386 protein-coding genes, 2 tRNA genes, 1 other RNA gene, 3 pseudogenes and 1 other annotated feature (2 of these 393 only partly in view) are annotated in these 461,373 nt (G+C 53.9%); of the genes and pseudogenes, 119 read left to right on the top strand and 273 right to left on the bottom strand.

The window, feature by feature from the left end; all coding sequences use genetic code 11:
• The 11 genes from BMW84_RS02950 to BMW84_RS02900 all read right to left on the bottom strand — a co-directional run.
• Positions 1 to 284 carry the 5' portion of a VOC family protein gene (locus BMW84_RS02950; RefSeq protein ID WP_091064296.1) on the bottom strand. It extends 97 nt beyond the left edge of the window, so the window shows 284 of its 381 coding nt (coding positions 1–284); the start codon lies at positions 282 to 284; the stop codon falls past the left edge of the window.
• On the bottom strand, positions 281 to 1,240 hold the full coding sequence (locus tag BMW84_RS02945; protein ID WP_091064294.1) for an MBL fold metallo-hydrolase: 960 nt from the start codon (positions 1,238 to 1,240) through the stop codon (positions 281 to 283). The genes BMW84_RS02950 and BMW84_RS02945 overlap by 4 nt, the downstream gene beginning before the upstream one ends.
• Positions 1,241 to 1,423: 183 nt before the next feature.
• Positions 1,424 to 3,814, bottom strand: a complete 2,391-nt coding sequence (locus tag BMW84_RS02940; protein ID WP_091064292.1) for a histidine kinase — start codon at positions 3,812 to 3,814, stop codon at positions 1,424 to 1,426.
• A gap of 20 nt (positions 3,815 to 3,834) precedes the next feature.
• Positions 3,835 to 4,440: a potassium-transporting ATPase subunit KdpC gene (gene kdpC, locus BMW84_RS02935; RefSeq protein ID WP_091064290.1), complete on the bottom strand. Its 606-nt coding sequence runs from the start codon at positions 4,438 to 4,440 to the stop codon at positions 3,835 to 3,837.
• Between the two features lie 33 nt (positions 4,441 to 4,473).
• Positions 4,474 to 6,504: a potassium-transporting ATPase subunit KdpB gene (gene kdpB / locus BMW84_RS02930; RefSeq protein ID WP_091064288.1), complete on the bottom strand. Its 2,031-nt coding sequence runs from the start codon at positions 6,502 to 6,504 to the stop codon at positions 4,474 to 4,476.
• A 13-nt stretch (positions 6,505 to 6,517) separates the two neighbouring features.
• A complete protein-coding gene (kdpA, locus tag BMW84_RS02925; RefSeq protein WP_091064285.1) occupies positions 6,518 to 8,200 on the bottom strand; it encodes a potassium-transporting ATPase subunit KdpA in 1,683 nt (560 codons plus the stop codon).
• 36 nt (positions 8,201 to 8,236) lie between these two features.
• Positions 8,237 to 8,314: a K(+)-transporting ATPase subunit F gene (gene kdpF / locus BMW84_RS25195; protein ID WP_368086712.1), complete on the bottom strand. Its 78-nt coding sequence runs from the start codon at positions 8,312 to 8,314 to the stop codon at positions 8,237 to 8,239.
• Positions 8,315 to 8,516: 202 nt separating this feature from the next.
• On the bottom strand, positions 8,517 to 8,879 hold the full coding sequence (locus BMW84_RS02915; RefSeq protein WP_091064281.1) for a hypothetical protein: 363 nt from the start codon (positions 8,877 to 8,879) through the stop codon (positions 8,517 to 8,519).
• Between the two features lie 188 nt (positions 8,880 to 9,067).
• On the bottom strand, positions 9,068 to 9,736 hold the full coding sequence (locus BMW84_RS02910; protein ID WP_091064280.1) for a Type 1 glutamine amidotransferase-like domain-containing protein: 669 nt from the start codon (positions 9,734 to 9,736) through the stop codon (positions 9,068 to 9,070).
• 29 nt (positions 9,737 to 9,765) lie between these two features.
• Complete coding sequence (locus BMW84_RS02905; protein ID WP_091064277.1) at positions 9,766 to 10,461, bottom strand: response regulator; 696 nt, start codon at positions 10,459 to 10,461, stop codon at positions 9,766 to 9,768.
• On the bottom strand, positions 10,454 to 13,162 hold the full coding sequence (locus tag BMW84_RS02900; RefSeq protein WP_254772845.1) for a sensor histidine kinase: 2,709 nt from the start codon (positions 13,160 to 13,162) through the stop codon (positions 10,454 to 10,456). The genes BMW84_RS02905 and BMW84_RS02900 overlap by 8 nt, the downstream gene beginning before the upstream one ends.
• 95 nt (positions 13,163 to 13,257) lie before the next feature.
• Here BMW84_RS02900 and BMW84_RS25190 point away from each other — a divergent pair, with 95 nt between their 5' ends.
• Positions 13,258 to 13,569 carry a cysteine-rich CWC family protein gene (locus tag BMW84_RS25190; protein ID WP_139209614.1) on the top strand — a complete coding sequence of 104 codons (312 nt, stop codon included), beginning with the start codon at positions 13,258 to 13,260 and terminating at the stop codon, positions 13,567 to 13,569.
• 157 nt (positions 13,570 to 13,726) lie between these two features.
• On the opposite strand, the gene BMW84_RS02890 is transcribed toward BMW84_RS25190, so the two are convergent.
• Positions 13,727 to 14,275 carry an NAD(P)H-dependent oxidoreductase gene (locus tag BMW84_RS02890; RefSeq protein ID WP_091064269.1) on the bottom strand — a complete coding sequence of 183 codons (549 nt, stop codon included), beginning with the start codon at positions 14,273 to 14,275 and terminating at the stop codon, positions 13,727 to 13,729.
• A 127-nt stretch (positions 14,276 to 14,402) separates the two neighbouring features.
• Between BMW84_RS02890 and BMW84_RS02885 the strand changes: the two genes are divergently transcribed.
• Positions 14,403 to 15,311, top strand: coding sequence for a LysR family transcriptional regulator (locus BMW84_RS02885; RefSeq protein WP_091064267.1), 909 nt, complete (start codon positions 14,403 to 14,405; stop codon positions 15,309 to 15,311).
• A 24-nt stretch (positions 15,312 to 15,335) separates the two neighbouring features.
• Here the strand turns inward: BMW84_RS02885 and bshB2 are convergent, their stop codons facing one another.
• The 5 genes from bshB2 to BMW84_RS02860 all read right to left on the bottom strand — a co-directional run bounded on the left by bshB2 (position 15,336) and on the right by BMW84_RS02860 (position 19,721).
• Positions 15,336 to 16,013, bottom strand: coding sequence for a bacillithiol biosynthesis deacetylase BshB2 (gene bshB2, locus BMW84_RS02880; RefSeq protein WP_091064265.1), 678 nt, complete (start codon positions 16,011 to 16,013; stop codon positions 15,336 to 15,338).
• Positions 16,014 to 16,039: 26 nt separating this feature from the next.
• Complete coding sequence (locus tag BMW84_RS02875) at positions 16,040 to 16,384, bottom strand: YojF family protein (protein ID WP_091064262.1); 345 nt, start codon at positions 16,382 to 16,384, stop codon at positions 16,040 to 16,042.
• Between the two features lie 208 nt (positions 16,385 to 16,592).
• The gene (locus BMW84_RS02870; protein WP_091064260.1) at positions 16,593 to 17,981 is read right to left on the bottom strand and encodes a hypothetical protein; all 1,389 of its coding nucleotides are present in this window, start codon (positions 17,979 to 17,981) and stop codon (positions 16,593 to 16,595) included.
• A 230-nt stretch (positions 17,982 to 18,211) separates the two neighbouring features.
• Positions 18,212 to 19,093: a hypothetical protein gene (locus BMW84_RS24650; RefSeq protein WP_091064258.1), complete on the bottom strand. Its 882-nt coding sequence runs from the start codon at positions 19,091 to 19,093 to the stop codon at positions 18,212 to 18,214.
• 187 nt (positions 19,094 to 19,280) lie between these two features.
• Entirely contained in the window at positions 19,281 to 19,721 is a 441-nt protein-coding gene (locus BMW84_RS02860; RefSeq protein WP_091064256.1) for a MarR family winged helix-turn-helix transcriptional regulator, read from the bottom strand.
• Between the two features lie 163 nt (positions 19,722 to 19,884).
• Here BMW84_RS02860 and BMW84_RS02855 point away from each other — a divergent pair, with 163 nt between their 5' ends.
• A complete protein-coding gene (locus BMW84_RS02855) occupies positions 19,885 to 21,120 on the top strand; it encodes a multidrug effflux MFS transporter (RefSeq protein WP_217646114.1) in 1,236 nt (411 codons plus the stop codon).
• A 55-nt stretch (positions 21,121 to 21,175) separates the two neighbouring features.
• On the opposite strand, the gene BMW84_RS02850 is transcribed toward BMW84_RS02855, so the two are convergent.
• A complete protein-coding gene (locus tag BMW84_RS02850; RefSeq protein WP_091064248.1) occupies positions 21,176 to 21,793 on the bottom strand; it encodes an HAD family hydrolase in 618 nt (205 codons plus the stop codon).
• Between the two features lie 18 nt (positions 21,794 to 21,811).
• Entirely contained in the window at positions 21,812 to 22,672 is an 861-nt protein-coding gene (locus BMW84_RS02845) for a helix-turn-helix transcriptional regulator (protein ID WP_091064246.1), read from the bottom strand.
• Positions 22,673 to 22,784: 112 nt separating this feature from the next.
• On the opposite strand from BMW84_RS02845, the gene BMW84_RS02840 reads away from it, so the two are divergent.
• Positions 22,785 to 23,627, top strand: a complete 843-nt coding sequence (locus BMW84_RS02840) for an NAD-dependent epimerase/dehydratase family protein (RefSeq protein ID WP_091064244.1) — start codon at positions 22,785 to 22,787, stop codon at positions 23,625 to 23,627.
• A 133-nt stretch (positions 23,628 to 23,760) separates the two neighbouring features.
• Here BMW84_RS02840 and BMW84_RS24645 read toward each other — a convergent pair whose 3' ends face one another.
• On the bottom strand, positions 23,761 to 23,913 hold the full coding sequence (locus tag BMW84_RS24645) for a hypothetical protein (protein ID WP_175498653.1): 153 nt from the start codon (positions 23,911 to 23,913) through the stop codon (positions 23,761 to 23,763).
• A gap of 101 nt (positions 23,914 to 24,014) precedes the next feature.
• Between BMW84_RS24645 and BMW84_RS02835 the strand changes: the two genes are divergently transcribed.
• Entirely contained in the window at positions 24,015 to 24,764 is a 750-nt protein-coding gene (locus BMW84_RS02835) for a WecB/TagA/CpsF family glycosyltransferase (protein WP_091064241.1), read from the top strand.
• A gap of 55 nt (positions 24,765 to 24,819) precedes the next feature.
• On the opposite strand, the gene BMW84_RS02830 is transcribed toward BMW84_RS02835, so the two are convergent.
• From BMW84_RS02830 to BMW84_RS02755, 16 genes are all read right to left on the bottom strand, one after another.
• Positions 24,820 to 25,692, bottom strand: a complete 873-nt coding sequence (locus BMW84_RS02830) for an amidohydrolase family protein (RefSeq protein ID WP_091064239.1) — start codon at positions 25,690 to 25,692, stop codon at positions 24,820 to 24,822.
• 21 nt (positions 25,693 to 25,713) lie between these two features.
• Complete coding sequence (locus tag BMW84_RS02825) at positions 25,714 to 28,836, bottom strand: GNAT family N-acetyltransferase (RefSeq protein WP_254772844.1); 3,123 nt, start codon at positions 28,834 to 28,836, stop codon at positions 25,714 to 25,716.
• A gap of 175 nt (positions 28,837 to 29,011) precedes the next feature.
• Positions 29,012 to 30,187 carry an ATP-binding response regulator gene (locus BMW84_RS02820; RefSeq protein ID WP_091064236.1) on the bottom strand — a complete coding sequence of 392 codons (1,176 nt, stop codon included), beginning with the start codon at positions 30,185 to 30,187 and terminating at the stop codon, positions 29,012 to 29,014.
• Positions 30,188 to 30,240: 53 nt separating this feature from the next.
• Positions 30,241 to 33,780, bottom strand: a complete 3,540-nt coding sequence (locus BMW84_RS02815) for a response regulator (RefSeq protein ID WP_091064233.1) — start codon at positions 33,778 to 33,780, stop codon at positions 30,241 to 30,243.
• Positions 33,781 to 34,033: 253 nt separating this feature from the next.
• Positions 34,034 to 34,681 carry a response regulator gene (locus BMW84_RS02810; protein ID WP_091064226.1) on the bottom strand — a complete coding sequence of 216 codons (648 nt, stop codon included), beginning with the start codon at positions 34,679 to 34,681 and terminating at the stop codon, positions 34,034 to 34,036.
• Positions 34,682 to 34,857: 176 nt separating this feature from the next.
• On the bottom strand, positions 34,858 to 37,611 hold the full coding sequence (locus tag BMW84_RS02805; protein ID WP_091064225.1) for an alpha-mannosidase: 2,754 nt from the start codon (positions 37,609 to 37,611) through the stop codon (positions 34,858 to 34,860).
• A 5-nt stretch (positions 37,612 to 37,616) separates the two neighbouring features.
• Positions 37,617 to 38,615 (bottom strand): glycoside hydrolase family 130 protein, encoded by a 999-nt coding sequence (locus BMW84_RS02800; protein WP_091064222.1) that lies wholly within the window; start codon positions 38,613 to 38,615, stop codon positions 37,617 to 37,619.
• A 27-nt stretch (positions 38,616 to 38,642) separates the two neighbouring features.
• Positions 38,643 to 39,962, bottom strand: coding sequence for a glycoside hydrolase family 125 protein (locus tag BMW84_RS02795; RefSeq protein ID WP_091064220.1), 1,320 nt, complete (start codon positions 39,960 to 39,962; stop codon positions 38,643 to 38,645).
• 29 nt (positions 39,963 to 39,991) lie between these two features.
• On the bottom strand, positions 39,992 to 43,243 hold the full coding sequence (locus BMW84_RS02790) for an alpha-mannosidase (protein WP_091064218.1): 3,252 nt from the start codon (positions 43,241 to 43,243) through the stop codon (positions 39,992 to 39,994).
• Positions 43,244 to 43,245: 2 nt separating this feature from the next.
• The gene (locus BMW84_RS02785; RefSeq protein WP_091064217.1) at positions 43,246 to 45,540 is read right to left on the bottom strand and encodes a glycoside hydrolase family 3 N-terminal domain-containing protein; all 2,295 of its coding nucleotides are present in this window, start codon (positions 45,538 to 45,540) and stop codon (positions 43,246 to 43,248) included.
• 39 nt (positions 45,541 to 45,579) lie between these two features.
• Complete coding sequence (locus BMW84_RS02780) at positions 45,580 to 46,497, bottom strand: carbohydrate ABC transporter permease (RefSeq protein ID WP_091064215.1); 918 nt, start codon at positions 46,495 to 46,497, stop codon at positions 45,580 to 45,582.
• Positions 46,498 to 46,524: 27 nt separating this feature from the next.
• A complete protein-coding gene (locus BMW84_RS02775; RefSeq protein ID WP_091064214.1) occupies positions 46,525 to 47,445 on the bottom strand; it encodes an ABC transporter permease in 921 nt (306 codons plus the stop codon).
• Positions 47,446 to 47,538: 93 nt separating this feature from the next.
• Entirely contained in the window at positions 47,539 to 49,071 is a 1,533-nt protein-coding gene (locus BMW84_RS02770) for an ABC transporter substrate-binding protein (protein ID WP_091064212.1), read from the bottom strand.
• Positions 49,072 to 49,323: 252 nt separating this feature from the next.
• On the bottom strand, positions 49,324 to 50,841 hold the full coding sequence (locus tag BMW84_RS02765; protein WP_091064210.1) for a response regulator transcription factor: 1,518 nt from the start codon (positions 50,839 to 50,841) through the stop codon (positions 49,324 to 49,326).
• Entirely contained in the window at positions 50,834 to 52,642 is a 1,809-nt protein-coding gene (locus tag BMW84_RS02760) for a cache domain-containing sensor histidine kinase (protein ID WP_368086711.1), read from the bottom strand. Before BMW84_RS02760 ends, BMW84_RS02765 begins: the two co-directional genes overlap by 8 nt.
• Positions 52,643 to 52,862: 220 nt before the next feature.
• A complete protein-coding gene (locus BMW84_RS02755) occupies positions 52,863 to 53,975 on the bottom strand; it encodes a PTS transporter subunit EIIC (protein ID WP_091064209.1) in 1,113 nt (370 codons plus the stop codon).
• 203 nt (positions 53,976 to 54,178) lie between these two features.
• On the opposite strand from BMW84_RS02755, the gene BMW84_RS02750 reads away from it, so the two are divergent.
• Positions 54,179 to 55,138: an alpha/beta fold hydrolase gene (locus tag BMW84_RS02750; protein ID WP_091064200.1), complete on the top strand. Its 960-nt coding sequence runs from the start codon at positions 54,179 to 54,181 to the stop codon at positions 55,136 to 55,138.
• A gap of 73 nt (positions 55,139 to 55,211) precedes the next feature.
• Here BMW84_RS02750 and BMW84_RS02745 read toward each other — a convergent pair whose 3' ends face one another.
• From BMW84_RS02745 to BMW84_RS02690, 12 genes are all read right to left on the bottom strand, one after another.
• The gene (locus BMW84_RS02745) at positions 55,212 to 56,816 is read right to left on the bottom strand and encodes a glycoside hydrolase family 43 protein (RefSeq protein WP_091064198.1); all 1,605 of its coding nucleotides are present in this window, start codon (positions 56,814 to 56,816) and stop codon (positions 55,212 to 55,214) included.
• 210 nt (positions 56,817 to 57,026) lie between these two features.
• Positions 57,027 to 59,276, bottom strand: coding sequence for an FAD-dependent oxidoreductase (locus BMW84_RS02740; protein ID WP_091064197.1), 2,250 nt, complete (start codon positions 59,274 to 59,276; stop codon positions 57,027 to 57,029).
• A 17-nt stretch (positions 59,277 to 59,293) separates the two neighbouring features.
• Complete coding sequence (locus BMW84_RS02735; protein ID WP_091064195.1) at positions 59,294 to 60,121, bottom strand: carbohydrate ABC transporter permease; 828 nt, start codon at positions 60,119 to 60,121, stop codon at positions 59,294 to 59,296.
• Positions 60,122 to 60,136: 15 nt separating this feature from the next.
• Positions 60,137 to 61,021 (bottom strand): carbohydrate ABC transporter permease, encoded by an 885-nt coding sequence (locus BMW84_RS02730; protein WP_091064190.1) that lies wholly within the window; start codon positions 61,019 to 61,021, stop codon positions 60,137 to 60,139.
• Between the two features lie 117 nt (positions 61,022 to 61,138).
• A complete protein-coding gene (locus BMW84_RS02725) occupies positions 61,139 to 62,476 on the bottom strand; it encodes an ABC transporter substrate-binding protein (RefSeq protein WP_091064186.1) in 1,338 nt (445 codons plus the stop codon).
• A 94-nt stretch (positions 62,477 to 62,570) separates the two neighbouring features.
• Positions 62,571 to 63,338, bottom strand: coding sequence for a response regulator transcription factor (locus BMW84_RS02720; protein ID WP_091064184.1), 768 nt, complete (start codon positions 63,336 to 63,338; stop codon positions 62,571 to 62,573).
• Positions 63,316 to 65,133 carry a sensor histidine kinase gene (locus tag BMW84_RS02715; RefSeq protein WP_091064183.1) on the bottom strand — a complete coding sequence of 606 codons (1,818 nt, stop codon included), beginning with the start codon at positions 65,131 to 65,133 and terminating at the stop codon, positions 63,316 to 63,318. Before BMW84_RS02715 ends, BMW84_RS02720 begins: the two co-directional genes overlap by 23 nt.
• Before the next feature lie 219 nt (positions 65,134 to 65,352).
• On the bottom strand, positions 65,353 to 67,152 hold the full coding sequence (locus BMW84_RS02710; protein WP_175498652.1) for an ABC transporter ATP-binding protein: 1,800 nt from the start codon (positions 67,150 to 67,152) through the stop codon (positions 65,353 to 65,355).
• Positions 67,153 to 67,183: 31 nt separating this feature from the next.
• The gene (locus tag BMW84_RS02705) at positions 67,184 to 69,010 is read right to left on the bottom strand and encodes an ABC transporter ATP-binding protein (protein WP_091064181.1); all 1,827 of its coding nucleotides are present in this window, start codon (positions 69,008 to 69,010) and stop codon (positions 67,184 to 67,186) included.
• A gap of 102 nt (positions 69,011 to 69,112) precedes the next feature.
• On the bottom strand, positions 69,113 to 69,784 hold the full coding sequence (locus BMW84_RS02700; RefSeq protein WP_091064179.1) for a sensor histidine kinase: 672 nt from the start codon (positions 69,782 to 69,784) through the stop codon (positions 69,113 to 69,115).
• Positions 69,785 to 69,793: 9 nt separating this feature from the next.
• Positions 69,794 to 70,495 carry a LytR/AlgR family response regulator transcription factor gene (locus BMW84_RS02695; RefSeq protein ID WP_091064171.1) on the bottom strand — a complete coding sequence of 234 codons (702 nt, stop codon included), beginning with the start codon at positions 70,493 to 70,495 and terminating at the stop codon, positions 69,794 to 69,796.
• A gap of 149 nt (positions 70,496 to 70,644) precedes the next feature.
• Positions 70,645 to 71,610, bottom strand: a complete 966-nt coding sequence (locus BMW84_RS02690) for a phosphotransferase family protein (RefSeq protein WP_091064170.1) — start codon at positions 71,608 to 71,610, stop codon at positions 70,645 to 70,647.
• Positions 71,611 to 71,891: 281 nt separating this feature from the next.
• Here BMW84_RS02690 and BMW84_RS02685 point away from each other — a divergent pair, with 281 nt between their 5' ends.
• Together BMW84_RS02685 and BMW84_RS02680 are read left to right on the top strand one after the other, a co-directional pair.
• Complete coding sequence (locus BMW84_RS02685; RefSeq protein WP_091064169.1) at positions 71,892 to 72,509, top strand: TetR/AcrR family transcriptional regulator; 618 nt, start codon at positions 71,892 to 71,894, stop codon at positions 72,507 to 72,509.
• A 25-nt stretch (positions 72,510 to 72,534) separates the two neighbouring features.
• Positions 72,535 to 74,940 (top strand): MMPL family transporter, encoded by a 2,406-nt coding sequence (locus BMW84_RS02680; protein WP_091064166.1) that lies wholly within the window; start codon positions 72,535 to 72,537, stop codon positions 74,938 to 74,940.
• Positions 74,941 to 75,141: 201 nt separating this feature from the next.
• Here the strand turns inward: BMW84_RS02680 and BMW84_RS02675 are convergent, their stop codons facing one another.
• From BMW84_RS02675 to BMW84_RS02655, 5 genes are all read right to left on the bottom strand, one after another.
• Positions 75,142 to 76,194 carry a glycoside hydrolase family 88/105 protein gene (locus BMW84_RS02675; RefSeq protein WP_091064164.1) on the bottom strand — a complete coding sequence of 351 codons (1,053 nt, stop codon included), beginning with the start codon at positions 76,192 to 76,194 and terminating at the stop codon, positions 75,142 to 75,144.
• Positions 76,195 to 76,274: 80 nt separating this feature from the next.
• Positions 76,275 to 77,936, bottom strand: a complete 1,662-nt coding sequence (locus BMW84_RS02670; RefSeq protein ID WP_091064163.1) for a type 2 periplasmic-binding domain-containing protein — start codon at positions 77,934 to 77,936, stop codon at positions 76,275 to 76,277.
• Positions 77,937 to 77,965: 29 nt separating this feature from the next.
• Positions 77,966 to 78,865, bottom strand: a complete 900-nt coding sequence (locus BMW84_RS02665) for a carbohydrate ABC transporter permease (RefSeq protein WP_091064160.1) — start codon at positions 78,863 to 78,865, stop codon at positions 77,966 to 77,968.
• A gap of 14 nt (positions 78,866 to 78,879) precedes the next feature.
• Positions 78,880 to 79,797 carry an ABC transporter permease gene (locus BMW84_RS02660; RefSeq protein WP_254772929.1) on the bottom strand — a complete coding sequence of 306 codons (918 nt, stop codon included), beginning with the start codon at positions 79,795 to 79,797 and terminating at the stop codon, positions 78,880 to 78,882.
• A gap of 277 nt (positions 79,798 to 80,074) precedes the next feature.
• The gene (locus BMW84_RS02655; protein ID WP_091064157.1) at positions 80,075 to 82,354 is read right to left on the bottom strand and encodes an AraC family transcriptional regulator; all 2,280 of its coding nucleotides are present in this window, start codon (positions 82,352 to 82,354) and stop codon (positions 80,075 to 80,077) included.
• A gap of 289 nt (positions 82,355 to 82,643) precedes the next feature.
• On the opposite strand from BMW84_RS02655, the gene BMW84_RS02650 reads away from it, so the two are divergent.
• On the top strand, positions 82,644 to 83,519 hold the full coding sequence (locus BMW84_RS02650) for a cation diffusion facilitator family transporter (protein ID WP_091064154.1): 876 nt from the start codon (positions 82,644 to 82,646) through the stop codon (positions 83,517 to 83,519).
• Between the two features lie 18 nt (positions 83,520 to 83,537).
• Positions 83,538 to 84,452: a cation diffusion facilitator family transporter gene (locus BMW84_RS02645; RefSeq protein WP_091067984.1), complete on the top strand. Its 915-nt coding sequence runs from the start codon at positions 83,538 to 83,540 to the stop codon at positions 84,450 to 84,452.
• A 206-nt stretch (positions 84,453 to 84,658) separates the two neighbouring features.
• On the opposite strand, the gene BMW84_RS02640 is transcribed toward BMW84_RS02645, so the two are convergent.
• From BMW84_RS02640 to BMW84_RS02630, 3 genes are read right to left on the bottom strand one after another with little or no spacing between them, the layout of a single operon-like run.
• Positions 84,659 to 85,144, bottom strand: a complete 486-nt coding sequence (locus BMW84_RS02640) for a DinB family protein (protein ID WP_091064145.1) — start codon at positions 85,142 to 85,144, stop codon at positions 84,659 to 84,661.
• Between the two features lie 49 nt (positions 85,145 to 85,193).
• Positions 85,194 to 85,799: a pentapeptide repeat-containing protein gene (locus BMW84_RS02635; protein WP_091064140.1), complete on the bottom strand. Its 606-nt coding sequence runs from the start codon at positions 85,797 to 85,799 to the stop codon at positions 85,194 to 85,196.
• Between the two features lie 31 nt (positions 85,800 to 85,830).
• Positions 85,831 to 86,412 (bottom strand): TetR/AcrR family transcriptional regulator, encoded by a 582-nt coding sequence (locus BMW84_RS02630; RefSeq protein ID WP_091064139.1) that lies wholly within the window; start codon positions 86,410 to 86,412, stop codon positions 85,831 to 85,833.
• Between the two features lie 227 nt (positions 86,413 to 86,639).
• Here BMW84_RS02630 and BMW84_RS02625 point away from each other — a divergent pair, with 227 nt between their 5' ends.
• From BMW84_RS02625 to BMW84_RS02615, 3 genes are all read left to right on the top strand, one after another.
• Positions 86,640 to 88,145 (top strand): DHA2 family efflux MFS transporter permease subunit, encoded by a 1,506-nt coding sequence (locus BMW84_RS02625; protein ID WP_091064138.1) that lies wholly within the window; start codon positions 86,640 to 86,642, stop codon positions 88,143 to 88,145.
• 116 nt (positions 88,146 to 88,261) lie between these two features.
• Positions 88,262 to 88,606, top strand: a complete 345-nt coding sequence (locus BMW84_RS02620; RefSeq protein ID WP_091064137.1) for a helix-turn-helix domain-containing protein — start codon at positions 88,262 to 88,264, stop codon at positions 88,604 to 88,606.
• Positions 88,528 to 89,415, top strand: coding sequence for an IS3 family transposase (locus tag BMW84_RS02615; RefSeq protein ID WP_091064135.1), 888 nt, complete (start codon positions 88,528 to 88,530; stop codon positions 89,413 to 89,415). Before BMW84_RS02620 ends, BMW84_RS02615 begins: the two co-directional genes overlap by 79 nt.
• Positions 89,416 to 89,531: 116 nt before the next feature.
• Here BMW84_RS02615 and BMW84_RS02610 read toward each other — a convergent pair whose 3' ends face one another.
• Positions 89,532 to 91,640 carry a glycoside hydrolase family 52 protein gene (locus tag BMW84_RS02610; RefSeq protein WP_091064125.1) on the bottom strand — a complete coding sequence of 703 codons (2,109 nt, stop codon included), beginning with the start codon at positions 91,638 to 91,640 and terminating at the stop codon, positions 89,532 to 89,534.
• 172 nt (positions 91,641 to 91,812) lie between these two features.
• On the opposite strand from BMW84_RS02610, the gene BMW84_RS02605 reads away from it, so the two are divergent.
• Positions 91,813 to 92,745 carry a helix-turn-helix domain-containing protein gene (locus tag BMW84_RS02605; RefSeq protein WP_175498651.1) on the top strand — a complete coding sequence of 311 codons (933 nt, stop codon included), beginning with the start codon at positions 91,813 to 91,815 and terminating at the stop codon, positions 92,743 to 92,745.
• A gap of 133 nt (positions 92,746 to 92,878) precedes the next feature.
• On the opposite strand, the gene BMW84_RS02600 is transcribed toward BMW84_RS02605, so the two are convergent.
• Both BMW84_RS02600 and BMW84_RS02595 read right to left on the bottom strand, forming a co-directional pair.
• Positions 92,879 to 93,406: a GNAT family N-acetyltransferase gene (locus BMW84_RS02600; RefSeq protein ID WP_091064123.1), complete on the bottom strand. Its 528-nt coding sequence runs from the start codon at positions 93,404 to 93,406 to the stop codon at positions 92,879 to 92,881.
• Between the two features lie 89 nt (positions 93,407 to 93,495).
• Entirely contained in the window at positions 93,496 to 94,422 is a 927-nt protein-coding gene (locus BMW84_RS02595) for a ketopantoate reductase family protein (protein ID WP_091064120.1), read from the bottom strand.
• A gap of 157 nt (positions 94,423 to 94,579) precedes the next feature.
• Here BMW84_RS02595 and BMW84_RS02590 point away from each other — a divergent pair, with 157 nt between their 5' ends.
• Positions 94,580 to 95,200, top strand: coding sequence for a TetR/AcrR family transcriptional regulator (locus BMW84_RS02590; protein ID WP_091064119.1), 621 nt, complete (start codon positions 94,580 to 94,582; stop codon positions 95,198 to 95,200).
• Here BMW84_RS02590 and BMW84_RS02585 read toward each other — a convergent pair.
• On the bottom strand, positions 95,157 to 95,915 hold the full coding sequence (locus BMW84_RS02585; protein ID WP_175498650.1) for a glycoside hydrolase family 43 protein: 759 nt from the start codon (positions 95,913 to 95,915) through the stop codon (positions 95,157 to 95,159). The two genes, BMW84_RS02590 and BMW84_RS02585, sit on opposite strands and share 44 nt — an antisense overlap.
• Entirely contained in the window at positions 95,885 to 97,396 is a 1,512-nt protein-coding gene (locus tag BMW84_RS02580) for an arabinosylfuranosidase ArfA (RefSeq protein WP_091064118.1), read from the bottom strand. The genes BMW84_RS02585 and BMW84_RS02580 overlap by 31 nt, the downstream gene beginning before the upstream one ends.
• 151 nt (positions 97,397 to 97,547) lie before the next feature.
• Here BMW84_RS02580 and BMW84_RS02575 point away from each other — a divergent pair, with 151 nt between their 5' ends.
• Positions 97,548 to 98,450 carry an ArsR/SmtB family transcription factor gene (locus BMW84_RS02575; protein WP_091064117.1) on the top strand — a complete coding sequence of 301 codons (903 nt, stop codon included), beginning with the start codon at positions 97,548 to 97,550 and terminating at the stop codon, positions 98,448 to 98,450.
• Between the two features lie 92 nt (positions 98,451 to 98,542).
• Here BMW84_RS02575 and BMW84_RS02570 read toward each other — a convergent pair whose 3' ends face one another.
• From BMW84_RS02570 to BMW84_RS02535, 8 genes are all read right to left on the bottom strand, one after another.
• Positions 98,543 to 99,022, bottom strand: a complete 480-nt coding sequence (locus tag BMW84_RS02570; RefSeq protein WP_254772843.1) for a nucleoside deaminase — start codon at positions 99,020 to 99,022, stop codon at positions 98,543 to 98,545.
• Between the two features lie 56 nt (positions 99,023 to 99,078).
• Positions 99,079 to 100,677: a response regulator gene (locus tag BMW84_RS02565; protein WP_175498649.1), complete on the bottom strand. Its 1,599-nt coding sequence runs from the start codon at positions 100,675 to 100,677 to the stop codon at positions 99,079 to 99,081.
• Between the two features lie 2 nt (positions 100,678 to 100,679).
• Positions 100,680 to 102,470: a cache domain-containing sensor histidine kinase gene (locus tag BMW84_RS02560; protein WP_254772842.1), complete on the bottom strand. Its 1,791-nt coding sequence runs from the start codon at positions 102,468 to 102,470 to the stop codon at positions 100,680 to 100,682.
• 137 nt (positions 102,471 to 102,607) lie between these two features.
• The gene (locus tag BMW84_RS02555; RefSeq protein ID WP_254772841.1) at positions 102,608 to 104,311 is read right to left on the bottom strand and encodes a type 2 periplasmic-binding domain-containing protein; all 1,704 of its coding nucleotides are present in this window, start codon (positions 104,309 to 104,311) and stop codon (positions 102,608 to 102,610) included.
• Positions 104,312 to 104,378: 67 nt separating this feature from the next.
• Positions 104,379 to 105,272 carry a carbohydrate ABC transporter permease gene (locus BMW84_RS02550; protein ID WP_091064112.1) on the bottom strand — a complete coding sequence of 298 codons (894 nt, stop codon included), beginning with the start codon at positions 105,270 to 105,272 and terminating at the stop codon, positions 104,379 to 104,381.
• Between the two features lie 3 nt (positions 105,273 to 105,275).
• The gene (locus BMW84_RS02545) at positions 105,276 to 106,169 is read right to left on the bottom strand and encodes an ABC transporter permease (protein WP_091064109.1); all 894 of its coding nucleotides are present in this window, start codon (positions 106,167 to 106,169) and stop codon (positions 105,276 to 105,278) included.
• A gap of 175 nt (positions 106,170 to 106,344) precedes the next feature.
• A complete protein-coding gene (locus BMW84_RS02540) occupies positions 106,345 to 107,568 on the bottom strand; it encodes a glycosyltransferase family 4 protein (RefSeq protein ID WP_091064108.1) in 1,224 nt (407 codons plus the stop codon).
• A gap of 152 nt (positions 107,569 to 107,720) precedes the next feature.
• Positions 107,721 to 108,611 (bottom strand): LysR family transcriptional regulator, encoded by an 891-nt coding sequence (locus BMW84_RS02535; RefSeq protein WP_091064107.1) that lies wholly within the window; start codon positions 108,609 to 108,611, stop codon positions 107,721 to 107,723.
• A gap of 118 nt (positions 108,612 to 108,729) precedes the next feature.
• Between BMW84_RS02535 and BMW84_RS02530 the strand changes: the two genes are divergently transcribed.
• Entirely contained in the window at positions 108,730 to 110,901 is a 2,172-nt protein-coding gene (locus BMW84_RS02530; protein WP_091064106.1) for a YhgE/Pip domain-containing protein, read from the top strand.
• Between the two features lie 70 nt (positions 110,902 to 110,971).
• Here the strand turns inward: BMW84_RS02530 and BMW84_RS02525 are convergent, their stop codons facing one another.
• The 8 genes from BMW84_RS02525 to BMW84_RS02490 all read right to left on the bottom strand — a co-directional run bounded on the left by BMW84_RS02525 (position 110,972) and on the right by BMW84_RS02490 (position 123,357).
• A complete protein-coding gene (locus BMW84_RS02525) occupies positions 110,972 to 111,265 on the bottom strand; it encodes a putative quinol monooxygenase (RefSeq protein WP_091064100.1) in 294 nt (97 codons plus the stop codon).
• Between the two features lie 117 nt (positions 111,266 to 111,382).
• On the bottom strand, positions 111,383 to 112,690 hold the full coding sequence (locus BMW84_RS02520; RefSeq protein WP_091064097.1) for an alkaline phosphatase family protein: 1,308 nt from the start codon (positions 112,688 to 112,690) through the stop codon (positions 111,383 to 111,385).
• Entirely contained in the window at positions 112,662 to 113,915 is a 1,254-nt protein-coding gene (locus BMW84_RS02515) for an MFS transporter (protein ID WP_091064096.1), read from the bottom strand. The genes BMW84_RS02520 and BMW84_RS02515 overlap by 29 nt, the downstream gene beginning before the upstream one ends.
• Positions 113,916 to 114,116: 201 nt before the next feature.
• The gene (locus BMW84_RS02510) at positions 114,117 to 117,617 is read right to left on the bottom strand and encodes a DUF5695 domain-containing protein (protein ID WP_091067974.1); all 3,501 of its coding nucleotides are present in this window, start codon (positions 117,615 to 117,617) and stop codon (positions 114,117 to 114,119) included.
• A 263-nt stretch (positions 117,618 to 117,880) separates the two neighbouring features.
• Positions 117,881 to 118,750, bottom strand: a complete 870-nt coding sequence (locus BMW84_RS02505; protein ID WP_091064089.1) for a carbohydrate ABC transporter permease — start codon at positions 118,748 to 118,750, stop codon at positions 117,881 to 117,883.
• Positions 118,747 to 119,670 carry a carbohydrate ABC transporter permease gene (locus BMW84_RS02500; RefSeq protein WP_091067972.1) on the bottom strand — a complete coding sequence of 308 codons (924 nt, stop codon included), beginning with the start codon at positions 119,668 to 119,670 and terminating at the stop codon, positions 118,747 to 118,749. The genes BMW84_RS02505 and BMW84_RS02500 overlap by 4 nt, the downstream gene beginning before the upstream one ends.
• Positions 119,671 to 119,748: 78 nt before the next feature.
• A complete protein-coding gene (locus BMW84_RS02495; protein WP_091064086.1) occupies positions 119,749 to 121,158 on the bottom strand; it encodes an ABC transporter substrate-binding protein in 1,410 nt (469 codons plus the stop codon).
• Positions 121,159 to 121,437: 279 nt separating this feature from the next.
• Positions 121,438 to 123,357: a glycoside hydrolase family 127 protein gene (locus BMW84_RS02490; RefSeq protein ID WP_091064083.1), complete on the bottom strand. Its 1,920-nt coding sequence runs from the start codon at positions 123,355 to 123,357 to the stop codon at positions 121,438 to 121,440.
• A 217-nt stretch (positions 123,358 to 123,574) separates the two neighbouring features.
• Here BMW84_RS02490 and BMW84_RS02485 point away from each other — a divergent pair, with 217 nt between their 5' ends.
• Positions 123,575 to 124,465, top strand: a complete 891-nt coding sequence (locus BMW84_RS02485; protein ID WP_091064082.1) for an AraC family transcriptional regulator — start codon at positions 123,575 to 123,577, stop codon at positions 124,463 to 124,465.
• Between the two features lie 843 nt (positions 124,466 to 125,308).
• Here BMW84_RS02485 and BMW84_RS02480 read toward each other — a convergent pair.
• The 5 genes from BMW84_RS02480 to BMW84_RS02460 all read right to left on the bottom strand — a co-directional run bounded on the left by BMW84_RS02480 (position 125,309) and on the right by BMW84_RS02460 (position 130,722).
• A complete protein-coding gene (locus BMW84_RS02480; protein ID WP_091067970.1) occupies positions 125,309 to 126,997 on the bottom strand; it encodes a glycosyl hydrolase family 18 protein in 1,689 nt (562 codons plus the stop codon).
• Positions 126,998 to 127,413: 416 nt separating this feature from the next.
• Positions 127,414 to 127,923: a GNAT family N-acetyltransferase gene (locus BMW84_RS02475; protein ID WP_091064080.1), complete on the bottom strand. Its 510-nt coding sequence runs from the start codon at positions 127,921 to 127,923 to the stop codon at positions 127,414 to 127,416.
• Between the two features lie 20 nt (positions 127,924 to 127,943).
• On the bottom strand, positions 127,944 to 128,477 hold the full coding sequence (locus BMW84_RS02470; protein ID WP_254772840.1) for a DUF1572 family protein: 534 nt from the start codon (positions 128,475 to 128,477) through the stop codon (positions 127,944 to 127,946).
• 92 nt (positions 128,478 to 128,569) lie between these two features.
• Entirely contained in the window at positions 128,570 to 129,259 is a 690-nt protein-coding gene (locus BMW84_RS02465; RefSeq protein ID WP_091064078.1) for a response regulator transcription factor, read from the bottom strand.
• Entirely contained in the window at positions 129,256 to 130,722 is a 1,467-nt protein-coding gene (locus tag BMW84_RS02460) for a sensor histidine kinase (RefSeq protein WP_091064077.1), read from the bottom strand. Before BMW84_RS02460 ends, BMW84_RS02465 begins: the two co-directional genes overlap by 4 nt.
• 224 nt (positions 130,723 to 130,946) lie before the next feature.
• On the opposite strand from BMW84_RS02460, the gene BMW84_RS02455 reads away from it, so the two are divergent.
• Positions 130,947 to 132,527, top strand: a complete 1,581-nt coding sequence (locus BMW84_RS02455; RefSeq protein WP_091064075.1) for a hypothetical protein — start codon at positions 130,947 to 130,949, stop codon at positions 132,525 to 132,527.
• Here BMW84_RS02455 and BMW84_RS02450 read toward each other — a convergent pair.
• Positions 132,445 to 133,047: an undecaprenyl phosphate transporter UptA gene (locus tag BMW84_RS02450; protein ID WP_091064073.1), complete on the bottom strand. Its 603-nt coding sequence runs from the start codon at positions 133,045 to 133,047 to the stop codon at positions 132,445 to 132,447. The genes BMW84_RS02455 and BMW84_RS02450 overlap by 83 nt on opposite strands.
• Before the next feature lie 257 nt (positions 133,048 to 133,304).
• On the opposite strand from BMW84_RS02450, the gene BMW84_RS02445 reads away from it, so the two are divergent.
• Positions 133,305 to 133,967, top strand: coding sequence for a CPBP family glutamic-type intramembrane protease (locus BMW84_RS02445; protein WP_091064071.1), 663 nt, complete (start codon positions 133,305 to 133,307; stop codon positions 133,965 to 133,967).
• 276 nt (positions 133,968 to 134,243) lie between these two features.
• On the opposite strand, the gene BMW84_RS02440 is transcribed toward BMW84_RS02445, so the two are convergent.
• The 8 genes from BMW84_RS02440 to BMW84_RS02405 all read right to left on the bottom strand — a co-directional run bounded on the left by BMW84_RS02440 (position 134,244) and on the right by BMW84_RS02405 (position 145,458).
• Entirely contained in the window at positions 134,244 to 135,317 is a 1,074-nt protein-coding gene (locus BMW84_RS02440) for a GGDEF domain-containing protein (RefSeq protein ID WP_091064069.1), read from the bottom strand.
• Positions 135,318 to 135,752: 435 nt separating this feature from the next.
• Complete coding sequence (nrdF, locus tag BMW84_RS02435) at positions 135,753 to 136,712, bottom strand: class 1b ribonucleoside-diphosphate reductase subunit beta (protein ID WP_091064067.1); 960 nt, start codon at positions 136,710 to 136,712, stop codon at positions 135,753 to 135,755.
• Positions 136,713 to 136,737: 25 nt separating this feature from the next.
• On the bottom strand, positions 136,738 to 138,822 hold the full coding sequence (gene nrdE, locus BMW84_RS02430) for a class 1b ribonucleoside-diphosphate reductase subunit alpha (RefSeq protein ID WP_091064065.1): 2,085 nt from the start codon (positions 138,820 to 138,822) through the stop codon (positions 136,738 to 136,740).
• Positions 138,809 to 139,168 carry a class Ib ribonucleoside-diphosphate reductase assembly flavoprotein NrdI gene (nrdI, locus tag BMW84_RS02425; RefSeq protein WP_091064063.1) on the bottom strand — a complete coding sequence of 120 codons (360 nt, stop codon included), beginning with the start codon at positions 139,166 to 139,168 and terminating at the stop codon, positions 138,809 to 138,811. The genes nrdE and nrdI overlap by 14 nt, the downstream gene beginning before the upstream one ends.
• A 209-nt stretch (positions 139,169 to 139,377) precedes the next feature.
• A complete protein-coding gene (locus tag BMW84_RS02420; RefSeq protein WP_091064061.1) occupies positions 139,378 to 141,456 on the bottom strand; it encodes an RCC1 domain-containing protein in 2,079 nt (692 codons plus the stop codon).
• 91 nt (positions 141,457 to 141,547) lie between these two features.
• Positions 141,548 to 142,648 (bottom strand): GerAB/ArcD/ProY family transporter, encoded by a 1,101-nt coding sequence (locus tag BMW84_RS02415; RefSeq protein WP_091064057.1) that lies wholly within the window; start codon positions 142,646 to 142,648, stop codon positions 141,548 to 141,550.
• Positions 142,649 to 143,908: a Ger(x)C family spore germination protein gene (locus tag BMW84_RS02410; protein ID WP_091064055.1), complete on the bottom strand. Its 1,260-nt coding sequence runs from the start codon at positions 143,906 to 143,908 to the stop codon at positions 142,649 to 142,651.
• A 23-nt stretch (positions 143,909 to 143,931) separates the two neighbouring features.
• On the bottom strand, positions 143,932 to 145,458 hold the full coding sequence (locus BMW84_RS02405) for a spore germination protein (protein WP_091064054.1): 1,527 nt from the start codon (positions 145,456 to 145,458) through the stop codon (positions 143,932 to 143,934).
• Between the two features lie 185 nt (positions 145,459 to 145,643).
• On the opposite strand from BMW84_RS02405, the gene BMW84_RS02400 reads away from it, so the two are divergent.
• The 3 genes from BMW84_RS02400 to BMW84_RS02390 all read left to right on the top strand — a co-directional run bounded on the left by BMW84_RS02400 (position 145,644) and on the right by BMW84_RS02390 (position 149,951).
• Positions 145,644 to 146,102 carry a MarR family transcriptional regulator gene (locus BMW84_RS02400; RefSeq protein ID WP_091064052.1) on the top strand — a complete coding sequence of 153 codons (459 nt, stop codon included), beginning with the start codon at positions 145,644 to 145,646 and terminating at the stop codon, positions 146,100 to 146,102.
• A gap of 150 nt (positions 146,103 to 146,252) precedes the next feature.
• A complete protein-coding gene (locus BMW84_RS02395) occupies positions 146,253 to 147,665 on the top strand; it encodes an MDR family MFS transporter (RefSeq protein WP_091064049.1) in 1,413 nt (470 codons plus the stop codon).
• 405 nt (positions 147,666 to 148,070) lie between these two features.
• Entirely contained in the window at positions 148,071 to 149,951 is a 1,881-nt protein-coding gene (locus tag BMW84_RS02390) for an ATP-dependent DNA helicase (RefSeq protein ID WP_254772839.1), read from the top strand.
• 59 nt (positions 149,952 to 150,010) lie between these two features.
• Here the strand turns inward: BMW84_RS02390 and BMW84_RS02385 are convergent, their stop codons facing one another.
• From BMW84_RS02385 to BMW84_RS02370, 4 genes are all read right to left on the bottom strand, one after another.
• Positions 150,011 to 151,003, bottom strand: a complete 993-nt coding sequence (locus tag BMW84_RS02385; protein WP_091067965.1) for an alpha/beta hydrolase — start codon at positions 151,001 to 151,003, stop codon at positions 150,011 to 150,013.
• A 114-nt stretch (positions 151,004 to 151,117) separates the two neighbouring features.
• On the bottom strand, positions 151,118 to 152,248 hold the full coding sequence (locus BMW84_RS02380) for a Ger(x)C family spore germination C-terminal domain-containing protein (protein ID WP_091064044.1): 1,131 nt from the start codon (positions 152,246 to 152,248) through the stop codon (positions 151,118 to 151,120).
• A complete protein-coding gene (locus tag BMW84_RS02375; protein WP_091064041.1) occupies positions 152,245 to 153,342 on the bottom strand; it encodes a GerAB/ArcD/ProY family transporter in 1,098 nt (365 codons plus the stop codon). Before BMW84_RS02375 ends, BMW84_RS02380 begins: the two co-directional genes overlap by 4 nt.
• A gap of 30 nt (positions 153,343 to 153,372) precedes the next feature.
• Positions 153,373 to 154,740, bottom strand: coding sequence for a spore germination protein (locus BMW84_RS02370; RefSeq protein ID WP_091064040.1), 1,368 nt, complete (start codon positions 154,738 to 154,740; stop codon positions 153,373 to 153,375).
• Positions 154,741 to 154,916: 176 nt separating this feature from the next.
• Here BMW84_RS02370 and BMW84_RS24910 point away from each other — a divergent pair, with 176 nt between their 5' ends.
• The gene (locus tag BMW84_RS24910) at positions 154,917 to 155,018 is read left to right on the top strand and encodes a YjcZ family sporulation protein (RefSeq protein ID WP_217646113.1); all 102 of its coding nucleotides are present in this window, start codon (positions 154,917 to 154,919) and stop codon (positions 155,016 to 155,018) included.
• Between the two features lie 69 nt (positions 155,019 to 155,087).
• On the opposite strand, the gene BMW84_RS02365 is transcribed toward BMW84_RS24910, so the two are convergent.
• Positions 155,088 to 155,858, bottom strand: coding sequence for a DODA-type extradiol aromatic ring-opening family dioxygenase (locus BMW84_RS02365; protein WP_091064038.1), 771 nt, complete (start codon positions 155,856 to 155,858; stop codon positions 155,088 to 155,090).
• A 152-nt stretch (positions 155,859 to 156,010) separates the two neighbouring features.
• Between BMW84_RS02365 and BMW84_RS02360 the strand changes: the two genes are divergently transcribed.
• Positions 156,011 to 156,562: a helix-turn-helix domain-containing protein gene (locus tag BMW84_RS02360; protein ID WP_091064037.1), complete on the top strand. Its 552-nt coding sequence runs from the start codon at positions 156,011 to 156,013 to the stop codon at positions 156,560 to 156,562.
• Between the two features lie 62 nt (positions 156,563 to 156,624).
• On the opposite strand, the gene BMW84_RS02355 is transcribed toward BMW84_RS02360, so the two are convergent.
• From BMW84_RS02355 to BMW84_RS02325, 8 genes are all read right to left on the bottom strand, one after another.
• Complete coding sequence (locus BMW84_RS02355) at positions 156,625 to 156,924, bottom strand: heme biosynthesis protein HemY (protein WP_091064035.1); 300 nt, start codon at positions 156,922 to 156,924, stop codon at positions 156,625 to 156,627.
• 95 nt (positions 156,925 to 157,019) lie between these two features.
• Positions 157,020 to 157,196 (bottom strand): hypothetical protein, encoded by a 177-nt coding sequence (locus BMW84_RS24640; RefSeq protein ID WP_175498647.1) that lies wholly within the window; start codon positions 157,194 to 157,196, stop codon positions 157,020 to 157,022.
• Between the two features lie 233 nt (positions 157,197 to 157,429).
• Complete coding sequence (locus BMW84_RS02350; RefSeq protein ID WP_091064034.1) at positions 157,430 to 158,887, bottom strand: sulfatase-like hydrolase/transferase; 1,458 nt, start codon at positions 158,885 to 158,887, stop codon at positions 157,430 to 157,432.
• Positions 158,884 to 160,134: an alkyl sulfatase dimerization domain-containing protein gene (locus BMW84_RS02345; RefSeq protein WP_091064029.1), complete on the bottom strand. Its 1,251-nt coding sequence runs from the start codon at positions 160,132 to 160,134 to the stop codon at positions 158,884 to 158,886. The genes BMW84_RS02350 and BMW84_RS02345 overlap by 4 nt, the downstream gene beginning before the upstream one ends.
• Before the next feature lie 27 nt (positions 160,135 to 160,161).
• Positions 160,162 to 161,004, bottom strand: coding sequence for an ABC transporter permease (locus BMW84_RS02340; RefSeq protein WP_091064026.1), 843 nt, complete (start codon positions 161,002 to 161,004; stop codon positions 160,162 to 160,164).
• Between the two features lie 31 nt (positions 161,005 to 161,035).
• Positions 161,036 to 161,809, bottom strand: a complete 774-nt coding sequence (locus BMW84_RS02335) for an ABC transporter ATP-binding protein (RefSeq protein WP_091064023.1) — start codon at positions 161,807 to 161,809, stop codon at positions 161,036 to 161,038.
• Positions 161,806 to 162,807 carry an aliphatic sulfonate ABC transporter substrate-binding protein gene (locus tag BMW84_RS02330; RefSeq protein ID WP_091064021.1) on the bottom strand — a complete coding sequence of 334 codons (1,002 nt, stop codon included), beginning with the start codon at positions 162,805 to 162,807 and terminating at the stop codon, positions 161,806 to 161,808. Before BMW84_RS02330 ends, BMW84_RS02335 begins: the two co-directional genes overlap by 4 nt.
• A gap of 226 nt (positions 162,808 to 163,033) precedes the next feature.
• Positions 163,034 to 163,630, bottom strand: a complete 597-nt coding sequence (locus BMW84_RS02325) for a TetR/AcrR family transcriptional regulator (protein WP_175498646.1) — start codon at positions 163,628 to 163,630, stop codon at positions 163,034 to 163,036.
• A 172-nt stretch (positions 163,631 to 163,802) separates the two neighbouring features.
• On the opposite strand from BMW84_RS02325, the gene BMW84_RS02320 reads away from it, so the two are divergent.
• Both BMW84_RS02320 and BMW84_RS02315 read left to right on the top strand, forming a co-directional pair.
• Complete coding sequence (locus BMW84_RS02320; RefSeq protein ID WP_091064016.1) at positions 163,803 to 164,948, top strand: anaerobic sulfatase maturase; 1,146 nt, start codon at positions 163,803 to 163,805, stop codon at positions 164,946 to 164,948.
• A 121-nt stretch (positions 164,949 to 165,069) separates the two neighbouring features.
• A complete protein-coding gene (locus BMW84_RS02315) occupies positions 165,070 to 167,916 on the top strand; it encodes a glycosyl hydrolase (RefSeq protein WP_091064013.1) in 2,847 nt (948 codons plus the stop codon).
• A 105-nt stretch (positions 167,917 to 168,021) separates the two neighbouring features.
• On the opposite strand, the gene BMW84_RS02310 is transcribed toward BMW84_RS02315, so the two are convergent.
• The 3 genes from BMW84_RS02310 to BMW84_RS02300 form a co-directional block, all read right to left on the bottom strand.
• The gene (locus tag BMW84_RS02310) at positions 168,022 to 169,140 is read right to left on the bottom strand and encodes a response regulator (RefSeq protein WP_175498645.1); all 1,119 of its coding nucleotides are present in this window, start codon (positions 169,138 to 169,140) and stop codon (positions 168,022 to 168,024) included.
• A gap of 35 nt (positions 169,141 to 169,175) precedes the next feature.
• Positions 169,176 to 172,229: an ATP-binding protein gene (locus BMW84_RS02305; protein ID WP_091064009.1), complete on the bottom strand. Its 3,054-nt coding sequence runs from the start codon at positions 172,227 to 172,229 to the stop codon at positions 169,176 to 169,178.
• A gap of 181 nt (positions 172,230 to 172,410) precedes the next feature.
• Positions 172,411 to 176,517 carry an S-layer homology domain-containing protein gene (locus BMW84_RS02300; RefSeq protein ID WP_175498644.1) on the bottom strand — a complete coding sequence of 1,369 codons (4,107 nt, stop codon included), beginning with the start codon at positions 176,515 to 176,517 and terminating at the stop codon, positions 172,411 to 172,413.
• Between the two features lie 461 nt (positions 176,518 to 176,978).
• On the opposite strand from BMW84_RS02300, the gene BMW84_RS02295 reads away from it, so the two are divergent.
• The 10 genes from BMW84_RS02295 to BMW84_RS02250 all read left to right on the top strand — a co-directional run bounded on the left by BMW84_RS02295 (position 176,979) and on the right by BMW84_RS02250 (position 188,306).
• The gene (locus tag BMW84_RS02295; RefSeq protein ID WP_091064004.1) at positions 176,979 to 178,058 is read left to right on the top strand and encodes a hypothetical protein; all 1,080 of its coding nucleotides are present in this window, start codon (positions 176,979 to 176,981) and stop codon (positions 178,056 to 178,058) included.
• Positions 178,059 to 178,226: 168 nt separating this feature from the next.
• Complete coding sequence (locus tag BMW84_RS02290; RefSeq protein WP_091064002.1) at positions 178,227 to 178,901, top strand: response regulator transcription factor; 675 nt, start codon at positions 178,227 to 178,229, stop codon at positions 178,899 to 178,901.
• Positions 178,898 to 179,965, top strand: coding sequence for a sensor histidine kinase (locus BMW84_RS02285; RefSeq protein WP_217646112.1), 1,068 nt, complete (start codon positions 178,898 to 178,900; stop codon positions 179,963 to 179,965). Before BMW84_RS02290 ends, BMW84_RS02285 begins: the two co-directional genes overlap by 4 nt.
• Before the next feature lie 129 nt (positions 179,966 to 180,094).
• Positions 180,095 to 181,846 (top strand): ABC transporter ATP-binding protein, encoded by a 1,752-nt coding sequence (locus tag BMW84_RS02280; RefSeq protein WP_091063999.1) that lies wholly within the window; start codon positions 180,095 to 180,097, stop codon positions 181,844 to 181,846.
• Positions 181,846 to 183,609 (top strand): ABC transporter ATP-binding protein, encoded by a 1,764-nt coding sequence (locus tag BMW84_RS02275; RefSeq protein WP_091063997.1) that lies wholly within the window; start codon positions 181,846 to 181,848, stop codon positions 183,607 to 183,609. The genes BMW84_RS02280 and BMW84_RS02275 overlap by 1 nt, the downstream gene beginning before the upstream one ends.
• A 148-nt stretch (positions 183,610 to 183,757) precedes the next feature.
• Positions 183,758 to 184,792 (top strand): ArsR/SmtB family transcription factor, encoded by a 1,035-nt coding sequence (locus tag BMW84_RS02270; protein ID WP_139209578.1) that lies wholly within the window; start codon positions 183,758 to 183,760, stop codon positions 184,790 to 184,792.
• 133 nt (positions 184,793 to 184,925) lie between these two features.
• Positions 184,926 to 185,906, top strand: a complete 981-nt coding sequence (locus tag BMW84_RS02265) for an ABC transporter ATP-binding protein (protein ID WP_091063992.1) — start codon at positions 184,926 to 184,928, stop codon at positions 185,904 to 185,906.
• Entirely contained in the window at positions 185,903 to 186,700 is a 798-nt protein-coding gene (locus BMW84_RS02260; protein ID WP_139209577.1) for an ABC transporter permease, read from the top strand. The genes BMW84_RS02265 and BMW84_RS02260 overlap by 4 nt, the downstream gene beginning before the upstream one ends.
• Positions 186,701 to 187,495, top strand: coding sequence for an ABC transporter permease (locus BMW84_RS02255; RefSeq protein WP_091063987.1), 795 nt, complete (start codon positions 186,701 to 186,703; stop codon positions 187,493 to 187,495).
• Positions 187,496 to 187,628: 133 nt separating this feature from the next.
• Complete coding sequence (locus tag BMW84_RS02250) at positions 187,629 to 188,306, top strand: NAD(P)H-dependent oxidoreductase (protein WP_091067961.1); 678 nt, start codon at positions 187,629 to 187,631, stop codon at positions 188,304 to 188,306.
• 59 nt (positions 188,307 to 188,365) lie between these two features.
• Here BMW84_RS02250 and BMW84_RS02245 read toward each other — a convergent pair whose 3' ends face one another.
• The 6 genes from BMW84_RS02245 to mobB form a co-directional block, all read right to left on the bottom strand.
• A complete protein-coding gene (locus BMW84_RS02245) occupies positions 188,366 to 189,358 on the bottom strand; it encodes a phosphotransferase (protein WP_091063984.1) in 993 nt (330 codons plus the stop codon).
• Between the two features lie 187 nt (positions 189,359 to 189,545).
• Positions 189,546 to 190,811 carry a DEAD/DEAH box helicase gene (locus BMW84_RS02240; RefSeq protein ID WP_091063983.1) on the bottom strand — a complete coding sequence of 422 codons (1,266 nt, stop codon included), beginning with the start codon at positions 190,809 to 190,811 and terminating at the stop codon, positions 189,546 to 189,548.
• 69 nt (positions 190,812 to 190,880) lie between these two features.
• Positions 190,881 to 192,323, bottom strand: coding sequence for a cardiolipin synthase (gene cls / locus BMW84_RS02235; protein WP_254772838.1), 1,443 nt, complete (start codon positions 192,321 to 192,323; stop codon positions 190,881 to 190,883).
• Between the two features lie 135 nt (positions 192,324 to 192,458).
• Positions 192,459 to 192,944: a molybdenum cofactor biosynthesis protein MoaE gene (locus BMW84_RS02230; RefSeq protein ID WP_091063977.1), complete on the bottom strand. Its 486-nt coding sequence runs from the start codon at positions 192,942 to 192,944 to the stop codon at positions 192,459 to 192,461.
• Between the two features lie 5 nt (positions 192,945 to 192,949).
• On the bottom strand, positions 192,950 to 193,573 hold the full coding sequence (locus tag BMW84_RS02225; protein WP_091063975.1) for a molybdenum cofactor guanylyltransferase: 624 nt from the start codon (positions 193,571 to 193,573) through the stop codon (positions 192,950 to 192,952).
• 17 nt (positions 193,574 to 193,590) lie between these two features.
• On the bottom strand, positions 193,591 to 194,175 hold the full coding sequence (gene mobB / locus BMW84_RS02220; protein ID WP_175498643.1) for a molybdopterin-guanine dinucleotide biosynthesis protein B: 585 nt from the start codon (positions 194,173 to 194,175) through the stop codon (positions 193,591 to 193,593).
• Positions 194,176 to 194,308: 133 nt separating this feature from the next.
• Here mobB and BMW84_RS02215 point away from each other — a divergent pair, with 133 nt between their 5' ends.
• A complete protein-coding gene (locus BMW84_RS02215) occupies positions 194,309 to 195,022 on the top strand; it encodes a YwiC-like family protein (protein WP_091063969.1) in 714 nt (237 codons plus the stop codon).
• A 103-nt stretch (positions 195,023 to 195,125) separates the two neighbouring features.
• Here the strand turns inward: BMW84_RS02215 and ilvB are convergent, their stop codons facing one another.
• Entirely contained in the window at positions 195,126 to 196,808 is a 1,683-nt protein-coding gene (ilvB, locus tag BMW84_RS02210) for a biosynthetic-type acetolactate synthase large subunit (protein ID WP_175498642.1), read from the bottom strand.
• 115 nt (positions 196,809 to 196,923) lie between these two features.
• Here ilvB and BMW84_RS02205 point away from each other — a divergent pair, with 115 nt between their 5' ends.
• The gene (locus BMW84_RS02205; RefSeq protein ID WP_091063964.1) at positions 196,924 to 197,160 is read left to right on the top strand and encodes a hypothetical protein; all 237 of its coding nucleotides are present in this window, start codon (positions 196,924 to 196,926) and stop codon (positions 197,158 to 197,160) included.
• A gap of 15 nt (positions 197,161 to 197,175) precedes the next feature.
• Here the strand turns inward: BMW84_RS02205 and moaA are convergent, their stop codons facing one another.
• The 11 genes from moaA to BMW84_RS02145 form a co-directional block, all read right to left on the bottom strand.
• Entirely contained in the window at positions 197,176 to 198,192 is a 1,017-nt protein-coding gene (gene moaA, locus BMW84_RS02200) for a GTP 3',8-cyclase MoaA (RefSeq protein ID WP_091063962.1), read from the bottom strand.
• A gap of 24 nt (positions 198,193 to 198,216) precedes the next feature.
• On the bottom strand, positions 198,217 to 199,461 hold the full coding sequence (glp, locus tag BMW84_RS02195; protein WP_302848076.1) for a molybdopterin molybdotransferase MoeA: 1,245 nt from the start codon (positions 199,459 to 199,461) through the stop codon (positions 198,217 to 198,219).
• Positions 199,462 to 199,496: 35 nt separating this feature from the next.
• Positions 199,497 to 200,987, bottom strand: a complete 1,491-nt coding sequence (locus tag BMW84_RS02190) for an MFS transporter (protein ID WP_091063958.1) — start codon at positions 200,985 to 200,987, stop codon at positions 199,497 to 199,499.
• Positions 200,988 to 201,315: 328 nt separating this feature from the next.
• Positions 201,316 to 201,843 (bottom strand): hemerythrin domain-containing protein, encoded by a 528-nt coding sequence (locus tag BMW84_RS02180; RefSeq protein ID WP_091063954.1) that lies wholly within the window; start codon positions 201,841 to 201,843, stop codon positions 201,316 to 201,318.
• A gap of 23 nt (positions 201,844 to 201,866) precedes the next feature.
• Positions 201,867 to 202,514, bottom strand: coding sequence for a response regulator transcription factor (locus BMW84_RS02175; RefSeq protein ID WP_091063951.1), 648 nt, complete (start codon positions 202,512 to 202,514; stop codon positions 201,867 to 201,869).
• A 28-nt stretch (positions 202,515 to 202,542) separates the two neighbouring features.
• A complete protein-coding gene (locus BMW84_RS02170) occupies positions 202,543 to 203,583 on the bottom strand; it encodes a sensor histidine kinase (protein WP_254772928.1) in 1,041 nt (346 codons plus the stop codon).
• A 2-nt stretch (positions 203,584 to 203,585) separates the two neighbouring features.
• Positions 203,586 to 204,044 carry a GAF domain-containing protein gene (locus BMW84_RS02165; RefSeq protein ID WP_091063949.1) on the bottom strand — a complete coding sequence of 153 codons (459 nt, stop codon included), beginning with the start codon at positions 204,042 to 204,044 and terminating at the stop codon, positions 203,586 to 203,588.
• 49 nt (positions 204,045 to 204,093) lie between these two features.
• Positions 204,094 to 204,780, bottom strand: coding sequence for a respiratory nitrate reductase subunit gamma (narI, locus tag BMW84_RS02160; protein ID WP_091063947.1), 687 nt, complete (start codon positions 204,778 to 204,780; stop codon positions 204,094 to 204,096).
• Complete coding sequence (gene narJ, locus BMW84_RS02155) at positions 204,777 to 205,343, bottom strand: nitrate reductase molybdenum cofactor assembly chaperone (RefSeq protein WP_091063945.1); 567 nt, start codon at positions 205,341 to 205,343, stop codon at positions 204,777 to 204,779. Before narJ ends, narI begins: the two co-directional genes overlap by 4 nt.
• Complete coding sequence (gene narH, locus BMW84_RS02150) at positions 205,336 to 206,907, bottom strand: nitrate reductase subunit beta (protein ID WP_091063942.1); 1,572 nt, start codon at positions 206,905 to 206,907, stop codon at positions 205,336 to 205,338. The genes narJ and narH overlap by 8 nt, the downstream gene beginning before the upstream one ends.
• Positions 206,897 to 210,571 carry a nitrate reductase subunit alpha gene (locus BMW84_RS02145; RefSeq protein ID WP_091063939.1) on the bottom strand — a complete coding sequence of 1,225 codons (3,675 nt, stop codon included), beginning with the start codon at positions 210,569 to 210,571 and terminating at the stop codon, positions 206,897 to 206,899. The genes narH and BMW84_RS02145 overlap by 11 nt, the downstream gene beginning before the upstream one ends.
• A gap of 293 nt (positions 210,572 to 210,864) precedes the next feature.
• On the opposite strand from BMW84_RS02145, the gene BMW84_RS02140 reads away from it, so the two are divergent.
• On the top strand, positions 210,865 to 211,284 hold the full coding sequence (locus BMW84_RS02140) for a hemerythrin domain-containing protein (RefSeq protein ID WP_091063937.1): 420 nt from the start codon (positions 210,865 to 210,867) through the stop codon (positions 211,282 to 211,284).
• Between the two features lie 3 nt (positions 211,285 to 211,287).
• On the opposite strand, the gene BMW84_RS02135 is transcribed toward BMW84_RS02140, so the two are convergent.
• A complete protein-coding gene (locus BMW84_RS02135) occupies positions 211,288 to 211,977 on the bottom strand; it encodes a GDSL-type esterase/lipase family protein (RefSeq protein WP_217646111.1) in 690 nt (229 codons plus the stop codon).
• A 274-nt stretch (positions 211,978 to 212,251) separates the two neighbouring features.
• On the opposite strand from BMW84_RS02135, the gene BMW84_RS02130 reads away from it, so the two are divergent.
• Genes BMW84_RS02130 through BMW84_RS02115 form a run of 4 tightly spaced genes read left to right on the top strand, consistent with a single transcriptional unit; the run spans position 212,252 to position 215,279 of the window.
• A complete protein-coding gene (locus BMW84_RS02130) occupies positions 212,252 to 212,914 on the top strand; it encodes an amino acid ABC transporter permease (protein ID WP_091063935.1) in 663 nt (220 codons plus the stop codon).
• Positions 212,895 to 213,584, top strand: coding sequence for an amino acid ABC transporter permease (locus BMW84_RS02125; protein ID WP_091063932.1), 690 nt, complete (start codon positions 212,895 to 212,897; stop codon positions 213,582 to 213,584). Before BMW84_RS02130 ends, BMW84_RS02125 begins: the two co-directional genes overlap by 20 nt.
• 13 nt (positions 213,585 to 213,597) lie before the next feature.
• Positions 213,598 to 214,365, top strand: a complete 768-nt coding sequence (locus BMW84_RS02120; RefSeq protein WP_091063930.1) for an amino acid ABC transporter ATP-binding protein — start codon at positions 213,598 to 213,600, stop codon at positions 214,363 to 214,365.
• 59 nt (positions 214,366 to 214,424) lie between these two features.
• Positions 214,425 to 215,279: a transporter substrate-binding domain-containing protein gene (locus tag BMW84_RS02115; protein WP_091063927.1), complete on the top strand. Its 855-nt coding sequence runs from the start codon at positions 214,425 to 214,427 to the stop codon at positions 215,277 to 215,279.
• A gap of 74 nt (positions 215,280 to 215,353) precedes the next feature.
• On the opposite strand, the gene BMW84_RS02110 is transcribed toward BMW84_RS02115, so the two are convergent.
• The 11 genes from BMW84_RS02110 to aldA form a co-directional block, all read right to left on the bottom strand.
• Positions 215,354 to 216,496 carry an amidohydrolase family protein gene (locus tag BMW84_RS02110; protein ID WP_091063925.1) on the bottom strand — a complete coding sequence of 381 codons (1,143 nt, stop codon included), beginning with the start codon at positions 216,494 to 216,496 and terminating at the stop codon, positions 215,354 to 215,356.
• Entirely contained in the window at positions 216,493 to 217,566 is a 1,074-nt protein-coding gene (locus tag BMW84_RS02105) for a pyridoxal-phosphate-dependent aminotransferase family protein (protein WP_091063921.1), read from the bottom strand. Before BMW84_RS02105 ends, BMW84_RS02110 begins: the two co-directional genes overlap by 4 nt.
• A complete protein-coding gene (locus BMW84_RS02100) occupies positions 217,541 to 218,332 on the bottom strand; it encodes an ABC transporter ATP-binding protein (RefSeq protein WP_091063919.1) in 792 nt (263 codons plus the stop codon). The genes BMW84_RS02105 and BMW84_RS02100 overlap by 26 nt, the downstream gene beginning before the upstream one ends.
• Positions 218,329 to 219,087: an ABC transporter ATP-binding protein gene (locus BMW84_RS02095; protein WP_091063916.1), complete on the bottom strand. Its 759-nt coding sequence runs from the start codon at positions 219,085 to 219,087 to the stop codon at positions 218,329 to 218,331. Before BMW84_RS02095 ends, BMW84_RS02100 begins: the two co-directional genes overlap by 4 nt.
• A complete protein-coding gene (locus BMW84_RS02090) occupies positions 219,087 to 219,917 on the bottom strand; it encodes an ABC transporter permease (RefSeq protein ID WP_254772837.1) in 831 nt (276 codons plus the stop codon). The genes BMW84_RS02095 and BMW84_RS02090 overlap by 1 nt, the downstream gene beginning before the upstream one ends.
• A complete protein-coding gene (locus BMW84_RS02085) occupies positions 219,914 to 220,900 on the bottom strand; it encodes an ABC transporter permease (protein ID WP_254772836.1) in 987 nt (328 codons plus the stop codon). Before BMW84_RS02085 ends, BMW84_RS02090 begins: the two co-directional genes overlap by 4 nt.
• The gene (locus BMW84_RS02080) at positions 220,900 to 222,519 is read right to left on the bottom strand and encodes an ABC transporter substrate-binding protein (protein WP_091063911.1); all 1,620 of its coding nucleotides are present in this window, start codon (positions 222,517 to 222,519) and stop codon (positions 220,900 to 220,902) included. Before BMW84_RS02080 ends, BMW84_RS02085 begins: the two co-directional genes overlap by 1 nt.
• 295 nt (positions 222,520 to 222,814) lie before the next feature.
• Positions 222,815 to 225,088 carry a beta-glucosidase family protein gene (locus BMW84_RS02075; protein WP_091067949.1) on the bottom strand — a complete coding sequence of 758 codons (2,274 nt, stop codon included), beginning with the start codon at positions 225,086 to 225,088 and terminating at the stop codon, positions 222,815 to 222,817.
• A gap of 25 nt (positions 225,089 to 225,113) precedes the next feature.
• Positions 225,114 to 226,343, bottom strand: a complete 1,230-nt coding sequence (locus BMW84_RS02070; protein WP_091063908.1) for a PTS sugar transporter subunit IIC — start codon at positions 226,341 to 226,343, stop codon at positions 225,114 to 225,116.
• Between the two features lie 204 nt (positions 226,344 to 226,547).
• The gene (locus tag BMW84_RS02065; RefSeq protein WP_254772835.1) at positions 226,548 to 229,007 is read right to left on the bottom strand and encodes a GH39 family glycosyl hydrolase; all 2,460 of its coding nucleotides are present in this window, start codon (positions 229,005 to 229,007) and stop codon (positions 226,548 to 226,550) included.
• Between the two features lie 219 nt (positions 229,008 to 229,226).
• Positions 229,227 to 230,657 (bottom strand): aldehyde dehydrogenase, encoded by a 1,431-nt coding sequence (gene aldA, locus BMW84_RS02060; RefSeq protein ID WP_091067944.1) that lies wholly within the window; start codon positions 230,655 to 230,657, stop codon positions 229,227 to 229,229.
• Positions 230,658 to 230,838: 181 nt separating this feature from the next.
• Here aldA and BMW84_RS02055 point away from each other — a divergent pair, with 181 nt between their 5' ends.
• From BMW84_RS02055 to BMW84_RS02045, 3 genes are read left to right on the top strand one after another with little or no spacing between them, the layout of a single operon-like run.
• Positions 230,839 to 231,606 (top strand): (Fe-S)-binding protein, encoded by a 768-nt coding sequence (locus BMW84_RS02055; RefSeq protein ID WP_091063907.1) that lies wholly within the window; start codon positions 230,839 to 230,841, stop codon positions 231,604 to 231,606.
• The gene (locus BMW84_RS02050; protein WP_091063904.1) at positions 231,587 to 233,014 is read left to right on the top strand and encodes a LutB/LldF family L-lactate oxidation iron-sulfur protein; all 1,428 of its coding nucleotides are present in this window, start codon (positions 231,587 to 231,589) and stop codon (positions 233,012 to 233,014) included. The genes BMW84_RS02055 and BMW84_RS02050 overlap by 20 nt, the downstream gene beginning before the upstream one ends.
• The gene (locus BMW84_RS02045; protein WP_091063903.1) at positions 233,011 to 233,688 is read left to right on the top strand and encodes a LutC/YkgG family protein; all 678 of its coding nucleotides are present in this window, start codon (positions 233,011 to 233,013) and stop codon (positions 233,686 to 233,688) included. The genes BMW84_RS02050 and BMW84_RS02045 overlap by 4 nt, the downstream gene beginning before the upstream one ends.
• Before the next feature lie 7 nt (positions 233,689 to 233,695).
• On the opposite strand, the gene BMW84_RS02040 is transcribed toward BMW84_RS02045, so the two are convergent.
• From BMW84_RS02040 to BMW84_RS02025, 4 genes are all read right to left on the bottom strand, one after another.
• Positions 233,696 to 234,412, bottom strand: coding sequence for a glycosyltransferase family 2 protein (locus BMW84_RS02040; protein WP_254772834.1), 717 nt, complete (start codon positions 234,410 to 234,412; stop codon positions 233,696 to 233,698).
• Between the two features lie 74 nt (positions 234,413 to 234,486).
• A complete protein-coding gene (locus BMW84_RS02035) occupies positions 234,487 to 236,706 on the bottom strand; it encodes an MMPL family transporter (RefSeq protein ID WP_091063900.1) in 2,220 nt (739 codons plus the stop codon).
• 192 nt (positions 236,707 to 236,898) lie between these two features.
• Positions 236,899 to 238,092 (bottom strand): sensor histidine kinase, encoded by a 1,194-nt coding sequence (locus BMW84_RS02030; protein ID WP_091063899.1) that lies wholly within the window; start codon positions 238,090 to 238,092, stop codon positions 236,899 to 236,901.
• A 173-nt stretch (positions 238,093 to 238,265) separates the two neighbouring features.
• Positions 238,266 to 241,592 carry a tetratricopeptide repeat protein gene (locus tag BMW84_RS02025; protein WP_254772833.1) on the bottom strand — a complete coding sequence of 1,109 codons (3,327 nt, stop codon included), beginning with the start codon at positions 241,590 to 241,592 and terminating at the stop codon, positions 238,266 to 238,268.
• A gap of 85 nt (positions 241,593 to 241,677) precedes the next feature.
• On the opposite strand from BMW84_RS02025, the gene BMW84_RS02020 reads away from it, so the two are divergent.
• On the top strand, positions 241,678 to 242,619 hold the full coding sequence (locus tag BMW84_RS02020; RefSeq protein ID WP_254772832.1) for an AraC family transcriptional regulator: 942 nt from the start codon (positions 241,678 to 241,680) through the stop codon (positions 242,617 to 242,619).
• A gap of 50 nt (positions 242,620 to 242,669) precedes the next feature.
• Here BMW84_RS02020 and BMW84_RS02015 read toward each other — a convergent pair whose 3' ends face one another.
• The 6 genes from BMW84_RS02015 to BMW84_RS01990 form a co-directional block, all read right to left on the bottom strand.
• Positions 242,670 to 244,634, bottom strand: a complete 1,965-nt coding sequence (locus BMW84_RS02015; RefSeq protein ID WP_175498641.1) for a glycoside hydrolase family 2 protein — start codon at positions 244,632 to 244,634, stop codon at positions 242,670 to 242,672.
• A gap of 315 nt (positions 244,635 to 244,949) precedes the next feature.
• Entirely contained in the window at positions 244,950 to 247,496 is a 2,547-nt protein-coding gene (locus tag BMW84_RS02010) for an alpha-L-rhamnosidase (RefSeq protein ID WP_091063890.1), read from the bottom strand.
• Positions 247,489 to 248,964 (bottom strand): MFS transporter, encoded by a 1,476-nt coding sequence (locus BMW84_RS02005; RefSeq protein ID WP_091063888.1) that lies wholly within the window; start codon positions 248,962 to 248,964, stop codon positions 247,489 to 247,491. Before BMW84_RS02005 ends, BMW84_RS02010 begins: the two co-directional genes overlap by 8 nt.
• Positions 248,965 to 248,981: 17 nt before the next feature.
• A complete protein-coding gene (locus BMW84_RS02000; RefSeq protein ID WP_091063885.1) occupies positions 248,982 to 251,417 on the bottom strand; it encodes a glycoside hydrolase family 3 C-terminal domain-containing protein in 2,436 nt (811 codons plus the stop codon).
• Positions 251,418 to 251,636: 219 nt separating this feature from the next.
• Positions 251,637 to 252,842 (bottom strand): helix-turn-helix domain-containing protein, encoded by a 1,206-nt coding sequence (locus tag BMW84_RS01995; RefSeq protein ID WP_091063883.1) that lies wholly within the window; start codon positions 252,840 to 252,842, stop codon positions 251,637 to 251,639.
• Between the two features lie 105 nt (positions 252,843 to 252,947).
• Positions 252,948 to 254,477, bottom strand: coding sequence for an NAD-dependent epimerase/dehydratase family protein (locus tag BMW84_RS01990; RefSeq protein ID WP_091067936.1), 1,530 nt, complete (start codon positions 254,475 to 254,477; stop codon positions 252,948 to 252,950).
• Positions 254,478 to 254,650: 173 nt separating this feature from the next.
• Between BMW84_RS01990 and BMW84_RS01985 the strand changes: the two genes are divergently transcribed.
• Positions 254,651 to 255,211, top strand: a complete 561-nt coding sequence (locus tag BMW84_RS01985) for a TetR/AcrR family transcriptional regulator (protein WP_091063880.1) — start codon at positions 254,651 to 254,653, stop codon at positions 255,209 to 255,211.
• 266 nt (positions 255,212 to 255,477) lie between these two features.
• On the opposite strand, the gene BMW84_RS01980 is transcribed toward BMW84_RS01985, so the two are convergent.
• The 5 genes from BMW84_RS01980 to BMW84_RS01960 form a co-directional block, all read right to left on the bottom strand.
• Positions 255,478 to 256,257 (bottom strand): SDR family NAD(P)-dependent oxidoreductase, encoded by a 780-nt coding sequence (locus BMW84_RS01980; RefSeq protein WP_091063878.1) that lies wholly within the window; start codon positions 256,255 to 256,257, stop codon positions 255,478 to 255,480.
• Between the two features lie 109 nt (positions 256,258 to 256,366).
• Positions 256,367 to 257,092, bottom strand: a complete 726-nt coding sequence (locus BMW84_RS01975; RefSeq protein ID WP_091063876.1) for a helix-turn-helix transcriptional regulator — start codon at positions 257,090 to 257,092, stop codon at positions 256,367 to 256,369.
• Positions 257,093 to 257,286: 194 nt separating this feature from the next.
• Positions 257,287 to 259,224 carry a bile acid Fe-S flavoenzyme BaiCD gene (locus tag BMW84_RS01970; RefSeq protein WP_091063874.1) on the bottom strand — a complete coding sequence of 646 codons (1,938 nt, stop codon included), beginning with the start codon at positions 259,222 to 259,224 and terminating at the stop codon, positions 257,287 to 257,289.
• A gap of 156 nt (positions 259,225 to 259,380) precedes the next feature.
• A complete protein-coding gene (locus BMW84_RS01965; protein ID WP_091063872.1) occupies positions 259,381 to 259,965 on the bottom strand; it encodes a TetR/AcrR family transcriptional regulator in 585 nt (194 codons plus the stop codon).
• A 217-nt stretch (positions 259,966 to 260,182) separates the two neighbouring features.
• Positions 260,183 to 262,834: an adenosylcobalamin-dependent ribonucleoside-diphosphate reductase gene (locus BMW84_RS01960; protein ID WP_091063869.1), complete on the bottom strand. Its 2,652-nt coding sequence runs from the start codon at positions 262,832 to 262,834 to the stop codon at positions 260,183 to 260,185.
• A 363-nt stretch (positions 262,835 to 263,197) separates the two neighbouring features.
• Between BMW84_RS01960 and BMW84_RS01955 the strand changes: the two genes are divergently transcribed.
• From BMW84_RS01955 to BMW84_RS24415, 4 genes are all read left to right on the top strand, one after another.
• Positions 263,198 to 264,946, top strand: coding sequence for a DEAD/DEAH box helicase (locus BMW84_RS01955; RefSeq protein ID WP_091063866.1), 1,749 nt, complete (start codon positions 263,198 to 263,200; stop codon positions 264,944 to 264,946).
• On the top strand, positions 264,943 to 266,031 hold the full coding sequence (locus tag BMW84_RS01950) for a YqhG family protein (RefSeq protein ID WP_091063863.1): 1,089 nt from the start codon (positions 264,943 to 264,945) through the stop codon (positions 266,029 to 266,031). Before BMW84_RS01955 ends, BMW84_RS01950 begins: the two co-directional genes overlap by 4 nt.
• Before the next feature lie 148 nt (positions 266,032 to 266,179).
• A complete protein-coding gene (locus tag BMW84_RS01945) occupies positions 266,180 to 267,223 on the top strand; it encodes a hypothetical protein (protein ID WP_091063861.1) in 1,044 nt (347 codons plus the stop codon).
• A 260-nt stretch (positions 267,224 to 267,483) separates the two neighbouring features.
• On the top strand, positions 267,484 to 268,164 hold the full coding sequence (locus BMW84_RS24415) for a hypothetical protein (protein ID WP_139209576.1): 681 nt from the start codon (positions 267,484 to 267,486) through the stop codon (positions 268,162 to 268,164).
• 184 nt (positions 268,165 to 268,348) lie between these two features.
• Here the strand turns inward: BMW84_RS24415 and BMW84_RS01940 are convergent, their stop codons facing one another.
• The gene (locus BMW84_RS01940; protein WP_091063858.1) at positions 268,349 to 268,525 is read right to left on the bottom strand and encodes a YqzE family protein; all 177 of its coding nucleotides are present in this window, start codon (positions 268,523 to 268,525) and stop codon (positions 268,349 to 268,351) included.
• 162 nt (positions 268,526 to 268,687) lie between these two features.
• On the opposite strand from BMW84_RS01940, the gene BMW84_RS01935 reads away from it, so the two are divergent.
• Positions 268,688 to 269,443, top strand: a complete 756-nt coding sequence (locus BMW84_RS01935) for an N-acetylmuramoyl-L-alanine amidase (protein ID WP_254772831.1) — start codon at positions 268,688 to 268,690, stop codon at positions 269,441 to 269,443.
• Here BMW84_RS01935 and BMW84_RS01930 read toward each other — a convergent pair.
• The 4 genes from BMW84_RS01930 to BMW84_RS01915 form a co-directional block, all read right to left on the bottom strand.
• Entirely contained in the window at positions 269,430 to 270,248 is an 819-nt protein-coding gene (locus BMW84_RS01930) for a divergent polysaccharide deacetylase family protein (RefSeq protein ID WP_091063855.1), read from the bottom strand. The two genes, BMW84_RS01935 and BMW84_RS01930, sit on opposite strands and share 14 nt — an antisense overlap.
• A gap of 88 nt (positions 270,249 to 270,336) precedes the next feature.
• On the bottom strand, positions 270,337 to 271,443 hold the full coding sequence (locus BMW84_RS01925; RefSeq protein WP_091063852.1) for a glycerol dehydrogenase: 1,107 nt from the start codon (positions 271,441 to 271,443) through the stop codon (positions 270,337 to 270,339).
• Positions 271,444 to 271,457: 14 nt separating this feature from the next.
• Positions 271,458 to 272,399: a hypothetical protein gene (locus BMW84_RS01920; RefSeq protein ID WP_091063850.1), complete on the bottom strand. Its 942-nt coding sequence runs from the start codon at positions 272,397 to 272,399 to the stop codon at positions 271,458 to 271,460.
• Between the two features lie 388 nt (positions 272,400 to 272,787).
• Entirely contained in the window at positions 272,788 to 273,489 is a 702-nt protein-coding gene (locus tag BMW84_RS01915; protein ID WP_091067931.1) for a TetR/AcrR family transcriptional regulator, read from the bottom strand.
• A 135-nt stretch (positions 273,490 to 273,624) separates the two neighbouring features.
• Here BMW84_RS01915 and BMW84_RS01910 point away from each other — a divergent pair, with 135 nt between their 5' ends.
• From BMW84_RS01910 to BMW84_RS01900, 3 genes are all read left to right on the top strand, one after another.
• Positions 273,625 to 274,977 (top strand): MATE family efflux transporter, encoded by a 1,353-nt coding sequence (locus BMW84_RS01910; protein WP_091063847.1) that lies wholly within the window; start codon positions 273,625 to 273,627, stop codon positions 274,975 to 274,977.
• 289 nt (positions 274,978 to 275,266) lie between these two features.
• On the top strand, positions 275,267 to 276,607 hold the full coding sequence (locus tag BMW84_RS01905) for a hemolysin family protein (RefSeq protein WP_091063845.1): 1,341 nt from the start codon (positions 275,267 to 275,269) through the stop codon (positions 276,605 to 276,607).
• Positions 276,592 to 277,668, top strand: coding sequence for a hemolysin family protein (locus BMW84_RS01900; RefSeq protein ID WP_091063843.1), 1,077 nt, complete (start codon positions 276,592 to 276,594; stop codon positions 277,666 to 277,668). Before BMW84_RS01905 ends, BMW84_RS01900 begins: the two co-directional genes overlap by 16 nt.
• 273 nt (positions 277,669 to 277,941) lie before the next feature.
• On the opposite strand, the gene BMW84_RS01895 is transcribed toward BMW84_RS01900, so the two are convergent.
• The 3 genes from BMW84_RS01895 to BMW84_RS01885 form a co-directional block, all read right to left on the bottom strand.
• Positions 277,942 to 278,463 (bottom strand): spermidine/spermine N(1)-acetyltransferase, encoded by a 522-nt coding sequence (locus tag BMW84_RS01895; protein ID WP_091063840.1) that lies wholly within the window; start codon positions 278,461 to 278,463, stop codon positions 277,942 to 277,944.
• A 335-nt stretch (positions 278,464 to 278,798) separates the two neighbouring features.
• Positions 278,799 to 279,707: a GNAT family N-acetyltransferase gene (locus BMW84_RS01890; RefSeq protein ID WP_091063839.1), complete on the bottom strand. Its 909-nt coding sequence runs from the start codon at positions 279,705 to 279,707 to the stop codon at positions 278,799 to 278,801.
• A gap of 32 nt (positions 279,708 to 279,739) precedes the next feature.
• A complete protein-coding gene (locus BMW84_RS01885) occupies positions 279,740 to 280,375 on the bottom strand; it encodes a TetR/AcrR family transcriptional regulator (protein WP_091063836.1) in 636 nt (211 codons plus the stop codon).
• A 115-nt stretch (positions 280,376 to 280,490) separates the two neighbouring features.
• On the opposite strand from BMW84_RS01885, the gene BMW84_RS01880 reads away from it, so the two are divergent.
• On the top strand, positions 280,491 to 281,951 hold the full coding sequence (locus BMW84_RS01880; protein ID WP_091063835.1) for an MDR family MFS transporter: 1,461 nt from the start codon (positions 280,491 to 280,493) through the stop codon (positions 281,949 to 281,951).
• Between the two features lie 228 nt (positions 281,952 to 282,179).
• On the opposite strand, the gene BMW84_RS01875 is transcribed toward BMW84_RS01880, so the two are convergent.
• The 4 genes from BMW84_RS01875 to BMW84_RS01860 all read right to left on the bottom strand — a co-directional run bounded on the left by BMW84_RS01875 (position 282,180) and on the right by BMW84_RS01860 (position 285,255).
• Positions 282,180 to 282,590, bottom strand: a complete 411-nt coding sequence (locus BMW84_RS01875) for a cupin domain-containing protein (RefSeq protein ID WP_254772927.1) — start codon at positions 282,588 to 282,590, stop codon at positions 282,180 to 282,182.
• A gap of 10 nt (positions 282,591 to 282,600) precedes the next feature.
• Positions 282,601 to 282,933 carry a carboxymuconolactone decarboxylase family protein gene (locus BMW84_RS01870; protein WP_091063832.1) on the bottom strand — a complete coding sequence of 111 codons (333 nt, stop codon included), beginning with the start codon at positions 282,931 to 282,933 and terminating at the stop codon, positions 282,601 to 282,603.
• 73 nt (positions 282,934 to 283,006) lie between these two features.
• The gene (locus tag BMW84_RS01865; RefSeq protein ID WP_091063830.1) at positions 283,007 to 284,056 is read right to left on the bottom strand and encodes an NAD(P)-dependent alcohol dehydrogenase; all 1,050 of its coding nucleotides are present in this window, start codon (positions 284,054 to 284,056) and stop codon (positions 283,007 to 283,009) included.
• Between the two features lie 35 nt (positions 284,057 to 284,091).
• Positions 284,092 to 285,255, bottom strand: coding sequence for an MFS transporter (locus BMW84_RS01860; protein WP_091067926.1), 1,164 nt, complete (start codon positions 285,253 to 285,255; stop codon positions 284,092 to 284,094).
• A gap of 244 nt (positions 285,256 to 285,499) precedes the next feature.
• Between BMW84_RS01860 and BMW84_RS01855 the strand changes: the two genes are divergently transcribed.
• The 3 genes from BMW84_RS01855 to BMW84_RS01845 all read left to right on the top strand — a co-directional run bounded on the left by BMW84_RS01855 (position 285,500) and on the right by BMW84_RS01845 (position 287,556).
• Entirely contained in the window at positions 285,500 to 286,051 is a 552-nt protein-coding gene (locus BMW84_RS01855) for a TetR/AcrR family transcriptional regulator (protein ID WP_091063827.1), read from the top strand.
• Positions 286,052 to 286,554: 503 nt separating this feature from the next.
• Positions 286,555 to 287,052, top strand: coding sequence for a stalk domain-containing protein (locus tag BMW84_RS01850; protein ID WP_091063825.1), 498 nt, complete (start codon positions 286,555 to 286,557; stop codon positions 287,050 to 287,052).
• 261 nt (positions 287,053 to 287,313) lie between these two features.
• Positions 287,314 to 287,556 (top strand): DUF7662 domain-containing protein, encoded by a 243-nt coding sequence (locus BMW84_RS01845; protein WP_091063823.1) that lies wholly within the window; start codon positions 287,314 to 287,316, stop codon positions 287,554 to 287,556.
• Between the two features lie 53 nt (positions 287,557 to 287,609).
• On the opposite strand, the gene BMW84_RS01840 is transcribed toward BMW84_RS01845, so the two are convergent.
• The 3 genes from BMW84_RS01840 to BMW84_RS01830 all read right to left on the bottom strand — a co-directional run bounded on the left by BMW84_RS01840 (position 287,610) and on the right by BMW84_RS01830 (position 291,887).
• Positions 287,610 to 289,163, bottom strand: coding sequence for an arabinosylfuranosidase ArfA (locus BMW84_RS01840; RefSeq protein WP_091063821.1), 1,554 nt, complete (start codon positions 289,161 to 289,163; stop codon positions 287,610 to 287,612).
• A gap of 186 nt (positions 289,164 to 289,349) precedes the next feature.
• The gene (locus BMW84_RS01835; protein WP_091063819.1) at positions 289,350 to 290,558 is read right to left on the bottom strand and encodes a GTP-binding protein; all 1,209 of its coding nucleotides are present in this window, start codon (positions 290,556 to 290,558) and stop codon (positions 289,350 to 289,352) included.
• 150 nt (positions 290,559 to 290,708) lie between these two features.
• Positions 290,709 to 291,887, bottom strand: coding sequence for a serine hydrolase domain-containing protein (locus BMW84_RS01830; protein WP_091063816.1), 1,179 nt, complete (start codon positions 291,885 to 291,887; stop codon positions 290,709 to 290,711).
• Positions 291,888 to 292,080: 193 nt separating this feature from the next.
• On the opposite strand from BMW84_RS01830, the gene BMW84_RS01825 reads away from it, so the two are divergent.
• Positions 292,081 to 292,449, top strand: coding sequence for a VOC family protein (locus BMW84_RS01825; RefSeq protein WP_091063813.1), 369 nt, complete (start codon positions 292,081 to 292,083; stop codon positions 292,447 to 292,449).
• A 120-nt stretch (positions 292,450 to 292,569) separates the two neighbouring features.
• On the opposite strand, the gene BMW84_RS01820 is transcribed toward BMW84_RS01825, so the two are convergent.
• Positions 292,570 to 293,133 (bottom strand): PadR family transcriptional regulator, encoded by a 564-nt coding sequence (locus tag BMW84_RS01820; protein WP_091063811.1) that lies wholly within the window; start codon positions 293,131 to 293,133, stop codon positions 292,570 to 292,572.
• Positions 293,134 to 293,269: 136 nt separating this feature from the next.
• Here BMW84_RS01820 and BMW84_RS01815 point away from each other — a divergent pair, with 136 nt between their 5' ends.
• On the top strand, positions 293,270 to 294,028 hold the full coding sequence (locus tag BMW84_RS01815; protein WP_091063809.1) for a 4Fe-4S binding protein: 759 nt from the start codon (positions 293,270 to 293,272) through the stop codon (positions 294,026 to 294,028).
• A 30-nt stretch (positions 294,029 to 294,058) separates the two neighbouring features.
• On the opposite strand, the gene BMW84_RS01810 is transcribed toward BMW84_RS01815, so the two are convergent.
• The gene (locus BMW84_RS01810) at positions 294,059 to 294,475 is read right to left on the bottom strand and encodes a MerR family transcriptional regulator (RefSeq protein WP_091063806.1); all 417 of its coding nucleotides are present in this window, start codon (positions 294,473 to 294,475) and stop codon (positions 294,059 to 294,061) included.
• A gap of 95 nt (positions 294,476 to 294,570) precedes the next feature.
• On the opposite strand from BMW84_RS01810, the gene BMW84_RS01805 reads away from it, so the two are divergent.
• Entirely contained in the window at positions 294,571 to 295,416 is an 846-nt protein-coding gene (locus BMW84_RS01805; protein WP_091063804.1) for an SDR family oxidoreductase, read from the top strand.
• A gap of 59 nt (positions 295,417 to 295,475) precedes the next feature.
• On the opposite strand, the pseudogene BMW84_RS01800 reads toward BMW84_RS01805, so the two are convergent.
• Together BMW84_RS01800 and BMW84_RS01795 are read right to left on the bottom strand one after the other, a co-directional pair.
• Positions 295,476 to 296,301 (bottom strand): annotated as a pseudogene (locus tag BMW84_RS01800) (MBL fold metallo-hydrolase).
• A 128-nt stretch (positions 296,302 to 296,429) separates the two neighbouring features.
• Positions 296,430 to 296,514: transfer RNA gene (locus BMW84_RS01795), tRNA-Leu, on the bottom strand.
• A 189-nt stretch (positions 296,515 to 296,703) separates the two neighbouring features.
• Here BMW84_RS01795 and BMW84_RS01790 point away from each other — a divergent pair.
• A complete protein-coding gene (locus tag BMW84_RS01790) occupies positions 296,704 to 297,159 on the top strand; it encodes a YhjD family protein (RefSeq protein WP_091063802.1) in 456 nt (151 codons plus the stop codon).
• Between the two features lie 52 nt (positions 297,160 to 297,211).
• Here the strand turns inward: BMW84_RS01790 and BMW84_RS01785 are convergent, their stop codons facing one another.
• From BMW84_RS01785 to BMW84_RS01775, 3 genes are all read right to left on the bottom strand, one after another.
• Complete coding sequence (locus BMW84_RS01785) at positions 297,212 to 297,430, bottom strand: hypothetical protein (RefSeq protein WP_091063800.1); 219 nt, start codon at positions 297,428 to 297,430, stop codon at positions 297,212 to 297,214.
• 105 nt (positions 297,431 to 297,535) lie between these two features.
• Complete coding sequence (locus BMW84_RS01780; protein WP_091063798.1) at positions 297,536 to 297,853, bottom strand: hypothetical protein; 318 nt, start codon at positions 297,851 to 297,853, stop codon at positions 297,536 to 297,538.
• A 107-nt stretch (positions 297,854 to 297,960) separates the two neighbouring features.
• Positions 297,961 to 298,533 (bottom strand): xanthine phosphoribosyltransferase, encoded by a 573-nt coding sequence (locus tag BMW84_RS01775; protein WP_091063796.1) that lies wholly within the window; start codon positions 298,531 to 298,533, stop codon positions 297,961 to 297,963.
• A 211-nt stretch (positions 298,534 to 298,744) separates the two neighbouring features.
• Between BMW84_RS01775 and BMW84_RS01770 the strand changes: the two are divergent.
• Positions 298,745 to 299,743, top strand: a pseudogene (locus BMW84_RS01770) (hypothetical protein); the annotation flags it as partial.
• A gap of 502 nt (positions 299,744 to 300,245) precedes the next feature.
• On the opposite strand, the gene BMW84_RS01765 reads toward BMW84_RS01770, so the two are convergent.
• The 3 genes from BMW84_RS01765 to BMW84_RS01755 all read right to left on the bottom strand — a co-directional run bounded on the left by BMW84_RS01765 (position 300,246) and on the right by BMW84_RS01755 (position 306,074).
• Positions 300,246 to 303,434: an AAA family ATPase gene (locus BMW84_RS01765; protein ID WP_091063794.1), complete on the bottom strand. Its 3,189-nt coding sequence runs from the start codon at positions 303,432 to 303,434 to the stop codon at positions 300,246 to 300,248.
• A 98-nt stretch (positions 303,435 to 303,532) separates the two neighbouring features.
• Positions 303,533 to 304,933, bottom strand: coding sequence for a metallophosphoesterase family protein (locus BMW84_RS01760; RefSeq protein WP_091063791.1), 1,401 nt, complete (start codon positions 304,931 to 304,933; stop codon positions 303,533 to 303,535).
• A gap of 4 nt (positions 304,934 to 304,937) precedes the next feature.
• On the bottom strand, positions 304,938 to 306,074 hold the full coding sequence (locus tag BMW84_RS01755) for a glycosyltransferase family 4 protein (RefSeq protein WP_091063788.1): 1,137 nt from the start codon (positions 306,072 to 306,074) through the stop codon (positions 304,938 to 304,940).
• Between the two features lie 180 nt (positions 306,075 to 306,254).
• Here BMW84_RS01755 and BMW84_RS01750 point away from each other — a divergent pair, with 180 nt between their 5' ends.
• On the top strand, positions 306,255 to 307,637 hold the full coding sequence (locus tag BMW84_RS01750) for an RsmF rRNA methyltransferase first C-terminal domain-containing protein (protein ID WP_091063785.1): 1,383 nt from the start codon (positions 306,255 to 306,257) through the stop codon (positions 307,635 to 307,637).
• Positions 307,638 to 307,876: 239 nt separating this feature from the next.
• On the opposite strand, the gene BMW84_RS01745 is transcribed toward BMW84_RS01750, so the two are convergent.
• The 6 genes from BMW84_RS01745 to BMW84_RS01720 form a co-directional block, all read right to left on the bottom strand.
• Positions 307,877 to 308,677 (bottom strand): Cof-type HAD-IIB family hydrolase, encoded by an 801-nt coding sequence (locus tag BMW84_RS01745; RefSeq protein WP_091063783.1) that lies wholly within the window; start codon positions 308,675 to 308,677, stop codon positions 307,877 to 307,879.
• 132 nt (positions 308,678 to 308,809) lie between these two features.
• A complete protein-coding gene (locus BMW84_RS01740; RefSeq protein WP_254772830.1) occupies positions 308,810 to 309,580 on the bottom strand; it encodes a pseudouridine synthase in 771 nt (256 codons plus the stop codon).
• Position 309,581: 1 nt separating this feature from the next.
• Entirely contained in the window at positions 309,582 to 311,225 is a 1,644-nt protein-coding gene (locus tag BMW84_RS01735) for an RsmB/NOP family class I SAM-dependent RNA methyltransferase (protein WP_091063781.1), read from the bottom strand.
• Positions 311,226 to 311,397: 172 nt separating this feature from the next.
• A complete protein-coding gene (locus BMW84_RS01730) occupies positions 311,398 to 311,862 on the bottom strand; it encodes a DUF309 domain-containing protein (RefSeq protein ID WP_091063779.1) in 465 nt (154 codons plus the stop codon).
• Positions 311,852 to 312,664 carry a GTP diphosphokinase gene (locus BMW84_RS01725; RefSeq protein ID WP_091063776.1) on the bottom strand — a complete coding sequence of 271 codons (813 nt, stop codon included), beginning with the start codon at positions 312,662 to 312,664 and terminating at the stop codon, positions 311,852 to 311,854. Before BMW84_RS01725 ends, BMW84_RS01730 begins: the two co-directional genes overlap by 11 nt.
• 29 nt (positions 312,665 to 312,693) lie before the next feature.
• A complete protein-coding gene (locus tag BMW84_RS01720; RefSeq protein WP_091063774.1) occupies positions 312,694 to 313,788 on the bottom strand; it encodes a quinone-dependent dihydroorotate dehydrogenase in 1,095 nt (364 codons plus the stop codon).
• A gap of 219 nt (positions 313,789 to 314,007) precedes the next feature.
• On the opposite strand from BMW84_RS01720, the gene BMW84_RS24635 reads away from it, so the two are divergent.
• Complete coding sequence (locus BMW84_RS24635; RefSeq protein ID WP_175498639.1) at positions 314,008 to 314,145, top strand: hypothetical protein; 138 nt, start codon at positions 314,008 to 314,010, stop codon at positions 314,143 to 314,145.
• Here BMW84_RS24635 and BMW84_RS01715 read toward each other — a convergent pair.
• The 3 genes from BMW84_RS01715 to BMW84_RS01705 all read right to left on the bottom strand — a co-directional run bounded on the left by BMW84_RS01715 (position 314,142) and on the right by BMW84_RS01705 (position 317,396).
• Positions 314,142 to 315,587 carry a L,D-transpeptidase gene (locus tag BMW84_RS01715; RefSeq protein ID WP_091063771.1) on the bottom strand — a complete coding sequence of 482 codons (1,446 nt, stop codon included), beginning with the start codon at positions 315,585 to 315,587 and terminating at the stop codon, positions 314,142 to 314,144. The genes BMW84_RS24635 and BMW84_RS01715 overlap by 4 nt on opposite strands.
• A gap of 114 nt (positions 315,588 to 315,701) precedes the next feature.
• A complete protein-coding gene (locus BMW84_RS01710) occupies positions 315,702 to 315,944 on the bottom strand; it encodes a ferredoxin (RefSeq protein WP_091063768.1) in 243 nt (80 codons plus the stop codon).
• Between the two features lie 117 nt (positions 315,945 to 316,061).
• On the bottom strand, positions 316,062 to 317,396 hold the full coding sequence (locus BMW84_RS01705) for a DNA polymerase IV (RefSeq protein ID WP_091067921.1): 1,335 nt from the start codon (positions 317,394 to 317,396) through the stop codon (positions 316,062 to 316,064).
• Positions 317,397 to 317,561: 165 nt separating this feature from the next.
• On the opposite strand from BMW84_RS01705, the gene cimA reads away from it, so the two are divergent.
• Positions 317,562 to 319,181: a citramalate synthase gene (gene cimA / locus BMW84_RS01700; RefSeq protein WP_091063765.1), complete on the top strand. Its 1,620-nt coding sequence runs from the start codon at positions 317,562 to 317,564 to the stop codon at positions 319,179 to 319,181.
• A 95-nt stretch (positions 319,182 to 319,276) separates the two neighbouring features.
• Here the strand turns inward: cimA and BMW84_RS01695 are convergent, their stop codons facing one another.
• Positions 319,277 to 319,885 (bottom strand): TlpA family protein disulfide reductase, encoded by a 609-nt coding sequence (locus BMW84_RS01695; RefSeq protein WP_091063762.1) that lies wholly within the window; start codon positions 319,883 to 319,885, stop codon positions 319,277 to 319,279.
• 109 nt (positions 319,886 to 319,994) lie between these two features.
• Between BMW84_RS01695 and BMW84_RS01690 the strand changes: the two genes are divergently transcribed.
• Positions 319,995 to 320,480 carry a M67 family metallopeptidase gene (locus BMW84_RS01690; protein ID WP_091063760.1) on the top strand — a complete coding sequence of 162 codons (486 nt, stop codon included), beginning with the start codon at positions 319,995 to 319,997 and terminating at the stop codon, positions 320,478 to 320,480.
• 219 nt (positions 320,481 to 320,699) lie between these two features.
• On the opposite strand, the pseudogene BMW84_RS24995 reads toward BMW84_RS01690, so the two are convergent.
• Together BMW84_RS24995 and BMW84_RS01680 are read right to left on the bottom strand one after the other, a co-directional pair.
• A pseudogene (locus BMW84_RS24995) lies at positions 320,700 to 320,963 on the bottom strand (DUF6262 family protein); the annotation flags it as partial.
• A 135-nt stretch (positions 320,964 to 321,098) separates the two neighbouring features.
• The gene (locus BMW84_RS01680; protein WP_217646110.1) at positions 321,099 to 322,025 is read right to left on the bottom strand and encodes an alpha/beta hydrolase; all 927 of its coding nucleotides are present in this window, start codon (positions 322,023 to 322,025) and stop codon (positions 321,099 to 321,101) included.
• Between the two features lie 311 nt (positions 322,026 to 322,336).
• Between BMW84_RS01680 and BMW84_RS01675 the strand changes: the two genes are divergently transcribed.
• The gene (locus tag BMW84_RS01675; RefSeq protein WP_091063755.1) at positions 322,337 to 322,879 is read left to right on the top strand and encodes a TetR/AcrR family transcriptional regulator; all 543 of its coding nucleotides are present in this window, start codon (positions 322,337 to 322,339) and stop codon (positions 322,877 to 322,879) included.
• Between the two features lie 640 nt (positions 322,880 to 323,519).
• Here BMW84_RS01675 and BMW84_RS01670 read toward each other — a convergent pair.
• From BMW84_RS01670 to BMW84_RS01660, 3 genes are read right to left on the bottom strand one after another with little or no spacing between them, the layout of a single operon-like run.
• On the bottom strand, positions 323,520 to 324,269 hold the full coding sequence (locus BMW84_RS01670) for an exonuclease domain-containing protein (RefSeq protein WP_091063752.1): 750 nt from the start codon (positions 324,267 to 324,269) through the stop codon (positions 323,520 to 323,522).
• The gene (locus BMW84_RS01665; protein ID WP_091063750.1) at positions 324,266 to 325,333 is read right to left on the bottom strand and encodes a DUF294 nucleotidyltransferase-like domain-containing protein; all 1,068 of its coding nucleotides are present in this window, start codon (positions 325,331 to 325,333) and stop codon (positions 324,266 to 324,268) included. The genes BMW84_RS01670 and BMW84_RS01665 overlap by 4 nt, the downstream gene beginning before the upstream one ends.
• 34 nt (positions 325,334 to 325,367) lie before the next feature.
• A complete protein-coding gene (locus BMW84_RS01660) occupies positions 325,368 to 326,762 on the bottom strand; it encodes an ammonium transporter (RefSeq protein WP_091063747.1) in 1,395 nt (464 codons plus the stop codon).
• A gap of 598 nt (positions 326,763 to 327,360) precedes the next feature.
• Between BMW84_RS01660 and BMW84_RS01655 the strand changes: the two genes are divergently transcribed.
• Entirely contained in the window at positions 327,361 to 327,786 is a 426-nt protein-coding gene (locus BMW84_RS01655) for a helix-turn-helix domain-containing protein (RefSeq protein ID WP_091063745.1), read from the top strand.
• A gap of 27 nt (positions 327,787 to 327,813) precedes the next feature.
• Entirely contained in the window at positions 327,814 to 328,488 is a 675-nt protein-coding gene (locus tag BMW84_RS01650) for a zinc metallopeptidase (protein ID WP_091067915.1), read from the top strand.
• Between the two features lie 50 nt (positions 328,489 to 328,538).
• Here the strand turns inward: BMW84_RS01650 and BMW84_RS01645 are convergent, their stop codons facing one another.
• Complete coding sequence (locus BMW84_RS01645) at positions 328,539 to 329,453, bottom strand: glutamate biosynthesis transcriptional regulator GltC (protein WP_091063743.1); 915 nt, start codon at positions 329,451 to 329,453, stop codon at positions 328,539 to 328,541.
• Positions 329,454 to 329,456: 3 nt separating this feature from the next.
• Positions 329,457 to 330,095, bottom strand: a complete 639-nt coding sequence (locus BMW84_RS01640; protein ID WP_091063740.1) for a rhomboid family intramembrane serine protease — start codon at positions 330,093 to 330,095, stop codon at positions 329,457 to 329,459.
• Between the two features lie 109 nt (positions 330,096 to 330,204).
• Here BMW84_RS01640 and tpx point away from each other — a divergent pair, with 109 nt between their 5' ends.
• The gene (tpx, locus tag BMW84_RS01635) at positions 330,205 to 330,723 is read left to right on the top strand and encodes a thiol peroxidase (protein ID WP_091063737.1); all 519 of its coding nucleotides are present in this window, start codon (positions 330,205 to 330,207) and stop codon (positions 330,721 to 330,723) included.
• Positions 330,724 to 330,802: 79 nt separating this feature from the next.
• Here tpx and BMW84_RS01630 read toward each other — a convergent pair whose 3' ends face one another.
• The 3 genes from BMW84_RS01630 to BMW84_RS01620 form a co-directional block, all read right to left on the bottom strand.
• The gene (locus tag BMW84_RS01630; RefSeq protein ID WP_091063735.1) at positions 330,803 to 331,192 is read right to left on the bottom strand and encodes a DUF1499 domain-containing protein; all 390 of its coding nucleotides are present in this window, start codon (positions 331,190 to 331,192) and stop codon (positions 330,803 to 330,805) included.
• 162 nt (positions 331,193 to 331,354) lie between these two features.
• A non-coding RNA gene (gene ssrS / locus BMW84_RS01625) (6S RNA) lies at positions 331,355 to 331,547 on the bottom strand.
• A gap of 90 nt (positions 331,548 to 331,637) precedes the next feature.
• Complete coding sequence (locus BMW84_RS01620) at positions 331,638 to 332,489, bottom strand: YesL family protein (protein WP_091063732.1); 852 nt, start codon at positions 332,487 to 332,489, stop codon at positions 331,638 to 331,640.
• A 177-nt stretch (positions 332,490 to 332,666) separates the two neighbouring features.
• Between BMW84_RS01620 and BMW84_RS01615 the strand changes: the two genes are divergently transcribed.
• The gene (locus tag BMW84_RS01615) at positions 332,667 to 332,759 is read left to right on the top strand and encodes a dihydroorotate dehydrogenase (RefSeq protein ID WP_091063730.1); all 93 of its coding nucleotides are present in this window, start codon (positions 332,667 to 332,669) and stop codon (positions 332,757 to 332,759) included.
• A 95-nt stretch (positions 332,760 to 332,854) separates the two neighbouring features.
• Here the strand turns inward: BMW84_RS01615 and BMW84_RS01610 are convergent, their stop codons facing one another.
• A complete protein-coding gene (locus tag BMW84_RS01610) occupies positions 332,855 to 334,498 on the bottom strand; it encodes a degradosome RNA helicase CshA (protein WP_091063727.1) in 1,644 nt (547 codons plus the stop codon).
• 260 nt (positions 334,499 to 334,758) lie between these two features.
• On the opposite strand from BMW84_RS01610, the gene BMW84_RS01605 reads away from it, so the two are divergent.
• The 5 genes from BMW84_RS01605 to BMW84_RS01585 all read left to right on the top strand — a co-directional run bounded on the left by BMW84_RS01605 (position 334,759) and on the right by BMW84_RS01585 (position 339,432).
• A complete protein-coding gene (locus tag BMW84_RS01605; protein WP_091063726.1) occupies positions 334,759 to 335,586 on the top strand; it encodes a YitT family protein in 828 nt (275 codons plus the stop codon).
• A 164-nt stretch (positions 335,587 to 335,750) separates the two neighbouring features.
• Entirely contained in the window at positions 335,751 to 335,945 is a 195-nt protein-coding gene (locus BMW84_RS01600; protein WP_091067912.1) for a hypothetical protein, read from the top strand.
• Positions 335,946 to 336,185: 240 nt separating this feature from the next.
• Positions 336,186 to 337,457 (top strand): putative glycoside hydrolase, encoded by a 1,272-nt coding sequence (locus tag BMW84_RS01595; RefSeq protein ID WP_254772829.1) that lies wholly within the window; start codon positions 336,186 to 336,188, stop codon positions 337,455 to 337,457.
• 124 nt (positions 337,458 to 337,581) lie between these two features.
• Positions 337,582 to 338,949 carry an MATE family efflux transporter gene (locus BMW84_RS01590; protein WP_091063723.1) on the top strand — a complete coding sequence of 456 codons (1,368 nt, stop codon included), beginning with the start codon at positions 337,582 to 337,584 and terminating at the stop codon, positions 338,947 to 338,949.
• Between the two features lie 171 nt (positions 338,950 to 339,120).
• Positions 339,121 to 339,432: a hypothetical protein gene (locus BMW84_RS01585; RefSeq protein ID WP_254772828.1), complete on the top strand. Its 312-nt coding sequence runs from the start codon at positions 339,121 to 339,123 to the stop codon at positions 339,430 to 339,432.
• A 53-nt stretch (positions 339,433 to 339,485) separates the two neighbouring features.
• Here the strand turns inward: BMW84_RS01585 and BMW84_RS01580 are convergent, their stop codons facing one another.
• From BMW84_RS01580 to BMW84_RS01565, 4 genes are all read right to left on the bottom strand, one after another.
• On the bottom strand, positions 339,486 to 339,746 hold the full coding sequence (locus BMW84_RS01580; RefSeq protein WP_091063719.1) for a metal-sensitive transcriptional regulator: 261 nt from the start codon (positions 339,744 to 339,746) through the stop codon (positions 339,486 to 339,488).
• Positions 339,747 to 339,761: 15 nt separating this feature from the next.
• Positions 339,762 to 342,320, bottom strand: coding sequence for a DsrE/DsrF/DrsH-like family protein (locus BMW84_RS01575; RefSeq protein WP_091063716.1), 2,559 nt, complete (start codon positions 342,318 to 342,320; stop codon positions 339,762 to 339,764).
• Between the two features lie 172 nt (positions 342,321 to 342,492).
• Positions 342,493 to 343,464 (bottom strand): 6-phosphofructokinase, encoded by a 972-nt coding sequence (pfkA, locus tag BMW84_RS01570; protein ID WP_091063715.1) that lies wholly within the window; start codon positions 343,462 to 343,464, stop codon positions 342,493 to 342,495.
• Positions 343,465 to 343,519: 55 nt separating this feature from the next.
• Positions 343,520 to 344,602, bottom strand: a complete 1,083-nt coding sequence (locus BMW84_RS01565; RefSeq protein WP_175498638.1) for a tetraprenyl-beta-curcumene synthase family protein — start codon at positions 344,600 to 344,602, stop codon at positions 343,520 to 343,522.
• A 190-nt stretch (positions 344,603 to 344,792) separates the two neighbouring features.
• Between BMW84_RS01565 and BMW84_RS01560 the strand changes: the two genes are divergently transcribed.
• Complete coding sequence (locus BMW84_RS01560) at positions 344,793 to 346,106, top strand: MFS transporter (protein WP_254772827.1); 1,314 nt, start codon at positions 344,793 to 344,795, stop codon at positions 346,104 to 346,106.
• A gap of 168 nt (positions 346,107 to 346,274) precedes the next feature.
• Here BMW84_RS01560 and BMW84_RS01555 read toward each other — a convergent pair whose 3' ends face one another.
• Entirely contained in the window at positions 346,275 to 346,472 is a 198-nt protein-coding gene (locus BMW84_RS01555; protein ID WP_019911834.1) for a cold shock domain-containing protein, read from the bottom strand.
• Between the two features lie 172 nt (positions 346,473 to 346,644).
• On the opposite strand from BMW84_RS01555, the gene BMW84_RS01550 reads away from it, so the two are divergent.
• The 6 genes from BMW84_RS01550 to BMW84_RS01530 all read left to right on the top strand — a co-directional run bounded on the left by BMW84_RS01550 (position 346,645) and on the right by BMW84_RS01530 (position 351,374).
• Positions 346,645 to 346,878 carry a hypothetical protein gene (locus tag BMW84_RS01550; RefSeq protein WP_091063713.1) on the top strand — a complete coding sequence of 78 codons (234 nt, stop codon included), beginning with the start codon at positions 346,645 to 346,647 and terminating at the stop codon, positions 346,876 to 346,878.
• Between the two features lie 3 nt (positions 346,879 to 346,881).
• Positions 346,882 to 347,052, top strand: coding sequence for a hypothetical protein (locus BMW84_RS24630; protein ID WP_175498637.1), 171 nt, complete (start codon positions 346,882 to 346,884; stop codon positions 347,050 to 347,052).
• Between the two features lie 194 nt (positions 347,053 to 347,246).
• Complete coding sequence (gene pepF, locus BMW84_RS01545) at positions 347,247 to 349,037, top strand: oligoendopeptidase F (protein ID WP_091063712.1); 1,791 nt, start codon at positions 347,247 to 347,249, stop codon at positions 349,035 to 349,037.
• 111 nt (positions 349,038 to 349,148) lie between these two features.
• Positions 349,149 to 349,472: a LapA family protein gene (locus tag BMW84_RS01540; protein ID WP_091063711.1), complete on the top strand. Its 324-nt coding sequence runs from the start codon at positions 349,149 to 349,151 to the stop codon at positions 349,470 to 349,472.
• A gap of 47 nt (positions 349,473 to 349,519) precedes the next feature.
• On the top strand, positions 349,520 to 350,566 hold the full coding sequence (locus tag BMW84_RS01535) for a M42 family metallopeptidase (protein WP_091063709.1): 1,047 nt from the start codon (positions 349,520 to 349,522) through the stop codon (positions 350,564 to 350,566).
• Positions 350,550 to 351,374 carry a phosphodiester glycosidase family protein gene (locus tag BMW84_RS01530; protein WP_091063706.1) on the top strand — a complete coding sequence of 275 codons (825 nt, stop codon included), beginning with the start codon at positions 350,550 to 350,552 and terminating at the stop codon, positions 351,372 to 351,374. The genes BMW84_RS01535 and BMW84_RS01530 overlap by 17 nt, the downstream gene beginning before the upstream one ends.
• A 7-nt stretch (positions 351,375 to 351,381) precedes the next feature.
• On the opposite strand, the gene BMW84_RS01525 is transcribed toward BMW84_RS01530, so the two are convergent.
• The 3 genes from BMW84_RS01525 to BMW84_RS01515 form a co-directional block, all read right to left on the bottom strand.
• Positions 351,382 to 351,873: a DL-endopeptidase inhibitor IseA family protein gene (locus tag BMW84_RS01525; RefSeq protein WP_091063705.1), complete on the bottom strand. Its 492-nt coding sequence runs from the start codon at positions 351,871 to 351,873 to the stop codon at positions 351,382 to 351,384.
• A 33-nt stretch (positions 351,874 to 351,906) separates the two neighbouring features.
• Positions 351,907 to 352,386 carry a DL-endopeptidase inhibitor IseA family protein gene (locus BMW84_RS01520; protein ID WP_091063702.1) on the bottom strand — a complete coding sequence of 160 codons (480 nt, stop codon included), beginning with the start codon at positions 352,384 to 352,386 and terminating at the stop codon, positions 351,907 to 351,909.
• Positions 352,387 to 352,546: 160 nt separating this feature from the next.
• Entirely contained in the window at positions 352,547 to 353,488 is a 942-nt protein-coding gene (locus BMW84_RS01515) for a stalk domain-containing protein (RefSeq protein WP_175498636.1), read from the bottom strand.
• 121 nt (positions 353,489 to 353,609) lie between these two features.
• On the opposite strand from BMW84_RS01515, the gene BMW84_RS01510 reads away from it, so the two are divergent.
• Entirely contained in the window at positions 353,610 to 353,906 is a 297-nt protein-coding gene (locus BMW84_RS01510) for a hypothetical protein (protein ID WP_091063698.1), read from the top strand.
• Between the two features lie 472 nt (positions 353,907 to 354,378).
• Here the strand turns inward: BMW84_RS01510 and BMW84_RS01500 are convergent, their stop codons facing one another.
• The 8 genes from BMW84_RS01500 to hemE all read right to left on the bottom strand — a co-directional run bounded on the left by BMW84_RS01500 (position 354,379) and on the right by hemE (position 363,614).
• On the bottom strand, positions 354,379 to 356,304 hold the full coding sequence (locus BMW84_RS01500) for an ABC-F family ATP-binding cassette domain-containing protein (protein ID WP_091063694.1): 1,926 nt from the start codon (positions 356,302 to 356,304) through the stop codon (positions 354,379 to 354,381).
• 53 nt (positions 356,305 to 356,357) lie between these two features.
• Positions 356,358 to 357,158 carry a DUF92 domain-containing protein gene (locus tag BMW84_RS01495; RefSeq protein WP_091067901.1) on the bottom strand — a complete coding sequence of 267 codons (801 nt, stop codon included), beginning with the start codon at positions 357,156 to 357,158 and terminating at the stop codon, positions 356,358 to 356,360.
• A 14-nt stretch (positions 357,159 to 357,172) separates the two neighbouring features.
• Positions 357,173 to 357,796, bottom strand: a complete 624-nt coding sequence (locus tag BMW84_RS01490) for a fumarylacetoacetate hydrolase family protein (protein WP_091063692.1) — start codon at positions 357,794 to 357,796, stop codon at positions 357,173 to 357,175.
• Positions 357,797 to 357,822: 26 nt separating this feature from the next.
• Positions 357,823 to 358,554: a glycerophosphodiester phosphodiesterase gene (locus BMW84_RS01485; protein ID WP_091063691.1), complete on the bottom strand. Its 732-nt coding sequence runs from the start codon at positions 358,552 to 358,554 to the stop codon at positions 357,823 to 357,825.
• A 55-nt stretch (positions 358,555 to 358,609) separates the two neighbouring features.
• Positions 358,610 to 359,875, bottom strand: coding sequence for a CapA family protein (locus BMW84_RS01480; RefSeq protein ID WP_368086695.1), 1,266 nt, complete (start codon positions 359,873 to 359,875; stop codon positions 358,610 to 358,612).
• A gap of 221 nt (positions 359,876 to 360,096) precedes the next feature.
• The gene (gene hemG / locus BMW84_RS01475; RefSeq protein WP_091063686.1) at positions 360,097 to 361,530 is read right to left on the bottom strand and encodes a protoporphyrinogen oxidase; all 1,434 of its coding nucleotides are present in this window, start codon (positions 361,528 to 361,530) and stop codon (positions 360,097 to 360,099) included.
• Positions 361,527 to 362,486 carry a ferrochelatase gene (gene hemH, locus BMW84_RS01470; protein WP_091063684.1) on the bottom strand — a complete coding sequence of 320 codons (960 nt, stop codon included), beginning with the start codon at positions 362,484 to 362,486 and terminating at the stop codon, positions 361,527 to 361,529. Before hemH ends, hemG begins: the two co-directional genes overlap by 4 nt.
• A gap of 63 nt (positions 362,487 to 362,549) precedes the next feature.
• Positions 362,550 to 363,614, bottom strand: coding sequence for a uroporphyrinogen decarboxylase (hemE, locus tag BMW84_RS01465; protein ID WP_091063681.1), 1,065 nt, complete (start codon positions 363,612 to 363,614; stop codon positions 362,550 to 362,552).
• A 225-nt stretch (positions 363,615 to 363,839) separates the two neighbouring features.
• On the opposite strand from hemE, the gene BMW84_RS01460 reads away from it, so the two are divergent.
• Together BMW84_RS01460 and BMW84_RS01455 are read left to right on the top strand one after the other, a co-directional pair.
• Positions 363,840 to 365,057: an MFS transporter gene (locus BMW84_RS01460; protein WP_091063679.1), complete on the top strand. Its 1,218-nt coding sequence runs from the start codon at positions 363,840 to 363,842 to the stop codon at positions 365,055 to 365,057.
• 39 nt (positions 365,058 to 365,096) lie between these two features.
• Entirely contained in the window at positions 365,097 to 365,675 is a 579-nt protein-coding gene (locus tag BMW84_RS01455) for a Crp/Fnr family transcriptional regulator (protein ID WP_091067898.1), read from the top strand.
• Here BMW84_RS01455 and BMW84_RS01450 read toward each other — a convergent pair.
• Together BMW84_RS01450 and BMW84_RS01445 are read right to left on the bottom strand one after the other, a co-directional pair.
• The gene (locus tag BMW84_RS01450; protein ID WP_091063676.1) at positions 365,650 to 366,360 is read right to left on the bottom strand and encodes a DUF4386 domain-containing protein; all 711 of its coding nucleotides are present in this window, start codon (positions 366,358 to 366,360) and stop codon (positions 365,650 to 365,652) included. The genes BMW84_RS01455 and BMW84_RS01450 overlap by 26 nt on opposite strands.
• 154 nt (positions 366,361 to 366,514) lie before the next feature.
• Entirely contained in the window at positions 366,515 to 367,384 is an 870-nt protein-coding gene (locus BMW84_RS01445) for a helix-turn-helix transcriptional regulator (RefSeq protein ID WP_091063673.1), read from the bottom strand.
• Positions 367,385 to 367,482: 98 nt separating this feature from the next.
• Between BMW84_RS01445 and BMW84_RS01440 the strand changes: the two genes are divergently transcribed.
• The 3 genes from BMW84_RS01440 to BMW84_RS01430 all read left to right on the top strand — a co-directional run bounded on the left by BMW84_RS01440 (position 367,483) and on the right by BMW84_RS01430 (position 371,455).
• Positions 367,483 to 368,163 carry a DUF4386 domain-containing protein gene (locus BMW84_RS01440; protein WP_091063671.1) on the top strand — a complete coding sequence of 227 codons (681 nt, stop codon included), beginning with the start codon at positions 367,483 to 367,485 and terminating at the stop codon, positions 368,161 to 368,163.
• Between the two features lie 140 nt (positions 368,164 to 368,303).
• Entirely contained in the window at positions 368,304 to 370,946 is a 2,643-nt protein-coding gene (gene mprF / locus BMW84_RS01435) for a bifunctional lysylphosphatidylglycerol flippase/synthetase MprF (protein WP_091067895.1), read from the top strand.
• Positions 370,947 to 371,077: 131 nt separating this feature from the next.
• Positions 371,078 to 371,455 (top strand): hypothetical protein, encoded by a 378-nt coding sequence (locus BMW84_RS01430; RefSeq protein WP_091063669.1) that lies wholly within the window; start codon positions 371,078 to 371,080, stop codon positions 371,453 to 371,455.
• Positions 371,456 to 371,605: 150 nt separating this feature from the next.
• On the opposite strand, the gene BMW84_RS01425 is transcribed toward BMW84_RS01430, so the two are convergent.
• Entirely contained in the window at positions 371,606 to 372,241 is a 636-nt protein-coding gene (locus BMW84_RS01425; protein ID WP_091063667.1) for an O-methyltransferase, read from the bottom strand.
• 143 nt (positions 372,242 to 372,384) lie between these two features.
• Between BMW84_RS01425 and BMW84_RS01420 the strand changes: the two genes are divergently transcribed.
• Complete coding sequence (locus BMW84_RS01420) at positions 372,385 to 373,524, top strand: THUMP domain-containing class I SAM-dependent RNA methyltransferase (RefSeq protein WP_091063664.1); 1,140 nt, start codon at positions 372,385 to 372,387, stop codon at positions 373,522 to 373,524.
• A gap of 92 nt (positions 373,525 to 373,616) precedes the next feature.
• Here the strand turns inward: BMW84_RS01420 and BMW84_RS01415 are convergent, their stop codons facing one another.
• The 9 genes from BMW84_RS01415 to BMW84_RS01370 form a co-directional block, all read right to left on the bottom strand.
• On the bottom strand, positions 373,617 to 373,856 hold the full coding sequence (locus tag BMW84_RS01415; protein WP_091063662.1) for a YuzB family protein: 240 nt from the start codon (positions 373,854 to 373,856) through the stop codon (positions 373,617 to 373,619).
• Between the two features lie 41 nt (positions 373,857 to 373,897).
• A complete protein-coding gene (locus BMW84_RS01410; RefSeq protein ID WP_091063659.1) occupies positions 373,898 to 374,200 on the bottom strand; it encodes a HesB/IscA family protein in 303 nt (100 codons plus the stop codon).
• A 76-nt stretch (positions 374,201 to 374,276) separates the two neighbouring features.
• Complete coding sequence (locus BMW84_RS01405) at positions 374,277 to 374,543, bottom strand: hypothetical protein (RefSeq protein ID WP_091063657.1); 267 nt, start codon at positions 374,541 to 374,543, stop codon at positions 374,277 to 374,279.
• 150 nt (positions 374,544 to 374,693) lie between these two features.
• On the bottom strand, positions 374,694 to 375,902 hold the full coding sequence (locus BMW84_RS01400; RefSeq protein WP_091063655.1) for a M14 family metallopeptidase: 1,209 nt from the start codon (positions 375,900 to 375,902) through the stop codon (positions 374,694 to 374,696).
• 478 nt (positions 375,903 to 376,380) lie between these two features.
• Positions 376,381 to 377,187 carry a glutamate racemase gene (racE, locus tag BMW84_RS01395; RefSeq protein ID WP_091067894.1) on the bottom strand — a complete coding sequence of 269 codons (807 nt, stop codon included), beginning with the start codon at positions 377,185 to 377,187 and terminating at the stop codon, positions 376,381 to 376,383.
• Positions 377,188 to 377,474: 287 nt separating this feature from the next.
• A complete protein-coding gene (locus BMW84_RS01385) occupies positions 377,475 to 377,864 on the bottom strand; it encodes a YtxH domain-containing protein (protein WP_091063650.1) in 390 nt (129 codons plus the stop codon).
• 103 nt (positions 377,865 to 377,967) lie between these two features.
• The gene (locus tag BMW84_RS01380; protein WP_091063648.1) at positions 377,968 to 378,630 is read right to left on the bottom strand and encodes a helix-turn-helix transcriptional regulator; all 663 of its coding nucleotides are present in this window, start codon (positions 378,628 to 378,630) and stop codon (positions 377,968 to 377,970) included.
• Positions 378,631 to 378,651: 21 nt separating this feature from the next.
• Positions 378,652 to 379,092 (bottom strand): DUF86 domain-containing protein, encoded by a 441-nt coding sequence (locus tag BMW84_RS01375; protein ID WP_091063645.1) that lies wholly within the window; start codon positions 379,090 to 379,092, stop codon positions 378,652 to 378,654.
• Between the two features lie 238 nt (positions 379,093 to 379,330).
• A complete protein-coding gene (locus tag BMW84_RS01370; protein WP_091063644.1) occupies positions 379,331 to 379,618 on the bottom strand; it encodes a Dabb family protein in 288 nt (95 codons plus the stop codon).
• 169 nt (positions 379,619 to 379,787) lie between these two features.
• On the opposite strand from BMW84_RS01370, the gene BMW84_RS01365 reads away from it, so the two are divergent.
• The gene (locus BMW84_RS01365) at positions 379,788 to 380,372 is read left to right on the top strand and encodes a helix-turn-helix domain-containing protein (protein WP_091063641.1); all 585 of its coding nucleotides are present in this window, start codon (positions 379,788 to 379,790) and stop codon (positions 380,370 to 380,372) included.
• A gap of 67 nt (positions 380,373 to 380,439) precedes the next feature.
• Here BMW84_RS01365 and BMW84_RS01360 read toward each other — a convergent pair whose 3' ends face one another.
• Together BMW84_RS01360 and BMW84_RS01355 are read right to left on the bottom strand one after the other, a co-directional pair.
• Positions 380,440 to 381,063 carry a class I SAM-dependent methyltransferase gene (locus BMW84_RS01360; protein ID WP_091063639.1) on the bottom strand — a complete coding sequence of 208 codons (624 nt, stop codon included), beginning with the start codon at positions 381,061 to 381,063 and terminating at the stop codon, positions 380,440 to 380,442.
• On the bottom strand, positions 381,060 to 381,479 hold the full coding sequence (locus tag BMW84_RS01355; protein ID WP_091063636.1) for a DUF6157 family protein: 420 nt from the start codon (positions 381,477 to 381,479) through the stop codon (positions 381,060 to 381,062). Before BMW84_RS01355 ends, BMW84_RS01360 begins: the two co-directional genes overlap by 4 nt.
• Before the next feature lie 213 nt (positions 381,480 to 381,692).
• On the opposite strand from BMW84_RS01355, the gene BMW84_RS01350 reads away from it, so the two are divergent.
• The 3 genes from BMW84_RS01350 to BMW84_RS01340 are packed head-to-tail and all read left to right on the top strand — an operon-like array spanning position 381,693 to position 384,661.
• A complete protein-coding gene (locus tag BMW84_RS01350) occupies positions 381,693 to 382,739 on the top strand; it encodes a CobW family GTP-binding protein (RefSeq protein WP_175498634.1) in 1,047 nt (348 codons plus the stop codon).
• 37 nt (positions 382,740 to 382,776) lie between these two features.
• Positions 382,777 to 383,766: a permease gene (locus BMW84_RS01345; RefSeq protein ID WP_254772826.1), complete on the top strand. Its 990-nt coding sequence runs from the start codon at positions 382,777 to 382,779 to the stop codon at positions 383,764 to 383,766.
• Positions 383,767 to 383,794: 28 nt separating this feature from the next.
• The gene (locus tag BMW84_RS01340) at positions 383,795 to 384,661 is read left to right on the top strand and encodes a TIGR03943 family putative permease subunit (protein WP_091063632.1); all 867 of its coding nucleotides are present in this window, start codon (positions 383,795 to 383,797) and stop codon (positions 384,659 to 384,661) included.
• A 107-nt stretch (positions 384,662 to 384,768) separates the two neighbouring features.
• Here the strand turns inward: BMW84_RS01340 and BMW84_RS01335 are convergent, their stop codons facing one another.
• The 9 genes from BMW84_RS01335 to BMW84_RS01295 all read right to left on the bottom strand — a co-directional run bounded on the left by BMW84_RS01335 (position 384,769) and on the right by BMW84_RS01295 (position 396,189).
• Positions 384,769 to 384,951 carry a DUF6954 family protein gene (locus BMW84_RS01335; RefSeq protein WP_091063631.1) on the bottom strand — a complete coding sequence of 61 codons (183 nt, stop codon included), beginning with the start codon at positions 384,949 to 384,951 and terminating at the stop codon, positions 384,769 to 384,771.
• Between the two features lie 16 nt (positions 384,952 to 384,967).
• Entirely contained in the window at positions 384,968 to 387,688 is a 2,721-nt protein-coding gene (locus BMW84_RS01330) for a PAS domain-containing hybrid sensor histidine kinase/response regulator (RefSeq protein ID WP_091063628.1), read from the bottom strand.
• 303 nt (positions 387,689 to 387,991) lie between these two features.
• Positions 387,992 to 389,272: a sensor histidine kinase gene (locus tag BMW84_RS01325; protein ID WP_091063626.1), complete on the bottom strand. Its 1,281-nt coding sequence runs from the start codon at positions 389,270 to 389,272 to the stop codon at positions 387,992 to 387,994.
• Entirely contained in the window at positions 389,259 to 389,939 is a 681-nt protein-coding gene (locus tag BMW84_RS01320) for a response regulator transcription factor (protein ID WP_091063623.1), read from the bottom strand. Before BMW84_RS01320 ends, BMW84_RS01325 begins: the two co-directional genes overlap by 14 nt.
• A 38-nt stretch (positions 389,940 to 389,977) precedes the next feature.
• Entirely contained in the window at positions 389,978 to 390,754 is a 777-nt protein-coding gene (locus BMW84_RS01315) for an ABC transporter ATP-binding protein (RefSeq protein ID WP_091063621.1), read from the bottom strand.
• A 32-nt stretch (positions 390,755 to 390,786) separates the two neighbouring features.
• Positions 390,787 to 393,141, bottom strand: coding sequence for an ABC transporter permease (locus BMW84_RS01310; protein WP_091063619.1), 2,355 nt, complete (start codon positions 393,139 to 393,141; stop codon positions 390,787 to 390,789).
• Between the two features lie 299 nt (positions 393,142 to 393,440).
• Complete coding sequence (locus BMW84_RS01305) at positions 393,441 to 394,253, bottom strand: ABC transporter permease (RefSeq protein WP_091063617.1); 813 nt, start codon at positions 394,251 to 394,253, stop codon at positions 393,441 to 393,443.
• Positions 394,250 to 395,281 (bottom strand): ATP-binding cassette domain-containing protein, encoded by a 1,032-nt coding sequence (locus BMW84_RS01300; RefSeq protein ID WP_091063614.1) that lies wholly within the window; start codon positions 395,279 to 395,281, stop codon positions 394,250 to 394,252. Before BMW84_RS01300 ends, BMW84_RS01305 begins: the two co-directional genes overlap by 4 nt.
• Before the next feature lie 167 nt (positions 395,282 to 395,448).
• Positions 395,449 to 396,189, bottom strand: coding sequence for an SDR family oxidoreductase (locus BMW84_RS01295; RefSeq protein ID WP_091063612.1), 741 nt, complete (start codon positions 396,187 to 396,189; stop codon positions 395,449 to 395,451).
• 185 nt (positions 396,190 to 396,374) lie between these two features.
• Here BMW84_RS01295 and BMW84_RS01290 point away from each other — a divergent pair, with 185 nt between their 5' ends.
• Entirely contained in the window at positions 396,375 to 396,956 is a 582-nt protein-coding gene (locus BMW84_RS01290; RefSeq protein ID WP_175498633.1) for a TetR/AcrR family transcriptional regulator, read from the top strand.
• Positions 396,957 to 397,080: 124 nt separating this feature from the next.
• On the opposite strand, the gene BMW84_RS01285 is transcribed toward BMW84_RS01290, so the two are convergent.
• The gene (locus BMW84_RS01285) at positions 397,081 to 398,637 is read right to left on the bottom strand and encodes an amino acid permease (protein ID WP_091063607.1); all 1,557 of its coding nucleotides are present in this window, start codon (positions 398,635 to 398,637) and stop codon (positions 397,081 to 397,083) included.
• A gap of 250 nt (positions 398,638 to 398,887) precedes the next feature.
• Here BMW84_RS01285 and BMW84_RS01280 point away from each other — a divergent pair, with 250 nt between their 5' ends.
• Complete coding sequence (locus BMW84_RS01280) at positions 398,888 to 399,307, top strand: bacteriohemerythrin (RefSeq protein ID WP_091063605.1); 420 nt, start codon at positions 398,888 to 398,890, stop codon at positions 399,305 to 399,307.
• A complete protein-coding gene (locus BMW84_RS01275) occupies positions 399,304 to 399,759 on the top strand; it encodes a chemotaxis protein CheX (protein WP_091063603.1) in 456 nt (151 codons plus the stop codon). Before BMW84_RS01280 ends, BMW84_RS01275 begins: the two co-directional genes overlap by 4 nt.
• A 126-nt stretch (positions 399,760 to 399,885) precedes the next feature.
• Here BMW84_RS01275 and BMW84_RS01270 read toward each other — a convergent pair.
• A tRNA-Leu gene (locus BMW84_RS01270) sits at positions 399,886 to 399,970 on the bottom strand.
• Positions 399,971 to 400,158: 188 nt separating this feature from the next.
• On the opposite strand from BMW84_RS01270, the gene BMW84_RS01265 reads away from it, so the two are divergent.
• From BMW84_RS01265 to BMW84_RS01255, 3 genes are all read left to right on the top strand, one after another.
• Positions 400,159 to 400,623: an Lrp/AsnC family transcriptional regulator gene (locus tag BMW84_RS01265; protein WP_175498632.1), complete on the top strand. Its 465-nt coding sequence runs from the start codon at positions 400,159 to 400,161 to the stop codon at positions 400,621 to 400,623.
• Positions 400,620 to 401,231, top strand: coding sequence for a LysE family translocator (locus BMW84_RS01260; RefSeq protein WP_091063600.1), 612 nt, complete (start codon positions 400,620 to 400,622; stop codon positions 401,229 to 401,231). The genes BMW84_RS01265 and BMW84_RS01260 overlap by 4 nt, the downstream gene beginning before the upstream one ends.
• A 102-nt stretch (positions 401,232 to 401,333) precedes the next feature.
• Positions 401,334 to 402,095 (top strand): class I SAM-dependent methyltransferase, encoded by a 762-nt coding sequence (locus tag BMW84_RS01255; protein ID WP_091063597.1) that lies wholly within the window; start codon positions 401,334 to 401,336, stop codon positions 402,093 to 402,095.
• A 128-nt stretch (positions 402,096 to 402,223) separates the two neighbouring features.
• Here the strand turns inward: BMW84_RS01255 and BMW84_RS24905 are convergent, their stop codons facing one another.
• A complete protein-coding gene (locus BMW84_RS24905; protein WP_217646109.1) occupies positions 402,224 to 402,328 on the bottom strand; it encodes a YjcZ family sporulation protein in 105 nt (34 codons plus the stop codon).
• A 1,176-nt stretch (positions 402,329 to 403,504) separates the two neighbouring features.
• The gene (locus BMW84_RS01245) at positions 403,505 to 404,665 is read right to left on the bottom strand and encodes a M20 family metallopeptidase (protein WP_091063594.1); all 1,161 of its coding nucleotides are present in this window, start codon (positions 404,663 to 404,665) and stop codon (positions 403,505 to 403,507) included.
• A gap of 225 nt (positions 404,666 to 404,890) precedes the next feature.
• Between BMW84_RS01245 and BMW84_RS01240 the strand changes: the two genes are divergently transcribed.
• Together BMW84_RS01240 and BMW84_RS01235 are read left to right on the top strand one after the other, a co-directional pair.
• Positions 404,891 to 405,289 (top strand): hypothetical protein, encoded by a 399-nt coding sequence (locus tag BMW84_RS01240; RefSeq protein ID WP_091063592.1) that lies wholly within the window; start codon positions 404,891 to 404,893, stop codon positions 405,287 to 405,289.
• An 82-nt stretch (positions 405,290 to 405,371) separates the two neighbouring features.
• Positions 405,372 to 406,373 carry a ketoacyl-ACP synthase III gene (locus BMW84_RS01235; protein WP_091063589.1) on the top strand — a complete coding sequence of 334 codons (1,002 nt, stop codon included), beginning with the start codon at positions 405,372 to 405,374 and terminating at the stop codon, positions 406,371 to 406,373.
• Between the two features lie 108 nt (positions 406,374 to 406,481).
• Here the strand turns inward: BMW84_RS01235 and BMW84_RS01230 are convergent, their stop codons facing one another.
• The gene (locus tag BMW84_RS01230) at positions 406,482 to 407,150 is read right to left on the bottom strand and encodes an HD domain-containing protein (protein ID WP_254772825.1); all 669 of its coding nucleotides are present in this window, start codon (positions 407,148 to 407,150) and stop codon (positions 406,482 to 406,484) included.
• 297 nt (positions 407,151 to 407,447) lie between these two features.
• On the opposite strand from BMW84_RS01230, the gene BMW84_RS01225 reads away from it, so the two are divergent.
• Positions 407,448 to 408,719, top strand: a complete 1,272-nt coding sequence (locus BMW84_RS01225) for a histidine--tRNA ligase (protein ID WP_091063587.1) — start codon at positions 407,448 to 407,450, stop codon at positions 408,717 to 408,719.
• Between the two features lie 126 nt (positions 408,720 to 408,845).
• Here the strand turns inward: BMW84_RS01225 and BMW84_RS01220 are convergent, their stop codons facing one another.
• Positions 408,846 to 410,087 carry a helix-turn-helix transcriptional regulator gene (locus BMW84_RS01220; protein WP_091063585.1) on the bottom strand — a complete coding sequence of 414 codons (1,242 nt, stop codon included), beginning with the start codon at positions 410,085 to 410,087 and terminating at the stop codon, positions 408,846 to 408,848.
• Between the two features lie 159 nt (positions 410,088 to 410,246).
• Here BMW84_RS01220 and BMW84_RS24625 point away from each other — a divergent pair, with 159 nt between their 5' ends.
• Together BMW84_RS24625 and BMW84_RS01215 are read left to right on the top strand one after the other, a co-directional pair.
• Entirely contained in the window at positions 410,247 to 410,402 is a 156-nt protein-coding gene (locus tag BMW84_RS24625; RefSeq protein ID WP_175498631.1) for a hypothetical protein, read from the top strand.
• Between the two features lie 94 nt (positions 410,403 to 410,496).
• Positions 410,497 to 410,826 carry an HIT family protein gene (locus tag BMW84_RS01215; RefSeq protein ID WP_091063582.1) on the top strand — a complete coding sequence of 110 codons (330 nt, stop codon included), beginning with the start codon at positions 410,497 to 410,499 and terminating at the stop codon, positions 410,824 to 410,826.
• A 115-nt stretch (positions 410,827 to 410,941) separates the two neighbouring features.
• Here BMW84_RS01215 and BMW84_RS01210 read toward each other — a convergent pair whose 3' ends face one another.
• The 3 genes from BMW84_RS01210 to BMW84_RS01200 form a co-directional block, all read right to left on the bottom strand.
• Positions 410,942 to 412,969, bottom strand: coding sequence for a methyl-accepting chemotaxis protein (locus BMW84_RS01210; RefSeq protein WP_091063580.1), 2,028 nt, complete (start codon positions 412,967 to 412,969; stop codon positions 410,942 to 410,944).
• A gap of 438 nt (positions 412,970 to 413,407) precedes the next feature.
• Positions 413,408 to 414,403, bottom strand: coding sequence for an L-rhamnose/proton symporter RhaT (locus tag BMW84_RS01205; RefSeq protein ID WP_091063578.1), 996 nt, complete (start codon positions 414,401 to 414,403; stop codon positions 413,408 to 413,410).
• Between the two features lie 108 nt (positions 414,404 to 414,511).
• Entirely contained in the window at positions 414,512 to 415,474 is a 963-nt protein-coding gene (locus tag BMW84_RS01200) for a radical SAM protein (RefSeq protein ID WP_091063576.1), read from the bottom strand.
• 172 nt (positions 415,475 to 415,646) lie between these two features.
• Here BMW84_RS01200 and BMW84_RS01195 point away from each other — a divergent pair, with 172 nt between their 5' ends.
• The gene (locus tag BMW84_RS01195) at positions 415,647 to 416,456 is read left to right on the top strand and encodes a polysaccharide deacetylase family protein (RefSeq protein ID WP_091063574.1); all 810 of its coding nucleotides are present in this window, start codon (positions 415,647 to 415,649) and stop codon (positions 416,454 to 416,456) included.
• Positions 416,457 to 416,471: 15 nt separating this feature from the next.
• Here BMW84_RS01195 and BMW84_RS01190 read toward each other — a convergent pair whose 3' ends face one another.
• From BMW84_RS01190 to BMW84_RS01170, 5 genes are all read right to left on the bottom strand, one after another.
• Positions 416,472 to 417,719 carry a stalk domain-containing protein gene (locus tag BMW84_RS01190; RefSeq protein ID WP_091063572.1) on the bottom strand — a complete coding sequence of 416 codons (1,248 nt, stop codon included), beginning with the start codon at positions 417,717 to 417,719 and terminating at the stop codon, positions 416,472 to 416,474.
• A gap of 183 nt (positions 417,720 to 417,902) precedes the next feature.
• On the bottom strand, positions 417,903 to 419,084 hold the full coding sequence (locus BMW84_RS01185) for a MalY/PatB family protein (RefSeq protein WP_091063569.1): 1,182 nt from the start codon (positions 419,082 to 419,084) through the stop codon (positions 417,903 to 417,905).
• 91 nt (positions 419,085 to 419,175) lie between these two features.
• Entirely contained in the window at positions 419,176 to 420,153 is a 978-nt protein-coding gene (locus tag BMW84_RS01180; protein WP_091063566.1) for a zinc-binding dehydrogenase, read from the bottom strand.
• A gap of 159 nt (positions 420,154 to 420,312) precedes the next feature.
• Entirely contained in the window at positions 420,313 to 420,963 is a 651-nt protein-coding gene (locus BMW84_RS01175; RefSeq protein ID WP_091063564.1) for a deoxynucleoside kinase, read from the bottom strand.
• A complete protein-coding gene (locus BMW84_RS01170; RefSeq protein WP_091063562.1) occupies positions 420,960 to 421,583 on the bottom strand; it encodes a deoxynucleoside kinase in 624 nt (207 codons plus the stop codon). The genes BMW84_RS01175 and BMW84_RS01170 overlap by 4 nt, the downstream gene beginning before the upstream one ends.
• Positions 421,584 to 421,764: 181 nt before the next feature.
• Between BMW84_RS01170 and BMW84_RS01165 the strand changes: the two genes are divergently transcribed.
• Complete coding sequence (locus BMW84_RS01165) at positions 421,765 to 423,348, top strand: stalk domain-containing protein (protein ID WP_091063559.1); 1,584 nt, start codon at positions 421,765 to 421,767, stop codon at positions 423,346 to 423,348.
• 34 nt (positions 423,349 to 423,382) lie between these two features.
• Positions 423,383 to 424,216 (top strand): stalk domain-containing protein, encoded by an 834-nt coding sequence (locus BMW84_RS01160; RefSeq protein WP_091063557.1) that lies wholly within the window; start codon positions 423,383 to 423,385, stop codon positions 424,214 to 424,216.
• On the opposite strand, the gene ppsA is transcribed toward BMW84_RS01160, so the two are convergent.
• The 9 genes from ppsA to BMW84_RS01115 form a co-directional block, all read right to left on the bottom strand.
• Positions 424,211 to 426,823 carry a phosphoenolpyruvate synthase gene (gene ppsA / locus BMW84_RS01155; protein WP_091063555.1) on the bottom strand — a complete coding sequence of 871 codons (2,613 nt, stop codon included), beginning with the start codon at positions 426,821 to 426,823 and terminating at the stop codon, positions 424,211 to 424,213. The genes BMW84_RS01160 and ppsA overlap by 6 nt on opposite strands.
• Positions 426,824 to 427,082: 259 nt before the next feature.
• Entirely contained in the window at positions 427,083 to 428,219 is a 1,137-nt protein-coding gene (gene nspC, locus BMW84_RS01150) for a carboxynorspermidine decarboxylase (protein ID WP_175498746.1), read from the bottom strand.
• Between the two features lie 21 nt (positions 428,220 to 428,240).
• On the bottom strand, positions 428,241 to 429,440 hold the full coding sequence (locus BMW84_RS01145; RefSeq protein ID WP_091063551.1) for a saccharopine dehydrogenase family protein: 1,200 nt from the start codon (positions 429,438 to 429,440) through the stop codon (positions 428,241 to 428,243).
• Positions 429,441 to 430,084: 644 nt separating this feature from the next.
• The gene (locus BMW84_RS01140; protein WP_091063548.1) at positions 430,085 to 431,239 is read right to left on the bottom strand and encodes an ABC transporter permease; all 1,155 of its coding nucleotides are present in this window, start codon (positions 431,237 to 431,239) and stop codon (positions 430,085 to 430,087) included.
• A gap of 1 nt (position 431,240) precedes the next feature.
• A complete protein-coding gene (locus tag BMW84_RS01135) occupies positions 431,241 to 432,362 on the bottom strand; it encodes an ABC transporter permease (protein WP_091063546.1) in 1,122 nt (373 codons plus the stop codon).
• Between the two features lie 22 nt (positions 432,363 to 432,384).
• Positions 432,385 to 433,320: an ABC transporter ATP-binding protein gene (locus BMW84_RS01130; protein ID WP_091063543.1), complete on the bottom strand. Its 936-nt coding sequence runs from the start codon at positions 433,318 to 433,320 to the stop codon at positions 432,385 to 432,387.
• Positions 433,321 to 433,431: 111 nt separating this feature from the next.
• A complete protein-coding gene (locus BMW84_RS01125; protein WP_139209574.1) occupies positions 433,432 to 434,544 on the bottom strand; it encodes a sensor histidine kinase in 1,113 nt (370 codons plus the stop codon).
• Positions 434,545 to 434,562: 18 nt separating this feature from the next.
• Positions 434,563 to 435,219, bottom strand: coding sequence for a response regulator transcription factor (locus tag BMW84_RS01120; protein WP_091067884.1), 657 nt, complete (start codon positions 435,217 to 435,219; stop codon positions 434,563 to 434,565).
• Positions 435,220 to 435,388: 169 nt separating this feature from the next.
• Positions 435,389 to 435,976: an ATP-dependent Clp protease proteolytic subunit gene (locus BMW84_RS01115; protein WP_302848072.1), complete on the bottom strand. Its 588-nt coding sequence runs from the start codon at positions 435,974 to 435,976 to the stop codon at positions 435,389 to 435,391.
• Positions 435,977 to 436,216: 240 nt separating this feature from the next.
• Here BMW84_RS01115 and BMW84_RS01110 point away from each other — a divergent pair, with 240 nt between their 5' ends.
• Both BMW84_RS01110 and BMW84_RS01105 read left to right on the top strand, forming a co-directional pair.
• Complete coding sequence (locus tag BMW84_RS01110) at positions 436,217 to 436,993, top strand: RNA polymerase sigma factor (RefSeq protein WP_091063536.1); 777 nt, start codon at positions 436,217 to 436,219, stop codon at positions 436,991 to 436,993.
• A gap of 191 nt (positions 436,994 to 437,184) precedes the next feature.
• On the top strand, positions 437,185 to 438,078 hold the full coding sequence (locus tag BMW84_RS01105; protein ID WP_091063534.1) for an NAD-dependent epimerase/dehydratase family protein: 894 nt from the start codon (positions 437,185 to 437,187) through the stop codon (positions 438,076 to 438,078).
• Here BMW84_RS01105 and BMW84_RS01100 read toward each other — a convergent pair.
• Positions 438,058 to 440,082: a methyl-accepting chemotaxis protein gene (locus BMW84_RS01100; RefSeq protein WP_175498630.1), complete on the bottom strand. Its 2,025-nt coding sequence runs from the start codon at positions 440,080 to 440,082 to the stop codon at positions 438,058 to 438,060. The two genes, BMW84_RS01105 and BMW84_RS01100, sit on opposite strands and share 21 nt — an antisense overlap.
• 281 nt (positions 440,083 to 440,363) lie before the next feature.
• Between BMW84_RS01100 and BMW84_RS01095 the strand changes: the two genes are divergently transcribed.
• On the top strand, positions 440,364 to 441,521 hold the full coding sequence (locus tag BMW84_RS01095; protein WP_091063529.1) for a glycosyltransferase family 4 protein: 1,158 nt from the start codon (positions 440,364 to 440,366) through the stop codon (positions 441,519 to 441,521).
• A gap of 76 nt (positions 441,522 to 441,597) precedes the next feature.
• Here BMW84_RS01095 and BMW84_RS01090 read toward each other — a convergent pair whose 3' ends face one another.
• The 3 genes from BMW84_RS01090 to BMW84_RS01080 all read right to left on the bottom strand — a co-directional run bounded on the left by BMW84_RS01090 (position 441,598) and on the right by BMW84_RS01080 (position 447,056).
• Positions 441,598 to 442,707, bottom strand: a complete 1,110-nt coding sequence (locus BMW84_RS01090; protein ID WP_217646108.1) for a response regulator — start codon at positions 442,705 to 442,707, stop codon at positions 441,598 to 441,600.
• Between the two features lies 1 nt (position 442,708).
• A complete protein-coding gene (locus BMW84_RS01085; protein WP_091063527.1) occupies positions 442,709 to 446,278 on the bottom strand; it encodes an ATP-binding protein in 3,570 nt (1,189 codons plus the stop codon).
• A 199-nt stretch (positions 446,279 to 446,477) separates the two neighbouring features.
• A complete protein-coding gene (locus tag BMW84_RS01080; protein ID WP_091063525.1) occupies positions 446,478 to 447,056 on the bottom strand; it encodes a TetR/AcrR family transcriptional regulator in 579 nt (192 codons plus the stop codon).
• A gap of 176 nt (positions 447,057 to 447,232) precedes the next feature.
• Here BMW84_RS01080 and BMW84_RS01075 point away from each other — a divergent pair, with 176 nt between their 5' ends.
• The gene (locus BMW84_RS01075) at positions 447,233 to 448,429 is read left to right on the top strand and encodes an MFS transporter (protein WP_091063522.1); all 1,197 of its coding nucleotides are present in this window, start codon (positions 447,233 to 447,235) and stop codon (positions 448,427 to 448,429) included.
• A 158-nt stretch (positions 448,430 to 448,587) separates the two neighbouring features.
• On the opposite strand, the gene BMW84_RS01070 is transcribed toward BMW84_RS01075, so the two are convergent.
• From BMW84_RS01070 to BMW84_RS01060, 3 genes are all read right to left on the bottom strand, one after another.
• Positions 448,588 to 450,426 (bottom strand): UbiD family decarboxylase, encoded by a 1,839-nt coding sequence (locus tag BMW84_RS01070; protein WP_091063520.1) that lies wholly within the window; start codon positions 450,424 to 450,426, stop codon positions 448,588 to 448,590.
• 129 nt (positions 450,427 to 450,555) lie between these two features.
• A complete protein-coding gene (locus BMW84_RS01065; protein ID WP_091063518.1) occupies positions 450,556 to 450,990 on the bottom strand; it encodes a hypothetical protein in 435 nt (144 codons plus the stop codon).
• Between the two features lie 13 nt (positions 450,991 to 451,003).
• Positions 451,004 to 451,441, bottom strand: coding sequence for a LytTR family DNA-binding domain-containing protein (locus BMW84_RS01060; protein ID WP_091063515.1), 438 nt, complete (start codon positions 451,439 to 451,441; stop codon positions 451,004 to 451,006).
• Positions 451,442 to 451,627: 186 nt separating this feature from the next.
• Positions 451,628 to 451,845, top strand: a binding site (T-box leader).
• Positions 451,846 to 451,886: 41 nt separating this feature from the next.
• Here BMW84_RS01060 and BMW84_RS01055 point away from each other — a divergent pair.
• Entirely contained in the window at positions 451,887 to 453,749 is a 1,863-nt protein-coding gene (locus tag BMW84_RS01055; RefSeq protein ID WP_091063513.1) for an arginine--tRNA ligase, read from the top strand.
• 73 nt (positions 453,750 to 453,822) lie between these two features.
• On the opposite strand, the gene BMW84_RS01050 is transcribed toward BMW84_RS01055, so the two are convergent.
• From BMW84_RS01050 to BMW84_RS01030, 5 genes are all read right to left on the bottom strand, one after another.
• The gene (locus BMW84_RS01050) at positions 453,823 to 455,247 is read right to left on the bottom strand and encodes an NAD(P)-binding domain-containing protein (RefSeq protein WP_091063510.1); all 1,425 of its coding nucleotides are present in this window, start codon (positions 455,245 to 455,247) and stop codon (positions 453,823 to 453,825) included.
• A gap of 160 nt (positions 455,248 to 455,407) precedes the next feature.
• On the bottom strand, positions 455,408 to 455,980 hold the full coding sequence (locus tag BMW84_RS01045; protein ID WP_091063508.1) for a hypothetical protein: 573 nt from the start codon (positions 455,978 to 455,980) through the stop codon (positions 455,408 to 455,410).
• A gap of 19 nt (positions 455,981 to 455,999) precedes the next feature.
• Entirely contained in the window at positions 456,000 to 456,512 is a 513-nt protein-coding gene (locus tag BMW84_RS01040) for a hypothetical protein (RefSeq protein ID WP_091063505.1), read from the bottom strand.
• Between the two features lie 116 nt (positions 456,513 to 456,628).
• The gene (locus BMW84_RS01035) at positions 456,629 to 457,759 is read right to left on the bottom strand and encodes a Ger(x)C family spore germination protein (RefSeq protein WP_091063503.1); all 1,131 of its coding nucleotides are present in this window, start codon (positions 457,757 to 457,759) and stop codon (positions 456,629 to 456,631) included.
• Positions 457,756 to 459,159, bottom strand: a complete 1,404-nt coding sequence (locus BMW84_RS01030) for a spore germination protein (protein WP_091063500.1) — start codon at positions 459,157 to 459,159, stop codon at positions 457,756 to 457,758. The genes BMW84_RS01035 and BMW84_RS01030 overlap by 4 nt, the downstream gene beginning before the upstream one ends.
• Before the next feature lie 118 nt (positions 459,160 to 459,277).
• On the opposite strand from BMW84_RS01030, the gene BMW84_RS01025 reads away from it, so the two are divergent.
• Positions 459,278 to 460,402: a GerAB/ArcD/ProY family transporter gene (locus BMW84_RS01025; RefSeq protein WP_091063496.1), complete on the top strand. Its 1,125-nt coding sequence runs from the start codon at positions 459,278 to 459,280 to the stop codon at positions 460,400 to 460,402.
• A gap of 78 nt (positions 460,403 to 460,480) precedes the next feature.
• Here the strand turns inward: BMW84_RS01025 and BMW84_RS01020 are convergent, their stop codons facing one another.
• On the bottom strand, positions 460,481 to 460,846 hold the full coding sequence (locus tag BMW84_RS01020; RefSeq protein ID WP_139209573.1) for a hypothetical protein: 366 nt from the start codon (positions 460,844 to 460,846) through the stop codon (positions 460,481 to 460,483).
• Between the two features lie 169 nt (positions 460,847 to 461,015).
• On the opposite strand from BMW84_RS01020, the gene BMW84_RS01015 reads away from it, so the two are divergent.
• On the top strand, positions 461,016 to 461,373 hold the 5' end (the start) of the coding sequence (locus BMW84_RS01015; RefSeq protein ID WP_091063489.1) for a S8 family peptidase. The gene runs 956 nt beyond the window's last position; only the first 358 of its 1,314 coding nucleotides appear in the window; the start codon lies at positions 461,016 to 461,018; the stop codon falls past the right edge of the window.

The following is a 461,373-nucleotide window of genomic DNA, read 5'->3' as shown; positions in this document are numbered from 1 at the left end:
GTCCCGCCATGCTCCAGAATATACGCTATAGCCGCATCCGTATCGTCGGTCCATACCGCGATTTCGCAGCCGGCGTTCAGCCCGGGATTGAGCCCGTGCACTTCCCGGGCGGATTCCCGGGTGGCGACGCCCAGCGTAAATGTTCCCAGTTTCATCTCATGATGAACGGGCGCGCCGCCGAGCTCGGCGGTAAACGTCACCGTAAACCCGAGCTTTTCATAAAAACGCCGGGACCGTTCAAGATTCTCAACATACAAATTGATTTGCGGGTCGCGAAAGTTCATTCGTCGTTCCTCCTGTCGGTGTATGCGTTATATAACCAGCGGAAGTTCCAGCCATACACATGCGCGCATGTCCAGTCGGCAAAAGCCTGCGGGATTCCTAGCGCCAATCCCTCCTCAGCCGTTATGCCGGACGCAGCCGCTTGTTTGGCCGCTTCCTGAATGTTATTCAAGTAATCCAGCATTTCATCGATATTGTCTGGCCCGGCGATGGACCCGTGTCCCGGAATCACAGCGTTCAATTCAAAATCGCTTCGGATGCGCTCCAAAATAACCGGCCAGGCTGCAAGGTCGCCATGCAGCATCGCCGGGTGGGTTTTCTCCAGAATCAGGTCGCCGGCGATCAGCACTTTTTCTTCGGGAATGTAAATAAAAGCATCGCTGAGCGTGTGTCCCCCGCCATAGGTGATAATCCGGGCCGTGCGCTTGGAGCCGTGAAGGGTCAGCTTGTCCGTAAATGTTATAGAAGCCGTCACCCTCCGGATCGCAGGAGCCGCTTCATGCAGCCGCTCTTTGTCCGCAATTTCATCACGGAGGGCCGACACGACCCGCGGGTCGGTTTCATTGTCTTGAGCTTCTATCAGGCCCGCAATCTGCTGCCGCAGCGCAGCCTGCCAATCCTCCGCCAGAGGCGCCGCATGTCCGCTCAGGAATTGCTGCACTTTTTCCGTCGAGAGAATGATACTGTCCGAAAAAGCCTGATTGCCGTAATGATGATCCCCGTGATAATGTGTATTGACCACAAATTGGATAGGTCTTCCGGTCAGCTCGATCGCCATTTGGCGCAGCTGCTCCGCGGCTTGCGGAACCATAAAGGTATCCACAACGATCGTTACATCACCCAAATCCACAATGGCCGCATTGCCTTGGGCACCTGACCCCGGCACCGCGATTGCCGCCCACACCCCTTCCGCCGCCTGATGCAGCGTAAAGAATTCCGTTTCCTCTATAACGCTCATTGTCCATCCTCCGTTAGCCGTAAGTTCCGTTTTTATCTAAACCATACTCCAATTATACCTGTATGATCCGGAACGAGGATATGAAAAAAGCGGAACCGCCGGTTCCGCCTTACTGTATGGCGCGTAATGTAACGCTGGCACAGCTATATAATTCTATTAAATGCTTCTTTGGGCTCGGGCGGTTCACTCATGAACCAGCGGGTCGAAATCCGCGACGATCAGCATATCCAGATGCCGGGCGTTTCGGAGCAGGTAGTGGACAAACGTCTCTCTCAGTAAGGTCAGCCACCGGGGCTTGCGCGACTGGCCGATGATCAGCTGGGTCGTCCCCACTTCATTTATCCGGTCCAGCAAATGCCGGTGAATCTTACGGTTGCCCTCGGTTACTGTCACTTCTATTTTACCGCCCAGCCTTTCGGTTAACAGCCGCAAGGCATCGAGCTGCTTTTGCTTTTGCGGAACCAAACCTGACCCGCACTGGGCGTAATGCACATACCACTCCGCTTTCAAGCGGTGGGCGATCCGGAATCCGCGGCGAATCAGACGCTCGGCACGCGGATCCAAATCCACGCAGACGAAGATGACTTCCCGGCGGGCCCAGGCGCCGCGCAGTGCGGAGTCCCGGTCCCACGCTTCCAGCCGCTCGTCTACATCATCCGCAATCTCCCTTAGCGCCAATTCCCGGAGGGCGATCAGGTTGCCGATTCTAAAAAAAGAATCCAGCGCCTGGTTGATTTTCTCTCTGGCATAGATCTTTCCTTCCCTCATGCGGTCCTGAAGCATTTGCGGCGTGATGTCGATCAGTTCGATTTCATTGGCCATTTTGAGGATGGCATCGGGCACCGTCTCCCTGACACGGACGCCGGTCAGCTGCTCAACGGCATCATTCAGGCTCTCCAGATGCTGCACATTGACGGTGGTGATGACGGAGATTCCCGCCTCCAGCAGCCGGAGCACGTCCTCGTACCGTTTGCGCGTAGCGCTGCCGGGTACATTCGTATGGGCCAGCTCGTCGACCAGCACCACCTCGGGGTGACGGGCAATAATCGCCTCGACATCCATCTCCTCCAGGCGTACCGATTGGCGCGCGGATGAAACGGATGGGGCCGAGTCTACGGTTTGCGTGGATTGCCCTGTTTGAGCATATTGATACGTAATTTGTGCCCGCGGAATCATCGTCAACTCGCCGATCTGCTGGGTGGTTTCCTTCCGTCCGTGGGTCTCGAGCAGCCCGATCACGACGTCGATTCCTTTACGCTGCAGGAGATTGCCCTCCTGAAGCATTTTATACGTTTTGCCCACGCCCGGCGCTGCGCCGATATAGACCTTGAACGTCCCCCGCCGGATGGAATCCAGCTTCTTTTGCATTTCCGCGTCGCTTAAGCGGTGGAACGTCTCCTCTTGCCTTTTCGGTCCGGACTTTACGGGCAATATCCGTTCGCCCTCCTCCCGTGCCCGGTCCGCCATCAGAAAAATATCGATGTTGCGGGTTCCCCGCAGCACCCGGTTCGCAATCGAACCCTGCCAGAATTCCTGCCAATGATTCTTCTGGGAATGGCCCATCACAATCCGGGTGACATTGTTCTGAATGGCATACTGGACGAGCGAGGCGGGAAGACGGCGCAAATTCGGTAGCTTCAACTCCTCGAACCGCGCTTCAATCCGTTTGACCAGCTTCATGATCGATTGCCGGAAGGCCTGCTGTTCTTTCGTCAGCGGCTTCTTTGCCAGCACGAACGATACGACGATCATGTCGCCTCCCAGGCGTTTGGCAATCTGCTGCCCTCTGCGCACATAGAGCGAACCGTTCCAGTGATATTGGGCGGACACCAGTATCCGCTCGGCGGCGCCGGAAGGCCCGAGCAGCCCTTGTTCCTCGCGGTGCTTCTCCAGCGTATCATTTACGCCCTCCGCCACCAGCCGGAGCGCAAGCTCCCGGAGCACGCCCAGGTTGCCCCGTTTGGACAGCGCCGGATGCGCCTTGTCCCCCAGGATGCCCTCTTCCAGGCGCTTTAGGATCGTTTCCGGCGATACGTCGATCAGCCTGACTTCGTCCGCCATGTCCAACGTGTTCATCGGCACCGTTTCCTCGGCTTTGATTCCGGTCATCTTGAAGATTTGCTGTTCCACGCCCTCCAGCTCATACACATTGATCGTTGTAATGACGCTGATACCCTGGTCCATTAAATAGCGGATGTCCTCCAGCCGGGTGGCGAACCTGGCGCCGTCGCGGTTGCGGTGGGCCAAACCGTCCACCAGCACCACTTCCGGATTGCGTTCGATCAGGGCATCAAGCGGCAGATCCTTTTGCTCTACGCCATTCTTCTGCCAGTGAATGCTGGGGAGCCGCTGCATATCTTTGAGCTGTTCCACCGTTTCCGTCCGCTGCATCGTCGATACGCCGCAGCAGACGACATCAATTCCCTGCTGCTGCAATTGCTTGCCTTCCTGCAGCATATGATACGTTTTACCGGAGCCGCTGACCGAGCCGATAATGATTTTAAGCCTGCCGCGGTGGAGCTTGTAAATCGAATACAACAGTTCCTCCGGTGTTTTTCGTTTAAAATGTACCATAAGTCAGCCCCTGACCGGTTTTAGAGATGCCCGCGAAGGTCCAGATTCAATCGCAGTACGTTGACGCGCGGTTCGCCGAACAGTCCCAGGTCTTTGCCTTCGGTATGCTTCTCCACCAGCTGCTCCAATTCATCGGCACTAAGGCCGGTCAATTTACTGATCCGCGGGATTTGGACCCGCGCCGATTCCGGCGTGATATGCGGATCAAGGCCCGAGCCGGAATTGGTAATCAGGTCGACCGGCAGCTTGCTGACCGGAACATCCGGATTGGCCGCTTGCCAGGCCTTTATCGAATCTTCGGTCCGTTTCAGCATATCCGCATTGGAAGGCGCATAGTTGTTTGTACCCGAGGCTTCGGCATTATATTCGATGCTGGATACCCGGCCTTGAAAATATTTCGGGTCCGTAAAATTTTGCCCGATCAATTCGGAGCCGACGATTTGTCCGGATGCATCTTTGATTATGCTGCCCTTCGCTTGGCCGGGCATCAAAAGATTAGCCAGCCCGGTGCACACCAGCGGGTAAATCAAGCCGCATAACACGATAAACAGCACGCTTAGGCGAACCATGGACAACCAGTACGCTCCCCGCGAAGGTTCCACTTCATGTTCTTCCGTATAGTTCATGTCAATCCCATTCCTCTCTGTGAGACGTATCCGTTACACCCATAAATGAACGATCAGGTCGATCAGCTTGATTCCGACGAACGGGGCGATCAGGCCGCCCAGCCCGTAGACGAACAAGTTCCGGCTAAGCAGCTTCGCCGAGCTCGTCGGTTTATAGGCGACGCCCTTCATCGCAAGCGGAATCAGCAGCGGAATAATGACCGCATTGAAGACCAGTGCCGATAGTATCGCCGATACCGGAGAACCGAGCCCCATAATATTCAGCACGCTTAATTTCGGGATCGCCAGCATGAACATCGCCGGAATAATCGCAAAATATTTGGCGACATCGTTCGCAATGCTGAACGTGGTCAAGGCGCCGCGCGTCATCAGCAATTGCTTGCCGATCGCAACCACCTCGATGATCTTTGAGGGGTCGGAATCCAAGTCAACCATGTTGGCGGCCTCTTTCGCGGCGGTGGTACCGCTGTTCATTGCCAGGCCCACGTCGGCCTGCGCAAGCGCCGGAGCGTCATTCGTACCATCGCCGGTCATGGCGACCAGCTTACCTGCGGCTTGTTCGCGTTTGATGACGGCAATCTTGTCTTCCGGCTTGCTTTCCGCAATAAAATCGTCCACGCCCGCTTCCGAAGCGATCGTTGCGGCGGTCAGCGGATTGTCTCCGGTACACATGATCGTTTTGATTCCCATTTTGCGCAGCTGGTCGAAACGTTCGCGCATCCCGGGTTTTACGGTGTCCTTCAGGTAGATTAATCCGAAGATCCGGTTGTCGACGGCAACGGCCAGCGGCGTCCCGCCTTCGGAGGCGATCGCGTTGCCCTTTGCATCCAGGTCCTGCGGAATCAGGCCGCCCTGGGCCTGCACCCATTTTTTCACGGAATCCACCGCGCCCTTGCGCACCTTTCGTCCATCCGGCAGGTCAATGCCGCTCATGCGGGTTTCCGCTTTGAATTCAATGAATTCCGCGCCTTCCGCCAGATTTGCGGGATAGGCAAGCCCGTTTTTCTTCATTAATTCAAGGACCGAGCGCCCTTCCGGCGTTTCGTCCTTCAACGAGCTGACGGCGGCCCATCCGCCGACCGTCTCCGTTGAAGCTTCGCCGACCGGAATGAACTCGCTGGCCATCCGGTTCCCGAAAGTGATCGTGCCCGTTTTATCCAATATCATAGTATCAATGTCTCCGGCCGCTTCCACCGCTTTTCCCGACATGGCCAGCACATTGAAACGGGTCACGCGGTCCATTCCGGCAATGCCGATGGCGGATAGCAATCCCCCGATCGTTGTCGGGATCAGGCAAACCAGCAGCGAGATGAGTACCGGAATTTCAAGCTTGATCCCGAGATAGTCGGCCATCGGTCCCAGCGTAACCACAACAATCAGGAAGATCAGCGTAAGACTGACCAGCAGCGTATTCAGCGCGATTTCGTTTGGCGTCTTCTGCCGCTTGGCGCCTTCAACGAGCGCAATCATGCGGTCGATAAAGGTCTCGCCGGGGTCGCTCGTAATCCGTACGGTAATCCGGTCGCTGACGACGCGTGTTCCGCCGGTCACGGAGCTGAAATCGCCGCCGGCCTCTTTAATGACAGGTGCGGATTCGCCTGTTATCGCCGACTCATCGACCGAAGCCAGGCCTTCGATCACTTCGCCGTCGCCGGGTATCATTTCTCCCTGGGAAACGATGACGATGTCGTTCTTGAGCAGCTCTGTCGATGGCACGACTTTAATGCCGCCGCCGACCACTTTATTCGCGTTAATTTCTTTTTTCGTTTTCTTCAGCGTGGCGGCTTGTGCCTTCCCCCGGCCTTCCGCCAAGGCTTCCGCGAAGTTGGCGAACAACACCGTAAAGAGCAGGATCAGGAAGACCGACAGATTAAAGCCGATGTCGTCTTGCGTGTTAAAATAACCGGGAAACACCGTCATCAACAGAACGACGAAGGTTCCGATTTCAACGACGAACATGACCGGATTTTTCATCATGGTAAGAGGATTGCATTTGATCAGGCTGTCCAGGAGGGCTCTTTTGGCAATCTCCTTGGAAAGCATGCTTTTTCGATTCGGATTCATGATCTCACCTCTTCTATTTCAGGAGTGTCAAATGCTCGGCAATCGGTCCAAGGACAAGCGCCGGCAGAAAGGTCAGCGCACCGATGATCAGCACGACGCCGATCAGGATGCCCGTAAACAATTTCGTATCGGTACGCAGCGTACCGATCGTCTCAGGGACCCATTGCTTGGAGACCAGCGAACCGGCGACGCCAAGCAGGGCCACCATGGAAATGTACCGACCAAACAGCATGACCAGGCCGGTGGAAATATTCCAGAACGGCGTATTGTCTCCGAGTCCCTCAAACCCTGAACCGTTGTTCGCGGCGGCTGACGTATATTCATACAGGACTTGCGAAATGCCGTGGAAGCCCGGATTGCTGATGGCTCCTTTTCCAAGATCCGTCAAGAAAGCGATCGCTGTCGGCGCCAGAATAATGAACGGATGAATCAGAATTGCAATGGCAATCAGCTTCATTTCCTTTGCTTCGATTTTGCGGCCCATGAATTCCGGCGTCCGTCCCACCATTAATCCGCACAGGAAGACCGCGAGGACAGCATACATCAGCATGTTAATCAACCCGACGCCGTCGCCGCCAAACACGTTATTAAGCATCATCAGCGCCAGCGGAACCAACCCGCCGAGCGGCGTCAGGGTATCATGCATGTTATTGACCGAGCCCGTCGTAAAAGCGGTGGTAACGGTAGTGAACAATGCCGATTGGGCAATGCCGAAGCGGACCTCCTTGCCTTCCATGCTGCCCTGCGAAGCGTCGATACCCAGCGCATTCACCGCCGGATTGCCCCGAAGCTCAGCGGTATAGGCCGCGGACAGGAACCCGATAAACAGGATAAACATGGCTCCGAAGATGACCCAGCCCTGCTTCTGATTTTTGGCAAATTTCCCGAACGTGTAGGTGAGCGCCATCGGGATGCAGCACATCGACAAGATTTCGATGACGTTCGTCAGCGGGTTCGGATTCTCAAACGGATGCGCGGAGTTGACCCCGAAGAAGCCCCCGCCGTTCGTACCCAGATGTTTGATGGAGACCAGCGACGCCACCGGTCCGATCGCGATTTTTTGGTGCTGGCCCTCGATGGTTGTCGCTTCTACAGTCGGGCTTAACGTCTGTGGAACCTTGAGGGCCACCAGGAGCAGCGTCACAATGATCGCAAGCGGAATCAGCAGGCGGGTATGCACTTTGACAAAATCGGTGAAGAAGTTCCCCAGCGTTTTTCCTTTGCTCGTGATCCCGCGAATGATGGCGATCGCAACAACGATCCCGGAAGCGGCCGACGTAAACATCATCATCATGATGACGACCATTTGCGAGAGATACGACAAGCCCGTTTCGCCGCTGTAATGCTGAAGATCCGTATTGGACATGAAGGCGATAACGGTATTAAAGATGAGCGTAGGCTGCATGTCGCCGATTCCGTTTGGATTCAGCGGCAGCCCGCTTTGAATGCGCAAAATGATATAGCTTACTGCCAGCAGGACTACGTTCGTCAGCAGCAGGCTGATCGCATACCGCTTCCAGTTCATATGCGGCCGCTTCCGCAAACCGCTAAACGCATATATTCCTTTTTCCAGTGGACCGAATATCTTATCCGTACGGTTGGGCCTATCCGAGAACACGTGATAAATATAGCTTCCCACCGGCTTTACCAGCAAAATTGAAATTACAATGACCGCAACCATCTGTAAAATGGCCATGTTATGCCCTCCTCAACCTATTCGTAACCGTTCATTTTAGAATTTCTCCGGGTTCACCAGAACGTAAACCAGATACGCAAACAGCAGTACGGTCAATACGCCAACGATGCTCATGAACGTTCTCCCTCCGCTTCGCCTACGACTCGCCCGCACCAGATTATGAATGAATACACCAGTCCAAAGGCGGCGGCCAAGCTGAGTATCATCACCAGATCCATCATCGGATCTCCCTCCCTCTCTATCTGTCTCGTAAATCAGAGTAACATTTCCCGCATTAAGTCAGGATTAGGACTTCAGGTGCGAAATTAAGATCGCATTAAGATTCTCGAAAAAGCGTTCGCTGATAAACGTCCCCGCCAAGCACATCGTTTACGGCCTGCAAAAATGCGCCGTACCCGCCGTCCACATCGGCCCGGTTCGGCAGGGCTGCGGCTATAATCCGCTCCGCGTCACCGGGATTCAGCTGATAGCTGCCGGATAACCCTTGCTTCACCTCATCCGCGGGACGCCCCGACGCAAATGCCTGTGCGGCTTTATAGATTGCACTGTCTTCATACGGTAAGGCTCCGATCTCCTGCGAGCTTCTTATAAGCTCCAGGCGGAACGTGATTTTGCGCGCCGCATATAAAACGACCAGCACGGTACACATCAGCCCCACGATTCTTGGCACATCATTCATGTTGCTTCGCCTCGCCCTTCATTTGCTCTCTCCCACGTTCTAAAGCTTAGCATTCCGGCCATTAGCATAGGGTTAGGGTTTGCGCGGCGGAGTTAAGATGGCCTAAAGAAAAAAAGAGCTGCCCCAATGCCGTAAAACGGCTACTTGGACAGCTCTTCTTTATCTAATTTCTGTATGCTTTGTGCAGATCAGCGCGAAAAATAGTTCCAGTTTCCTTCGGAAACCACTTCGGCTGCTCCATCTATCACTTGAATTGCGGTCTGATCATCGATCGCATAAGCCGGGCCTTGCATGCCCGCCGCCCATTTCTCCGCAGCAGCCATGGTGTTATCAGGCAGCAGCTCATGGTCCAGATGCGGAAATATCGCAAAATCTACCACACCCAGCGTTTCATCGCCACCGGCGGGCGGCGTCCAGCCCACAAAATATTGCCCGATGTTAGGTGCCATCACCATGCTTCCGGCACTCATTCCCACATAAACGGCGCGCAGCGACGGTAAGAGGTCTGCCAGTCCGGACTCCCGCATCCAGTAGCACAGGTAAAGGGCGTCTCCCCCCGATACCAGCAGGACATCCGCCTCCCTGACCAGCGGCTCCCAGCGGTCTTTGCCGATGCTTGGCAGCGCAGTGAGCTCCAGTACGCCGACGGACTTCCAGCCCAGGTCGACCATCGGATTCTCGGAATTCCCGCTGATGAACTTCCAGGCTTCGACGCCGGGGCCGACCCAGGGATGCCCATACATCGCCGTGGGGATGCACAGGGCGCTCGAGTCGGCGATCGGCTTGCCCAGCATGTCAACCAACGCGTCGTGAATGCTTTTGTTGATAACGCCTCCAGAGGTGAGCAGCAACTTCATCGTATCACTCCTTGTCGCGGTAGGTTTTCTTATTGCTCCGCCAGCATCCGGTACCCGATGCCGATATGGGTTTGGATCAGCTTGGGATGGCCGGGCAGCTCGATTTTTTTGCGCAATGTCGCCATAAAGACGCGCAGTGCCGGAGTATCGTAAGGATGATTACCCCAAATCTCATGAAGGATGTAATTATGCGTAAGCACTTTGCCTACATGTTTGGCAAGCAGACACAGCAGCTTATATTCGCTTGGCGTTAAATGGACTTCTTCGTCCTGCAGCCAGACACAGCCCGCGGCATAATCGATCCGGAGCTGGCCGTTGACGAAGACGGAAGAATCCATATGCGGTCTGTCTCTGTCATATTGAAGCCTCCGCAGGCTTACCCGCAGCCTTGCCAGCAGCTCTTCGACACTAAAGGGTTTGGTCAAAAAATCATCCGCGCCGGCATCCAGCGCGTCGATTTTGTCCCGGTCCTCGCTGCGGGCGCTGACCACAATGATCGGCAAGGTGGACCAGGTGCGGATTTTTCGGATAATCTCCACCCCGTCCATGTCGGGCAGCCCCAAATCCAGAATCATCAGGTCAGGCTGCCGGGTCGACGCCTCCATTATTGCGCTTTCGCCGGTGGAGGCCGATTGATAGCGGTAGCCTTGCGTCTCCAGCGTCGTGGTAATCAATTTGCGGATCGGCGTGTCGTCTTCCACGACCAGAATGAACGGTTTATTCATGTATCGTCACCTCAGATACGGGTATGTTGAACCAAAATGTCGTTCCGCGGGGATAGTGGTCCTGCAAGCCAATGGTTCCGCCATGCGCCTCAACAATGGATTTGCACAGCGAAAGCCCCAGGCCCAGACCGCGGCGGCCATCCACCTTGCGGTTGAGCGTGAAGAACGTATCGAAGATCCGCGGTTTATCCTCGTCCGGGATGCCCGGACCTTCATCTGAAACTTCGATCAGAGCGTAATCCCCATCCTGTCTCGCCGTGATCGAGATTGCAGTGCCTGCCGGAGTATATTTGATCGCGTTATCGATCAGATTCACAATCACCTGAACGATCAGCCGGGAATCCATATCGGCCATCAGCAGCTCATCCTGCATAACCGAATGGAGGGAATGGCTGTTTTTGTTGCGTTTTACATGCTGAATTGCCTCCAGAATGACATCTTCGATCAATTCGACCTGAAAGTTCAGATGGAGCGCACCGTTTTCGATCCGGCTGATCGCCAGAACATTCTCGACCAAGTGAATCAGCCAGATGGAGTCGTCGAAAATATCGCTGTAAAGGCTTTTTCGCTGCTCATCGCTTAATACCGCCGTATTGTTGATCAACATGCCTGCATTGCCGGATATGCTGGTCAGCGGCGTGCGGAGATCATGGGATATTCCGCGCAGCAGGTTGGCCCGGAGCTGCTCCTGTTGAATTTGCATCGAAATGCTTTTTTGGCGTTCATACAGCGTTTCTTTCTCCAGGGCAAGGGCGCATTCGCCGAGCATCGCGATCATGAGGCTTTTCTCGAAGACTTCGAGCGGCGCTTCCTGCCCGACATCAACGGCGGCAACGGCATAGACCTCTTCCGCTCCGCCGCGGACCGCCAGGTACAGAAAGCGGACATTGGAAAACGTATCTGTCGTCGCCCCTGCACGTTTATTGTTGCGCACGACCCAATCGGCCACAATCCGTTCCTTCTCCCCGGCCAGCTCCTGCTGTTCCTCAAAAGAAAAACCGGACTTTGGAATCAATAACGGGCTTGCCGTCTTGCCGTTCACAACCGGGTACATCACGACGGTCCGTTCCAGAAGCTTCACCAGCTGCCGGCCGGTTTCCTCCAGAATCGCTGCGGCATCGCCAGCCTGCTGCAATTTCCGGTTGGTCTCCAGCAGCACTTCGGTGCGGTAGGCCTTCTGTGCGGAATGTTTGGCCTGCATTCGAACCCGCAGCGTGAGCGTACTCGTTAGGAAAGAAGCTACCAGCATCACCAGAAAGGTCACGGGATAGCTTGGATCATATGCCTGAAACGAAAAGCGCGGTTCCGTGAAAAAATAATTAAACACCAGCACGCTGATAAAGGAGGTAAATCCGCTGTACAATCTTCCCTGGGTAATCATGGCGTTCACCAGCGCTCCCAGGATATACAAAGTAATAACATTGGCTTCCCGGAGCCCCAGCGCATAAAACCATAAGCCCAGCAGCGTACATACCGTCAGAATCGCCAGCGTTTTGATTACGTCCGTTACCGAAAAAACCGGCGCCAGGCTGAACATCCGGAAGCGGTTTTTGAACGATGACTGGCTGTATGGAATGATATAGGTCTCGGTATTGGGAACCGCCGCGATCAGCTTATCCACGGTCGTCGCCATCGAGAAGCGGCTCCGCCGGTTCAACGACCGGCCCAGCACGATTTTCGAGACCCGGCTCGTCTTCACGTATTCCGAAATCTGCAATGGAATATCGTCCCCGTACACGGTGGCAATCTGCGCGCCCAGCTGTTCCGCCAACCGGAAGTTCTCCCGCAGGGCTGCGGACTCGTTTCGATCCTGGACACGGCTCTCCGAGGTCTCCACATAAAGCGCCGTAAAGCGGGCATGAAATACTTCCGCCATTCTTGCCGCGGTGCGTATCACCTTCTGGTTGGATTTGGCGGACGACAAGCAGACCAGAACATGATCCTTGATCGTTTCGTCGTTCCGTTTGCCCTGCACGAGCAGGCGGGCGGCAATCCGGCTCAGCTGCTGGGAGGCAACGCGGAGGGCGATTTCCCGGAGCGCGACGAGCCTGTCCTTCTGGTACAACGGCGCATATGCGTTTTTCTCCTCCTCATCCTGAAAGATCAGGTTGTTGTTGAACTTCAGGATCAGCTCATCCGGATCGCCGTCGATTAGTTCAATAAAATCCGCATGATCCAGGATCTGATCGGGAATCCGTTCCGGCTGGACAAAAGCGATCATCGGGGACACGATATCCGTCAGGCTCTCCAATTGCTGGATATTCAGCGTGGTATAGACGTCGATGCCCGCGCGGAGAAGCTCCTCCACATCCTGATACCGCTTTTTGTGCCGGGCGCTTTCATGGTTGCGGTGGGCCAGATTATCGACCACGATCAGCTGCGGTTTCCGTTTAAGCGCGGCATCCAGGTCGAATTCCTGCACCCCGGAGGCGGAGACCCGCGAGGTTAACAGAGGCAACGGCTCCAGTTCATCCAGAAGCGGCTGGAGACTGGAGCGCTTATAATTCTGGATATAGCCGACTACGACGTCCTTGCCCTCATTTTGTTCTTTCTGGGCGCTGCATAACATCGCATAGGTCTTGCCGACCCCGGGCGAAAACCCGATAAATACCTTCAATGATCCCCGCTTCTTTGAAAAATCAACAGCCTTGCGGCCGTCCGGGCTGCCCCCGCCGGGATGACTGGACATACGCGCGTTCACTCGCTTCCTGCTTCATAAATAAGTCCTTTAAATGTGAGTATATCATCGCCTGTATCAGGATCGTATAAACATTTTAGCCGAAACATTAAGATCGCATTAAGATTTGCGGAAAAACACGATTTCGCGTAAAGTTTTCATATCGAATTTTACGAAAGGGGGCAGCTGTCATAAACACTGATTCCCGCTTTACAAATCTGCTGCCGCCGGAAGCCGTCTGTCCCGGCTGCGGCGGAGACAACGGCTGCGCCGTGGCGCATGACCAACCAGCGGAAAGCTGCTGGTGCATGACCCTTTCCTTGCCTGCCGAAGCGCTTAACCGGGTGAAAAGGAAATACCCCGGCTCCGCTTGTCTGTGCCGCGATTGCCTGATGAAGCTGGCGGCAGATTTGCCGGCAACAACCGCATAGCTTATAATCTGGGCAAGCAAGCCGCGGCGGACCCCAAAAAACAGGGCAGCGATCCTCCAATAACGGGAGGATTGCTGCCCTGTTTTTTGATGAATTAAAGCTCTTGGCTGCCATAAGCGTAAAAAACGTTTGGAACAGCCTCTTTTTCATGTACCATTTATGCGTTTACGGAAGCGGCGGCCGGATGACCGGCAGCTAAATGCCGCAAATATGCCTCCGTGCTCTCGCGCAGTTCCGCATCCGTTACGTTACGGGAATCATGCAGCACATACAGCGGCAGATACGCCGCGTGGACATGGTTCGCCAAGGCTTCTACCGGCTTCGTAATGTCCCGGATCGGGAACAGGTTGTAGCCTTCCGGATGGTAAGAAGCCGCGGTGCCGGCCGTGGAGATGGCAATGCCGATCTCTTTGCCGCGTAGATGATCGCCGCCCGGGCCAAAAGCCCAACCCGGCTCCAGCACCTCGTCAAACCAGTGATGCAAAAGCGGCGGCGTGCTGTACCAATAAAGGGGATATTGGAAAATAATCCGGTCATGGCTGTCGAGCAGCGCCTGCTCGCGTTTAACGTCGATGTTGCCGTCCGGGTAAACATTGTACAGCGAATGTACCGTAAATTCCTCATGCTCCCGTAATTCCTCCGTCCAGGTCCGGTGAATCCGGGATGTTCGTAAATCGGGATGCGCAACAATAATCATGGTTTTCATCATCCATCGCTCCTCTGTAACTGTGATCTCTTCTTGATTCACAGTTTACAGCATCCTTTGCATCACGTAAAATGATTATAAATGATTCTAACTTTCATAAAAAGTGATATATAGAGGGGATGATTCGATGGAAAGCGGAGAACTGCGGATATTCAAAGCCGTTGCACTGGAAGGAAGCATTACCAAAGCTGCGCTTAGCCTCGGTTACGTACAGTCCAATGTCACGGCCAGAATCCGGCAGCTGGAGACGGAGCTGAAGACGCCGCTCTTTTACCGCCAGCGCGGCATGATCCTTACGCCTGCCGGTGAACGGCTGCTGAAATATGCCGAGCAAATTTTGCACCTTCTGGATGAAGCCGGCAAATCGCTCAATGAAACCGGCGTCCCTGCCGGCCCTTTGGCGATCGGCGCATACCACAGCATTTCCTCGCTGCATCTTCCCGAAGTGCTGGCTAAGTACCACAAAACCTATCCTGACGTGGATTTGTCTCTCTTCTCGGGACCCAGCGACGAGCTGCTGGACAAGGTGCTGAAATACGAGCTCGACGGGGCATTTGTCAAACATACGGTTGCCAGGGACGACAGTATTGTCCACGAGCTGGAAATCAGCGAAGAACTCGTCATTGTCGCCCGCCCTGAATACGCGGACATCGCCCAACTGGCCGGCAAACCGTTCCTGATGAACACCGCCGGGTGCCCGAACCGTCACCAGCTGGAGAGCTGGCTGCAGTTCAAAGGCTTCGGCAAGGTTCGTTATATGGAATTTAACCATACCGACTTCATCATCCAGGGCGTTTTATCCGACCTTGGCGCTTCCTTCATCCCCCACTCCGCGGTCCGCTTGTATGAGGAGAAAGGACTGCTGCGCACCTTCGCCGTGCCGTCGCGCTTCGGCTCTACGAAGACCTACTTCATCCGCCACAAGGATTCCATTAAGACCAGCGCGCTGGCGCAGTTCATCGAGAACATACAGCACGCCGCGCCTTACCTCGTCCCCTTGCCGCTGGAATCGCACTGGCGGGAAGCCGGGATGTAGCTGCCGTCACGTCGCGGCTTCATATTAAAACCGGTACGTCCAGAACTGTTCCGTACCGTACCGGTACCGGATTTCTTCCTCGGTCAGCTCACGGTTGCCGACCAGCTCGGGGGCTTGAAATTGCGTGCGGTGCGCGCGGATCGAGTCCATTTTCTGTTTAATGAACGGCGTCACGTCGATGGTCACATCCGCTTTTCCAATCTGCTCTTCGTGTCCGACTGAAAAAGCTTTGCAGAGCACGACCGGCCGTTCTGCTGCCGGCAGCCGGCGGATCGTCCGGATTACCGCTTCTCCGGTGGCATCATGGTCCGGATGGACGCTGAGCCCCGGATAAAAGGTGATGACCAGCGAGGGCTTCAATTCTTGAAGCAAAGCAAAAATCGTAGCATCCAGCGCCTGCTGGTCTTCGAACTCGACCATTTTATCGTGGAAACCGAGCATGCGGAGGTCCTGAATGCCGATGGCGTTGCAGGAGTTGATCAGCTCGTCTTTACGGATGTGCGGCAAGGTTACGCGGTTGGCGAACGGCGGGATCCCCATATTTCGGCCCATCTCGCCCAGCGTCAGGCAGGCATACGTCACTTGCGCGCCGCTGTGTATATATTTGGCCAACGTCCCCGCGGCAACGAAGGACTCGTCATCCGGATGGGGAAGTACAACTATAATGCGTTGATGATCAGCTTGCGATGTCGTTTTCTTCATGGTTTCTCCTCTGCTCTCTTTGTTCGTCAAAAGGGTTCCCGGCTAAGCTGCAGGGCCACCATCAGTTTGCCTTGCCCGTCGTGCCCGGCCAGAATCAGCCGCTGCGTATCCGAAGCGTCGATATGCGTGAGTCCTTCGGCATAAACCCAGCCCTGGGTGGTTTTGAGTCCGACCCGGTACGGTCCTGTGCCAGAAATGGAGCCGACTGTATAGCGGATCACCGCATTCGATACAAAGGCCGAACCTGGATGCTTCGAGCTGTCAAAATGGCTGGCGTACGCACCGGTGGTCACTTCCAAATGCATATACAGCTCCTGATCGACAAAGCGGTCGAGGCGCTCTTGAATCTCGGGGGGATAAATCGGTTGCATATATGCCTCCTATAGATGAGAAAAAGTAAGTGAATACGAGTAATGATTATTGTAGCATATAATAAATTAATTTTTACAATAGATCTAAAAAAGCGATACACTAACTCAAAATGAGTCGGAGTATCGCTTTAAAGAAAGGATAAACAATCTATATCATTGTTCACTACGATAAACCACTGTTTGTTTATACAAAACATCAACTAATGACCTAAACAGAGAAAAAATACTCCTTAAATTGAGAATAATTATTTTTGGGGGCTCTATGATCGCTATGAGACTTGGAAACTGTGAAAGTATATCGATCATCCCCTTGAAATTTTAATTTAAAATGTTTACCTTCTTCAGTAATTTCAAAACCCAACTTTTTCATTTCCTTCTTGTTTTGTTTTGTAAGTCCTTTATCTGAAGTTAAGATTCGTTTTACCGAATTCAAAAATATCTCTTTATTATCCGACTTATCATTAGAATCTAGAATTGAAATAATCATATTCCTCATTCTCTCTGAACAAGCGCCACTATTCAATTTTTCTTTTAGTACTTCAAGAATAAGTTCCAACTGTTCATTTTTAAATATCTCTCTCTCATTTCCCTTAAATATAAGCGTAGGCAAGTCGTTAAATTCATTATCAGCCCTTATTTCAAGCTGTTGATTTAAATATTCATTTTCAGCTTCTAAGTTATTTATTCGTTCTTTTAATACATTAATTTCGTTAAAGGTGTACTCCATAAATTCTGTTAACTCTAAATTATTCCTTTTGTATTCTTCCAATCTTAACTTATATTTAATATCTTGTATGTATGACCAACGACATTCTTTGATCAAGGTTCTACTACTTAAAGTCTTTTGTACAAATGATCTAAGCTTAAATATATGGTCGGAGTCCTCACTATTGTAGTAATTATTTCGTGCACCTCCGGGCCAGTATATACCAATTGTTCCGTTATAGGGGTTTATTCCATTGGTAAGTTCTTTTATTTTCTTTGATACCTCTTTATTATCCTCGAAGTATACATGTGCAAATCCAGATAACCATTTTGCGAGTTCAGTTGGATTAATTAAGTAATCACCCGTAAAATATTTGCTTATGTAAACAACTGGAAATCGATTATTGGTTTCATTCTTCATGATTGCAACAATTTCCTGATAGTTTGTCAAATCAACTTTTTTGGGTTCCTTTTGAATTATTATTTTATCATCGTACATCGAACCTGTTTGTTCCATCAAAAGCTTTATTATATAGGGTCTAGAAGGAAGCTTACTGTATGTTTTTACATTAAATTCAGCTTTAGAAGTTACAATTGATACTAGAAAATTTTGATTTGTTTTATATCCAAGAACATCGGTTCTCCATTCACAATCTATGTCTTTTTTTGTATGTCTTACTCCACAATGAATACCCTCTTCGCCTTTTACATTCACAAATTCCAAAGATTCATTATGACTTGTATATTTCAGACCATCTTCTATCTCATTCAATTCCCCATGAATATCTAAAGTTGTATGCGGGCTATCCTTCATCCAATTTCTACATATAAGGAAAAATTCTTCGATAGTAGTATTTATAGATAATGGTAAAATTGTACTGAATCCAATCAAGTAATATTCCTCGCCTTCATTTTAATATCATATAATAGGTCTTGATAACATCACTTCATAGTTGCCTTCGAACACGTATAGGATATTCACTCTCCTACAATACCATATATTAGGTTACTCGTACGGCAACAATTCTCATGAAACGACAAAAACCTCACCCGGAAGTAGAAATTTGCACGTCTTTTGGACATAAAAAAACCCCACCTTTAGGTAGGGTCCATGGAAATGCTTTAAATTTCGCCACCGGCGGCGATATAAGCATCCAACGTACGTTTGAGCGATGACTTCTGCTCAGCACTTAAAACAACATCTTTATTCCGCTGGTTGCCTTCAAGTCGCATAATAGTTTTCTGAGAAGCAATGATTTGCTGTAATTTTTCAATTTGTTTGCTATCCAGCAATTCATCATGATACTCCCAAACACCAGGATTATTGAGGTCGGTGCTCATATCGCTTTCCGCCCCCATCAGTCCAGGGTCGATTTCGAACTTCATCCCATCAATATTAAAAACATAGTTTTTGATAAAAAGCCAATCCTGTCCAGCATATTGGATTTTTAAGTAAAGTCCAGAAACACTATCATTTTGAATGCCGAAGTAGGCATAAATTCCATTCTCGTTAATATACTTTGGAGCCGATTTATCTTGATACCAAGTGATTCCTTCAACTTCATCTACAGTCTTCACCATAGATGCAAGAGCCGCCTCTCTGTCAGCCTTAGCCTTTGCATCAGCGTCAGCTTTGGCTTTTGCATCAGCATCGGCTTTGGCCTTTGCATCTGCATCGGCTTTGGCCTTTGCATCTGCGTCTGCTTTGGCCTTCGCGTCGGCATCAGCTTTAGAAGCATCTTCCACTTTAGCTGCTCCGCTATTTTCAACATTCGCCACAGTCCCTACGGATTCATCAGCCGATACGGTATTTTCGGGACCAGCCACAGTATTTTCATCGGATTTGCTACCTGACGCAAATGCAAAAACAAACATAAGTACGAAACAAACACCTGCCGATATGAATGTTAGACGTGTTTTAGGTTTCTTTCGAATAGCCGAAATAATCCCCAAAATAATAAGAACAATTGACGCTACGAAAAATAGTGCAACGAGCACCGCCAACAAAAACTCCCCCAGTCTTCATCTAGTTATTCTTTCATTGCTCCCGATAGTTCAAACTTCATACTTCTGTGTAATACGACCTAAACCTCCTTTCGATACCATAATTCGACATCTAGGAAGATTTTTCCTTCAAAAATTTGGTTTTGCCACAAAACCGCCAACTTCTTACGTTTTCTCCAAATCAGCCCTACATTTTATTAATAATCCGATATAACTCGTTCAGCGCATGCTGGAGTGACGCGATCTCCTGGGGGGCCAGTGGCTCCAGTTTGGATTTCACCGATTGAAAAAGCGTATCCTGCAACTCCCGAAGCTTGGCAGCTCCCTTTGGCGTAATGCGGATATTGATGATTCTGCGGTCTTTTGCGTCATGCTCCCGCTCCACATCTCCGTTCTCGCACAGCTTGTCGATGATCGGCGTGAGCTGAGATTTGGCAATCTGGATTTCCTGGGCGAGCTCGGTCATGATGGCCGATTCCCGTTCCGACAAAATCATCAGCACATGGATGACCAGCGGGCTTACGATATGCCGGGTCTTCTGCTCATGCGGACGGATCAGCCTGCGATCCATTACAGTTAAAAGCGACGACAATCCTTGCGCCGCCTCGTTCAGCTTTTCATTTTCCATCCCATAACCGCCCCCGTGTTCATTCATTGATCTATTGACAATCCGCTGCCTGTCTCTTATTCTAGAAAAGTTAATATTTATGAACTATTTATTTTTATTAAATATTATCGGTTCTGTTATTGTATCACAAACTTTATTCTATGAACCAGGGGGCACGAAAGCTTTGAAAGAAACCGACATCCATGAGGCGCAGCCGGCTGCCAGACAGAAATTTCTGGGCTCGACGGGAATCGTCGCCTTTATCGCACTGATGAATATGTTCATCCCGCTGTCCACGGACTTGTATCTGCCTGCGTTGCCGAAGATGAGCGAATATTTTCACAGCAATGCGACGATTACTAACCTTACGCTGAGTATCTTTTTCATCTTTTATGCTATAGGCATTTTGTTCTGGGGACCGCTCAGCGACAAATACGGCCGCAAGCCGATTCTGATGCTGGGCAACCTGGTGTATATCGCCAGCACCGTAGCTTGCGCGTTATCCGGTAATGTGTATTTTCTGATCATCGCGCGGGCCGTTCAAGGCATCGGAGCCGGAGCAATTACAACTGTATCGGTCGCCATGGTTAAAGACTGTTTCTCCGGTAAAAAAAGAGAGAGCATTCTCGCCGTCATTCAATCCATTTCCGGGATCGCGCCCATGATCGCTCCGATTATCGGGGCATTCATCCTCAGCTTCTCCTCCTGGAGAGGTTCCTTTTGGACGCTTGCGGGAATCGGCGTGATCAACCTCGTGTTGACGCTGTTATACCAGGAATCGCTGCACGAACAAGAACGGTACAAAGGTACGCTGATGGGCTCCATGGGACGGCTCGTGGTGGTCGCCCGGAACCGGAGTTTCTTCTACCCGACGATCATCTTCTCGCTGCTGGCCCTGCCGTTCATGGGCTACATCGCCGTCTCGTCCTATATTTACGTGGATTCCTTCGGGCTGAACGAGCAAGTATACAGTTACTTTTTTGCCGCCAACGCGCTTGTGTCCATTCTAGGCCCGTTCCTGTATGTCCGCTTCTTCAGCAAAATGAACAAAAAGGCTTTCGCCACGGCCTGCTTTATCATCGGCGCTGCCAGCGGCGTGCTAGTCATGACCGTCGGTACGCACTCGCCGGCGCTTTTCTTGCTGACGTTTGTCTGGATGTCGCTGGCCTTTACGGCCACCCGGCCATTCAGCATGAGCATCCTGTTCCGCCAGCAGCAGGGCGACACCGGATCCGTCTCTTCGATCATCAACACCGTTACGACCGTGTTCGGCAGCGTCGGGATGGCGATCGCTTCGGTGCCTTGGGGCAATATCGTCGTCGGTTTGGGCGCCTTGATCACCGCTATCGCAGTGATTTCCATCGCCGGCTGGCTGGCGTTTTTGCGGTCCAAGATTCCGTTTCACGGCGTGAAGGAATAATTGGTGCAATCAAAAAGGATACCCTCAGCATATGGCTGCCGGTATCCTTTATTTTTCAAAACAATTCCAACAACCCATCCAAACGATCAATGGCATCATCATACCCGCTGGCTTCCCCGAACCCGTAACGTGCATAGATAAACGGAATTCCGGCAAATAACGCCGCCTTATGATCCCCTTCCGTATCTCCCACATATACCGGACTTTTGAGCTGATTCCGCTCCATCACCAGCTTGATGTTCTCGCCTTTCGACAGGCCCGTCCGTCCCGGATTCTCGTAATCCGTGAAATAGCCCCCCACTTGATGGTACGCGAAGAAAGATTCGATATATCCCTCTTGGCAATTGCTGACGATGAACAATTTATATTTGCGCGACAAGGCGATGAGTACCGGTTCCAGATTCGGGTACAGCTTCCCGCCCCGTTTGACCAGCGATTCGTTCTCCGCGTCACAACATTCGATCAGAATCTTATGCTGCCTCTCCGCTTCTACGTTCGGCAGCAACCGGCGCCCGACCTCCTCAATTTGCAGGCCCATCACCCCTTGAAGATCCTCTGCTGTAATGGGGCTAATGTCTTCTTTATAGTTCTCCAGCACGCTGTTCCAAGCTACGACCACCGTATCCGTGGAATCCCACAACGTACCATCCAGATCAAAAATAATGCTGTCCATCCTTTCGTCCTCCGGTTCTTAGTGTGTAGGGTCTGGAACCGTTATTGTTTCCAGTGCCGCCAGCTTGCCTAACGACCTCTCCAATCGTTCCGCCGTCTCCGGCGTCGCTGTATATACCATAACTTGCAGTCCCGGATGAGAGGGCAGGCAAAGGATCAGATGATCAAATTCCATGTCCCCGATGCGGGAATCAAACCACTGTTTATGGCATTCAGCTACGGTCTGCACGTCATGCAGCGGCCACTGCTCCCGAAACACCGGGCTGATCCGGGTGAACTCCTCAATTAGCTCGATAAATCTAGGATCATTGGGAAAATGTGCGTAATCCGCGCGGAAACGGGAAATGATCCGCTTTGCCCAGGCAAGTTTGTCCTGTACATCCGGCCGTTGATTGGTCAAAAAGAGCCGCATCCAGTTGGGCCGCTCGGCACCAGGCTCCGCAACCGGCGGAAAACGGAATACCAGCTCGGCCGCTTTATTCCAGAGCAGCAAATCCCAGCCTCTGCCGAGCACGAAAGCCGGATTCGGTTCCAGGGCCGCCACCATTCGCTCCAGCCCCGCGTTCATATGCGTATCCTCCAGCTCTTGCTGCTGTGCGGGTCTGGCCAGAAGGAGCAGATGCCGGCGTTCATCCTCGCTGAGCCGGAGCGCTTTGGCTATATTGTTCAGCACATCCTCCGACGGGTGTACATCTCTGCCCTGCTCCAGTGACGTGTACCAGGATGTCCCGATGTGGGCAAGCTGTGCTACCTCTTCCCGCCGCAGTCCCGGTGTCCGCCGCCGTCCATAGACGGTTATTCCCGCCTCTTCCGGCGCCAGCCTTTCCCTTCTTAAACGCAAAAAATCACCTAACGACGCTCTGGAAGAGATCGTGTCCATGTGGGCCTCCTCTTATCCTGACACTGCCAGTCCTATGATAAACGCAGGCAGGCAGCGAATATCTTGATTCATTATACTTCGAGTATACCATCAATACATGGGAGGATAAAAAATGATCATATGGGTCACAGGCGCTACAGGTAAAGTAGGAAGCCGGTTTGCTCCACGTTTGCTTCAGCATGGCCATCAGGTAAAAGTACTGGTCCGCGACGCGTCCAAAGCAGAAGCCTTGCGCGTTCAGGGAGCTGAAATTGTCGAGGGGAATCTGCTGGTGCCGGAGAGTTACATGGAGTCGCTCCGCGGGGTCGATGCCATCGTGCACCTGGCGGCACAGTTTCGCGGCGTAGACGAGGCAACCACATGGACGGCTAACCTCGACGGGACACTGGCGCTCGCGCAAGCTGCGCTGGAGGCGGGCGTACCGCGCTTTGTTTTTGCCAGCACTGGACAGGTTTACGGACCTGGGATTCATCCCAGACCGCACCGGGAAGATGATGAACTGCTGCCGGTTTTTGCCTATCCGCAAAGCAAAGCAGAAGCCGAAAAAGCGTTGCAGCAACTGTACCGCGAACAGAGCTTAGGCTTGCGCATCGTCCGGCTGCCGTTTGTCTATGGCGACGGCGATCCGCACATCACGGAGTTTCTGCCGCTTCTGCGAGACTGGCATCCGGCCAAACGGGTGCATATGAGTCATCACGCCGACGTCGCACAAGCATTGCGGCTTGCCGCTGTTACGCCAGGCATTGACGGCCGAATTTATAATGTAGCCGACGATGCCCCGATGACGGTCCTGCAGCTGCTCGAACTACACCACAGCGAATACACGCCTGAAGCGTCCCGCCAGGAGTTCAACCCTTGGGAAGGGATTGTCGATACAAGACGCATTCGCGAGGAATTGAATTTCCGGCCGATTTATCCATCCCTCTTCACGGCCCGGGATGCCGGGGCGCTGTAGAACAAGCTTTGTGTCTCAAGATCTCTTCCCAAGACTCATGTGCCGGAACCGGGATTCCCCCGTGTTTCGGCGCTTGTGTTATATGTTTAGAAACTCTTCGATTTTTATCTTTATTTCTTCCAGACTTCGGGAACTATTCATTTCGAAGTTGCAGGATATCTTCTTTAAACTCCCAACGATGCTCATAATCGTCTGTTACAAACTCCTCTGGCGATGCTTCCGAAAAATCATTAAGCACGACATACCACCCGCCGGGAATTCGTAACGGGACCAGCTTTAAAATCATGGATTTGCTCCTTTTATAGAATCGTCCACCAAATATATTCCAATAAGCCCCATCCGGTATGGTAATATTTCTTTATCTTCCGTATCCGGAAAGGAGAGCAAATGTCAGAAACAGTCGAAATATTAGGAGTCCCTTTTTCCAAGCTGACGCTTCATGAAACGGTACAGCATTTGACGGCCCATATCCAATCGGAGCAGCCGAAGCTTTTTCATCTGATTACCGCAAACCCGGAGATCGCCATTGTCCATCAGACGGATGTGCTGCTGCAAACCATCGTGCAGGAAGCGGATTTAATTACGCCGGACGGGATCGGGATCGTGTTTGCCGCCAAAAGAAAAGGCCAGCCGATCCAGGAACGGGTCACGGGTTACGATCTGCTGCTGCGCATGCTGGAGGCGGGCAACGAGAACCGTTGGAGCTTTTATTTTCTGGGCACCGATGAAGAAACCAGCCTCAATGCCGTGAACGAGATTCAGCGCCGCTACCCGAACGTATCCGTTGCCGGCAGACATAACGGCTTCTTCACGGCGGAAGAGGAGACATACATACTCGAGGACATTCAGCGTACCCAACCAACGATCTTGATTATTGCCATGGGCGCGCCCTATACCGATAAGTGGATTCACAAGCACAAGCAGAAGCTCGGTGGCGTAAAGGTGGTATTTGGCGTTGGGGGCAGCTTGGATGTTGTCGCAGGAAAAATAAAACCGGCACCCCGGATCTGGAAAGCCTTGAATCTGGAATGGCTTCACCGGCTGTTTACGGCGCCTGTCGCAAAAGGGCAGAAATCGCGCTGGCGGCGGCAAACCGCGCTGCCCAAGTTCTTTTACCGGGCAATCCTCCGAAAATAATAATAAAAGGCGCCGTAAGCTGGCGCCTTTTGCTTTGTATTCTCCACGTTTGTGCCTATTTCCCGATCCGCTCCCGGATGCGCGGGAACAAACCGAAGGCATTTTCGTAAAATACCTTCTCATGATGCTGCTCGGGTACAAGCCTGCGGATAAACTCCGCATACAGGTCGATTGGCGCGAGCGGCCAGTCGGTTCCGAAGAGCATTTTCTCGTAATGGTCGGAGTACACCAATGCCCGTCGGAAGTGGTCCATAAACAACGGTTCGTTCATGAACCGCTCGAAATGCGGGCGGTCGCCGACAACCAGGCCGGACAAATCGGCATAGACATTCGGATTCTTGGCGACGACTTCCGCCGCATCCATGACCCAGGGGTCCCCGAGATGGCAGATCATAAAGTTAACCCCGCGCTGCTGCAAAGCCAGCTCATCCACCGTTAAGGGATGCGAATATTTCAGCAGGCCGTTCATCGAATACGTATCGCCGGTATGGATGACGACGGGCAAGCCGTATTTGGCGGCCAATTCATAGACGGGACCATAGATTTTGTCGTACACAAAATGATGGTAATAGCCGGCATACAGCTTGATGCCCGCGACCTCCGGCGCCCTCAGCCGGGCTTCGATCCGGTCGAGCTCCTCTTGGGCCTCTGCGCCGTCCAGCCGGTTCGGGTTGATGCCGACGCATTCCATCAGGAACGAAGGAACTTTGTCTTCAAGATCAAGGCGCATCGGGTTCGGAGAAGTGGAGTCGGGGAAGGCTCCCTTGGACTGCTCCGTGACGCCCATTCCGATTCCGAGAATCACGTCGTTTCTAGCGAATTCCGCTTTTAGGCCTTCAGCGGTGTAGTCCACTTTGGACAATTCAGCAGCGGTGTGATGGAAGCTGTCGATATCCGAAAGGTGGATATGAATATCAATGATCGGCATTGTCGTTCTCCTTGGAATCCGTTAATTTTGGACGAAGCTTACCTTTAACAGGCCGTGAATATCTTCCAGCTCCAGCGGGATGTCCCCCATGACCATAAACGTCGGCTGCGTCCAGACGGTTTCGCCGCTGCGCAAGGTGAGCGGATGGTCTATGCCGTAATTATACACTTTATTATTCAAATAAGCCGTCGCTTTCTGGTTCGGATAATGGTTCACGATCTGGAGCAGGTCCTTGCGGCCGTTTGCGCCAAGACGGAACAACCCCTTCGTGTCGAAATCCGCTTCCACTTTCCCTGCAGGAAAACGACCTTGGTTCGGCGCTTCCATCCAGCCCTCGGAGAACACCGGCGAAGGCTGGAAGTAGCCCACTTCCGAGAAAACGAAATACGGCCATACCGCTCCGGCTTCATTGGTGATGGAATTCAACCGGCATAGCACCGGAACACCCGGCAGCATCAGGTAATGCTGGTGAACGGTAATTCCGCGGTTCGCTTCATGCTGCTCAATGGACATGCTGAGCCGAATCCCCTTCCAGACATTGCCGTAAACATCCGTTTGTTCTGTCCATGATGCTGTTTTCAGCTCCTTATGCCGGCTGTACGGCGACATGCCATGGACCCCGATGCCAAGTCCCCCGTGCCACGGGTTCCACCATGAACGCGGACCTGCTTTCGGATACGAGGTGTCGAGCCATTCCTGTCCTTTATATTTCAGGGAATGGACACTGTCACCGAATCCCGGAGCGGCCGCAATGGATAACACTCCGTTACCGGCTCTATACTCGGTTCCGGCTGGACCCTCCGCAGTCTCGAAAGTGACCGGCGTCCCATTCTGCGGGAACCACAGTGCCGTCCGTTCCTGGATGCGTTCCTCGCCGAGATAAACCATCCGCAGCCTGCGGGCGCCTTCGCCGCCATCCGCATAGACCGGCAAGGAGGCTGCTTGCGCTTCCTGCTCCGCCAGTACTGTCAGTTCTCCGGCTTTTTGTTCCCCGCTGCCGGCAGCTTGCACGTACAACTCCAGCTTACCGGACAACGGCATCATTTTCCGCTCGCTCAGTACCGCCTGGACTCCATCCGCGGCAAAGAGATTGCCATCGCCGAGCGACAAGTCCAGATGCGGATCCAGTACCGGGATCACATCTACCTGCTGTTTCCGGGCAAAGGCCCGGAAATCCGACCATGTGCGGAAGGTATTCAAGGCAAAAACAATCCCCTTGGTAGACACGGATTCCCCCGGGGCCAACACGCCCAGTGACTGCTCCAGTCCAAGCGTATATTCCGGCCGCTGAAGTTTCAGCGCCGGGTCCCAGCTTACGCCGCAGTTGCCGGTCGACTCCAGGCAGTACAGCCAGTTCTCGGTAAGCTTAGAGCTGTCCCAATGTCCCGGATCGCTCGCGTATTTATCGCCCATGTCGATAAACCGTCCCTGGTAAGGCATAATCAGGCGGCTGCCGTAGAAGCCGAAGTTCACCATTAGAAAGAGTTCATCTAGCTTCGTTGTTCCTGTATTACGGATTTCGTTGTTGAACTCGGCCACGCCGTTCGCGGACAAACGGACTAGGCTCTTCAGCTCCACGCCCGGGAATTCGTCGAGGTCATGGGTCGCTTCAAGCACCTGGCACTCCTGATCGCTGTAAATCTTCATATCCTTCGGTTTCTTCTTCGACAATTCTTCCGAGAACGGTTTGCCCAGCTTCGGAAACGCCCACCAGAACGAATGGATGGAACCGGGATATTCCAGCCACATCGCATTGTCGTTTTTATTGTAGTGCAAAGAATACGCTCCGTTTACGGCAACCCATTGTTCCCCCGCGTCCCCGCCGTACCGGCCGGTTAAGCCTTTCATCAGAACAGCTAGATGGCTTTTGAATGTAAAAGCCTCCTGGCCTTCGGGATAAGCCGTCACTTCAATGTCGCGGGAATACAAGCCGTATGCACGAAGAGTAAATGGAACCGGAACGACGGTTCTGCCCTTGGCGGGTACCGTAAACCGAACGCTTCGGCCGCTCCATTCCAGAAAGTCTTCTTCCGGCAGTTCGAACGAAAATGTCGCCGCAACGTCGAAATTGTTCTCCACATTGAGAGCCATCTCAGCCGGAAGTCCCGGATGCAGCGCCCGGGAAGGGAGAGCCGTCTTCAGCTTTACCGGAAATTTCGGAGCTACGCCGATGCGGAATTCCGCCTTCTTGCCGCCGATCAGCCACTTGCTGAACACAACCGGGTGAGTCTTCTTATTGCTTTGCTCCTCCCGGATCGGATCGATGCTGAATTCGCCCTCAAGGATGGCTGCTTCGCCAGGGGCCAACGTAAGGGAAGCTTGCAGGTCAAACCGGATATTTTTGTCGTCCTGTCCGGCAACCTCAAGCGTCAACTCGGAGGCCGAACGGTTCTTCACGTGATACCGTACGGGATAGGAAGAGCCGAAAACCAGGCCATGATTCGCAATCTCCGTGGAAATTTCGTAATCCGGTGTCTCCAGTGCCGTCAACCCGCGGCCGGATTTCTCGAATTCGGCGCGCAGGGCGATATCGCCCTTTTGCCAGGAGTAATTTAGAAAATCAAACCCGCGCTCGGTATCGCCGTCCGGTTGAATGACGATTTCGCGGGTGCTGTCGGCGTACCAGTCCAGCGCTGCAAAATACGGGGCCAGCGCTTCGGTCTGCAATACGGTCGGGATGAAATTCATGAGATGAACGTAGTCATCATTTTTCTCCCAGAAAAATCCGCATTTCTTGTACATCGGGACGGCTTTCGTATTCCCCGCCCAGGTAAACAAATCGAGTCGCGGCCATCCGGCTTCGATGGTCTTGCGGACCGCGCTCAGAATGAGGTTGCGGCCGACTTTATGGCCGTGGTAATCGGGCCGAACATTCAAAAGCGGTACATAAAGTGCACCTTCATCGTTCCGGTAATGCGCAAAGCTGCAGTAGCCGACAACCTCGTCGCCGGCAACGGCGAGAAACACATGCATATCGGAGGAAGCTGCCATGTCGCGGCGGACGCTCTCCTCGGTACGCTGGTAAGAGCCGCCGCCCCAGCTTTCGTTGCTCCGGTTCCACATATCGGCAAGCGCGGCGGCATAAGACGGATCGTATCCGACGATACGGACCTGTTCGGTAGGGGCAGTGATATTAGCGGTCATGATTTCATCTCCTTTGGATGCCAGTTTATTTCCTATGAGTCCTAATATACTATTAATTGGAAAGGAATGGCGAGGACATAAATCGTTTTAAACAAAGTTGACCGGAACCGGAGCAACAAAAAACCGCAGGCTCCGATATCGGAGACCTGCGGTTGGTTTGAACCCGATTATGTTATCAGTCCGGCTGGCCTTCCGTCACCTGGATCGTAAAGACAAATGCTGCGCCCTGCTCGACATTCGGCCGGGCATAGATGGTGCCGCCCATCAGTTCGACCAGCATTTTGCAGATCGATAGGCCCAGCCCCGTGCCGCCATACTTGCGGCTGATCGTCGCGCCGATCTGGGTAAACGGCTGGAATAGATACTTCATTTTATCGGCCTCGATGCCGATGCCCGTATCCTCCACGATAAATTCCAGCTGCAGCACGCCGTCGATCGCTTGTCTGAGCCGGGCATGAACCTTTACGCTGCCCCGGGAGGTGAACTTGATCGCATTGCCGATCAAATTGTTCAGCACCTGCCGCAGCCGGTTGGAATCCCCGATCAGAAATGTGGGGATCGCCGGATCCACATTCAATTCCAACTGCAGATTGCGTTCCATCGCCAGCGCCCGGAATAAGTCGATCGTCTCTTTCAGGCAGGAATGCAGGTTGAAGAGATGGTAATCGAGCTCCATTTTACCGGACTCAATTTTGGTGAAATCGAGGATATGGTTAATGACCGATAACAGCGCATGACCGCTTGTATGAATGATTTCCGCCATCTCCTGGTCATCCGTGCCCAGCTCCGAGGTCCGCAGCATATCTGACATGGCAATGATTCCGTTCAACGGCGTGCGAATCTCATGGCTCATCATCGCCAGGAATCCGCTCTTGATTCTCAGGGCCACTTCGGCTGTCTCTTTCAGCTCTTTAAGCACAACGTTGGCGGCTTCCAGCTCCTGTGTCTTGAGCTGCAGATCTTTACGGGTCATATACATACGGACAAAACCGTCGATTTTGCTCTTGAGCACGAGCGGATGAAACGGCTTCGTCAGAAAATCGATAGCCCCCGCCGTATAAGCCATCATGTAAGTCTCCAGCTCCGAGGTCAGCGAAGTCAGAAAGATAATCGGGATATCCCGCGATTTTTTGCGCATTTTGATACGCTTGGCCGTTTCGAAGCCATCCATGTCGGGCATCAAGACGTCCATAATGATGAGCGCGAATTCCTGCTCCAGCAGGAATTTCAGCGCATCCATCCCCGAGGTGGCGTGGACCAGCTGGTACGGCTTGTCCGCCAGCAATGCCTGTATGGATGTGTATTCGTCGGGACGGTCGTCGACAAGCAAAATATTCACCTGATAATCCATAGTTCCTCCTGGAAGTGATTAGTATAAATTGGGCTGTGACTGAAGTTCAGAAGCTATTGGATTAACCACGCCTTTAGCACGGTGACCAGCTGCGTCGTATTGATCGGTTTGGAAATATAGTCCGACGCTCCGGCCTGCAGGCATTTGATCCGGTCTTCTTCCAGGGCCCTTGCCGTCAGGGCAATAATGACAATCCGGTCATACGACGGATTCGCCCGAATCCGTTTCATTGTCTCGTAACCGTCCATTTCCGGCATCATGATGTCCATAAAGACGAGCTGGGTTTCGGGATGCTGCTCCAGATGAGCCAGCGCCTCCAGGCCGTTCTGGGCAAAGCTGATCTCCATATTATACCCTTCCAGCACGCTCGACAACGCAAAAATATTGCGCATATCGTCGTCCACCAGCAGAATGTGCTTTCCGGCAAATGCCGCCTCCGGATTATGCAGCTTCTCGATCAGCTGCTGCTTATCCGGCGGAAGATCGGCATGTTTACGGTGAAGGTAGAGGGCCGTCTCATCGTACAGCCGCTCCATGGAGCGTACATTTTTGATGACGATGCTTTCGGCGTAATGCTTCAGGCGCTGTTCGTCGCCTTTGCTGAGATCCTTGCCAGTGTAAATGATGACCGGCAGCGTCTGCAGTTTGCGGTTCGTCTTGATCTGCTCCAGCAGCGCGAAGCCGCTGATATCCGAGAGGCCAAGGTCAAGCACCATACAGTCAAAATGATGCGAGACCAGCTTCTCCAGTGCCTCCCGCCCGGTGCCGACGGCGACGATCCGCACGTCCGGATGGGCGATAAACTCCACGAGACTTTTCCGCAGCGTCTGGTTGTCTTCGACGATAAGCATGCTTTTGACGGGCCGGCGGATATAGGTCTCGATCTGAAGGAAGGCGGCTTCCAGTTCGGCCTGGTCGCTCGGCTTCTTCCAGAACGAGAGCGCCCCCATCGCCAGGCTCTGCTGGTTCACTTCGGTTGTGGAGATGACATGGACCGGAATGTGGCGCAGCTCCGGCCGGCTCTTCAGCCGGCTGATGATCGCCCATCCGTCGAGCACCGGCAGATGCAGGTCAAGCAGAATCGCATCCGGCTTATAGGCATGGGCGAGGGCCAGGCCTTGGTCACCCTGGAAGGACACGATGGCCTTGAATCCTCTGCTGCGCGCCAGCTTAAGCAGAATCGCCGCAAATTCTGCGTCCTCCTCAATGATCAGGAGCAGCGTATCGCCGCTTAAGATATTATGGCGATCATCGTCCATCTCCGAATACTGCAGCAGCTTCGGATTGGAGATCGAAATATCCGGAACAAAGGATTCGCGGAAGGAAGGATGTTCGTGCACGGCCGATTCCGCCGTGTCCATACTCGGGCTTGCGGCAGCGGCCAATGTGGCGGCAGCCTGGGTGATCGCATGCTCATCCGGCAGCGCTTCAGGCAGGTAGAGGAAGAAGGTGCTTCCTTTGCCTTCTTCGGAATCGACTTCGATCCTTCCGCCGAGCATTTCGGCCAGCTCGCGGCAAATCGTGAGGCCCAGGCCCGTACCGCCGTATTTCCGGCTGGTCGTACCGTCGGCCTGCTGGAACGCTTCAAAAATGCTGTCCAGCTTGGAAGCGGCGATGCCGATCCCCGTATCGCTAACCGCAAATACGATCTCATTGCCGCTAGTGCGGATCGAGAGCGAGACCGAGCCATGCTCCGGCGTGAACTTCACCGCGTTGGACAGCAGGTTGTTGAGAATCTGCTGGAGACGGTGCCCGTCGGTCATCAGATGCTCCGGTACCCGGCTGTCGCAGTGAACGTCAAAGCGCAGATGTTTTTTCTTCGCCTGCTGGTCAAAGCGGCGGTAGATATGGCTGCTGATGTCGTGCATCGAGACCGGCTCGATGACTGCCGTCATTTTTCCGACCTCCAGCTTGGCCAAATCGAGGATTTCATCGATCAATTGAAGCAGGTCTTTGCCCGCGGAGAAGATCGTATGCACATATTCCAGCTGCTTGTTGTCCAAATTGCCTTCCTTGTTCTCGGCCAGAATCTGCGACAGGATCAGCAGGCTGTTCAGCGGCGTCCGCAGCTCATGGGAGACATTGGCAAGGAATTCCGATTTATACTGGGCGGCCATAAAGATTTCTTCCGCCTGCGCTTCGATTTCAGCCTTCTGCTGTGCCGTCAGCTCCATTTGTTCCTGCAAATTGCGGTTGGACACCGCCAGCTCTTCCGTCTGGGCAGCCAGCTCCTGCGTTTGCGCCGACAGCTCTTCGGTCTGGGCCTGAAGCTCTTCCGCTTGGGCTTCCAGCTCTTCCTTCTGTTCCCGAAGCTCCATCGTTTGCCCCAAGAGCTGATCGGCCTGCTCCTTAATCTCGTCTTTCTGTCTTGCCGTCAGTTCCATTTGTTCCTGCAAATTGCGGTTGGACACCGCCAGCTCTTCCGTCTGGGCAGCCAGCTCCTGCGTTTGCGCGGACAGCTCTTCCGTCTGGGCCTGAAGCTCTTCCGCCTGGGCTTCCAATTGCTCCTTCTGTTCCTGCAATTCCCGGGTTTGCGCCAAAAGCTCATCGGCCTGCTCTTCGATTTCCGACTTTTGCCGGGCAGTCAGCTCCATTTGCTCCTGCAGATTGCGGTTGGAATCGGCCAGTTCATCCGTCTGCGCCAGCAGCTCTTCTTTTTGCGCTTCCAATTCTTCCGTCTGTGCCTGCAGCTCTTCCGTCTGCGCCTCCAGCTCTTCCTTCTGCAACTGCGTCTCGTTCAACAATTCTTCGATGCGGGCCACATCGGCCAGCGTATTCAAAAGCACGCCCATGTTATGTCCGGTGCGTTCGATCAGCTGCAGTTCTTTATCCCCGATCCCGTTCATCGCCGCAAGCTCGACGACAGCGACCACTTCGCCCTCATAGAGCAGCGGCAGCACGATAAGCGTGGAGGGCGCGGTCTCGCCAAGACCGGAATGCACCCGTACATAGTTGTCGGGCAGATCGTCCAGGATCACCGTCTCCCGGTCCAGTGCGCATTGTCCCACCAATCCGCTGCCCAAAGCAATCGGCTCTTGGCGGATGGAAGCTTCGTCAAAGGCGTATCCGGCGGTAAACTGCAATCGGTCGCCCTGCTTCAGATACATCGCCCCGTAGATGCCGCCGACTGCGGAGGCCAGCCTGCCGACAAAAATGCGGGCCGCCGTCTGCAAATGCACGGAGCCTTGAAGCATCAGCGCCATCTCCGATACCTGCGTATTGATCCAGACTTGCTCCTCGGCTTTCAAACGCAGACCGCGCTCTTCTTCCGTTTTATTGTGCAGATCGACGCCGAGCCCGTAAAAGGATTGCGCCAGCTGGCCGAATTCATCGCTGCCGGTCACAAGGCCCGAGGCATCCAACGAGCCCCCGGCAATATCTGAAGAGATTTTCGTAATGACATTGAATCCCCGGTCGACCTTCCGGTACAGGCTGTTCATGAGGGTGATTCCGGCAAAAATGCCCGCGGTACCGATCCCGATAAACAGGGTCAGCGCTCCCCCCTGCAGATAGATACCCGCGAGCGTAATCATCCCGCCAAGCAGAATAATAAAAGCGATCGTTGCGATGCTGATCTGTTGTTTGATAGTCATATGTGTCCGCCTTTATCTCGCTAGATTATTTTCAAACCACACTTAATTATACTTTTTATAGAAAGCACGCGGTAGTGCAAACATTTCATAGTCTGGCCCCGTCTTTACCGGCAAAAATGTAAATCTCTGAATATAGCTAACTAAAAAGATAGCACGCCGCGGCAGCAAAAACAAAAGTGACATGCCGCCAATAACGGATAAGGCATGCAAGAGACACAAATAAAAAATCCGGCGGATGCCGGATCTTGTCCTTCTACATTTTAATGAGGCCCTTCTCCAGAGCCGCAGCGACGGCCTGCGGTCTCGAATCCACGCCAAGCTTGTTGTATATGCTGGTCAAATGGGCTTTCACCGTCCGTTCGGCGATCCCCATATCGCAGGCAATTTCCTTGCTTTTGAACCCCCGGGCCACATGCAGCAGGATCGTGCGCTCCTTATCCGTAAGCAAGTCTGCATCGGTGGGAACCGGTTGTTCCTGCTTCGGCATCTCCCTCGCCGCAATCACCCGCTGCATTACATCCGCCGAGAGCAGCGTCTCCCCGCGCACCGCAGATTCGATATTCCTGAATAGATTCTCCCGGTCCGTATCCTTGAGCAAGTATCCTTTCGCCCCAAGCGCCAGCCCGCTGATCATCAGGTCATCCTCGTTATAGGTCGTCAAAATAATGACCGGCACGTCCCAGCCCCTGTGCTTGATCCCCTTCATCGCTTCAAGTCCGCTGAGCACCGGCATATTGAGATCCATCAGCACCACATCCGGCTTCAACCTGCCGATCATGTCGAGCGCTTCTTCCCCGTTCGCCGCTTCGCCGACAACGTTATAGCGGTCGCTTGTCTCCAAAATCATTTTTAGCCCTTCGCGCACCACAAAATGATCATCCACTATCAATAGGTTTATCATCCGTAATCTCCTTCAACTTGCGCTTCATGCACCTTTCCTTACCTATGATTAAAGCATACCTTCCCAGGGCTGGCGGAAGCAACCTTTTAGCGGTTCCGGGTACGAAAACGAGAGCAGCCATTCTTCCATCGTTGGAAGATAGCTGCTCTCGTTGTTCATTCAATGAACTTAACGGCTTAACCGAGCGCTGGTTGGATGCCGATGGTCACGATTTCGTGCCCGCGCACGGGCACTCGGAAGGTTTCTCCCGCTCCCAGCTTCGCGCCGGCAGCCTCCCGTTCCAGCACATCGGACAAATAATACGCCGCACCGCCCGCGGTATCAACCGCAAGCGCACTGGCTTCGGCTTTCAGATTGAAGCAGCGCAGCATCAGGTCGCCGCGTTCTTCGTTCATTTTTAATGAAGAGAAGGCAAGCGCGTCGCCATTCCAGCGCAGCAAAGCATGGCCGTCGGTCAGCGGCCCGGCATGGATTCCGGTTTGCGCTGCGGCCCATGGAATCTGGAACTGGTACGCTTCTCTCCAGGCTTCCGACTCCACGATGCCGCCGTCATGCGGGAGAAGCAGCATTTCTGCGCGCTGCTCGCCCAGGCATTGCGCTTCCGGCGTAGGGAACCAGCCCCAATCGCCCAGTTCGCCCGTGCAGCGCAGCAGGGTCACCGCGATCGTATTGCGGCCGTCGCGTTGCACCTCGTATTCATGCAAGCCTTTGCCCGCAACGCACAGCCCGGCGTCAAGCGCCGACACGTCGACGAAGTTCTGCTGATGCTGCGTATTGCTCGGGTTCAGCCACTCCGCCGCCGGCTCGTTGTTCCGCTCGGCCAGTTCGAACATCGAATCCGCGTGATGTACCGCCGCGTCCAGGTCGGTCGGGAACAACATCCGTACACGGTGGTCCTTGGCGGTATTGATGATCGTGCTTTCGATGACCAGCCCTTTGCCGCCATGTTCCAGCCGCAGCACGGTCCGCAGCTCCAGCTTGACCGTCTCGGCGGAGCGTCCGGCTTTGCGCTCAGGGTAATAGACCAGCGCCCGCTGCTCTTCTTCCAGCAGATCGTCCGCCGACGCCGGGATCTCCCAGGCGTGACGGATCTCCACGGAAGCGCGGAACGGCGTGTCCTCAAGCACGGTAATCGAGGCCGTGAGCCCGCGAGTCGTGAGCGGGCTCGTTCCGTCCGGCTGACGATACATATACTCGTTGCCGATGTCGCCCGTGTTCTCGTACACGCCGAGATCACGGTACACGCGGCCGCTGGATTTATGAACCAGCGTGAAGGAGCCGTCGGCGGCAATCTCGACCCGCAGATTGCCGTTCTCCAGGACGCGCCCGCCTTGAACCAGCGGGACGTCCTGTGAGGCGCTGCCGGGCGCAGCGGCAGCGCGTTCTTTGCGGACCCAGGCATAGGTCCGCAACCCCAGCGCCGGCACAGCCTCCGCCGCAAAGGTCAATCTGACCTTGCGGCACATATACGCCTGGCGGAAGCGGTCCTCCGGCAAGTCGTAGCCAAACGACAAGCCCAGGTCCTCCACCGCGCAAGGCAGCTCCTGCCCCTGCGCGTCCACCAGCACCCGCCCGGCTAAGGAGACGTTCCGCATCCGCCGGGCGGTCTCCTCCAGCGGCAGCCCTTCGCGCAGGTACAGCCGGTCCGCGTCGAGCTCGACGCGGACCGTACCTGTGCGGCTCCAGCCGCTGGTGTTGACCACGACCAGCGGCAGCGCGTCCGCGCCGTGGTCGGCAAATCCGGCGGTGTCGGCCGCTCCGGCCACCGCCGCCAGGCTGTCCGCCACGATGCCTTCGGCGACGTGGCGGCTCTTGTCGAACCGGGTGACCATCTCCCGGTGCACCTCATCCACGCTGCAGCCGCAGATGGAGTCATGCGGATGGTTTTGCAGCAGCGTTTTCCAGGCATAGGTAAACAGATGATGCGGATAATCGCCGCCGCTCAGCTTCGCCATGGCCGCCAGCGGTTCGGCGACCTTCTCCAACAGCGCCTGGCCGGCCTGATTCATCTGCTTCAGATAAATCCGCGAGGAAGCGGTGTTGACCAGCGTGCCCCAGCCGTCGGTCCGCTGGCTGCGCAGCTCGCCTTTGACCGTGGACAGCCCGCGCTCCCGCGCCGCAGCCTCCACCGCCTGCACGTAATCCGCGAAGTTGGAATGGATAAAATCGACGTCCGGATACAGCCCGTTCGCCAGCCGGATCGCTTCCGGCAAATCGAGCTGCAGCGGCTGATGGTCGCAGCCGTTCATGAACAGCAGATGATCCGTCGCCGCGAATTTGCGCGCGTCGGCCAGCTTGCGTTCCCAGAACGCCTCGGCCGCTTTCTTGTCCGCCGGAATCTCGTTGCCGTTGGAATACCAGTTGGCGAACAGGATGCCAAGCACCTTCGAGCCATCCGGCCCCTCCCAGATCAGCTCGGAATACGAAGACTCATAGCCGTCGTCGGAGACGGTATTATTGAAGCCCGTCGGCTTGACGCCGCGGCCGAAGAAAGCATTGCCGATTCCCGCCTGCTGCATGAGCTGCGGAATCTGCCCTGTTAGGCCGAATGTATCGGGGAAATACCCGATGCGCGACACTTCGCCGTAAACGGCGGCGTCCTTATGCCCGATCTGCAGATTGCGTACATTCGCTTCGGAGCTGGTCAGGAAGGCGTCCTGCAAAATGTACCATGGCCCGATAAAGATCCGCCCCTCACGGATATGGCGCACCAGGCGCTCCCGCTGCTCCGGCCGGACCTGAAGATAATCCTCGATGATGATCGTCTGGCCGTCGAAGAAAAAGCTGCGGAATTCCGGCTCTGCGTCCAGCTTGTCGAGCAGGCTGTCAATCAGCCGCACCAGCCGGATGTGATGAAGCTCGTAAGGCAAATACCATTCCCGGTCCCAGTGGGTATGCGAAATAATATGCGCGGTTTGCCGATGTGCCATAAGCGTTAAACCTCTTCTTCAAGCGGATATTCCCGCATGTAGCCCAGCAGCTCATCCACCGTGGTGAAGGCAACGCCGGTGACGGTGTCGGCACAGCCGTAATAGATGGCGATCCGCCCGGTGGCGGCATCGGTCAGTGCGGCGCAAGGGAAGGTGACGTTCGGCACGTCGCCGACGCATTCGTACAGCTCTTCCGGCCCGAGAATGTAATTGCGCGAACGGCCGATCACTTTCCAAGGCTGATCCAGGTCGAGCAGCGCAACGCCGATCCGGTACACGAACCCGTTGCAGGTATTAATGACGCCGTGGTAGATCAGCAGCCAGCCTTCGTCGGTTTCGATCGGCACCGGTCCGGGACCGATTTTTTTCGACTGCCAGGCTGAAGCGTCTCCGTTTACCGTCCCCATCACATAACGGTGTTTGCCCCAGAAAGTCAGGTCGGGACTGACGCTGTAAAAGATGTCGCCGAACGGCGTATGCCCGGTATCGCTCGGGCGGCTCAGCATGGCATAATGGCCGTCGATCAGGCGCGGGAACAGCACGCCATTGCGGTTGTAAGGCAGGAAGGCATTTTCCAGCTGATGGAAGGTGACGAAATCGTACGTATACGCGATGCCGATGGTCGGGCCGTGATAGCCGTTGCACCAGGTAATGTAGTATTTATCGCCGATTTGGCAGACGCGCGGATCGTAGCGGTATTCCCGCTTGGTGACTTCCGGGTCGCCTTCGAAGGTAATCGGTTCGTGGTTAATGGTCCAGTCGATGCCATTGTCGCTGAAGCCGGCGAAAATATCCATGCTCACCGACCGCGAATCGCAGCGGAACACCCCGGCGTAGCCGTCCTTGAACGGAATCACCGCCGAATTAAATACGCTGTTGGCGTTCGGGATGGCATGGCGCTGAATGATCGGGTTGGCGGAATACCGCCATACCGGGGCGTTCAGTCCTGCGGGTTTGTCCTGCCACGGCATGCCGGGCAGCTCGGTTCCAATGATTTTGCTCATCGTCTCTTCTCTCCCATGTTCTGTAGTTTAGAGGATCTCTTCGTTCATCGCCTGCAGCACCAGCTGCGAGAACAGGCTGTTCGACCAGGCGAACCATTTGCGCGTAAAAATCGCCGGATCGTCGGCATGGAAGCCTTCATGCATGTAGCCGGTGTCGGCGTCGGTCGCTTCGAGCATCGCCAGCATGGCCAGCTTTTCCTCCTTGGAGGTTGCCGTAATGCCCTGCATGGACAGCGCCATATGCCAAATGTAGCCCTTCGGGGTATGCGGGCTGCCGATGCCACGGGCCGCTTGGCCTTCGAAATAAAACGGGTTCTCTTGGCTAAGCGCAAACCGCCGCGTATTCTGATAGATCGGATCATCGGCCGATACGTAACCGAGGTACGGAATGGACATGAGGCCCGGCGTGCCCGCATCGTCCATCAGGCAGTAATTGCCGTAACCGTCGGTTTCGTATGCATAGATCGGGCCGAATTCCGGATGGCGGTAAATCCCGTACAGCTTGATCCCGTGATCCACTTGCTGCTCCAATTGCTTCAGTTCGGCCAGGAAATCGAGGTCGCGGAACACCCATTCGGCGAATTCCTGCATTTGGCGCAGCGCCACGACGGCGAACATATTGCCAGGGATATTGTAATGAAAATCGCAGGCGTCGTCGCTGGAGCGGAAGCCCGACCAGATCATCCCGGTGTAATTGACCGGCATGCCGATGCCGCCGTTCTGGATGGAATCTTCCATAATTCCGTTGTTGCGGGTGAAACGGTACGGCGACTGCTCGAAATGATGCTGCTCGCGTTTAAACAAGTCGGTTATCGTACGCAGCGCTTTTTTAAAATTGGCGGTGAAAAAGTCGGTTTTGTTCGTTGCCTTCCAGTACGTATGGGCAAGCCGGATGACGAAGCACAGCGAGTCGATCTCGAATTTGCGTTCCCACACCCAAGGCGACATCTCCGTCTGGTCGCCGGTATTCCAGTGCCAGTCGTTGCAGGTTTCGTTGAACGCATTGGCGTACGGATCGATCAGGATGTATTCGACATGGCGTTTGATCAGCCCGCCGATGACGCGCTGCAGATCCGCGTCGCCCGCGGCAAACGGAACGTAATGGATCACCTGCTCGACGGAGTCCCGCAGCCAGCAGGCCGGAATGTCGCCGGTAATGACAAACGTGGTGCCGTCATCCAGCAGCTTGGTCGTTGTCTCCAGCGTGTTCGGAAAACAATTGCGGAACAACCGTGCAAGCTTCGGCCGGTGGGCCAGCCTGCGGTCCGCCTCGTCCAGCATTTCCGCAATGGAACGCGGCAGCGGCAGCTTCGGCATTTCGATTTGGGGCAGTCTGAATTGTTCCAAGGAATCAACACTCCTCTAAGTTGATGGGGCTATTTCGGTTCAACGATCCGGATCGTTTGAATCTGATAAGGCGTGAAGGAGAGTCTCAGCAGGCCGTCTTCCGCCGGCAGAAGCTCGAGCTCTTCTTCGAGCGCATTGGATGCGTAAAAGCGTGCGGACGGCTGCGGCCAGCGCAGGGTCACCGTCTCCCGCCCGCCGGCGGATTCGTACAGCCGCAGGATGCTGGCGGTTCCGTCCTCGGACGGTTTGACCGTGTCGAGCACGACATGCTTGCCGTCAAAGCCGATCATGCTGCCGGACGACGGGCGTTCGCCTTCTGCGGCAGGGCAAGCGACGGCAACCTCCGCATGGTTCAGTTCAGCCGCTGCGCGCAGCGTCAACGCTTCGCGCCAATCGCCAAGATGCGGGTACAGCGCATACGTAAATTCATGCTCGCCGAGATCGGCCGTGACATCCGGCCATTTCGGCGCGCGCAAGAGGGACAAGCGAATCGTGCTTCCCTGTACGTCGTATCCATATTTGCAGTCGTTCAGGAGGCTGACGCCGTAGCCGTATTCGCCGACATCGGCGAAGCGGTGGCCGCAGACCTCGTATTGCGCCTGCTCCCAACTAGTGTTGCGGTGGGTAACCCGCTCAATCGTTCCAAACGGAATCTCATAAGTCGCTTTGTTCGCGTTGACGGCAACCGGGAAGCCGACTTTGAGCAATTTATGGGCTTCGTTCCAGTCCACCTTCGTCTTGAAGTCGATCCGCCGGTCATGATGATATAGAATTAATTGCTGCTCGATGACTGACTGGCCGATCTGCCAGCGAAACGCGAGAATATCGCATAAGCTGCCCGTATGCTTGACTTGCTTGTCAATGAGCGCGGCTTCTCCCGCCCGCTGCTGCTCGTAACGGCTGTCGATGTCCCAGGCATCCCAGAGCGTCGGACGGTCATGGAAGAAATGGAAACGGTTCGCCGCTTCGCCCGGCTTGACGATCTCGCGCTCTGCTTCCTTGTCGTACAGGCCGACGATTTCGCCGCGTTCGTTGAACGTCAACCGGTAAAACCCGGTTTCCCAGGCGTCTCCGAGCGGCTGCGGCAGGGTTTGGCATTTGGCGAATCCTGCATAACTCTCTTCGCCCACTGCATGGTCTTCGTGCGCCTCGTAAGCTTCACGAGTCACACCTGCATCATCTGCTTTATTCGCTTGTAGAAGTCCATCCGTATTGGCAGCTTCGGCGAAATCCTCGGCTTCGTGTTCATGCGTGATTTCCGCTCTCACCCAAACCGTAGTGTAGCCGAGCGCCGGAACTTCCGGCACACGGACCCGCAAGGCGGAGCCGCTTTCGCGTTCCAGCAATTCCGTCTCCAGTACATGGCCTTGCTCGTCGCAAACGGCCGGCATTGTTCCCGGCGTCCGGCGGAACGCCAGCTCGACCCGAATATCGCGCTTCCAGCCCAAGCTGTTCAGCACGACATATGCTTGGCCTTCGCCCCGCGTGTCAATACCCGCGGTCACTCCATGCGTACCGGCATCCAATGCCGAATTCCCGAGCGCAAAGATCTTCCCGTATTCCTTCTCCGAAGTCTCATATACTTCGGTAATCGCCGAACCGGGAATGATGTCGTGGAACTGGTTCAGCAGGATCAGCTTCCAGCCCTCATGCAGATGGCCGGATGCCTCATCAAGCCCTTCCATGCTCCGCTGCCGGGCCAGCGCCTGCCACAGCTCCGCTTCCCGGTACAACCCTTCCGCCTTACGGTTATTGCGCTTGTTGCGCGCATGGGTCGTATAAGTACCGCGGTGCAGCTCCAGGTACAGGTCGCCCTGCCACACCGGCAGCTTGGGATCCGCTTGGCGGATGCCTTCAAAGAACTCGGCAGCGGTACTGTAAACCGCCTCCGGTTGTCCCACCATCAGCCCGGAGCGTTCAATCTGCTCCAGCATCTCGCGGGTGACGCCGCCTCCGCCGTCGCCATGCCCGTAGAGCAGCATCTGCTCCGGATGCGCCGCTTTCTCGCGGTAGGACTGCCAGTGGTCGTGTATATCCTTCGGTAGCGTATTTTCATTGACGCCGTGGTTCATGAACGACAACATTGGAGTTCCGTCGATCCCGACCCAATGGAACAAGTCGTAAGGGAACACATTGGTGTCGTTCCAGCCAAGTTTGGTTGTCATGAAATACTCGATGCCGCCGTGCTTCAGAATCTGCGGCAGCGAAGCGCAATAGCCGAAGGTATCGGGCAGCCATTCAATGTTGGAGCGGAGGCCGAACTCCTCCTGATAGAAGTTTTGTCCGTACAGCATTTGCCGCATCAAGGATTCGCCGCTCGGAATATTCAGATCCGGCTCGACCCACATGCCGCCGACAAGCTCCCAGCGGCCTTCGCGTATCCGCGCTTTGACCTTCCCGTACAGCTCAGGATCGTTGTCCTTGAGGTAAGCAAACAGTTGCGGCTGGCTCTGGGCATAACGGAAATGAGGAAATTCCTCCATTAAAGCATTTACCGTCGAGAACGTGCGGCTGGTCTTGCGCACCGTCTCACGCGCCGGCCACAGCCAGGCGATGTCGATATGCGACTGGCCGATCATATGGATCCGGCCTTCGCCGTTGCTGCCGATGGCCGACACGCGTCCGCGCAATGCCTCTTCGATGCCGGCAAGCTTTTCACCGTCCGCTAACGCCGCATCGCCTAGCCCGTCCCAGGCGTCCATCGCCTGAAGCAGCGCTTCGGTCAGCCGGGTACGGCGGAAATCCGAGTCCGGCAGCAGCCGGGCCGCGTCACGGATGACGATCACGGTATGCATCAAGGACTGGACCTGCGGATTCACTTGCACGAGCAGGGCTGAAACGGCGCGGACCGGGGGTTGGATCACCGCCTGCTTGTTCAGCGGGTCATCGGGCTCCGGAATCGCATCGTACAGCTCGATTTCCAGCTGCGGCTCCCAGCCTACTTCTTCAGGATTCAGGCTGACGAAGGTATGATTGCGGTCCAGCCCCTGGCAGGAAGCCCCGTTCACCCGCAGCAGTCCCTCGCCGCCGGACAGGAAACGAAGGCCAATCTCCGTGCCCTGCCAATGCTGCGGAATCGCCGCAGCGGTGCGGAAGAAATACGTATTGCCCTGAACGCTCGGAAATAAAGCAAAGCTCTCGCTGCCTGCAAACGGCTCGGGAGCCGTATAATCGCCGGGAAGACGGTACCGAGACAAAGTGACCTGCCAGTCTTTAAGTTCAATGGATTCCTGCCACTGCCGATCCGCCAGCTCGCGGATAAAGCGGTTGATCCGTTCCATGTTTATTCCTCCGTCACGGTAAGTTGAATATCCAGCGTATCGTTCACATGCCTGCCGATGCCGAGTTTGAACTGTCCGGGCTCCACAACGTAACGGTAATCCAACCCGATATATTGCAGCTGCTCCGGGCCGACGGTGAAGCGTACCCGCCGCTTCTCGCCCGGCTCCAGCCGGATTTTGGCAAAACCCTTCAGCTCCTTGGCCGGCCGCGTAACCTGGCTTACCTGATCGGTTACATAAAGCTGTACCACTTCCGCGCCGCTGCGGGAGCCGATATTTTCGACTTCGACTGAAACCTCGGCCGTGCCGCCCACAGGAAGGGTTGCCGGCTCCACCTGAAGCCCGCTGTAGGCAAACTCGGTATAACTAAGACCGAAGCCGAACGGATATTGCGGCTGCGAATCGCTCTCCAGGTACCGCTTGCCGCGCGAGCGTTTGCCGCGGTAGTGCACCGGCAGCTGACCAACGTCCTTCGGCACGGAAAGAGTCAGCCGTCCCGACGGATTGACGTCACCGAACAGGATGTCGGCAATGGCATGGCCGCCTTCCTGCCCCGGATACCAGGCTTCCAGAATCGCGTCGGCCTGCTCGACGATCCACGGCTCGGCAACCGGACGCCCGTTGATATACACGACGATGACCGGCTTGCCTAGCGCTTGGATCGCCTTCATGAGTTGAAGCTGAACGCCGGACAAGTGCAGCGACCAGCGGTCGATGCCTTCGCCGCAGTCCATGTCGCTGAGCCGGCTGTCCGTTACCTTGGACGCGCCTGTCCGCAGATCAATGCTGTCTTCTCCGAAGTCGCGGGCGCTGGAACCGCCGAGAACGAGCACGACCGTGTCCGCCTGCGCCGCGGTTTCCAGCGCGTATTCGAACCCTTCCTCGGAATCGTCTTTGATTCGGCAGCCCGGCGCGTACTTCACGCGTTCCGGCTCAGCGGCCAGCTTGCCGCAGATGCCCCGCAGCACGGTCGCCACTTTGGCCGGCGGCTGCGGCGACGTATAATCGCCGAGCTGGTTGTACCCGGCATCGGCGTTCGGTCCGATCACGGCGATCGTGCCCGCGTTTTTGTCCAGCGGCAGCACGCCGCTGTTCTTCAGCAGCACGATGCCCTCGGCGGCGACGGTCCGCGCCAGTTCGGCATGCTCCGAGCTGCCGATGACGCGTTCCGCCGCATCCGAATCGGCGTACGGGCGTTCGAACAGCCCGAGCCGGAACTTCAGCGCCAGCACGCGCGCTGCCGCCTTGTCGATGACGGCCTCATCCAATCGGCCGCCGCGCACGGCCGCCGCGAGATGGCGGCCGAACATCACGCCCGACATCTCCATGTCGATGCCGGCCGTCACCGCCTGGACGGCGGCTTCCTCACCGCCGTCCGCGGTGTCATGCCCTGCGGCAAGCATATCGATCGCGCCGCAGTCGGTAATGACCAACCCGTCAAAGCCCCATTCGCCGCGCAGCATGTCATGCAGCAGCTCTCGGTTGACGGTGCACGGAATGCCGTCGATCTCGTTGTACGCCGGCATGATCGAAGCCGCGCCGGCTTCCACCGCCTTGCGGAACGGATATAGGTCCGTCTCCAGCAGCTCGCGCCGGCCCATCGAGACCGGCCCGGCGTTGCGTCCGCCTTCCGAACTGCCGTACGCGACGAAGTGCTTTAAGGTCGCGCCAACCGCCGTTTCGGCATCCAGCGCTTCACCTTGCAGCCCTTCGACGGATGCGACGGCGAACTCGCCGACCAGGTACGGGTCTTCGCCGAAGCATTCCTCGGTCCGGCCCCAGCGGGGATCGCGCACGACATCGAGCACCGGCGAATAGGTCACCGCGCCGCCTTGCGCCCGCGTCTCCAGTGCGACCGCCCGGCACATTTCCCGGTACAGCTCCGTATTCCACGTGCTGCCAAGGAGCAGCGGCACGGGGAACACGGTGGCGCCGATGGCCATATGGCCGTGCGAGCATTCCTCGCCGATCAGCAGCGGAATGCCGAGCCGCGAATGTTCAAGCACATACGCTTGAATCTTGTTCACGGCTACTGCGCCCTCGCGCGGGCTGAGCCCGGTCGCCAGCGTCACGCCGGTCCACGGATCGGCGCGCAGCGTTCCGTACAGCGAGCCGATTCCGCCCTCGCGGACCTGCTCCTTGAATGTCTCGCTGAGCGTCAACGCTCCCTCTTTATATTCATAGGCCTGCCAGCCAAAGCCCTGCACAAGCTGGCCGACCTTCTCTTCCAGCGTCATTAATCCCAGCAGATGCGCAGTGCGCTCCTGCACGGACAATGTATGGTCTCTGTACTTCATAAGTCCTCCACATCCTCCTTCTCTCTTTAATGGATGGTGTTATTCCTTGACTGCGCCTACGGTCAGGCCCTGAATGAAGTAACGCTGAAAGAACGGATAGGCAAAAATAATCGGTCCCGTCGCCAGTACCACCATCGCCATCCGCGACGTGTCCTGCGGCATCGACTGCATCGCTTCCAGGCTGAGCGAGCTGTTCTGCGAGTTTTGCAGAATGAACTGCATGCTGGTCTCGATCCGCATCAGCATCGATTGCAGCGGCACCAGATCGGGTTTGTCGATATAAAGCAGCGCATTAAACCAGTCGTTCCAGTAGCCGAGCGTGCTGAACAGGGCGATTGTCGCCAGGCCGGGCAGCGACAGCGGCAATACGAGCGTCAGGAAGACGCGGAACTCGCCGGCGCCGTCGATTTTACCGGATTCGATAATCGCGTCGGGGACGCTGGTGCTGTAGAAGGTCCGCAGAATCATAATGTAAAAGGCATTGACGGCCAGCGGCAGAATCAGCGCCCAGATCGAATCCTTCAGCCCCAGCATTTGGGTCACAACGATATACGTCGGCACCAGGCCGCCGTTGAAGAGCATGGTGAAGAAGGCAAAAAACGAAAAGAAATTGCGGTACTTAAAGCTTTTCCGGGAAATGGCATACGCGTAAAAGGCAATGAACAGCAGGCTGACAATCGTGCCGATAACGGTCACGAAGATCGTAACGCCGTACGAGCGCAGCAGCGTATCTCCGGATTCGAATACATATCGGTAAGCCCCGAGACTCCATTTAGCCGGGAACAGCCGGTAGCCGTCCCGCGCCAGCACCCCTTCGTCCGTAAACGAGATAAGCACGACAAACAGGAACGGAAAAATACATAAAAAGGCGAATATGCCGGCAATACAGTTGAACACGATGTTCCATCCCGTCGGCAGACGATGGAAGTCGCGCGCTTTGACCACTTTTTCAGACATGGGGTTCCCTCGCTTCCTTCGCTAATCCTAGAATAGTGCGCTGTCCTTATCGAACCGGCGGACGATGTAATTGGAGGTAATGACCAGCACGAAGCCGACGGCGGATTGGTACAGGCCTGCAGCCGTGCTCATGCCGATTTCTCCGGTGGTTTTCAGACCGCGGAATACGTAGGTATCGATAACGTTGGTCACGCTGAACAGCGTGCCGGAATCGCGCGGCACCTGATAGAACAGCCCGAAGTCGGCGTAAAAGATTTTGCCGATCGCCAGCAGTGTCATGATCGTGATAATCGGGCTCAGGAGCGGAATCGTAATCCGGCGGATTTGCTGGAACACGCTTGCTCCGTCGATCATCGCCGCTTCGTACAGCGACTTGTCAATGCCCATGATGGCAGCCAGGTACACAACGCTGTTATAGCCCACGGCCTTCCACAGGTACACGAAAATCAGAATGAACGGCCAATATTTCGATTCCGAGTACCAGGAGATTTCCGTGCCGAACAGCCCGTTCAGCAAACCGCGTTCCGAGCTCAGGAAGCTGAAGGCAAAGTAGCCGACAACAACCCAGGACAGGAAGTAAGGCAGGAACATCCCGGTCTGATAAAACTTCGCCGTCCGCTTGTTTGCGATTTGCGACAGCACGATGGCCATCGCCACGGATAGAATCAGGCCGAGCACGATAAACGCCAGATTGTAGAGCAGCGTGTTGCGCGTGATCAGGTACGCATCATTGGTGGTGAACAAAAACTTGAAGTTGTCCCAGCCGACCCACTTGCTGTTTACGATGCTGGCCCAGAACCCGTCGCGGCTGAACCGGTACGCCTTAAAGGCAATGATCGTGCCGGCCATCGGCAGGTAGGAGAAAAAAATAAACCAGAGCGTACCGGGCAACACCATCAGCAGAAACACTTTATTCTTGAAAATATCCTTTGCGATCTTTCCTATCATTCATGCACCCTCCCGCTTCGCAAAGATTGTAGGCATCCATGCGGATATAAAAAGACCGGGCCAAGTCAACACCCGCCCGGTCTTAAGAACATGCTACTTGTTATTTGCAGCTTTCCAGGCATCCAGTTGGGACTGCGCTTCGGCGATGATTTTGTCCAGGCCGGCCGCTTTGAATTTCTCGATGGCCTTCGGCAAGTACTTGTCGGGATCAACCGAACCGGTCATCAGCGGCGCCCAGAACTCTTCTTTGACGTTCTGAACAGCGGCAATTTCATTGGCGACCTTGGTTGCATCGAAGTTGAAGCCGAGCAACGGCGCGTTAATGCCGGCGTCATTGAATTTCTTGAACTCTTCCCATTTGTTCTCAGGATCGCCTTCGTTCAGGTAGTTAATCATGATGTTGCCGAGCGAGAAGGTCGGCATGTCGTAGTTTTTCGATTCCGGCAGATTCTTGATCATGTTGTCGGAGATTTTTTCGTAATGCACGCCTTCGATCCCCGAGTCGATCATGTTGCGCAGCACCGGATCGGTGTTGAGCAGGTTCAGGAATTCCATCGCTTTTTCCGGATGTTCGGAGTTGGCGGAAATGGCTTGCATCGAGCCCATGACAGACCAGTTATAGATGTACGGTTCGCTGGCCGGCGTGGAGACGACCGGATAACCGTAGCTTGCGGACCAGAGGTTGTCGGCCAGCGGCTGGGTAGCGGCGCGGTCCGTAAACCATTTGCCCGATTTGTACAAATCGTCTACGGAAGTCGTTGTGGCTACTTCAGGCGAAATGTATCCGGCTTGATAGAATTTGCGCACGGTCTTGAGCGCATCCTTCAGTTCTTGGGTTTCGAGAATATCGACGACTTTGTAATCCTTGGTGTCCATGTAGACGGCCATCGGCATTTTCTCGATGATGTAGTCGAACGGCATTACCGGCATGTAGTCCTTGACCATCGCGTAAGGGGTAATATCCGGTTCGTTTTCCTTAATCGTCTTGAGCAGCGGCTCCAGGCTTTCCAGCGATTTCACGCCGCTGATGTCGAGCTTGTATTTATCCAGCAGCGCTTTGTTGAAGCGGTAGACTTCCTGGGCAGGAAGCTCTTTGTTGGCCGGGATCGCGTAGTTGTGTCCATCCACCTTGGAGCCTTCGAGGAAGGCCGGATCGATGGCTTGCTTGATGCCTTGGCCGTATTTGTCGAGCAGATCGTCCAGCTGCATGAATGCGCCTTTACGGGCATTTTGCACGTAGTCGAACGCCCAGGAGCAGGTGAACAGGATATCCATCGGCTCGCCGGAGGCCACCATGACCTGCATCTTTTGCGTGTAGTCGCCGAAGTCGATCATTTTCATATCGAGCTTGACGTTGATTTTCTCCATCGTATATTTATTGACTTCCTCCAGAACCTTGTCAAGGTCCTTCTGCGGAGCGCCGATGGTGTACCAGATCAGCTCGACCGGTTTTTCCGATTTGGCCGGTTCCGCCGTTGCATTGCCCGCGTTGGTTCCCGTGTTCGTGCTTGGCGCGTTGGTCGCTGCCGCATTATTGTTGTTGTTGCCGCCGCATCCACTAAGCGCCATCGTAAGCGCTATCACCGATGTCAGCAGTAAAGAAAAGTGTTTCTTTTTCTTGCTCATCTAGTAAACAACCTCCCTTATGATTCACCCTCTTGGTGCCGGCCCGGCTGCTTCTGCTCCGGTTCCGTTGCCCCGTGGGCTATATATCAAATTTAACGGATGAAAGCCGTTACAAATAGAAGATAAACTATATGATCCAGGGTATAAAATAAAGAAACATGAGGGAGATAACCCTATATACCCGAAGTTTTCTACCATGGATAGTTAGGTATATGGCAGATATTCAGAAAATCCCCCTCTTTTCAAAACAATTTACAGCAACGCTTTGAACTCTGTCGGAGAAATGCTCACATACTTGCGGAATTGTTTGTAAAAATAGCCCATCTCCCAGTAACCGACGCTTTTGGCAATCTCATGGACCTTGTTGTTGGTCGTACGCAGCTGCTCCTTCGCTTTCTCGATCCGGAAACGGTTCAAATATTCGGCGAACGATTCGCCCACCGCCTTATGAAAAATCTGCCCCAGATACACCGGATGCACATTAAACGCATGGCCGAGCTGCTTCAGCGACAAATCCTCGCCGTAGTTCGTCTGGATATATTTCAGCACCTGGTTGACGACCGGGCTTTTGACTTCGCGTTCCAGCAGTTCGATGAGCGAGGTTCCCGTCTGTTTGACAGCTGCCGCAAGTTCCGGAAGCGAACCGGCCAGCCGGATCGCCGTCAGCCCCGTGCCGATCGTATCGGCGCCTTCATCGCTGCGGATCTCCTTAAGCAACATGCGGAAAAAGAGAATCCATTCGAGTGCGAGCTCGGGCAGTGATTCAGGCGTCAGGCCAGCCGTTCGTTCCGGGGAAAAATAAAGATCGACGCAATCGGCCAGCCCCGGCCCGTTCTTCGACATAATCAGCTTTGAGCACTCGCTCCAGTCGCCCGGCAAGCTCTCTTTGAGCGCTTTTGTCCGGTCCTTCAGCTCTTCGTAACGAATTAGCTGCTTGCCGGGGTCAACGGCGAAAAACTCCAGTGCATACTTTGCCTGCCGGTAGCTGCGATGCGGCTCATGTCCGGCTTCGCATACGCTGCCGAGCGCGACGCGCAGGTGCATGTCTTCAGGGGCTTTGCTCCCCAGCTCCTCCAGCATCGCCGCCAGCTCCGCCGCGCCGCGCTCTTTATCCGCAAAGCTTGCGATCAGCACCAATTCGTTGTCCGCATCGCGAAACCAATAGCCTCCCCATGCGTTGCCGGATTGCCATTCGACCGCCGTCCGCAGCCACTCTACTCCGTTCTCATGAGAAATCACCGCGACCTGAATCCAAGGCTGTACTTCAGGCAGGCCCAGCAGCTTCAGCCGCTGCATCAGCTCGTCCGTATCGATCTGGTTGCGCATCCAGCGCAGCAGCACATTCTCCTTGAGCACCTCGGCGGTATAACGCGACCATTCCGACTTCGCGCGCGAGGTATGGATTTTCTCGACCACCGTCTCCAGCGTGCTTTCGAACTCCGCCAGGTTGATCGGCTTGAGCAGATAGTTTTCGATGCCGAGCGACAGTCCTTCCTTGACGTAGGTGAACTCGTCGTACCCGCTTAACACGATTACTTTCACATCCGGTTTGAAGCGCCGGACCTCACGGATCAGCTCCAGGCCGGACATGACCGGCATCGAAATGTCGGTAATCAGAATATCCGCCGGCACTTCCCTCAATTTCGCCAACGCTTCTTGCCCGTTCTCGGCTTGCCCGACGATGCCGAGCCCCAGCCGATCCCAATCCAGAATATCGTGCAGGCCGGACAGAATGAACGGCTCGTCATCAACCAGAAATACGTTATACATTGTGCGCTTCCCCCTCGTCTGTCATCGGAAATGTTATGGTGACCACCGTTCCCGCGCCTTCTTCGCTGCTCAGCTCAAGGCCGTACGGCTTGCCGTACATCAGCCGCAAGCGTTCGTGAATGCTGCGCAGTCCGAACGACTCCGAGCCGCTGGAGCCGGCTTCCTTCTCCAGATTGGCCTGCAGTTCGGCAAGCTTCCCTGCGGGAATCCCTTTCCCGTTGTCGGCCAGAACGGCGCGGATATGATGCTCCTCGCGGAAGACACGGATGGAGATTACATTATCGTTATTCCCTGTACGCATGCCATGCAAAATATAGTTTTCTATAACCGGCTGCAGCGACATCTTCAGCACTGGCAGCGTTTGCAATTGCGGTTCGCAATCGATCGTATAGGCAAGGCGGTCGGAGTAGCGGATGCGGAACAACTCGAGGTACATCCGGCAGGCTTCCAGCTCGTCCTTGAACGTATACCGCTCTTTTTGGCGGACATAGGATTTGAAAAGGACCGACAAGCTGTATATCATTTCGCCGACATCCTTGGCGCCGGTCGAGATTGCCCGCATGCGGATCACTTCCAGCGTGTTATAGAGAAAATGCGGATTCACCCGGGCTTCCAGCGTGGCGAATTCCGTATGCTTTTGTTTGATTTCGGCCTTGTAGACCTGGTCGATATACCGGTTCAGCTCATCGAGCATGTCGTTGAAGCTTTTGGCGATTTGGCCCAGCTCGTCATCCCGGTTGTCGGAGATGCGTGCATCGAAGTCGCCATTTTTCACCTTGCGGGTAAACCGGATAATCCGGTGCGTCCGTTTGGCGAAGCTGGAGATAAACATGGCGGGCAGCAGGACCGCAAACAAAATGCACACGGCGGCAACCGTCACGATCGTATTCCGTGAGCTGCTGTACGTTTGTCCCAGCTCCGCTTTGGAGATCAGGCTGACCACCGAATACCCGCCCTGCGTTTGCGACATACTGCTCACTACCATCCCGTTCAGCGTCGTGCCTTCGTCGGCGTGCACATCCTGCAGCGCCGTATATTTGGTACCGTAGCCTTTGCCCGAGGAATCAAAGATAACGTCATTTTGCGCAGACAACACGAGAATGGTCCCTTTGAAATCCTTGCGGTAGCTGTCGAGGCTTTTCCAGATCGATTCGGAATCGAAGTAGACCAGTACCTGGCCGATGTTGCGCAGCAGCGATTTATTGCTGACCGGGACCCGGATGCTGAACATAGGCTCGCGTGCCATGCCAATGGTTTTGAGAACCCAGATATTCGGAACGGAGACGTAGCTGTCCTCATCCAGCACCATCGTATCCGGTACGAACGACCGGGCGGCGTTGGTGGACACAATCTCAAACTGGGTGCGGTCCTTGTAATAATACATGACCTGCTGGTTGGCGCTGTACAGCATCAGGCTGCGGATATCGCTGTCGTCGTCGATTTTATTTTGAAAATACTGAACCACGTTCGCGGTCGGCTGATCCTCGCTGAAATAACGGTCCAGCCGGTGCTGGACATATTGGTTGTACGGATTTTCCAGCAGATAGGTCGTATTGGTCGCCAGGCTCCCGTCGCGGTACACATCCCGCATCATATCCTGCACGGACTGATATTTGTTCTCTACGAATTCGCTGACGCTCTGCATCGTTTTGCGCTGGATGTCCATCTGCCGCTGTACGGCGGACTGGGAGATCAGCATCAGCGTCAGCGACGAGAACACGATGATCGTGGCGACGAAAATACAGGACACGATCAGAATAAAACGGTTGAACATATTATTCTGCAAATATTTCTGATACACGCTCCGCAAGATTCACCCTCCTGACCGGTTGATCATTCACATTATATCATCTCTTTCTGGCCCGTACTCCCGTGCGGCATAGTGGAGAAATTAAAGATGCCCGTGTACAAATTAAAGAAAAACAGAAAACAAATTAAAGAAAACCGAAAAACCAATTGAAGAAAAGCAAAAAAACCGCGCGGCGCGCGGTTCTTCAGGGCTTCGGGGATTCCGGCCGGTGTCAGGCTTTGCCAATCCGCGAAAAATCCAGCTTTACCAGCAGGGTTATGATGAAGGATATCGCAAGCCCCGCTGCACAGGAGATCAAAAATCCGCCGAACCCGTCGCCAAGGTAAGCAGGCAGCGTAGCAAGTCCCGGAAAAGCGAACGAGATCGCAGCCGAATGGAACATGCCGGCCATGCCGCCGCCGACGGCACCGGCGCAGCATACGGCCACCATCGGCTTGCGCAGCGGCAGATTTACGCCGAACATCGCCGGTTCGGTGACGCCGAACAACGCCGAAATGGAAGCGGATAAGGACAACGTTTTGAAAGAATTGTCTTTCGCCCGCAAAAATACGGCCAATGCAGCCCCCGCCTGGGCAAACGCCGCCGGCCCCATCAGCGCCAATATCGTATCCGAGCCGTTCATCGCGATATTGTTAATGGCCAACGGCACAAGGCTCCAGTGCAGACCGAAAATGACCATCACTTGAATCGCCCCGCCAAGAGCCATCCCTGCACCGACCGGGCTGAGATCGTACACAAAGCTATACCCTTTCGCCAGCGCATCCCCAATGAACGTCCCCATCGGTCCGAACAGCAGCAGCGTCGCCGCAGATACGATTATGATCGAAAAGAAGGGCGTGAAAAAGCCTTTAATAATGCCGGGCAAATACTTGTCGCATAAACGTTCCACGTAAACGAGCAATCCGACCGCCATGATGATCGGAATCGCGCTGGAAGGATAGTTTACCGGCTCGACCGGCAGACCGAAGAAACGGATCTGCTGATGGTCCGCGAACAAAGCGGTTAAGCTCGGATGCAGGAGCACACCGGCAATGACAACGGCGGTATAGGGGTTCGCGCCGAATTTTTTGGCCGCGGTAAAGGCTAGCAGCACCGGAAGATAGTAAAAGAGGCTGTCGGCCATGGCATTCAGCACGAGATACGTGCCTTCGCTTTTACTGACCAGCTCCATCGCCGCTGCTGCGGCCAGCAGTCCTTTCATAATCCCTGCGGCACTCAGGATATTCACCAGCGGCAGAAAAATGCCGGATATGCCGTCGATGATCCGATTCAGCAAGCTTTGCGGCTGCTGCTTCGGTGTTGTCCCCTGGCTGTGTGTTTCCATATATTCCTCCTGGATTAAATAACGAGAATCGCTGGCTTCATCAGACAAGCCGAACATTCAACGATTACTATAACACAGATCGTCCGCGCGACAGCACCCTAATAATTAGTGGACCATGCGCATTGCCGTAGGCAAAACCGGCTTCCCGCTCTATAATGGACGATAGTAAATTCATCCATGCAGCGAAAGGAATGTATCCATCTATGCCACTTCTCGATATGCCCTTGGAACAACTAAAAGAATATACGGGCCGCAATCCGCGCCCGGCGGATTTCGACGCCTACTGGGACCGCGCGCTTCAGGAGCTGGATGCGACCGATCCGCAAATCGAGCTGATTCCGAGCACCTTCCAGACGCCGCAGGTCGACTGCTTCGATCTGTATTTCACCGGTGTCCGCGGCGCGCGGATTCACGCCAAATACGTCCGGCCGAAGCATGCAGCGGAGCGACATCCGGCAGTCGTGCAATTCCACGGCTATTCGGGCAATGCCGGCGATTGGCAGGACAAGCTGGCTTACGCTTCGCTTGGGTTCTCGGTACTGTCGATGGACTGCCGCGGCCAAGGCGGCTCCTCTGAAGATGTCGGCGGCATCAAAGGCAACACCTATCAAGGCCATATTATCCGCGGGCTGGACGACCATCCGGACAATCTGCTGTTCCGTCATATTTTTCTGGATACCGCGCAGCTGGCCCGCATCGCGCTGGGACTTCCCGAAGTAGATCCGGAACGCGTGTATGCCATTGGCGCTTCCCAGGGCGGCGCGCTGACGATCGCCTGCGCCTCGTTGGAGCCGCGGATCAAAAAGCTGGCGCCGGTTTATCCGTTCCTGAGCGATTACAAACGCGTCTGGGAAATGGACCTTGCCAAAGATGCGTACCAGGAGCTGCAAACCTATTTCCGTAATTTCGATCCGCTGCATGAGCGGGAAGACGAGATCTTCACCAAACTCGGCTACATCGACCTGCAGCATCTCGCCGGACGCATCCAGGGCGAAACGCTGATGTTCGTCGGCCTGATGGATTCGATCTGCCCGCCGTCTACGCAGTTTGCGGCGTACAATAAAATCACGGCACCGAAGAAATTGGTCGTTTATCCCGATTTCGGCCATGAGTTTCTCCCCGGCTGCGGCGACAAAACGATGCAGTTTTTGCTGGAGGCGTAACCCGGCAAACCGACCGCAGCATTAAAATGGCCCGGCGGCCTCGTCATTGACGAAGCTGCCGGGCCGTTGTTTTTCATAAATCCGAACCCTTATAATTGAAATAATCAAAATCCGCCGGCTTCCGCTCTCCGGTCAAATCCTGCACGCACAGCCCCACGAAAGCGCCGGTAAAGCCCCAATCCGTAAAAAAGCCGTTGATGTGCCGGGTCGCATATTCGTCGGACAAATGCCCGAACGGCAGCGAACCGCCGATTTCGTACCAAGTCTCTCCGTCGGGCGAGGCCATAAACTGCAAGTCCGGCCCTTTGATGACAACCTTCAGATAACACTCTGCCCAATCGTTCACCGGAAACTCCTCGCTTAGCAGTTCGTCGTACATGCCATTGTCGCTGACCAGCACATTAAGTGATAATCCGGCAAGCTCATCTTGGCTAAGCCGTAAATAGTAGTAGTTTTTGCTGTTGTAATAACAGACGAGTCCGGCCATTTGCTGAAAGCTCTCCGGGGTAAAATCCACTTTTGTTTCCGCTTCCAAGTCATAATGCTGAATGCGCCGGGCGACAAGGCTTTGGCTGTGCTGCGAGTTCAAAGACTCACGGCCGTACATCCGCAAATAACCGAGCCGATCGCTCAAGCTAAGCCATGTTCGGTCGGCGGGTTCGCGCAGCGTGGCATAATGAACATTCAGCGTATCTCCGTCAAAATGATCGCAGACTTCCGGTTTATTCACCGGTGAGGCTTGCAAGTTCGGTGCCTGTACCGTCACTTGCGGGCGCCGACCCTCGACCGGCCGGATCCAGCCGTCTTCCGTCCAGGCGCAGCGCTGGATGGCCGTCTCGCGGCCAAGTGGCGATTGCTGCAGGCCGGGCAGCGGCCGCGAGCAGAGATGCACCATGTACCATTCGCCTTGCGGCGTGTCGACCAGGCAGGCATGTCCCGCCTTTTGCAGTGGCGCATCCGGGTCCCCATAAGAGGTGAGGACCGGATTCTGCGGGTCCACCTCGTACGGTCCCAAGAGCGTGCGCGACCGTGCGACCGTCACTGCATGCTCATAGCCGGTTCCGCCTTCAGCTGTCACTAGATAATAGTAGCCGTCTTTCTTGTAGAGATGCGGCCCTTCCGTGCAGCCCAGCTCCGTGCCTCTAAAGATGATTTCCTTCGGCCCGACCAGTTTCCGCTCAGTCTCCGAATACTCCTGGATTACAATGCCGTGGAACGGGTTGCGGTTTTTGCGGTGATCCCAAATCATGTTGACCAGCCATTTACGGCCGTCGTCATCGTGGAACAACGAAGGATCGAACCCGCTGCTGTTCAAATAAACCGGATCGCTCCACGGTCCGCGGATGTCCTCTGCGGTCGTCACATAGTTTGGCGTATCCTTGAATGCACCAGCTAGGCTTTTGACATCGGTATAAACGAGATAGAACCGGCCTTTGTCAAAGCTGAGGCAGGGCGCCCAGACGCCGCCGGAATTGGGATTGCCGCGCATGTCCAGCAGGCGGCGTTCATCGAGCGGGTGCCCGATCAGCTCCCAGTGGATCAAATCACGGGAATGATGGATCTGCACGCCGGGGAACCACTCGAACGTCGATGTGGCAATGTAATAATCGTCTCCGACACGAAGAATGGACGGATCGGGGTTAAAGCCTTTCAGGATAGGATTGTGAATGGTAGACATGAAATGGCCTCCTGTAGTTTCCGAATCTCTTATCCTTTCACCGTTTGTATACGTTTTCCCTGCCGCAGGAGTTTTTTTCGATTATTCGCCGCAAGCAAAATTTTATTTTATCTATAGACAACACAAACAGCGATGCTCCTCAGAGCACCGCTGCTGTTCCCTTCCCTGTATGGCCTTCTCTTAATTCATCCCACAATGACCCTTTGCCGTTTACTCATAAACCCGTACCTCCACAACCTCCGCCCGCTCCGCACCATTCGTCTCCCGAACAACCAGACGGATTCGATCCGTCTGCATCGGCTGCTCCAGCACATGCACCCGTTTACGAACGCGGTTGGCTGATTCTTCTGCGAGCGTACTCCATGCTCCGTCGATCCATGCCTCTAACGTATATGCCTTCACAACTTCCGGAATAATCGGGAACGGCGTCTCGTGATGATGCAGATTAATCAAATCCTCATTGACATCATCGTTAAACGTAAGATGGATTTCCCGGACACCCGCGGGCCGCGGCAGTTGCAGTTCCACCCATTCGGGGCGACCGGCCTGAAGCGGCTCCGATAGCCAAAGATGCGGACCGCCGAAGGGACGGACATAACCGTCGATCAGCTTTTCCGGTCCAAAGGCCCCAGTCTCTACGGAAAAACAAAACGGCTGTCGCACCAGGCGTTTCATCGACCATTCGACGACCGGCTGATCGGCTTGGCGGTTCTCCAGGTCGGAGCTGACGGTCGGCTGCGCCCCGCGTTCAAAGGCAAGCACGCCCGTTAGCGGCGTGGCTGACGTATGCAGACTGACTGCGGCATTCGCCCGCATAATAAGGAACGCATTGCAAGCCTCGCTTCCATACAACGTAGAATCCGCCAAAACATCCACCCACTGCAACGCTCCGGCCTCAAGCGGAACCGCAATGGATTGTCTGCGATTAGCAGGCACGTAATTCTCCGCCCGCCCCGTGTCCCAGAGCTCGACGTGCAATTCGGTCGCTTCCTTTGCGGAGACCAGCAGCCGCAGCCCGGTCAAGCCCCCTTCGACCGGAAAAAGAATCCCGGCGTCGGCGTCCAGCGGATACTCGCCGGCCGGCTGATCTAGCACGATGGAACTCATCGTGCTAGATGCGCGGACCGCAGACGTCCGCGCCATATCCAGCGGATCATCGCTGCGCAGCCCGATGATCGAGGCGTCCTGCCGCAGCATCAACTGCTGCAGCTCGGCCAGATGCCGCGCGCGCAGCTCGCGCGGCGTGATGCCCTTCTTGGCGCACAGCGCGGCGCCGAAGCCGGCGGCTTCGCCCATGACCGCGCAGGTGGCCATGACGCGCGTCGTGCCGAAGGCGACGTGGCTGGCGCTGATGTTGCGCCCGGCGAACAGCAGATTCTTGACGTTCCGCGAGTACAGCGAGCCGAACGGAATATGGTAGATGCCATCCGGGTGCAGGTGTTTGGAGCCGCTTTGCTCTGCATACATGCCCTGCGGCGGATGCAGGTCGATCGACCAGCCGCCGAACGCAATGCGATCCTCGAACGGCCGCTGGGCGATAATGTCGTTCTGCGTCAGTACGGTATCGCCGAGGAACCGGCGATACTCCCGTTTGCCCGGAGTCGAGCCGACCCATTCCAGCGTCATCGTCTCTGCATCGAATTTGCCGGAATTTTTGATGTAATCCCAAATGCCGTAGATCACCGACCATAACTCGTCGCGGATGCGTTCATTATCATGCACCGTATCCAGTTCCCCGCCCCATTCGATCCACCAGTAATGGCAGCCGGAATCGCCGCTGCGGATGACGCGTTTAATCGGAATCGATGTAGCCGTAATGTCCTTCGCGAACGGCGGAGCAATGAAGCGGACCGGCCGGCCGGCATCTTTCGTGTAGAACAGCAGCGTGCTGCCGAGCGTGATGTCGTCCGCCACTTCCGGCGCCCATTCCTCGCCGTATTCATGCCGGGCTTCCCGGCCGAGACGGTATTCCGCTCCGGCCAGAAATCCGACCAGTCCGTCGCCGCTGCAATCCAGGAACACATCGCTGCTGAACGTAATCAGCCGCTCGGAGCCCATCATCCAGCCCTTAACAGCGTGGATGACCCGCTCCTCCCGCTCGCCGCTGGCCTCGACTTCCCGGACATCCGTGTTAAGAAACAGCGTGATCTTCGGCTCTGCCCGCACCGCCTCCAGCAGCGTCAAATCCCATAAATACGGATTGCCTTCGGGATTGCGGTACTGGTTCTGTATGAACAGCTCGCCCATGATTCCTGTCTCCCGGGCATACCGGTTGACGCCGTGGCTGGTGGCGCCGCATACCCAGACGCGCACCTCGGAGCTGGAATTCCCCCCGAGCACCGGGCGGTTCTGCACGAGCGCCACGGTCATTCCCTGTCTGGCTGCGGCAATCGCCGCGCAGATGCCTGCCAGCCCGCCGCCGATAACCGTCACATCCGATTGTATGAACTCTTGTTGCATTTAAGATTCCCTCCTTATCAGCCTTTGACCGCCGAGCTCGATATGCCTTGAATAATGTATTTCTGGCCGAGCAGAAAAATCAGCACCATCGGAATAATCGCCGCCGAAGCCGCCGCCATCATCCCGTTATAGTCCACGTTGTTCTCCAGCACGAAATTTTGCAGCCCGAGCGGAATCGTATACAGCTTCGGACTTTGCAGGAACACCAGCGCATTCTCGTAATCGTTCCACTGCCAGGAGAAGTCGATGATCGCAAATGTCGCGAGCGCCGGCTTGGCCAGCGGCAGCACCAGCTTGAAGAAAATCCGGAAGTGCCCCGCGCCGTCCAGAAACGCCGACTCCGTAATCTCCTTTGGAATGCCAAGGAAAAACTGACGGAGCATAAACACCCCGAAGATCGAGAACATCGCCGGCAAAATGAGCGCCCAATGCGTGTTGTAGATATGCAGCCAGTTGAACATGATGAACTTCGGCACGAAAATGACCTGCGGCGGAATCATCATCATCGACAGGTACACGAGAAACAGCGAATCCCGGCCTTTAAATTCCGTACGGGCAAAGCCGTATGCGGCCAGCGCCGACATAAACACCGCTCCGGTGGTGCCAATGACCGCGATTTTAAGCGAGTTCAAATAATACGGGACAAAGCTGTAGCTCCCGCTCCAGATCCGCTGATGGTTGCTCCAGTTCAGGTGCGACGGAAGCCACTGCCGGAAGACTTCGCTCGGCGTCTGAAACGACGTGCTCAGCATCCAGAGGAAAGGAACGATCATGAACAATCCGGCAATCAGCATCAGTATCGTAACCGGCAGCTTGACCCGGACGGATCCTCCCAGTTGGTTCATAGATAATGCTCCTTTCTAATAGTGGACCCAACGCTTCTGCCCGATCCACTGGACGATGGTAATGACCAGAATGACGGCGAACAGGAACCAGGAAATCGTAGATGCATATCCCATCTCGTAATAGCTGAATGCCGTCTTATACACGAACAGCGACAGGATGGTGGTGCTTCCGCTCGGGCCGCCCCCGGTAATCGCCTGAATCAGTGAAAAAGACTTCACCGTCATAATCAACCCTGTTATAAGAAGCAGGAAGGTCGTCGGACTGACCAGCGGCCAGATAATCTTCCAGGTAATCTTCCCTGGCCCCGCGCCGTCGATCTTGGCGGCTTCCAGCTGTTCGGTCGAAATTTCCTGAAGCGCGGCCAGGTAGATAATCATGTTGTAGCCGAGCATAAACCAGATCTGCACCACGTCGATGGCGTACATCGCCGAGTTTGTCGATGCGAACCAGCCTGGGGGCGAATGGATGCCGATCCAGCGCAGCGCTTCGTTGATCGGTCCCTGAGACGGCTGGAACAGCAGCATCCACACAAAAGCGACCGCTACGCCGCTCGAAATATAAGGCAGGAAAAACATCCCCCGGAGCAAACCCCGCAAATAGACGCTGCGGTTCAAGACGATCGCGACCAGAAAGGCCAGTGCCAGCGAGACCGGAACCGACAGCAGGAAGATGGCGGTATATTTGATCGCTGCATAAAACTGCTCGTCCCCGAACAGGCGGCTCAGGTTGTCGAGACCGGTAAACTTCCAATTCGGATTGGCGAATTGATAATTCGTGAACATCATCCCGAACGAGAACAGGGCAGGAATAATGAAAAAGGCGAGAATGCCCAGCATATTCGGCAAAATAAACGCATACCCGACCCATCCTTGCCTTTGAATCCAGCTGCTTTTTTTCAAGAAAAGGCCTCCTTTCCGTTAAGAACGAAATAAAATGAAGACAACAAAGAGAGAAGCCGGAAGATGATAACCCTTCTTCTCTCTTTTCGCAGGATGTCGTATGAGATTAACGCCAGACTATTGGTTCAAATACTGCTGATGGCGCTTTGCCATATTTTTCAGCGTCGTGTCCAGATCCTGCTCGTTCAGGAAATACTTCTCGTATTCCTCCTTGCGGGCATCCAGCGCCTGCTGCGGAACGTTGAGCTGGAAGGACGGGAACTGGCCGAAGACGACCTTGTTCATCGATTCCGTATCGTATTTATCCTCTACGCCTTTAAGCAGCAAATCCATTGCCTGCTGGTTGTCGACGCTCTTCGAGGACGGGATGCGTCCGCCGGACGCCATCGGCAGCATGCCGCCGTCCGCGTACCATTTGGCAAATTTCCAGGCTGCGTCCTGATGTTTCGATTTGGCGTTCACAGACAGCACATCGCCCAGACCGCCGGGATATTTGAAGTCCTGCTGATCCGCCGATACCTTTGGAATCGTGGCGAAAGCGATTTTGAAGTCATGAGGATACTCGGTCAGGTTGTTGGCGTTGCGGAAAATAAATTCACCTGCGCTCAGCATCGCCGCTTCGCCTTTCAGGAACATCGTGTCGACCGGCATTTTGCTCGTCACTTGTTCCCCGTACTCCGGCGTGCTCTTATCGGTAAACATCATGTCATGCAAAATTTGAAGCTGCTCTTTCCACAGGTCGTTGTTAAAATTGGACGTGCCGTCAGCCTTGGTCACGCCGAGTCCGGCAATCGTGCCGTCGATGGTCGCCGTAAATGCGGCATCATGCTGGAGCAGGCCGTAGACATTGTCTTTCTTCAGCTTGGCGGCGTATTCGCGGAGGTCCGACCAGGTCCAATCCACCGGCGGCACCGGCAGGCCCGCATCGTCGAGCATTTGTTTGTTCAGCCAGATAAAGAGCATGTTTTTCTTGGTCGGAATGCCGTAGTATTTATCGCCGATTTTCCATTGGGCGGCATCCGCACCCATTTGTCCGTCGATATCATAATCGGACTTCGTGCTCAGGTCCACGGCAACGCCGGCATCCACCCGCTTTTGCAGCCGGTTCACCGTGTAGTTGATGTACAGATCCGCGCCTTGGCCGGTCAGCAGCGCCGTATCCAGCTTCAGATTGCCCGGGTCGTCATTGACGTAGCGGACGTATTCGACTTGGATGTCCGGATTTTCTTTGTTCCAGTTGTCGATAACCGCCTGCGGGCCGGCTTCTGCCGGAACGGCGCCCCAGAGCGACAGCTTCACTTTGTCGGCCGGCTTATTGGAAGCGGATTCAGTTCCGCCCGTGTTAGGCGCCGCTGCGCCGTTGCCGTTACCGGCATTGTTGCCGCCGCAGCCTGCAAGGATTGTCGTAAGCAAAGTCAACGAAAGTGCTGCGCTGTACCACTTTTTCTTGTTCATGCGTCTTTCCCCCTATGATCTTGTGTTGTGGTAACCTTACGTCTCTAACTTTATCACCGAACCTGCGGACGGGGGATTAACGCTGTTTGGGTGTTCATAGAACAGATTTTTGATTTTTGCGGTATTCACTCGGCGTCACTTCGCACCAGCGCCTGAAGATTTTGATAAAATAATTGTCGTTCTCGAAACCGACCTGATGCCCGATATCGCTGACCGTCCGTTCCGTCTCCGACAGCAGCATCTTGGCCGCCTGAATGCGCCGCTGCTGGACGTAATGCGTCAGCGTCAAGCCCGTTTTACGTTTGAACAGATCGCTTACGTAACTGGCGTCCATGCAGATCAGGTCGGCCAGGCTCTTCAGCGTAATCTCCTCGGCATAATGATCTTCCAGGTATTCGATGATCCGGTTCATTTCCGGGTGATCGGTCGGCTGCGCTTCCGTTTTATCCGGAAACCACTTGTCCGCCTGGCGGAGCTTCTCCATCCGCTGAAGCTCGGCTGCGACCTTTTCCATCATCTGCTTCAATCCCTTGAGATCAAGAGAAAGTTTCAGCAAATACCCGGATGCCCCGTGTTCCAGCGCCTGGTGCGCATAAGCAAATTCGCTGAACGCCGTCAGCATCACGAACCGGCCGTTGAAGCCTTCCTCGCGTGCCGTCTGGAGCAGCTTCACCCCGTCCATTCCGGGCATAATAATGTCTGAAATCACGACATCGGGCCGCAGGCTGCGCAGCATCGCCAATCCTTCCTCCCCGTCCGTCGCTTCGCCGACGATCTCAAAGGGCAGCTCCGTTTTGGCCAGCAGCTTGCGAAGGCTTGCTCTTGCCGGCAATTCATCTTCAACGATCAGGGTACGCCACATCGGCTCCCGCCTCCTTCAGAAATGGTTTGGACAGCAGCAAAGGCAAATGCATGATCACCTTGGTCTGTTCATCGAGCGACTCCAGCGTAAGTCCGGTCGGCTGATTCTTGAACATCAGCTCCAGGCTCTCCCGGACATTGTGAAGGCCGATGCCCTTGCGCTTGCGGGTGCTCTTCTTCTCCTGCGCCCCGCTTAGGCCTATGCCGTTATCCAGCACCTCCAGGTACAACTGGCTGCCCTGGGCATATGCCCGGATGATAATCTCGCCCTCCGCCTCGGAATGGCCGAACCCATGCAGCAGCGCGTTCTCTACCAGCGGCTGAAGGCTGAACTTCGGCAGCAGCGCATATTCCAGATCTTCCTCCCATTCGCAGCGCAGCTGAATGCCGTGTCCGAACCGCTGCCGCTGAATCTCCATGTACGACTCCACCAGCGTCAGCTCGTCCTTCAGCAGAATAAGATCGACCTCGGTATTCAAGGTGGTCTCCAAAATTTTGCCGAGCCCTACGCAAATCTCGTATATTTCGTCTTCATCCTTTTCGAGCGCGATGCTCTTGATCGTATTGAGCGTATTGAGCAAGAAATGCGGATTCATCTGGCCGAGCAGCACCTGAAAGCGCACCAGCTGCTTTTGCCGCTCCTCCAGCTTCAGCCGGTTCAGCAGCTCATTGATGTCTTCGATCATGGCGTTAAAGCTGCGGGTGAGCGCCAAAATTTCGCCGCGTCCGCGTTCGGGTAGCTTCAGCTTCAGATTCGATTTGACCGTCGTTTCCATTTTTCGCTGGAACCGTTTCAGCGGCACCGTAATCGTCGCCGAGATCAGGTAGGACATCAATCCGAAGAGCAGCAAAATCACCCCGTACACGGCATAAAACCGCTGCTTTTGCTTTGTGACATCTTCATACAGCAGCGAGAGCGGAACCTTTTTCACAAGGTAGGCATGGATTTCCTGAATTTCGGTGAAGGTGTACAGCATATGCGAATGTTCATCCACGATCGTCTTCGCGCCGACATCCGGCTCCTGCACGGAACCGGCTTTAAGCATGCTCTGCGCGACGGCCCCCGGCATCTCGTCTTCGGCATCCGACCGCAGCATCGTTTGTCCGGCGGCGTCCAGCAAAAAGTAGGCGTCCCCTGCGCCTTGATCGCGGGTAACCTGCTCGAACCACTCCTGGTAGTCAATGCTGAAACGGCCATAGGCAAAAGGCTTCAGCCCATCGTCGCGCAGCACCTCGTACAGGCTCAGCATCTTGTTGCCCGCCCGTTCGCGCACCGCAACGGAAATGTCGTTTGGATTCCAGGCGGAGCGCTGCCCGCCATCCCGCTGCAGCTCGCGCACCCACGGCTCGGAAGTGAGCGCCTCGTAATCCAGGGATTCTTCCGGCGCATAAGAGGTGTAAGCGTTACCATGAAAATCGATCAGCGTATAAAAAACGGTCGCTCCCGTGAGGAAAAAACTGTTTTCGATGCTGGCAAACTTATTTTCCACTATCCGTTTGCGGTGGATCGGGTCATCCTTCGCCGGCTCCTGCAGCGCCTGCCGCAGCACCGTATCCTGCTCCAGCAGCATGCCGGTCTTCATCACCAGCCGCATCAGGCCGACCAGATCTCCTTTCATGCCTTCGAGCTGCGCAATATTGGCTTCGGAGGCGTTGCGCTCCAGCATCTGCTCCGTCTCCCGGAAATTGTACAGAAACAAGATGGCCAGCGGGGCCAGAAAAAACAGCAGAAACGACAGCAGAATCCGGTGCTTGAACGTTTCCGGGATCAGCTTGTTGAACCAACGCGCGATCATGTAACTTGCCTCCCATTCGTTCCTTATGTGGATACATGTCTGTTATGAATGCGATTTCATTGTAAACGCGGACCTCGGTTTTGGCAATGCGGGGGTGGCTGGGACGGGATTGCACAGCGGGGATGGACATGGTTCTCTCATTCGGTCAAGCTCCCGGCAAAAATAAGGGATGCCCGCGAAGCCGGTTCATGGCCTCCGGGCACCCCCGCGTTCCGCTGGTTATGCCGTATAATGCTGCGCCTGTGCGTTCCACAGTTCAGCATATTTGCCGTTTGTATCCGCAATCAGTGTCTCATGGCTGCCGCGCTGGACAAGCTCTCCTTCATGGAAGACAGTAATGTCATCGCAAAAGCGGCAGGAGGATAGCCGATGGGAAATGTAAATTGCCGTTTTCTCGCCAACGATGGTATTAAACGTGGAGTAAATCTCGAATTCCGCAAGGGGGTCGAGCGCCGCGGTCGGTTCATCGAGCACGATGAACGGAGCATCTTTATAGAGCGCCCGGGCCAGTGCGATTTTTTGCGCTTCGCCACCGGAGATTTCCACTCCGTCCTCCTCAAAATCTTTATAAAGCGGCGTTTCCAGCGACCGGGGCATGGAAGCCAGGCGATCGGCAAATCCGGCTTTGCCCAGACAAGCGATGGCCTTCTCTTGGTCGAACGCTACGCTCGTAGCCACGTTTTGCCCGAGAGAGAACGAGAAGAGTTTGAAATCCTGGAAAACGACCGAAAAGATGTCCATATATTCGGCATAATCGTATTTGCGGATATCAATGCCGTTGAGCGTAATTTCGCCTTCGGTGGGATCGTACAACCGGCAGAGCAGCTTAATCATAGTCGTTTTGCCGCTGCCGTTCATGCCCACAACAGCCATGCGGCGCCCGACGTTCAGCTTGAGGTTGAGGTTCTTAAGCGCGTAAGCTTCCGTCCCGGGATAGCGGAAGGATACATTGCGGAACTCGACTTCATAGTCGTTGTCGGCTCTTTTTTCCGTGGTGAGGCTGCCCTGATACTTCAAGTCCGGCATGTCGGTGAATTCGAAGATGAGCTGGAGCGCATCCGCATTGGCCATGATCATGGACAGATGAAACATGAATGAAGAGACACCGCCGCCAAGCTGGGACAAGCTGCCGGCGTACTGTACAATATTGCCGACGCTGAAGCTGCCGAATAGCGCTTTGATGGCCACAAAAGCATAGATGACGCTGCTGGTTACGGTGCTGGAGACCGCCGACAGACTATTGTATTTAGCCAAGGCCCCAAATACGCGGCCCGCCATTTGAACACTCATGTCCATGATGTCCTGGAACTCGCGCGCGATGGATTTATTTAAGGCATACAGCTTTATGTCCTTTCCGGCCTTGTAGTTGCTCAGGTATTCCCCATAATAATTGCCGATCCGGTTGACCTGCTCAAAACCGCCGATGACCGCCGTCGTTTTTTTCACGCTTGCGGAAGCCCTGTAAATATCCAGAATGACGTTGGCTACGAGCATCGCGGCAATGATTACAGCGAACCACCATTCAAAAATAAAGCTCCACGGGCCGGCATTCGCCGTCTTATGCGACGTAAAGGCTCCGGCTACCAGGGATACCGAAAAGACGACCTGAAAAAAGCTTTGCAGGATACCGCTAAAGCTCCAAAGCAGCCTCGGCAATCCTAATCCGTTTGTCGTTCTCATCATTTTTATTTTTTCATACCTCAAGTGGACGGCGGTATCTTCCACCCGCTCGTAATCCATTTGCCGGATCTTCTCATTGAGCGGCTCATCCAGAACCTGCCAGAATTTGGCCCAGTGATAATTGCCGATGCGGGTCATTGCGCTTAGAAGCAATCCGGTGACCAGGTTAAGCAGTACCGTTGTCCCGGCCAATATCAGCAAATGACGGAGGTCCTGTTGGCCGACCAATGCAGAGATGATCTTAGCGGACATGAAAATATTGATGAACGGCAGCAGCGCAGACATCAGGGATTGAATGAAAAGGGTCAGCAAAATCCCGGGGACCAACGTGTGCACCATTCGATATCCCCGTATGTTCATTCGGATCTTGTCACGCGTTGACAGCATGCTCGGCCACCCCTTCCCTGTAATAATGGCTTTGCACCTGATACATCTCATAATAACGGCCCCCATGCTGCATTAATTCTTCGTGGTTGCCGCATTCCATAATCCGTCCCTGCTCCAGAAGAAAGATCCGGTCGCAAAAACGCGTACTTGCCAGCCTGTGCGAAATAAACACGGCCGTATGACCTAAAGTCATGCGATTGTACTCCATATAGATTTCATTCTCGGCAATCGGATCCAAAGCGGCGGTCGGTTCGTCCAGAATTAACGCCCTGCCGTTTTTGTACAGCGCTCTTGCCAGCGCCAGCTTCTGCAATTCGCCGCCGGAAAGATCCACTGCATCGTCATAAACGCTTTTGATCAGCCTTGTATCCATACCCTCCGCCAGCTTGCCGATCTTTGGAGCGAGTCCTGCAAGCGTCAGCGCTTCACGCACACGCTCTCTGTCCGTCTCTTCTTCGGTCGTTGCCGATACATTCCGGGCGACGGATAAAGGCATAACGAAAATATCCTGAAAAACGACGGAGAACAGGCTGAAGTATTCCTTGCGGTTGTAGGCGTTAACCGGATGGCCGTTCAGCAGAATTTCGCCCCCGGTCGGATCATACAATCCGCACATCAATTTAACGAGCGTCGATTTGCCCGCGCCGTTCAGCCCCACAATCGCCAGCTTCTCTCCCCTGGCAAGCGTAAAGCTCAAGTCTTTAAGCGTATCCTCGCTGCTGCCGGGGTAACGGAAGCTCACCTTCCGGAACTCCACCCACAGCTCGCCTTCCGGCAAAGGCACTCCGGTACCCTGATTGGTTTTATCCGGATAATCCAGATACTCCCGCATCTCCGAGAAGCTTAGATGAAACCGGTTGATGCTGTCGAAATCGCTGACCAGGCCGTTCAACCAGGTGGTAAAACCCCCGATTACACCGAAATACAGCACAAAATCCGCTACGGGCAAATGCCGGTGAAACACGAGATAAACCAAAAACCCGTAAGCAATTCCCTCGCGCAGCAGCGAAAGGAGCGCTCTTAAGCCATCAGCGGCTAAACCCAGTTTCTGCTCCTTCTGCTGCCAGTTCATCCGCTGGCCAAGCGTGCCCGCGAAGACTTGCCGGAACCAGTCGGTCATGCCGTACAGCCGCAGGTCCTTCGCTCTTGTGAAATCCCCTGAATTATTGCGCAGATAGTCCAATTTCCGGTCATACGTTTTCCAGCGATCCTTATTCCGGTAACTCCAGGCGGCAGTGATTTTGAGGATCGGGAAACCGGACAACGTGGTCACTGTAATCGCCAGCAGAATCCACGGACTTAGTTGAAAGAGGATCGCTGCATAGGACAGAATGCCGAGGATATTGGCTGCAAGCGAGGAAAAAGCCTTTGCAATCAACCGCGCTCCCGATTGATCCGTTCCCGCATTCTCCAGCGCCTTGCTGATGCGCGTCTGCCCGGCGGCGCTTTCCATGTTCTCATAATCGCTTTCTGCGCATTTGTCCATGGTCAGCACCTGATAGCGGAAATCCTGGATTAACATAAGCTGCTCCAGCTTAGCATTTAAAAATTTTTCCGCTACGAGCGAAATAATCAGCCCCAGGGTGATCGCCGCAATGAGCAGCAGGACATCACCGGGAGACTTCCTTTGCGTCACGGCGTTAACGACCTCCCTGGACAGGTAAATGCCCAAAAAAGCAACGGCTACCGTAAACGGTGAACGCAAAAAAGCATAAACGGTCATGTCTTTTTGCCACTTCCACATGTTTCCGAGAACATATTTCAGGTTGCTGTACAATGAATAGGTTGGTTTTTTCTTTTCCGTTTTCATTCGGTTCCCTCCTTTCCTGCAGCATACCCCAGCGCCGGCCGGCTGTGGCCGTTTCTGCGCGAACTGCAGCTTTTTCGCCCTGAAATATGAAAAAAAGCCGCTTTACAGCGGCAGCAGGACCTCCGTGCTAAAAGCACCGTCTTCATCGCGGCGTTTGATATATCCGGCATATTTGTCCACGATCCGGTCCACCCGCTGCAGTCCGAAGCCGTGGTTGTCCCCTTTGCTGCTCGCATAACGGCCGCCATGCCGCTCCTGCTTCGCCCCGGACCCGTTGGTCACCGAGATATACAGATTATTGCGCTTCAGGTCTATGTACACCCGGATAAACCGTTTGGCGTCATCGCCGGTCCGCAGACAGGCTTCAATGGCGTTGTCCAGCAGGTTGCCGAGGATTACGCATAAGTCGATCTCCGCGACCGCAATGGTTTTGGGGACGACCGCCTTGGCATGAACTGTGATCATGCGAGCGTTGGCAAGGGACAGCTTGGAGTTAAGGATGGCGTCGACCATCACGTTGCCGGATTTAATCAGCGTGTCCACACTGCCAAGGTCGCTCTCCAGCGCATTCAAATAGTCGTCCATTTGTTCATGTTGACCCAGTGAACGGAAGGCTTTCATCATCTGAATATGGTTATGGTAATCATGCCGCCAGCCGCGCATCTGCTTGTAAATATTTTCGACCTCCACGATATGTTTCTCCATCAGATCGTTCTGGAAGGCGGCAATCCGGCGGTCAATGGCGCCGCGGAATAAAAAATCAATCAGCCCCATGGCTCACCTCTAGTTATATTGAATGAATGCCTGATTTACGGCATCGTACAAGTCGCGCGACAACGGAAGCTCCCGGCCATTCTCCAGCACGACGGCTGTCCGGGTTACTCTCCGTACATAGCGCATGGAGACGAGATAGGAGCGGTGGCAGCGGATAAATCCTTCGCCCAGCGCCCGCTCCATGTCCGAAAGGCGCATCTGAAAGTCCTCCGTTCCGGTTGTCAGATGCAGCGTGGTTGTATGCGACAACACTTCCGCGTAGACGATATCGTCCGCTTTGATCCGAATGCTGCCGCCCCCCCTGGGTAGCAAAAGCGTCCGCGGGACCGTCTGCAGACGAGCCTGCGCCCGGTCCAGCACTTCAAACAGCTTCTCCGCTTTGACCGGCTTCATCAGATAATGCAGCGCGGATACCTCGTAGCCTTCCCCCATAAAATCGGGATAGCCGGTGATGAAGACAATTTGCATGCTGTCGTTATCCCTGCGGATTTGCTTGGCCAACTCGATGCCGCTCAGATGCCCCATCTGGACATCCAATAAAACCAGCTCGGCGTTCGGCCGGTCCGCATAATGAAACAAGAAGCTTTCCGCGCTCTCATAAGTAGTAAACGCCGCGGCAATTCCCCGGGCATCCGCCCATTGTCCCGCCAGCTGCAGCAAGTAATCGATTTCTGCCCGTTCATCGTCGCAAATCGCAATATTCAGCTTCAATTAAACCAGCCCTTTATGTAAAAATAAATGCCCCCTGTCGCATCAGCATCTTTATTGTAATTGGGGAATCCAGGATTTGGCAATGAGTCTTCCGAAGGCGCAAATACGGCAAGTCGGTGGAAGCGCTCGAACCGGTCACTAAAATCCCGCTAAACTCCGGGCTGTGACTTACGCTCCATCCACTGCCGCAGCATGTCTGTACCCCAGTTATAGCTGTCCCGGGTCTCGTATTGGCGGTAATCGCACTCCATGCTGGCGATCAGGAACAAATAAATATCGTACCACTCCGCGCGTTTTAGCTGTTCAGGGGTCAGCTTCCCGGTGCCGTAGCCGCTTAGAAAATCATCGCTCAGGCCGTACGTCCGGAAGCCGACCTCCATCAGCACATCCCCCCACAGGCAGCGCTCGAAATCAATGATTCCGGTGATCCTGCCATCCTGAACGAAAATATTGCCGGCCCAGATGTCCCAATGCACCAGCCGGGGTTCGGTGACTTCCCGGAAAAACTCCGCCTCGCCGTCGAGTGCGCGCAAGATGTCGCTGTCCGCAATCTTCAGGTCGACATTCATTCTCCGCGCATCCTCCAGCGTATCGCAAATCATGCTCCGGAACACCTGGAACCAGTTGTCTCCTTGTTTATCCGCCTGCCCGAAATAGCCGAAGCGGTCATGGGTCAGTGAATGGATCTCCCGGTTATAGCTGCCGGCGCTCCGGTTGACCGCCTGGATCTCCTTCTCCGTCATTTGCTCCGTGATCGAGGCAAAGCTTTGTCCCGGAATCCGCGACATCACAAAATAATCCGAGTTGCATACCGTGCGGCTGTCATCGTAATAGAGTATCTCTGCGACGGGAACATCCAGATTTTGCCGGATAAGCTCCATCGATTGCACTTCGCTGAACATGATATTTTTCTCATGCGTCATGACGGGGGTAGCGGGATGCGGCGCGATTTTCAGAATATACTCCTTGCCCTCCATAGTTGTAATTCCATATGCCACGTTAAAAAAGCCCTCGGTCAATTCCGTAATCCGGGCAACCGCCCCGAGCTTAGCTTGGGCACACATAACTTTGATTTCTGCTTCGGTTTTATTGTTTTTGGTTGAACTGACGGGCATGCCGCACCTCCGAAAAAATATAGTGTTGATCTGCCGCAAGGCTTTGGCTGCATGCATCTTTGCCCACTGCTTCCACTTTACGGTATTCCACCGTTATCTTCGCTTTATCTCCCGTAATTCCTTCCGGGCCGCTCGTTTCTCTACAAAAAGGACATCTCGTTAAGCAAAATCTTAACCGGCTTAAATTGCCCATTGTGCAAATTTGCCCTTTGGGCAAAAATATACTATATTGATAAGAGTCAAAATGTTCAATCCTTTCTGGAAAGGAGGAAGATTGGAACTTGAATTCGAAGCCAACGCTGCGCGACAAGAAAAAGGAAGCCACGGCCGACGCCTTAGCCGAAGCCGCTTTCGAGCTTGCGCTTGTCCGGGGGATGGACGGTTTTATCGTCGATGACGTGGTCCAGAAGGCCGGCGTATCCCGGCGGACCTTCGCCAATTACTTTTCCTGCAAAGAGGAAGCCGTGGCGGCGTATTTTACGGATAACGTCTCCCGGGGGAATGAAGCGTCTCTGCTGGCCCTATTCCCCCCGGACGCGGCGCCGCTGGATGTGCTGTACAACATTCTCAAGCTGCAGTTTACCAAAGAGTTCCTGCACAAGCTGCGCCAGTTCGTTTCGCTCGCCAACCAATATCCGTCGCTGGAACCGTATATTCTTAGCGTGTTTCACCGTTTGCAGATTGCCGCGCAGGAAATGCTGGAGCTGTACGCGCACGACCGTTACTCGGATGGTTATACGCATCTTCTGGCCGGTGCGGTGTACGGAGCGTTTGTGCCGATTCTGGATGGAAGGCTGAATGTCATGCTGCCGGGGGAGACGGAGCTGGAAGGCTCGGATGCAATGCCTTTTGAGCAGTATTTGAACACCATGTTCGGTTATTTGCGGGGCGGTTTTTAAATTAGAGATAAAAGGAGAAACCTACATGTCAACATTTTTATACCGGTTGGGAAAATCGGCTTATTCCAAGCCATGGTATTTCATCGCCGCCTGGATCATCATCCTCGGCGTGGTCGGCTCCCTGCTCGGGGTTAACGGCATTCATTCGAGCTCGGAGATGAAGATCGAAGGCACCGAATCGCAAAAGGTGCTGGATATGCTCGCCGAGCAGCTGCCTGCCGCCGCCGGCGGGCAAGCCAGTGTCGCGTTCACCGCGCCGGAAGGCGAACGTCTGGACACGCCGGAACGTGCGGCGCTCATTGCCAAGGCCGTTAATGACGTATACAGCATGGATTACGTCATTAACCCGGCCGAGCTGGCGGCCGAAGCCGCCGGCCAGGCTGCCGCTGCGGGGCAGGACGCCGCAGCGGGGCAGGACGCCGCAGCGGGCCAAGGCGCGGCAGCCGATCCTTCGGCGGCTGCCGGTGCCGACACGGCTGCGGCAGATCAAGCCGCCGCAGCTGCTGCTGCCGCAGCGCAGCAGGCGGCAGCGGGCTTGCCCTACGGCCCGCTGATGGTGGACGGCGCGCCGCTGAACGGCGTAATGCTGTCCGCGGACGGCAGCATCGCCTTGTTCCAGTTCCAGTTCACGGTGCAGCAGACCTCGCTGCCTTCGGAAGTGCCGGATAACGTCATCGCTGCCGTTACCAAAGTGGAGCAAGGCGGCTCCGGCATCACCGCGATTCCGAGCGACTCGCTGAAGAGCACGCCTTCCATCGGTTCGACCGAAGCGGTTGGCGTTGTCGTTGCCGCAATCGTACTGTTCATTACGCTCGGCTCCGTTGTTGCGGCAGGCCTGCCGCTGATTACCGCCCTGCTGGGCGTCGCCATCAGCGTCGGCGGCGCGTTTGCCCTTTCCAATGTGATTCAAATGACGGATCTTACGCCGATTCTGGCCGTCATGATCGGCCTAGCCGTCGGCATCGACTATTCGCTGTTTATCGTTAACCGCCAGCGCAGGCTGATTCTCGACGAGAAGCTCAGCGCGCGCGAAGCGGCCAGCCGCGCGGTCGGCACCGCCGGCAGCGCCGTCTTTTTCGCCGGCTTGACCGTCATGATCGCCTTGTGCGGCTTGCTGGTTATTGGCATCCAGTTTTTGTCCACGATGGCGCTGGTCGCCGCGTTCAGCGTGCTGATTACCGTATTGCTGGCATTGACCATGCTGCCTGCACTGCTCGGCCTGGTCGGCGAGCGCATCTGCTCCGCCAAAGCCCGCTCTAAAAGCGCAGGCCACGGCGCCCATCAGGCACCGCAAGGCTTCTCGCACCGCTGGGCCAACATGGCCGTGAAGTTCCGCTGGCTGATCATCGTTTTGGTGGTAATCGTCCTTGGAACCGCAGCAATTCCTGTCACCAAGATGGAGCTCGGCATTCCGTCCGGCGCCTCCGCCAACCTGGATACGGCGGCGCGCCAAAGCTACGATATCACAACTAAGGGGTTCGGCGAAGGCTTTAACGGCCCGCTGCTGATCGTCGCTGAACCGAAAAATCCTTCCGACAAAATCACGATGCAAACGCTGGGCAAGCTGACCCAGGAGCTGCAGCAGCATGATAATGTCACGCTTGTCTCGCCGTTGGGCGTCAACGCTACCGGCGACATTGCCATCATCAGCCTGATTCCAAAAACCGGCCCGACCGATACGGCTACGCGGGACCTTGTCCATGATCTGCGCAACGAAGATTCCGGCATTGCCGCCGATAACAATGTATCGCTCGGCGTAACCGGCTTTACCGCGATCAACATCGACATGTCCTCCAAGCTGTCCGATGCGCTGCCGGTATACATCGGCATCATCGTTGTGCTGTCGCTGATTATCCTGCTGCTCGTCTTCCGTTCGATCATCGTTCCGGTCAAAGCGACCGTCGGCTTCATTCTCAGTATTCTCGCTACCTTCGGCGTAACGACCGCCGTGTATCAATGGGGCTGGCTGCATTCGCTATTCGGGTTTGACACCGGCGGCCCATTGCTGAGCTTTATGCCGATCCTCGTGACCGGTATCCTGTACGGCCTGGCCATGGACTATCAGGTCTTCCTCGTCAGCTCGATGCGCGAAGCGTATGTCCATGGCCGCCACGGCAACGACGCCGTCGTTCACGGGTACGACCTGGCCAGCCGCGTCGTGCTTGCCGCCGGCATTATCATGGTTTCCGTTTTCGCGGGCTTCATCTTCGCGCCGGACGCCATGATCAAGCAAATCGGCTTTGCGCTTGCTTTCGGCATCCTGATCGATGCCTTCATCATCCGCATGACGCTTGTTCCGGCGGTAATGGCCGTCTTCGGCGACAAAGCCTGGTGGCTGCCGAAATGGCTGGACCGCCTGCTGCCGAACCTCGATGTGGAAGGCGACAAGCTGATCGCCAAGCTGCATGCCGAGGAAGCAGGGCATAAGTAAGGACGCCACGTTTAGAGCGATCGTCCATCCGCTTAAAAGTGCAAAGGTACCGGCAGATTTAATCTGCCGGTACCTTTTTTATGCGGCTACTCATGGACATCATCGATCTCATTCTCCACTTTGTCTGCTCACAAGCATCTTTCACACTTGCGTATTCTGCTTCATTGCATTTCGTACAATGAAAGGGCGCCTTTCGGACATTCAGTGCACAGCCTTCTCCCGCTCCGCAATCTCCGCCTCCTCCAGCACCGCCGTCAGCAGCGCCAACGTGAGGCCCTGGCCCCAGCCCTGCGCCCACTTCCGGTCAATCTGTAGGTACCCGGCAATGTCGTTCATGACGGCGGTCCCGCCGGAGACGTTCAGCACGCGGCCGTTGTCCGAGATGTTCGCCAGAACGCCGTCCAGCGCCTTTTGCACGTATTTGCCGTGCAGCGGATTGCCCTGGACGACCATCGCCGCAGCGATTCCCGCCGAAGCCGACACTTCGCTGTAAGCTTCAGGGTAATCCAGTACGGTGCCCCACAGCCCGTCTTCCTTCTGCAGCTTTTTGATCGCCGCCAGCTGGTCGCGCAGCGAGCTCCAGATATGCATCATCGGCGGGTACAGATAGGCTTCCGGCAGCCCCTTGGCCGCGCGCGCCATCGTGTAGGCGGCCCAGGCATTGGCCCGCGCCCAGTACATGCCCGACATATGGTCTTTATTTACGTTGTTGTAGCCGTGGTACCATAGCCCAGTATTCTCGTCCTGCAAATAGTTGATATGCCAGTAGAACTGGTGCAGGGCGTCGTCGACCAGCTTTTTGTCCCCCAGCAGAACGCCCGTGCGCAGCAGGAAATACCCGGCCATAAACAGCGTGTCGGCCCAGGCCTGCTCGGGAAAATCATTGTTCGCCGATACAGTATGCTGAAGCACGCGGTCGCCGAAACGCAGCGCCTTGTTCTCCAGATAATCGACTTTGCTGAGGATCAGGTCCAAATACTTCTGATCTTTCGTTTGCTCATACAGCGTCAGCAGCATATGCCCCATGGCGCAGGTGTTGACGGTCCACACCGGAAGCCCGGCGGCCAGATATTCGTCGCAAAACTTAGCCATCCGTTCCAAATAGGCCGGTTCGCCGGTCACCTCGAATGCGCGGCTGACGCCGTAATACGCGACGCCGCAAGGCCAGTCCCAGGTTAGGTCCATATCCAGCGTGTAATTTACGACCCGGTCAATCGTCTGCTTCAGTTCCGTCGTTCCGGTTGTAATGATCAAGTGATGATGCCTCCTTAGCAAAAGCCCCGGCCGGATTGAGCTGGGGCTTTCGTCATTATCTGTTTCACAAAAACAACGGATTAATTGTATTTACCCGCATCGATTGCCGCTTGCTTCTCGTCGAGAATTTCCTGATAGCCGGCATCCAGATACGTTTTCTTGGCCGCTTCGTAAGTCGCGTCGAACTGGTCAACCGGAGCAAGGGCGCATTTGATGTACAGCTCCTGGAACAGCGAGTTCAGATCGGCTTTATATTCGTTCACCTTCTCCAGCACGACGCTGTACAGCGCGTCCGGCGTGCGGAATTCCGCAGTTTCATCATAATATTTCAGCAGGTCTTCCACCAGTGCCTCGCGTCCCGGAGGCGCCCACAGGCGGATGTTGGCTTTGCGGTTGACCGCCGGATCGGCGTATTGGATCGTTTCGGTGACCAGCGCCCAATAGTCTTTGTTGTTGTTCTGGGACAGTACGGATTCGCCGCTGAAATCGGCGGTTTTCACGGCAATGCCGTCGGCATCAAGCGTATAGTTTTGGCCTTCTACCCCGTTTTGCAGGAAAAACAGGTTATCCGGCTGGCTCATCCATTCCAGGTACATATACAGCGCAGCACGTTCTTCAGGGGAGGATTCATAGTTGACGCCCATGATGAAGCCAAACGGCCAGTAAGCCCGGCCCTGCGGCTTGTTGCCTTCCGGAACGCCCGCCCCCGGAGGAAGAATCGCGAATTCGGCCTTCGGATCATTTTTCAAAGTAGCGTCGATGGCATCCGTGTTGCTGGCAAGATACAGAGCGTAAGTGCCCGTTTTTCCGGCAACGAATTCGGCTTTGGTCTTGGCGTCATCGTCGCGCAGATAGAATTCCTTGTCGATCAGTCCGTTATTGTATTGATAGTTCAGGTTGCGCAGGTATTTCTCCGTCGCCGGCGTCGTCAGGTCCGCCACGCTGAGGTCGGAGTACAAAGCCCGTTCTTTCTCGTCGACCGGCCAATCCCGGAACGCATAGTTGAAGTTGAAGAAGTTCTTCTTCAGCGTTTCGGCGCCGGTGCCAAGGCCCGCAGCCTTCCATTTGGCCAGCAATTCGTTATATTTCTCCAGCGAGGTCAGGTCTTCCACCTTCATGCCGACCTTTTCCACCCAGTCCTTGCGGATCAGCGTCGTGAAGTTGTCCACGGCCGGACGCGCGGCGAACAGGAAGATGTTTTTGCCGTCCACCTTGCCGTACTGGTTGATCGTCTCGCTCATATTTTTCCAGTAAGTCGGCGCGTAGTATTCAACTTCGTTATAATCGAGCTCTTGCAGAACGTCTTCGCCGTAATAGGCGATGGCCTGCGGCATGTCATAATGGAAAATCAGATCCGGCGCCTTATGTGAAGCCAGCAATTGTTCGAAGTCGGTCACTTCGCTGCTCCGGGTGATCGGGACAAAATTCACTTTGACGTTGTACTTGTCGCCGAATTCCTTCTGAATCCAGCGTGTATAGTAGTTATCGGTTACATTCCAGCCCTCGAAAGCGCGTTCATAAACCGGGATATCCAAATTGACTTTCTCCGGAAACCCTTTGGAATAATCGGTGTAATCCCCTTTGGCATCGGCGGTTTCCGCAGGTGCATTCGTTGCGGTGTTCGTGCCGGTATTCGCGTCCGCAGCGTTCTTGGTATTGCTATTGTCCGATGAACAGCCGGCAAACACCGTGGTTGCGGTAAGAAGTGCGGCAAGCAGTGAAACGGTTGACCTTTTTTTCATTGCGCGTTCCCCCATCTGATTTGAAATGGTTACTCCTTGATTGCACCGAGCATGACGCCTTGAACGAAATATTTCTGAATGAAAGGATAAATGCAGAGAATCGGGACGGTCGCGAACACGACGCAGGACGCTTTCAGCACTTCCGGATTGCTCAGCTTTACGGATGTGGCCTCCAGCTGGAAGCTTTCGCTGGCCTGGATAATCAGGTAATAAAGCTTGAGCTGCAGCGGACGGAGATCGGTATTTTGTTTGATGTAGAACAGCGCATCCTGGTAAGCGTTCCAGCGGCCGACGGCGTAGAACAAAGATAAGGTGGCCAGAATGGGCTTGGACAGCGGAAGCACGATGCTCCACAGAATGCGGAAGTGGCTCGCGCCGTCGATCCACGCGGATTCTTCCAGACTGACCGGGATGCTGCTCGTGAGCGAGCTTTTCATGATCAGCAGGTTGAACGCGCTGAATGCCAGCGGCAGAATGAGCGACCACAGCGTATCCAGCAGGCCGAGATTGCTGATATTCATGAATTCCGGGATGATACCTCCGCTGAAAAACAGCGGGATGGTGAAGATCAGCGTCAGTACGGTACGGCCTTTAAGCTGTTTGCGGGACAGCGGATAAGCGGCGAAGATGGTGATCACCATCCCCAGAATCGTGAACAGCACCGTGACGAGCACCGAGACGCCGAAGGATCGCAGGATACTGTCGTCGGCGAAGATTTTTTTATAAGCCTCAATCGTAAAGCCTTCCGGCCACAAAATGACCTTGTTGGCAATCACGTAAGCATCTTCGCTGAACGATTTCGAGACGACATGGACAAAAGGCAGCAGGCAAGCCAGCGAGACGATGATCAGAGCAAGGCGGATCAATACATCCCAGATGTCAAAACGCTTTTTCGAACGCATGGCGATCACGCCATTGGATGTTTTCATGTTACGCCTCCTCTCTAGATCAATCCGTCTTCGCCAAGCTTTTTGGCGATCCGGTCGGACAGAAGTACGAGCGCCAGCCCGATGACGGACTGGAATAAACCAAGCGCCGTGGCGCGGCTGAAGTTGCCGCTTTCAATCCCCCAGCGGTACACCAGGACGGGTATCGTCGTCGTATATTCCGTCGTCGCTTTATTCGCCAGCGCAAATACCCGTTCGAACGAGCCCTCCATGACTTTGCCGAGGTTCATGATCAGTAGCGTGACGATGGTTGCCCGGATGGAAGGCAGCGTGATGTTCCACATTTTGCGCCACCGGCCGGCTCCGTCCACCGTTGCCGCTTCATACATCTCCGGATTGACGCCGCTGATCGCGGCCAGATAAATGATCGTGCCCCAGCCCATGCTCTGCCAGACGCCGATGGCCAGATAACTGATCAGCCAGTGCGTATCTTCCTGCAGGAACGGAACCCGGTTGCCGCCCTGATTCTCGATGACGTTATTGACCACCCCGCTGCTCTGCCCGAGCAGTTGGTAGGCGATCGCGCCGATGATGATCCAGGACAGAAAGTGCGGCAGGTACAGCAGCGTCTGATTGACGCGTTTGAATTTGATATTCTTCACTTCATTGAGCAGCAGCGCCAGCACGATCGGCATCGTGAAGCTGAACAGCAGGTCCAGCAGATTCAGCATGACCGTGTTTCGGAACGCCCGGGTGAAATCCGGCTTATCGAAGATCTGGCGGAAGATATCAAAGCCTACCCATTCGCTGCCCCAGAAGCCTCTGGAGATCTTGTAGTTTTTGAAGGCGATGATCAGCCCGGTCATCGGCGCGTATTTAAAAACGAGAACAAAAGCGAGCGGAATGACCAGAAGCGCATACAGCTGCCAATCCCGGCGAAAGATGTTCCGGAGTGCCCCCGAACGCGGCCGGATGCTTTTTAAAGCGGTTTCACGAGTGCTTGAAGCGCTTTCAACTTTCAAATGTTTCACCCCCGATCTGGATATGGTAGGAATGTAACGCCGCCGAGTTGCAAGGTGCCGGCCGGGTTATGTCTGCATCATAGCCTGCCGCCCCGCCGACGGTAAATCGTGAGTATTGATAACGGGCTTCACTTTTGATCGGCATAATCATTTCTGAACATCTATAGCAAAAATGGAACTTGTACACCGGTTCGCTGCCGAACGGAGCCCAGTTCCATCGCTGTTTTGATTACTGCGCACGATCCGCCTGCTCCGGCCTCAAGGTCCGGAAATTCCCCGGGGACATGCCTTCGTATTTGCGGAAAAAGCGGTTAAAGCTTTGAACGTTGTTATAGCCGACTTCTGCGGCAATCTGCGCCATGGTCAGGTTGGTCGTTTGCAGAATCTGCTTCGCTTTGTTGATCCGCAGCAGATTCGTATAGTCGATCAGGCTTTTTCCGGTCAGTTCGTAGACAATCCGGCGCATGTAGGAATAGCTGATGCCGATTTCCTTGGCCATCTGTTCAAAACTGATCTCCTGGCAGAAATGCTGCTCCAGATATCGGGTAATCCGTTCGCCGTGACCAGCTTCGCCGGAGCTGCGGGATAAATTGCGGATGATTTCACTGAAAAAGCTCTGGAGGTATTCCTCCAGTTCATCCAGCGTATCGATTGCAGCGATCGTCGAGTAAATGTCCTCCTGCCCGGCAAATATCCGCACCGCATGCGCGTTGTTCTCCCGCAGATATTTGATCGTCACGCCGATCAGCTGGTTATAAATGAACATGATATTATCATAAGTGATATACTCCGCCGACTGGATGTCCTTGCGGATCAGCGCAAGCTCCCGGGAAATGCTGTCCAGGTCGCCTTTTTCGAGGAAATTAACGATACGCCGTTCGCTGTGGTTCGGGTAAATGTACTTCCGGCGTTCATACACCTCCTGCTTCCAGAAGCAGATCGTGCCGCTGCCTTCGATCATCCGCTGCTTGATCCCTTCCATCGCTTCCAGCACCTTGTCCGGAATGACGGCGCTTTCCCCGGTTTGGCTGCTGACACCGATCGTAATCGTGTGCCCAAGAATCTCGGCCGCTTTTTCCCGGATTTTCGTCAGAATCCCGCGCAGCTCGCCCTCGCATCTTCCCGGTTCTTCATCGCTGTAATTCATCACAATCAGAAAACGGCCGTCAGCATGATACACGGTTCGGGCCAGGATCGTATCCGGAAACAGGCTGTCGCTTTGCGAAATCAGCAGGTAGCGGTGGTATTTGCGCGTTTCGGGACTCATATGCTTCACGTACTTCCGGTATTGGTCAATGGAGATGACGGCAACGCGGTAATAAGCGGCCGGGAACAGCTCGGCGATCTGATCGGTCATTTCCCCCCGCAGCAGATTGTGGACCGCCAGGCTCAGCGAATCCTTCTCCCGCTGCTTGAGCAGCGTATACAGCTCCTCTTCCTCCTCCTGCATCCGCTTGAAGGCCGATTCGATGAACAGCAGCTCGTTTTTGTTGGCCGCCTCCAGGTTGCCCCGCGAATGGATGTTCCGCACGAGCCGCTTCACCGGCTTGGACATGCGCGTTGCGATCAAGACGGTCGCTCCGGCGCCCACGAAGATGATGATGGCCATGAGCAAAATAATGCTCTGCTGCAAATGGCGCGACTTCGCCATCAGTTCGTCCATCGAATACACGTTGATATTCCACCAATGATACAGGTCCGATTTCGACCAGGTATAAATCAACCGTTCATCCTTCAGCTTGCGGAAAATATACCCCTGCTCTTGGCCGCTCTGCATAATCTCGCCGATAAACGGCTGTTTGTACCCATTCGTGAACAGCAGGCTTTTATCCGTCTGGGAGATGATCATCCCGTCCGCATTCAGCAGGAAATAGCCGTGCTTGCCATGCTCCGACGTCAGCAGATAATCCCCGATCTGGCTTTCCCGCATATTGACGACAAGCGTACCGCGGGTGGTGGTCGTCAGCCGGTTGAGCTGCAGCACATAAGAAACCACATTGATCCCCGAGGACAGCCTGCGCGGATACCAGACGCCGCTGATTCCCCGCTGCTCCTCAAGGGCACTGTCGATCCAATCGAGCGGCTCATACCGCTCCAGCGTAGTAATCCCCTTATCCGTCGAGACGACATAGTCCGAATCTTCGAGATAAAAATAAGAGGAGTACACGCCGTTCATTCGTTTGTTCAGATTTTGCAGTTCATGCATGATGATCAGCGCGCTGCTGATCGTGCTGTAGTTCATGTTCAGCTTGTCATAAGTTTTGTAGTTGCGGATCGGGTCGAATACCTTCGTGGCGGCAAACCGGACCGTATCCTGCGCCAAAGAATTGAGAGCGCTTTCATTTAATTGACGATTGGCATTCAAACCGGCAAGCGAGGATTCGGCAATCGTGTTCTCGGAATTGCGCAAGATCTGCCCGTCGCTGTACCAGGTCAGGATACTCAGCGGGACAGCCATGACAAAAAACAAAATCAGCGTCAACTGAAACATAATTGATCGTTGTTTCATTCGGCCTCTCCTTGTTCTTGGAATCATTTCTAGCACGGCATCAATGAATCGCTATTTCATTATACTCAAAGCCCGCCCATTTTTGAACCGTTGATGTACCACATTTTCACATCGCGTTTATCTGGTTTGTGCAGAAAATTGACCGGGGCAACCTTTTTGCCCGAGCGCAAGCTTCTTTGTCTGGGGACATTTTTAGTCCCCCGGGTAAAAACGTTTCTCTAGACCCACTCAAATTGCGGCTGGTAATATATAAAAATGCCGGGGACGACAAGGAGGTTGCTGAAGCGATATGGAGCAGCAGCAGCGTTTCGAAAACTTGAAATTGGGCGAACGCGGGGCAATCGTCAGCATCATTGCATACATTTGCCTCTCGGCACTCAAATTAATCATAGGCAATTTTTCCGGTTCGGAAGCGCTTAAGGCGGACGGATTAAACAACGCGACGGATATTATCGCTTCCATTGCCGTGTTGATCGGACTTAAGCTTGCCCAAAGACCTGCGGATCTGGACCACCCTTACGGTCACTGGAAGTCCGAAACGATCGCCTCGCTTACCGCTTCCTTCATTATGATGGCCGTAGGTCTAGAGGTATTGGTGGCCGCTGTTTCATCCGTTTTCAAGGGCCGGGCACAGTCGCCGGATTTGATCTCGGTATGGACCGGATTATTTTGTGCGGTTGTGATGTACTTTGTATACCGGTATAATAAAAATCTTGCCGCTAAAATCCGGAGCCAGGCCGTTATGGCGGCGGCCAAAGACAATATTTCGGACGCCATCGTGAGTATCGGCGCGGTTATCGGCATCGTCGGTTCGCAATTCGGCATTCCTTGGCTTGACCCTGTAACGGCTGTTGCCGTTGGTTTTATCATTTGCAGGACTGCCTGGGACATCTTCCGCGAAGCTTCCCATCAGTTATCCGACGGTTATGACGAAGCGGCGGTTCAGGCCTACAAAGAAACGGTTATGCAAGTAGCAGGGGTCGAAGACGTGATGGATCTGCGGGCGCGGAATTACGGCAGCAACGCCGTGGTGGACGTCGTCCTGTCGATCAAAGGCGATCTGGCGTTTCAGAAGGCCCATGACGTGGCCACTAATGTAGAGAATGAATTAAAAAAATCCTCGGAAATTATCGAAGTCCATGTGCACTACGAACCGACGAAATAATCTAAAATCATGCGCACCATGCATCGCATCGTAACGGAGGCTTTTTCATTGAGCAAAGAAAAAAACGAATCCATGCTTGCCGTAAGTATCAGCTTGATCAGCAACTTGATTTTGACCATCGGAAAAATCGTGGTGGGCGTATTCTTCAACAGTCCCGTTCTTTTGGCGGACGGGGTACATAACGCGGGGGATGTCATCGCTTCGGGCGCGGCACTGGGGTCCATGCGAATCTCGCAGCGTCCGGCCGACGAGGATCATCCTTACGGACACGGCAAAGCGGAGGTGCTGGCGGCAGGCATTGTCGGGATCATTCTTGGCATCGCCGCCTTCTACATGGCATACCATGCCGTTTTGGGGTTATTCGAGGAGCCGCATCCGGCCAGCTTTATCGCGCTAATTGCCGCGTTTATCTCCTTGATCTGGAAGTTTTGGCTCTACCGCTACACCTTCAAGGTGGGTCAAGCCGCCAAATCCAAAGGTCTGCTGGCCACGGCTTATGACCATCTGGCCGACGTTTATGCGTCGATCGCCGCTGTCGCCGGGATTGGCCTGTCGCTCGTCGGCGAGCATTATGACATACATTTCCTTGCGTATGGCGATCCGGTTGCGGGCATTGTCGTTTCTTATTTAGTATTGAAGCTGGCGATCCATATGGGAAAAGAAGCCGCCAACGTGCTGATGGAGAAATCCATCGACGCTGAGAAAATGATCGACTTCACCCGGCTGATTAAATCCGTGCCCGAAGTTAAACGCATCGACCGCGTGCGGGCCCGGGAACACGGTCATTACATCTTGGTCGATGTGCGCGTCAGCATCCCCGCCGATCTTACGATCCAGCAAGGCCATGACATTGCACGGGAGATCAAATCGACCATCAAGCACAACCATGCCGACGTGGACGAGGTGCTGGTACATTTGAATCCTTATTATTAAAGGGATATCTAAATTTCTAAAGAGGTTCACATCTGTGCATAAGTGGACGCTTAATACCAAAAGGCAAGGCAGCCACTCACCAATTAAGGGTGTATGGCTGCCTTGCCTTGTTTCTTATTGATCTCGCCATTTACTCATTCGTGCCTGCGTATAGCCGCACTTCCGTCGCTTGAGCCCAAATCGGGATACACTTTTCTCCATACATCCTACTCTGTCTTCGGCGTAATCAAGCCTTTGCCGATCACATTGGCCGATACCGGCTGAAGGCCGAGCTCCCGCGCCCACACCGACAGCTGCCCGATATGGTGGATCTCATGCGCCACGACATGGCGGACGACCTCGCCCCAGGCATCCAGCGCGATCGTGCCATTCGGCTGCGGAACATAAAGCGGACGCGTCTCCCACTCGTCCTGCCAGGCGTTCACGAACGCCTCCACCTCGGGATGGAAGCGGCGGTCCAGCTCCCGCACCTTCTCCAACGTACTGTACTGCTCGAACGGCTCTTGAAAATCCGGATGGCCCTGGAGCGTGCGAATCCAGCTCCATTCCACATCCACGATATGATACAGCGTCTCCAGAATGCTTCCTACCCCTCCGGTCCGCTTGCGTAGCAGTTCTTCCGTCGCTACTTCCCCGCACCAGTCATACCACTGCTCCCGGACAATCCAATTGTAGCGAAACATCGTCTGCATGGGTTTGCCTCCTATTCGATAAATAATGCCAAGCCCCGGAAAAATCAGTTTAGCCTACTTTGGCGCCATGCGAAACGGCCAGCAAAGCAGCCTGTTCCTGATCCATCCGCAGTCCGGTGACCGCAAAGGTCCGGAAATCGATCCCTTCCATGCTTGCGCCGCGGATATCCGCTCCCGCCAGTCTGGCGCCCGATAAGATCGCCATGGTCAGATCGGCTTTACGCAGATCGGCCTTCTCCAGAACGGCACCCGAAAAATCCGTCTCCACGAACCGGATTTCGCGCAAATCCTGCCGGGCCAGTTTGGCGTTCCGCAGGTTGGTATAGGACCAATCGCCATTGTCCATCGTGATGCCGTCCAGCGTCGCGTTCGTGAAGTCCGAGCCGGTCATTTTACAAGTATCGAACTTGGCGGAGAACAGGTTGGCGCTCGTAAAATTGCAGTTTTCGTAGGCCGATTCGTTATGCAGCGAGCCGTTCAGCGATGCTCCGCGGAAATTGCAGCCGATAAACCGGCAATGGCTTACGGTAATCTCATCGAGTTCGGCATTTGCAAACGAACAGTTCATAAACGTGCAGCCGATCAGCTCCCCGTATCTTAAATCCCGCCCTCCGAAATCAATCTCGTCATAGTCTTGTTTAGTATATTGAAACATGGTACCCTCCCAGGCGTTCTAGCGATTTCAATTATCTCTGCATCGACCGGAGCAGCGTAAACTGCCGGGCCAGAAACTGCGGCGTGTACGGCATATCATGGCGGAGCCAGGACACGACCGTTCCGATCAGGGCAGCCGAGCCGTACCAGACGACGATATCCTTTTGCAGGCCGGCTTTGGAGATGAACGATGCGCGCTCATTTTCCAGCTTGGATACGACCGATTCGGACACCATCCGCAGCAGCCGCTCCGTAAAAATCGGGGTCCGCCGCGAAGCCAGCACCACTTTATAGAACTTCGCGTTCTCCGCGATATGCTCCAGCAGATTGACCATCACATAATAATCGCGCTCTTCTTTGGTGCCATCCTGCGGGTTATTATTCAGCGCACGCTGAATATCTTCGTACATCTCTTCGGCGAGCTTGTCCATCATGTCGGGAATGTCTCGGTAATGCAGGTAAAAGGTGACTCGGTTGACGGTGGCGCGTTCGGCGATTTTGTTCACCGATATTTTTTCGATGTCCATCTCCTGCATCAGATCGATAAAGGCATCCTTCAGCAGCTGGCGCGTCCGCAGGATCCGCGGATCGGTGCGTGGTTTATCCGAATTCATGTGTTCTGCTTCCTCCTGATCCCTATTTTACAGTTTCGGCGTTTTTGTTCAACATGTTTGACTTGGGCGACAGATAACCCGGGCGATGATAATTACTTTACAGATCAAATGTAACTGTTGCTTGTTTTCAGAGATTTTCTGAATATAATCAATTCTATGACTAATTTATACTATGTTAATTATCTAACATTTTGTAAATTAAGTACAGCGCGAAAACACCAGAGGGGATGAGAAACTTGAGTACGACCCATGCCGCATCAGGCGGTTCGGTCCGCAAAGGACCCATTTTATTCATTATGATTCTCGGTGCCTTCCTGGCTACCTTGAATCAGACGATTATGAGCGTGGCAACGCCGAAGCTGATGGGCGATTTCGGCATTTCCGCGACGACCGCGCAATGGCTGACCACAGGATACATGCTGGTTAACGGCGTATTGATTCCAATTACGGCATATTTGATGCTTCGCTTCTCGACGAGACAGCTGTTTCAGGCTTCGATGATTATTTTTCTGATCGGGACCGTGGTTGCGGCGATTGCAACCGACTTTCCAGCGCTGCTGACCGGACGGATGATTCAGGCAGCCGGCGCCGGCATTATTATGCCGCTGCTTACGAATGTCATTCTGGCGTTGTTCCCTCCTGAGAAACGGGGCGGGGCGATGGGCATGATGGGTCTTGCCATCATCTTCGCACCGGCGATCGGCCCGACGCTGGCCGGCTATATTCTCGAGCATTACAAATGGGAAACGATGTTCTACGGCATGATTCCGATTGCGGTTATCGTCATTATATTCGGATTTGTCCTTTTGAAAAATGTATCGGAAACCACCAAAGCGAAGTTTGATCTGCTCAGCGTCGTGTTGTCTACGGTCGGCTTCGGCACCTTGCTGTACGGCTTTAGCCGGGCAGGCAGTCTCGGCTGGTCCAGCGCGGAGGTTATTGCCTCCATCGCCGTCGGCATCGTTGCCCTCGCTTTGTTCACTTGGCGCCAGCTTGGCTCGGGCGAGCCGCTGCTTGACCTGCGGGCTTTTAAATACAACATGTTCAGCCTGACGACGTTTATTAATATCGCGATCACCATGGTGATGTATGCCGATATGATGCTGCTGCCGCTGTATCTGCAAAATGCCCGCGGGTATACCGCGCTGGAATCCGGTCTCCTGATGCTTCCCGGCGCTTTGGTGATGGGCTTCCTGATGCCGGTGACCGGCAAGCTGTTCGACCGCTTCGGCGCGAAATGGCTGGCCGTCTCCGGGATGGTCGTCACCATCGTTGCGACGCTTGGCTTTATTAACCTGACCGACTCGACATCGTATACGTATCTCGTGCTGATGTCGACCATGCGCCGGATCGGCATGGCATTGCTCATGATGCCTGTACAAACGGCAGGTCTCAACCAGCTGCCTAAGCGCCTTAACGCGCACGGCACGGCGATTACCAATACCGTCCGTCAGGTCGCCGGAGCAATCGGCACCTCGCTGCTCGTCACCGTCATGACGAACCGGACTACGACGCATATGAAGGACATGATGGCATCCGGCGGCAAAGCCGGCTTGTCGCAGGCGCAGCTGGGCCAAGAAGCCATGATCCAGGGCATCAACGACGCCTACCTGGTGATCATCGGCATCGGCATCGTCGGCCTGCTGCTGACCTTCTTTATTAAAAAGGTAAGTCAAAAGAGCGAAACGCCTGCTCCGGAGCCGGTAAAGATTCCGGTGGCGAAAGAAGCTTAAGCCGACACAAGCCAGGATATGAAAAAGGACTACCGCCGATCTTGAAGTGCACCCCTTAGAATAGACATTGGAAAAACCCCCTGGTTAATCCGATGAAATCTAAGGGGTGCATTTTTATGGCGATTAAAGGACAGAAGTTTAAAACATATACTGAAGAAGATAAGAAAGAGGCAATCCGTCTACATGTGGAGGAGAAATGGACATACAGGCAGATTACTGAACATCTTGGGATCCAGGATAAGAATAGAGTTAAGAAATGGATGCGGAAATATCGGGAACAAGGTGAGTTTGGATTATTGGATCAGCGAGGACGACGGGAGAATTATATCGATCAAGACAAGTATATTCTTCATCTCAAACGGGAGAATGACATGTTAAAAAAGTGCTTGGAAATCTGGATGCAGGAGGCAAGGAAGAACGCTACAAACTCATCGAGCAAGCGGCAAACCCAAGGCAAGTAACTGATCTATGCCAACTCTTTGGCGTCTCTAGAAGTGGTTACTACGCCTATTTAAAGCGTAAAGGTAACGACCGGGATGCCGAGGCTAAACGACTACTCCGTACCGTGTACAAACGCTACGAAGGAAAGTATGGTTACCGGCAGCTCCAGCTGTTCTTGTGGCAGGATGACGGCGTGTGGATGAACCACAAGAAGGTACTGCGCCTTATGCAAAAGCTCGGTCTACAGGCCGGCATTCGCCGGAAACGCCGGTTTAACATGACATACCAGGCTGGAGAGCGTGTGGCGGAGAATCTACTTAAGCGAGACTTTACGGCAGAACAACCAAACCAGAAATGGGTAACGGATGTGACCCAATACCGGGTAGGCGAGCGCTGGCTGTATCTTTCTGCGGTAAAAGATTTGTTCAACAACGAGATCGTGGCTTACCAGCTCGGCGAACGTAACGACAACGAGTTGGTACTGCAGACGTTTGCCAAAGCCTTCGCCAAGCAAAAAGACGTGACCGGATTGGTCGTTCACAGCGACCAAGGTTTCCAGTACACGTCTCACGCTTACCACGACATGCTGCCCAAGGTTGGCGCCCAAATCAGCATGTCTCGCCGGGGCAATTGCCTAGACAACGCCTCCATGGAGAGCTTCTTCTCGCATCTCAAAACGGAAGGGCTCTATCCCTATGATATCCGAAATCTGGCAGAGGCACAAAGGCGAATTAAGAAATACATACGATTTTACAACCGAAGACGACCACAACGTAAATTAAACAACAAACTGACGCCGATAGAGTACCGACGCCAGTTTGCTGCCTAGGTGTTTTTTTCAATGTCCACTAAATGGGGTCTTGACCAATCTGGCGATAGTCCTTTTTTGTGCATGATTTCTGCCGTAAGCATGTATGCTGCCGTGCAGTGGAATGCCTCCACGCATTACTCTTCCAGCCACAGAATTGCGGTTACGCCGCGCGGATAATATTTGCTCCCGATAATCTCCCCGGAGATAATCTGATCGCTCCAGCTCCAGATCGACAGCTCGGGATGCGTCAGCCACTGCACATGCGCCCGGTCCGCTGCTCTGCCGCTTTCATCCCACGCCATTCCGAAAATTTTGCGGGCGATAAACTGGCACAGATAGATTTTGCTCAGCCAGCTGTTGTTGCTGGTCGAGGAGATTTTCCAGCCGCCGTCTTCGAACAGGCAGACGCCTTTGACCAGCACCGTTTGCAGGTGCCGCTCCAATGCGGCGATATAGCTGCCGAAACGGCCGTCCGGCTCCAGCGCCTCTTTGCTTCCGGTCATGTAAGGGAAGATCAGCCCTTCGATGGCCGGGATGATCCGGGAGTGGTTGCCTTCGCCGATCACCGCCGGAATCCAGCCCTCGTCCGTGACGTGGGCGACGAGCGTCGCTGCGCAGCGCTCCGCCTGCAGACCCGCGGTCAAGGCGAGTTCTTCTTTTCCGTACACGCGGAAAAGCTTCTCCATCGCCACATAAGCCGCCCAGCATTTGCCGGCGAGATAAATGTTGTTGCGGGCCTGCCCCAGCGATACATCCAGGCTGTCGTACGTGGTAATCTCCGCTCCGCCCATCGTGCGCGAGCTGTCGAGCCCCATAATGCCGTTCCGCAGCGCCGGATCCGGATGATCCCGGTTCAGCATGCTGTCCAGGCAATCCCCCAGCACCTTCAGGTTGCGCTCCAGCCACGTCCGGTCGCCGGTCTGCTCGACGTACGTCGCTGCGCACAGCACCCAGTTCACGAGCTGTTCATGGGTCATATGCGAGAAACAGCCGTCGATGCCGTACAGTTCATAAGAGGAATATCCCGGACGGGACACCGCATTGGCTACGCCCATATCGTGGGTAAAGCTGAGACCTCCCGGGTAGGTTTGCTCTTCTCCCGGAAAACGCACCGAATCCGTATAGCTGAACCGTTCTACGTACATATCCAGCTCGTTGCGCACCGTCCATGGATTCATCCGCAGTTCATAGAACAGCTGATCGACCGTGAGATCGAAAGTGTTCATCATCCGGTATTCGCCTTCGTTGACCACCCAGAACGGCTTCCCGTTATAGTCAAGCAGCTCGGTGGAACCGTAATAGCTGCGGATCGCATGATTCAGCATGAACGCCTGGTCTTCGCTGAGATTTTTTCCGTCAAAAAGCGTATTTGCCTCTTCCGCGCTTGCCTTCAGGGCATCGAACCGCGACAGCGCATATTCGGCGACCGCTTCCACATTGCTGAAGTAACGGGTGTAAAAGTAAGAGGCATCCATGCCGGATGTGACGTATCCGGAACGGTGGAACGCCGCGGTCAGGCGGAAAGTCTTCCGCTCTCCCGGCGGTACGTCCATGATCAGCGCAGCCGTCTGGCCGAGACCGAATGTCCAGTTCTCCTCCAGTTCGGCCTGCAATATTTGCTCCAGCGTAAAATGCTGCGCGGACTTCATTGTCCCCTTCTCGGCGGCGATGCCCAGAAAACGGCCTTGGCCAATGCCGGTCAGCTGCTCGCTGGTGTCATCCAGCCGGCGCATCGCGGTATACGGATCGCCCCCCTGAAATCCGAAGAATGCGCGCCGCGGCGAAGTCCCCAGCGTATTGTCCACTTCAAGCTCGAGCAGCAGAGCCGGCAGCAACACTTCCTTCAGTTCTTCGTCCGTTGCCGTCTCCGGATCGGGTACGGCTCGAACAGGTGAAAAAATGCGGAATGTCAAGTCGCCGGCCTGCCAGGTATCCGTGGATAATTCCATATGCCGACGGATGTCCTGATCCGCAAAAGGAAACAAAATCCGCGGTTTGACGTTGTCCGCACCGGTGTTTTCCACGTCGTAGCGTTTGCTTTCGTCATCGCCTTCAATGTCATGGAAGGGCAAGGTATCAAACCCTTTGCCGTCTCTCCGCTCGAGGCCGATATAGATGTTTTGTTTCGGAGGCCGGGCCAGTTCAAGATCGAACCCTCCGGAAGCCCCCTTAAAACCTAAGGTGAAGCTGGCAAACGCCCCGATTGGCGAATGATGGGCATTGTAAAATAGATTTTCCGGCATTACTCTCACGACTCCCTCTAGGCATTTCCCATAGTTTCGGGTTATGTTTTCATGTTAGCCGGGGAAGCTCTTTCCCGACAGGTTCAAACCTGCCGATTATTTGGGCAAATCCTGCAATTGCAGAGGATATGCTATAATGGGCCTATCTATTTCACAATTAAAGAGGACGCTCATGAGTATAAATGAACCCGGAACCCTTCATTCCCTCGACGGCCGGATGTCTCCCGACATTCAGACGGCCTTCCATGTCTACGCTGCCCACTGGAGAAAGGTCGATCCAAAGTGGTCATACCCCGAGCACACGCATCCCATGTTCGAGATCAATGTCGTGCTGGAAGGGCGGCAGCAGATGCTCGTTGGCAATAAGGCCTACACTCAGGCAGCCGGAGAGATTGTGTTCATCCGGCCCGGGGTGCCGCATTCCAGCCTTGTCGCTGATCCGGAGCACGAAATGACTTATTATTGCATGCATTTCGATATTAATGACCTGGCTTTGCGCCGCGCGCTGCTGAAGCTGGATGTCGTCAGCCTGAGGGGCGACACGCCGGAAAAGCAGGCCTTCCGCCGTGCGCTGGATCATGTCATCCGCGCAGCGATACTGACCGAATCCGGCAATGTGCAGCGGAACCGCCTAGTTACGTTGCAAGCCTCGCTGCAGCTTTTTGCCGCCCTAAGCGGCTGGGTACTGGCTGAAACTCCAGATGCCGGACCGTCAGTGCTGGCGGGCGTGACGGAGAATACCGTCGCCCTTGCCCATGCCGTTGAAGGCCTGCTGCAGGAGTCCGTCTTCACCGCAGCCGCAACCCAGAGCCGCGGCGGCTGGATCGAGGAGATCGCCGCCCGGCTCGGCTATACGCCGAATCACTGCAACCGCGCGTTCCGGCAAATCTACGGCATGTCGCCGCGGCAGTATCTGTCCGACCTCACGATCCGCCACGCCAAACTGCTGCTGCTCGACAATACCTTGTCGGTCGACACCATCGCCCACCGGCTCGGATACCGCGACGTCTCGCATTTCAGCAAGCAATTCAAACGCTGGACCGGACTGCCGCCGATGGGGTACCGGCGGAATGCGGAGGAACCATCCGGCTCATTCCTGGGCTAAGAGCTTCACCCTTGAAATCGGCGTTTTCGGCTAAATTAGAGGGGGGAAATCCCACGATTCGCTCTATAGACGTATCACGTTTGCTCAAAATTTGCTCCGGGGCGACTCTGACTCTTCCCCTCTTAATCCCCTTCTACAGCCGTTTCACCATATGAATGTCCAGCGGCTCTTTCGCAAACAGCTCCGCATCCACGCTATCGGTCATATCCGATCCGCAGCTCATATAGAACTTCACCGCAGACTCCGTTTCGGTCGCTGATATGTACAGAGACTTGGCGCCTTTGGCGACGGCTTCGCGGCTTAAAGCCTCCAGGATCCGGCGGCCGATGCCTTGCCTGCGGTAATTTCGCGACACGTACATCAGGTCCAGCTGAAGCTGGTCGTTGTCCGCCCCTCTGAACTTGTGGGCCAGCACGCCGAACCCGACCAACGTTTCCCCGTCGTAAGCACCGTAAGCCGCCCCTCCGTTCCGCAGTTCATCTTCGTACCGCGCGATCATTTCGGCGTAATCGCCGTCGCTCCAGTTAGGACACTCATGACCGGCTGCGATTTCTTTCAGGATGCCGTCTTGGCATTTGTAATATCTGCCGATAAATTCGGAGCGGTCGATCTGGCGGATCTGCTGAGCATCCCCGATTGTCATCGAACTGAATGTAATCATACGTCCTCCCGTGATCTGTAGAATAGTAAAATCATAACAAAAAGCGACCCTGTCATCCAGATGGACAAGGCCGCTGCGGTACTGCTTATTTATTTCGTTGCTTGCTTTACCAAAGCGTCGAAATTCGGCGTCGCGGTGTCCGGCCCGTTTTTTTTCAGCGCATAAAATCCTTGGACCAGCCCTTCGATTTCGAGTGCTGAACCTTCAATTTTCGCAGCCAATGGAGAATAATGATACAGTTTATAAAAGACCCGGTTTAACCGCTTATGTTTCTTGACCCAATCGGCCGGTTTGGCCGGAATCACTTCCACGCCAAGCGCCTTCAACACATCAAATCCCTCATCCATTGCATCCACCACCTGCTTCAGCAGTTCATTGTCTCTGGCTACCGATTTCAAATGATTGTTTTTGATCACTGCCGCCAAATTGAGCGGAATAATCGAAATCATATGGCTTTTCAGCCAGGCGTCGATGTTGCGTTCGTATTTGATTTTGTATTTGCTGTTTTTGAACATTTGCTCCAGGACCCGCTTGAAAGGAATTTCGCCGCCTCCCAAAACCCCAACCACCATCGCCCCGGCGTTAAACCGGATGGCCGTTATCCGATTGTCCCCGCGGCTGCCGCCGCTGATCTGAAAGGCGAAAGCGACATTTTTGTGCTTCACGCTATGCGCTTCCAGATAAGCTTGCATCTCCGATGCGGTGGCATTGTTCCCTACCAGAATGATATTTTCGCTGCAATTCTGAGCCAGCGCCGGCAGCACCTGCGGAAAGTCCGTATATTTCATCGTAACGAAAATGACGTCATAACGGTCCTCCCGCTCCAGATCGATAATCACCTTCACCGGGTCTACCGTTGTCTTGAACTGCAAATAATGGCGGATGACCAGACCGCTGTCCCGCAGTTCTTCCGCCCGCCGTCCCCGCGCCAGAACCGTAACGTCCTGGTTGGCTCTTACCAGCACATGTGCCAGCAAGCTGCCTTGAATGCCCGCTCCATAGACAAGTACCTTCATTAAAATAGCCTCCTGTGATATGAACAATTGTTGATTACTGAACATTTGTTTGCTACCATCAAGGTATCAGACGCCGGCAGGATGTTCAATCGTCAGATCCGCAGCGTTGTTCATTAATCAACAATCCGGCCAAATTGTCCAGGAAGGAGCGGAGTTTATGGATCGAAGAAAACAAAAATCACAGGATATTATTATGAAGGCCTTTCTAGAGCTGCTGAAGGAGAAGGATCTGGCCAAAATCTCCATGAATGAAATCGCCGAACGGGCCAACGTGAACCGGGGGACGATTTATCTGAACTTTGTCGACAAATATGATCTGCTGGAGAAATGCATCGCCGTGAATCTGGCGGATCTGATCCGCGATTGCAAAGGCACCACCGCTAGCGCCGGCGCATTTACCAAAGAATCGCTGGAGCAAACGTTCCGTTATCTGGAGGCGAACATCGCGTTCCTGCGCGACTTAATCGCCAATGTAGGATTTTTGTCCATTCGTAAATGTATACTGGATGAGATTCAGTCCTCGTTGCGTCCATATATTATAGAAGAAACGGCTAAAAACAATGTACGGGCAGAAGTTGCGGTTCAATTTTTCGCCTCGGCGCTTACCGGCGTCCTCGAATGGTGGCTGACCAGCGACACGCCCTGCACCGCTGAGGAAATAGCCGATGAACTCTGGATACTGCTGCAAAGCGACCGTTTGGGCAAACTGCTGCACCCGAAGGCTCTAACTTCAACTATGAGTAAAAGCTGCGAATCCGCTCGTATTCCTCGGCCGTAATCGCCATAATCGTGCCATGCTTGAACCCGTATGGAAAGCTGAAACTGGCATCCGACCGGATAAATCGCCCGCTGGCGAGCGAGTCGGCTACAAAAGGCACATATCCTTGACCAGCGCCTTCGACCTCGTAGAAATCAAGCATCAGGAACCACCGTCCGTCTTGCAGCCGGAACGCGGTCGGCGCTTCATAGACGCCCTGCTCCAGAACAATCGCCGCCGGATTCGCTTCGCTTTTCGTAAAACGATAATATCGCCCATCCTCTTCGTAAATCGCGGAATCGATAATTCCGCTGTCTGCCTTCCGGCACAGCAGTTCAGGCGCCGTAAAAGTTACAAAGTCCCGCGTTCTGGAATAATAGATTGCTTTATCTCCGTATTGATTCGAGCGGTGGGAGGAAGACCAATGCACGACATAGTCGTCATGTGCCGCATCGTAAATGATATCCGGAGCCCACACACAACCAAAATCCGCGTCGCCCAGCCGGATCAGCCGCTCCTCCGACCAGTGGACCAGATCCTCCGACTCCCAGCAGACCAGATAAGGACTGCCGCTTGTCGTGATCTCCCCCCAGCTTCCGTGATATTTGGCTTCAAAAGAATTCGCCAGGCTGAGGTCTGTCGCCAGAATGACAAACTTGCCGTTTTTCGTGCGGATAATCGTATGATCCCTGACCCCTTGCTCGCCTACCCAACCCTTACCCGAATTACATTCCACGACGCTTTCGCCAGCGATATTTCCAGCCGGCCGCCGCCCGTTGCCGTACCGGTGACCGCTTGTTGACGCGGCTCTACCCGATGCGGATGCTCTTTGGTGTTACAGGCTTTGAGATCCTCATGGGCGAGAACGATATGCTCCAGCACTTCAATGCTGCCAAAACTGCGCAAGTCGGCATGCAGCTCCAGGCTTTCCGACAGATGGCGGTTGACGGCAAACACGGTGACTTCTCCCGCTTCTTCATTGTGTACGGCAACCGCTTCCAGGTACGGCACGTCGGTAAAATCCTTGGAATCGTATTTCGGCGATTTCAGCATCGGGTGCAGCACGGTCCCCCGTCCGTACAGCGATGCATGAAGATACGGATAATAGGTCGTCTGCAGCCACATGGCCCCGCCGTTTTCCGTCGTAATCGGAGCAATGACATTGACCAGCTGCGCCAGACAAGCCACTTTCACCCGGTCCGCATGTTTGAGCAGCGTGATCAGGCAGCAGCCCACCACCAGCGCATCCTCCATAGTGTAGACATCCTCGAACTCCGGCGGCCCCACCTGCCAGCGTTTTTCGGCACGGCTCTCCCCCTGGGTTTTCCATACATTCCATTCGTCCAGGGAGAGGTACAGGCGTTTGCGGCTCTTTTGCTTGGCCTGGATGTAATCGCATATGGAAGCGACGCTGCCGATAAACTGATCCAGGTCGAGCGAGCGGGCGAGGAAATTCGGCGTGTCCTCTTCATGGTTGTTATAGTAGGTATGCAGCGACAGCAAATCGACATTCTCATAACACAAATCAAGAACCGTCGCTTCCCACTCCGCAAATGTAGGCATGCCTCTCGACGAACTGCCGCAAGCAACCAGCTCCAGGTCCGGATCCACCCAGCGCATCACTTTAGCCGTTTCATTGGCGAGTCTGCCGTATTCCACCGCCGTTTTCGCACCGATCTGCCACGGGCCGTCCATTTCATTGCCCAGGCACCATGTCCGGAACTTATGCGGCTCTTTGTAGCCATGCGCAATCCGCAGGTCGCTCCAGTAGGAGCCGCCCGGATGGTTGCAGTATTCCACCAGATTGCGCGCGGCGTCGATACCGCGGGTTCCGAGGTTGACGGCCATCATCACCTCGGCTCCCGCCAGCTTGGCCCAATCCGCGAACTCATTGGTCCCGATCTCGTTCGGCTCCGTCGTCCACCAGGCCAGCTCCAGCTTGCGCTTCCGTTCGCTCTTCGGGCCGACGCCGTCCTCCCAGTTGTAACCGGAAACGAAATTGCCGCCCGGATATCGGATCATCGGCACGTTCAGCTTGCGGATCGCTTCCAGGACATCACCGCGAAACCCGTTCTCATCGGCTGTCGCATGGCCCGGATCGTAAATTCCGCCGTATACCGCGCGACCCAGATGTTCGATAAAAGAGCCATAAATTCGCTTATCAACCTCAGCCAAACCAAAATCCTTGTCCACGATCATCGACGCTTTAACGGACATCATGTTCCCTCCAGTAGAATTAGCTATTGTATTAATCCTAATTGCATTATCTCTTAACTCGATCTTATAGATTCAGGTGTAAATTGACAATTTCAAATTTCAGGATTAATATAATCACTAATTCTAAGCATGGAAAATGGAGCGGAAATACATGTACTTAACGACGAATAAGGATTCTCTGCAGGTCTACGAGGCGCTGGCCAGCGAAGTCCGCCTGCAAATCGTAGAGCTGCTCGACGGCCGGGAAATGCACATCAAAGAGCTGGCTGCTGCGCTAGGGCTGAGCAGCGCCATTGTCAGTTCGCATGTGAGCAAGCTGCAAAAGGCCGGTCTAATCAGTTCGCGCATGCGCAGAATCGACGGCGCCACCTTTAAGTATTGCTCGCTGTCCGTGCATTTTCTGCAGATCAAGCTCTCCGGCGCGCAGGACATCGCCCGCAAAGTGGTCGAGCTGTCCCTTCCGGTCGGTTCGTATACCGACTTCTCCGCCTCGCCCACTTGCGGCATCGCGACGACCGAGCATCTGATCGGCTTCTATGATGATCCGCGTTTCTTCGCCGATCCGGAGCATGTACATGCCGGGATCTTCTGGTTCGGCAAAGGGTATGTGGAATATACCGTGCCGAATTATCTGTTCGAGGATCAAGTGATCAAGGAGATCGAAATCTCGATGGAATTGGGATCTGAGGCGCCGAATATCAATGAGAAGTGGCCCTCCGATCTTTCTTTTGCGCTCAACGGCAAGGATGTCGGCATCTGGACGAGCCCGGGGGATTTCGGCAAAACGCGGGGCCGGCTGACGCCTGCCTGGTGGCGTCCCGACGTGAATCAATACGGCATGCTGAAGGTGCTGCGGATCAACTCGCTGGGAACGTTCATGGACGGGCAGCAGATATCGCCGGTTACGCTGCAGGATATCGACTGGCACAGCAGCCAGTGGCGGCTGCGGATTACGGCGGAGCCGGCCGGGCGCAGACGGGGCGGCCTGACTGTGTTCGGACGGGGCTTTGGCAACTACGACCAGGATATTTTCGTGCGCGTATATTACGAGTAAACGCAAAAAGCAAAGTCCCGAGACAGGGTCTCAGGGACTTTGCTTTTTATTATGGGCCTATTGACCGGTTAGGCTGCAAGTTACGAGTTTCTTCAACCCTTCGCGTGGCCGGAAAAGTAACTTTTTAAAATGTCCACGCTCTCTTCCCGCAGCACGCCGGCGGTAACATCAGGCCGATGCCCCGAATGGTCGAACACAATCCGGCTGCAATTGCAGCCCTGCTCGCCAATGATCTCGCAGAGATCGATGTCGCTGGCCGCGTACACCAGTCGTCCCAGCTTCGTCCACACCATGGCGCCGCTGCACATAAAGCAGGGCTCGCAGCTGGAATACAGCGTGTACCCGCTCAGATCCGTGATTTGTGTCTCTGCGCAGAACCGCCGCAGCAATCCCGATTCCGCGTGGAACGTCGGATCGCTTAACGAATAGATTTGATTTTCGTTCGCGTATACGATCTCTCCGTCTTTCACCAATACGGCGCCAAAAGGCTCATTGCCCTTCTCTACGGCCTGCCGGGATAACCGGATGGCTTCCTTCATAAACTTCTCGTCCGGGTTCATTTCGTTGGTCATTTTAATGCTCCTTTGCTTGCATCATTTATTCTTCGCCCGAGTCAACAGCAACCTGTTCACCGGTAATACCGGTCGCGGTATTCCTGCGGCGTGCAGCCTTCGTTTTTCTTGAACTGGTAGGTGAAATAAGCGGGAGTCTGAAAACCGACGCGCTCGGATACCTCGTATACCTTGATTGTCGGGTCCTGGAGCAGCTCCTTCGCTTTTTTCATGCGCATGGCTTTGACGAAGTCGGAAATCGTCTGGCCGGTTTCTTTCTTGAACAACACGCTTAAGTGCCCCGCGCTTACATGAAACCGGTCGGCGAGCTGCTTGACCGTCAGGCTTTCCGGCATTTGCTCCTCTATGCAGGAGGCGATGCGGTTTATCAGGTGATGCTGCTGCAGGGTACGCTCCTTGCGCACCAGCATAAACGCCGACTGAATATATTCAAGCTCAACACTTTTCAGCTCCGCTACCGTTTTGCATTCCATCAGGCGGTGCAGTACGCGGCTGCTGAGATAGGTCACCGCCTCCACATCATTCCACAGCTTGCGGCTAAGCTCGCTGAGCAGGCTGATGCTGAAGGACTGAATATAGCTAAAAGAATGAGCTTTGGCTCCCATCTGTTCAAACGCCTGGCCTACCGCTTCGATCAGCCGCGCCGGTTCCTCGCTGTCTGCGAGCGCCAGCAGATTCGGCAGGAGAATCTCCCGCTCCCTCAAGTCCTCGTATGCTTTCCGTTCCATTTGGCCGACATGCACCCGTTGGCCCTGTTCGCTCCGGCGCGCCTCAGCGATCGTATATTTCAGCTCCCGGTAGAGCCTGCCGGCTTCATTCCACGCCTGACCTTCCCTCCCGATGCCGGATGTCACCGATACCTGATACGTTTGGTTCATGTACTCTTGCACAAAAGCCATCCGTTTATCAAGCTGCGCCCGTTCATCCGAGGATGGATTGATGAGCACAGCGGCAACGCCGTCCGGCTTCACTGCCGCGGTGAGGACGTACCCGAGATTCTGCAGGGATACCGCGCAGGATTGCAGTAGAGCGGCATTCAGCATCAGCTTGCTCCGGGCGTCTTTTCCCGGGATCGTTCCGTCGTCGAGGAACACCGCAGCCACCAATATGCCATGAGTGATTGCCGGAAGCTCCAGCAGATGCTCCCAGGAAGCAAGTATTTCCGCCCCCAGCGTTTCTTCTTCCAGCAAGTCGTGCACAAAAGACTCCTTCAGCAATTCCCGGCTGTCCGACACCATGGCTTGCAGCTGCCGGGTCTGTTCGTGAATCTGCCGGATGTTCTCCAGCGACTCCCGGAACGAAGCAAGCTTCCGTTCGATTTCGCTCAGCCTAAGCGGCTTCAGCACGTAGCCATGCGCCCCGACTTCGATGGCATCCTGGGCAAACTCAAATTCGTTGTAGCCGCTGATAATCAGAATTTGCAGCTCCGGCCTCGTGGCCTTGGCTGCGGCGGCGAGTTCAATGCCGCTCATGCCCGGCATCGTTATGTCCGTAATCAGGACATCGATCCGGTGACTGTGAAATATCGGCAGCGCTGCTTCGCCCGATTCCGCAGTGAGCGGAAAAGCGTAACCTAAATTCCCCCAAGGGATATGCCGGATCAGACCTTGGATATGCGAAGGCTCATCATCCACAATAAGCGCTTGCAGCATCATGTTCATCCCTCCCGGTAAAGCTCCGGCTTCTCTGTGCAGGCGGGCAGCTCGATCACGACAACGGTACCCTGCTCAAGTCCGCCGTCGATCCAAAGCTTGCCAGCCTCGCCGAAGTATAAAGCCAGTCGTTCCTTGATGTTCATCAGTCCGAAACCGTTGCCTTTGCCGGCTTTTTCGCCTCTGCGGATCAGTACCAGCGTGTCCGGATCAATGCCTGTGCCGTTGTCCTCCACCACAAAACGGATCACCGGGCCCTCCCGCCGGATCGAAATGGATATGCACGCTTCGGCAACGGTAAAGATACGCCCGTGAATATAGGCATTTTCTACGATCGGCTGCAAAATCATTTTAATCGAATACAGTTCCCATACCGACTCATCGATATCCCATGCAACCCGCACGCGGTCCGGATAACGCAGCTGCTGAATGTCCAGATACGCCCGCACATGTTCGATTTCGCTGCGGATCAGCGTGATATTGGACGTATTGTCAAGCGCCAGCCGGTAAAAGGTCGTCAGTGCTTCGATCGCCTCCACCTGAACCCGATCGCCCTGATCAAGAGCCCGCCACTGCAGCAAGCTGAGCGAATTATAAATAAAATGCGGATTGATTTGCGCCTGCAGCGCCTGAAAGGCAGATTCCTTTTCTTTTAATTTGGCGCTGCTCAGCAGTTCGATCAGGCTGCCCAGCCTGCCCGCCATCTGGTTGAACATAACCTCCAGGTCGCCGACCTCGTCCCGGCTGCGACTCTGCAGCAAGACATTGAAATCGCCTTCGGCGATATCGCTCATCCGGTTGCCCAGCTTGCGGATGCGCAGGACCACGTTCTTCAGCACGATCATGACTAGGAACATCGACATAAACAGAAAAAAGACTGTGATCGCCACAATGCTGTATACGGTGGTGGCCGACTGCTGCTCCATTTTGTGCATCTGTACCAGCGCGGCGATTTTCCAGGCGCCGTTCAGCTGCCGCACGGCGAAGTATTCGCCGTCGCCAGTAACCGTATCCGTATCACCGTTTCCGATTCCAAGCTTCGCCAGAACCGTTGCCGCGACCGGCCGGCCGATCATCGCCCGGTCGGAGGCGGCGACTACGCGGTTATGCTCATCCAGCAGAAATAAGCTGCCTTCGCCGCTGAAGGGATGATCCATCAATTCACCGAAGACGCTGTCATAATCCAGCAGCATATAAATGGCCCCGAATACATAACCGCCGGTATTCATGATTTTCCGCGAAACGATCAGCTTGGCATGCTCTCCGGTAACGTCGGACCACTGCAGTGCGAACGGCGATGCCATCACATTGTCATACCAGGTCTCCTCGTCGCCGCCAGGCAGCGGGCGGTCTCCCGGCTTCCACAACAAGCCGCCGTCTTCCAGCAGCGTCGCATTGCTGTGGTAAATCCGGAAGTTCTCGATCCCCGTCAAATAACGGCTCATGACCTGAAAAGACCGGTCAACATAGTTTACGGAAGCCAGTTGATCTTCCCAATTCTCGTACGTGCGGGACAAGCGCGAAATCAGCTCGCCGTCCGTACCCGTCCGGTTGACCAGCAGATCGTAGCTCTGTTTCCGGAAGTCGACGCTTTGCGCCGTTTGACGCACGGCTTCGTTAATGGTCAGCATGTAATTAGACCTGACATTCTGCAGCGCCAGATACCCTGCGCCAATCCCCAGAATGACCGTGGGAATAAAGACGACCAGGCCATAAAAAGCGACGATTTTCCGGCGAAGGTTCATCGTCCGGGTCATGCGCAGAATCATTCTCTCAAGCCAGCGCCGCATGTGCATTTCCCATCTTCCTCCTGAAATTCGCATGGGTTGAAACCGGAAAGGGAGCCGCCCCGCTGACGGGACTGCTCCGCTTCATGTGGTGACATCAGTTTACACGGTACCCGCCTAAACGGACAAGCCTCTGCTGGCGCGGGTTATTGGGCCGTTGCCTGATACAGTTCGGTCCACTCCTGCTTCAGTTCGCTCCAATGGCCGCGTTTTTCGAGTGCGGAAGTAAAGTCGTTCCACACCTTTTCGAATTTCGCATCGCCGTCGGCCATCAGCAGCTTGGCGCGATATTCCTTGTAAACTGCATCCAGCTCAGGAGCGTACTTCTCCCAGACGCCGCCGGATTTGGCTTTGACCATATCATAATCCTCCGCCACGCGTGTGGCGCCCATCTTGCCGATGGCCTGCGAGAATTCGCCGGTCTTCGCACCGCCGACGTGGACGTTCTCCGAGGTCCACCACGCGTACCATTTATTGCTGTAATTCGAAGTCATATACAGTTCAGGTGTGACTTGCGCTTTCTTGGCCGCATCGCCCGAGTTGCGCAGCTCCTTGTATTCCGGATCGATGAACGTCCATTTGCTGTACGGCTGATCGGTCCAATCCCAATACTTCCCGGCCGGTCCTTCATTTACGATCATGTTTTGCTCCGGCGCCGGCGTAAGCGTATAGTTGTAGAACTTCAGGATGGCGTCGAGATTTTTCGTGTTTTTGCTGATATAGGTATCATGGGCCGGATAAGGGTTGATCAACTGGGTCGTCCCCAGCTCGCTTACACCGTCCACTTTCGGGAACGGAATCGGTTCGTAGTACCAGCCGGCGCCGGTCGGGCCGTCGAGCACTTCCCAGAGGGACTGGTTAAAGTTCCAGAAGCTGCCGACGTTCATTGCAAAGCGGCCGCTTTTGTTTTTCTCGACATAACGTTCGCCCTTGTCGGTAAGCGCTTCCGGATCGATCAGCTTTTTGAGATAAAGGCTGTTCATCCATTTGTAAGCGGCTTTGAAGCCCGGATCGTCGTACATGAAGACGAAATTGTCGCCGACTTTCTTAACGGGAGTCACGCCGCCTGCGGACGCAACGGTGACGCCGAAGGTGGCCAGCACGGTGTTCTCGTCGTTTTTATCGGTCAAAATGCCGAGCGGGAGCAGCGGTTTGCCGGAGTCGTCCTTCAGAGCGGATGCTTTCTCCAGATACGTTTCGATACCGGACAGCGTTGTAAGATCGGCCTTCGTCATGCCCGTCTTTTCGAGAATGTCGGTGCGGATAAACCAGGCATTGGAAGACCAGCCCGGCCACGGATCGGTAGGGTCAAGGTCGAAGTAGGAAGGGATCGACCAGATATGGCCGTCTGCGTCCTTCATCTGATCGAGATATACCTTCGGGATCGCCGCGAGGCTCGGATATTGATCCGGCATATTGAAATACTGCTCCAGCGGCATGATCAGATTGGAGCGTTTCATCGCATCGTCGACGACCTGGCTTCTTTGGAAAATGGCCGCATCCTCGAAGCCGCCGGTATTCAGCTTAAGATTCAGCGCGGTGGCTGCATCGCCCTGCGTCGCTTCGAGCTTCACGTCGATGCCCGGCTCTTCGGAGCGCCAGTAATCTTGAACGAGGCTGTCGTTGTTGATCGTCGCCGTCCAGCCCAGCCACAGCTTGAAGCTGGACGATCCCTTCGGTTCGGCCGTTTTGGCGGTTCCGGCGGAGCCGGCCGGCGGGCTGTCCGGACCGTCGCCGCCCGTCGCAGCATTGCCGTTATTCCCGTTGCCGGAGCAGCCGGCCGTCAGGCCCAAGAGCGCCGCCAGTGTCAGCGCGACCGCGCTTTTTATCCCTTTTTGTCTAATACTCACTGAAATGTCATCCCCTTTTCATCGAGTCGATTGGTATATGAATGATTGCTTATACCCTGCGCCTGCGTCAACCCTTGACCGAACCGATCATGACGCCTTTAACAAAATACTTTTGCAGGAACGGATACACCGCCAGGATCGGCAGCGCGCTGATCATTACCGTTGCCATTTTCACAGACATCAAGGTAATGTTGTTCATCGAGCTGCGAGCCAGCGCTTCCTGGTTCTGGTTCGAGCTGAGTACCGCCGACAGATCCTGCGCGGTCAGCAGCTGCTGCAGGAACGTCTGGACCGGAATCAGGTTCTGGTCGTTGACATAGAAAGCACCGGAGAACCAGTCATTCCAATGCCCTACCGCTGTAAACAGGCCCAGCGCGGCCAGCATCGGTTTGGAGAGCGGGACAATAATCTGGAGCAAGATCCGGAACGGCCCAGCCCCATCCAGTTCGGCGCATTCGATCAATGCCTCCGGAATCCCCTGGATAAACTTCTGCATGACGAACATGTTCCAGACGGAGAACAAGCCGGGAATCACGTACACCCAGAACGTATTCGTCAAGCCAAGCTTAAACAGCTGGATATAGAAAGGGATGAGCCCGCCGTTAAATAGCATCGTAATCAAGATGTAGGTCAGGATGCCATTCCGAAGCGGCAGCTGCTTATAGGACAAGCCGTAAGCCGCCATCAGGGTCACCGCCAGACCGCCGAATGTGCCGATGACCGTACGGCCAACCGTAATCAGGTAGGCGTGGCGGATCACCTGATTGCCGAGCACGATTTCGTAGTTGATCCAGGTGAACTGGCGCGGCCAGAGGTACACTCCCCCTTTTGCGGCGTCCGCCCCGGTATTGAGCGAAATGGCCAGCATGTAGAGAAAGGGATAGAGAACGCTTATGCATAGCAGCGTCAGCAGGAGCACGATCACGCCCTGACCCGCCTTTTCCAGCGCAGTCGATTTCATGGTTTACCAAAGCCCCTCTCCGTTGATTTTTTTGGACATTGCGTTCGTGGACAGGACGAGAAAGAGACTGATGACCGAGGATACGAGGCCCACGGCGGTCGCCATGCCGAAATATCCCTGCTGCAGTCCGTTGCGCAGCACATACGTATCGAGGACGTCGGCGACTTCCTGATTCGCGGAGTTCATCAGTGGATAGATCTGATCCATCCCTACCTGAATCAGGCTCGGAATGCTCAGGATCAGCACAATGGAGATGGTCGGAAGAATACCTGGCAGCGTAATATGGCGGATCTGGGCAAGTTTTCCGGCGCCTTCGACCTTGGCCGCTTCATAGAGCTGCGGGTCGATCGTCGTGATGGCCGCCAGGTACAGAATGGTATTCCAGCCTACTTCCTTCCACAGCCCGCTCGAAACGATCATCGGACGGAACCATTCCGTCGAACCAAGGAAAAAGACCGGGTCTCCGCCCACCTTCCCGATCAGATCATTTACTAACCCGCCGTCCAGCGTCAGGAAGGATTGCAGAATGTACGCCACCACAATCCAGGAAAAGAAGTGCGGCAAATAGCTGACCGACTGGACGAAACGCTTGAACCCCGCATTTTTCAGCTCGTTGATCATCAGCGCCAGCATGATCGGCAGCGGGAAGCCGAACAAAAATTTCAATACGGAGATGTACAGCGTGTTCTTGACGACCTTCCAGAACTGCGCGTCATGGATGAAGGCAAAATTATCCCATCCGATCCAGCCGCTGCTCCAGATCGAGGAGCCAATCGCAAAATTTTTGAAGGCGATTTGAATTCCCGCCATCGGGATATAGTTGAACAGCAACAGCAGCACCGCCGCCGGGGCAATCATGACGTATTGCCAGCGGTATTTCAGCATCCTTGCGAGCATATGACCCCTCCTTGTCTATGCTCTCATTCTACTTTTGAACGGGAGAGTGGGGTAGGCAACAACGATTAGATTTTGATCGTTTTGATTCGATGTTCTATGTAAACGCTTTCCATCCAACTCATAAAAAAAGACGGTGCGGGACACACAATCCCCGAAAACCGTCTGCTATCAGCGCTTATAGTTTCTGCCGTTTGAAGAGCAATCTCCTCGTAAACACAGCCTTCGCCGCCGCCGGAATCTCACGCTCCCGATAAGCCATGACCAGGCTGACATAGCGCTCCATAACTTTTTTCGCAAAAACACGGCTTGAAAACAACTCCGCCTTATATAGCGCATTTCGGCTTAGCTGTCCCCTAAGCCCGGCATCGGCCAAAATTCCGGAGCAGAATGCCGTGAACTCCTCCCGATTGATGTAGGCGAAGCCGTTTATTCCTTGCTCTATGACCCCGTCGATACAGGGATCGTACCGGCAGACCACCGGACAGCCGCAAGCCAGCGCTTCTACATAGGTCAGTCCTTGCGTCTCGCTGGTGGATGCATTCACGAAGAGGTCGGCCATTTTGTAATATTGGTGCACTTCGTCCGGGCGGACCATTCCGGTAAAAACCACCCGGTCCGTGATACCGAGCTGGCCGACCTGTTCCTTGAGCGTATCCAGATAAGGCCCGCCGCCAACGATCAGCAGCTTCACGTCAGGCATTGCCCCGAGAAGTCTGGGCAGAAAAGCGACGATCTCGCCGATATTTTTCTCCAAGGCAATTCGCCCCACGTATGCGATAATCCGGTCTTGGTCCGTTAAGCCCAGTTTCTGTTTAAGCTGCCGCTTCTGATCGTCTGAAAAAGATTGCTGAAATTTATGCAGCTCGATGCCTGTCGGGACTTCGAAGATCGGCGTCTGAATTCCGTAGCTGAGCAGCTTGCTTCGGGTTTTATCCGTTGCGGCGATGACGCCTTCCACACGGTTCAGCATTCGTCTTGTAATCCTGGCCGACAGATTGACGGTAACGACCCTGCCGCCCAGAAAATAACCCAGGTAGTTCTCGTATAAGGTGTGATACGTATGTATGAGCGGGATTTTCAGCTTATGGGCCAGTTGTTTGGAGACAAGCATCATGGAGAATTCGGTCTGGGAGTGGATGATATCCGGCCGCCATTCCAGGATGGCATGGATCAGCTTGTTGAACAGGGGCAGCTTGCACCGGGCATCGGGATAGATGCCGACAGGTATGGATTTTACATAATAGACGTCGTCTTTCACGACATCGTATTTCGAGTGCGATAAGGTCAGGATGCGGACATCATGCCCTTCCGCCTTTAGTTCCTTGTACAGATTTTTGACCGAGGTGACCACTCCGTTAACCATTGGCGAATACGTATCCGTCGTGATTAAAACCTTCAATGAACTTACCTCCCGCCGCGTCTCAAGTCCGCTTGACTCTCCATTGATCGTAACATCCATTTATTAAAACATTATGAAGCGGGACAAGGGATTTGCGGCTGGCGAAAAATAAAACCGCCCGTATCCCGGCTTCAGGGATGGGGCGGCTTTAGTTATTGCGGTTCCCAGTCTTTTCTCAGGATAAAATCGTAAAAGGCTTGAGCGGTGGCCGGTAGATAACGGTCCTTCATTCGCGATATGCCGGTCGTAATGGTGCAGTCCGGATCGGTAATCCGCAGCACATGCAGCGCTTTCTGCAGCACTTCCGAAAATCGGGTCCACAGATATTTGGGGATAAACGAGATGCCCAGCCCGCGGCTGACCATCTCCGCAACGACCACGGAATCGCTTCCCTCGAAAAAGACATCCGGCGCGAATCCGGCGGCCCGGCAAAGTTCCTCCAGCCAATTCGAGGCCTCGTTGCTCGTCCCGCCGCCGATGAATTTCTCATGCGCCGTCTCGATCAGCGCAATTTCCTTCCGATGCATAAATCGTTCCTCCAGAGGCACTAATAACAAAAGCTCATCCTTGAAAAACGGCGTCCACTCGATCCCTTGCCCGACAATCGGGCTTGCGGAGATACATAAGTCGATCTCTCCCGCTTCCAGCAGCTGCCCCATCTCCTGGTCCGTCCGCAGAAACTGGCGTATTCTGGCATTCGGATACCGCTCAATGAACGAGGCGACCAGACTTGGAAAAATATTGACGTTGGTCGTCCCGATCAATACCGAACGGTTCTCGAGCCCCGCCAGATCGTTAATCCGCTTCTGTGCCTGCTCCAGTTCCTGAAACGACCGTTCCAGATGCCTCAGGAAAATTTGCCCGAAGGCATTCAGCTGAATCTGCCGGCCCTTGCGGTCAAACAAAGGTACGCCGACTTCCGCCTCCAGCCGGGCAATGGTTCGGCTAAGCGCCGGTTGCGTAATGTTCAGCGCTTCGGCCGCCTGGGTCATATGCTCCAATCGGGCCACGGTTTGAAAATAGTGCAACTGTTGAAGCTCCATGGGTCACCTCTCATATCTTATATGTAATAAGTGCATGCCAAACTATGCATTGGATATTATCAATCATAGCGTCTAGAATAAGCCTTGTAAAGTTTCTGAAACATCAGGAGGGGTTTGCATGAAGATGCTTTTACAGGAATGGAAGACGATTTTTTCCCAGCGGATGCTCGCGATAACCTTAATCGTCCTTATCTGTATTCCGATGCTGTACAACTTATTTTTTCTGAGTTCCTTTTGGGACCCGTACGGGAAGCTCAGCCAGCTGCCCGTTACGGTCGTTAACAACGATCAAGGTGCCGCCATCGGCGATGTCTCGCTGCAAATCGGGTCTAATTTCGTTCATCAGCTGAAGAACGAAGAGTCCTTTAATTGGCAGTTCGCGGACAATAAGGAGCAGGCGCTGCAAGACCTGGAGGATGGAAAAGTATTTATGGTCATCGATATTCCCGCCGACTTTTCGCACAACGCCGCCTCCCTGCTGAGCACCCAGCCGCAGAAAATGCAGCTGAACTACTACACGGACCCGGCCAACAACTTCGCCGCTTCCCAGATTACCACCTCGGCGGTAACGAAGCTGGAGGTGCAGATCGCCGACGCCGTCCGCAAAGAGTACTCCCGGACGATCTTTGACAATATGAAGTCACTGGCGGAAGGCTACCTAAAAGCCAGCGACGGCGCGGCGAAGCTGGATGAAGGCACCGGGAAATTGTCCGCCGGCATGAAGGTGCTGGGTGACAATCTGCAAAAGCTGGACAATGGTTTGCTTGCGTTTAGCAAAGGCGTTACGGCGACGAATGACGGAGCCGTCCAATTGGTTCAAGGCTTAAACACCGCCAGCGACAGCGCCGCGCAGTTAAGCGCCGGAACTCAGCAGCTGGCGTCGGGAGCCCAAAGCGCGCAGCAAGGCACAAAAGCGCTGGAGGAAGGCTTAGGCGAATTATCTGCAGCCGGTACTAAGCTGGCGGGCGGCGGAGGGAAGGTGCTAAGCGGCGCCACTCAGCTGCAAAGCGGATTGACGCAGTCGGCGAAAGGGCTGCAGGATTTAAGCAGCGGGCTGACCGCTTACAATGACGGCTACCGGAAGCTCAACACGCTGCTCAAATCGGTAGCGGCCAAAGCAGCCGGGAATGTTGAGCTCGCCGGTCAATTAGAAGCAGTAACGAAGCAGATAGATCAATTAGCCGCAAGCGGCACCAAACTGGAGACCAGCATGTCCACCCTTTCCGGATCGCAAAAGCAGTTGGCGCAAGGCGCAGATGCCTTGGTCTCCGGAAGCAAGGATTTGAGCGGCAGTCTGTCCGCCTACGCACAAAAGGTTGCTGAAGCCAGTGAAGGTGCAAAGCAGCTGTCCGCCGGAAGCGGCACGCTGCTGGCCGGCATCCAAAAAGTCGCCAGCGGCAACCAGCAGCTGAGCGCGGGCCTGCTGGAATTGAAATCCGGCGGCACCGAGCTCGGCAATGCCATCGGCCAATTAACCCAGGCCGGTACCGCCCTGCAGTCGGGCGCGGGCCAATTGGCCAACGGCGTGCAGCAGCTTCAAGCCGGCACCGGCACCTTGTCCACGGGAATCTCTGATCTTCACAAGGGGTTAAGCGCAGGTGCAGCCCAGTCCAAGGAGGTCTCGAAGGCAAACGAAACCACCTATGAAATGTTTGCCGCACCGACCGATCTGGTGGCACATGTCGAGCATAAGGTACCGAAATACGGTTTTGGCATGGCGCCGTATATCATCAGTATCGGGTTCTTCGCTTCATCCCTGATGTTCTCCACCGCTTTTTCGGTGCGAACCCCTTCAATGAAGCCGGTTTCGGCGTACAGCTGGTTCTTCAGCAAATACAGCGTCGCCATTGCGGTTGCTTCCCTTAGCGCTATGGTTTCGGCGATCGTGCTGCTGCGCGGCTTCGAGCTTGAGGTGCAAAGCATCTGGCGCTTTATCGTGTTCAGCATCATCGTCGCTTTGACCTTCACAACGCTGTTGTTCCTGCTCACCGCCGCGTTCGGGCAGCGCGGGCAGTTCCTCGGCTTCCTTGTTCTGCTGATGCAGGTAGCCAGCAGCGAAGGCACCTTCCCGCTGGTGCTGACGCCGAAAGTGTTCCATTATCTGAATCCGCTCCTGCCGATGACTTACTCCATCCGCGGTTTCCGGGAAGTCATCTCCATCGGTACCAACTATGGTCATCTGTGGGCGCAAGCCGGCATACTTGCCGGTTATCTGGCGGTGTTTATCGGCTTGCTGCTGCTTACGTTCAGACACCTCTACCGGAAAGAACGGCTGAATCCGGGACAGTGATATACCAGCAAGCGAATAGGCGCAATTAAATAAAAAGATCCCCCTTCCGGGGGATCTTTTTATAGCAATATTATTGCAACGCTTCTCCGTTAAACACCTTCAGGTCCATTGGGGCAGCCAGGAACTCTGCAGCCTTTTGTTTGAAGGCCGTAAAATGTTCGCTAGCGTTATGCAGCCCGGTAGCTTCAAGGTCTTTCCACAGTTCAACCATGGTATAGACCTGCTCCTGCTCGGTCGATTTCAGCAGTTCGTAGCTAATATTGCCCTCTTCCTTACGTGTGGATGCCACCAGAACGGTTGCTTCTTCCAGGAAGGCCGCCTCCTGTTCCGGTTTAATGCGCATTGTTGCATGAATAATAATCATGCTATAGCCTCCTCGAATATATTTGACCCATCAATATTTGACTAATCAAATATACTCTGCTTTCAAAAATAAAGCAACCTCTGCTCCGCAAAACGGATATCTCTCTCTATTTTTCGCCTATTCCTTAAAAATCTCTTCGATCACCCTGCCGTCCGCATGCCCGAAATCAATGCCCAGAATATGGGCCATTGTCGGCGCAATATCGACCATCTCCAGGTCGCCGAAAGCATAATCCGGTTTGATCGGCTTCCCGGCAATGACGATGTTGCAGCGGTAGCCGCTTTTCTCGGGGGAATAGCCATGTGTGGCATAACGGATGCCCTGTTCCTGAAGGTCGACAATCAGCCGTTCTCCCAAAGTTTCATCGAAGCAGTAGCCTTGTTTGGCTTCCAGCATGATCCGCGTGACCGGACTGGCATGAAGGCTATCCAGCACTTCCCGCGTATACACGCTTTCGATGCCCATGGACCCCTCATCCTGCAGCTCCTCTTCGATCACCGCCAAAGCCTGCCGCTCCGCTTCCTCATCGCCCGGCCGGATATGCAGATACGCCGAACCGCCGCCGCATTGGAAGTACGCCCGCCACTTCATCTTGCCGTTCTCTTCATAAATGAGTCCCTTTGCCTGCAGCAAATTGTTCAGATGTACCTTGTACCGGACGTTGAATTGGCCGTGATCGCCGAGCACCATAATGACCGTTTCGTCCTGAATCCCGGCCTCCTCCACCGCCTGCATGATTTCGCCGAGCCGATGGTCCATCCGCAGGATCACCTGCTGCACTTCATCGCTGTCGGTACCGTACATATGCTTGGCATCGTCGAGGTCAATCAGATGCATCATAAGCAGATTAGGTTTCTTGCGTTTGATTGTATCCACGGCGCATTTCGTCGAAAAATCATCCAGATACGGCTGAGCGATGCCTTTCCGGATACGTCCGTGCTTCAGCTCCATCCGGATGCAGTACAGCGGGCTCCCGCTGCGCAGCACCTTCAGTGCCTGATTCTCCCCCTTGAGCGCCCGGATCTCCGGAAGGTTATATCGAATCGAGGACTTGCCGGAGACCGGCCACAAGAGGCCGGCAGTGCTCAGGCCATGCGCCCGCGCAGCGTCGTAAATCGTCGGTGCTTTGATCGCTTTGCGGAACCAGAACCAGCGCTGGTCCTCCTCCTTTACAAACGGCTGCAGCGGGTTATTGTGATGGATGCCATGTTTTTCCGGATAGACGCCGGTCGCTGTTGTGGTATGTACGACATAGGTAAGCGTGGGATAAACGCTCTTAAGGCGGTTGCTGTAGGCACCGCGTTTCATCAGCTTCGCGAAATGGGGGAGCCGGCTGGCCGTCTCCCAGTTATCTTCCGAGAATGCATCGTAAGAAATAACGATCAAATGCTTGGCTTTAGGTGCGTGTACGGTTGCTTGCGCCATGTGAATTCCCCTCAGGTAATGTAATAAATACAAAGAAGCCGATTAGAAACAGCGGAATGATGGCCAGGATGCTGTAGCTTGCGTCCCCTGTCAGCGTCGTGGCCAGCGACATCAGAGCCGGACCGAGAATGGCCGCGAATTTGCCGAAAATATTGTAAAAGCCGAAAAATTCATTGGAATTATCCTTGGGGATGATCTTGGCGAAATAGGAACGGCTGAGCGCCTGAATGCCGCCCTGCGCCGAGCCGATCAGCGCGCCAAGAATAAAAATATGCCAAACGGACGTAATAAAGAATGCCGCCACGCAGGAAAAGATGTATGTAAAAATGCCGAAGATAATCATCTTGCGTGCCGAATATTTTTTGGCCAGGTTGCCGTAAAGGATGGCGCACGGAAACGCAATGATCTGGATTATGAGCAAAATGCCGAGCAGCGTGAAGGTGTCCAGATCCTCTCCGCCCAATACCGAGGTCGCGTAAGGTACAACCATTTTGATAATCGTATCGACGCCGTCAATATAGAAGAAATACGCCAGCAAAAAGATAAACACGACCCGGTGCTGCCGGATATTCGCGAAGGTCGCCCCGAGTCTGCGGAAGCTGTTCGCGACCGGCCGGGGGTCCGGCTCGACATAATGCCGCTGTTTGACGTCGCGGAGGAGCGGCACGGTAAGCAAGCCCCACCACAGCGCCGTAATGAGAAATCCGATCTGGTACCCGATCGCCTTGTCCATGCCCAGCACGTAAATGAGGGCAAGGCTGATGCCGAATGGAATGACGCTGAATATGTATCCGAACGCAAAACCTCTCGTCGATACCTTGTCCATCCGCTCGTCTTGCGTGACATCCACAATGAACGAGTCATAAAAGATGTTGGCCCCGGCAAAGCCGATGGCCGACAAGATGTAGAACAGCACCAGAAGCTGCCACTCCCCGCTTGCCGGTGATACAAACGCCAGCGAAGCGGTAGCCATAATTCCGAGAGCCGCGAAAAAAATAAAGAAGCGCTTTTTCTTATCCTTGTAATCCGCAATCGTCCCGAGAATCGGGCTCATCACCGCTACCAGGATGCTGGCAATCGAGTTGAAGTACCCTAAATCCATGCTGCTGACATTGTCGAACATGCCGAATATAATCGGCAGCAGCGCCGTCGTGACCGCCATCGAATACGCTGAATTGCCGCAGTCGTACAGAATCCACGATTTCTCCTCTTTACTAAGCTTCATCCCATCTTCTCCTCTATCGTCAGTTGATATTGTTATATCACGCGATCATATGAAGCATGTTAAAGAGGTGTAAAATCAGTGGTTATATTCACTGCTACATATTCGACGCCCCTTGTTATTTCCCTTCAATTTTTATATATCAGCCGGCTAGGCCGAAAAAAATCCCGGCGATCGCAAGGATCACCGGGACTGCAGTCAGCATTAAACCTTATCTGGCAGGGCAGGTGCAACATCTGCCGGAAGCCCGGGCTCAGCGGACGGCCCAGCTGCAGGCTCGGCTGCCGGTTCTTCCGTTGGCTTCACGGATGGCTCCCCGCTAGGCGTTGCAGACGGATCCTCGGATTGCAGCAAATCCGTCGCTTTCTCACCTGTGAGGCTTTGGATCGTCGCCCCTCCGAACAAGGAGGAGATTTCCGCTGCGCTGAGCGCGCGGCTGTAAATGATGAAGTCATCCACCGCTCCGTTCAGGTAAGGATCGTTGAACTGCGATTTTCCGATGTAATTCTGGGTGGTCGCGCCAAGACTGGAAGGCTTCAGCGTCATGTTCGTATTGACCGCAACCTGAACGCCGTCGACATACAGGCGGCCTGTCGTGCCGGACAGCGTTACCGCGACATGCTTCCATTGCCCGACGGTCAGCGGGCTGCTCGCCGTCAGCTGCTGCTCCGAGCCGTTGCCGCTGCCCGTAATCGCAAAGCGCATGCCGCCGCCCCCGCCGGACTGCGGCGCCAGAAACATATAGCTTCCGGTGCCGGAGCCGAAATCGAAAATTCGCGCCCAATCGCTGTTTGACGTAATGCGTACCCATGCCGAAATCGTGAAGTCGTTCAGTGAGCTGACGACTCCCGTAGGCAAGGTCGCATAACCATTGCTGCCGCTTAAAGTAAGCGCATTGCCGGCGCCTGTGCGGCCTGTGGTCCAGCTCGTTGTTCCGCTGAGCACCGCATGGTTAGCCGCGCCAGAGGAATCGGTGACCGTCGTACCGGAGGTTTGGTTCATGTTATAGTTCACGATGACGCTCGGTACCGGAACAGGGTTTCCCGGCTGGATCGACACGGTATAGCTGGCACTGGTGCCGATGTTCAGCGATGCGGTCGCCGTCTGGCCGCTCACTGCCGTAAAGCTGCCGGATGCGACATTATTGACAGTCACATTATAAGTTCCTGCAACCAGACCCGTGAAGGACACTTTGGTGGTGTGGGCGGTTCCCGGCGTCGCATTGCTAAGGGTAAAGCTCACGCCGTTCTTCGCCTTGGCAACCGTAGCTTGGGTATAGCGGTCGCGCTCCAGCGTCATGCCCCATTTTTCCGTGATGAGGTTCAGCCGCTGGAACACCCCGTCTTTCGGAACGACGACATAGTTGCCACCGCTGTCGGTGACCTCGCAGCCATAGCCGTAAAGGCCGAAGATCGGGTCAACGGCTACGTCGGAGCTCAGCAGCTTGATGGCGCCGAACAGTCCCAGATCGGCTTCCCCGGACATGCCCCGCCACCCGTTGAACAGCGGTCCTCCGTCCAGACCGAGTGCGCCGTTGTTGCCCTTCATCGCCTGATAGGTCCAGGAGACGGCTCCGATATTCGCCGCGTCGGAACTGATTTGCCCGGAGTTGATGGCGCTCAGGTTCGCCAATTTGGCCGCGTAGCTCAAGCGCTGTTCCACTTCCGGCGTCGCCGAATTGTTGCGTACCCAGTCATCCATGGCCGTTCCGGCCAGCGCAGCCGTGTACTGGAATTGCCACCATGGCTCGCCGTTGATGGTCACCGGATCGGAGTAGAAATACCAGACCGGCATTTTTCCGCGCACCGCACGGGTTTTGGTGTTGATTTTACTCTTGATCGTGTTGTTGTTGTTCATCTTGGCCAGCATATAAACGGCTTCCTCGCCGGTATTGTCGTAGTTGTATTCCGAGCCGTACGGATAGGTCGTGGCAGCGAAATTGTTATATTTGGTGTTCATTTTAGAGATCAGATCGTTGGCCTGCGCCGTGTAGCCTTCGGTTTGCAGAGCTTTGATGATATCCGGCGTGGTGACCTCTCCCATGAGGCCGGTATTCCAGTTATAGGCGACCGGTCCGTCATAGAGCGCTTTCATAATGTTGTAAGCCCTCATCAGATAGGTATTGCTCGTTTCGGTGTACGCGATCAGGCCCGGGTATAGCTTGGATATTTTGTACATGCTGAAGTACGTATTGTAAATATGCGGATACGCGTAGCCCCGGTAAGTCGGCGTCGTATTCGGCGCAGCCATCAGGAAATCCGGCACCAGATAATCGGTATGATGATCGGCCATCAGATTGCCCCAAATTGCGACTTTCAAATACTGGTCGAGTGCAGTGATTTCCGAAGCGACCGGATTCTGGACATTTTTCTCGGCCAGGAATTGCGCATGGGTGTAACCCCAGTCGTCGCCCCAGCCCCAGTACCCGGCAAAATTGTTCCGTTTCGCTTTGGTCTGCATCATCCAGTCGTCGAACACTTTATCCCGGATATCGCCCGGCACATTCCATTGCTGGTTGTTAACCATGAACGTGGCATGCCGCTGAAGCGCATTCGCCACCGGTTCAATGGCGTAGAACTGCAGGGTCGTCGTCTCGCCGGAACCGTAGTTCACGGTGATATTATTCGGGCCGAGATGGCTCATTTTCAGCGAGTACAGCTTATGGTCTCCGGAAGTCGTGCCCAGGGAAGTCACTGTCGTTTCGGATGGATATTGCGCCGTGACCGAAGTGATCGTCTTGGATGTCCGCAGGTCGAATTTCGCGGTCTGGTCGGTCGGAACAATCATGCCCGGCACAACGGTCGTGTCGATCATTCCTTCGGAATAAAGCCGGTCCTTCGTCGCTTGCTCGCTGGCGGATTTGAAGAACTTGAACGAATAGGTTTTGCTCGCGCCCGGCGCCAGCGTCAGGCTGGTGTTGTTCAAATACCCTCTGCCGGTGCTTTTAATGACATTGGAGTGGATATAGTAGACCGAGAGTCCTTCGACCCAGCCCCCTTGGTCTCCCGCCCATTTACTGCCGGCATGGTCCTGGATGCGCCAGTTGTCCATGTATTCGAATCCTGCACCGGTCGTGCTGTCGGGAACGAGCAGGAGCGACGGTCCGATTCCGCTTGGACGCTGTACGGTGACATATGAACTGTTATTGCCGATGAAGGATTGTGTAACGACCCGCGTCTCATAGATCTGCTCATTGCCGCCGCCGGTCCAGAATTCGTTGAACGGAAGCGGGAGGCCGAAATCGCCGATCTCCAGCGTCTGCGTGCTTGTATTGGTCACCTGAATTTGCCAGAGCAAGTAATCGCTTACAAGAGAATAGCTTTCATTGACCCGAAAATTGCGTATACCTTCGGTGTTAGCCGAATTTTGATAGACGACATTTACCGTATTTCCCGTCTGGCTCTGGGTCCGGGCATCCGCTGATTTGCTGGTCCACGCTTTGGTCCAGGCACCGTTATTCAGCCGGTACGTAAACATCAGCTCACCGAGCCACTGATGGTCGGCCGTATTCTGGTTGGGAGCGTTGGTTGCGTTCATCACGTAATTGGTCGGATAGTTGTCCCCGGCCAGCTTCAGGCTGGTAATGTCGCCGTTCGAGCCTGTGCTTACCTGAAAATTGCTGCTTGATAAGTCATAAGCGTAAGCAGGACGGGCAAACCAAAAAACGCCTAATGCCGCAGCAAGGACAACCGCACTTAACGACATCTTTTTCACGCGTTGACTCTGAAATTTCTTCAGCACACCATAACCTCCTTAGAGTTAGAATACCGATTGCCAAATGCTCCTCCTTCCTTAAAATTCTATTAAATAGGAATTCATCTATAATATTGCATAAACCTCACTCAATAGATATCATGGATTCCAACCTTATTTTTAAGGATTTTAACCTGCTGAACAAGCTTCCGGCAAAAAAAGGCACGTCCCCTTCAACATTAAGGAAATCGTGCCTTCTCCGAAAAATCCGCCTATTAATTTTTCATTCCGGTCAGCGTGATGCCTTCCACGAAATATTTTTGACCGATCAGATAGAAAATGACGCCCGGCGCAAAGGACATGCAGGTGGCGGCCATTGTCAGCGACCAGTCCTGCTTGAGCTGCCCCCTGAAGGCGGTCAGCCCCAGGGCGATCGTATATTTATCGCTGGAATTGATATAAATCATTTGCTGCAGCAGGTCGTTCCACAGTCCGATGAAGATGAATAAGGCGACTACGATCATCGCCGATTTGATTGCCGGCATGATGATGCTGAACAGGATGCGGATGTATCCGGCGCCGTCGATCGTTGCGGCCTGGTCAAGCTCCCGCGGGATCGAGACAATAAACTGCCGGATCAGAAAGATATTAAATGCGCCGCCGCCGCAGAAATACGGCAGGATGAGCGGCAGGTAACTGTCATGAATGCCGAGCCCGCGCGTCCAGCCGATGTACAGCGGAATGAGCGTAACCATGGCCGGCAGGAGCATCGAACCGACGCACAGCGTCCAGATGAATTTTTTGCCCCAGAACCGCAGTCTCGCAAAGGCATAACCGCATAGGGTAGCCGTAAAGGTACCCGCCAAACACGAGGGCACGATGATAATCAGCGTGTTCCACAGGTATCGCCAAAACTTGAAAACATCCAGCGTCTTCTCATAGTTGGAGAACAGCCAATGTCCCGGCAGCAGCGCCGGCGGATATTTGTAAATCTCGGCATTGGACATCAGGGAAGTGCGGAAGATCCACCAGATCGGAAAAAGGACAAGGATGGCGAAGAACACGATCACGACCAGTGAGATCAGGTTCATCATCCGGTTGGTGCGTTTTTTGCTTTTCAATTTGCCGTAGGCCAGATCGCTCACTTGTCGTCGCCCCCTTCATCGAAGATCCACCGGTTAGAGGTTTTGAACAACACGCCGGTAAAAGCGGCAAGAATAACAAAGATAATGGCTGTCGTTGCGCAGGCATAACCCAGCCTGTAGTTCACAAACGCCTGGTCATACATCAAATAAGTCAAAAACCGCGAGGAATTGCCCGGGCCGCCATTGGTCAGGGAAAGGGCCGGCGTAACGATCTGGAGATTGGCGATCAGGCTCATGAGCAGATTGTAAAAGATAATCGGCGACATGCAGGGCAACGTGATGTGCACAAACCGCTGCCAGCCGTTCGCGCCGTCGATTTCGGCGGCTTCATGATAGACGCCAGGAACATTTTGCAGCCCGGCGAGAAAAATAACGATCAGGTTCCCCGACAACCAGACTGAAATCAGGGACAGCGACGGAACAACATAACTGGAGTCGGCGATAAACGAAACTTTATGGAGTCCGGCCTCCGACAGAAGAAAGTTGAAAAAGCCGAAGTTCGCTTCGTACAGCCAGGACCAGCCTACATAAATGGCGGCCGCCGGCAGAACATACGGAACATAGAATACCGCTCTGAAAAAGCCTCTGGCCGGAATTTTACGGTTCAGCAGCATCGCGATGAAAAGCGAATAGAGCATGCTGCCGATGACGGATAAGACGGCGAAATAGATTGTCGCGATAATTGAATCCTTAATATAAGGGTCCTTTGTAAATAGATCGATGTAATTATCCAAGCCGATAAACTCGGGTTTTGCCAATCCCGTCCAGTTGGTCAAACTGATTCCCAGCACCCCGATCAGGGGCAGGTATGTCAGAAAGATCAGTCCGAGAAAGGCAGGAATCAATAATAGATAAGCGACGCGCGCCTCGCTTGCGTTAATGCGGGAACGCCGCCGTGGAGCTTTTTTAATCGTATCCATCTCTCTCTCCCACCTGCCGATTAAAATATGGCCGCCGCATGCCCGGTCAAGCTCCGCAGCGGCCATCTATGCTGCCTGTTAGTTGTTGCCTGAATGCGCGGCCTTCAGCGCATCCAGATTTTTGGTGATCGCGTCCTTGGCGGTTGTCTTGCCGGTCCAGACATCGCCCAGGATCGATCCGAGCAAGGTATTAAATTCCGTTGTGTGATTGGTGTAGAACCAGGATGCGGGCTTCACGGCCGAAGATTGCGCGTAATCGACTACTGCGGATTTGTATTCTTCATAAGGAGGGAAGTTCGGGTTCTCTACCCATTTGCGGGTAAGCGTCTCATCCGTATACCATTTCTGCAGTGTCGGCATCCAGATGCCTTCGCTGATCAGACCCCAGTTATTTTCTTCCGAATTATACCATTTCAGCCATTCCATCGCTTCTGCCGGATGTTTTGTTTGCGAGAATACGACATTGGCGCCACCGGTGTTGAGCGTAACCTTATCTTTCATGTAAGGCAAAACCGCCACGCCGTAATTCAGGCCTTCCTTCTTGGCCGTATTCAAGCTTGTTCCGACGTTCCACGCGCCGTTCGTGGCCATGGCGACTGTTCCCGCGATGATCGTACGCTGTATGCCGTCATCGGTCTGTCCAACGGACAGCGGAGCCACATGGTCCTTCAGGTACAGGTCCGCGACTTTTTGAATCGCTTCCATGCTAGCGTCTTCCCCGATTCTCACCTCGGTTCCATCGCCCGAATAGAATCCTCCGCCGTTGCCCAGTGCCCAGGTCTCCAGCTGCCATGGCAGATTCTCGACGGATGCGCCGAACTGCACGATGCTCTGCGAGTCGAAACCGTCGTCGCCCGGATGCTTGCCGTTTTTGTCGTTGGTCAACTTCTTGGCCGTGGTCACGAATTCGTCCCAGGTCCAGGCTTTATCCAGAGCGGATGGCGGGTAAGCGACGCCGGCCTTGTCAAACATGTCTTTGTTGTAATACAGGAGCAGGATTTCATTGGCGGCCGCATAGGCTACGGTTTTGCCTTGATATTTGTAGGCCAAGCTATCGAGCGGTTTACTGTCGGTACCGTCATACATCGAGCTGACATCATTCAGCATGCCTTGAGAGGACCATTGGACGACCCCATCTTCGCGCAGCATTCCGGTGTCGGGAAGCTGCTTCGCGGTTGCCAGCGTGTTCAGCTTGGTCATGTAATTTTCCCACGGAATGGCTTGCACTTCGACTTCGATTTTGTCCTGGGAGGCATTGAACTTATCCGCCACCTTCTGGGTGGTGTTCCCTTCTTCCGCGCTGCCCCACATCGAATAGACGATTTTGACCTTTTTCCCGGGTTTAGAGGTGTCCTCGGTTGCTTTGGCCGGTTCGTTTGTCTTGGATGCCGCGTTGTTCGTGTTATTGTCGTTGTTCCCGCAGCCGATCACGCTTAATGCCAATACCCCTGAAAGAATTCCTGCCCCCAATGCTTTTCCTGCTTTCATGTTTCGCTCTCCCTTCATCATTTACATGAATTGGTTTGCCTGTCTGCCCCCTGCACCTCAACAGCCTGATGGATCGTGTGTCTGATGGATCTGATTTATGTTATTTTAGAAAGCGCTTCATTTGTATTCTGTCATGATTTTCTTTGAAGCAAAATAGCATTTTACAACCTGATTTTTAGAAATTACAACCTTTACATGACGCCACTCGGTACAACCCGATGAGGCCGCTAGCCGTATTCCAGGATCATAAATTCCAACCGGATTTTGCAGATTTTCACCCTATAGGCCGACCCAGACGGACATCTCGCCTACCCCTCGGTTGGCCCATGCGAAATAAGGGATAAAGGACAGTTCGGCAGCCTCTGCCGATTGCGGCGAACCCGGACGGTACAAACTGTCTCCCCACTGCGTTTCCGGCTTCAGGCGGTAACCCGGAGCGGAGATCACTTTCACACCGCCTGGAATCCATTGCGTAGTTCCGATGATGTAACGGTGTTCCCCGGAAAGCCGCAGCTGATACAACCGCTTGCCGTTGTCGGCTTCTTCCAGGCAATAGACGAACGGCCCGCGCTGCAGGGCGGTTTTGCCGAAGGTCTGGCGGACGAGCGGATGGCTCTCCATTTCCTTGACCGGCATTGCAAACCAGGCCTCGACCGTATCCCCCGCCTGCCAGCTGCGTTCCAGCACGATATACCCTTCTACATCTCCTGTGTTATATTCCTGCATTTCGCCATTAACGGTAATTTTCGCCTCCTCGCACCAGTCCGGCATGCGCAGGGCAAGCGTAAATACTCCCGGCGATTCCGGATCAACGATGAACCGGCTCCGGCCTTCCGACGTATAGCTCGACTCTTGGCGGATCGTTACCGGAATGCCGCCCAGTTCCGCCTGGATGGTGCTTCCGATGTAGAGTTCAACCGACAGCCGGTTCTCCTCCTGCACGTAAATATACTCTCCGAGCGAAGCGAGCAGCCGGGCCACATTGGGCGGACAGCAGGCGCAGGTGAACCAGCCTTGCCGTTCCGGCTTCACATGATCGTAGTTTTTGTTTTTGCCGATGACGTCCGGATAGACCTCCAGCGGATTGACGTAAAAGAATTTGGTGCCGTCCAGCGACATCCCGCTGATCACCGTGTTGTACAGCGCACGTTCGATAATGTCTGCGTAAGCGCTGCTCCGGCGGAGCTTGCGCATGCGCCGGGCAAAAAAGATCAGGCCGACCGAAGCGCAGGTCTCGGCATACGCCAGATCGCCCGGCAGATCGTAATCGGCGGTAAACGATTCTCCATGCTCCATTGAACCGATTCCCCCGGTAATGTACATCCGCTTGTTGACAATGCTGTCCCACAGCCGGTCGCAGGCGGCGAGCATGCCGGCGTCGCCGGTTTCGGCCGCAATATCCGCCATTGCCGTACACATGTAGACCAGCCGGACCGCATGGCCTTCCGCATCGTCCTGCTCCCGCACCGGAAGATGCGACTGGCTGTACGCATGGTCGTGGACCATTGAAAGATTCGAAAAATGCAGCGTCCGTCCGCGTTTTTCCCATTCCTCCTCAAAGAAATACGGCTTCGTTCCACGCTGGTCCAGAAAATACCGGCTCAGCCGCAAATACTTCTCTTCGCCGGTGGCATGGAACAATTTGACCAACGCCAGCTCGATTTCCTGGTGTCCGTCATAGCCCTGCAGCTTACCCGGCTCGGTTCCAAACACCGTATCGATGTAATCGGCAAACCGGCAGACGGCGTCGAGCAGCTTGCGTTTGCCGGTAGCCCGGAAATACGCGGTCGCCGCCTCAATCATATGTCCCGCGCAGTAGAGCTCATGACACTCCGCCAAATCTGTCCACTCGCGGCCGGGCTCCTTGAGCGTAAAATACGTATTGAGATAGCCGTCGGCCCGCTGCGCCAGCACGACAATATCAATGACGTTGTCGGCTACTTCTTCCAGCTGCGGATCGGGTCGGGTCTCCAGCAAGTACGCCACAGCTTCCAGCCATTTGGCGACATCGCTGTCCTGGAATACCATGCCGTAAAATTCGCCGTCTTCTGTGCCGCCGGCAATCCGGAAATTGGCGATGGCGTGGCTCGGCTCTGCACCTTCCACGCGGTCGTTCAGCACCTCCCATTGGTAGGGAACCATGACTTCGCGCACAAGGCGCACATACTCGGACCAGAACGTATCTTGAATCTGAATCATTTCCCGGAACTCTCCTCTCTTTACCGGCTTTGCCTCTGACTCGGCCGGCAAGCAACGTCTCGCAGTATGGAATTAAGCCATTGCCATTGTGAACATTTATACGATTACACTATTTAAGAAAGCGCTTTACATATAATATGACATGAGCTACCATTTAAATAAACAAGGTTATTCAACCTGATTTTTAATATTTTCAACCTATGGAGGAGTCCTCTTTATGAATGTGCCCATCCTGCATTTCATCTCCCCGCCCATTCCCTATTTCGTCGATTGCGGGCATGCCTCGTACGAGATCGGAGATTATCATATCGACCGCAACTGCATTGGCGTGTTTGATCTGATCGTTGTTGTGAAGGGCAGTCTTCCGGTAGGGGAGAACGGCAGATTGTGGGAGCTTCAGGAAGGCGAGGGCCTCATCCTTCTACCGGACGGCCACCACTACGGCAGCGCGCCCTGCACCGCGGAAACAGAGATCATCTGGATTCATTTCCAGACGTTCGGCAGCTGGCAGGAATGCGCCGATATGAACGAATGTCTGGGCAATCAGCAGATGTTGTTTGAGGAGCACAAAAATAAAGCCTACCTCAACCACGTTGATGTCTGCTCGATTTTTATCCCGAAGCATATGAGAATTACCTCGAAAGCGATGGAACTGCTGGATCTGTTCTTTGAACAGGAATCGGAGCCGAAGTCGATGCGCAACTGGCGGCGCCAGGCCACCTTCCAGTCCTTCCTGCAGCATCTGGACCGGGACCTGTCTTCTCCGAGCGACGCTACGGCGATCCATCTGGCCGAGCAGGTCGAGCTGTACATCCGCAGCAATTATATGCACGATTTGACCAACCCTGTCCTGCAAAAAGAACTGAACTACCATCCTAATTACCTGGCCAAAAGCATGCTGAAGGTCTTTGGCATGACCCCAATGGCTTATCTGCAGTATTACCGGATCGAGCAGTCCAAGCGGCTGCTGCTCCAGACCTCCTGGCCCGTCGCGCGCATTGCCGAAGAAGTGGGCTTCCGCCATGTGTCGCATTACTCCTCCTGCTTCTCCAAAAAGGAAGGCCTCTCGCCCTCCGCATTCCGCAGCAAATTCGCCAAAGAGCGCTAAGCCGGATTGAAACTGGAGACCGCTCCGCAAGGTCTGTTTTATAGCATTTCAAACAAGGGAAGATCAAAAGAGAGAATAGAAATAGAGCGGATTGCTAAAGTGCGAATTGCATAAGCGAATTGTATAAGGGCGAATGGTCAAAGCAGTACTGTAGTGCGCTGAGCAGAGATGCGTCGCAATACTAGCGTAGCGGCAGCAGCGCAAGGGGTTAAGCAGGAGTACAATTGTGGGCTGAGCACATTACTAACAGAGCCTAAGCATAACTCTGGGCAGAGCCGGAGCACAATTCCGGAGTGATTAGCTGCTGAACTCAGGGCTGAGACGGCTGCATAACATCCACCAGAGCAGTGGCACAGTTCTGGTGAGAGCAGCAAAAGAATCCAAACCAGAAGCAGCAAATTCTGAGCAGAACAGTAGCGAACTCTATGTGGAGCAGCGGCAGCGCTCTGAGCAACAGCACGACTCTAAGCGAGCCAGCGACCTAACGGACACCAGAGCCGCTATTCGCCGCAATATCAGAAAATATGCAATCTAACGGACCTGAAAGCCGTTATTCACATGCGAATGCGCTTTCAAATGCGATTATCAGTGTAATAGCGTCGCTCAGGTCCGTTAGGAAGTTACGCGAAGCCTTAGCCCTCCGTACCTGCTGACATCTACTCCAATAACGGCGCCCAGGTCCGTCGGCGGGAAGCAAGGGCAAAGCGGTGTATTAGGGACTTCAGGACCACCCGGCGGTAGTTTCTTAATCGCACTCGGCATCCAACATAAAACGAGCAGCATTCTTCCGTAAAGAAGAACGCTGCTCTGCTATTTGTGCTGCACTTTATATCGCGTTATCGGTCAAAGCAGCTTCCAAAGCGCAGGCGTGTTTACCGGCTCCCAGCCCTGCAAGGAGGTATGGGCTTGCAGGCAGGAGTAGGTTTTACCGCCATAAGTCACGATATCGCCGACTTTATAGGCTTTTCCCGCCACCCAGGCATTAGCACCCGAAGTTGCGGTTGGCGTTGGGGTCGGCGTCACTGAAGGCGTCGGGGTCGGGGTTGGCGTCGCCGAAGGCTTAACCGTTGGCGTCGGTGTAGGCGTAACGGTTGGCGTAGCCGAAGGTTTTACAGTTGGCGTCGGCGTTGGCGTTGGCGTAGCCGTCGGGCTGGCAGTCGGTGTTGGCGTGGGCACGATGCCGCTGCCGAGATCCGTATATAGCTTATTGGTCAGCGTTTTGTTGCGGTCCCCGCTCGTTTCCCAGAACATGGCGCCGGCAAGGCCTTTGCTCTTGATATAAGCCGTTTTGTAGCCGAACGACTCCACGTCGTCGTAACTTATGAATGTTTGCGTGGACGGATTGTACAGGAACGGAACCTTGGAGGTATTGTTCCAGTAACGGGTATAGCCGTTCTTGTTGATATAGTTGGCCTCCAGGTCAGAGAAATCATAGTTGCCCTTCTCCCAGGTTCCCGTGTTTGAAATGCCGGACGATACCTGGTATTGCCCGTTGCCCGTGCTTGGAGCCCCGCCCCAGCCACGGCCGTAGAACGGCATGCCGAGCACAAGCTTGCTGGCAGGTACGCCATTTTGCAAATAGTTGGTGACTGCTTTGTCGATATTGTAATTGGCCGGATCAGTCAGGCCCGAGCTGGCCGCCGCAGGATCGTAATAAAGCGGGGCGTTATGCCCGGTCGTCGTATTCCAGCTTCCGTTAAAGTCATAGGTCATGATGTTGATCCAGTCGACGACGGAGGCAATGCCGGCCAGATTGTTATTCTGGACATACGCCGGGCTTGCACCGGAGGCGATGGTCAGCAGATAGGTTTTGCCGTCGGCGGTACCTGCCGCGTTCAGTTTCTCACGGATTTTTTGCAGCAGCAGAACATAGTTCTGCTTGTCTTCGGCGCGGTAGCTGTTTCCGGCCAGGCCGCCGCTCACCGGATATTCCCAGTCAAGATCGACGCCGTCCATCTTGTATTTGCGGATAAAATCAACGGCGGAGTTTGCAAAAACCTCGCGCGTCGTTGCGGTTGCGGCCACATCCGAGAACCGGTTCGACCACGTCCAGCCGCCGACCGAAATCACCGTTTTCAAGTTCGGATTACGGTCTTTCAGCTTCCACAGCTGCTTCAAATTGCCTTTGATTGGATCGTCCCATTTGTCGTCGCCGAAGCTTTTTCCGGCATCGATCCAGGGATCGCCAAGAACAATGGTGCCGTTCGGCACGTTAATCGTCTGGCTTTGCTCGTTCTGGCAGGTCCAGGTGACGGGATTCGGTCCCGTAGGATCCGGATTGCCGTGGATGCCGTTCCAACAAATGTCCGCAAACGCATAATTGATGACGTTCAGCTTGGTTGGATCGATATCCGACACATTATACGCTCTGCCATAGGCAGCCCAGGATGCATAGTAGCCGACCAGCTTGTAATTCGTTGCCGCCTGAACGGATTTTAGGTTTGTCCCAAAGACAGGAAAAAGCGAAAAAATTAGCGCTACGATCATTCCGACAGAGACCATTCTGCGTTTTTTGCCGTTGAAAAATCTCATTTCCTTTGCGCCTCCTTCAATGGTTTCTTGCATCGCAATCCAACCTCCGCAGAAACGGGATTTCCCGGTCACCTCCTTGCGCCATACGCTTGCCTTCACTATCGGCACAATCTATGGGCGGTTTTAACTCCAAATTCTAGCAGGTGATTTGGTAGGATATGAGAGCGGCAGAAGGCAGCAGAAAATAAGCGCAGCAAATGGAATAAGCATGGGTCAAATGTTAACTTTTGGATAATCGGAGACAATTCTATTGTCACGGAAATGGATGGGATTGGATAGGGGGAAAATTCCATGATCAGGGGGCAAAATCTTCTACAAGCACAGCCGGCGGGGTTATGCTCACGTTATGGTTCTTTTTCCTCAACAAAAAAGCTGCCCCAAGGACCATTTAAGGCCTTTGGGACAGCTTCCGGAATCTAGTCCGCTGGTATCCATTCTTTCTGCAAAATGCTCATTTCCCACAGATTCCAATATTCCTCGCCGACTTTACGCGACTCGCGGAGCATCCCTTCCTTGATGAAGCCTGCCTTCTCGTAACAAGCCATGGCGGCATGATTAAAATCGAATACGCCTAAACTGACTCTGTGCAGGTTCAATCGTTCAAATGCAATCGCCACGACTTTACGGATCATCATTTGGCCAATGCCTTGTCCATGCCGGTCCTTAGCCCCGATAATGACCTTGCCGATTCTTCCGGAATGATTCTCTTCATCCACCGACAAGCTGATATGGCCGATTACCTCATTGCTCTCCTCAAGAATGACCTTATAGTTGTGGTTATTGCTCTCGTTATAATGCTCCAGCTGTTCCTCGGTTAATGGAAAATGAAACGTCTTCCCGCTCCACTGCACCATGAATTCCGGTGAATCGATCCAGCCGATAAGGAGTTTGAAGTCCGCGCGTTCAAAAGGTTCAAGTCTGATCACAGCCGTCCGCCTTTCGTTCTTTAATGATACTGACCTGAAATATGCTCATCCGTATCCTGCAGCAGTTTAGCCAATACGACGATCTGCCCTGCATGATAGCCGTAATGCGTCGAGACCTGGATGAGCAGGCGGCTGACCACTCTTATATCCTGTGCCTCCTCTGCGGATACAGCGCTGCGGTGCATCCGGTTCCAGTCCTCATGGCCAAAACGGATGACGACTTCCCGGGTCAAATCCTCATTAGTTAAAGCTGTTAGAACCTCCGTAGACCGGGAACGGGTGTTGCGCAGCAGATCGATCAGCTCTTGCCGGGTAAGTCCCCCGTCCGCCGTAAATTCGCGGGTCCGCTCCCGGATGAACGGCTTGCCGCCGATGGCGCTTACGAGGTTCTGATACTCGTTGCCGGCCAAATGCAGGCAAAGATTGCCGACGCTGTTCATGGAATCCTTCGGCTTGCTCCAGATCTGTTCATCGCTCAGCAAATTCAGGCTCCGCTCGATGCGTTCCAATTGTTTGTTCATATCCTCCAGAACATAAGTAGCCCATTCGATCAAGAGAATCCCTCCCTGTACGAGATGGCTTTATCATACTAAATTAACTTGGAGAAATACACCAGCTAAAAGGCTCATAAGTTAATCGCTGCGGTTCAGGCCCGGAAACGATACCCTGACCCCCATACGGTTTCGATATATACCGGATTGGCCGAATTCTCTTCGATCTTCTCCCGGAGCTTGCGGATATGCACGGTGACCGTCTGGGCGTCGCCCAGCGAATCGATTCCCCACACCCGTTCGAATAGCAGATCCTTGCTGAATACATGATTCGGGTGCTGGGCCAGAAAGTAAAGCAGGTCGAATTCCTTGGTCGTCAATACCACTTCGGAATCCCGGACATACGCCCGGCGGGAATCCATATTCAGCCTTAAATCTCTGACTTCCAGCTCATTCGTGTTGTTGCCCCGGCCCTTCAGCCGGTCATACCGCGAGATATGGGCCTTTATGCGGGCCACCAGCTCCGCGGGTTTGAACGGCTTGGTTATATAATCGTCTGCCCCCAGTCCCAGTCCGCGTACCAGATCAATATCCTCTTTTCTTGCGGTGACCATCAGAATCGGAATGTCCAGCTCTTTGCGGACGATTTTACAAAGGTCGAACCCGCTCAATTTGGGCAGCATCACATCCAGCACGATTAAATCGAACCGGCCGCTGAGCGCCAGCTCCAGGCCAAGCTCCCCGTTCTCCGCGATTTCGGTCTGAAATCCGTCCATCTCCAGATAATCACGCTGTAGCTCCGCAATGGATAGTTCATCTTCGACAATCAGCACGGTCCGTTTCATTCTTCCATGCTCCCTTCTTCCATTGGCAAAACAATGCGGATCACGGTACCCATCCCCTGCCGGCTCTCCGCATGAATCTCGCCCTGATGTTCTATGATAATCTGTTTGGCAATCGCCAGCCCCAGCCCGCTACCGCCGGTATTCGTGTTTCTGGACTGCTCTGCACGGTAGAACCGCTCGAAGATATGGGGTGCCGCTTCCGGCGGAATGCCCGGCCCGTTATCGCCGATGGCCAGCGTAAAAAACCGGTTGTTCACCCAGGTCTGCACCGTGATTTGCTTCTCCGGCTTATCCATATATTTCAGGCTGTTCTGGATAATATTGCCGAGCACGCGTTTGAACGAATCCCGGTCCACGGCCACGCGAACCCCATCGCCTCCGTTCATTGCAACAGTCAGTTCCACGCCCTGCTTTTCCAGCTCCACCGATAATTCTTCCGCCCAGTCCTCAAGATACGGCAAGATCGCTACCGATTCAAAGGTAAACGGCAGCTTCTGCATATCCAGCTTGGAATACAAAAACAATTCATCGATCAGATGATCCATGTCGCCGGCCTTTGCAGCAATCGTCCGCATATATTTCTCATATTTCTCCGGGGAATCGGCAACGCCTTCCAGGATCCCGTCTACGTAGCCTTTAATGGCCGTAATCGGCGTTTTTAAATCATGCGAAATGTTGGTGATGAGTTCCTTGCGGTTGGTTTCATACTGCTGCTGGAGGGCGATGGAGTTCTGCAGCCGGAGGCGCATTTCTTCAAAAGCCATCCCCAGCTGCCCGAGTTCATCCTTGCCGGAAATGTTCAGTTGAAAATCCAGATTCCCTTGGGTTACCTGTTTGGCGGCCCTGCGCAATTCAAGCAAGGGACGGATGATTTTCCGGGACATGTACCGGGTCAGCAAAGTATGCGTCAGCAGCAGAACGACCAGCGTGGACAGCAGCAGAATCGGAAAAAAAGTCCGGATAAAGTGGACCAGCGGGTCCATTTTATTGATCAGGAACAGGCTTACAGGTTCTCCCGTATTGGATAACAAATCGTATTGGGCAATAAAATACTGGTCGTTATCGTATTTCAGACGGAACGGTTCGGAATACTTTCCTTGCTTATTGAAAGCCGGCAGCATTTCGGCCAAACTTTGCTTGGCGGTCAATCCGTCCGATACATACAGTTCTTTGCCTGCGGAGCGGATATAGAGGTACGTGTTCTTCTCCAGCAGTTCCTTGGACAAATCGTTCAGAAAATGGGTATCGGTAAGAAAGTCCGCGCTTTGACCAAAGGTATGCTTGATCAGGTTGCGGGTGTCCCGTTCTTCCAAACCCTCGAATTTATTTTCGTACACGCTTTTCAGGCTTTGTATGTCGCCATGATAAACCACGCTCAGCAGCAAAGCCGTAATCACCAGCAAAATCAGCGGGACGACCAGCATCGCCGCGTAGGTCAGCAAAAATTTCAGCCTTATCGACATCCTGTTGGATCACCAGCCTTATTCATTCATCCGAAGCGGTTCAGCATAAATTGAGATTAACGCGGGAAAAAGCAGGAAATTATAAATAGTATGCAATAGATTCAGGCCTTCTGTCACTGCGCTTGTATAGTAATTTCATTGTAAGAAAGAAGTATAAACTGGCCGTGAATCAATTCTTAAGCATTTATTAAATCCGGATATCTATAAAAGCGGGGAGCTCATCCATGACAACTTTCATCCGATCCAAGTGGCTGTACGGCCTGATCATCATTGCGATCCTGCTCCTGATGATTCCTAAATATTCATATAATGATCCGGATACCTTCTGGCATATCGAGGTCGGCCGGTACATGCTTGAGCATGGGCAGATCCTGCATTATGCGATTCACACCTTTTACGGCGATAAGCTGCCTTATGTCCCCCATGAATTCGGGTTCCAGCTTATCGTAGCGCCGCTGTATGCGGCGTTCGGCTGGCCGGGAATATACCTGCTTACCGCGGTTTGCCTTTTCTTCCTGATTCTCGGCTTGCTGCGTCTCGGCAAAGTATCACGGAAGGAGCTGGGATTTGAAGAAGAGCATTTGCTGCTGCTTCCGTTTGCCCTGCTCATTTCCGCCTGGATTTATTACAGCTACTTCAAAGGCCGTCCGCAGATGATTTCTTCCTGGATGATCGTCTGGTTCTTCGTCTGCCTTCGGGAGTATCAGCATTCCGCCCGACTGAAATATGCTGCCGGAATGATTGCGCTGTCCCTGGCCATCGCCAATTTCCATGCAGGCGTGTGGCTCGTCATCGCGGTATTTACGGGAATGGCGCTGCTCGAGTCCTGGATCGCCAAATTGCTGGACCTGCGAAAAGTAGCCGTCTTCGCATCGGTCTGGCTGATCGGCCTGCTGAACCCCGGCGGCTGGAAAGCGCTGCTGTATATTCTGACTGTCACGAAAAACGACTACAACCTGCTCATCAACGAATGGAAGCCGCTGCGCTTCAATTCGCTGGAGAACCTGCCGATGATGCTGCTGCTGCTCTTTTTTGCGTGTACGCTGCCTTATGCGCTGCAGCGTAAGCCCTTTCGCTTTTTCTTCATGCTCGGCATTTTATATCTCGGGGTGTCCAATTATAAGCAGAACCTGTTTATGTGGCTGTTCATCCCCTACTTCGCTGCGGCTTTATTTGAAGCGATTCCGCTAAAAACGGCCCGGCTGCACTTTCTGTCCCTGTCTCAATCTGCACTGCGCTGGCTGCTCGCAGCAGGTCTGCTTCTGAATACCGCCTATATCTTTGCCGTTCCGCCCGAGATCAGCACCCGAGACTATCCGGTCAAGGAGATGGACTACATCATGCAGCACACGCCGGCAGGGACTCGGCCCAAGGTGCTTGCCCGGTACGGCTCCTCGGGATATGTCATGTTCCGCGGCGCAGACATTTTGTGCGACGGCCGGCAGGACCCTTTTATCACCAAAGCATCCGTTGGAACGCTGGGCTGGAACGCGTTTGAACGCTCGATGTACGGTTTTTCCGAATATCTTCCCGAAATCGTGAACGACGACAAACCCGACTACGTGATCATCGGCAGTGAAGCTTCTGGCAAGCTGATCACGGAGTGGAATAAAACGTTCGGCACACCGGCATTCAAAGGCCCTTACGGCAGCGTGTATCCTTTTCGGATAAATAGCAAAAAAAGAGCAACCCGGGCAGCATCCCCCGATTGCTCTTTATCCTTTAGCCTTGGACTTTCTTCTTGCGGGTTAGCACCTTCACCAGGATATACGCGACCAGAAGTCCCAATGCGATCAGCAAAATAGGCTGGGTATACGGCGCTGCCTTCTCGTTAATGTTCTCCCAATTCTCGCCGAGGGTTTTGCCCAAGGACACGAACAGGATTGCCCAAGGGATCGAAGCCAGTCCCGAGAACAGCAAAAACTTGCCCATGTTCATCTTGGCGATGCCCGCCGGAATGGAAATGGCCTGCCGCACAACCGGAATGAATCTCGACGTAAAGACAACGCCGGCGCCGTATTTCTGAAACCAGCGTTCCGTCATATCCACATGTTTCGTTTTGATATGCAGATACTTCCCGTACCGGTCGACGAAAGCTCTTCCGCCGTACAATCCCACCGCGTACAAGATCACCTGTTGAATCAGGCAGCCGATCAATCCGAACACGATGGCTTCCACCAGATTAATGTCGCCCTGGTACACCAGATAACCGGCATAGGCCAGTACGATTTCGCTCGGGATGACTTCCACGGCCAGCCCCAGCAATATTCCCCAGTACCCCATCCCGGTGATGACGTCCAGTATGCGGTGTATGATATCTCCCATCTCCAACCCTTCCTTTGCTCTACTCTTTTTTTCGCCAAGCCAGTACAACCACTATAACAAAAAAAGATTAGAAGTTAATTAAAAAGTTATACAGGCATTAACGATCCCCTGATAATATTCATATCCATTGTCCTTATGGACGATCACCTCGGATGAAATAAATTTGTTATTCTCAAAAGTGACAAACGTCTTTGGTAAATGCTGGATGGATCGTTATAATTCTAACGAATCGATAGCGGCAATGGAGGAATACGGCTTTGACAAACGCCCGGGGGATCGCCAGAACAAGCATGTGGACGCTTATTTTACTGTTCATACTCTACGTCCTGCAGCATCTCGTTAATTTCTTGTCCTATGACTTCCGCGGACCTTCCGCAACACTCGTTAAGTTCATTTCGTCCGTGAGGCTGGAAGAAGATCTCGCACGGTTTATTTTATACGAATTATTGCAGCTGGCCGCAGCGTTGCTCGGCTGTAAAATATTGTTCCGCAAGTCTCTCCATGAGCTGGGTTTTAATCTCCGCAACCGGAATTCCGCCCGGAAGTATATCCTAGTCTTCTTCGTCGTTTATCCGCTACTGGTTGCGGTATGCTGGGTGATCATCGGAATGTGGTCCGGAACATCGGCGCTGACCGGCGGGGTTACGCAAGGGATCATAGGTTATGCGGTAAAAGATATACTGGCATACGGCTTGTTCCCCGGCATCGGGGAAGAGCCGCTGTTCCGGGTATTCGTGATCCAATTTTTGCTCCTGACGGTATTCAAGGGGACGGATATCGGGTGGAACAAGACGCAGGCAGCGGTCGTGCTGCTCTCGGCGCTGATATTCAGTTATGGCCATATCTTCATCCGCTCATGGGCGCCGTTTACCGTATACCGCCTGGGAAATTATATTGTGTTATATGGGTTTGTGAACTAAAGGAATCCTCTATACGCTTAAACAGCGGAACGGCCGGAACGATTGTGGAAAAGCAAAACAAAAGGGTATCCCAAACAGCCATTAAATGGCTTTTGGGATACCCTCTTCAATACCCATTGCTCAAGCGATGCTTAGCGGTTCGGGAAGACCATCTTCTCGGCATAGCGGCCTCTGCATGCGTTCCCATGAAATGATGCTGGATTCTCATGAACATGAATTCATCTGGCGGATACAGCCGTTATATAGAAAAACCGGAAAAGCATTAAGCTTTCCCGGTCATTTTGCATAAAAAACCCGATTTCTTCCGTTCTCCTTGGCTTCATATAAAGCATCGTCCGCCTTTTCCAGCATATCGGACGGCGCGTATTCCGGAAAAGAAGACACCCCAATGGATACCGTAATCTGCAACGTCGTTTGGTCGGGCAGATCAAAAACATAACCCTGCACGGAGGACCGCAGCTTCTCGGCCACCATCATCCCCTGCTCTGCCGTACACCGGATCAGAAGAATCGCGAATTCCTCTCCTCCCTTGCGGGCGCAATAATCGCGTATCCGGATGCCGGCCTGCAGGACATCGGCGAGCTTGGACAACACGGCATCGCCGGCCGCGTGACCGTAGGTATCATTAACATGTTTGAAATGGTCGATATCGACTAACAGCAGCGAGAACGGTTCATGATTCAAGGCGCTCAGCTCAGCCGTTTTGCTGAAAATGCGATTATAGGATCTGGGATTATGGAGACCGGTAAGAAAATCCCGCTCTGCCGCTTCCTTGAACATCTCCAACGCCTCATGCGATTTTTTCAAATGGCTGATCAACAGATAAGTAAATTGAGCCGCCATAAAGCAGATCAGATCGAAAAGCAGGATCGTACCTATGCTTTTCCACCCGATGAGCGGAATGAGGATGAACGTGGCGATCACGGCGATGCCGTAACCGGCAATCAGCCATTGCTGCACATCCGGCTTTTTCCGCGAGAACGCAAATACGGCGGCCAGGAGAGTAAGTGTGACGTTGACCACTCCATAAATCGTAGCTTGATGAATCGGGCCGAAGAAAAAAAGCCGGAATACCGCGATTAACGCTGCCGTTATAAGCCCGGTGACAGGTCCGCCCAAATAGGTCGAAGCCAGAATGGAAACTTGCCGGAAATCGATAATCGTGCCGTCGCCCAGCGGAAAAGCAAAATAAAGCTGGACAATCCCGAACAGCCCAAACCCGAATCCGTAAAATCCGCTTACCGGAAGTTTGGACAACGTAAATCTTTCGTTCAGGCGCGACAAAATCATATCCCCGAAAAAGATAAACGTAGTCAGCAGCGAGAAATTAATGAGCAAATGGATTACCATAAAACCTACCCCTTACCAACATGTGTCATCCCACTCGGGCGTGCTTGAAGCTTGCCTGTCCCGTTGATTTCATCATATCATCACAGCCCTGCAATCGTCTTGGCAGTTGATGGAAGGCGGAGAAGTCTAAGGAAGTTTCCGGAGGAAAGCTTTCCGCAAGAAGCTTCGGCAACGCCGGGTATTGCTCGCTGCGGGGATGAACAGAATCTGGATGGCACTTTGGCGGGGGATTCATGGGGGATTTGCGGTGACAACCCTCCGTTGGCGGAACATCATTCAGGGGGGCACAACGATTCTTGTAAAAAGAAGCTGCCCCAAGTAGCCTTTGTTCGGCGTTTGGGACAGCCACGGAGTGCATACACCTTGTTGGAGCGGGAAGGCCCCCTAGAGTCGGAAGGTTACCGGCTTATGAAGTAGACCTTCCGTTGCCAACCTTCAGAAATTAAAGTCTTCATCACGCAAAGGCTCTACATTGAGTGCCCGGACGTACCCGTTGCCTTTTTTCGAGAAAAAATCATGCTGTTTCGTGTGCGTGCTGATGCCGTTGAACACGATCGGATTAACTTCCTCGTCCTCGAACAGCGGTTCGAAGCCCAGGTTCATCATGGCTTTATTGGCGTTGTAGCGCAGGAAGATTTTGACTTCCTCCGTCAGATGGATGGAGCTGTAGATTTGTTCGGTGTATTGCTCTTCATTGGCATGCAGGGCGCGCAGCAGCTCCACCAGCGACTGGTACAGCTCTTCCCGCTCGTTTTCCTCCAGCTCGTTATAAATCTCCTGGGCCAATACCCCGACGTATACCCCGTGGATGCTCTCGTCGCGCAGGATCAGGTCGATGATCTCCCCGCTGCAGGTCAACTTGCCTTGGCCGGCCAGATAAAGCGGGTAAAAGAATCCGCTGTAGAACAGGTAGCTTTCCAGCAGAACGGAGGCGGCCATCGCCATAAAGAGGTCTTTTTTCGTATGGATGTTCTTGTAATATTGCTGGATGGTCTCCGCCTTGGTCTGAAGATACGGATTCTGCTCCACCCAGGCGAAGATGCCGTCGATCTCTTCCGTGGTAGCCAGCGTGGTGAAAATGCTGCTGTACGACTTGGCGTGAATCTGCTCCATCATTGCCATAAAGCCAAGCACCGCCTTGCGCTGCAGCCCGTCCACATGCTCCAGAATCTGCGGCATCCCTACACCGCCCTGAATGGTGTCCAGCAGCGTCAGGCCGCCGAGCACCTTCATGTAAGCATCCTTTTCCAGGTCGCTCAAAGTGACCCAGGTCATTTTATCGTCGGACAAAGGAATTTCATCGTCTGTCCAAAATTGCATGATATTCTGGTTCCAGAACATCATCGTGAAGTCATCGTCCGGGCGGTTCCAGTTCACCGCTTGAATTGCTGGCATAGGTTCCAATCTCCTTCTATATGCGTTAGATCGAGCAGGTGAGGCATTCTTCGACCGAGAGTTTTTTGGTCCGCGTGTAGTACAGCGACTTCAGGCCTTTATGGGCGGCGTACAGGTAGCAGCGGGCCAGTTCGCGGGTCGTGACATCGCTGTTCACATGCAGCACGGCCGAAATGCCCTGATCGATATGCGGCTGAATTTCGGCGATCAGGTCAATCACTTTAAATTGATCCATCTGATACGCAGACTTGTAATAGAACAGATTATCCTTGCGCAGATAAGGCATCGGATAATAGGTCGTGGAGTTGGCATAGGTCCGGGTCTCGATCTGCTCGACCACCGGCATCACGCTTGAAGTGGCGTTCTGGATGTAGGAGATGCTGGCCGTCGGGGCAATCGCCAAACGATAAGCATGATAAAGGCCGTGCTCCATAACCGATGCCTTCAGTGCCTCCCAATCCCTAGGTCCAGGAATCTCCACGCCTTCGAAGAGTTCCTGTACCCGTGCCGTTGCCGGCCGGTAATCCGTCTCCAGATAACGTTCGAAATACTGGCCGTTAGCATACTCCGAACCTTCAAAGCCATAAAAACGCTGGCCCGAGGCTTTGGCGATCTCCATGCTTTTCTCAAGGGAATGGAAGTTCATCACCATAAAGAAGGTACGGACGAAATCCTTGGCTTCGGGACTTTCATAAGCGATCTTATGTTTAGCGAAAAATCCGTGCAGGTTCATCACGCCAAGACCGACTGAATGCATCTCCTTGTTGGCTTTGGCCACGCCCGGCGCATTGTCGATGCGCGTCATGTCGCTGACGGCGGTCAGGGCGATCATGCCTTCATGGACGGATTCCTTGATTTTTCCGTGCTCCATCACGTTCACGATGTTCAGGGATGCCAGATTGCAGCTGATGTCTCTGCGGATTTTATCCGGCTGGCCGTAATCGGTGATTTCCGAGGTCTCCTGCAGCTGGAAAATCTCGGTGCACAGATTGGACATCTTGATCTGGCCGACATTCTTCAGCGCATGGCCCTTGTTAGCGTTGCTCTTGTTCATGATATACGGATAACCGGACTCCAGCTGGGTCATGGCGATTTTGGTCAGCATGTCGCGGGCGCTCATCACTGCCTTTTTCTTCACCCGTTCGTCGGCAAGCAGCGTATCGTACATGGCATCAAGATCCATATCGTCGAGATGGGTGCCATAAGCTTTGTAGACGCTGTAAGGCGCGAACACATGCAGCGGCTCGTTGTTTTGCGCCAATTGATAGAAGCGGTTCGGCACGATCAGCCCGATGGACAAGGTCTTCAGGCGGACCCGCTCGTCCGCGTTGATCTTTTTGCTGTCCAGGAATTCGACGACATCCCAGCCGAAAATATTGTAATAAGCCGCTCCCGAGCCTTTGCGTTGGCCCATTTGGTCCGCGTAGGAGAAGCCGTCCTCCATCAGCTTAAGCACCGGCATAATGCCTTTGGCCGCGCCTTCCACGCCTTTGATCGCTTCCCCGCGCGAGCGCAGCTTGGACAGGTTGACGGCTACGCCTCCGCCGACCTTGGACAGCTGCATGCAGGTGTTCAGCACATAGTTGATCGAATTCAGCGAATCGTCCATCTCCAGCAGGAAGCAGGAGACCATCTCGCCGCGGCGGCTTTTGCCAGCGTTCAGGAATGTCGGCGTTGCCGGCTGCAGGCGCTGCTCCATCATCGAAGTCGCGAGCAAACGTGCGGTTTCGATATTGCCGCGGCCCAGATGCAGCGCTACCGCTGCCACGCGGTCCGGGTAATGCTCAAGATAGGTTTTGCGGTCATTGCTTTTTACGGCATAGTCCGTGTAGAACTTGGATACCGCCATATAGGAAGGAAATTTAAAATCAAAGCTGCGGGTCAGCTCGAATACTCCGGTAACTTCGTCTTCAGAATAACTCTTATAGAAATCCTCGTAGTAATCATGATCAATCATATACCGGACTTGCTCCGCCGCCGTGTTAAACTTCAGGCTTCGGGCTTCCACTTCCTGCACAAACTCGGCAACAGCCTCCAGATCCTTATCCAGCTGAAAGAAACCGTCGGCATCGCGTTTCACCAGCATGTTGTTGAGTTCAATATGTCGCAACCAGACTCACTCCTCTTTGAAATCGCTCTACATCGGTCTTGGTGCCGGAGAGCTCAAATTTACTGATCACCGGAACTTTGTATTGTTCCGCGATTAAATCCGCGCTCAGCGCGAAACGCTCCCCCCAGTTGCGGTTGCCGCTGGCGGAGACGCCATGCAGATGTTTGGCATTATCCTGCAGGAACGTGGATACCCGCTTTGGAATTTCGCCAAAACCTGTCGTATATGTAACCAGCACATAAGGTTCATCGATCGTCATTCTATCCTCGATTTGAACCGCCGGAAGCTGAAGCTTGGCGATAAAACGCTTGACATTCCCTGTCTTGGAATCATAAACAATGAGCATCGGTGCCGCCTCCTTGAATCTATGGAAAAAGATGTAACATACTACATTTAGATGACTTAACCCATTTTACTACTATATATTGAAAAGTCAATGCTGCTAAAGGCGGATGGACAATGATGTTCATCACAGTTATCCGTTCCGTGCAGCATAGAAAAAAGCCAACTGCCCGCGGCGGTTGGCCTTTCATTTTTGTGCATTCTTCAAAATATTCAGTTTGCTAATTCATATCCGGCCACCGGCGCCAGCTCGGTTTGCGAGACGAACACCGGATGTTTAGACTCGCTGCCGTCATTTCCCCATTTCCAAAGGGAACCGTCTTTTTTCAGGCCGATCGTATAATAGTGGGAAGTAAACAGAGCATTCCATGCTCCTCCGCTTCCTTTTACACGGGTGGGCACGGCGACGCTTTGGGCGGTGCCGATTCCGAGCTGGCCGAATCCGTTGTCTCCCCATGCCCAGAGGCTGCCATCTTTTTTCATGGCATACGCTCCACGCGCGGCCGTCCAGAGGTTCACCCAATCCTTGGATTGCGAGATCATGGCTGCAGCCGTCTTAGGCGTATAGCGGATTCCCCCCGTGAAGCCTGCGCCCCATTGCCATAGGGTCCCGTTCTTCCGGATGCCGATGGCCGTGGTTTCTCCAATCTTGGCAGTAACCCAGTCGGAATAATTTCCGATTTTCGTGAAGCTGTTCACTTTTGGCGAAGCCGTTACGGAAAGTCCGAGCTGTCCCAGGCGGTTATCTCCCAGCCCCCAAAGCGTGCCATTGTTTTGAACGGCGATAATGGAACTGTAGGACAAGCTGAAGGACTGCCAGTTCGTATTTCCGCTAAGCTTGACCGGCGAATAGAACTGATCCGCCTGGGTATTTTTCATCACCATACCCCAGGAATCCCTGCCCCAGAACCACAGGGTGCCGTCGGTTCTTAACCCTACCGCATACCCGAGATCGCCGACCTGAACCGATCGCCAATAGGTTCCTTCCTGAAAAGGCTCCAGGTCCAGAGCGGTCGATTCCGCCATGCCGCTCGGCGCCCGACCACTGGAACGGTAGGTCCAAAGGCTCCCATCCCGCTTGATCGCATACAATTCCTCACGGTTTCCTTCAATTGAAATCCAGTCGTTGTCCATGCCGAGCCGCTGGTCCGTATCGCTGAGATACTCATTATATATGTATAGGCTTCCGTCTTTGCGGAGCGTGTAAATGTTGCTGTCGGTAAGGACAATATCGGCAACATCCGCGTCCAGAGTCACCGGCTCGTAAGCGGAGTTCGCCGAGCCGTCTCCCCGCTGTCCCCAGGTGTTCGAACCGTACGTCAAGAGCCTGCCATTATCATCAATCGCTGCCCCGAAGGTGCCTCCATCATCCACATAGCTGATGTTCTCCGGACAGATCATCATCTGATATTCGTCATACCCCGTGTCCCACTTCCAGACCGAACCCTCGGTATCCAGAATGACCGATACAAAAGCTCCAGTAATTTGAGCAGCCGAGGCGATCGCATCCACCGGCTTCAGAATGATTTTCCGGGTATCCTGATCCATCCGCAGCATCCATACGGAACCGTCTTTCTTGCGGACCACCGAATACACGCTGGCAGCAATCTGATCGAAGCTGCGCTCGTCGCTTAACCGTGTAAGTCGTTCAACGTTGTCACCGGAAGGCACGATTCCGCCCATTCCCCACAGGCTGCCGTCTTTCTTGAGCGCCAGCAGACCGTTCTCTCCGATTGAAACCTCCGTCCAATCCTTATCACTGTTGAGTTTGCCATTCGAGATAACGCCTGGCAGAACGTTCAGGCCAAACTGCCAGAGCGTGCCGTCCTTGCGAATCGCGGCCATTCCCCCTGCACCTAGGGAGAGCTTCACCCAATCTTTGTCTTTGCCATAGCGGAAAGGGATGTTTTTGTTGATGATGCCTTGTTGATACCCGATATAGGCGTTCTTCTGGTTGGTGCCCCATATCCACAGGCTGCCGTCTTTTTGAATGGCTGCAGAGAGCTTGTCTCCTGCCGCTGCAAACGCCCAGTTGCTATCTTTGCCCACCTGAACCGGTACGGTACGCGTGACATAGGTACCGTCGCCGAGCTCGCCCGTGCTGTTGTCGCCCCAGGCCCATAACGTTCCGTCGGCGCCGACGGCAAGCGCATGGCCTTCGCCCGCCGAGACTTGCACAAATCGGGGCATGGCCTGCTGCGCTTTGGCAGTGGCCATAGGAAAGGTGCCCGATCCAATGACCAGAATCGCCAGCAATATCAGTGCCGCCATCCTCCATCTGAAATGAATCATAAATAATCCCCCAGTAGTTTTGTCTTATGTACTGCCGCGTCTCGCTTCGGATACGCCACAATCCATAATAACCCATTTCCATTTGGAGGCGTTATGACTTTCTTACGACCTTGGCTTTTACATACGAGACGATCAGCAGAAATAATGGGATGGCGACCATATTGATCGGCAGCACATATCGGACCCACACCTTCTTCAGCAGCAGACCGGACGGAGGATTTAAAGCAATCACCACCATTGTAAGAATAAGGGTTGCCGGAGCCACGAACAGGAGCGTTTTTCTCCAGCTGCGGGGTTTGCCGACCCACTGGGCAATGCCGTAGCTGGCAATGAACATATAAATCGACAGCTTGACGAAGATGCTCACCAGCCAGATGGCCATCACAAAGATATCCATGTTCTGAATGAACTCAAGCAAATAGACCAGCTTCACCATTTCAAAAAATGGAAATTGCAGCCGCCCGCCTACCACTGGCCCGAAGGTCATGAGTACCCACAGAACGCCCAGGAGAAGGAGAAATGAGGAAAAGGCCACACCCAGCAAGACAGCCCTGCGCGTTCCTGGCCCGGAATTCTCCACAAAGGGAAACAACATCATGACCATAACGGCTTCGCCCAGCAGCGAGGCGGGTGATAGCGCTCCGTCCAGAATCTTCCCGATTCCGGAATCCGCATACACCGGAAGCATCAACGGAAAGCTGAGATTGTTATACGTCAGGATAAATGTGAGCACAAGAATGACCATCAGGATGGGCCCCCACAGCTCGCTCACTCTGCCGATTGCTTCAATCCCCCCATGGTACACCGTATAAAATACAACGCCAATCATTGTGCCAATGATAATCCAGTCCGGCGTCTTATAGAGCACGCTCAAACGGATGAACAGAAATTCATCGCGCAGGATCAGGCTCATGACCCAAAACCATTGGAGGATAAAAGGAAGAACAATTAGCTTGCCGGGCCATTTCCCCAGAATAGCGCCGCTGAATTCGATCAGGGTCTGGCGGGGATAACGCGAACTTAGCTTGGCGGCAATATAAGTAAGCAGCAGCCCCGCGAAGCCGGCCAGAATGTAGGATATCCATGCATCCTGCTTTGCCGTTCGAATGGTGGCGGTCATGGAAATGAGCAGGTTGATTCCGATCTCCAGCATCATGAACATCCAGAACAATTGGCGGTTGTTGATCTTCACCTATTGCTCACCGCCCTCTCTTGTCGGCAGCAAGGACTCTCCTGTAAGTCCCGTTCCGGTGAGATCCAGCTTTACCGTAATGTCGACATCCACTTCCTGGAATGTCTTTTCCCAATCGGAGGCAAGCTTTTTCCAGCGGTACGGGTGGTGGCGGTGGACCGAATCTCCAAGCTCCAGAATGTCGCATTTAAAATCCTTTTGCACTTTGACGACCACTTTTTCGACATGCTCTTTAAGGTATTGGTTCATTCGGACCTGCACCTTTTTAACATTTTCCGGCTTGGAGAGATCCAGTGGCGAGTTGTTCTCATCAACAAAGCCTTCCCCCTCCAATAGAATCCGGAACTTGATGTTGCCGTCTGTGAAAATAGGAGTAATATGACTCTTAAAATTATCCACCGTAACGCTCACGGTCTTCCCGCTGGTTGCGCCGGAGAGGGCGTCCTTCGGATCTCCGCCGGCTTGATCCGCGTCCACGTCATTGATGAGGGTCGTGAAGCTCCGGTGAGCCAGCTTGCCCGCAATCCAGAGCCTGACCCAGAATTCATCATAATTCAGGTATCCCGCCAGCTTCAGCTGGCTGGTAAAAACAGCGGCCCCGTAGATCCCGAGCGTCGGCTGAGGGGGGCTGTCATTTTTGGTTTTTTTGTCCGTTTTCACTTCCGGCTGCATAATCGTCAGCGCGGGCACGATTCCGCATCCGGTTCCGTTGGCCATGATGAAAAAATCCAGCAGGGATCTGCTAATCGGTGCCCCACTCTTCTCCTGGATCTTCTGCACGGCAATCGCCGGATTCGTCTCCAATTGGTACGCCAGGCTCATCGCTTCCTGGGCCGTCCCCCCCTTCACCACAAAAATATTCGTGCGCGGGCGGCCCATCGGGCTTCTGCCGTATTCGTCGAGCATCGAGAAGATGCCCTCCTCGGCAAGCTTTTCCCCGATAAAGATATTCCGCCGGTGACCCGGAAATAGCACGCGCGAAAGCTTTCTTTGCATATTCTGCTCCGCATCCCGGTTGTCTTTGCCATAAGCACTTTCCGTCATGAAGCCGGGACGGCCCCCTTGTTCCGCGCCTTGCTGCCCTCCCGATTTGGAGGCAAGGGGAAGCACAAGGTTGGCAGTGGCTAGGTATTTCCCCTTTTCCACAAAATCCATGCCCCAGCCCAGGACAACGGCCTGATCATTCAGCTCCTTGCGATCCCAGCATCCGGTAAGGATTAGCGAAAAAGCGGCGTATACGAAAAGTATTTTTCTGAACATGCGCTTGCGATCCTTTCCGGCCGTTATTTGGTCTGCTTGGATTTGACCCGTTTGGGGAACCGCTCAAGCTTGCCCTTATTGCCCAGCCAAGGGAGCAGCTTACGCATCATCGGCTTCGGCGCCCGGATCAGCACATCGTTCAGATTGCCGATCGACATCGGCGCATATGGCGCCATATATGGCACGCCAAAGGGCTTCAGAGTAACCATGTGAACCGTAAGCGCGATGAGGAACAGAACAATTCCATAAAAGCCGAGGACGCCGGCAACGACAAGCAGAGGAAAGCGGAGCATCCGGTAGGCGGCGCCCAGGTTGTAGATCGGGAAGGCGAAAGAGGCGATACCTGTCAGGGAGACGATAATGACCATCGGCGTGGAAATAATGCCCGCCGCAACGACGGCTTGGCCGATGACAAGTGCTCCGGCGATACTGACCGCAGGGCCCACCTGTTGGGGCAGCCGGATCCCCGCTTCGCGCAGGCCTTCAAAAATAAACTCCATGATCAGCGCTTCAATCACGGCCGGCAGGGGTACGCCTTCTCTGGCCGACGCAAAGCTGACGACAAGCGGCGTCGGAATGACCTGCAAATGGAACGTGGTCAATGCAACATACAGGGAAGGAAGCAGCAATGAAGTATGCACGAAGGTATAGCGGATCCAGCGGACAAAGGTAGCATACAAATACCGGTCCGTATAGTCATCGACGGCCTGCAAGCCGGACCAATAGGTCATTGGCACAATCAGCACAAACGGCGTGTTGTCCACGATAATGACGACTTTGCCTTCAAGCAGACTGGATACCGCTACATCGGGCCGCTCAGTATTCTGAATTTGCGGAAACGGGGAGTACGCATTATCCTCGATAAATTCTTCGATATTACTGGAATGGATGACACCGTCGAGTTTAATTTTTTGCAGGCGGCTGCGAACCTCTTGGACCAGGCTTTCTTTGACGACGCCTTCGATATAGCCCATCACAATTTCCGTGTCCGTCAAATCGCCCAGTCTCATGCTTTCCAGCTTTAGCCTGGAGGAACGAATCCGCCGCCGGATCAGCGACGTATTGGTCCGCAGCGACTCCATAAACGCATCCCGCGGGCCGCGGACGACTTTCTCCGATGTGGCTTCCTCAATGGCACGCTGCTCCATTTTGATCAGGTCAGCCAGCATCACATAAGCATTTCCTTCCGTAAAGATCGCCGTTTCCCCGCGCAGCACGCCACGGATAACTTCCTTCGTCTCATACGCAATGTGCAGTTTCAGCGTGGGAAGAAAAATGCCCTTCAGCTCGACATCCTTCTCTTTATCCACCTGCGTGCTGCTGCGGAAATGCGCGATCAGAGGCTCCAGCACGAAGGCATCCACCGCCTGGATATCGCACATTCCATCCACATAAATCAGCGTTGCCCGGTTCAATCCGTTGATAGAGCAATTCCGGTACATGATGTCGGAACAATTCAGGAACTCCAGTTTCATCCGCTCGATGTTATCGGCAAGATCCGGAAACAGCATTTCCGGTTCCTCTTGTGTATACGCTGTTACTTTTTCCATGCGGCATCCCCCTTATGTTGGTATTTGCCGCTGCTGGTGAATTTATGCATTACACCGAAGGTAAGAGATCACTTACATCATTCGCTCGAAGTTGCCCAACCGGCGTGAGCGGCGTCGTTTTGATGGCTCTGCTGCGGGTTTTGATGTAATATAAAAGGATGAATGCACTGGCGGGAGGACTGGCCGTGAACAAAGATGAACAAGTCATGCTGCGCTTCAGGGACCTATTCAACAAGATGGCTGCGCTCAATAAAACGAAAATGGAAGCCAGCCTGATCGAATATAAGCCATCCGAAGTCCACTGTATCGAATACATCGGGCAACATGCGGATTCCAATGTGACCAAGCTGGCGGAAGCCTTTTACATGACCCGGAGCGCCATCAGTAAAATCACCAAAAAGCTTATGGACAAAGATTTGATTGAAAGCTACCAGAAGCCGGAGAACAAGAAAGAGATCTATTTCCGGCTTACGAAGCAAGGCGAAGACATCTACAAGATTCACGAGGATCTTCATCAGGAGTTCCGCGAACGGGATAAAGCCGTGTTCGAGCAGGTCACTGAGGAACAATACGACCAAATGCTGCATTTTATTGACAAGTACAGCCGGCATTTGGACGCCGAGATCAAGAAAAACCTTTATTAGACAACTGAGCGGAAAAGCTGAAGCGGCCTAACTCCACCTGGAGGAGGCTGCTTTTTTTAAGTTCGTTTTTTGTTGACAAGGAAACAAAATGGGGGTACGATGTTCTTGTTTCCCAGGAAACAAAATTACAGCAAGAGAAAGGATCAATCGATGTCAAACACGAAAGCAAAAGAAAACGGACTCCCCAAAGACATTCTCATGGCCGCATGGGCAATAGCCCTTGGCGCCATTGCTCCCATGCTGGACTCCACAATGGTCAACATCGCCATCGACAAACTAACGAAAGACTTTAACACAACGCTGAATATGATCCAATGGGCCGTTACCGGCTATGTGCTGGCTATGGCTATTGCCGTTCCGGTCTCCGGATGGCTGATGAACAAATATAATGGAAAGAAAGTGTTCATCGGTGCGGTTGTCGCCTTCGGCGTCACCTCCGTGTTGGCCGGGGTCAGCTGGAACGTCACGAGTTTCATTTTATTTCGCCTGGTCCAAGGCTTCAGTGCCGGAATCATCACTCCGCTCATGTCCACGCTGCTGGTGAAGACAGCCGGTCAGGAGAATCTCGGAAAAGTAATGGCCATCGTCAGCACCCCGATGATCTTCGGCCCTATTCTGGGGCCTGTCCTTGGAGGCTTCATTATCCAGGGTGCTTCATGGCACTGGATCTTCTTCATCAACGTATTTATCGTTGCGATTGCCGTCCCCCTGATGCTGCGGAGCATTCCTGACTTTGCACCGTTCAACAAAGACAGCGACCTCGATGCTTTTGGAATTATTGTTTTATCCCTCATCAGCGCAGCGCTGATTTACGGAATTACAAAGGCAGCGGACCACGCTGCTTTTACGAACCGCGAATCCATGCTTTGGGTCGGCATCGGTCTTATTTTCGCCATCGTCTACTTCGTCTATAATGGCATCCGTAACAATCGGACGGTTCTGCCGCTGAATTTGTTCGCCCATAAAAGCTTCTCCGTAGCCAGTATCGGCCTGTTCCTGGCGAATATCGCCATCATGGGACCGATGCTGATCCTGCCCTTGTTCTTTCAGACCTTCCGTCACTTCACGGCAATCGAAGCGGCCCTTGCGCTTATTCCTCAAGGCGTCGGCATGCTCGTCACCCGCCCGCTCATCGGAAAAATGATCGACAAGGTCGGGGCCAAATCCGTCGTTCTGGTCAGCCTGGTTCTTTCACTGCTCGGATCCGTGCCGCTGGTCTTTGTCACCGGGCATACCGGAATGATCTGGATTTCACTCATCCTGTTCATCCGCGGTACCGGCGTTGGGGGCGTGATGCTTCCATTGACGAGCGACGCTTACTCGGGGCTGAACGACAACCAGCTTCCCGAAGCAGGCGTCGGGATCAACATGATCGAGAACCTCGGCTCAAGTTTCGGTTCGGCGGTTATGGCGACCGTTGTCGCCACGGTTGCGCAAGGCTTGCATCCAGCCTTGGCCGGAAGCCTGCGGGGTTATCACGCGGGATTTCTGGTCTCTGCGGTTGTCCTGGCCCTAGTGTTCATTCCCGGTTTGTTTCTTACGCATAAAAAAGCGCCCCGTTAAACGAGGCGCTTTAGCTACCGCAAATTTATTATTCCATACCCCTGTAACGTCCGCCGAATGCTTTCGGACTTACTGCATCGTTTTGGGCTGTTGTAAATGTTATATATCGCATTTAAGGAATATTTTGTTTTTATCGTATCGATAAACTCCCGTTTCTTCAAGAAATCAGATTATCGTACCATGAGAGACTCGCTTTCCCCTTGACTCCTTCCCCTTCCTGGCAGATAATTATGAGTTCATTGACTTGGAAAAGGGGCGATTGTCATTACTTGGTTAAACGGTCTTTATCAATCACAAGAACGGGAGCCTAAGAAGGACATTGAACCTGCGCTGGTCAATGCCATCTTTCGCATGTATGACCGGTTTCCCCGGATCGGTCTAAGGGAACGGCACGGCCAGCAGGATATGTCGCTGGATATCGCAGATGCTTATGTGCATGGCCGCAATGCCATGATCGAAGCCGGCGTCGGCATCGGCAAATCTTTCGCCTATCTCATTCCCGGGCTGGTGATCAACCAGCTTACGCGCCAGCCGGTCATCATCGCCACTTCCTCTATTCAGCTCTCCGAGCAAATCCATAAAGATTTGCGGGTCATCGGAAGCCGGCTCGGGTTCACCACGGTTCGTTCCGTCGTCGGCAAGGGAATGGGACAATATGCCTGCCGGTACCGGGCCGCAAGCCTGTACAAGCCTGAGGACGCCGACTCCCCTTTAAACCGGCTGGTTGAGCGCATTATGAACTATGAAATCGACGAGCGGGCCGATATCGAAGGCGGCGTCCGGGATGCGATATGGTCGGATGTCAACGTAACCGACTGCAAATTCGAGCACTGCCGCTATAAAACCACCTGCTCCTTCTACGACATGCGGGCGAAGATTAACGCCAGGCCCGGCGACATGGATTTTATCATCGTGAACCAGGACCTGCTGATCCGTGACCTGATCAAGAAAAAGGAAGGCGCCAAAGCCTTGATTGCCGAACGGCCCGCCTTAGTCGTCATTGATGAGGCCCATAATCTGGAGGCCAAGGTCCGCGACGCCCGAACGCTGGAATTCAGTTACCGGGGAACCCGCCGCGTGCTGGAGGATGCTTTACAGATTCTGTTTAAGCAATCCGCGGACAAGGAGCTCATCGCGCAAGTGAACTTCCTAAAAAAATGCACAGGCGAAATATTCAGGCAGGTCGAAGCGGATTTGCTCCGGGATGCCAAGCAGGACAATGACCGGATCAAAGTATCGGCGATGTTGAGCCTTCCGCTCCGCCGTGGCGCGCAGCTTATGAAAGACCTCATTCTAAGCCTCTCAGTGTTATCTTCCCGGAACGAACGGGAGATTGACGATACGTATGAGGCGATGAACGGAATCCTGGAGCTTTTTCAGGCGCTCTCCGGCATGCAGCAAAGCTATCTGATCTGGGCAAGTAAATCCCAGCAGGAGGCCACCCTCAGCATCTGTCCCAAAAATATAAGCCAGTTCCTAAAATCCACGCTATTCAATGGAAAAACCTCGGTGATTCTCACCTCGGCAACGATGTGCCAGGGCGGAGAAACGCTGGACGAGCAATATGCGTATCTGGCGCAATCCCTCGGTTACCGGGGCGATTATATGGAGCGCCAGCCGTCGCCGTTCGATTACGATCACCACACCATGATGTATATCGCCAAGGATATCCCTTACTACAATCACGAGAACCGGAAAGCTTATCTTGAAGCCGCCTACACGGAAATGGTGAAGCTCTGCAATTTGACCAACGGGCGGACCTTAGTGCTTTTTTCGGCAAAAGAAGATATGAAGGATGTGCATGAGCGGCTGATCGCCGAAGGAGATCATATCCCCTGGGCGGTTCATGTTCAAAAAGAAGGCTCGTCCCAAGACGGTGTCATTGCGGAATTCCGCGGCAGCAAAGGCGTGCTGCTCAGCACCGGCGTCTTCTGGGAGGGCATAAATATCGAAGGGCCTGACCTGTCGCAGGTTATCATTTTCCGGCTCCCGTTCCCGGTTCCGGCGGAACCGGTCTATGAATACAAAGCTTCTTTGGCGGAGCATCCCCTGAAAGAAGTGTTTGTGCCGGATATGCTGCTGCGCCTGAGACAAGGGACCGGACGGCTGATCCGCAGCGAGACCGACTTTGGCGTCCTCAGCATTCTGGATTCGCGACTGTCTGCCGCAGCGAAAAAGGATTACCGGGAGAAGGTACTGAAGACACTGCCCTTCAAAAAGGTGACGGAGGACTTCCGGGTCCTGGAGAAGTTTGTGAAGGCGAAGAGAATTCGCTATACGGTATAAAAATAGGGAGTATCCCAGGCAGCCGCACGCGGCTAACGGGACACTCCCTTTTGTTCGTTCTACAATACTTTCTTCAGCCACAAATGGGCAAGCTGCGGCCAGAGGGCGATTGCCTCATCCGGCTGCGTCTCCTGCTCGAAGTAGCGGAACTGCTCCAGAAGGACCTCCCGGACGTTCGCTCCTTTTGTCAAAGGGTAACTTTTGTACGGCTCCGGCAATTCAATCCCTTGGTCGAGCATCTCCTGCAGCCCGGCGTACATTTGCTGCAGCGTGTAATCCCCGCCATAGTGACCGGATACCCACACCTGATTGCACAAGGACAGCCCATGATGCCCGTTGCCGAAGACATGCAGCTCAAACGGGACACCTTGTGTTTTGCAGGCATCAGCAAAGAGATAGCTGTTCTCGACCGGCACCGCCTCGTCCGTTGCCGTGTGCCATAGAAAGACCGGAGGCGTCGATTTCGTCACCTGCTGCTCCAAAGACATGTACGCCAGCTTGTCCGGGTTTGCATCTGCTCCCAGCAGCGCATCAAACGAGCCGCGGTGGGCAAATTCGCCCGACGAGATGACCGGATAAGACAAGATTACGGCGTCCGGACGGTTGCTGAAGGCTTCGTATTCGCCGCTCAGCTTCAATTCTTCCGCCTGATGGTGGACAGCCAGGCTTCCGGTGAGATGCCCGCCGGCGGAGAAGCCGCAGACCGTGACCTGACCGGCGTTCACGCGGAACGTACCGGCTTCCTTACGCACGAACCGTACCGCTTTGGACAAATCCCGGAGCGGCTGAAAGCCGAGCGGCCCGCTGTTAAACATATTCGTGGTATACGTAACCACAAACGTGTTGTATCCCTTTTCATAAAACGCCTGGGCAACGATCTCCCCCTCTGTAGGGGATACCACCCCATAGCCCCCGCCGGGAACCACGATAATCGCTGGTCTGGCGAGTTCATCTTCATCATGCACGTACGCCGCGATATCGGGAATGAACGATCCCAGTACGGGATAGGCATACTCTTCCTTTGTCCATAACTCATACCTTTGATGAAACACAGCAATCCCACCCCTTAAGCAATAATGGTAATAGGCATATTCCGAAAAATGGAACGCTCTCTTGACCATTATAGCTCCTTCTGACAAAAAACAAAGAGGGCCGCAAGCCGGAATTTATTCAGCCTCCGTATTAAGAATCTCAACATTCATTTTCAAATCTACGGGTAAATGGGGATAGTCGGTTCTCCAGTCCAACGCCTCCCAGGTTGCCGGATGAAAGGCTCTGATCCGATCACCAATATCGAGAAGATCGCAATTCGCTTTTTGTAACTTCTCAATTGCCGTAATTGCAACGCTCTGCAGGTATTGGCCGAATTCCTTTTCAACCTGTTGTACGTACTTCTTTTTGAACGGATGGCCTTCCCCGTCGATTTGGTATACGTTTACGGCCAATTGCACATGAATGGATGCGGTAGGCAGGCTGCCGGATTTAGGGATAACAGCGGTCTTCGACTTTACTTTTTTAACGGAAAAAGCAAACTCATCGCCTTTTGATCCTCCGGCAGATGGTGCAGATCCCTTATCCTCTTGAAGCCTCCCGGTTATCTTTTGCATGCCTATGTTCCTGCCTAACATTAACATGACTAAACGGATTTCTTCATTGCTGAGCTTGATCCCGGTACTCATGCCGTGACGAAACAATAAAGCTCCACCCAGTTCCAGTCCTGAATCGGATGGTCTTACAACCGGGAGCGCAATATCTTCCAGTTCATCTTCTTTGGATAATATGAAATGCATCATCGATACGTTGGAGATAATCCCGTTCGTTTCCAGTGAAGCGATCAACCGGTTCACCTTTTTCGAAAAATCATCCTGCGAAACTTCCGTGTGCAAGAATTCCGAAACCGAACCTTCGTAAACGACAACAGGAGCATTTATGGATGTGTAAGGAGCATGAAGTAAATAACCAAGGCTTTTAATCGGATTGTTCGAGGCGAACGCTTCGCTCATCAAAAAAAGCCGCGTGTTGCTCGCGAGGAATGGCCCTTGTTCCTTATACTCTCCTTGCCCGATAGCTTCAATTAAGCTTGATGCTTTTAGTTCCGTTGTCTCGGTAACCGCTTCTCCGCCGCCTTGTCCCGCGTTTTTGATTTGGGTGACGGCAAAACTAAGCTTGAACTCTCCGTTTTTTTTATCAAAATCAAGACCGGCGATATCCACTAAATGGATGTCACGCAGCCGCATCTGATCCCAGCATCCCGTCAATACCAGCAGCAATATCAGACACGTCCCCACTTTTTTCATCGAAGGTCCGCCTTTCTCCGCAGGATCGAGACGAGCAGCAGGATCGTTGGAAAAAACAGGATAACAACAATACTTACATTTTTATGATAAGCCGAAAAATCCAGCAGCCATTGGCGGTTGGAGCCTAGTTGTCCGAGTCCAAAACAGAGCGCAGCGATCCCCCATACGATAAGAGAATGCTGCGGAATTTCTTTCGTACCCGCGAAAGCGAGATATCGGGCGGACAAAAATAAATAAACATAAACGGTAGCTAAAGTCACTAAGAGCCACAACGCCAAAAATAAAAGATCAAGGCTTTGCACGACGGGCCATGCGAATTGACGAAGAATAAATATCATGGGTTCAAACACGGAATTCAATTGATTTTCGCTGAAACTGTAGGTCACAATGACAGTTATCAGCACATAAAAAAAGGTCGTGAACCCATTAGCCGCAGATACCGTGAGTAAAATATGTTTTTTTTTGCGGCACTTTACATAAGGGAACACGTAAAGCAGCAGTTCATAGCCGGCGTAAGCCCAGAAGCTCGGAAGAGAATCTATTACGATTGAGCGGAGTTTGTGATTCAGAATCGGCATAAAATGGAGCATGTCGCCTTTTCCCGTTCCGCTGATAAAAACAATGAGAAAGCAGGCCAGAAAAACAAGCATCAGAGTCTCCGTTATCGTACTGATGGATTGCAGCGAAGAAGTGGCAATATAAGCGGTTACCGCGAACATGACTCCAGTGATGACCCACCAAGGCGTACTGTAAAGCATCCATCGGCTAAGGACATCGATATATCCAACCATCACCGCAAGGCAGGACTCTGCGCAGTATAAGCAAAACAATAGATTGATGAAGGCTCCCAGAGGTTTCCCGACAATGATAGATATGTATTGGGGCAATGTACGTTGCCCGAATCTTTTTCCGAGGAAATAAATAATTAGGATCCCCAGCTGGGCATACACGCCGCCGAGTAAAACGGCCATCCAGGCGTCATGGCCCGAATGCCGGGATTCATCATAGGGTATCGCCAGGATATGAACGCCAACTTGAGTCAGGATGACGAGACAAAACAGTTGTTTAAGACTTATTTTATCTGTACTGTTCATTCAACGGAGCCCCCTATCATCCTGCGAGTTTTATTTTTTCACGGGTCCTCGGAAGATCGTATCGTTTATTTTGGAACCCGAAAATCCCGAATAAAAATAAGGGATGCCCATCGTGTTCACGCGCGCAAGATGGGCAAGAACCAATAGAAAGGCAAGCACTAGACCGATCAACCCCAGTATCGAGGATAAAATAATAAAGGGATAGGTTAATAGCCGGGCCGCACTTCTCATTTCGTACGAGGGAATGATAAACGAAGCAATGGCCGTAAATGCAACAACGACAACCATCATCGTGGATATTAAATTCGCCTGAACAACAATCGTTCCAATCACGATCCCGCCTACGACCCCTATCGTCTGGCTGTTAAAACTTTCGAGACGAATCGTCGCTTCACGCAGAATTTCAAGCGTAACCAGCATAAATATGGCCTCAAGGACCGGAGGAATGGCGATATTCGCCATCGTACTTTGCATGGTCAACGCTACTTCATACGGTAAAATCCGGGGGTCGAAGGATACCAAGGCTACGTAGGCGCCAGGCAAACAGATGCCGAGAATAAAGCTCACAATACGAAGAATGCGAAAGGAACTCCCAATGATCCAATTCACCTGATAGTCATCCGGACTTTGAAAAAAAGCCCAAAAGGATACCGGAACTATCATGCAATCCGGAGAACCATCGATCAAGATGGCGATTTTCCCATCCAGCAAGTAGGATTTGATTCGATCCGGCCTTTCGGTTACAAGAATCCGCGGAAACCACGTGAATTTCCCGTCCTGAATTAAATCCTGGATGAAGCCGAGCGCTTCAATCTTATCGATATCCAAGCGGCTAAGCTTATGGTCAAATTCAGCCAGAACCTCTTTGTTGGCGAACGAATTCAAATACAACATGGAAATCCTGTTTTTCGACTTACGGCCGAGTTCGTATTGTTTTACCGCCAAATCAGGTGTGACCATTATTTTCCGGATCAGATTAATGTTTGTATCCAAATTTTCGTTCAGCGCTTCATTAGAGCCGCGCAAAACGCGTTCGTTCAGCGGGATACTGATGGAGCGTTCTTTGGAGAGTTCGGTTCCAAGCAAATAAAACTTCGGCTCAAGATCGTTTTGCAGGACGGTCTTCCCTTCAACCAAGGCCATCAGGGCAGCTGAAATCAGATCTGATTCGCTGTAATCCAGAATCGAAATGGCCTCACGGACCTTAGCTTCCTTGCTGCCAAGAAGAGGGCGGATGATATGTTCTTGCACCACAGCAGGATCAACCATCGTATTCAAATAAAAAAGGAACCAGGAGCGTTCACCTGCCACAAACGTAATCGATTTGAAATCCGAACTCTCGGACAAAAGCTCCAGCAACCGCTTCTTATTTTCTTCTGCGGACGGATCGGCAATCATTCTGGCCATTCCTCTCTATGTTGGATACACCCATAATTTCCCCTTGAAATTTCTTTTTTATCCCTTTCATTCATTTCCTGGCTTTCTATTCACTTGGTAAGCAGATAGGCATTCGCACTTCCCTTCCACAAATACACACATACATTAGTGTAGAAAGTTATGAAGGAGGGATTGGAATGAGCGAATGTGCAGGCGGTTATCCCCCGGTAGGCTTTACGTCCACAACAGTCATTCTTGTACTTTACATTCTCCTGGTCATTGTATTGGCAACATTCTAAGTGATCAAAAAAACGTACTAAGAGCCTGGCACTTTTGCCAGGCTCTTTTTCATTGACACAGTTATAAGCTTAATTAAACTGCCAGCCACTAAGGCTAAGGTTCCCGTATTGATACTCCCGGTGCAGCAGCTTCGCGCTGCGGCCCGCATCGCCTGCGCCCATTGCGAGCAGAAGCGGAATAAAGTGTTCGCTCGTAGGCACGGCTTCCTTGGCATATGGCGCAAGCTCACGGTACCGGAACAGGGCTTCCGTATCCCACGCCTCCACCTTCTCCTGAATCCAGCTGTCGAACTGTGCGGCCCAAGTGTCGATACCGCCGGAGCCCCAGTTCAGCGCCCGCAGATTATGAACGATGCCGCCGCTGCCGATAATCAGCACATCCTGTTCGCGCAGCTCGCCCAAAGCTTTGCCGATCTCATATTGCTGCTCGTTGCTCAGATGGCGGTTGACAGACAGCGCCACGACTGGAATGTCCGCCTCCGGATACAGCAGCTTCAGCACGGCCCATGCCCCGTGATCCAGCCCTCTGGTTTCATTCTGCACGCTCTTTATGCCCGCTTTGGCAAACAAAGCCTGAATCTGCTCCGCCAGCTGCCGGTCGCTATGGGCCGGGTACGTCATCTGGTACAGCTCATCCTGGAATCCGCCGAAATCATAAATCGTTTCGTAGGTTGCGGCAGCACCAACCGTCTGTACCGGCTCCTCCCAATGCGCGGAGAACACCACGATTGCTTTCGGTTTTGGCGTGTTCAATCGGAACTGCTTCATCAAATCGGTATATCCGTTCTCTTCAAGAACGATGGACGGCGCGCCGTGCGCGAAAAAGTAAGATGGAATCATATGAATCACTCCTTATGGATGGGTTATAATATTAGCAATAAAAATATATTTTCTATATTTGTAATTTACTCCTGCTGCATTGACCTGTCAATCTAAAAATTGATAATATAAAATTATATTTTGTATTACAAATATTATGGAGGTGTCCCCGGATGGATATAGGCTCCTCGATACGAGCAATTCGTAAACGGAAGAACATTACCATCGCGCAAATTTGCGAAACCACCGGCTTATCCCAGGGTTTCATGAGCCAGGTCGAAACCAACAAAACCTCGCCGTCCATTGCGACGCTGGAGAATATCGCCGGGGCCTTGAAGGTTCCGCTCGCATACTTGCTTCTGAAGAAAGAAGAACGCATGCAAATCGTCCGCAGGAATGAACGGACCGTCTCCACCAGCGGCGCAGACCAATTGAAAGTGGAGCATTTGAGCTCTACCAAGAACATGCGGATGCGGATCGTCGAAATGCCGCCCGGCTCTTCAACCGGAGATACCCCCCATGCGCATGAAGGCGAAGAGATCCATATGGTGATCCAAGGGAAGATTTACGCAGAGCAAGGAGAAGACGGCGCGGAATTTGGCGAAGGGGATTCCTTCAGCTGGAATGCGTGCACGCCCCATTTCGTGAAAAATATCGGGGATGAAACCGCCATCGTGCTGATCTCGATTTATACGGAGAGCGAAAACCGTGAGGAATGGATATAAACAAAGCCCGCAAGCAGCCGATCCGGCCAATTGCGGGCTTCTTTTTCAAATCAAAGGACTCCTTATTTCTCAAGGAACCCGGTAGAAGGATTGGTGATGAAAAAGCCTTCCTCAGGCACATAGAAAAATTGAATCCACACGCCGTCCAGCAGCGGCTCGCGCGTATCCAGCAACACTTCGATGTCCTTGTCCGTAGCGACAACCTCATCATGCTCGGTCGGCGTATCCAGCGTAATGGCATAATGGCCGTGATTGCCGTGGTTCTGTGTAATGACTACGCGGATCATTTTGCCTTCCGCTTCAGGGGTTTTAAGCATATCTTTCAGAACTTTCGCTGCATTGCGGTTTATTTTACACTTCATCTTCCGGCGCCTCTATTCTTCATAATATACAGTAAGGAGTTTATTATAACACAAATCAAGATACTATATATAATTCAGTGAATATAGAGGCTTCCTCAGCCTGCGTTCTTTATATAAACTTCCTCGCTGGAGACAGGCACCGCAAGAATATGGCAGAGAATATAACTCTTCTCTTCTTCCGATAATTGCGACTTTTGCAGCAGATCGTGAATTTTGCGCTCGATGGCCTGAACCTGTCTGAGAAATTGATCAATTTCATATTGTTCCGTCATCTTTGACTCCTCCTTGGGGCGTCGCTTGCGTTTAACAACCTTAGTGTAGCCGCCAAGGATTAAATTGCGGTAAAGAGAGGATTAAGAAAACATTAACTCGCAAAAAATCTGCCGGGTTTTTTTACATAAAACAAGACTGCACCCTATATGGAGTACAGTCTTCCGGTTAAAAAATCCTGATGACCAAGTAGCTCTTAATTCATCAGGATTTACTTTACGATTTGTGAGTGGCTCTATTTAACGTCCGGTACCGGCGTAAACGGCACCTTGAACCCTTGGGAGACAACATGCTCGCGTCCGCCATGAAGCCGGAGCCGGCGCGCCTGATCCTGCTTGGCAGCGGCATTGATCATGCCGGGATCGCCGATCTCGTCAATCAGCTGACGTTCGAAGCGCCGGATGACTTCCTTATACCGCGGATCGGCTGCTAGATCGGTCAGTTCATCCGGATCCTGCAGCAGATCGAACAACTGCGGCGGATAATCGACGTAATGGACGTACTTATACGTCTCATCGCGCAGCATGAAGACTCCGGTAATGCTACCGGCGGCGTGATATTCGGAGAATACGGTACGGTTAGGCGCCGGTGCTCCTTTCACGAGCTTCAGCAGCGATTCGCCCGGCAGGTCGCGGTCTTCCTCCTTCAGCGGGACTCCGACCGCATCCAGAATCGTGGGGAAACAGTCCACCAGAGATACATTTTCCGTGACCCGGATGCCCTTCGGCAGGTCCGGCCCGGAAAGAATCAGCGGGATAGCCGTTGCGCCTTCGTACATCGTCGACTTGAACCATAGGCCATGCTCACCCATGGAGTCCCCATGGTCCGAAGTGTAGATGATCCGCGTGGTCTGGTCCAAACCGCTATCCCGCAGAGCGGACAACACTTGGCCCACCTGGGCATCCATAAACGTGCATAGACCATAATAAGCAGCGATGGCTTTCCGTATCGTCGCTTCATCCAGTTCATCGGCCAGCCCGCTTAACCGGCGGTATTCCTCCAGCACAAAATGCTTCGGACGTTCGTGAAGTCCGTATTGCTTCGGAAATACCACACGCTCCGGAGGGTATAAATCGTAATACTCCTGCGGCGCGATCAGCGGAAAATGCGGGCAGGCGTAGGAAACAAACAGCGCCCACGGCTCCTTGCTGACCGGCGCTTCATTCCGCAAATAGTTAACGGCTTCTGCGGTAACGGCCCGGTCAAATTGGGTATAGGAGGACTCGCCGGGTCCTGCGTCCAGAATTTGCTTCCGGCCGACGCCTTCCTTGATCGGTATATGGGCTTCCCTGACCAAGGTATATAAATCGCCGACCCCGTTCAGCACATGCATCGGCAGCCGCTGATCTGCAAATCCCGTATCGTCCGTTTCATTGCGGTAATGAAGTTTGCCGATGGTAGTTACCGCAATCCCCTGCTCCTCCAGACGGTGACCCCAGCTCGGAACGTCGCCGGTATAAGGCGCCGCATTGTCCCAGGCGCCGATATCGTGAGGATATCGGCCGGTAGCAAGACTTGCGCGCGCCGGTACGCAGATCGGGCTGTTGGTGTAGGCATTCGCGAAGCTGATGCCCTGCCGGGCAAGCTCGTCGAGATTCGGCGTCTGCACGACCGGATGCCCGCCGCTGCCCAGCATCGCGCGGCTGTGCTGGTCGGACATGATAAACAGCAAATTTTGCGGATCCGAACTCATCCCTCAGCCCTCGCGCTCAACTGCCGAGCGCTGCCTTTATAGAAGTTATGGTAGAACAGATTGTTGGAGCGGCCGGCCAGCTCTTCCAGCAGTTTAATTTTGAGCTGAACGGCTTCTTTCGACGTTTGCCCGCTATCATCGATCAGTAAATCGACGATATGCAGAGCGAGCTGATGCTGCCCTTCGGCCTGCAAATGTTCCGCTTTCGCCAGCACCTTCGCCTCGTCGCCGATCAAATCTAAAACCGCCGTTCGAACCTGCGCCTCCGGCGACGGCGCCAAATGCGTCGGATTCCCGTCATACCAGCCGGTATACCGCCGGTAGATTCCGCGAATGACAAACTCCCGTGTTCCATAGACTTGCCGCAAATAAGGGCTCTGTTCCAGACGTTCCGGAAGCTTAATGTCCGCAACCGCCTTTTCTACGGGCGAGCCTTGATTAATATGCAGGATCGTTTGCTCCTCCAGGAACCGCAGCGCGTCCGAGGTATCGCGGAGCGCATCCCGGAGCGCTTCCGGCTCCGTCAGACTGGGCCCATGTCCCGGTGCGATAATCCGCGGCTGCCAAGCGAGAACGCGATCGAGCGTTTCATACCATTCACGGGCGTATCGCAGCACCTTGTTCGGATTGCCCACGTTCGGGAATGTCCAAATGATGAAGTCTCCGATGTACACGACACGGTCTTCCGGGATATAAACAATGGTTGCATCGTCTGTTTCGCCTTTCCCGTGCACGAGACGGAAGGTACGCCCGCCGAATTCCAGCGTATACTCCTGGTCATATGTGATATCCGGGTAAACGTAAGACGGCTGACCGCCGGCAAATCCGTCGGTCTGAAATTGCAGCGCGTTAATCGACAGATGGTGATCCCACAGCCTGGAATAACGTTCAAACCGCCGGGATACGTTCCGGTGAGCGATAACAGTCGCCCCTTCCCGCTTGAATACCGCCGCGCCGCCGACATGATCTTCATGCCCGTGGGTATAGATGAGGTACCGGATAGGCAGAGACGTTCGTTTGCGGATTTCAGCTAGTACAGCCTCGCCCCCTGCGGCGGATACGGTAGAATCTATGACGACGACGCCATCTTCGGTAATGACAAAACCGGCATTGCCCAGGCCGAATTGCACAGCGGAATAATACCCCTCCGCCAGTTCAATGATCCGTGAATCCTCTCCCGCCAGCCAGTTGACTCTCCCTTTTGCCGTTTCATCGGCATAACTCCGTTCAGCGGATATCTGCGACATGCGGCTCACTCCCCCTCTTGTTGTTTTTCAACCTTTATAGGTGTCCTGCCATTTCAGCAAACGATACTCGAGCAGACGGACGAGCGAATCCGAAAGCTTTCCCACCAATGCAAAAATCAAAATTCCGATAAAAACCACTTCCGTGCGCATAAAGGAACGGGCATCCTGGATCAGATAACCGATCCCTTGCTCTGCGCCCATGAGTTCGGCCACGACAAGGACCATCCAGGAGAAGCTGATCGAAAGCCGGAGTCCCAGCAGAAAGTTGGGCATCGCCGACGGCAGAACCAGCTTGAGCATCTGCTGCGTCCGACTGAATTCCAGAACCTTGGCGACATCGAACAGCTTGGCATCGACATTGCGCACACCAAGAAATGTATTGATATACAGCGGGAAGAATGCCCCCAGGGAGATCAGCAAAATTTTGGACAGCTCACCGTAACCGAACCACAAAATAAACAAAGGTGTAATGGCCAGCAGCGGAATCGCCCGGAGCATCTGTACCGTGGGGTCGATGTATTCCTCTGCTTTGTTGAACATGCCAACCAGCAATCCGGCGATAAGCCCGATACTGCCGCCTAGCAGAAATCCGAATAACGCCCGCAGTATGCTGACCCTTAAATGGGTGAGCAGCTCTCCGGAACGAATCATATTGTACAATTCCGATGCAATCGAGCTGGGTGCCGGAAAGAGCGCCGGGTCAGCGTATTGATGCATGCTGAGAAACTGCCATACGCCCAAAACCAGCAGCGGCAGCACACTGCCCCTTACCAAACGTCCCCCCCGCCTCCGCGGACTTTTTCGCGCCAGGGCTACAGGCTTCTCCGCCGGTCCTGCCAACGCTCCGTCGGGCAATGTCTGAACAGACATTCCAAATCATCCTTTCCAACCCATCATGAAGTTATATCGACCAGGCTTCTACTTCCGGCTCCGCATGTTCCAGCTGCTTCAGCACTTCGTTCCGTAATTCCTGGAAAGCCGCGCTAGTGCGGATACGGGGATACGGGAGATCGATCGGGATTACCGCTTTAATTCTGCCCGGCCGGGGAGCGAGAACGACCACCCGGTGGGACAGAAACACCGCTTCATCAATGTCATGCGTGACAAACAGCATGGTGCTGCGGTTCTCGCGCCAAATCTCCAGCAGTGAATCCTGCATATGCTTGCGGGTAAATGCATCCAACGCGCCGAAAGGTTCGTCGAGCAGCAGCACCTTAGGATTACGGAGCAGCGCCCGGGCAATGGCTACCCGCTGGGACATTCCACCTGACAGCTGTTTGGGATAGGCCTGTTCGAATCCCTGCAGCCCGACCAGCCGGATCAGTTCGCCTACCCGCTCGCGCACGTCATTGCTGCGCCAAGACAGCTCGGCGGCAATGTTTCGTTCGACGGTCAGCCACGGGAACAGCCGGTGCTCCTGAAAGATAAAGCCTTTATCCCTGGAAGGCTTGACGATCTTAGCCCCCTCCAAAAGCGCCTCGCCTGAGATTTCCGTGTCCAGCCCCGAAATAATCTTTAGCAGGGTGCTTTTGCCGCAGCCGCTCGGTCCGATGATGGAGACGATTTCGCCGGGCTGCACCTGCAGCTTAATCCGATCAAGCACTAGGTTTGATCCTTTATCGGTGGAGAACGTCTTGCTTACGTTGTGAATCTCCAGTAAAGGCGTCTGCGTCATGGCGCCAAGGCCTTTGTAACGAAGGCGTTATTGACGGAATCGGAATATTTGATTTTCTTCTTGAGGAATTTGGCGTCGTAAAGATAATCCGCCGATTTCTGCTGGGTCGAAATAATCGCCGGCGTTATCGGGGAGAGCTTGGCGACCTGGTTGGATAAAATCGCTTTAACGACCGCTTTGGGAATCTTCTTCTGGTCCGCGAACAGCTGGGCGGCTTCATCGGTATGCGTGTTCTGCCAGTTCACGGCTTGCTTATAGACTACCAGGATGTCTGTTACAATGTCGGGATGCGCTTTGGCAAAAGCGTTTCTGGCTATAAGCGTGATCGGGGCCGAGATGTTCTCGTTCCCTCCCGCAATGCTCACCGCTTTCTTTTGCAGCGTAAGCTGGGTCGTGTACGGATCGATCGTCGCCCAGACATCCACTTTGCCGCCCAAAAAGGCGGACTGGGCTTCAGGTTGAGCCAGGTTGACGATCTTGACGTCTTTTTCCTTAAGGCCGTATTTGGCCAGCACTTTGACGAGGAAAACATGCGAGGTGGTACCTTTTGCGACCGCTACGGTTTTACCTTTCAAATCCTTTACGGTGGCAATGCCGCTGTCCGGTGCGACCAGAATCGAATTCAGCCGCGTGCCGTCGCTTACCAGACCGATGCCGGAAAAAGGAAGTCCGGCCGACAATCCCTGCAGAGCCGCGCCGTCACCGAGTACGGAGATATCCACTCTTTTGGCAGCCAAAGCTTCCAGTATAGGAGGACCGCCGACAAATTCGCTCCAGGTAACGGTTGCGTTGTACTTCTTCAGCACATCGTCCAGGAGACCCTTCTCTTTGATGATGGACAAGATGTTGAGCGATCCGTTGATCGCAATGTTGACTTTAATTTCTTTGCTTTCGGCATGCGCCTTCTGCGCCGGTAGCGGGACGATAACGGCAGCGAGCAGGGCGACAATGGCAACGATGCGTACAAATGTGGCTGTAAATCTTTTTTTGGATTTCATGGGATCATCCTTCCATCATTTAAAGTTTTCTTATGAAATTACTCGGGTTTAAGACGAGAAAAGACCACGCTTGTGATCCCGCCTACTGATGAAGAGATCCATCTCCGGTCATCCGGTCAATGAAGGAATACATTTCGTTACAGAATGATTCATGAGTCATTTTGTTAGCCCTATTGTAATCGGGCAGACTTGGGCTGTCAATCCCTATTGTTCTGCCCGGATTTGATTAATTTGCAGACAGCAGCTTTAAGAGATGCTCGTGGGCGGAAGCCGAAGAATGCGTAAATCCGCGAATTTCCCACATTCCGATGCCTGTGAGCAAAGTAACCGTAATCAGTGCCAATTCCTCCGGATCGCCGGCGGTTATACATCCTTCCTGCTGGCCTTTTCGAATGATTCCGGCAAGCAGCTGCTGATTGTGCATCATCCGCTGATGGATATCCTGCTTTTTGGCATCGGACAGCAAGTCGGAAGCCTGGGCTTGCAGCAGAACCCAATAGGCTTTGCCGGTGCGGTAATCCGCCAAATAATATTCCGTCAACCAGCGAATCTGGTCCAGCGCATTCCCGGGCTGTTGGCCGGCATGGGTCAGCATATCCGTGTACAGCTGCTGCGAGCGCTGAATCAGCGTATCCAGAAGCTCTTCTTTGGATTGAAAATAATTATAAACATGGCCGTGGCTTAACCCGGCGCATTGGGCGATATCGCTCATTTTACAGGCTTCGATTCCACGTTTGGTGAACATGGTGAACGCAGCGTCGATTATCTGCTTTTTTCTGAGCGCGCGCTGCTGAAGATCTTTTTCAACGTTACGTGGCGACAAGGTAATCCCTCCGGACAGCAATTTGAAATCCTCTTGTATCATAAGCGGTAATATAAAGGATTTCAATGAAACCCGGCGGCGGCGAGACTTTTCTCACTGTGCCGCCCTGCTTACCCTGATTAGTATAAGGATCAACGTGATTTACGAGATAATGATGGAGGTGACGCACCCCATGTGCGCTGCAAATTCAACGAAGCCCGGGCTGGGCGTGTTATGGAAAACGGTATCGGAGAGCTGCAATCTGGCCTGCGACTACTGCTATTACAGCACTTGCGGGGGCAAACCGCAGCAAATCGACCGCATTCCTTCCGATGTCCTGGATCGCTTGATCAAAGCGTATATGGCCGGATCATCCGGAAGCGTCTCCTTTGCCTGGCAGGGAGGCGAACCACTGCTGGCGGGCCGCGATTTTTATCGGGAGGTTGTCTATCTGCAGGCCAAATACGCGCCGCCCCATACCGTAATCAGCAACGCGGTCCAGACGAACGGCACGTTAATCGATGAAGAGTGGGCGGAGTTTTTCGCTAAATATAGCTTCCTGGTCGGAGTGAGCCTGGACGGTCCCGCCTCCATCCATGATGCGCACAGGGTCAATGCGGCAGGCCACGGCAGTTATGACCGCGTGATGCGCGGAATTGCGATGCTCCGTCGGCACCGGGTCGACTTCAACATATTGACTGTCATCCATGAGGATCATGTGGGACAAGCTGCGGAGTTAATGGCTTTTTACCTGCGCGAAGGCTTTACTCATGTTCAGTTTATCCCCTGCATGGACTTTCGGGCTCAACAGACCAACCGTCCGCCCGAGTTTCGGATCACAGCGGAGCAATACGGGGATTTTTTATGCGAGAGCTTTGATCTCTGGTATAGCGGCGGTCAGCCGCTGATCTCGGTCCGTTTCTTCGACAACCTGCTGCTGCAGCACCTGGGGCGTGAGGCGGAGTTGTGCACCCACCAGGCTTCCTGCCCGAAGACGCTTATCCTGGAACAGAACGGCGACGCATATCCCTGCGATTTTTACATCAGCGAGGAGTACCGGCTCGGCAACGTCGGAAGAGATCGGCTGGAGGACATTTGGGCCAATCCCATATATGAAGCGTTTCTGAATAAAAAGGCCGATCTTCCGGATCGCTGCAGGCGCTGCGAATACCGCTCATTCTGCCACGGCGGCTGTCCGCGCAACCGGAGCCGGAGCCTTGCAGACCAGAGCGTTCTTCCGGATTATTTTTGCGAAAGTTACCGAAAGGTCTATGCATATTCTTGGGACCGGATGCGTTTGCTTGCCTCGCGAATCCGGTTCGGCGGGAGCTCAAATTAGGCTTGAAATGCGGGTTCGTTTCCGGCATAATGTATTCGAAAGCGGTTTCGAGAGGAAATGACTTCTTTTTCGAAATCGCTTTCGGCTGTTATGCACGCAAAACTAAATAAGGAGGATTCAAATGAAAAAAGCATTTCGTTTGGCCATGTCATTCCTTCTTCTTTTTGCCGTGCTGCCTGGAACGGGCTTCGCATTCAGCGGAGAAGTCACGCTCGGTTCCGGCAGTTATTCCACCGTTCTTCCTCCGGGAGCGACGGATGTGCAATCCCAGATTTACAAGACCTCCAATGTTACGGGCAAAATGCCGACCAACGACTGGTGGAGCAGCCTAGCCTGGACGCAGTATTCCAACGCCCAATTTCCGCATCCGCTGGCGGTCAAGAACCAGAGTGACGGCATGCGCGTCTATTATCCGGGCAACCGGATCACGGCGAACTCGGCGGCCATTGCCGGCTGGATGAACGATATTCACGACTTTACGGTTGGGCATTCCGCAGTTACCACCTTTCCGGTTGCCAAGGTTGATGGATTTAACGACTGGTTTGTGAAAGCGCTTTATCAAAATGGTTCGAACTCGATGACCGCCACTTACGGGCATGGCTCGCCTTACATTTACTACACCTATACGGGCGGCAATCCCGTGCTGAAATTCTATACGCCGCCGACCATATGGTCCGGCAACGCCAGCAGTTCCGTGCTCGGCATCACGATGGAGGGCGCGCATTACGCCCTGTTCGGTCCAACGGGCAGCACCTGGTCGGGCATCGGCACCACGACGCTGACAAACAATCTGAACGGAAAGAACTATTTTTCCATTGCGGTTCTCCCGGACAACACCGCGGCCACGCTGAACAAATTCAAACAATATGCGTATTCCCACGTGACGGACACGAAAATTAATTATTCCTATAATTCGTCTAACAGCCAGGTATCGACAACTTTCACCTACACGACGACCGCTAAGGAAGGCACCCAGAACGGTACGATATTTGCCCTTTATCCTCATCAATGGAAAAATACATCGACTCCGCTGCTCTCCTACACGTACAATTCCGTGCGCGGCACGATGAAGACAGCGGAAGGCAGCTCGTTTACAACAACGATGAAATTCACAGGTGTATTGCCGTCGCTGCCTGACAAGGGTACGTATAACAAAACGACGCTGGGCAGCTATATCAATGAGGAAGAAGCCCTCGCATATACCGGCGGCACCGATACGTATTACATCGGCAAACGAATGGGCAAGCTGGCGGTCCTTGCGCCGATTGCCGACCAGGTCGGAGACACCACTGCAGCGAACCAATTCCGCAACGAGATCAAAACCCGGCTGGAGGATTGGCTGAAAGCGAGCAATGCCAGCGGGGCGATCGACAGCTCCAATCTGTTCTACTATAACAACAACTGGGGTACCGTGATCGGCTATCCGGCGAGCTTCGGCAGCGCCGAAGAGCTAAACGACCACCATTTCCATTACGGCTATTTCATCAAAGCCGCGGCGGAAGTCGCGCGCACCGACAAAAACTGGGCCACCCAATGGGGGCCGATGGTCAATCTGCTGATCCGCGACATCGCGAACTGGGACCGCAATGACACCATGTTCCCGTTCCTGCGCAACTTTGACCCGTATGCCGGCCATTCCTGGGCTTCCGGCCATGCCAAATTCGACGACGGCAACAACAACGAATCGTCTTCCGAAGCGATGAATGCCTGGACCGGGCTGATCCTGTGGGGCGAAGCCACCGGTAACACAACCATCCGCGATCTCGGCATCTATCTCTATACCACCGAAATGAACGCCATCAACGAATATTGGTTTGACGTGAGCGACACGAACCACCCGGCTTCCTACACGCCTTCCGTCGTGACCATGATCTGGGGCGGCAAAGGCGCCAACGGCACCTGGTTTACCGCCAACCCGGAGCAGGTCCATGGCATCAACTGGCTGCCGATTACGGCGGGCTCGCTCTACCTCACCGCAAACCCTAGCTATGCCAACAAGAACTACCAGGCCATGTTATCGGAGAACGGCGGCACCAACTGGGATATGTGGCGCGATCTGATCTGGATGTACCGGGCGATCTCCGACCCGACGGATGCCAAAAACCAGTTCAGCGCAGGCATAGGCTCCATGTCGAGCAGCGCGGCGGAGAACGCCGGCGGGCCGGAAGGGGGCAATTCCAAAGCCAATACGTATCACTGGATCTATAACCTGGATGCGATGGGCAACGCCGATCCGTCTATCACGGCCAACTCGCCGATTGCGGCCGTCTTCAACAAAAACGGCGCAAAAACGTACATTGCCTACAACTACTCCAACTCGGCCAAAACCGTCACCTTCTCGGACGGCACATCCGTAAGCGTACCGGCGAACAGCTTCAATACCGGGAACGGCGGCGGTACCGGCGGGGACACTACCGCGCCGACAACGCCGGCCAATTTGACGTCGACGGGGAAAACCTCAAGCAGCGTCTCCCTGTCCTGGTCGGCTTCGACTGACAATGTAGGCGTGACGGGCTATACCGTATATTACAGCGGCGGCTCGGTCAATGTCACCGGAACGACGGCTACCGTCAGCGGCCTGTCCGCCAACACCGCCTATACCTTCACCGTCAAAGCCAATGACGCGGCCGGCAACCAGTCGGCGGCAAGCAATGCCGTTTCAGTAACAACCGACGCGAGCAGCGGAGGAGGCGTCATTACGACGCCAGATTACAGTGTACAGGTGACCAAGGCATCGTCTACGTCGGCCAAAATCACTTTTACTCCAACCACCACTGCCCTGTATGTCGACGTGCATTACACGATCAACAACGGCGCGCAGCTGAACCTGCGCATGAACAACAGCGCCGGCGTTTGGGATTACACCGTAACCGGAATCAACGCCGGCCAGACGCTGAAATACTGGTTCACTTACGAGAAATCCGGACCGCAATACGATTCTCCGCAATATACGTATGTGATGCCTTAATCCCAGCCTAAGACATAAACAACAAGCTCCCCATGCCGTGCACAGGCGAACAATCAAACCTGTTACGGGACGGGGAGCTTTTTTTGCGGAACCGCGGAGGCTCCGTCAGATTTCATTCATCATTTTTCGAAGCAGCGGTTCCATAAACCCCGGCTGATCCACACCCATCTCTTTCTGCAGCGTTTCTTGCATTTTGTGGTAATGCAGAAGAAAGGAGCTTCGGTCTTTCCGGTGCAGGTAGATACGTAAAATCATTTCATGCGCTTCTTCTTCAAAAGGGACGATGGTGAGCATAAATTGCAAAAAGTCGTAGGCTAATTGAAATTCTCCGGCCTTCATATATGAACGGGCCAGAGCCTTGGACATCTCTCTGAAGCTTTGATACGCCTGCTCCCTCGCGCCTTCCGACCACGCGTAATCCTTATAGCCGAATAGCGGTCCCTTGAATAACCGGAGGATCTTTTCCGTTTCGGCGGGCGAATCGGCGGCAAGCGCTGCCGTGTTACCCTTGCTCCGTTCCTCAAATTGGATATAATCGCAGTCGTCCAGTAATTGGAAATAATAATAGCCTTTTTTGGCGCTCAAATGAATACGGATTCCGTTCTCCAGCAAAGTCTTCTTCATGCGGAAGACAGTCGTATGCAGGTTTTGCTCCGCTTTGCCCGGCTCGTGCTCCGGCCACAGGCTTTCGCAGATCAGCCATTTGGAGATATTGGTTTCCCTGTGAATCAAGAAAAAGGCCAGCAATTCCTCCGCCTTCGCGGTCGGAAAATCGACAGGCTTCTGATCACTTGCCCGGGGGACGGAATAATGCCCGAAACACCGGATCAGCGGAGCGGCTTCTTTGGGTCTGGCGTCGGATTTTCCGATGCGTCTGCGTAACCGGTTCAGGGTATCCGAGAAGGAAATTTCATCGACCGGCTTGAGCAAATAATCGAGCGCATTTACGCGGAACGCTTCCAGCGCATAATGATCGTAAGCCGTAACAAAAACAATCTCCACCTTTTCATCCAGCTCCAATAAGGAAGCCGCCAGCTCGAGCCCGTTCATTCCAGGCATGTCGATATCGAGAAAAGCCACATCCGGCAGCAGCCGCGGGTATTCCTTGAGCAGCTCGGAGGGTTTGGTGAACACCCCGGCAATTTCGACATCCTCCCGGCCATCCAGGATTTGCTGCATACGTATTACGGCTAGTCTTTCATCATCCACGATGACAACTCTCATGAATATCCTTCCTTCTTCCGCTGCATGGAGCAAGGTCAAATTCGGTACTGGAACCGGACCCTTGTCCATTCTCCTTCTACGCTGGATACATGTAATTCCTCGCTATGGAAATGTCTCAACCTCCGGGTGATGTTGGCCAGGCCTACGCCGCGTCTCTTGGAAACGGCATCTTCCGCAAGCCATAATCGATCGATCCGCTCCCGGTTCAGGCCGACGCCGTTATCCCAAACCTCAACGGTAACCCGGCTGTTTTCCAGTGCAACGGACAGTCTGACCGTTCCACCGTCCTCTTTCTTCATTACCCCATGGCGGATGGCGTTCTCTACCAAAGGCTGAATGGTTAACGGCAGTATTTTTTTCATCAAAACATCCGGATCGATATCATATTCGATATGAAGCCGTTCCTCGAATCTCGCTTTTTCAATCTCCGCATAGGCTTCTACGAGCTGAAGCTCATCCTGCACCAGCACGAAGTGATCCGGCTTGTGATCAAAGCTTCTTCTCAAGTAATAGCTTAAATGCGTCATCAATTTCTCCGCTCTTAATCCATCCGTTCGGCATAAAGCAATGATGGAGTTCAGGGAATTGAACAAAAAATGCGGTTTGATCTGCGACTGGAGAAAATCGATCTCTGCCTTTAATGCCGCCTCGACTGAATGTTTGAGCTGGAGCAGGGTCTCCGTACGGGCCCGTACCTCCGATGCGGCAAAAGGTTTGACGATAAAATCGTTCGCCCCGGCTTTAAACCCGGCCGCGATATCGTTTGCGGAATTCATCACCGTCAGCAAGATCACCGGCATTTCAAACAGGGAATATTGCTTGCGGATCTCCCGGCAAACTTCCAGACCCGACACTTTGGGCATCATTACGTCCAGCAGAACCAAATCGATATCGGAGCGGCTGCGGAGCAGTTCCAGGGCTTCTGCGCCATGGGCTGCCCATAACAATTGATACGGTTCATCCGCGAATAACTGGGTCAGAACCTGCAGATTCGCCGGCTCGTCATCCACGGCCAATATCGTAAAGCCGCCTGCTTCCCGCTGCGGCGATTCCATCGGGCTTTGCCGTTCATTTTGCGAAAAAGCTTCCCGGGTCGCAGCAGTTTCCTGAAACGCATCCGGGCTTTCGGAATCCACCGGGATCGTAAACGCCATACAGGTGCCCCGTTCCGGTCCCGACCACTCCACCCGAATCTCCCCGTCCATCAGATGCAGCAATTTCCTGCTGATGAACAGTCCCAACCCCGTCCCTCCATATTCATAAGGGGAATGCGCTTGTTTGAAGGGTTGAAAAATATCGTCCCAATCCGCCTCGTCAATCCCTGCGCCGCTGTCCTCAACAAGGATCTTCACACGGTTCTCCAGAACCTGTGCAGAAACCGTAATGGTCCCCTCTTGCGTGAATTTCGCGGCATTGCCGATCAGATTGTGAAGAACCTGTTTCAGCCTGTTCTCATCCGCATAAATGAACGGTAACCCTTCCGGAATCGCATTCACCAGCCTGATTTTTTTACCGGCGATCACATGCTGGAACAAATCAAAAACAAGGGAAACCACCATCCGGACATCCACTTTGCCAAGCTGGACCGTCAGCTCGTTTCGTTTGATTTTTTCCATGTCGAGTATATCGTGAACCAGAACGGACAGCCTGCTGGAGGTGTCTCTGATAATGTTCAAATTCTGCATCTGGTTTGCCGTCCATTCTCCTGCCGCCGTCTCCAGCATCGCCTGGGACAAATTCATAATGCCATGAAGCGGCGTTTGGAACTCATGGGAGGTTTGAAGCAAAAATTCGTCCTTCTGCCGATCGGCTTCCTGTAGCTTATCGGCCATTTGTTCTATGGTCTTGTAAGCCTCGGAGTAACGGTAGGATAAAAGGAACGATACCAGAAAACAGAAGCTTAAAATGGCGAAATACCCCAGTTTGTACCCGGAAACCAGACTTGTCAGGTATAAAGCGTAATCGATCAGGCCGACGACGTAACAGGTTAAGCCCAGAATGAAAAGCCCTAGGCTTATTTTGCTGAAATCGCTGAGTTTTCCCCGCAGATAGGAATGGAGCAGTACGATGATAATCATGCTATACACTCCGACTTGCATAATGCTGACCGGCAGGTTCAAACTGGAGTACCACTGGAACGGAGTGAACAGGACAACCGCAACGTAAACCCCGGTCCCATAGGCAGCCATATTCAAAAACCTGCGGGAGATTAACCCTTTACACATGATCTTGATGAACAGGACCATAGGGATCAGCGAAGAATACAGCGACACGGCTTGAATTTTATAATAGAGCTCAGGCGTCCAATGAAAGTGTTCCACGATGACCCTGTCCCCGTTGCTGGCGAAGGACCAAGCGATAATGATACAGCTTAAGCCGAAATACAGGAGCCCTTTTTGTTCGCGTCTAATGATGTATACACCTAATTGGTAACAACCAAGCATGATAAGCGAGGCAATCAAGGTTAAATTGAGAATGGTAGAATTGATGTTAAAGATATTGATCCCCTGGGCGCTCCCGAAAAAAATCTCATAAGGAATTCCACCCTGAGGATTCTCATAATTCGCCGCATGGATGATAATTTCGGCCGTATCTCCCTGCACCGAAAAAAAGGCATTATACGGTTTATTCTCGTAGGTATACGTGCTTTGGGATAAAGCCGGCACACCGCTCTGCCCCACTTTATGCCCGTTCACGTAGATCTCGCTGGCCATACGAATATTTGAAACTCTTAACCCGTACACGGTTTCGGAAGGCTTCAGCTTGATAAGGAGCCGGTAGGTGGCGGCGCCCTTGGCAATCATCCCCCCGTCTTCTCCCTTATGCCACCAAAAGCCGGGCACCTCCATGAATCGTCTGGCCGCCTCCACCCCTGCACCGGGCTCCACCAGCTGATTCCAATAAAATTCCCATTGCCCGTCAAGCGGAACCACCTTGTTCGATTGCACGTTCCAGTCCGTCAAATCCAGTATGCCGTCACGGGCCAGCTTATGGGACTCTGCTTTGTTATCTGTAGCCTCGACCAGGCCAAAGATCAATAGAAAGGACAAGAAAGTCACAGATATCAGTGCCAAAAGCATTTTTCTCATTCACGATGTACTCCATTTCATGCCTTGCGGAAAGTCAGGAAAGTCCCGTTATGGTTCATTATATCAGCTTCTATCCGCAGAATTCGTAATCTTGCAAAAGAAAAACCGCCTTTGAAAAGCGTAGCTGCAAGCTTCCCTTTCAAAGGCGATTTCGTGTTCGTCCGGCTGAATCGAAGAAGGGTTAGATCAAGTCGGATTTTTTCAATAATCTCTGCATAATCGCCGCAACCTCAGCCCGCGTAATATTGGCTTTGGGAGCAAGGCGGCTTGCGCTTCTGCCGGTAAAGATGCCGGCCTGCAAACTGTTTGTAACGCCATTCCGCGCCCAGTTCGCAACAATTCCGGCGTCCGAGAACAGCGTCAGCCGTTCATCGGCATTCGCTGTAGCAAGCTTCCCTTGAAGTCCGGTGATTTTCATCGCTTTGGCAATGATGACCATTGCTTGCTCTCTGGTAATGTTTTCTTTTGGATGGAAAGCTCCGTCCCCGAAGCCCTCGATCAGCTTGTACTCATAAGCCGTTTGCACCGCAGAATGATACCAGTCCGATGCGGCCACATCCGTGAATGCCGATGTGCCGGTTACTGGCTTCAACCCAAGTCCCCGCACAATGATGGCAGCAAACTCTGCACGTGTAATATTCGTATCCGGATTAAACATGCCGTTGCCCACGCCTTCAATCACCAGGCGGGAGCCCATGTCGTTCACGGCCGCCTTTGCCCAATGCTTGTCCACGTCCTTGAACTCCAGCGGATGCCAGACTACGGAATACAAACTATTGCTTAAACTATTGATCTGAGCATAGTATTTGCCGTCAATCACCGTTACTTTGGTCGGAACGTGGCGGACAACGCCGTCAGGGTCGACAACGACGCCGGTTGTAATCTTATTTGGATCCGCTTGATCCGGCAAAGCAATTAAACGCTCGACATAGGCATTAAACTTCGAAACATCTACCGTAGATCCTTGATAGGTCGCCTTGATCGTAAAATCCAGAGGCGGCGCGACCATGGTTAAGTTGCTTTGACCCAGTGCGTCTACTGCCGCTTGCGCTACCGGAGCCATTGGAGTCGCGATCCGAATTTGTATCTTGATGTCCTGAAGGGCAACCGTGGAGCCGATCTGCTTCGATATGGAATCGATATCCATTTGCTCTGCAGGCAGCGTATACGTGGCCTTGTCGGTTTTGATCTCCAGAATCGCCTGCTTATTCTCCATATTTTTGACCATTTGGCCGTTCAGTTCGCTGACGATCACATCCGATACCGCATGGACAGGGAAGGTAACCACTGCTCCGATACCCTCGGCATCCAATTTCTTGTCGACCTGCTCTTGGCTCACGGACAACGTTGTTACCTTCTGCGTGCCCTCAACAGAGGAAGCGACCTTGCCGGCTTTTACTTCGATGCCATTCACCAGTACCGCAACACTGTCATCTCCCGCGTTCCCCGTATCACCGGTTGCCGGACTGGTCGGGTTGGTCGGATTGGTCGGGTTGGTTGTGGTTTGAACTGCCCATTTTGCAAATAATGTAACGTTACCGGTCACCGTATCCGTGCCAAAGTTCCACGCTTCCGTTCCTGCGGCGTCCTTATACCAGCCCTGGAATGAATACCCGCTCTTGGTCGGCGGGGTTGGCGCCGCTATCGAGGTACCGCTCGCAATATTGCCGATATCGTTAACCGAACTACCGCCCTGCGAGTCGAATGCCACCGTATATTTCGGCAGAGCAGGCGTAACGGTTACCGCGGCCGCGTTGCTGGTTACGGTCTTGATCTTCGTACCGCTGACATTGTTGTTCGTGTTCTTGACAATGACGTAATAATAAGCGGTACCTGTTTGTGTAGCCGCCGGCACGGTGTAAGAAGGGCCTGTTGCGCCGCTGATCGGCGTACCTTCTTCGGTGTTATTTTTCGAGTTGCTGTACCATTGGTAGCTCAGCTTTCCGTCATCGCTTACGCTCGCCGATACACTTAGGGTTGGGCCGGGTTCACCGACGGTTACCGTTGTGCTTGCCGGCAGTGATCCAATGGATGGAATAGCCGCTGCCGTATTAACCACCACTGCCGCAATATCGCTTGTCTTCTCTGCCGTCTTGTTCCCGTTGGCAGCATCGTTTGTGTTTTTTACGATGACATAATAATATGTGGTGCCTGCTTTTGATGTCGGTGCCTTATAGGAACTTTCTGTTGCGCCGCTGATTAGAGTTCCTGTGTCGGTGCTGTTCGACGAATTGCTGTACCACTGGTAGCTCAGCATTCCGTGATCGATTACAGATGCCGTTACGCTTAAGGTCGGGCCTGTCTCATTGAGGTTTACCGTTCCGCCTGTCGGTTGATCTAAAATACTCGGAGTCGCCGCATCGACAGGAGTATTCTCCGTTACTATCAGTTTTTTAATGGTATGGTTAGCCGAATCGGCCACGAATACAGTGCCGCTGCTATCTACAGCCACACCATAAGGTGCTGATAGTAATCCCGTACCCGTGACATCCGTCCAGCTATCTCCAGTCAGCTTCCAGATTTTGTTCTGCTGGGTATCTGAAATGTATACATTCCCATCCTTGTCAACAGCTATACCATAGAGCGTATTGTACCCCGGCTGAAAACCACCATTGAAGGTAATATCCGTCCATTTCCCTCCAGACAACTTCATCACCTTTTGATATTGGGAGTCCGTTGCGTATAAGTTACCGCTGCTGTCCATGGCGATGCCACGGGGCCTCTTAACGGCATCCCCACTGATATCCGTCCAATCTGAGCCTGACCACTTTTTAATTTTATCGCTGAAGGTATCCGCTACATATACATTGCCGCTGGAGTCTACAGCAATACCTGCGGGGGTGTGAAATCCGCCGTTGCCGGTGATATCTGTCCAAACTCCATTGGACCATTTTTTGATTAAACTATTATAAGAATCCACCGCATACACATTCCCGTTGCTGTCCGCAGCTACTCCTATAGGATTGAAGAAGTTTCCACCTGTTATGTCCGACCAACCCTCTTGGGAGAATTTCTTAATTGCCTTATTCCAAGAATCCGCTACATACATATCACCGTTGCTGGCTATTTTTACATCAGATGGGTAGTAAAGGGCACCTGCACTACCGACGTCGGACCATGAATAGGATGGCCCCGCTCCAGTAACTGTCACCTTTACGACTCTACTGGAAATGGAAGCTCTTGGCTCGCCTGTGACATTAGGGTTCTGATTAGTCACAACAGCATAATAGTAAAATGTCCCGAGCGCATTCGTCGGTGCTTCAAATAAGTTTACCGAAGCCATTGGGATAGGTACGCCACCGCTGTTGCTTTCAACATCATTGACATACCATTGGTATTGCACAAAGCCTCCGTCACTCACTGTTGCCATTATTTTTAATTTGGGATTTGTATCTCCTTTGCTCACCACAGTAACTTTTTCCGGATCTAGTGTAATAACCGGCGCCTCCGCATTGGTAATCGTCAGTTTTTTAATTTTTTTGTTGCCCGTATCCGCAACATAGACGTAATCGCCGCTGTTCACCGCGATTGCAGCGTCTGAAAAAGATTCCATACCCGTTATATCGTATATTGCTCCATTCATGATCTCTAGGATACGAGTGCCCGCTGATGAAACAGCGGATATATAAAGATTGCCCCCGCTGGTCACGGATACATCATGAGGTTCACCCATTCCACCTGGAGTTATATCTGCCCAACTGCTGCCAACCAACTTTTTCAGCTTTTTATTCCCTGCATCGGCCACATATATATTTCCGTCCTTGTCCACGGCGATGCCTTTCGGGCTGGACAAGCCACCACTCCCCGTAATATCTGTCCAGGATTCTACTGACCATTTCTTAATCTTGTTTAGGCCGCTATCGCTTACATACACGTTTCCGGCTTCATCCACAGCGATGCCGTAGGGTACTTCGAATCCCCCGATATTGAGGTCTTTCCAAGTTCCGCCTTTAGGCAGCATTTTTATTTTGCCGTTCCCGGTATCGGTAACATAAAGGTTGCCCGCTTGATCAACTGCGATATCGGAGGGCTTATTGAATGTCTCTTCTCCTGTGATGTCTGTCCAGACGCCTCCAGACAGTTCTTTTATTTTGTTGTTGCTGGTATCCGCCACATAGACGTTTCCGGTACTGTCCACTGCGATGCCAGACGGACTGTTCAACGATACTTCTCCCGTAATATCCAGCCAACTCGCGTTTGCCGAGAAGACTTCTTTCCCCGGCACAACCAATGAGACAAATAAGACGATGAGGCAAATCGCCAGCGATCCTACCTTTTTACCTTTCATTCTTCTGCCTTCCTCTCTCATCTGCAATTTTCCTTATAATTCACGCAATTCTTCCACCTTTCGACAGAAGCGCCCATATAGGATTGTACTCAAATTTCCTTACAAAACGCTTACAAGCCTATGGTTCAATTCAGTTAGTCCTAGCCAATGTGAAAAAATAAATGGTCATTGCTTCCAAGTTTATTAATAAAATAAGCTGCCGAGATATTCTCAGCAGCCCAAAATATTTCACTAAATTACAATTTAACCATTTTTAGCGGATAAAGTGATGTCTCTGATACATCGTCCTACTATCATTTTTTCATCGCATATCGCTTAGTAAAATCACTCTATCTAATCTTCTTTTTAGTATCCGTCAGCAACATATTGAATCTTACGATACTGTACAACTCCTATGTCTGAAGCGAAACCAAATAATTTTTTCTCTCGTAATAAACTTATTATTAAAAGGAGGAGTTATTTTGCATAGGAGAAATAGTAACTCAAACGTTCAAGATGAATTATCTTTTGCTGAACGGACAGGCCGATTAGTTCTTGTAACCACCGTCATTGGAGTATTAGCAATTGGATATTATAAACTTTTAAAAATAGCAATTGATCTACTTTTTTCAAAGATATATTTAAAATTCCCATTTTCAACAGAGCATTTAATTGTAACCTGTATGCTAACAACTGGTCTATTAATTCTTATTAGAACAATCTATTATTGTTTTTGTGAATTTTCCGCTCTTGATTACTCAAACAAGGGTACTAAAAGGAAAGAAAATATTAAGAGAGCTGATGACAGCTATTCTATGCTTTTTAAATTTTCTTACTTATATGTTGGCCTCTCTATCTTCATTTCAGCTCTTTTTACTATTGCAACGGCAATTTACTTTCAAAATATAATAATAATTTCATTTTTCATTGTTCTTCTATCACCTTTTCTTTTGGGGTTATTCTCAAGAAATTTTCGGCAACAAATACATAAAGGGCTATTAATAATAAAAAAAAATTTGAAAGAAATATGGGCTTGGGGAGGAATCTCTATTATCATTTTGATGTTATTAGTTGTCACAATGGGCGGTATGCAGAAACTAAGCTTTCAAGTTAATTTCATCAATGATAAAAAATTGCCCATAAAAATACATTTTGAAAACAAAATACCAGATAATGTAACCTTAAGTTTTATCTCAACGAATGATAACGAAGAAAATGATATTCTTACAAAAGAAATAAAATTAACAGAAAAAGACTTTAATCGATCATTCATAGAAGCTACAGAAAAATCTATTAAAGAAACTAAAACTCATTCGATAATAAACTATTTGAACAAAGAAATGAAGAAAGGCTTTCAAGAAGCTTACCTTTCAAAAATTAGTCACTATGATTATAACTATGCTCTCAATGCATCTTCCTATCTAAAGCCGGGAAAAAACTATGTGGTTATCCAATTCCAAATAGAGTCATTAAACAATCGTTTCTATAAAATTGTCAATGAAATTGATGTTAGTGAAGCTGGAGCATTCTTAATTAACAAGGAAGATTTTGTATACAAATAAAGAAAATTATTTCTTCGAAACACTGAGAGATATATATTGAGTATTCAAATCAGTTGGTTCAAGCAATATAGGATAGAAACCTTTCCTCACCTTGCCTAACGCTCCCTTTGCTGGTTATGATAAGCTTAAAATCACTTATTTCATCACTAGCCCACTGGAGTGATCCCGATGATTCATATCTTAGTCGTGGAAGACGACCGGCATGCGAGACGGCTGCTGGAAGCTGTGCTGAAGCGCGAAGGATACCAGGTGTCCACCGCCGAAGACGGCGTCAAAGCCATGGACGTGCTCGAAGAACAGCATATCGACCTGATCATTCTGGATATTATGATGCCGAATATGGACGGGTACGAGTTTGCGAAGGAGCTGCGGGATGCCGGCAGCCAGATTCCCATTCTGATGGCGACGGCCAAACATTTGCCCGAGGACAAGAAGAAAGGCTTCCGGCTTGGCACCGACGATTACATGACCAAGCCGATCGATACCGAAGAGATGCTGCTCCGGATTCAGGCCCTGTTGCGCCGTTCGCAGATTGCCAGCGCCCGCAAGCTGGTTGTAGGACAGGTCGTTCTGGATTACGACGCTTTGACGGTGACACGCGGCGAGGAGAAACAGACCCTTCCGCAAAAAGAATTTTACCTGCTCTACAAACTGCTCTCCTATCCGGACCGCATCTTTACCCGCATCCAGCTGATGGATGAAATCTGGGGGATGCAAAGCGAAACCACGGATACGACGGTCAATGTGCATATCAACCGCCTGCGCAAAAGGTTCGAAGACTATCCCGAGTTCGAGCTGGTATCCGTCCGCGGCCTTGGATATAAGGCGGTGCGTCACCCATGAACAATAACCGGATGATGCGATGGATGAAGGCAAAGCTTACCTTGTCATTCGTTTTTTCGCTGATGGTTTTTATTATTTTTCTGATCACCGTGGTGATTACGGGCGTCCTGTTCTTTCTGGCGAATTTTTTCGGCCTGCTGGACGAGAATCTTACCCAGGGCGGCATTGTGCTGCCGATCATCGTTCTGATCGCCTGCATCATTATCGGGACCTTCATCTCCGGTTTTGCCAGCCGGCGGATGGTAAAGTCCGTCCGCGAATTTATCGAAGCGATCCGGAGGCTGGCGGGCGGCGACTTCTCCACGCGCCTGTATTTGAAGAATCCCCCCGAATACCGGATTCTGTCCGAGAATTTCAACCGGATGGCCGAAGAACTGGGCGGCATCGAGATTTTGCGCACCGACTTCGTGAACAATTTCTCGCATGAATTCAAAACCCCGATCGTTTCGATCAAAGGGTTTGCCGAAATCCTGAAATACGACGATCTCTCGAAGGAGGAACGGGACGAATACCTCGATATCGTCATTGAGGAATCCGCCCGGCTCGCCGCGCTGGCCTCCAATGTGCTGGAGCTGTCGAAGATCGAGACCCAGACGATCCTTACCGATAAGCAAAAGGTCAACGTCGGCGAACAAATCCGCCAGTGCGTGCTGCTGCTGACCCATAAGATGGAGCAAAAACAGTTATCGCTCGATCCGGAACTTCATGATTACTTCGCCTCCGGCAATAAGGAGCTGCTCAATCAGGTTTGGCTCAATCTTCTGGATAATGCGATCAAGTTCACGCCCGAGAATGGTACCATCTCCATCGAGATGAAGCGTACCGCGGAAGCCCTGCAAATCCTGTTCCGTGACAATGGAAAAGGAATCGACCCGGAGGCCGTCCCGCGAATCTTCGATAAATTTTATCAGGCCGATACCTCCCACTCGACGAAGGGCAACGGGCTTGGCCTGACCATTGTCCAACGGATCGTGAACCTGCACGGCGGAACGATTGTCTGCGAGAGCGAGAGGGGGCCCGCCGCGGGAACGACATTCATCGTCACCTTGCCCAGCGAAACCTAAATAAAAGCTTTGAAAAACCCGCGAGGTTTCTCAAAGCTTTTTTCTTTTTCAGAAAAAAATGATTTGTTTATGTTCAGTTTACGTTCCGGCGGTACCCTACTTACATCATCACACAAAGGAGTAAGACATATGGTCAAAATACTCAAATACTTGAACCCGAAGGAATGGGCTTTCTTCGGTCTCAGCGTGCTATTTATCGTAGCCCAGGTATGGCTGGATCTGGAATTGCCCGATTATATGAGCGAAATTACCCGGCTCGTTCAGACCCCGGGAAGCGAAATGAGCGAAATTATGACGACCGGCGTCTGGATGCTGCTCTGTGCACTCGGCAGCTTGGCCACCTCGATTGTAGTAGCGGGCATCGCCGCCCGGATCGCCTCCAACTTCTCGGCTCGGCTGCGTTCGAAGCTGTTCGATAAGGTGCAATCCTTCTCGATGGAGGAAATCAACAACTTCTCGACAGCCAGCCTGATTACCCGTTCGACCAATGACATTACGCAGGTGCAAATGCTGATCGTGATCGGATTGCAGCTGCTGGTCAAAGCTCCGATCCTGGCAGTATGGGCGCTGCTCAAAATTACCGGCAAGAGCTGGGAGTGGTCGCTGACGACCGGCATCGCCGTCGCTGTTCTGATTGTGATCGTCGGGATCTGCGTCGTGCTCGTGCTGCCGAAGTTCCAGAAGCTGCAGCAGCTTACGGATAACTTGAACCGGGTGTCCCGGGAGAATCTGACCGGCCTGCGCGTCATCCGTGCCTACAATGCGGAAGGCTATCAGGAGGACAAATTCAGCGAAGCGAACAACACGCTGACACGGACGAATCTTTTTGCCAACAACGTATTGGCCGTGCTGATGCCAAGCATCACGATGATAATGAGCGGACTCAGTTTGGCGATTTACTGGGTAGGCGCGTCGCTGATTCAGGCTGCGGATGCGAGCGCCAAAATGGGCGTTTTCTCGGACATGATCGTCTTCTCTTCTTATGCCATTCAAGTGGTCATGGCCTTCATGATGCTGATTATGATCTTTATTCTGATGCCGCGTGCCCATGTCTCCGCCAAACGGATCAACGAAGTGCTGGATACGCAGCCAAGCCTGACGAACGGATCGCTGACCGTGACTTCTTCCAAGCGGACCGGCGAGGTGGAATTCCGCAATGTCAGCTTCAAATATCCCGATGCGGATGATTATGTGATCAAGGACGTCAGCTTCACGGCGAAAAAAGGCGAAACCGTCGCTTTCATCGGCTCAACCGGCTGCGGCAAGAGCACCGTCGTGAACCTGATTCCACGCTTCTACGACGCCACCGAAGGCGAAGTGCTTGTTGACGGCGTCAACGTCAATCAGTATGAACAAAGCGCGCTGCGCAATAAGATGGGGTATGTCTCCCAGAAAGCGATTTTGTTCGGCGGAACGGTCACTTCCAACATCGCCTTTGGCGACAACGGCAGCAATATGTCTGCGGAAGTAGTCGATGCGGTGTATACGTCCCAGGCTTCGGATTTCGTGGAAAAAATGGAAGGCAGCTACGACGCGCATATCGCGCAGGGCGGCTCCAATCTGTCGGGCGGCCAGAAACAGCGGTTGTCGATTGCCCGGGCCATTGCCCGCCGTCCGGAAATTCTGATCTTCGACGACTCCTTCTCCGCGCTGGATTACAAGACCGACCGCAAACTGCGCAGCGAGCTGAAAAAGGGTGCCCGCGGAACAACCATGCTCATCGTCGCCCAGCGGATCGGCACCATCAAGGATGCGGACAAAATCATCGTCCTGGAAGACGGGCGCATTGCCGGCATGGGTACGCATGAGGAATTGATGGATAACTGCAGCGTGTATCAGGAGATTGCTTATTCGCAGCTGTCCAAGGAGGAATTGGCCTAATGAGCGAAAAAAAGAACAAACAACCCGGCACCTGGAGCAAGCTGCTCCGCTATTGCCGTAATCATATCCCTGTCGTCCTAATTGCCGTGCTCAGTGCGGCTGCCGGAACGGTGTTAACCCTGCTCGGACCCGATCAGCTTTCGAAGATGACCGACGAGATCACCAAGGGACTTGCGAACGGCATCGATTTGGACGCGATTGCTTCCATCGGATTTTTTCTGGTCATTATCTATAGCATCAGCGCCGTATTGTCCCTATTGCAAGGTTTGATCATGTCGTCCGTCACGCAAAAGGTCTCCAAACGCTTACGGGGCGACCTGTCGCATAAAATGAACCGGCTGCCGATTTCTTATTACAACAACTCCACGACCGGAGACATCCTCTCCCGGGTAACCAACGATGTGGATACGATCGGGCAAGCCATGAACCAAAGCGTCGGCACGCTGGTTACCGCCGTCTCGCTGTTTGTCGGCTCCATCGTGATGATGCTGAAGACGAACTGGATCATGACCCTTACGGCGGTCGTCGCGACGTTTATCGGTTTTGGCCTGATGACGGTAATTATGAAGAAGTCGCAGAAATATTTTCAAAGCCAGCAAGAATATCTGGGCAAAATCAACGGTCATGTAGAAGAAGTCTATACCGGCCATACCGTGGTCAAAGCGTATAATGCCGAGGCGCAAATGCGCGGTGCTTTTGAAGACTTGAACCGTAATCTGAAAAACAGTGCCTTCAAAGCGCAGTTCCTCTCCGGCATGATGATGCCGCTCATGATGTTCATCGGTAATTTGGGCTTCGTGGCCGTCTGCGTGGTAGGTGCCATGCTGGCAACGAACGGGCATATCTCCTTCGGGGTCATCGTCGCCTTTATGATGTACGTCCGCTTCTTCACTCAGCCGCTCTCGCAGATCGCCCAGGCGGCACAAAGCCTGCAGTCCGCTTCGGCGGCCGGCAAACGGGTCTTTGAATTTCTGGAAGCCGAGGAAATGGACGATGAGAGTCAAAAGACCGTGCGGCTGGAAGCTGCAACCGGCAAAGTGAAGTTTGAGCATGTGCAGTTTGCTTACGAAGGCACGGAGAACCTGGTTATTAAAGATTTCTCCACCGAAGTTCAGCCGGGGCAAAAGATCGCCATCGTCGGCCCGACCGGCGCCGGCAAAACGACGCTCGTCAATCTGCTCATCCGCTTCAACGAACTGACCGGCGGGGAGATTTACATCGACGAAACGCCGATCAGCAGCCTGACCCGCGAGAACATCCACGACCAGTTCTGCATGGTGCTTCAGGACACCTGGCTGTTCGAAGGAACGATCCGCGAGAACCTGATCTACAACCAGAAAGGCATCACCGACCGCGAAATTCAGGAAGCCTGCAAATCGGTCGGCCTGCATCATTTCATTCAGACGCTGAGCGCCGGCTACGATACGGTGCTGAACGATAAGGTCAATCTGTCCGCCGGGCAAAAGCAGCAGCTGACCATCGCCCGCGCCATGCTCAAGAACGCGCCGATGCTCATTCTCGACGAAGCGACCAGCTCAGTCGATACCCGCACAGAGCTGCTGATCCAGCAGGCCATGGACCGGCTGATGGAAGGCCGGACCTCGTTCGTCATCGCCCACCGGCTTTCGACGATCAAAAATGCCGATGTCATCCTCGTGCTGAAGGACGGCGATATTCTGGAGAGCGGCAGCCACACCGAGCTACTGGCCCGGAACGGCTTCTACGCCGAGCTGTACAACAGCCAGTTCGAGCAGGCTTCGTAAGCCGAGTCGGACGAGTGTAAAAGAAATGGACCCGATTCTCCGCGCCGGTGTGGCGCGGGGATCGGGTCCTTTTTTCAATGAAGCTGGTGTCATTTGACAAACAACGCTTCTTCTCTTATGTTGAAATGAGAGTAAAGGAGGGTGCCCAGTGGCGCTAGAACAGAGTGAAAATACAACTGCTCCGGCAGCTATACATACAAGCTCTTCTGTGGCGGAAGCCATCGCATTGTTGTCCGGCTATGCTTCGTCAGATCGGCAGTCCTATACACAACATGAGCACGAGCTTCTGCAGCAATCGTTATCCGCCGAGGCTGTTGCTTTTCTTGAAGACTGGCGAATGCGCAGCCGGTGGGATTTTATCTACCTGTATGAGTTATTTATTCCTTTCCCCTATTTCAACGATATCACGTTATTTCTGAAAGGAATTTCCAGTCTATCCGATGAGTCGTATCTCTACTATCTCTTCGGCGGGGAATTGACGCGGGGACAGATTTCGCAAGCTTTGCTCCACCCTGGGGCCAGTGCCGATTTTGGGCAAAATGCAACCTCCATGTTTGGCGATAAGCCGGAGTTTATGCAGGCCATGTTCGCTGAAATCCAATCGATTCGCATTTCGATCGATCGTGTGCTGAGGGAGATTGCCTCCCTGGAGGTATTGCAGGAACAGCTGCAAACCAAACAAAGTTTTTCTGATGCGGCCATTCAAACCTCGCAGGCTTTTGGGCTTGAGCCGCTGCCGCTTGCGCAAAAGCTGATGGGAAAAACGTTCCGCAGGGTCAGCGATTATCAGGCCTTTTACTTTATTCCGTCCTATTATCTGACCGTCGCCCGTATCCGGGTATTCGATGACAACACTTGCATCGTTGTCTATAACTGCCATAACCCCCGGTTAAATGTGCTGGAGCAAAGCCAGGAGCTGGAGAAGCAGTTGAAAGCAATTTCGGACCGCAACCGCCTCCAGATTCTGCGAATGCTTCGGCAACGCAAGGAATACGGAGCCAGGCTGGCGAATGCGCTGGATTTAACTACAGCGACGATCTCGCACCATCTGGAAATTCTGAAACAGGCTGGCCTGATCCGCGAAGAAAAGGTCGGCAATATCAAATATTTCGAGCTTGACCAGGCCAAGTTCAGCAAGCTGCTGCAGGATATGGGCGAGTTTATCCAGTTGGAAGAGAATTAATCGTAAACGATCGCCGGTACATCCGGTGATCGTTTTTATATTCCCTGGAAAAAATATGCTTGCAAATATTAGAAATGGGATGCTATTTTAATATTAGATATTTATCTTATATTAATAAGGTGGTTGTCTTATTATGAACACTGAAATTATTCAGGTACGCGATTTGAAACGGACCTATCAGACCGACGAAGGGATGTTCCGGCGAAAGAAAAAGACGGTTGAAGCGCTGCAGGGCATCAGTTTTTCCGTACAAGAAGGGGAAATTTTCGGACTGCTGGGTCCAAACGGCGCCGGAAAAACGACAACGATCAAGATCCTCACCACAATGCTTACGCCTACATCCGGCGAAGTGCGGATCCTCGGACTTGATCCTGTGACGGAGTTCAAGAAGCTGCGCATGCAGATCAACCTGATTTTGGGCGGCGAACGCAATTTGTACTGGCGGTTATCGGCTCACGATAATCTGGCGTATTTTGCGGACTTATATAAAGTCCCCCGCCATGTGCAGAAGACCCGGATTCCGGAATTACTGGCATTGGTCGGCTTGACCGAAGTCGCCCACCGCAGAGTGGAGACCTTCTCCAAAGGCATGAAGCAAAAGCTGCAAATCGCCCGCGGTTTGATTAACGAGCCGAGAATTCTGTTCCTGGATGAGCCGACGATCGGGCTGGATCCAGTAAGCGCGAGGCAGCTGCGGGATATTTTGCATGAGCTAAAACGGCAAGGGACGACCATCCTGCTCACGACCCATTATATGCCGGAGGCGGATGAGCTCTGTGACCGGATCGCTTTTATCAATAAGGGGCTGATCACGATCCTGGACACGCCCGGGGCGCTGAAGAAGAGAATCGATCAGATCTCGGTAGTCGCCTGCAGCATCACGGGGATTACGGGGGAAGAACTAAAGCAAATAGCGGCGCATCCGTCAATCGTTCATCTGCAGGTTGAACAGCCAGATCCGCTGCAGCTCTTGCGCATTCAGACCCGCTCCCCGCAAGAGCTTGTCATGGAGTTGTATCGGATCGCCGGCACGTTACGGTTAACGAATCTGTCGATCGCAACGCCTACACTAGAGGATGTCTATATTCAAATGATCGGCGGGGATGCCTCTTGAGGTCCATATGTAAAGCGGATTTGATCTCATTAGTACATACCGTTATGGTACATATGAAGCTTTCGCTCGCCCGTCCGATGTTCCAGTTTATTATCTTCCTGATGCCTTTCCTTTTCTCAACGATCGCGATTTTCATCTATGGAAATTCCTCTCCGGAGCAAATGTTCCAGTATGTTGTGCTGGGCTCCGGGTTTGTAACCTTGTGGTCCTCCATCGTGTTCTCATCGGCCAGCGACGTCAACCGGGAGAAGTATTACGGAACCCTGGAGCTGCTGTTTGCGGCGCCCGTCCCTTTTGCGCTGACGCTCGCCGGCAAAATTGCGGCCAACACGATATGGGGATTTTTATCGATGCTCATCTCTTACCTCTATTTAATCGTCGTTTACCGCGTCCCGCTGATCATCGAGCACCCGGTGCATTTTATTTTTGCTTATCTGTTTGTCCTCTGCTCGCTGTCGGTGTTCTCCTTCTTTCTGGCCATGTCTTTTACGTTATCCCGCAAGGTTTTTGCACTTATGAACATGCTGGAATATCCGGTTTATTTGTTATGCGGGTTTATGTTCCCGGTATCGCTGCTGCCCATTTGGGTGAAGCCGTTATCCTGGGTGCTGCCGCCTACCTGGGCGATCGGGCTGCTTCGAATCATAAGCCGGAAGGAAGTGCATTCGCATGAGCTTGTTACGGCTTGGGGAGCGCTGCTGCTGTTAACGGTATTTTATCTCGTCATTTCTTTTGCATACTATCGTCTGGTAGAAAAAAGAGCCCGGGTTCTCGGGAATTTGGGAGTGTTCTAAATGGAATCGATGGCCCGCTTTTTCCGTCATGCGCACCTGTCGTTCAGTGCCTTGTTTGGCTGGCTCAACCCCAGTGTCTATTTGATGGTGATGGTGATTAACCCGTTCAGCCAACTGCTTTTCTTCGCCGTGTTGGCCAAATATGCTTATCATGGAAGCAATCTCGCAAGTTATGTCGCTTCAAACGCCCTGCTGCTGTGTGTGCTAAACTCCGTTTTCGGCATGATGACCGTAATCAACGACGACCGAAAAATGGGCACGCTGCAATTGGTAGTGGTCAGTCCGGCCAACAAAGTGGCCGTTTTCTTCGCCAGGTCCCTACTTCAAATTGCCAGCGGTTTGTTCACGGCTGTGCTTGGACTCCTGTTTGGAATGCTGGTATTTGGACTAAGCTTCACGGGAGAGCAGCTGGTCTGGCTGGGCTTCGTGTGGGCCGTATCCATTTTTGCGGCATGCGGGCTCGGGTTTGTGATCTCTAGTTTTGCGCTGTGGTCGCCCTCCATGCACATTTGGACCAATCTGCTGGCTACGCTGCTGCTCTTGTTCAGTGGAGCCAATTACTCGCGTACCCATATGCCGGGCTGGGTGCGCGGATTGTCTGAAGTGTTCCCGCTCACCCGTGGCGTCGAAGCGACGAAAGCGCTGATTCGGGCCGGTTCAAGCGATTTTGCTAGCATCTCCGTCCGAATGGCGGAAGAGTTTCTGCTTGGCCTCGGCTTCTATCTTCTGGGACTGCTGCTGTTCTATTATGCGGAGCACCTGGCAAGAGTGAAGGGCTCCATGGAGATGGAGTAGGCTTTTACCGATAGCGGATGTTCAGGTACGGTATAACTCATGTGACTAACGCACAAAAATGTGCGTACTTCCATTTTCCGGAATCCTCCCTATAATCAAAGATAAATCTACAGATAAGGATGGGATAGGAATGATGGAGACTACAGAGAAACAAACGGTGAGAGAACAAATTTTGAATGCTTTTGCGTTCCGGCATGCCACCAAGGAATTCGATCCGGCGAAAAAGATCAGCGAAGCCGATTTCAGCTTCATTCTGGAGACCGGGCGGCTGTCGCCAAGCTCCTTCGGTTTTGAACCTTGGAAGTTTGTCGTTGTACAGAGCCAGGACGTGCGCCAGAAGCTGCTTCCCGTGGCCTGGGGTGCCCAAAAACAGCTTCCGACGGCAAGCCATTTCGTTATCCTGCTGTCCCGTACCAAAGAAGGGCTGACCGCCGATTCGGCGCATATCCAGCATATGATGCGGGATATCCAGCAGCTGCCTGAAGAAAACGCAAAGGGCAAGGGAAACACGTACCACCATTTCCTCGCGGACGATTTCAAGCTGCTCGATAATGACCGGGCGGTATTTGAATGGGGCGCCCGTCAAACCTACATTGCGCTGGGCAATATGATGACGGCCGCCGCGCAGATCGGCGTCGATTCCTGCCCGATGGAAGGCTTCGACAAAGACGCGGTGGAGAAGATTCTGCGGGAAGAAGGCGTGCTGCAAGGCGGATTCGGAGTGGCTTGCATGGTCGCTTTCGGTTACCGCGTCAGAGAGCCTCGTGCCAAAACAAGACAGCCGATCGAAGCGGTGACGTCCTGGGTTTAAGCATATAGGTAAATTAAAGGGCCATCCCGGTTGGGATGGCCCTTTTGCTGATTCCATTTTTATTCATGAGCTGGTTCTACAAGCATCCGCAGAGCACGCCTCGAATTATATTCAAGGATGTCCTTAATGGCTTCCGCATCGGGATAACCCCTTTGCAGCAGGCGGTGCGCGCCTGCACTGTACGAGATATGATGGTACAGCTTATAAAAAGCCATCCGAACGGGATCGAGCCGGCCATTCTTGAAGTAGGGGCCGTAATTGTCGAAGCGGAATTCCATAAAGCTGTGCTCATATTCGGCATCGAAGAACAAGGCTCCCTCAATATCGATCAGCCACGGGCGCAGCCGTTCGTCCACCAGCACATGATTCGGTCCCAGCTCTGCATGAATGAAGCTGTAGGATGATCTAGGTACAATTTTTGAAGCGTAGTCTTTCAAAATATGCACAAAACCCTGCCGATGATTGCGAAATTCAGTTCGGTATGCGGACAAATACTCCAGCTGGCGGCAGGCATGGGTCAGCATGGGCCAATGGCATCCGGTAGCGGGACGTGACGGCGGTTCATCCAGAGGCCCCCATTCTGCGCATGTTTGCTCGTGCATCCGGGTCAGCATCTCCGCCAGCGGCCCGAATACTTGATCTTGAATGCCGGGATCGGCCTGAAAGAAGTCCGAAGCCTCCTTGCCGTCGATGTACTCCACGAAAGCAAAATCCGCTTCTTCAGGGCGGCTCCCCGCTTCAAAATGATACAGCTCCGGCGTGCCCACCTGAAGCTTCCTCAAATACGCATTAACCGTTTGAAACTTCTTCCCCCCATACCCGGATATCGGCCCCGGCGCCTCCTCTTGCTCCAGCTCTTCCCGAAAATAGTTCAGCCGCATATCCCATACGTACAGCATAAAACGAAAGCCGTTTGAACAACGAATCTGATACACGAGCTTCTGTGCTCCGCCGCTCACGGCTTTGGCTTCCTCCGGATGATACCCTTGCCCGAATACCCGTTCCGTCCAGTCTTCAAGTCTTCCCTCCAATAAATGACGCCAATCTTCCATATTCCGCTCCCCCTAAGTTCAATTTCTTGCATGAACAATATAGGGCATTTGGAAAATAAAGTATAGACTGTTTCTTGGCGATTTGGTATGATGTTGAATAAGGTGTTTGTAAAAATGATCATACAAAAGGAGCTGTCTCCAAGCCGTAAATGGCTATGGAGAAGCTCCTTTTTTTCGGGACCTTACATTATTGCTTGTTCGGATGCGAAGACCCGCGTCGCCAGCGGCGGCGTCCGCTTTTCTTGGCCGAACCGTCACGTGCGGCGCTGTTCTCTTTGGCTGCGGGTTGAACAGGCGCTGCCACCGCCGCCGGAACCGCCATCGGATACGGATGATCCTGGACGACCGGAATCTTTTGTTTGATCAGCTTTTCGATATCCTTCAGATACGGGATCTCTTCCTGCTCGCAAAAGGAAATGGCCACTCCGCTTAACCCCGCCCGGCCGGTGCGGCCGATCCGGTGCACATACGTCTCCGAAATATTCGGCAGGTTGTAGTTGATCACATGGGACAATTCATCGATGTCGATCCCGCGGGCGGCAATGTCCGTTGCGACCAGCAACCGGGTTGCCCCGCTCTTGAAGTTAGCCAGCGCTGCCTGGCGGGCATTCTGCGACTTGTCGCCGTGGATGGCCTGTGCGGTGATCTTTGCCTTCACCAAACCTCTGACCACCCGGTCCGCGCCGTGTTTGGTTCGGGTGAACACGAGGGCGCTCACGATGGACTTATCCTGCAGCAGGTCGATCAATAATGCGAGCTTATTCGGCTTGTCCACAAAATAAACGGTCTGTTTGATCCGCTCCGCCGTCGAGGATACCGGCGTCACTTCAATTTTGATCGGATTCGTCAACAAGGAATCCACCAGCGACGTGATCTCGGGCGGCATCGTTGCCGAGAAGAACAAGGTCTGCCGTTTAACCGGCAGCTTGGCGATGACCCGTCTCATATCATGGATAAAGCCCATGTCCAGCATCCGGTCGGCTTCGTCCAGCACAAAAATCTGCACATGCCGCAAATCGGCGAATCCCTGGTTGATCAGGTCGATCAGCCGGCCCGGCGTTGCGATCAGCACGTCAATGCCCCGCTGCAGCGCCTCCTCCTGCGGCTTCTGCGAAACGCCGCCTACGATGACCGCGCTGCGCAGATTGGAAAAACTGCCATATGCCTTAAAGTTATCGGATATCTGAATCGCGAGCTCGCGCGTCGGGGTCAGAATCAGGGAGCGAATCACACGTTTGCCGTTCGGCCGGCCCTGCTGGGCGCTCAGCCGCTGGATGATCGGCAGCAGGAAAGCGGCCGTCTTGCCCGTCCCCGTCTGGGCGCAGCCGAATAAGTCGCGGCCGGCCAATACCGGAGGAATAGCCTGTTCCTGGATGGGCGTAGGCTGCGTATAATTTTCCTTAGCCAGCGCCTTCAGGATGGGGGGAATCAATTGCAATTGTTCAAATGTCATAGTGTCTCCTTCGTCAAGCCTCTCTCGTATGCTGAAGCTTCTTCTAGCATTATAACAGATCGGAAATCCTTATAGAATCGGCGACAACAGCCGCGCGACCGCTTCCTTGAACTTCAGCAGCCCGCTGCGCGCTTCGTAGCGCTCCAATGTAAGCTCGAAACAGGAGGCGCTGTCCTCCAGGAACAGTTCATGCAGCTCGCCGGCAAGCTTGGGATCGCAGATGAGCGCGTTCACCTCGAAGTTCAGGCGGAAGCTGCGGGTATCAATATTCATCGTGCCGACGGACGCTACCTCCTGATCGACGACGATCGTTTTGGCGTGCAGGAAGCCTTTTTCGTATTGCAGAATTTTGACGCCGTACGGCAGCAGCTCCCCGGCATGCGACAGCGTCGCCGGGTACACAAACAGGTGATCCGGCTTGTTCGGGATCATGATCCGCACGTCGACGCCGGAGAGCAGCGCAATTTTGCAGGCATCCATAAAACTCGCGTCCGGGATAAAGTAAGGCGTTTGGATGAAAATGCTTTTTTTCGCGGAGGCAATTAACTTTAAATACATGTTCTTCAAATGTTCGGTCTGCGAATTCGGACCGCTGGAGATGATCTGCACCACGCTGCCGCCGGTATGCTTCTCGTGACGGGGAACCAGATGGTCGGGATGAACCGCGTGCCGGCTCGCCGCCTTATTCCAATCCATAAAGAACCGGCCTTGCATCTGATCGACCGCCCCGCCCTTCATCTTCAGATGGGTGTCGCGCCAGTACCCCATTTTCTTATCCAGGCCCAAATATTCGTCCCCGACATTGAACCCGCCGATATAAGCAATCTCGCCGTCAATAATGCACAGCTTCCGGTGATTGCGGTTGTTGATCCGAAGATTGATCAAGCGGAAGATCGACGGGAAGAATACTTCCACCATGCCGCCGTGATGAATCAGCTCCTTGAAGAACGAGCGGGAGGTGCGTCTGGAACCGATCTCGTCGTACAGGACTCGCACCGTTACGCCTGCTTTGGCTTTAAGCGTCAGCTCACCCAGCAGCCGCCGCCCGAGGTTGTCCGGCTGAAAGATGTAGTATTGCATATTGATCTCCCGTTTGGCCCCGCGGATATCTTCAATTAATGCCTCAAACTTCTCCCGCCCGTCCGCGAAAATCTGCACCTCGTTGTCGCTCGTGATCAGCGCATTGGAGGAACGCAGATTCATTTTGAGCAGATTCGCGTATTTGGCGGTCAGACCGCCATGATAATCGATATGCATGACCTGCTCGTCGACCGCAACCTGCAGATAACGCCGTTCGTCGAGCGTAAGCCCGTAGAAATTCCGCTTTTTCAGCTGTCTGCCGAAGAAGACATAAAAGATAAACCCGACCACCGGAATGAAAAACAATACCATTAACCAGGCCCAGGTCGAGCCGATGTCCCTGCGTTCAATGAATACCACGACGCCGGCCAGAAGAATATTGCTGATGGTAATGAAGGAGACGATGGCTGTGATAATGTGGCCAGGTTCCAAGGTGACATGCTCCCCTCTCTGCGCAAAAACCAATAGGTTCATCGGTAGTTCGTTCTTTCCATTATAGCGGTCTTTGGATGGAGCACAAACAAAAAGACAGCATGAACCTGATTTCATGCTGCCGCCTTTCGCTACTTATTTATGGTCCGATGCCGGAATGTCCGGCAATAAAGGCCTGCCTTCCGGATAGGCTTGCTGGTTGAGCTGGTCTCCGATCCACTCCGTTCCGTCTTCGCCCACTTCTTTTTTCCAGATGGGGACGATTTGTTTGATCCGGTCGATCACATATTCATTCGCTTCATAGGCAGCCTTGCGGTGCGGCGAGGATACGGCGATGACCACAGCAATGTCGGCAATCTCTAGTTTCCCGATCCGGTGTGTGACCGCAATGAGGGTATCCGGCCAGCGTTCCTGTACTTCCTGCCCAATCCGTTCCAATTGCGCGATGGCCATAGCAGGATAAGCAGCGTATTCAAGCCGGAGCGTCCGCTTGCCTTGCGTAAACTCCCGAACCGTGCCCAGGAATAAGGTCACCGCTCCCGCTTCTCTGCGCAATACCTTATTCGATACCTCCTCCGGCACGATCGGCTGCTCTGTAATTTCAAATAATGAATGGCTCATGTTGTCTATCTCTCCTCCCCGCATTTCTTTGCTCTTCCTTCCAGCAAATCCTGATATTGTTCGGGCGTATCGATATCCACCGTAAACGACGTTTCGATTTGCGCGGCGGCCAATTGATCCCTGCACACGCCAAGCCAATGAATGCGATCCAATAACCCCGATAACCGGTATTGCTGCATCTCCAGTCTTGCGGTAATTTCGGGCAGCAGCCGCTGCGGCCGGTAAATCCCATGGAGCATCTGATGAATCCCGTCGATGACCGGGAGCACGGCATCATAGTCGCCATCTTTAAACCAGCTCAACATCCATGAAGCGGCCTGCCCTGAAATATCGGGGTAGTCGCATCCGACGACCCAGGCATATTCCGTCTCCACCTTGGTGAAGGCTGCATGAAATCCGCTCAAAGGTCCATGCCCGGCGTAGACGTCCGAGACGAACAGGATATCGCTTGGAAGACATTTTTCATAGGCAGAAACCTCAGGGGTCACCACGATGATCCTGGAACAGACCGTGCGCATTTCCTTGACCTGCCGGACAATAAAAGGCTCGCCGCGATAGGTTAACATCGCTTTGTTCTGACCCTTCATCCGGGAATTCCGTCCCCCGGCCAATACGACTCCTGTAAGCATAGGCTGCACCTCCCGCTTCAATCCGGTTGAACTTGTTTGCAAAGAAGCGACATCGCAAGCGAGAGAATCGCCTGATCGACAAGCGCTTCATCCATTAGCGGCAGAATCACAAGGGGCGTATTCACACCAAGCGAAGCCGTCACAGGGTTCACGCTAATGTTCTTTTCCCAGCTAATCCATAAACGGATATTCGTCGCTTGATCCCGTAAGGCGTTCATTTCCTCCGCATCCCGGATCAAAGCGATTTTAGGGTAACCCGCGGACTTGAACCCTTCGGCGATCAGCAGATCGGCCCGGCCGGCCATGGATTTCGCAATTTCTTCCAGTGACGTTTCGGCCTTGCGCATCGCTCTAGTCGCATTTTGGGAAGTCAGTACGGTTTCGATTGCACCGTGATGCAAATGCTTGCTGCTGTCCGTGCCCGGATCATCGAGCTCAAAATGATGGGCGTCATGTTTGGCCGAGCCGACGCGGATGCCTTGCTGTGACAGCGCCTGAATTAACCGGCAGGCAAGCGTTGTTTTACCGCTGTTCTTATAGCCCACGATTTGCAATACCGGTACGGTACTCTGTGCTGGAGCGGGATTCCATTCAGCAGTCAATAGGCTCACCTCTCTTCTGGAAAATTAAACTTGTGCTTCAAATCACCCGGGTTTTCCTGCAAAAAAAGTATAGTAAAGGTATGTGGCATCCTTACATGCCATGACACTTTTCGGATAGGAGGTTATGCCGGTTATGAAAAATTATATCCCCAATCAGCACGGTGCCTGGGCCATGCTCATCTTGCCTTTTCTGTTCGGGGTTGCGGCATCCCAAGGGCAATTCATACATATTCCGCTGTTTATCTGTTGGCTTCTGATCTATTTGTTCAGCTTCCCTTTGCTGCAGGGGGTGAAAACCCGAAAATTCAAGCGTTACGAAAAACCCCTGAAGCTGTACGGAATTCTGCTGCTGCCATTCGTTGCTTATCTGGTGATCGCTGTACCGGCACTGTTACGGTTTGTTCTGCCGCTCATCCCTTTGTTCGCCGTAAATCTTTATTATGCCAAAACGAAAAATGAACGCGCCCTGATCAACGACATCTCGGCGATCCTGGCTTTTTGCCTGATCATTTATCCGGTCTTCTACGTCGGGCACGGGGAAAACTGGCGGACGGTGAACGAGTTGTTTCTGCTGGCCGTGTTGTACTTTGTCGGAACGGCACTCTACGTCAAAACCGTCATCCGTGAACGGAAAAATATCCGCTTTTATTACGGCTCCGTGCTGTATCATCTGCTGGTTGCGGGGATCGGGCTGTTTGTGTTTCCGTCCCTGCTCGTTCCGCTCCTCCTACTGCTTCTGCGGGCTGCCATCCTGCCCAGAACGGGGATTACCGCCAAACGTACCGGAATCCTCGAGATCGGTTTCTCGGCCATGTTGTACGTGTCCGTGCTCGTGTTTTACTTTTAGATTACCCAGTGCAGCTGTCTGAGCGCCATGAAAGGGCGGGTGGGGCAGCTTTTTTTATGATTTATGAACCTTTAACAAAAAAACCGGCGCACGCGCCGGCCCTTTATTCAACGATCATTTCCTGGTTGCTTGATCCCGGCGGCACGATGGGATACACATTACGTTCTTCGGTCATATCGAATTCCATGACGACCAGCCCCTCCGTCTGCAGCGCAAGCTCAATGATCCGTTCCGCTTCTTCATGCGTATGCGCCCGGAACCCGTGAGCGCCGAACGACTTGGCCAAAGCGACAAAATCCGGCGAGCTGATATGCACGGAGGAGTAGCGGCGGCCCAAAAACAGCTGCTGCCACTGTCTTACCATTCCCAGATAACCGTTCTTAAAAATAGCGACCTTGACATTGAGGCCATAATCGACAGCCGTCATGATCTCCTGCATGTTCATCTGAAAGCTTCCGTCTCCCGTAATGCAAACCACCTGACGTTCGGGAAAAGCAATGGCGGCGCCGATCGCCGCCGGCAGCCCGTAGCCCATGGTACCAAGCCCGCCGGAGGTCAGGAGGGACCGCGCTTCCGAGAATTGATAGTGGGTAGCCGTCCAAATCTGATGCTGGCCGACGTCGGTCGCGATAATGGCATCGCCGGCCGTCGCTTGTTGAATGCACCGGATCACTTCCTCGGGGGTCAGCTTTTGGTTTAAGTTTTCTTTCCGTTTTGTTTTCGCCGACCGTTTACGCCAATCCGCGATTTGCAGATCCCATGCAGAATGGTCCGTCCGGTGCACCTGCCCCCGCAAGCCGCTGAGGAATTCCGCGCAGGTGCCCGTTATCGCCAGATCCGCAGGGATGTTCTTGCTTAACTCCGAGGGATCTAAATCCACTTGGATTTTATAGGATTCCGGCGAAAAAGCCTTGCGGTTGCCCGTTACGCGGTCACTGAAGCGGACCCCGAGGTTTAACACCACATCGGCGCTTTGCAGCGCACGGTTGGCGGCCACCGTTCCATGCATGCCGACCATGCCCAGATACAGGGAATGACCGGACGGGAAAGCCCCTATTCCCATCAGCGTGCTGGCCACGGGAAGCCCAAGATGCCCGGCAAGCTCCTGGATGAGCGTTGGCGTCTCGCCCTGAATGCAGCCTCCGCCAAGGAGAATAAGCGGACGCTGCGCCCGGTTCAGCCGCTCGGCGGCCATTTCAATCTCCTTCGGATCGATGGATGACTCCGCGATGTACCCTCTGATCGATGGCGTTGAAGGCTCCGACGCCGGCCAGCTTCCGGCCCTGAATTCTGCATTCAGCACATTTTTCGGTAAATCGATCAAAACCGGACCTGGCCGCCCCGTTGTCGCGATGTGGAACGCCTCGTTGACAATTCTCGGAAGGTCGTCCACATGTCTGACCACATAATTGTGTTTGGTAATCGGCATCGTCATCCCGTAAATATCCACTTCCTGAAAGCTGTCCAGGCCAATCAGATCGGTGGATACCTGTCCCGTGAGGACAATCAGGGGCACGGAGTCCATGAACGCGGTAGCAATACCGGTGACCGCATTGGTCGCTCCGGGGCCGCTGGTCACGAGGGCCACGCCCGGGCGCCCGGTGGCTCTTGCATATCCGTCCGCGGCATGAACGGCCGCCTGCTCGTGCCTTACCAGCACATGCTGAATCCTGTCGCAATCGTATAAGGCATCGTATAAAGGCAGAACGGCGCCGCCGGGATATCCAAATAGAGTCTCAATTTTGTTCTCAATCAACATCTCGATCAGCAGTTGCGATCCGTTCATAAGCACAATTCGTCTCCCGCCGTATAAAAATGTGTTTTCAGGAAGCAAAATAGGGTTAAAAGATAGGGTTAGTGAATTGGATTGCGATTATTTCCTTGAGAGGAGCGTCAAATCTATGGCTAATGAATCCGATAAAGCAATGTTAAGCCGGGAAGAACGCGAACAGGCCGGACGCCGCACCAATGCCGGTTTCGCCCGCGTGGAACGGATGGAAGTGGCTGAAGGCTCGACCGCAATCCCTACAGGAACGATCGGCGGGGAGCTAACCGAAGAGGAAATCCGCCGCCGGGTAGGCTCAGGCAATTTCGAATCCGCGAAAAACGATCTGCAATCCGGCTCAATCAACAGCTGATTGCCGCTCCGCCGTTTACCCTCCGATATAAGACATGCCGATCTTCGTTCTGTTCCTCGACGTCTGTTCGGTCCGTTCGTCGGAATAGCGGTCCGCCCGCTGCTCCCATACGCTCCGGATCGCCGCCAGCAAGGTTTGGTCATCCGCCCCGCTGCGCATCAGCGCGCGGAGATCAAAACCGTCCGACGCAAACAGGCAGGTATACAGCTTCCCGTTGGAGGATAGCCGCGCCCGCGTGCAGGAGGAACAGAACGATTCGGATACCGAAGTGATAAACCCCACCTTGGCTTGGTTATCTTTATACCGGTAGCCCTGTGCCACTTCACCGAAATAATCGGGTTCGAGTGCTTCCAGCGCGAAGGCGCTTTGAAGCCGCTCCAGAATTTCCTTTTTGGTCACCACTTTTTCATAACTCCAGCCATTGTCGTTGCCGGCGTCCATGAACTCGATGAAGCGCAGCATAATGTTCCGGTCCTTGAAATACCGTGCCATCGGCACGATCTCCGATTCGTTCACGCCCTTCTGGACCACCATATTCACCTTAACCTCGAAGCCGGTTTGAACGGCATGATCAATATGCTTCAAAATCGCTTCCGGCCGATACCCCCGCCCGTTCATCCGCCCGAACCGCTCGGGCTCCAGCGCATCCAGGCTGACATTCAACCGGCGAAGCCCCGCCGCGTAAAGCGGCTCCGCCTGTTGTCCCAGCATCGCTCCGTTCGTCGTCAATCCCATGTCCTCCACGCCGCCGATGGATCGTATCCCGGCAACAAGCTCGGGGAGGTTCCGCCGCATCAGCGGCTCGCCGCCGGTCAGGCGGATTTTTCTCACGCCCAGGGAAACAAACAATTTGGTCAAGCGGCTGATTTCATCAAAAGTAAGCAGTTCGCTTTCCGGAAGAAATGCGTAATCGTCACCGAACATTTCCTTTGGCATGCAGTAGGTGCAGCGGAAATTGCACCGGTCCGTGACGGATATGCGCAAATCATGGATGGGCCGCCGCAGTGAATCCAGCAATGGATGAGCATTCATGTGTCGATCTCCTTTCCGGTAAGCTTACAGCACCCATTGATTTGTACCTTCTTCGACCCCCAGGAGCAGGATGTCCACGGAGTCGCCCGAGGAATATCCCCTGGTCCCGCCAGGCAGCACCAACAGGGAATTCCCTTTTGCAATCGAGGATACGGCGTTGGATTTGTTAAAACCCGCGGAACGCACCTTGCTCCCGTCATAAACCGCCCGGATAAACCGGGTAAACGGATTGGCCTTCGGGAAATCCTCGGCTAGTACGGCCGTAGTGTGAGGCAGAAACAAAGTTTCTGCTCCCATCATGCGGAGCAAAGCCGGTCTGACAAACAGCTCAAAACCCGTGAAGCAAGCGGAAGGATTGCCCGACAAACCGAATAAAAAAGAGTTCCCGGCAACCGCTACCGTGGTCACGCTGCCCGGGCGCATGGCCACCTTGTCAAACAGCACTTCCGCCCCCAGACGTTTATAGACTTCTGGAAGATAGTCGAAGTCGCCAACGGACACGCCGCCGGTGGTGATCAGGCAGTCGGTTTCGGCCAGCGCCTGTCCGACCGTCTGCATAAGGTCCTCCAGGCGATCATCGGCGGATTGGTACATCCTATAAGGGATTCCCATCCGGGCAAGCTGGGCCGCAATCATCGGCCCGTTACTGTTGCGGATTTTTCCCGGAGCGAGCGGAGCACTGACATCCAGCAACTCGGTTCCTGTAGACAAAATCCCTACAACCGGCCGTTTGGCAACCTGAACATAAGCATATCCAAAGGTAGCCAGGAGCGCGATTGTGCCAGGATGAATGAGGCTGCCGGCCGGAACGACTGCCTCCCCTGCCCGCATATCCTCGCCCTGCTGGGACAGATTCTCCTGCGGCTCGAACGCTTTGCGGATGGTAAATGCGCCATCTTCCGCCCTCGCTTGCTCGAACATCACGACCGCGTCCGCACCGTCCGGAATCGCTGCACCCGTCATCAGGCGGACCGCTTCGAAAGCGCCGATGGCGACCTGGGAGACTTCGCCTGCCCCGATATGGTCCACCACCTTGAAGCGGATCCGGTGATCACCGGAGGCGCCGGCCGAATCCGCTGCGCGAATTGCATATCCGTCATAAGGCGAACGCGTAAAATGCGGAACATCATGGGTTGCGGCAAGCGGCTCCCGCAGAAAACGTCCATAGCTTTCGGCAAGTGTTACGGCTTCTGTCCCTGTACGGGCTGTTCTCGCCAGGATGCGGGATATGGCTTCGGCTACGGGAATCGGGTTTCTGGTCTTTTCCACCTTGCATGCTCCTAACTTCGGTTCAAAGGAACCGGTCATTTCATCGTAATGTCGCTGAATGTACCGACATAGCGGATATCTTCGCCGGTTTCATCCTTCACGGCGGCGATGTTCAGCCACTGCAGATACTCTTCTCCGTTCTTGCGCTTATTCCAGATTTCGCCTTGCCACATGCCCTTCGCTTTGATCTCGCTCCACATTTGGCTGTAGAAGTCTTTGGATTGGCGGCCCGATTTCAGGATGTTTGGCAGCTTGCCCAGCACTTCCTCTTCCCTAAAGCCGGTAAGCTTGGTAAATGCGGGATTTACCGACTTGATCTGTCCGCCGACATCGGTAACCATAATCCCTTGTCCGGTGGAATTGAAGACCTCGGCGGTCAATGCGAGACGGTCCTGGAAATACAGCCAGACGACCAGCACCAGACTAGCCAGCGCTACTTGCGATAGCAGCATGAAGCCGATGGAATATTGGCCGGTGGCGGAAAAGATAACCGAGAGCATAATCGGAGGGAAAAACCCGCCCAGACCGCCCATCATGGATACGATTCCGTTGGCGATCCCCGCCTGCTTATTGAAATAGAGCGGTACCAATTTGAAAATGACGCCATTGCCGATCCCTGCGCTGAGCGCAATCGCCAGGCAGCCTACCGTATACAGGCCCATGGATGGCATAAAGGCCAGGATGATTGCGGCCACCGTATACATGCTAAAGGTACCGATCAGCAGGAACAATGGCTGCAATTTGTCGGCAAGCCAGCCGCCGACCGGCCGGAAAAACGTCGCCACCGCGATGAAGCCGGCGGTACGCATGCCTGCATCCACCTTTTCCAGTCCGAAATTGGAGACCAGGAAGTTCGGCAGATAGATGGTAAACGCGACGAACGATCCGAACGTGATGAAGTAAAACAGCGAAAACAGCCAAAGCTTTTCGTTCTTCACGACCCCTTTGATTTGTTCGATTATCGGCGTCTTCAGCTTGGGTTCGTGCCGGTCACCGAAGAAGAAGTTCAGCGCAATAAAGATTAACAGCAGGATCAGATAGAGCTTCACCGTTGGCGCCCAGCCGATCTGTTTGGCAATAATCGGAGCCGTGAACGTCGTGACGGCCGTCCCGAGGTTGCCGATCCCGTATATCCCGTTTACGAGCCCGTGTTTGTCCTTGGTATAATACTTCGGCAGCGAGGTTACCCCTACCGAAAATACGGCGCCGCCGATGCCAAGAAACAGGCCGCCGATGATCAGATGCGTCATCGTAGAAGCTTCGCTGATAAAGTAAACCGGGAACAGCAGCAGTACAAAACTGAACATAAAAATGATTCGTGCCCCGAAAATGTTGGCATAATAGCCCAGCGGGATCCGCAGAACCGAGCCGAGCACGACCGGAATCGCGGTCACCATGGCCAATTTGCCGGCCGGGATGCTGATGTCCTCCGAAATAAAGGGCATCAGGGATGAGATAATTACCCATACCATAAAACCGGTAATCAAGTTCAGGGTTTGTAGCGGCAACTGCATTTTTTTGATCATTCATTCTCACCTTTTCGCCAATTATTCTCCTGATTGTCTATGTGAATATTGCCTATCATTATTGTATCTGCCGTTCCCCCTGCGCAGATATAGGGGAGCTCCCTTTCCCTGACAGGGGAATCCCTGAAAAACATGCGGAGGTTGCGAAAGCCGGTAATCATCCAGGCAATTGCCGTTATTATGCTTGCCCGCTGACAAAAAGAGATGCCCCAATCAGCCATTTTATGGCTTTTCGAGACATCTCTGCTTGGCGGAATACACCGGAGATTACCCTAGTTCCGCTTCTAATATTTGTATTTCTTAGTTACGCTTCTGCGAGAAAGCAACCTTACGAAATAAGCGTGTTCAATTTACTGCTTAGCTTTTCTTTGTCCCGGGCATGCATCTGGCCTTCGGCCATCGGAAAGATGACGGTTTCTTCTTTTACAAAATGCACGGTGAGAACCTCGAAGGCTTCCCCCGCATCCCGTACGGCTTCGCGGATCTCCTCCAGCGACATCGCGGCGGCGCCGTCATTCGTGCGGTGCAGGAAATGCCCGATATACCCGTCGATTTCGCGGTGCTCCTCCTGAATGCCGACGAGCGGACCCTGTTCAAATCCGATATAGGATCCGAGCAGCGGGAAAAAATGTTCCTCTTCCTTCGCCGTATGCTTCTTTAGCGGTTCGATAAAGGCCAGAATGGCCTCACGCAGCTCCTGAAGCCGTGTTCTCCCGTCCTCCAGAGTGACATTCTCTTGCTCAAACCTTAATACAACGCCGTGCCACTGCCCCATCAGATAAGACAAATATCGGTGTTCATTCTCAAGGATTCGCATAGCAGGCGTCTTAAACTGCAGCTGTGCATGTTCCGGCATGCAAGGGTACCTCCGTTCGCCGGTTAGAAATCCAGCATTTTTTTCTTGAGTGCATATTCAACCAGCTCCGGCCGGCTTTTCAAATTCAGTTTCTCCATGATTTTGGCCTTGTGTGCTTCCACCGTTTTCACCGAAATAAACAGCTTCTCGGCGACTTCCTTGTTCCCGTAGCCTTTGGCGATGAGCGGCAGGATCTCCAGCTCCCTCTTGGACAACAGCTCGAACTGGTCTTCGGTACCGCTCGTTTTATCCTGCTTGATGAACTCGCGGACCAGCGAGGTCGCCATCTTGGGCTGGATATAGGTACCGCCTGCGTAGATGGTCCGGATCGCCAGCAGAAGCTCCTCGTCCGGCGCGCTTTTCAGTACATATCCGGAGGCGCCGTTCTTCAAAACGTGAAAAAGATATTCATCATCGTCATGCATCGTCAGGATCAGGATTTTGGTGTCGGGATAATCCTCCTTGATCTTGCCGGTGGCCACCAGCCCGCTTTCTCCGGGAGGCATGCTGAGATCCATAATCAGAATATCCGGCCGGTGTTTGGCTACCAGCATATACGCTTCCCTGCCGTCAGCCGCAGCTCCGATCACTTCAATGTCGTCCTGAAAATTCAAAATCATCGAGAACCCGCTGCGCACGATCGCATGGTCATCCGCAATGACGATCTTCATCCGTAGCCCATTCCTTTCCTTGAACGATTCATACTGGTATTTGTAATGTTATCCTAGTCCCTCTGCCGATTCCGGAATCCACGTTGAAGGTGCCGCCGACCAGCTCTGCCCTCTCCCGCATGCCGAAAAGTCCAAGACCGGTTCCGTCGGGCTCATCCCCCAGATTGAAGCCTGCTCCTTCATCCTCGATCCGCAAGTTCAGCACGCCGTCCTCTTCGGCAAGCGACACTTTCACGGTATCTACCTGCGCATACTTCAAAGCATTCAGAACCGCTTCCTGGCATACCCGGTACATCACGGTTTCGACCTCGCTTTTATAACGCTTCTCCGAAAGCCGGGATTCGTAATCGATGACAAGCCCATAACTCTGCTCCATCCGCTTGAAATGCGACCGGAAGGCCGCATCTAGCCCGAAATCGTCGAGCGCGGCCGGCCGAAGCTCCACCGAGAGATTGCGGATATCATTCATGAGCCGGGTCATAGAGGCTTCGGTCTGCTTCACTTTCTTCAGCAGCTGCTCATCCGCCGTCATATATTTCAACACGCGCAGATCAATGACGGCGCTCATCAGCTCTTGCGCTACGCTGTCATGCAGTTCGCGGGAGATTCGTTTGCGTTCATTCTCCTGCGCCTCAATGATGTGCTTCATCATTTTGTTCTGATAGAACTTCTCCTGCGTCTTAAACTGCCTGGTTAAATCCCTTAACATCAATACGCGGATCTCATTCTCGTAATCGATCGTATGATAAGTGGCAGCGAAAGGAACCATTCCCTTGTCCCTCGTGTCCAAATAGACTTGATAGGAGGTGAAATCCTCTGCTTCCGTTGAATGGATAAAACAATTCAAGCATGTGCGCAGATCTGTCTCGCTGGTATAGCCCCGGCAGGTTCGGCAAAGCGCATCGGGCTCCCCTTGATAGAACTGCTTCAGAATATCCTTGTCGACAATGTCCTCGGCAGCCGGGTTCATGGCGAGAACCTTTCCTTGTTTATCAAAAAAGAACATCGCCTCCGAGCTGTTTTCGAACAGCTTCTCCATGAGCAGGTTCGGCAAATTCGTTCCGGGCATAATCAATTGATCAACAATTCCTTCCCGTTTAAGTCTCCAATGCCTCGATGCGCCGTCGCTACCAATTCGCCGAGCATCGCCTCGGTTACCTGCCGTTCTCCCCTGTAGCCGCCCAGCAGCACGCCGGCCACGCGGGCATCGTTCCATATGGGTACGGCGCCAATGCTGTTCAGGTTCTCCATCTTGGTAATCGGATAAGTAAACAAGCTATCCGGCCTTACGTCATTCTGCATCGAAGAGACCAAAAACGGTTTGCCGGTCTTGAACACGATGCCCGCAATCCCTCTGCCGGATTGAAGGACGATCCGTTTGTAACGGTCGTTCGTATTCCCGGAGGCGTATTTCCACCGGATGACATAGTCATATTCTGCCGGTTCGGCAAGTGCCAGCGACATGAAATCATAACCCAGTGCCGCACGGATGTGATCCAGCTCCGACTGGTAATCCACCTTATTTGCCATCGTCATTTCTCCTCACCGAACCGGGAAAAAGCTCCCGCATCGCTTTCCGTTACTTCGCTTTATTTCTTCTGTATAGAATATAACTTCTGCCTATATAATTCAACGGAACGCTCCAAACATGGACGAGCCGGGTAAACGGCCAGAAGGCAAAAATCGCGAATCCCGTCAGGATATGCAGTTTAAAGGAGAACGGAACATCCGCCATAAACGAAGGATCCGGACGGAACATGAACAAGCCGCGGAACCAGACGGAGATCGTCTCCCGGTAATCGAATTCCGGCTGTACGGCGTTCGTAACGACGGTGGAGTACATGCCCATAAATACGATAAACAGGAGGAGCGAATTCACGATGAGATCAGACGCGCTGCTGAGGCGGCGCACGTTTTTGATCGAGAAGCGCCGGGAAGTAAGAATCAGCATCCCGAGCAGCGTTGCCGCTCCGAATACCCCCCCGATATACACGGCCCCGATATGGTACATGTGGTCATCGACGCCGACCGCCTCGAGCCATGACTTCGGAACGGCAAGCCCCCCGATATGGCCCAAAATGACCGGCATGATGCCGAGATGGAACAGGATGCTGCCGAATTTGAGCTGTTTTTTTTCAATAAACTCGCTGGATTTGGCCGTCCAGTTAAACTGGTCCTTGCGGTAGCGGACAATATGCCCGCCTACGAAGACCACCAGACACATATAGGGAAAAATCACCCATAAAAACTGATCGAACATATTCATTGACGGAGTGCCTCCTGTTCAGCACAAGCTTTAAGTGTTTCGCGCAATCCCTTGATTAGGTGATAGTAGGGACTCTCCAGCCGGTTCAGCGCTTGAAGGAGGTGGTAGGTTCCATCCTCGAAAATCGCGATCAGCATCCGGAAATTCTCCGCCGCATTCGGATCCCCCAGCCATTCTGCAGCGTATAGGAATTCGCACATGAGCGGAAGGAAATCGGGCAATTCGCCTTCCGGCATCTCCAGGCCGTACATTTCGTACAGCAGCTTCAGCTTCGCCAGCATTTGTCCCCGTTCCTTGGCGTCCTCAAACTTGAAATAGGTCATATATAACGCGCAGTCTTTATGAAAATCAAACGTGGCCGCATAGTTCTCCTGGATCTCTTCCAGACTGAAGACCTGCATTTGTTGCCAGTACGTATGCACATGGCCGTAACCCGGATGGCCGGCGTCAAACGCTTCTTCCAGAAAAGCGGGATGAAAATCCCGCTTCTCCGGATACATCAGCTGCAAAGCGTAATAGCCGAAGGAAGGCTTGAAATCGTTCAGCTTCGTCAGATCAATCACGCCAGATCCCTCCGTAGAAATTCTCTTCGTACATTTCCTTGCCGGTCTTCAGCGGCATCTCCGTAGAACCCGCCGCGCCGCAGCCGTCGCAGCCCGAACCGGAGCCCATATCGCCCATCGTGTTGCCGTAGCCGGCCGAGCCTTGCGCCCGGTAAGGGTTCATATGCTGCTCCTTGTGGGAGGTCGGGATTACGAATCGGTCTTCGTATTTGGCGATCGCAAGCAGCCGGTACATTTGTTCCATCTGCTGTGCGGTCATGCCGACGCGTTCCAGACGGGCAGAGTCGAATTCCTGCCCGGTGGACTGGGCACGCATGTAGGAGCGCATCATCGCCATCCGCTGCAGGGCTTCTTTAACGGTCTGCGTATCGCCCGCGGTCAGCATGTTCGCGAGATACTGGATCGGCGTGCGCATTTCTTCGATAGCCGGGAAGATCATGTCGGGATTCTTCAGCGAATCCTTGCCTTCAAAGTAATTCATGATCGGGCTGAGCGGCGGTACATACCAGACCATCGGCAATGTGCGGTATTCCGGATGGAGCGGGAACGCCAGCTTGTGCTCGATTGCCAGTTTGTATACCGGGGAGTTCTGGGCAGCTTCCAGCCAGTCTTCGGAAATGCCGTCCTTTCTCGCCTGGGCAATCACTTCGGGATCATGCGGATTCATGAACAAATCGCATTGGGCTTTATACAAATCCTTCTCATCCGGCGTAGATGCGGCATCCAGGACTTTGTCTGCATCATACAGCAGGACGCCGAGATAACGGATCCGGCCGGTGCAGGTCTCCGAACAGACGGTCGGCAGCCCGGCTTCCACGCGCGGGAAGCAGAAGGTGCATTTCTCCGCTTTGTTGGTCTGCCAGTTGAAGTACACCTTTTTATACGGACAGCCGGTCATGCAATATCTCCAGCCGCGGCAGGCTTCCTGGTCGACCAGGACGATGCCGTCTTCGTCCCGTTTGTACATGGCGCCCGAAGGGCAGGAAGCGACGCAGCTTGGATTCAGGCAGTGCTCGCAAAGACGCGGCAGATAGATCATGAACGACTTCTCGAAATTGAATTTGATTTCTTCCTCGATCTTCTGGATGTTCGGGTCGAGCGGGCCGGTGACATGCGCTCCCGCCAGATCATCCTCCCAGTTCGGTCCCCATTCGAGGTCCATCTTGTCGCCCGTAACCGCGGAGTGGGCGCGCGCTACCGGAGAGTGCTTCTGTTCCCCGGCATTGGTCAGGTTCTCGTAGTTGTAGGTCCATGGCTCATAATAATCCTTCATTTCCGGCATGTCGGGATTGTAGAAGATTTTGCCGAGCGCGACTTTGGACAGCTTGTTGCCGGATTTCAGTTCCAGCTTGCCTTTGCGCAGCTGCCAGCCGCCTTTGTACAGCTCCTGGTCTTCCCAGCGCTTCGGATACCCGATGCCCGGTTTCGTCTCCACGTTATTGAACCACATGTATTCCGCACCTTTGCGGTTTGTCCAGGTCGTCTTGCAGGTCACGCTGCAGGTATGGCAGCCGATGCATTTATCCAGATTCATCACCATTGCAACTTGCGCTTTAATTTTCAAGCCAGTTAACCTCCTTCATTTTGCGTACGGCTACGTAGACATCCCGCTGGTTGCCGATCGGACCATAGTAGTTAAAACCGTAGCTGAGCTGTGCGTATCCGCCGACCATCTGGGTAGGCTTCAGATGAATTCGGGTAGGCGCATTATGGCTTCCGCCGCGGGTATCCGTAATTTCGGAGCCCGGCACTTGAATGTGTTTGTCTTGCGCGTGGTACATGAACATGGTGCCGCGGGGCATCCGGTGGCTGACGACCGCCCGCGCCGTGACGACGCCGTTGCGGTTATAGACTTCAAGCCAGTCGTTGTCCGCGATATTGTGGGCTTCGGCATCTTCATTGTTGATCCACACGGTTGGACCGCCGCGGAACAACGTCAGCATGTGCTGGTTATCCTGGTAGGTCGAGTGGATATTCCACTTGCCGTGCGGCGTCAGATACCGCAGGACCAGCGAATCGACCCCGCCCTTCACTTCCTTGTCGCGCGGCCCGAAGACCATCGGAGGCAAGGTAGGTTTATACACCGGCAGCGCTTCGCCGAACTGCTGGAAGATTTCATGGTCGATATAGAAATGCTGTCTTCCCGTCAACGTACGGAACGGAACAAGGCGTTCGATATTCGTCGTGAACGGCGAGTAGCGGCGTCCCTGTTTGTTCGAGCCGCTGAATACCGGAGTCGGGATGACTTCCCGCGGCTGTGCCGTGATGCTCTGGAACGTGATCTTCTCTGCCGCCCGGTCCGCCGAAATATCCCGCAGCTCGACCCCGTGATCCTTTTCGGCGGATGCATAGGCCTTTTGGGAGACACGGCCGTTCGTCGCCGAGGACAGATGCAGAATCGTATCCGCCGCCTGACGGGCGGTCTGCAGCTTAGGCAGGCCGTTTTTGATGGATTCATCAAAATAAACGCCGCTCAGCTTCTTTAATTCCTCATATTCTTCGGCAACCGAGAAGCTGACGCCGTGCGCGCCCGCTTTGCCGATGGCCAGATTCGGTCCGAGCGAAGTGTATTTGTCATGAATTTTGGTGTAATCCCGCTCAACGATGGTGAAGTTCGGCATCGTTTTCCCCGGGATCGCCGGAACTTCGCCTTTCGCCCAGTCTTTGACGAGGCCCATGGGCTGCGAAATCTCGCTGATCGAATCATGCCCCAGCGGCGACATCACAAGATCTTTATAGACGCCGGGCAGATGCGATTTCGCCATTTCGGAGAACACCTCGGCCAGCTGGCGGTAAATATCCCAGTCCGAACGGGATTCCCAAAGCGGATTCACAGCCGGATTAAACGGGTGAACAAACGGATGCATATCGGTGGACGACAGGTCCGTCTTCTCGTACCAGGTTGCGGCCGGCAGCACGATGTCCGCATACAGCGGCGTAGTGGTCATCCGGAAATCCAGGGCGACCATCAGGTCGAGTTTGCCTTCCACATCCGCCCGCCAGACGATTTCCTCCGGCTTTTGCTCTTCGTTCGGCTCGGCCAGCGGGCCATCGGACGCGCCGAGCAGATGTTTCATGAAATACTCCTGCCCTTTGGCGGAGCTGGAGATCAGGTTGGAACGCCAGATAAACAGGGAACGCGGGAAATTCTCCGGCGCGCCGGGATCCTCCACGGCAAACCGCGTTTTCCGCGACGTAATCTCTTCCACGGCGTGACCGACGATCTCGGCATTGGTCTTCTTGCCTTGACGCGCGGCTTCCTCGGCGAACAGCAGGCTGTTCTTGTTGAACTGCGGGAAGGACGGCAGCCAGCCGAGCCGCGCAGCGAGTACGTTGTAATCGGCCGGATGCTGGTAAGCCACATCTCCGCCGGTCGGCGATTTCAGCGAATCGGTGCCGCCTTCCTCATACCGCCATTGCTCCGTAGCAAAATAGAAGAACGAAGTCGCATTCTGCTGCCGGGCCGGACCCTGCCAGTCCTTGGCAAAAGCAACCGTCGACCAGCCTTCGATTGGACGGCATTTCTCCTGGCCGACATAATGCGCCCAGCCGCCGCCGTTGACCCCTTGGGAAGCGGTCAGCACGACCAGATTCAGAATGGAGCGGTAGATGGTATCGCTGTTGAACCAGTGATTGATCCCTGCGCCCATGATGATCATGGAGCGTCCGCCCGTATCGATCGCATTCTGGGCAAATTCGCGCGCGATCTGCACGACGACGCTCGCTTTTACCGTCGTAATCTTCTCCTGCCATGCCGGTGTGTAATGTGAAGAAACATCATCATACCCCTTGGCATTCAGCGGGCTGTCCTTACGCGCAACGCCGTATTGGCTCATCATCAGATCGTAGACCGTGGCGATGTAACGTTCGGTGCCGTCGGCCAATTGCATTTTCCGGACCGGAATCATCCGTCTGAACGTGCCGTTGCCGGCATTGTCGAAATACGGGAATACGACCTCCGCCCACTCTTCCCCGTGGCCTTCGATGGTCAGGGCAGGCTCGATTTTGCTGCCGTCCTCCCGCTCGAGAATCAGGTTCCATTTCTTGCCTTCCTCCCAGCGCTGTCCCATCGTGCCGTTCGGAACAATCACCTCGCCGCTTGCCTCATCATAGATGACCGGCTTCCAGTCCGAATGCGGAGTGGCGTCTCCGAGATCGCTCGCCCGCAGGAAACGTCCGCCTTTCAGCGCATCCTCATGCGGATCAAGCAGAATCAGGAACGGCATATCCGTGTATTGTTTGGCATAATTCAGGAACATCGGCTCACGGCGTTCGTGGTAGAACTCATTCAGGATGACATGCGTCATCGCCTGGGCCAGCGCCGCGTCCGTACCCGGGTTTGGAGCCAGCCAGTTGTCGGCAAACTTCACGTTCTCCGCAAGATCCGGCGCGACCGATACCACTTTGGTTCCTTTATAGCGGACTTCCGTCATAAAGTGGGCGTCCGGCGTCCGGGTCAGCGGCACATTTGAGCCCCACATCATCAGGTAACCGGCGTTATACCAGTCCGACGATTCCGGAACATCCGTCTGCTCGCCCCAAATTTGCGGGGAAGCCGGCGGAAGATCGGCATACCAGTCATAGAAGCTCAGCATTTGACCGCCCAGGAGCGAGATGAACCGTGCGCCTGAAGCGTAGCTGACCATGGACATGGCCGGAATCGGCGTGAAACCGGCGATGCGGTCGGGACCGTATTTGCGGATCGTGTAGATCAGCTGTGCCGAAATGAGACGAAGCGCATCATCCCATGCCACGCGGATATGGCCGCCTTTGCCGCGCGCCTTCTTATACTGGTTGGCTTTCTCGGGATTCTCCACGATACTCGCCCAGGCGTCGACGTAATTGTCATGCTCCTGCAGCGCCGTCTGCCACAACCGCCACAGCTTGCCGCGGATATACGGGTATTTCACGCGCAAAGGACTGTATTCGTACCAGGAAAAGGTCGCTCCCCGCGGACAGCCGCGCGGTTCGAATTCCGGCATATCCGGCCCGCAGGACGGGTAGTCGATCTGCTGATTTTCCCAAGTGATGATTCCGTTCTTCACGAACACCTTCCAGCTGCAGGAACCTGTACAGTTGACCCCGTGGGTGGTGCGTACGACTTTGTCGTGCGACCAGCGCTGGCGGTACATATTCTCCCAATCTCTATTCTTCTCTTCTAGGACGGACCAGTTCTTGGAATAGCTTTCAATCGGTTTAAAGAAGTTAAGGCCGAATTTTTTCTTCATCGCTGACGAACTCTCCTTTGCGGAAAACATTCAATTAATACCATTATGAATCTACCGGCGCGCACTTCCCATTAGGGAAACACCTATTGCGCCCTGGGAAATCCCTTGATTCTAGCGCAAAAGCAAAAAGCCTTTCTCTCGTGGGAGAAAAGCTTTTTTGCTTTGATGTCTTTTTTATTCGCAGCGCATCCCATTAGGGACTTCCCTCTTTATGGCCCGGGGAACGCCTGATCAGAGATTTCTAGAACGCTTCGTATGCTATACTGATCAAAAAACCGGAAGGATGAAGCCATATGCCAGGACCATCACTTCGCCAAAAGCATGCCCATCATGCCATTCACGAGGGCGGACTCTCCGGGGCCGTCGCCAAAACGGAAGAAGTCGAAGAACTGCTGCACATGAAGGAATTTGAAGTGGCACGCCAGGCGGCCGACCACTTGATCGAATATTGGGAGACACGGATCATCAGCCACGCCGATGCGGAAGAAGACGGATTCTATCAGGAGATGGCGGAGCAGAACCCCCAATTGCAGGAAGCCGTTGTCCGGCTTGCCCGGGACCATGAATTGCTGCGGATGATCGTAAAAGACGTAAAAGCCCTGCTGGCGCAAGAAGGGCTTACGCCGGAGGTACTGCATCAGTTCCACGCGCTGCTGGTGGTGAACGCCATTCATAGCCGGGATGAAGAGCGGCTGTTGTTCGGGCAAGCATAACCTTTACAGGTATTGCTTCAGATTGTTAAGAACGACCGCGTACCCATTTGCAAGCATATGGATGCCGTCTGTCGAGAATTCTGCTTTTAAATTCCCCTCGGCATCCATTAATCCCTCATTCACATTAATGAATTCGTATCCATGTTTCCCCGCAAGCTGTTCCACCGCTGCATTCGCCTCCAGGATCGCCGCATTGGTTCTTGTGCTGAACATCCCTTCCCTCGTTGCCTGATCGATTCCGTTGAAGTCGGCTTTGGCATTAACCGGATAATAGGCCATGATATAGACCTTGCATTCCGGCAGCCGGGTTCCGATCCGCGTCAGGATTTCATCATAATTTCCGATCAATTTGTCCAAACGGTATTCGCCGTCGGCGGAGCTGATATCATTGGTGCCGATATTGATGAACAGTTTTGAAGGCTCAAGCTCAAAAATGCATTCTTCCATGGAATTCAGCAATTCGCTCGTAACGTAACCTGAGATGCCGCGATTATAAAGAATGTGCCGCTTGTCCAACGATTGCTGCAATTCATTCACTGGAAAATACTCCATTAATGACGACCCGACAAGTACCGTTTGTCCTTTTACAGCGTATTCATTGAGAATTTTATACTTAAGGACCTTCTCCGCTTTCTCTCTTTTCATATTTTCAAGCATAACGGCATTCATTTTTTCTGCGAAATCCTGGGTCAATGCAATCTCCTCCTCGTTATCTGCTGTTCCCACATTACTTTTTAAATTTAACCAGCGACCCCAACCGTTTACAATGACTTTTCCAATGTCCCCATTCCAATCGCCAGGCCCTTCCGCCCAAATTTAGCCACAAAATCACACCACCATTACACAAAATGTAAACAAGTAATTGACAATTAAACGACTCGGGATTAATCTTAATTAAACTTAATTCGCATAAGAATAGTATGAATTAAACGAAAACGAAAATAAATACCAAAGACAAGGTGACGCCATGGAAAATTACTCTCTCTTTGATTTGATTCCGATTTTTGCGAGAGGATCCGCGATAACGGTTATGGTTGCCTCGGCTTCCATAGTATTTGCCTTCATAATAGGGCTCTTGTCCAGCATCGCATTGTACTACAAGGTTCCCATCCTAAAATCTATCGTACATGCATACATCGAATTTTTCAGAAATACGCCATCCATCATTCAAGCTTACTTTATTTTTTATGGGCTTCCCAAAATCTCCGTACAGTTTGACAGCTACACCTGTTCCATTATCGTTTTATCGCTTTTGGGCGGCGCCTATATGTGCGAGGCGATCACTTCAGGCATCAAGACCATTCCCCCCAATCAACTAGACCTTGCGCAAGCGATGGGCCTGTCCAGAATCCACACCATCATCTATCTCATCATCCCGCAGGCGATCTCCACATCCATTGCAGCGGTAAACAACAATTCGATTTTTCTCACCAAAGAAGTGTCCGCCATGAAAATCATCCTGCTTCCGGAAATTGTCTATCAGGCATTTGCCATTATCAGCTTACGGGCGGATTTAATTCTGCCGGTTGCCGCCTTGACCGTTATCAGCTATTTAGTCATTTTACTGCCGATGTCTTATTTATTTTCGCTCCTGGAAAGGAAGATCCGGTTTGCAGAATTTGGGGGTTGATCTGATTATCAAAGCTTTTCCGAGACTCCTGGACGGATTTCTTCTCACGATCCAAATCGCCGGAATCTCCTTTATTCTGTCGGTGATCTTCGGCTTCATTCTCGGAGCCCTGATGACTTTGAAGAACAAGGCGTTAACCTTCGTCCTGAGAATTTTGCTCGACGCCTTCCGGTTGATCCACCCTTTGATCTGGCTGTTCATTCTCTTTTACGGCATTGCTTATCTTTTTCATACTTCAACCGACGGCTACCATATCTCGATTATCGTCTTTACGATGTGGGGTTCCTTTGAGATCGGCGATTTGGTCCGCAGCTTTATTACCAGCCTGCCCCGTCACCAATTTGAATCGAGCATGGCCATCGGCTTGACCCGCAGGCAAATGTACCTTCATGTGCTGCTGCCGCAGATCGTTATCCGCACTACCCCGTCGATCGTCAACCTGGCAACGCGTCTGATCAAGACAACCGCCCTCGTTTCGATGATCGGCGTTCAAGAAATGCTCAAGGTTTCGCAAAGCATCATTCAAGTCGCCTACTACAATAACCCGACCAGCCTGATCTCTTTTACGATGTACCTGCTATTGCTGGTCCTGTACTTTATCATCTGCTTTCCGTTATCCCTGCTCTCGAAGTTCATCGAGAAGAAAGTCTCAGCCCTGACGGGTGTATAAAAAGGAGTGGCCTATGCATTTATCCATCAGTCATCTCAAAAAGTCATTTCACGGAAACACGGTCCTGAACGATATCAGCCTGGACATCGGGCAAGGCGAGATCATTGCGATTCTGGGACGCTCCGGCTGCGGCAAATCTACCCTGCTAAGGTGTATTAACGGGCTGGAGCAAATCGACTCCGGCAAGCTCCATCTAAACGGAACACTGATCACGAAGCCGAATTCGAACTATGCGCATTGGGTAGAAGTCCGGAAGAAAATCGGGATGGTTTTTCAAAGCTATGATCTTTTTCCGCATATGAATGTCCTTAGCAACATTATTCTGGGCCCGATGAAGGTCGAGAAAAGAACCAAAAAAGAGGCCACGGAAGAAGCGCTCCGCCTGCTGGAAAGGGTCGGCTTGTCGGACAAAAAGCATGCTTATCCAAGAGAACTGTCCGGCGGCCAAAAGCAGCGGGTAGCCATTTGCCGGGCGCTCTGCATGAATCCCGAAATTATTCTTTTTGATGAAGTCACCGCCGCTCTCGATCCGGAGATGGTGCGCGAGGTGCTCGATGTGATCCGAACCTTGCGGAATCAGGGATTGACGTTAATCATCGTTACGCATGAAATGGAATTCGCGGAAAAGGTAGCCGACCGGATCGTCTTCATGGAAAATGGGCAAATCGCCGAAATCAACACGCCGGATCAATTTTTCCATTCGCCGCAGACGGCGGAGGCCAGACAATTCTTAAATCTGCCAGCCGGCGGGGTCCGAACTGCGGACCATGTCATCATTTAAGCTGAAATAAAATATGCAAATATTTTATTCATAACTAAAATTAAAGGGAGAGAAATGAGATGAAGAAAAAGATTGCCGCAGGCGTACTCAGCATTCTGTTATTGGGGGGAATCGTCGGTTGCTCTTCGGGTAACAACGATAAAAACGCAGAATCCGGATCGATTGCCGCGATCAAAAAAGCGGATACGATCAAAATCGGGATTTTTGCCGACGACGCGCCGTTCTGCTATCAGGATGCCGACGGCACCTTCAAAGGCTACGATGTGGAATTCGGCAAAAGAATCGCCAAGGAGCTGCTCGGCGACGAGAATAAAATTACCTGGGTCGTCGTCAATCCGGCCGACCGCATTCCTTACCTGCAAACCGATAAAGCCGACCTGATGCTCGCCGACTTCACGGTGACGGAGGAGCGGGCCAAGAGCGTGGACTTTACGCTGCCGTATGAAAAAGTATCCCTAGGCGTCGTATCCAAGGACAGCGCGCCGATTAATTCCCCAGAAGACTTGAAAGGCAAAACGCTGGCCGTAAACACGGGAACCACCGCCGACTCCTACTTCACCAGCAACTACCCGGACGTAAAGCTGATCAAAATCGATGCCATTACCGACGGGTACCAAGCCCTGATTACGGACCGCGCCGACGCTTTCGCGCAGGATAACACCTTGCTGCTGTCCTGGGCTAAGAAAAATGAAGGCTACACCGTGGGCATTAAAGAGCTCGGCAACAAAGACTATATTGCCGGAGCCGTAAAACAAGGCAATAAGGAATTGCTCGACTATGTGAACGACCTGATCAAAGGCAAGCTGAAAGACGAGAACTACTTCCATGGTCTCTATGAAACGACACTGAAGGACAGCTTCCCGGATGATTCCACCGCTGATCAAATCGTTGTTGAAGGCGGAGTAACGGAATAAACGAGACAGAAAGCGAAACGAAAAGGCTGCGACCACTATGGAGTGGTTGCAGCCTTTTTCATTAATCCTGAATACTACGCCAGTTCCTCCGCCCGTTCCCCGGTTATCACGGACACAATGCTCTTGCGCAGCGCGTCGGCATTCGGCGCCTGAAAAGGATCGGCGTCCCAGATTACCGCATCCGCCAGATACCCTTCGGCGATCCGGCCCAGATCATGGCCGCGGCCGAGAATTGCGGCTGCGCCCGCTGTGGCCGAATGCCAGGCTTCTGCCCGGGTCAAGCCGTAATCGAGCAGCGTATCCAGCTCCTGCAGGTTGAATCCGTGCAGCGCAGGCGTAGCATAATCGGTGCCGAAGCCGAGCCGCACGCCGGCGCTGCGGGCGTAGCCGATAGCCTGCGCATGGGCTTCAGCCGCGCGGGCCGCACGGTCGCAGATGACCGGGTTCAGTGCAAGAACGCCTTTAGGATCTGCGGCGATGCGATAGATCGAGGTGGTCGGCACAAATGCCACTTCCGCTTCGGCCAGCCGTCCAGCCTGGTCAGCGGTCAGGAACATGCCGTGCTCGATGGATTCCACGCCTGCGGAGGCAGCCCAGTCAATGGTCACGCCGCCCCAGGTATGCACGAGGACCTTTTTGCCGTTCGCATGCGTATGGTGGACGATGAAAGCGAACTCCTCTTCTGAAAATACCGGATCGGTCACCTGCTCCGTCGGCGCGCCAAGCCCGCCGGTAGCCATGACCTTCACCCACATTGCCCCTGACTCAAAAATCCCGGCCAGCCGGCGCTCCAAATGTTCGGTGCCGAGCGCGTCCGCCGCACCTAGCATCTCGCTGCTGGTCTCCACCCGCAGCGGATGCCTGTACTGCGACACAAGCTGCCGCACGGTGTTTGGCGGCAGGCCCCCCGCGTCACGCGTTGTCGTAACGCCGGTCCGCAGAGTCGCTGCGAAGGCCTCAGCCTGCATGGCTTCAATTTCCCCGCTGCTGCGCTTCAGCTGATCCGCATGATCGAAATCGGTCCAGGCCAAATGCGTATGCAGATCGATAATCCCCGGACTGATCCACAACTCCCGTTTTGGCCGGGCCTGTCCGGGCACCGATTCGGCAACTGTACTGAAACGTCCGTCCCTTATGGTAATGTCGAACCGCTTTCCCTCAACCCCCGCAATAAAGACCGATTTCAGGATCAGCGACTCCGGATGTGCGTTAATCATGCTTGCGCCTCCCATACCTGCCGGACGGCTTCAATCGCGGGTGCAGCATACCGTTCAAGCAGTCCGGCCAGTGTGGCAATTGCCGCCTCCACGCTATCCCGGCTGGCATTTGTCCCGAAATGGTTGATCCGCAGCAGTTGGCCGCGCAGTTCTCCGTCGCCCGGAGCAACGATGCCGATCGGCTGGGCGATCCCCAGCTTCGGGTTTCCGGCAATCCGGACCGTTGTAGTCAAGGTCGAGCGATGGGCGCTGTCCTTTTGCCAAGGCGCAAGTCCCAGCGCGACAATGCCGGCAACGGCGGAAGCCGCAGCCGTACTGTGGCGCCGGATTACCAGATCCAGTCCTTCTTCCTCCACCGCTGCCAGAGCCTCGATTAACGCTCTGGCCTCCAGCGTGGGAATGTTCGGAGGCACGCGTACCGGCGCCAAATTTCCGGGCTGCGGCTTCAAATCCAGCAGCGAAAGAATGGAATTTCGCGGTGCATGGGCATTCGACTCCAGAAACGCCCAGCCGCGCGGGGAGATACTTACAGCGCTGACGCCGTTCGGGCCGGCCAGCGCCTTTTGCGCGCCGATCGCCGCAAAGTCGACGGCCCACTCATCGACGAGCAGAGGTTCGCCTCCGACCGCGGATACGGAATCCGTCACCGTAATCAGATCATGCTGCCGGGCAAGCTCGAAGATGGCTTTGGCCGGATTGGAGCCGCCGGTCACCACCTCCGCCTGCACGAAGGAGATCGCATCCGGCCGATGCCGGTCAATCGCGGCGGCAACAAGCTCCGCAGTTACCACTTCATCGAACGGCACTTTGACTTCGGCGACCATGGCGCCGCCGCGTTCCAGCCACTCTCCAAACAGGCTGCCGTAAGGGCCGGTCACGATATTGATAAACTTGCGGCCCGGCGCTGAGATTCCCGCAGCCACCGCTTCAATGCCCAGAATGGCTTCGCCGGGAATGATCACCGACGGATGCTGGGTAGATAACAGTTCCGAGAGCTGCCGGGTCAGCGTGTTGAATTCCGGTAGGGTCAGCGGTACAAAGCCTTTATATGTTCTTTCCGTTTGCTCCATGAAGACCTCCTGTATAAAGTTTCGGCATTTGGGGAACCGCGGACAGCAGCTCGCGGCTGTAGGCCGCTTCAGGACGGGCAAAAAATTGCTCCTTGGGGCTTACTTCCACAAGCTTGCCCTGACGCATAACCGCCACCGTATCGCTGATCGCATGAATAACCCCCAGATCGTGAGAGATGAACAGCATCGTCAGATCAAGCTCCGCTTTGAGCGAGCTTAGCAGTTCAAGCACATTCCGTTGAACCGATACGTCCAGCGCGCTCGTCGGTTCATCCGCAATCAGCAGGCTGGGCTCCACGCTAAGCGCCCGCGCAATCGCAATACGCTGGCGCTGGCCGCCGGAGAATTGATGAGGATACCGATCCAGTGCCGATGCATCCAGCTGGACACGGGCCAGCAGCTCTTTGCATCTGTTCAAGGCTTCCCGGCGGTCCACAATATGATGGAACAGCAACGCATCGGATAAAATCGTGCGGACCGTATGCTTAGGATTCAACGATGCGTCCGGGTTCTGGAAAATCATCTGAATCTGTTTGCGCTGTTCCCGGCTCCGCTTCATCGTTAAAGGCTGCGAGCCGAGCCGAATTTGTCCTTCGGCAGGCGCAATCAGCCCGGCGACGACCCGGGCCAGCGTCGACTTCCCGGAGCCCGATTCGCCGACCAGACCCAGGGTGGTGTGCGGCTGCAGTTCGAGATGTATATTCTCCAGCGCCGTGAATCTGCCGTAACGGACAGTTAAGTTGTTCACTTCCAAGGTTAAGCTCATGAGGGTCCGCTCCCTTCAAGCTGCGGCACGGGAAGCACAGCTTCAATCAGCATTCGGGTATAAGGATGCTCCGGATGTTGCAAAATCTCCAAAGCATCGCCATGCTCGACAATCTCTCCCTGCTTCATCACAGCCAGCCTGGAGCACAAAGCAGCGGCAATGGCCAGATTATGCGTCACGAAGACCATGGCGAAGCCCAGTTCTTTCTGCAGCTTGGTAATCGTTTCGATAATTTGCCGCTGGACGGTCACATCCAGCGCTGTTGTCGGCTCATCGCAGAGCAGGATGCCGGGCTTGCACGCCAGCGCCATCGCGATAACGATGCGCTGGCACTGGCCGCCCGACAGCTGGCTCGGATAGCGGTCCGCCTGGGCCAGGGAATCCGGCAGACCTAAGAGCTGCAACAGCTCCAGCGCCGCTGCTCGCGAGGCCCGCCGGCTCAGCCGCTGCCGGTAATGCACCACTTCCGCCACCTGCTTGACGACCGGGCAGAGCGGGTCCAGCGCGCCCCTCGGGTCCTGGAACACCATGGCGGCTTCCGCTCCGCTCTTGATGGTCCCGTCGTTCAACTCCACGCCTTGCGGGAGCAAGCCAAGGATCGCCCGCAACGTCAGCGATTTCCCGGAGCCGGATTCACCGACCAGGCCCAGACTCTCTCCGGGGTTCAAGGTAAAGCTAACCTTGTTCACCAAGGTTTCTTTTGCTTTGGTAGCCAGCGACAATTGATCTACTATTAACAATGGTTGTTCGGGCATCATTTTTTCCTCCAAAGATCGGCCAGACCATCGCCTACCAGAGACAGGGCAATCCCTGTGTACACAACAGCAATGCCCGGAACCGCCGACAGCCACCAGGCCGTCGAGATAAACGATTGGCCGTCCGAAATCATCGTTCCCCAATCCGGGGTCGGCGGCGCGATGCCGATGCCGAGATAACCGAGCGTCACGATCGCTACCAGAAGCCCGACCATGTCCGTCATCAGCACGACGACCGCCTGGGGCAGCACATTCGGCAGCAAATGGCGGAGGATGATTTTTAGGCCGGGCAATCCCAGCGTTTGTGCAGAGGCAATCCATTCCTGCTCACGGAACGACGCGCTGAGACCGCGGACGACACGGGCGAACACGATCCAGCCGACAAGGATAAAGGTAATAAAAATTCCGCGCTCCCCCGCCCCGCTGGCAAAGGCAACGATAATGACGATCAAATAAAACGGAAAAGCGATAAAAGTATCGGTCACAAGCGAGATAACCGTATTAATCCATTTGCCGTAATATCCCGCAAGCATCCCCAGAAATACACCGGTGCAAAACGGAATAATCTCCGCCAGCACCATAATTCCCAGATCGGTCCGCGCGGCATAAATGAGTCGGGTGAATAAGTCGCGTCCCAGCTGGTCGGTGCCCAGCCAATGTTTGGCGGAAGGCGCCTGCAGAAAATCGCTCAGATTCTGCTCGGACGGGTGATAAGGACTAAGATACGGAATGAATACGGCGAGCAGGATCAGCACAACGAACATGATGCTTCCCGCCAGCAGGGAGGGCGTACCAAGGATTCGCCGAAAAGTGTTTGTAGTAGGTCTCATCGTTTCCCATCCGTTCTGGGATCCAGCCATTTGGCGATGATCTCCGTCAGCAGACTGATGATCACCACCGAAACCGCGCAATAAAGGGCAATCCCCTGGATGACCGGAAAATCCCGTTTTGCAATCGAAGTAAACAGCAGGCTGCCGATCCCCTTAATGCCGAACACCTGCTCAACGACCAGCGTGCCGCCGATCAGATAAGAAATGTTGACCCCGAGCAGCATCAGCGTCGGAAGCGCCGAGTTGCGCAGCACATGCTTGAATAGAATGATACGTGCCGGAATACGCGCCGCCCGCAGTGTCACCACGAAATCGGATTCCAGCACCTCCAGCATCTGCGCCCGCAGCGAGCGGACCAGCGTCGGAATTTGTGAAAAAGCGACCGTGACCGCCGGAAGCGTTAGGCTATACAGCGTTCCGCGCCAGCCCTCACCCACTCCCCCTACGGGGAACCAGTGGAGTCGGACGCTTAACAGCATAATCAAAAGGATGCCAACCCAAAAGATTGGCATACCCAGTGTAATCGTAGGAAAGATCCGGATCAGATGATCCGGCAGCTTATCCTTATTCGTGGCCGCAATGACGGACAGCAGCAGGGCAATGACGACTGCTATCGTACAGGCCAGTATAATCAGCAGGAGCGTGACCGGAGCGCGTTCGGCAATCAGCGCCCGGGTCGAAGTCCCCGAAATGATCGAGCTGCCGGTGTCGCCGGCTGTAAACAATGTCTTCGCGAACCGGAGAAATTGCTCCCACAGCGGCAGATCGAGCCCCAGCGTATGATGCATATCGGCGATTGCCTCAGGCGTGCCGTATTCGCCCAGAATCATCTTTGCCGGATCGCCAGGTACGATACGGATGAGAAAGAAGACGGCAATCGTCACGCAGACGATTACTGCGACAGCTCTTAGGAGAGCTGTCAGCAGCCATCTGTACGATCCGTTTTTCCCCATGGACCCGGTTAACGTCTTGCCCGGCTTCATCATTGTCCGATCCGCACGTCGTCAAAGCGGACGCTGCCGTTCGGCAGAACGACAAGGCCTTGGACCGAAGAGCGGGCACCGATCAGAATGTCCGGGTAGTAGAGCGGAATGTAAGGCACTTCATCGGCCAACGTTTGCAGCAGCTTGGTGTAGATTGCTGCACGGGCATCGCCGTCCGGCGTTTTTTGCCCAGCATACAGGAGTTTAGTCACTTCATCGTTTGTGTAGTGCGTCCAATACGATTTACTGAAGCCTTCCGGATCCGTCTGGAAAGCAAGGATCGAGTTTGCTTCAGGAGAATCGGCCTGGCCGCTGTTCAGCATGGCCGCGAAATCATAAGCAAAGAACCGTTCACGGAAGGTCGCCAGCTCAATCGATTCGATCTCGATTTTGATGCCGATCGCCTGGCCTGCCGCCTGAATGATTTGCGCTTCCTGGGCTCTGGTGCTGTTGCCCGAAGCAACGAGCAGTTTCGTGGTGAAGCCGTCAGGGAACTTGGATTTGGCCAGCTCTGCTTTGGCCGCCTCCGCATCGTAGTTCAAAGCCTTGACCGTATCATTGGCATTGTAAGGAATGGTTGTCGGCAGCAGGGAATTCGCCGTTTGCGCGTAACCGAAGGTCAATGCCTTGGTCAGGCCTTCACGGTCAAGCGCCAGCGCCAGCGCCCGGCGGACATGCACATCGGAGAAGTGCTCATCCAGCGTATTAAAGAACAACTGCTCGGTAACCCAGCTGCCGTTCGTTACAACGGCTGTATCTGTGCCGTTTTTGATTTCATCGGCGTTTTGCAGCGCCAGCGATTCGATGGCGTTCACTTCGCCGGCTTTCAATTGGTTGATCGCCTGGCTGTCGTCTTCGATCAGCTTATAGACCAGCTTGTCGATCGTCGGTTTGCCTTCCTGCCAGTAGTTGGTATTCTTCACGAACGTTACGTCGCCGGCCGGGTCCCAGCTTTCCACTACGAACGGCCCTGTTCCGACCGGCTTTTTGAAGAACTCTTCTTCCGTTACTCCGCCGAAGTTGTTCGGGATGATGCCGTTCGAGAAATTGGACAGCTCGGAGATAAACGGTGTATATGGCTCTTTTAATGTAATCACCAGCGTCTTGTCATCCTGCGCCTTCACCGTATCGACTTTGGCTGAAATCGCCAGTGGTCCGCCGACCTTCAGGTGGCGCTCCAGCGAGAACACCGCATCCTGCGCGGTAACGTCGGTGCCGTTCGAGAACTTCAAGCCGTCACGCAGCACGAAGGTGTAGGTCAGTCCGTCGTCGCTGATCGTATGCGAAGCCGCCAGCCAGTCGACAATTTCGCCCTTGCTGTCAAAAGCAACGAGAGATTCGAATACTTTATCGATCGCAAATGCATTGTTCGAGGTAATTTGATTATGTAGATCAAAGGAGGTTACCGCAGCCGGCCGTCCATAAACAAAGGTTCCGCCTGTTGCCGGTTCGGCTGTAGCCGGGCTCGCGCTCGCCGCTTGACTTGCGCTTGGCTGCGCCGTCTCGTTCGAAGCCGTATTATTATTTCCGTTGGAGCATCCGGCAATCACCGCCAACAAAAGCAACGCCAATGTTCCCAGCCCCAATGTTTTTCTTACCGATTTCTTCGCATGCAACATTTCTGAATCTCCCCTTCCTATAAATCATATGTGTTTAGTATGAATTGTATTATGGACCTACATTATCTCTTCTGTCAAACAAATTTTAAATGATTTGATTCGAAAAAAACTAAATTATCCAGTGCAGGAAATGTATCCGTTTTAAAGAGCAAGAGTATATTTTTTTGGGGTTAACACCAAAAATGCCCGCCAGCATTTTTATGCTGGCGGGCGGGTCTCTAATCAAGCGTTTGAATCAGCAGGGATGATTGCAATTGGATGGTTAATAGCGAATTTGATGATAAATACGATTGGCTCAACCTTTACGTGCCTGGTCAATCTGTGCAATCAGCTCTTGAATGATCTCATCCGGCGACCGTTCGTTCATCCAGGTTTGGCCGAACATCTGGAGGATTTTCACCATAGGGAAGTCTTCCCAAAACCCGATGAATTCCTCGTTGAGATACACCTTGTCCGTAACATGCTCGTTCATTTCATTCAGGCAATGCTCTAATACCGCTTTTGCAGCCGGATCGCTCAACCAATCGCTTAAAAGGCTGAACTTGTGGAATGTGATTTCTTCCTTCCCGAAATCGCAATGCAAACGTCCGGTGATTCGAATGTCTTTCGATGAGCTGCCTAGTAAAATTTGGAAATACCCCGTGTCCGCGGTCCAACGATTATACTTGGTGTTGAAGTATGCAAAATCTCGCTCTTCCAGCTCGAAGATTATCTTCTGTTTTTCACCCGGTTCAAGCTCGATTTTGGCAAAAGCCTTCAGCTCCTTCTCCGGACGCGTCCATTTGCACTCTTCATCATGCACGTACAGCTGAACGACTTCTTTCCCTCTGCGTTTGCCGGTGTTTTTCAGCTCAAACGACACGGTGACGCCTGTTCCCTGCTGCACCATCTCCAGATCTGAATAGGTGAATGACGTGTACGATAAGCCGTGTCCGAAAGGAAATTGCGGTGCGAGCTCCTTGCGGTCGTAATAACGATAGCCTACGAAAAGTCCTTCACGATAATAAAGCTTACCGTTTTCACCGCGAATCCGCATATGCGAAGGATTATCCGACAGCTTCACAGGGAAGGTCTCCGACAGTTTGCCAGAAGGATTACTATAACCGAACAATACCTCTGCGATCGCTCTGCCCATGCCTTGACCCGACAACCAGGAATGGATGACGCCAGGAACATGCTGCACCCATGGCCGCATAACCAGCGCCGAGCCGCTGCTTGTTACTACGATACATTTGGGCTGAACGGCGGCAACCGCCTGAATCAGCTTGACCTGATGTTCCGGCAGCTCGATGTCCTTCAAATCATGCATTTCGGATTCGGCATATTCCGGCTGTCCGACGAACAGCACAGCTACATCGGCGCCCATTGCCAGCGTTACGCTATCCTTAATAAGGTCTTCATTCACAGAAGCATCTTCCGGGTATCCGTCCGTATAGCTCACAGTGGCTAAAGTACCTGCAAGCTCTTTGATTTCATCCAAGGGAATATCGACTCTTGTCGGGGTTACCTTGGCGCTGCCGGCCCCCTGAATTCTCGGCTTCTTCGCAAACCGTCCGATCACGGCAATCGACGAAGCGGTTTCCGGCCGCAGCGGGAGAATGGCGTTATCGTTTTTCAGGAGCACAATGCTTTCGGCAGCCGCTTTACGGGCAAGCGCATGATAACCATCTTCCCCGGATGCTTGCGTGTCTTTGTTTCCTGTAACCCGCTCAACAAGCTTCAGAATCCGTCCCACACTCCGGTCCAGCTGTTCTTCGGATAGCTTCCCGGTCTGAACCGCTTCCACGATGGCTTTGGTATTGTAATGGGCGGGACCCGGCATCTCAAGATCAAGTCCTGCCTTTAAACCGCGTATCCGGTCATTAACGGCGGTCCAGTCGGACAGCACCACCCCTTCGTATCCCCATTCCTCCCGCAAAATGTCGTTCAGCAAATGTTCGTTTTCGCTCGCATACGTCCCGTTCAACAAGTTATAGGAACACATGACCGTCCAGGGATCCGATTTCTTAATAATTCGTTCAAAAGCACTCAGGTAAATTTCGCGCAGCGTCCGCTCATCGATTTCCGAACTGGTTACCATTTTCTCGAACTCCTGATTGTTGCCCGCAAAGTGCTTGACCGAAGCTCCGACGCCTTCGCTTTGAATCCCGTTGATGAATGCTGCGCCAAGCTCGCCCGTCAGGCAGGGGTCCTCCGAGTAGTATTCGAAGTTTCTTCCGCCGAGTGGGGTTCTTTTCATATTGACGCCCGGTCCGAGCAGCAGCTCCACATCCATGGCCTTAGACTCGCGGCCAAGCGCTACGCCTACCTCGTGCAGCAAGTCTGTATTCCAGGAGGAGCCAATCGCAGAGCCTGTAGGATAGCAAGTCGCCGGAACATTTTCTGATGTGATGCCCATCTCTTCGTTACTGTTCGTTTTGCGGATGCCGTTCGTACCGTCATACATATGAACAGGCGGAATGTTTAACCGTTCGATCCCTTTGGTCATCCACATATTTAAGCCCGCGCATAGGGAGGCTTTTTCGTTAAGCGTCAGTTCCTTCAATAATTCAGAAGTTGATCTATTCATGTTGTTCCACCCTTTGCAGTTATTTTTAATTTTCCCGTTCAACCTTCAACTCTTGAGCATCGTACAGTTTGAAAAACGGAAACCAGACCGCGAACACAATCGCCAGGACTACGGCCAACAGAACGAGCCCGTTGAATCCGGACATAATGTAGGTGGAGAGTCCAATCGGGGTATACCACAACTGGAAGATTTGACTTGGAATTCGTACCCATCCCATATCGAGTGCCAAATACACGATAATCGGCGTGACAAGTCCATTAATCCACATCGGTACCATAAGCAGCGGATTGAAGGCAATCGGGGCTCCATATACGACAGGTTCGTTAATATTGAACAAGGACGGGATGAGGGTCGCTTTCCCGACAGACTTCAATTTTTTGGAGCGGGCCAGCAGGAACCAGACCACTAACGGGAGGGTTGCGCCCATCCCTCCGATCCCAAGCCAGCCGGAGAAAAAGGTCTCAAACGTATTGATGTTCACCGGTGCTTGTCCGGCTGCAACGAGCGCGGCATTTTCTTCAATGGCAGGAATCCAGATCGCATACCAGATCGGTGTCATGACCCATGGGCTTACGCCGAAGGAATACAGCACGACGCCAATGAAATTAAATAATACGAAACCGGTCAAGCTTTGACCCATGGCATTGATCGGCTCGAATGCGTTCACGATCAGGGCAAAGATATCGAAATGAAGCTGATACACCAGCAGCCATCCTGTAGTTAATATCAGAGCAATGGGAACAAGAAAATCGAACCAGTCCATAATGAACTCGGGAAGCGAAGACCCTTTTTTAAAAAACGAAAATTTGTTGCAGACATTCATGACGAGTGCCACGAACACACCCACCAGAAGCGCTGTAATCATACCCGAAGGTCCAAAGCGTTCAAGTACAAACTTTATGGTTCCGTCTTCCCCCAAAACCGGATTAAGGAGCATCACGAATAGGGATACACCGCTCATCCCTGCCAACAGCTTGATTTTGTGGCGCTCTCTTTTTTCCATGACCGTGTAAGGCGTCAAGAACGCAATAAACAGTCCCAGCAATCCGAAACTGAATGTTGTGATTGGCGTGAGATCCGGCATGCCCGGAAAGAAATTCTGTAAAATGGATATCAATGTGATGATCGAACCAATAAAAATCATCGGGATGGCCACCATAATGGCTTCCTGAATGGATGCAACCCAAATGTTGTTTGTGAACGCCTCCAATCTTGGTGCAAAAGACTCTGTCATCCACTTCATGAAACGCTTCATTTCTATTCCCCCTGTCTTACTCTTATCTGGTACAACTACAGTATAAAGATTGATGATAGCGTTTTCTTGTTGTAACTTGCCGCATCCGGGTGCGTATTTTGCCTACTTCATACCCTCTATGTTTAGTTTGTCTGCTTGCCTCCAAAGTAAACAACAAAAAACATCCCTCCTATCCGGAAGGATGTCTGTTTGTTCTATTTTCAATTAATACTGCCTTTCAAACTGTAGGAGCATCACACCATGCGGCGGGAGCAAAATTTCTTTATGCCAGCGGTTGGTGCGAACCATCTCTGTCTGAATGACCGGACCGCTCCGGCCGTTTAAATACAAAATCTCTTCTTCAGTCAAAAATTCGGGCGATCCCATACGGATCCATTCATCGAACACCGAGCCATGCTCCCGGTCCAGCTGATAACTGGTGCATTTGTAAGGTCCAGGAAGCAGATGAAGCGTGAAATCGAAGGCCTTGCTGCCCGTTTCCTCGAACACTTCATACCGGGATGAAAAGGATAGCTCCGTCCAGTCGCCGCTCGCAAACAGTTGGTCCACGTGCACGTAGTGGTAGAACAGAAATTGCATGCTTCCATCGTTGTTTCGGGTTCCGATAACCCCATCTCCCTGTATAAGCATTTCTTCTCCCAGCTTCTGCATCAGCTCAAATGCATAATAGGCAGGCTTCTTCAGTCCATCCCGGTTGATCAGCCCAAAACCTCCGTAAAACGGCGATGCAGGAACGGTACTTTCCTCAAATACGTCCGTAAAGGACCAGAAAGCCATTGCCTTCACATCACTGAGCGTGTTCATCGTCTGGTAAATGACAAACGGCGCCATAAACATCGTATCATGCAGTAAATTGCGGTCATACAGCGAAAAGTTCCACTCGGTAATATGAAGTTCAACTTGACTGTATGATGCCGCAATCATTTTTTGCCGCAAAAGGTCGATGCTTTCTTTATAAAAGGAAGGTGGCATAATCTTGGTCAAATGGCCTTCTTCTGATTTTAATTTGGGATATTCCGAGTAAATATGGAACGAAAAGAAATCGAGCGGCACGTCCCGCTCCCTGCAATAGGCCAGAAACGCTTCAGTCCAGGTATCATTCCAGAGAGAACCGTAACCCATGGCGGGTCCGCCCGTTTTTAGTTCAGGCAATACCGATTTGATCGCACGAACGGTGGATTCGTAAAAGGAAAAGTATTCCTCCTTGCTCCCGGCCCAGCAGACGCCCGCCAGGTCCGGCTCGTTCCACACTTCGAAATACCACTGTTTCAGTTCGCTCGCCCCGTAACGGTTCAGACAATGACGGATGAATTCCCGGACGAGGGCTTCCCATTTGGCGGGCTCCGCCGGGGGGCTGATGTTGCCTCTCCACCAGAACAACGTCTCTTCGGACCTCGCCAGCATGCCCGGCATGAAGCTCAGTTCCACAAACGGACGGATTCCCTGCTCCAGAAGGAAATCATACAGCTTGTCTACATAAGACCAGTTATAGACGGGTGTGCCGTCTTCGTTTTCGCTGTACACCATCATCTCATCATTGAAAATACCGTGAAAACGGATATGGCGAAACGGGATGTTCTTCTTTACTGCAGACAGTTGCTTCCGCCAATCTTCTCGCAGTCCCTCTACGGCTCTTCCGGCGGTTGTCGTTAGATTCCAATGCTTCTCGTAAGGTCTCGTTGTAGAGTCTGCACCCACTTCAATCCGGATTGGCTCCGTCGCTAAAGCATCAGGTAATGGGGATGGTACACGTTCTATGTCCGTTTTTACTTCCAAGTAGCGGTATAAGGATCCTATCGCATTCAATGTGTCCATCTCGTAATAATCTCCGCTGGAGGACTCAGCATAAGTTACAGGCTTGCGGTTGAAGTTCAAACGGTGGGGTTCAGGCGCAAGCGACGCTTCCCGGAATGAACCGGGCGTGCAGCCATACTTTTCCTTGAAATATTTGTTGAACAGCTTCACATTGGCAAATCCGCAATCTAGGGCAATGTCGGAGATCGTCTTATCATTTGCGGCCAGCTCGATCTGGGCTTTCTCCAGGCGGATGAGCGTTAAATACTTTTGGAAGGGGATCCCGATTTTATCGGTAAAGAAGTGGGAAAAATAATGCAGGCTCAAATGCTCGGCGTCCGCCATATCCTGCAGGGTAATTTTTTCATTGTAGTGCTTATCGATATAAGTAAGGACACTGTTCAGTCTCTTATAGTCGTTATCTTTGCTTCCTTCATTCACCGCCGGATTTGTTCCATCCGAGAAGTATCTCAACAGGCATCCGCATAACATCTGTAATCTGCCCATCGTGTATCTTTGGTAGCCCGGCGATTTTTTGTTGATCTCCCACACCATCCGCGCAAGATCTTGTTTAATGCTGTATAGCCGCGAAGTGTCCTGCTCACGATTCAGGGCAGAGTTGCAGGAGATGAAAATACTGTTGTTCAGCAGCTCAGGGCCAAACTGCAAGGTTAATAACACGTTATCCTGATGAGTCCGCTCAATCTTGTGAACAGACATGCTATTGATCACGATGATATCGTCTTCATTTAACGAATATTGCTTTTGGTCCAGATACATGTTAATGGAGCCATGAAGAACATATAAGATTTCAACTTCTTTATGCCAATGAAAATCAACATGTTTCACCGAGTTCACGAAGAGCTTCATCGGCAGATCATCCTGATGCTGGATAAACTCGTATAGATAACGTATGGTCTGCGCCCCCTTTCATACCTCTTAGTATAAGCACATCATTTTCCATCTTATTCGCTGGGGGTGGAATCAGCAAGTTCTCGCAGACTCTAGCATAAGCTTGGCACTCCCAAAACAGAAATGCTCCCAGGCAAGCCCGGGAGCATTTCTCCATTTATTAAACGTATAATTTCATTAATTCACTGACTTGTCATATTGCAGATAGACAACCTGGGTTTGCAGGTATTCGTTCAAGCCGTGTTTGCCGTCTGCGCCGCCGATGCCGGATTTCCGCCAACCCGCGTGGAAGCCTTGCATCGCCTCAAAGTTCTCGCGGTTAATATAGGTCTCCCCGTATTTAAGCCGCTTGATCACTTTCATGGCTACATTGAGATTCTGCGTGTAGAGCGAAGAGGTCAGGCCAAACTCGCTGTCGTTCGCCAGCGCGATGGCTTCATCCAGCGTCGAGAAAGCAACAATCGGGATTACCGGTCCGAAGATTTCCTCTTGTACAATCTCCATTTCATTGGTCGCATCGGCGAGGACGGTCGGCTCATAGAAGCTGCCTGCACCTTCAATCTTTTTTCCGCCAAGGAGAAGTTTAGCCCCTTCTTCTAGCGCGCGGTCCACCTTCTGCTGTACCGACTCCTGTGCGGCTTTATTAATCAGCGGTCCCATCTGGATGCCGGAATCTTTGAGCGGATTGCCGTATTTCACGGCCTTCATGGCCTCGACCAGCCGGGCTGTGAATTCGTCTTTGATGTTCTTATGGACGTAGACACGCTCTGCGCAGTTGCAGACCTGGCCTGTATTGATGACCCGTGAATCGACGATCGCCTTAACGGCGAGATTCAGATCCGCATCGTCCATAACGATGGCCGGCGCCTTGCCGCCCAGCTCCAGGCTAACCTTGATGATGTTCTCGGCCGCAGCCTCCATCACCTTTTGTCCCGCCGGTACGCTGCCGGTCAGGCTGACCATTCCCACCTTCGGATTGCTGGCCAGCTCATTGCCCACTTCGCCGCCTCTGCCTGTGACCAGGTTGTAAACGCCCTTCGGGAGTCCGACTTTGTCGACAATTTTGGTAAAAGCAATCGCATTGTTCGGTGATTCCGCGCTGGGCTTAATCACGATCGTATTGCCGGTGATCAGCGCCGGCGCCATTTTTCGGGCGATCAGGAAAAACGGAAAATTCCACGGGAGAATCCCTGTCGTGACCCCGATTGCCCGCTTAAACACAAAAATATTCTCATTGTCGCGGTCGCTCTGAACAATCTCGCCCTCATAGCGGCGTGCCCATTCTGCCATATAATCCAGATAGTCTGCCGTAAAATGGACCTCGACCGTGGATAATTCCAGGGTTTTGCCTACTTCTTCGGAGATGGTCCGGGCAATGCTGTCAGCCTCCGCACGAATTCCGTCCGCGATCGCATGCAAATATTTGCCGCGTTCCACGGCAGGCGTCTCCTCCCAGGCTGACTGTGCCGCCTCGGCTGCATCGATAGCGCGCACAACGTCGCTTTTGGAAGCCTTGGGAACCTGTGAAATGATTTCATCGGTTGACGGGTTAATTACATCCATCCACTCTTGGGTTTCTGATTCGGTAAATTGGCCGTTGATATACATCAAATGCTTTTCCACGGATAATCCCCCTCAAGGTAAATTGTTCCATCGCTTCAGCAATAGTGTAAACGCTAACATCATTTTGTGTCAACAACATACACATTTTCTATATGTTTTTGTGTTGTTTTTCATTGACTTTATGAGTTATGCTATATTTACCAAAGCGGCGATTGGAGGAACAGGCATGAAAGTCAGCGTATTTTCAACTTGTTTAGTAGACCTTATGGCCCCGAATGCGGGAAAAGCAATGGTTGAAGTCCTCGAGAGGCTGGGCTGCGAACTCGATTTTCCGGCTTCGCAGGTATGCTGCGGCCAGCCCATGTATAACAGCGGATATTTGGAAGACGCCAAAAAAGCGATGAAAAATATGATTTCAGCTTTCGAGCACTCAGAGTATGTCGTAGGCCCATCCGGCTCTTGCATTGCAATGTTTCATGAGTATCCTAAGATTTTCAAAGGCGATCCGGACTGGAAATTGAAAGCGGTTGCTCTCAAGGAAAAATCGTATGAATTCACTCAATTCATCGTCCGGGTACTGGGGATTACGGATGTCGGCGCCCAGCTTGAGGGTAATGCTACCTACCACCGTTCCTGTCATATGACCCGGCTGCTGGGTGAAAAAGAGTCTCCCTATCTGCTCCTTGAGCAGGTACGCGGCTTACAGTTGGAACCGCTTACGAACAGCGACAACTGCTGCGGGTTCGGCGGAACCTTTTCCGTCAAAATGCCGGAAATTTCCGCGCAGATGGTAGACGAGAAATGCCAATGCGTAACCGACACCGGAGCAGACATCCTAATCAGCGCCGACATGGGCTGTCTGCTTAATATAGGCGGCCGGCTGTCGCGCAAAGGGCAACCGGTCAAAGTGATGCATATTGCGGAAGTATTGAATCACGTGGATCATACCGCCGAACCGAAGGAGGCATCCGCCCTTGAGCTTGCAGACCGATAAAAGAGAGTTCAGCGAACGGACAACCGAAGGCATCGGCAACGTTTTTATGCGCAACGCCGTCAGCTCCGCACAGGACAGCCTAAAGACAAGACGTCTTACCGCCGCCTCCTCGCTTGGGGACTGGGAGCAGTGGCGTCTCCTCGGACAGAGCATCCGCCAGCATACGCTAAAGCATCTGGACTACTATCTAAACCAACTAGCCGATAACGTTGAACGCAAAGGCGGGCATATTTATTTTGCCGCAACGAAAGAAGAGGCGAGCAGTTATATCCGGGATGTCATCGTCAGGAAAAATGCCCGCAAAATCGTGAAATCAAAGTCCATGGTCACCGAGGAAATCGAAATGAACAAGGTACTGATCGAAGCCGGGTGCGAGCTCGTCGAGACAGACCTTGGCGAATATATTCTGCAGATTGACGACTGGGATCCCCCTTCGCATATTGTGGCCCCTGCCCTGCACAAAGACCGGAATCAAATCCGGCGGGTATTCACGGAGAAGCTGGGTTATACAGGTGACGAGACCCCGGAGAAGCTGGCCCGGTTTGCCCGGACCGTCCTGCGGCAGAAGTTTCTGGAGGCGGATGTCGGCATCACCGGCTGTAATTTTGCCGTTGCCAACCTGGGCGCCATTAATTTGGTGACCAATGAAGGGAACGGGGATCTCACCGCCGCCATTCCAAAGACGCATATTGCGGTAATGGGAATGGAACGCATCGTCCCATCGCTGGAGGAAATGGAGGTCCTGGATAATCTGCTGTGCAGAAGCGCCGTGGGGCAAAAGCTGACCAGCTACATCACCGTCATGGGACCCAAAGCCGAAGGGGAAAGCGATGGGCCGGAAGAATTCCATCTGGTTGTCGTAGATAACGGCCGCTCCGAGATTTTGGGAAGCGAATTTAACGAGGCGCTCCAGTGCATCCGCTGCGGGGCGTGCCTTAACGTCTGTCCGGTCTACCGGCATATCGGCGGGCATGCTTACGGCTCGATCTATCCGGGACCGATCGGAGCCGTGATTACCCCGCTGCTCGGCGGGTATGACGATTACAAGGAGCTGCCGTTTGCTTCCAGTCTCTGTGCGGCCTGCACGGATGTCTGTCCGGTGCGGATTCCGCTGCATGAACAGCTGATTACGCACCGTCAGAATATCGTGAAGGAGAAACGGACCGGAACGGCCGAACGGCTTCAGATGAAAGCGGCAGGGCGTTTGCTTTCCTCTCCCTCGCTGTTCGGCAAAGCGCTGCGGCTCGCGAACCCAGGGAGCCGGATGATGAGTAAAAACGGCCGGATCGTGCGGGGACCGGGGCTGATTCAGGGCTGGGTCCGTGTCCGGGATTTGAAACAGCCGGTCCGCCGGGAAGACAGCTTCCGGACCTGGATGACGCAGCGGCAGGGAGGTGCGGAGAGATGACGGCGTTACCGAACAACAGGGAATCCTTTTTAAACCGAGTAGCTTCCAAGCTTGGACGCGATCGCATTTACGACGTTCAGCGTCCGGATATCGGCGTAATGATCCCGAATAGCTATGGAACGCTGACTACCGGGAATCTGGTCGATATCCTGAAAGAGCAGTGTTTCTTCATTCATACTCAATTGATCGAATCAACCCCTGAGCTGCTGCAGAGGACCTTGAATGATCTGATCGAAGCAAATGGCGGAGGCAAGGTAATCACGTCCGGTGACGGCCGGTTTCGCGATTATGGGCTTCACTTTGCGGATTCCTCCGTCTGGTCGAAATCAGCCGGCCGCGAGGACAATATCAGCCGCTCTGAAGCAGCAAATACAGTCATTGTATTCGCCGATTACGCCCTTGCAGAATCGGGAACCGTGGTCGTGGAGAGCCGGCCGGATCAGGGACGCGTCCTCCATTTCCTGCCTGACCACTATATCGCAGTGATTGAGAAGCAGCGGCTCGTGCTGCGTTCCACGCAGGCTGCCGCAGCACTGAATCGGCGGGTTGAAGCCGGCGAGACGATTGGCTCCTCTATCAACTTTATCTCCGGCCCTTCTAATTCGGCCGATATTGAAATGCAGTTGGTCGTCGGCGTTCACGGGCCGCTTCGGGCAACTTATGTCCTGATCTGAGGAATCTTCAGCCATCTTTAATCCGGTAACGCAGCGCACGCTTCTTGAGTTGGCTTACAACCATAGCGTCGGTTACAAAAGCGAATAATTGCCGTAGCACGCTGTATTTCGACCGGCCGTATTTCCGCTTCCGGTGCTTGACCGCAACTTCAATCACTGAATAACCATTCATCTGCGCCAAGATCGGCAAAAACCGGTGCATTCCCCGGAATAAAATCAGACTGTCCGCGACTTCCCGCTTAAAAAGCTTAAGCGGACAGCCTGCATCCCTTAGCTTGTCGCCGGTAATCCACTGCCGGAGCCGATTACTGAGCCGCCAGGTCAGCTTGCGGTTCCAGCCTCCCTGATATTCGCTGCGCCGGCCGCATACGCAATCTATACGGCCGATAAAAGGCATTAATCGAAATAAATCACAGGGGTCGGTTTGCAGATCTGCATCCATCAGGGCAAGAAGCGATCCCTGTGAGGCTTTGATCCCGGCCCAGATCGCCGCGGTTTGGCCATAATTCCGCTCCAGGTGAACCACTTTTACCAAGGGATCCTTTGACGCGATAGCTGCCAGCAGCGTTGCGCTTCCGTCCTTACTGCCGTCGTTCACCAGCACGATTTCATAACGGCCAACGCGGTCCTTTAATGCTTCCGTTATGCTCAGATGCAGCTCCGGAAGCGACTCGGCTTCGTTGTAGACAGGCACAATAACGGAAAGCTCTGTCAGCTCAGTCATCGAATTCACCTCCGAGGAATAAGATCAGGGGCTAAGGCCCTACAGCCAAATAGCCCCTCTTCGTTCCGAATCAATTACAATACTTTATGGTCCAACACCGGTGCACCGAAGGACTTGGTCTCACCGCTACTCTTGGAATACTCATTCATGAGGGTCTCCCCTTCAATATCGAAGTTCGGCAGAATTCGATCCAGCCATTTTGGGAAATACCAAGCCGATTTGCCCATCAATGTCATTACGGCAGGAACGATCGCCAGCCGGACGACAAACGCATCAAACAAAACACCGACGGCTAAAGCCAGGCCCATTTGTTTAATGGTAGGATCATGCGAGAAAATAAATCCTGAAAAAACCGAAATCATGATTAGCCCTGCTGCCGTTACGACAGCTCCATTTTCCTTCAGCCCCGCATGAATCGCTTTCTTGGCATCACCGGTATGCACATATTCTTCACGCATTCTACTGACGAGGAATACTTCGTAATCCATAGATAGACCGAATAGGATGCCAATACACAAGACCGGTAATAAGAACAAGATCGCACTCGCGCCAGGTAAGCCGAACACATCAAGGAAATTGCCGTCTTGGACAATAAACACGGTAAAACCTAGTGTGGCGCCGATTGAAAGCACGAATCCAAGCACTGCTTTTAAAGGGACTAACAGTGATCTAAAGACAACCATCATTAATACAAAGGCAAAAGCCACAATGAGGATGGCAAAGATCGGCATGGCACTCATGATTTGTTCGGAGATATCAATATTGACGGCTGTTGCTCCTGTCACCAGAAGCTCCATGCTTCCGTTGTCCGAAAGATCCCGGATCTCGTTGACCAGGTCCTTGGTCTCCGGCGCATTCGGTCCATCCTCCGGCGTGACGCTCATTAGAAACATATCGTTAGTTTTGTTCGGCATTGCCGGACTGGCGCTTTTCACATGATCCAATCCGTTGATTGTTTCGGACAGTGCTTTCAGCTTCTCCGCAGAAGCCGCTTCCTGATTTACGGGTTCGGCAATAACGACTAATGTAGAATGGAACCCTGCTCCATAGGCATCCGACAACAAATCGTACCCGAGTCTCTCCGAAGTTTCATATTGTTTATTCCCGTCGTCAGGTAGGCCCAGATTCAAATGAAAGAATGGAATGGCCATTACGGAGAGTAACGCTATGCCGACGACAGCAACGATTAAAGGATTCTTCGTGACGAATCTGCTCCAGGCATTCGTATCGGATTCTTTTTTCTTATTGGCCCGCGTCAGCATTAAGAGGAAACGGTTGCCTTTCTCCGGTTTGACCCGATGTCCCATGATTCCCAGGATCGCAGGCACAACCACAACAGCCACAATGATCGACATCAAAACGACGACAGCGGTCGCGATCCCCATCGTAGTCATAAATGGAATGTTCACCACCATGAGTCCCAAAAGCGCGATGATTACCGTTAATCCGGCGAATATAACCGCATTGCCTGCTGTACCGTTTGCAATGGCGATCGATTCTTGCACGGAGAATCCCTTTTTCAATTGTTGTTTGAAACGGGAGAAGATAAACAAGGAGTAATCGATTCCGACGGCAATGCCCAGCATTCCCGCTAAAGTCAACGAGATCGAGGAGATATCAAAAAAGTTGGTTCCCAGCAAGATTAACAACACGCCGATTCCGACACCGATCAATGCCATAAGGATCGGCATTCCCGCTACCAGCAAGGAAGCAAAGGTAAGGGCCAAGATAACATAGGCCAAGGCTACGCCCATGATCTCGCCAGGTCCACCGCCCGCTTTGGTTTGTTCGAATTTCACCGTTCCGCTTAGTCCGGTCTCGATGCCCTGATCCCTTGTGACCGCTAAACTTTCTTCTACTTTGTCCTTGGATTCTTGCGTCACGTTGTCTGCAGAAGAATTATAAGTTACGACAGCATAGCCGATTTGCTTGTCCGGATTGATATTCGCAAGTTCATATGGAGACTTTACTGAGGTTACAGCCTTATCTTCTTGAATCTTCGTCAGCAGCTTGCTAATGATCGCTTTATTCTCTGCCGAATCCAGGGCTTCATTACCGGGAGCCTTAAACACGATGTCCACTTGTCCGCCCTGTGCACCGCCCGTGAATTTCTCCTCCAAAATTTTCATTGCTTTTTCCGATTCGGTACCCGGAATGGATACATCTTCTTTAAACCCTGTCCCCATGCTAAAAATTAGTCCGCCCAACACAGCCATGAGCAAAATAAAGGCCAATATCACCTTTTTACTGTTAGAGCCTGCAAAGCGCCCTAATTTAAACAACATTTTTGCCATTGTTTCTCTCCTCCAATTTCTTTCCGACCATAGTCGTCGACATTTCGTTTAGTTGTCATGCTCTTATCCTACCGCTTGGAAAAACAAGACACATCGTCCAAACGGGCATTGGCAACTTGCCCTTTTGGGCAAAAAAAGGCTCAAACAGCAGCCAACGCTGTTTGAGCCTTTTTGAATCCATATATACCAAACTCATCCGTTGCCCGCCGGAAGCGGCAACCGTAGCGTAACGGAGGTGCCGCCGGAATTACTGGAAACGTTGAGCTCCCCTCCGATTAATCTCGCTCTTTCCTGAATGCCGAGCAGTCCATAATGACCGGCGTCTTTTCCAATTAAATCTACATTAAAACCTGCACCGTCATCCATGATCTCAATGGAAAGCTGATCCCTATCGGTTGACATCGAGATCCAGACTTTTTCCGCTTTGGCATGCCGGGCAATATTGGTCAAGCTCTCTTTAATGATATGCAGTAAATGTTCCATCGTTACTCTGGATAAACGCCGTTGCAGTTGCAGATTTGTCGCAGCGACGATGCCCGTCGCCTCCTGGAACCGCTCGACTTCATGAAGTATTGCCTCTTTAAAATCCACTTCGGATTCAGACTTTAAACGCAAATTATCGATCGCCCGTCTTGCTTCTGCCAGTGTCCGCCGCGCCCCTTGCATCGATAGGTTGATAATTTCCTGGCTGCGCTCCACTCTGCCTTCCGACATATGCGCGTTAGCCGCTTCAAGCTGCATAATCAGTCCAGCCAAACCTTGAGCCAGCGTGTCATGCAAATCCCGTGCCATCCGCTGGCGTTCATTGGCTAAGGTCAATTCCTCTACCTTTTGGTGCGCTTCCTGAAGATCCTGCAGAAAGTTCTGAATGCGCAGTCTTTCATTGACCTGCCGGAAGAAAAGATTGGCGTAAGCAATGATTATGATCAGCATCAAGGCAAATATCGGCAGAAAGAGCATTAACTCTCCCGTATCCCCCACAGTCAGCGCGGAGTCAAAAAAGATGATTACGGCAATCAAGGCAATGAAGGCCGCTCTGCGCAGCCGGAAGGAGAATCCAAGGCTTTCCGCAATCAGTACCGGCAACAGCCCGATCAAAACCGCCTGATAACCGGAAGGCATCAGGATTGCGCATAAGTAGATCAAGCAGCCTTGGATCGAGAAATAAATCCAGAACCTTTTATGGGATACTTTGTAAGAGTACCAGTGCAGCAGAACATGGACGGTAAACAGTCCCGTGAATACAACCGAAGCGAGGATCAGAGGTTCATGGATGAATTGCATGATTATAGTGCTTACATAGACCAGTGAAACCCAGATCACCACCGGTATTCTCGATGGAAAAAGCGTATTGCCCCGCTCTATATCTTTTTTATCCTCGTTCATGAAAGAGCTCCCTGCCGAAAATGATATAAATGGAAGTGCTTGATGATATGTAGTACGCTAGATTACCCTCTATTCTGATTGTCCAATATTTGTGCTTAGAATTCAATGAATTATACCTTTCCGGGCAGCCACCCAAAAAGAAATCCGGAACAATATGTTCCGGATTCGGGTATTTATTTGCTCATTTGCAAATGTATTCTGGCGCCGCCATGGTTGCACTCCAGACGCAGCGCTTCATTAAATTCCTTTTTCGCCTCAGCGCCTTTTCCCAAACCGAGAAGGCCAAGTCCTCGCATGAACCGGCAGTGAATCTCATTCTTCTTATTCAGGTCTTCGTCAAAGACGAGGAAATCCGGCAGCGAGACGGCAAAATAATCGATTTTCACATCGTCGAACAGATGCTTTTCCGCGTAATCCACCAGCTTATTGAAACGGCGCTTCGCTTCATGCGCATTGCCTAACTTCTGCCAGGCCAAGCCTTGATAGAAGATCATTTCCGGCGGCTGATCGTTGTAGAACATCGCACTGGTCGGTTCCTCCAGACCGCTTGAGGCCACCCGGAATGCCGCTTCGGCTTTCTCCTGCTCTTTCAATTCCTCGTAGGCGCAGCCGAGATAATAGTAGATGTTATTCTCCTGTGCGCCGGCCAGTTTGCCTTCGCCAAGGTTCAGCGGATAGACGAGCGCTTTTTCCAGCAGATGAACCGCTTGCCCGAATTCGCCAGACTGTATGGAGCGCTTCGCCAGTTCGACATGCGCCAGCACATATTGTCCGGTTGCCTTGCCTTCGCCGCCTTCCCACGGATGAAAATTCCGCGAGGCGAGCAATTCAATCGCTTTGTCATGTTCGCCGAGCAGGTTGTGCAGAGCGACATATTCGATATACAAGTCATCGCGGGCGCCTACAAGCCCGGCATATCCTTGAAGAAATTCCAACCGTTCCTCGGCTCCTAGACCTATCTTTTTATACAATTGATCCAGTTCGAACAAGACTCTGGCGTCACCCGGATCACAGGCCAACGCTTTTTCAAGGGAAGTGCGTGCCGCTTCCGCATCGCCTTGTTTATTGAAGTAAGCCAGTGCCAAATTACGGTGCACCACCGAGTAACTGTCATCAATGGCCCGAGATTCCTCCCAATAACGTACAGCTTCCTGGTGGCGTTTCTTATCATAGAGCAAATTGCCGAGATAATAACGGGCCTTGGCATCGGCGGCATTTGCTGAAATGACATATTCCAGCACCTGAAGTTCAAATAGCGTATTCGGGAAACAGTAGTCTGCGGTTGCCGCGCTTCCGGCAGCAAGATAACGCTCCGCGGCTTCACTATTCCCTAGTTGGCCGTACAGATAGCTGAGCGTATAGTTCACAAGCGGATCCCGGGAATCGTTCAACAGGAGCAGCACGCCGGCTGCTTCTTCATGCAACCCTGCACCGGCGTAATCAGCGGCCAGCTCCAGATAATTTTTCGGCTCTCCGCGCAGCAGCGCCTTAAACGCTCCAAGCGCCACTTTGGAAGCTTCGCTTTGGCCCAGCGCCTCGTGAATGAGAATCCGCTCGTACGATGCACCGAAATCGGCGACATCCAGCTTCAGCGTTTCTTCCGCAAAAGCGTCGGCTTCGCGCAGTTTGCCCAGCTTGCGCAGCATTGCCGTTTTGATATTGCGCGATTTGTAGTTGCGCGCGTTGCGGATCAGCGAACGTTCGGCCAGGTCGAGCGCCTCTTCAACATTGCCTCTGCCGGCGGCGATTTGCGCCAGGGAGAAATAGCCGCCGTCCTGCCAGGCCGCGCTCCAGACCGCTTTGTAGAATGCCGTAAACGCTTCGTCCAGCCGCCCCTGCAGCTTCAGGCTGAGCCCAAGCTGATAATAGGCTTCGCCGTCGTACGGGTTCGGGTTGCGCCACGTTACGCGCTTGACCGCTTTACGGAAATGCCGTTCGCTTTCGGCAAACAGCCCTCGGCGCAGAAGCAGGGTACCGTAGGCGATATTGATCCGGCTGTCGCCTTCATCGCGCTTGAGGCCTTCCAAATAATACGGCTCCGGCTCAAAGGTGGCATGACGATATTGCTCCAGATGAAGCCCGGCAAGATAAAGCTCTTCATTGGTTGCCAGCTCGCCGGGTTCCGGCAGCGGCTTGGCGGCATCCGGCACCTGTTCAATATCCTTTGGCTGCGGCGCGTAGGATACAAGCACTTGGCCCGCAGCATCCTTCACCGTTAGCTTCAGCTCATGTTCCTTCACGCCTGCGTCCAGCGTGACTTCCGCAGCGAACGTATCCGCCGGGGTCAGCGTCAGCTTCTTGCTCAGCAGCAGGCCTTGCGGCCCGGTCAGTTCGACCATCGCGTCCTCATAACGTGCGGTCGTATACGCGTAGACCGACACGAGACCCTGTGCTTCGTCCACTTCGAGATTGACCGCGGCTTCCGTCGTCGCGTTTTTAACGACGCCGATATTTTTATAAGGCATGAAATATTGAGTGAAGGTCTTCTCTTCGTAGGGCTGAAGCCATGTAAAATCCGGCTGGTTATCCGTGAACACGCCGGTCATCAGCTCGATGTACGGCCCGTCCTCGTCCGTGAGGTTCCGGTCCCAGGCCTGGCCGAATTCGCCGTTGCCCCAGGTCCATTGCTTTTTGCCGGGTGAAATATGATGGTTTGCCACATGCAGCAGGCCTGCCTGCACTGAATGGTCATAGCCTCCCACAAAATTGTAATCCGACTTGTAGGCCATGTAAGAGGTAGGCACCGGAATGTTTTTGTAGCGGGAAATATCGACGCCGGCGGAATAGTCCATCTTGTAGTAAGTACCGGTTGCAATCGGGAAGCGCGAGACATCGCGTTTGCCGTGATCGAATACCGCCGTCACATCGGGCGGAAACACGGACTGGGTATGGTCGTTTACGGCAACCGCCGGATTGGCCCACCACAGGAAGGTCTGCGGCTCGGAGGTGCGGTTATACAGTTGCGCCGAAATTTCCAGATAAGCCTTGTCCGGGTGCAGCGTAAATCCCGCCGTTACCTTCGTGCCGTACATCCGGTCAATTTCACTGACCCACACGGTTGCGCTGCCGTCCGCTTTTTCTTCAAGCTTGTACTCGACAGGGCTGTAGGTGTTCGGGCGGTGATGCTGCGGCCAGTTGAACTCGATCCCGCCGGAAATCCACGGCCCGGCCAGACCGACGAGCGCAGGCTTGATCACCTGGTTGTAATAGACGAAATCATAATTATTGGTACGATCGACCGCACGGTAAATCCGTCCGCCCAGCTCCGGCATGATCTCGATGCGCAGGTACTGATTCTCCAGAACAACGATTTGGTACGGGGCAGGTTTCTTCTCGTCTTCAATCTTTTCGATAACCGGATGCGGATACACCCGGCCGGAGCTTCCCTGGTAGACCCGTTTCTCCAGAAACATCGGATTTTTGTTTGGCTCGCCTACCCCATAGGTCGGGATTTGCACGGTTTCTTCCCATATTTTTGTTTTCAATGGTGTTTGGGACAACATAATCACTCCTGTGTCATCAAGTTAACTTATACCCTAACAATACAGGAGCCCTATAGACCCTACAATTCACGAAGTTCGGAACATGATGGACGATCTTCTTTTTTTGATATATACTGTTTTGAAAAGAGGAAAGGGGCCGTTTGCACTGAAGAAAAAGACCGATGGATTTGAGGCGGAGAAAATCATTGTTCTTCCTTCCTATCAAATAGAGCAAATTATTAGTCATCCGTTGAACCAATCGCTGTACATTACGGATATCGGACTCTTCCCGCGCGCGCGTTATCATTATAGAGAGCGGCCGAACGGCTGTGATACCTGCATCCTTATTTATTGTGCGGAAGGAAAAGGAACCGTAAATATTAATGGAACGGATCATACGTTGAATGAGCGGCAGCTCATCGTCATTCCTTCGGAAACTGCTCACGCCTACTCGGCAGACTCTGCTCATCCATGGACGATATACTGGTTTCACTTCAAAGGAGAACAGGCCAATAACTATGCCGCCCTTCTTAAAGGAGGCGCCGGTCCATTGCCTCTTTCTGCTCATGATTCCGAAAAATTCATTGCGCACTTCCACCAATGCTTCGACCTTTTATCCGACAGTGCCTATTCAACGATGCACCAAATTTTGGCCATGCAGACGGCTGCTTATGCCCTGAGCTCCCTTGCCATCATTTCGGAACGTGAAACCGGGGACCGGAAGATGCAATACATCGAAACGGCGATTCACCTGATGAACATGAGGCTGGAAGAGAACCTTACGCTGGATGAAATCGCGAATTACGTGCAAATCTCCAGACAGCATTTAAACCATCTGTTTAAAACTTCCGTTGGGTTTGCACCGGTTGACTATTATCTCCGTCTCAAAATCCAGCGGGCCTGCCAGCTCCTGGATTTGACTTCTCTCAGCATCAAAGAGGTCTGCCATGCTCTCGGTTTTAAGGATCCTTATTACTTCTCCCGTTTGTTCCGCAAAATCATTGGATTATCCCCCACTGACTACCGTAACAAATTAAAAGGATAAACAAAAAACGCCCTCTCCTACATGGAGCGGGCGTTTCACCGTTATCTTTTTCAAATCTCAATCCATTGCTCCAAAACATCAAATCCAGTAGGACGATAGACAGTGGCTTTCATCTTCTGAGGGGTACCTTGAGCGGGTAAGGAGATGTCTGCGTACTCCCCTGGCGCCAACGTTGGGATATCTGCGTATTGCTCCCATTCTCCCCCCGATGATCCTAAATGCAGCCGGTATCCGGAGATCGAATAGCTCGGAAGATGATTACGGCAGGTCACCCGGAAGACTACCCGATTGCCGGATTCCCGGGGAAAAATATCCAGGGTAACCGGAGACGAGACCTCACGCAATAAGCGATACGATTGCTTCTCCATCCCGTAGATATCGGTAACGCCGTGTACGCGCTGACGCAACCGTCCCTCGCCTTCTTCTCCCATCTGCGTCCGGTAATCGTTGAGATTAAAATAAATCATTCCTGCAATATTCGGATAGTTACGGTAGTATGACATTTTTTCGAGCATTTGCGCTTGCCGCCGGACATCCCCGCCTGTATACACGGGCTCACAAAGACCAAATTCCGAAACCACGATCGGCTTGTCCGGATGAGCCTCAATCAGACGGTTCACGGTCTCATCCATATCATGCTCCCCATGCCAGGTCCCGATATAATCATTCCACATGATCACATCGCCCACCCCAGTCGCATCAGCAGAGGGGTCGAAATGAACCGTATTGCTTACATAATTCACCATGCGGGAAGCATCTAATTGTTTGATGAAGTCCTTCATTTCCCGAACAAATTGCACCGTTTGCGGCGACTGCCCGTCCAGTTCATTCCCTACCCCCCAGGCAATGACACTTGGATGATGGTTGTGCCGCGAGATCATCTCACGAAGCTGTTGACGCACCAACGGAATGGTTGCATTCCCGGGCTCCGCAGGTTGTTGCCATAGGGGAACCTCTTCCTGAACCAGGATTCCATAACGGTCGCACCAAGTCAACAGCCGCTCGCTCTGCTGCCAGTGGAAACGGGTTAGAACGCAATTGGCTTGCTTCAGCTGCTGCAACAACCGCTTAATATCTTCTTCCGATTCGGCCATCCCCTTATGGGGATGAGATCCCGGCATCCATTCCACTCCGGTCAGTCTAACCGGTTCACGGTTCAGCAAAAAGCGGCTTCCTGCTGCCGTAAACTCGCGAAAACCGAAGCTCTTCACCACTTCATCCTGGACCTGGCCATTGGCGATCACTCGTACCGACAACTCATATAAGTGGGGATGATCGAAATGCCAGAGATCAATGTTCGTTAAGCGAATCTCCGGTAATGGAAGATCAAAGCACGGATAATTTGCTTTCCGGGTTCCGGCCCATACCGTTTTCCCTTTTCGCCGGACGAGAATTTCCAGATGAATTTCTTGCTCAGCAGTTTGGACTGCGGGTTGGAGTTTAAGTACTCCTGATACTTTGCCTGACACCTCAGATTGTCCCTGTTCAGGAAAAAGCGGCGCCGTTTGAATGCTTAAAGATTCTATCGCTACTTCCCCACTATAGATCATGGTGACCTCGCGGAAGATTCCGCCATCGTCGGCCCAATCGAAACTGTTATCCTTGGGCAGTGCCGCTGCGCTGTTGCTATTATCTACGGATACCACCAAAAGATTATCCCCGGATTTAGTATACTGGGATATTTCCAGGCGGAAAGCGGTGTATCCGGAGTTTAAGTGGCTTCCTGCCGGTTCTCCGTTGACCCAGATTACAGCATCCCGGTATACCGCCTCAAAATCCAGCCATACTCTTCCGCTTTCAGGTAGCTCTGGGATCTGAAAACGGTATTCATACCAGCTAAGCCCCCGGTAGTTCTCCGTTTCCGAATCGACATTCCACGTATGCGGAACAGAAACTGTTTTGGGCTCCGGCAAACCGTTAGCCGCCCATCCCATTAATAGTCCTTCTGCTTCCGGATCCGTTCGAAAGCCCCACGGTTGATCCAATTGAAGGGTTGTTCTACCCCATTGCTCCACGTCATCCACTCCTGACTCATCATCGAAATAATCCCCTCCGGGTATCCTCCTCAATGTAACGCAAGCAGATTCAGAATCCAATTGATGATTCTCGGGTCTTCATGGACTATATTCTTGTCCTACAATATGCTTCATTTCTTCCCGCCTCCGTTTGCGGTATTTGGATGGCGTATTACGATTTCCTTGGCTATATTATGGACTCTTGGAACTTTCTTTTTTGTTGTAAATAAAAAAGCGCGCAGTCGCTATACACAACTACACGCTAATCTGATTTTGTTTGCAGGTGCGGCGAATATTTAAAAAGGAGAACAATCTTCAGACTTCACAGGTGAATTCAAAATGTCCACTCTCAAGTTTATACTGCTCACCATTCGGCATGTTGAGTGAGCACTCAGTAGATACCGGTACTTGAATTCGAATAGTAAATCTTTGTTCATCAATACTCCACTCAGAAGATGCACATCCATAAGGGGTCTCGATGCTCCCTTTGGCCGATGTAATCCCACCTCCCAAAACTGGAGCGATTCGGAAGGTCTTATATCCTCCGCTGGTCGGTTCAAGACCAACCATTCTTCTGTATAACCAATCCCCCACAGCGCCATTGGCATAATGATTGAAGGAGACCATTCCTCCCCCGGATTCTTCATCTGATTTATTGCCGCTCAAATCACCAATATTCACCGTTCCATCCGGACGGAGTGCATCCCAGCGTTCCCAGATGGTCGTTCCTCCAGCTTTAACTTCATACAGCCAGGACGGGCACCCTTCCTGAAGCAGCAGCTCATAAGCTTTATCAGGATATCCATTGTCAGATAAAGCAAACAATAGATAAGGGGTCCCTGTGAAGCCAGTGGTCAACTTATTCCCTGCCTCGCGAACAAGACGAACAAGATTATCTGCCATAACCGCTGTCTCCTTACCTTCAGTCATTCGGAAATGAAGCGGAAGAACATAGGCGGTTTGGAATTCCTTTTTTAATTTCCCTCGGCCATCGGTAAAGACTTTACGATAAGCTTCATTAATTCTGGATTGCAGCTTCCTGTAATATACGGCATCCTCTTCATAGCCGAGTAAGTCAGCTATTTGCGCAGCTAAACCGCAAGAGTTGGAGAAATAAGCTGTCCCGACCCATTTTCCTTTCTTTAGCCACTGTCTGGCAGTTTCGTCAGGCGCACACCAGTCACCGAAATGGAACGGGAATCGCCAGACGTTACGGCTATTAGGTGTAAACGAAAGAAATTCAGACCACCACTTTGCCGCTTTCAGAAATTTCTTAATCGTTGGATATTGACGCTCCAAAAGCCGCTTGTCGCCGCGGGCAAGGTATTCTGCCCAAGGTACCAGGATGCAGCTATCTCCCCAAGCAGATGTAGCCATCCTTGGCCAATGGTCTCCTGCGCGGGGAACAACCATGGGAAGCCCCCCACCTGGTGCTTGCTCCGCTCGCATATCTGCCAGCCATTTGTCTAGAAACCGGCTTAAATCAAAATTGTAACAGGCAGTTCGGGCAAATACGGCAATATCACCAGTCCATCCCTGGCGTTCATCCCGCTGCGGACAGTCCGTAGGAATATCAACAAAGTTAGACTTTCCGCCCCAACGAATATTGCTGTGTAATTGATTAATTAATTGATTAGAGCATTCGAATTCACTTATTTCTTCAAAATCGGAATGAAGCACCAGCGCTGATAATTCCAAATCTTCAGCATTAATACCGCGTACACCGACATAACGGAATCCCATATAAGTTAGGCGGGGAGAGTACGTTTGTGGACCCTCTTTGCAAATATAGGTTGCCGTCGCTTTCGCAGTACGCAGCGATTTAACAAACAATTCCCCATCAACGAGAACTTCTGCGTGGCGGAAGATCACTTCCTGGTGTCGCTTACCCAATAGTTTTGCCGAAATGACTCCAGCAAAATTTTGTCCGAAATCATAGATTATTTCACCACTCGGTGAGAGAGTACGTGAAACCGGCTTGAATTCCCCCTGTACACGGACCGGATCTCCATATTGTGCCAACACGATTGGGTTCTTGCGTGGAGCTGTTAAACTTGCCTGCTTCCAGGCGATTCGTTCCAAGTCTACAGTGGCATCATAAGTCTCACCGTCATACCATTCGGCCATGCGGTAGTTACCCTCTTCTGAGACTTGCCAGCATTCGTCTGTAACCACTACATCATAGGATCCGTCCGTATACTCAATATGCAATTCGCATAGAAACGCTTGCCGGTCGGCACTGATCTTGTTCTTCCGGACGTAATTGAAGGAGCCCGCCGCCCAACCCCCGGCTACAACAGCGATTAACGTATTTTCCGCCACAAGAGAGTCTTTAATGTCATACGTTTGATATTGGATTTGATGATCATAGGAGGTGAACCCTGGAGCAAAGTAGTCCCTCCCCACCTTGCTGCCATTCAACATCAGCTCGTAGACACCTAGTGCCGTAGCATTAATCCATGCACGACGCACAGGCTTGCTTATTGTGAACGCACGCTTGAAGGTCATTGGAACAGGTGAGACCTTTTTTGGAAAATCATAACCTCCATCTGTAATCCATTTCCCCTGCCAAAGAACTCCCAACCGTCCCGTTTCAAAAGATGTCTCAGCATCGGCGGTTTGTCCGCTTGTACCTGTTGCAGTGACATGAACGCTATACGTAGTAAAGGGTTTCAGTTCTCCGCTATATAAATTATTGATTTGATCCGTGGTTTCATATTTCCAGTCCCCAATGGTTATCACTGCGCTTAACAAGCGTTCCCCCTTCACATCGGAATCGAGCGCAAATGAAATATTAGGACTTCTATCCGTGATACAGCCTTGTTCCATATTTTCTATTTTTAATTTGTTTATTTTAAGCATAGTTTTGTTCCTCCCTGCGGTCTTTCATTTCTTGCTGTTTCAACCCCAGCCCCTTCTCCACATTTAAGAAGATCAGCAAGCCAATTAAGATAATACTGGTAATGGTTTCAAACCCGACAAAAGCAAAGGTGATCATGTCCTGAACAGATTCTGACTGGGTACTGACTAAATCACCCGCTTGATTATAAAAGGGGGCTGCATAACCTGCAAAAGATAACATGCCATTGAAGATGCCTGTACATAAGCCACCCATCGTTACAGCAATCGTGGTATAAACGGACATTGCAATTCCGTCACACCGAAATCCGGTTTTCCATTCCATATGGTCTAGTGTGTCTGCGAATAGTGCCATAAAAATATAGGCGCTTGGCAGAAACCCTAAATTTTTAATAAATTGCCCTGCTAGGACTAGTGGCATCTTGTCTGGATTAACCCAGCAAACAGCACTACCGACGCCAACTAGAACAAAACCTACTACAGTTACATTTCTTTTTCCAAATTTTTTGGCTAACGGCCATACTGCAAAAATTCCAATACCAAGCGGAACTCCGCCAACAACGGAAATTAACGTCTGTGTAACACCATCACTATAGGTCCCTAGCACATAGTTGCAATAATAGACCAGGCTCAGATTTTTCAGACAGACTCCAAAGGTATAGATCAAGAAGTAGCTCAGGATAATCAGCATATAACGATCAGATATAATAGCCTTGAGTTGCGTACGGAATGGTAACTTGGATTCGCTATCTTCAATATTTCCGCCTGTATTCTCAGCCGTCACACGTTCCTTTGTAAAAAAATATTCCAATAAAGTAAGTGGCAAAACTGCTATGGAGATCACACACATCACGAGGATCCAGCGGCTTTTATCAACCCCGATAAGCGGCAGAATAGCCATCGGAAAAATTAAGGCTACAATAATTCCGCTCATCATAATCGTTGAAACCTGACTGAATACAGACAATTTTCCGCGTTGTATGCCATCACGTGTAGAAAGAGGTACCATTAAATTATGGCCTACATTATAAGTCGTGAAAGCAATTGAATAATACAAATTGTAGGATAGAATAATCCAGATCACCTGTATTTTCGTATCTGCTTGTGGCACAAGAAACAGCAGAATACCAGAAACCAGCATTAGCGGTGCAGATAGTAAGAGCCAAGGTCGTGCTTTTCCCTGCCTTGTTCTTGTGCGGTCAATCATATAGCCCATAACAAAATTCGCTATGGCGTCAAGAACCTTTGAAACGATCGGAAATACAACAAGGAACACCCCACCGCCAATGGAGGTCAAACCGAGTACATCCGTATAATAAACATTCAGATAAGACGCCAGAACAGCATTCAACAGCAACGCTCCGGAAGGACCAATCAGATAACCGAGCCAACGTTCTTTCGCGGTAGTATCCGCGGAGGTTACCCGGGAATTCATAGAATTGGATTGAAAAAACGCTTTCATACGATTCATTTTTTTTACACTCCTTATTATTCACCCGGAAGAGGAAGCGGCTTTTCCTTTTTTAGGAGAGTTTTTAACCCTCTAATAAGGTTCCCGTTAGCCAGTTCTACAAAACCGATCGCCGTTTGGTATGTGAATTTCCCTCCTGATGACATGCACATGGAGCGGATTGAATTGTACGGCATCATCTTCACGACAAAATGAGAATTTTTCAACCGAGTGTCACGTTCCAGCGAATCTGGCATGGCCAGCGCCTTCTTATAATCCTTTTGAATCACGTACATCACACTAGCAAAAAGGAGACGTCCCATTAAAGACCTCTTAAACTCAAACAGTGAGGATTCAAGTGACAAGGCAGGTTCAGGCTTCGTTCCTCTATCTGTATGACCGGTTAAGTCCGCAAAGACAGAAGGGATTCTAAGGGGTGGTACATCGTAAGCAGCTAAAATTTCATCAGAATAGGGAGTGACGGCTTCCTCCCCACCGTTTATGTTTATCTGAGCTGTCAAGCGTATATCGGCAGCCGAAGCGGCGACAGCTATTTCATAGGAGCCATTCTCGAGTACCCACCGCTGTTCCTTAACATTCCAGTAGGACAGGTCCGATTGATCGAATTTCATTTCAATGGTTTGAGTCTCACCAACTGCTAAGAATTCTTTTCTGAAGGCACGGAGCTCTTTATCCGCTTTAAATACCTTGCTCTTATTGTTTCTCACATAAAGCTGAACAATCTCGGAACCGCTGAAGTTACCATTGTTCGTTACATCTATCATCACGGTGATTTCATTTCCATGCTGTTTAATGGACAGATTACTATAATGAAAAGAGGAATACGATAATCCAAATCCGAAAGGGAAGCGCAGTTTAGTACCTGCCTTATCGTAAAAACGGTAGCCTACATATATGCTTTCATAATATTGGGAGACAGCGCTGAGGTTGTAGTCAGCATAACAACTTGTATCCCGGGCACTCATCGGCCAGCTCTCTGCAAGCTTTCCAGACGGTGTTACTTCCCCATACAGTAAAGCTGCAGCAGCTTCACCCCCATACATACCCGGTAAATACATATTGAGCATGGACGAAAGCCGATCGAAAAATGGTAGTTCTACAGGTGCGCCTGTGAATAGGACCAGGACTACCTTCTTCCCAGTAGCAATCAGCGCGTCCAGTAGTTTTGTCTGGTTATCTCCCATGACCATATGTTCACGATCGAAACCTTCACTCTCTTCAAAATCAGAAAGCCCTCCAAAGAACAGAATCGTATCTGCTTCCTTTGCGGCATCAAGCGCAGCTTGTTCTAAAGCAAAATCCCGATCCGTATAGAAGCAGCGAAATCCTTTTTCGTAGATGTAGGGAATTCCCCGCTCATCAAACGCGTTCTTAGGAGTAATGACTCTGGGCGGGTTGATTAGTGATGAGCCAGCACCTTGATAGCGCATTTTCTCAAACATTTCACCGACAACCAGCAGTTTCTCTTTACCGCTCAATGGCAATGTCCCGTCATTTTTAAGCAGCACCGCACCTTCCTTGGCTATCTCGCAGGATAGCTGGGCATGTGCTTCAAGAATATCGCCGTTGGCCTTTGATTTCTTTGAAGCACAACGGTCAACCAGTGTGAGTATTCTTTCAACGGATTGATCCAGCTTGCTGATTGGCAGTCTGCCGGACAGTGTCCCTTCAATGATGGATTTACGGTTATGCCACACTCCTCCAGGCATATCAAGATCACAGCCTGCGAGCACTCCTTCAACACGGTCACAGGTTGCCCCCCAGTCCGTCATAACCACCCCGTCAAAACCCCATTCATCTCTTAAAAGACTTGAAAGCAGTAGTTGGTTTTGCGATGCAAACGTTCCGTTCAATTGATTGTAGGAGCACATTACCGTGTATGGCTTTGCTTTTTTTACAACGCTTTCAAAAGCACGTAGATATATCTCTCTAAGTGCACGTTCATCCACAACGCTATTTCCCACAAAACGGTAATTCTCATTGGAATTCGCAGCAAAGTGCTTGACACTACAGCCTACTCCCTTACTTTGTACGCCCTGAACGAATGCCGTGCCAAAATCACCCGAAATGAGCGGGTCTTCAGAATAATATTCAAAGTTTCGTCCGCATAACGGACTGCGTTTTATATTTACGCCTGGCGCAAGCAGCACATCCACTTCCTCGGCAATGCATTCCTCGGCGATGGCTTCTCCCATACGACGTGCATGCTCCGGATTCCACGAGGAAGCAACCGTAACTGAGGTCGGAAACGCAGTAGAGTGTGCATTATCGGAAATACCAAAACCGCCACTGACCGTCCTTACCTTTCGGAGTCCGTGAGGACCATCAGTCAGAAAAAGTTTTGGAATATCAAGACGTGGTACTCCATTTGTATTCCAAGAATCATTGCCTTCGATAAGAGCTGCTTTCTCTTCAATCGTCAACAGGTTAAGAAGTTTATTTTTACTTTTCATGGTATCCTCCTTGCAGTAATTATTGTCCCAGTCTACGGCATTTCCCCGAAAACGTATTGTACATTTATTAACTGGATTGCAAAATTCGAACTTATAATTGAAAATACTCTGTTCGTTCTTTTAACCCGCCTCTTCTCTTCAATTACACAACAAAAAAGCAATCAATACCCGCTCAAATTCCGGGTACTAATTGCTACAATTTTATTATTCTAAGTTGAATTACGTACGGTTTCTAAAGGAATTTCTGTATTGTAAAGGTGTCTCTCCTGCATACTTTTTAAATTGATTTTGAAAATAGCTCTGTGAGGAGAAGGAAAGATAATTACTGATCTCACTCAAGGGTTTATCAGAAAAAGCCAGCAGTTTTTTAGCTTCTTCCATTTTTATTTTTTGGATATAATTGCTCAAATTCATACCCATATCCTCAGTAAATCTTCTGGAAATATAGGAAGCACTGACACCCAAATCAGAAGCAATCTTCCTAACAAATATATTAGAGTTTATATTTTTTTTAATTCTTTGAATACATTCAATAGTAATGAATGTAGCATTTTCAGGAATTTCGCTCATTGCCACTCTCTCGGCAAAATCAAAAACCATTTGTTGCCGCAAGAACGAAAGAGTGTCAAGTCGGGATAAGCTTTCTGATTGTTGAATATACGTATCGCTGAGATGGTATGCCGTTTCAATATCCAGGCCACCCTCTATAGCCGCCCGAGTAACCAAAGTGACGCTGGCAATAAAAATATTTTTCTCCTGACGCAGCGCATCCTTTGCAACAAGGCCGCCTTTGCCACGTACAGAATTTTCAAATAAATCCTTTAGCCTTTTCACATCTCCAGTACGTACAAATTCAATAATTTGTTGTTCGAGAGTATATGTATTATGGAATGTAAGTTCTGTATCATTTTCAAAAAAGTTTTTTGACATGGTATTCTTAATCTCTTCTTTAAAGCTATTGAATTGATTTCCGGTCATCAACAGCTTTTCAACGGTTATTCTTTTTCTAGTCAAGGCAAAGTTGAAAAAGCACAGCGAATTCAAAAAACCTTCGAAAGAGATTAATGGTATTTTAGTGATAAATTCAGCAAATACTGTGCTGTGTTGATATGAAATTGTAGAATGAATCATAATCTTAGAAAGATGATTTTTTGTTAAAGGCGTGTAGTAGCCCGGCCCCAATACAAATTCTTCCGCTGAACCCTCATTAGAAATGATACCGTAGAATAGAAAATCTTCTGAAACATGGTAGCTCACAGCATGCTCATCTTGTGCCAAAAATGGAAGTACCTTGCCAACGGGGTCTAGATATGGCGGAACATCGGGTAACATTCGGACAAGTTGCTCATTATAATAATACCGTATTGGTAATCCAGTGATATTATGGAAAGATTCCATTAAAAAATGAATATCTTTTAAAAGCATGATGTGTTCACTCCCGTATCACCAGTATACGATCTGAGTTGATTACAATATCTTTACAATGAAAAAGCTTGCCCTCTAGGAACAAGCTTTTTAACCAAGGACACTCTATTTATCTGCGATATCTAATTCAGATACAATTTTTTTATATTCACGTCCATCTTCCTTGCCTTGAATAGGGTTCCACACTTGGGCGAAAAACGGTTCACGCTTAGCACGTTCTTTATAATTCCAGCTTTCACGCTCACATTGTGGGCAGAAATGTCCTCCCTCAAGAACCAGTTTGGGACTGGCGCTAAAGGTATGTCCGAATGCACATTTGAAATCCAGTTTTCCCGCCCAATCCCCCGTTGCCATCTCTGTAGATAAGCATTCACCACCGCGGAATTTTGCAGCCCCTTTAATATCTTCTATACTTAATTGTGAAGCAGGCTTATTCTCATCATAGCCGTGGTCGAGCCTTATGACTTTGTTCCAATCGGTGAATTTCTTCATCTCGGATAGTTTTCCCGGAATGGACTCCCAATTTATTTTACTTCCCCAATAAGCTTCGATTTTCTCAAAATCATTATCCTCTATAAAACGTAACGTCCCACGTGCTTTCACAGCTTGTTTCTTCATTGTCCGTTTAATCATAGCCCCCATAAATTTCTGCCCACCGGGCAGCTTCGTAATGACTTTAGCTACGGGGACAAGTGCACCGAGATTATCAAGATAGCTCTGATAGAAGTACTCCATCGTATCCCGGCGGAAGTGGAAATAATCCTCCAGCTTGTCAGAATCCAGATAATATTGCCCGTGAAAATTCCTGGTAGCATACCATTTGGGGTCGATCACATGATCTAAATTAGTGATGCCAAGCTTGCCGTAAAGCACTTGGTACATCTCAAGCGTGCTGACCCGGCAGCTTTCGCCCCCACCAATATTGTATATATGCTGCCAGAACCCTTTATCAAGTTCTCCGTCAATATCTTGGATGCACAGATTCCGCATTAATCGTCCTGAATCGCAATCAGACACATACTCAAGTACATTTTCAAGACAATTATGGAACATAATCGGGTCCTGAATCTTGCTCATTGCCGGACCCATAATACCTGTCTGACGGAGACTCACCCAATAGCTCAGTCCTGATTCAATGACCATACGCTCGGCAGCGATTTTAGAAACGGCATAATAATCATACACACTTGGCTTGAGCGGATCTCCAACACGGCCCCAATGGATAGGCGGCATACGGTCACCTGTTTCAGCAATTGTACCGATATTTACAAAGCGCGTTGTACCTGCGCGGCCACTTTTCTTAATCGAGTCAACAATGTTTTTTGCAGAACCATAGTTAATCTGCATAGCCCGTTCGGGAAACTCATCAGCCGCAGGAGAAACAAAAGCAGCGATATGAAGTATAATGTCGGCATCCTTCACGCATTCAAAAACCAGGTCGCGATCCAACAAATTACCATAGACTACTTTAACACCGTCCAGCCCCTCATATTGCTTGAGCTTCTCGCGGCTGTTAGGATTGTCTAAATCAAAAAGCAGCAACTCGCATTTCGCCAGATCGTTTATTAACAACTTCAACGTCTCTCCACCCATATTGCCCGCTGCACCCGTAATCATGACCCGTTTTTTCTTCACTATTTTCACCTGCATCATAGGTTTATTGACAAATCATTCGTCTACCTTCAGAATACAGACACAGTGTCTATTTAACAACCATCAGTTGATTATGTATCTGATGCAATATAGACATTCTAAGTAAAAGTGTCTATATTTTATAGAAATAATTTTTTTCCTGAGGTGACCTCACAATGAATCAACGTGAACGATTAACCAAGCTACTGCTTAAACAGAGCTTGATAAGCTTACTCAAAGAGAAAAATATAAGCCAAATCAGCGTTAAGGAATTATGCACATCAGCAGGAATTAACCGCTCAACTTTTTATTTACATTACGCTAATGCATATGAACTGCTTGAATATGTTGAGCAGGAGATTATAACCAACACAAGTTTATATTTGGAGAAAATTGAAGCTGGAGACAGCGGTATTACTTATATCCTGGCTTTTTTAGATTACATTAAAAAGGATGAGGATCTTTTTACTGTCATGCTGCTCACATCAAATGAAAATGTATTATTTCCTAAACGCCTGCTTAATGAAATACTTAAAAATATTGATAGTCAGCTACAACTCAACGTACCCGACAGGTTGAAACGTTATACTTACGCTTACCTAGTCAATGGAAGTTTAGCGATCATACAAGAATGGATTCAAGAAGGGTTTGTAAACTCCAGTTTTGAACTGGCAGGGCTCATCTTCTCCTTAGCTGACCATTCTTTATTGGCGTTCAACTCCTTAGAAGAAAAATAAGTTTTCCCGTAAACACCTTCAATGTCAAGATTAGGTAAAATCCGCTCCAGCCATTTCGGCAAATACCATGCTGATTTAGTATTGCAAATGCCAGTAAAACTGCAAATCCTCCAGGGGAAAGAATGGACATGTACTTTTGGGAAGAAAACGAACAGCATACCTCTTGGAATGTATAATGGGCATGTAATAGAAAAAGACATTATCCCGACATATCCCAAAAGGGGAAGTCAAGATAATGTCAAATTTATACTTGGAACAAGTAATAACTATAAGGTTAAACCCCCATCGACAGCAATTATTGAACCCGTCATATAGCTAGATTGGCTGGTTGCGAGCATTAATACTATCTCGGCAATTTCGGAGGGATCTGCAAATCGCCCCATTCGCATATTAGGAAATTCCTCTGGAGTATATCCATTGTTTTGCATCATTGTCGGTACAGCTTGTGTAAGAGAGGTATCAACACCTCCTGGGCATATCGCATTTACTCTTACTCCCTTGCGTACATATTCTAGAGCAGCAGCCTTTGTCAATCCAATGACAGCGTGCTTACTGGCTGTATAGACTGACATACTATGTTCAGCACGAAGACCCGCAGTGGAGGCTGTATTTATTATCGAACCGAATCCTTGTTCAGCCATTATTTTCAGTACATGTTTTAAGCCTAGAAAGACACCCCTAACATTAACATTAATAATTCGTTCAAACTCTGATTCTTCGATATTTTCAAGCAAAGAGAATTTCTGCAATACTCCAGCGTTATTTACAAAAGCATCAATTCTTCCGTATTGTTCCATAGTTGTTTGAACATATTTCAGAACATGCTCATTCTTTGATACATCAGCCTGAATAAAGATGCCTTCTCCGCCTTCTTTTTTAATCAGACTAAGCGTTTCTTCCCCAGTCACTGAGTTAAAGTCTACAACGCTAACCTTATAACCTGCTCTAGAGAGCTTAATGGATGAAGATCGGCCAATCCCGCTACCTGCTCCTGTAACAATAGCTACCTTTCCGTCTAGCTTAATCGAACCTTCATAATCGCTCATAATGAGTTCCTCCATCGAATATTTTTGCTGAATCCAGCAATCCACTCAATAAGTTTACAAATCATTAAGTTCGATAACTATGTGGAAATGCGACATCTTTAATCCTATTTCAATAAGTTAGCTTACGGAATTCTCCAGGAGTCATTCCACAATACTGATGAAATAATTGATAGAAATGATACATATCATAAATTCCTACGAAGTTCGCAATTTTTTCAATACTTATAGTGGAGTAACTCAGTAACCCGCAGCTATGACGAATTCTTGTCTCCATCAGCAATTGCTTATATGATTTCCCGGTCAGATTTTTGAAATTACGCTGAAAATGTCGTGTACTCATGTGTAATTGTTCACTGATGAGATGAACTGAAACTGAATCCTTAAATTTCCAAGCAATATGATGGAGGGGTTTGTACAAAGGATCTCCACTATTCTCGAATTCTACTAAACTTGCCTTCATCGGTTTAGACAAAAGAAAATCAGTGAAATATTTCCACACTTCTAGTGGACCCTTCTCTGCATCGCTAACTGGCTTTCCATAAAAAGAATAAGTAGCTTTGAAAAATCGAATGAATTCATTACGATAACTTTGGTTTACTGACCATTTCATCGGAAGATGTGGAACGGCTTTATCATTCCCACAATCCAGATAGATATAGCGTAGCACTTGAACTGATTTTTGCTGCTGAATTTCCATTTCTAAAATATCCGCTTTTGATGCACGAGTGATGAATAAATCACCCGGCATAGCTTGTCTTTCAGCATACCCTAAATGTTGTAAGCCAGTACCTTCTACGATATAAGTGATGACTACGTATGGCGGTAGTTTATACATGGCTGTCCCCCGAATCAGTGAATGCGGTTATTTTGCTCCAGAACAGTAATCCACACCTTATTTGCTTTAGCATGCTTTGCTACATTCATTAAGCAATAGAAATTCATTTGTAAGCTAAAGACCTCCTGAATAATTCAGAAGGCCTTATCTGTTTCATGTTCGAGTTGTTCCAAAGTAAATAAGAAATATTGCCGTTAAATCATTCTTGCCACTTCATGTGCTTCGCTGACGGCATTCAATGCTCTGCGTGCCCGTAATGCATCACCGATCACATGAATAGGTATATTATGCTCATTGCAAAAGTTATGGAGCCCCTCATAGTTGCGTGACTTTGCCCCTATAGCAACAATAACAGAATCACAAGGGTAAACAGAGATTTCTTCTTGATGTTCAATAACAACGCCTTGCTCATTAATTTCAAGGCATTTCGTGTTAGTCATGAGCTGGACTCCGGATTCGTGTAGGCTTTCCATTACACAGATCGATCGAAGGTCTCCCAAATCCTTGGCCACTTTGTCCAGCATTTCAACTACAGTGATCTTCGTAGCGTTGCCATGTAAATACTCGGCGACCTCAAGTCCAACCAATCCTCCACCGACAATAACGACGTTACCAGAGACGTTTACTTTACCAGACAAAACATCGTGAGAATTCGTAACCTTCGTCAGCTGACTGCCCGGAATCTTAAGCTCCATCGGAGAAGCACCGATCGCCACAATGACCTCATCCGGGTTAAGTTCTTCCAGCAGTGAACTTGTAACCGGAGTGTCCACTCTAACCTCAATTCCCTCTTTAATGACCTGCTCTCCTCGGGATATAGCCGCTACTTTCATCTCTTCTTTTCTCGGTGCTTCACCAGCCAGAGCAAATTGTCCGCCCAATGTACTCGTCGCCTCGCACACAATTGGCTGATGTCCTCTACGTTTTAAGACCATAGCCGCTTCCAACCCTGCGATTCCGCCGCCTGCAACTACAACCTTCTTGGGATGATCCGTTAAAATTAGTTTGTATTCCGATTCTCTCCCCAAAGCCGGGTTTCGTAAGCATGTAATGAAAGGAACCTCGCTTGAGACAAATCCGTCATAACAGCCCTGATTGCAAGCGACACATTGTACGATATCATCACTGTTTCCGGATTGGGCTTTATTACAGAACTCGGGATCAGCAAGTTGGGCACGTCCGATAACTACCATATCTGCTTTACCATCGGTTAAGATTTCTTCTGCTTGGTCAGGGGCATTAATACGTCCTACCGCTACGGTTAGCATACCGGTTTCCCGACGGATTCTGGCTGCATTATCAACATTAAAGCCTCTTGGCAGGTCAATTGGTGGAACCTCATATTTTATTGCCGCAGAAGAGAAATTCCCTCGCGAAACATCAAGCGCATCTACTCCGGCAGCTTTAGCCAAATTGCAGAATGCGATTACGTCCTCTATACTGAGTCCTTCCTCCAGATAATCATCATGAGCATCTATACGCATGAACAGCGGCATATCAACCGGAATGTTTTGACGGATAGACGAAATACATTCAAGGAGGAATCTGGATCTGTTCTGTAGGTCTCCTCCGTATTCGTCGGTTCTCCGATTAAAGTAGGGACTGAGAAATGAATGTGGTGTGTAATTATGGCCAGCATGAAATTCAATGACATCAAAGCCGGCTTCTACTGCCCGCCGCGCTCCTTCTCCAAATGATTTGGCTGCAGCCTTTAGGGTCTCAACTTCTGCCGCCGGTATGGTGTATTCTGTACCAGGCACAGGTACCGGACTTGGAATAATGATCAACTGCTCCGGATCACTGGCAACCGCCAATCCACCCAGCCATAACTGAATTCCTGCCTTGCCTCCTGCATTATGAATTGCATCTGTAAGCTGTTTTAAACCCGGGATATATTTATCCTCTGAAATGGCCAAAAACTTCTTAGGCGAAGATGGTGCATATACTGAACATACCTCAGTAAAATTTAAACCGCATCCTCCTTCTGCTCTGGCAACATGGTAATCTATCAGCTGCTGAGTAACAAAACGTTCCTCACTAGGCATTTTGGTTCCCATTGCCGGAAAGATAATCCGGTTTTTCAACTCTAAGCCTCTGATAGTGATTGGACTGAACAGAGTATGATAAGCCATAAACATTCTCCTTCTCATTCTTTTTAAAGGTCCGGAAACTTTGTGCACAATTTCACATAATTAATGTAAATTGATTACGGACACCTTAAATATACCTGAGACAAAGATTCATAACAATATGTTTAAAACAAAATGTTTGAATTTTCTGCAACTCTCTTATTCAGAAAACAAGGAATGAATCAACAAGTTAAGATACTCTATACGAGCCTCTTTATTGATCAAGATTGAACCATCTGTTTCCATAACTCCCTCGTATTCCGTGGGATAGTTGACAGATGAAGTGAAAATTAAATACTTGAATCTGAAGGTCGTCTCATCTCCTGGGATAAGATTGCGCAAGCATTCTTTGAGCAGGTTACCAATTTCCTGTGATAGATCAATAATTCGTCTAGAAGTTTCATCATGATCCGAACATTCTAACGAATGAGTATAGATCACTCTGTTACCGGGAAAACGCAGTGAGTACTCCATAATCTCATTTGCTGACAGCAGCAGTTTCTCTTTTTCACTGTAGGCTTCATTTTGTAGGATTGATAATACGGCAAGAGTATTTTCAATGTAGAATTCTTTTACCAGTTTGAGCATTTCGTCTTTGCTTCTGAAATAATAATTAATGGCGCTCACGTTTACATTGGCTTCCTTAGCAATTGCTCTAATCGCAATATTACAGCTTTTTTTCTTGCCCATTAGATAGAGTGCACGGTCCAAAATTCGTTCTTCAATATTTTTTAGTTCTCTCATTGGATACCCCTCCGATAACATTATAAATTAGAAACAATAAATATAAACAATAGATGCTATTTTCCCAAAACAATAAATTAAATAAGACCATAATTTCAAGAAAACCTGGATAACTCCAAATAGTATTTTAAACTCAAAAAAGTCCTGTCTTAGGAATTCCCTAATCAGGACTTTTTTGAATTTCGGAAGAATATTAGGAGCAAAAATCAATATTCGTTTACCCGCACCGGCTATACCCGCAATTACTGCAGGTCTTACATCCTTCAATATTCACCAGCGAAGCGCTGCCGCAGGACGGGCAAAGGTCGCGGGAGGCGGTGGCGTGGCTGTGCGTGCCATGGCCGCCGTGGCCGTGACTGGCTTCGGCTGCTGCCGGAACGCTGGCTTCAATCTCCGCGTTCAGCGCGTCGGTGAAGTCGCCGAGCTCCAGTGTTGCCGCAATGGGCGCCGGCACGTGGTCTTCATGTGCGTTGTTCTGCACATGGGTCTCCAGGGCTTTCGCTACGGCGTCGGCGATGGATTCCACGCGGTTCGCGCCGAAGCCGATCGCGCCGGAGCCGCCGATGCCCTTGAGATGTTTGATCAGGAGGCCGACCTTCTCGCCGTGGTCGCCGTAGCGCAGGAACAGCGAGCAGACGCGGCCGAGCGCTTCCGCCATGGCGAAGACGTCGGACCCAGCTTTGCCGACATTCAGGAAGATTTCCGCCGGAATGCCGTCCAGGTCGTTGATCGTGATATACGCCATGCCGAACGGCGTATTGATTTTATAAGTCGCGCCGCGCAGAACCTGCGGGCGTTTTTTGTATTGTTTGTCGTCCAGGCTGCTCTTAGGTGCAGGCGCAGCCGGGGCGGGGGCGGCAGCAACCGCAGTTTCCGAAACTGCAGGAGCTTCGACAGCCACGACTTCTTCGGCTTTTGCTTCCTTCTTATCGTCTTTCTTCGCCGTTTCAAGAACTTGCGTATCGCGGCTGCCGTCGCGGTAGATCGTCACGCCTTTGCAGCCGAGGTCAAACGCCATTTCATACAGCTCGGCGGTTTCTTCCACGGTGAAGTCGGACGGGCAGTTCGCCGTCTTGGAGATGGAGCTGTCGACCCAGCGCTGAATTGCCGCTTGCACGCGGATATGATCCTTTGCCGAAAGATCCATGGAAGTGACGAAATACTCCGGCAGCTCCTCGCCCGGATGGGCTTCCAGCCACTCCTGGGCAATCGGCACGAACTGCTCGTCGTAGCCGAGGCGGCTTTGACGGAAATATTTGAAGGCAAAATACGGCTCGATACCGGTCGACGTACCGACCATCGTACCGGTGCTGCCGGTAGGCGCTTGCGTAATCACTGTAACGTTGCGCATGCCTTTTTCAATAATCGCTTCGCCGACTTCCGGATACACTTCGGTGATATTTTTCATAAAGCCGCTCAGCAGGTATTTATCCGCATCAAACGCCTGGAACGAACCCTTCTCGCCGGCGATGTCCGCCGAGGCCAGGTAGGCTTCGCGGGCCATAAAGCCGTACAGCTTGTCGAGGAATTCCAGCGATTCCGGGCTGCCGTAACGGATGTTCAGCTTGATCATCAGCTCGGCCAGACCCATGGTTCCAAGACCGACGCGGCGTTCCTTCTTCTGGTTCGCTTCGTTTTCCGGGAAATGATACGGCGTTTTGTCGATGACATTGTCCAGGAAACGCACGGAGTAACGCGTCGTACGACCCAGGTCCGCCCAGTCCACGTCATGCGCCGCTTCGTCATAGAACTTGGACAGGTTGATCGCCGACAGGTTGCAGACGCCCCAGCCCGGCAGACCTTGCTCGCCGCACGGATTGGTGCAGATGATCGGGTTGAAGTACCAGCTGTTGGACATTTGGTTGTAGTATTCCATGAATACGACGCCCGGCTCGGCCGATTTCCACGCGGATTCGATGATCGTATGCCAGATGTCGCGGGCTTTCACGGTGCGGTATGGAATCACTCCGCGGCCGGCCGCTTTCCATTTATCGAGATCGCCGTCCCAGACTTCGTCGTAATCCGGCTCCGTCGTATCCGGGAATACCAGCTCCCAGTCGAGGTCTTCTTTGACTGCCTTCATGAACCCGTTGCTCACGCAGACGGACAGGTTGGCGTTGGTCACTTGGCCCATCGTTTGCTTAACCGTAATAAAATCGAGCACATCCGGATGCCAGTCGTTGATCATCAGCATCAGCGCGCCGCGGCGGCTGCCGCCTTGCTCGATCAGTCCGGTGGTGTAGCTGAACAAACCGCCCCACGATACGGAGCCGCTGGAGGAGCCGTTGACGCCTTTGACGATGGCCCGGCGCGGACGCAGCGAAGACAGGTTGATGCCTACCCCGCCGCCGCGGGCCATGATCTCGGTCATTTCCGTCAGGGTCTCCATGATGCCGCCTCGGCTGTCCTTTGGCGAAGGAATGACATAGCAGTTGAACAAGGTCAGCTCTTCGCTGGCCCCGGCACCTGCGGCAATCCGGCCGCCCGGCACCAGCTTCCAGTCTTCGAGGATGGAACGGAAATTGCCGGTCCATTCGGCTTGCAGCTCCGGAGTCTTCTCTACGGAAGCCATCGCGGAGGCGAGCCGGTCCCACATTTCCTCAGGCGTTTTTTCAATATTCAGCGTCAGCTTCTCCACATCGGATTGCACCAGCTCGCCGGAGCGCGTCTTGACCGTTACCGTACGTCCCTTTCGCTCGACAATCTCCCCGACTTCCTTCGTCGGAAATTTCGGATCGTCCTTAGTCAACACCAGTACCACGTCGCCTACCTTGGCGTTATTGGTGTCCGCATCCTTCCAGGCATACCGATCCAAAAATATTTTCTCGCTTAATCCTTCAAGCCGCGCCTTGCGGTTCACTGTGCTCAATCGAAAAACCTCCCGCTGTGTAATATGTAACGCTTCTACCTGTGTATATCCATTATTAATCAAATTGTGAGCAAATCTAACAATATATTGTTGATACAGCTTTTCCACTATACCACATATTGTATAAACCTTCTCTTTTGAAAATCCAAGCCTTCACGCGAAAAATCGGCAATACCTGCCCCTTTTCTCGTAATTTCTCGTTTTTTTAGAATTAGCGGCTTGAAATCCGGTTTGAAAAAATCGCGTTGATTTGCAGCGGACAAGCGCGCCCGAAATGCCCTGCGGTTATGAATCTCCTCTTTTACGCGCATACTAATTCTACGTTTTCTGCAACAGACATCCGCGCCGTGAGGAGGCTACAACATGACGCCATTGACCCGCAATGCCTTAACGCAAGCGGAGCACGCCACTGTGCCCAAGCTGCCGGTTCCGCTGAAGTTCGACCGGGGCTGGCTGGGCGATCTGGAGACCAAGCTGCAAAAAGGCGGTCCCTGGGGCGACTATGGGCTGTCCCGTCTCGCCGTGATGGGCGAACAAAGCGGGCTGGTCACAAGCTTTGAAGAATTGCAGTGTATCAAGCATCTCGCGGGACTCTCCCCGCTGCCCCATCAGATCGATACCGCACGCAAAGTATTATTCGAAATGTCCGGCAGAGCCATTCTGGCCGACGAGGTCGGGCTGGGCAAAACGATCGAAGCGGGGCTCGTGCTCAAAGAATATCTCGTGCGCGGACTGGTCTCCAAGGTGCTGATTCTTGTGCCGGCCTCGCTGGTGCTGCAGTGGGTACGCGAGCTGAACGCCAAATTCGGCATTTCCGCCGTGGCGCAGAAGAAATCGTATTCCTGGGGCAACGACATCGTGGTCGCTTCCATGGATACGGCCAAACGCGATCCGCACAAAGAGCTGCTGATTAACGGCGAATTCGACATGCTGATCATTGACGAGGCCCATAAGCTGAAAAATAAAAAGTCGACCAACTACCAGTTCGTCCAGCAGCTGCGGAAAAAATACTGCCTCCTGCTCACCGCCACGCCCGTGCAGAACGATCTCAGCGAGCTGTTCAACCTGATCACGCTGCTCAAGCCGGGCCAGCTCGGCAATCAAGGCGAGTTTGCAGCCAATTTCGTCGTCGACAAACGTCAGCCGAAGAACGAAGTTCAGCTGCGCGGCGAGCTGTCCAAGGTGATGATCCGCAATCGGCGCGGCGAAGGTCCGGTATCGTTCACGAAGCGCAATGTGCGCAATATTCCGCTGACATTATCCGATGAAGAAAAGACATTATATGACGGCGTCACCGCCTTCGTCAAAGACCAATATCAGGAAGCCGACGGCAATCTCAGCAGTATGCTATCGCTTGTTACACTGCAACGCGAGGTATGCAGCAGCCGCGACGCCGTGTTTATTACGCTCGTGAATCTGATCAAGAAGCTCCCCGAGAACTCTCCAAGACGCGACCGGATGATGGAGCTGCTGCAGCTGATCCGCGGCGTGAAAGCGAATACGAAGGCGGAGACAGCGATGGAGCTGATCCGGACCATGAACGAAAAAGTCATCCTCTTCACGGAATACCGCGCTACCCAGGAATATCTGCTGAACTATTTCAGTGAGCGCGGACTGAAGTGCGTAGCTTATTCCGGCGGGATGAACCGGGGCAAAAAAGACTGGATGATGGACCTGTTCCGCGGGCGCGCCCAGGTGATGATCGCCACCGAAGCGGGCGGCGAGGGGATCAATCTGCAATTTTGCCATCATATGATCAACTTCGACCTCCCGTGGAATCCGATGCGGGTCGAGCAGCGGATCGGCCGGGTTCACCGGCTGGGTCAGACGAACGATGTCATGATCTACAACTTGTCGACAAACGGAACGATCGAAGAGCATATTCTTCATCTGCTGCACGAGAAGATCAACATGTTCGAGATGGTCATCGGCGGGCTGGACGTCATTCTGGAGCGTTTTGAAGCGAAAGAGTCCCTTGAAAAAAGTCTCTATAAAATCATGCTCGAAGCCAGCAGCGACGACGAGCTGCGCAGCGGGCTCGACCGGATCGGCGACTCGCTCAGCGAGCTGACGCATACGCTGCATGAAGACGAGGAGGAAGCTACCTCATGACTTTGAGCGCCGAGCAAATTCGCAAGCAGGTTATGACTTATTTGGAAGCGACGGAATGCGAGTTGCTGGAGGTGTCTCCGCTGCATGTCACGGTCAAGCTCTCGCCGCGCGCCGACCGGATGCTGACCGACCGGCCTTATTATTGGAGTTTTGTGGAGCGCACCGGAGCAGAGCCGCAGACGTTGTCTTTTACTTTCGTGTTCGACCCGGAGGCGTATGACCGGACTACAGGTCAGGCGGAGGCGCCGAGAGGCACGCTGCCCGGGATTCCGGGCGGAGCCTCAGGTGCAGTCCCGGGAAGCCAAGCCCCTGCGGGCGCCGGGTTGGGTAGTGCTGCGGGCGGGATAGCAGCCGGGGGAATGAATCCCGGCGGTATTCCGGGTACGGGCTCCGCAAGCACTGGAGAAGCCTCGCCGCAGGAGGACAGCATCCTTGCCCGCTTTTTCGGCGTAATGCCGACCCTGCCGCGAATCGGACCAGGTATGATCCGGCGGGAGGACGTCATCTACGGCAGCAAGCGCCTGGGACAGATCTGGGCCGCCGCGCGCGAAGAAGGCCGCTGTCTGTATCTGTTCGAGGAGGCGGGCAGCCGGCAGCGGACCACGCTGCTCTCTGCCGCATACGAGCCATGGCTCGGTGTCTGCTACAAGGTGGAGATGAGTTGCGACCTCAAGCGCGAGGAGCTGCACTATGTCGGCATTTCGCTGCTGAGCGGAACCATCGTACCCGACTTCGGCACGCTCCTCGAAAGCAAATCGCTGACGCCCCGCTTGCCGGAGAACATCCATATCCAGCCCTACTCGCTCTCCGTCGCCAATGGGGCCGAGCGGCTGGAAAACTGGGTGACAACGCAGCTGGCCGAACGGGATTATACCTGGGCGGAGGAAGCTCGCCGTCGGCTTCAGCTGGAGCTGGAGCTTGTGGATGTCTACTATTCCGGACTGCTTAAAGAAGAAGATGAAGAAAAGCGCCAGGCAGCCGAAGAACAGTACAACCGCCGGCGCCAGGAGACACAGTGGCAATATGAACCGCAGATTTCGGTCTCCGCTGTCGTCTATGGCCTTTTTCATCTGCGCAGTCTGTAGAATGCGACGGTCTCTGCTAAAAGCAGGCAAAATAAACGCTAACTTTCCGCTACCCTGCGCGACAGTAAGCAACAGTCTTTTCAGGGCTTGTCCTCTACAATATCAGTAATGGATCGTTATTCGAATTGAAGAAAGGTGAAGAAGGAATATGACAACCTCCCTGCACCGAAAAATAAGTCTGCAGTCGCTCGGACGCCGCTGCATGCTTGCTGTAGCGGCGTTTGGCATCGCAGCCGCCGTCCTTGCGCCGGTAACGGCAACTGCTGCAGGCAGTCCCCTGCCCAAGACGAAGCTGGCGGCGACGGACAAGCTGGCGGCGCTTACTTTAAAAAGCCAGGCGGCACCTGAGGCCGTAACGGACTTCGCACAAAATGCGATGACCAAGCTTGCGGCAGACGCGCCTTTTACCGCCTGGAAGAACGCCACGGCGGAGTATTATCCGCTGGGACCCGGCACGCATAGCTGGCTGGTCCATGTGATGAGCGGCTCCGAGCGCATCGGGTATCTGATTGTCACCGCCGTGGACGGCGGCGGTTATACGCTTAGCGAATACGGCGCCGGTACGTCCGGACTGCCGTACAGCCTGACTGAACTGCGCCGGTTTGCGGCGCAGGAAGCACTTATTCCTTCATCATCGGCTAACCTGAAGCTAGAAGCGCTGTATGCGCCGCTGCTGCCCGTCTGGAAACTCACTGTGTCCGGCAAAACAGTATACCTCAATGCCGTCCGGCTGGAGGTTCTGCCTTGGAACGACAGCAAAGCCCAGGCGGTGCTGGGCCAGGCGGCTGCTGAGGCAGGCCTGGATGCGGCGCTTATCCCCGCCTCGGCGTATAAGAGCGCCGGGCCGGATGATCCCTACCGGGATCTCCGGTGGCTGACCGCGCCAAAGCTCGGCAAGCTGGACGGCGCGATGCTGAAGACGCTGCTTACCGGCGGCAGCGTCGCTTTTCAGGCGGCGGGCCGCAACGACACCGTCGGCGGCCCGTTTATGGTCACCGGCGTCCAAAGCTGGCACAGCAGCAGCTCCGCCGGTGGCGCGGCCGAAGCGGTGTACGCCGCTTCGGGACTTGGCGGCAAAAGATATTTGCCGCTGAAGGCCCTGCAGCAAGCGGGCACGCTGCACCCGCTGCCGCTTGCCGGCAATGCCGCGCTCGGCGTTGCCACGGACGCGCACCCAGGCGCGGCCAAATAGCCGCGCAAGGAGCAGTGCTAAGGCCTGAGAGGAGAAATCTTCTCAGGCCTTTTCTTTTGCCCACTGCCGCATCCGCTCCCTCCCCGCAAACAACGGCATTTTTGCCGTTACTTCTCGCTTTTCGCGGCCCTGTGCCGAATTTCATTATACTAACGGGAGTTTAACGTCATTGCAGACTAATCACCAAATGACGGAAGTACAGGAATGAATTATATTAGGAATAATAATGTCGAGTTTCTGAAGGGATGAGGGAGTCAATCATGAGTGAAAAGGTTGTTACAGCCGTATTAAACAATATAGTTTGGTGCGCAATGGTATGCGAGACGCATGGTATTTCTTCAACTTTAAAAAAGCATATTTGGAAGACAACATCGAAAGCGCCGACGTTTTACCCGGACATGATTACATCAAACGGGTGTGCAACTGTTGACGAGGTAATTGAAAACATTGGTAATAATGATATATCTTCCATCAAAGATAGTTTTGCTAGTCTCGATATGTCACCGTTGGATTTTGAAATGTTATTTACAGCCGAATGGATCTATCATGAACCGGTAGCTAATTTGGAGCCCGTTAAACGGGGATGGTGCCATGTCACTACAGAAAAAGATCTAGCAGATTGGGCATCCTTCCATTTATCCGAAAATGTGATTAGACCGGAACTTTTAGGGCGCCCTGATGTAAAAATTTATTTATCTAGGAAAATAGGTGATGTTGCCGGATTTTTAGCTAACTTAGGTGCAGATGCAGTGGGGATATCCAACGTATTTTCAAGCGTTAACTGCAATAATGTGTGGTCTGACATACTTCAAATAGTCGCATTTGATTTTCCAGGGTTACCTATGGTGGGATACCAACGAGGTGATGGTCTTACAGCAGCACTTCAATCGGGATGGACTTCTGTAGGTCCGCTTAATGTATGGGTGAGATCAAAGGATTGATTGTGCTTGAAGGGCAACGACATATTGAACTGCTACAACACCATCCGATTTATAGTGGCGGCATCGTCCCGGCAAGACCAAGCCCGTTAGCAGTAACGTTGGTTTCAGCTCGCGGGATGCTCAAACAAAAAAAGAGCCGCCTAAGGCGACTCCTCCAACACTCTCCAGCTTCCTGAGCCCGCCGCTACCTCTTCCATTTCCTACGCCACATCGAGAATCCCATCGGCATCATCCCGAACCATTTCTCTGCCCAAGGCTGTTTTTCGGCTTTGCGCCGCTCGCGGCTGGCGCGGGGGTCTTCCATGTAGACCACGACTTTTTCCGTAATGTACTTCAGCAGATCGTCACCGCTCGAAGCCATTTTCGCCACCTTCCTTTCATGTGAGCTTTATGCTACTAGTGTGCTCCGCAGGGGTCCAGTCTAAACGGGAAAACCGAGTTTCGCATAGATTTGCCGGCGGACGCACATTCTAACAGTGAATATGCATCCAGGGAGATTTATCCGCGTCAGGAGGTTGAACGAATGAACAAACTGTGCAATCCAGCACGCCGTGTAGCGGCTGCACTGGCGATCATCACAGCGCTCAGCAGCGCTGGAGGCGGTACAGCGATGGCGACCCCGCCCGCCGAACCCTTCGGAGAGGCGGAACTCTCCGGTGCAGAGCTGTCGCCGGACCGCCAGCAAATGCTCGGGCATGATCAGCGCATCATCCTGATCGATGCCGGACATGGCGGGATCGACGGCGGCACATCGCATGGCGAAATCCTGGAGAAAGACATCACGCTTTCTATTTCCCGCCGCCTGTTTCTGCTGCTGCGCGCCGACGGCTTCGATGCGATCTTGAACCGCATCGGCGACTATGCGCCGAGCGACGAAAACGGCTGGTTGCGCAGCCGTTCCCGCCATCTCCGCGACCTGGCTCAGCGCAAGGAACTGGCCGAGACGCTACCCGCCAATGTAGTGGTGAGCGTACATGTGAATTGGTCGCCGAATCCCGCAAAACATGGCCCGCTTGTATTGTACCGCGAGGAAGGCCGCAGCTTCATGCTGGCCAAATCGATCCAGAATCAGCTGAATCTGATGTATGGAATGAAGTCGGACCCGCGGGCGGGCAAACCCTTTTATCTGCTCAACAAAATAACCGCCACGACGGTTATCGTCGAGGCGGGATTTATCAGCAGTCCGGAGGACCGCGAACGTTTGTGCACCCCGAAAGGTCAAGAGGCGATCGCCGAAGCGATCGCCGAGGGCATTGCCGCTTATCTTATGGAAGTGTGAGGTCGGGAGTCCACTTCCATTCTGCGCGAATCAGATCGGAAATCCCGACAAACTCCACCTTGTCCTTCATTTCGGCGATACCGCTGCGGATGCCCGCGGCGGTTTCTTTGCCTTGAATGCCGACATGGCCAATCGTGACGCAGTAGCTTTGATCCTGGGCCCGTTCACGGACGAGCCGCATTTGCTTCAGGACATGCGCGGAAGAATGGATGTCGTCCAGGAAGATGTGATTTTCTACCGGCGGAAGGCCTTTCTCCCGGGCCAGCCTTCCGGCGACGGAACGGTAATTCGTGTGGCTGTCGACGAAAAACAGTCCCCGCTCCTTGCACACCGACAGTACGATATTCATCACCCGTTCGTCTCCGGTTACTTTCGAGCCCATGTGGTTATTGATGCCAATGGCAAACGGCACGTTGTCGAGCGCCGCTTCCACCCGGGCCTTGACCTCCGCATCGCTCATACTGGTCAGCACGGCTCCCGGTCCCAGCCATTCCGGCTTGCCATGCTTCGGTTCCATCGGGAGATGGACCAGCACATCAAAGCCCCGTTCATGCGCCCGCAGCGCGTCTTTTTCCGTGGTTGACAGAAAAGGCATAACGGCAACCGTGATTTTGATCGGCAGCGCCAGCATTTCGTCCGTTCCGCGCATGTTGTTGCCGAAATCATCGACGATGATTGCGACCTTGCTGCGTCCTTCCTCGGCATGTGCAGCCGGGGGCAGCGTTAAGATCACCGAAGCGAGCAGTCCGACTATAGCCGCGGCGCTGCAGATTTTGCGCAGGGCGGGTGTACCTCTTTCTTTCATCCGTTAAACCCTCCTTCGTGTCCTCCAATCATTGTACTCATTGTTTGAATCACGAGGGGGAAATATGTACCGCCGCACGGCGTAATTATTAGCAGCCGGATTCACTAACAAGCGAGCCGCGGCGGTCCGCTGCAAGCAAAGCGTCAACCACATCACGCGGCGACACCGTAAACGGCATGTTCGCCATTGGACCTCCCGCCGCACATGCCGCTTCCGCAGCCCGAAGCAGCTTGCTTTCATCCGCGTCTTCCAGGCCGAGCGCTTTAAGCGTTACCGGCAGCCCGACGCTCCGGCAAAAGCGTACAGCGCCATCGATCTCTTCTTCCGGCGCCTGCTCCAGCATGAGCTGCGCGAGCGTGGCGAAGGCCACTTTCTCGCCGTGAAGCATTGGACGGCATTCCTCCAGCACCGTCATGCCGTTATGGATGGCATGCGCGGCTGCGAGGCCGCCGCTCTCAAACCCGACGCCGCTGAGGTAGATGTTCGCCTCCACGATCCGTTCCACCGCCGGCGTAACTTCGCCCTGCCGGACCGCGTCAAGCGCTGCGGCGCCATCCGCCAGCAGCGTATCCCGGCAGGCCGCAGCCAGCGCCAGCGCGGCCAGGGAACCGGTACCGCCGGCATTCGTGACCGCTCCGGACCGGTGGCAGGCCCGCGCTTCGTAATACGTCGACAGCGCGTCGCCCATACCTGCCGCAAGCAGACGCGGCGGCGCTTTGGCAATGACGGCGGTGTCGACGACCACCATGTCCGGAGACCGGCGCAGCGCAAGATAACGATCGAGCCGGCCGTCTTCCATATACAGCACCGACAAGGCGCTGCACGGCGCATCGGTCGAAGCGACCGTCGGCACGATCACTGCCGGCAATCCGGCAAGGTGGCTGAGCGCTTTGGCGGCGTCCAGCGTTTTACCGCCGCCGATGCCAAGCACCACGCCGGATTTCCGCAGTTCAGGCATGGCCGCCAGCCATTCGATCCGGGCCATCGTGACCTCGCCGGTAAATTCGTGAACGCGGAGCGGAATTCCGCTTTGGGCAAAACTCCTAACAATCTTCTCCCCATAGTTCGCCAGTACAAAGGCATCAATGACCGCGAAAACTTCACCGTCTGTCAGCCCGGCACAATGCTCGCCGAGCCGATTGAGCTCTCCAGAGCCCTGGATATATTTTGCCGGAGATATCAGAATCTGTGTCATAGCGCTCCCTCTATCTACGCCTGCTCAGCTTCGATCCGGCCGAACGCCTGCAGCAGCAGCAGATTCCGGATGGCGATATGCGACTTCCACCAGTTCGCGCTAAGCGCGAATTCCAGTTCATAGTCGCCCCAGCTCCAATTGGGGTCCCACAAGCCTTCCTCATTGCGGAGCGACAACAGATAATCCAGTTCTTTGTCCACCAGAGCCGCATTTTGCTCGTATCCGAGACTTTGCGGAGAATGGATAAATGCGGAAGGGCGCGTGCTGTACCCGCTCCAATCACCCGCACTCCGGTCCAGCAAATCTTTAATCTGGCGGTTTGCGGTTTCAGTCAGCGCAGCGTAATCAAATTCGTCCTGCAAGCCTGCTGTCTCAATCGACTTGATCATCGTGAGCACGCAAATCAGTGGATGCATCATAAGATCCGGCTCCCGCAGGAACAGCGCTGCAAGATTCTTGGCGATTTGAAGCCCGTGCGAGTACAGTGCGCTCTCCCGGTCGGCGTTTTCCAGAATAAATCCCGCCATAATGGCCGTCGGATTATAAATACTCCGGGAGGTGCTTTGCGAATCGGAATGCCACCACGGGGCATGCGGATAGTCGTTGCTTGATTCCACGACATTCTTCCAGGTATCCGCATCATCCATGTCCGCGCCGCTGTCCAGGTAACGCAAAATCCCTTCGATCACCGGATGGTTCCGGTCTTTAAACCCGATTTCATGCAGCACCTCCACCGCATTCGCGGTCTGCATAGGCACCGAGTTCGGATTCCAAGAATCCGCTTCCAGCGCATGGCCGAAGCCTCCGTCCTCATTCTGAAACGCCGCCAGCCCCTTCAGTACTGCTTCCTGCCCGCCGTCTTCGAAATGAAACTGCCACCGGGCAAAATCCACCGGGCGCGCATTGCGGTATACCCACTGTCTGATTTGCCGAAATTCCGGATAGGTCAAATTCATGGTTGAAGCTCCTCTCACCGTCTTATTTTGATGAACAGCAGGTATCCTCCACTTGTGGGCAAGCAATTCTCCAAGATTCCCGCAGTGCACATTAGGGATTCGGGTAGATCCCGATATGTATGTCCGATGCACGATGATGTGCACTGCCCACTTATCCATCTTTTCACATTATAGCACACACGTTCGTACTCAAACCATAAATTTCCGGACTCTTGCATTCGCTCGTTCATCGCTTTCGTATAGAAAAAAAACCTTCCCTCACAGGCAGAAAACACTGTTGGCGGGAAAGGCTTTTAAGAGATCCAAAATAACTCATTTCAATGATAGGCCGCCACTATCCTCCGTATATCCCTTTTTTTGTTCCACGGCTAAAGGACAGCTTCTCTATTCAGCCCTTCTGATTCTGCTTCTGTTTCTGCTCCTCGATGACCTGTTCGATCCCCAGCAGAATCACCTTCACTCCGAAATCGAATGCACTGTCGGTGCCCATCAGCTCGAACAGCTTGTTCGTGAACATCCGCTTGAACAGTCCCGCATCCGTGTCGCTCATCGTATCCAGCACGCGGTTCATCTCTTCGCCGGGGATAAAGGTTCCATTCTCTTGAAGAATGGCGGTGACATTGCGCTCATGCTGGTAATCGTCCATAACGAAGTAATAGACGAAGTTCACGAGCGTTGTAGCCACCTGCATCTTCTGTTCCGGCTCCAGCGGCGTCGATTCGACGCAGAGCAGCATGCGGTTCGTGAACCGGATGATATCCGGCTCATGCGGCAGCGTCATCATCATCAGCTGCGTGGAGCAGGGGTACCGGCGAAGTACCTCGCGCATCGTTACAGCAAGTACCCCGAGCTGCTCCTTCCAGTCCCCTTCGGATTGGAACTCATCCAAAATGACTTTCGATACTTGATTGGCCAGGCGCTGATACAGTTTCTGTTTGCTCTTGAAATACCAGTACAGCGACGGGGCCTGAATCCCCAGCCGGTCGGCCAGCCGCCGCAAGCTGAACTTCTCGATGCCATCCTCTCCCAGAAGCTCCCATGAAGCCTCTAAAATCCTGTCCTCCGAAATTTGAGGCTGCTGCTTTTTCATCATATCCGCCCTTTTATCTAACAGTGTAAGTTTATGCTTTACATCTCTATGAAGTCATGATATCATCTAACACTGTAAGGTTCAACCTAACACCGTTAGACAATCACAAAACCATCAAAGAAAGTGGTGACCCCAATGGATGCACAAAACCTCCATTATTTTGAGAAAGCGCCGGTCGCAAAAGCCGTAGCCCATTTCGCTGTACCGATGATGCTCGGCACGTCGATGAGCGTGATTTATTCGATATTGAATGCCTACTTCCTCGGCACGCTCCACAATACGGCGATGTTAACCGCTCTGGCATTAACCCTGCCGTTATTTGCGGCGATTATGGCGCTAGGCAATCTGATCGGCATCGGCAGCGGCGCATTTATCTCCCGCCTGCTCGGCGAGAAAAGATACGAGGACGTCAAACATGTCTCTTCCTTCGCTTTTTACAGCAGCCTGATTCTCGGTCTGATCCTGGTGGCCGCCGGCCTCCCGCTGATCCATTCCATCGTTGACGGTCTGGGCGCTACGCCGGAATCCTTCGGATTTACCAAAGATTATGTCACGATCATGCTGATCGGCTCGCCGTTCGTCGTCTTATTTTTCACCTTGGAAAATATCGTGCGCTCCGAAGGTGCGGCCATCACGTCGATGGTCGGCATGATTCTCAGCGTGGTGGTCAATATTATTCTTGATGCGCTGGTCATCTTCGTGTTCCATTGGGGCGTCATCGGCGTAGCGTCGGCAACGGTTGTCTCCAACATTGCTGCGAGCATATTCTTCGCTTTCTATATGGGCAAAAAGAGCCAATTCCTGACGATCTCCCCTAAATGGTTCAAAGCAACCAAGGAGATTCTGAGCAATGTGTTCAAAATCGGCGTGCCCGTCTTTATTATGAGCATCTTTCTTGGTGCCATGTCGCTGATCTTTAACCATTTTCTCATCGCATACGGGGATCAGGCCGTGGCCGCTTATGGAATTTCGTCCCGCCTGCTGCAATTTCCCGAATTCATTCTGATGGGGCTGTGCGAAGGCGTCGTGCCGCTGATTGCTTTCTCTTTTACGGCCAATAAACTGCGGATGAAGCATACCATTTCGTTCACGATCAAAACGATCGTAGGTCTGGCCGTCGCGTTCGGCATCGTCGTATATCTGATCTCCGACCATCTGATCGGCTTGTTCACGAATGATCCGCAGCTGATTCAAATGGGGAGCTACATTCTGCATGTGACGTTCTTGTCTTTGTTCATTACGGGCATGACCTCGCTCTTTACGGGGATTTTCCAGGCGACGGCGCAAGGGACCGCAGCATTTGTGATGTCCGTCATTCAAGGGCTTACGCTGATTCCGGTGCTGTATATCGCCAACCAAACGAACGGTTTTCACGGGGTTGTATGGTCGCTGGTTATTGCGGACGCCGTTACATTCCTGGTGGGTGCCGCCATGCTGTACATTCTGCGCAATAAACTGCAGCCCGATTTGGAAGCTTTGGCCCAATAAGCCGGCGTATTCCCCAACATAAATTATCTTCCGGCCGCTTCTCCACGAGAGGCGGTTTTTTGTTTCTCTAACGGTCCGTCCGGTTAATGAAACCATAACGTGCAACTGGATGGTTTATTGAGATTTATGTTATACTTTTTCATACACATTTAGAGGGGAGGCAGAACAATCATGGGAAGGCGATACTGCAAAACCGTTGTGCTCCTGAATTGATCCGCTTTCCGGTCGGGTTGCTCAGAGCATAGGGCTTATATCATCAGGAGGTGAATCCCTCGGACGAGGGAAAGGATTGGACCTAATAACGATAACGAATTTACTCATTCTTGCCGTTTTGATTGCGATGACGGCGTTTTTCGTGGCGGTGGAATTTGCGGCCGTTAAAATCCGGATGTCGCGGATTGAGCAGCTGATCGACGAAGGCAATAAGAAGGCATGGGTCGCGAAAAAAGTCGTCGGCAATCTGGATTACTATTTGTCCGCCTGCCAGCTGGGGATTACCGTAACCGCCCTCGGCCTCGGTGCCATCGGCAAACCGGCGGTGGAACGCATTCTGGTGCCGGCGTTTGATTTCCTCAATCTGTCGGACGCTACCGCTTCGGTCGCTTCGTATGCCATCGCCTTTATTCTCGTTACCTTCTTGCATGTCGTTGTCGGAGAGATGGCGCCGAAGACGCTGGCCATCCAGTTTGCGGAGAAGCTGACGCTTCTGCTGGCGCCGCCGCTGTATGGGTTCGGTAAAATCATGCATCCGTTTATCGTGGCGCTGAACGGCACATCGCGGGTGATCCTGCGTTTGTTCGGGGTCAAACCCGCCGGGCATGAAGAGCATTATTCGGAAGAGGAACTGCGGATCATCATGGCCCAAAGCGTTGAAGGCGGCGAGCTGAACGAAACCAAGCTGGAATATTTGGAGAATGTGTTCACCTTTGATGAACGCGTCGCCAAAGATATCATGGTCCCCCGGACGGAAATGATCGCGCTCGGCTATGACATGTCTTATGAGGACATCGTGCAGGTGCTGGACGTTAACAACTATACGCGCTATCCGGTGGCCATGAACGGCAACAAGGACAACATAGTCGGGGTCGTCAACGTGAAAAAGATGCTGCCCCATATCATTGCCGGCCGGGAACGCCATTTGAAGGAGTTCGTCCGCAGCCTGCCTGCAGTATCGCTATCGACGCCGATCAAAGAAGCCATGCTGAAAATGCAGCAGGAGCAAATGCATATGGCGCTGGTGGTCGACGAATACGGCGGAACCGCGGGGATCCTGACGCTGGAGGACATTCTGGAGGAACTGGTCGGAGAAATCCGCGACGAATTCGACGCCGACGAGGTGCTGGAGATTCAGCGAATCGACGATCGGCAATATGAAATCCACGGCCGCGTGCTGCTGGAAGAACTCGAACAGCAATTTGACCTTTCTTTTGAAAATAGTGAAGAAATCGATACGATCGGCGGCTGGCTCCTGTTCCGTGCCGGTGCCTCTGTTCAGCCCGGATACGAGCTGCAGGAGGACGGCCATCGCTGGACTGTTACCGAAACGGATCATCTGCAGATCAAAAAGATTATTCTTACGTTGGAGGTGAATCCCTCGGTTGCCGAGGGGGAAATTTGGACGGAGTCATAATCGTTAACTTAATCATGGTAGCCGTGTTTATCATTCTTACCGCCTTCTTTGTCGGCGCTGAATTTGCCATTCTTAAGGTTCGCATGTCCCGAATCGACCAATTGATCAGCGAAGGCAACAAGAAAGCGGTCATCGCCAAAAAAGTCGCCCACAACCTGGACTACTATTTGTCGGCCTGCCAGCTCGGCATTACGATCACCGCCCTGGTGCTCGGCGCGCTCGGCGAACCGACCGTGGAGCGGATTCTGCATCCGCTGTTCCATGACCTGGGGTTGCCGGACGCCGTATCTACGCTGCTGTCGTACCTGATCGCGTTGTCGGTCATTACGTTCCTGCATGTCGTCATCGGCGAGCTTGCCCCCAAGACGCTGGCGATTCAGATGGCGGAGCGTATGACGTTGCTGCTGGCACCCCCGCTGTATGGGTTCGGAAAAATCACGTATCCGTTTATTATGGCGCTGAACGGTTCGGCGCGGCTGCTGCTCCGCCTATTTGGCGTAAAACCCGCAGGCCATGAGACCGTACACTCCGAAGAAGAGCTGAAATGGATCGTCGACCAAAGCTATGAAAGCGGCGAGATCAACCAGACGGAGCGGGTCTACCTGAATAATATCTTCGCTTTTGACGAATGGAAGCTGGGCGAAATCATCGTGCCGCTGAAACAAGTAGTCACTTTACAGACGGGAGCGCCGGTCAGCGATGTGATTGAGGTGCTTGGCAAACATGACTTCACCCGCTACCCCGTCGTCAAGACGAACGGCAGCGTGAAATTTATCGGCTACGTCAACACGAAAGAAATGCTGACCAGCATCGCTGCCGGGCGGACCGCGGACTGGCAGACGTTCATTCACGACATTCCGCGCTTCAAGGCAAGCGAAAATCTGCGCGATGTGCTGCTGCGGATGCAGCAGACCCGCGTCCATATGGCCGTCGTCACGGACGATGCCGGAGCAACGGCCGGCATTGTCACGATGGAGGATCTGCTGGAAGAGATCGTCGGCGACATCCGCGACGAATCGCTGAACGTGAACGTGCCACCGCTGCCGGGCGGAGTAGGCTGATGGATTCATTTGGGTTGTAAGTCGCCTAACCAGTCTATGCGCTTGCTCAAGCTGAACATTTAGTGGGATATCCCCCCACTATTTCAGTCCAAAACCCGTTTTTCAAGCACTTAGAGGGAGATCATCCCACTAAAATTGGCCTACTGGCCGAAGTTAGCCATTTTCGCACAAAATAGAGGGACAAAATCCCTCTATTTTGCTTTTTATGGCCAACTTGGAGAAATAGTGGGACGAATTCCCGCTATTTTTTCACCTAGGCTTATATCCGCCGGATCAGGCGTTCAGCAAACGGGTCATCAAATGATCGGTCTGCTCTTCGTCTCCCATCATGAAAATGTGTGTGCCGGTGCGGACAAACCCCATTTTTTCGTAAAACGCGATAGCGTTGCCGTTTCTCTCCCACACGCCCAGCCACAGCGACCGCATCCCTCGTTCCATGGCAATTTCGACCGCTGCCTGAATCAGCAGTTTGCCCAAACCCCGCTTATGAAACTTTGTTCGGACATAGATCCGCTCGATTTCAAGCGCCCCCTCGCCCATGCTCTCCGATTGGGCTTCACCGGCGTTCAGCTTTAAATAACCGGCGATTTCCCCCTCTGCATACATAAAATAAAATTCCGAAAAAGGCTCCGATAATTCCTTGTCCAGCTGTCCGGCGCCGAATGCCTTGTCCAGATAAGCCTTCATGTTCTCCGGCGTATTTTGATGCGCGAAGGTATCGGTGAAGGTCTCGATGCCGATCTGCTGCAGCATGCCAAGCTCCCCAGGACCAATCCGCTGAATTTCTGTCATCATTGTTCCTCTGCTCCTCTATCGGGTATGATTAGGAATCATACAATGATTTTGTTGTATTTGCAACAAAAACCAAACTCCTAATAAAGCAGAGGAAGTCAAGCCGGCACATCAAACGCATGCGATTGACCATATCGAAGACAGGCTCGGGGATCATTAGGAAATGACGGAGCTGCCCTGATACTACATACATGGAGTTATGGTTTCCGATCGTAATAACCATAGACAATAACCATAGACAATAACCATTAAGAACCATAATTAATAACTACAATCCACGACCATAATCGATAAACGCAACCAGCAAACCCCGCGCCCGGCGCGGGGTTTCTCCATACTTAACGCTCCTGTTCATTTAACCGGTACGCGAGGCATACTGCCGCATCCGCTTCCCGGAAGCCTTCGCTGAGGTACAGCGCCTTGGCCCGGTCATTTTCGGCATTTACGCACAGGATAACCTGGCTGTAGCCTAGCCGGTGCGCAAAAGCGACGGCTGCTTTTAACAATATCCTTCCGAGTCCTTTGCCCTGATGCTCCGGCAGCAGTGCCAGTGGACCGATGCTCATAGCCTGTCGTCCCTCGGCCTCATCCGCTGAGCCGCGGACGATGCCAACGGCTTCCTCGCCGTGAAACAGCATAAGCAATCCGCCCTCGAGATAATCGGCGGCCTGGGTCAAACTGCGGACCATGCCCGGATCGACCGGCGTCTCGCTGCCTTGGAGTCGGGAAAAGCCTGTATTCCGGACATGGCACCATCTTTCTTCGTCCATGCCGGGCCGCAGCGGGCGCAGTGTGTAGCCCGGCGGCAGTATGTATTCAGGAACCTTTTCCACGTCCCGTACCAGAATGTAAGAATAACGTTCGACGGCAAATCCGCTTTGTTCCAGCAGTTGCATGACCGGCCGATTCTTTAGCGGCACAAAAATATTCAGCTTGTCCAGCCCGCCGGTTAGCGGCAGCAGCCGCTCTAACAGCTGCCCATACAGCGCGGGATCGCCATTCTCCGCGTGCAAAATACGCAGCCTCGCCTTCCGGCCCCGGCGTGCGTAATCGTTCAGAACCAGCGAGGCCGCCCCGATCATCTGGCCTTCATCATCCAGCGCAATAAAGGCGGGATTCGTTTCATCCAGCGAAAATTCAGCCAAATCGTCGTCGCTCAGGAACGAGTCGTCCAAATCTGCACGGTGCTTACGGCAAAAATCCAGAAACGCCGGCACCTCGGAATCGGTCATCTTCATAATGCTCATCGTTCCACTCCCCTCCTTCTCTTTCAACCCGCTTATTCCGCCGCCTTGGCAACCAGCGGCATAAAAATCTCGTCGATGATCTCCAGAATCGTCTCATCGGACATCGGTTCGTGGGTCATCAGGATTTCAATCCGCAGCAGCTGCATGGGCAGTGTGATAATCCGCGGGCTCAAGGCATTCAGACTAACCTTTAACTCCCCGCGCTGCTCAGCCTCGCGCAGAATCTCGCGGATTGTCAGTGTCATTTTGTCATCCTCGCCGGAATTCATCATCTGCGGAATCGACGCGATCAGCTCGCTGTCAAAAAGATCGGTCAAGAGTCCATGAAGGGTCTGCGCGCCTATCTCCTGCATCGGCTGGACAATGCTGCTGAGCAGCGCCAGCATATCGTTTCGCAGGCTCCCCGTCCGCGGCGGCGCAAGTGTCGGTCCGGTTACGTTTGCGCTAATGGATGACACCACCAGCTTGGCTTTGCTCGGCCAACGACGGTACAGCACCGCCTTGTTCGTCTCCGCCCGGGCAGCTACCCCTTCCATCGTCAGCTTATTGTATCCCGTCTCATTTAATTCCGCCCAAGCGGCCTGAAGAATCGCCTCCTCCAGCGCTTTTCCCCGCCGCCTGCGGGGAGTGTCGCCGCCATGTTCCGGCGTATCGCCGTTTTGACTCATAGCTATCCCGCCTTTCATCATCATTCGGGTCTTGCATTTTCGGATAAAGAGAGTATACTGGGTGAAGTTAAGAAACGGTTCGTTTCTTATTCAGATTCTGAAAGGAGTTATTCTCATGTCATTATCCGCAACTCCCGCCGCTAAACCAAAGAAAGAACCACTGGACCCGGCCATCCTGAAGATTGCCGTCGTTCTGGTCATCGGTGCGATGGCCCCACTGCTCGACTCGACCATGGTCAACGTTGCTCTGCAAATGATCGGCGATGAAATGCACAGTGCCGTCTCCGCAGTCCAATGGCTCGTTACCGGCTACGCGCTTGCCATGGGTCTTGCCGTGCCCGTGTCGGGCTGGGCCATTGCCCGTTTCGGCGGCAAAGCCGTGTACCAGCTCTCCCTTGTCCTGTTTCTGATCGGCTCCGTTCTCTGCGCCTTTGCCTGGAACATCGAAAGCCTCATTGCCTTCCGGGTGCTGCAAGGCCTCGGCGCCGGCCTGCTCATGCCGACAATGTCCACCCTGCTTGTCCGCAGCTCGGGCGGACGCAATCTAGGCCGGCTGATGTCGGTCATCGGCATACCGGTGCTGCTCGGCCCCATTCTCGGTCCTATGATCGGCGGGATCGTCGTCGACCGCCTGGATTGGCACTGGATTTTCTACATCAACATTCCGATTTGCCTCATTGCCACCCTGATGGCTCAGCGCTCGCTGCCCGCCGATCCGCCGACGAACAGCCGGCAGAAGCTGGACATTCCCGGACTGCTGCTCTTGACCCCCGCATTTATTCTGCTCATCTTCGGCTTGTCGCGAATCAGCGGCAAAAACGGCTTCGGCAGCTTCGAGGTGCTTGGCTGCCTTGGCCTCGGCCTTTTCCTGATAGCCGCTTTTATCGTCTATTCACTGCGAAGCAAACGGGAACCCGCCATCGACCTGCGGCTGTTCCGTTCGTCCAGCTTCTCTGCTTCGGCCGGGCTATTCTTCCTCTCGGGAATCGCCTCATCGGGCGCCATGCTGCTGATACCACTATACTATCAGCAGGTGCGCGGCGAAAGTGTTTTGTACACCGGGCTGCTGCTGATCCCGCAGGGTGTAGGCATGCTGCTGACCCGGAGCTGGGTCGGCAGCATAACCGACCGGATCGGCGAGAAGCTGCCCGTTATGCTGGGTCTTGCGGCTACCATCGCCGGAACGGTGCCGTTTGCTTTTGCCGGCACACACACCTCCGCGTGGCTGCTCGGTGCAGCGCTGCTGATCCGCGGCGCAGGCCTCAACGGCTTGACGATCCCGGTCATGACCTCCGTCTATAGCGGCCTCGACCGGGAACAAATCCCTCATGCCAGCTCCGCTACGCGAATTTTGCAGCAGATCGGCGGCGCCTTTGGGGCCGCGGTGCTCGCCACCGTCGTCGCGCACCGTCTATCCGGTCCGGCGGCAGCAACTGCAGCGGATATCGCCGGCGCGTATGACAGCGCCTTTTGGTGGGCGATCGGCCTCGCCGTCCTGGCTGTGATTCCGGCGCTGCTGCTGCCAAAGCGCAAGAAAGCGCAGGCGCAAGAAACCGCCGCGCCATCTGCTTCTTGACGATTCTGCCGGCTTAACTCTTCGTTAAGTAAAGCTGGCTCTGGACGCCAAACAGCCGGCTCAATCGCCAAACGGGTAGCTTCCGCTTGGCGATTGGCCGGCTGTCTGATGGTTCGCAAATTAAGGTCTGATCAGCACCTTCAGGGATACACATGCCACCATGGGCATGCGGATACATATTGTGATACGGATGGAGGTCGCTGCGGCAGATGCAGGCGGTCACCACTTTCAGAATTTAACTTTGTTCGCTTCAGCGTATTGTTCATCGCTTACAGGCTCCAGCCATTCCGTCTCCGGTTTGCTTGGATCGCCCGTGGCGGCCAAATGCACGAACCAGGAATCGTCGGCGGCGCCATGCCAATGCTTCACGCCGGCCGGAATGTTGACCACACCCCCCGCCTGCAGACGTTTGGCGGGTTCGCCTTCGGCTTGATAATAACCCTCGCCGGCCGTAACGAACAGCAATTGACCCCCGGCATGGGAATGCCAGTGATTGCGGCAGCCCGGTTCAAACGTGACGTTTCCGACCGCGTTCGGGGCCGGCGTTAGCATTTTCAAATAACTTTGTCCGATAAAAAATTGCGAGAACGGATTGGGTTCCCCAATATCGAATAAAACGGTATCTTCCTTATTCATGATAATCATTAGCTCACGCTCCCTCCTGATCTTTATAAATTTCCTTGGCCAGATTAAATGCGGACCATGCCTTCGGCCAGCCGCAGTAAAACGCCAAATGCGTGATGACTTCGGCCATTTCCTCTTTCGTCACCCCGTTCGCTTTGGCCTTCGTCATATGGACGGGCAATTGTTCAAAGTTGCCGCCCGAAAGCAGCGCAGACACCGTAATCATACTGCGGTCGCGCGGGCTCAGCTCCGCTTCGCGGCTCCAGACCTGGCCGAACAGGACGTCATCGTTGAGTTCCGCGAATTTCGGGGCAAAGTCGCCCAAAAGATCATGTCCTGCCGTAACTTTATCAGCCATTCTTCTTCCTCCTTATGTTCATCCCGAAAAAAGCACACCCTGTTGGTGTGCTCCCTCCTGTTACCGCAATACTTTATGCATTCTCCATCGTGCTGATATCAATGACGAAACGATAACGGACATCGGAGGCAAGGACGCGCTCCCAGGCTTCATCGATTTGATTGGCGTGAACGACCTCGATTTCTGGAACAATGCCGTGTTCGGCGCAGAAATCCAGCATCTCCTGCGTTTCGCGGATTCCGCCGATCATCGAGCCGGCAAACGAGCGCCGGTGTCCGATCAGGGACATCACGTTAACCGGCAGAGGTTCCCCTGGAGCGCCGACGTTGACCAGCGTGCCGCCCAAGGACAGCAGGGACAGGTAGGCATTGATGTCGATCGTCGCGCTCACCGTATTAATGATGAGATCAAACGATCCGGCGAGCAGCTTGAACGTCTCCGGATCGCTTGTGGCATAATAATGATCCGCGCCAAGCTCCAGGCCGTCCGCTTTTTTCTTCAACGACTGGGACAGTACCGTGACTTCCGCTCCCATCGCATGGGCAAACTTCACCGCCATATGTCCGAGGCCGCCAAGTCCGACGACAGCGATCTTCTTGTCCGGTCCGGCGTTCCAGTGGCGCAGCGGCGAATACGTAGTAATCCCGGCACACAGCAGTGGAGCCGCCGCATCCAGTTCGATGCCGTCCGGAATACGGACGACGAAGTCCTCCGTTACGACAATGTGCGTGGAATATCCGCCCTGCGTATATTGGCCGTATTTATCGGTATCCCCGTAAGTGCCCGTCATGCCGTTCAGGCAATATTGTTCTTCCCCGTGTTGACAATTTGCGCACGTTCCGCACGAATCCACCATACAACCGACGCCTACCCGGTCGCCGACAGCATATTTAGTCACTTCGCTACCAATCTTCGTCACGATCCCGGCAATCTCATGTCCGGGAACAAGCGGATACTTTACAGGCCCCCATTCGCCGCGGGCGGTATGAATATCGGAATGGCAGATCCCCGCGTATTTGATCTCGATCAGCACATCATGCGGCTGAAGTTCTCTCCGCTCGATCTGAGCGAGCTTAAACGGTCCTTGCGGGCCAAACGTTGCGCGTGCATTTACAGTAAGCATAGTGGTACCTCCAAATGGAATGATTGTTTTGACCATTACTGTGGTTTCGGGATTGACGACGCCGAATCGCGCAGTGAAAGCGTCACGACACTGAGCGCCAGCGCCAGAATACCTGTCCATACGACGTAGGACACGCCCCACCCGGAGATGATGGCGCCGCCCACGGCAGCCCCCGCCGTTGTTCCGATATTCGCGGCAGTCAAAAACAACCCGTTCGCAAAGTCCGGTGCCTCGGGAGCGGCAGACATCACCAAATACTGGTTAAATTTGCCGACAATCCCCGCGATGACGCCCCAGCCTGCGGTAAGGAGCAGCATCGGAACACTGAACTGCCCATACGTAAACAACAGGATATATACGACCCCCAGCGAGTACGGAAGCATCCTGATGGCTCTCCAGGCATTCCGGGTCAGCAGCCTTCCGCCGATGACATTTCCTGCAATGTTCGCCACACCGAAGAGAATCAAGCCGAAACCGATGTCATTTGCCGGCAGATTCGTAACTTTACCCAGATACTCTGCGAGATAGCTGTACACCCCGAACACGGATGCGTTGAGAAAAATGACCGTAGCGATCGATAACCAGGTGAGCGATTTTCGTAACACCCGAATTTGCGTGCCATACGCCAGTCTTTCATGAACAGGCAAGGAGGGCACGAAGAGGATCGTCGCAATCAGTACCACCGCATGGATCATCGCGAAAAAGATCAAGGCCGCTTCAACCGAGACGGAGGCCGCCAAAAAGCTGGCGATGGGCACGCCGACGACCATGCCTGCAGAAACGCCGACAAATACCAGGGAAACCGCCTTCGGCGCCTGTTCCTTGCCGACCGACGCGGCAGCCAACGAAAAAGCCATAGAACAGTAAATCGGATGAAATAATGCCGGGATGATGCGGGCAACCAGGGAAAGCGTAAAATCATCGGTAATGACCGTCACGAGGTTCCCAAGCAAAAACACGCTTTGCACGAGCAGCATAACCTTTTTCCGGTTCATTCCCGAAAACAAAAGCGGCATCGTCGGACCCGCCACAGCCACGGCAAGCGCGAAGCCGCTGACCAGAAGCCCTGCCTGCGAGACAGAGTTCTGGTAACGTTCCGCCAGGGCGGGCAATATTCCGATTACGCCCATTTCGGTATTAATGATCCCGAATACGCCTGCGGTCAATATCAGCACCAGCAGAAGATTTTTCTTGCTCACCGGCAAGGGAAGCGATTCGTTATCGGAAGGCTGGCGTCTTCGATCCGATGCTCTTTGTTGTTATCATCCACTCCGCTTCACCTCAATGATCCCAGAAATAAACAACAACATTTGTTAAATCGACTTTCATCTATTATTATAGGGAGGAGACACCTAATTTCAATGGATAATAACAAGCGATCCGTCGAGATCTAGACACTTGGAACAATATTGTGGATTATCTCGAGGATAGGAGGAGTTTATTTTGGCAAAAACAGACCGGAGAATCCTGAAAACGCAGGAAGCACTCAAGAATGCGGTCATTGAGCTGATGGGCGAAAAGGAGTTCGACGCCATCACCATCCAGGACATCGCCGACCGGGCCGACCTTAACCGCAGTACGATCTATCTGCATTATCAGGACAAATACGATTTGCTCGACAAGCTCATTGAAGCGCAAATCACCGAACTGGGCGAAATGGATACTTGGGCATGCAACGAAGAATGGACGGATGCGTTCATCCCCTATTTTGAATATTTCGAAAAAAACTACCTTTTTTTCTCCACCATGCTGTCCAGCAAAAGCGCCGGCCCGTCCTTTTTCCGTACCCGGCTGCTCGCTTATTGCATCGAGGGCTTCCGGCGCGAGATCGACCGCGAAAGCGGCAAAAACAATCATCTATACGACGATGTCTTGCTCCAATTTGCCGGAACGGCGTACATCGGCGTGATCGAGTGGTGGATACTGAACCGGATGCCGCATCCTCCGGAGATCATGGCCAAACAGATCGGGGCTTTGCTGGAACGGAGTTTGTGAGGTGCCGCAGGCCGAGGAATTGCGCGGGCATTTACGCTTCGGTAGCAATACGGGGGGCTTGCGAGCAGCTGCGTGAAATAAACGGAGATAAACAAAAAAAACTGCCCGGCGGCCGGATTAGGGCTTCAGGCTCGTTCACTGTGGCGCGACGCGCTTCTTCGCCATCTGCCGATCAGCAACGGACATGAGCGCCGCTATTTCGCTGAAAATGGCCTTATGGCAACGTTAACGGACATGAGCGCCGTTATTCCGCTTGCCGAGGCTAAAAAAGTACTCTAAAACCCGAAATAACGGCGCTGAGGTCCGTTAGCTCCGCAAAATGCAGTATTTTTGCTGAAAAAACACCTGTCATGTCCGTAAGGCCACGAATCGCAGCTTATAAGAAAGAAAGATGCGGACCGCGGGGGCTGGTATAATGAGTACAAAGCTCTTTGCGGCTTGGGACGGGGATCATTCAGAAGAAACGCGCAACTGATGTGCATTATAAGGGGAATTTTACAGAAATGAAAAAGAAAGTAGCCGCGGTCACCGTGGCGGTCAGCCTCATGCTTACGGGAGCCGTAAGCGCAGCAAACCTTTGGGGAACGTATAAAGGGAATGAAATTATCCGCATCACCTCCAATGGCGTTGCCGTAAAGCCCAAAGATGTGCCGGCCATCAGTTATAACGGGCGGACGATGATCCCGATCAGCATGCTGGGGCAGCTGGGCCTGAACTACACCTGGAATCAGTCGAAAAAAACGGTGAACTTCAATACAAAAGCTAACACAGCATCAACTAATGATTTACCTCCCGTCTTGAGTATTATGAAAGCAAACATGTTTAAAGATATGGAGGACTTGGGCGAGGAACTGTTCTTGACAAAGGCCGCCTTCGATCTGGATTTTATCTCCAAAATGTCCAGTGTAACATTCGATAGCAATAGCGATAAGAGTTTGGCAAACGCCATAGATAATTATAATGCCCTCATTGGCAGGCTAGATGTAGCGGCGTTAACGTAGTTCGATCCAACCATTGACCTAGCATTCAAATACTATGATGACGCTATCGGGAATCTGAAGTCGATGAAAGAAAGCTTACCCGTTGCACCGGCAAAGCCGGATGCTTCTGCAATTTCCAATTATAAAAACTTCACGAATAAGGCATCCGAGAATATCTCTAATGGCCAGTCCATTGCGACCAGCGGTTATCTACAAGCATTTAGCGATTCGCTTCAATAATCAAGAGAGTTACCAGGCACCAATCCGCCAAGGAGGCCAACCATGGGGTACAGCAAATATTTTCCGATCGAACATTATTTGAACCAGATTACGGTCACGCTTACGTACGCTGAAATCGAAGAAATTCTCGGATTCGAGCTGCCGCCCACGGCCTACAAACGGGAGCAATGGTGGGAAAACAACACGGCCAATCACCCGCAGGCCAAATCCTGGCTGAATGCCGGATGGAAGGTGGCACGGGTGGAACTCGGAAAAAGCGTGACCTTTGAGCAGAACCGGGTTTAACACTTATTAGCTCAAGCTTGTCCTGATTGGAAAAAGAAACGGCAGAGCCAGGTTCACGACCTGTTCTGCCGTTTTTGTGTATCCGGTTCATCCGCCATTTTGCTCAAGCGGATGACGTTCCATGACAAAGCCGGCAGTACCGCCGTTAACCGGCCGTCCTCCACTTCGGCACCTTGGACCCGCCGCGGAATGACGGCATGGGGAACATCGGCGGTGTTCACCGCCTTGAGATCCGGGCTGGTCATGACGATTTGCTCCACGACCCGGTAACCGGCGAAGCCCCGGACATCGCATTCCAGTACGGTCGCTTCCTCCAAGCTTTTATTGACCGCAAATATGGTCAGTGCCTCCTGCGTTTCGTTATACACAACCGCAGTATCCAACAGGGGCACATCCGTATAGTCCTTGCTGTCGTATTTGCCGCAATCCAGCACCGGCACAAGCACCGTCCCCCTGCCGTACAAGGACGCATGCAGATACGGATAATAGATCGTCTGCTTCCAGGCGCACCCGCCGGTTTCGGTCATAATCGGCGCGATGGCGTTGACGAGCTGCGCCAGGCAGGCAATTCGGACCCGGTCGGCATGATTTAACAATGTAATCAGCATGCTGCCGACCATCAGCGCGTCTTCGAAGGTATAGCGGTCCTCCAGCAGTTCCGGCGCCAGCTGCCAGGGAGCAACTTGCTTATCGCTCTCCAGCGTATGAAACCATACGTTCCATTCATCGAAGGACAGCTGCAGCGTTTTACGGCTGCGTTTTTTCGCTTTGATGTAATCGCAGACGGCGATGATTTCGCGAATAAACAAGTCCATGTCCAGCGACCGGGCCAGATAATTCGCCGTATCGTTATCGGGATTGCCGTAATACGTATGCAGCGATAAATAATCCACCTGTTCGTACGTATGCTCCAGCACCGTAGCTTCCCATTCGGCATAGGTAGGCATGGCGCGGAACGAGCTGCCGCAGGCGACCAGCTCGATCTCCGGATCGACCAGCCTCATGGCTTTGGCCGTTTCGCTCGCCAGCCGGCCGTACTCCGCTGCCGTCTTCTGCCCGATCTGCCAAGGGCCATCCATTTCATTGCCCAGGCACCAGGTCTTGATGCGATGCGGCTCCTTATAGCCATGCGTTATGCGCAGATCGCTGTACTGCGTCCCGCCCGGATGATTGCAATATTCCAGCAGCTGCCGGGCCGCGTCAACACCGCGGGTTCCCAGATTGACCGCCATCATGACATCCGCCCCTACTCCCCTAGCCCATCCGATAAATTCGTTCGTGCCCACCCAATTGGGCTCAATGCTTCGCCAGGCGAGATCCAGGCGGCGGGGACGGTCCGCCACCGGGCCGACGCCATCCTCCCAGTTGTAGCCGGAGACAAAATTGCCGCCGGGATAGCGGATCAGCGGCACCCCGAGTTCGCGGATCATTCCAGCGACATCGCGGCGAAAACCGGCCTCATCCGCCTCCGGATGCCCAGGATCGTAAATGCCGCCGTATACGGCGCGGCCCAAATGCTCGATGAACGAGCTGTACAAACGGGGGTCGACCTCGGCCAGACGGTAGGCCTTGTCGATGATCATCCCGGCATTTTTCTCAGCAGTCATGCTAACGCTTCCTTTCTGATTTAAGAATTACAACCTTTGCGCAATCGCTTACAAAGATCATAATACATTTATTGGATAAGTTATCATAGGCCATAATTCAATCGGAATTTATAAATTTGCAACCTTCGCTTACTCCATTTTTGCAGAAAAACCCGCGCCAGGCGCGGGTCAACGTAAAACGATCTGCTATTCCTCCACCGGCCAAGGCAGCGGGTTATTAAAGGTACTCCAGTCCTGTTTCATTTCCTCTTCGCTAAGCAGGCATTCCGCCAGCCGCGACTCGATCTCGGCCCGGTTCACATTCATGCCGATGAACACGAGCTCCGTCATCCGGTCGCCCCAGGTCTCATCCCACCGCGCCCGGAGCTCCGGCTCGTTCTCCAGTACCTCACGCTGCTCGGCTTCCGGATAAGAAGCGAGCCAATATCCCGCAGGGCCGAATTGGATCGATGGCCCCGCCTGACTGAGCGAAGCGGCAATATCGCCGCGGGCTGCAAGCCAGACCAGCCCTTTGGCTCGCACGACTTCCTCCGGCCAATCGTTCATAAATTCCGCAAGCCGGCCGGGGTGGAACGGCACTCTGCGGCGGTACACGAAGGAGGCGATGCCGTATTCTTCCGTCTCCGGGGTGTGTTCATCTTTTTCCAACTCGGCAATCCAGCCTGAAGACATGCTGGTCTTCTCGAAGTCGAACCTGCCGGTATTCAATATCTCGCCCGGGTCGACGACGCTGTTAACGGTCCGGATGATCTTGGCCGCCGGCTGCAGCTTCCGCAGCATCGCCTCCAGCTGCACGAGTGCCCGCTCGTCCACCAGATCGCATTTGTTCAGGAGCAGCACGTCGCAGGTTTCGATCTGGTCGATCAGCAGGTCGGCGATATCCCGCTCATCCTGCTCCGACACTGCTTGCTTGCGTTCCATCAGGCTGTCCCCGGAGGCGTAATCATGCCAGAAGCGGTTGGCATCCACCACCGTAACCATTGTATCCAGACGGGCCAGCGAGGTCAGATCCACATCCAGCTCGGGGTCCGCATAGGTAAAGGTCTGCGCCACCGGCACAGGTTCGCTGATTCCTGAACTCTCGATCAATATGTAATCAAAACGCCCCTCCTCTGCCAGCTTCTTCACCTCCCGCAGCAAGTCGTCGCGCAGCGTGCAGCAAATGCAGCCGTTCGACATCTCCACCAGCTTCTCTTCCGTCCGTGATAAGGCATTCCCCGATTTGACCAGATTGGCATCCACGTTCACTTCGCTCATATCGTTGACGATGACGGCAACCTTCAACCCGGATTTGTTGTGCAGGATATGATTCAGCAGCGTCGTCTTCCCCGAGCCCAGATAGCCGCTTAATACGGTTACCGGAATTCTCGAATCTGTAGCTTTAGTCGTTGTCATGCTTGTACCTCCCGTTATTTAATCGTAATATTTACGATTTACCTACATGATTATAGCGAGACAGCTGCTCCTTGTCAAAGGGCAAAAAAAAAGAAACCCGGAACGTTGATCGCTCCAGGCTTCCTTCCATTCTCTCCAAGTCCAAAAAAATCACAGCGTGCTGAGCACAATATTGCGCATTTTGCGCGTAACCGGCAGGGTTCCGGCATCCTTTTTCTGAACCATGAACAGGAAAGACAGCTCTTCCTGCGGCAAGTTGGCGAAGTAAGCGCCGAGCCAGCCGTCCCAGCCGTATTCGCCGGTCCCGCCGAGAATTCCGGCTTTCGTCTTATCCGTCATGATCCGCATCATATTGCCGTAGCTGTGGCCCAGCAGCGAATACCAGTTATCGAACCCGGCCTGCTGCCGCGCGTTGATCGTCGCAGTCGTTAGATACTCCACCGTACGCGGACGCAAAATTTGCATCCCATTCAGACTGCCCTTGTTCAAAAGCATCGTCGCGAACTTCGCGCTGTCGTCGATCGTCGAGAGCAGTCCCGCTCCCCCGGATTCATAAGCCGGCGCATGGTTGGCCTGATGGTTGATTCCGAGATGATCGCCCGTATACAGCGTAAGTCCGCCGTTGCCGTCATCTCCGTACGTCTTTGCCAGGCGGCCCCGCTTCTCATCCGGTACCCAGAAGCCGGTATCTTGCATGCCCAGCGGTCCGAACAATTCCTTTTGCAAAAATTCGCCGAACCGCATGCCGCTCACGACTTCCACAATCGCTCCCAGGACATCCGCCGACGTGCCATACTCCCAGGTGGCGCCGGGCTGGAACGACAGCGGGCATCGGCCCAGCCGGTTGGCGATCTCTACCGTACCCATGGGCTCGTCCGACAACAGCTTGCGGTCGATCTCCTGGAACAGCTGCTCCGTCTCCCGTCCGGCCTGATGATGGCCGCCATACACCAGCCCCGAGACCATGTGCAGCAGATCATGGACGGTGACATCGCGTTTTACCGGCACCAGCCGTCCGTCTTCGGCGACGGATTGATTTTTAAAACCCGGCAGAAAACGGCTCACCGGATCGAATAATTCGAGTTGGCCGCGTTCCAGCAGGATCATGACAGCGGTTGCGGTCATCGGTTTGGTCATTGAATACAGACGAAAAATCGAGTCTCTCGCAATCGGAATGTCCTTTTCGCGATCCGCCAGGCCGTCTTCGTGATACAAAATCTCCTCGCCTTTATGCAGTACCAGCAGGTTACCGCCGGCGATTTCGCCGCTGGCAATGCCCGCTTTCAGTGTAGCCTTGATCTGCGAAACCGCAGTCGCGCTTAAAAGCATAGATGATCTCCTCCCGGTGGGGTTACTTATTTCAACTCTATTATTCTAAACCTGTTTGTGCCGGGCAGCTATAAAAAGTTCATACCGCTTAGCCTTCTTTGACTCGGACCCGTTTTTTAAGGTACATTTTGATTGTCGGATGAGCTTCTGGTGAAGGCCCTTCCCCTATTTCCGAATAAGGAGTGCGATAATTATGATTAATCAGCTTGGCCAAGTGATGCTGTACGTCAGCAATCTGGATGAATCCAAACAGTTCTGGACTGAAAAACTGGGCTTTGAAGTGATAGTCGACAATGCCGACGCGCCGGTGAGAGGCATCGAAATCGCTCCTCCGGGCGCCGCGACCCGTATCGTGCTGTTCAATAAAGAGCAGGTGGCTGAGCTGCATCCCGAAATGAACTATGGAACGCCTTCGCTCATGTTTTTTACGGACAAGTTCGATGAGCTTTATTCCGGTTTGAAGGAGAAGAATGTTACGGTAGGAGAAATCGTTGAAATACCGGAGAGAGTGTTTAACTTCGCGGATGATGAGGACAATTACTTTGCGGTTATGGAAAAATAAACACAAAAGCAAACGGCAGCCGAAACGATGAACGTTTCTGGCTGCCGCCATCACCAATCGGACGCCGAAAGGCGTTTTTCTTATGGAATCAAGGGCCAAATAGGCTTCCGCCCCCTGATCTTAGCTCCGCTTCCGCTCTTCATGCTCTCTAAGCAACGTCTCCGCCTTCTCCGCCCAGCGCAAGTAAGCGCCATAGACCTCCTCGCCAAAAAGCACCGTCAAGTAGTAGTACAAATGGTCCTCATTCTCCGCAAGCACCGGCTGCAAATTTTGCTTGAACATTTCGATAAGGTCCACATTCCGCTGATGCCGTTCCTTAAACAGGCCAATCCGCCGGATGTTGTCCTCCGTCTTCAGTTCGCCGCCGAAAAAGAGCTTAAGCAGAATTTCGTAACGGGTGTATTCTTTCGTTTCCGGAATGGCAAGCCATTCCCGCAAAGTTTCTTTGCCGGGTTCCGTAATGGCGTAAATATTCTTTTCCGGCCCTTTGGAGCTTTCGCTGGATTGCTTCACGATCAGACCGTCGGCTTCGAGCTGCCGCAAGGTAGGATAGATCTGCGCATAACCGGCATCCCAGAAATGACTGATCATCATATCGATTCTCTTCTTAATATCGTAGCCGCTGAGCGCTTCATGATCGAGAAGGCCAAGCACAATGTATTGGGTAGTATTGGTTTTTGGCATAGGTTCTCCTTTAGATTCGGTTGACACAGAATAGTCACGCGGCTTCATCTTGACGCAACTATATCATCATGATATAGTCACGTCAACGCCACGCCGGATGCCCGTTTTTTTCTCCGGCAAGAAAGGATGTCCGCAAATGAAGCGTCAAAAAGTCCGTCAGCTGCTTCTGCTTCTTTCGTTTCTGCTCTTTCCCGTCACATTATTTTATTTCTCGCCTTATTTGATCATTCAAGGAGGCGCCGCGGGAATCGTAACCGGCAGCTTTATCGTATTCGCGGCATTGTTCGGAACTTCGCTTGTCTTCGGACGCGCATTTTGCGGCTGGCTGTGCCCGGGCGGAGGCTTACAGGAGAGCTGCCGGCTCGTTGCGGATAAGAAAATCAAACGCAAAGGCATCCGCTGGATCAAATATTTCCTGTGGGCGCCGTGGATCGCCGGAATCATTGGCGCCTTCGCTGCGGCCGGCGGCTTTCACGCCGTCGACTTCTTTTACATGACCGAACATGGCATTTCCGCCGGCAGCCTTCCCGGATTGGCCACTTATTTTGCCATCGTCGCTTTGATTGCAACGCTTGCGCTGACAATCGGCAGACGGGGAATGTGTTATTCCATCTGCTGGATGTCTCCCTTCATGGTCTTCGGTACGCTGATCAGCGATAAGCTGCGCCTGCCGACCCTTCATTTGCAGCCCGTTCCCGCCAACTGCACCTCTTGCGGACGCTGCACGCGTCAATGCCCCATGAGCATTGAAGTCACGGCTATGGTCAACCGGAACGATATGCGTAACCCGGAGTGTATTTTGTGCGGCGGATGCGCCGATGTCTGTCCTTCTTCCGCCATTCATTTAACGTTCGGCAAAAAGGAAAATCCGCGGCGCGCCTCCAAAACGGCATAGCGTCGGCGGACCATCAAAGCCCTCTTGCTCTCAATGCCCGCTTTGCTGCTCTTGCCACGCTTTTAACATGACATGCGCCTTTTGCGGATCGCTTATCAGCAGCGTCCGGTATTCCAGCATCCAGTTCAGCGTCACCAGCATTTGGTCGTATTCTTCCTTCTTGCGTTCGATTTCGTGCTTCTTATGAAGAATCCACTCGATAATCTGCTGATTGGTGCGGGCGTTGGTATCGTGATCCTGCAAGGCTTCCTTTAATTCGGCGAGCGAACAGCCGATACTCTGGAATTTCTTGATCAGCTTTAAGCGTGCGACGGCTTCATCCGAATAGCTGCGGTAGTTATTGTGCTCCCGCGTAACATGACGCTCATCCAGCAGGCCCTCTTTTTCGTAATAACGGATGGTGTGGATGGTCAGACCCATCTTGTCCGCCAGTTCCTGAATTTTCATTGATGATTTCTCCTTTGGAGCGCTTGCCCTAGAGTTCACTTCATAGTTTATGCTTAAGGGGTTCAAGCAGTCAACCCATAAAGGAGGAAATAAGGATGCATGTTTTTGTTACAGGAGCAACAGGTTATATCGGTTCAGCCGTCGTGCGGGAGCTGATCGGCGCAGGACATACCGTTACGGGTCTTTTCCGGTCGGAGGAAGGCGCGGCCAAACTAAAAGAAGCGGGGGCTGAGGCGCTTAACGGCACGCTTACCGATCTCGAAACGCTGCGCGCCGCGGCCGCAGCCGCGGACGGCGTCATTCATCTGGCATTCACCAATGATTTCTCAGACTTTGAAGGCGCACTTGCACTGGATATGGGCGCGGTTGAAGCGATCGGCGAAGCGCTGGAAGGCAGCGGCAAACCATTCATCACCACATCTCACGCCAACGGGGAAGCCGTGAACGCCGCTGTAATTGCGCTATCCGGCCGCGGAGTGCGCTCTGCGGTGGTGTCGCTTGCGCCTTCCGTGCACGGCGAAGGCGACAGGGGGTTTGTGCCGATGATGATTCATATCGCCCGGGACAAAGGCTTCGCGGCCTACATCGGCGACGGCACAAACCGCTGGCCGGCGGTGCACCGACTAGATGCGGCGGTTCTGTACCGTCTGGCGCTGGAATCCGCTCCGGCGGGCTCGCGGCTCATGGGCGCCGGGGACGAGGGCATTCCGCTGCGCGAGATTGCCGAAACCATCGGCCGCCATTTAGAAGTGCCGGCGCAAAGTCTCACTGCGGATGAGGCTGCCGGCCATTTCGGCTTCCTCGGCCCCATTGCTGCCTTGGATCTCAGCGGATTGTACGGCATTCCGCAAACGAGCCGGCAGACGCAGGCGCTGCTGGGCTGGGAGCCGGTGCAGCCCGGCCTCATCGCCGATCTTGAGCAAGGCCATTATTTCGTTTAAGCATGCAAGGCGTCTACGACAAAAAAGGTGTGCGGCATGATGCCGCACACCTTTTTTGCCTAATCAGGCAGAGCTATGGAACCAAAATGATCTGCCAATGCTTGTAAACCCTTCTTTAAGACTTCGCCCCCTGCCGGTTGCCCGTGACCCGTGACCGCAATCTCGATTTAACCCGGCGAGCTTCAGAACGGAAGCTTTGGCAGCCTTCCAGTCTGGAGTGAAATACTTAGGCGGACCGCTGAATTCGAGCTCTTGCATAAACACCTTATAGATGGATTCCTGTTTCACCGTAACGAAGGCATCGCCGGCAATAAGCGAGCGGGATTCATCCTTGAACAGCGAAACATGGCCCGGCGTATGTCCGCCGGTCAAAAGCCATCTCCAGCCCGGCAGGTACGGAACGGAGCCGTCCGCCGGGAGCACTTGAAGCCGGTTGCCGAGTTGAATGGGCTCATTCGGGAACCATGGGGACATTTTGGCGACCAGCCCCGGAGCCGCCGAAGGGTCCGGAGTCATGTACGCTCTTTTTCCCGTTAAATAGGGAAATTCGGCTTCATGGGCAAAAACATCCACATTCCAGTGGCCGCTGCATTCGATAATCGAACCGACATGATCAAAATGACCGTGGGTCAGAACAATTGCCTTCGGTGGATGGCCTGTACCAAACCGTTCCTCCGCAGCTTCAATAATTTCATCGGCCTTGTTTGGCATTCCGGCGTCCACCATTACCCAATCTCCGCGATTCGGCTCGCCGACGAATACGACATTGACGATTTGCACCGTCAATTGGAACAGGTCGGGCGCCACCTCGATTCCTTTACCATTACGAACGGAAGTTACGGGCAGCCCGTGATAATCGCTGCCGTAGGCCATTCCCATGTCCAGCACCTCTTTCCGGATAATCTTCGATCCGGTTATAGCGTGGACTAAACCTGCAAGGTTTATGAAAAAATGGCCGCAACAAAAAAGCCCGCCGCTGCCTAAGCAGCGACGGGCGATCTGATCTAAGAGAATGCGGTCGAGAGGACTCGAACCTCCACGGGGGGTTAGCCCACACGGACCTGAACCGTGCGCGTCTGCCAATTCCGCCACGACCGCATATTTTTGTTTCCGCTTATCGCGGTCACAAGAAAGATCATATCATGCATGCAAAATTGAGTCAAGACTTTTCCGTTTTTTTATTTTATTATTTTTATTTCAAAAATTACTGTAAATGAATTGCTTTCCAATACATTCCGGAGGTATAATAAGAACAGAAGTTCGCATTATATAAACGAGGTGATTATTATGGCGACCCTACTGAAGACAAAGCCGAACACGACACCTGTTTCCGATATAACCCCTGACGAACTGACGCTGGTCCGAAGCTACCTGCTGCTAACGTTTATCCATAAAGTATTCGAACGCGATTGCCGCGTCATCGGCAAGAGCGGATTGTTTAAGACGCCCCAGCTCTATACAGAGCTGATCTCAGGTGCAGCCAAACGTACCTCCGTAATGCTTCAAGAGGTAACCCGTGAACTTGGTGACCATCGCCTGAAGGTCACCAACATGCGTCAAGATGAACGAGGCGTAGAGGTTAAATACAACTGCCGAGGCACGGCCGGCGAGTTCAACATCGCCTGGAACGGTTTCCGCAGCGAGATGATGGTACGCATGCGCGCCTATCTGGGCCTCTCCTCCGAGCTTGCTGTTTTCCCGGGCACAAGCGGACAGCCCGAACAACTGGCATTGTCGTTTTAATCACGAAAGGACCTTCCCCGCGGAAGGTCCTTTTTTTGTATGCGGGTCCCTGTCAGATTTGCTCTGGCGTTTGCCGCGGTTCGGCATATGGCTGGTAAATGTAATTACGGTCGAGTTTGACCACCCGTTTGTTCGGCCGGCGTATCATCACTTGCGTATCGTCCCAGGCCAGAACAATGCCCCTGACGTCGTTGCTTTCCAGCGCATCGCGCACGACACGGATTTTCTCTCCGGATTGTCGGTAGGCATCCAGTTCCTCATCGCTAATCATGACTGCTCCCTCCTTCATTCTTTCATCATACCCTATCAGAGAAAAAGACCCAAATGCCCAAGGCATCCGGGTCTTGCATGTGCTTGTGGAACTTCTGGAAACTTCTTATATCAGCGCTTCGTTCTTCTCGAACCAGAAATCAAGAACTTTGGCGGACATTACGCGTTGCTCCAAATACTCCACCTGGTTGGCGGTAAAGCTTTCTTTCCAATTGAACTCAAGCTCTTCGCACAATCCTTTGATCGTCAGCAGCTCGGACCACGCCACATAACGTTTGTACCAGAAGAATTGAGGATGTTCAATCATATAGGGATACAGATCGTCGAACTCCGTATGTTTGCAATCCAGCGCACGCTCGAAATGATCCTTGGCCTCGGTCAATTTATCAATAAAAAATTGCTCTGTCACCGGTTCTTTCCCCATTGTGACGCCTCCTCTCCTATATCTGATTTTCATTATACGGGAAAAGTAATGGGGTGAAAAGCAGTATTTCAAAATTAGGCAATGTTCCTAGTATAGTCACATTTTGTTTAATCTTCGAACTCGATGGTCCCGCCGCTGAGCGATTTGATCCGGACGAGCGGCTCGAGGCGTACGCCTTGCTCGCGGATCGCGCGGGCTCCGGGCTGGAAGCTCTTCTCGACAACGACGCCAAGCCCGACCAGCTCCGCACCGGAGCGCTGGATGATCTTGATCAGTCCGCGGGCCGCATCGCCGTTGGCAATGATATCGTCAATGAACAGCACCTTGTCTTCCGCAGAGATGAAGTCGCGGGAGAGCATAATATCCGTTACGATCCCTTTTGTAAAGGAAGGCACCCGTTCGCAGTATGCATCGGGATCGGCCAGCAGCGTTTTTTTGCGGCGGGCGAACACCAGCGGCACGTTCATTTCGACGGCCGTGGCAAAAGCTGCGGGAATGCCGGAGGATTCGACGGTAACGATTCGCGTCACGCCGGCGCCTTCAAATCTGCGGGCAAACTCCCGGCCCATTTCCATCGTCAATCCGGGATCCACCTGGTGGTTCAGCAGTGCATCCAGCTTCAGCACCTGGTCCGACAAGACGACACCTTCCTGCAAAATCCGCTGTTTCAATACTTCCATGACTAAGACCCTCCAATACCCTATTTAACCTGACCTCCACCTCGGGAAGTCATGTCCTTCTGCTCCTCATCATAACCTGTACTATATGGACTGCACAAGGCATTGCGCTGGGCAATCTTACGAACGGTCCACATCTGGATCCCGAAGAAAATACCTGGGAATGCTTCGAAGCCAAAGCTCCACGTTGTGGAGGTATTATAGGAGGGAACCCATGAAAACTCATGTCCGTACCTTGCAAATCGCCTTTACGTATATCGGGACCATTGTGGGAGCAGGCTTTGCGACCGGACAGGAAATCCTTCGCTTTTTCACCCGTTACGGCCAGTTTGCCCTGTTCACGATCATGCTCTCCGCCATACTTTTCGTGTGGCTGGGCACCAAAATGCTGATCATCGCCCGGCGAGTCGAAGCGGAGTCCTACGAGGATTTTAACCGCCATCTGTTCGGCGAAAAAATCGGCAGCAGCATCAGTTTGTTCACCATGCTCATTCTGATCGGGGTCAACAGCATTATGTTAGCCGGCGCCGGCGCCATTTTTCAGGAACATCTTGGGATGCCGTATCAGGCGGGATTGCTTATCACGATTGTCGGTTCCTATTTCCTACTGAAAAAAGGGATTTCCGGCGTGCTCCATCTGAACAGCATGGTTGTGCCTTTAATGCTTACGTTGTCGTTTATTATCATTTTTAATACGCTGGGCCTTCCGGGCTCCGGGCATTTTTTGTTTATTGATACGGACGCAAGCCCATTCGGCGCATGGCTTTCGCCGCTGCTGTATACCGCCTTTAATCTGGGGATGGCACAGGCGGTGCTGGTGCCGCTGGCCCGGCATACCGATGATGAACGCGCACTGGTCCGCGGCGGTATTCTTGGCGGGATCGGCATCGGATTTATGCTGCTCGCCGCTCATTTTGCGATGAGCTCTCAGTTGCCCGATATTTTAAGCTTTGAAATTCCGATGGGCAGCGTCGCCTTCCGGCTCGGCGTTATCGTACAGACTATCTATCTTCTGCTGATTTTCCTGGAAATCTTCAGCACCTTTGTCGCCGATATATTTGGCGTCGGGGAGCAGCTCCGCCAGCGCCTGCCGGTCGCCCCTGCCCTGGTCCTGCCGCTCCTCATGCTTGTCTGTTACTTGCTAAGCCAGTTCGGCTTCAGCTCGCTGCTGTCGATCCTGTACCCGATCTTTGGTGCGCTGTCGATGGTCTGGGCGGTGATGCTGCTGCGGACGCCGGTCCCGCCGGCCAGGGAGGGCGGCAAGACTTCGCCGGAGCCCCTCGCTCGGACATCATCCCGAACCATTTACACGGCTTCGCTGACCATGGCCCGACATGCGGAAGAACAGGCACCGGACGAGGAAAACGAAATAGAGATACCCGGAACCGTGCAACGTACGGAAGCAGAGAATGGCTCGGCAACGGAAATATCAGTGGGCAGCAAGAGAGATCCGCTGGGGTTGCTGTCAAACCCATCGAACCTTAGCCCGTTTCTTCGGCCTTCGGCCCCGCCCACGCCTCCCGCCGCTCCGCGTGCGCCTCTGGTACGGATTAACGGGAAATAGACGCGAAGCCTAAAACGGAAACTCCCATGTTCTCCATCCAAAAGTTGCCCGCCCGGGTTTTAAAGCTGTAAAAAGCCTATAAACTTTATCGCGGACAGCAAAAAGCTTCATGATCCGCAATTTCGGATCATGAAGCCGTGCCAGGTTGGTATTATACAGCGACGATCTTTGCCTGCGGGATCATAGATTTCGCCGCTTCGGCAACATGGTTGTGACAGGTCATCATGACGATCTGCCGGTCCGCTGACAGATCGCCAAGCAGCTCCAACACCGCCCGGAGACGGCGGTCATCGAAATTGACGAACAGGTCATCCAGCAGGAGCGGCAGCGAGGCGGTTCCGTGCAAGGTTCCCGCCAAAGCCAAGCGAAGCGCCAGATACAGCTGCTCCGCCGTTCCCCGGCTTAATCTGGCGCTGTCGATCAGCCCCAGCTCCCGATGCTCGGCTTTCAGCTCCTTCTGCCACAGCGTCATGACAATCCGGCCGTATTCGCCGCCGGTCAGCCTGGAGAAGTACGCAGAGGCGGTCTTGATGACCTGCGGCTGCTTCTCCTGCTCATAAATTCGTCGGGTCCGCCGGATCAGCTCGGCCGTAAGCGAAGTGACGATATACTGCTCCGCCAGCTGACGCAATCCGGTCCGCTGCTCCTCCAGCTGCTGAAGTGCCGTATCTTCGGCGCAACGCTCCTTCAAGTACTCCAGATCGCGCAGCAGTTTGCCGCGCTGCTCCAGCACTTCTTGCCGTGCGGCTTCGACGGCGGCAGCATCCGCATCGGCGGCGGCCGCTGCTTGTTCGATCGCATAGGCATCATGCTCTTCGAGCAGGCGGCGCACCTCTGCCAAAGCTTCCTGCTCCCAGCCGCTGGCCATCGCCAGCTCCCGCTCACGGATCGAACGGATCAGCTCGGCCGAGCGGACAGAGGCAGCGGCCCGGCGCAAAAACTCTTCGCCGTTAGCGGCGCCGCCTTCGGTCAGCAGCTCGCGGCTCCGTTCCTGCAGGCGTTCCTGCAAACGCCGGCCTTCAGCCAGCTCTTCGTTCACTTCCTGCAGCCTGGCGGCGATGCTCTCCCGGCGCAGCTGCGTTTTCTTCTGGTTGTCCCATTCGCGCATACGCTGCTGCAGCCAGCCAAGGAGAAGCGGGGAATCCATGTTCATCGTGGACATTTCCGGATTTTCCGGGCCGGCCGCTGTAGCACCGGCGTCCGTCATCAGCTTAAATATTTCGCCTTCATACGCCGCGCATTCGGCAGTCAATTCCGCCAGCCGTCCGCTGATTTTACGCTCCTGGCGCAGCAGCTCCTTGCCCTGCTCCACCCGGGCGAAAATATCCGGCAGCCCCTCCGGGGAAATGCCTTCCGGCAGCCGCCGCTCCTGCAGCCACTCTTCATACCGGGCGGACAACGCCTCGAACTCCGCTTCGGCGCGCTCCATCTCCACGTGCAGCCCGCGCTCCTGCGCCTGCAGTGACTGCAGCGTCGTGCGGCAGGCTTCCGCCTCCGCCGCGAGCTGCTCCATTCGCTGGCGCCACGGGTTCCAGGCGTCCATAATGCGCCGCAGCTCTTTCATCCCGGCCTCCAGCCCATCCGCCGCCGGGCTTGCCGGGGCCCGGCGCCGTACGCTCTCCGGCTCCGCGCCGGAGAGCAGCAGCCCCTGCAGCCGCCGCATCTCCGCGGCGGCGGCTTCCGCTTCCCCGCCTCCCCGCGGCGGGGAGCTCTCCGCTCTGCGCGCAGCGCGCAGAGCGGCCCACAGCCCCAGGTCCGCGGCGGCGAGCACGCCGAACGCGGACCCGTAGCTGACCGGCGCAGCGCCGGTCAGCCACAGGGCGGCGGGCAGCAGCACCGTCAGCGCTGCGGCCGCCGCCAGGACGCGCAGGAGCGCAGCGCGCCTGCGCGGGTTCCCGCCGGGGCGGCCGGCCCCGGCCCCGGCGCCTTCGCCGAGCTGCGCTTCGCGCCAGCGCTCGGCGGCCAGCTGCAGCTCGTCCCAGAGCTGCAGCACCTCCCGCGGGCTGCGTGCCGCCAGGCCCGCGAACTCGCTCGCGCCGTGTTCGCGCGCGAGCGCCCGCTCGGCCGCCTGCAGCGCGGCGCCGGCGGCCGCAAGGCCGGAGCGGAGCTGCTGCCGCTCCGCTTCCCGGGTCTCTATCCGCCGGTCGTACGCGGCGAATTCTGCGGCAAACCGCCGCGCGGCTTCACGGTCCGCCGCCGCGCCGGAGAAGCGCTCCAGCTCGGCCCGTCCCCAGGCCTCGCCGATACCGCGCAGCACGGCCTGCAGATGCTCGCGCAGTGCCGACAGCTCGCCGCCGAGCCGCTGGCGTTCGGCGCTGCGTTCCTCGTACACGCCCCGCCGCCGGTCCAGATTCTCCAGCAGCGGTCCCTGCGCTTCCAGCCGCTCATCCGGCTGAAGCGCCGTCCATTCCGCCTGAAGCGCTTCGAGCAGCCGCTCTAACCGGAAGAGCGCGCTGTCGTTGTTCTGGATGTCCGACTCCAGCCTTTGCCAGCGGGCAGCGCCGTCCTCCGGAAAAGCGCCGATGACGGGCAGTCCGTCCAGCTCCAGACAGTCTTGCTTCCATTTCAGCCACAGCTCCCGGATCTCCAGCGCTTTGCGCCGCAACCTGCGGTCCGCTTCGGCCTTCAGCCGCTCCGTTTCCAGACGGCGTATCCGTTCTTCAACGGCTTCCAGTGCCGCAGACGTTTCGATGTACCTTGGGAGGTAAGAGCGGCTTTCCGCCGCCTCCCGCTCCAGCCGTTCGATCGCCTGGAGCTGCTTGGCCGCTTCCTGCACCTTTCCGCGCGGCTTGTACAGCTTGTCTGCGTCCTGTACCAGCTTGCGCTCGGCGCGCAGAATCGCACTGCCGCCGCCCATGCCGGCGTGCAGCAAATAGCCGCCGAGTTCCTCCGACTGCAGCGTGCCCAGCTCCTGCAATTCATCCAGCGTTACCGCAAACAGCTGGCGGAACATGCTGCGCGAGATTCCGCCAAGCAGACGGCGCTCCAGGTCTTCCTGGGACGCTTCCTCGATCCGTCCGTCCGGGTAAACCAGCACGATGCTCAGCCGCTCGCCGCGGCCGCCTTCGCTCCCCGCAGCGTAGCGGCGGATACTCCACTCTATGCCGTTCTTATCCTGGATCCTAATCTTTCCGCCATGCTGACCGCCATGCAGCGGCTCGCCGCGCTCCGCCGGGTGGCTCCGTCCCGGAATGCCGTAGAGCATGGCGCGGATAAACTGCAGCGTTGTGCTTTTTCCGGCTTCATTCCGCCCATACAGCACCGTCACGCCTTCGCCCAGCTCCAGCTCGCGGTCGTGGAGGCGGCCGAAGCCGCCGATATGCAATTGCGTGATGTTCATTCCGCTTCCTCCCGCGCCGTGTCCATAGGTATTGCTTACAAGTTCTAGATCTTGCTCCTGAATCCGGGTTATGTCCACTGCGTGATGCCTTCGCGGCTTTAACCGGCTTCCTCCGCTGTCTCTTCTTCATCGTCCGCCGTGCGGTTGTCCCCAAACCTATCCATGTCTCTGCCCCTCAACACTCCTGCTTCCTCCGGCAGCATTCCGCCGGTCCCCGCATCGCCCAGCAAAGCGACCGCAAGCTCTGCGGCTTGGGACAACCAGTTGCGTTTCTCCTCGGCCGTTACAGATGAGAGCAGTGCACGCAGCTCCCGGTTCTCCAGCAGCGGCTTCATTGCCGCGCCGAGCAGGTCGTCTAGATCCGTTGCAGCGCCGGCACTTGCCCCGGTATACCGCAACAATTCGCCGAGAAAGCTGTCTTCCTCCAGCAGCCGTTCCCGGTCAAACGGCAAACCGGACTCCACGGCGAAGCCTTCCACCCAGACTAGACCGGCATATTGGCCCTGCTCGGCGCGAACAACCTCCCGGCGGCGCAGCTCGGCAAGCAGATCGTCCACCACGCTTTGTTCAGACAGCAGCCGGTGAAGTTCGCCGCGGCCCGTCAAGCGGAAACGTACCGCCGTGAATAAGCGGGGATGCTCGTCCCGCAGCGTTTCAATCTCCCGCTCCACCGCTCCGATCCATTCCTCTTCACGGGTGAAGCCGTCCACCGGAAGCTCCCGGATCATCCAGCGTACGCTGTCCAGTTCATGGAAGCGAAGCTGCGCGAACCCGCCTTCATCGACATCGACGATGTAGCAGCCCTTGGCTCCCGTCTCTTTCACGCTGCGCCCCTGAATGTTGCCGGGATATACGATCCACGGCCGTTCATGCAGCACCTCGCGTTTATGGATATGCCCCAGCGCCCAATAATCATAGTCCCGGCCGATCAGATCGCCCAAGGTGCAAGGCGAATACGTCTCATGCTGCGGATCGCCGCCGACGTTGGCGTGAAGCATCGCGATGTGATAAAGCCCGCTGCCCGGCAACCGGCTGAATTTCAGCGCCGTATTGTCCGTAACTTTCATGGTCGGATACGAAATGCCGCTGATCACTGCCACTTCCTGGCCGTCGCTGCGGCGGCGGGCAATGGTCCGCCCCGGCTCGTCCGCTCCGAATACGGTGACCGAAGGCGGATACGGCGTCTTCAGCCGCGGTCCGTCCAGCGGATCATGGTTCCCGTGGATCAGGTAGACCGGGATCCCTTCCCGGTCGAATTGCTCCAGCGCTTCCCGGAACCGGAGCTGACCTTGCAGCGAGGCGTCCGAAACGTCATACACGTCGCCGCTGATGACGACAAAATCGACCCGCTCGGAGACGGCAACGCCGACAAGCCGCCCGAGGGCGGCAAAGGCGGATTCCCGCAAATAAGAGCGGACCGAAGGCGAAACCTGGGACATACCGGCAAACCGGCTGTCCAGATGCAAATCCGCGGCATGAAGGAATCGGAAAGGAATCATATGTTCACCCTTTCGCTTCCGGCTGATATTGCAGGTACATTTTTTTCAGCTCATTGGCCACACGGGTCAGCGAGTATTGACTTTTGGCTTTCTCCCAGGCGGAACGGGACAGCTCATAACGGAAGCTTGGGTCGGCGATGACCTTCTCCAGCGCGTCCGCAAGCGCCAGATCGTCGTCGGGACGGACAAGCAGCCCGTTGACGCCATCGTCGATTTGCTCGGGAATCCCCCCGATATTGGTCCCGACCAGCGCCAGGCAGCTAAGCGCCGCTTCCGCGAATACCGAACCGAACGCCTCCGCCCGCGACGGCAGCACGAAAATATCGAAAAACGGCATAAACTCTTCCGGATGCAGCGTATAGCCGTAAAAAATCGTCTCATTATATATGCCGAGCGTCTTCGCCAGGTCTTCCAAATCGCCTCTGGACGGACCGTCGCCGATGATATGCAGCACGTACTCCAAGCCGCGGTTTTTCAGCTCGGCACAGGCCTTAAGAAGGACGTCGAGCCCTTTGGCCGGTACCAGACGGGTTACGGTAACCAGTTGCGGAATGCTGTTGTCATGGGGAACGGGCTTGAAACGTTTTTCGTCAAAACCGTTCGGAATCACCGTGATCTGCCCCGGATCCTCGATATAAAGCGCCATATATTCGGCGAAGGAACGGGATACGGTCATCAGCCGGTCGGCCTTCAGCTCCAGCTCGCGGTAGATCGAGACGAGAAACCGGTGCTCAATGCCGCCCTCGGCGATCGCTCCGTTGAGAATGAGCTCGCGTTCATAACTGGAATGAATCGTCTGGACAAGCGGAATGTCCGGAAAAACCTGTTTCATCGCCAGGCCGGCAATGGGATGATGCGCATGGATCAAATCGTATTTTTTACTCATCCGCAGCTTCGTCCACCACAAGTAATCGCGGTAGGTCTGGATATATTTTTGCACAACCGGGCTTTCGCCGTATTCGGTCCAATCAAACGTTTCAAATACCACTTCCTCGCGGCCTTTCCCGCGAATCCGCTTGGGCAGCCAGAAGAGGTCCATGTCCCATCGTCCCGAACGGAACCGCTCCTGCAGATACGGAATCATGGACGATACGCCGCCGGGCTGTTCCGGCGGGAAGAATAGCGCTTGCAGCAAATTCATAAGGCACATCCCCTTTTACAATTGCCCTGAATGCGGTGAGACCCGGCAATTATGTTATAGTAAATGATATATGTACAAAGGCAGGTACGATTAGGTCCCTTCTTTGATTTTATCGGTATCTATCCGAAACGGCAACTAAGAAGAACACTGCCGCAACACGCCTCAAAAGGAGAATGAACCATGAATCAACGACAGCTGCCCGCTGCATTCGAAGCGAACGTACGCGAAATGCTCGGCGCGGAGGCAGACGCTTTTCTGCAAAGCTATAAGGAACGGAGGACCCAGGGTCTTCGCCTAAATACGTTAAAAAGCGGTTACGGCCGCGTGCCCGCTTCCCAGGCCGTTGCCCGTTTCGGACTTGAATCCGTGCCCTGGTGCCCATCGGGCTATTATTACGAGGAGCCGCACCGGCCGGGCCGACATCCCTATCATGCCGCCGGGCTATATTATATTCAGGAACCTTCGGCAATGTCCGCGGCCGAGCTGCTGGCTCCCCAGCCGGGAGAGACGGTGCTGGATCTGGCCGCAGCTCCCGGCGGTAAAACATCACATCTCGCCGCGCTGATGCAGGGCCGGGGCCTGCTTGTCTCCAATGAAATCCACCCTGAACGGGCAAAGATTCTTGCCGAAAATGTGGAGCGGATGGGCATAGCCCACGCGTTGGTCACCTGCGCAACGCCTGGCGAGCTGTCGCGAAGATTTCCGGAAGCCTTCGACCGGATCATGCTGGATGCGCCTTGCTCCGGCGAAGGGATGTTCCGCAAAGACCCGGACGCCATTGCCGAGTGGTCGCCCGAACATGTGGAGATGTGCGCGGCGAGACAATGGGATATTCTGCAGGATGCGTACAAAATGCTGAAGCCCGGCGGACACCTGGCCTATTCGACCTGTACCTTTAACCGCCAGGAGAACGAGGAGACGATCGCCCGCCTGCTTGAAGCTTATCCCGATATGGAGCTGCTAGCCGATAAACGGCTGTGGCCGCATCTGGAGAAGGGCGAAGGGCATTTCGTGGCATTGCTGCGCAAGGCAGCGCGGGAAGATGAACTCGCGGATGTCCGGCCGGGGAAGCCGACCAAAGCCGCCCGGGGCAAGTCCAGCGGAAAAACAAATGCTGCCGCCGAGGCCTACCGGCAGTTTCTTGATTTTGCGGCCGCAGAGCTGCCCGGGTTCACGCCGCAAGGCGTACCGGTCTTATTCGGCGATGCCTTATACCTGCTGCCTGAGGCGTTTCAGTCGGGGCTTTCGCCCTCCGTGCTGGAAGGCTTGAAGGTACCGCGCGCCGGCCTGCAGCTTGCCCAGCTTAAGAAAAACCGCGTCGAACCGGCGCATGCGCTTGCCATGGCGCTTCAGCCCGAACAGGCCAAGCGGAGCTTCGATCTGAACGCGGAGGAGACGGACATCCACGCCTGGCTGCGCGGCGAAAGCCTGCCAGTTCCGTCCGGCCTGCACGGCTGGACGCTTGTTACCGTCGACGGCCTGCCGGTCGGATGGGGCAAAGCGAGCCAGGGCCAGCTCAAGAACCATCTGCCGAAAGGCCTGCGGGTATTGGGCGGGCAATAAGCCTAAATTCCTTTTCCGGATATTCTCGATGTTTCTGCCGGAATCTATTAAAGACCGGCAAGGGTCTTTTTTCCATTTTCCCCATAAAAGCAGACTCCTGTCCAGACTTATGGCTTAGCTGCCCTTACCGGTACCTTCATCGGAATCCCCGCCTTCAAAAAAAACAGAGCAGCAACCCTTCTTTTGTCGAAGAATTACCGCTCTGCGTATTTATCATTTATGGATTCTATGAAGCTGCGCTATGCTAAACAATATTTCAGCAGCGCATCGCGCACGCCGTGCTCATTGTTCGTTCCGGTCACCGCTTTGGACGCGGCTTTCACTTCAACCGGCGAGTTATCCATGGCAATGCCAAGACCCGCATAAGTCAGCATGGAGATATCGTTGTAATAATTGCCGATGGCCAGCACTTCCTCCTGGCGGACATCCAGCTGCCGGGCCAGGTTCATCAGCGCGTTGCCTTTGGAGGCATCGGGATGCATAAAGTCGATGAAAAATTCTCCGCTGCGCAGAATATTGTACGCCCCGCCCCACGTATCCCATTCCCGGTGGGCTTCATCCAGAATATCCGGCTTGGTGAATACGGTAAACTTGACGATCGGCTCACGGAATTCATCCCACGCAGGCAGCGATGCCGGCACGATACGGAAATGCTCGTACATAAACAGCGCCTCCTGGGACAAATGCTCCACGTTGTCTACGTACATATCAAAGGCGGTGTTGATGTCAAAATGAATACCGCGTTCCCGGCAATATGCAATGTAAGGGTCAAGGCCGCGTGCGTCCAGTTCGTATTGATGCAGCACCTTGCGGTCCTCCACCCGAACCGTTGCCGCTCCGTTATGCCCCAGCACATAACCCGTCAGTCCCATTTCCTCCATAAAAGGAATGGAATTTTGCGGACTCCGGCCTGTGCACAGCACGATTTGTCCGCCATGGCGCGTAACCTCGGCGATGGCCGCCTTGTTCTCCGCGCTCAGGCGATGCTCGTCGTCCAGCAGCGTTCCGTCGACATCCAGTGCAATCAGTTTGTATTTCATCGCTCCACCATCCTGTTCTGTCTTTATCTCTTCTCTATAAGCTTCCCCCTGCGGCGCTCCGCCGCCCCAGCCAGTATACAACGGAACTCTCCATTCCGGAATGCTTATCGGTTAACTTTTCATGAAAAAGCGTCAATCCGCCGCGTTACCGGCGCCCAGCAGTTCCAGCTCTTTTGCGGTTAGCTCACGGTACGCCCCAGGCTTAAGGCTTTCATCAAGCCGCAGTTCGCCCATCGAGACGCGTTTAAGGAAGGTGACTTTTTTGCCGACCGCCTGAAACATGCGTTTGACCTGATGGAATTTGCCCTCCGTAATGGTTAGCGAAATTTGCGAAATGACGACGCTGCCCCGTTCTCTGCTTAGTACTGTCAGTTTGGCGGGCTGGGTCACATAGCCGTCATCCAGCTCCACGCCGGCAGCAAAAGCGGCCACATCCGCCGCATCCACATCCCCTTCTACCGTCGCCTCGTACGTCTTCGGCACATGTTTACGCGGAGACAGCAGCTCATGGGCCAGCTGACCGTCATTGGTCAAGAGCAGCAAACCGACCGTGTCTTTGTCCAGCCGGCCCACCGGAAACGGGTCGAACTGAGCGTCTTTGGATTTAAGCAGATCCAGAACCGTGCGGTCGCGTTTATCTTCGGTAGCCGACAACACGCCGGCCGGTTTGTTCATCATGAGATAGATGAACTCTTTATAAGCAATCCGTTCACCGGCCACTTCAATGAGATCCAGATAAGGATCGGCATGAGCACCGCTGTCCTTCTCCACTTTGCCGTTCACGGTAATCTGCCCCTGTTTCGCCAGCTTGCGGATGTCGCTGCGAGAGCCGGCGCCCATATGGGAGAGAATCTTATCGAGCCGCTGTTTTTTGCCCGGCTTGTCCGCCTTTTTCATATTCATCTTAGGTCCACCTCCAGCCTGCAGGGTATTCATTTTTAAGCATTGCGTCTTGCCATTTGCCCCAGCCGACGCTGTACCCGTCGATACAGACGAGACAGTATCCTTTGGCTGCGGCCCCCTCTTGCAGCTGCAGCCGATCTTCCGCGATATTCAGCGTTTCGCCTTTCAGATACGATACCGCCTCCCGATCGCCGCTGGCGAGCGACAGCGAGCGGCGGCTTTCGTCCATCCGCAGCGCCGTTGCGAGCGGATGTCCAGGAATGAACCGGCCGCTTCGCACCTGGCCCATATACCATCCGGGCCGGACCGTCTTCAGACCGTTCAGCGCGTCTTTGGGCAGCGGGGACAAATACAGATGGTCCCCGTACCACACCGGATAGCCCTCCGGCTGCCATCCGAGCTGCTCCTGCGCGAACGCGGCAAACGCCGCGAGCGCCTCGGGCTCCCCGCCGCCGGATGCCGCACCGGCTCCGCGGCCGCCTTTGCCCCGCGGCGCGCCGCCGTCTCCGGCCCAGCCGCCAGCCGAAGCCCCGGCACGGCCGCCTTTTGCGCTGCGGCCTTCCCCGGCCTTGCCGGACGCCGCTTTCGGCGCGGCGGCATATTTGCCGCCTTTGCCGCGCGGAGCGGCGGCAAGCACCGCTTCACGGCCGGCTTCGCCGCGGCCCACGCGGGTTGTACCCTTGGCGGCATCGCTTTCCGATATGCCGCGGTTCGCAGTACCGGCACCGCCCATGCCGGCAGCCTCCACGCCGCCGCTCCGGCGCAGCAAGGCCATGAAATGACCTTCGCCCTTCACCTTGTGCGGCCACAGCCGCGCCGCTTCCGGCAGATCGCCGAAGCCGGGCGCAAAAGACCCGTGCCCATTGCCGATGGGCATCGGTGCAAAATCCGGATGCGCGGCCAGAAACGCCGCGATGCTGCCTTCATTCTCCTCTACGGCGAACGTGCAGGTCGAATACACCAGCAGTCCGCCCGGCTTTAACGCGCGGGCCGCCTCGCGCAGAATGTCGCGCTGCATATCCGCATACTTTTCTGGCGTCTGAGGCTCCCATTGTTTCGTCATGTCCTCGTCCTTGCGGAACATGCCCTCGCCCGAGCAGGGTGCATCTATCAGGATGCGGTCGAAGAATTCGGGAAAGGCGTCTGCGATCCGTTCCGGCTTTTCATTCAGCACGATGCCGTTGCGTACCCCGTACAGCTCAAGATTTTTCGCCAGCGCTTTCGTCCGCTCCGGATGCAGGTCATTGCTGACCAGCAGCCCTTGCCCCTTTAGCTTGGCCGCAATCTGCGTTGATTTTCCGCCCGGCGCCGCGCATAGATCCAATACCTTATGGCCCGGGCGCACATCCAGCAGCTCCACCGGCGCCATCGCGCTCGGCTCCTGGATATAATACAACCCGGCATGGTAATACGGATGTTTGCCCGGCCGTGCGCCTTCTTCCGTATAGTAACCTGTTCCGCACCAGGGAATCGGTTCACCGGCGAATGTTATCCGTTCCAGAAGGGCTTCCGGGGTAATTTTCAGGGTGTTGACCCGCAGACCCGCATAAGGCGCCTCTTGATATGTAGCCGCAAACGCATCATATTCGGAGCCCAGCAGCTCTTTCATTCTGGCGAGGAAAACGCCGGGCAGTTGTACCGCCATGTAATAACCTCCTGCATAGTCTTACTCAAAGTGAAAGAACAAATTTTGAAGCCGCCCGCTATCGCTTAAAAGTTTGTGTACAAATACGGACATATCTCTCTTTTAACAAACAGCGAAGCTGCCCGGCAGCCATCATGGCTTGGGGGCAGCCCCGTGTGGTCTTGGCGCTCGCTTACTCTTGTGGCAAAATCGGCGGACGCCGGCGCTGCGGTACACGCCGCGGGTGAGGGTTGGCCGCCAAAGCGGCCGACCGTACCCGCACCGCCTCTGCAAGGTCATCATCGGCGATTTCGATCGTCAGATCGCGGTAAGGCAGTGGCTCTGCGGCATACGCTTCCGGCGCCAGGCCGTCAGCCAATTCCTCCGCTTCGGCCGCCAGTTTGCCAAGCCGGATGCCCAGCATAACCTGCGGATACCTCTTTAACACCCCGGAAGAACGCTCCAGCATCATGCGCGCGCCCCGGAGATTGCCGCGGCGGAAATGAAACAGTCCGACCGCCACCTGCAGCAGCGCTTTATATAACGGATCGCGGTCCCGCTGGAGCCAGAGCTCCTCGAGCACCTCGTGACATTCGAAATAATCCCTGTCGCGGTTGAAATAGATCAGATACGCGACATAGAGCGGCTCATAAGCCATCGGGCAGATTGGCTTTCTTGGCGTTCGAGATCATCGTCTGTATTTCTTCCAGCAACTTTTTCATGCCTTCCATATCATGGGCTTGCCAGATCGTATTAAATCGCGCCTGGCTTTCGATGGCTTCATTCACCAAATGGTAGAAATATAGCTGATGAATCGCGCTCAGCACCTGTGTCGTCGTGTTCGAGTTCTCCTCGAACAGCTTCTGTGCCTCAAGGATCTCGTCGCGGATGCTAGACATTTCGGCATCCAGAATCGCTGCCGCTTCGGCCGCCGTCTTCAGCCGCAGCCGCATTTCATCCGGAAGGCTTTCCCGGTATTTATAGTTCAGCGAGTGCTCGATGGTCGCCCAGAAGTTCATCGCGAGCGTGCGGATCTGGATTTCGGCGAGCACAATCTTTTGTCCCAGCGCCGTCTGCACGGGATATTTAATGATCATATGAAAACTGCGGTAGCCGCTCTCTTTGTAATTGGTAATGTAGTCTTTTTCGTATTGCACCTCAAGGTCTTTGCGTGAGCGGATATACTCCGCCACCCTGCGGATATCCTCCACGAACTGGCACATGATGCGGATGCCGGCGATATCCTCGATCCCGGTCTCCAGGTCCTCCATCTTCACGTTCAGACGTTTGGCCTTTTCCAGGATGCTGGAGAGCCGTTTGACGCGGCCGGTCACGAATTCGATCGGCGTGTATTCCTCACGCTTCTTGAGCTCCGAGCGCATTGTCTTGAATTTTACCTTGAGTTCCTCTACCGTTTGTTCATAGGGTAGCAAAAAAGTTCCCCAATCCCTGCCGTCCATCGCCTTCGTCCTCCTGTCCTTTCGTCCAATCAATGATGGTCCGTACCCACCGCTTGCGATATATGGGTATAGCCGTCCTGCCGCAACAATTGCCGCAGCTTCGCATGAATCCGGCGGTTGACCTCCGGACCCTCATAAATGAGCGCTGTATAGATTTCAACCAGGCTGGCGCCCGCTTTAATCTTCTCGTAGGCGTCCTCGCCCGTAAAAATGCCGCCCGATCCCACAATCGGCAGCTTGCCGCCGGTCTGGCGGTAGATGCGCCGGATGATTTCCGTGGAACGGTCCCGCAGCGGTTTGCCGCTCAAACCGCCCGTTTCTCCGGCTTTATCGCTCCTTAGCCCTTCGCGGCTGAGCGTCGTGTTGGTGGCGATCACGCCGTCCACGTCCGCAGCTTGCAGCGTGCCGATCATGAACTCCAGTTCTTCGTCCGTTACATCCGGGGCGATTTTGACCAGCAGGCTTTTTGCCATGCCCGTTGCCGTACGCTGCAGCTCCATCTCCGCCTTCACCTCGGCCAGCAAATGCGACAGCTCGCTTCCATGCTGCAGGCTGCGCAGATCCGGCGTATTCGGTGAACTGATGTTCACGACAAAAAAATCACCGTACGGATACAGCGTACGGATGCACTGGCGGTAATCTTCGTGCGCCTGCTCGTTCGGCGTCACCTTGTTGCGGCCGATATTCACAGCCACCGGAATACGCCGGCGCTTTATATCCTGCAGCCGCCGCTTCATCGCATCCGCGCCTTCGTTGTTGAAGCCCATCCGGTTAATGAGCGCTTCATCCGGCAATAATCGGAACAGGCGCGGGCTGTCGTTGCCCGGTTGTCCTTTCGGCGTCACCGTGCCGACCTCCATGAAGCCAAAGCCGATGGAGGAAAATCCGGGCACCGCCGCCGCGTTTTTATCGAGTCCGGCTGCAAGCCCCACCGGGGTCGGGAAATGAAGTCCAAACAGATCCACCGCCAGATCTGCGGTTTCGGGAACCCCGTACATCAGCCGCAGCGCCGCTCCGGCATAAGGAACGGAGGATGCTTTATCCAGTCCGCCGACGACGAGATGATGCGCTTTTTCCGGGTCCATTTTGAAAAATACAGGTTTGCCTAAATGACGATACAGCACCGTTCTCGCTCCTTAAAGGGATGACCTCTGATGTGCAGACTCCCCCGTTTTACGTAGGTTTCATCTTTCAGTTTATCCGTTTCCGCGACAAAAGAAAAGTTTTTTGCCGAGCCTGTCGCCGCCATGGCAGGGTTTATGCGGGGAGTATAGAATTTTTAATGTAAACGCATTACAATGTAAGGGTAATCATCGAACAAGCCAAGAAAGAAGGAACTCACGATGTCAACAAAACGTAAGCCCCCTACCCTCCAGCAAAAAAAAGAAGAAGTAAACCGCAAGGCGATTTACTGGATCAGCGGCAGCCTGGTTGCCCTGATTGCCATCATTGTCGTGCTTCTGATCGTGGCCGGCAATTAATTCAGCCAGTGGTAGACTTTATGGGGGTTGGTCTGATTCGGAGGCGCGGCCGAAGGATAGCGTTCCTTGGGCACCAGCAGCTCGTCAGGCAGAACCCCTTCGCTGATCGTCACTTTCGTGCCCATCGGTACCATGGCGAACAGCTCTTCGATATCTTTCCGGTTCATCCGGATGCAGCCGAGGGATTCGTCTTTGCCGATGCTGTCCGGCTCGTTGGTCCCGTGAATGGCATAATTGGAGTCCGACAGCTGCATGCCGCGGCTCCCGAATTCGCCGTTATCATGCCCGTTGGGATTTACCACTTTGTCCGATATGGCGAAATCGCCTTCCGGCGTCCGCGTGCCGCCAAGTCCAACCTCATAATTCCGCAAAAGAATACTGCCGCTGGCCACCGCCAAGCGGTGTTTTTGTGTATCCACGATAATCCGCAGCGGCTGCGTGAAAAACGGCGCGGCCGCCTGCGCCCCTGAACCGGCGCCACTGCCGCCCGCAGCGGCTCCTGGCTGCCCGCCGGAAGCCCCCAGGCCGGCGGAGGCCCCGGGGGTTCCCCCACCGGCGCCGCCAGCCATCGCCGCCCGCAGCGGGGCGAACTGCTCCTTCATCAGCGGCGTTGCGCCGCCCAGCCAGTTGCCCGGAAACGCCCCCGTCAAATCGCCGATTGCTTTCGGTAAACTGCCCTTGGCATTCTTGTAAGCGCGCATGGCACTCGTCAGCGCGGCGAGCTGCTCCTCGCTCTTCTGCCACTTTGCCCCCTGCTTCTTCAGCTCGTTCGCATCGGACGGCTGGCAACTGCAGGTCGCGGCATCATAGGACTGCACGACCGTCTTGCCGTCTCCGTCGCCGCTGACGGTCGCCTCAACCGGCAGCGGCTGCTTCCACAGCAGCCACTTCCCGGACCGCTCCATGCCCAGCAGAGCGGTCTTGTACGGCTGCGCCGCCTTCCGCAGCGCCTCCGCCGCGAACCCGCCCGACGCCAGCTCGGCCTTGCCGAGCGCGGTGAAGGCGAGCCGCGGCTGCGCTGCGGCCACCTCCGGCTCCGCGAGCGACGGAGCCGCCTCGTCCGCGGCGGGGGCTTCGCTGCCCGCCGCCGCTTCCGGCACCGGCTCCGCTCCGGTGCCGGCGCTGCCCGGCACGCCCGTGACGGCGGCCGGCACCAGCGTGAGGAGCAGCAGCAGCGCAGCGATTCCCATGATGCGCTTGCGGCGCCCGGCGCGCTGGCGGAGCTGCGCCGCTTGAACCAGACCGGCTTCGTATTCGCGCAGCATCTCCGCCGGAACCTTGCTGCGTTCAAACGCTTCGTAGACTTCCCCAGCCTGGTTGAAGCAATAATTGGCTTTGCCCTGCTGTCCGTTCTTATCGTATTCCTTCCCGAGCAAGTACCATGCCATTTTATTGTCGGGATGCATTTGAACGTAGGCTTTCAGGTGTTGTGAATTTTTCATATGCGCCTCCCCGGGTTTCGGATCTCTACAGGGTATATCGGCATTTAAAAGCAAAAAAGACATCCCCCGGCCCAAAATCGGCCAGTGGATGTCTTTACGTTCTGCAGCGGGTGCTTAGCCTTCTTTATTAAAAGGGGCGTCCGCGATTTTGATGGAGTCGGTCGGGCATCCGTCCACGGAATCCTGGAGATCGTCGAACAGATCATCCGGAATCGCGGTATTGCCGCGGTTGCCGTCGTTTTCATAAATGACTTCCGCCAAGCCTTCGTCATCGTAATCAAAAATATCCGGGGCCGTCGCTCCGCATGCGCCGCAGGCGATGCAAGTGTCTTTTTCGACCCAAGTGTACTTAGCCATTTTATCTCTGCCTCCCGTTAAACAATACAGCCTGCCGTAACAGCCTGTTATTTTTCTCATATTAATATAAATAGAATACAATTTCAACGCATATCCCGGGATGTCTATATTTTTGCCTTAATCTCTATGCGGCGGATCACCCTCCGGCTCTCCTTCTTTTGCCGAATCCTCCGGACCCAGCTTGTACAGATTGTCCTTCTGCAGCGAGGTTCCCCGCTCTTTATGGTTGCGCAGCCGCGCCGAATGGGTCTCCGTCAGCATACCGGCCGTCAGCACCGCATTTTCACCGAACTTGTTGCGCAGGAGATCCATTGCTTTGTTGAGCGATTCCTTCTTGGGCTGACGCTCATAATCGAACAGGTCAAGCTGGATGGCGGCTTCATCTTTGGGGGTCAAGCTGTGCAGCGTCACACCCAGCAGCCGGATCGGTTTGTCGCTGCTCCAGTGGCGGGCAAACAGCTCGCAGGCCGCTTTATAGAAATCCTCGGCACTCTCCGTAGGCACCTCCAGCTGGCGGGACCGCGTAATCGTCTTCATGTCCGGCGTGCGGATCGTAATATGGACTCCCCCCGCTACCAATCCTTGTTTCCGCAGCCGGCGCGCCACCTGGTCGCTTAAGTTCAGTAGAATCGGCTTTGCTTCCGCAAGCCCGACCACATCATGCGGCAGCGTCGTCGTGTGCCCGATCGACTTGCTTTGCTCGCGTTCCGGATTGACCACGCCGTCATCCAGGCCGTTGCCTGCCCGCTTCAGCCAGGAGCCCATCACGCCGAAATGTTCCCGCAGCATCTTCTCGTCGGCGGCGGCAAGCTGGCCGATGCTGTATATGCCCAGCCGTTTCAGCTTCTCCGCCGTTTTGTTCCCGATGCCGAACATCTCGTTGCAAGGCTTGTCCCACAGGACGGAAGGGACGTCGCGCAGGCGCAAAATAGAGAGACCGTTCGGCTTTTTCAGATCCGACGCAATTTTCGCCAGCAGCTTGTTGGGCGCCACCCCGATCGAACAGGGCAGGCCAAGCTCGTCCATGATCCGCCGCTGAATATCCTCTGCGATCTGCAGCGGCGTACCAAACTGGCGCGAACCGGTAATATCGAGATAACATTCGTCGATCGACACTGCTTCCAGAAGCGGGGTATAGCTGTATGCGATTTGCATAAACGCATTGGAGTATTTACGATATAGATGAAAGTTCGGTTTGATCAGTACTAATGTAGGGCAAAGGCGCAGCGCTTTCTGCACCTGCATTCCGGTCTTGATGCCCAGCCTTCGCGCGGCATAGGAGCAGGTTACAATGATTCCCCGTCGCTGCTCAACGCTGCCGGCTACCGCTGTCGGCTTCCCTTTATATTGGCCAGGGTCCTCCGCTTCATGCACGGAGCAGTAAAAAGCGTTCATGTCCACATGCAGTATGACGCGTCCGTTCGCCGGATAATATTGGTCTACATCCCGCACAATATCCACCTCGATTGATCTGGTTTCCATTGACCCGCTTAGCATACTCTCTTCTAATAGACCAGGTCAATCCTTAGTTGCCGTCCGCTGTAAAGTTCTCTGTTACATTCTCGCGTAAAAGTGCTATAATATAAAAATTATTTCCCTTTGTATAGGAGGACACTCATGTCTAAGTCCATCTCCATCTTCGATACGACACTGCGCGACGGCACGCAAGGCGAGGGCATTAGCCTGTCGGCGGATGACAAGCTGAAGATTGCCAGAAAGCTCGATGATCTGGGCGTGCACTATATTGAAGGCGGCATCCCGGGAAGCAACAATAAAGACATCGAGTTCTTCCGCAGAGTCAAGGAGCTGCATCTGAACGCCAAAATCACCGCCTTCGGCAGCACCCGGCGCAAAAACTCCATCGCCGAGCATGACGAGAACCTGCAGCGGATGATCGATGCGGGCGTTCCGGCAGCCACACTGGTCGGCAAGTCATGGGATTTTCATGTTTCCACCGCCCTGCAGACGACGCTTGAAGAAAATCTCGCCATGATCGGCGATTCCATAGCGTATCTGAAACGCAAAGGGCTTGAAGTGATCTTTGACGCGGAGCATTTTTTCGACGGCTATAAGCATAATCCTGAATATGCCGCAGCCGTTCTGGCCAAAGCCCGGGAAGCGGGGGCGGATTGGCTGGTAATGTGCGATACGAACGGCGGCACCCTGCCTAACGAGGTTCACGATATCGTCTCGGCCGTTTCCGGGCAATTATCCGGCGCTTCGCTGGGCATCCACACGCATAACGACTGCGAACTGGCGGTAGCCAATGCCCTTAGCGCCATCGGCGCCGGCGCGCGGCAGGTGCAAGGAACCATTAACGGGTACGGTGAACGCTGCGGCAATGCCAACCTCTGCTCGATCATTCCGACGCTGCAGCTCAAAATGGGCTACCACTGCATTCCGGGCGATTCTCTGCCGCAGTTGACCAATACCGCCCGCTTTGTCAGCGAAGTCGCTAACGTCAATATGCCGGTGAATCAGCCGTATGTCGGCACGGCGGCGTTTGCCCATAAGGGTGGTATCCATGTCTCCGCGATCCTCCGGGATTCGCGCACGTACGAGCATATTCAGCCCGAGCTTGTCGGCAACAAGCAACGCGTGCTGGTCTCCGAGCTGGCCGGCCAGAGCAATGTCCTCTCCAAAGCCCAGGACATGGGCCTCAGCCTGGATCCAAGCAGCGAGCAGGCGCGCAAGGTCATCGAGATTATCAAAAACCTGGAGCACCAAGGGTATCAGTTCGAAGGCGCGGACGCTTCGCTGGAGCTGCTCCTGCGCGAAGCAACCGGAGAGCTCAACGAGCTGTTTGTCTTTGAATCTTTCAAAATGCTGACCGAAAAGGTCGCTGGCGCCCCGGTCGTTTCTGAAGCGTTCGTCAAGCTGAAGGTGGGCGGCGAGAATCTGTACACCGCCGCCGAAGGCAACGGTCCGGTCAATGCGCTCGATAACGCACTGCGTAAAGCGCTGCTGGCTTACTTCCCGCAATTGAACGACATGCATCTGTCAGACTATAAAGTGCGCGTATTGGACGAAAAAGACCAGACCGCCGCCAAAGTCCGCGTACTGATTGAATCCAAGAACTACAACGACACCTGGAGCACGGTCGGCGTGTCGAGCAACGTCATTGAAGCGAGCTGGGAAGCGCTTGTGGACAGTATGCGCTACGCTCTCCTCGGACAGATCTCGCTGGATCACGGCAAATCGGTCAGCAATGAGCCGCGCGGGCTTGTGAACCACTAGACGGGCATCCTTGCGATACGCATAAAGCCCTCCGAAGGCGGGAGATTTCCCGGTTGCCGGAGGGCTTTTTTCAATTATATGTTTCCGCGTGATCTTCAACCCGCTTTATCGGGTTTAACGCCTTTAGCAAGTGCAGCAAACTTCTGCTCCAATTCCTCAGCCGTCAAAGCACCGATAATGACTTCGACTATTCTGCCTTGCGTATCGATCAATACATTGGTCGGATAGGCCGCACCGTGGTACAGATCAAATATATCGCCGGTCCGGTCATACATCACCGGGAATGTCAGCCCATATTTGCGGACAAACCGCTCCGCGTTCGGCTTATAATCATTGCTGGTGACATTGATGCCGTACACATCCACAGCGTCTTTGTATTTGGCCGCCAAGTCGTTCAGTGCCGGCGCTTCCTCCTGGCATGGCCCGCACCAGGAAGCCCAAAAATTCAAGATCACCGGTTTGCTCCGCGGACCGCCTACGGCGTAGGCGTTGCCATCTTCATCTTTCAAGCTGAAGGCCGGTGCCGCTGCACCTGCTTTTACCGTCTCGAAGGTTGCCCCCGCAGATTGCTGCTCCATGGCAGGTATTGCCTCCGGCGACGGCGCTGCAGCCGGCTGGGTCCGGATATTTTGTACGACTGCGATCGCGCACAGGAGCGCAACCAGAGCGATAACCAACCAGTTCCTTATCTTCACGGCTCTCATCGTTACTCGGCATCCTTTGCTTCGGGAGTAAGTTTGCTCTTATTGTACCCCTAAACCAAATTGTTTCAAACCTGTGAACGAAAAATTGATCATCGCGAGGAGGATATACATGAGCTGTCAACGGCAGGAATACCAAGCCATAACGATGAGTTCTGCCGTTCGGGGCAAGTTAATTAAACATATGCTGGATTGCCTGCCCCAGGAAGCCTGCGGGGTTCTTGTAGGGACAGTGGAAGCTGATGGCGCAAGAATCAACGATTACAAGCCAATGGCGAACATTGCGCCGGACCCGCAGCATTTTTTTCTCCCGGACCCGAGGGATTGGGTACAAGCACTTTACGCGCTGCCCGCCCCTATCGGCCTCTTTCATACCCATCCGCTCGCCGCGCCTTGGCCGTCTGCCGCCGATATAGCTGGCCTGTCCTCCTTGGAGAGCAGCTTTAGCGTGTATCTGATTGGCGCACCCGAACCCGGCGATGATTCTTCGCTACAGCTTAATGGATTTTATATCGAAAAAGCGCGCATGGATAATGTCTCCTCCGAGTACCTGCTTCGGCATGTTCCAATAGTGCCTATTTCCAAACTGAAAAAATAAAGAGTTCTACATGTTGTACATAACTAATATGTGGAACCCTTTATATTTAACTATCGTATCCGTTACTTTAATAAATTCGAAAATAAGGTTTTACTACACACACGTTCCGTAAAGATCGGAGTTCGCCTGGATGCAAGAACGACTTTATAAAAAATTTGTATGTTCGGCAATATGCTCTAGCAAACTCACCCACAAAAACACATGCACGCACACGCCGGATCAGATGAATAGGGCAACAGGCATTCTCTCAAATCCTTTGATAGACCTCCGTTCTCGCAACTTTTTATTTTCTCCCTCGAGCTTCTTCATCTTACGTTTTAGCGAAGCCATGATGGCGTCCTTGTTGTTTTCATCCATTTCTCGCTTGATTTGTTTTGGTGTCGGTACTTGAGCTTGCTGTTGACGAAGCGATTCGATCCGCACACATATCTCAGGATTGTTATAGAGCGTTGCTTTGCTTACGCCGGAATCAGTTGCTACACTCCTTTGGTTTTTCTCCGCAATTTCGTCGCAGAGAGACCCACAGCTAAGTCTTTACAAGGGCTACCGCCGTTGCCCGCGCATGCAGCCAAAGACACCGTTTTGAGATAATGAAATCTTGTCATAAACCAAAAAGAATTAGGAAAGATTTGTGAGGAAAAACTCCGCGAGCTTCGAAACCGCAGTTGTTACATACTCGTCTTTGTCGTAAGTATCAACATGGGTGGCGCCATCTATCCAGAACAGTTCCTTTGGCTCTTTTGCGTTCGCAATGGCTTCGGTCGTCATCCACGACGTGACCGCTTGATTTCCGGCGATCATGAGGAGCGGACGAGGAGAGATCTGGTCAATGAACCGAAATGCTTCAAAATAGGCGATTCGGTCTATACTGTTCCAGGTAAAAAACTTAGCCGAACGTGGATGCTGCGCGCGATCGGTGCAGTAGTATTCCCATCCCTCGAAGGCGTGCAGATCCCCCAATGCGCGAGCTTCGTCTTCGGTTGCAGGAAAGATCGGAAACACGCCCATTCCTTCTCCGCGGGCTTCCGTAGTGCGAGCCTTCGCCGCTGCATCGAGCATGCCCCTAAAAACGGCAGAGTCCTGCTTGCCGTCACTTCCTTTACGGAATTGAAGATGGATGTCGGCCGCGCTAACAGTGGCAACGGCCTTAACGCGTTGGTCGGTAACCGTAGCCGGAATAACGTAACCGCCAGAGGCGCAAATGCCAAGCACCCCGATGCGCTCCGGGTCGACCTCGTTGCGTGTGCTAAGGAACGAGACGGCGGCTTTGAAGTCCTCCACTCGATGGGCGGGGTCCTCCAGCCCCCTTGGCTCGCCTCCGCTTTCTCCCTGATAGGCCGCATCAAAGGTAAGTGTAATGAAGCCTTGCTCTGCAAGTCGCTTTGCGTAGAGTCCAGCGCTCTGCTCCTTTACGGCGGTGCCGGGATGGCCGACGACGATCGCGGGGCGCAGACCGTCAACCTTTCCTTTTGGGGTGTATAAATGGCCAGCGATCTTTACTCCAGCACTCTCGAATGTTACGTCCATTTTCATATAATTTTGCATGTATTATTCCTCCATACTTTTTATTTTGATTTACCTTTTCAACACGATTCCTGCACATAGGCAGACACAGCACATTATCTTTCAGCGTAATCTCCATAGTGTTCACTCGATGGCAGGTTTCTTATTATCGCAGCGTTCAACCTCCTCATAAATTAACAATTGTACATTAATGAATATTGATATATTAATGAACATGTCTATAATTATATTCGAGTACTGAAAACCCTCAATTGTTAGATCAGCGTGATTTGTTAATTAGTGAACAAAGGTTAGAACATTGTTTATTATTTCTTGAAAGTCTGGTGAGTTTGATGTCTAAAGTGGATCGAAGAATAGGTAAAACGCAAGAAGCAATCAAGAACGCGGTTATTGAATTGATGTCTAAAAAGAATTTCGATGACATTACGATTCAAGACATATCCGACAGGGCCAATGTAAGTCGGGGGACCATTTACCTTCATTACTTAGATAAATTTGATTTACTCGATAAGCTTGTCGAGTCGCATATCAATGAGCTCCGAGAAATTTGCAGGGGAGCAGATCCGGACTTTTTTATCGGAGCACCGCTATGGACTGAATATTTCGAACGAAATTATTCTTTTTTTTCTTTGATGCTAGCCAGTAAAGGAGCTCCTTATTTCCGCACCAGGTTCCTTAATTATCTTATCGAAGAATTTAAGCAAGAGGTGGACGTTACCAAGGGGGAAAACCAGGGATTAAACGATGAGTTAATCGTGAGGTTTGTAGCATCCGCATTCGTCGGGGTAGTGGAATGGTGGTTTATGAATGACAAACCGATCCCGCATCATGTCTTGGCTGAACAACTGGGGTCATTGTTTGAGAGGAATATGTAAGGGATCATACTACATCAGACGGCTTTAGCGCGTGCCGCTCCACCGATCGTACACATCAAAGGATACCGCGGCCCGCTTGCGATCTCCAGGCGCCGGAGAAAACAAGCCGAAGACGTTTGCGTTCCTCGGTCCACTCACCCGACAAGAAGCCGTGAGTCTATGTTCCGAGGGCGGCAACTCCAATCACTGGTTCCCGGGCAGCAGGCATAATCTCTGTTTCGACCTCAGGGATAAACAGCGAGTATTAGGTTCCCACCAGACCGATCGTTTCTTCGACCGGAATCCCCAAGCCTTTATTGGAACTTGTCAATATCGCAAAAAAAGAGGATTCCGTCAGAGACGAAATCCAATGAAGAGAGGGGTGAACAGATGACAGCAAACCGGGGAAAATGGCTGTCGACATGGACCTCATTTTCCGCACAACCCATACTGGGGAAGCATGCGCTGTTCAGCATTCCGCTTGAGGCTTGCGGAACCTGCCGGGCACTGCCGCAGCGGGCGGCAAGTTCACAAGCGGCGAACCTCCGGTGAACCCACGTAGCGCCAAACCCGCTGCATGCTCTTGATGCTGTCTTTATCAACTATATTGAGCGGTCGCAGCATTCCCGGTACCGCCGGAGCCAGCTGCGGTATGACCGCCTTATGTTCGGCTTAAATAGGTGTACAAGTCGCCCAGCGTCTCCACTTGGCCGGTGTTCAGGATTTCGCGGATATAGGAGACCCACAGCTCTGCCGTCATCTTGGCATCTTCCAGCGCATGATGCCGCCCCTGAATCGGGATGCTGTGCACCGCTAGAAGCTCATCAAGCGTATAAGTGCTGCGATGCGGTTCGAGCGTTCGGGCCAACATCATTGTATCCAGTACCCGGTGAGTGAGCTGTACTTTTGAAGTTTTCCACAAGGCGGCATTCAAAAATGCCTTATCATGCGCACTGCCATGTGCAACAAGCACACGTTGTCCCACAAAGGACATGAAATTATGCAATCCGTCGATCAAAGAAGGGGCTCCTGCCGTCATTTCCGGGGAAATGCCCGTCAGCTTGGTAATGTTATCCGGAATCACCGTCTGGCAATTGACCAGCGTATAAAAGCACTCGTCGTACTTTACCTTGTCACCGACAACCCGAATAGCGCCGAAAGACATAATCTCATCGCCATGCTGATGCGAAAATCCGGTAGTCTCCAAATCAAAAATGACCGTATCCAGCTCCGTAAGCGGCGTTCGCAATGCTTCTGGCCGCCGTTTCTCGCGCATCAGTGAACGGATAAAGGCCATTTGCTGCGCAGTTTGCTGGGCCGATTCCCCGCCCCGGATCGAAGCGAACGCGGACGGCATTCCGCCTTGCCGCAGATTGTTCCAGAATCCTCCGCCTTGTTTCGGCTCCTTCATGATTGTCTCCTTTCCGCTGACCGGAGCTGACGCTGCAGCGCCCGATGCAGGCGTCTGACAAGCAGCAGACTTTCCCGCAGCTCCAAGAAGAGCTGCTTGTTCTTTAGATCTTGTTCAGCCATGTAGTCACTGCCCTCCAATAACCCGTCCAGCTCTTTATAGGGCGTATTGGTCCTTAAACGCAATGCAGTCTTGAACGTACGGCGAACCTCTTCAAGATGATGATATTTGTTTAGCTCATCCAGTGCATCCAGCCGCTCCAGCGTTGAGCTTTCACGGATTCCATGCAGGATGGACATGTGCCTGACAATATTGACGAGCGGAATATACACTCCGTATTTGATATCGAATCCACCGGCATGATCACCAAAACGTTCGATCAGCACTTGTCCCAAAATATTCAACGTGGCTTTATGACGGACTGTATTCCGTAAAACGGCGGTATACAATTTCTCGTTGCCGACAAATCCGGCATGGAACGCCTCCTGCCATTCCTCTGACAATCGGGCACTGCCGGCAACATGCCGCATATCGGATGCGATGATCAGATACCGGACCGGCTCCCATTCCAGATCCTTCATCCAGCCGGCCAACTGTTCTTTCCATTCCGTCAGTGTTTTGCGCCACAACGGTTCGGAACACATCACTTTGCCTTCGCATTTTTCGTAACCCACCTGCTCAAGCAGATCGGATAATCGGACGCCAAAAGCGTCAAAATAATTGCGCTTAGCCCCGTCGGCTTCTCCTTCAATAATCAATCCGTTATCCTGATCGCTCCAAAGCGTACTCTCCCGCCTTCCGGCGCTGCCGAATACAATAAAGGAATAGGCGCAGGGAGGCGGGCCGTAGCCCGCCTCTTTCATCTGCGCCTCGCAAAGGGTCACCGCCGTCTTGGCGACCGCGTCGTGCATGTCGTTGACCACGGATACCCAATCTGCAATCGGAATAACATTTAACTGTTTCAGGAGAGCGGACTGGCAGGCGATTCGCCTTGCCCTTAGCTCTTCCGGCGTACCGGCTGTTGAGATGGACGTGAGTTCTCTGTCTTTGTTCCAATCCGCCACGCGGTCCGCCTCCCAGGTGAATGAAAGTATGAAATTAGTTCAGCGTTTTGGATTCCGATTCAGCGATCAGCTTCATTTGCTCCGGATAGCCGTATGTGCCGTGTTCGCTAAGGTCCAAACCTACCAATTCTTCTTCTTCCGTTACACGCAGACCGTTCACCAGTTTGATAACGTACAGGATAATGAAGGACATTACGGCTACGAATGCGAAGCTTCCAATCACGCCCAGCGCTTGAACGCCCACTTGGTGGAATCCGCCGTCATAGAACAAACCGGCTTTACCTACAAGCGCACCTTTTTCAATCAGTTTCGGGTCTGCAAAGAGACCTGTGGAAATCGCCCCCCACATACCGGCGATGCCATGCACGGAGAAAGCGTAGATCGGATCGTCGAGTCCCGCGCGTTCCAGCCATTGCGAAGTCATGAAGGTGAATGCTCCGGCAATTAGACCAATGACTACAGCAGCCCAAGGCTGTACGTAAGCGCAGGCACCGGTGATAGCAACGAGTGCAGCCAATACGCCGTTCAGCATTGCAGGAATGTCGGATTTTCCAAAGTACAACCAGGAAGCAATCAGTGCAGCCAGACCGCCTGCAGCAGCCGCAATGTTTGTCGTGAGGGCAACGTGGCCGAAGAATCCGCCCATCGGCGACAACGCGCTGCCTGGGTTAAAGCCGAACCAGCCGAACCAAAGGATGATTACGCCCAGTACCGTGAACACTTGGTTATGGCCCGGAATAATAACCGGTTTGCCTTCTTTATTAAACTTGCCGAGACGAGGTTTGAGCAGGATCGTTGCGACCACAGCCGCAGTAGCGCCAGTCAGATGGACTACCGTAGAACCGGCATAGTCTTGCATGCCCATTTGCGCCAACCAGCCGCCGCCCCATACCCAGTGAGCAACTACCGGATAAATAACAACCGAGAACAGGATACCGAAGATGATGTACACGCTCAGTTTGGCGCGTTCAGCCATACCACCGGATACAATCGCCAGGGATACTGCCGCAAAAGCCATTTGGAACAGGAATTTAACGTTCAGGGTAACGTCGGAGAATCCAAGAGCGTTTGCGAAAGCATCCGCTTGTGTGTCTCCGCTGTACAGGAAACCTGTCGTTCCGAAGAAATCGTTGCCGTTGCCGAAGCCGAGACCGAAGCCGAGGGCCCAAAAACAAAGGCTCGCAATCGCGAGAGTCAGTACCGTTTTACCGGCAACGTGGCCGGCGTTTTTCATGCGGACCGAACCAGCTTCCAGCATTGCAAAACCCGCTTGCATAAAGAATACAAGAATAAAGGCCAGGAACGTAAATGCCGTATCCAATCCGATTTGCAGATCAGGTGCGGTAGGTCCGTCAGCGGCAAAAGCGCTGACCGGGTAGATCATTAGTGTGACCATAGCCAGGAACATCATCAGTAATTTCTTTTTCATACGTTACCCCACTCCCCTAATGTCATATTTTCTAACAAAGCGTGAAACTCTTAATGTCATTATAATCAGAAGTCAGGTAAATTGACAAGACAATTTTTTTGAATATACGCTTTAAATTATGCCGGCTACGTAAATGGCTCCTCGCCCGCTAAATTAACCATCGTTCAGTAAAAATCCTCACCACTTCAAGGGACTCCTGCGGTTATAACTGTTACATATTGATCGTGTCGGGATGAAATGCCTATTCATTTCGCTCTATTATTATGTATTCCACAATTGAAACATGCTGAGTGTATGTCAAAAATATTCATGCAAATTACTGCACTATTTTCATTATACCGCACAACCATTTGTACTTTAATTCATTTTTCATGAAGAAAGTGACTAAACTGCAACGATTCCTACGATATATTACACACCGTGTTATGTATATACTCGGTAATATATCTGCATTTATAGAACACCCGATGCATATACATAAAGTAAGCATGACGTTTGACTGTACGGTTTGTGGTTTGATATCATTATATAATAGAAAGAAACAAAGCTGCCGCCCGCATCGTGGCGGTCGATTAATGAGGTGAATTGAAATGGGGATATGATACTATACCGGATCGGAGAATTGGCCAAGGCCGCAAACACCAGCGAACGCACCATTGATTACTACACGAAGCTGGGACTCATTTCTCCGGAAGTGCGCACTGAGAAAAATTACCGGCTGTACAGCCATGAAACCTTAGCCGCTCTTGAACGTATTAGTCAGTTAAAACAGGAGAAATATAGCCTGGATGAAATCAAAAGCATCATGAGCAAATGGAGTGCCGCCGCTCCGGAAGCCGAAGTCTCGGACAAACTGGTGGAATTGGAGCTTCACATGCAGCAGCTGGAACGGGAAGTCAAAGCCCTGGAGCCGGTCCTCAGCGGATTGAAGCCAAAACAGGCCAAGCGGGCGCTGGCCGCTCTCCTGCCGCAGGGACTTGCTTGCATGGAAGCAATCAAATATTTGCTTTCGCAAAATTTATGACTACTTAGTGGAGGAATGAACATCATGATGTCTTTAATGTATTTATTAGTATTTATCGCCTTTCTGTTTTCCTTGTGGGCGCAGTTCAGGGTCAAGGGGAACTTCAATAAATGGGCAAAAGTTGCGAACATGAGCGGGCTGACCGGATATGACGCCGCCCGCCGAATGCTTGACGCGAACGGACTCCACGATGTGCCGATCGAGCCGGTACGCGGAGCACTTTCCGACCATTACGACCCAATTCACCGCGTTGTGCGTTTGTCGGAGCCGGTCTACTACGAACGTTCCATCGCAGCGATCTCGGTAGCCTGCCACGAAGTGGGGCACGCCATCCAGCACAAAGTCTCCTATCCGATGCTGGCGCTGCGCCACCGGATTTTCCCGGTCGTCAACTTCGCATCCGGCGTGGCACCGTTTATGATTCTTGCCGGCTTCCTGTTCAGCTCGCTGAATCTGGTGGGTCTTGGTATCATCTTCTTCTCGGTTACCGTCGCGTTCCAGCTCGTGACGCTGCCCGTCGAGTTCGATGCCAGTAACCGTGCCCGCAAAATTATGCCACAGCTCGGCTTCGTCTACGGCGATGAAAGCCGCGGCGTCGCCAAAGTGCTGAATGCTGCCGCACTGACTTATGTCGCCGCAGCCCTCGTCTCAATTCTTGAACTACTTCGCCTGGTTACCATGTTCCTTGGCAACCGCGATTAATCCCAGCACGCAATCGAATACGAACGAACTAAATCAAACACCCCGTCAGGCTAGGAGCCTGGCGGGGTGTTGTTGTTGCGGTCTTTAAAGTAAGTCAACAGGAACATGCGGAACGAACGGGCAACGAGCGGCAGCTTGCCGTCGCTGCGATGGATGATGCCGACCGTACGGGTAACGACCGGTTCAATTACCTTGACCTTGGCCGGCTGCATCGGGCTCGTCGGATAAAGCGCCGTCTCCGGCAGCAGGCTAACGCCCATTCCGGCGGCAACCAGACCGCGGATCGTATCCGTCTCTCCCCCTTCAAAAGCGATCTGCGGCTTAAAGCCTGCCTGCAGGCACGCCTGCCAAACGATCGGCCGCAGGGAGTAGCCTTGGCTGAACAGCACGAATTTCTCATCCGCCAACTGTTCCAGCCGGATGACCTCTTCTCCCGCCAGCGGATGGCTCTGAGGCAAGATCGCAAACAATTCTTCGGTCATCACGATATCGCCGGCTACATTGCCGTCGTTCTCGGGAAACGGCGAGATAAAGGCCAGATCCACTTCTCCGGATAAGACATCCTTGATTAACGAAGAATAGGTTCCCTGTTTGAAAAGGAACTTCACGTTCGGATAATGTCGCCGGAATTCCGCAACGATCGTCGGAATCAGATGGGTCCCCAAGCTGTGCGGGAAGCCGATACGGATCTCGCCGCGCTCCGGGTCTAGAAATTCGTGAATCTCCATGACCGAACGCTCCAGGTCTCTCAGAACGCTTTCGACCCGTTTACGAAAGAGCTGGCCCACCGGCGTGAGCTGCAAATTACGACCTTTCTGCATAAACAGCTCCACCCCAAGCTCTTCTTCCAGCTGATGGATCTGCCGGCTGACTGCAGACTGGGCGACATGCAGTTCCTCCGCGGCTTTCGTTACATGCTCTTTCTGGGCTACCTTCAGAAAATATTGCAGCTGCCTTAGTTCCACGCCTTACACCCGCCCTTGCCGTCGTCTGAATTGAAAAAGACGAAGTATCAGCCCGTACAGGAAGAATCCGGCAATCAATCCGCCAAGGTGGGCCATATAATCGACGCTAGGCGATGCGAAGGACATAATAATCCCCATTACCAGCAGGCTGTACAGCGTTTTGCGGGATTGCGGGTCCATCATGTTGCGCTGCATCAGGGCGATGTACAAAAAGCCGCCGTACACGGCATAGATTGCTCCTGAGGCACCCACCGACACCGTGGCGACATCGACCACATCGCGGCTGCTGACAGCCACGGACAGAATATTTGCGATGATGCCGCCGGCCACATAGAGCAGCGCATATCTCCACCAGCCCATCACCCGTTCCAGCGGCGGCGCGAAGACCAGCAATGCAAAGCAGTTGAAAAACAGGTGGGCAAAGCCGTTATGCAGAAATATCGCGGCGACATAACGCCACAGTTCGCTTTTCTCGGGACCGGCGTTGACCGTGGCTCCATAATGGACCAGCGTATTCAGATTCGTTGAACCGCCGTCCAGCGTGAGTACGATAAACATCAGCACATTCGCTGCTAGCAAAACGCTGGTAACCGGATAATACCGGAGATAACTCCGCCAATTCTCATACCGTATGAATATCATGGCACCCATCCTTTATGTAAGTTGTCCGGTTGGACTGAGGCTTCCGAAACGATTATAATTTATTCTGGCAGTAACAATCCAATTTCGCGTTCAAGGAGGAACCAAAGACATGGCGCAAGAAAGAACAGGCGTAGCCGCTTTTAAAGGAAATCCGATCACCCTGATTGGACCGGAGCTTAAAGCCGGGGACACCGCTCCGAATTTTACAGTAAGTAAAAACTTGCTTGAAACCGCGCAGCTCAGCGATTATGCAGGCAAAATCAAGCTGATCAGCGTGGTCCCTTCCCTAGATACCGGCGTATGCGACGCGCAGACCCGCCGATTCAACAGCGAAGCCGCAGAGCTTGGCGACGATGTCGTCATCCTGACCATCAGCATGGATCTGCCGTTCGCCCAAGCCCGCTGGTGCGGTGCCGCCGGAATTGACCGCGTCGTCACGTTATCCGACCACAAGGACGCTTCCTTCGGACAAGCCTACGGCGTTCTGATCAAGGAGTTCCGCCTCGATATGCGTTCCATCTTCGTTATCGACAAGAACGACAAGCTGACTTATGTGGAATACCTCGCGGAAATGTCCGAGCATCCGGATTACGATGCCGCCATCGCCGCCGTCAAAGCGCTGATGTAGTTCCCGTTTCGTTTAACGCTGATTTTAAAAAAGCGGCAGAAGGTCTTCCCTTCTCCGCTTTTTTTACATGTATAGAGATTCAATCCACTTTGAATTTGCCGAGCTTCTTGTCAAGCGACTGGTACAGCCGCTGGATAACGCGGTAGTTGGCGCCCAGATCGCCGAGCGATCCTCTGGAAGCGGAATAGATGTCGATGGCACAGCGCACTGGCGTAGTGTTCAGCACCGATACGGTGATATCAAGCGTGCGGCCGAATCCCGTCTTTTTCTCCAGGATAATTTCACCGACCGACTGCACCTCATGCAGTACTCTGTAACCGGGAATCTTTTTAAGTGTCGAGGATACCTCGTCCCATGCTTTGTCTTTCGAAAGATTGTAATAACGCGTCTTCAATGCCGGATCTTTCGCGCGGTCGCTTGTTCCGTCAAAACTGCGGAAAAGGCCGACCAAGGTTCTCTTGAGCGACAAAATTTTTCCCCCTCTTCAAATCTCAAGATCATTATTCTAAGTGTAACATTGTTGACCCAGGAACAAAAGGGCAGCCCCTTACTTTCCTGTGATCGAACGCAAACAAAAAAGGCACCCTGATCCGCAATTAAGCGGGAAACAGGGCACCTTGGGTCTAAAAGCGGAAAACCCGCCTATGCCGTCCGGCTGCAGTGTCTTCTGAACCTGCTTTCACAGGTGGGTGACCGCAGAAGTCGTTTTTGAATTCCCCAAGTCGTATAGACAGGGCCTTTCAGCCGCGCTTCGTGTAGATCTCCCGAGACATTGTCATTGGTTCAAAACAACGAGCAACCGTTAACGTACATCGCAGGATTTACAATCATTATATTGCGTTATGACGAAAATGTAAACCTGTATGCGCTTTAGATTACGATGGTATTATTTTCTCGCCGTTCCGCGGAGCCCTTTATTCGCTCTTTTTGGTTTGTTCGTTCCATTCTTTTGTTTCATAATCGTCGTCGTCATCGTCATCATCGTCGTCATCGGCTTCCGCCTGTCTGCGTGCCTCTTCTTCCGCGGCTTCCTGCGCTGCCAGTTCTTCTTGCTTTTTCTTCTCTACCTGAAGCTGGAGCTTGTTGTATGTCGCGTAGAAATTAAAGAAGGCCAGCATCGAAATGAGCGTAGGTACACAAAGCACGTAAAGCACGGGATACCGAAGACCTATATAAAGGATTACGCCTGCGCCAATCAGCGTAGAGAATACGCGGAACGGCCGGGCGATGGTCAGCAGGATGGAGTTCGTCATTACTTCTTTGAAGGTCATTTGATAGTGAACCACGATCGAGAAGAAATTGAACAAGGAGACAAAAACGATAATCATCAGTACCAGCATCAGGATGCCGACCAACCGGAAGTTGGCCATCTGCGTCATGTATACGGTAACATCCACGTACATCACGGCAAACAGGATGGTGTAAATGATCCCCCCCAGCATGCTTTTCTTATAGTTCTCTTTATAGCCTTGAAAAAAAGTCTTGAACGTTCCTACGTCGGTGTTACCCATAACCCACTTGCGTACAACGGTAAACAGCGCCGATGTGGCTGGGAATACAGTGAACGGGGTTACAACCCCCAGTACCCAGTTGAGCGTGATTTGCTCATTGGCTCCACCTGCATCCGCACCGGTCAACATAAACTTGGTCAACAACACAAAAAGAAACGGAATCGAACAGATTGCCCATAAGATATTACTGAAGGCAATACGTGATATCCATTCCGTCACGCGGTATAAACCGCCCATTGCTCCTTTAAACTCCAATTCCCTTCCTCCTGTCTGTCTCGCGCATACTGCGTACCTTAACTATACCCTATTTGATATGGACATTTCCAGCGCCCAATCTTGTGAACACTGGGTAAGCGTCTATGCAATCGGGTCGATAAGTCCATATATTGACAACGTAACAACGACAACAACCACTTAAAGGAGGTAACGCTCATGTCCGCACCTGGCTGCTATCCTTGGACTTCCACCGGCACGATCCTTGTATTGTTTATCCTGCTCGTCATCATCACTCGTACTTTCATCTAAGTGGGTTATTCGCCGCATCACTCCATAGCATAATAAAAGAAGACGAGATTCCGCCGGGCGGATCTCGTCTTCTTGGCGCCTTCTAATGCGGGCGATTATTCGTTAAAGTCGTCGCGGTTGGCCGGACGGGAGCTGGATGGACGGCTGGACGGCTTGCGGTCGCTTCCGCCGTCGCGGTTGCCTTTGTATCCGCCGCCGTATGTGCCGCCGTAGCCGCTGCTGTAACCGCCGCGGCCGCTGTTGCCGCCACCTTCACGATCACGGTTGCCTTTGTATCCGCCGCCCGCGTTGTCGCGGTTGCCGCGGTATCCGCCGCCGCCCGAACCCGAACCGGATCCCGACCCGTTACGGTTGCCGCCGTAGCCGCTGTTAGGCTTACGGCCGCTGCGTAGATCGAATTTGCCGCCTCTGCGTTTCACGCGGATCGGATCTTCCGGCGTCAATTCGACTTGGGCATCCTTCGACTCGCCGGTCAGCAATTTCAACGCTGCCGAGAGCAGTTGTACAGAGTCGTATTGCTCCAGAAGCTGAATGGCAATGCCTTTGTATTCGTTCAGCTCGCCGCCTTCAACGGTTGCCAGCAGGCGTTCAGCGGTGATGCGTTGTTTGCCCTCAATCGCCTCTGCCATCGTAGGCAGCGGTTTGCGGGTAATCCGGTGACGGGTTACGCGTTCGATCAGGTGCAGGTGGTCCATTTCACGCGGCGTAACGAAGGACCATGCAGTACCTTCTTTGCCTGCACGGCCGGTACGGCCGATACGGTGTACATAACTTTCCGGATCTTGCGGCAGGTCAAAGTTAATGACATGCGTAACACCGGAAACGTCGAGACCGCGCGCAGCCACGTCGGTGGCTACCAGTACGTCGATGCTGCCGTCGCGGAATTTGCGCATAACGGCGTCGCGTTGGTTCTGCGACAAGTCGCCATGCAGACCGTCCGCGGAATAACCGCGCTTCTGCAGACCTTCGGACAATTCGTCAACCCGGCGTTTTGTACGGCCGAAGACGATCGCGAGTTCAGGCGATTCCATGTCGATCAGGCGGCTAAGCGCTTCGAACTTTTGGCGTTCAGGCACTTCGATGTACGCCTGGTCGATCAGCGGTGCGCTGATTTGCTTCGGAATGACCGATACATGCTGCGGGTTCTTCAGGAACTGTTGGGCAAGACGCTGAATGTTAGGAGGCATCGTTGCCGAGAATAACATTGTTTGGCGTTCTTCCGGCACCAGCTTCAGGATCGTTTGAATATCTTCCATAAAGCCCATGTCCAGCATTTCGTCCGCTTCATCCAGAACGACGGTTTGCACGTCGTCCAAGCGGATCGTTTTACGGTTGATGTGGTCCAGGAGACGTCCCGGAGTACCGATAATCAATTGCGGTTTCTTCTTCAGACCGCGGATTTGGCGGCCGATGTCTTGCCCGCCGTAGATGGCCAGCGAACGAAGGCCCTTGAAGCGGCTCAATTTACCGATTTCTTCGGCAACCTGAATGGCCAGCTCACGGGTCGGCGTCATAATGAGCGCCAGGATTTTCTCGTCTTCACGGGTGATCTTGGAGATCAGCGGGATACCGAAAGCGGCGGTCTTGCCCGTACCGGTCTGTGCTTGACCGATCATGTCCGATCCGGTCAGCGCGATTGGAATCGCCTGCTCCTGAATCGGTGTCGCTTCCTCAAATCCTAGTTCAGTGATTGCCTGAAGCACTTTGGGCTCCAGGCCGAATTCTGCGAATGTTTTCAAATTATTCATGCTCCTTCTATACAGTGGACATTCCACATGCTTGTCTGTATTCTTAAGTAGCGGTAAACACAAATATAGGCTGTCCAGAATAGCCTGTTTCTCTGCACGGCTACTGCAGTTCACTCCCGAAGTAAATGCAAAAAGTATCATTTTAACGTTCTACTCAAGAATATCCTATACATTATATCACATAACCCATCGGGAATACCAGTGTATTCCTTTCTTTCATTATTTACATTTCAAGGCAGGGGTGAAAGTGCTTGCAAAAAGCAAAACTAATCGGTAGCTATCTCACGGTAATATTCGGGTCCGCCCTTATCGCAAGCGGTTTTAATCTGTTTCTGATCCCGCATCGCCTGCTCAGCGGCGGCGTCTCGGGCTTGGCGATGCTGGTCGGCTATTTTACGCCGTTCAACATCAGCCTTATGTATCTGGTCTTTAACCTGCCTTTGCTGATTGCCGGCTGGTTCCAGCTCGGCAGACGCTTCATCGTCCTCAGCATTGTTTCGGTTGTCGCAACTACCTGGCTGATGGCTCTGCTTCCGGAGCGGCAGGTAGCATCGGACATGCTTCTTGCTTCCGTTTTTGGGGGCGTGCTGGTCGGCGCGGGCGCCGGCATCTCCTTCCGGGTAGGAGGTTCCTCCGGCGGCTTTGACATTCTGGGCTCCATTATTACCAAATACCGCGACTTTCCGGTAGGTAACGTGCTGGTGGGTCTTAACGGTCTGGTGATTTTAGCCGCGGCTTATTTTGACAACAACTGGAACCTGGCGCTGGCTTCCATGGTATCCATTTACGTAAGCGGGAAAGTGGTTGATCTGATTCATGTCAGCCATTTGAAGGTAACAGTATATATTGTAACCACACGAACCGACGAGCTTCTGCAGCAATTGCTTGGACTTCAACGCGGTGTCACCAAAATTAAAACCGAAGGCGCTTATTCTCATGTCGAAAGGGACATGCTAATGACAGTAACCACCCGGTACGAGCTTGCCGAGTTGAAGCGGATTATCCGAAACAGCGATCCCCAGGCATTTGTCAATATCGTGGAAACCGTCGGGGTTATGGGTTCTTTCCGCAAGCGATAAATTTTAAGAAATGCGCATAATTTAAAATTGTGATATATTAGTCTTACGCAGAACCCATAACTAAATCATGAAGATTGTGCGTTATCCCTTTTTCAAAAGCACTTCGTTTTCCGATGAACCTGAATTTCATTCAGCACTATTCGAAAAAGGAAAGGGTGACTTTTATGGAAATGGAAACGGTGAAACTGTCTGCAATCGTCATGAGGTGGTATCCGGATATGATGCCGTTCCTGAAACAGGATGAACTCAACTCCATAATTGTCTTGCGCGACGGGCTGAGCATTCTGGAGGCGGCAGATGCCATGGATATCATCCACTACAGCATCTACGAGCATCAGAATTCTGCGTATCTTCAATGATTTCCTTTTTGGCACTTTAAGCAAGCTGGTTTTTAGATGCCGCCCATGCAGGTTTTGGCACGCGCCGATGCCTTCCGTAGGCGGCATTTATTTTGCCGTTTAAAATTTGTACATCCCGTTTAAAAACAACAAGAAGCGACAGCACCTTGGAAAAAATCAGGGATTGTTACAAGACTGTTCTTTTTACCGGGTGCCGTTCCTTTATACTTTAAGGGAATGTACATTAAGGGAGAGAAACGCATGAATATCACCTGGGCACTACTGATGATGGCACTCGGGAGCGTCGGCGTACAGCAAAATACGCATCAAGCCGATGTCTCCGCCGCACTACAAACCGCCATGGACACAGCCATCGTCGCACCACACAGCAGCAGCAGTCCTGACGCAAACTCGCCGTCACCGAATGTCTCAGGCGGAACTACAACGCCAACGCCTTCAGCTGGAGGAACGGCCGGTACGGCATCGCCGTCGCCGGACAGTACTTCAGGGCTTGTTCACACCGATCCGCAGCCCGATGCTCCAAAGGTTAAAGGGATTTACGTTACGGCATACAGCGCCGGCGGTTCCCGGATGGAGACGCTGCTGAAGCTGCTGGACGAGACGGAACTGAATGCAATGGTCATCGACATCAAGGACGATGCCGGCTACATTACGTACAAGACGGACAATCCGGAGCTTCAGAAGCTCGGACAACCGCAGCCGTTCATCGGAGACATCCAGAAATTGATGACCCGGCTCAAAGAGCATAAGGTGTATCCGATCGCGCGTATCGTCGTCTTCAAGGATACCGTGCTTGCCAAGAAAAATCCGCAGATGTCTTTCGTGAATCCAGACGGGACCGTCTGGACGAACAAGAAAAAAGGCGGAGACAGCTTTGTTAACCCTTATGATGAAGATGTGTGGAAGTACAATGTGGATATTGCCAAGGAGGCCGTAAAGCTGGGCTTCAAGGAAATCCAGTTCGACTATGTAAGATTCCCCGAAGGTTTCGAGAAACGGGCGGATACGCTGAAATATGTCAAAAGCAGCAAGACGCGCGTCGAAATCGTCTCCGACTTCGTCAATTACGCCAAATCGGAGCTGACGCCGCTGGGCGTAAGGGTCTCGGTGGACATCTTCGGTTACGCCGCTTCCGTACCCGCTGCCGAAGGGATCGGACAGGATTTCGTCAAAATCTCCAAAAACGTCGACGTTATCAGCCCGATGGTTTACCCGAGCCATTACTCGACCGGCTGGTTTGATGTAAAGGACCCGGACAAAAATCCGTACGCCACCATCAAAGGCTCCATGGTCGACACGCATAAAAAGCTCGATCCGCTGGGCAGCTACAAACCGGTCATCCGGCCTTGGATCCAGGACTTTACCGCCAGCTGGCTGGGCAGCGGCCATTACGTGAAATACGGCAAACAGCAGGTTGAGGATCAGATCCGCGCCCTGCATGACGAGAATATTGATGAATATCTGTTATGGAACGCGAACAACCGTTACACTTCAGGCGTAACCTATAAATAATCCGATTCATGCACTTATCTTTTATTCACATAGCAAACAGTAACAGGACCCGGCGTCTGCCGGGTCTTTTGCTGAACAGACGGCTGCGCCGCCGATCACAAATCCTGATAACGAGGCCTATACAATGAGACAAACTTTTTCATACCGGCAAAAAGCAAGCCAGTTCCTGCACATCCTCTTCCCGATTCTGGTGACGCAAATTGCGTTATCCGCGATTACCTTCTTCGACACCAACATGTCCGGCAAATTCGGAACGGACGACTTGGCCGGCGTTGCCATCGGTACCAGCCTCTGGATTCCCATCCAGACCGGGCTCAGCGGCATTCTGATCGGAATTACGCCCGTGGTGTCCCATTTAATCGGCAGCCGAAAAGACAGTGAAGTGGCGCCGAAAGTGTTCCAGAGTTTATGGATGTCGCTGTTCCTCTCCCTGATCGTGCTAATTCTTGGCGGTCTTGTCCTGTCGCCGATTCTCGATTTCATGAACCTGGAGCCGCAGGTGCGCAATATCGCCTTCCGCTTCCTGACCGCCATCGCTTTCGGCGTCATTCCGCTCTTCGGGTACACGGTCATTCGCAGCTGCATCGACGCGCTTGGCCAGACACGAATCTCCATGCTGATCACGCTGATCGCTCTTCCGGTCAATGTCGGCCTGAACTATCTGCTGATCTTTGGTCATTTCGGATTCCCGCAGCTCGGCGGCGTAGGCGCCGGCGTGGCTTCCGCGATAACATATTGGGTCATTTTTGCCATATCGCTCGTATTCATGTACCGGTTCGAGCCTTTCCGGCGGTTGCGAATGTTCCGGAAATTCTACATATTCTCGCTGCGCAGCTTCAAGGAGCTGCTGAAGATCGGCATCCCCATCGGATTCTCGATTTTCTTCGAGACTGCCGTGTTCTCGGCGGTAACCCTGCTGATGAGCCGCTTTGACACCGTAACCATTGCTGCCCACCAGGCAGCCATTAACTTCGCATCCACGCTGTATATGATCCCGCTCAGCATCTGCATGAGCCTGACCATCCTGGTCGGCTTCGAGAACGGAGCTTCGCGTCTGCGTGACGCCCGGCAATACGGGGTTATCGGCATTGGATCCGCTGCGGTCCTTTCGCTGCTTACGGCGCTGGTACTCCTGTTCGCGGGAAGACATGTCGCCGGACTGTATTCGGATGACCCGGCGGTGATCTCACTGATCAAGCATTTTCTGATCTATGCGATCTTCTTCCAGATCTCGGATGCCATTGCTACGCCGACGCAAGGCGTCCTTCGGGGCTATAAAGACGTGAATCCGGCGTTCATCATTTGCTTTGTGGCTTACTGGGTGATCGGGCTGCCTATCGGGTATGCGCTTGCGACGTATACGGATCTGGGCGCTTACGGCTACTGGATCGGGCTGATCACCGGGCTCGCGCTCGGTGCCATCATGCTGCTCAGCCGGCTGGTCATGGTCCAGCGGCGGTATACACGGGAGGCCGGCAAGGCAGCACTGTAAACTGACGTCACTCGAAGCTGGCTGCAGGTGTGCGGTGACACTTTTTTTACAAATTAACGTAAAGACAAATCGTCCCCACAGGGACGATTTTTTTATGAGCAACGATTACGCAGGAAATGAAATAGGGTATAATTTGGTATAATTTAGTGAATTAGTATGGTGGTGATACGGATGATCTACAGAAAAGCGGTGTTCTGGTTCTCCTTTGCAAGCCTTGTCATCTGTCTGTTGAACTACTTTGGTTACGACAGCAGAAACATTCTGCTGTTCGCCTTAAATCCTCTGCTAAATCCTATTGTATACAGCGAGCCCTTCCGTCATTTGGTCTTCAATTTCAACAGCTCTCCCATGAACGGCGACAGCATGGCGATTGACGTCTATTTCCCCGCTTATATTCTCCATTTCTTTTCGTTCCTGCTGATTGGAGCTATAGTTGATGGCCTGATGATTCGAATTTTGAAAAAGCAAAAACCGCCCTCGTAGGGGCGATTTTTAATGAAGCACTTCCTACTCAGGTGATTGCCACGACCGTTGCTTCACCGGCTTTTGACCAGCAAGCCTACCGCTTCCTTGATCACCTGATCCGGCGCGCGGCCTTTATCGAGTTCATCCTGGATGCAGTGCTCCAGATTCTCTCCGATGACGGCGCCTACGGTCCGGTCCACAGCTGTCCGGATCGCCGTTAGTTGAGTCACGATCTCCCGGCAATCCGCTCCCGCCTCCAGCATGTTCAGCACACCGCGCACCTGGCCTTCGATCCGCTTCAGCCGGTTTTTTGTCGCTTTATCGTATTCCATATTGTCCCCTCCTAATCAGGTAAACAGGTTCACCGTTGAATCCTCGGCAGCCCCCAAATACGCGGCCACTCCGCCAAACTCGACGCCATCGATCAATTCTTCCCGCGATATGCCCATAATGTCCATGCTCATCGTACAGGCGATCAGCTTCACGCCGACCTTCAATGCACCTTGCATTAACTGTTCCAATGAATTGACGTTTTTGCGCTTCATCGCATAACGGATCATCTTCGCGCCCAGACCGCCCATGTTCATTTTGGACAACGGCAGGCCCAAAGTTCCTTGCGGCATCATGGCGGCGAACATCTTGTCCATGGCCGGTTTCTTCACTTTCGGTGCCCGGCGTTTATCCTTACGGAGCACGTTCAATCCCCAGAAGGTGAAGAACATCGTTACCTCCTTGCCCATCGCAGCCGCGCCGGAAGCGATAATAAACGAGGCGATGGTTTTGTCCAAGTCGCCGCTGAACACGATCAGGGTCGTTCCATCCTTCGGAGCTGCGGAACTGCCGGAAGCTGCTGCAGGAATTTCTGCGTTCCCTTTACGAACCACTGCCTGCACTTTCCCCGCGGTTAGATCAACAGCCTCCAGCGTGTTGCCCGTTTTCAAGCACCACTGCCGGATGTCGGCGGCGAAGCCGAAATCGGTCGCAGTGATCGCGAGCCGCTCGCCCTCCTCCATCGTCTGCACCGTCTCATACACCTTGAGTATAGGGCCAGGGCACTGTAGTCCGCAAGCATCCAGCAGCAGCGGAGAGGCCGTAGCGGAAGCAGCTGCAGGCGGCTCAATCTGTGCGTAACGATCCGGTGCAGGCTTAGACGGACGGATCCTAGACTCTTCGGAAAAGGATGCTGGCGCCGAAGGGGCAGCCTGCTCCTTAAGCGGTTGAACCGGATCCTGACGCCCTTGATCCGTGTCGTTATTACGTTTGGCGGCCATCGCAGAATAGGTTTTATAGCCGCCATCCACATTTTTCACGTTATATCCATGCTGCATAAGCATCCGGGCTGCAATGTATCCTCGCAGGCCAACCTGACAGGAGACAGCAAATTCCCGGTCTCCCGGCAATTCATCCAGCCGATCCCGCAGCTGAGCGAGCGGAATATTTACCGAGCCTGGAATCGAGCCGGCGAGCCGCTCCACTTCATCGCGGACATCGATAACCAAGCCGCCGCCGGCGACAAAATTATCGACCTCGTACCACTGAAGATTGCGGACTAACCCCTCGAGCACATTGCCAGCAGCGTATCCGGCCAGATTAACCGGATCTTTGGCCGACGAATACGGCGGTGCGTAGGCCAGCTCGATATCGGCCAGCTCGCTTGCCGTCAGCTTGCCGCGGATCGCCGCCGAGATAACGTCGATCCGTTTATCGGCGCCGTCTGGACCGACGGCCTGGGCTCCGAATAAAGTTCCGTCCTTGGGGCTGAAAAGCAGCTTAATCGCCAGCGGTGATGCACCTGGATAGTATCCGGCATGGGAGTTGGGATGAATATGCACCGCTTCATACGGAATCCCGCGCGCCCGCAGCGTTTTTTCATTGTTGCCCGTGAGCGCCGAGGTCAAACCGAAGGTTTTGATGATCGCTGTGCCCAGCGCACCTTCATAGGATATTTCCCGGCCATTGATATGGTCTGCCGCAAGCCTTCCCTGCCGGTTGGCCCCCCAGGCCAGCGAAACCATCGTTTCGTATCCAAGGTTGTAATCCTTCACTTCAATGGCATCGCCGACGGCATAAATAGCTGGATCGCTGGTCTGAAGCGCATGGTTGACCTTTACCGCGCCGCGTACGCCCAGTTCAAGTCCCGCAGCCCGCGCCAGCTCGTTTTCAGGCGTTACGCCGATGGACATGATGATCAGATCGGTCCGAAGTATGGCACCCGACGCAAGCGCTAAGGTCTTGCCACCGTCTTCGATCGCTTCAACGCCCTCGTTCAACCGAAGGTCAACGCCGTGCAGCCGCATATGCGCTTCAACCGGCGCCGCCATCTCCGGATCAAGCGGTCCGAGAATTTGTCCGCCCCGATCGATAACCGTTACATCCAGTCCCCGTTCTCGCAGATTCTCTGCCATCTCCAACCCGATAAACCCTGCGCCCAAAATCGTGGCATGTCCGGATTTCAATCCATCCACAGCGCTTTTAATGCGGTCCGTGTCTGCGATATTACGCAAAGTATACAGATTCTGAGCCGCGCCGATTCCCGGGATCTCCGGAACGATCGGTTTGGCGCCCGGTGACAAAATCGCGAAATCATAGGACATCTCGCCCGTCTCCCCGGTTTCAACGCTGCGATAACGGATCATTTTGCGGTCACGAAGGATCTCAGTCACTTCCGTCTTCACCCGCACATCGATGTTAAAACGTGCCTTGATTCCTTCCGGCGTTTGGACGAACAGTTTTTCGCGCTCGGCGATGGTTCCGCCGATATAATACGGCAGGCCGCAGTTGGCGAAGGATACATGCTCCCCGCGTTCAAACATAATGATCTCATCCTGCTCGTTTAAGCGCCGCAAGCGCGCCGCCGCCGAAGCTCCACCGGCAACCCCGCCGATAATAACAATTTTTCTGCTCACATTTCTTCCCCCTAATAATAATACCCTATGGGGTATATAATATACGGGTGGGGGTATACAGTCAAGCACATTCTCCCTCTTTGTTGAAACGAACTTAACCGAGAATGCTGTTTTCTAAATAACAAAAAAAGCCCCGAGCAGCCAATGCGGCTGCCGGGGCGCTGCTATCCGATTATTGGGACAGGCGGGATGCCAGTTCATACATTTCCGTATCGAATGGTTTCTTCGTATTTACAACCAAGTCAATGTCGGTCAGGGTCAGCTCGCCTTTGATGATGCCGCAGGCTTTGCCGGATTCGCCTTCAATCAGCTTGCGTACGGCAAAATCGCCCAGACGGCTGGCCAGGTTACGGTCGGCCGGAGTCGGCGTGCCGCCGCGTTGAATGTGGCCAAGCACAGTAACGCGCGCATCCAGGGAGGAGTGGCGGTCTTTGAGCGCTTGGGCAACATCTTCGCCTTTGCCAACGCCTTCCGCAACGATTACGATACTGTGGCGTTTGCCTTTAGCGAAGTTTTCCTTCATGCGGTCGGCCACTTCGTTCAGATCGTAAGGCATTTCCGGAACGAGAATCGTTTCGGCGCCGGAAGCCAAGCCGGCATGCAGGGCGATATCGCCGCAATGACGGCCCATAACTTCAACGATGGACGAACGTTCATGCGATGACATCGTGTCGCGGAGCTTGTTCACGGCATCCACTACAACGCCTACGGCGGTGTCAAAACCGATGGTGTAATCGGTGAAGGAAATATCGTTGTCGATGGTGCCCGGCAAGCCCATTGTTTTGATGCCGAGCTTGCTCAGCTTGTTCGCGCCATTGTAAGATCCGTCGCCGCCGATGACCACCAGGCCGTCGATGCCTCTTTCGTTGAGGATGTCGGCGCCTCTTTGCTGGCCTTCCGGCGTCATGAACTCCAGACAGCGGGCCGATTGCAGAATCGTGCCGCCGCGTTGGATGATATCGCCCACGCTGCGCAGATCCATCGGGAAAATATCGCGGTTCAGCAGGCCTTGATACCCGCGTTGAATACCGTATACTTCAATTCCGTAGAAGATCGCGCTGCGCACGACGGCGCGGACAGCGGCGTTCATCCCTTGGGAGTCGCCTCCGCTTGTCAATACTGCAATTTTTTTAACCTGAGTCATGTGTTGCTTCCTCCTTAAATGTTGTGCGAAGCCCGGTGGCAGTCGGGTCGCAGCTCTAATACATGCGCTTTCGAATCCAGCGGCTGTTCGCAAAGAAAAAGAGCCGGGTGAGCGGACTTCTTCGCATCAGGCGTTTGGATACAGAGCGGACTTCCCGTTGTTCGCTGACTTTCGGATCGGATAGATACAGTGCGAGCAGCCCTTCGATGACCATGCGGTGCATGGACGTCTCGGGGAGACTCCGTACATCCCTGCGGGCCCACTCCACAATGGAAGCGATCCGGTTCAGCATGGTATCGGTATCTTCATAATAATTGCAGAAATTCAGATCTCCGCCGGCCCGGTCTTCATCCTGATCGATCAGATAGTCGAGCATAATATGCAATCCGCAAAGATGCGGGAAGTACGCAGCACGAATCGAAGCCGATGTCGTGAGACTCAGCTTGGGATTGCAGGCAGCCAGAAAAAGCATAAAGATGCCCAGTGTCGATCCGGTAGCCGCAGCAAACTCATTCCAGTACAAATGGGGTGCACGATGGCCTTCCTTGCCCCACCACTCTTTCAGCGCATCCTCCCGCAAATCGTGACGGATATGCTTGTACACCTGCAGATCAGTATACAGGACAGCCAAATCGCGGATCTCCGCCGCCGCAGCGGCATAACCCGGCAGAAGCGCAGTCATCTCCTGGCATTTGCGGACCAGCCGGTGCAAATAACCGCCATCGTCCTGCTCGCTCCGCAGCGCGTAATAATTGCTCAGCTCCGCGCCGGGCGTGACGGCATCCAGCATCGATTGATGCAGCAGCCGGAAATCGGCAGGATCGAGCGAAGTACTGCGGTCGCACAGATTGTCCAAATAATCGCTGATCGTTTGATACGCTACAATTAACGGAATCAGTATATGCCTCATCGACAGATTGCCTGCGGCGTAAATGCCGCCCCCTTCGCAGTGAAACTGCTTCGTTTCAATGCTCGCAAGCGCCTGCTTTCTCAGCTCCAGATCGGGAATACGCTGCGCATCCTCGCGCCAGGAGCGGAGACTTTCCCGCACTTCAGGCAAAATGTACTTGTACACCCGGTTCATCAGTCCGATCGGACCGCGCGGGCCCAAGTAACGGCCTTGCTCTACTTCGTTCAATGAAAGTGCCTCCACAATGTTGTCTCCTTCTCCAAACCAACCATATTATAATATGCTGGACGTAATAGTACAAACAACAAAATCACTTACGCAACATATTGAAACATTCAGAAAACGTCATTTTTACAAACATCAGCAGGTTTCTTTATGATATACTAGGCGTATTTGATAACCGGAGGAGTGCAACATCATGGATAGAGAAGCGACCCGCAGCAAGTACAGCGACCAGAACTGGCTGCGATCCTTCATGTTTACCGTTTATGGTACGGGCGTGCTGGCCGTATCCTATTTTCCTTTGTTTTACGCCAATCTCGGCTTCAGCAGCCGGCAAATCGGACTGCTCTATTCCATCGGCCCGCTGATCTCCATCCTCTCGAATCTGTTCTGGAGCACGGTCAGCGACCGGCTGGGCACGACGCGCAAGATTATGTCCATTTTGCTTGCGGGACAACTGGCGGCGGCCATCCTGCTTGCCAGAGCGGACGATTTTTCTACAGTCATGCTCATTCTTTCCTTTTTCTATTTCTTCTATTACCCGGTTTTTCCGCTTTCCGATACAATGGCGATTCAAACTGCCGAGCGACACGGCCGAAATTTCATTACGATTCGCGTCTTCGGTTCGTTGGGCTATTCCTTTTTTGCCTTGACGATCGGCTATGTCCTGCGCGGGCTCGGCTCCTCTTCCAGCGTCGGCGTTTATATCGTCATCGCCGCAACCGCCTTTATTCTTACGTTCATGCTGAAGGATGTCCGGCGCAAGAACAAGCAGGCCACCGCCGTAACGGCTGCGGTAACGGAACAAGCTGTTGGTGAATCCCGAAGCCTCAAAGCGATATTGCTGCAAAAAGAGGTGCTGTGGTTCTTCGGCCTGGTGTTCGTGCTGGCGATCGGCTACCGGATGAACGAGGCATTCCTGACGGTCAGCCTTAAGGGCATGAACGCCGGCGACGAAATTGTCGGCTGGGCGCTGCTCGCCTCGGCGCTCAGTGAAATTCCGGTCTTCTTCGCCCTAAGCAAGTACGGGGACCGGTATAAAGAACTTCCGCTGCTGGCATTCGCCAGCCTGATGTTCGCCCTGCGCTTCCTGCTGATGGCCCTCACCGATCAGCCCGTTGCCGTCGTGTTCATCCAAGCGATGCACAGCGTATCCTTCGGCATTTATTATGTAACCGCGGTGCGCTATATCACGCGGATCATTCCTGATCAGCTGCGCGCAACCGGCCAGGCGATCTTCACCGTCGTCTGGTCCAGTGCGGCGGGACTGCTCAGCGGCACCTTCGGTGGTGCCATCTATGAAGAATCCGGCCGGTCCTTCTTCTACTTCGTCGCCGCCGGATTCTCCGTCATCTCCTGCCTTGGATTCCTGTTCCGCCATCTGGCCGATGCCGGCGGCGAGCCTCGCCGCTTCGGCAGACGCGCTAAGGCTATCCAAAGCGGATTGCCCGCCGAAGCACCGCTTCCGGCAGGCATAGAGCCATTGCCTCTGGAGAAGCCTTCACTGTAACAGTCCCCCGGGATGAGTCACCTTATTCCGGGGATTTTTATATAGAAACAACAAAAAAACACAGTTCCCGAAAGAACTGTGCGTTTCTGTTAACTCGGTTCCACACTTACAAGTGCTTACCATATCAAATATATATAGCGGCCAGCAGAAGCTCTGCCCGGTCGTTTCTTATAATTTAACTACGTTAGCTGCTTGTGGACCACGGTTACCGTCAGTGATGTCAAACTCAACGGCTTGACCTTCATCCAAAGTCTTGAATCCGTCGCCTTGGATAGCCGAGAAGTGAACGAATACGTCTTCGCCGCCTTCTACTTGAAGAAAGCCATAACCTTTTTCTGCGTTAAACCATTTTACTGTACCTTTCAAATGAACAACCTCCTAAAAATACCGCCATATATGGCGTATAACTGTATTATACCCCATCAGTCCTTGTAAAGCAATCCATCTATTCCCTGTCTGGCGGATTTAATTTGCTTTTCCCTTCACCGGTGCGTTATCATTGTCCCAAAAGCCAAAATTCGCCAGGGTGGTAATTCTAATGATTAAAAAACACGAAATTTACAAAACCGACAAATGGAACATGATGACCGTAGAGGTTCAAGGCCGCTACATCATCCTCCGGGAAATTTCCGATCAATGGGGCGAGGAGACCCACACCTTTATGAGCCGGCCGGCCATGATGGAATGGGCGCACAGCCGCTTCAACAAAGAATCCTACAAGGACAACGAAGAGGAATACCATAATATTATGGAAGCATTCAAGCAGGTGTGACGGATGGGAAATGAAAATCTTGCCATTTACGTCGTTGTCGTCCTCTGTCTCGGCGCGGTGCTTCTGATGCTCAGGGACCGGATTCCGGCCCGCCTGAAACGCAGCCTTGCGCTGACGGCCGTCATCCTGATTGCGCTCGCGTTTGTTTTCATTATTTACAGTTTCTTGGCATAGCTAATAGAATCCGGATTTGGCGGGGCATACTAAGCGAGACTTTACATATTCAGGAGGCCATGCCCATGTTTCCCGCCGCCAAATCCCTCCCGCTTTTGCTTTCGCTATGCCTGCTGGCCGGCGATTGCGCAGCAGCGCCTTCTTTGTGCCAGACTTCGGCGACGGCCGCATCCCAACCATCGAGGAGGATTTCTATGGAACAATTATTGAAGAGAAGTGAAGTACCCGCCGAAAACCGCTGGAAGCTTGAAGATATGTTCGCATCGCAGAAGCAGTGGGACGGGGAATACGAAGACGCCAAAAAGCTGATCAAAGAGGCCGCCAATTTTCAGGGCAAGCTGTCGGATCCCGATTCGCTGAAGGCCTGCTTTGAGCTGGACGACAAGCTGTCCCTCCTGACCGAGCGCCTTTATGTCTATGCACATATGCGCCAAGATGAAGATACCGCTGCTCCGGAGTATCAGGCACTCTCCCAAAAAGCGAAAAAACTCAGCGTGGAAGCCGGCGAGGCGTTGTCCTTCGTGACTCCGGAAATCCTCTCCCTGCCCGTGGAGAAGCTGGATGAATTCATTGCCGATCCGGAGCTGAAGGATTATACCTTTACCCTGACCGAAATGAAACGCGAAAAAGCGCATGTCCTGTCCAAAGAGGAGGAAGCGCTGCTCGCCCAGGTGGGCACGCTGGCTCAGGCGCCGCAAAGCATTTTCGGCATGCTGAACAATGCGGACCTTAAATTTCCGAAGATCAAAAACGAAGAAGGCAAGGAAGTGGAACTGACGCACGGCAGCTACATCCAGTTCTTGGAGAGCCCTAACCGTGAAGTGCGCAAAGCCGCGTTCAAGGCGGTGTACGGTACGTACAGCAAGCAAAAAAATACGATTGCCGCTACGCTGAGCGCAAACGTCAACAAAAACGTCTTCTACTCCCGGGTACGCAAATACCCTTCCGTCCTGGAAATGTCGCTGTACGGCGACAACATTCCGAAGGAAGTGTATACCAACCTGATTGATACCATCCATGAAAGCCTGCCGCTGATGCACCGCTATATGAAGCTGCGCCAGAAGCTGATGGGCGTGGATGAGTTGCATATGTATGACCTGTTCGCCCCGCTCGTGGACGAATACAAGCTCGATATTACCTTCGAGGAAGCCAAGAAAACGACGCTGGAGGGCCTCAAGCCGCTCGGCGAGGACTATCTCAAGGTGCTGCAGGAAGGTTATAACAACGGCTGGATCGACGTATACGAGAATGAGAACAAACGCACCGGCGCTTACAGCTGGGGAGCCTACGGTACGCATCCGTACGTGCTGCTGAACCATAACGACAACCTCAACAGTATGTTCACGCTGGCGCATGAAATGGGCCACGCCCTGCATTCCTATTACTCGGATAACACGTTGAAATACCGGGATGCGCAATACACGATTTTCCTCGCCGAAGTGGCGTCGACAACGAACGAAGCGCTGCTGATGGATTATCTGCTGAAGAAATCGACCGATCCGAAGGAAAAAATGTACCTGCTCACTTATTATGCCGACCAATTCCGTACGACAGTGTTCCGGCAAACGATGTTCGCCGAGTTCGAGAAGATCGTGCACGCGCGCGCCGAAGAAGGCGAGTCGCTCACGCCGCAGGATCTGTCCGCCATTTACTATGACTTGAACGTGAAGTATTACGGCAAAGACATGGTAGTCGACAAGGACATCGAGATGGAATGGGCACGGATCCCGCATTTCTACAACAGCTTCTACGTGTACAAATACGCAACCGGCTTCTCCGCGGCCACCAGCTTCTCCAAACAGATTCTGGAGGAGGGCCAGCCGGCGGTCGACCGCTATCTCGGCTTCCTGAAGAGCGGCGGCAGCGACTACTCGATCAATATTCTCAAAAAAGCCGGGGTTGACATGTCCTCGCCGGAGCCGATCCGCGAAGCGATGAGCGTCTTCGAGAGCGTTATCGAACAGATGGAGCAGCTGACGAAATAAACATAAATACGCCCCTTCTTCCCTCTTCCGGGGGGAGAAGGATACATATCTGTCTCATCCCTTGTCCTGACGGGTAAGGGATTTTATTATGGATTACAGGAGGCCCGGCTCATGAAAACTCAATGGAGCGTTATTCTCGGACTGATCTTTGCTTTGGTTATTGCCATCTTCGCCGTTTTTAACGTCGGTTCGGTTCCGGTGGACTTCGGTTTTACGGAGGTCACCCTTCCCCTGATCGTTGTGATTCTCGGCTGCACGCTGATCGGAGGGCTTATCGTCGGCGCTTTCGGCATTGTCCGTCAGTTCAAGCTGCAGAAGCGGATCAAGCTGCTGACCGCAGACCTGGCTAAGGCAAACGATACGATCGCCAAGCTGGAAAATCCGCCGCTGGAACCTTTTTCCGGATTGCCGGATACCACCGCACCTTCTATTTAACCAAATGATAAGAGCAAACCCAAACCCAATTCGAGGAGGAATCTGAAATGCCTTTATCCATCCAACCCAACGAAGAGTATATCCTGCGCTTATTGAAACGACTGCTCGACACCCCGAGTCCGAGCGGCTTTACCGCTCAGGCTATGGGCATCGTCGCCGAAGAAGCCGCCGCGCTAGGCACGGCGTTGACCTGGAATGAAAAAGGCGGAGCGGTTCTAAGCGTTCCCGGCCTGGATCCGTCCCGTACGATCGGCCTAAGCGCGCATGTCGATACGCTTGGTGCGATGGTACGTTCAGTGAAGTCGGGCGGCACGCTGCGCCTGACTTCGGTAGGCGGCTTCACCATGCACAGCATCGAAAATGAATACTGCACAATCCATACCCGCAGCGGCTTAACGTACACCGGCACGATTCTGACCAGCCATCCGTCGGTGCATGTATACGCCGATGCGCGCGACTTCAAACGCGCTGAAGAAAACATGGAAGTACGCATCGACGAGCTCGTCTCCACCAAAGACGATGTGCTGAAGCTCGGCATCGGGGTCGGCGACTTCGTTTCTTTCGACGCCCGCGCGGTGGTGACGCCTAGCGGGTATATCAAATCGCGCCACCTGGACGACAAAGCCAGCGTGGCGGCGATCTTCGGCCTGCTCGAGAGCGCCAGACGGGAAGGCTGGAAGCCGCTGCACAATCTCTCCATCCTCATCTCCAATTACGAAGAGGTCGGCCACGGCGCAGCCTGGATTCCCGGCGAGATCAATGAAATGATCGCCGTAGACATGGGCGCGATGGGCGATGACCTCAGCTGCAAGGAGACGGATGTCTCCATTTGTGCGAAGGATTCCAGCGGCCCGTATGATTACACGATGACCAGCCGGCTGATTGAACTGGCCAACGGCCTGGGCATTCCGTTTGCGGTCGATATTTATCCGTCCTACGGCTCGGACGCCTCTGCCGCACTGCGCGGCGGCAACAACATCCGCGCCGCGCTCATCGGTCCCGGCGTGCATGCCTCGCATTCGATGGAGCGCACGCACAAACAGGCCGTGCTGAATACGGCCAAGCTGCTCGCCGCCTATGTGGGCGCGAATTAACACGGGCCGAAGGGCGGGTGCCCGGCTCCGGCCCGGACGGCGGACGGCGGCGCTCGCCCTGTTCGCCGCCGTTGCGGCCGTGGCAGCGCTGGCGGCCCGGCCGCACAAGCAGGCGGAGGAGGCGTTTAACGGCCTCCCCCGCCTGTACACGTATCTGGAGGCGGATACGTCCCGTCAGGTGCGGCTGCACCTGATGGGCCTCGCTCCAGACGATGTGGTGCTGCGCGCCGCCGGCACGGCGCTGCGCCCGATCGCCGCCTATGGCATCAACGGCGGCTTTTTCTACGGCAAGGACCTGCTGTCCATTGCCGTAATGAATGATACGCCGGCCGGCGGCGTGCGCGGCGCCTACGGGTCCGGCTGGTTCAACGCGAAATATGCGCGGGGAACCCTGATCTATGACGGCGCGGCGGGCATGCTGTCCGTGCAGAAGGCCGCCGCTGCCGACGAGCTGAACGTCACCGACCGGGGCCATTACTGGGCCCAGGGCGGCGTCAGCATGAATGTGCAGCAGGAAGAGCTGTGGGCCGCCGAAGCGGAGGCGGAGCATTTGCCTTTTGCGGACGAAGCGCGGCTGCGGTCCGGCATGGTCTATGACGATGCCGGCAAGGTATGGCTGATCGTCAGCGAGTCGCTCTGCACGGCGGCGGATTTCCGCACCGCCGTGCTGGAGGCGGTACCCGGCGGCGTGCGCGAGGGCATCTTCCTCGACGGCGACGGCTCGTCGCAGATGAATGCCGCGGAGGCCGTACTGACCGGCGACTCAAGGCCGGTCATGCAGATGATTGCCGTCTCCACCGGCAAATAGGTCAAGATTAATCCACTCGGCTGCCGCAGGGATCAAAGCGGTAGTCGATATTTTTTTTATCGCGGTCCAAAATCGTCAGCTTGTCGCCCGACTTGCCGATAATGTAACGGACGCTTGTTGCATCGACATCCTCCTGCGCATCGACCGACAGCACCGCGGTTACCTGGATGCGGGTTGCCGAACGGCTAAGCACCTTCACCCTTCTCGGGATATAAATCAGGTCTCCGGGATCTCCTGCAATCATGTACAGCCTCTTTTGATGCAGAACGGTGTGAAGGCTGCAGAACAGGCGGTTGCTCAGCTCTATGCCCCAATATCGCCGAAAGTAGGCGATCAGCTTTGTCCGGGTGCTGAATTTCAGCGGCAGGCGGATATATTGCGTATGGTCTACCGAGATTACATGATCCCGCTCCGCCGAATGATACACATCCAGCCAGGCCGCTTCGGCGGCGGCAATAAAGGCACGCAGCTCTTCGGATATTTGCGCCGTTTTCGGCATACGCACTCTCTCCTCCAATGAATTTGCGATGGTTTATCGGCACGCCTGATAACGGGGATCGGTATTCTTTTTATCCCGGTTCAGGACGCGGAGCTTGCTCCCCGATTTGCCGATCAGGTAACGGACTCTTTCCGTTTCTGTATCATAATGTTCCTCTGCGGATAATACCGCCGTGACGCGGATGCGGCTGGCCGTACGACTGTCTACCCGAATGCGGCGGGGAATGAACGGAATAATTCCGGTATCGCCCACAATGGCATAAAGCCTGTTCTTCCGGGTTACGGTTTGCAGATTGCAGAACATCCGGTTGCTCATCGCGCTTCCCCAATACTGTCTGAAATAGGCGATCACCTTCGCTTTCGTACTGAAGCGGAGCGGCAGCAGTTTATATTCGGTTCCATCCACGACGATGATCCGTCTGTCACTGGCCGAGTCGTAAACGTTGAACCAGGCCCGCTCGGCGGCGGCGATCAGCGCCTTCAGCTCGTTTGGCGTTTGGGCTGTTTTTGGCATAACTTCCCCTCCTTACCACAGTGTATGCCCGGCTACGCCCGCCGCCCGGGTGTCTGTCCACGGTCAAGGATATTTATGTGCATGCCAAATAACCCCGCAAGTGGGGCTTTGGCTTCAACGTTTATTCAGGCTGGCAGCCTCTTATATGACGGAGGAACGTTTACTTGCTTGCGCTGAAGCTAATGCGAATCCGGGGAATATCCGCTGCCATGGCCTTGTATTCCGCTGCCCATACCGCATCGTTCGGATCGTATTGGACATCGCCGGGCAGGACGATTGTGTACACTTTTCCTTTCGCTTCGCCTACCTTCCATACCTTGGCGTTATCCCGTATCGCCGCTTCGGATTTCTTCCATTCCCCCGGTTCCCAGACCAATACCGAAAACAATATACCGCCGTACCTGTTTTTAAAGAGGAGATTGGCGGGTCCCTCCGGATTCGTTGGCCCTTCCACGACCGCATATTTGCCCTGCCAGGAGTCCGGCAGCTTCATCGTAAACCCGTATTTCGCGTTGCTGTACCGTATCGTGGCCTGCTCTGGCACAACCTGCCCGTCCAGCTTCCTCACCTGCAAAAAGACCTCACTGGAGGCCCGTAAATCACCATTCCCGACGGCGGTGAACGTCGTCTTATCCACGCCAAGTTGTTTGACGTTAAGCGGCGCTTCGCCGATCTTGCGGTTGTCTTCATCGTAGAAGGACAGCACGGCCGTCATCGTATGCAGCGAATTGCCGACTCCGGCAAGCTGGAGCTGGCCGGTGATCCACGTATTTTTGCCGCTTTTACTTAAAAGGATATTGCCGGCGCTGAGACCCGGAACCCTCGTGTCCGTGATATCCAGGGGACCGTTCTTGACCATCACCGCATGGCGATCCGCATCGTAGCCCGCCGTCCCGCCGAGCGCCTCGGCCATGAACTGCAGCGGCACATATATACTGCCGTTGATGTTAACTGCTTTTGCTGCTGCATTCTTTGATACCTGCTGCCCGTTAACTTCAAAAATGGCATTCAACCAAGCGGCTTTGAGCCCTCCCGCGGCAAACGCAGCACCGGAAACCGTGAGCAGCAGTCCGCACAGCAGACCTAAAATGAACTTTTTCATCCACATCATCCCCCATGGAAAACGATGTAAGTATAGACGCGTGCATGAGGATTTTGTTGCTATTTCGCCGCCTAAAATATGGTAAGATGGATAGATCATTGAAGCGTTCAAGGAGGAAAAAATGAGCACAGGACCGGAACCGGATTATTGGATGAGGTTTTTTGCATTATCACAAGCGGGGTTTGAGGCGCTGGCGCCGATTATTTTTCTGATGCTGGCAATCGGGATGGTGCTGGCGGCCGTTTTCCACAAACGGATCTCGGACAAGAAATGGATGTTTCTCGGCTTCGATTACATCGCACTTGGATTCATCTTTGCGAACATCGTGGATTTCCGGGTCCGTTACGCCAGCCTGCCGTTTATCTGCATCATTGTCGGCATTGTTTATACCTTTATAGGATTATTGAAAAAGTCTTAACGGAGCGCTGGGAGGGCAGACAGAATAGGACGTGAGGCGGCTGGTGCACGGTGAGGCGGCTGGCTAAGGTGTCAAGCCGCTAACCGCGGCGTGAGGCTACTGCTGCGGCATGAACGCCTCATTTTTTACAATGTCGTTCACCACTCAGCCGTTCGGCCCTTGGTCGTTTTCACCGAAAGGTTCCCCTCAGGCCTTCATTGCATTTCGTACAACGGATTCGCCCAAAAAGGGCGCTTTTTGCTGATTCGTTGCATTCTGTGCAATGGATTTCGGTGAACTCACCAAAAAGGCCATAAAAATCAAAAATCCGCTGCACAGCATGCAACGGAATGAATAAAGAACGTTTTTTTCGTGGTTTTTATTGCATGTTTTGCAACGAAGCTGCAATGGAGAGCGGCCTCCCCTGCTGCTATACCTATAAGAAGGGCCATCCACGCGCCAAAAAGAATGCGGCAGGGATGGCCCTTCTTTGTTATTTGCCGGCGATACGCTCGGCCAGCTCGTTCAGGTAAGTCCAGCGCTCCATCAAATGCTCCAGCTCGGCTTCGCCGGCTTTCTGCTTCGCCATCAACTCCTGCAGCTTGACGGAATCCGCAAACGCGGCTTCCATCTCCGTCTGGATGTCGGCGAGCCGCTGCTCGGCCCGTTCGATCTGTTCGTCGATGGTTTCATATTCCTTCTGCTCTTTGAAGGTGAATTTGAGCTTCTCCTTAACCGGCGTCGCGGTCTCCCCTTCGGCAGAAGCGGCCCGTTTGCCCCCGGCATCCTTGCCCTTGGCGGCTTCGCCGCTGCGGGACGGAACATTCTTGGCCAGCCACTCTTCATATTCGGTATAATCGCCGACATGAATCCGCAGCGTGCCGTTCTCAAACGCGATCAGCTTGTCGACCACACGGTCGAGGAAGTAGCGGTCATGGGATACGGTGAACACGACGCCCGGGAATTCCTCCAGATAATCTTCAAGCACCGACAACGTGCTGATATCCAGATCGTTCGTCGGTTCGTCGAGCAGCAGCACGTTGGGCGCGCCCATTAATACGCGCAGCAGATAGAGACGCCGTTTCTCGCCGCCGGACAATTTGGCGATCGGCGTCCACTGCATGGCCGGCGGGAACAAGAAACGTTCCAGCATTTGCGCCGCCGTTATGACGCTGCCGTCCGATGTACGGATGACTTCGGCTTCTTCCTTGATATATTCGATGACGCGCATCGAATCGTCCATCTCCTGATGCTCCTGCGTAAAATAGCCAAGCTTGACGGTCGCGCCCAGCTCTACTGCACCGCTGTCCGGCTCAAGCCGGCCGGCAATCAGGTTCAGCAACGTCGATTTGCCGCTGCCGTTGCGGCCAACGATGCCAACACGGTCCTGCGGCACGGCGATATAGGTCAAATCCTTGATAAGGGTTCGCCCGGCCATCGATTTGGCAAGGTCCTTGATCTCGATGATTTTCCGGCCCAGCCGCGTCGCGGCTACCGAAATATCCATCCCTTCGGTTTTAGACGTACCGACGCTATCCTTCAGCTTCTCGTAGCGGTCGATCCGCGCCTTCTGCTTCGTCGAACGGGCTTGAGCGCCCCGGCGAATCCAGGCCAGCTCATTTCGGAGTAGATTTTTCTTCTTTTGCTCCGTAGCCGCTTCGCGTTCCTCGCGCTCCGCCTTCAACTCCAGAAACCGCGAGTAGTTCGCTTCATAGCGGAACATCCGGCCGCCGTCCAGCTCCAGCATCACGCTTGCCACCCGTTCCAGGAAATAGCGGTCATGCGTTACCATCAAAAGGGCGCCGCGGCGTTTCTGCAGGTATTGCTCCAGCCAGGCGACCGAATCGGTGTCGATATGGTTGGTGGGCTCGTCCAGGATAAGCAGCTCGGACGGCGTAATCAGCGCCGCCGCCAGCGCGACGCGCTTGCGCTGGCCGCCGGAGAGATCGCCCATTTTGGCCGCGAAGTCGGTAATGCCGAGACGGGTCAACGCGTTTTTCGCTTCACTCTCCAGCGCCCAAATTCCTGCGGCATCGATGTCCTGGCCCAGCCGCACCAGCTTGCCTTCCAGGGCGGCGTCGCCCGGCTGACGCTCCAGCAGCGCCGCCGTGTCCATATAGTCGCGCATCAGCTTCAGGCCTGGATCGTCGCCGGCGAATACCTGCTGCAGCACGGTATGCTCCGGTTCATACGGCGGATTCTGCGCCAGGTACTGCACGCGCACATCGTTGCCGATGGCGATCTGCCCTTCATCGGCTTTGTCCAGCCCGGCAATGATCTTGAGCAGCGTCGATTTGCCGGTGCCGTTCACGCCGATCACGCCGATTTTATCGCGTTCGTCCATCCCGAACGACGCGTCACGGAACAGTGTTTTCTCGCCGTAGCTTTTGGTGAGATGTTCCACGGTCATAATATTCATGCTTGATCCTCGCTTGCCTTGTAGTTTATGTTGTTGCCGCTGCGGCACTTGGCTTACAGCAGCAAGACCAGCAGCGCGGCGGCTCCGCCGATCGCCGAGCTGAGCAGGTTGACGGCGTCGTTATCCATCCGCCGCCAGCCCCGGGCATGCTCGGTCGGCTGCCCGCAGTGCCGCGCGGCCTCCACCTCGCGGCCGCAGACGGTGCAGCGGTTCATCCGCTGCACCGTCACGCCCAGCAGCGAGTCCGCGAATGCGCCGGCGAGGCCGCCGATCAGGCCGGCCAGGGCCAGCTCGGCAAACGGCCGCGCGGGCATCCCTGCGGCTTCGCGCAGCAGCCAGGCCGCGCTGCCAATAAGGGCGCCGCCCGCCGCGGCGGCCAGCGTGCCCGGCCAGGAGACGCCGCCGGAGGCGCCTGTCGGCAGCCGCTTGCCCGTCAAGACCGAGCGCGGCGGCCGCTTCTCCAGCGTGCCGATCTCCGTCGCCCACGTGTCGGAGGTGACGGCAGCCATCGCGCCGACGAAAAACAGCTCCCAGCGTATATCCGGCAGGATGGCTCCGCCGAGCACGGCGAGCATGCCGATTCCGCCGTTGGCGAACACCTGGCCGGCATCGCGCTTGCCGGTCTTGTCGTACGTCTCCTCCAGCTCGGCCTTGCGGTCATGCCGTAGTTTCGACAGCAGGCTGGAGGAGATAAAAAACAGCAGCAGGATGCCGAACCAGAAGGCGTTGCCTGCCCCGAAATAAACCGTGCCCATCACGACGGCGGCAGCCATGCCCGAGAAGCTGAGCGAGCCTTTATAAAAGGCTGCCCCGGCGACCAGCAGTGCGCCGCAGGCTCCGACGATCCAGCGCAGCAGCTCGATGACCATCAGCCGATCAGGCAGGAGCCCATCAGCCGGTCGCCGAAGTACAGCTCGAAGGAATCGCCCGGTACCACTGGACCGACGCCGGCAGGCGTGCCGGTGAAGATGATATCGTCTTTGCCCAGCCCATAGCGCGAACCGATGAAGTCAATGATCGTCTGGAGCGAAAAGATCATGTTGCGGACGTTGCCCCGCTGCACTTCCTCCCCGTTCTTGCGGACGGTGAAATCGGTCGCTTCCAGCTCCTCTTGATCCGGAAAAGCAATGTACGGCGTCAGCGGAGCGGCGTTTTTGAACCCTTTGGCCGGCGTCCATGGCAGGCCTTTCTTTTGCAGGTCGTTATGGATATCCCGCAGCGTGAAATCGAGGCCCAGCGCCATCACATCGACCAGGTCTTGCACCGTTTTTCCCGGCTCGTAGTCGCGGGCGATCCGCAGCACAAGCTCGCCTTCATAATGGATCAGGCCAACGCCTTGTGGCAGGCGGATAACCGCCTTGTCGAGATCGACTGCCGCATGGGATGGCTTTAAGAAGATCAGCGGCTCTGCGGGAACCTTGTTGCCCAGCTCTTCGGCATGCATTTTGTAGTTGCGTCCTACACAATAAATGTTGTTAACACCGGAACCCATCGGACCATCGGCCTCCTTCAATTTGGCTACGTATTTAAAAATGTCGCGCCCCAAATATCGGGACGGTTGGTGCAGATCATAATGTCGGAGTTCATCGCGGCCAGATGGCGCATCTCCTTGGCTTTATTGACGGTCCAGGCCATGGTGCGGACGCCACGCTCCGTCAGCCTGGCCGCCAGCTCCTTGTTCAGCCGACCAAAGTGGATCGACAGGAACGAGCAGTCCAGTTCCTTAAGCTTCCGGTCAGGGTCTCCTGAACGGGCGTCGTAGATAAGGCCTGTGCGCAGATCCGGAGCCAGCGATTTGACCTTCCGGAGCGCTTCGCTGTCAAATGAGGTCAACACCACATCTTCCTGCATCCCTTTGGCATAAACCAAATCGATTACCGCCTGCTCCAGTCCCGGGTACATATTCCCCGTTGTCTTCAGCTCAATGTTGAGCCGCAGCTTGCCGGCGGCAAGCTCCAGCACTTCCTGCAGCGCCGGGACGCGTTCGCCGCGAAAGGTCCTGCCCTTCCAGCTTCCGGCATCCAGCCGCCGCATTTGCTCATAATCCATATCCTTGACTTTTCCGTGTCCATTGGTGGTGCGGTCCAGCGTAAAATCGTGAATGACGACGGGTACGCCGTCCTTGGTCAGCTGCACATCGATTTCCATCCAGCGCACATACGGGAGCGCCAGCGCCATGCGCACGGCAGCCAATGTGTTCTCGGGTGCTTTACCGGAAAATCCCCGGTGGGCGACGCACATATTTTTCATGTCAGGCACCTCCGCAAAAATGGATGTCTATGGACTTTACAGTGGGTGAACGGGCTTACTTGGCGCGGACGACCGAACCGTCTGTCCGGATGTTAACAAGCCCGCTGGACAATGCCTGAACTTTGGTCAGCAGCTGCCGGCCATCCTCGGCATTCATCGGCACCGGACGTCCGAGCTCCGCATTCATCGGAGTCAGCTTCAGCGAGCAATCGCCCGAGACGCCGCACTGCGCCGTGAACACGGCCGTCTCCCAGGTAGCGGGTACGGTTGAACGGGTAAAAATAAAGTTCCCCGTGCTGTACGCAATCCACTTCCCCTTATACGGTTCGATGCCCTGGAGCACATGCGGGTGGCCCCCGATCACCAGATCGGCGCCGGCATCGATGAAGCTGCGGCCAAGCTCCTGCTGTGTGCCGTCATATTGCTCGACGCGTTCCTTGCCCCAGTGGACGATGACGATGACGAGATTATTGTCCGCTTTTTCACGGGCAATCGCCTTCAGTGCCTCACGGTTATCATACACCGACGCGACGCCGGGTTGATTCGCTCCGGCCACCCAGTCGCTATGCGGAATAACGCGGGTAAAGCCTAACAGCGCAATCTTGATGCCTTTGCGTTCAAAGTGCTGCGCGGTGTACGCTTCCTTGGCATTGCGTCCGGCTCCGACATGGGGAATGCCGCGCTGATCCAAATGACCCAGCGTATCCAGCAGCCCTTCCGTGCCCATATCCAGCGAGTGGTTATTGGCCAGATTGACCGCATCGACACCGGCGGCTTTCAGGGCGTCCAGCGCCTGCGGCGCGCTTTTGAACACAAATTGCTTGTTCACCGCGCTTACGCCGCCTGTGGTCACCGGCGTTTCCAGATTGACCACCGTCAGATCATCCTGCTTGAACATCCCGCCCAGAGCGGAAAATGGATAATCATACCCTTGCTTCTGCAGCAATTCGCCGACTTTCCCGGCAAAAATCACATCGCCCGCGAAATTCAGAGTTACGTTATCTCCCGGCGTTCCTGAACCGGTTCCTGCGCCGCCGGTTGCGGCAGGCTCCAGTGTAGGTTCCGGCGTGGCGGTTGCCGACGGTTCGGGCTCAGGCGTCTCCATCTGAGTGGCCGTCGGCGTAGGTGAAACTTCAGATGAAGGCGAAGGGGGCGCTGTCACGGCAGGTTCATCCGGCGGCGGGCTCTCGCCTGCCGCAGCAGAATCCGTTGGCGCTGCCGAAACAGCCGGCTCGGGCGGTGACGCTCCCTCTTTGCCGGTACCGATAAAATGATAGGCAAGCAATGCAGTAATCAATGCGAGCAGAGTACCATTAATCATCCATGCCCAAGCCGTTTTGCGCCTGCGTTTTTTGCTGCGTTGCTGGTCTTGCCTGTTGCTTGATCGCGGCGGATACATGGGTAAAAATATACTCCTTTTCGTTAAAGTGCTTTTATTATAGCATATGAGCCGGCAAAAGCTCTTCCCTCGGCATAGCAAAAGCGGTGAAACAACGGCTTACCGCCGTGCTCCACCGCCTTCATCAACATGACAAATCGATCTTATAAGGCATGTGCCGCGGCTTCCGCCGTTTCCTTCGCCTGTTTGATGCAGTCCGGCATGCCGATGCCGTCATATCCCGCCCCGAACGCGTAGACGCCGGGAAGCTTTTGGGACAATTCGCCGCGTAAGGCGGCAATATTCTGCATATGCCCGACAGGGTATTGCGGCATCGAAGATTTGAGGCGGGTAATCTCCGCGAACTTCGGCGTCGCGGTAATGCCCATGATTTCGCGCAAATCCTTGCGCACCAGCTCGGTCAAAGCGTCATCCGGCAGCGCGACATTCTGCTCGTCGCCGGCCCTGCCGACATAACAGCGCAGCAGCACCTTGTCGTCCGGACTTGTGTGCAGCCATTTCGTCGATGTCCAGGTGGATGCTGTGATATTGCGGTTCTCCTTCCGCGGGACCAAGAATCCGGAGCCGTCGTATTCGCTGACGATGTCCTTCTTCTCGAAAGCCAGTACCACATTGGCCACGGAGACATAGTTGACGCGGTCCAGCGCGGATACATCCACATGCGGGCGGAGCAGGTCTGCGGCAATGAAATTTTGCACAGTAACATAAATGTCGTCTGCCGGAAGAACTTCCCCGCTGTCCAGTTCCACCGCATAGCGCGATGCCGGCATTCCGGCGGGCACCGCAGCATCAAGGCGCTTAATCGCGGACACCGCGGTTCCGGTACGCTGCTCCACATCGTGAAGGTCGCGGATCAAGGCGTTCACAAGGCTTCCCAGCCCCCGGCGGAACGTAAGGAAAGCACTCTTCTTTGTTCCGGTATGCGTCTCCGCCGGCTTACGGCCGGTCGTCATGCCACGGATCAGGCTGCCGTACTTGCGCTCCACTTCCCCGAACTGCGGGAAGGTCGCCTGCAGGCTGATCTTGCGCATATCGCCGGCGTAAATACCGGCCAGCAGCGGCTCGGTGATGTTCTCCAGCACCTCGCTCCCGAGGCGCCGTTCGATCAGCTCGCCGAGCGGCTCGTCGTCCTTGCTGCGCCGCGGCGGCAGCACGAAGTCCATCATGGCCCGCAGCTTGCCTCCCAAGGAGACGAGGCCGCTCCTCAGGAACGGACGCAGCTCCGTAGGTACGCCGAGCACGAGACCCGCCGGCATCGGATGCAGTTTGCCTTTTTGCAGTATGTAGGTCTTTTTGGCATTCGGATTGGTGGTAACCAGCTCCTGCTCCAGTCCCAGCTCCTTGGCCAGCTCGGTCATCACCGATTTGCGGGCCAGATAAGAATCCGGCCCTTTCTCGATGACGAAACCTTCCTTCTCCAGCGTCTCGATCTTTCCGCCCAGTCTGGCTTCCTTCTCGACAATGACAATCTCCGGAGTGACTCCGGCTTCACGGTAATATTTGCGTACATAATAGGCAGCGCTGAGGCCGCTGAGCCCACCGCCGACAATGACGATCCTGCGCGGTACCTCCGTCATTGCTGCTTCACCTTCAATTCACATGCCGCCTGGCGCACCACATCGCTGAGCACGGCCATATAAGCAGGATCGCTGTTCAGCGAATCAATGCGCATCAGCCGCAGATCCAGCTCGCCGGCCAGCGCCTGCGCTTCGATATCCAGATCGTACAGCACCTCCAAATGGTCGGAGACGAAGCCGATCGGCGCGGACAGCACATATTTCACCTGCTGATCATCGGCCAGCTCGCGAAGCGTATCCAGGATGTCCGGTCCGAGCCACGGCTCGGAGGTACGTCCCGCGCTCTGCCAGGTGAACTGCCAGTTCTTCACACCCGCAACGTCGGCAACCGCCTGCGAGGTTGCCAGCAGCTGGTCGCGGTACGGGTCGCCCATGGAAAGGATCCGCTCCGGCAGGCTGTGCGCGCTGAACAGGACGCGTACGTCCTCGCGCCCCGCGCCGGTCTCCTCGAAGGCGTCAAGCTTATCCGCCACCCGTTTGCCCAGCGCTTCAACCAGCACCGGGTGCAAATGGTAGCTTTCCACGCCGATGAAACGGATGCCGCAGGCCTCCGCTTTTTCCTTGGCGCGTTTAAGATATCCGCCCACGCTCATCACGGAATAATGCGGCGCCAGCACGACGCCTACCGCTTCGGTAATGCCGTCCCGGGCCATCGCTTCCACACCGTCTTCAATGAACGGGGACGCGTGCTTGAGCCCCTGGTAACATACAAATTCTACTTCTCCGCCGCCCCGTTCGTTGTCCAGCGCCTCCTGCAGCGCTTCGACCTGGCGGTCCGTATTCTCCCGCAGCGGAAACACCCCGCCCACGATCGCCTCATAACGGTCCTTCAACTCCTTGAGCTGATCGGCGGTCGGCGGGTTGCCGCGCCGGATATGCGTGTAATACGCTTCAACGCCCTCCAAACTTTCGGGGGTGCCGTAAGACATGACGAGTACACCGATTTTGGCTGTCATGGAATCCATCTCCTTTTACGAATAATGTCCGTAGGTTGCAACAGTTCCGAAAGAATCCGCTACTTACAGCTGCTTCGCTTCCGCCGTTTGCTTCAGGACTTGCGCCGAATACTCATGCACGAATGCAGTCAGCTCTTTTAGCGTGTCCAGCGAGGCTTCCGGAAATAAACCATGCCCCAAATTGAAAACATACCCCGGTTCCCGCACCCCTTCGTCGATCAGGTCCTTGGCGCGGCTCTTCAGCACATCCATCGGCGCGGTCAGCAGGTACGGATCGAGATTGCCCTGAACGGCAAATCCGCCGCCCGTTCTCCGCCGTCCTTCGGTCAGCGATACCCGCCAGTCGAGTCCGATGACATCGGCTTTGAGACCGGCCAGGCTTGGCAGCAGCTCGCCCGAGCTGACGCCCGGGAAATAAATTTTCGGCACATCAAGATCGGAAAGTTCGGCAAAAATACGCGAAACGGTCGGCAGCACATACTGCTCGAAGTCCCGCGGAGCCAGCGCTCCGACCCAACTGTCGAACAGCTGGAACGCCTTGCCCCCGCTCTGCACATGGCTGCGAAGATAAGCGATAACCATATCGCCCAGTTTCTCCATCAGCTTCTCCCATACCTTCGGCTGCCCGTACATCATTTCCTTGGTGCGGTGATAGCTCTTCGAAGGTCTGCCTTCGATCAGGTAGCTGGCAATGGTGAACGGCGCTCCTGCGAAAGTAATAAGCGGAACGTCCAGCTCGCGGACCAGGATGCGGATCGTCTCCAGAATGTGGCCGAGATCGCCTTCCACGTCGATCGGTTTCAGCCGTTCCACGTCCGCCGCGCTGCGGATCGGCTGCTCGATGACAGGACCGACATTCTTAACGATGTCGAAATCCACGCCGAGGGAAGCCACCGGGTTCATGATGTCCGAATAGAGGATCGCCGCATCGACGCCAAGCTTGCGGACCGGCATCAGTGTCACCTCGGCGGCCAGCTCCGGCTGGCGGCAGATCTCCAGCAAGGAGTATTTCTCCTTAATTGCGCGATACTCGGGATCGTAACGTCCCGCCTGCCGCATGTACCATACCGGGACATGCTCCACGGCCTGCCTGCGGCAGGCGCGGATAAATGCGTCGTTGTAGGTCATGATAAGATCTCCATTTGATTTGATAGGATATTAGGCTGCGTACATATATTCTTATTATGCCCTTTTTGAAACTTGGTAACAACCGGGACGCCCGCCTTCGAATGACAATCCCATGACATAACTATGACAATTGTTGCAATGAGTATCCAAAAAAATGTGTTATACTATTTAGATGTAAATTTTTCGTGAATTTTTTCGAGATTTTTGAAAGGAAGTGAAAGCACTTTGAAGAATTGGGAGACGTGGAAAATCAACCTCATCGTGCTTTGGTTCGGCCAATTCCTGGTCAACGCCGGGATGACGATGATCACGCCGTTCCTGTCGCTCTACCTGGCCCAGGATCTTGGCGTAAAGGGAGATGCGGTCGGCATGTGGGCCGGCCTCATTTTTGCCGCCAACTTTTTGACCTCATTTATTTTCCAGCCGCTCTGGGGCAAGCTGTCCGACAAATACGGCCGTAAAATCATGCTGCTGCGCTCCAGCTTCGGCATGGCGCTGGTCATCGTGCTGATGGGCTTCGCCCAGAATCCGATCCAGCTCCTGCTGCTGCGGCTGCTGAACGGGACGATTTCCGGGTTCAATCCCGCTTCCATCGCCCTCGTCTCCGGCAGTACGCCGAAGCCGCGAATGGGTTTTGCCATGGGGCTGATGCAGTCGGGTTCGGTTGCCGGCACGATTTTGGGGCCTTTGATCGGCGGTGCCATGGCTGACGTTATGGGCTTCCGGCCGATTTTCTATGTCGTGGGCACGCTGCTGTTCGTTGCTTCGCTGCTGGCGATGTTTCTGGTCAAAGAAAGCTTCGACCGCGCCGAAGCGGCCAAGGTCCCGCAGATCTCCGTGCTGGAGGGCTTCAAAGAGCTGGCGAAGGTACAGCAGCTGCCCGCCCTGTTCGGCGTTACGTTCCTGCTGCAATTCGCGATGATCAGCCCGATGTCGCTGCTGCCGCTCTATGTACAGAAGCTCCATAACTCCGCCGTCGATATCGCCTTCTGGGCCGGTATGGTCAGCGCGGTGACTGGCATCTCCAACATGATCGCCTCGCCGCTCCTTGGCAAGCTGAGCGACAAGGTCGGCGCGCACCGGATTCTGACGTTTGCCCTGATCGGCGCCGCGCTGTTCCTGATCCCGCAGGCTTTTGTGACCAGCGTCTGGCAGCTGATTGCCGTGCGGTTCCTGATGGGCATCTTTATGGGCGGCCTGCTGCCGAGCGTCAATGCCCTGATCCGCTCCTACACGCCGGACGGCAAGGAGAGCCGGGCTTTCGGCTTTAACAGCAGCATGCTGGCGCTCGGCAATATGCTCGGTGCGGTGATCGGCGGCTTTTTATCCGCATATATCGGCATCGAGGGCCTGTTTATCATCTCGGGCGGTTTCCTGCTGGTCAACACGGTATGGGTGCGCTTGAAACTGTATCATCACAAGGAGCCGCGGTGGTTCCGGTAAGGATTATCGAAAGGGAGGGGCACGGGGAGGATGACAGAATTGAGCCATATTTTATTTGAGTACATGTCGGCTCTGACTTCGCTTAATCAAGAGGAGCAGCAGGCGATCATGAACGAGATCCAGGTCGAGGAATTGAAGAAAGGGGCAATGCTGTTCAGGCAGGGCGATGCTCCAACTAAATGTTATTTTATTCTGCAGGGATGTGTGAGGCAGTATTCGGTGGATGAAGCCGGCCGGGAGATTACGTCGAATTTTTATACCGAAGGGCAGGCCGTCGTCCTTTTCAACCATCATAAACGGGATAAATCGTCCGACTATACGTTCTGCTGCCTGGAAGACTCGGTAATGGTCATCGGGGATCTGAACACCGAGCAGGACATGTACCGGAAATATCCGCAGCTGGAGCTGATGACCCGCAGAATGATCGAGGAAAGCTTCAGCAACGTTCAGGAGGAATTTGCCGCTTTTATCGCTTCATCGCCGGAAGAGCGCTTCAAAACCTTGCTTCAGAAACGCCCCTCCCTGATCAACCGCGTTCCGCAGCACCAGTTGGCGAGCTATCTTGGAATCACCCCTGAATCGCTGAGCAGAATCAAGAAGCGGCTTTCCCTCCCCTGAACAGCATCCACAGCCCGAAGCCCTCTTCTCCCGCTGTCATCGGTATCATGAACACGATTTCCAGGATTTTGGCAACCCCTTCGGCATCTGCGAAAAAAAGCTTCACGACATGGATCAGAAAGTAGCCCAGCGCACCCAGCAGCAATAAGATGCCGATCCATTTCGGCATGCGGTCCGCCCGCAGCGTCAATACACCCAGAATGAGCAAATGCCCTGCAAAAACGATCAGTCCCATCGACCAGACGGCATCAAAAGCCGTCATATGCAGCATCGCGTTCGCGGCGAGCTGTTCGTCCGTAAAAATACTTGCAACGTCTCCCCTTTGATTCACGGTCTGCAGAACCAACAGCAACATGGCGATTGCGACTCCCAATATCCCCGAATAGATCAGCCGCAGCCATGCGCCCAGCAGGGACAGCTGCGGATGTACGGGCTTCATGAGCAGATAACACGCCCAGGCCGCCACGATATCGCAGACCATAATCACCATCCAGCCGAAGATTTCCGCTTTGAACCTATTGGAGTGCGAGAGAAGATTTCCGAACGTAGCTTCGGCATCTCCTTGCACTATGAAGCTTGCATGCGCATAACCGTACGCAAACGCGGCGGCCGCGGTCATCAGCATCAGCGCAACCCCGGCGGTTAAGGCATATTTCCGCAGCTCCGGCATTTTTTGAACGTTCATAATGAACCCTCCTGATCATGTGTGCTTTCGTCCATTGTATCCGGAGGGCTGGAGGCGTTCATTGACTTAAGTTAATTACAGCAAGATGTGGAAAGCCGTACGGTATCCGTTATGTTATTTTTATTGCAGCAGAAGTTAATGTAAGGCCGAGGCATTACAAATCACAATCCGAAGGGAGTTTTTTGATCGGCGCATAAATATGATAGTCCGCATCGAGCCGGTGAACGTCTTCAAAAGCCTGGATGAGCTCGATTTCGGTATCGGCTGTTTCAAGCCTGGAGATTTTCAGGAACCGGGCATAATCGCCTTTCAGCACCTCCCCGATTTCAAGCAGGTCGCCGCTGTATTTGAATCTCGCGCTAAAAATCCGAGGTACATCAACGGTGAAGTAATACGGCTCGTCAATCTCGATACCGCCTGGAATTCCGCACAGCACCTTGAACCGGGTAGAGTCGGGCTGGCAGTTGGAATAAATCACATAACACGGGCTGTTTGTGACTTCGTCCATATGGCTTAGCAGCCTCTCCGCCTGCGAGCGAATCTTCGTCTTGTAATCCTCGTCGGCCAAATCGACCTCAAAGGCGATGCCGCTGATCCGGGTCGCCTGGAAATCGGTCAGGGTGAAATCCGTAACGATGTCCCCGTTGATATTTTTGACCGGCCGTGCCACTACCGCAGGAATGGGAACGGGGGAGATCGAGGCACTTCCCGATTTGAGCGAGCTGGGGGCGACGCCGTATTGCCGTTTAAAGGCGCGGGTAAACGAGGCTTGCGTTCCAAAATTAAGCCCGTATGCAATGTCGGTCAGAGAACCGCTATGATTGCGGATCATGGTTAATGACGCATTTAATCTTCTGGACAGAATGTATTGGCTGAGGGAGCAGCCCATCATCGCCGAAAACAGCCGGTGAAAATAATATTTGGACATATTGAAGGCCCCGGCAACGGATTCTACGGTCAAAGGCTGCTGCAAATGCTCCTCGATATGCGTCAAAGCGCGTTCGATGATCGGTGACTGTTCCATGAAGGCCCACCCCTTATGTATGAAATGGTTCAAGGTCATTCGGATCCAGTATACCATAGTCCATCAAATTTTAATGGATTAACTTAGGAGGAATAACGATGGTGCGCGATCGGAGAAATGCTGGAATATTGGGGGTCTTTTATATCCTTGCCGCCGTATCGTCGGTAATTGCGGTGATTTTGTACGGACCGGTTTTATCGGACCATTGGCAGACAGCCGTGGCGGAAGGGACAGAAACGAAAGTCTTATTCGGCGTCTTCAATGACCTCATCCTTGTAGTCACGGCTGTAGGAACAGCGGTTATGCTATTTCCATACCTCCGGCTTTGGAACGAACATATGGCGCTGGGGTATCTTTGCTTTCGATTTATGGAAGCCGTTTTTATTGCAATCGGTCTTCTCTGCATCTTAGGCTTGCTGCAACTGAGCTCGGCTTACAATCCCGCCGACCCCGGAAGCCTGTCTCGTCTTGAGCCTTCCGGACTGCTGCTTCAGGGAATTTACCGCTGGACGGCGATGCTGGGTCCGAATTTCATGTTAGGCATTAACACGATGCTGTACAGTTATTTGCTCTTGCGGGCAGGTTATGTTCCTAAACCGCTTGCGTTCACCGGAATGGTCACAGCCGCGATGGTGTTTACAGCCGGTATGCTGCAAATGTTCGGGATCATCGGTCCTTTTTCCGCAGCAAAGGGGCTCCTGGCGCTCCCCGTGGGCGTTTACGAAATGAGCTTGGCCGTCTGGTTATTGAGTAAAGGGTTGAATCTATCCAAGCGCTGAAAAAAAGCGCCGCTTGCTGCCGGTGGAAAAACGGCGGCGGGCGGCGCTTTTTTTTGTATGAGGAGACATGTTCGTTATATACTGGGGCAGTGGACACCGACGCCGGCGTCCCGTATCACAATAAAGGCGGTTTCAAACCTATGAACACTGGCAAATCCGCACTCGAACGCTTTAAAATTCTCCGGCTGCTGCTCGCCGTCTACCGGATGCGCGCCGTCCGTGCCCTTTTTCCCGTGCTGATCATCGGGCTCGTCTATTGGGAAGGCCAAAGCGAACTGAAGCGCATCCATCTCGGTCGGACCTTGCATGAACTACGGCATGTACCGGCACCCGACATTGCGGCGATGATGGGTACTGCGCTCGCTGCGGTCACGGTAATGAGTGCTTATGATTTTCTGCTGAAATTCCATTTCCGGTTAAGGATCAGCACCTGGACTCTTATCCGTTATTCCTGGATTGCCAACACCTTCAATAATCTCATCGGCTTTGCCGGATTGGCGGGAGCCGGGCTGCGTACGCTGCTGTACAAAAAAAGCGGCATCCCCGCCCAGACCCTGACCCCGGCCATCGTCTTCCTCTCGCCGATCATGATCACCGGTCTGTCGCTGTTATCCTGGACCGTTCTGCTCGGGCTGCTCCCGGCGCATCAGCTGTTCATGGAACATGGATGGCTGCGGTTCGCCGTTTGGGCAATGGCGCTGTATTTGCCGCTGTTTGTCGTCATGCAGCGGTCCTCGCTGTTCGCCAAATGGGTGAACCGGGGCGAAGGACGCACGCCTTGGCTGACCGTCGGCGGTTCGGTGGGCTCTTCGTTCCTGGAATGGACGGGCGCCGGACTCACCTTCTGGGTCATTGCCCATACCATGCTGGGTACCGCCGATCTCCGCTCGGTGATGAGCCTGTACGTGGTCGCCGCTGTTGCGGGCATTCTCAGCATGGCCCCCGGCGGCATCGGGGCATTCGACCTGATTGCGCTGCTCGGGCTCCAGCTCCTGGGCAATGACGGTGACCAGGCGATGGCCGCGCTGGTCATATACCGGCTGTTCTATTATCTGGTGCCCTGGCTGATCGGTTTGGCATTTGCGGCGCTTGAAATCGGACTGCCTGCCAAAAAATCGGCCTCCCCCCACTCTGGTCCGCTGGAAGCTCCGCTGAATCTGTGGCAGAAAGCCTGGGGCTGGCCGGGACAATTCGGCTTCCTCAGCGATCTCGGCGTCTGGGCGCTCGGCAAGCTGGTACTGGCTGCAGGGCTTATCCTGCTGCTGTCGGCCGCGACGCCGGAGCTGGTATACCGGCTGGAGTTCACCGAAGACCTGCTGTCGCTTCCGGTAATGCGGGTATCGCATCATCTGTCCGTACTGATCGGCTTTACGCTGGTGCTGCTGTCCCGGGGAATTTCGCTGCGGATCCACCGGGCTTACCGCCTCACCGGCTTGCTGCTGGTCAGCGGCGCGGTCTTTGCTTTTACCAAGGGGTTCGATTACGAGGAGGCGATCTTTCTTCTTGCCGTCGCTTTGCTGCTCTGGATCTCCCGGTCGCGATTCTACCGTATCAGCGCCCCGTTCTCTGAGCAGACCGCGTTCTTGTGGGGACTCGGTACAGCGCTGGTTGCCGTCTTGTACGGCTGGCTCGGCAGTTATTCGCACCACGGATTTCTCAAGCGGCTGCCGCCGGGCCTGGAGCCGGAGTGGCTCCAACAGCACAGCCATGCCGCATATACCGCAGCCGGAGGGCTTGTCCTGTCCTGGCTGCTGGTAACGCTGGTAGCTGTCCTTCGTCCAAGCCGGCGCGCCCGCGAACTGGGCGAACCGCTGAATCAGGCACGGCTGGCCGCATTCCTGGAACAGGAGACCGGAAATCCGCTCAGCCATATGCTGTTCCTGGGCGACAAACGGCTGTTCTGGGCGCAGGACGGCCGGGTTCTGCTTGCCTTTGCAGGGGTACGCGACAAACTGGTCGTACTAGGCGACCCCGTGGGGCCGAAGCGATTGGCGGAGGCAGCCATCGGAGAACTGCGGCAGGAAGCCGATAAATACGGATTCTCTGTCGTATTCTATCAGGTGTCTCCGGAATATCTGCCGGTGTACCATGAGCAGGGCTACCGCTTCTTCAAGCTTGGCGAGGAAGCGATGGTACCGCTCTCGGCGTTTACGACGGCGGGCAAAAAGAACAGTGACCTGCGCAGCGTCGCCAACCGGTTCGTCCGTGAAGGCTACGTCTTCGAGGTGGCGGATCCTCCCCATTCTTCTGAGCTTCTGGAGGAATTGCGCCACATCTCGGACGAATGGCTGCGCCGCCGGGCCGAAAAAGGGTATTCGCTGGGCTGGTTCAAGGAGGATTACCTCCAGCTTGCACCGATTGCCCTGCTGCGCGAGCCCGATGGCGCAGTCGTGGCCTTCGCTTCCTTGGCGCCGGGATATGACGGCGGTATAACGCTGTCGATCGACCTGATGCGCCATCTGAAGCGGTCCCCGAACGGGACGATGGATTATTTGTTTGTCCGGCTCTTGGAATGGGCAAAGGAACACGGGTACGTACGCTTTAACCTTGGCAACGCGCCGCTTTCGAACGTCGGCCACAGCACCGGGTCGTTCCGCGAGGAGAAGCTGGCCCATCTGGTCTTCAAGCGGGGCGGGCACTGGTACGGTTTTTCCGGCCTGCGGCGGTATAAAGAGAAGTTCTCGCCCGAATGGGAGCCGCGTTATCTGGCCTATCCCACCGGCCTGGTCCTGCCTGTACTGACGCTGGACCTGGTGCGGCTGGTGTCACGGCCTCCGGAGTGAGGGCGGTCGCCCGCCGTCTGACCGTATACCCCAAAAAAAGTTTGTTCCAACCCAAGTGACTCCTGTTCAATTCATCTGGATCGGGGTAATAAAGTAGAACCAACTTTTCGCGGGAAACGGAGGAGCAGATCATGGCACAGACAATTGCGGGCGTCAGCCCGGTTCAGGCCATCACGGCATACGGCGGTACGCAGAGCGATGCAAGCTCCCTGGAACAGCAGCGCAACCGGCTCATGGCGGAGCTGGACAAGGTTAACGAGGCAGAGGGCAGCGAGAAGCAAACCCCTTACCGGAGAGAGCAGCTGCAGCGGCAAATCCGCTTGCTGGAGGCCAAAATGGTTCAGTTGACCGGAAGCGTCGCTTCGGCCAATTTCGTACCGGCTTCTCCGCTTAAGGATCAGCCATCGGCAATGCCGGGCGAGGGAGCGGGGTTATACCGAGGTATCCGGCTGACCGATCCCCGGACGGCTACGGTGGATGCCGAAGGCCACTTTAATGCATGGATTTAATGCATATAATTAATGAAAAACCGACAGCGCGGAAAACGGACGGCGGGATGCCGGCGGTTTCCGCGCTTTTTTTGACTTTTTTTAATAGCGCTAAAAGTAATTGTCTTATTCCTGCCAAGTCCCATATATAAAAAACGGGCCAGCGCCCGTCTATTTCACAATAGCGAGCGCAAGCCCGTCGTAAGCCGGCAGCAGCGTGCTGTCCAGCCGTTCGTCGGTGGCGATCATTTCGTTGAAGCGGCGCATCGCCTGTACGGCAGGGCCGTTCTTCTCGGCATTCAGCGTACGTCCGCGGAGGAAGATGTTGTCCCCGGCAATGATCGCGCCCGGGTTAGCCAGCTTGATCCCGTATTCCAGGTAATTCGGATAATTTTCTTTGTCGGCATCGATGAAAAAGAAATCAAAGGTCCGGCCCTCCTGCTCCAGCTGCCGCAGGCTGTCGATCGCCTGGCCGAGCTTGTACTCCACGGCGCCGCCGAAACCGGCTTCCTCGACATGCGTGCGAGCCAGTTCCGCATATTCCGGCTTCAGCTCAAGCGAGGTCAGCGTACCGCCGGCGGCAAGCCCCCGGCACAGGCAAATCCCGCTGTATCCGCCGAGCGCGCCGATCTCCAGAGCATGCTTAGCGCCGGACAAGGTCGCCAGCATGGTCAGCAGCCGGCCGTAGCCCGGCGCAATGGACACTTCGGGCATTCCAGCCTCCCGAATCGCTTGTTTTACCTTTAGCAGCAGTTCATCTTCGGCATAAAGCCGCTCGCTGTATTCCTCCTGATTTTGCGTATGCATGAAATTCCCCTTCTTCGCTATATTGTGAAGCCCCGCGTATTGTGTAGTGCCGCGCATTCCCCTATACTTGAACAGACAAGCATCCTGTTCTATTGTAACGGCTGCAAGCAAACATCTACAAGCCAAACGGAGTTGAGCCTATTTTGGACAAACTGCAATTGATCGCCACCGCCCCGATGGGGCTGGAGGCCGTCGTAGCCCGGGAACTGAACGAACTCGGCTACGAGACGACGACGGAGAACGGCCGCGTCCACTTCACCGGCGACGTCTACGACATCTGCCGCTGCAATCTGTGGCTGCGCACCTCGGACCGCGTGCTGATTAACATGGGACGCTTCCCCGCCCGCACCTTCGACGAGCTGTTCGAAGGCGTCAAAGCCATCAACTGGGAAGACTGGATTCCGCAAGACGGCGAATTCCCGGTCGAAGGCCGGTCGCATAAATCGCAGCTCACCAGCGTACCTGCCTGCCAGGGCATCGTGAAAAAAGCCATTGTCGAAAAGCTAAAGCTGTCGTACCACACCGAATGGTTCCCGGAAAACGGGCCGCGTTACGTGGTGGAGGTCATCCTGCTGAACGACATCGCCCTGATTACGCTGGATACAACCGGTCCCGGTCTGCATAAACGCGGTTACCGCCGCCAGGCGACGGAAGCGCCGCTGAAGGAAACCATGGCCGCCGCCCTCATCCAGCTCAGCCGCTGGAACGGCACCCGCCCGCTGTACGATCCTTGCTGCGGCTCGGGCACGATTCTGATCGAAGCGGCGATGATCGCCTGGAACATCGCGCCGGGCCTGCGGCGCACCTTCTCCTCCGAGCGCTGGCCGGAAATTCCGCAGCGTCTTTGGGAGCAGGCCCGCGAGGAAGCGATCGACGCCGTGAAGGACGACTACCCGCTGCAATTGACCGGCAGCGACATCGATCCCGCCGCGATTGAAGTGGCCGAAGCCGCAGCCAAAAGCGCCGGTCTCTCCGGCGAAATCACCTTCAAGACCATTGCGGCCGCCAAAGCCAGACCGCAAGGCGACTATGGCTGCATCATCACGAATCCGCCTTACGGCGAACGGCTCGGCAACGACAAGGAAGTGGAGCGTCTGACCAAGCAGTTCGGCGAAATGATGCTGTATCTGCCGACCTGGTCGTTTTTCGCGATCAGTCCGATCAAGGAATTCGAGCAATTCTACGGCCGCAAAGCCGACAAACGCCGCAAGCTGTTCAACGGCCGGATCGAGTGCCAGTATTACCAGTACCTCGGACCGCTGCCGCCGCGCCAGCCAAAATAACGTTTGACCAAATGCAAGCAAACAAAAGGAGGCGCCCCGCCGGGAATGGCTGGGGTTGCCTCCTTTTCAGATTGCCGGATGTCCTTTGCCGGTTAGGGTTTAGGCACAGGCTTCTTGACGAAAGGCTCCGCTTTCGCCAGCGCCTCGTCTTCGGTCGGAGCGCTGATGTAGCGCCCGTTGATATAGATAAAGGCCCGTTTGCCGCAAGGTCCGCAGTAGGACTTGCAGCCGATCTTGATCTCCGCATCGGGAGCCATTTTCTTCAGCTTCGGAACAATGCTCTTCAAGCTCATGAAATTGCATTGGTCGCAGATTTGTATTTCGTTAGCCATGAAGTAACCCTTCTTTGACTCCGTCGGTGCGCGGCTTGCGATTAGTGGTCGCCGTGATTGCCTTGGGACGGATTAGTGATGACAAAACCTTCCTGCGGGAAATACAGATAATCAATCTTCACGCCGTCGAGCAGCGGTTGATTCGGATCCAGAATGACATCGATGTCTTTGTCGGTCGGAATCACCACATCATTTTCTTTGGGCGTGTCCAAATCCAGGCCGTAATGCGCATGGTCGCCATGGGCATGCGTAATCATGACGCGCAGCTTAAGCTCGGCATTGCCTTCCTGTTCCATTGTGCGTTTTATGACTTTCGCCGCATTGCGGGTAATTTTGACGTTCATGAAATCCATCTCCCGGCATCAAAAGTTAATATCAACTATCTATTCTAAGGAATCCTGCCGGTAAAAGCAACTGAATTTATCGTTTTCCCGCCGTTCCGCCCCGGACCAGCACCGGATATTTGCGCTCCATCCGCGAAACGAACCAGCCCATCAGCAGCATCGTTACGCCGATATCATCGATTGGCACAACCGGCATGACATCCGGGAGCACCCAATAGAGCAGCGCCGGAACGGCGAACAGCAGCTTGTCCCCCAGCGATACGGTCGGCGACGCGATATAGCTCCAAGAAGCGCGAAAAATATGGGACCACTGCTTCAGGGACAGCAGTTTTCTAAGTTTCATGGCCGATTCACTCCTATTTCACTAAATTGACGGGAACTTACTGAGTCGTATAGTTTCAAAAAAGGGTACGGCCGCGGGTGTGCAAACAATGTTGACGACGGCCATACCCTTTGAATTATATTACGCAAATTTACAGTCATTGTTTCACTTTTATTTCAAATTTGATAGAAGCGCCGCCAAAATCAGGCCGGTCTCCAGTGCGGTATCCTCAAAGTCCTCCATGGGCAGCGGATTTTTACCGAGCCCCAGCTCCACAGTGAAGCCGGGCCGCCGGAACCGCTGAATGAACCAGTCCTTGTAGCCGGCGTCGCTGCCGGTCAGTTCGACCGCCCGGTATCCGCAGGCCGCCGCCAGCGCAGCGGCCAATTCCCGGCTCTCCGGGGGCTCGCAGCCCCGGTAGTTCCAGTATATCTCGCTGCCCTGGCTGTGCAGCGAAACCGCGGCCGCGCCGGGCACCCGCTCGGCCAACGCGGCCAGCGCCGCCGCCTCCGGCTCGCTCAGCGGCGCCGGGCCGCTGTAGTCGCGCGGCGCCGGACCGCGCACGCCGCGCCGTTCCCGCTCCTCGTCCCAGTGGGCCGGGAACTGGTCGCCCAGATCGACGCCGCGGATATTCGCCTTCCAGTGGCGGAATCCGCGCCGTCCGCCGTTCCAGCGCGTCAGCTCATCGCGCAGCGGATGCCCCGGCGGAGCCCCTTCCTGTACCAGCTCCACGCCGTCCGGATTGGCCAGCGGGACGGCCCAGATCGTCCAGTCCTGATACCATTTGCCGACGTCAAAGCCGTTCCACAAGCCGCCTTCATTCAAAGCCGCCGCGTAATCCTCCAAAAATGCCATCAGGCTGGGCGTCGTCAGCCATTCGTTGGCATGCAGCGAGGCATTGACATGCAGATGCTTCCGTCCGCTGCCGATCCGCAGCAGATGCAGCGGCTTGCCAAGCACGCTGTAGCCGATGGCATCGGCTTCGATCTGCGGGTACCGGGCCGCCAGCCGGCCGATATCTTCGGCCATCTCCCGGTGGCCGTACTCCCCGCGCAGCCGCACGATCCGGGCATGCGGCGTGGCGGGCAGCACGATGATTTTGCCCGGTCCGAAGCCGCGGCCGGACAGCAGGCCGGGATTCAGCGTCTCCAGCTCATCTATCGTTACGCCAAAAGCCGCCGCAACCGCCTCGGGACTGTCGCCCTCCTGCAGCGCATATCGCTTGCGCGGCGTGTTCGGCAAATACAGCAGCTGCCCCGGGATCAAATACGGCTGGCTCCTCGTCCAGGGATTCCCGTAAATGATATGCTCCGGCGCAAGTCCATGGCTTGCGGCGATTCGGCTGACGGTATCTCCCTTGCGGGTAATATATTCACGCATCGGCATCTTCTCCTTGCCCTCATGATATCCCCACAAAGTGGGGCTTTGCCTAAGAAGCCTTGCCCGGTACATTGCGGGGCTCCCGTTTACTTGCAAGCCTTTATCCCCGCCGCTGAGCGGAATGGTTCGGGGCGACAAGCGAGCCATTGCCTTCCCTTTCATTGTATGCGCCTTCCGGTACCTCCCATGAACGCGCAGAATAAATACTAAGCGTCGAAGAGGCTCACTTTACGGACCTGAGAGGCCTTATTCGCTGAAAAACAGACCGATTTCTGCACTAACGGACCTGAGCGCCGGGAAATTGCCGTTATTATCGAAAATAACGGTTCCTGTGTCCGTAACAGATGATGTTTGCTTCCGCAGCCACCCGCCGTTTCCGCCCAATCCACAATCCACGGCAAAAACCCCGGCTCGAGGGAGCCGGGGCATGCGGACAACCATAGAGGATTGTCCCGTTTGGATACGATGGAATAAGTGCTTACAGGGATGAAACCTGCCAGACGACCGGCGTGCGCCGGATTTGCTCGCCGAGCCAGTCACGGGCAATCTTCTGAAAGATTTCGGCGTCGCCGCTGCAAAAAAACTGGTGGATCGGAATTTCGTCGCCGCTGGCCAGTTTGCCTTTGTCGTACAAAATCGTGCTGATCTCGCGTGCGGTTTCGTCGGCGGAGCTGATCAGCTTGACGCCTGGCCCCATGACCTTGCCGATGGGCTCAATCAGGAACGGATAGTGGGTGCAGCCGAGGATCATCGTATCGATCGGCGCATATTTGATGCCGTTCAGCGACTCCGCAACGGCAATATGGCTTTCTTCGGAACGAAACATCCCTTGCTCCACGAATGGGACAAGCGCCGGGCAAGCCTGGCTGACCACTTCCACGAACGGGGACAGCTGTTTGAGCGCCGCTGTGTAAGCCCCGCTGTTGATCGTGCCGATGGTGCCGATGACGCCGACGCGGCCGGTCTTGGTGGCGCTGATGGCCGCCCGGGCACCGGGATGGATCACGCCGATGACGGGAATGCTGACCTTGGCGGAAATATAATCTAGCGCCGCCGCTGTGGCGGTGTTACAGGCGATGACGATCATTTTCGGATTGAATTGAATCAGGTAATCAACGATTTGTTCGGTAAAAAGTCTGACTTCTTCGGTCGAACGGGGTCCGTACGGGGCTCTGGCGGTGTCGCCGAAATAAATGATTTTCTCCCGCGGGAGCTGCCTCATCACTTCTTTGACGACCGTAAGTCCCCCTACGCCGGAGTCCAATATTGCGATAGCTTGCTGCACGAACACACCGCTTCCTTTAACATGTTTTGTGTAGCTTATGTAAGGGCCGAACAAAGCGTACCTTGCTTTCAGCCCCAATTGTCGATATTACTCCTTTTATACCCCCAGTTCAAGGAAACTCTACATATCCGCCCTTTGGAAAAAGCTTCCTGCCCCAACCTGCCCGCAAAAACAAAGCCGCCCCGCGCCTGTTGCTGGCGAGAAGCGGCTTATCCTGCAAAGCGGCGGTCCGGTCGATCCCCTTGCGTCTTCCCTGCCGACCGCCCGGTTGCCATTGCGACATCGTCTCAGGCGATGCTGTCATCCTTGCCGGCCTCTTCAGCGGCAGCGGCGATTTCCCCGAATTCTGCTGCGGAATCAGTAATCTCACCTTCGCTGAAGCTGCTGACATTGGCGATGGCTTCGGCATCCTCAGCGGCATCCGCCGGCTTTCTCCATTCCTTGATTTCGGTCACCACGGAATTCACCGCATCTTTGGCTTTGCCGTACAGCTCGGCGCCCTTGTCGCCAGCCTGGCCGGCGATTTCCTGTACCTTATCGATGGCGCCGGCCGTTCCTTCCTTGATATCCTGGCGCAATTCCTTGCCCGGTTTTGGCGCGAACAACAGCGCCGTTACCGATCCGGCCACGCTGCCGGCAATAAGTCCCCAAAGCAAGCTTTTCGTATCCTTTTTCATCGTCCATCTCTCCTTTGGTATCAATTGCGCCATCCGCCCGGCCACCCGGGCGATCGCCCATTTCTGGTATATCATAAGCAAAGAGAGGTTGTTTGGTGACTGATCAGGAGGACTTTTCGGAAGTTTTGTCTTTCTTCTTTGCCGCAATCACGTATTTGCAGCATTGGCCGCCTTCCGCCATGCACTCGCTGCGCGTAACCTTGGCGCCGAGCAGTTCTTCAAACAGCTGCTGCTCGCATTGACACGCGACCCGGTATCCGGCAGCGACCTGGCGGATCGGACAATTATACTCGCACATCATATAAGAGCCGTCTTCCTGCTTGCTCCAAGTCGCCATGTAGCCGCCGGCGTTCTGGATCGAAGCCAGCTCGGCGACCCGCTCCTCAAGGCCCTGTCCCTCCATCATCGGCGTATATTGCGCCAGCATCCGCCGTTTCCGTCCTTCAAACAGCGCATGGACCGTCTCCTGGCCGCTGACATGATCGAGCTCGCGCAGCAGTTCGAGCGCCAGGTTATGGTAGCTTTTCGGAAAATGGTCCTCTGCCCGCTCGGTGAGCGAATAGACATGCATCGGGCGGCCCATCGGTTGGCGGACAACCTTCGTTTTGGCCAGCGATTCCTGCTCCAGCTGCAGCACATGGCGGCGGACGCCCATTTCGGTAATCCCGAGCTCTTCCGCCAGCGCGCCGATGGTCAGCGGACCTTTCGTTTTGAGGAGCGTCATGATCATCCGCCGCGTCGAACCGCTTTCCTGCCCTTTTTTCATTGTCATGACCTCCTTTCGTAGTTATCCGTCCGTGCGGACGCCAAGCTCCTGGTCGAGATATCGGCGAACGTCGCGCGCAAACCGTTCCAGTACGCCCGGCAGCGCCGGGGTCAAGGGATGCAGCTTGCTGCGGTCCCAGGCATAATAATCCTGTACAAGCGGCTTGCGAAGCGCAACGAGCTCCAGCAGCTGCCCGTAAACGGCGCTGTCCCCAAGCACCTTCTCGTCATGGATGATGGAGATAATATCCTCGTAGCTTCCGGCGTCGCGCATAATGAAGCCGTCGATCAGGCAGCTGCCGACATCGGTCACGACCTCAATCGCCAGATGCAGGCAACGCTCCTGGATCAGCCCTTTTAAATAACCGCCGTCCCACGCTTCTGCTACATGGCTTAAACCGCCGCCGATTTCTTCGATTTGGTCCAAGATCGTTTCAATTTGTTTTCGGTTGACGTAGTACACGGCTGTCCCTCCAAATCCGGTGATATGTACATCGGGCCCGCCCAGGGCGGAGCGTCACTTGCCCCGTTTACCGCGGCGTTTGAGCCAGAACAGCATAATAAAGCATGCTGCCAGAAATACGATCAGGTACGTTAATGCTTCCATCGGATATTCAAGATCGCTCATGGGTTTCACGCTCCCGACTGCAGAATAGGATGCCTGTTCCGATATCCGTTCCGTTTTAAAGCCCTTAATCCACTTAAAGCTCGTAATCCACGGCGACCGAAAGCTCCTTGACCTCGTTGATATGGACAATGATCTCTTTATGCACCGGATGCACCTGGTACGCCTGCAGATCCTCCAAGGAAGCGACTACGGAGACGAGCGCGATATCGAACGAACGCTCCGAATGAAGAATATCCGTTCCAACCTCCAGGGAAATCAGCTGCGGAATTTTGCCTTCCATGCTGCGCAGTACGGCCGCCGTCGTGGCCACCTGCTCCGGCGAACGGTCCTTCAGTTTGAAAAATACAATATGTTTGATCATGTTCTCGCTCCCTGCCCTTTATTTTGGTAAAGTATATTTATAAGAAATATAACATAACGACATCGCTTCCGAAAGAAACTTGTCGGAACCGTGATCAGCCGTTCGCACGATAACCATTGCAGCCGCATGGAAATTGTTGTAGTATAACTTTAAAAATTTTGGAGGAAGTATGCCTAAGAACCAGCAAGAACTACATCATATTCAGGCTTGGTCCCAAATCAACCGGAAATATCTCGGACAGGGCGTACGGGTGAAACGCTTCCGCCGGCCGAAGCGCAGCCAAATCCGCAACCGCGTGCTGCTCGCCATCCTCATGGCCAGGGATATCAAGCTGTCGAAGCTCGCCGAAGAACTGTCCGTCTCTTCCCGCAGCGTAAGCGCATGGGTATACGAAGGCCGCATTCCGTCCAAGGTCAATATCGACAAGGTCTGCCGGTTGCTTGGCTATCCGGCCCATGTTTTGTTCAACGAAGCGCTGCTGCGGCAAAGTCCGATTCTCTGCCAGCCCACCCCGTCGAGGTTCATGAAGCGCAGCAACGTGAGCACCTCCCGCGCCAACGTCATTTTGACCGGACTATGTATGGTTTACGATTTTTCCGTAACCGATGTCAGCATCTGGATCGGCATCCATCCCGGAACATTCCGCAAATGGCTGCATCAGGCCCATCTCCCGGCTCTCGCCCTTCAGGAAAAGGCTGAAACCTTCTTCCGGATTCCGCGCAGCATCCTGTTTGCCGACTGCGAGCTCTCCTGAGCCCTATACATATGTAGCCCTTTCCGTAACCGGGAAGGGCTGTTTGCCTTGACTTGGGCTGCCCTTCTCATCTCTTTCGCGCGACAATATACCGCAGCAGATAATCGTGGCTTCCGCCGCCGGGGCCGCCAAGCGTCTCCCGAAAACTCCCCGTGTCCAGAATTTCCGTCTCCGCAAAATGCTCCCGTAAATCGGCTTCGCTGAAGAAATGCGCGTATTTACCTGTTTTGTATTCGTAAGTACCCGGCTCCAGGATACGGCCTTGTCCCGCATTCGGGTCCTCGTCGGAGAAGCAGGTAAAATACAGCAGTCCGCGCGGGCAAAGCTGCCGCAGACAGCTGTCCATGAGCGCCTGCCGCTCTGCGGCGAGAAACAGATGCAGTACATCATAACAGTAGACCGCATCAACCGGTTCATTCAGATGCGGCTCCAGCGCTGATCCCCCAATAAATACCGTATCCGGGTCCCATTCTGCCGCAAGGGCAAGCGCAGACGGGCTAAGCTCAATTCCGTAAGTCTTGAACACGGAGGACAACGCCTTCGTATTGCGGCCGTAGCCGGCTCCCGGAACCAGCACGCTGCGGACGCCCGCATCGCCGAATAATGCCCGCGCCGCCGCGGCCGACGGGCTGGGCTCGCTCCCCCAGATCATTCCCTCCGCCGCAAATCTCCGGTTCCAATAGTCCGTCATTTGCGTTTGCTGCGCATGGCGTTCAGCAGCGTCACGCCCGCCTCCGGTGAAGTAGCATAATAATCGTATTCGGGCGATTCTTTGGCATAGATCGCGATTTTACCCTCGGCATCGTAATGGACGCCCCAGCCGTATCGTTTGGGCAGCATGGAAGCGCGCAGGCAGGGATGGGGCTTCGCAAACAGCGCATCCCGGATTTCCGGAGCGCGTTCCTTCGCTTCCGTCTCCGGAATGGCTTTATGCCGGACATGAACCTCATACAGCAGCTCCTCATGGGTGTAGGCATACGGCGCGGATGCCAGCAGCTCATATTGAATCTCGTGCGCGGTTTTGCGTTCGCGGCCGGATACGGGAATGACGCCGGTCTCCACCGGGCAATCTTCGGCCACGCGAATAAACGTATTCGTGTAACTCATCGTCAACCTCCTGCCAAGCTGGAATCTTTCTTCCATCTATCATAGCACAGAAGGCCCGAGATTAGTGGCATAGCGGCGGGACAGCCTGCGTATAGATGGGATACCGCCCCTCAAAGCAAAGTTTATGCGTCTGGCTTCTTGGTCAGGCATTTTGCGCGGGCCGGGAAACTTATGATAAAGGCATGGCTGCCTTTGGAATGGAGCGATGCGGCGATGAAAGTACCGGTAATCGTATTGAGCGGATTTCTCGGGAGCGGCAAAACGACGCTCCTCTTGTCCCTGCTGAACGAATGTACGGCGCGGGGACTGAAACCCGGCGTCTTGATGAATGAACTGGGGAAAAAAGATGTTGACGGTTATATTCTGCAGGAGCAAACCGGAGCCAATGTGGAAAAGCTGCTCGACGGCTGCATTTGCTGCGGCCGCAAGGAAGATCTGCCGCGGAGTTTTGCGGCGCTCTTAACGCGCAGGCCGGATATCATTTTCATCGAATTAACGGGTGTCGCCAATCCCGAGGAAATTGCCGCGGAGATTAAAGAGGGGGCGCTGAACGCCCGCATCGCGCTGCATTATACCGTCTGCGTGCTGGACGCGGAGAACACGCTTGAATACGCCAGCCGCCTGGCTTCCGACAAAGCGATGGTCCGCACGCTGCGGGGTCAGATGGCCGCCGCCGACCTGATCGTCGTCAACCGCAGCGACCTCGTCCCGCATGAGACGTTATGGCGGATCGAGAAGACCGCCCGCAAGGCCAATGCGCAGGCCGAAATCGTCTTCACCCACTACAGCCGGATCAATTCCGCCCCGCTGTTCGCCGGCATTCCCCGCAAGGAAGCCGTAGACGGCAGCGGCCCGAAGCTGCGCCGCGCGGCGGAAGGCGGGGCGCTGCGCGTAAGCACGGCGGAACGCCCGGAGCGGCCGATCTCGGTTCCGCGCGGCACTGGCCCGAACGGGCCGGTTGCCGAACCTTCCTATTCGCAGGTCGCCGCGGTAACGCTGACTTTCCCAGAGCGGAAGCAGGCGAGCGTCATCGCCAGGGAACAGCTCGAGAGCTTCTTCCGCGAATGGAGCGGCCAGCTCCTGCGGGCCAAAGGGCATGTGCAGCTCGGTGAACGGGAGCCGGTGCAGCTCGTGCAGTTTGCCGGCGACCGCACGACCTGGGAAACCTCGCGTTACCCCGGCCAGCCCTATGTCGTCTTCATCGGCCTCAACCTGGACGAGAAGAGGCTGACGGAGCGCTGGACCTCGTTGTTTGCTTAAGCAGCAGCCATTCGCGGGAAAGGAGCCTGAAGCAACCTTGATTACCTTCATGAGACCTAAAGTACTGCCGCTGCTTCTTTCCGCTGCACTGCTCGCCGCCGGCGGCATGCTGCTGCTGCAACGAGCGCCGCAGCTGCTGCAGAGCGCTTATACGGATCTGTTCAAGACGGCGTTTCTCGGCATCCTGCTTGAAGCGCTGCCGTTTGTATTGCTCGGCGCGCTCCTCTCCTCTCTACTGCGCGTCTACGTCCCGGACGAGTGGGTATCGCGCTGGATTCCGAAATCGCCGGTTCTCGCGATTCTGTTCGGCTGCGCGCTTGGGATCGTCTTTCCCGTCTGTGAATGCGGCATGATTCCGCTCGTCCGCCGTCTCATGCACAAAGGCATGCCGCTGTATGTCGGCATCGTATTCATTCTCTCCGGCCCCATTCTCAACCCCGTCGTGTACGGTGCGACGATGACAGCGTTCCGCGCCCATCCGGACATCGCTTACGCCCGATTGGGTCTGGCGTTCGCCGTCGCGGCGTTGATCGGCCTCATCGTCTACGTAACGGCCAAACGTCCGGTCCTGCGCCATTCCCTGCGGGGCGAGGGCATGGAGCCGCATGACAACAAAGCGCGCGGCGGCAAGGCCGCCGCCGCGCTGGTCCATGCGGCGGACGAATTTTTCGAAATGGGCAAATATTTGATCGTCGGCTGCCTGCTGACCGCGGGCATTCAGACGTTTCTGGAGCATGACAAGCTGGCGGCCATCGGTGAACGCCCGCTCGGTTCATACTTCTTTATGATGGGACTGGCTTTTGTCCTGTCCTTATGCTCAACATCCGATGCCTTTGTCGCCTCCACGTTTTTGCACACCTTTCCGGAAGGCGCGCTATTGGCGTTTATGGTGCTGGGCCCGATGCTGGATTTCAAGAACTCGCTGATGCTGCTGTCACTGTTCAAAACCCGTTTTGCGCTGTATTTATTTTTCTTGATCTGCTCAATGGTTTTTACGGGTTCGGTGCTGCTGTCGCTATGGCTGTAACCAGGTTCTAACAAGGGGGCGACTAAAAATGAACGATCCGCGGAGCATCCGCTTCCACTATATGATCCGTGCCGTCCTCCTGCTGGCTTTTGCGCTGTATATCGGCCGGCTGGTCCAGCAGGACGCGCTCCATTATTATGTCGCGCCGAAGCTGGCCCGCTGGATCCGGCTGTGCCCGATCCCGCTTGCGCTGATGTCCCTCAGCCTCGCCGCGCAGGCATTGCTCGGCCGGGCCCGCGCCTTGTGCGACTGTGAGCACAAGCTGCCCCGCTCGCTGCCGGGCGGCGCCGCACTGTACGGGCTATTTCTGCTGCCGCTGCTGCTTGGCTTCCTGCTGCCCGACCGGGCGCTCGGCACCGCCGCCGCGGCCCGAAAAGGGTTGGCGCTGTCTTATGTGTCGCCGGAAACAGGCGCAGGTAGATCCATCGCCGAGGAGCCGTATCAGCGGGAGTTCACCGCACTGGCCAACCGGCTATACGCCCTGCCCGTAATTCCGGTCTATCCGCAGCTCTTTTCCGAGACATTCGGCGCCATCGATCTGTACAAAAATAATTTTGAAGGCAAAGACATCGTCTTGTCCGGCTTCCTGTATAAAGACCCGAAAGCCGAGGACCCGGCGTATGCCGTCGGCCGTTTCCTGGTGCAGTGCTGCACGGCTGACGCGACCCCGCTTGGCATCCGGATTGATCCGGCAGCGCAAATAAGCTTGCCCGCCGATACCTGGATCGAGGTGCGGGGCAAGCTTCACGTGGTGCCGTACGGCGGCGGAGAGATCCTGCAGATTACGCCGGAGCGGCTGACGCCGCTTGACGCACCCGCCACGCCGTATGTGTACGCGAACGGGGATTCCGTCGCCGCCTGGGAGGAACTCCGGACCTCGGCCAGGCTCAAATGACCGCGTCGATGCCTTCGTCATCGTCAATCGAGCTGCGCGGATTGACGATTTCGACCATCTAATCCCCGCGTTTCATCTTCAGGAATTCGTGATTACCCTCTCGCCCCTTATTTCAGCCGTTTCATTACGGCCCGCAAACCCAGCGTAAGCAACGCAAGGATAACCAGCACGACGGCCAGCGTAACCAGCCGCTCGCTGCGGCTTCCATCGGCAAACAGCACCGGACCCAGCCCAAAAAAGATCACCAGCAAATAAAGCACCGCAAAGAGCAGATACAGCACGATTTTCATGTCCGTCCCCCCGATCCTACTCTTCCGCTATTCCTTTACGCTGCCGGATATGCGCCGACCATTCGCTCAGCACGCGGTCGATGTCCTCGGTCCGGATTGGCTTTGAGATGAAGTCCTGCATGCCTGCCCGCAGGCACATGTCCCGGTCCTCTTTGCGGGCGAAGGCCGTCGCGGCAATGATGACCGGAGAAAGCCCTAGCTGCTCGCGGATTTTACCGGTCGCTTCAATACCGTCCATAACTGGCATCTGGATGTCCATGAAGACCAGGTCATACGGTTTATCCAACACGGCCCGTACCGCCAACTCCCCGTTCACCGCCACATCCGAGCTATATCCCCGTTTCTTCAGGAACATCTGCATCAGATGCGCATTGATCGGATGATCCTCGGCAATCAGAATGGAGAGCGGGCCGTATTTGCCTACCGCTGCGGGTGCCGCCGCTGACTCGCGCCGCGTTTCCGCCGTGACGGCTTTCTCCGCTATGGCATAGCCGGCATTCTGATCGCCCGGAATCCCCCCACGGATTGTAAAATAAAACTCGGCACCGGCATTCTCCTCGCTAACGACCCCGATGATGCCTCCCAGCAGCTCCGTTAGCTTTTTGCTGATCGCCAGGCCTAAGCCGGTTCCTCCATATTTGCGGTTAATCGATGGGTGCAGCTGGGAAAACGACTGGAACAACTGGCTTTGGCTGTGCCGCGGAATGCCGATGCCCGTGTCTTTAACGGTAAAACGCAGCTGCAGCTCGCCGGAATCGGATGTTTCTTCCGCTTTGACGGCAATCTGGATGCCGCCCGTCTCCGTAAACTTGACGGCATTTCCGACCAGATTGACGAGAATCTGCCGCAGCCGGGCTTCGTCCGTCACAATCAGGGCAGGCACCGATTTATCCATGTCCTCCTGCAGCCACAGCCCTTTCTCCTTGACGCGCGGATAAAACAGCTCCGTCACGTCCGAAACGACCTGTCGCAGGTCGACCGGAGCCGACTCCAGCGTCATCATGCCCGCTTCGATTTTGCTGAAATCCAGCACTTCGTTAAGAATATGCAGCAGCGAACTGCCGCTTTTGCCGATAATCTCCGTGTAATAGCGTTGCTCCTCCGTCAGTTCCGTACCCGCAAGCAGATCGGCCATGCCCATGATTCCGTTCATCGGCGTCCGCAGTTCATGGCTCATAATGGCCAGAAATTCCGATTTGGCCCGGTCGGCCTGTTCCGCCGATTCCTTGGCGCGCATGATTGCTTTTTCCTCGGTAATATCGCGGAAGACGACGACGACGCCCCGCCGTTCCCCACCATCGTAAAGCGGCGACATGCGGAATTTCGTAAGAAAGCTGGAGCCGTCCCGCCGCCAGAATGCTCCTTCCAGCTCCTCGTACAAATGGTCATCCAGCCGTTCGCGAGGCGAGGATTTGGCACCGCCGGTATACGCCTCCACATTCGATAGCGACTGCTCCAGGTTATGAAGCATCGCCTTGCCCGGCAATTCGCCGGATTCGAAGCCCAGCATCGCCGCTGCCGCCGGATTGACAAACACCGTTTGACCCTGAAGGTCGATGCCGACAATGCCTTCGGAAACGGAATTCAGGATCAGCGCATGCTCGTAGCTCAGCTTCTCAATCTGCTGCAGGTGCCGCTTCTGCGCAGTGATGTCGCGGATAATGGAAAAAACGCCCACAACCCGGAAATCTACTTTAATCGGAACCAAAATGATAATGACCTCGACAAGCTGCCCATTCCGGTGAACCATCCGGCTGTCGAAGGTCTGCGCTTCTCCGTTCACCGCCTTTTGGAAAGCGGCCTCCACAACCTTCGATTCTCCCGGATCGAGAATGTCGCCTAGACCGCTGCCAACCAGCGTTTCGTGTGCATAGCCGGTCAACTGCGTCAGGCCCTGATTGAGCGACTCCATACGTCCCTCGAGGTCCATGGCGCTAATCGCCGACGGGTTATAATCAAAGAGAGACTTATAACGGTTTTCGCTTACCCGCAGCTGTTCTTCCATCTCCCGGCGTCCCGTGACATCCCGGCCAATCGTGAGCACCTCGCGCACTTGCCCTTGCGCGTCGCGCAGCAGTTGAAACGAGCATTCCACCCACAAGTAATGGCCGTCTTTATGGCGGATACGGCGGGTGTAGACATCGGTATCGGAATAAAGCATGCCCTTTTGCGTCATCTCGATCATATCGATCTCGTGGTAATAATCCGGACGCTTGGTGCCGATCATCTCTTCCGCATTATATCCCAGCGTCCGTTCAATAGAGGGCGATACATAATGCAGGATTCCGTCAGGCGTACCCAAAGAGATCATGTCCGGCATGTTCTGAGCTATCAGCTGATACAGTCCAAGCTTGTCCTGCAAAAACTGCTCCCGTTCCACCTGTCCGGTAATATCAGTGATTTCCGCAAAAAAGAAACGCGGCTGCCCGTTTTCGTCATCTTCTCCAGCCCAGGTGTGCACACGGCCCCAGCACTGCTTCCCGTCTTTTAGGAGCAGCCGGCATATCGCCGTCTTTTCCGTTCCCGGCGCTTCAAACCGTCCGTCATTTATTGCTTCTGTTTCCGTGCTACCGGTCACGATATCCGAATAGTGCAGTTCATGCAGTTCTTGTTCCGTGTAGCCCACCAGCCGGCTCAGCGCGGGATTGGCTTCAATAAGCCTACCGTCTTCCGCTGAAAATACGGCAAAGGCTGTGGAGGATCGCCAAACGATCGATTTCAGTAGGTAGTCGGACAAGGCTCGGCCTCCTCGATGAAAGTAAGGACAAATATTACTACCAGTATACCTTGTTTTTTAAGTATCCGCTTGCCAAATCTATACAAAGTTCTTGATTCGGAAGACTTGGTGACAATATAGGTTCAACGAAGCAGCGCTCCGCCCGCCGCCAGGGCGTTGCCAACTGCGGCGGGCCTGACCAAACCGGCGCTAGGCCGCAAAAATCAATAAAAAACCTCTCTTCGCCGGCAATGCCGTGAAGGGAGGTTGATCGCAATCCATCGTAATCGGACGCCTAGGAATCGGCCGATGGCGCAGCGTTCATCAGCATTTGAGCACCAGAACAAACGCCATGGAATGTCCGCCCGCCTCGGCGTACAGGTCGCCGTCCATCTTCCGCAGGAGCTGCTTGCACATGTACAGCCCCAGCCCGTTGCCGGGCTTTCCCGCGCTGTTCGAGCCGCGCCAGAAGCTGGAGAAAATATGCGGAAGCTCGCCTGGAGGGACCGGGGCGCCCGAATTTTCGATCCGGATCAGCTGCCGGTAATCCTCTTCATGGAAGGTAATGCCGATTTCGGCCCCGTCTCCGTATTTCATCGCATTCTCGATGATGTTATCTATGGCTTCCGCCAGCCGCTCCAGATCGCCGAAGAGCAGCTTGTCCCGGTAAGGCCCGATCGTGAACCGGGTTTTGAGCAGCGCCAGCTTCTCTTTGCTGTGCTCTTCGACCTTGGCCATTAGCTCGCCGAGATAAAATTCGCCGCGTTCCACCGCAACTTCGCTCAAGGACGAAACGGAGGTCGCAATCAGGTCGCCGACCAGCTTTTCGATCATCTCCGCGTTCTCCTCGATCCGTCTGGCGCATTCGCCGCGCTTGGCCTCGCTTTCGTACAGGTTGCCGCCGAGCGCGGCGGCATACAGCTTGATCGCGGATACCGGCGTTTTGATGTTGTGCGAAACCGAGGCGATCAGGGTCTGCCGGTCCTTTTCCAGCCGCAGATTGGTGTTCCGCTGGGCTTCCAGCGTCTCGCGCAGCATCTCCAATCCCCAGACGAATTTGCCGAAGAAACGGTTCCGGTTCTCTTGCAAATGCGGAGTCAGCCTGCCTTTGGCCAGCTCCAGCGGCAGCTTTTCCATGCTATGAAAGGGTTTGATAATCCGGTGTTTGATATAGATCAGCAGAGCGAAGACAAGCAGAATCACTGCCAGAATCAGGACAAGGGCCGTCTCCTCGGCCATGCCGCCCTTCCCTTGAACGGAATAGGCAAACCGCACATACTGAACAATAGCGCCATCCGCATACACCGGCAGAACCATGAACTCCTCATCATGCCTCAGTCCCGCGCCGCCGAAGAAAAGATCGGCGTTTTTCCGCGCGGCCTGCGCGTCTAACACTTCCATCCGCGTGATCGGACTGTCTGCTGCCCGAACGACATCTTCCGCCGGTACGCCGCGATTAAGCTCCGCCGTGATCCGGTTGGCCTCCACCCTGTACGCATGATCGCGCTGCGGCGTACCTGCATGGAGTGCAGTCCACGTATACACCGCTAAAACAATGCAAGCGGCGATGGCTGTCCACATGAACAGCCGGTTATACCGTTTCATATTTGTAGCCGACGCCCCATACCGTGGCGATATGCCGCGGTTCTTTCGGATTGGCTTCAATTTTCTCGCGCAGCTTGTTGATATGGACCGTCAGGGTCGACGGCTCGCTGAAGCTGTCCGCGCCCCACACGCGCTCGAACAGCCACTCCTTGCGCAGCGCCTTCCCTTTGTTCTCCAGAAGCAGCACGAGCAGATCGTATTCCTTGGCGGTCAGCGGAACAGGCTGTTCGCCCCGGAAAACCTGCATCGCCGCCCGGTTAACCGTAATCTCGCCCGCGCAGAGCATTTGCTTGTCATCGTTCAGGTCATAGCTGCGCCGCAGATGGGCTTTCACTTTCGCCAGCAGCAGCTGGACACTGAACGGCTTCTCCAGATAATCGTCTGCGCCAAGCTCCAGGCCGATGATCGCATTGTCGTCGCCGCTGTGCGCACTCATGATGATTATCGGCAGATTCGCCCGGCGGCGGACCGCGCTGCACACTGCAAAGCCGTCCAGCTCAGGCAGCATAATATCGAGCAGCAGGAGCTTCGCCGGCTCTTGTTCCAGATAAGCCAGCCCTTCCTCCCCGCTTGCGCATACCTGCACGGAATATCCTTCGCGCTGCACAAAATCGCGGATTACCCCGGAAAGCTCTTCGTTATCTTCGATAATGAGAATATCAACCACTTGCTCACATCCCTGTATATTGCTATATGTCCGGCCGTTTACCAGCCCATGTCCATCAGCCAGCCCGTGAGGCGTTTCTCTCTTTCGGCCGGAGGCTGCGCCGCCTCGTATTTGCCGAGCACAAGCTCGCCCTGAATGTTGCCGTCCACGATGTACAGCACTTTATCCGTAGCAGCCGCAACCTTGATGTCATGGGTGACAATCATAATGGTCGTGCCTTCCCGGTTAATCCGGCCCAGCTCGTTCATGACTTCCTTGGCAGCCCGCGAGTTAAGCGCCCCGGTCGGCTCGTCGCCGAACAGTACCTTTGGCCGGTTGATAAGCGCCCGGCAAATGCAGGCCCGCTGCAGCTGACCACCCGATACCTCGGTGATATCCTTGGCGGCCGTATCCATAATGCCGAGCTTGCGCATCAGCGTGTCCGCTTCGGCGTTGACGTCCTTGCGTGTCCGTTTAACGGCTCCGCCTTTCAGCGCCTGATAGCCGGATAAAATAATATTATCATAGACGCACAGGTTTTTGAGCATATGCATCTGCTGAAAAATGAACCCCATCCGCCGCAGGCGCAGCTCCGCCATCTGTTTCTCGCTTAGCGCGGAGTAGCTTTGCCCGTCGAAAACAACCTCTCCCGCCGTCAGCCGGTCCATACCGCTTACCGTATAGAGCAGCGTGGATTTGCCCGAACCGGACGGGCCCATGACCGAGACGAATTCGCCCTCTTCCAGCGTAAAATTGACATTGCGCAGCACATGGTTTTGCTGTTTGCTCACGATATAGGTTTTGCATAAATCTCTTACCTGCAGGACTGCTGCCATCGTTTATTCCTCCTGTATGCATTATGGATACGTTATTCTTCGTTAATGTTCCATACCTGAATTTTGCGGATTTGCCCCGAGCTGCTGTACACCGCAAGCACGACGACGGCAAAGATAAGCAGCGGGCACAGCACGTATACCTGGACGGGATCGATCACGAAATTCAGCTTCGTAATGCCGAAGACGCGGAAGATCATTCCCGCAAGTCTGGCCCCCAGCAGATTTCCGGCAAGTATGCCCAGGATGACGGAAGCGGCGGACAAGATAAGAATGCGCAGGCTTTGCCAGATCCGGATGTTGCCGTTCGTAAAGCCGAGGCTTTTTAGAATCGCTATGCCCTTCACTTCCTTGGCGATCAGAAGCCGGACAAACAGGCTGGTGATAAAAAAGGCGATTAGGCTGACCACCGCCACGATGACGGCAATGACGAGCCGGAGCTGGTCAATAAAGCCGCCGGTGACGTCGCTCATCGTTTCCTGCGCATCTTTGATTTTGATATCGGTGAATTGCGTTCGCATCTGCCCGATCAGCTCTGCTTTGCTCTCTTGGCCTGGATGAATGATCCCGGAGAACTGATACGATTCGGCAAACTCCGGCTGGACGGAATCCGGCAGTCGAACCATATATCCGGCGTTGGAGATCGTTTGAAAAATCCCCGAAACCAGATAAGACTTCCGGACGCCTCCGATTTCAAAAGTGACGTTGTCTCCCATCCCTACGCCGAAGTGCTCCGACATAATAGAAGTAATGGCAATCTCGTTGTCCAGCTTCGGCCCGCTTCCGCGCAGATAGTCCCGCATTTCGGCGGCCGGCTCGTTTTTCATGCCAAAAATGTTCATATTGTCTTTGCCGTCCGGAGAAATGTACTTAGTATTGATCATGTAGGTAACAGCCAGATCGACATCGAACCCTTTCGTTTTAAACGCCGTTTGCAGCGAATCCCGCTGGGAGAGCAGCTCTTTCACCGGCTTGCTGTTCCCTCCGGTCTCCGCGTAGAAGTCGCTGGCGGGGAGCCCGAAATAGGTCATAAACTGCGGACTCATTACCGTATTGTTGAGATTGACGGGAATCACGATTATCATCGCGCTGAGGATAAACGTTAAGATTAACGTCGAATACCCCTTAAGCCGGTTCAGCACATCGCTGACCGCCAGGAACAGCGGAGCCGGCATGCGGCCGCGGCGGTGAAAATAGATTTTGCGCGACGCCTTGAACCGTTCCCCCGTCTCCCCCAGCCGGATCGCGTCAATGGCCGAAGCCCGGTTGACCCTGCGCATGCACATTTGGCAGAAGAGCAGCGTGAGCGCGACAACCGCAATGATGCTAAAAATGGTGATCAGCGTGCTGGCGATACCCTCCGGCACAATGATGAGCCTGGAGATTTTGCGCGAGAGCAGTCCCGTAAGCCACAGGCTGGCACCCAGACCGATCAACCCGCCGGTTGCAGACAGAAAAAAATATTTGGCCATATACAAATTCCGGATCTGCGCATTGCGGAAACCGATCGCCTTCAGCACGCCGATCTCCCGGTAATCATCCTGGATCGTGGAGACGATGGTGAAGCGCAGCGTAAGAAAGGCGATAAAGATCAGAAACAGGCTGACCACAAACAACATCGCCGAAGTAATGCTCTCCGTCAGATACGACATCTTTACCATCGACTGATCGACACTGAAGGTCGAGGGAAGGTCCTGCTCCGAATACGCAGCCCCGAGCTGCCCGGAATGGCCGGGACGGTCCGCCACGAAGCTCCATTCCCTGGCCCGCTCCTCTTCCGATGCCTTGGCCCAAAGTGCGGCAAAATCGCTGTCCGTCAGCAGCAGCCGCTTCAGCGATACAAGATCCGCCCCCAAATAAGCATCCTTGAAAAATGTTTTGACCGTGAAGGTGCGGACTTCTCCGCCGATTTCGATCCCCAGCTTATCGCCGGCCCGGAGGCCTGTCGTACTCTGAATGTAGACCGGCAGCGCGATCTCGCCCTCTTTCAGCACAAAAGGCTTGTTCTGCATATTGAATACCAGATTCACTTGCTCCGGCACCATGGCCGCCTTAAGGCTAAGATTGCTCGACAAAGGCCGTGTGCCGGAAGGCATATGCAGCTGCGGGATCGACAGGTTGAGCTGTTCTTCGGAATGGACAGTGCCGATCCGGCTTTCCCGCTTGGCCCACGCTTCGATTTTGCGGGTATTCTCCGCATTGTCGGGCAGCGAAATCATAAAATCGGCAACCTTGCTGGTTTTAATAAAGCTGCCGAGCGCCGTTGTCGTCGAGTACATCAGGTTGGTGCTGCTGGCCAGCAGGGTGGAGGCCAGGATAATGATAACGAGCAGCACGGTGTTCATCGTCTTTTTGCGCCGTAAATCCTTGCCCAGAATTTTTAGAAACACGCCGGGTTCCCCTCTCCTCTATGTAATGAACCCAGTATAAATAGATATTTATTAAATAGTCCTTAACTATTGGCAAAAAACAGCGCGCAGCAAAAAGCCCCCGGCTTACCGGCGGCTGAAGGATAATCATGCCGGTGCCTAGGGGCAGATCCGATGATAACAGGAAGGGCAGGTGCAGTTTATGCGAAAAATCGTTAACGGCCTTACGCTTGCCCGGATCGGACTGGCGTCGGTCCTCTTCTTCCCCGGGCCGCTCAGCCCCGCCTAGCGGGTTTCAACCGCGCAGCCCCCTCTGACGGTTACGTCCGCTTCATATAAGCGCGCACGGTGATCGGGGCGAAAACGGCTACGATCACGGCAGCGCCGAGCAGCGACCAGAGCAGGTCGCTGCCCATGGAGCTTTCGTTCACCAGTTCGCGGACGGCCGAGACAAGATGCGATACCGGGTTCACTTTGACGAACCAGTGGAGCCAATCCGGCAGCGTGTCGGCCGGCACAAAGGCGTTGGACAGAAACGTGAGCGGAAACAGCACGATCATGGAGATGCCCTGCACGCTCGAAGCGCTCCGGGCAATTACGCCGAAAAACGCGAATATCCAGCTGACCGCCCACGAGCAGAATATAACGAGTACGGAGGCCAATACGACATTGTGAATTCCGCCATCCGGGCGGAAGCCCATGATGTAGCCCATAATGAAGGTCAGCACCGTCGCAATCGTATAGCGCACCGTATCGGCGAGCAGCGCACCGGCCAGCGGAGCGATCCGGGCGATCGGCAGCGATTTGAAGCGGTCAAAGACGCCTTTCTCCATATCCTCGCGCAGCTGGACCCCCGTCACGATGGAGGTGGTGATCACTGTCTGGACTAGAATGCCGGGAATGATGACCGGCAAATAGCTTTGCACATCGCCCGAGATGGCTCCGCCGAAAATATAAGTGAACATCAGCGTGAACAGGATGGGCTGAAACGTAACGTCGAACAGCTGCTCCGGCGTACGCCGGATTTTCAGCAATCCGCGGTAAGCCATCGTCAGCGAATTACGGACCGCCTGCCCCACGCCGGCGCGGTTCTTCAATTGGCGCTTGGCGCCCGGTTTGATCAGCGTGCTCATGCTTGCACCTCCTGCTTCTCCGGCGAATTTCCGGTCTCCTGCGGCTCTTCTTCCTTCACGCCATGGCCGGTGATGGTCAGGAAAACCTCATCCAGCGTTGGTTTCTGGACGCTCATCTCGGCTAAGGAAATGCCCTGCTCCCGCAAGGCGATCAGCAGGTCGGTGACCCGGTCGGCATCGGCCATCGGCGCCGTGATTCTTCCGCCTTCCACGGCAACGCCGGATGACGCCTGCAGCACTTGCTCCACCGTACGCTTGGCAAGCTCGAGATCAAGCGGATCCCTCACCTGAAGATGCAGCGAAGAGGTGCCGATGGAAGCCTTGAGTTCATCCGCCGTACCCTCGGCTACAACCTTGCCCCGGTCGATCACCGCAATACGGTCGGCCAGCTGATCCGCTTCCTCCAGATATTGCGTCGTGAGCAGCACCGTCGAGCCGGTGTCCACCAGCCGCCGGATCGTCTCCCACATCTGCGTGCGGGTGCGCGGATCAAGCCCGGTCGTCGGTTCATCCAGAAAAATCAACGGCGGCTGCGCGATCAGGCTCGCCGCCAGGTCGAGCCGGCGGCGCATCCCGCCGGAGAAATGCTTCAGCGGACGTTTAATCGCCTCCATTAAACCGAATTCCTCCAGCAGCTCCTCCGCTTTGCGCCGCGCCTCCGCCCGGCTTAACCCTAGCAGCCTGCCGAAAATCATCAGGTTTTCGATCGCGCTGAGCGATTCATCCACCGAGGCGTATTGCCCTGTGACACCGATCAGCTGGCGCACAATTTGCGCTTCCTTCGTCACATCATGGCCGAAGATACGTGCCGTTCCGCCATCCGGCTTAAGCAGCGTTGCCAGCATACGGATGGTGGTCGTTTTGCCTGCTCCGTTCGGCCCCAGTACGCCGTAAATCATGCCGGTACCCACCTTCAGATCCACGCCGTCCACTGCAAGATTGCTGCCGAACGCTTTGACAAGCCCCTCCGCTTCGATGGCCAGGCTGCCGGCAGACGCTGCTGCAGCCAGCCTTTTCTGTTCGTTCATGTCCGTTACCTCCCGATTATCCCAAAGGTTTCTAATCCCGCTTTTATTTAATCAGAAACCCGCTCCTTTGGAATCCGCCGGGAGATGTATCCTGTCTTCGGCCTGCAGACCTCACATCGCCGTTCCCGCGATGTAGCTTTAATTCCAACCGGTAACATCGTTTTGATTTACGGAAGCAATGTCGGACGGATCACGATTTCGTTGACGCTGGTATCTTCAGGCTCGTTGATGGCATAGACAATGGCCCGGGCGATGCTGTACGGCGAGATGGCCAGGCTGCTAAAGTGGGCTGCCATTGCCTGTACTTCTGGACTTGTAATGCCTTCGAGCAGTTCCGATTCGGTCATTCCGGGACTGATAATAGTCGTCCGGATGCGGGATGCTGCAGATTCCTCCTTGCGCAGCCCTTCGGATATCGCCCGGACGGCGGTTTTGGTGGCGCTGTAGACCGCCGAGGTCGCATTCACCTCATACGCGGCGACCGAAGCGGTATTGACGATATGCCCTGATTGCTGCTGCCGCATGACCGGCAGTACGGCAGCGATGCCGTTCAGCACGCCTTTAATGTTGACGTCAATCATCCGCTCCCATTCGCCGGTTCGCAGCTCGGCCAGCCGCGAGCCCGGCATAATCCCGGCGTTGTTGACGAGCACGTCGATGCGCCCGTAGTGCTGAAGGGCAAACTCCGCCGCTTTTGTCATGTCTACCGCCGACACAACATCCGCTTGGATAAAAGCGGCTTCGCCGCCCGCTTGCAGGATCTCTTCGACAATCGCTTGCAGCCGGTCGGCCCGTCTGGCCGCCAGCACAACTTTGGCGCCTTTTTGCGCAAGCAGCCGGGCAGTCGCTTCGCCAATCCCGCTGGACGCACCTGTAATCAGAACGACTTTGGATACGATATTTTCCATGAATGAACACTCCCAATTCGAGGATTACAACCGGCAAATTAATGAACATGCGTTGATTAATTGTCGCTTGTTGATTATCATTATAGAGAGAAGCGAAGGTTATTCAATCGCTAATCTGCGCGCGTTTGTCCTTTATGCGACACGGGGTGCGCGAATGTTCAATAACGGAAGGAGCGAGACGGCCGATGAAGACCGAACCCACCGAACCGAAACTTGACCGGCGGATCGTCAAGACGCGGGAGGCAATCAATAAGGCGTTTCTGGAGCTTTTCGCGGAGAGAGAGCTGGAGCAGATCACAATTAACGATATCGCGGATCGGGCAAACGTGAACCGTGGCACCGTCTATCTGCATTACGCCGACAAATACGATCTGCTGGACCGGTGCATCGAGGAACACTTAAGCCAGCTGATCACCTTCTGCGGTGACCATGATCCGGAGCGCAAGCCCGGGGCAATGGCGGATGAGCTCGAGCCGGTATTTATTTATCTGCAGGAACACTTCAAGTTTTTCGCGGCCATGCTGTCCGGCGAACGGACCCGCATCTTCCGGGAGCATCTGATGCAGTTCATCTCGGTCAACGCAAGGCAAGCGCTGGAACGGCGGGCTGAGCCGCTGGAGATCGACGCCGAGCTGAACGCCCAGTTCGTCGCCTCGGCGTTTGTCGGCATCATGGAATGGTGGATCCGTGGGGACATGCCCCATCCGCCGCGTTATATGGCCGAGCAGCTGCGGCGGATGTTCGAGAAGAACGATGTCCGGCACTGACTGGCGCTTGTCGCTGAGCGAATGGAGAATGTGGATGAACAAAAAAAGGCAGAGAGCATGGCTCTCCTAAGGAGAGTTTCGCTCATTCTGCCGAATCATAGGTCGCAGCGGTTCGCGTGCCGGTCTACTTCTTATCCGGCGCTTCCTCTCTACCCGATTCCACTTGCCAACCCGCTGCGTCTTGTCTCTCCGCTGCTATCTCTCTACCCCCTGCGTCCTTCCCAATTACATGACGAGGCGCTGCTGGCGACCCGTCCGCCAGCTCTTCGCCGGCCTCCATCTGCGCGCGTACGGCGCGAAGCCGGAGCGCTCCGGCCGGAAGCTGACGGGTCGCCCGCTTCTCATCCGGCCTTACTGCTACCCTTTTTTTCACGTAATACAATCCCGAATACAGTGCAATCAATGCCAGCCCGGCGAGCAGACCGGCGGATTGTCCGGCGATGAAAGGCATGCTTGCCACAATTCCGATGATCCCGAGCAGCCCCAGCCAGGAGGAATAGGGAAACAAGGGAAGCTGGCAGAATGCTTCAGCCGAACAAGGCGTTCGCCGCCGCCATTCGTAATGCGAAGCCAAAATGACGAAATAGGCAAAGAGCAGCGAAAAACCGCCCGAGCTGATCAGGAAGACATACACACTCTTGGGCAGCACAAATCCCAAAGCCAGGCCGGCCAGCATAGCGACGCCGGAGAACAGAATCCCCCGGTACGGAATGTCGGTCTTGTCCTTCAGCCAATGAGGAGCATGGCGTTCATCGGCCAGCGAGCGGATCATTCGGCCCAATCCGAAGGTTGAAGCCAGCATCGTGGACAGGATCGCCGTCAGCATGACGATGTTGATCAGGTTGCTTGCCCAGCCCATGCCCCAACGGGACAAAGCCAGTACAAACGGACTTTGATCCGAGATAATGCCCGAAGTCGGGAACAGCGGCAAAATAACGGCGATCGCGGCAACGTAAAGGACGACGAGGCTGATCAGCGTCCAGTTGATTGCGCGAGGTATAGTCTTTCGCGGATTCTCTACCTCGGACGCGGCCAGCCCGATCACTTCAAATCCTGCATACGTGAAAATAACGATCAGCATGCTGCCCGCAATCCCGGCAATTCCGCCGGGGAACCACGGCTCCGCCCGCAGTTCCCCCGCGCCGACCGCAGCGTTCCCGGGAACGAGTCCGGCAATGATGGCCAGCCCGATGGCAACAAAGCCCGCAATTGCCAGCAGCTTCACCAAAGCCAATCCGCTCTCCAGATGGCTTAAATGCCGGGCCCCCAGCAAATTAAGCAAGGTAACGCCGATAATAATGACCATCCCCATCAAAATCGGCGGGATGCCCGGAAACCATGCCCGGAGAAAGGTAGCGGCGGCAATGGATTCGCTTGACATCGCCAGAATCAGACCGGTCCAGTACACCCATCCGGTGACGAAGCCCACGCCCGGACCGAAGCTCCGCTCCGCATACGTCCGGAACGACCCGGCCACCGGATCCGCTGCGGTCATTTCGGACAAGGCGTAGAGGATGATGTATACCAGCACGGCGCCTAGCAAATAGGAAATGACGATACTCGGCCCGGCTGCCTTGATGGCCACCCCCGACCCCAGAAAAAACGAGCCGCCGATAACCGTCCCCAAAGCCAGCATCGTTAAATGAAACGTTGATATCCTGCGTTTATTGCCGTTCTCCACAGCGTATGGCCTCCTTATCCTTCATATGAAATTAAAGGAAGTATTCACGGAATGAGGAAAAAATATGTCGCCTACCGCATGTAAACCTGACAGGCCTCTTCCATGTAGCGCTTTCACGAAAAAAGACCCGCAAAACCGGGACTTTACTCCGCTTCCGCTGCAAAATGCGTCACAGCCTCATGTCGAGAAATGTCATATACTGAGTGCGCGGCCTGCTAATTACATATAATTCCAAGGAGGAAATCTGCTGATGATGTGGAAGGAAAAGTATACGCTCGGCGTCGAAATGATCGACCAACAGCATATGGAGCTGTTCGAGCGTGTCGAGAGCTTTTTGATCGTCCTGCGTTCCAAAGACGAATGGGAAGCTAAGGTCGAGAAAGTAAAAGAAACGCTCGACTTCATGAAGGCCTATGTGGTTAAACATTTCCACGACGAAGAGTGCTACCAAAGAGAAGTCCATTTCCCCGACTGTGACCGGCATTGCGAAATTCATGCGGCCTTCACCGCGGAAGTTCTGGAGTTTGTGCGGATGTTTGAGGAGCAGGGCTTCCAGGAGCCGCTGGTTCAGAAGTTTGCAGGTAAACTGGTTGCCTGGCTGATCAACCACGTAGCTGCATCCGACCAGAAAATTGCCGATCACATTCACCGACTGGGGGTAGAAGCATGACGGATCTCGTTCATCCTTTTTTCAAAGCAACGCAAGAGGTATTTCGCCTGATGCTGGACTTGGATATTCAAAAGGCTGCCCCTGAACAGGTCGCGGAGCTTCAAAATAAAGCGCTGTACGTCAGTATCGGCATTATCGGGGACTTGGAAGGCAAGATCGATTATTGTTTTCCCGAAAGTATGACCCTTGAGATCGTCCGCATCCTTTCCGGCATGGAAATGAGCGAACTCGATGATTTTGTGACCTCTGCCATCAGCGAAGTGGTCAACATTATTAGCGGCAACGCCATGACCGGCCTGTTCGAGAATCAGGTTCAGTGCGATATCCAGACGCCTCATATCCAAATCGCCGAGGCCAATGCGGAATGGGGACAATCCGGCAACTTTCTTTCGCTGGAGACCAGCATCGGACCGCTCCTTGTCGACATCCAGCTCACCAATAAAGCTGCCTAAGATTTCCTTCATGAACAGGCCTACCGGGTTTACCCGGCAGGCCTGTTTTGGCCGGCAAACATGCACAAAATGCAAATAAGACCCGCAACCGCCGAAGCGATTACGGGTCTTATTTGTAAGGTGTTATGCGGTCGAGAGGACTCGAACCTCCACGGGGGGTTAGCCCACACGGACCTGAACCGTGCGCGTCTGCCAATTCCGCCACGACCGCAAATTATGTATCCGGCGATGCAATCACCGTAATTAAGAATATACAGGATTCCAACAAGAAATGCAAGCACTTTTTCTGGTGTGCTGTTTATTTGTATATATACCTTAATAATCATAGACAAATAATAATTTCGCTTTATTATTTAATGTAATGATAAACATATACTAAATGAACGAAGGTGAGCTGTTGTGGATTCAACGGATTATAAAATTCTTAGGACATTGATGGACAATGGACGGATCACTTGGTCCGAACTTGCCGGCATGCTCGGGCTCTCTTCCCCTGCCGTAGCCGAACGCGTACGCAAGCTGGAAGAGCAAGGCATCCTATTGGGCTATACTGCGCTTGTCGACGCCGACAAGACCGGCATCGGCCTGACTGCGCTCGTTGCGGTTTCGCTTGAACGGCCGTCGCACCGGGAAGGTTTTCTGCAGCTTGTACACCGGCTGCCGGAAATTCAGGAATGCCATCATACCGCTGGCGACGATGATTATATCCTGAAGATCCGCTGCCGCGGCACCAAAGATCTCGACCGCATTATCAGCGATGAGCTAAAGAGCTTGCCCGGCATTGTCCGTACCCGCACGACTATCGTTCTGGGCACGGTAAAAGAAACGCCGAAGCTTCCCCTTCCTCCGGAGGTGCAGCCATGATGCCGGTGCATGCATTGTTCAGCGGCATCGGATTCGGTTTGATCGTGGCGGCTCCGGTCGGCCCGATTTCGGTACTGGTCATGAACCGCGTGCTTGGCCGCGGGTTTAGGGCAGGGCTGGCCACCGGCGCAGGCATTGCGCTTGCGGATGGGCTATATGCCTGCATTGCCGTTCTCGGCTTCAGGGCCGTGAACGCATTTTTCTCCGCATTCGCTGCGCCGCTGCGCTTGTTCGGATGCCTGTTTCTCGGTTACCTGGCGCTTCGCATGCTGTTCTCGCGTATTGGCGAAACATCGGTGCAGGATAGGGATAAAAGCATGTGGCATAACACGGTATCCGGCCTGCTGCTTACGCTGTCCAACCCCGTGACCATTCTCAGCTTCGCGGCACTCGCGGCATCGCTGGGCAGCGGAGCCGGCCGTTCCTGGCTGCTGCCTTCGGGAATTATGCTCGGCTCAATTATCTGGTGGCTGTTTCTTTCCTTGCTTATCAGCTGGCTGCGAGGCAAAATCTCCTCCGCTTTCAGCCGCAAGCTGACCTTTGCCTCCTCGCTCATCCTGCTGTTGTTCAGCTTATACGGTTTTCGTAATGCACTATTTTTCTTATAGTTACAAACTATAATTCCCATTGGAATTATATATTTCACTTATAAGCCATAAAAATGCTATAACCTAAATGAACATTATCGGAGATAGCGGAGAGGAGAAATTATGGAACAACGATGGAATACGGGTAGTTATGATGCAGACATGGCTTTTGTATCAAGGTTCGGCCAATCGCTGATCGAACTGCTTGCGCCACAAGCCGGCGAACATATCCTGGATTGGGGCTGCGGAACCGGCGATCTGAGTCTGAAGATCGCGGCCAGCGGCGCAGTGGTCACCGGCATCGACGCCTCGCCGGAGATGATCGAGACCGCGCGGCGCAAGGCGCCGGCGCTGTCTTTTGTGCTGGCGGACGGCCAGCGCTACACCGCGGAAGCGCCTGCCGACGCGGTCTTCAGCAACGCGGCGCTGCACTGGCTGCAGGATGCGGACGGCGCGGCGGCGAGCATCGCCGCGAGCCTGCGGCCCGGCGGACGGCTCGTGGCCGAATTCGGGGCCGACGGCAATATCGCCTCCGTCGTTGCCGGGTTGCCGCGCGCTTTTGCCGCGGCCGGCTGCAGCCCGCTGCTGAATCTGCCGTGGTATTTTCCGACCGTAGGGAAATACGCTACTCTACTGGAGCGGCACGGCTTATACGTCGAACTCGCGCTGGTCTTCGACCGTCCGACTCCGCTGGAGGGCGGCGAGGAAGGTTTCCGCCGCTGGATGAACGTGTTCGCAGACGGCATCTTGTCCGTTTTACGGACAGAGGAGCGGGAGACCGTTCTGCAGTATCTGCAAACGGAGCTGCAGCCGCTGCTGTTTCATGACGGGGTGTGGACCATGGATTACCGCCGGATCCGCGTCGTTGCCCGAAAGCGGAAATGAACGCAGGATTCCGCCGCCGTCTCCCCTTCCTTTTGAGCCTCATTCTCTAAAAGAAGCTTGTCCGCGGATGAAGCAGAGACCGCCGGTCCTTCAGGACCGGCGGCGCTGCATAGAGGCCTTTTTAACCATTAAACCCAGAGAGATTTCGTGATGATAACGAGCAGGATGAAGAGAACCAGGATGGCTCCAGTCGAAGTAAACATGCCACCATATCCAGCTACATTTTCGCTCATGACAATTCCTCCTTTTGCCTTGAATACACGTACAATATGTAAATTTCCGCATTCCGGTCTGGGTTCCGGGAAAATTGGGCGGATCCCCACCTCAAACCAGCCGCTGTCTGAGGCACTGACCGGATCATCGTCATCGGAGAGCCTGGCCCTTCGATAAGGGAGTCGCACGGCAAGCTACACATAGCAAGAGACTTGTACAGACTAAATTAGTGACGTGTTAGAAAGCACGACCGATCGGAGTATGGAACAACTTTACGGGTGGACTAGGGATTTGGTGCGTCTTTGTGGCTTGGTGCGTCTTTGTGGCTTGGTGCGTCTTTGTGGCTTGGTGCGTCTTTGTAGCTTGGTGCGTCTTTGTGGCTTGGTGCGTCTTTGTAGCTTGGTGCGTCTTTGTGGCTTGGTGCGTCTTTGTGGCTTGGTGCGTCTTTGTGGCTTGGTGCGTCTTTGTGGCTTGGTGCGTCTTTGTAGCTTGGTGCGTCTTTGTGGCTTGGTGCGTCTTTGTGGCTTGGTGCGTCTTTGTGGCTTGGTGCGTCTATCACAAAAAGTGCCGAAGCGAATAATCGCTCCGGCACTTTTTTGTGCTCATATTAGACTCTGCAGTCACCGCCTTATTGCCGCCTGATGCCCTGGTATACAGAGATTCCTGGCTAGCGGACCTGAGAGCCGTTATTTGTGACAAAACCCGCTTTTTCTCGTTCACTATTGACACCAGAGCCGTTATCCGCACATTTTCGGCGCTTATTCAGCTCAATCAGCTGATATAACGGCGCTGAGGTCCGTTAGACTGTGAAATACGCCTATTTCCCGCAAATAGGGGCGCTCATGTCCGTTACTGCTCCTCTATAAGTTGCTTGTAGGCATATATCGAAGTACAACGTTACTCAAGAGTTAGAATCTGCGGCGGTGTGCTAACCGGAAATACCGTAACTGTAGTTTGGAGCGCGTGGGTAGAAGCGGAAACCGTTGATCCGATGATGTGCAGGGCTGAGCGGATGGGCCGGACTGAGCAAACCCAGTACAATGAGTTGCTGCAGTCGGTTAGAGCGTGTTCTGAGCGCGCAGTTTTTTCGATCGGACGGATCATAGCGTCCTAGCACACTAGGCCCAGCAGAACGCGCCAAACGCCAAAGCCAGAGCCGAAGCCGGTGGCCCCGGCTGTTCAGCAGTCCAGGCGCATCACTCCGCCGCCCTGCCCAGAAACCACAGCGCCAGCTCGCGGTAGAACCGGATCGAAGCGAGGTACGCTTCGAGATCGACCCATTCGTCCGGCTGATGCGCCATGGACGGCTCGCCGGGACCGTAAATGAGGACGGGGATGGTGCCGTCCTCATGCAGCACCGAGCCGTCCGTATAATACGGCACGCCGCAAACCTCCTCCGTCCCGGCGATATCCAGCGCCGTGCGGATCAGCGCCTCCCCTGGATCGGTGTACACCACGCTCCGGTCCAGGAGCTGCCGCACCTCGCAGCGGTAGCCGGGAGCCCGCCCGCTGAGCTTCGCCAGCTCGGCTTCAAGCTCCGCGAACAGCGCCGCGTGACTCTGCGGCGGGACCGTGCGGATGTCGACGTCGATCTCGCAGCGGTCGGGAACGACGTTCGTCTGGATGCCGCCGGCGATGCGGTTGACCGACAGGCTGCCGGACCCAAGCACCGGGTCCGCTCCCTGCCACTGCAACGAATGACGGCGCAGGAAGGCGATGATCTCCATCATGCCTTCCACGGCGTTGAGCCCAAGCTGCGGCATCGAGCCGTGGGCGCTGCGCCCGTGCAGCGTGATGCGCAGCCACAGCGCGCCTTTATGGCCGACCGCCACCCGGCTGCCGGTCGGCTCGGCGATCACCAGGCCGTCCGGCTTCCGGCGGTCCGGCCGGGCGGCGTACAGGCGGGCGCCGCAGCTATCCACCTCTTCCCCGGCGGTCGCCAGAAAGAGCAAATCGCCGCCGAGCTTGATGCCTTCCAGATGCAGCGAGACGGCGGCCAACAGCATGGCGGCCAGCCCGCTTTTCATATCGGACGTGCCCCGCCCGTACATCCGTCCGTCTGCGAGGACCGCGCCATTCGGCGGATAGACGCCCGCTCCCGGCGCCCAGGCGCCCACCGTATCCAGATGGCCGCAGAACATCAGCGTTCGCGTTCCGCTCCCCGGAAACACCGCTTCCAGATTGCCGCGCCCTTCCCCAGCCTCGAGGAGTTCGCCGGCGATTCCATGTTCCTGCAAGAAAGCCTGCAGCTCCGCAGCAAGTTTCATTTCGTTGCCCGGCGGATTGCAGGTATCCGTCTGAATCAGGCGCTGTAAAAAAGGGATCGCAAACTCCCCGGAGGTTACATCATTATTCATATTGGCGCCGCTCCTCTCACGTACAGAGACCTATAATATTTTCGTATAAATGTCATTTCATAGGAATTTACACCGGATTTAACAGCTTTTCAACGAGATAAATCACTAATTTTCATAAACTATTCCAGATTTATAGGTAAAAATACCCTTGGAAAGAATTGACTGTTAAATAAGAATGTAAATATAATTGAACAATACCAATCTTTTGAAAGGATGAACCCGGAAATGGTAGAAGCAACGAATCCCAGCAATCCGAATAACGAAGGCGGAAGACACGAGATGTGGCTCGACAACGAGAATAAAGTGTTCCACATTGACCTGTACGGCTTTTATGGTGTCGACGACGCTGAACAATTTTTCGTAGATTACGAGAAATACACCACTCCGCTGAACCAAAAGGATTACAACATCGTGATCAATTGCATTAATCTGTCTACGTTCAAAACCGATATTCTTCCTTACCTGAAAGAAGCCTACAAGGCTTACGCCGAGTTCAAATCCGTGCACTTCATCAATCCGACCAACTCCATAGGACAGATGCAGCTGAAGCGGATCGCCCGGGAAGTCAATCTGCTCGAACAATTCCAGTTTGTCAACGCTGAATCGGAATTGGCCCTGAAGTAACTGCGGATCAACCAAAAGCCAGCCTTTGCGTTGGCTTTTTTTGCAAGCATGTGATGCTAATATTTGAGAGGGGAAGAATAATATGACAAATGCGAATGTTAAAATTAAAAAAGTATCTGTTTACCATCCTGACCACATTGTAGATAATGATTACTATTTTAGCCATTTTGACAGTCAGGGCAAAGACATTCGCGGTTTGCTCGCGGTGACCGGCCGCAACAAACGTTATCTGTCGACCGATCCGAACGAAACGCCGCTTACGATGGGCATCGAAGCCGCACGGCGCGCACTGGCCGAATCCGGCCTTGCGGCAGAGGATTTGGATATGATCGTATTTTCTTCCGGCACTCCCGAATATGTACAGCCCACCAATGCCTTGAAGGTCCATCACGCACTGGGCGGTAAAAGCTCGGCCCGGGTGTTCGACATGAACGCCAACTGCGTCGGCATGGTCATTGCCCTGGAGCAGGCCAGCCGCCACATCATCGCCAATCCGCGGATCAAATACGCGATGATCGTCGGTGCGGAGCAAATGAACAAATACTCGCGCACCGACGAAGAGGTTCCCTATGCCAATTTCGGCGATGCCGCAGCCGCACTGATTCTGGAACGGGTGGAGGACGAAGATTGCGGTATCCTGGATTCCTCGTATTACACCGATTCTTCGATGCATGATACGATCGTGCTGCCGGCAACGGGCTTCTCGAATATTTACCGCCAAGACCTCAGCGAATACGACAAGCGGATCGAATGGCTGCCTTTCGACACCGACGAGGCGTTCATCAGCGCCCGAAATGCCATTGAGCGTTCGCTGGCAGACAACGGTTTAACCAAAGCCAATGTCAAAAAATATTTCCTCTCCCAATTCGCCAAGAAAAATATCGACGGAATCTGCGAACAGCTCGGCGAAGATTTGGACAAGTTTAAATATGTCGGGGACGAATTCGGCTATACCGGTACCAGCAGCCCGTTCATCGCGCTGTCGAAATCCATTGAAGAAGGCGAAATCGAGCGCGGCGATCATATCGTGTTCTGGTCGGTCGGCGCAGGCATTACATCCTGCAATATTCTGTTCCGTTATTGATTGCCGCAAAAAAACCGGGGTGCGCCGGAGAAACGCTGAATTTATGGAGACACCGTAGTGCTCCTCCAGAAAAATTCACCGATCGCCGGGCGCGCTCCGGTATTTGGTTTACTCGGCGCGTTCGGGGTTTGAGCCTTCGCTCCATTCCTTCAGGAACTGCTCCAGGTACAGCTCCATAAAGCGGTGCCGCTCCTCCGCCAGCTTCCGGGCATACGGCGTATTCATCAGGTCCTTGAGCTTCAGCAATTTTTCATAAAAATGATTGACCGCCGTCCCTTTGGAATAATCGCGGTATTCTTTCTGAAGCGTCTCGTCCCGGGGGGAAATTGCCGGATCGTGAACCGGACGGCCCTTCGCGCCCGAGAATACCATCGTCCGGGCAATGCCGATCGCGCCCAGCGCATCCAGCCGGTCGGCATCCTGCACGATCCGTCCTTCCAGCGTCGCCATCGGCGCACCCCCTCCTCCGGCAAAAGACATTGTCGCGATGATTTGCATAATATGCGAAATGACATCCCGGTCCTCCAGATGTTCTTTCAGCCAGGTTTCCACTTTATGCAATCCCGCTTCCTTGGACGGATTCAGTTTCTCGTCCGCTACATCGTGAAGCAGCGCGGCAATCGTGCAGATCAGCACGTCCCCTTGTTCTTCTTCCGCGATCCGCGCCGCCATCCGGCGCACCCGGTCCGTGTGCCACCAGTCATGGCCCGTTGAATCCTGTTCCAGCTCCCGTCTGGCAAAGCTCTCCGCTGCGGCAATCATCTCTGCATTACTCAATATATTGGCCTCCCTGCCTTATGTATCGGAATTCCGCTTGCGGTCTTGATCCGATTCCGCTATAATGACCCTTAATCAAGTCCGAAGGGAATGGACCCTATGATCCGCATCACCAGCATACAAAATCTTTATTACCATCACAAGCAGCGTTAGCACCCTTGAATGTATTCAGGGAGGGCTAACGCATTTCGCGTTCGACCTCCCTGCGGCATACCAAAGCGCGCAGGACCACGGGGTCCGGCGCGTTTTTTATTTGCCGTCATCATCGCAATCATTTATTTAAAGGAGCTGCTGCACATGCAAAACGTTAAAGGGACTTATGATTTTATCGGACGGGAACAAGCCGTCCGGCTGGATGTACAAACGACGCTGCGGGAGTTGTTTGAGCTGTATGGTTTTGAACCGGTGGACACGACGGTGCTGAATGGGCTGGAGCTGCTGACCTCCAAATATGCCGGCGGGGATGAAATTTTGCGCGAAATGTACCGGTTAACGGATCAGGGCGGACGCGAGCTCGGCTTGCGTTACGATCTGACGATACCTTTTACCAAAGTGATCGCGCTAAATCCCGGTTTGGAATTCCCGTTCAAACGGTACGAAATGGGCAAGGTCTTCCGCGACGGTCCGGTCAAAAAAGGGCGGCTGCGCGAATTCATGCAGTGCGATGCGGACGTCGTCGGGATTGCCGGGCCGCAGGCCGAAGCCGAGCTGCTGATGCTGGCCTCCGATGTCTTCCGCAAGCTGAAGATCCCGGTCGTCATCAAGTGGAATAACCGCCGTTTTCTCGGCGAGCTGCTGGAGAAGGTCGGCGTGCCCGAGGAGGAGCTGTTGTCCGTCATGCTTACGCTCGACAAGCTGGCCAAGGCGGGCAGTGCCGGAGTGATCGCGGAGCTGGAAGCCAAAGGTTTAACGCAGGAAGCGCTAACGGCAATCGGCGATTTGCTGTCCGGGCAGCAGCCAACGTTCGATGAGCTTGCCTCGGCTTACGGCCTCGAAGGACAGCCGGGGGCGCTGGAGGTTCAGTCGCTGGAACGGCTGCTGCGGGCGGCGGGACTCGGGGAACAATGCATATTCGACGCGTTCCTGTCGCGGGGACTATCCTTCTACACCGGAACGGTGTATGAAATATTCGATGCAAGCGGCGCCTATACCTCAAGCCTAGGCGGCGGGGGCCGGTACGATACCATCATCGGGAAACTGCTCCAAAGAGATGAACCGGCATACCCGGCGGTCGGCATTTCCTTTGGCATCGAATCGATTATGGCCATGCTCGGCGAACGCGTTCTGCGGGAGCGTCCCGCACCGGTACTGATTCTTCCGCTTGGCGATTATATGGCGGAAGCACTCGGTGCAGCCGCCAGCTTAAGAAGCGCGGGGATCCGCTGCGAGGTGGACGGCGGAGGGCGGAAGCTTAAGAAGGTGCTGGCTTCCGCCTCTGCCAGAGGCGTCCGTTTCTGTCTGATCATCGGCGAAGAGGAAGCCTCGCTTGGCCTGGTGCGGCTGAAGGATATGCTTGAGCAGACGGAGGAGCTGATGACGGCGGACAAAGCCGTTTGGCGCATTGAATAGAACAACATGTGCAGTGAGCGTACTGCCCCGGCCGGATGCAGCATCTCTTGTTGGCGACGACGGCAAAAGGAACCCCACCCGCGCCTTGGCTTCATAAGCTGACGAACGCTTCGGCCAACGGGCGGCTCAGATCGATAGCTCCGCCTGCAGACGTGCCTGCTTGCGGGAATGACGTTCCCGGTAATCTTTCGGGCTTATCCCGCTGAATTTCTTGAAGGCGGCCGTTAACTCATCCGAATTCTTATAGCCTGTCAATGCGGCAATTTCGTTTAATTTAAACGAGTCCTCTTCCAAAAGCTGCTCGGCCAGCGCCATCCGCTGTTTGGTCACGTATCCCTGGAAGGGCAGGCCGATGTCTTGCTTGAACAGCTTATGCAGATCATCTTCAGCCATGGCAAAGCTCCAAGCCAGCGAAGACAAGGCTGGGTCTGATGCAAAATGGCGCTGCGCATACGCCCGTACCGCCTCCGCCAATCTCCGGTCGCCTCCGCGGCGAATGGCGGCGATCTCCCTGGCGAGGCATCCGACCCAATCCGCGACCAGCAGCCGCGCGGCGGCATATGGCGTACCTGCGGCGACCTCCCGCTGGGCATCCCACAACCGGCGCTGTAAGCCGCCGCCGCACAGACCGTATTTGCAGGCGGAGGCATGAAGCAGCAGCAGCGCCCGCAGCAGGATATATGCTGCTGCGCCCGGCGGCTGCCCGGCTTCGCCCGCAATGCCGAGCCGGGTCTCCAGCTCCTGCATGAAAGCCTCCGCTTCGCCCGTCTCGATCCGGCGGGCGAGGCTCTGCTGCGTCTCCCTGGAGAACGCGGGCAAAGTGTCTCCGCTTTCATTCTGCGCCGCGCCGGTCCCGCCGTGCAATGCGAGAAGAGCCGCGGCATACGAGTTTCTTAGCCGCTTCACGCCCTTCGTCTCCGTCCCGATGCCGGTCCGGAGCCGGAGGCGCAGCGTCTCTTCCACGGCCCGCGTCAGCTCCGCCAGGTAAAGGCGCAGCGCCGCGGCTCCCGCTGCGCCGCCGGAACCGCTTCGCGCGGCAAGGTGCAGGCGTTCCGATCCGTTCGGGTCCCGGAACGGATAAATGCCTGCATGCCGCGCGGCGATTTCCCGGGCCAGGGAGTGGAACACCCTGGCAATCATCTCCCGCCGCTCGCTGGCTCCGGCGGCCACCGCCGGCGGAAGCTGCAGCTCGGCGGTGGCGCAGACCGGCTTGACGCCTTCGGCGGCAAGCGGCTCCAGGCGAAGCGCGCGCAGCCGCTCTTTGGCAACCTCGGTGCCCGGCCACTCTTCGCTGATCAATTGCAGCAGAAACTGTTCCCGCAGCTGGCGCAGCAATTGCGGGATATCCTTTTCCGTCATTTCATTCATGCTTCCACCTCTTCCGCCCTGTTCGTTTTGCTTACAGTATGGCCCAGTTAGAGAAAGATCATATCATGCCGGCCTCCAAACCGTTTACAATGCGAAAAAAGAGAATTACGGAGGGAATGCTGTGAAACGAATTTCCATGTCCATGGACGCAATTCCGAAGTGATCCAGGATCGCCAAGAGGTCATCAGTAAGCTTAATGATAAATACGAAGTATTTATTACAACGGCAGCGATGGAATTTCCAAGCTGCATGACGGCAAAATACGAATGGCCGAAGGCGCATTTCTCCTACCTGATCGACCGGCTGAACAGCTGACGGGACACCGAGGCTTATTTTCTTAAATAAACCGGTGTTTGGTTGCCAAAACTTTTACAGTAACATTCAAAGTAAAAAATAGGGAGGAATACGTTTGGCTGAAGATTTTTATTGCGAAGAGGTACTGAGCGGGCGAACCGCCGTAAGCAAAGTATTGGAGACCGAAAACGTTCTTGCTTATCATCACACGCGCCCTTTTTATCCCGTGCACATTGTTGTCATTCCGAAAAAGCATATCGCCTCGCTTCTCACGCTGGAGCCATGCGACAATGATCTGTTGATGGAAATGATGGACGTCATTAAGCAGACCGCCGCACAAGTGCAGGCCGAGCATGGGGCTTGCCGAGTGGCAACGAATCTGGGAAAATACCAGGATTCAAAACATCTGCATTTCCATGTTGTCTATGGTGAACCATTGCGTTAACCGTGACTGTTAGGATCGTATTGCCTTTATACAACTTTATACAGATCAAGACCCTGGCTCCTTGGGCGGAGCGCAGGGTCTTGTTGTATGCAAAGCTATCTTTTCAATCAAACGTTTAAACGTTGAATTTTTCAACCAGATGCTGCAATTCTTTGGCACTGTCCATGTTCTCCACGGCCATTTCCGCCTCTTTAAACGTTTTCTCCACGATGTCGGCCGTCTTGACGGCAATGTCCTGCACGCCCGTAGCGCCTTCGTTGACCGTGGCTGCCACTTCGTTGACGGCGATGGCGATGCTCGACACCGTCTCGCCCAAATGCTGGGCGGATGTCTCGAGATGCTCCATCAGCTCGTTGACCATGCTTGCATCTGCGTGGTACTGCCGGCTGACATCAATCAGGCGTTCGTAATCCCCCAGCACGTTCTGATCGATAAACGCCAGAATCGCTTCGGAGTTCCCGCGCATTTGCTCCACGGAAGCATAGACGTTCTTAACGACATCCTGGATCCCCGACGCCGTTTCGGACGATTTCTCCGCCAGCTTGCGGATTTCGCCGGCCACGACTGCGAAGCCGCGTCCCGCTTCACCGGCCCGCGCGGCTTCAATGGCCGCGTTCAGCGCAAGCAGATTGGTCTGGCTTGTAATGGACAGGATGGTTTCGGCAAGCACGCTGATTTCATGGATCGTAGCCGAGCGTTCGATCGCTTTTTCCATGTCCTCCCGTACGGATTCATATATTCTTCTCGCATTCTCCGTCGACTGCTCGGAATCATGCTGCAGCGTCAGCGCCCGCTGGGCGATCTGCTCGGACACGGTCGCGCCGTCGCTGACCCGCTCGCCGATCGTATGGACATTGCGTTCGATCTCGTGAATGGCCGCCGTCATTTCCTGTGTCGAAGCCGCGGTCTCTTCCATCCCGGCGGACAGCTCTTCCGTTGTCGCGGAATTGTCATGCGCATTCTCCCGCACCTCATTGGCGTAACGCTCCAGCATTTCCGCGTTGTCCAGCACCTTGGTCGAAATGGCAATCAGGCCGCCAGCCGTCTCCCGCAGAACCTCACGGGTACTGATCATTGCACGGGAGCTGATTCCCGTCTCATCCTTGTTGCGGGTCAGCGCTTCGTATTCGGCATCGGATTTCAGGTCAAGCGCCGCCGTCCGGTGAATGAGTTCGGTCAGCTTATGAATGGGCTTGGTAATCCGGTTTGCCATCCAGAGGGCGATGATCAGCGTCAGTACGAGAATGCCGACCCCAAGCAGAATAATGAATTGCGTCATGCTGCGGACAGGCTGCATAATTTCATTCAAATCGCCGGTCAGCACCAGCGTCCATTTGGTTTCCGGAATAACGGTATATGCGGCTTTTTTGTGGGCGCCGTTGAAGTCGTATTCTACCATGGCGTCAGGAACCTGCTCTCCGGCTTTTACACGGTCGACTACAGCATTGATTTGGGCGTTCTCCACGGGAATGCCGATTTTGCTTTGGTCCGGATGGTACAGCATCGTTCCGGTCTCATCCACCAAATATCCATAGGAGGAAGGGGCGTTCGTCACTTTGGCCGTGGACAAATATTTGATGATGCTGTTCGCCCGTACGGCGGATGCGGCAAATCCGATCATTTTGCCGTCGGCTTTTACCGGATGCACAAAGGCCAGCACATAATCCCCGGTCGATTTTGATTTCAGCGTTTCACTGATCACCGCTTCGCCGGTTTTGAATACATTTTTGGCATAATTCCGCTCGCTGAAATCGGTACCGACCAGCTTCACGTCGCTGTCGGCAATCCCGATTCCATGCATATCGGCGACGAACATATGCTCAAGATTGCCGGCGTCCTTCACCATTCCCTGCAGTTTCGTGTTCAATGTACTAACCAGTGCTTGCGTGTCTTCACCGTTAGCTTGCTTTTGCAGCAGTTCGACGATTTCCGAATCCTCGGCAACCAGCTCAATACTGCGCTTCTCTTTATCGATCATGGCATTGATCGTTTCGGCTTTGTCGGTGTTCACTTGTCTCATCGCGGAGTCGGTCATTTCCTCAATGGTACCGGTGGATTTGCTGTACGTAAAGAACGCCATCATAGAGATCGACAGCAGTGTAACGGCAATCATGGTTACCGCAAGCTTCATGCGTATTTTCATAGTTTGCTTCCTCCACCTAACATTCAATTAAGTTATTCATCCGGGTCAACGGAAGAATCTTACTTATAATATCGGATGACATTTGTGTGAAATTAATATTTGTTTCAAGAACATTTACAGGCAGAATAAAGTCGAATGGACTCGAATTATTAAATATACGCTCGAAATTAATGGTCATTTTCTATTATTTTTCATCCGTTTATAGGTCGTTGGTAGCTTAGCTGTGATAAAACATACACATCCGCGCAAGATAATACACTGTAAACGCGTTCCGAATAGTCTTGATACTGTATTTCCAGCGCTGTCTGCAAGTCAAAAAAAACCGGCCGCTGCCCTTAAGGCCGTCGGACGGTTCTCAATAGAGTTTTATGCATATTGTTGATGATCAGGTTCTCCTGTCAAACCTCTCAGAGCCTGTGCTGTGCTGCATCCAGCGTATCAAGACATGCCGTTGGCGATCCCCACGATCACCCAGGAGATGATCAGAACAACGTTCCCCTGCAGCAGAAGTTTTTTGGGAGCGGTAAAACCTTTCCATTCCCCATCCTTAAGGCCCCAGGCATTGCTGATAATCAGCGACAGTCCGTTAAAGGCCAGCCAGCCGACCACGGCGCCAAGCGGCCCCAGCAGCGCGGTTGCTTTCGCATAAAAACCAAGCGCCAAATACCAGACGAGCGCCGTTGCGAGCGCCTTAAGGTAAGCTTTGCCCGCGCCTTTGGCCGTATAGTCCTTATACGTTTTGTTCATAATCAGCAGATAGACCGAGTATGCAAAGTTGGCAACAAAGCCGCCGGACAGTGTAATTACCCAGGAAATAAGGCTGGCGCTGATCTTCGGCGTGCCTGCGGCGACAGCAATGTCCGCCGTTTTGCTGGCATAGCTGAAGCCGATGTTCATCGCGGCTGAACCGAGCCCCGCCAGCGAGGCGACCAGCAGCCCTTTGCCTAAGCCGGAGCCGGCCGCAGAGGCGATCATTTTTTCCTTAAGCAGACCTGCTTTGGTTATCATAAACACGCCAAACAGCATGACCGCCGTTCCGATCAGCAGAACCGTAAAAGAAGCCGCCGGCGGCACATTGCCGAAAATAAACAGCGGAATCAGCGATCCGAGGGAAGCGGAGATTCCCATGTTCACCCCATAAGTCAGCGATACCCCGATGGAATCGATGGCTTTGCCGAACATAATGGAGCTGATGCCCCATAAAAAGCCGCAGAATGAAGCGATCCAAAGCACCTTCGCATCGGTCTGCCGTATGTAGTCGAAAAACTGCGGTACCTCAGCCCATGTCCAAAGTACCGGAATCAGCAAAATGCCGACGAACGAAAAGACCGCCCAAAACGCTTCCCACGAAAACGGCTGATACTTTTTCATTCCAAGTCCAAAGCTGCCCTGAAATCCGCATGCCAGCAGCAGAAGTAAAAATCCTAGAGCCAAACACAATCATCCCCAAATCCGAAATTTTCTGCAAACGCAGCACATGATGTTGATTATACATGAAAATTTTCAGTTTGGGCGGAATTTTCCACGCAAACGCATGAAAGTTTATGCATTCGTCAGGCCTTCGGGAAACAAGGCATCCAGTGCCGGACAAGGCTGACGTTCCAGGAAGCGGGCCAGCGGTTTCGGCATATTGGCATACAGGTCTTTCAGCGAAGTTCCGTTATAAATATTGCCGATGATGAGCGGATGACACAGCTCAGAGATGAGAATATCGCCGTTGCCGTGCAGATGAAGCTGCTTTTTGCCTTCGATACAGTGCGGGAAATAGACGCCCTCCTGCTCCTGGAAGCCCAGCGCCTCCATAAACCGGTCCATACACGTAAAATAGAGCACCATATCGTCCGGTCTGCGGTCGATCAGATCCTGCACCGCTTTCTTAAGCTGCTCCCGGGCGGCAATCGCCTTCCAGCCGGTATGTCCCATAATGATGCTGTTCTGGATTTCATGCGTGCGCACGCCCATGCCGTACACATGCTCGCTGATTTCCTTCATATTGTCCTGGGTTTCATTGAACAGCAGCGTTTCCAGCACCACATTCACGCCGGTCGTGGCAAAGTAGGCGATGTTCTCGCGGATTTTGGTATACACGGTCGGATGAATATTGTAATAACGCGAAAAATCCTCGGCGTTCGTAAAATTGAACGAGATATGGATCGTCGTCAAGCCGGCCTCGACCAGCTGGTCGATCCGTTCTTTGTTCAGCAGGCTGCCGTTGGAATTCAATTGGGTCTGAATGCCGCGCGAAGCGCAGTAGGCTACGATCTCCACGCAGTCCTTGAATTTCAGCGTCACTTCGCCGCCGGAGAGGCGGACGCGTTTCAAGCCCGGAAGCTCCTCCAGAATGCGGATGACTTCCTTGCCGTCGATGTTTTCCCCGTCGTTGCGGTTGTAAGCGCAGCAATAGTCGCAGCGGAAATTGCAGTTTGAAGTAACCCCGATTTCAAGGCCTTCCAATTCATATGTAAGCGGTTTGTCCAGCTCCAGGGATTTGTAGCGGATACTCATGGCTTTGCCCTCCAGTGTGAAAATGAATGGTATCGATAAGGTCAACTTGTAAATTATAGCGATTTGGGCGGCAGGTTAATGTGACATTTGTTATTCTTATTTCGGGTTGCACTTGCAGCCGGCGAGTTGTAACCTGTTATCGTATTCATTTTATGGAAAGAAGGGTTTATGAATGAACATCCGTTTGAATCGTTTTCCCGGCGGCGTTTTTAAAGCGCTTACACTCAGCTATGACGATGGCCGCAGCCATGACAAGCGGCTCGTGTCGATCCTGAACCGGTACGGGATTAAAGCAACCTTCCATTTGAATTCGGGCAATCTGGACCAGCCGGATTATATCGCTTCCGCCGAAATCGCCGATCTGTACGCGGGGCATGAAATTTCGGTACATACGGTAACGCATCCGTTTCTGAACGAGCAGCCGGAAGAGAGCATTGCGTGGGAGATTACGGAGGACCGGAAACGGCTGGAGGCGCTGGCCGGCTATCCGGTGCGGGGGATGTCGTATCCTTACGGTGCATACAACGAGCGGGTGATCAGGCAGCTGCCTGCACACGGCATCGAATATTCCCGGACCGTTCATTCTACGGGACAATTCGCCATGCCGCAGCGTCCCCTGGAGTGGCATCCGACCTGCCATCACAAGGAGATGCTGCGTTACGGCGAACAGCTAATTGCCATGAAAGGCGACAAACCGTGGACCCGCAGCATGTCGCTGCTGTATGTCTGGGGCCACAGCTATGAATTTAACGATGAGGATAACTGGGACGAGCTTGAAGCCTTCAGCCAAATGATGGCGGGTCAACCAGACATCTGGTTCGCGACCAACGCCGAGATTCTGGACTATCAGCAGGCACTGCAGGCGCTGCGATTCTCCGCAGACCGCAAGCTGGTGCGCAACCCGTCCGCCATCCCGGTCTGGATCTCGGCCGACGATGTACTGGTGAAAATTGAGCCGGGAGCGTTGAAAAAGCTGGGTTAGCGTATTGCAGTCAGCTTACTGCAGTTCCACCGTCTGTCCCATCTCGTTCCAGGTCGGCGTACCGATGAGGCCAAGCCGCCAGATCGCAATGCCTTTGAGGCCATAGCGCTTGGCAAGGCCGATCTTGGCATTCACGGTTTTGTCGGTTTCGTTGTAGACCGAGATGCCGAGCAGCAGCTTGTCCTTGCCGGTCTGCTGCAAAGCCAGACGAATGGCTTCGTCCACCTTGTTCATGGGCTCCGGCCCGGTTTCGTTGTTGTAATCGTAGGCCATGATGACGAGGTCATCGGCAAGCGTGCCGAGCGTTTTATAGTCATAACCTTTATAAGAGCTGTTGAGCGGATGCAGAATGACCGTCAGCTTGAGTCCGGCTGTCTTGGCCGAAGCCGACAGTTTCTTGACGAAGGCGTTGTATTCGCTTTGCGCCAGCGCCTTGTCGCCGGTCATTCCGAGGCCTTCAAGATCAAGGGCAATGCCTCCGAAGCTCTTCGAGGTAGCGGTGCCGACGATGCTGTCGATCGTTTGCTGCTGAAGCGCAAGATCCTTCATGTTCTTCGTCAGCTCCAGCTCCTTATCGCCGGAGTAGACCATCAGGTACGGTGCCGTTCCCTTGGCCGCTGAGTCCCGTACGATGGACTCCGGCGTCACGTCGCCGGCCGGCTGCGGCCAGCGGAATTCCGTCCCGGTCGTCGTGAAGGCGCCGCTGCGGTCGATCCGGCTCCAGCCGAAGGCGACGGCATCAAAGCCGGGAATCAGCGACACTTCACCGTACGCGCCTTGCGCATAGAAGCCCAGCGTGTACAGATCTTTCTTCGGCGAGGTGATCGATACCGTTTTGCTCGCCTGGTCCCAAGACACCGCCGCGCCGAACTGCTGGCTGAAGAAGCTCAGCGGAATCATTGTCGTCCCGCTGATGTTCTGCGGCGCAACGGCCAGCTTGACGGACGCGCCGTTGACGGATGCCTGCGCTTTCCCCAGCGTCAGGACTACCTTTTTCACTGCGCCTGCCGAATCCGTACTTGTTGCGGTAATCTGCTTGGCGGCCTGATTCCAGCCCACCGGAATGCCCAGCGCCTCGGAGATAGCCCGGAACGGCACCATGGTCGTTCCGTTCATCACCGCCGGCGCGACCGGGAAGGGCAGCGGATAGCTGTCCAGCATAATGCTGACGCCGCCCGCTGCCGTCGCGGCCGTTGCCGGAACGGCGCCGAAGGCGCCTGCGACCAGTGCGGCGCCAAGTACCATTTTGCCCAAACGTTTCATTGTGTTTCCCCTCTCTGCCATTTCTCTGCCAAATCTCTTTAATAGATTCATTATAATAGAAGAGAATGAGCAAAGCCAAACGCCGCAGGCGGCGGTAACTGCAATAAAGCCCGCCCGCTTCCCTGAGATCCCCGAAAGATCGGGCAGGAATGCGGACGGGCTTTCGCTTATCCGAAGCTATTTCTATGATGACAAATGTGTGGCTGCAGCCCGGCTAAACCGCTCCAGCGCTTCCTCCAGGATCGAACGAGGGCAAGCCAGGTTGATGCGCAGATGCCCTTCGCCTTCCGGCCCGTATACGGAACCTTCGTTGAAAGCAACCTTCGCTTCACGATACATCAGATTCTTGAGGCTTGGAATATCCAGCCCGAGTCCGCGGCAATCCACCCACAGCAGATATGTACCTTCCGGCATCATCGGCTTCACCTGCGGCAGATGCTCCTGCAGATAAGCGACCGCGTATTCGGCATTGCCCGCCGTGTGCTCCAGCAGCCCGTCCAGCCATTCCTCGCCTTCGTTGTAGGCGGCTTCGACCGCTTCCGGCGCGAAAAAGGAAGACATATGCAGGCTCAGTGCCTTGATCCGCTGCTCGAACTTGCGGCGCAATTGCGGATTGGACGCCACGATGTACGAGGTTTGCAGGCCAGGCAGATTGAACGTTTTGGTCGCAGCCAGCGCAGTCAGCGTAATGTCGGCCAACTCCGGCGACAGCGAGGCGAATGGAATATGCTTATGGCCCGGCAGCGCCAAATCGCAATGGATTTCGTCCGAAATGACGGTGACGCCATGCTCCAGGCAGAGTTCGCCGAGACGCAGCAGTTCCTCGCGCGACCATACCCGGCCGCCCGGGTTATGCGGATTACAGAGCAGGAGCAGCTTCGCACCGTCTTTCATCAGCCCTTCGAGCTGGTCATAATCCATCTCATAATGCCCGTCCTTTAACAGCAGCGGGTTACTGACGACCTGCCGGTCATTCATCTTAACGACATCGTAGAACGGATAATACACCGGGGATTGCAAAATCACCGCATCGCCGGGATTTGTGAACAGCTCCACCGACAAACTGAGCGTCGTGACGATACCCGGGGAATCGGCGATCCATTCCGGCGAAATCTCCCAGTCGTGGCGGCGCGCATACCATTTTACGATAGCTTCCTTATAGGAGTCGCTCGGCACACTGTAGCCGTAAACTCCTTCCTGAATGCGGCGCAGCAGCGCGTCTTTGACCGCAGCCGGGCTTTCAAAGTCCATATCCGCCACCCAAAGAGGAAGGATATCCTGTTCGCCGAACAATTTTTCACTCTGATCCCACTTGTACGAGCGGGTGCCACGGCGGTCAATCACACGGTTGAAATCATACTTCAAGTACAGTCACCTCATCCTTATCTGCTATTAGCTCTTATTATGGCACAAACCGCGACGATCCGTACATGCTTTGCCGTGTAAAAAGGCCGATCTATAGCTCCGCTACAATTTTTCCCCGGACATGTCTCTCCGATAACCGGACCAGCGCCTCCGGCACCTGTTCCAGCTTGACGACTTCCTGGACAATCGGTACCAACCGGTTGGCAAGCATCAGCTGCATGAACTCCTCCGCCATCCGGGCGAGATCTTCCTCCGCTTTGCGACTGCCGAAGGCACCGCCAAGCATTAGCTTATGCAGCGAGAAGGACTTGCTGGAAGGCTGGAAGTCCGCCACCGTTTCCGGAGCGCCGGCAATGCAGGCCAGCTGTCCGCCGAAGGCCAGCACGGATAAATCTTTTTGCGCGGTCGCCCGGTTCAGGGAATTCAGAATCAGATCCACGCCTTCGCCGCCGGTCAGCTCCAGTACGCGCTCGTGGACGTCCTCGCTGCTGTAATCGACCACTTCATCGGCTCCCAGGCCTTGTACATATTCAAAGTTGGCAGGGGAAGCCGTGGCAATAATTTTGGAGGCGCCAAAAGCTTTGGCTAACTGAATCGCATAACTCCCCACCCCGCCGGCGCCGGCATGAACGAGGATAGACTGCCCTCTTGCGATATGCATCTTCCGGTTCAGCACCTGGTAAGCGGTCAGTCCCGCACAAGGAAAAGCCGCCGCGTGCACAAAGGATATTCCCTCCGGAATGGCTGCAACAGAATGTGCCGTCGTTATGCTGTATTCCGCATAAGCGCCCGGTTTCGTGAAATCGGCGAGGTAGACTACACGGTCGCCCGCTTTCCAGCGGGTAACTCCTTCTCCGACTTCATCCACAATTCCGGCAGCATCGATGCCGAGGACAAAAGGGTAGGTCCAGGCGGGATGCCCGCCGGGCGATACCTTATAGTCGATCGGATTTAAACCGGCCGCACGGATACGCACCCTAATTTCTCCGGGTCCCGGCTGGGGTACAGGCAGCTCGGCAAGTTGCAGCGTGTCGGGTCTCCCCGGCTTCGGCAGAACCAATGCTCTCATTGTATTTCTCCTCTCCATCAAACAAAATGGCGTTTGTATAATTCCGTCTCTTATATCAGCATAACATATCACTTTCAGCAGAAAAACAAAGCATAAAAAAGCTTCAGGAAAAGGCCCGCGCCTTTCTGCCTGAAGCTGAATCATGTTTTTCCGCCCTTTTTATCTCACGGGACTCTTAGCGATCACATTCTCCACCTGCCGCAAAATGCCCGACATGGATTCCGGATCGTTGACATCATAATCGTCGATATTCAGCCGCAGCACCGGACAAGCCGTGAACTCGCCGATCCACTGGGAATACCGCGCATGCATCTGCTCCCAATAGGATACATCGGTTTGAATCTCCATCTCACGGCCGCGTTCATGGATGCGTGCAAGGATCGACGGCAGGCTTCCTTCGATATAGATCAACACATCCGGATGCGGGAAGTAAGGCGTCATCACCATGGCTTCATACAGCGACGTGTAGGTTTCGTAATCGGTTGTGGACATTGTGCCTTTGTCGGCATGCATTTTGGCGAAAATGCCGGTATCCTCGTAAATCGAGCGGTCCTGCACGAAACCGCCGCCCATTTCAAACATTTTCTTCTGTTCTTTGAAACGTTCAGCCAAGAAGTAAATTTGCAGATGGAAGCTCCAGCGCTCGAAGTCGTGGTAGAACTTTTCCAGGTACGGGTTGTGGTCCACCTTCTCCAGCGAGGTCTGGAAGCCCAGACGTCCGGCCAACGCACCGGTCAAGGTCGATTTGCCCACGCCTACCGTGCCGGCAACCGTGATGATGGCATTGCTTGGGATATTGAATGAATTCATTGCATTAGCTCCTTTAGCTGTGCGGCAATCTGCCGGAAATGTTCCTCGTTCTCCACGAAATCAATGGCGTCTCCGTCAATCGTTAAAATGATGGTGGACGGTTCCCGTTCGGCCAGCGCTGCCATTGCAGCGTCATAATCCTCGATCAGCTGCTGCAGATAAGCCGGCGAAATATCATCTTCGAACGGACGGCCGCGCCGGGCAATCCGGCTCAGAATCGTCTCCAGGCTCGCCCGGATATACAAAATGATGTTTGGCTTGGCCAGATCATCGGTGAGCACATGGTAGATCTCCCGGTATTTATCCCGTTTCGTTCCGTTCAGCGTGCGTTCGCCGAAGATCAGATTTTTGTAAATATGGTAATCGGAAATGACCGGCATTCCCTGATCTATGTACCGGGCCGCAATATCCTCCAGCTGCTTGAACCGGTTGCACAGAAAAAACATCTCCAGCTGAAAGCTATAATCGTCCATATTCTGATAAAACTTGTCCAGAAACGGGTTTTCCTCCACGATCTCCTTCATGACCGGAAAATCCAGCTCTGCGGAGAGCATCGTGGCCAGCGTGGTTTTACCGGCTCCGATAGGCCCCTCCACGGCAATAAATGATGTGTGCTTCATTAATGCAAACTTCCCCCTTGAAAATAGCAGACCCTCTATGAAAAAACAGACCCATACATTGTACCACAGGAGAGCCTGCCCGTAGAGAGAATAAATTTTGTCTGAAACTTTTGCCCGGGGTACGGCGTCTAATCAAGCAGTTGCGGAATTTATAATATTTTCCAAAGAGAGAAGGTTCGCTATGTTCAAAAGATCTCTGGTCCTCCTGCTCAGCCTGATTCTCTGTCTGGGTACGGCGGCAAGCGCTTTTGCTTCCGATTCGGCCGCCAAGAACGGCATCAAAAATTTTGGTTTCAATTACTTGATCAAAAATGACGGTAGCCTCTGGCTCTGGGGCGGCGTCCGCTCCGTACCTACCCAGGTTCCCGGGGTTCAAGATGCAAAGACGGTATACGCCGATTCGGGAGCGGGACCGCTGATTCAGACCACGGACGGTTCGGTTTACTTGCTGGAGACCGCCCGGACGACGCTGGAGCTGACGGCAACTCCTATACCGGAATTGAAAGATTTGGTTGCCGCATTCTCTCTCAATCAGAAGACCTATGCCGTGCTGAAAGACGGCTCGCTTTGGGTTTCGACGCAGAACTATGACCACAGTGTGCTCGAGTCTACGCCGTTCGCGAGAGTGGCGGGTGTGGAAGGCGCCGCGGACATTTCCGGATATTATGAGAGCAGCCGTTTGAATGAAACGCGCGGAGTTAGCTGGGTGCGATTCTTGCTGCTGAAGCAGGACGGGACCGTTTGGAGTACCACGGATGATTTCGCTACCGTGACACAGGTTCCGGGTGTGGACGGCATCACGCAGCTTGAGCAGAATTACGCGCTTAATAAGGAAGGCAGCATCTGGACCTGGCCGGTACAGAATGAATACGAACCGGAGACGTATTCGGCAGATAAACGGATTGTGCCGGCTGTGATGTCAGGCTTGCCGGCTATTGCTTCCATGTCATACAACGGCCTTACGATGTTAGCCATCGCCCGCGATGCCGGACTTTGGTACTGGGGGTCCACCGTGACCGGCTCTTCGGACGGAACGACCTACCATGAACAGGCGGTTCCGATCCATTTCACCGGTATCCGCAACGTGACGGCAGCCGGAATCGTCGAACGCTCCATTATTGCGCTTACTGCGGAAGGCAAGCTTTATGCCGCCTCCAATGAAACGGAAGCGATGAAAGCGAATGCCGCTTTCGATGTGCTTGCTTCCGATGTCCAAGCCGTTTCTTACGCCGGCCGCTTCTGTATCTTCCAGAAGTCCGACGGAAATTTGTGGGGCTGGGGCGTCAACAAAGATGCGCAGCTCGGCTACGGCGATTACGAATTCAGCCACGGCGCGCCGGTTGCCGTGCAAAAGCCGATTACAATCAAGCTGAACGGCGAAACGGTACCGCTGACGAACGGTGCGATTACCCGCGGCGGGCAAAATTTCGTTCCGCTGCGCGCGCTGTTCGGTAAAATGGGCGCAACCGTCGATTATAAGTGGACAACGACAAAAACTCCGGCAGCGGTGCCGGGTGGCTATACCTACAAAGTGGATAAGGAAATCATCATTGCGGGAGAAAAAGCAGATGGCACGACGCTAAACATCACCTTCAACACCGTTACCGGCGCGGTTTCCGTGAACGGCAAAGCCGTTACCTTGAAGGAGCCGCCGTTTATCGTCAACGGCACGACCTACCTGCCGCTGCGCTTCATCAGCGAGCAGCTTGGCGCAAACGTCCAGTGGCTGCCGGAAGACGGCGTCATCGCCATCACAGTATCTTAAGCAGGCTGAGGAATAATATTGGAGGAATTTATAAATGAAACCTCTCTTCAAAAAAGCGCTGGCGGGTTTGATTGCTCTGCTTGTCATCATCGCCTGCAATACGGAAACAGGCGGCTCGGGAACGGTGTCAGCCGCCCCGGCCGCCCAGCCGGTTTTGCTTAAGGTCAACAACTACTACGTAACGTACACAGCGCCAAAAGCGCCTTATGTGGATGCGCAGAACCGGATCATGGTTCCCCTGCGCTCGGTCAGTGAGCTGCTCGGAGCCAAGGTCGGCTATGATCCCGCCAGCAAAACAGCTTCGATCACCCTAAACGGGCAGACCGTAACATTCACAATCGGTTCCAAGGCGCTCAGCGTTAACGGGGGCGCGGCCTCCATGGATACCGTTCCGGCGCTCTATAAAAATGCGATGTTTATCCCCCTCAGCGTGCTGGCTGCGAACTTGCAGATCGAAAACGCCTGGGATCAGGCAAATCATCTGTTCACACTCACAGGCGATAACCTGATGCAGAACGATCTCATCAAGCTCGGTATAGAGGATTTTGAGCACGGCGCGTTTACGCGGCCGCCCGGAACGATTATCAGCGAAAATGCGTTCCGGCCGGTTTCCTACACCTATGATTCTGCGAGCGGCCTATTTTCGCTTAAAGCAAAAAACATCACAGGCTCCGATGTCGCTGAAGGCGCGGCGGATGTTGCCGTCTACCTCCTGTACAAAGATTCGGTGCAGTTCCCGAATCCGGACCGGGCCAGACCGGTCGTCAAGAAAGACGGTACACTGGAGGTTAGCGTACAGAAAGGGACGCCAAGCGGTATCACTTATGTGCTCGTCAAAGGCCGGCTGCTCGACCGCTCCGGTTCATAAAATCTCGATATACCCGTCTGTTCCGTTTATGCGGATGCGCTGCCCGTCCTTAATGATGTCGGACGCATGTTCCACACCAACCACGGCCGGTAAGCCATATTCCCGCGCAATCACGGAACCGTGGGTCATCAATCCGCCCACTTCGGTAATCAGGCCTTTGATGGAGACAAACAGCGGCGTCCAGCTGGGATCGGTAAATTTCGTGACTAGGATATCGCCCTCCTCCAGATTCGCCTCTTCCATCTTCGAAATGACGCGTGCGCGTCCTTCAATGACTCCCGCCGAAACGGCGAGGCCGACAAGGGCCTCCGGCGGGAGATTTTCTTTTTTATAAGAGCCGGAAAGCATTTCCCCCTCAGACGTAAGCACGCGCGGCGGCGTCAGTTTTTCGTAGACAGCGAACTCTTCTCTACGCCGCTTAATCATCTCTTGATCCACCGTGCGGCTATGAACCGTATCCCGCAGTTCCAGGAGTGAGAGGTAGAAAATATCTTCTTTATCCTGGATTACGCCGGCTTGAACAAGCCGCCCTGCTTCGCCCAGCAATGCCTGCTTATAAACGAAATACCGGTTGATCATGCTATATTTCGGATATTCGCGGTACCCGCTGAAATTGCGGATCAGCTCGATCCGTTTCTTGGTTTCATCCGCTTTGTGCTCGCCGTCCGGCAATTGCCGCAGCCGTTCCAGCAGCTCCTGCTCTTTGGCCAGCGCTTCCTGCCGCCCTTTCTCGAATTTCCGGATACTTTCGCCGGCGGGGAAGTTTCGGATATTCCCGAGGATCAGCGGGATAAGCGTTGCCGGTTTTTCGCTCCAGCGGCTTTTCGTCACATCGATTTCCCCGGCGCAGCGCATTCCGTATTTGCCGAGATACCCCTCGATTGCGTTCCGCGCCTCCTGCCCGCCCTCCAGCTTCCCAAGCTCCTCCAGAAAATGTTCGCCCTGAGCATGCTCCAAATAATCAATAACCTGGGGATAGGGACGGATGACATCCGCAACATCCAATAATGCCAGCCCCATTTCCGACGTGACATTTCCCTCTACGGATAGGGATATCGTGTCCGCCGCGTTTTTCTCGCTCAGCCACTCGTTCATTTTTTCATTGATCCAGGCGGAGGCGCCCATGGCGGCCATAATGATCTGCACGCTTTGCGGATCGGTGATCATCTTCTTGAGTTGCCCGAAATCTTCCACGATAAAATCGAGCAATGCGGCACCTGACTTCCCTTGGATGGTCATTTTTAAATCCTCGATGGATGCCTCGGAACGCTTGATCAGCCCCGTTACCATGGAAGGATCGAGTTCCGCAGGCGGCCGGGAATCCGCGGTAGGCGCGCCTTTTCCGCCTTGGGCAGCGTTTAGCGTGATCGGGGATTCCGGCTTCATTCGGATAAAATCCCGCCCAATTACGGTCGTAAGCGCATCTTTGATCAGCGGATCGGATTGCCCCATCGTGTTGAGGAAGGCTTCCCTGGCAGAAGGCGAAGCCAGCATGGGCGTAACATCCACGAACAACCTTCCGCCGGCGGTGCGCATCCGCGCGGGTGTCGTCATCAGATAGAACGACAATCCGAGCGGTTTCATTGCATCCGTCATCATTTGCTGGTGGCCGACGGACAGGTATACGCGATTCTCCGGGTCGGGCGCTTCCGGAACCGGAAACAGGGTCGTAATCGGCCGGCTTTGCACGATGTAGAAGTTATCATCCGCGAGGCACCACTCGATATCCTGCGGGCAGCCGAAACGGGCCTCAATTATCCGTCCGACGCGGGCAAGCTCTAGAACCTGCGGTTCCGTCAGCGCTTCGGCCCCTTGCTGCTCAAGGCCGATCGGCCGGGTCTCCGTCCCGCCTGCGGCGCTTCCGATAATCGCTACGGTTTTGGCCGCGATCCGTTTGTCTATGATCTGCCCTTCCCGCACTTTATAGTTGTCGGCAGACACGATCCCGGAGACCAGCGCTTCGCCCAGCCCAAATCCCGCGTCAATGGAGACAATGTTGCGGTTGCCGCTGACCGGATCGGCAGTGAACATAATCCCCGACGCCTGCGGGAACACCATCTGCTGTACGACGACGGCTAATTCAACCTGGCGGTGGTCCATCCCGTTCTGAATGCGGTAGATGACGGCACGGTCCGTGAACAGCGACGCCCAGCACTTGCGGATATGCCGCAGGATCGCATCGAGGCCGGTAACATTCAAATACGTGTCTTGCTGGCCGGCAAAGGAAGCCTGGGGCAGATCCTCGGCCGTTGCACTCGAACGAACGGCATACGCATGGTCCGCACCCAGCAGGGAGAGATGAAGGGCTATGGCTTCCACGGCCTCGTCAGGAATTTCTGCTTGTTCAATGGCTTCGCGAATCTGCAGGCTAAGCTCATGAATAGCTTCCCGTTCTTCCGATTCAAGTCCGGATAAGCGCTCTAGCAACGCGTTAACCGTACGGCTTTGGCTTACCGCCTGGCGATATCCCCGGGTGGTCACGCAAAATCCGTCCGGCACCGGGAGCGTCGCAATTTTCGATAATCCCCCCAGATTTAGCCCTTTACCTCCCACTAGCTTTAGCTGCGTATCGTTCATCTCTCCAAAGCCGAGAACCCATGCATTCATCTTCATCGCTCCTAACCATTTATTTGAGAAAAAAAATGTTTGACAGCCGCCTTACGAAATGATACAATTAAAATGTAAGATATATAATCTATGTTTATTTTCCTAAGAATAGTCGTCAGTTGATTATAGCACTGTACATTTTCATATGCAATGATCAAAACCTGAGACCCTGTCTCAGGTTTTTTTGCGTCCCCTGCCATTGTCCAGAAAGCAAAAAGCGCTCCGCAGGCCAAAGGCCCGCGGAGCGCTGCAAAACGGATTAAGACAAACGGCGGCTGAAATCCGAATATTCGAATTCCCGGATGACCTTGATGCCTTCTTCGTCGTTGTACGAAGCGATGGCCGGAAGGTTTACGCCGTTGAACATATGATTTTTGACCATGGAATAATGCGCCATATCGAGGAACACCAGCTTGTCGCCGTATTTCAACGGTTCCTTGAAGGAGTAATCGCCGATTACGTCGCCGGCCAGGCAGGTCATGCCGCCCAGACGATACGTGTATGGATACTCTCCCGGTTGTCCGGCGCCGATGATATTGGGACGATACGGCATCGCCAGTACGTCCGGCATATGGCATTCCGCCGAGGTATCCAGAATGGCAATATCCATGCCGTTGTGCATCGTGTCAAGAACAGTGGCAACCAGATAACCCGTATTCAGGGCTACTGCTTCACCCGGCTCCAGATAAATTTGCACATTATAGGTTTCCTTCATGTGAAGGATGCATTTGATCAGCGTCTCCAGATCGTAGTCCGGGCGGGTGATATGATGCCCGCCGCCGAAGTTGAGCCATTTCATGCCGTGCAAGAATGGGCCGAACTTCTCTTCCACAACCTTGAGCGTGCGCTCCAGCGTATCGGAGTTCTGCTCGCACATCGTATGGAAATGCAGGCCGTCAATGCCGTTCAGCTCTTCCGGGCGGAAATTCGGCAACGTCACGCCCATACGGGAGTAGTTGTAACAAGGATCATACAGCGGAACTTCGATTTCGGAGTACTCCGGGTTGACGCGGATACCGCAGCTGATCGGCTTCCCTGCGTTTTGCACCCGGTCCTTGAACCGGTTCCACTGGTCGAACGAATTAAACACAATATGGTCGGTATAGCCAAGCAACTCGTCGAATTCCCGCTCCATGTACGCCGGAGCGTACACATGGACCTCCTTGCCCATCTCTTCAAAGCCCAGACGGGCTTCGAACAGCGAGCTGGAGGTAACGCCGGCCAAATATTGTCCGACGAGCGGATACAGCGCATGCATGGAGAACCCTTTTTGCGCCAGAAGAATCTTAGCGCCCGTACGTTCCTGAACATAGTTCAGGGTCTCCAGGTTCTTCTTGAGCAGCCGCTCATCAACCAGATAAGCGGGGGACGGCAAGTTGCGGATGTCGATATTCAGTTCGTTCATCGCGCTTTCGCCCTAGTCCAGCAGCGTCGGCGAGAAATCTTCTTGCCAAGGCAGGCCGTATTTGTTCAGTGCGTCCATGAATGGGTCCGGATCGAACTCTTCGACGTTGTATACGCCCGGTTTTTTCCAGATGCCCTTCATGATCATCATTGCGCCGATCATCGCCGGTACGCCGGTCGTGTAGGAAATCGCTTGGGAGCCGACCTCTCTGTAGCATTCCTCATGATCGCACACATTATAGACATAGTACGTTTTCGGCTGGCCGTCTTTGGTGCCCTGGATGATGCAGCCGATATTTGTTTTGCCCTTCGTTCTTGGTCCCAGGGAAGCCGGGTCCGGCAGAATGGCTTTCAGGAATTGCAGCGGAATAATTTCTTTGCCTTCATATACGATCGGTTCGATGGAGGTCATGCCGACATTCTCCAGAACCTTCAGATGGGTCAGGTAGTTTTGCGAGAAGGTCATCCAGAAGCGGATCTTCTTCACGCCCTTGATGTTCTTCGCCAGCGATTCCAGCTCTTCATGGTAGAGCAGGTAGATGTCTTTCGGGCCGATTTCCGGAAGATCGTATACCTTCTTCTCGGACAGCGGAGCCGTTTCGATCCATTCGCCGTTCTCGAAATAGCGGCCGTTTGCGGTAATCTCGCGGATGTTGATCTCCGGATTGAAGTTCGTGGCAAACGGATACCCGTGATCGCCTGCATTGGCGTCCACGATATCGATGGTGTGGATTTCGTCAAAATAATGTTTTTGCGCATAGGCCGTAAATACGCCGGTTACCCCCGGGTCAAAACCGCTGCCGAGCAGCGCCGTAATTCCGGCTTGTTCGAATTTTTCTTTATAAGCCCATTGCCAGGAGTATTCAAACTTGGCAGTGTCTTGCGGCTCATAGTTCGCAGTGTCCACATAGTGCACTCCCGTTGCCAGGCATGCGTCCATAATGGTCAGGTCCTGATAAGGGAGAGCGACATTGATGACCACTTCGGGCTGGAAGCTCTTGATCAGTGCGATCACTTCGTCCGTGTTGTCGGCATCAAGCTGCGCTGTGGAGATTTTGGTTTGTCCTCCGGACAATTTTTCCTTCAGCGCATCGCATTTCGCGAGCGTACGGCTTGCAATACAGATTTCTTCGAATACGTCCGGATTTTGGCAGCATTTATGAACTACAACGCTTGCCACGCCGCCGGCGCCAATGATTAACGCTTTTCCCAAATGGATAACCCCCCAAAGTTTTTTTGTCAGCGTATGATTCCTGGTAACAAAATTACTTCATCCATTACTGACTCAACTTAAAATAAAGTTTTTGCAACCCGGCTTCAGAGAATCCGCTGCGTCAAAACCCGCTTTGGAAGCACCAGACTGTTCCATGTGCAAAATCAACAAGGCTGATTATACATAAAGCATAACAAGAAATCAATAAATATCGACAAAATTTGCTGCCGACACTGTAAAATATTCAACTTTTCCTGTTAATACTCTTGAATGCACGGAAATACACTGGAATGCTCTTGTTTGCTTTGGATTCCTTTGATCCGTTGAATAACTTGTCCAGAACCAGGCGGCACATACCAATGTAACTGGACAACCAGATAATTGTATCACAGCATTGCGTATCTTCATAATAAAATTTATAAACGCCGCATCGTACAGCCCGTTTAGTATATGTCGCAACTTAAATCCAATACCCGAAGGGTCGGAGGGTGAATCCCCGGCGTGAGGATTACTCTTCCGAGAACCAACCTTAGTTCTATGGTGGACGCTGCGAAGACGGTCCGTTGTTCCAATCGCCGTTGGATTACATTAAAACAGTCCCGCCTGGCACATACCGCCCGGGGGACTGGCTCGGAGATTCTCGATTACACAAAGTTCCGCGTATCATTATTCCGGCCGAATTTGTACGTCGCAATCAGAAAGAAGACGACGGCGAAAGCGACCAGCAGCGCGAGATTAAAGCCGATATCGGCGAAAGAGCCGCCGGCTTGCAGCTTGGTGATGGATTGCAGGACCCATTTCTGCGGCAGGAAATCAGCGATCCGCCGAATGGAATCAGGCATAACCTCAATCGGGAAAAAGCAGCCCGACAGCAGGCAGGTCGGGGTCACGATCAGATTCTGCAAAGCCCCCGCCGAAGCGGTCGACTTGGAGAACGAAACGATAACCAGCGAAAGGCTGACGGAAACCAGGGCAAAGATCGCCATAATGCCCAGCATCGCGCCCATCGAGATTTCCGCCGGGGCCACGCCGAAGATCTCCCTCATCACGAACAAAGCAACAACGATTTGTGCCAGCATGACGCACAGGTTGACGACGATGTTGGAGATGACATATGTCCGGGATTCGACCGGCGATGACAGCACGCGGAAATAGGTGCGGTTTTCACGGTTTTTGAGAATCAGCTCGGAAAGGTTGGTCGCCGAGGTCAGCATGAACAGGATCAGGAAGCCGATCGACTGATAAGACATGTTATTTACTCTGGAGTCATCCTTCAGCTGGAGCGGGGACACCTTGAATTCCGAATGCTGATACCCTGTGTACAGCTCCTGGAATTTCGCGCCGTCTCCGCCGCTGATCCGGCCGAGCGCGGTCAGGTTATCGACATAGCCGTTTAGCATTGCTTTAATGTAGGCGGTAGCCTGCGCGCCTTTAACGGATTCAATTGTAATCTGCGCCGGCTTGCCCTGCCGCACGCTTTCCGAATACCCCGCCCCAAGAATTACGCCGCTGTCCAAATCGCCTGCAGCCAGCTTATCGTGCAGTTCTTGCTCAGACAGAACTTTAAGCGTGATCCGGTCAAGGCCGCCGAGAAAACTTACCGTATCCGCTGCGATATTCTGCTGTGCATCGTTGTTCACGATCCCGACCCGCAAATCCCTTGCATCCGCCTGGCCATACAGTACCGTCGAGATCAATATCCCGGCAATCGGCAGTCCGAAATAAATCAGCAGATTGGACCGTTTACGGAACGTCGTCCACAGTGTCGTTCGGACCAGAAACCATAGATCTTTCCACATCTTAGAGTCCCTCCCTTCTGCTCATCAGGACACCGGACAAGGCAAGCATGCCTGCGGCCAGCGCCAGGTTAAGTCCCATCACGCGCCAAGCTTCCATCAGGTGGCCGCCGTAGATCATTTCCGTCAACGCGTCGTTAGCCCAGCGGATCGGCGAAAGATGGGATACGACTTGCATAAACCCGCCGCCACCGCCATCCTGCACCGGAAAATACGCCCCTCCGAAAAACGAAGCTAGCTGTACGATCAGCATCAGAATTCCGCGAGCCGACCCTTCTTTGACTACATAACTCACCGCCAGGCCGAAGCTGACCGACATGATCACTTCGGACAAAAGCACGCCGCAGACGGCCAGCGGATGCTCGCCCCAATAAGCGTCCAGCACATATTTACTGAAAAGAATCAAGATCAGTACGCAGATGAAATTGATGGCCACCCCGCCGATGACCTTGCCGATAAAGATATCGGCTTTCTTAACCGGAGCGGCGATCAGCCGGGCAGCCGTACCCCGGACGACTTCGCGGCGGATCAGGAATCCGGCCGAAAAAGCGCCCCATAAGGCAAGCATGACAGCCATCGCCATCGCGTAGTAGTCCACCGAACCGGGTTCACGGTCGGCAACGATGGAGGTTTCCTTTACATAGTCTGCGCCGCCGTCATTGAAGAGGCTCGCGGCCTGCGCAGGATCAACTGCGGCAACGGCAGCGGCTGCATTGTATTTATCCGCGAAGACGCGCAGCATGCCCTCCACGATGTTGCTCTCCACCAGATTGGACTCGCTGGTATACAGCTTCATGCCGCTGTCGCTCAGCTCGACGTAAGCCGTATCGTGATTGAGCCTGACTTCCTTTTGCCCGTCTGTGTCCGCGCTTGCGGTCACGAAAGCAATGCCTTCCGGCTCCGTCGCCTTGGCGAATTTGCCGAAAGATTGAGCGAGCATACCCGTACTGGTATTGTTCACGAGTACTTTAAGGTCGCCGACCGACGCCGAACTGGAAAAGGCATTGTTTAGCGCCAGTCCGAGAATGACCATCAGCACGATCGGAAACGCCAGCATAAAAACTAAATTCCGTTTGTCGCGTATATCATGCTTCATTTCTTTTAACGCAATTGATAAGGCATTCATGACTCCATCTCCTTCCCGGGCTTCAGTCCCGAAGTTTCCGTCCGGTCAGCGTCAGGAAGACGGTCTCCAAATTTGGCTCCTGCTCTTCCACTGCCTTGATCTCTTTGCCATCCTCGATCAGCTGCTTCAGAATGAGGTTCAGGTTATCCACCGCCGCATCGCTGTAAATGTGCAGAACGTTTTCTTCCTGCTCCGCTTTCCGCACGCCGGCAATGGTCTTTATCTTGTCGCTTTCCGAGCCGAGGGAGGATTTCAGTTCAATGCGGATATTTTTCATGTCCGTGATCGTCGCTTTGAGCTGTTCCTTGGTTCCTTCCGCAATCACCTTACCGTGGTCAACGATCGCGATCTGCGTGCAGATCTCCTCGACCTCCTCCATGTAATGGCTGGTATAAATAATCGTGCAGCCCGATTCGTTCAGCTTCCGCACGGAGGCGAGAATATAGTTGCGGGACTGCGGGTCGATACCGACGGTCGGCTCATCCATGATAATCAGCTTCGGTTTATGCGCAATGGCGCAGGCAATGTTAAGGCGCCGCTTCATGCCGCCGGAGAAATTTTTGGGGAACTGCTTCGCTTTATCGCTCAAGCCTACGAATTCCAAGGCTTCCAGGACGCTGTCCTGAAGTTTTTTCCCCCGGAGTCCATACAAACCGGCAAAAAAGCTCACGTTCTCGTACGCCGTCATATCCTCGTAAATCGCCAGCTCCTGCGGCACGATGCCCAGGTTCATCTTGGCGTGGCGCCGGTTGCGGGCAATATCCTTGCCCAGAATGCGGATTTCGCCGCCGGACGGACGGAGCAGCGAGGATACCATGTTGATGGTGGTGCTTTTCCCCGCGCCGTTCGCGCCCAGGAAGCCGAAAATTTCTCCCTCGCGAATGGTCAGCGAAATATGGTCCACAGCAATGAAATCGCCGAATTTTTTGCTTAACTCGCGGATCTCCAGTACGTTCATTCCCGTTCACACCCTCTCTTCATTCAATCGATACTCAAATTGTAGACAAAAAAAATGAACCTGTGCAGTGCAGAAGTTCATCATTTGAGTATGGGAAATCTCATGGGTTGGCTATGATTTTTTTTCGTAGGGGATAAGAGTCGTTACAGTAAAACCGTCTTCTCCATCGGCAATGACCGTGCCATGCACAGCCGCGGTGCGCTCTTCCATGCCGAGCAGCCCGAGCCCTTTCACGATCTTCCCGCTGCCACGGCCATTGTCGGCGACGACGGCGCGGATGTAACGGTTCAGTACCCGAATCTCCACATGGACTGCCGTGGCGCCTGAATATTTGCCGGCATTGGTGAGTGCTTCGAGCACGTTCTCATGGAGGATTTTCCATTGCAAGGGGGTAATCAGCTCCATGCTTCCTGCATGCACGATGCTCGTCAGCATGCCGGTGCGCCGCCCGAATTCTTCCACTCCGGCTTGCATACGGCTGAAGCCCAGCTGCTCCGTCAAAGGCTTCGTGCTCTTCAGCGTCGAGCGGATGCTTTCAATGCCCTCCTTGGAGATCCCGATGGCATTCTGGAGCAGTTCTCCCGCTTTGGCCGGATCGATGGACAGCAGTGTTTTTGCCGCTTCCATCTGGATCAGCGCCCCAGTCATCGCATGTCCGATCCCGTCGTGAATCTCCTGCGACAAACGGTTCCGCTCTTCGAGCTTGGCCATATATTCGGATGCACGCATGAATTCCTGACGTTCATTCAGTTGCGCCGCCAGCCGCTGCATGTCCTCCCGCTGCTTGTCCAGCCGCTCCTCCTGGCGGTCCGCCCGGCCGCTGAACGAAGACATTAACGCATAGTTGAAGAAAGTCAGCACCGCGATAAAAATATAATGCGACGGCATAACATCCTTTAACACCGGAAGCGGCAGCAGCGCGGGAATCAGCGCCCAAGGCTTATATCCTCCGCCGAGCGATACCAGCTCGTACCAGCTGAGCGGAACAAGCAGCGCAAACTCCGGCTGAACCTTGGCTGCACAGAACAGTAAAAACAGCAAATCCAGTGAGATTGCCGTTTGCCGTAAGCGCAAACCCTTGACGATATAGGCCAGCAGACTGAGCGCAATATGAACCAGAAATAACAGCACCAGAATCTTATTGGCGGTCCCGGCGCCGAAATACGTCTGGCCGATGACATAGGCCAGCAGTATGATTTTATTTCCAACCATCCAAAGTTCCATCCGCACGCCATCCCTTCCTTAACGGAGTTTGCCCGTCAAATAGTAGATGGCAATCTGCGTACGGTGCTCCAGACCGGTTTTTCCAAGAATCGAAGTGATGTAGTTCGCAGTCGTTCCTTCGGAGATAAACAGCTCCCGGGAGATTTCTTTGTTGGAGTAGCCTTTGGCAATCAGCGCCATCACCGAAACCTCACGTTCAGTAAACGGCCCCAGATCGATAGCGGCAGAGGCGGCGGGTTCCGGTGCGGAGCCGCTCTGTGAGGCGAGTGCATGCTTCAATTTGTCGAACGCGACATCCTGCAGCACATTGTGGCCGCTATGCACGCTTTTGATGGCATCGCGGATATGTTCGGGGTCGTTGTTCTTCAGGAGGTACCCTTTGACGCCGGACTGTATGGCATCCAGAATGTATTCCTCATCGTCGAAGGTCGTGAGAATCAGCGGTTTGGCTGCAGTCGAGGCAGCGATGACTTTGGCGGCTTCCACGCCGTTCATGTTCGGCATCCGCACGTCCAGCAAAGCCACGTCTACTTCATTTGCCTTACAGTAGTCGACCGCTTCCTGGCCGTCCCCGGCCGTAGCTACCACTTCGAAGTCTTGAAACGAATGCAAAATGATTTTGAGTCCCTCGCGGATAAACGAATTATCGTCCGCAATCAGCACTTTAATCTTCATGGCCTTGTGCCCCTTTAATCCCTGCCGTCCGGCATTTTTATTCATTATAGCATGCCGGTGCGGCAGAGAGAGGACTCCTGTTCAAGATCGGTTACCGGAATATCCGGAACGGCGAACGATGTTCACGGTCAAGGGAACACCGTTTGCGAAGGGCCGCATGACCGCAAGATTACAGCTTGGTGATCACGCGGTCAATGATGCCGTAGTCCTTGGCTTCTTCTGCGGTCATGAAATAATCGCGGTCCATATCCCGCTCGACCTTCTCTGCCGGCTGCCCCGTCCGCTCGGCGGTGATTTGGACCGTTTTCGCCCGGATCTGGAGAATCCGTTTGGCGCTGATGGCGATATCGCTGGCCTGCCCCTGCGCGCCGCCATGCGGCTGGTGAATCATAATTTCGCTGTTGGGGAGCGCGAAACGTTTGCCGGGCGCCCCGCCGAGCAGCAGCAGCGCGGCGAAAGAGGCCGCCATGCCGGTGCAAATGGTGCTCACCTCCGGCTTGATCAGCGCCATCGTGTCGAGAATCCCGAAACCTGCGCTCGTCGAGCCGCCGGGACTGTTAATGTACATATGAATGTCTTTCTCCGGATCTTCGGCAGCCAGATACAGGAGCTGGGCAACGATGCTGTTCGCGAGCGGATCATCGATAGCTGCGCCGACAAAGACGATCCGGTCTTTCAGCAGCCGGGAGTAAATATCGTAGGACCGCTCCCCGCGGTCGGTTTGATCAATGACATAGGGAATGACGTTCATGTTCATAGCAGTGGATGACCTCCTCATGGAAATGTTGAATTCACCCTGTAGACGGTTCAGCAACCGGAAAGGATACGGAATTTACCCGCTTTTTCTAAAGCTCGAACCTGCGTATCTTTTACGCTTCTTTATCCGTTAATATAATGATAAGAACGACTGTGATTGAGCTTCGGCAGCAGTGCCGAGATGTGACGGAAAAGATAAACGAGCATTTGAACAAACCCACTAGAGCCAAGGAGGGGGACGATGACGAATATGCATTTTAACGGGGATACACACGTCAGCACGAAAGCGGATCAAATGCAGACTGCCCGCCAAAGGGACGCGCTGCACAAATATTGCCTGTATCTGACCCGCTCCCGTTCGGACGCGGAGGATCTGGAGCAGGAAGTTCTGGCAAAAACACTGGCATCCGCCCAGCCGGATGCAGCACCATATTCCGATGCGCTGCTCCTGCGTATGGCGCGGAACGCTTGGATCGACGGGCTGCGGCGCCGCTCCGCGGAGCGCCGCGCCTATGCAAGGCTCGCGCCGCCGAGCCTTGCGGCGGACAATGACCGGCCGGCGGAGCTGGAGCCGGTCTTCCACAGCTTGCTGCGGCATCTTTCGCCGCCGCAGCGCGCGGTGTTTATCCTTCGCGATGTGCTGGACTACAGCGCGAAGGAGACGGCGCGCCTGCTCGCGATCAGCGAAGGCGCGGTCAAAGCCGCGCTGCACCGCGCGCGGCAGGCCCTTGCCGCCGTGCGCGAGGAGCTCGCGCACGATGGCGGCCCGGCGGCTCCGGCCGGGCCGGATCAGCGCCGGCTGCTGCGCGCGCTGGCGCAGGCTTACGCGGCCGGCCAGGTGCCGGTCATGCTGGAGCTGCTGCGGCAGGAGCCTGCCGCAGCGCTCGCCATGACCACGGCGGGCCAGCCCGCGTTGCTCCAGCGGCCGCGCCGCCGGGCGCTGGCCGATGCCGCCGGCAAAAGCCCGTCATGCGCTTTCGGCCGCGGCGGGCATACCGCCTTCGATATGGCGGCGTAAAACATGCCGCCATATCGAAGCCCGGCAAAATCTCGGGTGTAAGCCGGGATGATTTCCCGCTAATCACGGCATAAAATCACCGGAAAGCACCGGTTCGTTTTGAAATTGGGCCAAGTCGCGCGCATTGACAACCAGTGCACAAGTCCAGCTACACTTTATAAGGTAACGAATACAATTAAGGAGATGATTGGATGCGCGAGATACTTATCCTTGGCGGAACACGGTTTTTCGGAAAACGGCTGGTCGAGCGGCTGCTTGAGGACCAAGAGACACAGGTGACAATCCTGACCCGGGGCCAGGCGGCGGATGAATTCGGCGACCGGGTAAAGCGCCTGCAAGCCGACCGCGCGGATTCGGCGGCGCTGGCCGAAGCCGTACAAGGCAAGCAGTGGGATGTCGTCTACGATAATATTTGTTATTCCCCGGATGAAGCGCGGGCTGCGGCAGACCTCTTCGCCGGAAAGGCCGGACGGTACATCCTCACCTCCAGTTTGTCCGTATACGACCCGCAGCCGGAGCCCTTGGCCGAAGCTGATTTTGATCCGTACACGTATCCGCTTTCCTTCGGTGCCCGTGAGTCCGTTAGCTATCAGGAGGGAAAAAGGCTGGCCGAAGCTATTCTGCTGACCCAGACGGCGTTCCCTGCCGCAGCCGTGCGGTTTCCAATCGTGCTCGGAACCGATGATTACACGCGCAGGCTGCATTTCCATATCGAGCATGTGCAGCAGGGCCAACCCCTCGGCGTACCGAATCCGGATGCGCTCATTTGCTTTATCCGCTCCGACGAAGCAGCCGAATTTCTGTACCGGCTCGGATATTCGACATTGACCGGGCCGGTGAATGCCTGTTCGGACGGCACGATCTCCATCGGAGAAATCATCACCTTGATTGAAGCGGGCACTGGTCAAACGGCAAATATTCAAACCAGTGCAGCGGATAAGGATATGTCGCCGTTCGGCATCGGGGAGTCCTGGTTTATGGACACCAAAAAGGCCCGCGAAGCGGGCCTTCCGTTCCTTGCCTTATCCGACTGGTTGCCGGAGCTGATTGCCCGGCTTGCCGTCTCAATCCGCCGCGCCGACTAATTCCCGCACCGGCTCTGTCTCTTTAACCTCCGCCGGTTCCAGCGTTTGAAGGTCTACAGGGTCCGCTTCAAGCTTCTGTGTAGCTTCAGCCTTCCGGCGGAGCTTGGCGATCAGATCATGTTTGACTTCCGGGCCGGCGGCTGTGTCAGCCGCCGGCTTTGTTTCCGTGTACAGCTGCAGCTCAGGGAGCTTTTCCCGCTTTGGCTCCGAAGCCGGGAGAGCAACCGCTGCGCCCTCAGCTTCCGGCGTTCCCGCCGAGTCCGGATTTTCGCCCTCTTCAATCTTGAACGCACTGATCTCGCCGAACAGCCGCTGCGAAATATCATAGATTTCTACCGCCTGACGGGCGATATCATGGATGGCCTTATCCTGCTGCGTGCTGGAGGCGTTCACTTCCTGAACGCCGGCCGCCGTCTGTTCCGCGACCGCAGCCACGGAATGTACAGATTCGGCTAGTCGGGTGTTGATCCGGCGGGTATTCTCCACCTTTTCGTGAATTTGCCCGATTTGCAGGCTGATGCCGGTAATCGAACCGTCAATCGCCTGGAACGAAGCTAGCGTTTCTTCGACCTGGTGGTCCTGCGCCTCCAGGTTTTGTTTGGTTTCCAGCATATGATTCTGGAATTCTGTCATGCTCTCCTGTAACTCGGCAATGATTGTGCTGATATGTATGGAAGATTCATTGGTTTGCTCCGAGAGATGCCGCACTTCGTCGGCGATTACGCCAAATCCTCTGCCCGCAGCGCCGGCCCGGGCCGCCTCGATGGCCGCATTCAGCGACAAAATATTCGTCTGCTTGGAAATCTCCGTAATCGAGCCGCTGATCCGGGAAATATCACCCGTTTTATGCACCAGCTTCTCCAGCGCCTGATACACTTTTCCGATGGAGCCGCGCGAATGCTCCGATACGTCACGCAGCGCCGTCACCATCTCCGCGCCTTTGCGCGCATTGAGATTTGCACTTTCGCTGGTAGCCAGCATGTCATCGGTGCGGCAAATGATTTCGTCCACCTGCTGCTCCAGCTCCTGCAGCAGCTGCGTGCTGTGCTCCGATTGGACTGCCTGCTGGTCCGCCCCGAGCGAGATCTCCTGAATGGTTTTGACGATATCCTGGTTGGTATGCGCCGTAACGGTGGAAGACTGCTTGAACGAATGGGAATAATCCGCCAGCGATGATGCCACGGCAAGCGTCTGCCGGAGCATGTCCCGCACGCGGGAAGCCATATGGTCGAAGTGGGCGCTGAGCCGGCCCAATTCATCATTGTACGGCGAGTTGATCTGGTGGCTGAGATCACCGTCGGCCATGCGCCGCAGCGCGGCCTGCAATTTCGAAACCGGGCTTAAGAACGAACGGATCAGCAGACTCGCCAGGATCAATGTAAATAAAAAGACGCCCCCGGCTGCATAGCCGACGATCGAAACAGTCTGATCCAGCAGGCTGAAGGAATGGGTTTCGGCAATCTCCGCATTATCCGCCGCCGAATGATACAGAAAGGCGTTCGTCTCCAGCAGATTTGCATTTACCGCCAGCGCCTGCGTATGGATATCGTCGATTTTCTCCAGCACCGTCAGCGGGTCGAGCGATTCGTCCTGCATCGTCGTTTCCAGCTGGTCTACCAGATCATTATATTGTCCCAGCTCGGTATGCAGCGTTTGCAGTTTCTCGCCTGCCGGCGTTCCTTCGGCAAACTCCACTTTCGACAGCTGCGCTTCCAGTTCCGTCTGCTTGCCCCGGATCGTATCGGCAATTTCCAGATCGCTTGATTCCGCGAGCGAAGTCTCCAGCCGGTTAAGCTCCTGCAGCATCTGGGTAATGATGGAGACGGTGATTTGTTTCTCCATTTCGCTTTTTTGCGTGACCATCGAGCCTTCGACTTTATTGATTTTATGTCCCTGATACACGGCTACACCCAGAAACGTCAATGTCACGGCGGCGAATACAAGTATAAGCTTCCATTTCATCGAGAGATGCACCGGTCTTAGCTTCAGCGAACGAGTGTTCAAAGAGATCATCCTTCCATATCATTCCTCTACATTAGTATCAGTGTAGAGGTTGGATATTAAATGCTCTCGAACATTTTGTTTTCGGAGCGTAAAGAATTTACCCGCGAAAATGTTAACATCCACCGGACATTTTCAGTGGTCATTGTCTAATTCATGCGACATATCCATATAACAGGGGTTCGCATAACAAGGATTGCGCAGGGACTTAACATTTCGTTAACGCCCTTCGAATATTGGCTTGGTATGCTGTTGGCAAACGATATGATCTGGGAGGGTTAACCATGCGTATTGCTTTATTTACCGATACCTATCTTCCGCAAACCAATGGGGTGGCCCGTACGCTCCACCGGCTTACCGGGCATTTGCGCCGCCGGGGCATCGAGCATCTATTGTTTACGCCGAAATCCACCCCGGAACAGTTCCATGCCGATCCCGTGCGGCCGATCACCAGCATTCCGTTTTTCCTGTATCCCGAATGCCGGCTGGCGCTGCCGCTGATGACGATCCGGAATGAGCTGAATGCATTCCAGCCCGATCTTCTTCATCTGGCCACACCGTTCAATGTCGGCCTCAGCGGGCTGCGGTACGCCCACAAACACAATCTTCCGCATATCGCTTCCTACCATACCCATTTTGACCGTTACCTTGAATATTACCGGATGAAGGCGATCGTCCCGCTATACTGGAAATATATGAAATGGTTCCACCGCTCCTGCGACGCGATTCTGGCTCCTTCCCAGGAGACGGTGGACTGCTTGCGTGCGCAAGGCTTCTCAAGGCTCGGCATCTGGTCGCGCGGCGTGGACTGCGGGCTGTATACGCCGGACAAACGGACGGATGAGGTCCGGGACCGCTACGGCATTACGGCGCCGGTGCTGCTGCTCTATGTCGGCCGGATCGCTCCGGAAAAAGACCTCGTCACCCTGATGGAGGCGATGCGCCTTCTGCCCGACTCCGTCAGCGGAGCCGTGCAGCTGCTGGTGGTGGGCGACGGCCCGCAGCTGCCCGAGCTGCGCACGCTTGCGCCGGAGAACGTCATCTTCACCGGCTACAAGCACGGCGAAGAGCTGGCGGAGCTGTATGCCTCCGCCGATGCCTTCGTGTTTCCGTCGGCCACGGAAACGTTTGGCAATGTCGTGCTGGAAGCAATGGCTTCCGGCCTGCCCGTCATTGCCGCAAATGCCGGCGGCTCCAAGGATCTCGTGGTCTCCGGCGTGACCGGCCGTTTGTTCGAGCCCCATCAGCCGGGCCAGCTGGCCGATACGCTGGCCCGGCTTGTGCCGCAAGCAGACAGTCTTGCGGCGATGGGGCAGGAAGGGCGCCGCGCGGCGCTGACGCGCTCCTGGGAGCTCATCTTCGATAAGCTGATCGAAGATTACGCCAAGGCCATCGAGCAGCGGCGCGCACTGGCTGCCGCCGGCATCTACACTACCGCGTAAACACCGCGCAGCGCACAGCCGCAGAAACCGACAGGGCCTTTCTCCTCTACGGGAGAAAGGCCCTGTCTCTGTGCGGTTATATCCAGGTCTCCTGCAGGCTGTGCTCGCTGGCGAATTCCATGGAGATTTCTTTGAATTTGTCCTTGCATTCCATGAAAATCTTCACGATTTCCGGATCGAAATGTTTGCCGGCATCCTGAATAATGATGTTCACGGCCTGCTCATGGCTCATCGCTTCCTTGTACACCCTGCGGCTGGTTAAGGCGTCGTACACATCCGCCACCGCCATCAGCCTGGCCGACAGCGGGATGCTGTTCCCGGCCAGCCCCTGGGGATAGCCGGTCCCGTTCCATTTTTCATGATGGGAATACACGATCTCCCGGGCGAAACGAAGAAACGTCTCCGGCTTGTCCATCAGCTGCTCCGCCCGCAGCACCGCCTCACGCCCGAGCGTGGTGTGAGTCTTCATGACCTCGAACTCCTCTGGCGTAAGCGGTCCCGGCTTGAGCAGGATATGATCGGGAATGCCGACCTTACCGATGTCATGCAGCGGGGCGGAGAGCACGATCAGGTTAATATTTTCCGCATTAAGCACACCCGGATAATAACCTGCCTTGCCAAGCTGGACGGCGAGTTCCTCCACGTACAACTTGGTCCGCTGAATATGATTGCCCGTTTCCGGATCGCGCATTTCGGCAAGCGCCGCCATCGCCATGACGGACACTTCCTGAATCTGCGAGATTTCCCGGATCCGGCGGGAGATTTCGGCTTCAAGCGACTGGTTTTTGTCGGCCAGCAGATCCTTCGAGCGTTTCAGCATCACATGGGTCCGCACGCGGGACAGCAGCACAGGCGCGCTGATCGGCTTGATGATATAGTCCACCGCACCGGCTTCGAACGCCTTGTTCTCCTCTTCCACCTCTTCCCGGGCCGTCAGGAAAATAACCGGGATATCCACCAGCGCTTCATCCGCCTTCAGGCGGCGGCAGGTCTCGTATCCGTCCATGCCCGGCATCATAATGTCGAGCAGAATGAGATCGGGCGGCGCTGCGGAGGCGAGCTGCAATGCCTTTTCCCCGCTCGTTGCCACTTTTACTTTGTATTGTTCTTTTAATAGTCCGCTAAGCAGCGTGATATTGTCGGGCGTATCATCAACGACGAGAATGACGGGCCTGGACTTCATCATATTACATCGACCCCTGTTTCATAATGGATGCCGATACAGCTTCTTTAAGCATACGGGCTGCATCGTCGAAATCAAATAAATCCAGCGCCTGTTCGATCCGGCGCAGCGTTTGTGCCTGAATCGTCCAAGCGAGGCGTCCGCGGATGGTGCGGTAATAATCCACCGCCTCGCTGTCGCTCTCTTCCAGCAGCTGCAGCAGCGGCTCCGCCAGCACCGAAGCCGGCTCGGGCGTCAGCTCGGCGGCATAGGCGGCGGACGCGGGCAGCGGTCCGCGGTCGATCAGCTTGCGGCGGATTTCCGCCGCGCTTGCCAGCACCGCCGATTTCAGGCGGCGCAAAGGCAACGCCAGTTCGCCGCCCGGCGCGTCTGCGGCAAGCAGGCCGCTGATCATGCCGGCCAGGGTGTGCACTTCCTTGACGCCGATGTTGCCGGCGACGCCCTTCAGATTATGCGCCAGACGTTCCGCTGCCCCGTAATCGCCTTGTTCGATCTTTTCCTGCAGCCGCTGCACCGTCTCCTGCTGGTTCTCCGCATATTTGATCAACAGTGAGGCATAGAGCTCCGCGTTATTGCCCACACGCCTAAGCGCTTCAGCCGTTTCGATGCCATCCAGCCCGCTGAACATAGGGCCCGTATAGGCCGTCACCCGGTCCAGCTCCATTTCGGCGTTCATTCCTGCCCAGCGGCGGATCGCTCCAAACAGAATATCGGGATCGATCGGCTTGGAGAGATGATCGTTCATTCCGGCAGCGAAGCAGCGCTCCCGCTCCTCCGGCAGCGTCCGCGCCGTCATTGCGAGGATCGGTAGATCCGGCGCAAATTCGCGGATGCTGCGGGTAGCCTCGAAGCCGTCCATCTCTGGCATCTGCACATCCATCAGCACCAGCTGATACGGGTCATCCGGCGGCATGGACCGCACCATGCGCAGCGCTTCCGCTCCGGTGGCCGCCATGGCCACGATCATCCCCTGGCTGCTGAGCAGCTCCCAGGCAATCTGCCGGTTGATCTCGTTGTCTTCCGCAAGGAGAACGCGGATGCCTGCAAGCCCGTAATCTTTGACGGCGACCTCTCCGACCGTATCCGCAAGGGCTTTCGGCTGCACCCCGTCTTCCAGTGCCAGGCCAAACCATGTGGCAAAGGAAAACGTGCTGCCGACGCCCGCCTCGCTCTCCACCCACATGCTTCCGCCCATCGTCTCCGCCAGTCTGCGGCTGATCGCAAGACCCAGTCCCGTGCCGCCGAACTTGCGGGTGGTTGAGCTGTCCGCCTGCGTGAACGCCTGGAACAGTTTGGCCTCCGTCTCCTTGCTCATGCCGATGCCGGTATCCTTTACGCTGAATTTCAGCTTCACCTTACGGTCAACCCGCCCGATCAGCTCGACTGAAACAGTGACTTTTCCCTGCTCCGTGAACTTGACCGCATTGCCGATCAGATTCGTCAAGATTTGACCGAGCCGCAGCGGATCTCCGATCAGCTCCAACGGAACCTCCGGCATTACGGCATGTTCCAGCTTCAGTCCCTTCTCCAGCGCCGACTGGCTGAGCAGGTCCATGGAACCGCCGATAATCTCCGGAAGCCTGAATTTCGCTCTGTCCAGCTCCAGCTTGCCGGCTTCCACCTTGGAGAAATCGAGCACATTGTTGATGAGGCCGAGCAGCGAGGTGCCGGCATTATGAATTTTGGAGACATAGTCAAGTTGCTGCGGGCTAAGCTCGGTCTTGAGCGCCAGATATGCCATTCCAATGATCGCATTCATGGGGGTACGGATCTCATGGCTCATGTTGGCCAGAAATTCCGATTTGGCCGCAGTCGCCTTTTCCGCCAGCAACACCGCTTGCTCCAGTTCCTTCTCCTTGTATTTGAGGTCGCTGATGACGGTCATGATGCCGAGATACCCGCCAATGGACCCGTCGGACAAGCGGTATGCCGAAAGCGAAAACAGAATATCATGGTCATCTCCGGAGGCGAACGTCCGCTGAATCTGCCGCATGGCCGTGGAACCCGTCTGTTTCACCTCGTCGCACATGTCCCCAATGATCTGATAGCTATCCGCAGACAAATGAGGCAGCATCCTCAGCTTCATCCCGGTTAGGGCCAGCCTGGATACGCCAAAAGCCTGCTCGTAGGCGGCGTTGCAGCCGAGGAATATCCCTTGGTCATCCATGTAATACAGCGGATGCGGCAGCGTATCGACCAATTGGGAGGTGAAGTACAGCTGATCGGACAGTTCCTTTTTGATCTGTTTGTACTCGGAGACATTTTCCTTGATGCCGACATAGTGGGTAATTTCGCCCGTTTCGCTTTTGATGGAGGAGATGATGACGGCTTCGGTGTATTCCTCCCCGCTTTTTTTACGGTTGATGAATTCGCCCTGCCACTGCCCTCCTTGCCTTAGGGTCTCCCACAGGTTGTCGTAAACGGCGCGGTCGTTTTTATCCGTCTTAAGGATCGAGGGCTTGCGCCCGACCACTTCATCCAAGGAATATCCCGTTATTTCCGAGAAAAAGGGGTTTATGTATTCGATCCGGCTATCCTTGTCCGTAATCAGGATGGATAGCGGCGATTGTTCGATGACATCCAGGTAGAGGCGCAGCTTCTCGCTGTACTCTTTTTCCGTCTCCAACAGCTTCCGGGTCACGTCGTTCTGGCGTACATACAACCGGACCATGTAATAAGCCATAATAATGATCGTAAAATAAAGGACGACGTATACCGATATCCCCCGGACGAGCACCACAAGCAGCGGAAACGCCAGAAACATCAGCCCGCTCTTGAGCGCCTTCGCCGCCGGCTCCTTCACGTTCCATGCTCTGGTGCTGACCGGGTTGGGCAGCAGCGAGAGCAGCACTCCTCCTGCCGCTGCGCTTAGAATCGACTGCTTGTACAGTACATCCAGTACTAGGTACGGTGTATTGCCGTTTAAGGTTTGAAGCATGTCCGCCGAAGCCGCCAGCACGACGCCGAACACAAGCAGCATAAATCCCGGCGTGCGCATCCCGCGGTCGGAATATACCCAAATCAGAACCAATGTCGAAAGCGTAAGCATCGACAGCAGCAAATAGAGGAACAGCACGATGCTTAGCCGGGTATCCCCGCCGAAACGAAGCGATCCTTCCTGGAAAAATATAAACCAAATGCTGCCGACGATACATTCCGCAATCGTGATCTGATCCCACAATGCCTGAAACTTGTTGATCCCTTTCTTCAGCACGAGGTACACTCTGAACGCCGCCGCCAGAATCACGATCCGCGACAAAACATAAAGCGGCGCCAGCGCCAGCACCAAGGAAGACGTCTCCGCCGATGCGAAATGCAGCCCGAATTCCCCCGTCACCAGCAGCGCCATATCCAGAAACGCCCAGAGCACAAATCCGTATTGCGCCTGTTTGAACGGTCCCCGGAATATACCGGGCAGCATCTCCTCCGCCGAAGGCACCAAACGGAATAAAAACGGAGTCAAAATGGTAACAATGCCGAACAGTACTGTGCTTCCCGTCGTTGCCGCAGCGGCAAAGGCCAGCCAATATCCGAGCAGCGCCGCCCATATCCATTTTGCCTGATCTCTCTTCATCACAGCACCCCTACCCGTTCTCTCACGGCCCTCCAAGCCGTTCAGACATGATTCTATATGTAAACGCGCTTTTTCTTATATTCTATTTTTCGACTTTTTTCTGCAAAATGATTAGATTATTTCCTGCTTTCTCGACATTTTTAGGCAGCAATAAGACGGCAGTCCGTTGCGGCTGCCGTCTTGAATGTCTTCGATGAAATTAAGCCTTGCGGATCCCCGCGAAGGCCGCCCCTACCAAATCCCGGACGTAAGCGTCGTCCAGGATCTCGCCCGTCAGCAGCAGACGGTAAAAGATCGGACCGTAGATCAGATCAATGATCAGGCCCACGTCGAGATCGCCCGACAGCTCGCCGGCAGCAACCCCCCGGCGGATGAGTTCACCCGCTTCCTGACGCCGCGGCTGAAAATACAGTGTCCGGTAAGCCTCCGCCAAGGCGGGGTCAAATTGCCCTCCCCCGATTAGCTCCGTAATCACTTTGCCTTCCCGGCTGAGCAAAAACCGGACCAGGTTGCCGGCATGGGCCACGATATTCTCATAGGTCGACCCCGTGTCGGGGAGCGGCAGCCACCGGGAAGCGGCGGACATAAAACCGTCCATGACAACGGCGGCTTTATTCGGCCACCACTTATAGATGGTCGCTTTGCTGACCTGGGCGCGTTCGGCGATCTTCTCCACCGTTACTGCGTCAAAACCGCATTCCAGCAGCAGTTCGTACGAAGCGATGAGGATGGCTTGCTGCGTCTCGACATTGCGCGGACGTCCACGCTTGCCGTTCATAGATATCCCTCCTGCAAACATTAATGTTACCCGCATAAAATAAATACGATACGTTTATTATACAAATATTTTTAAAAACAACCAATCACCTATTTACAAAACGCTGCGTTCAGTATATTATGGGTTTGTAATTAATAAACGATACGTTCAGTATTTATTAAGAGGAGGTTTTCTCTATGCAAGCTCAACAAGCTGTACCCCAAAAATCTTCTATCTCGGCAGGCATGACCTTTCTGCTGGCTGCGGCATGCGGCCTGATCGTCGCCAATCTGTATTATGCCCAGACGCTGCTCGGACCGATCGGCGAGAGCATCGGCTTGTCTGCCTCGGCAACCGGCTTTATCGCCACACTGACGCAGCTCGGTTACGTGGCTGGCCTGCTGTTTATCGTTCCGCTCAGCGATATGGTTCCGAACCGGCGCTTGTCGGTCAGCGCGCTGATCGTTGCCGCCGCCGCGCTTGCCGTCGCCGCCTTTGCGGAGAATGCGCTCATCTTCCTGATTGCTTCGCTGTTCATCGGCCTTGGCTCGGTCACCGCGCAGATCCTCGTTCCGTTCGCCACGTATATGGCTTCCGAAGAACAGCGGGGCCGGGTGGTCGGCAATGTAATGAGCGGCCTGCTGCTCGGCATTATGTTTGCCCGGCCGGTAGCCAGCTTTGTAGCCAGCCTGTGGGGTTGGCAGGCGATCTTCGGCATTTCAGCGGTCGTAATTACACTGCTGATGCTGGTGCTGTCCCGGCTGCTGCCGGAGCGCAAACCGGTGCCGACCCTGAACTACGGCCAGCTTATCGTTTCTCTCGGCACCTTGTTCAAGAATACGCCGATTCTGCGCCGCCGAGCGCTGTATCAGGCCTGCCTGTTCGGCGTCTTCAGCATCTTCTGGACCGTGGCTCCGCTGCGGCTGGCCCATGATTTCGACATGTCCCAGCAAGGCATTGCCTTGTTCGCCCTGGTCGGCGTCGGCGGAGCGGTGGCTGCACCGATTGCCGGCAGACTGGCCGACCGCGGCTGGACCCGCGGATTGACTGCGCTGGCCATGTGCCTCGCCTCCCTCTCGTTTATCGTAACCGGCCTGTTTGACAACAACTCCACCGGCGCCCTTGCGCTGCTTGTGATCTCGGCCGTCACGCTGGATATGGCGGTGTCAGGCAATCTCGTGCTTGGCCAGCGGGCCATCTATTCGGTAGCCGGCGAGGCGCGGGGCCGGATGAACGGACTCTTCATGTCAATTTTCTTCATCGGAGGCGCAATCGGCTCCTCGCTGGGCGGCTGGTCGTACGAAAGCGGCGGCTGGATCCTGACCGCTGCAATCGGAGCCACGCTGCCGTTGGCGGCGCTGATCTACTTCCTGACCGAAAAGAAAGACGCATAACCTGGAATCCTCCCGAAACTTATAGGTTCTCTCATGTTCGAAACGTCTATGTATAAAAAAGCCGCGCCTGCGCTCCGTTGCCAGCCTGATCTCATCCGCATACAGCGGGCAGGTCAAGCGTCAACGGGCGGCAAGCGCGGCGTTTTTGCATAACAAGACTATTCTTTACGCAACCCCTCCAGCGGGGCGCCTTTGGCAAAAAAGCGTTCGATTCCTTTCTCTACCGCAGGATCGGGCACGAGCGGCGGCGCCTGATGCGGTTTGACGCGGGCGTCAATAATTACATTGTCGCAGGACCAATGCTTATGCTCTATCGCGCTGTTGACCCCGTGAATGTCATGCGAAGGATTGCTGCGGGTGAACGTCGCCCACAAGAAATTGCTGAGCGATTCGGCCATAAACCCGCTGTCGTCGCACAGAATGATCATCGGGCTGGACGGCAGCGGACCTTCGGCGGCGATCGCTGCCGCCATCCGGCCGATCTCCTCGGCGGCAGTGGCGTAATCGCTGAACCCCGGCCCTTGCAGTGCAACGATGCCCGGAAGCACCAGCCGGGCGGCACCGAATTCGCCCAGCCGGCTCAGCACCGGCGGCACCTCGTTGCATAAGCTCCGTTTCGGCTCGCCCACGGCGGCAAAAACGACTTTACTGCCCGTATTGATGCCGGTGCCCGAATAATCGAGCGTGTCGATGGTTGTATTGGTCTGGAAGTGGATATCGCGCCGCAGGTCGATCCGCTCCAGAATATATCCCAGGAAGTCCGGAATGTCGTGCGTGCTGATCTTGCGGCCCTCTTCCGCGGTGATGAACAGATACTTCGCCAAACTAAGCTGCCCGGTACCGAGCACGCGGTTGGCGATGGTCAATATCTCCGCCGGCTGCTTGACCTGCTGGTACGGCGTATACCGTTCGCTGCCGATGGCGAACAGCAGCGGATGCACCCCGGCAGCGTCCACGGCATGGACCTCTTTGACTCCGGGAACCTCCTGGCGGATGGCACCGCCGGTCAGCTCGTGAATCAGTTCTCCGAACGATGTATCCTCCTGCGGCGGACGTCCGACCACCGTGAACGGATAGATCGCGCCTTGCTTGGCGTAGACTTTATGCACGCGCATGACCGGGAACGGGTGGATCAGGCTGTAGTAGCCGAGATGGTCGCCGAACGGACCCTCCGGCTTCGTCTCGCCGGGATAAATCTCCCCGGTAATGACAAAATCGGCATCGACGCTGACGCAATAGCCGTCCACATACGAATACCGGAAATGGCGTCCGGCCAGCAGGCCGGCAAAGGTCATTTCGGTCAGCCCCTCCGGCAGCGGCATGACGGCGGACAACGTATGCGCCGGCGGCCCGCCGATGAAGACGCTGACCTTCAGCGGCTCGCCGCGCCGGTTGGCATGCGCCTGGTGGATGCCGATGCCGCGGTGGATCTGGTAATGGACGCCGACTTCCTTATCCTGCACGTAATCGTTGCCGCTGAGCTGAATCCGGTACATGCCCAGGTTCGAGTTCATGATGCCCGGCTTATCCGGGTCTTCGCTGTACACTTGCGGCAGCGTAACGAAGGCGCCGCCGTCGCCTTGCCAATGCTTAATCTGCGGCAGATCGGAGATGGCAATCTCCTCGAAGCCACGCGGCAGGCCGCCCGGCTGCTTGAGCGGCAGCGCCCGCCGCGCGGCAAGCCCGGTGCCGACGTAGCGGAAGGGCTGCTTAAGCGCCTTCATCGGATTGCTGCGCAGCGCAATGACCTGCTGCGCCGAATCCCAGGTGTCGCGAAAAATAAATTTGCTTCGCTCGATTGTCCCGAACAGGTTGGACACGGCGCTGTATTTCGAGCCTTTAACTTTCTCGAACAACAAGGCCGGCCCGCCGGCTTCATATGCTTTCAAATGGATGGCCGCCATCTCCAGATTCGGGTCCACTTCCTCGCGGATGCGGATCAGATGGCCGTGCTTTTCCAGATCTTTGACGCATTCTTCCATACTGCGGTAGCTCATCGGTTTGCTCCATTCTCTCAAAAATCCTCCCACGCATGGGGTTTTGCCTTCGATATCAGGTCGAACACGCTCTTTAAGCATCGTATCCCATAAATGGAATCGGAGCAAGACTCCGCTCCATCAGGCAGCTTACTCCTCGCCCCCGCCCCGGTAAGCCTCCAACCGTTCGTTCACCTGCTTCGCTTCACGCCGTCCGTCCACATGCATCATGGCATAGGTGCCGCCTTTCACGATAAGGATCGCAAATAGCAGCCCCAGCGCCAGTCCGCCGCTCATCGTGCCGGGAGCGAAGCGCCATAGCCAGAACACGCCGATGATATTGGCCAGCGTGCTGCAGACAAAGAAACTGACGATTTGCGCCCGGCGGCCCAGCTCATGCGTCTCGATAAAAGCATTTTTCACTAAAGCATAGATCGCTCCCGCAAACACGATTTGCCAAAGCGACGAAGCGCGGACCATCTCCACGGAGCCCAGCGGCAGCGCCAGCAGGACAACGACCAGCACGCAGCTGCTCGAGAGCAAGAAATCTTTGACCAGAAACCCGACATATTGGCCGACTTTCATGATAAAGCCCTCCTCATATTCCTAATTTGTGTTTCAGGACGGGGACGTATTGCCGGGAGATCAGTACCTTTTCCCCATTGTGCAGCAGTGCCTCCAGTCTTCCGTAGAGGATCGGGTGGACCGAGCGGATCTTGGCGATGTTCAGGATGACCGATTTCGAAGCGCGAAAAAAATCCCGGCTCCCGTAATCCGCCTCCAGTTCATACAGCCGCAGCCGCGATTCGTACACCCTCTCCTTGCAGTAGATAAACACCTTGTTGTCCACCGCCTCAAAATAAAAAACATCTCGCGGGTCAATGATATAGATCTGCGAACCCGTGAGTCCGATCAGCTTCCGTGACGTCGATTTGAGGGAATAAATCAATTGCAGCAGATTCTCGTCCGGTTCGTTGCACCTGAGAATAATCTCCGGCTCGCTGCCTTCGGGTATGCTTTCAATCGTTATTTTCATGGCCGTTCCTCCCCCGTGCGGGTACGGGATGGGATCCCGTCTGCCGCTTACAGTTACAGTATATTTCCGGCGTTTTACCGGTTCAATAGACGGCGGGCAACCTGCTTCAGGGACGCCGTAAGCTGCGCAAATCGCGAATTCAGGGTTGATTTTTCATCCGGATATCCATATTATGTAGAAAATACAGCAAATTCTTTGACTGGGAGAGTACCCCTTTGACACAAGTTCAAGCGAGCCGGGAGCGTGGGAGCCGGTACGGCGTCAATCGGCGAAGCGCACCCATGAGAATGGCTTCTGAACCATTTCGTAGGAAGCCACGGCCAAGACCGTTATTCTTGTCGAGGGGTCAAACTAAAGTTTGGCAACAAGAGTGGTACCGCGAAGCACAAGCCTTCGTCTCTTTGATTAGAGACGGGGGCTTTTTATTTTGAAGGAGGCGTTACTATTGATCAGCCAGGCCATCATTAAAGGCATCGAGCAGTCGGTCAAAAGCTTGTTCAAAGAAATGGGGCTGGACGATGCCGGGGAATTGAATGTTTATGTCGAACAACCCGCTCATTTGGAGCATGGCGATTATTCGACGAATATTGCAATGCAGCTCGCAAAAGTGTTGCGGAAATCGCCTATGTCGATCGCCGAGTCGATCAAAAACCGCCTGGAGCAAGACGGAGGCATCGGTCACCTGATCCAAACTGTCGAAGTTGCTCCGCCGGGCTTTATCAACCTGCATTTGAACTGGGAGGAATGGGCTAAGCGGGAGTTTGCGCTTCCGGCGGGCACCGGGGAAAAGGTGGTCATGGAGCATACCTCCATTAACCCGAATAAAGCAGCCCACATTGGACATTTGCGGAACTCATGCATCGGGGATACGCTGGCGCGGCTTTTGAAACGTACCGGGCATCAGGTGGAAATCCACAATTACATCGATGATTTGGGCAATCAGCTCGCCGATACGGTCGTCGGCCTCCTGCATGTTCCGCAAAAGAAAGAGTTTGCGCGGTTCGGCGACTTCTGCTGGGATATTTATTCGCAGGTCAACAAGGCGTATGAAGAGAATCCCCGGCTCGCAGAGCAAAGAACGACCGTCCTTCACTCGCTGGAGGAAGGCAACGAGAACCTGTCTTGGGTCGGCCTGCTCGTCGCGGAGCGGATCGTGCGTGAACATCTGGAGGAGATGTCGGCTTTCGACATCGGCTATGACCTGCTGGTGTGGGAAAGCAATATCGTCCGGGAGGGATTTTGGGAGGCAGCCTTTGCGCTGCTGCAGGAAACGCCGCAATTTTATCAAGAGACTACAGGCAAACTGGCGGGCTGCTGGGTATTGAAACCATCCGCCGTCAGCGCCGAAGACGACGATTCCGAACATCAGCAGGATAAGGTTCTGGTCCGCTCCAATGGAATACTAACCTATACGGCAAAAGATATCGCCTACCATCTCTGGAAATTCGGCCTGCTGAACCGGGACTTCCGGTATAAACGCTTCACCGGCGGTTTATGGTCGACGCATCACGCGGGAACCTCCATCAATTACGGCAAAGCGGACAGGGTCATCAATGTCATCGACCATCGTCAGCAATACCCTCAAGCCATGGTCAAACAAGCTCTGGAAGTGCTCGGCTATCCCGAAGAAGCGTCCAAACTGCGGCATGTGGGCTACGGCGTGGTCTCGCTAAGTCCGGCGGCCGCCAAAGAGCTGGGGATCGATACGTCTTCCGGCAAAGCCTCTTATGCCATGTCCGGACGGCAAGGCGTCGGTATCAAAATTTCCGAATTGCTCGATTTGATGGAGAGTGTGATCGAAGTCAAGCGGTCGGATAAAAACGGATTATCCGGCAGAAAAATCGCGGCAGCGGCGATCCGCTACTATCTCCTCCGGTTTAGTCTGCTAACCGAGGTTGTCTTCGATATCCAGCAGGCCACGGAAGTCACCGGCAACACGGGCGTCTACTTAATGTACTCGCATGCGCGTGCAGTAAGCATTATTGGCAAGGCCGGAGCCGGAGCCGACATCAAACCGTGGACTAACGATGCCAACGGCCCGCTTGAAAAAGCAGAGCATGCGCTGTTGAGACATTTGGCGCACTGGCAGGACGCTTTACATGAAGCCGGTACGGAGTTGTCGCCGAGCCTCCTCTGCAATTACGCTTACGAGCTGGCCACGTTGTTCAACAATTTTTATACGGCTTGCCCGATCCTGAAGGCCGGCGATGAGGTCAAGGCGTACCGGCTCTGGCTAACCCTGAAATTCAAAGAAACAATCGCCGACGCGCTGGCGGTGCTTGGCCTTCCGGCGCCGGATCGGATGTAAAATCGGAAGTAAACACGAAAAAACCGGGCGAGCGGATGCTCCCCGGTGTTCCGTTTGTATGGCTTCCCTTGCTTCAACGCGCTTCCACCCCCGGCCACTGCCCGATAAACTCAACGTCATCGTAAGCGAAAAAGCGTTCCAGGATCGTCCCGCGGTTGTCGAGGAAGAGCTCGTCGGCCACGGCGGTCACAAGCTTCGGCACGGCATTCTTCATGCCCGAGATCGCCGAAGCGGATAACCCGCAGCTCGCCAGCGCCGAGTAATTGAAGACAAACAAGCCGTGCAGGGCCTTGTATCCGTCCGCATCCCGGCTGGTCAGGGCAAAGCCGGGACTGAGGTACGGATGATCGTCAAGCTGTCCGTTGCGCTGTGCCTCGGGCGCAGTATAACGGTCCTTCCAGCGCGCGATATACGGCTCGACCAGCCGCAGCTCCGGCCGCAGCGCGGGATCACTGACCAGCCCGGTGCTGATGATCAGGTAATCAAACGCATACGTGCCTTGCGGCGTCTCAACCCGCGCGCCGGCTCCGTCTTCGGCGACGTTCAGCCACGGCGAGCCCAGATGCAGCCGGAAACCGGGCCATGCCGCTGCACGGCTGAAGGTATCGTTCGTCGGCGGCTGGTTGAATTTGAAAAAATGCGAGATCACCGCATATTTGTCGGCATCATCGAGCGTATGGAACCGCTCGATCATACCCGAGCCTTCCATCTGGCGGATCGGGTTCACGTTCGGCAGCTGATCGCGGCGGACGAACACATGCACTTCGGCTGCGCCCTCGGCAAGCGCGTGATGGGCGTTGTCGAACGCCGACGCGCCCCCGCCGAGGATGCCGATCGTTTTGCCGCGCAGCGCGGCAAAATCGATGGGCTCCGAAGTATGCGCATACCGCGTCTTTGGCAGGCAGGCTTTGATCATCGGCGGCACATGCCATTCGCCGCCGCCCTGGATGCCGGTCGCCAGAATGACCTTGCGGGCCAGCAGCAGGCCCGCCGCTTCGCCGCTTCCGGCGGTCCGCAGCCGGAAGATGCCGTCGTCGCCGGGCTCAATCAGCTCGAGCCGGGTATCGTTGCGGACGGGGAGCCCAAGCACGCTGCGGTACCAGCGCAAATAGTCCATCCACTCCCCGCGCGGAATTTTATCGACGGCCGCCCAGCCTTCGGCACCATGTAAGGCTTCCCAATAAGAGCGGAAGGTCAGGGAAGGAATGCCGAGATCCACGGAGGTCAGATGCTTCGGCGTGCGCAGCGTAACCATTCTGGCATACGTCTCCCACGGCCCCTCGAGCCCCTCCGGATTTTCATCGATGATCAGCAGGTTGGAGATCCGTTCCCGCAGCAGCCCGAACGCCGCGGCTAGGCCGCTTTGCCCGCCGCCGACAATGACGACATCATACACATGACCCTCAGGATGCTCCAGCCGCGGAAGCCAATCCGCCCCGCCGTAGGCGAGAAGGGACAGATCCCGTTTCACTTGTTCGTTCAAAAGTTCCAGACTCATCGCCGCTCCGACCTTTCCCTAAGGACTTTCAAGATGGCTTCTATTATAACTTGGAATGCCTCCCTTTGAAATGTCTATGGCAGGTTAATTGTCATCGGCGCATGAATTTACGCTATGCTCTTTGGATTGGATCACAAAAAAAGAGCCTCCCGGCTCTTTTTCATGTCAACGTTATAGCCTGTACCACATCCTCCGGGGATGCGCGGTAGATTGGATAACATTCTCCAAACGACTCTTGCTCCCCCTTGGCCGTAAAACCGATTCGCCGCAAAATGCGGTTGCCGTCCTCCGTAATCGCAATGGCTCCGATTTCTTCGACCTCGATGCCTAGCTCCGCGAGCCGCCGCAGTTCGGCCGGAATGGCCTGCACGATCGCCCGCGCATACGCTTTGCGAAGGGGATCGTGAATATCGACGATAATGGAGATTAAATACAGCCGGACGCGCCGGGGCCGATCATAATCCAGAAGATGGGAGGCAAGCTCGCCTTCCTCCAAATCGCCGCTCAATACCTGTTCATAAGGCCCGGCAGGCAGCGGAAAAATGCTGAAGATTCCTTTGACCCCAGCCGGGGTGCGCAGAATATTGTATACCTGCGGGTTTTTGGCCATCACGGCCTCCACGAAGGAGCGGCCGACATGCCATTCCTCTGGGTAGATCGCATAATTCAAAGCCAGCATTTCGTCGATTCGCGCCGGTGTCGCTTTTTCCATGGACCAATCCGGTTCATTCACAGTGTTTCCTCCTTGAAGCTTATGCCACAGGCTCCGCCGCAGAGCTTCCGCTGCATTCCTGCTCCATCTCGCTGATAATTTTGTAATAAAATGAATAGACGCCTTCCTCGTACAGTTTGGCATTCATCTGCAGAATCGTATTGCGCGCCGCCGAAGAACCGCGGATGAAATATTCGATATACGCTGCCCAGGATTTCCAGGTTTCAAGATCATTTTTGTTTTTGATGATATGTACATTGTAAAACTCGTAAACGACATCGAAAAAATTCAGATAATAATAGACCAGCGCTTCTACCTTCGCCTGCAGCTGCGGCGTCTTCGGGGTGACGGCATTCATCGGATGTTGATCGTACACCGTCCACAGCTCAGGTTCGGCTAGCAGCATTTTGTTGATTTCAAGCAAAATTTTCTGATGCTCCTGCTTGGCGGAATTCCGGATCGTGATCCGGTTGAAGCGGTACGTAAAAATCACTGTCACAATCGTCAGCATAAAGGAAATCAACGAAATGGCAAAAGAAACGGATGACAACATACAGGATCCTCCTAGACGGCTGAATACCGGGATATGTTCAAATTATCGTACCGGGCCGTCATCCGCGTCAACCTCCTTTTCAGCGAAAATGGAGCCCCGGGGCTCCTCTTTCATACTTACTCGGCGTCCATGATTGTCGTCGTTCCGACGATATTCATCTGGACCTGAAGGTCCAGTTCGGTATCCTCGATAATGTTCCGGTCCGCCTCCTTTGGATATTTCCGGGCGAATTTCTCTTGAATGTCGAATACATCGGTTTTACGTTCTTTCCACCGCTCGAACAGCTTCTGGCAGTTCTGCTCGATTCGCTCCTCCGTTTCCTTCTCCATTTGCGAAATCACGTCTTTATTCATTTCGAGACGGCCCTGAACCGCCGAAATCGTCGTGTTCATTTTAATGCGGATGTGCATCTTCAGCTTCCCGGAGACCAGCTCCGGTTCCGATTCGTATTGGTATTTTTGCAGCAGCATCGATACCGTTTTGGTACGGTCCTGCGGATTGGCCGTATTCAGGTTGCCGGTCACCTTATTGTCGAGCAGCAAATTGAAATAGATCGTCTCCTCCCGGTCGATGGTACCGATCAGATTGTACTCCTTGATCAGGCCCAGGCCGCCGACATAATACTGTCCTTTGGTGAAATGTTCCTTCGAGACATCGATCATCGTCATTGAATTTACTCTATCTCCGATGTACCGCTGGTTCATGAATTCTTTGATGTTCACCTTGACTCCGTATGTGGTTACTGCCGCTTTGTTGCCCAGCATGTCATACAGATACAGGCCGGTCATCGTCTCTTCCCGGTGATTTGGATTGACGTAACTTTCGGGATCTCCGAGAAAAATGGCGAGCAGCGTACGATTGCTGGAATCCTGCCAGCGGTCAAACAAGTCAATGGTGTCCTCCATGCCGGAACGCGCGTATTTTTCTGTAAACAAAACCACTTTGTTGTGCGCCATGGACACTGGCGCGCTGGTAAAGGTCTCAAGCTGATTCAAGGCGTCCCCGGTATTCTGCACCGTCACTTTATAGACGATCCGCTCTTCCTGGTTGGCTTCTTTGGAGGAGCTGCGGATGGAATTCAACGTTTCGAAATAAAGGATCAGATTGTTGCCTCCGTCCCGGTCGACCAATACCGACGTTACAAAAACTACATGGTCCAGATCGCGGTAGCCCAGACAAGCAGTGAAGAGCAGACATTGCAAGGCCAGCATTACGGCGACCAGCGGTTTCCTTGCTGCCCTGCTCATGGCTTATTTCCTTTGTAAACAAACGGCTTGGAGATTTTCTTCAGCGGGCCGCGCAGAAGGACGTCGCCGGTGGCTTTGCGGAAGGAGCGTTCCGTGCCGAACGGGAACAGGTACGGATAATCGCAGGAGCGCAGTGCGGCGAGATGGGCAACCAGCAGGATGAAGCCCATATAGAAGCCGTGAAGCCCGAAGCAGGCGGACATGATGATTGAAAAAATGGCCCATACGGAAACCGCCGAAGTCAATCTTGGGTTAATGAACGAAGTGATAGCATAGATGCCGGTAACGACAACGGTGGCTTGGGAGGCAAGCCCGGCCCCCACGGCCGCGTCACCCAGAATCAGCGCACCGACAATGCTCAGCGCCTGTCCGATCTGATGGGGCAGCCGGCGTCCGGCTTCCCGCGACAGCTCGAAGAACAGAAACATCAAAATGACTTCCACGACCGTAGGGAACGGAACCCCGGAGCGGGAGACTGCCAGCTTGAACACAAAAGCAGAGGGAATTAGCGAAAAATGATGAGTGGTTACCGCCACGTAGAACCCCGGCAGCAGCAAGGAAATCAATGCCGAGATCAACCGGACCAGCCGCAGCATCGAAGCAAACAGGCGGTTACCGGAATAGTCATCGGGGGCCTGCAGGCTCTCCAGGAAAAAGCTTGGCGCCGTCAGCGCAAACGGCGACCCGTTAACAAGTACGGCGATCCTTCCCTCAAACAGCTTGGCCGCGACCGCATCCGGCTTGTCGGAATAACCGATCGTGTCAAACAGCGATTTATCCGGGCTCAATACCTCCGTTACATAATGAATATCAAGCACGAACGTATTCTCCATTTCCGACAGCTTTTGCCGGACGGTACGCACAAGATCGGAGGGGGCGGTTCCATCCAGATAGACCAATACTGCCTGGGTTTTCGACTGGCTTCCGAGCGTTAGACTTTCAAACTGCAGCTTTTCCGTCGCCATCCGTTTGCGCAGCAGGCTCACGTTATTCACCAGCAGCTCATTGAAGCTCTCGTTGGAGCCGACCAGCGAGGCTTCGAATTGCGATTTTTCCACCGCCCGCGTTTCGATTTTTTTGGCATCAAAAAAGATCGAATGCTCCAGCGCCTCGAATACCAGCACCGGATCTCCGGTCAGCAAGTGTTCCAGCGCGGCGGCGAGATCCTGAACCTCGCCGATTTTGCTGGCATAAATGGCCTGAGCAACTTCCGCCTTGTCCTTGAAGCCTTGCCTGACTGACGCCAGAGGCTCGATAATATACTGGCTGATGTAGCTGGAATCGCAGATCGTTTCAATATAGAACAAGGTCGCGGTGTCCGGGCCGACCCGGATTTCCCGCCGGATAAAATCAAAGCTTCCGTTCATTTTTGCCCATAGCTCATCCGTTTTCACCGGCACCCGTACCCCTCCTCTCTCTCGTTTTTCGGATAGTATGCCAAATTCCGGGTTAAATCATACCGAATTATGCCAATACTAGGTTTGAAGAATATGCAGCGAGAGGAGTCCGGATGGATCTATGGGCAGCATCAATACGAAACATTTGTTTTTTATTATCTGCAGTCTGATCATTGTCACGCTAAAGACCTTTCCTTCGGCCTTCATTAAATACGGCGGCAGGGATACCTGGATCGCGATGATCGCCGCTTCCGTATTGATCGCGGGGTATGTCTGGATCATCCTGCGCATCCACAAAAGAAGCAACAACTACAATCTCATCGATATTTACGCACAGTCGCTGGGCAAATGGGCCGGCGGGTTTTTCTCTTTTTTCTTTATGCTGACGCTGCTGTTGACTCTGTTTGAAAGCGCCGCGGCGGAAGCCAGCGTGATGCATATCGCGTTTCAACTGCTTACTCCGGCTTGGATCTATATTTCCGTAACAGCCATTGCAACCGTATATGTCGTGAAAAAAGGGATCGCTTCCGTGACCATCACTACGGTTATCGTGATTCTCTTTATCAGCTCCTCCGGGATGCTGCTCGCTTTCCTGACCCATAAATACAAAGAAAGCAAATATCTGTTTCCTATCCTGGAGCATGGGATTACCGGCGGAATACTGCTCACTGCCATCAAGATTCTCGGCGCGCTCAGCTGTGTCAGCATCATGATTCCGTACCTGAGCAGCCTGCGCAGCAAAAAAAGGCTGATCCTGCATAGCATGGTCGCCCTTTTGTTTGTCATCCAGATGCTCGTCTTCTCCATGATCGGGGTCATCGAGACGTTCGGACCGGACCGTGCCGTCAATCTGCTGTTTCCGAAGCTGACCCAGACACAGGTCATTAGTGCGTTCGGCTTTCTGGAAGCCGGGGAGTTGTTTGTCATGCTCCAGGTCGTCGCCGGCTGGTTTATCCGCTATATTGTTTGTTTTTTCGCGCTGATGGAGGTGATACGGCTGGCTGGCCTGAAGCTGAGATACAAAGAGTATTACATATGCGCGCTGACGATTATTTTTTCCTACCTGTTCTCGAAAAATCTGTTCACGATGCTAGAGCTCTACAGCTATCTGCTGTACATTCAATTGGCGAACTTTCTGATCATCCCGCTGATTGTGTATCTGATTTATGCGATCCGTCACTTGCAGGATGCAGGAAAGCACAAAGCGGCGGTCAGCGCGGGGGAAAAACCGGGCTCCGGTGCATAAAAAAGACAGCTTGTACCTATTTCGGTACAAGCTGTCTTGGCTTAGGGAGTGTTACGGCACGGCACAATTGCGCCCTGATTAGAAACGCGCAACGTAGAATTCGCGGCCGGCAGGAATGCTTTTGTTTGTCAGCGTTGTGCCGTTTTCGTCAACGATCCGCAGCGTGTACGGAATGGTCGTGAGCGTGGAGATTGTCTCGAAGCGCACGACGCCGAAGTCGTCAAATTCTGCCGAGATCGGAGTCGGCCCGCCGGTCAACGTCGCTACCCAGCCGCTGGAGTTTTTCGGCGTGCTGGCCGAGTTGGTGCTGGTAGCCAGAACGACAAAACGGGTCAGGGTCTGTTTCGATCTGCGTCTTCTGCGCGGTGCCACCGCTCTTGCTCTCGAAGGGACGGCGGTTCTGTTTCGTTTGGCCAGTGCTGTTTTCTTTACAGGTACTTTCATGCTTGATTCACCACTTTCTTTGGGGATAGTATAGTAAATTCAAACTTGCCGCCTCCCGAAACCGCTTATCCCCATACCCGAAAAAATGTGATAGTGTCATAGATTTGCCGCGGCTGTACCCGGATAACCGCCCTGTGCATAAACTGCGCGTAGAGGTGATTACTCCGTCATGAGCGAGACGCATTGGCTTCACCGGTATGCCGCAAGTCTGAATTCCCCCCTAAAGCGCAAGCTTCTTCAAACGCCGGCTGCACCGCGCGGCAAACGTGCGCGCCTTCCGGTTATCATTCAATTCAAAGATAAGCTGACCGAGGAACAAATCAAAGGATTGCGCCGCCATGTCGGTGCCCATCCCCTAAAGATCGGGCACCGGCTACACTCGCTGCGCGCCGTCTCCGCCCGGGTATCGCCGGAATGCCTCAAACAGATCTGCTGTTGGCCGGGACTCCGCTGCGTTCACCTGGATGAACGCAAAAAAGCGACGCTGCATATCGCCGCGCCCGCGATTGGCGCCGCGGCGGTCCGCA

This window comes from Paenibacillus sp. NFR01 (genome assembly GCF_900111565.1).
Classification (GTDB): Bacteria; Bacillota; Bacilli; order Paenibacillales; family Paenibacillaceae; genus Paenibacillus_AQ.
The sequence above is the reverse complement of the archived record's forward strand: the minus strand, read 5'-3'. Positions and strand labels throughout refer to the sequence as shown.

Coding starts and splice junctions, on each gene's coding strand:
- BMW84_RS01335 (WP_091063631.1), bottom strand. CDS start 384,951: ATGAAAATCGTGCTGTATCTGCTCTTTGCGGTGCTTTATTTGCTGGTG.
- BMW84_RS01500 (WP_091063694.1), bottom strand. CDS start 356,304: ATGAATATTATGACCGTGGAACATCTCACCAAAAGCTACGGCGAGAAA.
- BMW84_RS01025 (WP_091063496.1), top strand. CDS start 459,278: ATGGGCAGCATCAATACGAAACATTTGTTTTTTATTATCTGCAGTCTG.
- BMW84_RS01275 (WP_091063603.1), top strand. CDS start 399,304: ATGACGGATCTCGTTCATCCTTTTTTCAAAGCAACGCAAGAGGTATTT.
- BMW84_RS02605 (WP_175498651.1), top strand. CDS start 91,813: ATGAGTATAAATGAACCCGGAACCCTTCATTCCCTCGACGGCCGGATG.
- BMW84_RS01115 (WP_302848072.1), bottom strand. CDS start 435,976: ATGAACATGAACGTCATTCCCTATGTCATTGATCAAACCGACCGCGGG.
- BMW84_RS01280 (WP_091063605.1), top strand. CDS start 398,888: ATGATGTGGAAGGAAAAGTATACGCTCGGCGTCGAAATGATCGACCAA.
- BMW84_RS02575 (WP_091064117.1), top strand. CDS start 97,548: ATGTACTTAACGACGAATAAGGATTCTCTGCAGGTCTACGAGGCGCTG.
- nrdI (WP_091064063.1), bottom strand. CDS start 139,168: ATGCTCATTGTTTATGATTCCAAGACAGGGAATGTCAAGCGTTTTATC.
- BMW84_RS01885 (WP_091063836.1), bottom strand. CDS start 280,375: ATGAGTCAAAACGGCGATACGCCGGAACATGGCGGCGACACTCCCCGC.
- kdpC (WP_091064290.1), bottom strand. CDS start 4,440: ATGAACTATACGGAAGAACATGAAGTGGAACCTTCGCGGGGAGCGTAC.
- BMW84_RS02815 (WP_091064233.1), bottom strand. CDS start 33,780: ATGACTATCAAACAACAGATCAGCATCGCAACGATCGCTTTTATTATT.
- BMW84_RS24635 (WP_175498639.1), top strand. CDS start 314,008: ATGTCAACAAAACGTAAGCCCCCTACCCTCCAGCAAAAAAAAGAAGAA.
- BMW84_RS02225 (WP_091063975.1), bottom strand. CDS start 193,573: ATGCTTACAGGAGTCGTATTGGCCGGGGGACGGAATTCCCGGATGAAG.
- BMW84_RS02300 (WP_175498644.1), bottom strand. CDS start 176,517: ATGAAAGGTAAAAAGGTAGGATCGCTGGCGATTTGCCTCATCGTCTTA.
- BMW84_RS01095 (WP_091063529.1), top strand. CDS start 440,364: ATGCGTATTGCTTTATTTACCGATACCTATCTTCCGCAAACCAATGGG.
- BMW84_RS02240 (WP_091063983.1), bottom strand. CDS start 190,811: ATGACATTTGAACAATTGCAATTGATTCCCCCCATCCTGAAGGCGCTG.
- BMW84_RS01050 (WP_091063510.1), bottom strand. CDS start 455,247: ATGAGTCTGGAACTTTTGAACGAACAAGTGAAACGGGATCTGTCCCTT.
- BMW84_RS01615 (WP_091063730.1), top strand. CDS start 332,667: ATGTCCGCACCTGGCTGCTATCCTTGGACTTCCACCGGCACGATCCTT.
- BMW84_RS02910 (WP_091064280.1), bottom strand. CDS start 9,736: ATGAAGTTGCTGCTCACCTCTGGAGGCGTTATCAACAAAAGCATTCAC.
- BMW84_RS01070 (WP_091063520.1), bottom strand. CDS start 450,426: ATGAGCTACCGCAGTATGGAAGAATGCGTCAAAGATCTGGAAAAGCAC.
- BMW84_RS01765 (WP_091063794.1), bottom strand. CDS start 303,434: ATGAACATCACGCAATTGCATATCGGCGGCTTCGGCCGCCTCCACGAC.
- BMW84_RS24645 (WP_175498653.1), bottom strand. CDS start 23,913: ATGATTTTAAAGCTGGTCCCGTTACGAATTCCCGGCGGGTGGTATGTC.
- BMW84_RS02840 (WP_091064244.1), top strand. CDS start 22,785: ATGATCATATGGGTCACAGGCGCTACAGGTAAAGTAGGAAGCCGGTTT.
- BMW84_RS01180 (WP_091063566.1), bottom strand. CDS start 420,153: ATGAGAGCATTGGTTCTGCCGAAGCCGGGGAGACCCGACACGCTGCAA.
- BMW84_RS02340 (WP_091064026.1), bottom strand. CDS start 161,004: ATGTCTGTTCAGACATTGCCCGACGGAGCGTTGGCAGGACCGGCGGAG.
- BMW84_RS02130 (WP_091063935.1), top strand. CDS start 212,252: ATGGAAAATTACTCTCTCTTTGATTTGATTCCGATTTTTGCGAGAGGA.
- BMW84_RS01640 (WP_091063740.1), bottom strand. CDS start 330,095: ATGATATTCATACGGTATGAGAATTGGCGGAGTTATCTCCGGTATTAT.
- BMW84_RS02045 (WP_091063903.1), top strand. CDS start 233,011: ATGACGGCGTTACCGAACAACAGGGAATCCTTTTTAAACCGAGTAGCT.
- BMW84_RS02560 (WP_254772842.1), bottom strand. CDS start 102,470: ATGCACATGCGGCGCTGGCTTGAGAGAATGATTCTGCGCATGACCCGG.
- BMW84_RS01190 (WP_091063572.1), bottom strand. CDS start 417,719: ATGAAACGTTTGGGCAAAATGGTACTTGGCGCCGCACTGGTCGCAGGC.
- BMW84_RS01520 (WP_091063702.1), bottom strand. CDS start 352,386: ATGCCAAAAACAGCCCAAACGCCAAACGAGCTGAAGGCGCTGATCGCC.
- BMW84_RS01750 (WP_091063785.1), top strand. CDS start 306,255: ATGAATCAACGACAGCTGCCCGCTGCATTCGAAGCGAACGTACGCGAA.
- BMW84_RS01405 (WP_091063657.1), bottom strand. CDS start 374,543: ATGAAACTTAGAAAACTGCTGTCCCTGAAGCAGTGGTCCCATATTTTT.
- BMW84_RS02550 (WP_091064112.1), bottom strand. CDS start 105,272: ATGAAATCGACTGCGCTGGAAAAGGCGGGTCAGGGCGTGATCGTGCTC.
- BMW84_RS01035 (WP_091063503.1), bottom strand. CDS start 457,759: ATGAGCAGGGCAGCAAGGAAACCGCTGGTCGCCGTAATGCTGGCCTTG.
- BMW84_RS02775 (WP_091064214.1), bottom strand. CDS start 47,445: ATGATAGGAAAGATCGCAAAGGATATTTTCAAGAATAAAGTGTTTCTG.
- hemH (WP_091063684.1), bottom strand. CDS start 362,486: ATGACAGCCAAAATCGGTGTACTCGTCATGTCTTACGGCACCCCCGAA.
- BMW84_RS01440 (WP_091063671.1), top strand. CDS start 367,483: ATGGTGCGCGATCGGAGAAATGCTGGAATATTGGGGGTCTTTTATATC.
- BMW84_RS02720 (WP_091064184.1), bottom strand. CDS start 63,338: ATGTGGCGTACCCTGATCGTTGAAGATGAATTGCCGGCAAGAGCAAGC.
- BMW84_RS02740 (WP_091064197.1), bottom strand. CDS start 59,276: ATGCAACAAGAGTTCATACAATCGGATGTGACGGTTATCGGCGGCGGG.
- BMW84_RS01865 (WP_091063830.1), bottom strand. CDS start 284,056: ATGCTTACTGTAAATGCACGCGCAACGTTTGGCCCGCAAGGACCGTTT.
- BMW84_RS01255 (WP_091063597.1), top strand. CDS start 401,334: ATGGAACAACGATGGAATACGGGTAGTTATGATGCAGACATGGCTTTT.
- BMW84_RS02035 (WP_091063900.1), bottom strand. CDS start 236,706: ATGGCAAAAATGTTGTTTAAATTAGGGCGCTTTGCAGGCTCTAACAGT.
- BMW84_RS02090 (WP_254772837.1), bottom strand. CDS start 219,917: ATGAGACCTACTACAAACACTTTTCGGCGAATCCTTGGTACGCCCTCC.
- BMW84_RS01535 (WP_091063709.1), top strand. CDS start 349,520: ATGCCTTTATCCATCCAACCCAACGAAGAGTATATCCTGCGCTTATTG.
- BMW84_RS02065 (WP_254772835.1), bottom strand. CDS start 229,007: ATGAAGCTCTTCGTGAACTCGGTGAAACATGTTGATTTTCATTGGCAT.
- BMW84_RS02105 (WP_091063921.1), bottom strand. CDS start 217,566: ATGGAGCAAACGGAAAGAACATATAAAGGCTTTGTACCGCTGACCCTA.
- BMW84_RS02745 (WP_091064198.1), bottom strand. CDS start 56,816: ATGTCTACCATTCACAATCCTATCCTGAAAGGCTTTAACCCCGATCCG.
- BMW84_RS02490 (WP_091064083.1), bottom strand. CDS start 123,357: ATGATTCAGATTCAAGATACGTTCTGGTCCGAGTATGTGCGCCTTGTG.
- BMW84_RS02170 (WP_254772928.1), bottom strand. CDS start 203,583: ATGCCCGGAACGAATTTGCCGAACCTGCTCATGGAGAAGCTGTTCGAA.
- BMW84_RS01240 (WP_091063592.1), top strand. CDS start 404,891: ATGGTAGAAGCAACGAATCCCAGCAATCCGAATAACGAAGGCGGAAGA.
- BMW84_RS02005 (WP_091063888.1), bottom strand. CDS start 248,964: ATGAATCGTATGAAAGCGTTTTTTCAATCCAATTCTATGAATTCCCGG.
- BMW84_RS02040 (WP_254772834.1), bottom strand. CDS start 234,412: ATGACTGAGCTGACAGAGCTTTCCGTTATTGTGCCTGTCTACAACGAA.
- BMW84_RS01950 (WP_091063863.1), top strand. CDS start 264,943: ATGACTTTGAGCGCCGAGCAAATTCGCAAGCAGGTTATGACTTATTTG.
- BMW84_RS02650 (WP_091064154.1), top strand. CDS start 82,644: ATGGAGCAGCAGCAGCGTTTCGAAAACTTGAAATTGGGCGAACGCGGG.
- BMW84_RS01590 (WP_091063723.1), top strand. CDS start 337,582: ATGAGACAAACTTTTTCATACCGGCAAAAAGCAAGCCAGTTCCTGCAC.
- BMW84_RS02145 (WP_091063939.1), bottom strand. CDS start 210,571: ATGAAGAAAAAATTCGGCCTTAACTTCTTTAAACCGATTGAAAGCTAT.
- BMW84_RS01965 (WP_091063872.1), bottom strand. CDS start 259,965: ATGAGAGAACTAAAAAATATTGAAGAACGAATTTTGGACCGTGCACTC.
- BMW84_RS01760 (WP_091063791.1), bottom strand. CDS start 304,933: ATGATTCCTTTCCGATTCCTTCATGCCGCGGATTTGCATCTGGACAGC.
- BMW84_RS01110 (WP_091063536.1), top strand. CDS start 436,217: ATGACGAATATGCATTTTAACGGGGATACACACGTCAGCACGAAAGCG.
- BMW84_RS01985 (WP_091063880.1), top strand. CDS start 254,651: ATGAATCAACGTGAACGATTAACCAAGCTACTGCTTAAACAGAGCTTG.
- BMW84_RS01140 (WP_091063548.1), bottom strand. CDS start 431,239: ATGTGGAAAGATCTATGGTTTCTGGTCCGAACGACACTGTGGACGACG.
- BMW84_RS01745 (WP_091063783.1), bottom strand. CDS start 308,677: ATGAAATACAAACTGATTGCACTGGATGTCGACGGAACGCTGCTGGAC.
- BMW84_RS01680 (WP_217646110.1), bottom strand. CDS start 322,025: ATGCAAAATTATATGAAAATGGACGTAACATTCGAGAGTGCTGGAGTA.
- BMW84_RS02190 (WP_091063958.1), bottom strand. CDS start 200,987: ATGATCAAAAAAATGCAGTTGCCGCTACAAACCCTGAACTTGATTACC.
- BMW84_RS02000 (WP_091063885.1), bottom strand. CDS start 251,417: ATGAAAAGTAAAAATAAACTTCTTAACCTGTTGACGATTGAAGAGAAA.
- BMW84_RS02875 (WP_091064262.1), bottom strand. CDS start 16,384: ATGCAACCGATTTATCCCCCCGAGATTCAAGAGCGCCTCGACCGCTTT.
- hemE (WP_091063681.1), bottom strand. CDS start 363,614: ATGACCTACAACGACGCATTTATCCGCGCCTGCCGCAGGCAGGCCGTG.
- BMW84_RS01410 (WP_091063659.1), bottom strand. CDS start 374,200: ATGAACGTCAAAATTACCCGCAATGCGGCGAAAGTCATAAAACGCACA.
- BMW84_RS01655 (WP_091063745.1), top strand. CDS start 327,361: ATGATACTATACCGGATCGGAGAATTGGCCAAGGCCGCAAACACCAGC.
- BMW84_RS01825 (WP_091063813.1), top strand. CDS start 292,081: ATGATTAATCAGCTTGGCCAAGTGATGCTGTACGTCAGCAATCTGGAT.
- BMW84_RS02140 (WP_091063937.1), top strand. CDS start 210,865: ATGCCAGGACCATCACTTCGCCAAAAGCATGCCCATCATGCCATTCAC.
- BMW84_RS02460 (WP_091064077.1), bottom strand. CDS start 130,722: ATGTCGATAAGGCTGAAATTTTTGCTGACCTACGCGGCGATGCTGGTC.
- BMW84_RS01380 (WP_091063648.1), bottom strand. CDS start 378,630: ATGAAAAAAGGGCAGGAAAGCGGTTCGACGCGGCGGATGATCATGACG.
- BMW84_RS01845 (WP_091063823.1), top strand. CDS start 287,314: ATGGGGTACAGCAAATATTTTCCGATCGAACATTATTTGAACCAGATT.
- BMW84_RS01880 (WP_091063835.1), top strand. CDS start 280,491: ATGTCATTATCCGCAACTCCCGCCGCTAAACCAAAGAAAGAACCACTG.
- BMW84_RS01060 (WP_091063515.1), bottom strand. CDS start 451,441: ATGAAAATAACGATTGAAAGCATACCCGAAGGCAGCGAGCCGGAGATT.
- BMW84_RS01980 (WP_091063878.1), bottom strand. CDS start 256,257: ATGAGCGATTATGAAGGTTCGATTAAGCTAGACGGAAAGGTAGCTATT.
- BMW84_RS01755 (WP_091063788.1), bottom strand. CDS start 306,074: ATGAATTTGCTGCAAGCGCTATTCTTCCCGCCGGAACAGCCCGGCGGC.
- BMW84_RS02420 (WP_091064061.1), bottom strand. CDS start 141,456: ATGATTCATTTCAGATGGAGGATGGCGGCACTGATATTGCTGGCGATT.
- BMW84_RS02010 (WP_091063890.1), bottom strand. CDS start 247,496: ATGCTTAAAATAAACAAATTAAAAATAGAAAATATGGAACAAGGCTGT.
- BMW84_RS01660 (WP_091063747.1), bottom strand. CDS start 326,762: ATGAAAAAGAAATTACTGATGATGTTCCTGGCTATGGTCACACTAATG.
- BMW84_RS01350 (WP_175498634.1), top strand. CDS start 381,693: ATGAAAGTACCGGTAATCGTATTGAGCGGATTTCTCGGGAGCGGCAAA.
- BMW84_RS02510 (WP_091067974.1), bottom strand. CDS start 117,617: ATGTCGTTAAGTGCGGTTGTCCTTGCTGCGGCATTAGGCGTTTTTTGG.
- BMW84_RS01135 (WP_091063546.1), bottom strand. CDS start 432,362: ATGAATGCCTTATCAATTGCGTTAAAAGAAATGAAGCATGATATACGC.
- BMW84_RS02285 (WP_217646112.1), top strand. CDS start 178,898: ATGAACAATAACCGGATGATGCGATGGATGAAGGCAAAGCTTACCTTG.
- BMW84_RS02450 (WP_091064073.1), bottom strand. CDS start 133,047: ATGGGAGATATCATACACCGCATACTGGACGTCATCACCGGGATGGGG.
- BMW84_RS02635 (WP_091064140.1), bottom strand. CDS start 85,799: ATGTTTCAATATACTAAACAAGACTATGACGAGATTGATTTCGGAGGG.
- BMW84_RS02355 (WP_091064035.1), bottom strand. CDS start 156,924: ATGAAGTGTAAAATAAACCGCAATGCAGCGAAAGTTCTGAAAGATATG.
- BMW84_RS01840 (WP_091063821.1), bottom strand. CDS start 289,163: ATGACTGCTGAGAAAAATGCCGGGATGATCATCGACAAGGCCTACCGT.
- BMW84_RS01425 (WP_091063667.1), bottom strand. CDS start 372,241: ATGCATACGCAAAATCAGGAGGAATACAGCGAGCGGCTTTATGCCGAA.
- hemG (WP_091063686.1), bottom strand. CDS start 361,530: ATGACGGAGGTACCGCGCAGGATCGTCATTGTCGGCGGTGGGCTCAGC.
- BMW84_RS01160 (WP_091063557.1), top strand. CDS start 423,383: ATGAAACCTCTCTTCAAAAAAGCGCTGGCGGGTTTGATTGCTCTGCTT.
- BMW84_RS01540 (WP_091063711.1), top strand. CDS start 349,149: ATGAAAACTCAATGGAGCGTTATTCTCGGACTGATCTTTGCTTTGGTT.
- BMW84_RS01690 (WP_091063760.1), top strand. CDS start 319,995: ATGAGCTGTCAACGGCAGGAATACCAAGCCATAACGATGAGTTCTGCC.
- BMW84_RS02375 (WP_091064041.1), bottom strand. CDS start 153,342: ATGAACAGTACAGATAAAATAAGTCTTAAACAACTGTTTTGTCTCGTC.
- BMW84_RS01715 (WP_091063771.1), bottom strand. CDS start 315,587: ATGAAAAATTCACAACACCTGAAAGCCTACGTTCAAATGCATCCCGAC.
- BMW84_RS02410 (WP_091064055.1), bottom strand. CDS start 143,908: ATGTTCAGAAAAATACTTTTCGTATACGCCGCTTTTTCGCTAATCCTT.
- BMW84_RS01365 (WP_091063641.1), top strand. CDS start 379,788: ATGCCTAAGAACCAGCAAGAACTACATCATATTCAGGCTTGGTCCCAA.
- BMW84_RS01065 (WP_091063518.1), bottom strand. CDS start 450,990: ATGAAAGTCGGCCAATATGTCGGGTTTCTGGTCAAAGATTTCTTGCTC.
- BMW84_RS02905 (WP_091064277.1), bottom strand. CDS start 10,461: ATGAATAAACCGTTCATTCTGGTCGTGGAAGACGACACGCCGATCCGC.
- BMW84_RS02845 (WP_091064246.1), bottom strand. CDS start 22,672: ATGGACACGATCTCTTCCAGAGCGTCGTTAGGTGATTTTTTGCGTTTA.
- BMW84_RS02245 (WP_091063984.1), bottom strand. CDS start 189,358: ATGGAAGATTGGCGTCATTTATTGGAGGGAAGACTTGAAGACTGGACG.
- BMW84_RS02290 (WP_091064002.1), top strand. CDS start 178,227: ATGATTCATATCTTAGTCGTGGAAGACGACCGGCATGCGAGACGGCTG.
- BMW84_RS02580 (WP_091064118.1), bottom strand. CDS start 97,396: ATGTCCGTTAAAGCGTCGATGATCGTGGACAAGGATTTTGGTTTGGCT.
- BMW84_RS24640 (WP_175498647.1), bottom strand. CDS start 157,196: ATGACGGAACAATATGAAATTGATCAATTTCTCAGACAGGTTCAGGCC.
- BMW84_RS01480 (WP_368086695.1), bottom strand. CDS start 359,875: ATGATTAATGGTACTCTGCTCGCATTGATTACTGCATTGCTTGCCTAT.
- BMW84_RS02595 (WP_091064120.1), bottom strand. CDS start 94,422: ATGAAGGTACTTGTCTATGGAGCGGGCATTCAAGGCAGCTTGCTGGCA.
- BMW84_RS01815 (WP_091063809.1), top strand. CDS start 293,270: ATGAAGCGTCAAAAAGTCCGTCAGCTGCTTCTGCTTCTTTCGTTTCTG.
- nrdF (WP_091064067.1), bottom strand. CDS start 136,712: ATGCCAGCAATTCAAGCGGTGAACTGGAACCGCCCGGACGATGACTTC.
- BMW84_RS02440 (WP_091064069.1), bottom strand. CDS start 135,317: ATGGTAATCCATTTGCTCATTAATTTCTCGCTGCTGACTACGTTTATC.
- BMW84_RS01785 (WP_091063800.1), bottom strand. CDS start 297,430: ATGATTAGCGATGAGGAACTGGATGCCTACCGACAATCCGGAGAGAAA.
- BMW84_RS02485 (WP_091064082.1), top strand. CDS start 123,575: ATGAATGTGCCCATCCTGCATTTCATCTCCCCGCCCATTCCCTATTTC.
- BMW84_RS02825 (WP_254772844.1), bottom strand. CDS start 28,836: ATGACCGCTAATATCACTGCCCCTACCGAACAGGTCCGTATCGTCGGA.
- BMW84_RS02600 (WP_091064123.1), bottom strand. CDS start 93,406: ATGATTACATTCAGTTCGATGACAATCGGGGATGCTCAGCAGATCCGC.
- BMW84_RS01415 (WP_091063662.1), bottom strand. CDS start 373,856: ATGGCTAACGAAATACAAATCTGCGACCAATGCAATTTCATGAGCTTG.
- BMW84_RS02315 (WP_091064013.1), top strand. CDS start 165,070: ATGAAAAAAGCATTTCGTTTGGCCATGTCATTCCTTCTTCTTTTTGCC.
- BMW84_RS01920 (WP_091063850.1), bottom strand. CDS start 272,399: ATGAATTTGACCTATCCGGAATTTCGGCAAATCAGACAGTGGGTATAC.
- BMW84_RS02280 (WP_091063999.1), top strand. CDS start 180,095: ATGGTCAAAATACTCAAATACTTGAACCCGAAGGAATGGGCTTTCTTC.
- BMW84_RS01125 (WP_139209574.1), bottom strand. CDS start 434,544: ATGGAACTTTGGATGGTTGGAAATAAAATCATACTGCTGGCCTATGTC.
- BMW84_RS01895 (WP_091063840.1), bottom strand. CDS start 278,463: ATGATGACAGAAATTCAGCGGATTGGTCCTGGGGAGCTTGGCATGCTG.
- BMW84_RS01175 (WP_091063564.1), bottom strand. CDS start 420,963: ATGAATTCATTCAATATCCCAAGCAATGCCATCATCACGGTTGCCGGC.
- BMW84_RS02310 (WP_175498645.1), bottom strand. CDS start 169,140: ATGAGAGTTGTCATCGTGGATGATGAAAGACTAGCCGTAATACGTATG.
- BMW84_RS01935 (WP_254772831.1), top strand. CDS start 268,688: ATGAACAAACTGTGCAATCCAGCACGCCGTGTAGCGGCTGCACTGGCG.
- BMW84_RS01260 (WP_091063600.1), top strand. CDS start 400,620: ATGATGCCGGTGCATGCATTGTTCAGCGGCATCGGATTCGGTTTGATC.
- kdpF (WP_368086712.1), bottom strand. CDS start 8,314: ATGAGCATCGTTGGCGTATTGACCGTACTGCTGTTTGCGTATCTGGTT.
- BMW84_RS24630 (WP_175498637.1), top strand. CDS start 346,882: ATGGGAAATGAAAATCTTGCCATTTACGTCGTTGTCGTCCTCTGTCTC.
- moaA (WP_091063962.1), bottom strand. CDS start 198,192: ATGAATGCTCATCCATTGCTGGATTCACTGCGGCGGCCCATCCATGAT.
- BMW84_RS02500 (WP_091067972.1), bottom strand. CDS start 119,670: ATGGATACGATTAAAAAAGCTCCACGGCGGCGTTCCCGCATTAACGCA.
- BMW84_RS01080 (WP_091063525.1), bottom strand. CDS start 447,056: ATGAACGGCAAGCGTGGACGTCCGCGCAATGTCGAGACGCAGCAAGCC.
- BMW84_RS02790 (WP_091064218.1), bottom strand. CDS start 43,243: ATGGAACGGATCAACCGCTTTATCCGCGAGCTGGCGGATCGGCAGTGG.
- BMW84_RS02030 (WP_091063899.1), bottom strand. CDS start 238,092: ATGAACGAGGATAAAAAAGATATAGAGCGGGGCAATACGCTTTTTCCA.
- BMW84_RS01730 (WP_091063779.1), bottom strand. CDS start 311,862: ATGGCTTATGAGCCGCTCTATGTCGCGTATCTGATCTATTTCAACCGC.
- BMW84_RS01450 (WP_091063676.1), bottom strand. CDS start 366,360: ATGAACGTTCAAAAAATGCCGGAGCTGCGGAAATATGCCTTAACCGCC.
- bshB2 (WP_091064265.1), bottom strand. CDS start 16,013: ATGAAGAAAACGACATCGCAAGCTGATCATCAACGCATTATAGTTGTA.
- BMW84_RS02850 (WP_091064248.1), bottom strand. CDS start 21,793: ATGGACAGCATTATTTTTGATCTGGATGGTACGTTGTGGGATTCCACG.
- BMW84_RS02390 (WP_254772839.1), top strand. CDS start 148,071: ATGTCGCTGGATATCGCAGATGCTTATGTGCATGGCCGCAATGCCATG.
- BMW84_RS02230 (WP_091063977.1), bottom strand. CDS start 192,944: ATGAGCCATTCATTATTTGAAATTACAGAGCAGCCGATCGTGCCGGAG.
- BMW84_RS01090 (WP_217646108.1), bottom strand. CDS start 442,707: ATGATGAAGTCCAGGCCCGTCATTCTCGTCGTTGATGATACGCCCGAC.
- kdpB (WP_091064288.1), bottom strand. CDS start 6,504: ATGAATCCGAATCGAAAAAGCATGCTTTCCAAGGAGATTGCCAAAAGA.
- mprF (WP_091067895.1), top strand. CDS start 368,304: ATGAACACTGGCAAATCCGCACTCGAACGCTTTAAAATTCTCCGGCTG.
- BMW84_RS01650 (WP_091067915.1), top strand. CDS start 327,814: ATGTCTTTAATGTATTTATTAGTATTTATCGCCTTTCTGTTTTCCTTG.
- BMW84_RS01580 (WP_091063719.1), bottom strand. CDS start 339,746: ATGGAATACGATAAAGCGACAAAAAACCGGCTGAAGCGGATCGAAGGC.
- BMW84_RS02265 (WP_091063992.1), top strand. CDS start 184,926: ATGAACACTGAAATTATTCAGGTACGCGATTTGAAACGGACCTATCAG.
- BMW84_RS01830 (WP_091063816.1), bottom strand. CDS start 291,887: ATGCTTTTAAGCGCGACTGCGGTTTCGCAGATCAAGGCTACACTGAAA.
- BMW84_RS01945 (WP_091063861.1), top strand. CDS start 266,180: ATGACAACCTCCCTGCACCGAAAAATAAGTCTGCAGTCGCTCGGACGC.
- BMW84_RS02680 (WP_091064166.1), top strand. CDS start 72,535: ATGTCAACATTTTTATACCGGTTGGGAAAATCGGCTTATTCCAAGCCA.
- BMW84_RS01300 (WP_091063614.1), bottom strand. CDS start 395,281: ATGAACGAACAGAAAAGGCTGGCTGCAGCAGCGTCTGCCGGCAGCCTG.
- BMW84_RS01195 (WP_091063574.1), top strand. CDS start 415,647: ATGAACATCCGTTTGAATCGTTTTCCCGGCGGCGTTTTTAAAGCGCTT.
- BMW84_RS01670 (WP_091063752.1), bottom strand. CDS start 324,269: ATGAAGGAGCCGAAACAAGGCGGAGGATTCTGGAACAATCTGCGGCAA.
- narI (WP_091063947.1), bottom strand. CDS start 204,780: ATGAATATGTTCGATCAGTTTTTATGGGTGATTTTTCCCTATATGTGT.
- BMW84_RS01835 (WP_091063819.1), bottom strand. CDS start 290,558: ATGACAACGACTAAAGCTACAGATTCGAGAATTCCGGTAACCGTATTA.
- BMW84_RS24910 (WP_217646113.1), top strand. CDS start 154,917: ATGAGCGAATGTGCAGGCGGTTATCCCCCGGTAGGCTTTACGTCCACA.
- BMW84_RS02085 (WP_254772836.1), bottom strand. CDS start 220,900: ATGAAGCCGGGCAAGACGTTAACCGGGTCCATGGGGAAAAACGGATCG.
- BMW84_RS01585 (WP_254772828.1), top strand. CDS start 339,121: ATGATCTACAGAAAAGCGGTGTTCTGGTTCTCCTTTGCAAGCCTTGTC.
- BMW84_RS01085 (WP_091063527.1), bottom strand. CDS start 446,278: ATGAAGAGAGATCAGGCAAAATGGATATGGGCGGCGCTGCTCGGATAT.
- BMW84_RS02755 (WP_091064209.1), bottom strand. CDS start 53,975: ATGGAAACACACAGCCAGGGGACAACACCGAAGCAGCAGCCGCAAAGC.
- BMW84_RS01525 (WP_091063705.1), bottom strand. CDS start 351,873: ATGCCGAAAACGGCGCAAATATCCGAAGAGCTGCGTGCCTTTATTGCC.
- ppsA (WP_091063555.1), bottom strand. CDS start 426,823: ATGAATGCATGGGTTCTCGGCTTTGGAGAGATGAACGATACGCAGCTA.
- BMW84_RS02465 (WP_091064078.1), bottom strand. CDS start 129,259: ATGAAACGGACCGTGCTGATTGTCGAAGATGAACTATCCATTGCGGAG.
- BMW84_RS01930 (WP_091063855.1), bottom strand. CDS start 270,248: ATGAAAGAAAGAGGTACACCCGCCCTGCGCAAAATCTGCAGCGCCGCG.
- BMW84_RS02380 (WP_091064044.1), bottom strand. CDS start 152,248: ATGAAAAAAGTGGGGACGTGTCTGATATTGCTGCTGGTATTGACGGGA.
- BMW84_RS02275 (WP_091063997.1), top strand. CDS start 181,846: ATGAGCGAAAAAAAGAACAAACAACCCGGCACCTGGAGCAAGCTGCTC.
- BMW84_RS01165 (WP_091063559.1), top strand. CDS start 421,765: ATGTTCAAAAGATCTCTGGTCCTCCTGCTCAGCCTGATTCTCTGTCTG.
- BMW84_RS01225 (WP_091063587.1), top strand. CDS start 407,448: ATGCAAAACGTTAAAGGGACTTATGATTTTATCGGACGGGAACAAGCC.
- BMW84_RS01515 (WP_175498636.1), bottom strand. CDS start 353,488: ATGAAAAAGTTCATTTTAGGTCTGCTGTGCGGACTGCTGCTCACGGTT.
- BMW84_RS01775 (WP_091063796.1), bottom strand. CDS start 298,533: ATGGAAGTATTGAAACAGCGGATTTTGCAGGAAGGTGTCGTCTTGTCG.
- BMW84_RS02715 (WP_091064183.1), bottom strand. CDS start 65,133: ATGATCGCGCGTTGGTTCAACAAGCTGATCCCGGAAACGTTCAAGCAC.
- BMW84_RS02350 (WP_091064034.1), bottom strand. CDS start 158,887: ATGAGTTCGGATCCGCAAAATTTGCTGTTTATCATGTCCGACCAGCAC.
- pepF (WP_091063712.1), top strand. CDS start 347,247: ATGGAACAATTATTGAAGAGAAGTGAAGTACCCGCCGAAAACCGCTGG.
- BMW84_RS02800 (WP_091064222.1), bottom strand. CDS start 38,615: ATGAGCAAAATCATTGGAACCGAGCTGCCCGGCATGCCGTGGCAGGAC.
- tpx (WP_091063737.1), top strand. CDS start 330,205: ATGGCGCAAGAAAGAACAGGCGTAGCCGCTTTTAAAGGAAATCCGATC.
- BMW84_RS02215 (WP_091063969.1), top strand. CDS start 194,309: ATGAAAAATTATATCCCCAATCAGCACGGTGCCTGGGCCATGCTCATC.
- BMW84_RS01340 (WP_091063632.1), top strand. CDS start 383,795: ATGAACGATCCGCGGAGCATCCGCTTCCACTATATGATCCGTGCCGTC.
- BMW84_RS01130 (WP_091063543.1), bottom strand. CDS start 433,320: ATGAACGTACTGGAGATCCGCGAGTTAAGCAAAAAATTCGGCGATTTC.
- BMW84_RS02590 (WP_091064119.1), top strand. CDS start 94,580: ATGGATCGAAGAAAACAAAAATCACAGGATATTATTATGAAGGCCTTT.
- BMW84_RS01550 (WP_091063713.1), top strand. CDS start 346,645: ATGATTAAAAAACACGAAATTTACAAAACCGACAAATGGAACATGATG.
- BMW84_RS01695 (WP_091063762.1), bottom strand. CDS start 319,885: ATGAGAGCCGTGAAGATAAGGAACTGGTTGGTTATCGCTCTGGTTGCG.
- BMW84_RS02785 (WP_091064217.1), bottom strand. CDS start 45,540: ATGAAGTACAGAGACCATACATTGTCCGTGCAGGAGCGCACTGCGCAT.
- BMW84_RS01510 (WP_091063698.1), top strand. CDS start 353,610: ATGAGCACAGGACCGGAACCGGATTATTGGATGAGGTTTTTTGCATTA.
- BMW84_RS01305 (WP_091063617.1), bottom strand. CDS start 394,253: ATGAGCACGCTGATCAAACCGGGCGCCAAGCGCCAATTGAAGAACCGC.
- BMW84_RS02705 (WP_091064181.1), bottom strand. CDS start 69,010: ATGAAAACGGAAAAGAAAAAACCAACCTATTCATTGTACAGCAACCTG.
- BMW84_RS01805 (WP_091063804.1), top strand. CDS start 294,571: ATGCATGTTTTTGTTACAGGAGCAACAGGTTATATCGGTTCAGCCGTC.
- BMW84_RS01600 (WP_091067912.1), top strand. CDS start 335,751: ATGGAAATGGAAACGGTGAAACTGTCTGCAATCGTCATGAGGTGGTAT.
- BMW84_RS02055 (WP_091063907.1), top strand. CDS start 230,839: ATGAAAGTCAGCGTATTTTCAACTTGTTTAGTAGACCTTATGGCCCCG.
- BMW84_RS01725 (WP_091063776.1), bottom strand. CDS start 312,664: ATGGACGGCAGGGATTGGGGAACTTTTTTGCTACCCTATGAACAAACG.
- BMW84_RS02885 (WP_091064267.1), top strand. CDS start 14,403: ATGGAAAGCGGAGAACTGCGGATATTCAAAGCCGTTGCACTGGAAGGA.
- BMW84_RS01850 (WP_091063825.1), top strand. CDS start 286,555: ATGAAAAAGAAAGTAGCCGCGGTCACCGTGGCGGTCAGCCTCATGCTT.
- BMW84_RS01780 (WP_091063798.1), bottom strand. CDS start 297,853: ATGGGGAAAGAACCGGTGACAGAGCAATTTTTTATTGATAAATTGACC.
- BMW84_RS02545 (WP_091064109.1), bottom strand. CDS start 106,169: ATGCTCGCAAGGATGCTGAAATACCGCTGGCAATACGTCATGATTGCC.
- BMW84_RS02395 (WP_091064049.1), top strand. CDS start 146,253: ATGTCAAACACGAAAGCAAAAGAAAACGGACTCCCCAAAGACATTCTC.
- BMW84_RS02725 (WP_091064186.1), bottom strand. CDS start 62,476: ATGAACAAGAAAAAGTGGTACAGCGCAGCACTTTCGTTGACTTTGCTT.
- BMW84_RS02945 (WP_091064294.1), bottom strand. CDS start 1,240: ATGAGCGTTATAGAGGAAACGGAATTCTTTACGCTGCATCAGGCGGCG.
- BMW84_RS01975 (WP_091063876.1), bottom strand. CDS start 257,092: ATGTATAAACTACCGCCATACGTAGTCATCACTTATATCGTAGAAGGT.
- BMW84_RS01485 (WP_091063691.1), bottom strand. CDS start 358,554: ATGAAAAATATGTGCGTCGCCCACCGGGGATTTTCCGGTAAAGCACCC.
- BMW84_RS24415 (WP_139209576.1), top strand. CDS start 267,484: ATGAGTGAAAAGGTTGTTACAGCCGTATTAAACAATATAGTTTGGTGC.
- BMW84_RS01075 (WP_091063522.1), top strand. CDS start 447,233: ATGCAAGCTCAACAAGCTGTACCCCAAAAATCTTCTATCTCGGCAGGC.
- BMW84_RS02520 (WP_091064097.1), bottom strand. CDS start 112,690: ATGGCGCAAGCAACCGTACACGCACCTAAAGCCAAGCATTTGATCGTT.
- BMW84_RS02645 (WP_091067984.1), top strand. CDS start 83,538: ATGCATCGCATCGTAACGGAGGCTTTTTCATTGAGCAAAGAAAAAAAC.
- BMW84_RS01315 (WP_091063621.1), bottom strand. CDS start 390,754: ATGGCAGCAGTCCTGCAGGTAAGAGATTTATGCAAAACCTATATCGTG.
- BMW84_RS01370 (WP_091063644.1), bottom strand. CDS start 379,618: ATGATCAAACATATTGTATTTTTCAAACTGAAGGACCGTTCGCCGGAG.
- BMW84_RS01740 (WP_254772830.1), bottom strand. CDS start 309,580: ATGAATATGAAAAAGGCGGACAAGCCGGGCAAAAAACAGCGGCTCGAT.
- BMW84_RS01355 (WP_091063636.1), bottom strand. CDS start 381,479: ATGAGTTACACGAATACGTTTATTCGCGTGGCCGAAGATTGCCCGGTG.
- BMW84_RS01970 (WP_091063874.1), bottom strand. CDS start 259,224: ATGGCTTATCATACTCTGTTCAGTCCAATCACTATCAGAGGCTTAGAG.
- BMW84_RS01870 (WP_091063832.1), bottom strand. CDS start 282,933: ATGGCTGATAAAGTTACGGCAGGACATGATCTTTTGGGCGACTTTGCC.
- BMW84_RS02180 (WP_091063954.1), bottom strand. CDS start 201,843: ATGCCGGAACATGCACAGCTGCAGTTTAAGACGCCTGCTATGCGAATC.
- BMW84_RS01245 (WP_091063594.1), bottom strand. CDS start 404,665: ATGAATAATGATGTAACCTCCGGGGAGTTTGCGATCCCTTTTTTACAG.
- BMW84_RS02305 (WP_091064009.1), bottom strand. CDS start 172,229: ATGAGAAAAATGCTTTTGGCACTGATATCTGTGACTTTCTTGTCCTTT.
- BMW84_RS01105 (WP_091063534.1), top strand. CDS start 437,185: ATGCGCGAGATACTTATCCTTGGCGGAACACGGTTTTTCGGAAAACGG.
- BMW84_RS02530 (WP_091064106.1), top strand. CDS start 108,730: ATGAAGATGCTTTTACAGGAATGGAAGACGATTTTTTCCCAGCGGATG.
- BMW84_RS01940 (WP_091063858.1), bottom strand. CDS start 268,525: ATGGCTTCGAGCGGTGACGATCTGCTGAAGTACATTACGGAAAAAGTC.
- BMW84_RS02780 (WP_091064215.1), bottom strand. CDS start 46,497: ATGTCTGAAAAAGTGGTCAAAGCGCGCGACTTCCATCGTCTGCCGACG.
- BMW84_RS02830 (WP_091064239.1), bottom strand. CDS start 25,692: ATGCCGATCATTGATATTCATATCCACCTTTCGGATATCGACAGCTTC.
- BMW84_RS02570 (WP_254772843.1), bottom strand. CDS start 99,022: ATGACCAACGAAATGAACCCGGACGAGAAGTTTATGAAGGAAGCCATC.
- BMW84_RS02480 (WP_091067970.1), bottom strand. CDS start 126,997: ATGAGATTTTTCAACGGCAAAAAACGCAGAATGGTCTCTGTCGGAATG.
- BMW84_RS01890 (WP_091063839.1), bottom strand. CDS start 279,707: ATGAGCATTATGAAGATGACCGATTCCGAGGTGCCGGCGTTTCTGGAT.
- BMW84_RS02670 (WP_091064163.1), bottom strand. CDS start 77,936: ATGAAAAAAAGGTCAACCGTTTCACTGCTTGCCGCACTTCTTACCGCA.
- BMW84_RS02625 (WP_091064138.1), top strand. CDS start 86,640: ATGAGAAACTTGAGTACGACCCATGCCGCATCAGGCGGTTCGGTCCGC.
- BMW84_RS02110 (WP_091063925.1), bottom strand. CDS start 216,496: ATGATTAACGCACATCCGGAGTCGCTGATCCTGAAATCGGTCTTTATT.
- pfkA (WP_091063715.1), bottom strand. CDS start 343,464: ATGACTCAGGTTAAAAAAATTGCAGTATTGACAAGCGGAGGCGACTCC.
- BMW84_RS02360 (WP_091064037.1), top strand. CDS start 156,011: ATGGATATAGGCTCCTCGATACGAGCAATTCGTAAACGGAAGAACATT.
- BMW84_RS02370 (WP_091064040.1), bottom strand. CDS start 154,740: ATGATTGCCGATCCGTCCGCAGAAGAAAATAAGAAGCGGTTGCTGGAG.
- BMW84_RS01820 (WP_091063811.1), bottom strand. CDS start 293,133: ATGCCAAAAACCAATACTACCCAATACATTGTGCTTGGCCTTCTCGAT.
- BMW84_RS02620 (WP_091064137.1), top strand. CDS start 88,262: ATGGCGATTAAAGGACAGAAGTTTAAAACATATACTGAAGAAGATAAG.
- BMW84_RS01790 (WP_091063802.1), top strand. CDS start 296,704: ATGGCGACCCTACTGAAGACAAAGCCGAACACGACACCTGTTTCCGAT.
- BMW84_RS24905 (WP_217646109.1), bottom strand. CDS start 402,328: ATGAGCGAAAATGTAGCTGGATATGGTGGCATGTTTACTTCGACTGGA.
- BMW84_RS02100 (WP_091063919.1), bottom strand. CDS start 218,332: ATGAGCTTAACCTTGGAAGTGAACAACTTAACTGTCCGTTACGGCAGA.
- BMW84_RS01735 (WP_091063781.1), bottom strand. CDS start 311,225: ATGGCGGTACAACTGCCCGGCGTTTTCCTCGCCAGAATGAAAGAGCTG.
- BMW84_RS02255 (WP_091063987.1), top strand. CDS start 186,701: ATGGAATCGATGGCCCGCTTTTTCCGTCATGCGCACCTGTCGTTCAGT.
- BMW84_RS01020 (WP_139209573.1), bottom strand. CDS start 460,846: ATGAAAGTACCTGTAAAGAAAACAGCACTGGCCAAACGAAACAGAACC.
- BMW84_RS01810 (WP_091063806.1), bottom strand. CDS start 294,475: ATGAAAATTCAGGAACTGGCGGACAAGATGGGTCTGACCATCCACACC.
- BMW84_RS02610 (WP_091064125.1), bottom strand. CDS start 91,640: ATGCCGGAAAATCTATTTTACAATGCCCATCATTCGCCAATCGGGGCG.
- BMW84_RS02535 (WP_091064107.1), bottom strand. CDS start 108,611: ATGGAGCTTCAACAGTTGCACTATTTTCAAACCGTGGCCCGATTGGAG.
- BMW84_RS01925 (WP_091063852.1), bottom strand. CDS start 271,443: ATGACACAGATTCTGATATCTCCGGCAAAATATATCCAGGGCTCTGGA.
- BMW84_RS01220 (WP_091063585.1), bottom strand. CDS start 410,087: ATGAATGAAATGACGGAAAAGGATATCCCGCAATTGCTGCGCCAGCTG.
- ilvB (WP_175498642.1), bottom strand. CDS start 196,808: ATGAACGGATCGCAACTGCTGATCGAGATGTTGATTGAGAACAAAATT.
- BMW84_RS01710 (WP_091063768.1), bottom strand. CDS start 315,944: ATGGCTAAGTACACTTGGGTCGAAAAAGACACTTGCATCGCCTGCGGC.
- BMW84_RS02710 (WP_175498652.1), bottom strand. CDS start 67,152: ATGGTGCACACGTTGGTCCCCGGGATTTTGCTGACCCTTTTCATTCAA.
- BMW84_RS02020 (WP_254772832.1), top strand. CDS start 241,678: ATGATGGACGATCTTCTTTTTTTGATATATACTGTTTTGAAAAGAGGA.
- BMW84_RS02915 (WP_091064281.1), bottom strand. CDS start 8,879: ATGAATGATGTGCCAAGAATCGTGGGGCTGATGTGTACCGTGCTGGTC.
- BMW84_RS02805 (WP_091064225.1), bottom strand. CDS start 37,611: ATGGCACATCGGCAAACCGCGCATATTATTTCGCATACCCACTGGGAC.
- BMW84_RS02495 (WP_091064086.1), bottom strand. CDS start 121,158: ATGAAAGCAGGAAAAGCATTGGGGGCAGGAATTCTTTCAGGGGTATTG.
- BMW84_RS02115 (WP_091063927.1), top strand. CDS start 214,425: ATGAAGAAAAAGATTGCCGCAGGCGTACTCAGCATTCTGTTATTGGGG.
- aldA (WP_091067944.1), bottom strand. CDS start 230,657: ATGTATATCAACGGCCAATTTACCGAATCAGAAACCCAAGAGTGGATG.
- BMW84_RS02765 (WP_091064210.1), bottom strand. CDS start 50,841: ATGTATAACGTATTTCTGGTTGATGACGAGCCGTTCATTCTGTCCGGC.
- BMW84_RS01490 (WP_091063692.1), bottom strand. CDS start 357,796: ATGGGTTCCGGTGTTAACAACATTTATTGTGTAGGACGCAACTACAAA.
- BMW84_RS01235 (WP_091063589.1), top strand. CDS start 405,372: ATGACAAATGCGAATGTTAAAATTAAAAAAGTATCTGTTTACCATCCT.
- BMW84_RS02515 (WP_091064096.1), bottom strand. CDS start 113,915: ATGAAGCTTAGTAAAGAGGAGAAATCGTGGATTCTGTACGACTGCGGC.
- BMW84_RS02700 (WP_091064179.1), bottom strand. CDS start 69,784: ATGGGGCTGATTGATTTTTTATTCCGCGGCGCCATTGACCGCCGGATT.
- BMW84_RS01675 (WP_091063755.1), top strand. CDS start 322,337: ATGTCTAAAGTGGATCGAAGAATAGGTAAAACGCAAGAAGCAATCAAG.
- BMW84_RS01385 (WP_091063650.1), bottom strand. CDS start 377,864: ATGAAAAAGGATACGAAAAGCTTGCTTTGGGGACTTATTGCCGGCAGC.
- BMW84_RS02330 (WP_091064021.1), bottom strand. CDS start 162,807: ATGAAATCCAAAAAAAGATTTACAGCCACATTTGTACGCATCGTTGCC.
- BMW84_RS02335 (WP_091064023.1), bottom strand. CDS start 161,809: ATGACGCAGACGCCTTTACTGGAGATTCACAACGTAAGCAAGACGTTC.
- BMW84_RS02120 (WP_091063930.1), top strand. CDS start 213,598: ATGCATTTATCCATCAGTCATCTCAAAAAGTCATTTCACGGAAACACG.
- BMW84_RS01170 (WP_091063562.1), bottom strand. CDS start 421,583: ATGAAGCACACATCATTTATTGCCGTGGAGGGGCCTATCGGAGCCGGT.
- BMW84_RS02860 (WP_091064256.1), bottom strand. CDS start 19,721: ATGGAAAATGAAAAGCTGAACGAGGCGGCGCAAGGATTGTCGTCGCTT.
- BMW84_RS01120 (WP_091067884.1), bottom strand. CDS start 435,219: ATGAAGATTAAAGTGCTGATTGCGGACGATAATTCGTTTATCCGCGAG.
- BMW84_RS01530 (WP_091063706.1), top strand. CDS start 350,550: ATGTGGGCGCGAATTAACACGGGCCGAAGGGCGGGTGCCCGGCTCCGG.
- kdpA (WP_091064285.1), bottom strand. CDS start 8,200: ATGGCCATTTTACAGATGGTTGCGGTCATTGTAATTTCAATTTTGCTG.
- BMW84_RS02770 (WP_091064212.1), bottom strand. CDS start 49,071: ATGAGCAAGAAAAAGAAACACTTTTCTTTACTGCTGACATCGGTGATA.
- BMW84_RS02835 (WP_091064241.1), top strand. CDS start 24,015: ATGTCAGAAACAGTCGAAATATTAGGAGTCCCTTTTTCCAAGCTGACG.
- BMW84_RS02735 (WP_091064195.1), bottom strand. CDS start 60,121: ATGAACCAACTGGGAGGATCCGTCCGGGTCAAGCTGCCGGTTACGATA.
- BMW84_RS02690 (WP_091064170.1), bottom strand. CDS start 71,610: ATGCCCGTCAGTTCAACCAAAAACAATAAAACCGAAGCAGAAATCAAA.
- BMW84_RS02075 (WP_091067949.1), bottom strand. CDS start 225,088: ATGAATAGATCAACTTCTGAATTATTGAAGGAACTGACGCTTAACGAA.
- cimA (WP_091063765.1), top strand. CDS start 317,562: ATGTCTAAGTCCATCTCCATCTTCGATACGACACTGCGCGACGGCACG.
- BMW84_RS02345 (WP_091064029.1), bottom strand. CDS start 160,134: ATGTCGCAGATATCCGCTGAACGGAGTTATGCCGATGAAACGGCAAAA.
- BMW84_RS01040 (WP_091063505.1), bottom strand. CDS start 456,512: ATGTTGTCATCCGTTTCTTTTGCCATTTCGTTGATTTCCTTTATGCTG.
- BMW84_RS02820 (WP_091064236.1), bottom strand. CDS start 30,187: ATGGATTATCAGGTGAATATTTTGCTTGTCGACGACCGTCCCGACGAA.
- BMW84_RS02565 (WP_175498649.1), bottom strand. CDS start 100,677: ATGATGCTGCAAGCGCTTATTGTGGATGATGAGCCTTCGCATATCCAA.
- BMW84_RS02630 (WP_091064139.1), bottom strand. CDS start 86,412: ATGAATTCGGATAAACCACGCACCGATCCGCGGATCCTGCGGACGCGC.
- BMW84_RS02205 (WP_091063964.1), top strand. CDS start 196,924: ATGGCTAATGAATCCGATAAAGCAATGTTAAGCCGGGAAGAACGCGAA.
- BMW84_RS01910 (WP_091063847.1), top strand. CDS start 273,625: ATGGATGCACAAAACCTCCATTATTTTGAGAAAGCGCCGGTCGCAAAA.
- BMW84_RS01445 (WP_091063673.1), bottom strand. CDS start 367,384: ATGGAACAGTCACCGATCATCGAACGCGCTTTGACGCATATCGAGGAG.
- BMW84_RS01400 (WP_091063655.1), bottom strand. CDS start 375,902: ATGCGTGAATATATTACCCGCAAGGGAGATACCGTCAGCCGAATCGCC.
- BMW84_RS01295 (WP_091063612.1), bottom strand. CDS start 396,189: ATGGAAAATATCGTATCCAAAGTCGTTCTGATTACAGGTGCGTCCAGC.
- BMW84_RS01955 (WP_091063866.1), top strand. CDS start 263,198: ATGACGCCATTGACCCGCAATGCCTTAACGCAAGCGGAGCACGCCACT.
- BMW84_RS02455 (WP_091064075.1), top strand. CDS start 130,947: ATGACAACTTTCATCCGATCCAAGTGGCTGTACGGCCTGATCATCATT.
- BMW84_RS02655 (WP_091064157.1), bottom strand. CDS start 82,354: ATGAAACAACGATCAATTATGTTTCAGTTGACGCTGATTTTGTTTTTT.
- BMW84_RS02665 (WP_091064160.1), bottom strand. CDS start 78,865: ATGAAAACATCCAATGGCGTGATCGCCATGCGTTCGAAAAAGCGTTTT.
- BMW84_RS02640 (WP_091064145.1), bottom strand. CDS start 85,144: ATGCAGACGATGTTTCGCTACAATTGGATTGTCCGGGAGCAGTGGTAT.
- BMW84_RS01915 (WP_091067931.1), bottom strand. CDS start 273,489: ATGAAAAAGCAGCAGCCTCAAATTTCGGAGGACAGGATTTTAGAGGCT.
- BMW84_RS02750 (WP_091064200.1), top strand. CDS start 54,179: ATGCCACTTCTCGATATGCCCTTGGAACAACTAAAAGAATATACGGGC.
- BMW84_RS01200 (WP_091063576.1), bottom strand. CDS start 415,474: ATGAGTATCCGCTACAAATCCCTGGAGCTGGACAAACCGCTTACATAT.
- BMW84_RS01430 (WP_091063669.1), top strand. CDS start 371,078: ATGGCACAGACAATTGCGGGCGTCAGCCCGGTTCAGGCCATCACGGCA.
- BMW84_RS02810 (WP_091064226.1), bottom strand. CDS start 34,681: ATGATAAACCTATTGATAGTGGATGATCATTTTGTGGTGCGCGAAGGG.
- BMW84_RS01210 (WP_091063580.1), bottom strand. CDS start 412,969: ATGAAAATACGCATGAAGCTTGCGGTAACCATGATTGCCGTTACACTG.
- BMW84_RS01995 (WP_091063883.1), bottom strand. CDS start 252,842: ATGCTTTTAAAAGATATTCATTTTTTAATGGAATCTTTCCATAATATC.
- BMW84_RS02070 (WP_091063908.1), bottom strand. CDS start 226,343: ATGAAGCGTTTCATGAAGTGGATGACAGAGTCTTTTGCACCAAGATTG.
- BMW84_RS02250 (WP_091067961.1), top strand. CDS start 187,629: ATGGAGACTACAGAGAAACAAACGGTGAGAGAACAAATTTTGAATGCT.
- BMW84_RS01560 (WP_254772827.1), top strand. CDS start 344,793: ATGGATAGAGAAGCGACCCGCAGCAAGTACAGCGACCAGAACTGGCTG.
- BMW84_RS02940 (WP_091064292.1), bottom strand. CDS start 3,814: ATGGTACATTTTAAACGAAAAACACCGGAGGAACTGTTGTATTCGATT.
- BMW84_RS02525 (WP_091064100.1), bottom strand. CDS start 111,265: ATGATTATTATTCATGCAACAATGCGCATTAAACCGGAACAGGAGGCG.
- BMW84_RS02405 (WP_091064054.1), bottom strand. CDS start 145,458: ATGGAAAAAGTAACAGCGTATACACAAGAGGAACCGGAAATGCTGTTT.
- BMW84_RS01325 (WP_091063626.1), bottom strand. CDS start 389,272: ATGAAACGGTATAACCGGCTGTTCATGTGGACAGCCATCGCCGCTTGC.
- BMW84_RS01595 (WP_254772829.1), top strand. CDS start 336,186: ATGAATATCACCTGGGCACTACTGATGATGGCACTCGGGAGCGTCGGC.
- BMW84_RS02095 (WP_091063916.1), bottom strand. CDS start 219,087: ATGCCCGAACAACCATTGTTAATAGTAGATCAATTGTCGCTGGCTACC.
- BMW84_RS01290 (WP_175498633.1), top strand. CDS start 396,375: ATGAAGACCGAACCCACCGAACCGAAACTTGACCGGCGGATCGTCAAG.
- BMW84_RS02165 (WP_091063949.1), bottom strand. CDS start 204,044: ATGGCAAATAAGGTGGATTACCAGTCGGAGCTGGATCACATCCGTGCG.
- BMW84_RS02365 (WP_091064038.1), bottom strand. CDS start 155,858: ATGATTCCATCTTACTTTTTCGCGCACGGCGCGCCGTCCATCGTTCTT.
- BMW84_RS02320 (WP_091064016.1), top strand. CDS start 163,803: ATGTGCGCTGCAAATTCAACGAAGCCCGGGCTGGGCGTGTTATGGAAA.
- BMW84_RS01360 (WP_091063639.1), bottom strand. CDS start 381,063: ATGACGGACTATTGGAACCGGAGATTTGCGGCGGAGGGAATGATCTGG.
- BMW84_RS02890 (WP_091064269.1), bottom strand. CDS start 14,275: ATGAAAACCATGATTATTGTTGCGCATCCCGATTTACGAACATCCCGG.
- BMW84_RS02080 (WP_091063911.1), bottom strand. CDS start 222,519: ATGTTGCATGCGAAGAAATCGGTAAGAAAAACATTGGGGCTGGGAACA.
- BMW84_RS02175 (WP_091063951.1), bottom strand. CDS start 202,514: ATGAAGATCGTCATTGCGGATGACCATGCGATCGTGCGCAGCGGGTTC.